Here is a 456,567-nt window from a genome sequence, read left to right on the forward strand (position 1 = left end):
GACCGTCGATGAGACCATGAACTTCTGGAAGGAGTGGACCCCCTATCTCGATGACAATGTCGCGCGCGTTGACGCGGGCATCTATATCCGGCGCCCGCCCGGTTACGGCATGACCTACACGATTGGAGCGATGCAGCTTCAAAAGCTGCTCGTAGATCGCAAGCGCCAGCTCGGCGACAAATTCTCGATCAAGGACTACCACGACTATCTTATGAACACCGGCCGCCTGCCGGTATCTCTGCTGCGCTATGACCTCACCGGCTACGACGACGAAATCAAAAAGCTATGGCGCCACCAGCCGCTGTCCACAGTAATCAGTCACAAACCCTAGCGAACCGATGAGCAGCGCGAAGTGCCGCCGTCATCGCCGGGTATCGGCCTTGCGCGCAATAGCTTAGCCGCTAGCGCCGGCGCGGAGACTGCCGGCGCAGCCGCAATTCTCTGGGCCTTCGTCAAGGCGAGTTCCAGGTATCCACCTGGGGCTCGCCGCGACCGACTGACCGGCCCCCACCGAGTGGTCCGAGCGGATTGTTAGTGCATTGACGCCTCCATCGCCAGTGTTGGCCGTAGGTGGGCGGCGCGCATTTGAGCATATGCGCGGCGAGAGCTTCGGTAGTCATCGTGCCACCGCCGATCTCGGCAATGATCCATTCGAACAGCGCTTCCAGTCCCAGCCGGAAGGACTGGCGCATCTGCACGCGCTTCCAGTGCAGTGCAGGCTCTGCGATTTTTTCATCTTCCAGTTCGAGCATCGCCTGGCGGAGTTCGCCTTCGCCTTCATTCTGCTCGCCCTGATTATCGGCAGCGCGCGTAAGGAGCTCGAAGCCGCCGCGTCTTTTGGTCGGCGCCCGGGCGCCTATCAATCGCTCGCGCATGGCGCGTTTTGGCATGCACATGATCGAGGCATTCGAGATTGGCCGACCACCCGCCGAAGGTGAGATTGCCGGACCCCACGGTCGCGTGAGTCGCGTCATCGGCCTCCAAGACCATCAGCTTGGGATGAAAGCAGCCGCCGCGGACGGCTACGGGGTGGACAGCATATTCGCGGCCAATGCGAACTGCGCCGCGTTCTTTGAGCGCCATGCGGTAGCCGAGCGGATCGGTCAGGATCGTAATGTCCGAAACGCCCTCGCGCGGTGGGAACCAAATTATTGAGTCCCTCCTTTAAACCGAAACCATGGAGCGATTATCCACCGCGTGGCTCTATCGCCATCAGCGAATATGCATTGCAATGCGCGATGAATGCCTAGCAGCACCGCAGCCCGCCCCTCGCCATTGACCAGCCGCGCGACCGTTTCGTCGGGAACGCCCCAGCGCGCGACCAATGCAGTGGCCGCTCGCACCATCGCCAGCTTTTCATCTTCGTCATATTGAGCTCTGGCGATCGACATGGACATATCCGCTGACTTCGAGGAGCTCAGATAGGACAGAACGTCCGCTCAGGCCATCTTCTATCTTACCGATCGGTAAGAAATTAAAGAGAAGGCCGTATATCGGATTGCTTTCTTCCCGATCGGTAAGGAAGGCTCTTGAAACGCGCTTTGTCGTGTGCAATCTTCCCGTTCGGGAAGAATGACATGATCGACAACGCAATCGAATTCGGCGCAGCCGTCGCATCCGCTCGCAAGACCCTTGGCCTTACCCAGCGGGAGCTGGCGCTCGCAATCAACAGCGGCGAACGCTTCATTGTCGATCTGGAAGCAGGAAAGCCCACTGCGCAACTCGGTAAGGCCCTCGCCGCCGCTAGGGCTGTCGGCTTGCGGCTCACCGCAACCGGCATTTCGCCGGCCTAACGGTGGATCTTCCGGTTCACTACGAAGACCGCTTGGTCGCTACGATCAGCGCCGACGCGCAGGCCACCCGCCTTGCCTATGCGGATGCCTGGGGTTCATCCGCTGACAGCTTCCCGGTCTCGCTGGCGATGCCGATCCGGCCAGAGCCCTATGAGGGTGAACAGGTTCTTCCCTGGCTGATGAACCTTCTACCGGAAGGCGAACCGCTGCGCGCGATGACGCGGGCGCTCGGCGCGGCACCGGGGGACGCACTCGGCCTGATCGCGCAGACCGGCAATGATCTGGCAGGCGCGCTCAGTATCGCGCCGCAGCAACCGCGCGGCGAGCCCGGCTATCGTCCGATCCCGGATGACGGTGCACTTGAACGTATCGTCGAGGAACTGCCCGCGCGGCCATTCCTGGTGGGCGAAGACGGCGTCTCGATGAGTCTTGCCGGCGCACAGGAAAAGCTGCCGGTGACCGTCATAGAAGGCCAGCTTGCGGTGCCGATCAACGGCGCGCCGTCGACGCACATCCTCAAGCCCGACAATCCACGACTGCCCGGCAGCGTCCAAAATGAAGCGCTCTGCATGGTTCTCGCCCGCCGGATCGGGCTCAATGTCGCGCCGGTGACGGCAGGCATAGCAGGGCAACGCAGCTACCTGCTTGTCGAGCGCTATGATCGGGCAGGCATCGGCAGCAATGTTCGCCGTCTGCATCAGGAGGATTTCTGCCAGGCCCTCGGCCGGCCGCCTGCCGCGAAGTACGAGTTCAACGGCACCGGCACGCGCGGCCCTTCGATCGCAGACATGTTCGCCCTGGTCCGCCAGCATATGACCGCGCGCGACATCACCCGACTACTGGACGCAATGATCTTCAATATTGCGATCGGCAACGTCGATTCGCATGCCAAGAACTACTCGATCCTGCTCGGCCCGGGCGCGCCGCAGCTTGCCCCGCTCTATGACCTGATGTCCGGCCTCGCTTGGACGAACATCACCCAGAATCACGCCCAGGCCATCGGCGGCCAACGCCGCGGCCGCCACATCTACGGCCGCCACTGGTGGCGCATGGCCGAAGCCGCAGGGCTGGCAGCGCGAGGAACGGTGCAGCGGGTAGAACAGGTGACGGCACGGTTGCTGCGAGAGCTACACGCAGCGGTCGAAGAGGTGGCAGCCATGCCAGCAGGTTCGTCGATGCTGAAGGTCTTCGCAAAGGAGATCGAAGAGCGGGCAACCGAAGTAAAGGCGCACGCCGGGCAGGAAGGTGTGCCAGAAGTAAGCGGAGGCGTGGATGAGGCACCTTCGTTGGGAGGCTCAGCATATGATCAATAAGATCTGGCCACTCGCGTCCTGGTCAGGCCCTGCGATATCGGTTAGCATTGTCGCCGCCGAGGCGGGCCGCAATCTCAAGAAGTCGGTGCTCGAACTGGGTGGTTCGGACATCTTCGCCGTCCTGGACGATGCCGATCTCGATCGCGCAGCCGATATGGGCGCAGCTGGCCGCCTGGCGGTCGCCGGACAGGTCTGCACGGCCGCCAAACGCTTTCTCGTCCACGAGAAGGTGGCGGAGAGCTTCATCGAGAAACTCGTGCAGAGGTTTCGGGCGATGCGCGTGGGTGATCCCATGGATGAAACCGTCGATCTCGGCCCTCTTTCCTCGCTGGCCGCGCGCGATTCACTCGCCGAGCAGGTCCGCAATGCGGTCGCGGCGGGCGCGCGTGTCCTCCATGGCGGCAACCCGGTCCAGGGCGGCGGCGCTTACTTCCAGCCGACGATCCTGTCTGACGTCGCGCGGGACAACCCTGCCTATTTCGAGGAGTTCTTCGGGCCTGTCGCGCAAATCCATATCGTGCGCGACGACGAAGAACTGATCCGGCTGGCGAACGACTCACCCTACGGCCTGGGCGGCTCCATCTTCTCGGCCGACATCTCCCGGGCCAAGTCGCTCGCATCGCGGATAGAGGCGGGCATGGTCTGGATCAACGCGATGACTGGCGGCGGCCCGGAACTTCCGTTCGGCGGGGTGAAGCGGTCCGGCTACGGCCGCGAGCTCGCCGAGAACGGCATCAAGGAGCTGGTCAATCAGAAGCTGGTGGTGGTGGCGTCCACAAGGCAGGCCGCATAATCCATCGACCCGAGCGAGAGCAGGAACCGCTCGCTCGCTTTCAACCTGCACCCTGCGCCCGCTCCGGTCGAATTGCGAACTGCCGGATCAGAGCCTGGACGTGCCTCGCCCGAGAGCGACGGTAGCACTCCCTCCCATCCTCCCAGGCCCAGACCTGTCAGTTTCAACCCTGATTGTGTCACTTCCGCCAAGCGTGCCGCTGCCGAGAGGCGACTAAACAACCTTTAGCAGCGGCGCTCCTGCCGCCTGAACCAAGGAGACCCATCATGGCGACGATCATTACCAAGGACGGCACCGAAATCTTCTACAAGGACTGGGGCAGCAAGGACGCGCGGCCAATCGTCTTTCACCACGGCTGGCCGCTCTCAAGTGACGACTGGGACAGCCAGATGCTCTACTTCCTGGGCCAGGGCTACCGGGTCATCGCCCATGACCGGCGCGGCCACGGTCGCTCCAGCCAGACCGACACCGGCAACGAGATGGACACCTATGCCGCCGATGTCGCGGAACTGGCGTCCGCGCTCGACCTCAAGGACGCGATCCATGTCGGCCATTCGACCGGCGGCGGGGAGGTTGCCCGCTATGTCGCCCGCGCCGAGCCGGGCCGGGTAGCCAAAGCCGTGCTGGTCGGCGCCGTGCCGCCGGTCATGGTGAAGTCGGACGCGCATCCCGACGGCGTGCCGATCGAGGTGTTCGACGGTTTCCGTTCCCAGCTCATCGCCAACCGCGCGGAGTTCTATCGCGAGATCGCCAGCGGACCGTTCTTCGGCTTCAATCGCGACAATGCGAAGGTGAGCCAGGGCTTGATCGACAACTGGTCCCGCCAGGGCCTCGCCGGCGGCGCCAAGGCGCAGTACGACTGCATCACGGCGTTTTCGGAAACCGATTTCACCGAGGACCTGAAGGCGATCGACGTGCCTGTCCTGGTCATGCACGGCACCGACGATCAGATCGTCCCATTCGCCAATCATGGTCCGAAGGCGGTCGAACTGCTCAGGAACGGATCGTTGAAGGCATATGAGGGCTTGCCCCACGGCATGGCGCAGACGCACCCCGAGATCATCAATCCCGATCTCCTTGCCTTCTTCCGCAGCTGAGCGAACGAAGCGAACCGGCAACCGGCGCTAGCGTCGAGCCAGGCGCCGGTTGCCAGCCCAGCGGCGAAGACCGGGAACACCGGCCAAGCCGTCAAGAACCATTCCGATCTCCGGGAAACGCCGGCGGCCCGCTGCCCGCCGCGCTTGCGGAGCAGTGTTCAACACCAAGGAACCCCGATGAGAGACCACGACAATATCGGCGAAGCCGCTGACTTCGAGCGCCGCGCACGCGAGAACCAGGCGCGCCTGACCGCCAATCTTCAACAAGCTTATGACTTCATCGTCTGCGGCGCCGGATCCTCCGGATCGGTAATCGCCCGCCGCCTCGCCGAAAATCCGGACTGCAGGGTGCTTCTTCTCGAGGCAGGCGGAAGCGACGAGGCCGAGAGCGTGCTCGACCCGGCCCAATGGCCGACCAATCTCGGCAGCGAACGCGACTGGGGCTTCCAGGCCGAAGCCAATCCCCATCTGGATGGACGCTCGCTGTCGATGTCGATGGGCAAAGGCCTCGGCGGCGGCTCCAGCGTCAATGTGATGGTCTGGGCGCAGGGGCATCGCAGCGACTGGGACCATTACGCCGCCGCATCGGGCGATCCGGGCTGGGGCTCCACGGCGGTGCGCGATATCTATCGCCGCATCGAGAACTGGCAGGGTGCGCCGGACCCGCAATATCGCGGCACCAATGGCCCTGTCTGGGTCCAGCCTGCCGCCGACCCAAGCCCGCTTGCTGGCGCGATGCTGGACGCTGCGCAGGAACTTGGCATCCCCCGCTTCGACAGCCCCAATGGCCGCATGATGGAAGGCGAAGGCGGCGCAGCCTATACCGACATGCTGGTGCGCAATGGACGCCGTCATTCGCTGTACCGCGCCTATCTGCGGCCATTGGCGGACCGGCCGAACCTGACGATCCTGACCGATACGCTCGTCCGACGCGTCCTGTTCAACGGTCGCCGGGCAGTCGGAGTGGAGATCGAACGAAACGGCGGCATCCTGGCGATTTCGGCCGGGAACGAGGTGATCGTTTCCACCGGCGCCATCAACACGCCCAAGTTGCTCATGCTTTCAGGACTGGGCGATCGCGCAGAACTCGCTCGCCTTGGCATCTCGCTGGTCGAGCACGTTCCCGGTGTCGGACAGAACCTCCAGGATCACGTCGCCTTCTGCTGCACCTGGGAATATCATCGTCCGCTGGCTCCTCGTAACAGCGGGAGCGAGGCCACGCTTTACTGGAAGACGCGGCCGGACCTGGAAGCGCCGGACCTGCTGTTCTGCCAGGTCGAGTTCCCGGTGCCGAGCGAACGCACCGCCGCTCTCGGCGTGCCGGAGCACGGCTGGACGATGTTCGGCGGACTGGCTCGCCCGCAAAGCCGGGGCGAAGTGCGCCTTGCCTCCTCCGATCCTCATGCCGCTCCGATCGTGGACGCCAACATGTTGTCCGATCCGGCGGACGTCGAAGCCGCACGGGCCTGCGTCGCGCTCACGCGGGAACTGGGTGCCGCCGCAGCCTTCAGGCCATTCGTCAGGCGGGAGGCCATCCCCGGCGAGGGCAACCCGATCGACTATCGCTTCATCCGCGATTCCGCGGTGACCTACTGGCACCAGAGCGGCACCGCACGGATGGGGCGCGACGACATGGCGGTGGTGGATGCGACGCTCAAGGTGCGTGGCGTCGAGGGACTGCGGGTGGCCGACGGATCCATCCTGCCGAGAGTTTCGACAGGCAACACCCAGGCTCCTTGCGCAATCGTGGGAGAACGGGCGGCTCTATTCATTCGAGACGCCCACGGCATCTGAAGACGTCAGGCTCCTCTCCGGTGGCTTACTCCGCCACCGGAGAGGAAAGGCGCTGGTTCGCCAGTCCTCGAGCCGGGCAGATCACTCTGCAACGCTCGCCTTTGAACCACAAATATTTTCATAGCGGTCCAGCAGCGCCTGCACCTCCACGAAGCGCGATTGCACTTCAGCAGATTCCAGCGGATCGTAGCGATAGAGGGTTGTCCCCTCGCGGTCGCGGATGGTGAGTGTCAGCGACTGGTCAAAGCGCCATGCCAGCTGCTGCCAGGCGAAAAGCTCCGCCAGATCTTCGGGCGCTGCGGCACTGGCATAGAAGGAGACGAACGGACTCTTGCGAAGCGATTCGTAGAAGGCAGGGGAATAGCGCAGGGGAACAGCCGACTCCCTTCGAAATGGCGTCCTTGCGGCAAGGCTGGAAGCATGCGGCTCGGACAGGGTGCGAAGATCGTCCCAGATACCGGCACGGAAAGGTCCGGCTGCATTGTCCGTCAGGCCAAGCACCTGGTCGACGACATGCGACGCTTCGTGCAGCAGGATATAGGTAAGCGCGTCGCCCTCCCCGGCATCGAACGCGACGCCGAAGCCTGACCCGTCATCTTCGAACAATCGGGCTTCCTTAGTGTTCAGGAATGCGGTCAGGCTTTCGTCCAGCAGGCTGGTCCGCAAGGTGATGTCGAATTGCAAGCTCGTCTCGTCGAGCCCGACCCTGCTGGTGAGCGCACTTCCGGAACCGGGCTGAAGATCGAGGAAGCTCAGTCGCCTGAGGTGCCGCTGCAGAACGTCACGATGCAGGCGCGGCAATCGGGCAAGCGCGCGGTTTACCGCGGCGAGTTCCTCAGGGGTAAGCTTGTGCACCGAAATGGCGCTCGCCCCTGCGCCGGAGAATATGTCGATGATCGCCGGGTCGGGTCTGCCGATGCGAGAATCCAGCGGTACGAGATCACTCGCACCGGGTTCGAGGCAGGCAAGCGACTGCGATCCGCCCGGCGTGGCCTGGGCCAGAACCGGGGTGGGTCCGGCCTGAATCGCCAGTGACAGGGCCGCCATTGCGCCAAGGCCGTTCCTCAAGCCGAACCTCCCTGTTTCATCGTATTCTTCGCCCTTCCTTCGTCCGTCCGGTTGTTGCATGACCGGGGTTAGCGCAACGCGATACCCCCTCCGCCTCAGGCCGTGGGCACCGTGCCGCCGTCAATGACGTATTCGGTACCGGTAATCGTACCGGCGCGGTCCGACGCGAGGAAGGCGATCAGGCTCGCCACCTCTGCGGGTTTTGACGGCCTGCCGATCGGTATTCCGCCCAGCGAGTCCATGATCATCTGCTTCCCTTGTTCGACGTCCACCCCATGCTCTGCCGCCAGCCGCCTGGCCAGGTCGACCGAGGATTCGCTTTCGATCCAGCCGGGGGAGACCCGCACGACGCGCACTCCGTTGGGAGAGACCTGCTTCGAGAGGCTCTTGCTGTAGGTGGATAACGCTGCCTTTGCAGCGGCGTAGGCGGTGGTCGCCTCTGGCAGCGGCAGTTCTCGCTGGATCGAGGTGACGTGGATCACGACGCCAGACCCGCGCGCCTGCATTTCGGGAACAAGCTCGCGATCGAGACGGATCGCCGGCATGAGGTTGAGATCCAGTTCCTTCTGCCATTCCTGATCGGATAAGGCTTCGTAGCCGCCGCCCGGCGCCGACGATCCGCCCAGCATGTGAACGATAATGTCCACCCCGCCGAGCCGCTCGCGCACGGCAGCGGCCAGCGCGGTGCAGCCTTCCGCCTGCGTGAGATCAGCGGCGAAGAACTGCTCATCGGGCAGCGCCTCGGGCTTGCTTCGGGCACTGGTCAGAACGCGAGCGCCCAGTTCCTCGAACAGGGCAACCGTGGCAGCCCCCGCACCCCGCGTGCCAGCGGTCACAAGTGCTCGCTTCCCTTCCAGGCTGACAAACGGGGTCATGGGACGATCTCCAGCTCGGCGATCTTCTCATCCTGAAGGACGAAGAAATATCGCAGGTCCACCGGGCTACCGGGGAAGTTGCCGACAAGGTGGCTGGCAACCACAATTCGCCTGTCTTCTTCCGAAAGGGCAAAGGGCTCGGCGGTATAGGTATACTGCGTGGACGCATTCGCCATCCACTGCCGGATCGTATCCCGACCGGTATAGGTGTTACCTTCGTCGATGACGACCGCGTCCGGCGTAAAGCATTCCGAAATCGACTTCGCATCGCCCTTCTTGTCGGCGGAAAAATAGGCTGCAATCGCGCCAGGTAGTTCGATGGTCATGATCTGTCTCCAATTCGGTCCCGCCTTTCGCGGCTTCCGTCCGATGCAGATTTAGTCGCTTTGACAGCATTCCCATAACCGGGATAAAGCGGGACGAAGAATTTCGGTTTTCGGGACAATGCGCAATTATAGCCTCACCGATTTCGATGCGGTTCTCGCGATCAGCCGCAGAGGCACTTTCCGCGCGGCCGCGCTCGATCTTGGAATGTCGACGAGCGCACTCAGCAATGCGATTGCCAAGCTGGAGGGGCAGCTCGGGGTACGCCTCTTCAATCGCACGACGCGCAGTGTTTCGCTGACCGCTGCGGGGCAAAGATTTGTCGATCAGGTGACGCCCGCGCTGAAGGATATCCATCAGGCGCTCGATACCGTGCGCTCGCAGCAGGAGACGCCGTCCGGCACGCTGCGCATCAACACCTTCGCAACGGCAGGACGCGAAATACTCGCGCCCCTGGTGATCAAGTTCCTGCGGCGCTACCCCCAGGTCCACATCGACCTCGTGACCGAAGGCAACCTCGTCGACATCGTGGCCGAGGGGTTCGATTTCGGGGTGCGAAGCGAGAATCTTCTGCCGACGGACATGATCGCGATTCCCCTAGGTCCGCCAAGGCGATATGCCGTGGTTGGCTCCCCCTCGTATTTCGAAAATCGTGATCGGCCTCGCGTGCCGTCCGACCTCCTTGCGCATCCCTGTATTCGCACGCGGTTGCCAAACGGAGCCTTGTTCCGTTGGCAGTTCGAGGCCGAAGGGCAGCCGGTGCAGGTCGATGTGGACGGTCCTGTAACGCTCGACGAGGCCAGCCTCGCCCGCGCCGCCGTTCTCGGCTCCTTGGGCATAGGTTTCTTCATGGAATCCGATGTGCGCGATGACATCGAAGCGGGTCGGCTTGTCCGAGTGCTGGACGAATGGACGCCGCCGCTTTCACCCCTCTGCCTCTATTACCCGAGCCGGCGAAATCCGCCTGCAGCGTTCAAGGTTTTCGTCGACCTCGCTCGCGAACTCGCTCGCTCGTTGCGCCAGCACTGACTCCTCCAGGGTTCCCAGCTTCGGCCTTTGTGCAGCCAATCGGGTCGAGGGGACGCGGGTACCGATGCCCCGGCACGTGCCCGGCGCCCTGGCCTTCGTCGGCGCTTGCCTCGGGATCACCCGCTTCACACGAAACAGGTTCCGCCGTCGGAACGAAGCGGACGCCGCGCTTCCTGACCGACAGGATCAGTCCGGCAGTCAGGACCGCCAGGCCGGTAACCTGCATCAGCGTGGGGATCTCGCCTGTCAGCGGCACGCTCAGAACGATGGCGACCCCCGGCGCAAGAGCGGGAAAGAGCGAAGCGCGGGCTGCGCCGAGACAGCTCACCGCACGGCCGAAGGCGAATAGCGAAACGATGCCCGAGAACAGGCCGAGCACGACGGCGAACTCGATCACCATCAGCGGACCTGCGGCAATCAGCGCCTGCGGACCACGAATGAAAAGGTAACCGGGGGCATAGACCGCAAGCGAGATGACCGACACCGCGGCAGTGGTTGCCATGGGGTCCGCCGACCAGCGATGCTGCAGCAGGGTGAATAGCGCCCACATCAGGCCCGCCACGATGAAAAGCAGGTCTCCCTTCCAGGCGTGTGAGCCGCCATCGAACAGCCCGGGGCCCACGGTTATCGCAAGGCCGGCGACGATCACCGCAAGTCCGATGGCGCGCGCGATGTCGACCCGATCATCAAGAAAGGCAGCGGCGAGGACGGTGCCCATCAGCGTCACGGTGCCGAGCTGGATCACCGGGCCATGTGCCAGGGGCGCAAAGGCAAGGCCGGCGGCGCTCACCAGAACGAATAGGGGGCCGGCGAGCAGCGCAAGCACGGCACCCCGGAACCAGCCGACGCCGCCCAGCGATCTCACGTCCCTGCGCAACAGCCACGGCAGCATCAGTGCACCGGCTGTGCCGTAGCGCAGGAAGGCGAAGTCGGCCGCGTTCAAGCCTGCATCGATTCCGAGGCGCGCATAGGCGAAGAAGCCGCCCCAGATTAGCGCGGCGATTCCGCCCCATATGGATCCCCTTCGGCCGTCGGTCAGGCGCGGCCGACATGAGCAGGGCGGGAGTTGGTTGGTTGCTGGCGACAGGAGCATCGCTTTTGGTCCTTGCACGCAGTGATGGTCTAGCCGACGTGCGGGCGCGCCGAGCTCAGCGGGTCGACCGCGCCCGCCCCGTCTGCTCAGTTCGCACCGACGGCGCTGGACTCGCCGGCTCGCTCGCGACTTTCACGTGCCGCGCGGTCGATCACATCGGACACCGCCTGCGCCTGGGTCATGAAGAGCGCATGGCTGCCGGGCACTTCGGTGATGTCGGCGTTCATGCGCCGTGCCATGTGCAGCAGCATGCCCTCGCCGAACGCCTTGTCCTCGCGGGCGATCACGGCCCAGCTGGGCTTGTTCCGCCAGGCGGCCTGGCCGATCGGCGTGGCGAAGACCGACATGTTGATCGGCACCTGCGAATCGCGCAGGAATGCGGCGTCGCTGTCGCTCGCATCGGCGGCGAAGGCGGCCTTGAACCTATCCGGGTTCACGAAGCCGAAACCATCGCCTTGCGTGTCGATTACGAAATCGGTGGCAGCGGGGAAGCCTTCATATTGCTGGGCGGTCGTCTCGCCCGTATCGGGAGCGAGCGCAGAGACGTAGACGAGGCCCGCCACCTTTGGGTGGTTCCCGGCCTCGGTGATCACCGTGCCGCCCCAGCTGTGCCCGACCAGGATGACGCGCCCCGGCTGGCGATCGATCACCCGGTTGGTGGCATCCACGTCGTCCTCGAGCGAGGTCAGCGGGTTCTGCACGATTGCGACGCGATAGCCCCTGTCGATCAGCCGGTCGTAAACGCCGCGCCAACCCGACCCGTCGGCAAAGGCGCCATGGACCAGGACGACGCTGGTCGTGTCTTCGGGGGTGCCGGCCGACTGGGCATCGGCCACGCCTGTCATGGCGAGCGCGGCCGCCGCGCCGAGCGCTAGGTTACGAATCTTACGTGTCATGATAGTCTCCTTCTCGTCGGTCCGGCGAAAGTGCCGGGAGATGACAAGGAAGCTACCGGGGTGGCGGCTCCGGCACGCTTGGGGAAAGCGACAGAATGCGGGGCAAGACTGACACGGAAGAATCGAGCCGGATAGTCGCGGAGATCGCGCTGACCATCTATCCCGAATGCCAACTCTCAGCGATCTACGGGCTGACTGACCTGTTTCGCCTTGCCGTCACCGCGGCGCAGATGGCAGGCGAGCGCGACGCGCCAGTTATCCGCGTCACCCACTGGCAGGAGACAGACGAAGGGGTGGCCTGCACCTTTGACAGCCACCCCGGCGAGCCGCACCGCGTCACCTACATCATCACTCCGCCCAGTCTGGTCATGCCGAACGACCTGCCTTCGATGCGGGCGCTGGCCGTCTGGATGACGCGCCATCACGAACAGGGCGCGATTTTATGCTCGGTCTGTGCCGGGGCGTTCGTGCTTGCCGAAACCGGGCTGTTCGAAGGACGGGAGGTCACCACGCACTGGGCCTTCGCAGAAGCCCTGAGTTCTCGCTTTCCGGATGCGAAGGTCGATGCTGACCGCATCATTGTCGACGATGGCGATATCATCACCGCAGGTGGAATTCTCGCCTGGACAGATCTCGGCCTGACACTGGTCCAGCGGCTACTGGGTGCCAGTTCGATGTTGCAAACCGCACGCTTCCTGTTGATCGATCCGCCGCGGCAAGCGCAGCGACCCTATATCAGCTTCATCCCGAAGCTTGATCATGGCGACGCGGCGATCCGCTCAGTACAGCATTGGCTTCAGGCAAACGCGACGACGGAATGGTCGGTAAAGACACTTGCCGATCGCGCCGGGCTGGAAGAGCGTACCTTCCTGCGTCGTTTCAAGGCCGCGACAGGGTTTCGTCCCACCGAATATGTGCAACAGATCCGCATCGCGCGGGCGCGCGAGGCGCTTGAGCTTACCCGCAGACCGGTCGAACAGATCGCCTGGGAAATCGGCTATGGCGACCCGTCCGCATTCCGCAAACTGTTTAACCGGATCACGGGGCTGCCCCCGGCCGAATATCGACGGCGCTTCGGCGTTGCGCTCCAAGCCCGGAAAGAGGCGCAGGTTGAGGCCTGAGCGGCATCCGCCCGACCATGATCAGGCGGATGCCAGCTCGTCGGCCGAGGCGAGCCTGATAGAGGCGAAGGCGTTCAGGCAGCGAGCAACATAGCCTCGTCGCGCGCTTGCGCCAGCGCCGCTTCCTTCTGATCCGGGCCGATGTTTACACCATCCGCGGCAACGACCTCCGGCTCGATTCCGATGAAATTGAAGGCAGTGCGCAAGTAGGTCTCGAGATGCTCCATGGGAGCGGCAGGCGTATCGGCACCGTAGAATCCGCCGCGCGCGAGCGCGACTATTACCCGCTTTTCGCCTACCAGGCCTTCCGGTCCTGTTGCCTCGTAGCGAAATGTTTTGCCAGCTATGAGGATGCGGTCGATCCACGCCTTAAGCTGGGTCGGGATCGAGAAGTTGTACATTGGCGCACCGATCACGACCGTGTCGGCGGCGAGGAACTCGTCGAGCACGGCGGTGTCGGCTAGTTCGGCCAGCGTCAAGTGGGGGAGCGGCTGCGCCACAAGATCACGCCGGATTACCTCTGCCCCTGCGTTGCTCGCGGTCAACTTGTCGATAATGGCCCGGCTGATCTGACGGCTGACGCTGTCCTCACCGGTGATGCTGCTATCGATATGCAAGATGGTCATTATTGGCTCCTTGGTATGGATTTGATACCTAGGAACATTAAGTAACCAGATGTTTGAGCCCCACAAGAACGCACATTTTTGTGTTTGAGGCACAAATTGGTACCGAGGGAACAGAAAGGTAACCGGCCATGGCGCACGACCCCAACAAGCCCGCCTGCCGCACCATTAGCGGCCTCCTCCAGCGCGTGGGCGACAAATGGAGCGTGCTGGTCGTCCACACGCTGGCCCATGGGAGCCGCCGCTTCAGCGAACTGCGGCGGGAAATCCCGAGCGTCTCACAGCGCATGCTGACGCTGACCTTGCGTAATCTCGAGAGAGACGGCCTCGTAAATCGTACGGTCACTCCCACCGTTCCGCCCCGTGTCGACTACGAGCTGACCGAACTCGGCCACGCGCTAACGGTCCCTATCAATGCCCTGTCGCAGTGGGCATTGGACAATGTCGACGCCATCAGCGCCGCGCAGGCCCGGTTCGACGCAGCGCGCGACGAGCCCAATCCTGCGAGCTTTGCCTGATCCCAGGATCGTACAATCAAGCGTGAGGTTGGTACCGAACTATTGTGACGGCGTACAAGGCACTGACCCCAGAGGCGGAACGTCATCTGCCGATCCTATTCCTCTCATTCAAGTCTGTCCGCGATCCAATTCTCGACTTCATTCTCAGGCCACGCAACGGCGTAGCCGCCAAGCTGCACCGGTTTGGGAAACTTGCCCTCGGCCATCCAGCGATAGGCGGTGCTCGACGGTGGCGGTCATGAGGTCGCGCACATCCTCGGCAGATATGCCGGCAGTGGTGGCAACAAAGCCCATCGCCTCGCGATCGCAGCAGTCCAGAGAGAAGGCGACCCGCACCTTCTCGCCGTTGTCGCAGCCGATTTCGAAGCCGTCGGAGCACCAGCGGGTGTTGCGAGTATCGACGGCGACGCGCCCATCGTGGCGACGCTCGTCCGCCTTGCCGCTATGGCGCTGGAGCAGCAGGCCATGCACCTTCATCACCCGGTAGACCCGCTTGGCATTGGGCGCAGATGGCCCGCCATTGCGCGCCTGCCGCCGCAGGAGCGCGTGGATCCGGCGGTAGCCATAGGTCGGCAGCTCGGCGATCAGGGCCTGAATACGCGCGACGAGCTCTTCCTCGGGAAGCGGAGGTCTGCCGCGGCTTCGGGCAGCGGCCTTGCGTCTGGCTGACGAGAGATGCTGCCGAGACACGCCCAATGCATTTGCCACCGCGCTCACAGGTCGCCCTCCGGCAACGAGAGCGTGCGCAACGGCGTTTTTTTGGGAGCTGCCACCCGCGAGATCGCCTCACGCAGGATTTCGTTCTCCATCGTCTTCTTGCCGAGCATGCGCTGCAGCTCGCGAACCTGGTTCTCGAGTGCACGATACTCGCTGGCCGGAACCACCTGGCCGCCGGCACGGGTAGCGGTCAGGGCGCCGCTTGCCGCCTGCCGGCGCCAGCCAAACAGCTGGTTCGGCGCCACCCCGTGCATGCGCGCCACACGCGACACGCTGTTGCCGGGCAGAAAGGTCTCTTCGACCATGCGGAGCTTCTCTTCCGGGGTCCACCGCCTACGGCGCTGAACCCCTCCGAGAACCTCCGCATGCACATAGCTCCTGGGATTACTGTCGGTCATAGGCCTCACTCTTACATAAGTGTGAGGAACTGTCCGGTCATTTTGGGGGCCGCTTCACTTTTCATCTGGGCCTTTGCGAAACGGCCTCAAAAGGCCCACAAAAGTGTCTGGAACCCCCGAGATTTCGCGGGACGTTCCGGAACGATCCAAGGGCCAAATCCCTAGCCGCTCTTATTCGTGACGATGTTGTTCTTGGGGAAGATCAATCGTTGGCGGCAGCGGGCGTTTGAGCAGGCCGAGTGCCTCCGCTGCGTCTATTTCATCGCGTGGGATCGAGAGGCTTGCGGGTTTGATGGAGGGGCTCGGACGTTCAGCGGCACGGCCGCACTGGCTATGTCGGGGCGGGCCTGAGGGCGGCGGCGATGATCCGGAACAGGGCGGCGTCGGGACAGGCGGAAGCGAAGGCGACGCGGATGCGGGAGGCGGTCTCGATGACGCGTGCGGCGACTTTGAGGAGCCGCAGGCGCAGGGTCGCGAACTCAGCGTTGGCAAGCGCGGCTGCCTTGGGGATGGCCTGCTGGATGCGCCACATCAGCCAGAATGCGGCGGTGTGCAGGATCAGCCGCATCTGATTGGCGTTGGCTGATCGGCATGACGTGCGATCGCTGGCGAGCTGGGCCTTGTGCAACTTGATGAGGTTTTCGGCCTGGCCGCGGGCGCAGTAGAGTGTGTCGTAGATGTGCTCGGCCGAGCCCTGCTCGAGCGAGGTGACGACGTAGCGGATATCCATGCCGAGCGTGCTGGCCTCGATCCGGGCGACGACACGGCGCTGGCATTTCCAGCTTTTCGCCCCGTAGCGGGTCTGGGCATAATTTCGCAGGACCACGTGCTGTTCCTCGGCCCGCTTGACCGCGCAGGCATCGGCAATCTTCACGATCTGTGGATCGGCGCGCAGCACAGCGTTGGTGGGCAGGCCGAAGACATAATCGATGCCCTGTGCCTCGCAGAAGTTCATGACCTCGGGTCTGCCGTAGTGGCCGTCGCCCCGGATCGTGATGTGGGTCGTGGGCCAGTACCTCTGGATCTGCCGCACCAGGCGACGGATATGGCCCGCGGCCTCCGCGCCGCTCGGCGTCTTGCCGGTGCGCAGCAGCATGGCGACCGGCCGCCCCGTTGCCGTGTCGTAGACGTGGATCGGCAGGAAACAGCGCTCACCGTGATGCCCGTTCCAGAACGATAACTGCTGGTAGCCGTGCACGACATCGCAGGTGTCATCGATGTCCAGCGTCACCGCCTCGGGCGGGGATGGATAACTGGCGCAGTAGATGTCGACCATCGCGGCCATCATGCGGGCCAGCTCGCGCGTGGTGGGTGCGTTTTCCCAGCGGCTCATCGTCGGTTGGCTGGCAAGGCCCGCGCCCGAACCCGGTAGCTTGCCCAGCGCCAGGCGGAAGCCGGGATCGTCACGCAGGGCGTCGAGGTCGTCGGCGTCCTCGTAGCCGCAGGCAATCGCCAGAACCCGAGCCCGCAGGATGTCATCCAGCTTGTGGACCACCCGCGAAGGATCGCGCCGATCGGCGATGCAGGTGGCCAGCTGCCTGCAGATGTCCATCTCGCGCTCGGCCTGCGCCAATAGCAGAACCCCGCCGTCCGACGTGATGCGACCGCCGTCGAAGGCAGCCGTGACTTTCTTGCGTTGGACCGCTGGGAATCGAAATGAGCTTGAGGTAACGTCGGTCATGGCGGGTGTAGCCTATGGCAATTTCTGTCCCGGAGCAGGGACGGCTTAGACACCCAATTTCTTACTTCAGAACAGAGCTTTACGCTACTCCCGCCTACCGCTCAGACACCCCTTGGTGCATAAGAGCGGCTAGGATTTCTGCGGGTTTTATAGATTATTTGGGAGAACGTGAGAAGAACAAATGGTGCCCAGAAGAGGACTCGAACCTCCACGACCTTGCGATCGCCAGCACCTGAAGCTGGTGCGTCTACCAATTCCGCCATCTGGGCACGGGGTAGGAGCGGGCGCTTAGCGGCGCGGCCTGTCGCTTGTCAACCGCGCCGGGGTGTGATGCATGACATTTTCTTTCAGAGCGGCCGTTTTGCACCGGCAAGGTCGGCGTCGCCCCTTGCCCCGCATCGCGCTTCGCGGCATGGGGAGGCCGCGCGGCGCGCAGCGCCGCAATAGAATCACGGACGGATGACATGGGGAACCTCGACGGGCAATTGATCACGGTGCTGGGCGGCGGCGGCTTCATCGGCCGCTATGTCGTGCAAAGGCTGCTCGCCCGCGGCGCGCGCGTTCGCGTCGCGCAGCGCGCGCCCCGCTCGGCGACATATCTCAAGCCGCTCGGCGGGCTCGGCCAGACGCAGTTCGTTGCATGCGATGTCCGCGACGCGGCGAGCGTCGCGCGCGCGGTTGCGGGAAGCGACGTCGTGATCAACCTCGCGGGGAGCTTCGACGATATGCGGGCCGTGCAGGCTGACGGCGCCGGCCACGTCGCAGCAGCGGCGCAGGCCGCTGGCGCCCGCACGCTCGTCCATCTCTCGGCCATTGGCGCGGACTTCGATAGCCCGTCGGTCTATGGGCAGAGCAAGGCCGACGGCGAGGCCGCTGTACGTACCGCCTTCCCCGGCGCCGTCATCCTTCGTCCCTCGGTCGTCTTCGGCCGCGAGGATCAGTTCATCAATCGTTTCGCCGCGATGATCCGGCTGTCTCCGGTTATCCCCGTGATTGCGCCTGCGGCCAAGTTTCAGCCTGTCTATGTCGGCGACGTAGCGGAAGCTGTGGTCTCAGCGCTCGACGCCTCGGCCTCGGGCCGCATTTTCGAGCTCGGCGGGCCGCAGGTGCTCTCGATGGCGGCGCTCATGCACTGGATCGCCGATGCGACCGGGCGCAAGCGCCTGTTCGTCGAACTGCCCGACGCGATCGCCTCGGTGCTTGCAAGCGGATTCGGCTGGTTGCCCGGCGCGCCGATCACGAAAGATCAATGGCTGATGCTGCAGTCGGACAATGTGGTGACGCCCGGCGCCGAAGGCTTTGCCGCGTTCGGCATCGCACCAGCATCGCTTGCTTCGGTCGCCGAAGGCTGGCTCGTCCAATATCGCCGTCATGGGCGCTTCGCCGGAATTGCGGCGCAGTGAGGCGAAGCGGGGTTTCGCCGTCATCCGAAAGCTTGGCAAAAGCGAAGGCTGCGGCATAAGAATGTTCAAGGACTGGGCGTCCGGCACATGTCGGGCGCCCTTTTGCATATTTTTCCCGTCAGGACATTAGCGCATGACCCTGCCCTGCCCCGTCCGCTCTCCCGCCGCCAAAGGAAGTTTTCATTGATCTGGCTGACTGCAATCATCCTCGGTATCGTCGAGGGTCTCACCGAATTCCTGCCCGTCTCGTCAACGGGGCATCTGATCCTCGCGACCGAACTGCTCGGCTATGATGCCTCGAAATGGGCAGTGTTCAACATCGCGATCCAGCCCGGTGCGATCCTCGCGATCGTCGTTCTCTATCGGCACCTTTTCTGGGACATGTTCGTCGGCTTTTTCCGGCGCGATCCGGTCGCAATCGCCTTTGTTCGCAACCTGCTCCTTGCCTTCTTCCCCGCCGTGGTTCTCGGGCTCGCATTCGGCGACCAGATCGAGCTATTGCTCGAGAATGCGGTTGTCGTCGCCTGGGCGCTGGTCATCGGCGGCTTTGCGATTCTCCTCGTCGAACGCTTCGCCAAGCCGCGCGAGAGCGGCGGGGTCGCCGCGCTGACGACGCGCCAGTCGATTCTCGTGGGCCTCGTCCAATGCCTTGCAATGATTCCCGGCGTCAGCCGCTCGGGCGCGACGATCATGGGCGCGATGTCGCTCGGCGTCGACCGCAAGACTGCCGCGGAGTTCAGTTTCTTCCTCGCATTGCCGACACTGAGCGGCGCAACCGTGCTGCAGCTCTTCAAGCATCGCGATGCGATTACAAGCGGCGACCTCGGCCTGATCGGCGTGGGAGCGCTCGTGTCCTTTATCGTCGCCTGGGCGGTGATCAAGGCTTTTCTGGCGGTGGTAACGCGCTATGGTTTTGCGCCTTTTGCTTGGTATCGGATCATCGTCGGCGGCGCCGCGCTTTTATGGCTGGCCCTGAGATAGGTCCGAATCGGTACTAAATCGCGAAAGATAATTTCGCGGATCTCATCGAGGGCCGAATTGCGAGATTTTAAGGTCAGCGTTTCTGACCTATATCTCATTTCTTCCGTGACAGACCTCAGCTGAGCATGCATCCGGCTCCCAACGAAAGGGAATATGCATGGCAGCCGAACGCATGCTCCAATTTGTGGGGCGCGAACAATCCTATCCCGACAAGCGCTCGCCCGAAGAGCGCGCGCGCGATTTCAAGGAAATCGCCGAGCGCTACGCGGCGCCAGAGGCCGACGCACAGGCCGCGCGCTGTTCGCAGTGCGGCGTGCCCTATTGCTCGGTCCACTGCCCGCTCCACAATCATATTCCGGACTGGCTGCGCCTCACTGCCGAGGGGCGGCTGCGGGAAGCCTATGAACTCTCCAACGCCACCTCGACGATGCCCGAGATCTGCGGGCGCATCTGCCCCCAGGATCGCCTGTGCGAAGGCAATTGCGTCATCGAATTTTCGGGTCACGGCGCAGTGACGATCGGCAGCGTCGAGAAATATATCACCGATACGGCCTGGGCCGAAGGCTGGGTCGAGCCGGTCCACCCCGGCCCCGCGACGGGACAGTCGATCGGCATTATCGGCGCCGGCCCTGCGGGGCTTACGGCGGCCGAATATCTGCGGGTCGAGGGGCATGAGGTGCATGTCTACGACCGCCACGACCGGGCTGGCGGGCTCCTCACCTATGGCATCCCGGGCTTCAAGCTCGAAAAGGACGTGGTGATGCGCCGCGTCGAGCGGCTCGCGGCGAGCGGGATTCACTTCCACCTCGGCTTCGAGGTCGGCCGCGAGGCGACGCTCGATGTGCTCCGCGCGAAGCACGACGCAATCCTGATCGCAACCGGCGTCTACAAGGCGCGTGAGATCAATGTGCCCGGCAATGAAGCTGCCGGCGTCATCGCCGCGCTCGACTATCTCATCGCTTCCAATCGCAAAGGCTTTGGCGACGCGGTCCCCGAATTCGAGGACGGCCGCCTCAACGCTGCGGGCAAGCATGTCGTCGTGATCGGGGGCGGCGACACCGCGATGGACTGCGTGCGCACCGCGGTGCGCCAGGGCGCGAAATCGGTAAAATGCCTCTATCGCCGCGACCGCGACAATATGCCGGGCTCGCAGCGCGAGGTTGCCAATGCCGAAGAAGAAGGCGTCGAGTTCGTCTGGCTCTCTGCTCCCGAACGCTTCACCGCCGACAGCTCGGTCAAGGAAGTGGCGGTCAAGGGCATGCGCCTCGGCGCCCCCGACGCAAGCGGCCGCCGCAGCCCTGAACCCGACCCCGGCCGCGCGTTCGACCTTCCCGCCGACATGGTGATCAAGGCCTTGGGCTTTGATCCTGAGGACTTGCCGCAGCTCTTCGGCTCGCCCGATCTCAGCGTCACGCGCTGGGGCACGCTGCGCGTCGATCACCAGACGATGATGACCAGCCTTCCGGGCGTGTTTGCCGCCGGCGACATCGTGCGCGGTGCGAGCCTCGTCGTCTGGGGCATTCGCGACGGGCGCGACGTCAGCGAGGCGATGTCGAAATGGTTGAAGGCGAAGGCCAAAAGCGAGAGGAAGGCCGCCTGACCAACAGGGGGGAAGGAATCACTTATGTCGACCTGGAAATCCATCTTGCTTGCCGGCACGATTCTCGTCGCGCCCGTTTCCGCCGCCGCGCAGGAAGCGCCCGCAGCCGAAGCACTTGCCGATGAGGCGGCCTGGGCAGCGGGCGCCGAAAGCGAAGCATCGCTCGGCAATTCCAAGGCGAAGATGCAGCAGGAAATGGACGCTGCGATCGCGATCATCGAGAAGATGTTCGACACGAGCGACCTGCCGCCGATCGACCCGGCGCGGCTGACGCTCGCCGAGGGCACGACCGCCGCGCTCATCCCGAGCGGCAGTCTCGAAAAGATGATGGACAATCTTTACGGGAAGATGCTGCGCACCTTGCTTGCGGAAACCGGCGGCAACTCCGACCTGATGCTCTCGATCAAGACGGGGATCGAAAGCGAAAAGATCGCCGCGCTCGACGCGGCCACCAAAAATGCCGCCGCCGATATCTTCGATCCGCACCGCAAGGAGCGCGAGGAGCAGGTCATCAAGGTCGTCCAGCCGCTCGTCAGCGAGGCGCTGGCCGATATCGAGGCGCCGATGCGCGCAGGGCTCGCCAAGGCCTATGCCCGCAAATTCTCGGCCGACCAGCTGAGCGAACTCAACAGCTTCTTCGCCACTCCGACGGGCAAATTCTATTCGGGTGAAGCGCTCGCGCTTCAGGCCGATCCGGAAGTCATGCTCGCGGTCGTGAAGGCAATCCCGCCCATGGTCACCAAATTCCTCGACCGTGCGCCGACGATCGAGGGGCAGTTCAAGGATCTGCCCAAGGAAAAGGGTCTCGCTGACCTCAGCGATGCCGAGATGAAGAAGCTTGCGAAGCTCATGAAGGTCAATGTCCAGACGCTCAAGGACAACCGCGACATGATGAGCGGCGAGATGGCGGGCGCCGACGCGATGATTGGCGAGGCCGGCGACGAGGCGGCGTGGGATGATGCTTCGGGCGCCGTCGAGGCTGAAGCCGATGCCGCTTACGATGCGGCAGAGGAGGCCGCCGACGCCGCAGCTGCAGCCGCCGACGCCTATTACGATCCCGCCTATGACCGCGACAATTGGTCCGACGCCGACCGCCAGCGGGTCGAAGCGCTCGAGGAGGCTGCCAATAACGCCTCCACCGCCGCCTTCGAAGCGCAGGAGGAGGCGGTCGCCAAGGCCCGCAAGAAACTGCCACCGACAGACTAAGGAGCGTTCGTCCGCCCGGTCACCGCCGGGAGGGCGAGGAACCCGCCAGGAACGATAGCATGACCCATTTCCCCACCCCCGAACATGCCCGGCTTGCTGCCGAAGGCCTTTATCGCCCCGACCTTGAATCCGATGCCTGCGGCGTCGGCATGGTTGCAGCGACCGACGGCAAGGCCTCGCGCCGCGTCGTCGAGGCGGCGATCGAGGCGCTGCGCGCAGTGTGGCACCGCGGCGCGGTAGATGCCGACGGCAAGACGGGTGACGGGGCGGGAATCCATGTCGATCTTCCCGAGCGCTTCTTCGACGATGCGATCGCGGCGTCGGGCCACAAGGTGCGCCCGAACCGCCTCGCCGTCGGCATGATCTTCCTACCGCGCACCGATCTTTCCGCGCAGGAAGAATGCCGCACAATCGTCGAAACCGAGATCATCGAGGCGGGCTACACCATCTATGGCTGGCGCCAGGTACCGGTCGACGTCTCGGTGATCGGCGACAAGGCGCAGCGCACGCGCCCCGAGATCGAGCAGATCATGATCGCGGGGCCGCTGCCCGACGAACAGTCGATCGACGAGTTTGAAAAGCAGCTCTATCTCGTGCGCCGCCGCATCGAGAAGAAGGTGGTCGCAGCGCAAATCGCCGATTTCTATATCTGCAGCCTCTCGGCGCGCTCGATCATCTACAAGGGCCTGTTCCTCGCCGAGAGCCTCGCCGACTTCTATCCCGACCTCACGAGCAAGCTGTTCGAGAGCCGGGTCGCGATCTTTCACCAGCGCTATTCGACCAACACCTTCCCGCAATGGTGGCTCGCTCAGCCCTTCCGCTGCCTCGCGCACAATGGCGAGATCAACACGATCCGCGGCAACCGGAACTGGATGAAGAGCCACGAGATCAAGATGGCGAGCCTCGCCTTCGGCGAGCATTCGGAAGACATCAAGCCGGTGATCCCGGCGGGCGCGTCGGATACGGCGGCGCTCGATGCCGTGTTCGAAACCTTGTGCCGCGCAGGGCGCGATGCCCCGACCGCCAAGCTGATCCTCGTTCCCGAGGCATGGGAAAGCGACCCCGACGCCCCCGAAGCGCACAAGGCGATGTACGCCTATCTTGCAAGCGTCATGGAGGCGTGGGACGGCCCTGCCGCGCTCGCGATGACCGATGGCCGCTGGGCGGTCGCAGGGATGGATCGCAATGCGCTTCGTCCGCTCCGCTACACGCTCACCGCCGACAATCTGCTCGTCGTCGGCTCGGAAAGCGGCATGGTGCTGCTCCCCGAAGCGAGCATCCGCAAAAAGGGCCGTCTTGGCCCTGGGCAGATGATCGCCGTCGACCTCGACGAAGGCACGCTCTACGACGACCGCGCGATCAAGGACAAGATCGCGAGCGCGCAGGATTATGCCGCGCGCGTCAAGGGCTTCCGTACCATGGCCGACCTGCCCAAGGGCGGGAAGTCAAGCCTTGCCGAGTGGGACCGCAGTGAACTCCTGCGCCGCCAGGTTGCAGCCGGGCTCACGATGGAGGACATGGAACTCATCCTTTCGCCGATGGTCGAGGATGCGAAGGAAGCCGTCGGATCGATGGGCGACGACACCCCGCTTGCAGTCATCTCGGACAAGCCGCGCCACGTCGCGCAATTCTTCCGCCAGAACTTCAGCCAGGTCACCAATCCGCCGATCGACAGCCTGCGCGAGCGGCATGTGATGAGCCTCAAGACGCGCTTTGCAAACCTCGCCAACATCCTCGATGAAAAGGGGCAGAGCGAGCATGTCCTCGTCATGGATTCGCCCGTGCTCGTCGGCGACGACTGGGATCGGCTTCGCGCCTATTTCGGCGACGCGGTTGCCGACATCGACTGCACCTTCCCCGTCGGCGGCGACGCGTCGGCGCTCCGCGACGCGATCGCGCGCATTCGCCGCGAAGCAGAGGACGCGGTACGCGCCGGGCGCAGCGAGCTCTTCCTCTCCGACCAGAATATCGGCCCCGAGCGCGTCGGTGTCGCCATGGTGCTCGCGGCCGCGGCGGTCCACACGCACCTCGTGCGCAAGGGGCTGCGCAGCTACGCCTCGATCAACGTCCGCTCGGCCGAGGTGCTCGACACGCACAGCTTCGCGGTGCTGATCGGCGTCGGCGCAACCACCGTCCACGCCTATCTTGCCGAAGCGACGATCGCTGATCGTCAGGCGCGCGGACTGTTCGGCGAACTCAGCCTTGCCGAGTGCCGCAAGCGCTTCCGCAAGGCGATCGACGACGGTCTCCTCAAGATCATGGCAAAGATGGGGATCGCGGTGATCTCCAGCTATCGCGGCGGCTATAATTTCGAAGCCGTCGGCCTCTCGCGCGCACTCGTCAACGACCTCTTCCCCGGCATGCCGGCGAAGATTTCGGGCGAAGGCTATCAGTCGCTCTTCATCAACGCGACCGAGAAGCACGAGGCAGCATTCGACACCCGGGTGACCACGCTCCCCGTCGGCGGCTTCTACCGCCAGCGCGCGGGCGGCGAGACGCACGCCTATTCGGCGCAGCTGATGCATCTCCTGCAGACCGCAGTCGCGACCGACAGCTATTCGACCTATCTCCAGTTCGCGCGCGGGGTCGCTGACTTGCCGCCCGTCTATTTGCGCGACCTGATGGAGTTCAACTATCCTGCCCAGGGCGTGCCGCTCGACAGCGTCGAGGCGATCACCGAGATCCGCAAGCGCTTCGTCACCCCCGGCATGTCGCTCGGCGCCCTGTCGCCCGAAGCGCATGAAACGCTTGCGATCGCGATGAACCGCATCGGCGCGAAGGCGGTGTCGGGTGAAGGCGGCGAAGCAAGCGAGCGCTACCGCCCCTATGCCAATGGCGACAATGCCAACAGCAATATCAAGCAGATCGCAAGCGGCCGCTTCGGCGTCACCGCCGAATATCTTGGCGCCTGCGACGAGATCGAGATAAAGGTCGCGCAGGGCGCCAAGCCCGGCGAGGGCGGCCAGCTCCCGGGCTTCAAGGTCACCGAATTCATTGCGCGTCTGCGCCACGCGACGCCCGGGGTGATGCTGATCAGCCCGCCGCCGCACCACGACATCTACTCGATCGAGGATCTGGCGCAGCTGATCTACGATCTGAAGCAGATCAATCCGCGCGCGCGCGTCTGCGTGAAGCTTGTGAGCTCGGCGGGCATCGGCACCGTCGCGGCAGGCGTCGCCAAGGCGCACGCCGACGTGATCCTCGTCTCGGGCAACACCGGCGGCACCGGCGCTTCGCCCCAGACGAGCGTCAAATATGCCGGCACGCCGTGGGAAATGGGGCTGAGCGAAGTCAACCAGGTGCTGACACTCAATGGCCTGCGCCACCGGATCCGGCTGCGCACCGACGGCGGCCTCAAGACCGGGCGCGACATCGTGATCGCGGCGATCCTTGGCGCCGAGGAATATGGCATCGGGACATTGAGCCTCGTCGCGATGGGGTGCATCATGGTGCGCCAGTGCCACTCGAACACCTGCCCGGTGGGCGTCTGCACGCAGGATGAGAAACTCCGCGCCAGGTTCACAGGGACGCCCGAGAAGGTCATCAACCTCATGACCTTCATCGCCGAAGAGGTACGCGAAATCCTCGCCAAGCTCGGCTGCCGCAGCCTCGACGAGGTGATTGGCCGCACCGAGCTCCTTCGCCAGGTCAGCCGCGGCGCCGAGCATCTTGACGATCTCGACCTCAATCCGATCCTCGCCAAGGTCGACGCACCCGACGAGGAACGTCGCTCGCAGGGCCCGCATTTCCGCAACCCGGTGCCCGACAGCCTCGACGCGCAGATCCTCAATGATGCGCGGCCGCTCTTCGAGCGCGGCGAGCGGATGCAGCTCACCTATAATGTCCGCAACACGCACCGTGCCGTCGGCACCCGCCTTTCCGCCGAAGTCACGCAGCGCTTCGGCATGACAGGGCTGGCGCAGGGCCATATCGAGATCCGCCTGCGCGGGACCGCGGGGCAGTCGCTCGGGGCCTTCCTCTGCCAGGGCATCACGCTTGAGGTGTTCGGCGATGCCAATGACTATGTAGGCAAGGGGCTCTCGGGCGGCCGCATCATAGTTCGGCCGACCGTCTCGAGCCCGCTTGTGAGCCAGCACAACAGCATCGTGGGCAACACGGTCCTTTACGGCGCGACAGCGGGCACGCTCCTTGCAGCAGGTCAGGCGGGTGAACGCTTTGCGGTGCGCAATTCGGGCGCAAATGTCGTCATCGAGGGCTGCGGCGCGAACGGCTGCGAATATATGACCGGCGGCACCGCAGTGATCCTCGGTCCCGTCGGCTCGAACTTCGGCGCGGGCATGACCGGCGGCATGGCGTTTGTGCTCGATACCGACGAAAGCTTCGAGCGCCGGGCCAACGGCGAATCGATCGTCTGGCAACGCCTCGAAAGCGCGCATTGGGAAAAGGTCCTGAAGGATCTGATCGCCGACCATGCGCAGGCGACGGGCAGCAAATGGTCGGCCGAGATTCTCGCCGACTGGGATATCCGCAAGGGCGAATTCTGGCAGATTTGCCCCAAGGAAATGCTCCCCCGCCTCGCCCATCCGCTGAGCGACATGAGCGTCGACGAGGTCGTGGCCGCGGAATAGCCCGAGAGCTACTCAGCTGCGCCCGCCGCGGCGGGGCTCGGCGGGGGATTCGGCGCAGGCGCCGCGCGCTTCTTCGCAGCGCCGGCAGCGTTCAGCGCAGCGAAAGCGTCGGCCGTCTATAGGGCGCAGCTTCGCTTTGTCTTCCCGCGTCCCTTGGAAGGATGATGCCATGACCCGCCGCCTGTCCCTTGCTGCCCTTCCCCTCATCGTGCTTGCCGCGCCCCTTCCTGCCGCGGCCGCCGATGGAGACGCGCTCGCGGTGCTCAATGACCCCGCGGCGCAGGACCAGATGGCCGATACGGTCGCCGCGCTCGTCGACGCGCTGATGCGGCTCAACGTCGGCCCGCTTGCCGAAGCCGTGGCGCGCGTCGACCCCGAATCGGACGCGGCCTACATCCCGCCCGACGCGACGCTCGGCGAACTGGCAGGGCGCGATCCCGATTATGGCGAGCGCCTCGGCCGCGACTTGCGCGCGGGCACCCGCATGGCGGGGCATATGGCTGCAGCAGTCGCAGCTTATGCGCCCCTGCTCAAGGACATGGCGCGCGACATGGCCGCGCAGTGGGAACGCGAACGCGACGCAGCGCGGCGCTAAAGGTCCATCATATCTCCCGCGCACGATCCGCATGCGTGGCGGCGCGGTGGATAAATGGGCCTCGTCCAGCCCGGCCCGCGCCATAGCCGTTGCACCCCCGGCCCTCGTGCCGCTATGCCGAACCCATGTGGCAACTCTATCAATTTCCCCTATGTCCCTTTTCGCGCAAGATCCGGCTTCTGCTCGGCGAAAAGGGCGTGGGCTATGAACTGGTGCGCGAGTCGCCCTGGGAGCGCCGCGACGAGTTCATCGACCTCAACCCGGCAGGCCGCACGCCGGTCATGGTCGACCAGGAGCGCGGCCAGGTCCTGATCGACAGCGCGGCGATCGCGGAATATTTCGAGGAGACCGTCGAGACGAAGGCGATGATCAACGGCACCGCGGCAAACCGCGCCGAAATTCGCCGCCTCGTCGCCTGGTTCGACCAGGACTTTTATTATGAAGTCACCGGCCCGCTGCTCTTCGAGCGGATGCAAAAGCGCATTGTCCATCGCCAGCCGCCCGACGCCGGTGCGCTCCGCGAGGCGATGAAGGCGGCGAACAACCATCTCGACTATGTCGACTATCTGATCGATCATCGCACCTGGCTTGCCGGCGCGACGATGAGCCTTGCCGACCTCGCCGCCGCGGCGCACATCTCGGTGGCCGACTATCTCGGCGGGATCGACTGGACCGGCCATGAGCAGACCAAGGGCTGGTATTCGGGTCTCAAGTCCCGCCCGAGCTTCCGCCCGCTGCTTGCCGAGCGAATGGAGATCGTCAGTCCGCCCAAATATTATGAGGACGTCGACTTCTAGACGGACCTCGGTCCGCCTCCGCGCGCGGCGGGGATGAAGGGAGCGAGGCGGCGACATGGAAGGCTCGTCCCTCGGCACCGATCGCGCGCGCGCGCCATGCGAGGCTGGCCTGCCGGCTCAGCAGGTCCTGTATTTCCAGTTCCGGTCCTTGCCCTCGGCGACCTGCGCGACAATCGTCTCGATCCGCCGCGCGCGTGTCTCCTCACGCCTGGCCTCGAGCACCCATTCGACATAGTCGCGCCGCTTGCCCGGCGAAAAAGCCTCCCAATGCCCCGCAGCCGCCGCGCTGGCCTTGAGGGCTGCGCCGAGATCCTGTGGCAGGTCGAGCGCCGGCTTCGGCGCCCTCCTCGCCCGCCCGCGCTTGCCCTCGCCCGCGAGCGCGGCCGCCTTTGCGATCATGGCCGCGAGCACCTCATCATCGGGAAGGTCGGCAAGCGAGGCGAGGCGGCCGAAACTACCCATCGCCCCTTCCCTGCGCGCAGCGCCCGTCACCTCCTCGTCGCGCCAGAAGCCGAAGGTTGCATGCATCCTGAACGCCGCCATCGCCGCGAGATTCTGTCCGCCGAGCACAAAATGCGGCACGCCCCATTTCAGCGCCTCCTCGGCGCGAGGGGCATGCGCGTGGACGAGCGCACGCAAATGGGTGAGAATGGTCTGCGCGAAGGGCTCGGCCTTGGCAATATAGGCATCGACGCGCGGGTCGCGGCCGCCGCTCGTCATGCGTGCCGCGCGGCGATCAGATAGTTGAGCGCCTCGCTTCCGCCAAGCTTGAAGCCTCTTGCGGGCGATGGCGAAAGCCCGGTGCGATCGACGACCTTGAGCTCCGCGCCTTCAAGCATCGCGGTGAGTTCCTCAGGCTTCAAAAATGCGTCCCAGTCGTGCGTCCCGCGGGGAACAGCGCCGATGCGCTCGGCGGCTTCGACCAGGAGGAGCTTCGAGGCCGCCGTGCGATTGGGCGTCGAGAGGATCATCAGCCCATCGCCCGCAAGCCGCGCGGCGAGCCCCGCCACAAAGGCGGCGGGGTCGGCGACATGCTCGATGACCTCCATCGAGGTCACAAGGTCGAATGTCTGCGCGGGAAGGCTCGCGAGTTCACCCGCGAAATAGGTGATGGCAAGCCCCTGCCCCGCCGCATGCTCGCGCGCGGCCGCGATATTTTCGGGCGCTGCATCGACGCCCGTCACCGCGGCGCCGAGGCGAGCGAGCGGCTCGGCGAGCAGCCCCGCGCCGCAGCCGACGTCGAGCGCGCGGCGGCCTTGAAGCGGATGGCGTTCGCGCGCGTCGACATGCCAGTGAGCGTCGATCTGGTCGCGGATATAGGCGAGGCGCACCGGGTTCAGCCTGTGGAGCATCGCCGAGGACCCCTTGGGGTTCCACCAGTCGGCAGCGAGCGCGCCGAAATGGGCAGCCTCACGCGGGTTGATCGTCGCGGCAGTCATGGCAAATGATGTGGCACCGAGCGGAGCCTCGCGCAAGAAAATTGCCGCCCCGCGCGTCGCAGCAGCTTCCATTCGCGCCTTTCTTTGGCCCGGCACAAGAAAATATATCGCGGCGGGATGATCATCGCCTTGCCATCTCGCCCCCCCTTCCGTAACAGCGGCGCGCCGCGGAAATCTTCGAAAAGTTGCGGCTGAAACCAGCACAGGAAAGCGGGGCGACATGGCGCGGATCGTGATGAAATTCGGGGGCACGTCGATGGCGGGCACCGAGCGGATTCGCACCGTGGCGAAGCTCGTCTCGCGCGAGGTGGCGCACGGCAATGAGGTGGCAGTCGTCGTCTCGGCGATGGCGGGCGAGACCGACCGGCTGGTGAATTTCTGCCGCGAGGCGAACCCCCGCTATGATCCCGCGGAATATGACGTCGTGGTCGCGAGCGGCGAGCAGGTGACCTCGGGGCTCCTTGCGCTCACGCTCCAGGCCATGGGGACACCGGCCCGCAGCTGGCTCGGCTGGCAGCTTCCGATCCGTACCGAGGAAGCGCACGCCCGCGCGCGCATCTCAAACATCGACACGGCCGCGCTCTCCGCATCCATGTCCAAGGGCGAAGTGGCCGTGATACCGGGCTTTCAGGGCCTGATGGAGGACGGGCGCGTCTCGACGCTCGGCCGCGGCGGATCGGACACGAGCGCGGTCGCCGTCGCCGCGGCGCTGAAGGCCGATCGCTGCGACATCTACACCGACGTCGACGGGGTATATACGACCGACCCCCGCATCGTCGCGCGCGCGAGAAAGCTCGACTATGTGACCTATGAGGAGATGCTCGAACTCGCGAGCGTCGGCGCCAAGGTTCTCCAGACGCGTTCGGTCGGGCTCGCAATGAAGGAAGGCGTCCGGGTGCAGGTGCTCTCGAGCTTCGTCGAGGGTGACGAGGCGCCGAAGCGCGGCACGATGATCGTCAGTGACGAGGAAATAGAGGAACATCAGATGGAACGGCAGCTGATCACCGGCATCGCCCACGACAAGAATGAAGCCAAGATCATCGTCACGCGGGTGCCCGACAAGCCGGGCGGCGTCGCCAACATCTTCGGTCCGCTCGCGGCCGCCGGGATCAACGTCGACATGATCATCCAGAACGTCGGCCGCGACAAGGGCGAGACCGACGTGACCTTCACCGTCCCCGCCACCGACCTCCTGCGCTCGATCGACCTTCTCGAGGGCGCGAAAGAGAAGATCGGCTTCAACCGGATATTGAGCGACGACAAGGTCGCCAAGATCAGCGTCGTCGGCGTCGGAATGAAGAGCCACGCGGGCGTCGCGAGCACGATGTTCCGCGCGCTCGCGGACCGCGGCATCAACATCCAGGCGATCTCGACCAGCGAAATCAAGGTCAGCGTACTGATCGACGAGGACGAAATCGAACTCGCCGTGCGCGTCCTCCATACCGCCTACGGCCTCGACGCCGCCGACTGAGGCAAGCCCCTCAATAGGGACCGCGCACCTTGGCTTCGAGGAGAAGAAGCGCTGCGGCCGCCTCCTTCGTCTCGCCTGCGTCGATCTGATCGATGATCTTCTGCGCGACATTGTCGTCGCGGGGACGATGGGGCGCGGACGCGAGAGGTATCAGGAGCGACCGCGCCGCCCGGCCCTCCCCCTCGCGCAACTTTTGAAGCGCGAGCGAAACCGCGACCTGCTCGCTTTCAGGAGCAAGGACTGATGCCCGCATCAATCCCTGGATCGCGCCGCCGGGCGCTTTTGCACCGGCCCAGGCATAGCTTCCGAAATAGCGATAAAAGGCCTCGACCGATTGCGGGTTCGCGCGGTTGGCGCGCACGAACCACTCGCGTCCTTCGCTCCATCCGGCAAGATCGCCGGGCGCGGCCCCAAGAGCTTTCTGGACAGCGAGCCGCCCCTTGAGCAGCATGGCCCGGTCGGATTTGGGCTCAAGCTCGAGCGCCCGGTCTGCCATCGCTTCGGCCTCGGCGAAGCGTTCGGCCATGAAGCTCACTTCGGCCGCCATTACCTGCGCGGCGGCATCATCCGGATGCTTGCGCGCGCCGCGTTCGGCCTTGAGGGCAAATCCCTTGCGATAGCCTTTGGCGACCCCATCCTTCATCGTGAGCCAGAGCTCGAGCAAATCGGCTTCGCCCGCCGAAAGCGACCGGATCCGAACCTCTGCCGCCGCCGCTGCGGCCGGAATGCGCAGCGGCGGCGCAAGATCGCCTTTCATATAGGCGTCGAGCTCATCGTCGAGCGCCGCGAAGTCCCCGAATGCCTCCTTGGCGGTCACAAAACTCGATTGACCCGCCCGAATGCCGGCAAGGTAGCGGTCAAGCTGACCCGCGCGTTGCGGACGCAGCATCAGATAATGGGTGAGGAGCCAGGCGCGGCCATAGTTCAGATTGACGTTCTCGCCATAGCCAAATTGTTCGGGCGCAATGAGACGCCGCAGCGGCAGGCTCGAACCGCCCAGCAGCGCCGACCCGCGATAATTGGCGGGATATCCAAGCACGATCGATCCATCTTCCTGGAAATCGACGTTGGCGTTGAACTCGGCAAAGCCCTCGACATACCAATAGGGATAGGCGCCGGGGAAATTGGTCAGCATGAAATGGTGACTATATTCATGCAGCATGAGCGCCTGCGAGTGCAGATCCCCGAGCTTGAGCCTGCGATCCGCCTTGGGATCGCTGATCGCGATGATCCGCGGCCCGGTGAGCGGGCGCGAATAATAGCCGAGCACGCCGGGACAGCGGCAGACCTTGAAGAACTGCTCTGGGGCGAGCGCATAGATGGTGACCGGCCGGCTATGAAGATCGGGGTTGTCCGGGATGCCGTAGAGCTGACGCAGCGCCGCGTCGAACTGTTCGAGCCGGGTCGCAAACGCGCGCGCCGCCGCCCTGTCGCTGTCGGTCACCAGGATAAAATGATGCGTACGGGCCTCGACCCATTCGGCGCGGGCCGGCGCCGTCCCTGAAAGGAAAGCGATCGCGAGCGCGGCCCAAAATCCCAATGTCTTCAAAGTCCCTTCCCCCCTTCGGCCTTTATCCGTGAGACCTAGCCTCTGACCGGCCGAAGGGGAAGCTGCGCGGGCAACTATTGCGCTGCGCAGACCTGAAGCTTGGTCGCCCGGCGTGTCCGCGCGCGGCCGACGAGCTGGACAATCGTGAAATGCACCGCGAAGAGCAGCGCCTTCGAAGCGAGCGGGACGATTCCGATGAAGGCGGGCCACCAGGGCGTAAATGCATAGGCGATGACAAGGTTCGCGGCCGCGGTCGCAAACATCATTCCGGCCCAGATGAAGCCGAAGCGCTCCATCACATCGCCGACGAGCGGCAGGTCGACCGGAGGGATATACCGGTTCATCCAGCCGCGACGCAGCATTGCTGCGCCGACGATCAGATAGACGATCGAGGGCTTCACCATCACGAAGCGCGGATCGCCGGTCAGCATGGTCGCAGCGGCAGAGAAGAGCACCATCGCGAGGCTGATCCACTGGAGCGCGGCGACAGCGCGGCCGCGCGCAATCTCGAACAGGACGACGCCGCACGCCGCAACCGTGCCGGCGATCGTCGCCGTGACGAGATCAACGTGGAGAGCAAGCAGCACCGCAAAGACAATCACGCCGAGCGAATCGAAAAGCAGCGGGCCGACGGCATAGAGCAAGGGTTTCATGGATCCGTCCTTTCTGCATCAATGTTATCATTGTAAACATAGGCAGCCTGGCGGGTCAAGGCAAAATTTACAGTGTAAACATCTTACGGGAGCGCGGGCCGCTCGGGGCGCTTCAAAAAAGAAAGGCGCGCCGCCCCGCAAGAGCGGGCGCGGCGCGCTTCTCATGCCTCTTCAGGCACGTGCCGCAGAAGCGGCGCGCGCACGAAAGCCGCGGGTCAGGCGGCTTCCGCGCCGCGGGTCACGCGAGGTCGAAGCGATCGGCGTTCATCACCTTGACCCAGGCCTTGACGAAGTCGCGCACGAACTTCTCCTCATGCCCCTTCTCCGCATAGACTTCGGCGGTCGCGCGAAGCTGCGAGTTGGAACCGAAGATGAGATCCGTGCGGGTCGCGCGCCAGCGCTCCTGGCGTCCGGCGCGGTCATAGCCGATGAACTCCTCGTCACCGCTCGTGTCCACGACCTCCCAGATCGTGTCCATGTCGAGGAGATTGACGAAGAAATCATTGGTGAGCTGACCGACCCGGTTGGTGAGCACGCCATTCCGGCTCCCGCCCTGGTTCGCGCCGAGTACGCGCAGTCCCCCAAGCAGCACGGTCATTTCGGGCGCCGACAGGCCGAGCAGCGAAGCGCGGTCGAGGAGCAGCTCCTCGGTGCGCACGCTGTGCCGCGATTTCAGATAGTTGCGAAAACCATCGGCCTGCGGTTCCATCACCTCGAAGCTCTCGACGTCGGTCCACTCCTGACTCGCATCGCCGCGCCCGCCCGTGAAGGGCACGTCGATCGAATAGCCCGCATCGCGCGCCGCCTTCTCGACCGCCGCGGACCCTGCAAGGACGATCGCATCGGCCATAGAGAGCGACCCGCGCAGTTCATCGATCTTGGCGAGCACCTTGGCGAGCTCCTCAGGATCATTGACCGCCCAGTCCTTTTGCGGCGCCAATCGCACCCTCGCGCCATTGGCCCCGCCGCGAAAATCGCTCTTGCGGAAGGTCGAGGCCGAGGCCCAGGCCGCTTTCACGAGTTCGCTGATGGTAAGCCCCGAGCCCAGTATCGCACTCTTGAACGCTGCAACGTCGGCATCGGAGGGCATGGTTCCGGCGGGAACCGGATCCTGCCAGATCAGATCCTCGTCGGGGACCTCGGGCCCGAGATAGCGCACCTTGGGTCCCATGCCGCGGTGGCAAAGCTTGAACCAGGCGCGAGCAAAAGCGTCCTTGAACGCCTCATGATCGTTGCGGAATTTCTCCGAATATTGCCGTAGCTCAGGATCCATTTTGAGCGCCATGTCGGCGGTGGTCATCATCGTCGGCACCTTCCTGCCCGGGTTATGGGCGTCGGGGGCCATATCCTCTTCCTTCTGATTGATCGGCTGCCACTGCTGCGCGCCCGCGGGGCTTCGAACGAGCTCATAATCATAGTCGAGGAGCAGGCGGAAATAATTCTCCGACCATTCAGTGGGTGTGTTCACCCACGCCCCCTCGATCCCGCTCGTGATCGCATGAGCGCCGACCCCGGTTTCGAAGGTCGACGACCAGCCAAGACCCATCAGCGTGATGTCCGCGCCTTCGGGTGCCGCGCCGACAAGGCTTGCATCGCCTGCGCCGTGCGCCTTGCCAAAGGTATGCCCGCCAGCGGTCAGCGCCACCGTCTCTTCAGGGCTCATCGCCATGCGCTCAAAGGTGATCTTGATATCGCGCGCCGATTGCAGCGGATCGGGGTTTCCGCCGGGCCCTTCGGGATTGACGTAGATGAGGCCCATCTGGATCGCGGCAAGCGGATGCTCCAGATCGAGCTCCTTGTCGGGGTCGATGCGCGTCTGGACGCCTTCGTTGACCCACTGCTCCTCGGCCCCCCAGTAAATGTCGCGCTCGGGCTCGAAGACATCCTTGCGGCCGCCGCCGAAGCCGAACACCGGCCCGCCCATCGATTCGATCGCGACATTTCCGGTGAGGATGAAGAGATCCGCCCAGCTGATCTTGTTGCCATATTTCTGCTTGATCGGCCAGAGGAGGCGGCGCGCCTTGTCGAGATTGCCATTGTCGGGCCAGCTGTTGAGCGGAGCAAAGCGCTGCTGCCCGCTGTTTGCCCCGCCGCGGCCGTCAGCGGTGCGATAGGTGCCCGCCGCGTGCCACGCCATGCGAATGAAGAAGGGACCATAGTGCCCGTAGTCCGCGGGCCACCACGGCTTGCTGTCGGTCATCAAGGCTTTGAGATCGTCCTTGAGCGCCTGATAGTCGAGCGAGTTGAACGCCGCTGCATAGTCGAAATCCGGACCCAGAGGGTCGGGCGAGACCCCGCCCTGGTGCAGGATGTCGATCGGGAGCGCGTCGGGCCACCAATCCTTGTTGGTGCGGCCGAGCAGGCCGCGGAACCGGCTCTTTCCGGCCGGACAACCCGTCGCATATTCGATGGGGGTTGGGTCGTTCATACAGTCTCTCCTCTCTCGCTATCGTTGATTGGGATGGCGTGAAGCAGGCCCTCCCGCGCAAGTCCGCGGGGGGCGGTGGCCGCAGAGGCGGCGTCGGCTCGGCAAGGCGTGAGTCGACAAGACCATCCTTTCGCTGTGGAAGGCGAGGATAGGCCTGAGCCGGCGTTTCCGAAAAACCGAATAAGATGGATTGAGTGATTGACCGGGCCGATCAATGGGGATCGAGCAAGAGCGCGCGGGCCAGACGAGAGAATCAGCGCGAAACCTGCGGAATGGGATTCGAGGGAGCAGGGCGGCGGGTCCGCTCAGCAGGAGAACAGCACAGCTCCCTCGCGGCGGGCAGGATCGCAATCCCTTGAGCAGCCGGCTGCCCGGCTGCAAGAAAATAGGGAGCCGTCCCGGCCGGGACGGCTCCCTATTTTGCGGCCTCGCCTAGAAGCGCGCCTTGATCGTTCCGCCCCAGGTGCGCGGGTCGGCCGGCAGGCCGGTGATCAGACCCGTGTTCCCCGGGCCGACAAACAATTGCTCGAGATATTTCTTGTCGAACGCGTTCCTGACCCAGGCGTAGATATCGAGGCCATCCTCGGTTCGGAAGCCTGCACGGAAGTTCGAGAGCGAATAGCCGTCGATCCACGTATAGGCCGAGGGCGAGGCGTTCGATGAATAGTTCGACCGGTAGCTGCCGTCATAGCCGAAATAGACTTCGCCGTCCTGCGCCAGCAATTTGGCCGGTGCATTCACCTCAGCGCCGAAGGAAAAGGCCCATTTCGAAACGCCGGGCAGCCGCTGCCCTGAAATATCGCAGTTCGGCGGGCTGTTGCTGCCGCCCGACAGTTCAGGCGGGCACGGCGCGTCTATGAAGCGCACATATTTGGCATCGGTATAGGCCCCATTGGCGTAGGCGCGGAAGCGCTCGCTCGGCCGGATCGAGAAATCCGCCTCGACGCCCTGCGTGCGGACCTTGCCCGCATTGGCAAGATAGCCGCGCAGCACACCGAACTGGCCATTGTTCACATTGGCCTGATAATCCTTGATGTCGGTGCGGAAGATCGAAAGGTTGAACGTCCCGCGCCGGTCCCAGAATTCCGCTTTCGCACCCGCCTCATAATGCTGGACCGATTCAGGCTTGATCGTCGCGGCGGCAAGCAGCGGATTGCCATCGGCGCCGTTCGGCACGCCGTTCTGGTTGATGCCGCCCGATTTGAACGTCTTTGCGTAGGTCGCATAAAGAAGAATGTCAGGCGCGGCTTTCCAGGTTGCGGTCAGATCGTAGCTGAAATTCCAGTCGCTGAACGAGGGCGAATATTCCTGCGGACTGAACACGCCAAGCCGCGCGACCGATACCGCGTCGGTGAGGTCAGCGGTAACCGCCGAGCCGTCGCCGGCATAGACGAGCCGCTGGTAATAGCCGTCCTTCTTGTCATAGTTCAGCCGCACGCCGGGCTGGATCGTGAAGCTGTCGCTGATCTTCCAGCTCAGCTGCCCGAACAGGGCGAGGCTCGTATTCTTCAGATACTGGGTGTTGATCGCGGTGAGGCCATCGAGCACCGAGGGGTCGTTCGAGAGCGCGTTCGTCGGATTGAGCGTCCAGCGGCTCGACGCAGGCCCATGCTGCTCGGTCCCTTGCGTGTCGATCCGCTGATAAAAGGCAAAACCGCCGACGACGAAATCAAAGCGGCTCCCCGAATAATTGTAGCGCAGTTCCTGGGTATATTGGTTCTGCTGCGACGGGTTCTGCGATTTGGTGACAACCGGCAGACCGGTGAAGTCGCGGTCATTTTCGGGCTTCCAGTCCCAATAGCGCCACGCAGTGACCGAGGTCAGCGTGCCCGGCCCCACGTCCCACTTCACGCGCAGCGCGACCCCGCCGATCTGGTTGCCGGCATTGAGGTTGGCATCGAGGTCGGTCAGCCGGTCATAAGGGTTGGTGCTCGGAACGACATAGCCCTGCGCGGCTGCGAGCGCGGCATATTGGCGATTGATCGGCCGCTGCGTCTCTCCGACCGCCACAAAGACCGATCCGCAGCACACGGCGTCCTGCTTGTTCCAGTCGCCGGTCAGCGTGATGTCGAGATTGTCGGTCGGTCGCCACAGCAGCTGTCCGCGAAGGCCGATATTGTCCTGGCTCTGGATCCAGCGGTCGGTGGTGACATTATAGAGAGTACCGCGGCGGCTGGTCGCTGAGATGGCAACGCGCGCTGCAAGATTGTTCGAAAGCGGACCCGAAACGGCTGCCTTTGCCTGCTTGAAATTGAGATTGCCGATGCTCAGTTCAGCCTTGCCCTCGAAATCGAAGGTCGGCTGGTTGGTCGTAATGTTGATCGCCCCGGCGGTGGTGTTCTTTCCATAGAGCGTTCCTTGCGGCCCGCGCAGCACCTCGATCTGTGCGACGTCGAGAAAGTCGAAAGTCGCCGAGGCAACGCGCGCATAATAGACGTCATCGACATAGATGCCGACGCCCTGCTCAATCCCATCGTTGGTGAGCCCGAACGGTGCCCCGATGCCCCGGATGTTGACCGCCGAGTTGCGCGGATTTGACGAATAAAATTGTAGCGTCGGCGCAAGCTGCGTAAGCCGCCCGACGTTGAAGCTGCCGGTATTGTCGATCTGGTCGCCCGCGACCACCGAAATGGCGATCGGCACGTCCTGCGCGGTTTCGGCGCGGCGGCGTGCAGTGACGACGATGTCGCCGCCGTAGCTGCCTCCCTCGACCTGCGCGGCCGTGTCGGCAGGGGCAGGGGTTTGAGCGGTATCGGCGTTTGCGTCCTCAGCTGCGGCGGGCTGCGCCGCAAAGGCCAGGATCAAGGACAAGGTCAACGAGGTCGCCGGGATGCGCCGGCGCGTGGAAGGATATTTGGCAGTCATGGCAATTCCTGTTGCATGGAAATTGCCACATCCGGTGGTCCGGTCTGCGGCAGGTAAAGGGGGACGCGTCCCCACCGGGAGCTAGGGTGTCAGTTCGGGTAGCGGTGGCGTTCGGTCACATCGACCTGCACAAGCTTCCCTTCGTGAACGGTGAGCTGGATGGCGCCAAAGCGCAGCTTGTCGAGCGCCTCGAGCACGGTCTGGATCGCACGCGGCAGCGCTTCGCGCGCGCTCGCGTCCTGATCGTTCGTGGACATGGGACATCCTTTCCTTTCGTGGATTCGCGGCAGGAGCATATGCCAACCGTTTTAGTTGACAATGATTGTTTTGCTTTCTGCGCCCAAAGGACGGATTGCCGCGCCGAACCGAGCGGCGGGTTTTTTCGCTCACGCCGCCCTTCGCCTGCGCAATCCATTGCGCCTGCGCGCATGTGCTGGCAAAGGCGCTCATGATGAGCAAAATGACAGAATTGATGGCGCGCGGGACCGAGCTTCTCGGCAGCGATTATGCCATTCTATGCGGCGCCATGAGCTGGGTCTCGGAGCGGCATCTTGTGAGCGCGATCAGCAATGCAGGCGGCTTTGGCGTCATTGCCTGCGGCGCGATGACGCCCGAGCTGCTCGATGCCGAGATTGCCGCGACAAAGATGCTCGCGAGGCGCAATTTCGGGGTCAACCTCATCACCATGCACCCGCAGCTCTTCGAGCTCATTGAGGTGTGCGCGAGGCAAGGCGTCGGTCATGTCGTGCTTGCCGGCGGCCTCCCGCCCAAGGGCAGCCTCGAGGCGATCAAGGCATCGGGCGCTAAGGTCATCTGCTTTGCGCCGACGCTTGCGCTGGCAAAGAAGCTGATGCGCTCGGGCGTCGACGCGCTGGTGATCGAGGGCATGGAAGCAGGCGGCCACATCGGCCCCGTCTCGACGAGCGTGCTCGCACAGGAAATCCTGCCCGAACTCGCATCCGAGCTTCCCATCTTCGTCGCCGGGGGCATTGGCCGGGGGGAAGCCATCGCAGGCTATCTCGAAATGGGCGCATCGGGGGTTCAGCTCGGCACGCGCTTCGTCTGCGCAACAGAGAGCATTGCGCATCCCGCTTTCAAGAAAGCCTTCATCCGCGCCTCGGCGCGCGATGCGGTCGCGAGCGTGCAGATCGACCCGCGGCTGCCCGTGATCCCGGTGCGCGCGCTCAAGAACAGCGGGACCGAGGCTTTCACGGCAAAGCAGCGCGAGGTCGCTAACCTCCTCGATGCGGGGAAGGTCGACATGAACGAGGCGCAGCTCCAGATCGAACATTATTGGGCGGGCGCGCTCAGGCGCGCGGTGATCGACGGCGACGTCGAAGGCGGTTCGTTAATGGCAGGGCAATCTGTCGGTATGGTAACGCAGGAAGAGAGCGCCGCCGCTATCATCGCGGCGCTGGTAGGGCAGGCCGAAGCCGCCTTGCACGCTCGGGGTTGATGCCGCATAATCTTGCGGGTGGGGAGAGTATGATGAATTTGTCGCGTAAGATCATTGCCATAGGACTGTTGGCCAGCGTTGCCGCCTGCGCTCCCACGCCCCCGCCCCCGCCGCCGCCGCCGCCGCCCGAGCCGCCGGTCATCATCGTGCCTCCGCGTCCGGTGCCCCCGAACCAGGCCTCGGCGACCCAGATCCTCCCCATGCGCGGGCTCGACGGCCGCTTCATCACGGCGAACAGCAATGTCACCGGCGACCGCGCCTTCTGGCAGCTCAAGATCGCGCTCAATGTTGCCGCGATCGGGTGCCGGGGGCTCGAGGAAGCGCCGCTCGTCGCGGCCTACAACAATATCATCAAGACCCACGCCAAGACGATCCGCTCGACCGAGGCGAACGTGATAAAGCAGCTTGGCAAGGAAATGGGGACCAACGGGACGGCGGCGCGCGACAAGCTGTCGACGCAGCTCTTCAACTATTTCGCCCAGCCGCCCGCCCAGCGCGATTTCTGCGCCCGCGCCAACGAGGTCGCGCAGATCGTCTCGACCACGCCGAGCGCGCAGCTCGTCGACCAGGCGCCGGCGCAGCTCGCCCGGCTCGACGAGCCCTTCCTCGACTTCTACGAGGCCTATGCCAAATATCAGGCGGATCTCGCCGCCTGGGACGCCAAATATGGGTCGCCCCCTGTCGCGACGCTTTATTACAGCACGCCGGCGACCACGACCCCGGCGGCAGCGAGCCCTGCGGCCCCCGCCGGGCCTGCTCCCATGGGGCCATCCGACCCCGCGTCCACCCCGGGTGCGGCGGGGCCCGTGGACCCTGCCCGCTGACGCTCCGCCCGGCACCGAATAGCTAGTCGAATATTGCGGCGGGCAATGGCGCTTGGCGAAAGCATCTGTTAGCAGGGCGCTTATATGACCAACGCCCCGCCCCCGCCCTCGACCGCCGCACAGTCAGCCCGCACCATTCTGACCCGGCTCCACGAGGTCATGGCGGCGCGGACCAACGCGCAGAGCAAGCTCAACCAGGTCGTCGGCATCATCGGCGAATGCCTCCACAGCGAAGTCTGCTCGATCTACCTTCTGCGCGACGGGTCGCTCGAACTTTATGCAACGCGCGGCCTCAAGCAGGAAGCCGTGCACGTGACGCGCCTCGCGCTCGGCGAGGGGTTGGTTGGCACGATCGCGGAGCACATCGAAACGCTCAATCTCGACGAGGCGGCGGCGCACCCCGACTTTTCCTATCGCCCCGAGACGGGCGAGGAATTGTTCCACAGCTTTGCCGGAGTCCCGATCATCCGCCGCGAGCAGGCGGTGGGGGTGCTCTGCGTCCAGCACAGCGACCCGCGGCGCTACGAAGAGATCGAAATCGAGACGCTCCAGACGGTCGCGATGGTGCTCTCCGAGCTCATCGCCAATGCCGATCTCATCGACACCACCGCGCGGATCGACGCCGCGGCTGCCGATCAGTCGGCGCAGCGGCTGACCGGCCAGAAGCTCGTCGACGGCATGGGTCAGGGCATCGCCGTCTTCCACCAGCCGCGGATCACCATCGAGCACACCGTCGCTGACGATATCGAGGCTGAACGCCACCGCGTGTACGCGGCCTTCGACAAGATGCGCGAGCAGATCGACCGCATGGCAAGCCAGGCGGAGTTCGGCATCGGCGGCGAGCATGAGGAGGTGCTCGAGACCTACAAGATGTTCGCCTACGACGAGGGCTGGTCGCGGCGCATCAATGAAGCGATCGACAGCGGCCTCACCGCCGAGGCCGCGATCGAGCGCGTTCAGCAGCGCACGCGCATGCGCATGCGCCAGATCGATGATCCCTTGCTGCGCGACCGCATGCACGATCTTGAAGATCTCTCGAACCGGTTGATCCGCATCGTGTCGGGGCAGATGGGGACCGCAGCGCAAATGGGCCTGCGGCAGGATTCGATCCTCATCGCGCGCAATCTTGGTCCCGCCGAGCTGCTCGAATATGACCGCCGCCGCCTGAAGGGGGTCGTCCTCGAAGAAGGATCGCTCACCGCGCACGTCATCATCGTCGCGCGCGCAATGGGCGTGCCGGTGCTCGGCCGCGTTCGCGACGTGCGCACATCGATCCGCGAAGGCGACATGCTGCTCCTCGACGCGGGCGCCGGCACGCTGCAGGTGCGCCCGACGCAGGCGCTGCTCGACGCCTTCGACGCAAAGCTTGAAATCTCGCAGAAGCGCCGCGCCAATCTCGCCGCGCTTCGCGACCTGCCCGCGGTGACCAGGGACGGCGTCTCGATCGAGCTGATGATCAACGCGGGCCTGCGCGAAGATGTCGCCGCGCTCGATCTAACCGGGGCGCGCGGCATCGGGCTGTTCCGCACCGAATTCCAGTTCCTCGTCTCGGCAACGCTCCCCCAGCGCGAGCGGCAGCAACGCCTCTATCGCGACGTGCTCGACGCCGCCGGCGACCGCCCGGTGATCTTTCGTACGGTCGACATTGGCGGCGACAAGGCGCTGCCCTATATGAATGTCGACGAGAATGCGCTTGAGGAAAACCCCGCGATGGGCTGGCGCGCGCTGCGCCTCGCGCTCGATCGCGAAGGGCTCTTGAAGGTGCAGGCGCGCGCGCTGATGGAGGCGGCCGCCGGTCGCACGCTCCATGTGATGTTCCCGATGGTGTCGGAGCCTTGGGAATATGAAGCGGCACGCGCCCTCTTCATCGGCCAGCGCGCCTGGCTTGCAAGTCGCGGCAAGAAGCTGCCGGCAGCGATCCGTTACGGCGCGATGCTCGAAGTGCCGGGGCTGATCGAGACGCTCGACCTGATGCTCCCGCACCTCGATTTCCTGTCGATCGGCACCAACGACCTCACCCAGTTCCTCTTCGCGGCCGACCGCGCGCATCCGCGGCTCGCCGAGCGCTATGACTGGCTGTCGCCGACCGTGATGCGTTATCTTGCGCGCGTGGTGAAGCTCGTCGAGGGCAGCAAGGTCACCCTCGGCGTATGCGGCGAAATGGCAGGGCGCCCCCTGGAGGCAATGGCCCTTCTCGGCCTCGGTATCGACCGATTGTCGATCACGCCCGCGGGCGTCGGCCCGGTGAAGGCGATGATCCGCTCGCTCGACCTCGCCGCGCTCCGCCAGGATATGCCCGCGATACTCGCAAGACCGGCGGCGAACCCGCGCAGCCAGTATCAGGCGTGGGCAGAAGCCAACGGCGTCGATCTGGGCGACTAGTCCGAGTTAAGGAGCAGCTGGCACCGGATGCTCGGACGGCATCGACGCCGCCGGCTGTTTCGCTTTCACCAGAATGCGCTCCGCGGCCCATTTGCACGCCCAAGCCAGCGCAAGGCCGGCCGGCACGTCGACGAGATAATGCCACCGGCTCGCGACCGACGTCACCAGGATGAAGACAAGGATGATCGAATAGAGCGGCAGCAGAACCTTGCCGTGCTCCCAGGCGAAGAGGAAAAAGAGATAGGCCCCCGCAGCATGGAGCGACGGCATCGCGGCGAGGCCGACGGTAAAATTGACGCTGCCATTCGCAGCGATCCAATCGGGGCCCTGCGCGATCGACGACTGATAGAAATCGAGCATGCTGCGCTGGCCGCCGGCAATCAACGGGTCGACCCCGCGTTCGTAGATGAAGGGCCCGATGGCGAGCGCGATCAGATAGGCAAGCGCACCCGAGGCCTGCAGGAGGAGCAATGCCACGACCAGTGTGCGGAACTGTGCGGGGGTCTTGATCGCGTGGTAGAGGAAACTGGTGTAGAAGAGCGCAATGAACGACACCATGTAGAAATTGGAGCTGTAGGGGATGAACCCGAAGACGCGGGTCCGCATGTATATGCAGAATTCCACCAGCGGCCGCAGAAGCTGGTCGATCGACCAATAAAGCTCGTCGTACATTACCCCGTTGATGTGCGGGATCCACAATTTGAGATTGAAGTGCGCGAACAGGATGAGGGCGTAACAGGGCAAGGCGATCAGGAAGCTGCCGGCGATTTCGCGCTTGCCTGCCATGAAGGTCACGGCACCGAGCAGCGCGACCCCGATAAGGGGATAGATATAATGCACGCCCACAAATGCAGCGCGATCACCCGAAGGCGTGACGACAGGCAGGCGGAAGACAAGTGAGAAGAGGATCATGATCGCAAGCGTCCCGCCGGCAATGATGATCTCGGGGGGAAATTTGCGCAGTCTTAACCACATATATCACCGCCAGGAAAGGATGAGCCTTGCCGCCGGGCACGCATCATCTTTGCCTACCCACACCGGAGTCCTGCCATAACGGGGTTAACGGACGCATAATGGGTGGCAGCCGGCGCACCCGCGCAGCCGCTATTCGAGCGCGGTCAGCCGCATGCCGACCTCTTCGAAGCGATACAAGGCAGCGTCGTTTTCAAAGACGAAGAAGCGTGAGGCGGGAAGCGGTTGGCGCGATCCGAAATGGTCGCGCAATATCGCTGGATAAATTTGCACCGGTGAGGCGGGCATCGTCGCGGGCGGACGCCCCGAGGGATCGCGCACGGCCAGCAATATACCCATTTTCTCCCGCAGCTGCTCGCCGCTGAGCTCGGCCCAGGGCACCGGGACCGGATCGGTGCCGAGGCCATGTTCGTTGCCCACATAAGGCGCAGGCCAGGGACCTTCGTCGCTGTGGAGGACGATCACCGCGGGCCGCGGGCCTGCCAGGATGGCATCGATGAGCGCAAGCGTCTCTGCGTTGGCGAAGCGGACCTGCTCGAGGTAATTTTCGGTGCGGGACGCCTTGCGGGCGGCCGCGAGCGCGCGGCAGCTGCCATCGGCATTGAGCACGAAGGGCGGATGAGGCACGAGGAAATGCGCGAAGACATGCTTGGGATTGTCCTCGCGCGCCAGTGCGCGCAAGCGGCGAAACTTCTCTCGCGCGCGGTAACACTGGTCGCTACGGCCGTCGAGATAGGGTATGGCGAACCCGCGCAGCCAGAACCCTGCGGCCGACTGATCGAAGATCAGGCGAGCAAGCTGCGGAACGTCGCGCACATTCATCGAATGAGCTGCGATCGAGCTGAAGCGGGTCGGCTCCCACCAGCTGCCTGCAAAGACCGTGTGATAGCCGAGTGCATTGAAACGCCGCATCGCCGCGCTGTCGCGCGCGGCGCGGTAGATTGGCACCCAATCACCCGCATCACCGGTCATGGCCCCGGCCATCGGATCGAGCAGCGACCCGTTCATGGTCGACGCCACCGAATGGCTTGTCCGCTGATAATTGGAATAGGCCCGGTCGTGCACCGCGAAGCCGCGCTCGCGCAGTTTATCGACGAAAGGCTGGTTGTCGAAACCGTAGCGGGATTTCAACGTGTCGCTCGCGGCATAGCGATCGAGCAGAATGTGCCAGACGTCCGGGCTATTCGCTGTCGACTTGCCTTCCAGTTCGCCGAGGCTTCCCGCCACCTTCGCGCGCGCCGCTTCAAGGCCCCATTGCCGCGCAAGGATCGGCCCGGCGTTCAGGGCAAGCAGAAGCATGCCAAGCAGGTTGAGCCTGCCGACGATATCGCGGAACTTGGCGGGCTCCTCCGGCAGAGCGCGATAGAGAAGCACGAGGAGCCAGAGGATCGCAACGTGGAGAAGGGCCGCGGCCAGATAGGGTAGCGGCAGAAGGTTCAAGAACCGCGGCACATAGAAGAAATAAAGCGCAGACATGCCTGCAGCGATCCCGGCTCGCATCCAGTCGCCGCTGGCGACCCGTGCGAGCGCGGTCACCGCCGCTGCGAGCGCAACGGCCGCGATCGCGGTGGGCCAAACGCTCTCGAAGCCGAGCCGAAGCTGGTTGCCGTCCCAGAGGCCGATAAGGGCGATGAGCGTGACGAATATTCCGGCAAGCGGATAGCGTGCGGCCCAGGCGGTCAGCCTCTCCATACCGTCAGCCGCGCCTGTCGTACGCGACGATCAGGCGCCCTCCTTCACCGAGGCGATCCTGCCGGACGATCCGGCCGCGCGTTCCAACATGGCCGAGGAAGGCCTCCTCGGTATAGGCGGGAAAGATGTCGGCGCGCCCCCGCAGCAATTGCTGCACCATCGGATCGGATTTCGACGGGAATTCGATCACCCCTGCAGGTGCCAGCCCCATGAGCCAGTCGGTCACCATGTCGAGCGGGATGTTCTTGGCGATCGCAAGATGGTGGACCACCGCCAGCGCCAGAACCATGTCGGCGCTCGCCCTCTCCTGCAGACTCTTGCGCTCACAGCCGGCCCAGCCTTGCGACGGGCTCGGGTTGGCCGCGTCGAGCCACAAGGGCAGGACAGGTGCTTTCGCCTTGTGAAAGGTACTAAAGGCCCGTTCGAGCGCGCCAAAATCGAAGTCGAAGCCGACGACGCTGCGGGCCCCTGCGTCGAGGGCGGTCCGGCTGTATTCGCCGCTGTTGCATCCGATGTCAAAGACCATGCCCGGGGCCACCAGACCTACCGCTTCAGCCACGAAGCGATGCTTTGCTTCGCGGCGCACCTCATCGTAGCTGTTATTGACCGCGTAATCGTCCCACACGGTTTTTTCGCCCGGAAGCCTCAGCCCTGCGATATAGTCGCGCAGGCTCGTGAGGATCGCCAACAGCCGCTTCCTGGAGAGATACGCCGGACGCGCCGCTTTGGCCTCCAGCCCGCCGGCAATACGGCGGCGCGCGAAGGCCGCGGGGCCAACAATATGTGCGATGACGGTGAACGACAGGCGGTCGCGCAGTCCGAGCAGCTTGACCAATTCCTCGGGCTCGATGCCTTCGACCGAACCGCGGTACCAGGCGTGCGGCGCGATTCCCTTTTTGGCCCAAAGATAAAGCGGGTTGAGGAATTGCATGCCGAACTGGCGCTGGCCGACCCATGCCGACCCTTCCTCGTAGGGTATGATTGACAGATGGTCGATGAAGACCGGTTCGGTGCCGCGAAACTGGATGTTGTACGCGGTCGCATCGGAGAGGGTGAAGCCCCTCCCCAGCAACGCAATGTGAAAATCCAGATGGTGGAGCGCTGCGGCCTTCAGCGCCGAGAAACACCATTCATAGGGATAGGAGACGAAATCGAGGACCGGATGCTCGAGCCAATGGACCGCCCCCGGTGCCATGGTCTCCCGCTCATCACCCCCGAGCGTTCGGGCAGGCAGGAGCCAGCCCTCGGCAATCATTGCGTCGAGCACGCCGCTGTCCTTGGCCGCCGCATATTGCGCCGAGCCAGCCGCGAAGATCGCGCGCAGCACGCGGTCGCCGTGACGAAGTACGCGGCCCGAAGGGTCGCGGAATGATCCGGCGTCAAATGTCATGAGCTCAGTCCGACTGGCGCTTGAAGATACTCTTGATCTTCGCCCAATAAAGTTTGCCGAACAGCAGCACGCTGGCGACGGCGCCTGTCAGGGCCTGGAGCGCCATGCTGACCGTTCCGCCGTCGAGATAGGCATGTGCAGGCGTCGTGGTCGCAAGGCCGAGTGCAGAAAAAACGGCCATGGCAAATACCATGTCTAAGAATGATTTCTTCAAAGCTGCCCCCCTTGGCTGGATGCCCACTTGTGATGAAACTAGGTAAATATCCGATTAAGGACTAGGGGCGGCTTCATCCCCATTTATGATGTGGATTTCGCTGACGCGATGTTTATGTTATGTTCTCCAGCCCAAGGCCTAGGAGCGAGACAATGAGCGATACCCCGACCCGCGCAACCGGCCGGTGCCACTGCGGCGCTATCCGTTATTCGATGCCCACCACCGTCGCGCATCATGCGCTATGCCACTGCCAGGATTGCCGCCGGCACGCAGGAGCGCCGCTGGTTGGATGGGCGATGGTCGGCGCGGATGCGCTCGAGGTAAGCGGCGTGCCCAAGGTTTACGCGTCGTCCGAACATGGCCGCCGCCATTTCTGCGGTGAATGCGGGACGGGGCTTTTCTACACGAACGAACAGGTCTTTCCTGGCCAGATCGATGTCCAGACTGCAACGCTCGACGATCCCGACCTGATCCCGGCCCAGGTGCAGATCCAGACCGCTGAGCGCATCGGCTGGATGGAAAGCCTGGGTGCGATGCCGAGCTTCGAACGCTATCCGGGCTAAGGCCCGGGGCCGAAGGCGGCGCGCTGCGCCGTGTTTGTGCGCTCGCACCAGGTGCTGCGGATGACCGCTCCCACGCCTTCGGGTCCGGGCGTGCCCGTAGGATTGCGCGATGGCGGCGTCAGGCAGCGCGCTGGCAAAGGCGACGACATCGCACCCGCTACCGAACCGCGGCATCAATCGCCCTTTGCGTGCCCCTGCCGCCGCGCGTCCCACCATGCGATCCGCTCGGCGATGCGCTTTTCGAAGCCGCGATCGACGGGACGGTAGAAGGACGCGGGATTCATTTCGTCGGGCCAGTAATTGTCGCCCGAAAAGCCCTCCGGCGCGTCATGGTCGTAGCTGTAGCCGGCGCCGTAGCCTAAATCCTTCATCAGTTTGGTCGGGGCGTTGAGGATGTTTGCGGGCGGCGCAAGGCTTCCCGTTTCGCGCGCCGCTGCCCAGGCCGCCTTTTGCGCTGCATAGGCAGCGTTCGACTTGGGCGCAGTCGCGCAGTAGAGGCACGCCTGCACGATCGCGAGTTCGCCTTCGGGAGAACCGAGGAACTGATAGGCGTCTTTCGCAGCAAGGCACTGGACGAGGGCCTGAGGGTCGGCAAGTCCGATATCTTCGCTCGCAAAACGGGTGATGCGGCGGAGCACATAGAGCGGCTCCTCCCCCGCAACGAGCATTCGCGCGAGCCAGTAGAGCGAGGCCTGCGGGTCCGAGCCGCGCATCGCCTTGTGCAGCGCCGAGATGAGATTGTAATGCCCGTCACGGTCCTTGTCGTAGACGGGCATCCGGCGATGGAGAAATTGCGCAAGCTCGGCTGCATCCAGCGGCGCGTCGATCGCGGCGGCAAACAAGGTCTCGACCTGGTTGAGGAGAAACCGTCCATCGCCGTCGGCGCTCGCGACCAGCGCCGCGCGCGCCTCGTCCGTGACCGGGAGCGCCCGCCCGACCTCGGCCTCGGCGCGGTCGACCAGTGTCGCAAGCGCAGCCTCATCGAGCCGGTGCAGCACGAGGACCTGCGCGCGGCTTAGAAGCGCCGCGTTGAGCGCAAAGCTCGGGTTTTCGGTCGTCGCTCCCACGAGCACCACCGTCCCGCGCTCGACGAAGGGAAGAAAGCCGTCTTGCTGGGCGCGATTGAAGCGGTGGATCTCGTCGACGAAAAGCAAAGTGCGCTTTCCCGCGGCCGCCATCTTCTCGGCGTCGGCGAAAGCCTTCTTGAGATCGGCGACCCCGGAAAAGACCGCAGACAGCGGAGCAAAACGCATTCCCACCGCTTCGGCGAGCAGGCGCGCGATCGTGGTCTTGCCGGTGCCAGGCGGGCCCCAGAGGATGATCGACGACAATTGCCCCGCCCCGACCATGCGGCCGATCGCGCCCTCCGGGCCGGTCAGATGCTCCTGCCCGACGACGTCGCCAAGGCGTTTGGGGCGCAGCCGCTCTGCCAGCGGAACGGGTCCGGGCGCGCCGCCCGGGGAGGACGCCGGCACGTCGTCCCCAAACAGGTCCCCGGCCATGGCCTCAGGCCCGCCGCTGCTTCTGGCGGATCAGCCGCAAATAGGTGTCCGCTACCGCCTGATTGATCGTATCCCACTGGTAGGACCGGCTTTCCGCGAGCGCCGCCGCGCCGTGCGCGGCGCGCAGCGCGGGATCGCGGCAATAATGTTCCAGATCATCGGCAAACAGGCCGATCGAACCCGGCTCGACGAGATAACCCGTCTGCCCGTGCTTGACGATGCTGGCGCTGCCCGTTGCACGCGCCGCCACCACGGGAAGGCCGCATGCCATCGCCTCGAGCGTGACATTGCCGAAAGTTTCGGTGACCGAGGGGTTGAACAGCATGTCGCACGACGCCAGCGCACGCGCCAGGTTCTCGCCGCCTTGGAATCCCACGAATTTTGCGTGCGGCAGCCGCGATTCGAACCAGTCGCCCGCGGGTCCCTCGCCGATCACCACCACCTCGTGCGGTACGCCGCGGCGGCGCAGGACGTCGATCGTGTCGGCAAAGACGTCGAGCCCCTTTTCCATCACGAGCCGGCCGAGAAACGCGATGACGGGCACCTCGCCGGCGATCCCCCACGACTGGCGCCACATGGCGTCGCGGCGCCCGGGGTGGAAGATGTCGCGTTCAACCCCGCGGGTCCAGATTCCGATATCGTAGTTCATCCGCTGTTCGCGCAGCACCTGCGCAAAGCTTTCCGAAGGTGCGATGAGCGCGTCGCAGCGACGATAGAGGCGCCGCAGCCAGGCGACGACCAGCGGTTCAAGGAAGGAGAGGTTATAGTAACGAAAATAGGTCTCAAAGCGCGTGTGGACCGAACAGGCAACGGGGATCCGACGCCGCCGCGCCCAGGCGGCGGCCTGCCGCGAGACGCGGTCGGGGCTTGAGATATGGAGGATATTCGGCGCGAACATCGCCAGATCCTCGCGCACGCGGGCGGAGAGCGAGAGCGGGATGCGATATTCGCTGCGCCCCGGGATCGCCATGGACGGCACGCTGACGAGCTCACCCGTGGGCGCAAAGTCGGGGTTTTCGACCGTCGGCGAATAAACGCGCACCGCCGCGCCCTCGCCCAGGAGATAGCCGACAAGGCGGTTGAGCGCCTTGTTCGCCCCATCGACGGTCATGTTGTAGTTGCCGCTGAACAGCGCGATGCGAAGATCGGAAACGTCCATTGCGCCTGCGCTAATCGCATCGCCCGCCAAAGGCAACGGCGCCGCGCGGTGCCTAAAAGGGCTCCCCGCGGTCCGACGAGGCCTCAAGGTCGACCTCGAGCGGCGGGTGGAGACGCAAGTGATGGACGCGGCGTTCATCCGCCTCGGTCACCTCGATCCGCCATCCGCTCGGGTGGACGAGGATCTCGCCGACCTCGGGCACATGGCCCGCCAGCACCGCGGCGAGCCCGCCAACCGTGTCGACATCCTCCTCGATCTCGGCAAGCCGCGGGTCGATCGCCTCGCCGATATCATCGAGCTCGGCGCGCGCGTCGGCCTCCCAGCAGCCATTTTCGCCCGGAGCAAAGAGAGTGACGGGCTCGTCGTCATGCTCGTCCTCGATCTCGCCCACAATCTCCTCGACCAGGTCCTCGATTGTCACGAGCCCCTCGGTGCCCGAATATTCGTCAATCACGATCGCAAGATGGGTGCGCTGCGCGCGCATGTCGGCAAGCAGGTCGAGCACGCCCATCGACTGCGGGACGTAGAGCGGCTGGCGGATGAGGTCGAGGAGCGGCGGCGGCGTGCGTCCGTCGGCAAGCACGGCGAAGACGTCCTTGACGTGGATCATCCCGATGACCTCGTCGAGCGTTTCGCGGTAGACCGGGAGGCGGCTGTGCCCCGCCTCTGCGAAGAGCGCGACAATATCCTCAAAAGGCGCGCTTTCCTCGATCGCGATGATGTCGGCCCGCGGGACGGCGACGTCGTCGACCGTCTGTTCGCCGAAATGAAGGAGGTTACGGAGCATCTTGCGCTCGATCGGCGAAAGGTCGCCGACAATGCTGCTGCCGCGGCGCTCGGCCCCTTCTTCCTCGGCCTCGTCGATGACGTCTTCGATCTGCTCGCGCAGCGACGGTTCCTTGTCGCCCCCGAACAACAATGTCTTGAGCCCGGCCAACAGGCCGGATCTACTGTCCTCTTCCGATCGGCTCGAAGATCCCTGCTCGTCGGGCATGATGCGCTTTGGTCCTTCCTATTGCTCGTCGCCATATGGATTGGCGATGCCCAGCGACGCAAGCGCTTTCACCTCCAGCGCCTCCATCGCTGCCGCGCTCACATCGTCCATATGGTCATAGCCCACGAGGTGGAGCGCGCCGTGGACGATGAGATGGGTCGCATGATCGGCAAGCGGAATTCCCTTCTCTTCCGCTTCGCGCGCGCAGGTCTCGCGCGCCAGCACGATGTCGCCGAGCAATATCTCGCCATCGTCGCTGTTCGAGAGGCTTGTGAGAAGGTCGGCTTGTACCTGCGGAAAGGAGAGCACGTTAGTCGGCTTGTCCTTGCTCCGAAAATCGCGGTTGAGCGCCTGCACTTCGGCATCGTCGGTGAGCCGCACGGCAATCTCGACGAGCGGCGCCGCATCGGCAAGCGGCGCATAGGGGGTGAGCGCGAGCGCGGCCGCAGCAGCCTCTGCCGCGCGCGCCTCCCAGTCAAGCGCGTCGGGCCACGGCACCGCTGCGCATGTCTCGACGCTCAGCACGCCGAACGTCCCGGCGCACAGGGCGTCTCACACCCCTTGGCTATCATCATATCCTTGAGGGTATCTGTCCTGCCGGTCGCAGGGATGCGGTCGGGGGTGTGCGCGATAATCATCGATCCACGCTATCGCGGCGCACCTTTGCAGGACAGCGAAAAATGCGGAAGGGGGGCATTGGGGAGCTTTGCCTCACTCCAGGCGGAGCGGGCCGAGGGCGGCCAGAGACAAGCTGGTCGCTAGCGCCGATCCCTTCGCCCGAGGCTGCCGCAACGAGGCAGCCTCGCATCAACGAACGCGCCCATATTCCAGCTTTTGCCCGGGAAAGCTAGTTCACCATCCGCTCATAGCCTTCCCAATAGGGTGCGCGCAGGTCCTTGCGCAGGATCTTGCCCGAGGCGTTGCGCGGCAGGGCCTCGATCACGTCGACGCTGCGCGGCGCCTTGAAGGCGGCGATGCGTTCCCGGGTCCAGGCGATGATGTCTCCCTCCTCGATCGTCATGCCTGGCTTGGGAACGACGACGGCCTTCACCGTTTCGCCCCATTTCGCGTCGGGGATGCCGATCACGGCGACTTCCTGCACGGCGGGGTGACCGTAGATCGCGCTCTCGACTTCGGCCGGATAGACATTCTCCCCGCCCGAGATGATCATGTCCTTCATCCGGTCATGGATATAAAGATAGCCGTCCTCGTCCATGTAGCCGGCGTCGCCCGTGTGGATCCAGCCGTCCGCAGTCATCGTCTTGGCGGTCGCGTCAGGAAGATTCCAATAGCCTTGCATATTGTTCGACGAGCGGGTGACGACCTCGCCCACCTCGCCCGTTGGCACCTCCCCGCCGTCGGGGCCGAGGATCTTGATCTCGACGCCGGGAAGCGGTTTGCCCGCCGAGCGCATCCGCTTGTTGCCCTCCGGATCATGGTCCTCGGGCGGAAGCATGCAGATGGTGCCCGTCGTCTCGGTCATCCCATAGGCCTGGATGAACTGCGCGCCGAACATCTTGATGCACTGGCGCAAGAGGTCGAGCGGAATCGGCGCCGCGCCATAGAGAATATATTTGAGGCGGCTGTAATCGACGCTCGCGCAGCGCGGATGAAGAAGCAGCATCTGGAGCGCGGCGGGAACGATGAAGAAGCGCGTGACGCCATGATGCTCGACTGCGTCGAACACGCCGTCGGGATTGAATTCGGCAAGTACCACGCCCGGAAGCCCTGCTGCGAGCGCCATGATGCCAAGTCCGGTGCCCCCGATATGCGCGCAGGGCATCGCGACGAGCACCGCCTCGTCATCCTCCCACTGGGTGTAGGGCATGTCGAGATTGGCGGAATTCTTGCGCAGCGCGAAAAGATTGGTGTTGGTGAGCACCGCGCCCTTGGGGTTCCCGGTCGTGCCCGACGTGTAGAGCTGAAGCACGGCATCGTCCGGTCCCGACGGCGCGAAGTCGGTGCGCGTCGCAGCGTCGATCATCGCGCGCGCTGCTTCGGCGCCGATGATCCGGGGCGCATGTTCGAGCTTGCCAGATAGCTGATCCGCCGCCGCCTCGAAACCAGGGCCGGTGAAAACGATCTTCGCGCGCGTGTCATTGACGATGAACGCCCATTCGGCGGGGGCCAGGCGCCAGCCGATCGGCGCCATCACGATCCCCGCGCGCGCCGCGCCGTAAAAGAGCGTGAAATAAAGATCGCTGTTCTTGCCGATCCAGGCAATCCGGTCGCCCTTCTGAAGCCCCGCGGCCAGAAGCGCGCTCGCGACGCGCGCAGTCCGCTCTTCAAGATCGCCATAGGTCATCACCCGGTCTTCCTCGCGCATCGCGACGCGATCAGGCCGCTCCTTCGCCCAATGGGTGATAAACTCGTCGAAGGTTAAAAGGTCCGCGATGTCGCTCATGCTCATTTCTCTCCCGGGAGGCGCTTTTGCGCCATTCTCAGCTTTGATAACAACAGAGCTGCGGGCTTGGCAAGCGTAACCCTTTGCAAGCTAAGCGCCCAGCGCCGGCCGCGGCATAGCGGCCGTCACGAACGGCGAAAAAGTAGCATCAGATTGTTGGCGGGCATCGCCTGCCGCGCGGCGAAGGCGAAGCCGGCCTCGAGCGCTGCGGCTTTCACCGCCTCGAGATCGCGCAGCCCCCATTCCGCGTCGCGCGCCCGAAGGCTCGCGTCGAAGGCGAGGTTGCTCGGCGCGGTGGGAACGCCGGTCTCGATAAAGGGGCCGTAGAGAATGAGCGGTGCGCCGCGAGCGAGGAGACGCGCCGCTCCCGCGAAAAGACCGAGGGTCGCGCGCCACGGGCTGATATGGACCATGTTGATGCAGATGAGCCCGTCGGCGCGGCCGAGCCGCCAGTCGGGAGCGGCTGCATCAAGTCGGAGGGGCGAGGCGAGGTTCGCAAGCCCCGCCTCGGCGCTCCACGCCGCGATCGAGGCGAGCGCGGCCTCGTCTGGATCGCTCGGCTGCCAATCGAGCGCAGGGAAAGCAGCGGCGAAGTGGACGACATGCTCACCCGACCCGCTAGCGACTTCGAGTACAAGGCCCGCGCGCGGCAGCCATTCGGCAAGAACGTGGACGATCGCATCACGATTGCGCAGCGTCGCCGGCGCGTGACGCTTCGCCGCGGAGCCCCCTTCCCCGGGCGTCCAGGGCTCGGGGCTCATTGCGCCTTGGCGAGCGCCCGGGCCCGCCGTTCGCGAACGATGAGCCACGCAAGCAGGCCGACCGGACCCGCCATGAGCGTCAGGAACAGGAAGGGAAGCTGGATGATCCGGCTGAAGCCCTTCTGGTCAGCATCGCGCGCGATCCACATGCCGGTGAAGAGGTCAAAGGCAAGATAATGCGTCCAACCGAGGGTCGCGCCGCCGGGGGCATCGAAGAGCTTCATCACCCCGGCCAGCGAGGAGAAATCGCCGCCCCCTGCCCCGCCGGGGTCGATGCCGCCAGTGAGAAAACCAGCGATCAGCACCGTGTAGACGAGGCAAAGCAGCGCAACGCCCGCATAGAGTATCGCCGAGAGGATGCGCGGGCTGCGCGGCGCGAAGGCGAGCGCCAGCCAGCCGGCGAGCGCCCAATAATTGGTGACAAGATAAAGGCTGTTCCAGCTCATTCAGGCTCCCTCCCCCGCCCGGCCGCAAGAGGCCGCGGCGCAGTTGCGCCCTGACGAGCGCCCTATCTGGTCTAGCGGTCCCATCGCGCCGAGCAAAGTCCCCCAAGACGCCACTGGCGACGCGAGGCCGGGACGCGCGGCGGCCTTGATCGCACGGACGAAATCTGAGGGGCGCGTGATCGCGTGCAGATCAGCTCCCCCCGATCTCGCTCATCGAGGGCGTGCCGGGCGCGACCACAGGTTCGCTCCAGGTGAGCACGGGCTTGCGCGCCGCCATCGTCTCGTCGAGCCGCGCGCGCGGAGCGAAATGAGGCGCCGATTTAAGTGCCGGGTCACCATTCTTTGCCCGCATCGCGATACTGCGCAGCGCGCCGATGAACTGATCGAGCACCGCCTTCGATTCGGTCTCGGTCGGTTCGACCAGCATCGCACCGTGGACAACGAGCGGAAAATAGACCGTCATCGGGTGGTAGCCCTCGTCGATCAGCCCCTTGGCGATGTCGAGCGTCGTGAAGCCCTCGGCGAGCCCTTTATCGCTGAACAATGCCTCGTGCATGCACGGACCCGACGCCGCAAAGGGCGCGTCGAGCACATCCTCAAGGCCGCGCAGCACATAATTGGCATTGAGCACCGCATCCTCGGCGACCTGGCGCAGTCCGTCGGCACCGTGACTGAGGATATAGGCGAGAGCGCGCGTGAACATGCCCATCTGGCCGTGAAAAGCGGTCATGCGGCCGAAGCTTTCGGGATGATCCTCGCCCGCGCTTTCCTCTTCGACCAGCCGGAACCGGCCGCCTTCCTTCGTGACGAAAGGCAGCGGCGCAAAGGGCGCGAGCGCCTTCGAGAGCACCACGGGGCCTGAGCCCGGGCCGCCGCCGCCGTGCGGGGTCGAGAAGGTCTTGTGCAGGTTGATGTGCATCGCATCGACGCCGAGGTCGCCAGGCCGCACACGCCCGACGATCGCGTTGAAATTGGCACCGTCGCAATAGACATAGCCGCCCGCCGCGTGGACCGCATCCGAAATCGCCTTGAGGTCGCGCTCGAACAGGCCGCAGGTGTTGGGGTTGGTGATCATGACCCCGGCAACATCGGGGCCGAGCCGGGCTTTGAGCGCAGCAAGGTCGACGCGGCCCTCGCGGGTGGCGGGAATATCCTCCACGCTGAAGCCTGCAAAGGCCGCCGTCGCAGGATTGGTACCGTGTGCGCTTTCGGGGACGAGCAGAACCCGCCGGTCTTCGCCGCGCGCCTGAAGCGCCGCCTTGATGCACAAGATGCCGCAAAGTTCGCCATGCGCGCCGGCCTTGGGCGACATGGCGATGCTGTCCATGCCGGTGAGCGTGACCAGCCACTCGGCAAGCTCATGAATTACGGCATAGGCCCCCTGCACCGTCTCCTGCGGCTGCAGTGGGTGCGCATCGGCAAAGCCCGGCATCCGGGCGACCTTTTCGTTGAGGCGCGGGTTGTGCTTCATCGTGCAGCTGCCGAGCGGGAAGAGGCCAAGGTCGATGGCATAATTCTGGCGGCTGAGACGCGTGTAATGACGCACGGCCTCGCCCTCGCTGAGGCCCGGCAGGCCGATCGGCGCCGAACGCGCGAGCGCGCCCAGATCGGCCGCAGGCGCCTCCTCGTCAAAATCGACCCCGGTCGTTTCGTTCGAGCCGATCTCGAAGACCAGAGGCTCTTCGAGCATCAGCGCGCGGTTGCCGGTGAAGGTCACATTGTCGTCGGCACCGCCGGCGTTCATTTCCGGGCGCCACCCGGCGCGGTTGAGCGCGGTCATGCCAGCACCTCCTTCAGCGCCGCGGCAAAGGCGGCGATATCCTCTACGGTCACGGTTTCGGTCACGGCAACGACGAGACCGTTCGCGAGCCCCTCATTGCCGGGATAGAGGCGGCCGAGCGACACGCCCCCCAGGACGCCCCTCTCGGCAAGCTCGTGCACGACGGGTCGCGCTGCCTTGGGAAGGACAAGGGTGAATTCGTTGAAGAAAACGCTGTTCATGACCGAGACGCCCGGCACTTTTGCAAGCGCATCCGCGGCTGCCTTGGCCCGGCTATGGTTGATCGCCGCGAGGCGGCGGAGGCCCGCTTCGCCGAGCAACGTCATGTGGATGCTGAAGGCGAGCGCACATAATCCGGAGTTTGTGCAGATATTGCTCGTCGCTTTCTCGCGCCGGATATGCTGTTCGCGCGTCGACAAGGTCAGCACGAAGCCGCGCTTGCCATTGGCGTCGACCGTCTCGCCGCACAGGCGCCCAGGCATCTGTCGGACATATTTGGCCTTGCAGGCGAAGAGCCCGACATAGGGTCCGCCGAACTGAAGGCCAACGCCGATCGACTGTCCCTCGCCGACCACAATATCGGCACCCATCTCGCCCGGCGCCTGGATGAGGCCGAGCGCGACCGGCTCGGTCACGACCGCAATCAGCAATGCGCCGGCTGCCTCACACGCAGCAGCGAGCGCGCGCATGTCGTCGAGGCGGCCGAGAATATCGGGATATTGGACGACGACGCAGCTCGTCTCCTTGTCGACCGCCGCGGCGAGCGCGCTCCAGTCGGTGGCGGCGTCGAGGCCCGGGTCTCCGTCAACGAGGAGGTCGCCGGTATATTTTGCCATCGTGCGCGCGACGCTGCGATAATGGGGATGCAGCCCCGTCGAGAGCAGGGCCTTGCCGCGCCGCGTTACCCGCCGCGCCATCACGATCGCTTCCCAGCAGGCGGTCGAACCGTCGTACATCGAGGCATTGGCGACGTCGGTGCCAAAGAGGCGCGCGACCTGCGTCTGAAACTCGAACAGCATCTGGAGCGTGCCCTGCGCGATCTCGGGCTGATAGGGCGTATAGGCGGTGAGAAATTCGCCGCGCTGGATGAGATGGTCGACGCTCGCGGGCACATGGTGCCGATAGGCGCCTGCGCCGAGGAAGAAAGGTCCGTCGCCTGCGGCGCGATTCTGCCGAGCAAGGGCCGCCATATGGCGCTCGACCGCAAGCTCGCTGGCGTGCATCGGCAGCTGGGCAATGGGCCCTGCAAGCTGGGCCGCTTCAGGGACGTCGACGAACAGATCGTCGATCGACGATGCGCCGACCGCCGCGAGCATCGCGCTGCGGTCATCGGGGGTGAGGGGCAGGTAACGCATGAATTACTCCGGCGAAGAAACGGGGTTTTCGGAAAAAAGCGGCGCGAGATCGGCGAGCGATCCACGAAAGGTCGCAGGGCCGCTGTGCGCGGTGCGGACCCAGGGCGCGAGCCAGATCCGGAAACCGGCAGCACGCGCGCGGTAGCAGAAGGCATAGTCCTCGGAGAGTTGCCGGCGAGTTTCAGGCTCGATCATCGGCATGAACAGCCCGTGCACCTCTTCGCCGACCCCGGCGTTCTGGCGGTCGCGCGCATCGACGCGGAAGGCGAGATCGCCGTGCCGCGCGCAGAGCGTTTCGATCACATCGCGCCGCACCAGCATGAAGGCACCGCCAAGCTGCGTCAGCTCGACCAGTTCATTCAGCTTGAACGACTGCGCGGGGTTGAGGAAACTCAGTGCGAAATCGCCGGTAAAGGCTGCAAGACCGCCGGGGTTGCTCCGCGCGAGCCCGCGCTCGGCAGCGCGCGCCACCTGCGCCCAGTTCACGACGCGGCGCGGGACCGGCGCGCCGAGGATCGCGCAATCGGGACGCCCGGCCATCGCTCCGAGCATGGCGAATACATCGTCGGCGGCAAAATCCACATCGTCGTCGATAAAGAGCAGATGTGTGCAGTCGCTCTTAAGGAAGATGTTGGCCAGCATGTCGCGCGCCCGGTGGATCTGCGCCTCGTGCAGGATGAATTCGAAGCGGAGGGGCAGCGCGCGCGCGGCCCCCGCCATCGCCAGCGCGAGCGCCGCGCGCACATAGCCGCCCTGCGCTCCCGCATAGATCGCGGTCGCAATCATCGGCCGGCAATCGGCAAGGGCGGGTGCTGCGGCGGTCATGCCGCGGGCCCGATCGACAGGATGGCGAGAGATGTCATGAACCTATCTCCCCCCTCCCGCGACCGGGAGGGGCGTGACTTACAGGCTGTCGCAGAATTCCTTGTAGGCGGCGGCATTCATCAGACCATCGAGCTGGCTCTTGTCGGATAGTGTCATGCGGAAGAACCAGCCTTCGCCTTCAGGATCGCTGTTGACGAGCGCGGGGTCTTCTTCGAGCTGGCTGTTGCCCTCGGTCACCACGCCATCGACAGGGGCGTAGACGTCGCTTGCTGCCTTCACCGATTCCACCACCGCCGCGTCGCCGCCCGCGCTCAATTCGGTCCCGGTGTCAGGCACTTCGACGAAGACGATGTCGCCAAGCTGGCCCTGTGCAAAATCGGTGATTCCGACCGTCGCGACTTCGCCGTCAACGTCGATCCACTCATGTTCTTCGGTATAGTAACGCGGCATCGTCAGCCTCCCTGTTTGCGGACATAATTGTGCGGAACAAATGGCATGGCGGCGACCGTCACGGGCACGCGCTTCCCCCGCACCTCGGCGGCAAGCGCCGTGCCGGTCGCGGAGAGGCCCGTGGGCACGTAGCCCATTGCGATCGGCGCGCCGAGGCTCGGCGCGAAACCGCCCGAGGTCACGACGCCGATTTCGGTGTTGCCGTCGAAAAGCTTGGCGCCCTCGCGCACGGGCAACTTGCCATCGACAAGCAGCCCGACGCGCTTGCGCGGAGCGCCGTCGGCAAGATGGCCGAGGATGCGCGCGGCACCGGGAAAGTTGCCCTCCTCGCGCCGGCGCTTGGAAATCGCGAAGGCAAGATCGCCTTCGACGGGATCGGTCGCGGGGTCGAGGTCATGCCCGTAGAGCGGCAGCCCTGCCTCGAGGCGCAGCGAGTCGCGCGCGCCAAGGCCGATGGGCTTTACCTCCTCCATCGCGCACAGCGCGTCGGCGAGCGCAGTGACGTGCGCCGCGGGCACCGAAATCTCGAACCCGTCCTCGCCGGTATAGCCCGACCGGCTGATACCAAGCGGCACGCCGTTCCAATCGAAGGCATCCGCCTGCATGAACACCAGCGCGCCAACGCCCGGAACAAGCCGCTCGAGCGCCGCGGCGGCCTGCGGCCCCTGCAGCGCAAGCAGCGCCTGCTCGTCCATATGGTTGAGCCCGATCTCGTCGGGCAGATGCTCGCGCAGATGGGCGATATCGTCCCATTTCACGGCACCGTTGACGACCATGTAGAGCCCCTGCTCGCCGCCGGTGATCATCAGGTCGTCCAGAATCCCGCCATCTTCCGCGAGCAGTAGCGAGTAGCGCATTCGGCCGGGTTTCAGCGCGGAAATATCGCCGGGAACGAGCGCTTCGAGCGCCTCGGCGGCGCCTTGGCCGCTCAGCAGAAGCTGTCCCATGTGGCTGACGTCGAACAGCCCCGCATTCGCGCGGGTCCACAAATGTTCGGCCATGATGCCTTCATACTGGATCGGCATCCAGTAACCGGCAAATTCCACCATTCGTGCGCCCTTTGCCCGGTGCCAGGCATCGAGCGGCAGGGTGCCGATAGGCGCGGTCTCTTCGCCCGTCTGTTCGCTTGTCGTCATGTCAGTCTCCCGTCGTTGACACGGCGAGACGCGGCCTCTCGCCGCTCCGTCGCCATGCCCCCTCTGTCACGGGAACCTGAGAGTTTTCCCTTGGGGGATGCGCCCCAAGGTTACCCCTTCGGTGGTTCCGGCACGGCCGGAACGCTTTCCAGAGTGTCCGTTCCAGCCTGCGCGGTCCTGCGAACCTGAGAGTTTCCGGGGCGGTTGCTCCTTCGGTGGCGAGGCGCGGATCGCTCCGCACCGCGCGCTCTCCCGCGCGGCCGGCCGAATCCCCTGCGGGCTCCGGCAGACGGCTGAGCCTTGGCGGCGCGCTTTCTCAGAGTCAATCGGCGAGCGCGCGGATCGCGTCGTTTTCGTGAACATAGGAGCCGCTTTCGCGGCGGGATGCGATCGCAAGGATCGCTTTGGCCACGATTTCGGCGGGAATCGAGCGATAGCGGCGAAGCGATCCGAAAAGCAGCGCGTCGAACAGGGGCGCCGCCGCGATCGCAATCCCCTCCCCCAGCCGCGCAGGGCCCGGCCGCCTGCCGGTGAGCAGACCGGGACGGATCATGTCGAGCCGGTCGAAACCGAGAGCGCGCAGGCCCTCTTCGGTTTCGCCCTTGGTTCTCAAATAGAAATTGCGGCTTCTGGCCGACGCGCCAACCGAACTCACGACAATCATCCGCGCCGCGCCGCCCACCCGCGCGCCGCGCGCCGCCGAGAGGATGAGATCGCGATCGACCGCGCGAAACGCCGCCTGCGAGCCCGCCGTGCGGATGGTGGTCCCGAGGCAGGAGATCAGCACTTCGGGCTGCTGGGCGGCGATCATGTCCGCCCAGCGTTCGGGCGGGGCGACGAGCAGCAGGTGGTGGTCCGGCAGATCACCGGGGTCGCGGCGCGCGAGGATGGTGAGCGATAGATCACCCGCCTCCTGGACGACGCTGCGTCCGACGAGGCCGGTCGCGCCGACCAGCAGAATTTTCGGATGAGCCTCTCTCATCCCGCTTCTCTATCAGCCTTGCGCGCCAATGACACATGCGTGTGTCCAAAGGCTGCGACAGCAATCTGCGCGCGCCTCACACATGCCGCAGCGGCTCGGGTACCGCGTCGCGGCCGAAGATCTCGGCGTAGCGGTCTACGGCAAAGCGGTCGGTCATGCCGGCGATATAGTCGCCGATGTAGCGCGCGATCGCGGTTTCCCCTTCGGGCAGACGCGCGGCCCAGTCAGCGCCCATGCGGCGTGGATCGTCGGCATAGGCGGCAAAGAGGCGGCTGACGACCTGCTGCGCGGCCTCGGCTGCTGCGAGCTGCGAGGGGTGGTGGTAGAGATTGGCGTACATGAAGCGCTTCAGGTCGCGCTCTTGCCGCGCGAGCTCTGGCGAGAATCCGCCCAAGGTGCGGCCCGCTGCGCGAATCTCGGTCGCGCTTTGCACCCCCGCATCCGCAACATTGGCGGCAGTCGCGGCGATGACATCGTTGACCATCACCCCGATCTGATCGCGCACCAGTTCGCGCAGCATTCTCTCGCGCGGGGCGCCTGGGAACCGCTTCTCCACGCCTGCAAAATTGGCCGCGACAAAGGGCTGCGCCATGAGCTGGTCGAGGTCGAGCAGACCCGCGCGCAGCCCGTCGTCGATATCATGGTTGTCGTAGGCGATGTCGTCGGCGACCGCGGCGACCTGCGCCTCGAGACTTGCGTGGGTTGCAAGATCGAGAGGAAATTCAGCGTCGATATCCGCAAGCGCCCAGCCCGGATGGCGAACGGGACCATTGTGCTTGGCGAGTCCTTCGAGCGTTTCCCAGGTCAGGTTGAGGCCATCAAAGCGGGGATAGGGGCATTCGATGCGCGCGAGGGTGCGCAGCGTGTGGCCATTATGGTCGAACCCGCCATGCGCCTGCATCGCCGCTTTCAGCGCATGCTCTCCCGCATGACCGAAAGGCGGATGGCCGATATCGTGCGCGAGGCAGAGGGCCTCGGTCAGATCCTCGTTGAGGCCGAGCGCGCGGGCGATGCCGCGACCGATTTGCGCGACCTCGATGCTGTGGGTCAAACGAACGCGGTAATGATCGCCGTCGGGCGCGACGAATACCTGCGTCTTGTGGCGCAGGCGGCGAAAGGCGATCGAATGGATGATGCGGTCGCGGTCACGCTGGAAGACATCGCGCGGCCCGCGGACGACGCGGCCCGGTTCCTCATGATGGCGACCGCGCGAATGCGCGGGGTCGCTGGCGCAGGAGGCGATGTCGCTCACTTGATCGGTTCGACGGCTTCGCCCGCCTCGCTGGTGAACAGGAAGCCATCGCCGCCCGCCTTCTTATAGTCGGCAAGCCAGTCCTGCGCCGCCTTGCGATCCTTGAACGGGCCGACGAGCAGGCGGCGGGTCTGGCCCCATTCGGCGGTCGACCCCGACTTGCCCTGGAACAGCGCCGCGTTGCGCTTTGCGAAGCGATTGTAATCGAACGCCAAGGCCTTGGGGTTCGCCCCGGTCGCGATTTGAACCCAATTGCGCGCAGGGTTCGCCTTTTTCCTGTCGGCCTCGGCCTTGGCCTTCGCGTCGGCCTCGGCCTTCGCCTTGGCCGCGGCCTCCTCCTTGGCGCGCTTCGCCTCCTCAGCCGCTTCGGCCTTTCGCTTGTCCTCGAGGAGCTTCGCGAGCGTGGCGGCTCCGATTGCATTGTCGGGCCGCGCCATTTCTTCGGGAGGAATTTCGATCGAACTGACGATATCGGCGAGCGAGGCGAGCGGCGCCGCGGTGGCCGACGCAGCGGCGGGAGCCGAGGCGGCACCTGCCGACGCCGGCACAGGCGCGTTGGCGGCGGGCGCTGGGTTGCTTCCCATGTCGGCGATCGAGAAACCGGGCCCGACGGGCCCGCTATCGCGCCGGATCGCAACGCCGATCGGCGCGGGCTGGGCCGCGGCGGTGCGGGCTGGCTGCGTCTGCGTCGGGGCCGGAGAGGCTGCCGCGGGGGAAGGTGACGCCGTCTGCGCCTGCGGCCGTGCGGCCGCGGGCGCCGGTGTCACCGCCTGGGGCTGGGGCCGCGCGGCCGTCGGAGCCGGCGCAGGCGCGGGTGTTGGCGTGGGTTTGGGAGCCGACGTTGCGGCGGCGACAGGTGTCGGCGCTGGGGTGGGGGCCGGGCTGCGGACAGCAGCAGGCGCTGGCGTGGACGTGGGCGTGGGCGTGGGCGTGGGCGCCTTGGCGGCGGCACGGCGGCTCCCCGATCCCCGCCGGGAAGATGCTTCGGCGGCACGCGCGGGGGCCGAGGCCACCTGCACGGGCTTGCGCGCAGGCCCGAGCTCTCCCGCCGGAAAGCGCCCGAAATGGGCGGCTGCGGCCTGCTGCGCGGGATTGAGACGGTCCATGCGCGTCAGATAGGGCAGAATATTTTGCGCGAGCGCAGCCGGCATCGTCGCATTGACGATGTCGGTTGCCTCCTTGTCGCGGCCGTTCATCGCCAGGATCATCGCGCGCAGCCGCCACGCACCGCGGTCTGACTGGCGGAGCTGGGGCCCCAGCATCTGGATCGCGCGATCGGGCTCGCCGCTGATCCCGAGCGACAGCGCATAGCGCCGCGTCACTTCGTCATCGGTCGCGATCGACAGCGCCAGCTGATAATCGCGCTGAGCGGCATCCTGCTGGCCGAGAAGGTCCCTGGCCAGCCCACGGTCGGCGAGAAACAGCCGTTCAGGCGCCCCGAGCAATTGCGCCTCGCCGAAATAATCGAGCGCGCGCGTCGGGTTTTCCATATGGACCATCGCCGACCCGAGCGCGGCCTTGACCGCCCCGTCGCGCGGTGCCGCCTGTTCGGCGCGGACGAGGAAACCGAGCGCGGCGCGGTAATCCTCGAGCGCGATCGAGGCGCGCCCGGCATCGAGAAGTGCCCGCGCATCGGTGGAATTGGCGGCAATGCGCGCGAGCGCCGACGAGAGCATCGTGCGCGCCGCGGTGCGTTTTTCCATCGCGGCGCGCGTGGCGGCGTCGGGCTGCGCCACCTGCATCGCCTGCGACGGCGTCGTGGCGACCGCCGACAGCAACAGCAGCGCGAATGCGCCTTGCCGCCCGGTCATCTGCGATCGCCACATGGGCCAATCATCCCGTTTCCGGGCCGCCCCGCCCGTGTGCGGCGGCCCAAGAGCCCTGTTACTGGTTGTTCTGCCGGCCCAGGAAGCGCGGAATATCGACCCCGTCGTCCTTGTCCGGGGCTGCGCCGTCGCCCTCGGGGGCGACTGCACCGCGCGACAGACGCGACATGCGTTCGAACAAGGTTCCGCCTCCGATCGGTCGGGACGGTGCTTCCTCCGCAACCGTCGCAGGCGCGACAGGCGCCGGTCGATATTCGGCCGCGGGAGCTGCGGGCTCGCCGAGAACCAGTTCGTCTGCCGTGTCGTCGTAGGTCGCCGCGACCTGGGAAAGCTCCATCGGCTCCTCCTCGGGCACCGCACGCGGCGCCTCGGGCTCTGCCTGCCCGCCGAGCGAGAAGCCCGGAGCCGGATCGCTGTCCGCTGCTGGCTCGGCCGCGGGCGCTTCCTCGGCTGCCGGCTCGATCACCTCTTCGGCGATCGGCGCCGGGGCGGGAGCAGGTGCCGGCGCCGCGGTGCGCGCGGGCGCGAAGGAGAAGCTGCGCGTTGCGGGCGCAGCGGCCGCGGGCTCACCCGTGCCGTCGATGCCGGTCGCGACGACCGAGACGCGGATCTTGCCCTCCAGATTCTCGTTGAAGGCGCTGCCCCAGATGATGTTCGCATCGGGATCGACCAGCTCGCGGATGTGGTTCGCGGCCTCGTCGACCTCCATGAGGCGCATGTCCTCGCCGCCGACGATCGAGACGATCACGCCCTTTGCACCCGCCATCGAAACGCCGTCGAGCAGCGGGTTGGCGATCGCTTTCTGCGCCGCTTCGAGCGCGCGGCCATCGCCTTCGGCCTCGCCGGTGCCCATCATCGCCTTGCCCATCTCCCGCATCACGCTGCGCACGTCGGCGAAGTCGAGGTTGATGAGCCCGGGCATGACCATGAGATCGGTGATGCCGCGAACGCCCTGCTGGAGCACCTCGTCCGCCATGCTGAACGCTTCCTTGAAGGTCGTGTTCGGATTGGCGACAAGGAAGAGATTCTGGTTCGGAATGACGATCAGCGTGTCGACATGGTCCTGCAGCTCCGCAATGCCGGCCTCGGCGGAGCGCATGCGGCGCTGACCTTCGAACGTGAAGGGCTTGGTGACAACGCCGACGGTGAGGATGCCGCGGTCGCGTGCCGCCTTGGCGATGACCGGTGCCGCACCGGTGCCGGTGCCGCCGCCCATGCCGGCCGCGACGAAACACATGTGCGCGCCGTTCAGCGCCTCTTCGACCTGCGCGATGCTTTCCTCGGCAGCAGCGCGTCCGACCTCGGGCCGCGACCCTGCGCCGAGGCCCTGCGTGATCTGCGTGCCAAGCTGGATGCGGCGCTCGGCCGGCGAGGCATTGAGTGCCTGCGCGTCGGTGTTCGCGACCACGAAATCGACGCCTTCGACCCGGGCGGCGATCATGTTGGCGATGGCATTGCCCCCCGCGCCGCCCACGCCGATGACCGCGATGCGCGGCTTCAACTCATCGACCTGTGGCGGACCAATATCGATGCTCATCAAATTATCTCCCTGCAGCGGCGAACCTCAGCCGCTAGCCTCACCATGCGACCCAAACAGGCGGTGGTCCCGCCGCCCGGATTCCTGCGACCGCATTGCACTATTGTGACGCTGGAATCACCCAAAAAATTAACCTTTTCACCTCGCGCCTATCAAAAGCTGCTTTTCAATGCCGTGACCAGCCGCTGCAGGATCGACGCGCCCTTCGGGCGATAGACATCGTGCGCCATCATCGGCAGATCGCGAAGGTCGACCGGATCCGACGCTGCATAGAGAACCAGACCCGCGAGCGTCGCGAAAGCCGGTCCCGAATGGGCATCGGGCAGGCCGTGCAAGCCCCGCGGTCGCCCGATGCGCGCGGCGCGGCCGAGCGCGCTTTGCGTATAGTCGGCAATGCCTTTCAAGTCGGCGCCGCCGCCGACGAGCACGACCTGGCGCCCGATCGGACCGACGAAATGAAGGTCCTTCAGCGTCCGCCCGATCTCCCCCATCATCGCGTCGAGGCGCTGGCGGATGACGGACACGAGCTGCGCGCGCGTGATGCGCGGGGATTCGCTGCCCGCCGGCGCCCCCGGATCGAGCTCGATGATCTCATTATTGTCGCGCGGGCTCGCCGAAGCCGAACCGTAGAAGCTCTGGAGCCGCTGCGCCTGGCTCCGCCGAATCCCGAAGGCCGATGCAATATCGTCGGTGATGTCGCTCGCGCCAAAGGGCAGCGAGGCCATTTCGACGAGCATCCCGCCGGCATAAAGCGAGACAGTCGTCACCGCTGCGCCAAGCTCCACCAAGGCTACGCCGAGATCGCGTTCTTCGTCGGAGAGGCAGGCTAGCCCCGCCGCGATCGGCGATGCCACCACCGCGTTTACGTCGAGATGCGCCTGCCGCACCGCCGCCTCGAGGTTGCGCACCGGCGCCCCGTCGGCCATGATGATATGGATGTCGACGCCGAGGCGGTCGGCGTGGAGCCCGATCGGATTCTTGACGCCGGTGAGACCGTCGATCGTATAGAGCGCGGGCTGAGCGTGGAGGATCATCCGGCCTTCAGGGTCGATGCCCGCGCGCCCCGCGGCGAGAAGATCGTCGACATCCTCCTGCTCGATCCGGTGACCGCCCAATTCGCTTTCGATCGGCGCGACGTCGCTCACAAGACCGCCTGCCGAAAAGGCGACCCAGACATCGTCGATGTTGAGCCCCGCAATACGCTCGGCCTGCTCGATCGCCTCGCGCACGACATGCTCGGTCTGTTCCATGTCGGCAACATAGCCGCGCTGGACGCCGCGGCTCTCGCGCTGGCCGGTTCCAAGAACGTGCAGTTGTCCGTCGGCGGTCTGGCCCGCGATCAGCGCGCAGACCTTCCACGACCCGACGTCGAGCGCTGTGATGATCTTCTCGATGCGCGGCGGCGCCATATTATAGGGTCCCTATCCTTCGTTGGCATTGCTCACGGCGAGGGCGTCGGCCGCCTCGCGCGCGGCGTCGAGCTTCGCGGGCGCCACCTGACCCTCATGCGGCAGGCGTAGCACGAACCTGGCCGGATCGCGCATGTCGAAACGCAATATGCCGCGGCCAAGGAGGCGGTTCGCACCGTCCATGTGTGCGAACTTGGCCAGCGCCGCTTTCGCCTCGGCCTCGCCCTCCGGAAGTGAAAGCGTCTCGCCGCTGCGGAAACGCAGATCCCAACGGCGATTGCCGACCCAGGTCGCACCCGCGAGCAACTCCTTGAGGCTGCTCGCCTCGGCGAGCAGACGGTCAAGATCCTGCGAGCGCTGGTTCGCCTTCGGCCCGATGACGAGCGGGAGGTCGGGCATCGTCGCGACGCTCACCGCCTCGAGCACAACGCCCTTCTCGTCGATCAGTGACAGGCGCCCGCCATTCTGCCAGATCGCCGCCGGGGTGCGCTCGACGATGTCGACGACGAGCGTATCGGGCAGCCGGCGCGACACGCGGGCATCCTTGATCCAGCCATATTTCATGAGGTCGCGGCGAACATCCTCAAGGTCGACCGCGGCCATCGAGCGGTCCTTTTGCGCAAGAGCGATGTCATAGACCTTGAGCCGGTCGATCCGCTCGGCGCCGACGACCTCGACTTTCTTGACCTGAAACCCTGCGCGGCCGACCGCCTGCGCCCATTCCTCCTGAACTTTCGCCGTGACCCCCGTCGCGTGCCCGGCAAGCGCAAGGACGCCGGCGAGGCTGAGGCCGATCATCCAGTTCGCGGTGCGCTGCAGCGTCTGCGGGCTGATCGGCAGCGCATTGATGATCGCGTCGATGCGCGAGGTCTTGACCGTCCGGCGCTTCTTCGGTGCGCGTGCGGGGCGGCGCGGCGGCGCCTTGGCGCGCTTGATCCGCGTGCTGCTCATAACGCTTCCTCCACGATGCGTTCGACGAGTTCGGCATAGTCCATGCCGATAGCCCGGGCCTGTTCAGGGACGAGGCTGAGCGGGGTCATGCCCGGCTGGGTATTGACCTCGAGCAGGAAGATGCCGGCAAGGCCCTGCTCGTCATCCCAGCGGAAATCGGAGCGCGAGGCGCCCTTGCAGCCGAGCAGGCGATGCGCCTCGACCGCGAGCCTTTTCATGCGCTCGGAAATCTCCGCGGGCACGTCGGCGGGACAGACATGCTCGGTAAGCCCGTCGGTATATTTGGCGTCGTAATCGTAGAAGCCCGACTTGACGCGCAGTTCGGTGACGCCGAGCGCCTGGTCGCCGAGCACCGCCACCGTCAGCTCGCGCCCCTTGATGAAGGGTTCGGCAAGCAGACGGTCGAACTCGCGCCACGGCCCCAATGCATCGCGCGCAATGGGATTGCCGTAATTGCTGTCGTCCCGGACGATCGCGACCCCGACCGACGACCCTTCGTTGACCGGCTTCAGCACATAGGGGCGCGGCAAGGGGTCGGTTGAAAAGAGGCTTTCGCTCTCGACCATGGTCCCCGCCGGCATGGGGATTCCATGCGGCACCAGCGCCTGCTTCGTCAATTCCTTGTCGATCGCGATGACCGAGGTGACGAGCCCGCTGTGCGTGTATTTGATCCCCATGAGATCGAGCATGCCCTGTACCGTCCCATCTTCTCCTGGGACGCCGTGAAGGGCATTGAACACGATGTCGGGCTTCGCGTCCTGGAGCTTGCGCGCCACGTCGCGGTCCATGTCGATACGCGTGACCTTGTGCCCGCGGCCCTCGAGCGCGTCAGCGACGCCATTGCCGCTCATCAAGGAAACCTCGCGCTCGGCCGACCAGCCGCCCATCAGGACAGCGACATGCCACGGCCCCCGGCTCATTCCGCCTTCCCCACGCGTTGAATCTCCCATTCCAGTTCGATGCCGCTATTCGCCTTGACCCGGCGGCGAACTTCCTCGCCGAGCGCCTCGATGTCGCCGCTCGTCGCGCTGCCGGTGTTGATGAGGAAATTGGTGTGCTTGTCGCTGACCTCGGCACCGCCGATCCTGAGGCCGCGGCAACCCGCCTCGTCGACGAGCTGCCAGGCCTTGCGCCCCTCGGGGTTCTTGAAGGTCGACCCGCCCGTTTTCGATCGCAGCGGCTGCGCCGCCTCGCGGCTCGCCGAGATACGGTCCATTTCGGCCTGAATGGCAGCAGGCGCACCGGGCCGGCCGCGAAAGATCGCCCCGATAACCACCGCTCCCTCGGGGAGCTCGCTATGGCGATAGGTGTAGCCAAGCTCGGCAAGCGCGAGCGTACGGCGCTCCCCGTTGCGCAGGACGATATCGGCCTCGACCAATATATCCTTGACCTCGCTGCCATAAGCGCCGCCGTTCATGCGGACAAAGCCGCCGACGGTGCCAGGGATCGAACGCAGAAACTCCAGTCCCGCAATCCCCGCATCGCGCGCGGTCGAGGAGACGAGAATGCCCGATGCCCCGCCGCCGCAGCGCAGCGTCACGGCATCGAGCGGCTCGACCTTGGCAAAGGCTTTTCCCAGACGGACAACCACGCCCGGAAAGCCGCCGTCGCGAACGATGAGGTTAGAGCCCAGCCCCAGCGCCATCACCGGGACCGAGGGGTCGAGTTCGCGGAGAAAATCGGCAAGATCGTCGGCGTCCTTCGGCTCGAACAGCCAGTCGGCAGGGCCGCCGGACTTGAACCAGACGAGCGGCGCAAGCGGGGCCTTTGCGGTCAGCTTGCCGCGAACGGCAGGAATGGCGGCCGTGGTCATGCCGCCTCCACCGCGGCCGCGAGACCGGCCGCGACCTTGGTAATATCGCCCGCGCCAAGGCAGATGATCCGGTCGCCCGCACCGATGGTGCCCGAGCGGAGGGCAGCGGCGACGGCGGCAGCGAGCGCGGCCCCATCCGCGACGGTCGCGGCGTGACGATGGCCGCGGTCGCGCAGACCTGCCACGAGCACGTCGGACGATATCTCCTCGATGGGGACCTCGCCTGCCGCATAGACGGGAAGCGCGAGAACCATGTCGGCGTCGTTGAAGGCCTGCTGGAACTCGTCCATGTGATCGCGCAGGCGGGTGAAGCGATGCGGCTGGACGACCGCGATGACGCGCCCCGCCCCTGCCCCCTCACGCGCGGCGGAAAGGACGGCACGAATCTCCACCGGATGATGGGCATAATCATCGATAACCGTGATCACGCCGCCATCCGCTGCAATTTCACCCACCTTGGTGAAGCGTCGCTTGACCCCGGCAAACCCGCTGAAGCCCGAGGCGATCTTCTCGTCGCTGACCCCCATGTGCAGCGCGACCGCAATCGCCGCGAGCGCATTCTGGACATTGTGGCGTCCCGACATCGGCAATTGAATGCCCTCGATCGTCCGGCTCACCCCGTCGCGGTCGCGCACGACGACGTCGAAGCGGTTGCCCTCGGGGCCCGGCGTCACATTGGTACCGCGCACATCGGCCTGGGCCGAAAATCCATAGGTCACGATACGTCGGTCGCGGATGCGCGGGATGATCGCCTGAACCTCCGGGTGATCAAGACAGAGCATCGCAGCGCCATAGAAAGGCACATTCTCGATGAACTCGACGAAGGCGGCCTTGATCGCGTCAAAGCTCCCATAATGGTCGAGATGTTCAGGATCGATGTTGGTGACGACCGCGATGGTGCCATCGAGACGCAGGAAACTGCCGTCGCTCTCATCCGCCTCGACCACCATCCAGTCTGACGCACCGAGCCGCGCGTTCGAGCCATAATTGTTGATGATACCGCCATTGATGACCGTGGGGTCGATCCCTCCCGCATCAAGCAGGGCAGCGACCAGGCTGGTCGTAGTCGTCTTGCCGTGCGTGCCCGCGATGGCGACGGTCGATTTGAGGCGCATCAGCTCGGCAAGCATCTCGGCGCGGCGGACGATCGGGATGCGGTGGGCGAGCGCGGCCTCGACCTCGGGGTTGCCACGCTTGACCGCGGTCGAGGTGACGACAACCGCCACTCCCTCCACATTCTCCGCCGCATGGCCGATCGCGACCTTGATCCCGCGCTTGCGAAGGCCCTCGACGACATAGCTTTCAGCAATGTCGCTGCCTTGCACCTGATAGCCGAGGTTGTGCATCACCTCGGCGATACCCGACATGCCGATGCCGCCGATGCCGATGAAATGGATGACGCCGATATCGGTCGCAACGCCGCGCATCAACGGGCCTCCCGCCGCGCCGCAGCGACGCCGCTTGCCGCCGCGCGCTTCGCGCTGGCCCCGACGCGGATGACGTCCATGAGCGGCGGCGGCGCGAAGCTTTCGACCAGGTCGGCAAGATCGCGCGTCGCGTTGGGCAGGCCGCAGCGCGCGGCATTTTCCGCCGCCGCCTCGATCGCGCCCGGCTCAAGTGCCATGCGCTGCAACTGCTTTGCGACATTGGCTGGAGTAAAGTCCGCCTGGGCAAAGGACTGCGCGCCGCCCGCTTCCACGAGATCGGCGACATTGAAGCTTTGGTGGTCGTCCATCGCGTGCGGATAGGGGACGAAGATCGCGGGGCGTCCGGCGCAGGCGAGTTCGGCCACCGTCGAGGCCCCTGCGCGCGCTATGACAAGATGTGCCCAGCGCAGCCGGTCGGGGAAGTCGGCGATATAGGGCGCGCATTCGGCCGCAACGCCGAGCTCGGCATATTTGGCCCGCACCGCCTCGAGATCGGCCTCGCGCGCCTGCTGGACCACTTGCAGGCGGTCAAGCAGCGCGCGCGGCAGCATCGCGATCGCGGCTGGCACCACCTCGCTCAGGACCGTCGCGCCGAGGCTGCCGCCGACCACGAGCAGGCGGAAAATGCCGTCCTCGGGCAGCGGCGGCAGACCTTCTTCGCGGATCGCGACGATCTCTTCGCGCACCGGATTGCCCGTGAGATGGCGTTTCAGCTCGCATTTGGCGGGAAAGCGGTGGATGTTGCGATAGGCGACCGCAATGGCATCGACCCGCGGCGCCATCAGCCGGTTGGTGCGGCCGAGCACCGCATTTTGTTCGTGGACCATGCTCGGCGTCCGGGTTGCGCGCGCGGCAAGCAGGCTCGGGAGCGACGGATAGCCGCCGAACCCCACAACGACCGCAGGGTCGAAGTTGCGGATGAGCTCGATCGCCTTCCGGCGCCCCTTGCGGATTGCGAGCGCCGCCTTGATCCAGCCGACCGGACCGCCGGCGACGCGCCCGGCAGGCAGGACATGGGTTTCAAGTTCGTCGGGAGCGCCGGGAATCTTGAGGCCGCGATCGTCGCTCACGAGCGCGACGCGGTGACCGCGCGCGATCAATTCGCCTGCCAGCGCATAGGCGGGGAGCATATGTCCCCCGGTGCCGCCGGCGGCGAGGAGAAAGTGGCGGGTCGCGGTCATTTCCTGTTCCAGTTGCGGGTCATCGACACGCGCGCCGCATAGGGGTTTCGCCGGGTCAGCGACAAGAGCAAACCCATGCCGATCGACAATGCGAGCATCGACGAGCCGCCATAGCTGATGAAGGGCAGCGTCATGCCCTTCGAGGGGAAGAGCTGGGTGTTCACCGCCATGTTGATCACCGCCTGGCCGCCGAATTGCGCGACGAGCCCGCAGACCGCGAGAATGAGAAAACTGTCTTCCTCATCGAGCAGGCGGACAAGCACGCGGACGATGATCGCAAGATAAAGTACCGCGATCGCGATGCACGCGATGATCCCGAACTCCTCGCCGATCACCGAAAATATGTAGTCGGTATGCGCCTCGGGAAGCTGGAACTTTGCAAGCCCCGCGCCGGGCCCGGTGCCGATGAGCCCGCCGGCGGTGAGCGTCGCATGGGCCTTGTCGACCTGGAAGCTGTCGCCTTCGGCAAAGAGCCAGATGTTGATGCGCTGCTGCGCCACCGGATAGAAGAAATAGGCAAGAACAAGCCCCATGAGGCCCGCAACGCCAAGCCCCGCCATGATCCGCATCGAAAGGCCGGCAACGAGCACGAACCAGGTCGCCGCAAAGATAATCGTCTGCCCCAGGTCGGGCTGCCCCATGAGGAGCACCGCGATGATGCCGGTCAGGACGAAAGACAGGGGCACAACGGGCAGGCTCTGGTCGTGAAGTCGAAGCGAGAGAACCCACGCAAGCGAGACGGCGAAAAACGGCTTCAGAAACTCCGACGGCTGGAGACGGAACATGCCGCTCCCGAGCCAGCGCTGCGCGCCGTTCACCGAGGTGCCGATAAGCGGGACGAGGAAGAGCAGTGCAAGAAAGGTCAGCGTGCCATAAATGGCGAAACGGCGCGCCTGCGCCTTGGGCAGCATCGAGATGCCGAGCATGACCGGCACGCCGACGATCACCCACATGAGCTGGCGATAGAAATAATAGAGCGGATCAAGGCTCGCGGTGGTCGTCGAGAGCTTTTGCGCCGCCACCGGGGAGGCGGCGGCGACCGCGACGAGACCGATCGCAATCAGCATCGAGACGAGAAGCAGCAGCACCCGGTCTATTTCCCAGAACCACAGGCCGAGCGGCGTGCGGTCGGCCCGGCTGAGGCGCGGCCCGCGGCGCTTGACGCTGCGCATGGTCGCGATGATCGGCCGCTCGCCTGCCCTGTCCATATTGTCGATCCCCCCGTTCATGCGGCAAGCCCCCGCACGAGGCTACGAAACTGGTCGCCGCGCGCCTCATAATCCTTGAACTGGTCGAACGAGGCGCAGGCGGGCGAAAGAAGAACGATGTCCCCGCTCTCGGCCGCCGCTGCTGCATGCGCGACTGCTGTTGCAAGATCGCCGGCGCGGTCGACCGGAATGGCATCGCCGATCTCGCCCGCGAAACCCTCCATCGCCTCGCCGATCAGATAGGCGCATTTGACATGGCTGAACCAGGGACGGCACGCCGCGAGTCCGTCTCCCTTTGCCTGTCCGCCAGCGATCCAGTGCAGACGCTGGTCCGGCGCCGGCGGAAACGCCGCCAGCGCCGGTGCAGCGGAAGCCGCGTTGGTCGCCTTGCTGTCATTGAACCAGCGGACGCCAGCGACTTCGCCGACCAATTCCATCCGATGCGGGAGCGCGTGATATGTCGCGAGCCCCTTTTCTATCGCCGCATCATCGAGCCCCAGCACGCGGCACACCGCGATCGCGCACACCGCGTTCTGCGCGTTATGCGGCCCCTGAAGCGCGGGCCAGCGGGCCTGGTCGGCCGGGTCGACGTCCTTCGCCGATACGCGAAAAAGACGGTGACCGATGTGACTTGCGATACTCTTCGACCGGTCGTCGTCGATCGCGACGATGGCGACCTGATCCTTGTGCTGAAGGCTGAACAGGCGTGCCTTTGAAGCTGCATAGCCTGCAAAATCGTCATAGCGGTCGAGATGGTCGGGTGTGATGTTGGTGAGCACCGCAACATCTGCAGCGAGACTGTGCGCAAGGTCGATCTGATAGCTCGACAGCTCGAGAACATAGACCCCGCCTTCGGGGAGCGGATCGCGGGCGAGGATCGGGAGACCGATATTACCCCCCATCAGCGCGGGAACGCCCGCGCTTTCAAGCATATGGGTGACGAGCGCGGTGACCGTCGATTTGCCGTTGGTGCCGGTGATGCCGACCACGCGGTGCGCGGGAAGATCCGCGCGCGCCTCGGCGAATAGTTCGATGTCGCCGATCACCGGAACCCGCGCCGCGCGGGCATGGGCGGCGATCGGATGGCGGTTGAGCGGCACGCCGGGTGAGACAACAACGCCAGCGAAGCCGACAAGATCGATCTCGAGCGGGTCGCCGATGTCGGCGCCCAGCGCCATCGCCGCGTCGCGCGCGTCCTCGCGCATGTCCCAGGCAGTGACCCCAGCGCCGCTGGCGACGAGCGCCTCGACGGTCGCAAGCCCCGAGCGCGCCAGTCCCAACACCGCATAGCGGCGACCGGCAAAGGCGCGCGAGGTAATCACCGCAGCTTGAGCGTCGCGAGCCCCGCGAGCGCGAGGACAATCGAGACGATCCAGAAGCGGATGACGACGGTGGATTCGGGCCATCCGAGCTGTTCGAAATGATGATGGATCGGCGCCATGCGGAAGACGCGCTTGCCGGTCCTTTTGTACCAGAAGACCTGGATGATTACCGAGAGCGCCTCAACGACGAAGAGCCCGCCGACAAGGATGAGCACCAGTTCGTGCTGCGCGGTCACCGCGATCGTCGCGAGCGCGCCGCCCAAGGCCAGGGAGCCGGTATCGCCCATGAACACGGCGGCAGGAGGCGCGTTGAACCACAGGAAGGCGAGACACGCGCCGATGATCGAGGCGGCAAAAATCGCAAGCTCGCCCGCGCCGGGCACGTGCGGAATGCCAAGATAGCCCGCAAACTTGGCGTTGCCCGAGAGATAGACGATGACGAGGAAGGCGAGGCTTGCAATGAGGACCGGAAAGGTCGCGAGCCCGTCGAGCCCGTCGGTCAGGTTCACCGCATTGCCGAAGCCGACGATCAGCACCATCGCAAAGACATAGTAGAGCGGGCCCAAGGGGATATAGATGTCGTTGAAGAAGGGCAGATAGAGGTCCGTCCCCGTCCGCGAGACAATCAGCAGTACCGCGATGCCGGCGATTGCAAATTCAAGGAGCAGCCTCACGCGCCCCGGAATCCCGCGGTGGCTCGCCTTTGTCACCTTGTCGAGATCATCGAGAAAACCCACGACGGCAAAGCCGCCGGAGACGAAGATGCACGCCCAGACGAAACGGTTCGACAGATCCATCCAGAGCAGCGCCGAGATCATCAGCGCAATGAGGATCATCAGCCCGCCCATCGTCGGCGTGCCCTTTTTGGCAAGATGACTCTGCGGTCCGTCGTCGCGGATCGGCTGCCCCTTTCCCTGCCGCATCCGCAGCATCAGGATGAAGCGGGGGCCGATCCACAGCCCGATGATCAGCGCGGTCGCCACCGCCGCTCCCGAACGGAAGCTCAGGTAGCGAATAAGGTTGAGCGCTCCCGGAAAGCCAAGCCATTCCGCCAGCCAGTACAGCATCAATAATCCCCGTTGGTCAGCGCCGTCACAACGTGCGACAGGCCGACACTGTTCGATCCCTTGACCAGCACGATGTCGCCGGCGCGGATCACGTCCCGGAGCCGCGCGGTCGCGGCCGAATGGCCGGGCACATGCTCGAAATCGATGCGCCCCTCAAGTGCTTTGGCGAGCGGCGCCATCTCTTCGCCCACGAGCAGGGCGAACTGCACTCCGGCTGCGACGAGCGGATCGGCGAGGCCGGCGTGATAGGCCTCTCCGCCCGCACCCAGTTCCTTCATCGCGCCGAGAATCGCGACCTTGCGACCTGCGGATTCGTCCCCGAGCTGACCGATGGTGGCCGCCATCGATGCCGGATTGGCGTTGTAGCTTTCGTCGATGAGGAGGATCGTGCCGCCCTCCGCGGCGATGCGATGTCGCGCGCCGCGTCCGGCAAGGCCTGCCATTTCGGCAAAGGCGAGGCCCGCCGCGGGGAGGTCGCCGCCGACCGCCTTCACCGCAGCCAGCACCGCGAGGGCATTGGTCACCCAGTGCGCGCCTGCCTGCGCAATTGTGAAGCACAGCAGCGCGTCCTGCACCTGCGCGGTGACCAGTGATCCGCCCTGTCCATCGGACAGCCAGTCGACCGCACGCACGTCGGCGCCTTCGCGGAGACCGAAGCTCACGACATGCGCTGCGTGCATCTCCGCCTTTGCGCGCAGCCGGCCGTGATGCGGACTGTCGAAGGGAATGATCGCGGTGCCGCCGGGCTCGAGTCCCTCGAATATTTCGCCCTTCGCATCCGCGATCGCTTCTTCGCTGCCGAAATATTCCATGTGCGCCGGCGCGATCGTGGTCACGATCGCGACGTGCGGACGCACCATGCGGGTCAGCGCCGCAAGCTCGCCTGCATGGTTCATCCCCATTTCGAAAATGCCGTAATCGGCGGTCGAAGGCATGCGCGCGAGGCTGAGCGGCACTCCGACATGATTATTGTAGCTCTTGACCGAACGGTGCGCCTTGCCAGGACGGAAACGGTCCAGGGCGGCGAACAGCGCTTCCTTTGTCCCGGTCTTGCCCGCCGAGCCCGTGACGCCGATGATCCGGCCATGGCAGCGCGCGCGGGACGCGGCGCCCAGCGCGTTCAGCGCAGCAACGCTATCGGGGACGCGGACGTGGGGATGGGCGATCGCGGTCTCGCAGACGATCCCGGCTGCCCCCGCGGCGATCGCCTTGTCGATGAACTTGTGGCCGTCGGTTTCCTCGCCCTTCATGGCGATGAAGAGGTCACCCTTCGTGACTTCGCGCGAGTCGAACGCAACGCCCTGCACGGTGAAGTCACCGCTCGCCGTACCGCCCGTTGCGGCCGCAATCGCACGCGCGGTCCAGAGCGGCGTCATGCCGCCACTTCCCGCGCGACCGCGACATCGTCGAAGGGGATAACGCGCATGTCGGCGCCTGCTCCCACGATCTGGCCTTGCTCGTGCCCCTTCCCGGCAATGCAGACAATGTCTTCGGCGCGCGCCGCAGCGACCGCGGCGGCAATCGCGGCGCGGCGGTCGCCGATCACCTCGGCCCCCGGCGCGGCCTCGGCAATGGCAGCCCGGATCAGCGCGGGATCCTCGCCGCGGGGATTGTCGTCGGTGATGATCAGGTGGTCGGCCTTGAGGGCCGCGATCCGGCCCATTTCAGGGCGTTTGTCCTTGTCGCGGTCGCCGCCGGCGCCGAAAACCAGGATCAGCCGGCCGCGCGCATGCGGGCGTAGCGCGTCGAGCGCAGCCTCGATTGCGTCAGGGGTATGCGCATAGTCGACATAGACGGGCGCGCCCGCACGGGTGATCGCCGCACGCTCAAGACGCCCGCGCACCGGCTGAAGCCGCGCGAGATTGGCAAGCGTGAGGGGCGTATCGCCGCCGGTCGCGATGACGAGGCCGGCAGCGACGAGCGCATTGGCGACCTGATAGGCTCCAATCAATGGCAGGCTGACCTTCTGCGTGAGATCACCCGCTGCGATGACAAGCGACTGGCCAAGCTGCGTCGGCTCGCGCGACACCAGGCGAAGCGCCTCGCCTTCGGCGCCCACCGTCATCAGCGCCGCGCCGCGCGCGCGCGCCGCATCGATCACCCTCTTCGAATAGGCGTCGTCGGTCCAGACGACCGCCGTTCCGCTCGCCTCGAGCACCTCCGAAAAGAGCCGGAGCTTGGCGGCGAGATAGGCCTCCATCGTGCCATGATAATCGAGATGATCGTGGCTGAGATTGGTGAAGGCAGCCGCCTTCACCGGCAGCCCCTCGGTGCGATACTGGTCGAGGCCGTGGCTCGAGGCCTCGAACGCCGCATGCGTCACCCCCTCGGCCGCGAGCCCCGACATGTTGGAAAGGAAGGTGACGATGTCGGGCGTGGTGAGCCCGGTCGAGGCGCGCTCGTTCGAGGTCGTGATCCCGAGCGTACCGACCGAGGCGGCGTTGAAGCCCGCCAATCGCCAGAGCTGGCGGGTCATCTCAACCGTCGAGGTCTTGCCGTTGGTGCCGGTGACCGCGACGCAGGTTGCGGGAAAGCGGTGGAAGAAACGGGCAGCGATCTGGGCAAAGGCCCGGCGGGGGTTGGCATCGGCGATGTGAACGGCGCCCTCTACGCGGGCTTCGGGCCGCGCAACGACAGCGATCGCGCCAGCGCCGACAGCTGCCTGAATGAAATCCTCGCCGTTGAATTTCGCACCCGCGAAGGCGCCAAAGATCGTGCCGGGCGCGACCTTGCGATGGTCGATGGCGAGGCCGGTGACCACGGGGTCGGCGTTGAGAGGAGCCGGAGTGTCGATCAGCGCCGCGAGACGCATCAGTCCGCTTTCCCGTTCTTCCAGAGCAGCGGAGTGAGTTCGGACACGTCGACATCGCGGCTCTCGTCGGGGAAGACGCCGAGCATCGGGCCCGCGCGCGTCACGACCTGCTTCACCACGGGCGCTGCCGTATAACCCGCGGTGCGCTGGCCAAAGCTGAAGGCGTTGCCCTTGGGCTCGTCGATCATCACGAGCACGACATAGCGCGGATTGTCCATTGGGAAGGCGGCGGCAAAGGTCGAGACGAGCGAGTGACGCCGATAGCCGCCCGCGCCCGGCTTTTCAGCGCTTCCCGTCTTGCCGCCGACACGAAAGCCCGGCGCGTCGGCCCTGCGGCCAGTGCCGTCGGACACGATCAGACGCAAAAGCTGGCGCATCCGTGCGCTGGTCGATGCCTTGAACACGCGGCGTCCTTGCGGGGGGGACTTGTCGCCGAGCTTGAGCACGGTTGCGGGGCGGTAGATGCCGCCATTCACCAGCGCAGCATAGGCGCTTGCAAGATGCAGCGGGGTCACCGCGATGCCGTGGCCGTAGCTCGTCGTCATCGTCGTGACGCGGCCCCAGTCTCTCGGCCACAGCGGGAAGGCGCGTTCCTTCAGTTCGATTTTCGGGCGCCCGTCGAATTCGAGGTTGCGGAACAATTCCTCCATCTTCTCGCGGCCAAGTTCGTCGCCGATCTGCGCGGTGACGATGTTCGAGCTGTGGATGAGCGTTTCGGGCACGTTGAGCCAGCGATTCATCATATGCGAATCGCGGATCCGGAAGCCTGCTATCGCCAGCGGCTTGGTCGCATCGTAGCGCTTTGCCATGCTGGTCACGACGCCATTGTCGATGGCCGCGCCGACGGTCAGCGGCTTGAAGGTCGAGCCCAGCTCGTAAAGATTATAGGTCACCGCGTTGCGGCGCGCGGCCATATCGCCGCCGACCAGCTTGTTCGGATTATAGGTAGGCAGCGAGGTCATCGCCAGCACTTCGCCTGTATGGACATCGAGGATGATGCCCGCGCCGCCGACCGCCTCCAAATTGGTCACAGCCGAGCCCAGTTCGCTTTCGAGAACGCCCTGGACGCGTGCGTCGATGGACAGCGCGAGCGGCTCTCCCCGCGTCGCCTTGTCGGTCAACCGGTTCTCGAACGCGCCCTCGACCCCCGTGACGCCCTGGCCATCGGCATTGGTGAAGCCGAGGACATGCGCTGCCAGCGTGAGCTGCGGATAAAGGCGTTCCTTCTCGCGCGGGAAGTCGAAGCCGATTTCGCCGATAGCGTTTACGGCGGCCACCTGGTCGGGCAGCGCGCGGCGGCGAATATAGGTGGGGCGCGGCCCGGTCAGCTTGGCGAGGAGGTCCTCGCGCGCCATGTCCGGAAAGATGCGATGCAGTTCGCTCGCCAGATATTCAGGGTCGTTGAGCAGCTTTTCAGGCACGACCCGGATCGAATAGCCGTCGATCGTGCGCGCGAGCGGCACACCGTTGCGGTCGACGATGTCGGCGCGCGCCGGCACGAATGCGGTTGAAACCGATCCGTGCCCCGTCCCGGTGTCGAACAGGGCGTAATAGAGAAGCCGCACCGAAACGAGGAAAAAGGCCGCCATGAAAAGCAGCATCAGGATCATCAGCCGCTGCTGCGCGGTCAGCAGGATCTGCTGCCGCACCCCCGCGGTTCGAACCCTTGCCGGACGGACGACCAGCGTGTTCATTGCGCCTTACCGGCCCCCCGCAGCTTCCGCCGCCGCACCGCGTTTCAGCGCCGCGAGGGTCGAATCGGAGAGGAGCTGATCCTCGATCAGCCGCAGCTGCTCCTGCCGGCGGCTCGGCGCCAGGCGCGGCGCCGCATCGGTGCGGACGGCCACATGGGTGTCGGCCTGGGCAAGCTGGATCGGCTTGGGCGCTGCCGCCTTCGGCGCCGCTGCCTTTGTGGGAGCAGGCTTCACCGATGCCGGCGCGGCGGCAGGCGCCGGGACGGGCTCGGCGGCGGCTGGCGCGGCGACAGGGCTCACCATCGCCATCAGCACCGGCGCGACATCATTGGCGCCGCTCGCGCGCGGCAGTCGATCAAGCGACGCGAGCTGGCGTTCGCTCGAGAGATATTGTTCGGCGGTGGGTGCCGAGTAGCCGAAGCTTTCCGCATTCCACTGCTCGAGCTGGCGCATCGAGGCGCGCACCGCGAGCTCGGATTCAAGGTAGCGGATATTGTCACGCGCGCTCGCGATCTGCTTGTTGATTTGTGCAAGCTCGCTGCGCGTCGCCGCCACCTTGAGCGATACGGGGTAGAGCATCATCGCGAAGATCAGAACGAGAAGCACCAGGCCGATTCCCTGGAGCTTGCGAGCCGCCATCAGCATGAGATAGCCTCCTTTGTCGTCTTGCCGCCCGACCAGGCGGGAGCGGCAGTGCGGACCGCGCTACGCAATGTGGCCGATCGGGCGCGCGGATTGCGCGCCTCCTCGGCCTTGCCCGGACGCACCTTGCGCGCCGGGGGGTGGAAAGTTGCGGCCCGCGCCGGAGGGGCGAGCGCGGGCCGGTGGCGCGAAGCGCGGACATCGCCACCGCTGCGTTCGCGCAGGAAAGATTTCACGATCCGATCTTCGGTGCTGTGGAAGCTGACCACCGCAAGGCGGCCGCCTGGGCGCAGCAGCCGCTCGGCCGCCTCGAGACCCCCCTTCAGCTCATCGAGTTCGCCGTTGATGTGGATGCGGATCGCCTGAAAGCTCTTCGTCGCAGGATCCCTGGGAGCCCCGGGAGGATGGCGCAGCGCCTTGCGGATAACGCTCGCCAGTTCGCCGGTGCGCGACAAGGGCCGCGCGGCGACGATCGCGCGCGCCACGCGGCGCGACTGGCGTTCGTCGCCATAATGGTAAAGGACATCGGCGATCTCGGCTTCGTCCGCGCGGTTGAGCCAGTCGGCGGCAGTTTCGCCTTCCTGCGCCATGCGCATGTCGAGCGGGCCGTCCTTCTGAAAGGAGAAGCCGCGATCGCCGCGGTCGAGCTGCATCGAGGAAACGCCGATGTCGAAAACGACGCCGTCGACCGCCTCTATCCCGTGCTCGCCCAGCAGCCGGTCGATCTCGCCAAAGCGCCCGTGAACCAGTGTGAGCTTGCCGCCCGCCTCGGCGACGAGCGCCTGCCCCTCCGCGATCGCGTCGGGGTCGCGGTCACAGGCGACCACCGCGGCGCCGGCGGCGAGCATCGCCCGGGTGTAGCCACCGGCACCGAAGGTTGCATCGACGTGGCGCTCGCCGGGCGCGATCGCCAGCGCGGCGATCACCTCGTCGCGGAGCACGGGATCGTGGCGGGGATCGCGGGGAAGCTCGCTCATTTGCGTCCCTTCCCTTTCGTCTCGGCCCAATTGGCAGCGAGACGCCGGAGCACGGGATCGGCCTCGGCGCATTCAGCAAGTGTCGGCAGCCACCAGATCTCGAAGCGCCGTCCTGATCCCACAAAGGCAGTTGCGCCGGCGTCGCCGACGCGGTCTCGCGCGGTGAAATTGGGAAGGAAGCGCCCGCTGTCGTCGAGCGTATAGGCCTCGGTATAGCTGAAGCGCTGCTTGAACGCCTCATCCTCGTCAAAGTCGAGATTGCGCGCGAGCGCCGCCGCGCGATCGCGCTCGATCTCTTCCGAGAGGCGATCATATTGGTCGTGTCCATAAGCGACCAGGCAGGGCAGTTTCTCGTGGAAACCCACCCACAGCACGCGCTGACCATCCGCATTGAGGGGCACATTGTTGCGGAATTGCGAGGGCACGGCGATGCGTCCCTTGCCGTCGATCGCGGCGAAATTGGTGCCCGAGTATCGGCCGGGCGTCACAATCGCCATCGCTGTCGCCCCCGTTTCCTCGCGCCACCGGGCAATACTTCCCTGTCGCCGGAATCGCAGGATTCCGAAGCGAAAGACTCAGGCGGAGATTGCCCCTCTCCGATTCCTGCCTACCAACTATGGATCGGGGTGGAAAGGGGAAAATTAGGGTGAATTAGGGAATTGAGCCCCGTTTTGCCACAAAAACGCATCGAAATGGGGGCACGAAGGGATCATTCAGGTTGGGCGCCGCCGCGCCGGGGCCGAGCGGATCGAGGCTGGATGGGCGGCGCGAAGGCGCACAATCAAATTTGCGCGAGGGCCCGCTCGAGGGACCTTGTCAGCGAGCGCAGCCAGGTTTTCGCCTCTACGAGACTGAAGAAGAGGCCGCGCGATGCGCGCCTGCACGATGCGGCGCCTCCATGACGCCAGGGGAGCGAAAAGGAATCTCAGGGCCGAGGCGACCGGGTCCAGATCGGATGGAGCAGCGCGCTGGCCGCGCCCTTCCCGCGCAGCCGCGCGCCCAGCCATTCCATCGTGTCGGCGCGCCGCAGATGGTCTGCACCGGGCACCGCTGGCGCCCACAAGGGCGCAAAAAGCAGGTCCGCATCGCCGACCAGCCACGCCTCGCCCGCGCCGATCGGGCAGTGCGCGATGCGCGCTCCTGCAAATGGCTTGCAGCCGGGTGGAAGGTGTTCAAAGCGCCCGGCGCTGAAAAGCCGGAGCCGGCGGCCGTCCACATCATGGGCCTGCGCTGCTCGCTCGCCGACGGGCGCCGCGCCCAGCGTTATGTCCCAATGATCGAGCAGGGGCGTCAGCAGGCTGGTGACCGGCGGGTTGCGCGGATCGCCGAGCGGGTAGCGCGCGGGCCAGCCCGAGAGCGCGTCGGCGAGGATCACCGCGCGGCCGCCCCCGCGCACGAAGGCATCGACCGCGACAAGCTCGCGCGGGGCGAGCGCGCGCGGGTGCGCAAGAAGAAGGGTGCCGCCCGGCGGCGGCACATGGTCGGCGAGACTGTCGACAAGCAGGACCGGCCCGTCCGCTTCAATGCGTGCAAGTGCTGGATCGTCCTGCGCGCCGGCCGCGATCATCTCTGGCAAATCATCTCCTGCCCAGCGGAGCGGCAGGCCGGTCAGCATGGTGACGACCACCGCGTCCGCCGCGGGCGCGGGCGCGCGGTAGAGGCGCGCAAGGAGCGCATGGCCGGCGACAAACCAGACGATCACCACGAACGCTGCGACCAGGACCCGAAGGGTGCGTCCCCATTTGCGCCGCCGCAGGGTCGCCCCGAACAAGACGCTGGCTACGCAGCTTGCGGCAAGAACAAGCGCGATCTGTTCCCATCCAGAACGCCCGGCCAGCATCGCGGCGAGCGTGCCCTGCCCGACCGCGATGGCCAGCAGCACCGCAATGATCGTGCGTTTCTGCAGGCCCGGCGGATCCCCGCGCTGCCACCAGGCGAGCAGCAGCATCGGCAAGGGAAGGAGCGGCACCGCCAGCGCCGGATCAACCCGGCCGAGCGCGCGCTGGCCGCCTGCAAACCAGGTCAGCAGGAGAAGGAGCGCCGCAATGCAAAGCGGGCGCAGGCGCGCGATCACTGCTTGGCTTGTCGCGCGCGCTGCAATTCGGGGTCGGGCTGCAGGTCGGGAACGGTCGGAACGGTCTGCGGCACCTTCACCGAAACCGCTTCATTTTCGTCCTTCGACACGGGCTGGACGCCGAGTTCCTCCAGCGGCGCGCTCGGCGCCTTCGAGGGCTCGCCCGGCATCTTGACTTCGGTGGAGACGGGCGCGTCGGCGGCCGCCTTTTCGCGGGCCCGCTCGCCGATCAGTCCGGCGAGACCGACGAGCAGCAGCACGATGAGGAGGCCCGCAATGCCAATCTGCAGTCGGCGCACCGTGTCATGTTCGGGTGTCGCCGCCGCGGCGGGCGCCTTCGCGGGGGTTTCGGCCAAAGTGCCCGTTCGCTTCACGCCTGAACCTCCGCCAGTCCCTTGCTCGCCAGCCACTCGGGATTGTAGAGCGTCGAGAGATAGCGAAACCCGCTGTCGCATAGAATGGTTGCGATGCGCTTGCCAGGACCGAGCTGGCGTGCAAGGGCCATGGCGCCCGCGACGTTGATGCCCGACGAAAGGCCAAGGCACAGCCCCTCTTCGTCGAGCAGTTGCCGCACGACAGCGAGCCCTTCTGCATCGGAAATGCGAAATTGCGTATCGATCGGCGCGCCTTCGAGATTGGCGGTGATGCGGTTCTGGCCGATTCCCTCGGCGACGCTCGATCCCTCAGGCTTCAGTTCGCCGCACTTGTAATAGTTGTAAAGGCCCGCCCCGTGCGGATCGGTGAGCGCAACGGTAATCCTTTCATCCTTGGCCTTCAGCCCGAGCCCCGTGCCGGCAATGGTTCCGCCGGTCCCGGCAGCGCAGGTGAAGCCGTCGATGCGCCCGCCCATCTGCTCCCATATTTCCTCAGCCGTGCCGAAGATATGCGCCTTGCGGTTGGCGATATTATCGAACTGGTTGGCCCAGATCGCATTGTCGGTTTCCTCGGCGATGCGGCGCGAGGTGTGAACGAAGTGACCAGGGTTCGCGAAGGGCGCGGGCGGCACAAGGACGAGTTCGGCGCCAAGCGCGCGGATCGTCGCCATCTTCTCGGCGCTCTGATTGTCGGGCATGACGATGATCGTCTTGTAGCCAAGCGCGTTGGCAACGAGCGCAAGGCCGATGCCCGTGTTCCCCGCCGTCCCCTCGACGATCGTCCCGCCGGGCCGCAGGCTTCCGTTCGCTTCGGCGTCGCGCACGATATAAAGGGCAGCGCGATCCTTTACCGATCCGCCCGGATTCGCATATTCGCACTTGCCCCAGATTTCGCATCCGGTCGCTTCGCTCGGTCCCTTGAGGAGCACCAGCGGCGTGTGACCGATCAGGTCCAGGCTGTTTTCCGCTATGATCATGTCCCTGATCTAAGCCCGCACCCGAGCCATCGCAAGACAGCTTCGCTTGCCCCTGGCGAGACCGGCCTTTGTCGACGAGCGCCACGCCAGCAGCGACGAACGCCGGATCAAATGCAAACGAAGGGGTTGCGATTGTAACATTATATCATTACTGGGCACTCCCAGCGAAAGCCAATAAACAGGAATCCTTACCGCATGCGCCTTCTCCCCTCCTCGCTTCTTACGCTTGGCTTCATCCTCTCGGCTCCCGCTTTTGCGCAGGAGAACGGGATCGATGACGATGTTCATACGGGCGACGCGATTGTCGTCACCGCGCCCTATGTTCGCAGTCTCGACATTCTCGGCAATGTATCGGTGCTCGAAGGCGACAAGCTCGCGCGCGACATTCGCGGACAGATTGGCGACACGCTCACGCGGCAACCCGGCGTGTCTGCCACCAGCTTCTCGCCCGGCGCCTCGCGCCCGGTCCTTCGCGGCTTTTCAGGCGAGCGCGTCAAGGTTCTGACCGACGGAATCGGGTCGATCGACGCCTCGAACACGTCCGCCGACCATGCAGTGACCGTCGACCCGCTGACCGTGGAGCGCGTCGAGATCCTGCGCGGGCCTGCTGTCCTTCTGTTCGGCAGCCAGGCCATCGGCGGGGCGGTCAACCTGTTCGACCGCAGAATTCCGCGCAAAGTGCCCGCCGACCACGTCCATGTCGACGCGATCGGCGGCTATGCGAGTGCGGCGGATGACCGGAATATCGGCAGTTCGATCGACGTCGCACTCACCTCGCAGATCGTCGCACACGTCGACGCGAGCTGGCGCAAGACGGGTGACATGCGGAGCGGCGGCTTCATCTACGCGCCGGGCATTCGCAGCGCTCTGCTTGAACTTGCCGGCGAAGAGCTCGAGGAGGGACACGCGGGCGAAGCCGCCGAGCGAAGGGCAGAGGCGGAAAGGCGCGGCAGGATCGACAATACGCAAAGCCGGACCTGGACCGCAGGCGGCGGGCTGGCGCTCATCAACGATGGCGGGCAGCTTGGTATTTCCCTTGGCTATTTCGATACCCGCTACGGCGTCCCCGAGCGCCCCGCCACCGCCCACGCTCATCAAGGCGAAGACGAAGACGGCGGCCACGACCATGGCGAAGGCCCCGTCACCATCGGCATGAAGCAATGGCGCGCAGACCTGCGCGGCGAAGTGGAACTGGGCGAGGGCTTCTTCGACAAGCTGCGCATCCGTGCAGGCTTTGCCGACTACAGGCACACCGAGTTCGAGGGCGACGAAGTCGGTACCATCTTCACCAATCAGGGTGTCGAAGGCCGGCTCGAACTGGCGCAGGGCGACCGCGGCGGGTGGCGCGGCGCGAGCGGCATTCAGTATAGCCACCGCGATCTCGACGCGATCGGCGCGGAGGCTTTCGTGCCGCGCAACCTCACCGAGCAGTTCGCGCTGTTCACGCTGCAGGAATATAGCGCGGGTCCGCTCGGGCTTGAGGCAGCGGCTCGCTATGAGAAGACCAGTGTCCGTTCGCCGGCGCTGGGATTTGAACGAAGCTTCGGCAGTTTCTCGGGGGCGCTCGGTCTCACCTATGACATTTTCGAGGGCGCAAAGCTCGGACTTTCAGCGTCCCGCGCCATGCGCGCGCCGTCAGCCGAGGAGCTTTTGTCGAACGGCCCGCACATCGCAACCCAGAGCTTCGAGCTCGGCAGCCCCGACCTCAAGAGCGAATCGAACTGGGGCGCCGAAGCCTCGTTCAAGCTCGAGACGGGCGCCTTCAATCTCAGCCTGACCGGCTATGCGAACTGGTTCGACAATTTCATCTATTCAGCGGCAACCGGCGCCGAAAAGGATGAGCTGCCCGTCTTCCAGTATTTCCAGCGCGAGGCGCAAGTCTGGGGGTTCGAGGCCGAAGCGAGCGCGCGGCTCGCGCAGCTCGGCGGGTTCAACATCGTCGGCGACGTCACCGCCGACATGACGCGCGCCAGGATCAGGGACGCCGGGCTCGACCGCAATGTGCCGCGGATACCTCCCCTGCGCGTGCTGGGGGGCATCGAGGCGCAAAGCGATAGGATCGATGCGCGGATTGAGGCCGAGTGGACCGATCGTCAGCGCCGGGTCGCGCAATTTGAAACCACGACCAAGGGCTTCACGCTCGTCAATGCATCGCTGAGCTGGCGCCCTCTTCCCGACGCACAGAATCTGACACTCAGCCTGTCGGCGAACAATATCTTCGACGTCGAGGCGCGCCGCCATGCAAGCTTCACCAAGGATTATGTGCCGCTTGCGGGGCGCGATTTCCGTCTCACGGCGCGGGCGAGCTTCTGACCCCTCCTCGGCTCGCCCCCGGGGACCGGGTCCGGCCTGGCCGGACCCGGTCCGTTCGCATTCAGGAGAGCATCGCCATCCCGCCGTTCACATGGATGGTCTGGCCAGTCACATATCCGGCCTCCTTCGAGGCGAGATAGACGACCGCGGCGGCGATGTCGCTGCCCTCGCCCATCCGGCCCGCGGGAATACGCTGGTTGAGCGCTTCCTTCTGCGCGTCGGGGAGAACTTCGGTCATCGCGGTCGCGATAAATCCGGGAGCGACGCAGTTGACGGTCACATTCCGGCTCGCAAGCTCCTGCGCGAGCGCCTTGGTCATGCCGGTGACGCCGGCCTTCGACGCAGCATAATTGGCTTGCCCGGGGTTGCCCGTCGCGCCGACGACGCTGGTGATCGAGATGATGCGCCCGAAGCGCGCCTTCATCATCGGCTTGGCTGCGGCGCGCGCCAGACGGAAATTGGCCTCAAGGTTGATGCGGATGACATCCGACCATTCCTCGTCCTTCATCCGCAGGATCAGATTGTCGCGCGTCACGCCGGCATTGTTGACGAGGATGTCGAGCGTTCCGCCCAGCGCGTCGAGCGCCGAAGGCACCAGCGCATCGACCGCGGCGGCGGCGCCGAGATCGCAAGGCAGCGCCACATGATCCCCGCCAAGCGTATCGCGAAAGGCATTGAGCTTGTCGGCATTGGACCCCGACACCGCGAGCCGGGCGCCTTGCGCCGCGAGCGCGGCAGCGATCGCGGACCCGATGCCGCCCGAAGCACCGGTAACGAGGGCGGTCATGCCGGTAAGATCGAACATTCTACTCTCCTGAAAGCGAAAAAGCCTCAAAGCGTCTTCAGCAGCGCTTCGATATCATCCATCGAAATCACGCTCGCCGTCTCGACCTCGCCCGACGCGCTGCGCTTGACCATCGGCGAGAGGACCTTGCCGCCGAGTTCGACGAATTGTTCAACGCCGATCGCTTCCATCGCGGCGACGCTTTCGCGCCAGCGCACGCGGCCGGTGACCTGGGCGACGAGGAGGTCGCGGATCGTGTCGGCATCGCTCACGGGGCCGGCCGTCACATTCGCGAACACCGGAACGAGCGGTGCCGCCGGCGGGTTCGCGCCGAGCGCCTCGGCCATCGCGTCGGCCGCGGCCTGCATGAGCGGACAGTGGAAGGGCGCCGATACGGGCAGAAGCACGCCCCGCTTGATGCCATAATCCTTGACCAGCGCGACTGCGCGCTCGACCGCGCCCTTGTGACCCGAGATGACGACCTGCGACGGGTCGTTATCGTTGGCGACGGTGCAGACCTCGCCCTCGGCCGCAGCATCCGCAAGCTTTTGCGCGGTATCGATGTCGGCGCCAAGCAGTGCCGCCATCGCGCCGACGCCGACCGGGACCGCCGCCTGCATCGCCTGCCCCCGGGTCTTGAGAAGCCGCGCGGTTGTTGCAAGGTCGAATGCCCCGGCTGCACAGAGCGCGCTATATTCGCCGAGGCTGTGGCCCGCGACATAATCGGCCTTGGCGGCAAGCGTCACACCGCCTTCCTTCTCGAGCACGCGCAGCGTTGCGATCGCGTTCGCCATGATCGCGGGCTGAGCGTTTTCGGTGAGGGTGAGTTCGTCCTCGGGCCCCTCGCTCATCAGTTTGAAGAGACTCTGGCCGAGCGCCTCGTCGACCTCCTCGAACACCTCGCGCGCCGCCGGCGACGCCTCGGCGAGCCCTTTGCCCATACCGACCGCCTGGCTGCCCTGACCCGGAAAAATGAATGCGCGCATATTGCGTCCCCTGCCTGTTCTCTATCCGGCCCGCGCCTATTCCCTCACCCGGCTCGATGCAAGCCGAAGGGCACGACCTTGTTCGCCGCATCGTGGCCGATATCAGCGCGGCCGAGCCAGGCGATGCCGGTGCGCGCGCACCAGCCGCGCGCAACCTCCTCGGCCTCCATGCCGAAGGGCCGGTCGTTCTCGGGAATGTCGCTGACGCGGCCGAGGCGAAGACCCGCGAGCCCGCGCGGCGCGAGCACGGTCGCAACATGAAAGAAGGCGCGGTCGAAGGCGTAGAGATATTCGCTCACCTCTTCGACGAGCAGCACATGGCCTGCAAGGTCGGGCTCAAGCGGCGTTCCGAGCAGCATCGACAATGTCATCAGATTGAACGCGGCGTGGCGCGCGCCATGCTCGAGCCCGGGCTCGCACGCCGCCGGATCGCGCGCGACGAGCCAGTCGAGCGCGCGTTGTACCGCAGCCTCTCCGCCCTCGCGGCGAATATCGGCAACCATCGGTCCGTGGGCGACATGGTCGAAGCCTTCGCGGTAGAGGCAGGCGAGGAGATTGCCCTGGTCCGAATAGCCGAGAAACGCCTTGCCGCGCGCCGCAGGGGTCATCGCAGCGACCGCATCTTCGGCGATGCGGCACGCGCCATAGCCGCCGCGCGCGAACCAGATAGCATCGATGTCGGGGCGGTTTGCCATTTCGACAAGGGCGGCGAAGCGATGCCCATCCTCGCCCGCGAAATGGCCGTGCACCGCGAAACATTGCCCGTCGAAAATGAGTTCAACGCCCGGATAGCCGATCGCGGCAATCGCGCGCACGGCTTCGGCGTCGTCAGGCAGGATCGGCGTGGAGGGGGCGACAATACCGATGCGCATGACCTTAACCTTTATACTCCGTCTGCCGCGAGCGCCGAGACCTTTGGGCGCTCGCCGTGTGCCGAGGATGCTGCGCGATGCGGACAGATGAGGATTACCGCTCTGGTTGCAAAGCCTTCGCCAAAGCCATAACGCCGCGCGATGGCCGAAAACAAATCCTATTTCTTCTGCGGCATCGGCGGGTCGGGCATGCTGCCGCTGGCAATGATCGTCGCCGCGCGCGGCGCTTCGGTCGCGGGCTCCGATAGGAGCCGAGACCAGGGCCGCTCAGCTGCAAAGTTCGGCTGGATCGAAAGCCGCGGCATCGCCCTCTTTCCGCAGGACGGGAGCGGCGTCGGGGCGGGACAGACGCTCGTCGCATCGGCCGCGGTCGAGGACAGCGTTCCCGACGTCGCGGCAGCCAAGGCGCTCGGCCTTGCGCGCCTCACCCGCGCCGATCTCAACGCCGCGCTGTTCAACGAGGCCGAACGCGCGATCGGCGTCGGCGGGACGAGCGGCAAGTCGACCGTCACCGGCATGATCGGGTGGATCCTCGAAAGCGCCGGCCGCAAGCCAACGGTGATGAACGGCGCGGTGATGCGCAATTTTGCGCGTGCCGGCACCCCCTTTGCAAGCGCGCTGGTCGGGGATACGGGGACCTATGTCAGCGAAGTCGACGAGAGCGACGGTTCGATCGCGCTCTATTGCCCCGACGTCGCAGTGGTCACCAATATCAGTCTCGACCACAAGAGTATCGCTGAACTGCACCGACTGTTCGGCGATTTTGCGGCGAAGGCGCGGGTCGCGGTGATCAACGCCGACGATCCTGAATCCGCGCCGCTGCTGAGCGGAGGCAATGTCCTGCGCTTCGGTTTCTCCGACGCGGCGGCGGTGAGGGGCAGCGGTTTCGAACCGCTCGCCGATGGATGCCGCTTCCATGTGCACTTCGCCGGGGACAGCCACGAGGTCCGGCTCCGGATGCCCGGCCGTCACAACGCCGCCAACGCGCTCGCCGCGATCGCCGCGGCGCGCGCGGTCAATATCCCCTTTGCACAGTCCGTCGCTGCGCTTACCGATTTTGCGGGCCTCGCGCGGCGCTACGAGGTGCTCGGCCAGGCCGGCGGCGTCACCGTGATCGATGATTTTGCGCACAATCCCGACAAGGTCGCAGCCACGCTCGCCGCCGCCACAGAACTGCCAGGGCGTGCGCTTCTCTTCTTCCAGCCGCACGGCTATGGGCCGCTCCGCCAGATGGGCAGGGAGCTTGCGGCGAGCTTCGCCAAGGGAATGCGGGACGGCGACAAGCTCTATGTCTGCGATCCCGTCTATTTCGGCGGCACGGTCGACCGCAGCATCGGCAGCGAGGCGCTCGTCGCCGACATCGCAGCAGCCGGAGGCAATGCGGTGCATCTGGCGAAGCGCACCGAGTGCGGCGCTGCGATGCTCGGCGAGGCGAGACCGGGCGACCGCATCCTGATCCTCGGCGCGCGCGACGACACGCTCACCGAATTCGGGCATGAACTCCTCGAAAAGCTCGCCCGCGCTTGATTTCTCCGCGCGAATCTGTATAGGCGCCCGCATCCGGGGCGAGGCCTTGTGCCGTTCGCCCCGTTTGCTTTGCACTGGTACGCAAAGCCGGACGACAGCCGGAGGGGTTTCGCGATTGGCGCGAAATCAGCGATCGGCCAAATCGAAGGACGCAAATCATGCCGTTTTACGAGCATGTCTTTATTGCGCGTCAGGATCTGAGCCAGGCTCAGGTCGATGCGCTGGCGGAAACCGTCACCAACGTCATTGGCGAATTCAAGGGCACGGTCCACAAGACCGAGACCTGGGGCCTCAAGCAGCTCGCCTACAAGATCCAGAAGAACCGCAAGGGTCACTATGTGATGCTGTCGGCCGAAGTCTCGGGCGAAGCCATCGCAGAGATCGAGCGTCAGGCTGCGATCAACGAAGATATCATCCGCTGGCTCACCATCAAGGTCGACGAACTCGAAAAGGGTCCCTCGGTGATGATGCGCAAGCAGGAACGCCGCGGCGGCCGTGGCCGTGACCGCGACGGCGAAGAATAAGGAACAGCACAATGGCACGACCCTTTTTCCGCCGCCGCAAGACCTGCCCCTTCAGCGCGAAGGACGCTCCGGTCATCGATTACAAGGACGTTCGTCTGCTCCAGGGATATCTGTCGGAGCGCGGCAAGATCGTCCCGTCGCGGATCACCGCGGTGTCCACCAAGAAGCAGCGTGAGCTGGCGAAGGCGATCAAGCGCGCCCGCCACATCGGCCTGCTCCCCTACATCGTGAAGTAAGGAGGGCAGCGTCATGGAAATCATCCTGCTCGAACGTATCGAGAAACTGGGCGGTATCGGCGACGTCGTCACCGTCAAGAATGGCTTTGCCCGCAACTATCTGCTCCCGAACAACAAGGCGCTTCGTGCGAACGAAGCCAACCGCAAGCTGTTCGAGGCAAACCGCGCGAAGATCGAGGCCGACAACGCTGAGCGCCGCACCGCTGCCGAAGGCCGCGCCAAGGACATCGACGGCAAGCAGGTCGTCCTCATCCGCCAGGCGTCGAACACCGGCCAGCTCTATGGTTCGGTTTCGGTGCGCGACATCGTCGAGGCGCTGACCGAAGACGGTGTCGAGGGCGTAACCAAGGCAATGGTCGAGCTCGAACGCCCGATCAAGTCGCTCGGCCTCGTCGACGTCAAGGTGAAGCTGCACCCCGAAGTCGTGGTGACCGTCGGCGTCAACGTCGCGCGTTCGCCCGACGAAGCTGAAATGCAGAGCCAGGGCATCGACGTCATCGCCGCCATGTTCGAGGAAGAACAGGCTGCCGCTGCTGCGGTTGCGCTCGAACCCGACAGCGAGGACGAGTTCGAAGAAGCTGCGGCGCCGTCGGAAACCGCCGCCGAGGAAGCTCCGGCTGCCGACGAAGACGAGGGCGAAGAAGCTTAAGCTTCTTGTCTTGCGAGACAGAAAAAAGGCTCCGGAACCCTGCATTCCGGGGCCTTTTTCTTTGCGCTGAGGGCGGAGAGAATTCTGGCCGCAAAGCCCGGACTGAACGGGATGCAGCCCCCATCAGGCCGACATATTTGGCGCGGCCAAATCGCGCCGCCGAAAGATCCGCACAAGGATATGGGCCGCGCTTCCTCGCCTCGGCGATCAATAGCCCATCAAGCTCAGCACTTCCTTGCGGCTGCGCTCGTCATCGAGAAAGCAGCCGAGAAGACGGCTGGTGACCATGCCGACCCCGGGCGTACGAACGCCGCGGCCGGTCATGCAGCCGTGCTGCGCTTCGATCACGACGGCAACGCCTTGCGGATGAAGATTTTCCCAGATGCACTGCGCGACCTCTGCGGTCAGCCGCTCCTGCACCTGCAGCCGCCTTGCAAAGCCATTGAGGACGCGTGCGAGCTTGGAAATACCGACGACGCGGTCCTTGGGCAGATAAGCAATGGACGCCTTGCCGGTGATCGGCGCCATATGATGTTCGCAGTGCGACTGGAAAGGTATGTCGCGCAGCAGGACGATCTCGTCATAGCCGCCGACCTCCTGGAACGTGCGCGACAGATGCGCCGAGGGGTCCTCGCCATAGCCCTGGCAATATTCCTTCCATGCGCGCGCGACGCGCTTCGGGGTATCAAGCAATCCTTCACGCGTGGGGTCGTCGCCCGCCCATTCGATCAGCGTGCGAACGGCCGCTGCGACGTGATCCGGGACGGCGACCTTGCCATCCTCGCCCAGTTCGACATCCTCTATCATTACGCCGCTTCCCCTGTTGCTTTCATGCGGCACATGTCGGCCCAATCGGCGCGTTGCGCAAGGCCCGGCCCACAAGAATTTCGACCCGCAGGGCAAGTTTACGTTGCGGAAATTCGCAAGCATATCCCTTGGAGCCGTGCAATATTCAGGCCTTCCGGCGATGCCGCGGTCGGCGGGGACGCCTTCGTCCCCATAGGCCTGCGTCGCCGGCCGCGACCGGCGCGTGCCGATGAAGAATCCCGGGCCTGGAAGCGGCAGACCGCATGGACGGCCTTTGCTACCCTTGCGTCCTGAAGGCTCGCGGTGAGACCGAAGCGCTCCCGGGTCCGACCCTATAGGTGCGAAGGGCGGTCACCCGGCACGTGCCGCGTGCACAATCTCGGCGGCACGGGAAACCAGACGGCCAACAGCTTCCGGGCTTTGCCAGCCGGTGTGGGCCGTCAGGATCAGATTTGGAATTTTCCGCAAAGGGTGGTCTGCCGGCAGCGGTTCGGTCGGATAGACATCGATAGCAGCGCCTGCCAGATGCCCGTCGTCGAGCATCGCCACGAGCTCGGCTTCGTCGAGCAAGGCGGCGCGTGCCGTATTGATCAAGATGGACCCTCGCTTCATCCGGCGAAGACGCGCCGCGTCCAGAAGACCCAAGGTCTCGGGGTTCAGCGCGAGATGCAGCGATACAATGTCCGCCTCGGACAGGAGAGACTCAAGATCAAGGGTCCTTATCCGATTGTCCGGGACCGGTCTCCGGCTGGAGACTATGACGCGCATGCCGAGCGCGAGGGCGATATTCGCCGTTTCCCTCGCGATCGCTCCAAAGCCGACCAGACCAATCGTCTTGCCGTATAGCTCGCCGATCGGCGCGCCATCCCAACCGCCGCTTTTCATGAGTGCGTCCTGCCGGGGAATGTCGCGATAGACCGCAAAAAGCATTGCGATCGCATGCTCGGCTACCGTGCGGTCACCATAGCCCGCCACACCATGAACGGCGACGCCATGTTCAGCGCATGCCTCGACGTCGACGTAACTCGAATAGCCCGTGCCGAGAAACACGATCGCACGCAGATCGGGGCATTGCTCGATCACCGTGCGGGTAAAATAGCTTTCGTTATTGATCGCAACGGCGTGACCCTTCAGCCTCTCGATGAGCGCCGCCTCGTCGGGCCGATCCATGTGAACCACCAGGTCCCCGATCGGATTCGGCACCTGCGCCAGCGCCTCGAGCAGCAAGGGCGTGGCATCGGGAAAGACGACGGAGCCATATCCGCTGGTCATGATCAAGCCTCAAATTCGGGGTCGGTGCGGCGAAGGTCGCGGACAAGGGCCTGCCATTCCGCTTCCCCCACAGGCTGGCCGGCAAAGCCTTCATGCTGGCGCGCAGTGAGGGCGCAGGTATCGGGGGAAGGAAAAGTGAGGGTTGCGCCCGAAGCCTGCGCGCGCAACTGGATCTGGCACGCGCGCTCCAGGTTGACCATCAGGGTAAAAGTTTCGGCGACGGTCCGACCCGCGACGAGAAGGCCATGGTTTCTCAGGATCATGACCCGATGCTCGCCCAGGTCGGAGACCAAGCGCGCCTTCTCGCCATCGAGCAGCGCAATGCCCTCATAATCATGATAGGCAATGCCTGCGTAGAATTGCAGGGCATGCTGGCTGATCGGCAGCAGCCCATCCTCTTGGCACGAGACGGCCACGCCGGCGACCGTGTGAGTGTGCATGACGCAGCCGACGTCGGGCCGCGCGCCGTGGATTGCGGTGTGAATCAGCGCCCCTGCGGGGTTCACACTGCCGAGCCTGGGACCGTCAATGGGCATGCGCAGCAGGTTGCTCGCGGTGACTTCGTGGAACAGCAAGCCGTAGCGATTGATCAGAATGTCAGCAGTGCCAGGCACGCTCGCTGAAATGTGGGTAGAGACGAGGTCGGTCAGCCCGAACTGCGCCGCCAGCCGATAGCAGGCCGCCAATTGCTTGCGGATATCGGCTTCAACTTCGTCCACAAATGTCCCTTTGCGTTTCCGCGCCTGGCGGGCCCCCGCTACCCGAGCCCGCCGAAGCTCTTGCGTCCAAGGTAATGATCGCGGGGTCTGCCTCAGCGGTCCGGTCGCTTCATTCGGCGGCGAGCTCGCACGCGCAGAGCATCTCGGGCCTGTCTGCGGGCTTTCGAATGCCCTCAATTACCTGATGGGCGCGGACCTGCGCGCGCGTAAACCGGCGCACAGCGCGGGCAATGGCAGCCCAGCGGGCATTCCCGCGAGCCGGTGCGCCCCGCACAATCTCCATCCCTTCGCTCACAGCACCGCGCGCTTCAGCGAGATAGGCCTCCAACGCGGCAAAGCCGGCAAAGCTCTGGCGATCAACCGTCCCCAGCGATTGGGCGGCCGTGTCGATGCGCTGCTCGGCCAGTTGGCAGGCCTGTTCACACACTGCTTCGGGATCCCTGGCCAGAGTCACTTCCCAGAACGCCGCGGTCTCGTCGTAATAATAGTAGCCGTGCCCCGGGTCCTTGCTGCTGACGGCCCGGTTGGCGGGGCCGATGCAGCCGCGATATACGCCCTTGTCCCCATTGTCCGCCCTGGCAACGGCCGTAAACGCATTCATGCGGTGCCCGGTCGAAACATTCCATTCCTCGCCTGCATTGAAGCGCTCGGAGATCTCCTCGAATGTGCCGGGGGGGACTTCGCCGCTCTGCCGGTACATCATGGTGACGTAATCGAGATCGACACGGCCGTAACCCGCGAGCATCATGCGGTGCAGGTAACGGTTGCGCGCCGCGCTGCATCGTGCAGCCCGCCGCCACATCGACTTGACGATGCCGTCGGCATGAATGAGCTTGGGATCCGCTGTGTACCATCCAGCTTCCAGCTCGTATGTGTAACCGCCGAGCTCCGGACTGGGGGCATTGTTCGCGTGGCCCGAAAGCGGGCTGATGGAATTGTTGTTGGCATAAAGAAAGTCGTACGCCTTCCCTTCCCGGTCGAAGGTGACCTCGCGGATGACCGGATTGGGCGGATTTGGAGCACCGGGCCGACCTTCGAGCACGAATCCATAATTTTTGTCGGCCCAGAAGCCGCCAACGCTGCCGAGGACCACGCCAAGATCGCCCACGGGGTAGGTGAGTATCCTTTCCAGCGCCTCCTTCGCTGAACTCGCGTACTGGAGGAGGTGGAATGTCATGGGACCGCGACGGATGCCATAACCCCATTCATGGGGCGCCTCGGTGCCCCCCGCACCGCCATGATGGACATAGGCGAGACCCTTGTTGTTCATGCCCGGATGGCCGGCCATGAAGTGGGGTCCCATGACAGGTATCGACCCGTTCGCAGCAAAGGGTGTATAGACAAAGGCATTGCCGTCGTCCGGGAAGGCAATGATGGTCACCGTGAAGGCGCAGTCATTGTCCTGCGTTGCGGCGAAGACAAGTTCACCGTCAGCCGTGGCGCGTCCCCAACCACCAACGCCGCTGCACATGTCGTTGCCCGCGGAAGGCCGAATGGACTCGGCGCTTTTCTCGGCATTGAACAGCCCTCCGTCCTCCATCAGTTCCGGTGCCACTGCCGGCGGATTGACCCCGGTCCAGATCGACAGCGCCTGCTCGTAGCTCATCGCAACGCCGCGGTCGGTTGCGCCTTCCGCCCACCCGCGTGCGAAATCGAGAACCTCGGGCATATGCTGTTGAAGCTGGGCTTCCCATTTGGCGATTTCGGCGAGATTCTCAGACGTAAATTCGCGGCGCCCATGCCATTGCAAAATGAAGGGGCCATAGATGTCGAGCAGCTGCTCGGCATATTGGCGCCCCATCTCGCGATTGGAGCCCTTCAGGACAACGATCGGGTTCACCGAGGGAACGATCGGCACATCGTCAAAAAAGAGAATCTCGGTTCCCTTGGAGTCAAGCCGTCCCTGCAATTTCAGCGGCGGCAAAGGCGCCGATGTTTCAAGACAGTGCTTGATCTCTTCAGCGCGCGATATCGCCTGTTTGAACAGCGCCGAAGCGGCCTCGAGCGCGCTCGCCTCAGCCTCCGGAGTCTCGAAGGGATCTTCATACCCTGCCAGCGTTCCCGTGACGCGCCCAAAAAGCCATTTCGCCTTGGAGAGGATCAGCATTACCTCGTCGAGGGCGTTGCGCGCCGACACATAGGCCGGCTCGCTCCAGTCACATTTCACAAGCCTCTGGTTGGCGAAATGTACCGCATAATGCGCCCGTTCGAGTTCGTCCTGAACCGATGCCCGCGTCAGGCTCTGAGATCCCATGGTCATATCTCCTGAATTTTCCCGAATGCGGTCATTCCGCGGCGGCGAGGCTCGGACGGGGCGCCGATCCGCTCGGTTTCGCGGCAAAGCGGTTTTGGGGCCGCGGGACCCTGAGGTTCTCGCGCAGTGTCCTGCCGCGATACTCGGTATGGAAAAGACCCCGCCGTTGCAGTTCGGGGATGACTTCTTCGACAAAGATGCCGAGCGAATCCTCGTCATTGGCAAACTGGACGTTGAGCCCGTCTGCTGCATCCGCTTCCATCCATTCCTCGATCCGGTCCGCGATGCTCTGGGCCGTGCCCGGAATGGCTGATGATCGCGCCATGACCTGCATCAGCTGGCGGATGGTCAGATTGTCGCGCTTGGCGATGTCGAGGAAATATTTCTGCGTGGTCCGCGATCCGCTCTGGTCTTCGGGCACGTCAGGCACCGGCCCGTCGATCGGATAGGCCGACATATCGACCTTGAGGACCGCGCTGAGCAGCTCCATGCCGACCACGGGATCCACGAGCGCATCGAGCTCGGCAAGCTTGTCCTCCGCATGAGCCATGCTGTGACCGACCGAGAAAATGACCGCCGGCAGAATCTTGACATGATCGGGATCGCGGCCGGCGTCGGAGGCCTGCGTCTTGATGTCGCTGTAAAATTCCTGGGCGTGTTTGATCTCGGCTTGCATGGTGTAGATCACGTCCGCATGGCGCGAGGCGAACGCCCGCCCGGGCCTGGAAGACCCCGCCTGCGCGATCACGGGATGTCCCTGGATGGGCCGCGCAATGTTGAGCGGGCCCGCAACCGACAGATATTTGCCCCGATGGTTGAGCGCGTGCAGCTTTTCGGGATCGAAATAGCGCCCGGACGCCTTGTCGCGAATGAAGGCATCGTCTTCCCAGCTGTCCCACAGACCGGCGACGACATCGAAGAACTCCTCGCCCCGCGCGTAGCGTTCATCGTGGGGCATCAAGGCTTCGTCGCCGAAGTTCAAGCCAACCTTGGGGTGCGCCGAGGTGACCACATTCCAGCCAGCCCGCCCGCCCGAAATATGATCGAGCGACGCGAGCAATCGCGCGACATTATAGGGCTGGGAATAGGTTGTGCTCACCGTACCGAGCAGTCCGATCCGCGAGGTGCAGGCAGCGAGCGCGGACAGGAGCGTCATCGGCTCCCATTTCGATCCCGCCGCGGTGCGGCTCAGGGCCTCCACGCTCACATCGGCAGGCCCCATCCCAACGACCAGCCCGTCTGCGAAGAACGCCGCGTGAAACTTCCCGCGCTCCGCCAGCTGTATCTGGCGGCGGATGATGTCGAAATCCATCTCGACGGCTCGTTCCGTCCCGCCTTCCCGGCGCCACGCGGCGGTGTGAAACCCGCGATATGTGGGCATGAAGAAAAGTACGGCTTCCCTTTTTCTGGTCATCGCTCTCGCCTCACTCCGGCAGTATGAGTTCACCGTTGGTCACAAAGAATTTCTCCATCACACGCTGCCCCAGCGGCTCGAGCGATGCGGCGAGTTTATCGACCGGTCGCTTGCCGCCCTCGGTGTGCGGATAATCGCTCATGAAGCAGTAGACGTCTTCAAGGCCGTTTTTCTGGATATACTCGCCAACCGGCTCGAAATCGAAAACCGAAACCCTGACATTCCGGGCGATATATTCGGAAGGACGCATCGGCAGACGGCGCCCTTCGCTACCGTCGGCGAACATCATCGGATGCATCGCCTGGTTATTGTCGTGCCAGATATCGAGCTGGTGGGCCAATGGGCCGATCCAGTGGCCGGTAAACTCCGCCACCGCGACGCGCAGTGTCGGATGGCGATCGAAAACGCCGCCCGCCACCATGGTTCCGATGAAGTTTTGTGCCGCCAGGTGATATGTCTGCAGAAACCACGGGCTCATCAGCAGCTCGGTGGTCTGCTTGAACCCCTCGAACGCCCTTGCATTGTTCCACTCGGGGTCGAGAAACTGGGTTTCGTTCGAAATATGGAGCGTCAAAGCGACATCGGCCTCTGCGAGCATCGCGTAAAACGGATCGAGCGCGTTCGACGCCGCCGACACGCCGCCGGGCAATATCGCGGGTGCGACCTGCACGGCCCGGATTCCGCGATCGATCACCGATTTGGCCACCGCGATCAGTTCTTCGGGTGTATCGCCATAAATCTGCGCCACCGGTCGCAGCCTCGGAATGCGCCTCGCCGTCTCGACGGACCAATTGTTCTGGGCGTCCATCATCCTTCGAGCGAGCGTATGGAATTCGTCCTCCGCAATCCCGAGCGAGGCAGCGAGGGGCGCCACATTCTTCCGGAACGCATACATGGTAAGACCCCCATGACCGGGTCCCGACGCAAACATCAGCTGCCTATTGATACCCATGGTATCCATGAGCTCGGCGCGCCGGCCCATATCGCTTGCGGCTGGAGCGTTGGGCCCCTTGCCGGTGATCCAGACGGTCTCGGGGTCGATCTCGCGAACGTCCCCCACATAATCCGGCGCGTTCAGTTCATTAAAGTTTCCGGCCCTCTTCGATGAGGCGAGCGTCCGATCGGCATAGGGTTTGACCACGTCGCCGAATACCTCGACCCAGATCTGGGCCGGAATCATCTCATGACTGTCAATGTCGAGGATACGGCCGGCAAAGGGCGCAACATTTTCGGGCAAGGACGGCACTGCCGACATTTTCTGGTTCCTCTCATTCGTGGGGCGCGTCCCATGATCCAGCACTTCAAAGACGAGGCCATGCGGGTCCGGGACGACCGAACGCCTGCGAGTTTTCCGAAACTACCCTCCCTCGCACAAGGGCAGGACATGACAAAAACCTAGCGCGACACGCCAAAATTGGCCTCCCCCAACCCGGCCCGGAAATGAAGCCCGACCACAGGCGCGGCGCTTGCCGGCACCCAGACGTGAGCTGCGCGAAATCCTTTCGCGCTCGAGGGTGATGAAGCCTGATCGAAGACCATCCGGCCTACTCTTTGCGCGCACGGGGTGCCGACCGGTGGACATCATTCGGCACCTCGTCGGTTCAAACCGCCCGATTGGTCACGATCGTCTGGGAGTTCGTATACTCTGCAAGACCCTCGAGCGCATTTTCGATGCCGATGCCCGACTGCTTGTGGCCGCCAAAGGCGACATGGGGCGAGAAGCTGTGGATCTCGTTGATCCACACAGTCCCCGCTTCGATGCGCCCGGCGATGCGCCGCGCAGTGTCAATGTCCTTGCCCCAGACAGAGGCGGCAAGGCCATATTCGGTGTCATTCGCCCGGGCCACCACATCCTCAATGTCGTCGAATTTGAGGAGCGGCAGCACTGGTCCGAACGCTTCCTCCACAACCACGCGCGAATCCTCGGGTGGGTTGTCGATGATGGTCACGGGAACAAAATATCCCTTGCCCTCGGGAATCTCGCCGCCAAGGAGGAAGGACAGACCCGCGCTGCGCGCGTCGTCCAGCAGATTCTTCAGTTTCTCGAACTGCATCTTGTTCTGGATCGGTCCAAGGTCGGTGCCTTGCTGCGAACCGTCGCCGACTTTCACGGTCTTGGCGTAATCCACCAGCGCCTTGGCAAAACTGTCGTAGATATCGGCATGGACATAGACACGTTTTGCCGCGACGCAGAACTGCGACGTGTTCTGAAATGCCGCCCAGAAAAGCTCCTTGGCCGTCTTTTCAACCTCGACGTCGGGCAGCACGATTGCCGGGTCATTACCGCCCAGTTCAAGCGTTATCCGCTTCAGATTGCCGGCGGCGCTTTCCATGATCTTGCGTCCCGTTGCGGTCGAACCGGTAAAACTGATCTTGCGCACATCGGGGTGCTGCGTCAGCCAGGCGCCAAGATCATTTCCACCTGAAACAATGTTGAGCACCCCGGCAGGCAGGACATCGCGCAGCAATTCACCAAGCTTGAGTGTGCAAAGCGGCGTCCAGGGCGAGGGCTTGAGCACCATTGTATTGCCCGCGACCAATGCCGGCGCGATCTTCCAGACCGCGAGCAGGACAGGGAAATTCCAAGGTGTAATGCCGCCGACGACGCCCAGCGGCACCCGGCTCGTCTCCACGGTCCGGCTCTCGGTCTTCTCCGCCACATGCGTCGCCAGGCTCTGGGTTGCGATCTCACGGCACCAAATGACCGAGCCGCCAATCTCCCATTCGGCGCCAGCTCGCGCCTTTCCTTGCTCGAGCGTCAGAAGACGCATGAAATCCTCGGCGTGCGCCTCGATGACGTCGCCGATCTTCGCAACCAGCGCCTGCCTCTCCGCGATGGGCCGTGCGGACCATCCCGCAAATGCCGACTTTGCCGCGGCAATCGCAGAATCGAGCTGATCCCGCGAAGCGTCCGGCACCGAGGCGATCACCTCCTCGGTCGCCGGATTGAACGCCTCGAACGTCGCCGTGGACGTCGCGCTCTTGCCATCGATCGTCATTGTGTAGTCGCTGAAAAAATCGAAGGTCGCCTTTTCCGCCTGGGTAGCCATAGCCATCTCTCCTCCTGAATTTTGACCGGTTATTGGGTCTGTTCCGACCGATCGCGCAGCGCGCGGCGAAGGATCTTGCCGGTGCTCGTCTTGGGCAGGTCATCGACAAAATGAACGGCCCTGGGGATTTTGTAGGCAGCAAGATGCTCGCGGCAGTACGCGATCAGCGACGCCTCGTCGGGCACCGTGCCGGGCTCCGGGACGACAAAGGCATGAGCCACCTCGCCCTTTTCCTCATCGGCCATGCCGACAACCGCAACCATCGACACGCCCTCGAAGCGCGCAATCACCTGTTCAAGTTCGGCGGGGTAGACATTGTACCCCGCGGTAAGGATCATGTCCTTCTTGCGGTCGACGATAAAATAATAGCCCTCATCGTCGCGGTAGGCGACATCGCCGGTGGCGAGCCAGCCTTCGGCATCGATCGCGCTCGAAGTGGCCGCTTTGTTGCGCCAGTAGCCCGAGGTGACCAGCGATCCTCGCACCATCAGTTCGCCGGGTTCGCCCGTGGGCGCATCCTGCGAGCAGTCGGCGGCGGCAATCCGAAGTTCTGTACCCGGGAAGGGAAGGCCGATCGAGCCGTGACGCGGGGGCCACCAGGGCGAATGCGATGTCGCCGGACCGCCCACTTCGGTCATGCCCCATAACTCGAGTATCGGACATCCAAAACGCTCTGCGACCGCATCCAGCTTCGAAACGGGCATGGTTTGCCCGCCGACGGTGCAGCGTGTAAGGCTCGACAGGTCCGCCCCCTCCAGCGCCGGATGAGCGAGCAGCTGGTAATACATTGTCGGCACGCCCTCAAAGAGCGTGATGCGCTCCTGTTCGATCGCCTTGAGCGCGGCTCCAGCGTCGAACCGCTCCGCGAGGAAGAGCGAGGCGCCTGTAAGAAAGCAGCTGTTCATCACGACATTGCCGTAGACATGCGGCAGCGGGAGCGCCGAGTAGACGCGGTCGTGGCGCGTCCTGACGTGAATCGTGGCGGTGTGCGACACGCTGGCGAAAATATTGCCATGGCTGAGCATGGCGCCCTTGGGCTTGCCGGTCGTGCCCGACGTGTAGCCGATGGTGAAGAGGTCGTCCGGCCTGCAGGCAAGCGGCTCGAGCCATTCACCATCGAGAAGCGCGTCGAACGGAGTCCCGGCCGTCCCGTCATCGGTCACGACGAGGGCCTCGCCGACGTCGACCTTGGAGGCTCGATCACCCGGGAGGATAATTGCGTTCGCCTCGCAATCGGCTGCAATGAAACTGATTTCGGCGGCGGAGAGCAGGATATTGGCGGGAACGACCACGGCGCCCATGCGCGCCAGGGCGTGGTAGGCAATGATCCATCGCCACCCGTTCGGCAAATGAAGGATGACCCGGTGACCTGCGCGAAGGCCGAGTGCCATGAGCTTGCCGGCGGCTCGCCCCGCCAGCCTGTCTATCTCGGCAAAGCTGAGGGCCTTGTCGCCAGAAACCGACACTGCCCGCTTCTCGCTGAAGGCTCGGGCCGCATCATGAGCGAGGGTCGCGATCGTCGCTCGCATGATCAGCCTCTCCCACCCTTCTCCGGGATAGCGCGGCAGACGGCCATGCAGCGCGCATGCGCGGCGTTAGGCTCGAGGCGCACGATAGGAGCACCCAGGGGAACAGCTTCAAGTGGAACCGCGTTTCGCATCTCCAAATGTCCTAGCTGGAGCCAGCGACATCGATGCGAGAACGGAAGGTGTAATATCGACCGTTCACATAGATCATCGGCTGGATCGCACCGGATTCGCGCACATTCAGCACGTCGCCGACGAACAGTTCGTGGGTACCGTGACTCAGAGTGTGGCGCTTGACGCAGACCATCGAACCCTGGGCATCGGCGAGTATCGGGACGCCGGTCTCATGGTCTGCGATCCAGGTGCCGACCGAGAAACGGTCTTCTCCGCGAAGCCGTCCCCCGCAGGCCTGGGCTAACTCTTCCTGCTCGGCGCCCAGCAAGTTGACCGAGAAATTCGCCCCCGACGTCAGCACGGGATGCAAGCTTGCCCCATGATTGACGCAGACAAGCATCGAAGGGGGATCGAGAGAGAACACGTCGACCGCGGTGGCCGCCATCGCAAACCGCTTGCCCTCGTGGCAGGAGGCGATGATCCAGACCGACTTGGCGGCGCGCCGCATCACCATTTTGGTGGCCTCTGCGACGGACTGGGACACGGGTGCGCCTTCCTTCGAGGGACGGGTTGAAATAATCGCGTTCATGACGTTGCGTCCAGATCGGTCTCGCCGAGGAGGCTTCGCCCGTGCAGCTCGAATGAACTGTCACTGACATAGAAGTGCGTCTGCGCCATCTGGACATCGCGCATGGTCCGCTCGATCAGATGTCCCGCCCGGGCCCCCTCCCCTCCGGCGTAGCGCATGATACCGCTCATCACCTCGACCGCGGCCAGCGTCGCGAGGGATGCAGCGGCGCGGCTTTCGATCTCGGTATGGAGAGGATTGTCACCAAGGCTTTCGGCTTCGGCGACAAGCCGCTGCCCGACATCGATCATCATCGCGCGCATGGCCATCAGCCGCAGCCGCGACTGCCCCAAAAAGGATTGGAACACGCTGCGGCGCGCCAGGGGGGTCTTGCTTGAATAGCCCCGCGCCTTGGTTTCGGCCATTTTGCCTATTTCATCAAGTGCCCTGAGAGTGCCGCCGACCGCCACCGATGCAATGGTATGGGCCGAATAGCCCATCAGCCCCAGTTTGAAGATCGCGCCGCCCCGCAGCGGCGGGCCAGGGAAGGGAAATGTCAGCGCGGCGGGTACAAAGACATCCCTGGCGTGATAGTCCGCGCTGCCGGTCCCGCGCATTCCCACGACGTGCCAATTATCCTCAACGGTCATATCGCAGGAGGGAACAAGGCAGAACACCAGTTGCGGCTCTCCTGCCCCTGTTTCGTTGGCCCCCATCACCATGAAATAGTCCGAACCGCTGCTGCCGCTGCCGTAAATCCAGCGGCCGCTGAGCCGGTAGCCGCCCTCCACGGGAACAAGCGATCCAGGGATGAGCCCCCCGCCCCCGCACGTTAGGGGAAGCCCCTCCCCGGCAAGCAGCCGGGCGACGCCCTCATCGGGGAGGCAGGCGGCCACTTTCCCGAGAATATCGGTATAGATAAACATGCACCAGGCGGCCGCGGTGCTATGGTAGGCAAGGCGTTCGATCACCTCATACTGGACTGCATTGTCCGCTTCGAACCCACCAAGCTCCAGCGGCAGCTTCAGTCCGAGAAGCCCCGAACGACGCAGCGCCGTGAGAGCCGCCGGTGTGAGATGGCGTTCATCCTCGGCCCCCGCGGCCTCGGCCTCCAGCACCGGGCCGACTTCCTCCACCGCGGCGAGAAGGGCCGCACGCCGCTCCTCGCGCGTCGCATGGACTGCGCGGTTGGATTCCATCTCGACCGGCTTCGCTGCGCCCATTCGGCCTCTCCATCCCTGTTCGGTGACTCACAATATACAATTTGTATATTCGTGCAGAAAGCTCACGTCAAGCGAGCCATGAAAAGGCGGCTCGCTCCAGATGTCCGTGCAATTGAACGAAGCATCAGATTGGACCGCCAAAGAAAGTTGCGCTGCGCCGGCGGCGCCCAGGAACAAAAATGCCGCGCTATCGCGGCGGCCTGGCCTTTGGAGGCCAGGCGGCGTCGCGCGGGAGCGCGGCGAGGATGCCCGCGAACCGGCCGCCCCCTCAAGACGCGCGGCCGGTGCGGACTGCGGTCAGTTCGGCATCAGAAATTCGCCATTGGTGACGAAGAATTTCTCCATTACCCGCGGTCCCAGGGGCTCGAGCGACGCCGCAAAGGCTCCCACCGGGTCCTTCCCGCCTTCGACGTGCGGAAAATCGCTGGCGAAGCAGTAGACATCCTCAAGACCATACATTTGGATATATTCGCCGACGGGTTCGAAATCGAACGGCGATACCCGCACATTGCGGTTGATATATTCGGAAGGCTTCATCGGCAGACGGCGACCTTCCGATCCGTCCGCAAACACCTTGGGCTTGAGCGAGAAGTCATGCTCGTACCAGATGTCGAGCGCGCGGGCGAGCGGCCCGATCCAGTATGCGGTGAATTCGGTGACGCCGACGCGCAACGTCGGATGGCGGTCGAAGACGCCGCCCACCACCATCGTTCCGATGAAGTTCTGCGCGGCAAGATGATAGGTCGAGAGCTTCCAGGGATTGAGCAGAACCTCCGTGGTTTCCTTATAGCCCTCGAACGCTGCCGCCTTGACCCAATCATTCGTGCGCAGGAACAGGTCCTCGCCCCCGATGTGCAGGGTCAGCGCCACATTCGCCTCGGCAAGCATCGCATAGAAGGGGTCAAGGTCGTTGTTCGCAGGCGACCTGCCCCCAGGGAGACGCGGCGCGGAAATCAGAACTGCACGGATGCCCTGATCGATGAGTTTCTTGGTGACAGCGATCAATTCCTCCGGCGTGTCCCCATAGACGGGCGCCACCGGACGGAATCGGCTCGATATTTTCGCCACCTCCACGGCCCAGCGATTGTAATTGTCCATCAGGTCGCGCGCGAGCGTGTAGAAATTGTCGTCGGTAACGCCGAAGCTGGCGACGCCATATTTTTGCGCATCGTTCGGGGATCCGTACAGCGCGAGCCCGCCCAGACCGGGCCCCGACGGAAACATCAGCTGCCGGGACAGTCCCATCACATCCATAAGCTCGAGCCGGCGGTTCATGTCGGCCGCGCCTGGCGCCGAGGGGCCCTTGGTCGTCCAGACCGCTTCAGGATCCATCTCGGCGACGTCACCTTCAAAACCGGGAACGCTGATGATATTTTGCGCGCCCCCATTCGGCTTGACGCGCATGGCGCGCTCGGCCCACGGGCGCGTGATCTCGCCAAAGACGTCGACCCACACCTGTGCGGGCAACATTTCGTGGCTGTCGATGTCAGTAATGCGCCCCCCAAAGGATGCGACACTGTCGGGCAATAAGGGTGTTACCTGCATTTTTTGGGCTCCTCCAATTTCAGCGCGCCGCGGCTAGCTTTGTCGCCTCCAGGATCTCGATCGCGAGATGGACCTTGTGACCATCGACGATGACCTGCGGCGTTCGCGGCGGAAAGGCGGCGCACTGCTTGATCGAAAAGCCGTGTTCGAGCGGCTTGAACTGGTGGTATGCAAAGAGGTTCATCGGCGTGCCGTCGCTTCCAAGCGTCGTGCTTCCTGCCATGACCATCGGATAATCGGGATCGCGCTCGACGCCCGGGACAGTCAGCGACTGGTCGGGGTGCGCATAGAGCCATGTGGGCCCACCAAAATGGCCGAAAATCTCCATATGCTCGAGCCTGACGCTATCGCCGCTCGCGAAATGATGGTCGGGATGCAGCAAGGCGTAGCATTGATGGATGGCGTCGAGGTTCACGACCGAGCCCAGCGCTTCGAGCGAGATACCCCGCACCGTGATCTGCGTACGCGCAAGAAGGAGCGGCGCGCCGTCCGGCGCTTCGTTCGCCGCCTTCCATAGCTGGTCCGCCTCCAAAAGTTGCTCGCGGAACAGATGCTTGATGCCGTCGATATCGAAGGCCTGACGCGTCGCGATCGACACCGCCCGGGCCTCTTCGGGGCCAAGACCGTCAATATCGTCATGCGAGAGCATTTTTTCGCCGTGCGCCACATCGGCTCCCAGCCGCTTCAACTGGTGCAGCATCAGGATGTGACGCAGATACTGGACGCGCTCAAGCTGACTGACCGTATAGTTTTCGCCGTCGATCACGCATTGAAAATCAAAGTCGCGCATCAGTTCCGTCTTCCTCTGCTGAATACGAAGGCCCTCCCATTGATCCAAGAAACGGGTCCAAACAATCGCCAAAGACGCCAAAAATATGTCCTTGTGCGCCAAAAGGCCACTTCGGTGACGCCGTAGTGGCCGCGACCGCACGCCGCGGCGTCATCCATTGCGCTCGCTCTTGCAGATATATGACTAATGGTCATATATTCCATCCTCGGCGGACTCACCCCGCCAGCCGCGCGGCTGCCATTTCCTCTGCCTCGCGAGCCGACCTGACCTCCATTCATGGGAAAATTGCATGACCCTGACATTTCAAGATCGCCGATCGGCCGCAGTTCCGCGCGGTATTGCCTCGGCAACGCCCCTTGTTGCCGCGCGTGCGCTGGATAGCGAGATCTGGGATGTTGACGGCAACCGCTACATTGATTTTGCGGCAGGTATCGCCGTACTGAATGTCGGGCATCGTCACCCGAAAGTGATCGAAGCGGTCAAATCGCAGCTCGACAGCTTTACCCACACATCCTTTCAGGTGTTGGCATATGAGCCTTATGTTCGGCTCGCAGAGCGACTGAATTCGCTGGCGCCGTTTTCGCGGCCAGCCCGCACGATTTTTCTCAACAGCGGGAGCGAGGCCGTGGAATGCGCCGTCAAGATTGCGCGCATGGCGACGGCCCGGTCGGCCGTCATCGCCTTTACCGGCGCCTTCCACGGACGGACCCTGATGGCCACGGCCCTCACAGGCAAGGTCAGCAATTACAAGCGCGGCTTCGGGTCGATGACGCCCGAGGTGTTTCACTTGCCCTTCCCGAATTCGGGGGCCCACGCTCCAGGCGAGACGCTTCAGTCTCTCGATATGCTCTTTGCAGCAAGCATCGACCCCGAACGCGTCGCTGCGATCATCATCGAACCGGTGCAGGGCGAAGGCGGGTTCTACCCCGCGCCCCACGATCTTCTCACCGCACTCCGCGATATCTGCGACCGGCACGGCATATTGCTCATCGCCGACGAGGTGCAGACGGGATTTGCACGAACCGGGAAAATGTTCGCGATCGAGCACAGCGGCGTGGAGCCCGATATCATCGCTGTCGCAAAAGGCATGGGCGGCGGCTTTCCCTTGTCAGGCGTGATCGGTCGCGCAGACGTCATGGACGCTGGAGACCCGGGTTCGCTCGGCAGCACTTACGGCGGGTCTCCCGTTTCCTGCGCCGCGGGGCTGGCAGTGCTCGACGTGATCGCGGAGGAAAAGCTGATCGAACGCGCCGCACAAATCGGAGAGCGAATGCGCAGCCGCATTGCGGCCTTTTCGGAGCGGGACGATCTGCACCCCATTTCGCAGCCGCGCGGCCTCGGCGCGATGGTTGCCTTCGACGTCTTGGACGCTTGCGGAGAAGCAGGTGCCCCCTCGAAGGTCCGAGAAATTATGGCGCGCGCCCGCGACAGGGGCCTGATCATCCTTTCGTGCGGCTCCCAGGCGCAGGCGGTTCGGCTGCTGCCTCCGCTCACGATTCCGACCAGACTTCTCGACGAGGGGCTCGATATTCTCGAGGCCGCCCTCTCCCCAAGCTGAACCGGGTCGCCTGCCACCCCTCCACACAGCGGGTGACAATCATAATAAACATAGTATATATTGTGATTCGATCGGGGAGAGACCGAGTCACAGTTCGCTGTCCTGGCAAGGCCAACGGTTGGAGCTCTTCGCCAGGGGCTCGCGCCGCGAGCGTCGGGCGCTCCTGCTCATGAAGCAGCGGGCGACGCCCGCAAGAGATGGAGGGAATGATGGCGACCGACACGGTCCACCGATTGCGGCAATTGCTTGCGGAGGCCGGCATGACGCATTCGGGTCTTGCGCGAGCGGCCGCGCTGCCCAGCAGTCGCTTGCGCGGAATGGAGAGCGACGACTGGGTTCCCTCGCCGGACATACTCGCCAAGCTCGAGACTTACCTTGCAAAGCGCGAAGAAGGGACGGCGCTGGCAACGCCGGAAGAGATCATAAATGAAGCGCGCAACGGGCGCATGTTCATTCTGGTGGATGATGAAGACCGGGAGAATGAAGGCGACCTTGTAATCCCCGCCCAGATGGCCACTCCCGATGCCATCAACTTCATGGCGCGGCACGGACGCGGACTCATCTGCCTTGCTCTGACCCAGGCCCGCGTGGACACGCTGGGGCTCGACCTGATGAGCCGCGACAACCGTACGCGGCACGAAACCGCCTTCACGGTTTCGATCGAGGCGCGCGAAGGGGTCACGACGGGCATCAGTGCGGCCGATCGTGCGAGAACCATTTCGGTCGCCATCGACGCCTCTAAAACCGCAGACGATATCGTCACCCCTGGCCATATCTTTCCGCTCGTCGCCCGCGACGGAGGCGTGCTCGTCCGGGCCGGTCATACAGAAGCGGCCGTGGACGTAGCGCGACTTGCGGGCCTCAATCCGTCCGGCGTGATTTGCGAGATCATGAAGGACAACGGCACAATGGCCCGGCTCGACGATCTCATTCCCTTGGCGCGCAAGCATGGACTTAAGATCGGGACAATCCGCGACCTCATCGCCTATCGGCGCCGGAACGACCATCTGGTCGAAAAGCGGGCGCAAGTCAGCTTTACAAGCCGTTGGGGCGGCGAATGGCAGGCGATCGTCTTTTTCAACCGAGCCGCCAATGGAGAACAGCTCGTCCTTCAAAAAGGGCAGATCGATCCCGACCGGCCGACCTTGGTGCGCATGCACCAATTGTCGCCGTTGACCGATACGTTCGGCCAGATAGAGCCGCGCAGCCATTTGCTCTCGCGCTCGATGGAAATCATCAGCGAAGAGGGCGCGGGCCTTATCGTGATCCTCAACCGCCGGACGCCCGATTCCTTCAGCCGCATGTTCGACGCGCTAAGGTCCGGCCGGGAACCCGACATGGACGAGTTACGCGACTATGGAATCGGCGCGCAGATATTGAGCGAAATGGGCGTGCGCGACATGATATTGCTCAGCAATAGGACCCACAGTCTCGTTGCGCTGGATGGCTATGACCTGTCCGTCGTCGGGCATCGCCCGATCGATGCGCCCTAGCGCGCCTGCATCCGCGGAGCGCCAGGACCCAGCCATCGGGGATGGCGCTTCGCCCAAACAGCTCATCCGGATTTCGTCTGCAAAGGAGACACAAGGGTGACCATCGCACGCCAATATGTGATTCATGCCAGGCAGGGGCACGAAGGCAAGCTGCGCGACGCGCTTGCCAGGCTCGCGGACCTGGTGCGCCCGACTGCCGGCTGCAACGGCGTCACGGTGCTGCAGGACACGAGCGATCCGCGCCGCTTCCTCTTCACCGAAATCTGGGACAGTGTCGACGCGCACAAGAACGCACAAAGCCCCCGCGCGCATGCCTTTCTTCTGGAGATTCTGCCGTGGTATGAGGGTCCGCCGGAGGGCGCCTATTACACGCGCCTCCTGTCGGTCTGACGGCCGGGTTCCGGACGCGGCCTGGCTCCGGCCGGTCCCGGCCGATCCCCAGAGCTCTCACTCCTCGACGGAATCGGGATATTTACCCAGAAGCATGAATACAAAACCGGCGGCGAGAACAGTGATCGCCGCAACGACCAATGCGACCTGATAATCGCCAAATATGTCGTAGGCCCGCCCGATAAGCGAGGCGGCGATGGCAATACCGACAACCACGAACAGCCCGGCAATCCCGGCGATCGTGGCATAGTCATTAAGACCGAAATATCGTGCCACCATATACCCAAGCACGTCGCTTTCGCCGCCCATGCCGATCCCGACCAGGATCACCGACAGGTAGAAGATGGCGGGTGTGGTGTCGCTGCCGAACAGGACCAGCATGGCGCAGCCCACGGCCGAAATCGCGCACATGGCAAATGCCACTGCAGGCGCCCAGACCCGGTCCACAAATATGCCGGCGATCAGCGCACCGGCGATGGGGGCAATACCCGCTGCCGACACCGCCCCCACGGCAGTCGCCGACGTCAGCCCGGCGGAAACACCTATCGGCTTGAGCTGGGTCATGATGGCCGCGAGCGGCGCAGAATTGAGCATCGCTGCGAGCGAGACGATCAATATCTTCGGCTGGCGCGCGAGGAGCTGCCAGCGGCTCGGACCGGCCTGCGCGGCGCTCTGCGATCCGGCCTCGACGAGCGAGCGCTTGCCGGGGACCAGAAAAAGCAGGATCGGAAGGGTGACGAATACATTCACCCCCGCGAGCATGAGAAAACCGCCCGTGGATCCGAATTGCGCAATCGCGGGGTAGATGAGGAGAGGCATGCCCGCCAGCGAGATCCCCATTCCCACGCGCAGCAATGCGAGCGAGGTGCCCCTGCTCTTCTTGAAGGTTCCAACCAGAATGCGCCCGTATGTTATCCCCGTCGTCGCCATTCCGGCGATAACGAGAATGAAATAGATCGCATAATAGGCGGACAAGGAACCATTGAGCTGCGACAGCGCAACAAAGCAGAGCGCGCTGGTGATAACGCCGAACAGGGCGACCGCCTTCGCCCCTACCCGGTCGACCACGCGGCCCAGAAACGGCGCTGCGAAGCCCGTGATCATGCCCACCGAATTGGCGAGCGCAATTTCGCCCCGCGTCCAGCCGAACTCGCGCTGCAGAGGCTCGATGAAGAAGCTCGATAGATGCGTCCAGAGCGTGTAGCCTAGCGAGAGCCCGATGATTGCAGCGATCCCCGGGCGCCAACCCGCCCGCCATTCGCGCGCAAGCGTCAGCAACTGGCTTTCGCGCGGCTGCGGCGCCGGATCGACCGCCGTCGCCGAATCCAGGGCTTCTGCCGCGGCCCCGCTCATTGCGGCACCGGGAGGCAAGGAAGCGGTCGCGCCCGGTGTTTTCGAACTGCTGTCATAATCTTCATTGCGGTAGCCTTTTTTCGCATGTGCCTTGCAGGCAGATCAATTCCGGTATTCGGCAGCCTGCACGAACATGTCCACAAGGGCGGGTTCAAGCGGTCGGTACTTCATCCCCAGCGCCGAAATCGACTTGCTATTGTCGAGCAGCATCGGCCGGCTCGGCGACGTCCGCGACGTCTCGGGGGGGAAGGGATATCGCTCCTCGCCAAGCTCGGCCTTCAGAATGCGCAGCTTGTCATCGAGACTGAGCGTCTTGGCGGAAATGATGTGGCGCCCCTCGGCCCCGGGAATGAAAGCGCCCCGCAGATGCGCCTCGGCCACATCGCGGACATCCACGGTGCCGACCGAAAAATCGGGCACCCCGTCCTTGTACGACCCGTCGATAAACTTCCGGAAATAATCGAATGAAGCCGAGGTCTGCGACGCGGACGTGCCCTCGCCGATGATGAAAGCGGGATTGATCACAACCAGCTTCCAGGCAGACTGCGCGCCTGCGATCTTCCACGCCTCGCGCTCGGCCAGAACCTTGGAAAGTGCATAAGCCCCTGTCTCGATCGCCGCCGAATCGTTCCAGTCGGCCTCCGTGAAAGAGCGTGGTTCCACGGACGGATCCACAATAGCGATGATCGAACTTGTGAGGACGACGCGCTCGACCCCGGAGACACGGTTAGCGGCCTCGAGAACGTCGCGTGTCCCTTTGAGAGCCGGGTCGATCACGTCGCGCTGCGGATCGGATATCTTGGAGGGGTCGAGGAACGGCGATGCGGTATGCATGACGATCCGGCAGCCCTGCATCGCCTCGTCATGACTTCCGGTCTCCAGCAGATCCGCCTTGAACAGTTTCAGCGTGCCGGGCGAGGCCTCCGCCATCTGCCTCAGGTGGCCCACCTTGAATGCATTATCGGGATCGCGCACCGTTCCATGAACGGTCATCCCGGCCTCGAGCAGCATCTTGATGACCCAGCCTGCCACATAGCCGCCAGCGCCCGTCACAAGGACGGGACCATCATCCGGTCCAAAGCGGTACGTTACGCCCATATTCCTTCTCCCATCATTTTCCGTCGATCCCGCTTCGGCATCATTCCACGCGGCCCGGTTCCGGCTGCCGTGCCACTGCGGGCAGGTCCGAAAGCGTCAGCCACGGCTGGGCAGAGTCGCACCAGACCTGCAATTGGGGACGAAGCACCGATGGGTCGTCGAGCGTTCCCGCCTTGACGGCAATCCGGTCGGATCGGACCGGACTGCGCGATACGACGGGTGACCCGCATGTCTCGCAGAATTCGCGATAGATGGGTCGCCCTTCGTGATTCTGGTCCTCGTACCGCTTCAGCGTCCCCGTCATCGTGAAGTCGGCGGCATTCACCAGGAGCGCGATCGAAAAGCTCGATCCGCTCTGTTTTTGGCAATTGCGACAGTGGCAGATGGCCGACGGAGTGGCGTCGTTACTGATATCGTAGCGCACGGCGCCGCATAGGCAGCCGCCTTTCATCGTCATATCATCCTCCAGTCATAATGATCACCGTGTATAACCTGAAAAACGTCACGACGAAAATCATTTTCGTAAAATTAGCGAGAATGCCCGAATTCGTGCGCCCTGCCGCTGGAGGTGGCCGCCTGATGGGCGACGCCGTGTTGGGCGCGCCATTTGCCGAACGAAACGCCCTCCCAGCTTTTGAAAGCGCGATAAAAGGAGCCTGCGTCCTGATAGCCCAGCATGGCGGCTATGCGGCCAACGTCGAGATCTGCGCTCGCCACCAGCTCGACCCCCAGTTCGCGCCGCGCCTCGTTCAGCAAGGCGCGAAAGGTTGTGCCGCTGCGGGTGATTCGCCTCTGCAGCGTGCGCACCCCGAGGCCCATATCGCTGGCGATTGCCGCCATCTCCGGTCGCCCGTTCAATATAGCTTGTTTGAGGGCCGCCCTGACGCGGTCACTGAACCGTTCCGCGACCGGCAGTTTGCCCCGGTCGATGGAGAGAGCCCGCGTCATCACTTCGACAAACTCGGGGCTGTATCTTGGAAACGGCGTATCGAGATCTTCGCTGGTGAAGCTGATCATATTATGCGCCGCATCGAAGCTCGGCGCACATCCATAATAGGCTTCCAAGGCCGACGAGGGATGCCGCGGCCGCGCGTATTGGACATAGGCGGGCCTGATGCGCCCTCCCGTCCCGCGCCGGCCCAGTTCAACGACCAAGGCGAAAGTAAGATCGACCGACAGCGCCGGCTCGGGCTCCGCCGCGTAGTGCCAATCCTTGCCCATCGTCCATATTCCCCCGGCTTCGCGGGTCCACAGCCGCTCCGACGCACTGAGGCGGGATCGCATCAGCCGTTCGAGGGCATCTCGAAAGCTGGATGCGTAGAGTCCGACGATAAAGCCGGGCTGCTGCTCGACGCCGGTTCGGGCCCTGACCAGACGCACGGCGAATCCAGGGTCGTCAGCGAGGGCCTCGGCGGCCTTCCAGATCGAAAAATACTGCGCCGTGGACATCGCGGTCGAGGGGTCGGCGTAGGATCGCGGCAGTCCGGCCCGGTCGAGTATCACAGCGGGGGCAATTCCCGCGGCCTGAATGGCCCGCCAGACCGCCCCGGGAAACCGAGCAACATCGGCATGACGTCGAGGCCCGTCGCGCATCGTCATTGCGACATCGATCGGACAGGACCGGGCACGCCCATTCCTGCCTTTCGCTCGCCTCGCGACGTCCGCGCCGCTTGACGGCCAGTCCCTCGGCCAAACATCGAGGTACGGCGCGGAACCGAGGGCGATTCCTTGCCCATCTGTGAACCAGGCACGCGCAAGCTGCCGCTGCCGAAAGTGGCATCCGTTCGAGAGACGCACGGCGTGATCATGTTTCCAATGAGGGTCGGATAACCCCGACGGAATATTCTCATGGACCAGGCAGACATGCGAAGCGCCTTCATTTGCGGCACGCGGTCAGCGAAAGCCCGCTCCCCCGAAAAAAACCACGGCCACCGAGGGCGTCTGCGCCCTTCTCGCGCGGCGCGCGAAATTCCAAAGATCCGAAGAAATGGAGCGAAAACGACCGCGCCGACCTCCTTTTCCTTCTTCTGCGCGCCCTACCCAGCCAGGCGCCGAAGCAGCATGTGAACGATAAGTCATTTATGGGAAGGAGGCAAGATCGCGGTCACGGAGTCGCGGGGATAGATCACGAGCGCGAGCGATCCGCCGAATATGTTGCGACGCGGTGGCGCCGGAGAATCCATGTCGCGCAGCTCGGGCGCAGACGCAATTTTTCTTCAGGTCAATTTATTGAAAATCAAACACAATATGAAAAAGCTACCATCGGCGCAGCCTATATCGTGCTCGCCCCCCGATTCATAAACTAGACATTGAATTCATTCTGTGTGAGAAAGAGGCGGTCCAGGGGATCCGCAAAAAGCGCACCACCGGGCACTAGAACATATGTTGGAGGGGATGACCGATGTGGATTAGAACGATCCTGTATGCGGGGTCTTGTGCCCTCGCCTTGGCTCAGGCGGGTACCGCGTTTGCGCAGACGTCAGAGAGGGGCGCAACTGAGGACCCGGCGCCCGACGCCAGCGACATCATCGTTACCGCGCAGAAATATTCCCAGAGCGTCAACAACGTACCGATGACGATCACGGTGGCCAACGCCGAGCAGCTCGAAGAGGCCGGCATCCACGCAGTCGAAGATCTGGTAAAGATCACGCCCGGCTTCAACGTCACGCAGACGCCCACGGGGCAGTCAGTCTACACGCTTCGCGGGATCGGCTTCAACGACTCCTCGCTGAGCACGCGTCCGGCCGTTACCGTCTATATGGATGAAGCGCCGATCCCCTTTGGCCTGATGACCCGAGGCGCCAACCTCGACATCGACCATGTCGAAGTGCTGAAAGGGCCGCAGGGAACCCTTTTTGGTGCCAATTCGACCGGCGGGGCGATCAACTATGTCACCGCCAAACCTACAAAAAGCTTCACTGCTGGGGGGGCGGTGACCTATGGGCGGTTCGACCAGTTCGACATCAACGGCTTTGCCAGCGGTCCGCTCAGCGATACGCTGAGCGTGCGCATCGCGGTCGAGCACCAAGGCAGCGGCGACTGGCAAAAGAGCATTACCCGGGACGACACGGCCGGACAGAAGAACTTCACCAACGGCCGGGTCAGCCTGTTGTGGGAGCCCGTCGGTTCGCTTCGGGTCCTGCTCGCGGCCCAGCGCTGGGTGGACAAGTCGGATGCGCTGGTCGGCCAGGCCTTCGAGTTTGATCCCGGGGTGCCCGCCTTTGCCGATGCCACGGGCGTGAAGGATTACCCCTATGGCATTCGCGGCAGCCGCTACGCGGACTGGGATCCGGACTCCGACCTGGCGCGAGACAACAAGTTCACCATGCTGACAGGGCGGATCGACTATGATTTGAGCGACGCCATCACGCTGACCTCGCTCACCAATTACATCGATTTCAAATATCACCTGCTCGGCGAGGCCGACGGGGTCCCGGTTCATAACACGACCTTCATCACCGATTCCACGAACGAGACCTTCTCGCAGGAACTTCGTCTGGCAGGAAAATTCGGCAATCTGCGGGCGATCCTGGGTGCCAATTACGAGCATGACACGCCCAACGAGAACACGCTGCAGGATCTGACCACGGCAGCCGCGATCGTGTCGCTCAGCACGCGCTTCGCACCCGACACGCCGCTGCGCACCCTTCGCGTGGCCGCCCGTCAGAAGACCAACATCTACGCGATATTCGGCAATCTCGAGTATGAGATTGCGCCCGGTCTCACGCTGCAGGGCGGTGCACGCTATACGCGCTCGAAGATCGCGTTCAGCGGCTGCCTTGCCGATTCCGGAGACGGAACCGCTGCGCCTACCTACACCGGCCTGATCAACGCCACCCGTGGTGCTCGCGGATTGGCCCCGATCGCGCCGCTTGGCCCGGGCGACTGCGTCACGATGGACGCGACGACCAACCCGCCCTCGCTCAATCCCGGTTTGGTGACGACGCCCTATGACGAGGATAATGTGTCCTGGCGGACAGGGGCGCAATATAGCGTCGGACCCAATGCGATGATCTATGCGAACATCTCGAAGGGGTACAAGATGGGCGGCCATCCCTTCGTCAACGCTACATATAGTACCGCCCTCACCCCCGCGAAGCAGGAATCCATCCTGGCCTATGAAGGCGGGTTCAAAGCCGGGCTGCTGGACCGGGCTCTCCAGTTGAATGGCGCGGTATTCTACTATGATTACAAGAACAAGCAGGAGGTCGGCACGATCGTCGATCCAGCGATCGGACGCATCGGGGCGCTGACCAACATCCCCAAATCCCGCGTCTATGGCGCAGAGTTCCAAATCGATGCGATGCCTTTGAAGGGGCTGACCCTCCAGGCTGCCGGGATTTATGTACGAACCGAGATTCTCGGTCATTATACCAGCACCAATGCCGTGGGCGAGACGCAGGACTTTCATGGGACCGAGCTCGCCAATGCGCCGCGGTGGCAGATCAACGCCTCGGCGCGCTACGAGCGGGAACTCACCGATCGAATGAACATGTTCCTGAGCGGCCGCTTTTATTATCAAAGCACCGCGCAAGACCGGATCGGCAATATCCCGGGCTACGAGCACGAAGCCTATAAGCTGGTGGATCTTTCGGCCGGCCTCGAAAGTCCTGATGCCAAATGGCGGGCCTACATCTGGGGCCGGAACGTCTTTAACGAACGCTACGGCCTGACCAGAAACGGCATCGATACGAACATCCAGTTCCTGGCCAAGCCCGCGACCTACGGCATCACGGTCGGCTTCTCCTATTAGCCCATCTGGAAGAACGATATTCGCAGAGCCGCACGGCGGTGACGCGAACGCCGGGGCACCATCCTGGACGGCGCAACTGGTCCGGCGCGACATTCGCGCCGGACTTTTTTGCCCTCAGGGCAGGCCCTGCCGCCCGGCAGCTAGCTCGGGGTGAATTTCCGGGTGGAGCGCTGCACGACGTCGCAGCTACCGCGCGAAATGGAGGGCCAACCGATCCCCCCAACTTCCCGAGGGTTCGCCATGAAGGAAGATGGACCAACGGTCATAATCGTTCGAAGCAGCGACGCTACCCCGTCTCCAGGGTGAGAAGATCACCCGCCCCGCATTGCCCGCGCATCCTTGCCGGCGGAGTGAACGGTCTCGTCCGCGCGGGCGGCTTGGCCAGCGGGCCTCGAGACGTGACGCTACACGCAAATCGGCTGCCACAGCGCAGCCGCGACGCACCAAATCCGCCCGTCGCAAAGGCAAATGACAGGATTAAAAAGTCAGACTGGACAATCAATTCATTCTGTGTAATGTGCCCGCCGACACGACGCACCGGCCATGCGAGCGGTGAGTCGACCAGAAAATGATTTGGGGAGATGAGACATGCCGATCAGAGGAATGTTGTGCGCGAGTTGCTGTGCGCTGGCCCTCGCTCACGCCGGCAGCGCCTATGCGCAAGCGGCGGACGCGGATACCAACGCGAGCGACAGTTCCGATGCCCCGGCCGACATCATCGTCACGGCGCAAAAATATTCACAGAATGTGAATAGCGTGCCGATGTCGATTACCGCAGTATCGGGCGAGCAGTTGCAGACTGCAGGCATAAAGGCAGTGGAGGATCTCCCCAAGGTCACGCCCGGCTTCAACGTGACGCAAACCCCGACGGGTGCAGCGGTCTACACGCTGCGCGGCGTTGGCTTCAACGACTCCTCGCTCAGCACGCGCCCCGCGGTCACGGTTTATGTCGACGAAGCCCCCATTCCCTTTGGCGCGATGACGCGCGGCGCCGGCCTGGACGTCGATCACGTCGAGGTCCTCAAAGGTCCGCAGGGAACGCTGTTCGGTGCCAACTCCACAGGCGGCGCAATCAACTATGTTGCCAACAAGCCGACCGACACGCTGGAGGCGGGACTCTCCGCCACCTACGGCCGCTTCGACCAGTTCGACATCGGCGGCTTCATCAGCGGTCCGCTCACCAGCACATTGAGCGTCCGCCTGGCGTTCGAGCACCAGGGGAGCGGCGACTGGCAAAAGAGCGTCACGCGAGACGACACGGCGGGCCGGCAGGATTTCAATAACGGTCGTCTCAGCGTTCGCTGGGAGCCGAGCGATTCCTTTCGCATGCTGCTTACCGCGCAGCGCTGGGTCGACCGGTCCGACGCGCCGGTGGGTCAGGCGTTCGAATTCAAGCCCCAGGAGCCGGCACTCGCCGACCTGACGGGAATCGCGGACTATCCCTATGCCCGGCGCGGGAATCGCTATGCCGATTGGGATCCGGGTACCGATCTTTCAAAAGACAACCGCCTGACGATGCTGACCGGCCGGTTCGACCTGGATGTGGGCGAGGCGGTGACGCTGACGTCGCTGACCAGCTTCAGCAAGTTCCAGACATTTCTCCTGAGCGAAGCCGACGGTGTTCCGGTGGAAAACACCAGTTTCATCGTCGATTCCCGGAACAAGACGTTCACGCAGGAACTCCGCGCGGCGGTCCGGCTCGACGGACTGCGGCTGACATTCGGCGCCAACTACCAGAGTGACCGGCCAAGAGAATCGACAGTCGAAGTCCTCACCACGGCTTCGCCGATCATAGGGCTCAATCTCGCCTTTGGCGACGGGACCCCGTTTCGCGAACTGGAGGTCAAGGCGCGATCGGCCGCAAACAGCTATGCCGCCTTTGCCAATCTGGAATATGAGGCCACGCCCCGGCTGACGTTGCAGGGCGGCATGCGCTACACGCGCTCCAAGATCCGGTATCGAGGCTGCCTTGCGGTTTCCGCCGACGGTTCGGCAGGGCCCGCCTACACAGGCCTCATCAACTTCCTGCGCGATGGTTTCGGACTGGGACCGCTTGCCGCACCGCTTGAGGCCGGAGATTGCATTACCCTCGACGCGTCAACCAATCCGCCCACGCTGCTGCCGGGCTTCGTCACGACACCTTATGACGAAGATAATGTTTCCTGGCGCGCCGGCGCCCAATATGAAGCAGCCGACGGCCTCATGCTCTACGCCAATGTTTCACGCGGCTACAAGATGGGAGGTCACCCCTTCCTGAACGCGACCTTCAGCGGCGCCCTCACACCGGCCCGGCAAGAGTCCGTGCTCGCCTATGAAGCAGGCTTCAAGGCCAGCCTGGCGGACCGGAAGGTCCAGCTGAACGGCGCGATTTTCTATGGTGACTATAAGGACAAGCAGGAGGTGGGAACGGTCGTGGATCCTGTTCTGGGTCCGCTGGGAGGACTGACCAATATCCCTAAATCGCGGATCTATGGCGCCGAGCTCCAACTCCAGGCTGCTCCCTACCCCGGCCTGACCGTCAATGCGGCGGGCAGTTATGTTCGGGCCGAGGTTCTGGGACATTATACCAGCACGAACGAAGACGGTGACATTCAGGATTTCCACAAGACCGACCTCGCCAACGCGCCGCGCTGGCAGCTGAATGGCAATGCCCGCTATCAATGGGCGCTCAATTCCCAATTGGACATGTTTGTCGGCGGCGCCGTGTCTTACCAGAGCAGCGCCCAGTCCGTGCTCGGCAACCTCGGGTACGAGACCAGCGGCCGCGCGCTTGTCGATGTATCGGCTGGCGTAGAGACCTCGGACGGCAAATGGCGCGCCTTTCTTTGGGGGCGCAACATTCTGGACAAGACCTATGTTGCCACTTTCCGGAACGCGATCGACACCCGCATGACCTATATGGGCAAGCCCGCCACCTACGGGGTGAGCGTTGTCTTCAAATATTGAGGCAAGGCCGCGAGATGCCGAGCGTGTCTCGCGGCGCCTCCGGGACGCCGGGTCCATCTGCTCTTCCTCGCCAAAGCCAGCCAGAAGCGAGCGATGGTCTGCCGGCACGAGCCAAGGAAGGCCGCCCCAGTGACGAAGGACATGATCCTTTTCTGGATGCCTGAATATCTGGGGGCCCATGCGATGGCCTGGCGGCGGGATCGCTCCCGCCGCACGCTCGAAATGGATTTCGGCCTCATCTGCCGGCAGGCGCAGGTGGCCGAGCGCGGCAAGCTGCACGGACTGATGCTGACCGACACGGTGGCCGTGGGCTATTATGCCTCGAGCATGACGAAGGAAGCCTTGGGCCGGACCGCCAAGGGCTCGCGCTGGGAACCGCTGACGCTCCTTAGCGCAATAGCGACCTCCACCAGCCGGATCGGACTGATTGCGCCGGTCAGCACCAGCTATTCGGAGCCCTATAACGCGGCCCGCATGATCGCGTCCCTTGACCATATTTCGGCCGGCCGCGCCGGCTGGGCGGTCGACTGCGCCGTCAATGCGCATAGCGACGCCAATTTCGGCGCTTCCTCGTGCACCGCTCACCAAGGTGGGCGCCACCAGGAGTTCATCAATGTTGTGTCGGGCCTCTGGGACAGCTGGGAGGATGATGCGTTTGTCCGGGACAAGGCTTCGGGGCGCTATTTCGATCCGGCAAAGCTGCACGCGCTGAATCACCGGGGCCCTCACTTGTCGGTCGCAGGCCCCCTCAACATCGCGCGCCCGGTTCAAGGCCAGCCCGTGATTGTACAGACCGGCCCAGCGGTACCCGAAAGCGGGTTCCCGGGCGGCGATGTCGTTTGCGCCTGGCACCCCGGCATTGAAGCCGCGAAGGCCTTTTACGACGCAGTGAAATCCGGGGCCGCGGCGCGTGGGCAAGATCCGGAGGGTGTGAAAGTCCTGGCAGCGCTCGTCCTCGCCGTCGGCCGCAGCCGGGTCCATGCAGAAGAGAAGGTTGCGCGCCTCGACTCCCTCCTCGACCCCGTCTTCGGACGCGAGCTCCTCAGCACGACACTGGCGCTGGACCTGTCCGGTTATCCGTTGGACTTTCCCGTGTCCGACGTTGCGGTTGATCCTGCAAAACCCAGCACGGTACGGCAATATTATCTGGACGTCGCAAAGCGCGACGGTCTCACCATTCGCCAACTCATGGAGGTCGTTGCGCGGGTCTCTGTCATCCCCGGTTCGGCCGCCGATATTGCGGACATGATGCAGCGATGGTTCGAAGCGGGCGCCGCCGACGGTTTTGCCATCACTTTCGACAGCGACGAGGAGTCATTGGAAATTTTCGTCGACACCGTGGTACCGGAGTTGCAGCAGCGCGGCCTCTTCCAGCGCGACTATCGTGCCTCGTCGTTGCGGGAGAATCTTGGGCTTCCCCGCCCGGTCAATCGCTACATCGCAACGCCGTGACCCGTCTCACCCTTCCGGGCTCTCGTCTCCATTTTCCGTCGATCCGGCACGCACCTGAAAATATCGGCGCAAGATGGTGTCGGCCTCCTGCGCCGCGATCACATCGGCTTCCTCAAATGACAGGCCAAGGCCGCGCAGAATAATCGCGGTGAGCTGCTGCGCCCGCGCGATCGTCGCAAACGGGTCCGGCTCGTCGAGGGAGTGGGCATAGGCCGCACCGCTCAGCCCGTGTACAAGCAACACGCCGGCTTCGGTCGTCGGGATCTGGAATCGGCCGCTGGCGATACCTTCCGAAACATAGCTTACGATGCCGGTATCCATGGGATCGTGGATCGGCCGGATGGAAAAGCGGCTATGCATCAGAAACAATATCTGCTCGCGGTGATCCAGCTGGTAGCGAAGCCCGACGCAAAAGGCGCGCGCAACCTTCCGCGCGGGGTCGGGAAGGTCGGCGGTTTCCTCGATGATGCGCGAGTGAACCTGCTCGCGCACCGAATCGACGATCGCGTTGAAGAGTTCGTCCTTGTCGGCAAAATGATTATAGAAGGTGCCTTTGGCGACCTTGGCTTCAGCGACGATCTCGTCGATCGAGACCGCGCTTATCGAGCTTTTGGCGATCAGGTGCTGGCCGGCGTCAATCAGGGCCTGGCGGGTTCGATCGCGTCGACCGCCGCGGATTTTCGGTTCTTCCGCGCTGCTTTCCACGGGGACACGAGCGATATTCGAAGCTGCCATAGAGTTGGTCTACCTTAAACACCGGCGCCAGAACGTTGGGTCTGCGCAGGCAATGATCGAGAAACCGGTTAATCCGCCGCGGCGGCTGGCCGCCACCCATCATCACGAAATTGCCGACGAGAACAAGAGGCCAGGCCGGCAGGGCGGCCTGCAGATTACCCGATCTCGATGATCGACGGCGCCCGCTTACCGAGCCGCTGCGCGCCTTGGGGGGTGCAAACGACGGTGTCGCCCCAATATATCCACTTGGCCCGGTCCTTCGTGGAGACAATCGGCTTCACGACAAAGGCGCTATTCGCCTCGATCGTCCAACTGGCCATCGCCGCATCGCGAACCCCGAAGACGGCCATCGGAGAATCATCGCCCATACCGCGGCTGTGCATAAGGACCCGCATGTCATAGCGATCGTCCGTCATCGCGTTGATGGCCGACGCAATCGCGCCCACGGTCTGCCCAGGGCGGAGCATTTCGTGGCAGATGTTCACCGCCGCCTGCTGATATCTGAACATCTCATGATATTCGTCCGGGGCGGGCCCAAGGAAGAGGGATTGTGCGCCAGCCGCGTCGCATCCGCCATATCGGGCCTGCAGTTCCGTGAGCAAGGCATCGCCCGTGCGAAGCGGGCGCCGCGTTGGAAGATAGCTGTTGCTCGGTGGTTGCGGCATGCCGGCCGACCAGAGCGCAAAGACTGGAAGCTCGGAGCCTCCTTCTATCAGCGACGCCACCATCCGGGCGTAGATCCGGTTTTCAGGCACGCCCTCGCGCGCGGTATCGGCGATGACGTCGATGGCGCGTTCGACCAGCTCCGTGCCCATGCGCAGGAAAGCAATCTCCTCGTCGGATTTCACGAAGCGCACCTCGGCCATCAGGGGCGTTGCGTTGACCAGTTCCACCTCGGGCAGCTGCTCACGAAGCATCCTGACGGTGCCGTGCGCCGTCGTCCCTTCCGGAAATCGCGTGTTGCCGGACAGCCCCGAAACGCCCAAGCGCCGCAAGTTGGGGATCTGCTTCAGCCGCTCGATCACCGAGCCGGTGAACCCCCAGGCCCCCGTCATTGCTCGAATGTCGGTGACCCAATCCTGCCGCAATCTGCATATTTCCGGATGGACGTCGGCGCTGGTGAAGACGGTCACGTCACCCTCAAGAGGAAACACGCTCGCGAGGGTCCAGTGATTGCCGCCCAGCCCCGTCAGATAGCGTGTATTGGCTTGCTGCGTATCGAAAAGCCCCGTGTGTGGAGGAACGAAGATGGCGTCGATCCGCTCCATGGCCATGCGTTGGCGGACCAGCCCCCAGCGGCGCTCGCGTTCGGCGATCGTAAATTTGGGAATGCCGCGTTCGTCGTCGTGCGCGTCAGCCAACGAATTTCTCCCCTCTCTCATCTGCCGGGCGAGCGGACCGGCGTTCCGGGTGGACGATGCCTTGCGTGGAAAAGGGGACGGATTCCCCGCCGCCCCCTCCCCTCCTATGCAGGAAGGAGCAGTTCCCCATTGGTGACGAAGAACTTTTCCATCACGCGCGGACCAAGATGCTCGATCGACGCGGCGAGCCGGTCTACCGGCCGCTTGCCCCCTTCGATATGGGGATAGTCGCTGGCAAAGCAGTAGACGTCCTCGAGGCCATATTTCTCGATGTACCGGCCAACCGGTTCGAAATCGAAGGGCGCGACCCGCACATTGCGCGCGATATATTCCGACGGACGCATCGGCAGCCGCCGGCCTTCCGACCCGTCAGCGAATTTGACAGGAATGATGGTCTGGTTGTTGTCGTGCCAGATATCGAGCATTTCGGCGAGCGGCCCGATCCAGTGCGCGGTATATTCCAGCACCCCCACGCGGAGCGTCGGGTGCCGGTCGAACACACGGCCCGTCACGATCGTGGCAATGAAGTTCTGGGGTGCCAGGTGAAAGACCGACAGGTTCCACGGATCGAGGCTACCCTCGTTGCCCATCTTATATCCCTGGAATACGGGCGCATTTCCCCATTCTATCGTGCGGAACAGCAGGGACTCGACGCCCGTCGTATGGAGGGTCAGCGGAACATTCGCTTCGGCGAGCATGGCATAGAAGGGGTCGAGCTCCGGCGAGGCAGGCGATACACCACCCGGCAGTCGCGAGGCCGAAAGCTGCACGGCCCGAATGCCGCGGTCGAGCAGGTCCTTGGTGACCGCGATAAGTTCCTCGGGGGTATCGCCATAAATCACCGACACCGGCCGGAAGCGGTCGGAGATGCTCGCGACGCGCGCCGACCACTCATTATGTGCGCGGATCAGCTTGAGCGCCATGGAATAGGTTTCGTCGCCAAATATCTCATAGCGCGCCGTTCCCTTGGCAGAACCGAAAAGGATCGACCCGCCCAATCCGACACCCGATGGAAACATCAGCTGGCGCTTGATGCCCATCGTGTCCATCAGATCGTGCCGCCGGTACATGTCGGTGGCGGCAGGTGCTGTCGAACCCTTCGCCGTCCAGACTGTGTCCGGACTGATCTCTGCGACGTCTCCCGCGTAATCCGGGATGTTCATCACATTGGCGTTCCCGGGATTGGGCGGTGTGGCCATGGTCTTCTCAGCCCATGGGCGGACCACTTCACCAAACTCTTCCACCCAAAGCTGCGCGGGGATCATTTCGTGGCTGTCGACGTCGTTTATGCGGCCCGCGAATGGCCGGACGCTCTCGGGTAGTTCGTACATGGCTTGTCTCCGAAATTGCCTTCAAATGCTCGCGGTGTCCCAACCGGGGGCTCCTGCTCGCGTCGATTGGCGTGGTTTTTATGCTGTCATGCGGCCAACAGCAGTTCGCCGTTGGTGACGAAGAATTTCTCCATCACGCGCTCGCCCAGTGGCTCGAGCGACGCCGCAAACCGGTCAAGCGGCCGTTTGCCGCCTTCGACGTGAGGATAGTCGCTCGCGAAGCAGTAGACATCCTCAAGGCCGTAGGTCTCGATATACTCGCCCACCGGCTCGAAATCGAAGGGCGCCACCCGAACGTTGCGCGAAATATATTCGGAAGGTCGCATCGGGAGCCGGCGCCCCTTCGAACCGTCGGCAAAGGTGACGGGAATGATCGCCTGGTTATTGTCGTGCCAGAGATCGAGGGCGCGGGCGAGCGGCCCGATCCAGTGTGCGCTATACTCCATGACCCCGACGCGAAGAGTGGGATGCCGGTCGAACACGCGGCCCGTCACCATCGTGGCTATGAAGTTCTGCGGAGCAAGATGCAGCGCCGACAAGGTCCAGGGATCCATGCCGACTTCTGCCGTCTGCTTGAAGCCCTGGAAGGCGCTGGCCTTGTTCCAGTCGTTGGTCCGGAACAGCAGGGAATCGCCCCCGATATGCAAGGTCAGCGCGACGTTGGCCTCTGCAAGCATCGCGTAGAAAGGATCGAGATCGTCCGCGGCCGGCGATACCCCGCCCGGCAACCGCGGTGCGGAAATCTGCACCGCACGGATGCCGCGATCGATAAGCGGTTTCGTCGTCGCGATCAGTTCGTCGGGGGTGTCGCCGAAAACGGGTGCGACCGGTCGGAAACGATCAGAGATGCCCGCGACACCAACAGCCCACTCATTATTCGCGCGGATCAAATCACGCGCGAAAGCATAGGCCTGACCTTCGGGAACGCCGAAGCGCTGCATGTTGAAATGCCGGTCCTCGGCAGATGCATAAAGAATGGTGCCCCCCAGGCCCGGTCCGGTCGGGAACATCAGCTGGCGGCTGACCCCCATGGTATCGATCAGTTCGACGCGCCGATTCATGTCCGCAGCTCCCGGGGCAGTCGGCCCCTTCGCGCTCCAGACCGTGTCCGGATCGAAATGGCGAACGTCGCCCGGAAACTCGGGCGCACTCATATTGTTCGGATTGCTGGGGTTGCGAGCATTCGCCTCTATAATGAGGTCCGCCCATGGCCGGACGACCTCGCCAAACACTTCGACCCAAAGCTCGGCGGGCAACATTTCGTGGCTGTCGACATCGTTCATGCGACCCCAAAAAGGTGTCATGCTGTCCGGCACTTCATACATCAGCCATCTCCCGCGATTTCGAAGGGGCCCGGCGCACGCATCGCTGTCGGTGGCGCCGAACCGCTCGCTTCATCTGTGCCTGGCCTCATTGCGCTGGCGCCATCTCGGACAGCGGTGACGGAGATGATCGCCCAGTGGCAAAGCGGTTTTCGGGCCGCGGCAGCCCGAGATTTTCGCGAAGCGTCCTGCCGCGATACTCGGTCTGAAAAAGGCCCCGCCGCTGAAGCTCGGGGATGACCTCGTCGACAAAGAGTTCGAGCGAGTCCTCGTCGCTCGCCAGGGTGATGTTGAAACCGTCGCAAGCGCCGGCTTCCATCCATTCCTCGATCATGTCAGCAATATCGACGGGGGAGCCGGGCGCGGTTCCCAACCTCGTGACCACCTGCATCAATTGACGGATGGTCAGATTATCGCGCTTTGCAAGGTCGAGCCAATATTTCTGGCTGGTGACAGACCCGCTTTCATCGACCGGTATTTCGGGCACGGGACCGTCGAGCGGATAGCCGGAAAGGTCCGCTCTCACATAACTTGCCAGAACCTCCAGCCCGAAAACCGGATCGACGAGTTCGTCGAGCGAGGCCATCTTTTCTTCGGCGTGGGCACGGCTGCGTCCCACCATCAGCCCGATCGCGGGAAGAATCTTCACATGATCGGGATCACGACCGTTTTCTGCCGCTTGCCCTTTCACATCGTCATAGAATTGCCTGGCATGCTTGATCTCGGCCTGCATCGTGTAGATGAGATCAGCATGGCGAGCAGCAAAAGCGCGGCCGGGGACCGACGAACCGGCTTGGGCGATCACCGGGTGGCCTTGCGGGGGACGCGCAATGTTCAGCGGGCCTGCCACCGCCTGGTACCGGCCGCGATGGTTGAGCGCGTGCAGCTTTGCCGGATCGAAATAGCGGCCTGAAGCCTTGTCGCGAATGAACGCGTCGTCCTCCCAGCTATCCCAAAGCCCCGCCACGACATTGAAGAATTCCTCGCAGCGTTCGTACCGGTCGGCATGGCTGTAATGGGCCTCGAGCCCGAAATTTTTCGCCGACTTGGGGTGAGAGGTGGTGACGACATTCCAACCGGCGCGTCCCCCCGATATATGATCGAGGGAGGCAAACATGCGCGCGACATTGTAGGGCTCTGCGTAGCTCGTCGTCACCGTTCCCAGCAGCCCGATACGGCTGGTGCAGGCGGCAAGCGCGGATAGAAGGGTGACCGGTTCCCATGCGGACGCCTTGGCCGTCCGACTAAGCGCATCCATGCTCACATCGGCCGAATGCACCCCGACGGCGACCGTATCCGCAAAAAAGGCCCCGTGAAACTTGCCCCGTTCGGCAATCTGGATCTGGCGGCGCAGAATATCGAAATCCATCTCGTTCGTCCGGCACGCCCTCTCCTGCCGCCAGGCCATGGAATGGAAGCCGAGATAGGCCGGCATCCAGAGAAGGATCGCCTCTTTCTTGCGCGTCATCGGCCCCTCCACATGGCCAGGCTTCCCGTCGCGCAATCGCAGCGCGTATGCGCAGCTTCATTCGGATCAGGGCAGGACTGGACCGGACACTGACCGAAAACACGGTTTCGGCGCGACGGGCGCAAATTCTTGATGGGGCTTATCATGGTCATAGGGACTCACGCTGGCGATTTATGACTGTATGACCAATTCAAAGCAAATTGCAACAGGGAACATCGACGATTTTCTGCCGCACTTCGTGATTTTCGCACATTTTATGACCAACAGTCAAATTATGGCGGCCCGTGAGCTGCGCTATTGCGGGCGCCTCCCCTTATCCGCTGGCCGGCTATCTTGCGCGCTCTGCGGTCGGATAATCGAAGCGCATCGACATATTCGCCTTGATCAAAATGAACGCATTGTCGATCATGTCACGGACAATCTTGCAAGGGCGTCCGCTCGCAAGGCGATGCCAGGGGCTTATTGGAGATCGATATGAGCAATGTGCGCTCGAGACCCGCTGTGGGTTCAGGAGCAGAAGATGATTTTCGCGCCCGTTCGGCAGCGCGCAAGCGGGAACGCATGCGGGCGCGGCTGCTCGACGCGATTATGGCGGTCTGCGCCGAACGCGGCCCTCAGGCTGCCATCATCGAGGATGTGCTGAAGATGGCCGGCGTGTCGCGCGGGACGTTTTACGCCCATTTTGACTCGCTCCACCAGGCGATCGCTGCGCTGGGACACGCCCTGGCTGACGAGGCCGTCGCCGTGTTCAAAACGATGTACCAGCATATCACCGACCCCGTTCTGCACACGGCCGTCGGCCCGCAGCTCGTTCTCACCCGCGCGATGATGGAGCCCAATTGGGGGCGTATCATTGCACAGAGCGAGGATTTTTCGATGCGTTCTGATTTCGTCGGCGCGATCAAGGGCCATCTGGTCGAGGGCCGCAGGCGCGGCGATTTTCGCATCAGCGACATCAATGCCGCGGTCGATTTGCATATCGGTGCGCTCACGCGCGGCGCAGGCCAGTTGCAAAGCAAGAAACGGGGACGAGCGGCCTATATTCGCGATGTGTCGCGGATGCTCCTTCTCGCAACAGGCGTCACCGAAGACCGGGCGATCGAAGCGGTCCGCTGGGCAGAGCAGGACTTGAAGGAGCGCGCGCCTGGCCGCCTCCCCTGGTGGCAGGCCGAAAAGGTGCGCAGCGGCCAGTCTTCCGAGTGACAGGAAGCAGCAGGATCATGGGTCCGGACCGAGTAGGCGGGAACGGCCGGATCAACCCACCTGGGTGATAAAGTCGGGCGGCGGCGGCGGACCCCAGGGTCCTTGCGTCGCGTCGACAGGCTCGACGCCGGGCGTCCAGTCGGCGTTGAGGAGGTCGGTATCCGTCCAGTGTTCGTACATGATACCCGATGGCTCGATCCAATAGTCGAAGATCTGGCTGCCCTGCTTGTGCCGTCCGATGCCCCACATGTGGCGATATCCCCGCTTCGAAAGATGGGTATTTCCCACGTAAAGATCGTCGATGTCGAGCACCTCGAACGAGATGTGATGGATACCCCCTGGCGGTCCTGCCAGGGTCTGGAAGACATGGTGATCGACATATTCCTCACCCCGGTCGAGCCGGTTGAACGAGAGCAGGACATTGTCCTTGTTCCCCTGGTAAATGACGTCGGACACGAGGAAGCCGAACATTTCGCGGTACCAGCGTGCAAGCTCTTCGGGCCGGGGGGTGGTGAGTACAATGTGGCCCAGACGAAGAACGTGGGAGGGCCCCTCCTGGGGCCGGCGCACTTCGCCGCGGCGACGAAGACGATCCCGCCCCTCGTTCATAAGCGGTCCCGGCACCTGGAGAGGATCGGCCTGCGCGACACCGCAAACAAGCTCTATGCGGTTCCCGTCGGGGTCGTGCGCCGCAACGCGCCACCCCCCGCCTAGCCCATCATGCTCAGACACCTCGGCCTGCACGGTGGCGGCGAAGCGATCGAGCTCCTCGCGCGCGGCGACGGCGAACCCGATCGCCGCGAGCCCGCGATCTCCGGCTTCAGCAATGAGAATCTCTGGCTCCGGACCCAGGCCGCGGAAGCGGAGTTCGGTTTTGGTCGATTTGACCTCGATCAGCCCGAAATCGGACAGAAATTGTCCCGTCGCGTTCAGATCAGGCGATCGTACACGAACATAGGCAAGATCGGTTACCTTCACGACAGCCACGGTCAGCCTCCTCTCAGCGCCCCAGAATCGCGATCGTCGCGACCGCCTCCTCGACGACGAAGGAGCCGCCTCCATTTTCCGCAACAGCGATCCGGGGATTTTCCACCTGGCGCGCGCCCGCCTCGCCCCTCAATTGCGTGACAAGCTCGTAAATCTGGCCCAATCCCGTCGCGCCGATAGGATGCCCCTTGGACTGGAGCCCTCCCGAGGGATTGACTGGTATGCGTCCGCCGATCGCCGTTTCTCCGCGCTCGGCCATCGCGCCGCCTTCGCCATAGGCACAAAATCCCAGATTCTCGATCTGGATGATTTCGCCAACCGCAGTCGCGTCATGGACTTCGGCGACCGACACGTCCGCAGGATCGACCCCCGCTCGCTCATAGGCCCTTTGCGCGGCGAGCACCGTGCAATGCTCCTCTATTGCATCGGGTGAGCGGTCGCTTCCGGTCTGCATCACGGCCGCGCGCACCTCTATGGCGCGCGCGCGGTTCATCCCCAGTCGCTTCAGCCCCGCCTCCGTGGCCACGATCGCAGCTGCTGCACCATCCGATATCGGAGAGCACATCGGCAGAGTGAAGGGATAGGTGATCGGCGGAGCCGCGAGCACCTCCTCTATCGTGAAGGGCCGTTGGAACTGCGAAAGGGGATTGTGCTGGGAATGATTGTGGTTCTTCGCCGAGACAGCGGCAATCTGACGCTGGGTCGTCCCGAAGCGCTCCATATGTTGGCGCGCGAGCCCCGCATAAACGTCCATGAAAATGCTGTAGGGCCGCTCGGACGTACTCCCCGGGGGCGCGGCCACGCCCCTCCCGAGCTGCGCGAGCCGTTCCTTGTTTCGCTCGACATCCGCCACGTCCCAGGCGCTGTCAAACGCAGAGAACATCAGATTCTTGTCGCTCGAGACCATCTTCTCGGCCCCAAGCGCCAATGCGACATCTCCCTCGCCCGCCTTCAGATGATTGACCGCCAGAATGAAGGCCGTGCTCGCGGTTGCGCAGGCATTCTCGACATTTACCACCGGGATCCCCTGAATGCCCATCGGTCGCAGCGCGATCTCGCCCCGGATCATGTGCTGGCCTTCCATGTGGCCCTGCGTCGCATTGCCGAAAAACGCAGCCTCGAGGGCGCTCGCCTCGACCTCCGCATCCTTGAGCGCGGCCTGCGTCGCCTGCGCGGAAAGTTGCTTGATGCTGAGGTCGGGGTGCCGGCCAAAAGGCGTCATCCCAACTCCGACAATGTAAACGCTCTCCATGGCCTGTCCTTTCAGATGCGCCGCTTTTGCCCGGCCCATAATGTTTCGCGAATGTCACGTTTCAGGACCTTGCCGACGGGACTGCGGGGCAGTTCGGGCCAGAAAAGAACCGATTTTGGAGTCTTGATCGAACCAAGGCGGCTCCGGCAGAGGCTGAGCAGCTCCTCCGCATCGGCGCTGCGGCCCTCCTTCAGCTGCACCACCGCGGTGACCGCTTCTCCCCATTTGGGGTCGGGCGCTCCGACCACGGCGCAATCCTGGACCGCAGGATGGCCCCAGAGCACCTGCTCGATTTCCGAAGGGAAGATGTTGTAGCCACCCGAGATGACGAGGTCGCGGGCGCGATCGACCAGGTGGTAAAATCCTTCCTCGTCGCGATAGCCAAGATCCCCCGTGTGGTGCCAGCCGAAGCGCGATGCCTCCGCGCTGCCTTCAGGGTCCTTGTAATAGCCCGCCATGACATTGCCCGAGCGGACGACGATTTCTCCCACCGCGCCGTCCTCGAGCAACCTGCCCTCCTTGTCCATGACCCCCATCATCACAAAGGGAGCAGGACGGCCGCAGCTCGACAACCGCTCGGGTCCGGCGATCTCGCCATCGATATAATGGTCCTCGGGCCTCAGAACGGTGCAGAGCATCAGCGCCTCGACCTGAGCATAGCCCTGGCTGAGCACTGGCCCCAGCCATTCGAGGGCTTCGCGCAGCTTCTCCACCGACATGGGTGCCGCGCCATAGAGCATGCATTTCAGCGCAGGAAAACGCATCGCACGGATCTCTGGATCGGCAAGCATCGTATAGATCAGCGTCGGCGGAACGAACAATTCGCTGATCGAGTGACGCTCCATCGAGCGCGCCACGGTCCGCGGATCGGTGCCGGGGGAAATGAAAATCGTTCCCCCGCGCACCAGCATCGGAAAGCACATGAAGCCCGCCGCGTGCGTCATCGGCGCAACGACAAGATAATTGGGCCGCTCGTCCCGTCCGACCGTTGCGATATAGCTCGCGACATAGGTTTCGAAGCCGCGGTTGGTCTGCAACACGCCCTTCGGCCGCCCCGTCGTGCCGCCTGTGGTCATGATCGCAGCGACATCCTCGGCGTGCGCGCCCCCGCCGCCTTCGTGGCGGACCCCCGCCGGCGCTATCCAGTCTCCAAGTGCCGTCACATGATCGAGGGAGGGGCCGAGCACGAGCACGAGCCGGATGCCGGGGGCGGCGGCCCGAATCTGGTCGATCACAGGCGCGAATGTCGGATGCACGATCAGCAGCTCGCAATCGAAGCGGTCGAGCAGATCGGTGATGTCGTCGAGTGCATATCGCGGATTGATCGGCAGCCAGACCAGCTCGGCGCGCAAAATACCCAGGACCGCGATGAGTGCGCCGGGGTCATTGGGGCTGAGCACCGCCGCCTTCGTGCCTTTCTTGAAGCCGTCACGGACGCAGGCGGCCGCGATCCGGTGGGTCAGCTCGACAACCTCGGTGTACGACCAGTTGCGGTCCTCATAGACGATACAGGGCTTGTCGGATCCGAACTCCGCACCCTTGTCCAGATAGTCGATCAGCCTCACGTCCCCACTCCTACCGGTCGATCCGTCGCGAAAATTCGACCGTCCCGAGCGGCTCGCCCCGCACCATCCGAAGCACGGTCGCTGCGAGGCGGGTATCGATGCCCTTTTCCCAGCGGCGCCCCAGGGGATCGCGAACCTGCACCGCGAAGCCGCCGATCGGCTCGATCTCGATGCGGACCGTCTCGCCGTCCTGGATCGGCCCCACGCCCTGGTGGTTGACCCCCAGCGCCAACACGTCGCCCGGCTCGAGCGCGGCGATCGAGGAGGCGTAAGCGATCATATCGCCGATCGGATTGCCAATATCCGCCATGGGATAATCCTGCCGAAGCTCGTCATCGACCCAGAGGCGCACGTTGAGATCGTGCGGGTCGGGGGCAGCGTCAGCAGTGAGGATCCACGGCCCCATCGGCCCGAATGTGTCGTAGGACTTGTCCTGGAAGCTCGTCCCGTGCCCGACTGCGCGCGCCGACATGTCGAGGAAACAGGTATAGCCAAACACATGGTCGAGCGCGGTCGCGGCCGATATATTCTTCGCGCGCTTGCCGATGACGAGCGCAAGCTCGGCTTCGTGATGGAAGACCGGCGCATCGACCGAAGGAAGCTCGACGGTATCCCCGGGGCCGATCACGCTCGTCGAAGACTTGAGAAAGAAAGCGGGCTTGACCGACGCCTCGGCAACCCCTTCCTTGAAGCTCAGCTGGCCGCAAAGCAGCTTTGTCGGGCGAGGAACGGGCGCCCGAAGCGCAACCTCGTCCAAGGACAGGCGGGGGGCCTTGCTCGAGGCAACGCGGGCCCGCAGTTCGCCCCAGTGCTCGATCAGGCCAGCCATGCGGTAGAAGGGAGGAAGCGCCATGATCTCGGGAAGGTCTCCTGCGAGCCGGCGGACGGATTCCTCCTCGACCAATGCAGGAACATAATCGTCGACAAGCGCCAGCTTCATGGGCTCCCTTCCCCTGTTCGGCGTCCGCTCGACTGCGTCCGCTTCGATTCTATGAATATACACTTTGTATATTCTTACATTCTCGAAGTCAAACGTCGTCAGCCGCCCCCGCCCGCGGCGGCATCTCCCAGAGGGCGGCTAAGCTGTGCTATCGGCTATTTTCCGTCAGCCTCCGCGGGCGACCGGGCGCGCACACCGGCGCGCCCATCAGAGGCCGGCGAACTGGCGGAAGGTGTCGATGATCGCTGGTTGAACCGGACGATAGGTCATGCCGAGTTCCCGGCGCGACTTGCTGTTGTCCGCGCGCCAGTGCGGCACATCGGGATTCCAGGGGGTGTCCGGGGGGAAGTGCCAACGCGGATCGTCCCCAAACGCTTCCTTCAGAATAGCGGCCATGTCACTCATGCTGAGCACCTCGGCGAAGACGATGTTGCGCCCGTTTGCACCCTCGACATATGCGCCGCGCAAATGCGCCTCGGCCACATCCCGCACATCGACAACGCCGACATCCCGGACGGGCATGTTTTTGGCAAAGGTCCCGTCGGACAATGCGCGAAACTGGTCAAAGGTCGCCGATGTCTGCTGGGGCGCTGTGCCAGGCCCGACAATGAAGGCGGGATTGATAACGACAAGCTTCCAGCGCTGCTGGGCGTCGGCTATTTTCCAGGCTTCGCGTTCGGCCAGCACCTTGGAATAGGGATAGGCGGTCGTCTCGAGCGTGGTGACCTCGTTCCAGTCGGCCTCGGTGCACAGCTTCCCGGTCACCGTCACGGTATCGATGATCGCCACCGTCGAACTTGTCAGCACGACTCGTTCGACGCTTGGAACACCGCAAGCCGTCTCGAGCACGTCGCGCGTTCCCTTCAGAGCGGGCTCGAGGACATCGCGCCGGGGATCCTTGATCCGCGAAGGAAGAAGGAATGGAGAGGCGGTGTGCATGACGATGCGGCACCCCTGCATCGCCGCTTCATGACTCCCGGACTCAAGCAGATCTGCCCGAAACAAGCGCAGCGATCCCGGCGCGGCCTTTTCCATCTGGAGCAGGTGCGCGACCTTCGCTTCGTCTCCGGGATCGCGCACGCAGGCATGAACCGTCACCCCGGCATCGAGCAGATATTTTACCACCCAGCCGGCAAGATAGCCGGAGGCACCGGTCACCAGGACCGGACCATAGGGGGCAGCCATCGTCACCATTCGAATGTCCTTTTCCGTCATGTTCTTAATCCTTCCGAAATGGGAAGGCGATGCGTGCCCGCACCCCGCAATGGAGGAGGGGCGAGCTATGCCGGCGGAGCAATCCGTGCATGTCCGCGGTCGATCACCACCAGGGCCCGCGCGGGTGCCATGACCCGGAAGTAAAGCGTGTCATTCCCCGCTTCCCAGATGTGCACGTCGAGCTCCTCTCCAGGGAAGACAGGGGCGGTGAACCGGCAGGACATCGACTTCAGCCGGGCGGGGTCGTTTTCGCAAACCGCGGCGAGGAGGGCGCGGCCCGCGAGCCCATAGGTGCAAAGCCCGTGCAGAATCGGCCTTTGGAACCCTGCTGCGCTTGCCACCGCGGGGTCGGCATGCAGGGGATTATAATCGCCCGAGAGCCGGTAAAGCAGCGCCTGCTCGGGGCGGGTTGTCAGCGGCACGATGTGATCGGGTGAGCGCTCGGGCACCGGTTCGAGCGATCTGATGTCGCCCCCTGCGCTTCCGCGCCCACCGTCGCCGCGCAGGAACGATGTCTGCCTGACCGTCGCCAGCAGCCGATTGTCTGCCTGGTCGTATATGAGGCGCCGGGCGCGAAGGATCGCGCCCTTTTCTGGACCCTTGTCCACGATGGCATCGATCGAGAATTCACCTCGCACCGCGCCCTCGACGGGCAGCGGCGCATGAAAATCGCACGATTGTTCTGCGTGGAGAACGCGTTGCCAGTCGATTCCGTACCGCCGCTCCATCTGCCAGAAGCCGGGCGACGCGAGGACGACCGCCATGGTCGGCAAGGCAAGCAGGCGGTCCTCGAGGACAAACGGGAGATCGCCCGGATGGTCGGCCCGCTGCCCGGCACCAACCCCCAAAGCATAGAGGATCGTATCGCGGCGGTCGTAGGTTTGCCGGATAATCTGGGTCGGGATTCCGACGAGAAAATCAGGGTCAAGGACCGAAGCTGTCGGCGCTTCGACCGGGATCTGGGCGACCGGATCAGCCATATCGCCCTCCCGATACGTGCAGCACATCGCCCGTAATATAGCCAGCTGCCTCGGATGCAAGAAACGTCACCGCGGACGCCACATCGTCGGTGCGCCCCAGGCGGGGCAAGGGCAGCGAAGCCTCCGCGTTCGCCTTGATCTTTTCAAAATGTGGAAGATTCCGAACCGCCGCTGTGTCGATGATGCCCGGGGCGACCGCGTTCACGGTGATATTATAGCGCCCGTTCTCCATCGCCATCGATCGCGTGAGACCGAGCAGGCCCGCCTTGGCCGAAGAATAATTTGCCTGCCCGGGATTGCCGAGATAGGCGCGCGAGGAAATGTTGATGATCCGGCCCCATCGTTGATCGATCATGGTCGGCAGAACGGCCTTCGTACACAAGAACGCGCCTTTCAGGACGACATCGACGACGGCATCCCAGTCGTCTTCCTCCATCCGCGTGATGCGCATGTCGCGGGTGAAGCCAGCGTTGTTCACGAGGATATCGACGCTGCCGCATGCCTCCAGGATGTGCGTGACCGCAGCCTCGACCGACGCCGAGCTGGAAACATCGACCCTGACGGCGATCGCATCATGACCCAGCCCGCGCAGCCGCGCGGCCTGGGCTTCGGCCGCGTCCTCATGAATATCGCCAATCGCGACGCGGACGCCTTCCTCAGCAAGCATGGCCGCCGTGCGAGCACCGATCCCGCCGGCCGCTCCCGTCACGAACGCCACGCGTCCACCAATTCCCAGATCCATAATTTCAATCCCTGTGCGCATTTGGCCGAACGGCCGATGGGGCCTTTCGATGCCGCCGCTAAAGGCTAGCTCGGAAAGCGTCAAGATTTACGAAATTCATTTTCGTCTTTTCACTTCGTGCGGACTCCTCTATGCGCGGCGCATGAGCAACACCGTCATTCTCGGCGTCGGCATGACGCCCCTCGGCAAGCACCTCGAACGATCGGTTCGGGCCTTGTCGGCCGAAGCCATTTCCGCTGCGCTTGAAGACGCGGCCTTGCCGAAAGAGCGAATTGAAGCAGCGTGGTTCTGCAACACGCGCCAGGGCGCGCTCGAAGGCCAGCACGGCGTACGCGGGCAGGCCTCGCTGCGCTCCTACGGCTTTGAGGGTATCCCCATTTTCAACACCGACAATGCCTGTGCGAGCTCGAGCTCGGGCGTCATGCAGGCCTTCGCCGCCGTGGAGGCAGGGCTGTTCGAGGTGGCGCTCGTTGTCGGCGCCGAAAAGATGAACTATCCCGAAAAGCGCGCGGAAATGTTCGAAGCCTTCAAGGGCAGCTGGGACCGCGAACTCGCCGACGAGCATATCGCAGCGCTGCTTGCTATCGGCGAGGGCGTGGCGCCGCCGGAGGGCAATGTCGACTCACCCGAACGCTCGGTTTTCATGGACATTTATGCCGCGCAGGCGCGCTTCCACATGAAGATGTTCGGCACGACGCCGCGGCAGATCGCAGCAGTGGCTGCGAAAAACCACAACCACTCGCAGCATAATCCCTACGCTCAATATCGCTTCCCCATGACGATTGACGAGGTGCTGTCCGACCGGATGATCGTCTGGCCGGTAACGCGCGCGATGTGCGCGCCGATGAGCGACGGCGCCTGCGCCATCATCCTTGCGTCGCGCCAATTTGCCGAAAAGCATGATGGGGCTCGCCGCGCTGTTGGCGTTCGCGGCATCGGGGCGAGCAGCAGCAGCAACCGGACAGCTGCCCAATATGACAGGCATTTGACCCGGGTCGCGGCCGACCGGGCCTATGCGATGGCCGGCGTCGGCCCGCAGGACGTTTCGGTCGCCGAACTGCACGACGCCTCCGCCATCGCCGAGATACTGCATTCGGAGAATGTCGGCTTTTGCGATTATGGCGACGGCGGCGCCCTCGTGGAGAGCGGCGAGACGACATTGGGCGGCCGCCTCCCGATCAATGTGTCCGGCGGCTTGCTGTCGAAAGGCCATCCGATTGGCGCGACCGGTGCCATCCAGCTGTTCGAACTGGTGACCCAGCTGCGCGGCGAAGCCGGCGACAGGCAGGTGGAAAAACCGCGGATCGGTCTCGCTGAAAATGGTGGTGGCTTCCACGGACTGGAGGAAGCCGCCTGCGTGGTGACAATACTGGAGGCTCCATGAGCCTGGGAAAAGTAATGACCTCTGTCACCACCCTTCCCGCCTTCAAGGCGGTCATCGACGGTCGCCTGGTCGACGGGCCCGACCGGCTTCCCGTCACAAATCCGGCAACCGGCGAGATTTTCGCCTACGCGCCCGATTGCGACGCAGCGCAGCTCGATGACGCCGTCGCCGCCGCGCGGCGCGCATTCGCGCCCTGGAGCGCCACGCCGAGCGAAATCCGCGGCGACAAATTGCGCGCCATCGCCGCGAAAATTCAGGAGGAGCTTGAACCCTTGTCGTGCCTCCTGACCCGCGAGCAGGGCAAGACGCTCGCCGAGGCGAGGCTCGAAATCGAGACCGCGGCGCGCTGGTTCGCCTATTATGCCGACCAGGATCTGCCCGTTGAAGAGCGGCGGGAACCGGACGGCCGACGGGCGGAAATTCGGCGCGTGCCGCTTGGCGTCGTGGGTGCCGTGGCGCCCTGGAACTTCCCGGTTCAGCTGATGGCTTGGAAACTCGCTCCCGCCCTGAAGGCGGGCAACACCGTAGTCGCCAAGCCTTCCCCCTTCACGCCGCTTGCCACCTTGAGATTGGGCGAGCTGATGGCGGAGCTTCTGCCGCCGGGCACCTTCAATATTCTCACCGGTGGCGACCATCTGGGGCCATTGATGTCCGGTCATCCGCATATCGACAAGATCGCCTTCACCGGTTCGACGGCGACCGGCAAGGCGGTGATGCGGAGCGCCGCGGGAACGCTTAAACGGCTCACGCTCGAACTGGGGGGCAATGATCCTGCAATCGTGCTCGCCGACGCGGACCCCGAAGCCGTGGCAGAGCGCATTTACTGGGGCGCCTTCCGCAACGCGGGCCAGGTCTGCATCGCGGCCAAGCGCATCTATGTGCACGACGCGATCTACGAGCGGTTTGCGGAAAAGATGGTCGCGCTGGCGCATGCATACCCACCCATGCCAGGCGACGCTCCGGGCGCCCGGATGGGACCAGTTCAGAACCGGGTCCAGTTCGAACGCGTGAAGACGATGATCGAGGACGCGCGCGCAAGCGGCCTCACCTTTCTGACAGAGCCCGGAGACATGGCCGGCCCCGGATATTTCATCGCCCCGACGATTATCGACAACCCGCCCGACGATTCTGCGGTTGTGCGGGAGGAGCCGTTCGGCCCCCTGTTGCCCCTGCTCCGCTTCACCGATGTCGACGAGGTCGTGCGCCGTGCAAACGCCAGCGAATATGGCCTCGCGGCATCGGTCTGGAGCGCCGATATGGAAGCGGCCGCCGCACTCGGCCGGCGTCTCGAGGCCGGAACCGTCTGGCTGAACACCATCCATGGGCTGACACCGACGCTGCCGTTCGGTGGGCACAAGCAATCTGGAATTGGCGTGGAAAACGCAGAGGAAGGCTTGCGCGAATATACGAATGTGCAAGTGCTGGTTAAGGCCGCGTGATGCCGAGGGGGCCGGCGCACGCCCCTGAAACGCAAGAGGTGAAGATGAAAACCCGTTTGACCCCTTCGGAGCGCGCCAAGCCGCGACAGGCCGGACAGATGGGTGATCTGTCGCTGAGCGACGGCAATGATTCGCAAGTCGTCTCCGCCCTTGCCCGGGGTCTCGCACTGCTCGATGCCTTCACGCGCCGCGACAGCAGCCTTGGAAATGCGGAGCTTGCCGAGCGGACAGGGCTCACCAAGTCGACCGTTTCACGTCTGGCCTACACTTTGACGCTTCAAAATTATCTGTCGTTCGATCCGCGTCTGCGCGAATATCGCCTCGGTCCGCGCGCAATCCGGCTGGGCGCGGTGGCATTCGCGACGACCAACGTGCGCACGCTTGCCCTGCCGTTGATGCAGCGGCTGGCAGCCGGGAGCCATTTCAATGTCGGACTGGGAACCCGGGACGAGCTCCAGATGGTTTATACCGATGCAGTGGAAGGCGCCGCCCTGATCGCGCTCCGGCTCTTTCCCGGATCGCGTATCCCCATCGCGACCTCCGCCATGGGCCGCGCCTATCTCGCTACCTGTCCGGCGGAAGAACGCGACGAAATTCTGGAACGGCTCCGGCCACGGTATGGCGATGATTGGGGGCGGATTCGCAAAGGTATCGACGACGCGATCGCGGAGCAGGAAAGCCTCGGATACTGCATCAGCATCGGCGACTGGCAAAAGGACATCAGCGGGATCGCAGTGCCGATCGCGGCCCCGGCAGGCGCGATGCGCTACGTGCTGAATCTCGGCGGCCCGGCTTACGCTCTCGCCGAGCAGCAGTTGCGTGAAAAGCTCGCCCCCGAGCTCATCGCCATCGCTCGCGAGGTTGAAGCGACGCTGCTGCCCGACGACACGGTCCCCAATCCCGTCACGCCTGCATTGTAATCCTGAGAAGCCTTATCCCATGTCCACCCCGTTCATTCGCTGCGCCGATGCGGCACTCGATCGCGATGTTCTGCAAACCAATGTGGCCAAGGTTGCCGGCGGCCTCGACCAGCTCGGCATCCGTGCGGGCGATCGGGTCGCGCTCCTGCTGAAGAACAGCATCGAGTTCATCGAAACCAGCGTGGCCCTTGGAAAGCTCGGGGCGTTTTCCGTCCCGCTCAACTGGCATTTCACGGAGGCCGAAATCGATGGACTCCTCGAAGACTGCGCGCCCAAGGCGATATTCGTGCACGAAGAGCTGCGCGATCGCATTCCCCTGCCATGGTTCGATCGAAGCCGGGTCATCATCGTGGGCAAAACCCACACGCGCTCCGAATATTCGGATTGGCGAGACCAGTGCCCGATCTATGGCGGTCCCGACCGCCCTGCGCCCGGCAGCATGGTCTATACTTCCGGAACGACCGGCCGCCCAAAGGGGGTCAAGCGTTCTGCGCCCACGCCGGAACAGCAAAGCGCGATGCGCGAGATGCGCTCCCGCCTTTACCGGCTCGACCCCAAGAGCCGCGCGCTTGTTCCGGGCCCGCTCTACCACGCCTTTCCGAACCAGTTCGCGCTCCACAGCGTGCTGAGCGCCGAATATACCGAGATCATGCCCCGTTTCGACGCCGAGCAACTCCTGGCGACGATCGAGCGCGAACGGATCACTTCCGTTGCCCTCGCCCCCATCATGTTCGTGCGCCTCCTGCGGCTGCCGGAGGAGATTCGCCGTGCATATGATCTCTCGTCGCTGCGCTGGGCGATCCACGCGGGCGGCCCGTGCGCCGACGACGTCAAGCGCGCGATGATCGAGTGGTGGGGGCCAATTGTCGCCGAATATTATGGCGGCACCGAAGTCGGGGCGCTCACCCTTTGCACGAGTGCCGAATGGCTGGAACGACCGGGCACCTGCGGGAAGCCGATCGAGGGCGTCGAACTGAAGATTGTCGACGCGCAAGGGCACGACGTCGCGCAAGGCGAAGCGGGCGAGATTTTCGGACGGCTCTGGTCCTATCCGGACTTCACCTACCACAATGATCCCGACAAGCGCCGCGCCGTCGCCTTGGGGCCGCTCGTTTCCCTCGGCGACATCGGCTACCAGGACGCGGACGGCTATCTCTATCTCTGCGACCGCGCCCGCGACATGGTGGTCTCCGGCGGCGTCAATATCTATCCTGCGGAAGTCGAAAAGGCGCTCTTCTCCTTACCGGGCATCGAAGACTGCGCAGCCTTCGGCATTCCCGACCCGGAGTTCGGCGAGGCCTTGGTCGCTGTTGTGGTGGGGGACCGCCTCGATGGTGAAGCCCTGAGGAGCGAACTTCGCAAGGCAATCGCGGGATACAAGGTCCCTCGGCAAATTGTCAGCGTCGCCGGGCTGGAGCGCGATCCCTCGGGCAAGATCCGCAAACATCTTCTGCGTGAGAATTATCTGGCAGAGACCCAGGGAAGCTAGCTGGGCAGCGGGGACGCCAAAGGGTGGAGCGCCCCCCGCTTGCTTGGTCAGGTCAATGTCAATCCGCCGTCGACGACCAACTCCCCGCCCGTCATGAAGGACGATGCGTCGGCGCAAAGGAATGCGACGACGCCCGCAATATCCTCAGGCTCGGCGAGGCGGCCCATGGGGTGCATCTTCGCGACATATTCGAGACCCTCCTCCCCCTTTGGCCGCAGACCAAATTCACTGAGCTGCGCGACCGAATTGGTCATCAGCCACGTATTTACCGGTCCCGGGAAAACGGTGTTCACACGGATCTGATGCTTTGCCAATTCCTGCGCCATGCCGCGGCTCATCATGCGCACAGCGCCCTTGCTCGTCGAATAGGCGACGTGGGCGACCCCCGCGTACATGCCATAGATTGAGGAGAAATTGACGATCGAGGGTTTGCCCCCCAGCTTTTCGTGCGTATCGATCATGAGGGGCATCGCCGCCTTGCAACCCATGAAGACGCTTCGCACATTCAGCTCGAGCGTCGTATCGAGTTCGGCAACGGTCGCCTGCGCGAAGGGTTTGGGACGCAGGATTCCGGCCGCGTTGATGAGACCGTCGAGGCGCCCGAATTCTCTTTGGACCTCCTCGATCAGCGCAGCCCAGCTCGCCTCGTCGGTGGCGTCGAGATGAACAGCAATCGCCCGGTTGTCGACGGCCGCGGCGGCCGCGCGTGCTTTCTCGATGTCGATGTCCGCCACCGCAACCGTTGCGCCGAGTTGTCCGAGAAGCTTCGCGGAGGCGCTGCCGATTCCGCCGCCGCCGCCTGTAACGACTATCGCTCGCCCGGTCAGATCAAACATATGGCTTCTCCCGCTTGAGCCGGCGTCAGCACAGCCTGCCGGCATCGTGTCCAAAGCTGATTGCCCGGCAGCCCATATCCAAAGCATCACCGCTTGTCACGAAATTCATTTTCGCATAATGGAAACATCGCGGGTTAGGCCGCATCAGGCCAGAGCGCGCGTCTGCGAAAGACAGGAGCCCATGACCGATTTCAATTCAGCTGCAACCTACTTCGAGGATATCAGCTTCGATGAGGTTCAGGTGTCCAGCACCTATAGCTTTCGACGCGACGAAGTGATCGCCTTTGCCAGGCAGTGGGACCCCCTTCCGGTTCATCTCGACGATGAGGCCGCGCGGGCGGCCGGCTTTGAGGGAATCACCGCCTCCGGCACGCACATGCTCGCAGTGAAGCAGCGGCTACTCCATGACTTCAACCTCGGGGTGAGCGTCATCACCAGCTTCGGATCGGACGACACGCGCTATCACGCCCCCGCACGCCCTGGAGACTCGGTGCGGCTCCATTTCCGCTGGGTGGACAAAAGATTGTCAAAATCGCGGCCTTCTGTGGGCATCGCGCGTCACTTCAGCGAATTGAGACGGACCGATGGTCTGCTTCTTCTGTCAATCACCGACACGATCATGATCCGGTGCCGCGAAGCGGTCGGCGCGGAAAAGGCCGATTAGCGCAAGGGCCCTGCTCCTACGCCAAAGCCGCTTCTCGCTGCCGCAGAGGCTCTGCCCGTCAGCCCCTCAATCCTGCCCGCTTGCCGCGTTCATGGCTCGCCATTTTCCGGGCGAGACATTCTTCCATTCCTTGAACGCGCGGTAAAAGGATGTGGTCGTTCGAAATCCCAGCATCGACGCAATATTGTCGATATTGAGGTGCTGGTCAGCGAGCAGATGGAGACTGAGTTCGCGCCGTGCTTCGACCAAAAGCTCGCGATAGGTCGCATTTTCCTCAGCGATCCGACGCTGTAGCGTACGCTCACTCATCCCGAGTTCGCTTGCGATATGGGCGATCTCGAGCTGGCCGCCTGCCATGACGCGCTTCATCGCGGCCTTGACCTGCTCGCGGATCGTACCTTCCGCCTTGAGCTCTTCATAGGCCTTGTGAAGGCTCTTGGTGATGAGGTCGAGAAACTCCGGCGAATAGCCGGGAAACGGCAAATCGAGGTCAGCGCTGTCGAATATGATGGCGTTCTGACGTGCTTCGAACTCGATCGCGCATCCATAATATTCCGCAAGCTCGTCGCAGGGCGTGGGAGGCCGGACATATTGGACCTTGACGGGCCGGATGTGGCGGCCGGACCCACGGCGGCCGAGATTGACCATCAGGCAGAAAGTGAGGTCGAGCGACAGGCTGGGTTCGGGCTCGGTGGCATAAGGCCAGTCACGACCCATCACCCACCGACCCTTCTCCTCGGTCACCCAGAGTTTTTCCGATGTTACCATGCTCTTGAGGTGGAGCAGCCTGTTGATCGCGTCGCGAAAATTGAACGCATACAAGCCGGCGATGAAACCGGGCTGATGCCCCGTGCGGTCCGCAGCCTCGATAATGCGCAATGCGAAGCAGCAATCGTTGGATAGCGCTTCGATCGCCCGCCAGATCGCAAAATAGCTTTCGGTGGACAATGGAGTTGCAGGATTGAGCCATATCGACGCCGGAAGACCCGCCGCATGCAGGATGGCGGAGGGCTCAAGGCCCGCCGCCCGTATGGCGCGCCAGACGCCGGAGGGGAAGTTGCACCGGTCGGGGCTCGCCTTTCCCGCGAATCCTTTTCCCTCGAGGGCGGGCGCATCACGCGAGCCAGCCGGATCATCTCCGAGGCGCGCGCCGGAGCCCTTGCCGCGACGGCCGCCAGGGCGAGGCACCTTCCGCTTCCTCTCTTCTCCCATCATCTCCCGGCCTGCATTTCGCGCTGCTCCATAGCCGCAAAAATGGTTTTGGCAAAGGACGCCATATCTCTTTCGATTGGCGCCTCCTGAGGGTGCGATCCCCGGTGCGGCGGCATCGCTGCAACGGATCCAAGACACCGCTTGATAATCGGAATCATGTTCCGTATTAAACGGACGATCGTTCCGATTCGTACATCGGGGCACTTCGGCGGCCGTCGGCCTGCAAGAGGAGAGCAAGATGAAATATCGTCCACTGGGAAAGACAGGCATTCAGGTGAGCCCCTATTGTCTTGGGGCCATGATGTTCGGGAAAATGGCGAATCCCGATCATGACGAATGCGCGCGCATCGTGCACAAGGCTCTCGATTTCGGGATCAACTTCATCGACACGGCTGACGCCTACAGCCGCGGCGAATCCGAGGAGATCGTAGGCAAGGCGCTCAAGGGAAGGCGCGACAACGTCGTTCTCGCCACGAAGGTGTTTCACCCCATGGGCGAGGACCCGAACGAGCGCGGTGGCTCGCGGCGCTGGATCAAGCGCGCGGTCGACGCTTCGCTTCAACGCCTCCAGACCGACTATATCGACATCTACCAGATCCACCGCCCGGCGCCCGATACCGATGTCGAAGAAACGCTCTCGGCCTTTACCGACCTGGTGCGCGAGGGGAAGATTCGCACCTTCGGCTCATCGACCTTCCCCGCCTCGGATCTCGTGACCGCGCATTGGATTGCCGAACGCCGAGGCCTTCTGCGCTTCCGGACCGAGCAGCCGCCCTATTCGATTCTCAATCGCTCGGTCGAACGCGAGGTGCTGCCGACCTGCCAGCAATTCGGGATGGGCGTGATGTCCTGGAGTCCTTTGGCAAAAGGCATGCTCACGGGAAAATATCGCCAGGGGCAGGCGACCCCCGATACGATGCGGGCGCGATATTTTCCGAAGGCGATGCGGGACGAAAGCAGCCTGAACATCGTTGAACAGCTCATCCCACTGGCCCAGGGTGCGGGCACCTCGCTCATGAACATGGCGTTAGCCTTTGTCGTGAGCCATCCCGCGATCAGCGCTGCCATCATCGGTCCGCGCACGATCGAGCATCTCGACGACCTCCTCGCCGGCGCAGACCTGGTGCTGGGCGATGATATCCTCGATCAAATTGACGCGATCGTACCGCCGGGCACTGATATCGCCCCGCTCGAAGGCGCCGCCTATTTGCCGCCCGCTATCGCGCATTCTCCCCTGCGGCGGCGGCCGCTGGCAGAGCGGAGCGCGGTTTGATGCTACCCCCGTGGAACATGGCCATGCCCGCTCCATAGGCGCTCCAGTAAGAGCCGTCTGGAATATCGGCGGTCTTTGTCATACTCTCGCGGTATGGGTATGGATGTTCGACAAATGCGGTACCTCGTGGCACTCGCCGACGAGCTCAACTTCACGCGCGCGGCGAAGCGCTGCAACGTCTCGCAGCCACCTTTCAGCCGGGCGATCCGCGATCTTGAGGAAGAGCTCGGCGCGCGATTGTTCGAGCGCGACAAGCACCGCGTATCACTGACACCCGTTGGCGCCGGCGTCGTGGCGGACGCACGGCGCATTCTCGCCATGCTTGACGAGAGCCAGGAACGCGCTCGGCGCGCGGCCCGGGGATTGCAGGGCACGCTCGCAATCGGCTTCGGGGGGTCAACCGTCTATTCGCTCCTGCCAGCCCTCGTGCGCAACTTCCGAGCCGAGGTGAAAGAGGTCGAAATCCGATTTCGTGCCATGGCGGTGCTGAGCCAGATCGACGCGCTCCGCGCAGGCGAAATCGATCTTGGGATCGTTCGCCTCCCCGTACACGACGAGGTGATCGAAACGCGCCTCGTCCACCGCGAACCGCTCGCGGTAGCCCTGCCTCCCGGCCACGTCCTGCTGAAGAACCGATCGCCTGTCTCGATCGGTCAGCTTGCGACGAGCCGCTTCGTAACCTATCAGCCGATGCGCGGCTTCAACTATCACGCTGATCTGCATGCGCTTTGCCGCCTCGCCGGTTTCACGCCCGACATCGCGCACGAGGCCCCCTCGACCGAAGCCGTGATCGGGATCGTCGCGTGCGGCGAAGGCGTGGCGCTTGTCCCCGCCTCGGCGGAACGATTGCACATGGAAGGGGTGGCCTTTCAGCCGCTCGACACAAGCGGACTTCCCGATCGCCTTTCGATGGTCGAGTTTGCGCTCGCATGGCGCAAGGACAATCCCACGCCCGCGACGATCGAGTTCGTCGACAGGACGACAGAATGGCTGGCGTCGTCGGAAACCGGGCATCTTCCCGTCGCCTAGGAACGTTCCGGTTATACGGACAGGGTATCACCGCTCGGTAAAAAATGTATTTTTCGCTCTCATCGGGGAGCGGTAGGGGTAAAGCCGGTCGCGCTACCGCGCTCTCAACCGAGGATGGCGATAATGAAACCCCCGAGCATTCAGGTCCGCAGTGAGGACGGCGAATTCGCAGCCTATCTGGCAGCACCCGCGCGCCCCAACGGCGTCGCGATCGTCGTTTTGCAGGAAATCTTCGGCGTCAATGCGAATATCCGTGCGATTGCCGACGGCTACGCGCAGAGAGGATTTACGGTCGTGGCGCCGGACCTCTTCTGGCGCAGTGGGCAGGGCATTGAGCTCGACCCCTCCTCGGAGACGGACAAGGCGGAGGCGCTCGAGCTGATGAAGCAGCTCGACAGGAACCAGGCGGTGTCCGATGGCGCCGCGGCTCTTCGCGAACTGCGCAATCGGATCCCGGGACTGAAGCATAGCGCCGCGGTAGGCTATTGCTTCGGCGGCGCCATATCCTATCTCATGGCCGCGCGCGGGATCGTCGATGTCGGCGTCGCCTATTATGGTACCGGGATTCACACGCTCCTCGATGAGATGGCGGCGCCGAAGGGTCGACTGCTTCTGCATATCGCCGGCGACGATTATCTATGCCCCGAGGAGGCGCAGCGGAAAATTGTAGACGCGGCGGCGCAGGCGGGCGCCCAAGTCATTGTCCACCCGTCCGTCGGGCACGCTTTCGCGCGCGTCGGTGGCGACGCCTATGACCGCGAGGCAGCGGAACGCGCAGACAGTGCGACCCAGGCCCTGCTCGCTTCTCTCATAAGCTGAGCTTCTGCGAAGGGGATGCCCCAATAGCCCCCAAGCGTGCCGCCAACCCTTGTAATACCGTTCAGGTATTACAGGCAAACGGATAATATATTTCCGGATCGTGAGCGTGGGTGCGATGCATGCCGCAGAGGTACATATGTCGGACAAGATCAAACGCCTGTCATTCGAAGAGCTCGCACCGCCCGCGCAGCGCGTGCTGGAGGCACGCGTAAAGCGGCTTGGTTATCTGGGAGAGTTCTTCCGGTGCACGGGCCATCAGCCGGATATCCTCGTCCCCTTCATGGAAATGACCGAAGCGCTGAAGAAGGCGCTGCCCGACCGGCTAACCGAGGTCGGCGCGCTGACGGTCGCGACTGTCATGGGCAATGATTATGAGCGCCATCAGCATGAACGGCTGTCGCGCAATCTTGGCTTCGGCGAAGCGTGGGTGGCCGCGGTCGAGACGCTGCAGCCCGACACGGCAGACGGCATGTCGGATGAAGAGCGTGCAGTACAACGGCTCGTGATGGCGGCCATCGAGCGGCGCGGACATGGCGTAGCCGCCGAACTGGACGCGGTGATCGAACTGATCGGTGACAGGCAGGCGCTGGCGGTCCTGTTTCTGATCGGCCGCTATCTCACTCACGCAATTATCGTCAATGCGCTCGCGCTCGAACCGCCGGTCTCCTCCATTTTCGCAACGGGAGAGGATCAGTGAGCGACCCGATCTGGATTACCGAGCGTGATGTCGTCGAACTCATGTGCCTGCCGCAGGCCATCGATGCCTTGCGGGTGGGCCTTTGCGAAGAGGCGGCCGGCTTCGCAAGGAATATGGTGAAAACCCACGCCATGTGGGGCGGGCATTCCACCTTGCATGCGATAGGCGCGGTATTTGAACGCAAGGGTGTCGCAGGTACCAAGACCTGGGCGCATACCGAAGGCGGCGCCATGCCGCTTCTGATCGTGCTCGACGCCGGCACCGGCGACGTACTTGCGATCATCGAGGCCTTTGCTCTTGGACAGATGCGTACCGGAGGGATCAGCGGGCTTGCGACCGATATCATGGCGAGGCCCGATGCACGGCGCATGGCGATGATCGGCGCCGGCAAGCAAAGCCTGACCCAAATCGCGGCCGTGGCAGCCGTACGCCCGCTCGATCGAATCACCGTGTGGAGTCCGACGGCGGCCAAGCGCGAAGCTCTCGCGCGACGGGCCGGAGAAATGCTGCGCATCGAAACTTTGGCGGCGGCGACGCTCGAGGAGGCGCTCGACAATGCGCAGATCGTGACGCTCGCGACGCGAGCGACGGCGCCTTTTCTTTCCGACGATATGCTGCGGCCCGGCGCCCATCTGAACGCCGTCGGCGCGATCACGCCGGAGCGGGCCGAATTCGCACCCGAATTGCTTGCGCGTGCGGCCATCGTGTCCGCCGACAGCGTGCCGCAGGTCCGCAACCTATCCTATGAGTTCATGACAAGTTTCGGGGCAAGCGAGACCGACTGGGCGCGCGTTCAGCCTCTCTGCGACCTCGTCGCTGCCGAAACTCGGCGGCCTCTGGATGCCGAGCTGACCATTTTCAAGGCGATGGGAATGGGGATCTCCGACCTTGCGCTGGGATCCGCCCTGCTCGAGGCGGCACGCGCAGCCGGTATCGGCCGCCCCATACCGCGACCGGTCCGCGTCACCCCTCGCCTCACCGATAAACCAACCGTGGAGCTTGCCTCATGACCCAGCCCCTTTTCATCGATGCCAGTGGTCCACTTCCCGCGAGGGAGGCGCCTTGGGAGCCCATCGTGATCACCAAGGAACAGATCGATGCGGAGATCGAGCGGCTCGCGACGATTGCGCGCCCGGCCAATGGCCGCCGCCGCTCTTACATCCAGCATCCCCGCAACGAGCGTTCCATAGGTCTGGCGCCCGGCATTCAGGTGGCTCTCGATGTTCTGCTTCCGGGCGAGGAGACAGCGACCTTTCGCCAGAACTCGACCCAGGTGAATTTCGTGATCCGCGGTAGCGGCGAAACGGAAATCAGCGGCCGGCGCCGCGCAACCGCGCTCCATGACGTATGGAACACGCCCTCGATGCGCATCTATCGCCACAAGAATACCGGCGATGACCTCTATGTGCGGCTCACCTACAGCAACGGCGCGCTCCTCGACATGATGAACATCCATGTCGTCGAAGAAAACCCCCAACCTTTGCTCAAAAGTATCGACCGGGAGGAGGAGCAATCCGAGCCGGATGAGCGCCGCAACAGCCCCTACGGGACCTTTGAGCTCAACGAAGAGGGTGCGTGGCTCATGCCCTACGAACGGCTGATCAATCCCCCCTCGGTGACCAGCCCGGCCCTCTATTGGCCGTGGCAGGACGTGAAGGCCCACCTCGACAAGCTGGAAGCGCTCGGCAAGGATTATATCGGGCGGCGCCTATATCTGCTCTACAACCCCATGACCGGCCGCACCAACGGCACGACGCCGAACTTTTTCGCGACAATGACCGTGCGACCGCCCAAGATCGTCGACCGTCCGCACCGCCATTCCTCTGCTGCGGTAAACTATTATTTCACAGGGTCGGGACGCTCGACCGTCGAAGGTAAAACCTATGAATGGAAGGCTGGCGATCTGATGCTGTCTGCCCCTGGCTGGGCGGTTCACAACCACGCGAGCTATGACGAGGCGGTTTACGAGCTGACAATTCAGGATCAACCCCTCAACATCGCCATGGAATCGCTGCTTTGGCAAGAAAGCCTCAAGGAGCCGCCGGCCCTGCTCGGCGCGGAGGAAGGGTTCCGGACAAACCGCGCAGCAGCATCAGCCTGAGCATGGGGGGCGCTTCCACACTCGACGATGCGGTCATCCGCGAGGCGGCCACCGCACTGGATGCGGCCGAGCGCGATCGCGTGCAGATCCCCCTTCTCAGCGACGACTACCCCGCGATGACGATGAACGATGCGTACGCCATCCAGAGCGAATGGGTACGCCGAAAGCTGGACCGCGGTGATCCGCTGGTGGGATGGAAGATCGGTCTGACCTCGAAAGCGATGCAGTCAGCCCTCTCGATCGACATCCCGGATTCAGGCTTTCTCCTTCAGAGCATGATGTTCGAAAACGGCGCCAGTATCCCAGCGGGCCGCTTCATTCAGCCGCGGGTCGAGGCCGAGATTGCCTTCGTCACCAAGGCACCGCTGGCGGCGCGAGGGATCACCGGCGAACAGATAATGGACGCAACGGATTATATCGTCCCGGCGCTCGAAATACTGGATACCCGCATCACGCGCAGGGATCCGCGCTCGGGCCGATTGCGCACGGTACTCGATACAATAGCCGACAACGCGGCCAATGCGGGCGTCGTTCTGGGCGATCCGGTGTCTGATTTCCGCAGCCTCGACTTGCGCTGGGTCGGCGCAATCGTCTCGAAGGACGGCGAGGTCGAGGAAACCGGTCTTGGCGCCGGCGTGCTGGACGACCCGCTGCGGGCGGTCGTCTGGCTCGCCGAGCGGCTTGCCCAATATGGAGAGACTATCGAGGCGGGACAGATCATTCTTTCGGGATCGTTCATCCGCCCGGTGGAAGCTCCTCCGGGAAGCCGTATCAGCGCCGATTTCGGGCCCTTGGGACAGGTTTCCTGCCATTTCGCCTGAAGTTCGAGGCGAGGGTTTGCTTTCCTCGAAGGGATTATCGATGGCCAATGATTTCAAGACGGCAATCGGCGACCACCGCCCGCAAATAGGTCTATGGCAGGCCCTCACCTCCCCTTATGCCGCCGAGATATGTGCCGGGGCAGGCTTCGACTGGCTGCTGATCGACGGCGAGCACGCCCCCAATGATATCCCGCTGATCCTGGCGCAGCTGCAAGCCATCGCGCCCTACGAGGTGGAGCCGGTCGTTCGCCCGCCCATCGGGGACCCGGTCGGCATCAAGCAATTGCTCGACATTGGCGCCCGCAGCCTGTTGATCCCGATGGTTGAAAGTGCAGAGCAGGCCGGGGAGCTTGTCCGCGCGACGCGCTACCCTCCCGCCGGCATCCGCGGTGTGGGATCGGCAATCGGGCGGGCCAGTCGCTGGAATCGGAACCCCGCCTATCTTCACACCGCCCAGGATGACATCTGCCTTCTGCTTCAGGTGGAATCGCTCGCAGGATTGACCGCGATCGAACAGATCGCCGCTGTGAGCGGTGTCGATGGAATTTTTATCGGACCCTCCGATCTCGCGGCAGCTCTGGGACATCTTGGAAACCCCGGGCACGAGACCGTGCAAGCGGCCATCGAAGACGCCATCTTGCGGATCAAGAAGGCGGGGAAGGCTGCCGGAATTCTGATCGCAGACGAGGCGCTCGCCCGGCGCTACCTCGAACTTGGCGCCAGCTTTGTCGCGATTGGAACTGACGTCACAATTCTGGCGCGCGGCGCGGAGAGGCTCGCCGGGCGGTTCAGCAACTCCGCTGCTCCTCGTGATCCAGGGGCGAAGCTGGTTTACTAACAGCCGCCCCGCTCGGCCAATCGGCCGGGGGCCACCATCCGTGGAAAAAGGCAGCGTGCCGGTGTCTCCCGGCGGCTTCGCTCCCCTAGGTTCGCGCGCTGGAAATAGGATCTGTATCGGTGTAAGAGATACGGAACTGGTGTCCGTTTATAGGGCCACCTCGTGATATCGACCAGGGACAAGGCACGCGCGTGGAACCCGACGCTGAACAATCAGGCGACCGCGACGAGCGGAACCGGCCGATGCGCGCCGACGCTTCGCGAAATCTCGAATCATTGCTTCATGCTGCGATGAGCGTGTTCGCGGAAGCGGGCGTCGATGCCCCGATGCGGACGATTGCCGCGCGCGCAGGCGTGGGCGTCGGCACCCTCTATCGCCATTTCCCGCAGCGGTCCGACCTCATCAAGGCGGTTTTGCAGCGTGAAGTCGACGCGTTCGCAGATGCGGCTGGGGCGCTGCTTTCGACGCGGCCTCCTGGCGAGGCTCTGGCCGAGTGGATGCGCAACCTCGTCGATCTTGTTGCCACCAAGCGCGGCCTTGGCCCGGCCCTTCATTCAGGCGACCCCGCTTATCAGGGGCTCCCCGCCTATATTCTCGGAAGGCTCACCCCAGCTTTGCAAAGCATGCTCGATGCAGCGGTTGCCGCCGGGGCAATCCGCGCTGATGTCGACGCGCAGGAATTGCTGATGGCAGCAGTCAGCCTCGCTGCCCCGGCCGGCGGCGGAGACAAGGCGCAAGGCCGGCGGATGATCGACCTCCTCGTGGACGGCCTGCGGTTCGGCGCGACCGCCGCCTGACTCTTTCGGTACGGCCTTTTTTTTCTGCCCCTTGTCCAGAGACACGCCCCTATCCCGATGAGCGTGCGGATCGCCCGTGCAACCTGATCCGAAGCGGGGGTCCGGCCACCTCATCCAGGTCGATATCCGGCGTCGCCACCCCCATTTCACTGTTGCTTTCATGTCGCACATGCCGGCCCAATCGACGCCTTGCGCAAGGCCGAAGATACAAGAATTTCGCCTTGCGGGGCAAGTTTACGTTGCGGAATCGGTACCTTTTTATCCTTTGGAGTTGCGCGATATTCTGCCTGTTTACCTTGGTGAACAAGTGACTTGACGCTTTCGTCAACTCGGCGCACCTTTGAGGCATTACAGAGCTCGCCCAAGCGGGCCGTAATCCGGAGAGGCCGGCGTTTTTCCCCGACGCCGGTGGGAGAGGACGATGACCAGCTCAGCTGGCAGGTGGGATTTAGGCAAACACCGGGTCAAACGGACCCGGTGCGCTTTGCTGTGCCCGGTCACGCCCCTTCCCCTTACCACAAATTGACGTTGGGCGGTCTCGCACATCGCGGGGCTGAAAAAGGGAGGCAATAGATGAAGTTCAAGGCACTGATCGGAACCTCGGTCCTGGCGATGGCGGTCACGACACCGGCGTTTGCCCAGGATGCGAACAATGACACGCGCGATGCATTCGGCGGCGAGATCGTCGTGACCGCGCAGCGCCAGTCGGAACGTCTGCAGGACGTGCCGATCGCTGTCAGCGCCTTTTCGTCCGAAGCGCTGGAGGCGCAGCAGATCAAGACGCCGTCGGATCTCCAGCTGACGCTGCCGAACGTGACCTTCACCAAGACCAACTTCACCGGCGCGAGCTTTACCATCCGCGGCATCGGGGACCTTTGCGTCGGCACGACCTGCGACAGCGCGACCGCGATCCATCTCAATGGCGACCCGCTCTTTTCGACCCGCCTTTTTGAAACCGAATTCTTCGATCTTGAGCGCGTCGAAGTGCTGCGCGGCCCGCAGGGTACGCTGTTCGGCCGCAATGCGACCTCGGGCGTGGTCAACGTCATCACCGCCAAGCCGAAGCTCGGCACCTTCGAAGGATCTGCCGAAGCCGAATATGGCAATTATGACTCGATGAAGGGCAAGGCGATGATCAACATCCCGCTGGGTGACACCGCGGGTTTTCGCGTCGCCGGCATCTATCTCAATCGGGACGGCTATACGAAGAACACGTTCCTCAACACCCGGATCGATGACCGCGACCTCTATTCGGTGCGCGGCTCGCTGCGCTGGGAAGCGACCCCCGACACCACGATCGACCTGATGGCGTCCTATTTCCGCGAGAAGGACAAGCGTACCCGAATCCAGAAGCAGCTTTGCCAGCGCGATCCGACCGGTATTCTGGGCTGCCTCAACACGCGGCTCGACAATTCGCCCTTCAACGGCAACGCGACCTTCACTGCGGCGCTGACGTCACGCGAGTTCCTGGCAATCCGCGGCATCCCGACGATTTTCGCGCTCGGCAGCCTCTATGGTCCCGATGTCTATGCCAATACGACAATCCCGGCCGATTCGCGGGTCGTTAACACGGCCTATACGCCGAGCTATTTCACCAGCGAGCTCATCCTCCAGGGCCAGATCGAACATAATTTCGGCCCCGTCTCGCTGCAGGTCTCGGGCCAGTATCAGAAGGTGAAACTCGAAGCCCAACAGGACTATAACAGCAATGTCGGCGACCGGTCGCTCTATGCGAGCGGCCTCAACTTCCTGCAACTGGGTGCAAGCGGAGCGCTCGACGGCCTCATTCCGGGCATTTCCAACTATCTCGCGCCCGTGGCAGCATCGATCATCCCGAACGGGCCGACCGGACAGCTGTGCACCTCGCTCTCTGACGACCTCGGCTTCGGCAGCTTTGGCGGCAACAGCATCTGTTCGGATCAGTCGCTCCAGTTCGACCGGTCGAACCAGTATAATAGCAGCTGGTCGGCCGAGGCGATCCTGAGCAGCGACCTCGACGGGCCGTTCAACTTCCTCGTCGGCGGCATCTATGCCGACTATCATCTGACCGAAAACAGCTATTATGTGAACGCCTTCCCGATCGACTATCTGACGGGCATCCTCGGGGCGTTCAGCGCCTATGGGGCCGGGCTGCCGCCGTCCTATCTCGGCACGCCGTTCTTCCGCAACAACACCGACGATTTGAAAATCAAATCCTACGGTCTCTTCGGCGAAGCCTATTTCGAGGTGAACGACCGACTGAAACTGACCGCTGGCCTGCGCTACAACAATGACAAGAAGAGCGTGCTCGCGCGCTCGACGCTCGCGAGCTTCCTCGTGCCCTTCGGACAGACCGGCACCGCGTTCGACTCGCCCTTCGTCGGGTCATTCGACGCCGATCCCGGCACGCCCGGAAACCAGATCATCCAGGGCCGCACGGTTAAGTTCAACGAATGGACCGGCCGCGCGGTGGTCGACTTCAAGGTGACCGAGGACAATCTCCTCTATGCCTCCTACTCCCGCGGCTACAAATCAGGCGGTATCAACCCGCCCCTGCAACCCGTGTTCGCGGTGCCGGAGTCCTTCTCGCCCGAGCAGGTCGACGCTTTTGAAATCGGGTCGAAGAATGCCTTTGGCAATGGCGCGCTGCAGCTCAACCTCACCGCCTTCTATTACAAGTACAACGATCTGCAACTCAGCAAGATTGTCGCCCGCACGGCGGTCAACGACAATGTCGACGCCGACATCTACGGCTTCGAGGCCGAAGCCATGATCCGGCCCGATCCCGACTGGGTCGTCAACCTTGGCTTCAGCTATCTGCACACCAAAGTGTCGAGCGACAAGTTCACCAGCAACCCGCGTGACTTTGGCGGCGGCCGCAACGATGCGGTCATCATCAAGGACATCACCAACGCCGCCAACTGCGCCGTCGGCTCGCGAACCGGCAATGTCGCGGGAATCAATGCTTTCGTGAACACTGTTCAGAATGTGATCAACGCTGGCCTCGTACCTGGCGTTGCCGGCGGTGCCGGCCTGCAGGGCACGACGACCTTCCCCGCCGACGGCGGTATCGCGTCGACGGGCGCCTTTAGCATCTGCTCTGTCTTGGAAGCCGCAGCTGCGGGAGCTTTCGCTGCAGGCGGTCTCGATCCGGCAGCCTTTGGCGGCGTCGACTATTTCTCGGCCGGCGTTCCCGTCAACATCAAGGGCAACAAGTTGCCGCAGGCGCCGAACTACAAGTTCAGCGCTGGCATCCAGTATACCGCGCATCTGGGCGACATGACCCTCGTCCCGCGCTTCGACCTTGCCTACACCGGCGACAGCTATGGCAGCATCTTCAACGGCAATGTCAACCGGATCAAAGGCTATGCCCAGGTCAATGCCCAGCTGCAGCTGAACCAGGGCTATCGCATTTGACCGAGGATGGTTTTGGCGAAGGCGTTGGACCATCCGGAGCGTTTCCGTTTTCTCCTGATGGAGATATCGGGTCTGGCGGTTCGCAGGACATTGAGGGCGAGCTTGCGCAAGGTTGCGAGATTTTCGGGGGCATGGTCCTTTCGGCTGCGGGCGCGATCTTCATCGAATGTCATGTCGAGCACCCAGTGGAGACCATTTTCGATCGACCAGTGGGATCTGGCGGCGGCAAGATATTCTTCCGGGCTCAGCGTCCGGGATGAGAGATGATAATGGCGGGTCGTTGTGGTCTTTCCATTGCGGGTGACCGTGGCCTCGATCATGCCGAGACAGGCAAGAGCGGGCATGTCCACCGGTTCGGTGCAGGCGCGCTTGGGACCGTGCAGCCAGCCAAGGTCATGGCTGACAAAAGCCCGCCGCTCTTCGAGACGTCCATGATCGGCATCGCTTGTCTCAGTCGTGGCGAGACCGGCAAGGATATCCGGTGCAGCGAAGTAGCTGGCCACCGCCTCATGCAGGGCCGGTCTGTTCGCCTTGAGACGTAAGAGATAATCGCCGCCACGATCGAGGATCAGCTGCGCAGTCTCGGTCTGGCAGTGCAGGGCATCGGCGGTGACAAGCTGGCCTGTGAGGTCCAGGCATTCGAGGAGCGCTCTTGCGGCAAGGATTTCGCTGTCGCCTTCCCCCGGACGGAAGCTTTCCTGGCCGATGACGGTGCGTGTCGACGAGGCAAAGGCCGTCACCACCGCCAGCGGCGATCGGCCGGCTGCCGTGTCGAACGAGCGCCGCAGTGTCTTGCCGTCGATGGCGACAACACCGGCACCCGCTTCGCCAAGAGCGGTCAGAAACTGCTCGAAGCAGCGTGCAAAGGCTGCCGGATCCAGCAGCCGGAAAATCCGGGAGAAGGTGTCATGGCTGGGAACCCCATTCTCAAGGCGCAGAAACTCCCGGAACAGATCCTCGCGATCCACCGCGAAATCCGCAAAATCCGAACAACTCTCCGCCCCGCAAATCGACGCCGTCAGCGCCATCGTCAGCACTTCCAGCAGATCGTGACGGCGCGCGTTGCCCGTTCGCGGATCGCGAAGATCATCAAACGCCGCGGCAAACCAGGACATGGATATCCTCCTTACTATGAAGGACACCCAAAGAATCCATATCAACTCATCGCGCTACTATATTTTTCAAATGCGATTCCCCTGGCAGCTGAACGGGGCCGACGACAAATGGTTCGTCAAAGGGTTCATCCAGAACATCTTCGACGCGAACAGCGTGACCGGCCTTTACATCACCGACCAGTCGTCGGGCAATTACACCAATATCTTCACGCTCGAACCGCGGCGCTACGGTATCGCGGCGGGGGTCCGCTTCTGATCTGACGGAGTACACCCGCAAAGAAAGACCCCGGCCCCTCGAAGGAGGGACCGGGGTTTTTCTTTGCGCTGATGGCGGGCGGAGCGAAAAGGGCCGCCCCGCCCCTTCATCATCAGAATTTGAAACGGCCCGTCACACCATAGGTGCGCGGCTGGTTGGGGTAGCCCGAAACGCTGCCCGACTGGGCGACGGCCGGGAAGATCGTCGTCAGATAGCGCGCATTGGTAAGGTTGCGGCCCCAGACGCCGAGTTCGAGCCCATTGTTCAGCGCGAAGGTGAATGACGCGTTGAGCTGGTTCACCTCACGCTTGAACTGGTCGGAGAAACCGGCCGGGAAGCCCTGCAGGCCGTCGACCAGGCGCGTCGGGCTTTCGTAGAGATAGTCGACATGGAAGATGGCCCGGTTTCCGTTGCCGACCCGGGCGGTATAAGTCGCCCCCATCGCCGCCGACAGCTCGGGAATGCCCGATGGCTTGGTACCCGAAATGTCGCCGAAGGCCGAACCGGTGAAGCTGTCGTACTTGGGGTCGAGCCAGGTCACCGCGAGCGTCAGGTTGAGCCCGTCGACCGGACGCACCGACCCGTCGAACTCGACGCCCCAGGTCGACTGCTTGCCGGCATTGGCGAGCGCGAAGCCGGTCCCGGTGAAAATGTTCGACTGGAAGCCCTTGATCGACTGCTTGAACACCGCGAGGTTGACGGCCGCGACCGACCACTGACCCTTGAGCCCGAATTCATAGACTTCGGATTCTTCAGGGCCGGCAAAGCGCGTACCGGCGACGAGATTCGGCGTTCCGAGGCCGCCAGCAAGGATCGCGGGCAGGTCCGACGCCAGCGGGCGGCTGTCGCGCGACAGGTTCACCGAGCTCGCCTTGAAGCCGGTGGCGTAGGTCGCATAGACGTTGACCGTGTCGGTCAGCTCATAGGCCACGCGCGCGCTCCATGCGAAGTCGCTGTCGTTGGTCTTGCCACTCTCGACCGCATTCGGAAGGTTGAGGAACGGCGGCAGGAACTGGAAAGCCTTGAGCGGATTGAGGGGGTTCGCTGCCGGGTTGTTCTGGTTGGCGTCGGCGAAGGCCTGAACGGCCGTCGAGACGGCACCGAATGCGGCCGGGTTGGCACCAGCGAAGGCGCCGATTTCAGCCGCGGTTGCAGACCGTCCCAGGCCCAATATGTCGCCGACCTGCTGCGCAAGACCGCCCTGGAAGAGCAGCGTGTTGCGGAAGGGCGCGTAGGCAGCGGCGTCTAGGTTGATCCCCGAGAAGACGTCGGTGCTGGTGACGTCGGTTGCAAATCGTTTCTTGTCCTTCGTGTAGTTGCCCCCGAGCGTGAAGGTCAGGCGATCGGTGACTTCGAAGTCCACCGTACCGAAGATCGACCAGGCGGTGTTCTTCATACGGTAATATTGGTCCATGCCGTCGCCGGCGCGGAAGAAGGCCCCCGCATATTTGGCAGGATCGCCTTCGAGCGCGCCGAGCGTCCCTTCAAGAAGGGGTACGCTGAGGGCGCCGCCGCTTGCGGCCTGAATGAGCGCGTTGCCATACGGACGGAAGTCGTCGCCGAAATAGATCTGGCTGTGTTGGTCGATCTTCTCGTGGAAATAATAGCCGCCAAGAAGGAAGTTGACGGGGCCGTCGAAGTCCGACGCCAGGCGCAATTCCTGCGTGAAGGTGTTGATTGCGGTATCGTCCGACTTCTGGCCGATGAGGTCAGCGCTGGTGAAGTCGGAATCCTGGTTGGTGTCGGCGCGAACCTCGCGGTAGGCGGTGATCGATGTCAGCGCCATATTTCCAAGATCATAGTCGATCTGGGCCGATCCGCCGTAGTTCTTGATCAGGTTGGTCGACAGGAAATTGTTGTAGACGTCGTACGAGAAAGGGTTGTTCGCATCGACGCTGGGACCGCCCGCCAGCGCGTTGGTGATCGCAACCGTCGGGCCAGCGACGACGTTGCCGGCGATACAGCAATTCTCGTCGATCTTGTCGTAATCGCCGATCAGGCGGATCGAAAGCGCGTCGGTCGGCTCGAACAGAAGCTGGCCGCGAACGCCCCAGCGGTTGCGATCATTGACGTCGGTATCGAGGTGGAGGTCGCGGGCATAACCGTCGCGGCGGTTGTAATTGCCGCCGATCGAGAAAGCGATCGTATCGGTGATCGGGCCGGTGACATCGCCCTTGACGACGAACGCGTCATAATTTCCGTAGCTCGCTTCAAGCGAGCCGCCGAATTCGAACTGCGGTTTGCGCGTAATGATGCTGATCACGCCCGCAGAGGCATTCTTGCCGAACAGTGTCGATTGCGGACCGCGAAGCACCTCGACGCGCTCGACATTCGGAAGGTCGCCAATCTGGGCGGCGGATCGCGAACGGTAAACACCGTCGATAAAGACGCCGACCGAGGGCTCTATCCCCGGGTTATTGGCGCCGTTGCCGAAACCACGGATGATGAAATTGGTATTGGCGCTAGACTGAAGCTGACCGACGCGCAGGCTCGGGACCGAGCTTTGCAGATCGATAAGGTCGCGGATTTGCGAATTTTCAAGGTCAGCGGCCGATGTCACCGAAACGGCGACAGGCGTGTCCTGAAGCGTCTGCGAGCGCTTCGAGGCAGTTACGATGATGTCGTTGCCGTAATCGACGGTATCGACAGAATCGGCGCCCACGGCATCGTCGGCAGAAATGCTGTCCTGGGCGAAAGCGGGGGTGGTTGCGGCGCACAGCATGGTGGCGCCCAACAAGAGGTTGCGCAAAGTCATCAAATCTCTCCAGCCGGGGAAGTCCGGGCCCTATGGCCTCAGGAGGGGATGCTTCACCGGTGCGTGAGGGCTCTAATAGGCCGGCCCGCAACGTCAACGCGATGCGCGGAAGCGCAGCGATTTCGCCAAGCCTTTGTGGCTAAAAGGCAACAGTCTCCTCTACGAAAAAAGGAGCTTGCCCGCGCGCAAGCCTAAGGCCGGAAGCGGTCAGGCCGCGCGCCCAGGCGTTCCCCTAGTTCGTCCAGTAGACATAATCCTGGCCGTCTTTCCACGGCGCATTCATCGGTACGTCGATACGGATCGGCCCTTCGACAAGACCCGGCCAGATCGGCTTTGCCATATCCTTGTTCTGCGCCAAGATCATCGCGCGAAGCTGCGCGACGCGCTCAGGCTGCTGCGCTGCAAGGTCGTGGCGCTCGGTAGGGTCAGCTGCCAGATTGTAGAGGCGGACCGTTTCAGGCCGCTTCGTAACCTGGAGCTTCCAGTCCCCCGCGCGCACCGCACGGTAGTCGCCCGACCGCCAATAGAGAGCGTCGCGCGCCGCAGGCCCCGCGAGAATATTCTCACCATCCATCACCCGGTCGGTCGGCATCCTTGCCCCGGCTGCCGCTGCAATCGTCGCGAAAATGTCGATATGGCCCGTGAGGTCGGCGCGCGCTGTGCCCGGCGCGATACGCCCTGGCCAGCGCATGAATAGCGGAGTGCGGATGCCACCCTCGAAAAAAGTCGCCTTCCATCCGCGATAGGGCGCGTTGAGGTCGGGGATGCCATTGTACCACGCGCCGCCATTGTCGCTGGTGAAGATGACAAGCGTATTGTCGTCGATCCCGGCGCGCTGGAGTTCAGCCATCACGTCACCGATGCGGCGGTCGAGCTGCGCGATCATTGCGCCATAGACGCGTGTCTTCTCGTCCTTGATCTGCGGCAGCTTCGCATAATCCGCCTTCGTCGCCTGGAGCGGCGTGTGGGGCGCGTTGAAGGCGAGATAAAGGAAGAAAGGCCGGTTCCTGTTCGCGCGGATCGCCTTGATCGCCTCATCCGCGAAATAATCGGTCATGTGCCCCTTGGGGTGAAAGCGCTTGCTGCCGTTGAAGGTCACCGCGTGGCGCAGATTGGCCCAGATGAAGCGATCGATAGGATCCCACGGAAGCTTGGCGTTGACCGCGTCGGGGTCGTCGTCGGGCAGATATTTGGCGCCGCCGGCGAGCACCGCGAGGCTTTCGTCGAAACCCTGTGCCTGGGGCTGGAGGCGCGGCGCTTCTCCCAGATGCCATTTGCCGATGTGGATGGTGTGATAGCCCGCCGCCTTCACGGTCTCCGCGATCGTCACCTCGCCCGGCGGCACACCCATATCGGAATAGGCGGGAATGTCAGGGGTAATGAGTTCCTTGTGGAAGACCGGCCTGAGCGGCCCGATGCCGCTGCCGTGGGTCAGATTCTCGGCGAACTCGACCGGAACCGCCGTATATTCAAAGCCGAAGCGCGTCGGATAACGCCCCGTCATCATCGCTGCGCGCGACGGCGAACAGGTTGCATTAGCGGCATAAGCGGTGGTGAATTCCACCCCCTCGCGCGCAATGGCATCGATATTCGGGGTCTGGACCGCCCCGCCCGCGACACCCCCGCCGTGGAGGCTGATGTCATTCCAGCCGAGATCGTCCGCGACGATCAGAATGATGTTCGGAGGCTGGGTACCGTCAGCCGGCGTTCCCGGACCCTCCTGCCAGGCAATGGGCCGGTTCGGCTTTACCGGATCGCGCCAGTCGGCGATGAGGCCTGGCAGGCGGTATTTGTTCGCCTCAAACGCCTGATAGGCCCCTGCACCGAGCAGGACGGCAAGGCAGAGCACGATCCATCTCTTCTTCATCGGTCCCTCGCCCCACGCGATCCCTGTGCCCGAAACTTATGGCACTATGTGTGTCATTATATTAGAATGGGTGCAAGCGGCATCGGCATCGGGGTTGACGCGCTCCTCCAACTCGGGTCTGCGATTAAGGTGATGACGATCAGGGCGAAATCTGCGGCGGCGGCACCAAGACCACTCGACGGGCGGCGCGCGCGCAGCGCGACGAGCCGCCGCCGCATCGTCGCGGCAATGCTGACGCTGATCGAGGCGGGCGACCCAATGCCAAGTGCGGCGCGCGTTGCCGAAGAAGCGGGCGTTGGTCTTCGCACCGTCTTTCGCCACTTCGACGACATGGACTCGCTCTATAGCGAAATTTCGGCAACGATTGCCGAGCGGGTGATGCCGATCGTCACGGCGCCCTATGACGAAGCCGACTGGCGGGAGAACCTGCGCGACCTTACCCAGCGGCGCATCCGGGTGTTCGAGACCATGCTGCCGTTCCGTCTCGCAGCGAATATCAAGCGCTATCAATCGCCTTTTCTCATGGCGGAATATTCGCGCGTGGTGCGCCTCGAGCGCGATCTGGTGTTACGCTTGCTCCCCGACAGCGTTCAGACCGACCGCATCCGGGTCGAAGCGCTGATCGCGGCCCTGTCCTTCCAGACCTGGCGGGCGCTCCGCCGCGATCAGGCGCTGACGCGCGAGGATGCAGGATCGGTACTGACCCATATGGTCGCGGCGCTGATCGCCGCGATGCCTCGGTTTTAGCGCGCCGCGGCCTTGCGCCGCCGTCTCCAGATCCAGACGAGCGCGATTGCTGCTGTCACGATGCAAGCCATGACTGCTCCCGCCCGGATCGCACGCTTTTGGCCTTGCTGTTCCCAGGCATAGCGATTGATCTGTGCGTCGGCGGTGTAGCCGGCGGGCATGTCGAGCACGCCATTATTCTTCGCGAACGCCCGGTAGTCGGCCTGCATCGCCGCGAAGCGGTCCGGCATCGCGGCCGCAAGGTCGCGCGTCTCGCCAGGGTCGGTCCGGATATTGTAGAGCCGCCACTTGCCATCGCCGGTCGGCGGCAGATTGCGCACCAGCTTGTAATCGCCGCGAAATAGCGCCGCATTGCCCGACAGCTCATAGCCGAGCGGGGCATCGCCGTGGACGCTGCCATCCAGGCCTTCCAGCATCGGAACGAGGCTGCGTCCCGCAATGGGTTCGACCGCGCGCCCGTTCCACGTCCCATCGTGGAGCGGAACGCCAGCAAGCTCGGTAATGGTGGGCACAATGTCGGTGACATGCGCAAAGCCGTTGCTGATGACGCTCGCGCGCACCCTTCTGTTGCCCGGCCACGCGATGATCAGCGGCACGCGCAGACCGCCCTCGGCGGCACTGAACTTGTAGCCCGACAGCGGCGAGGCTGCTGCGCTCGCCCAGCCTGGGCCGATCGCGCTCAGACTATTGCGGCGGCCGATATTGGCGAAGGACGTATCATAGGCGAGGTTCAGGAAAATGCGGTTCCGCAACCGGTTATAGGGATCGGTCGGTTCGGGGCCATTGTCCGAAAGAAAGACAAAGATCGTATTTTCATAATGGCCCGCCGCCTTCAGATGGGCGACCAGCCGGCCAATCTCGCGGTCCATCGCACTCGCCATGCCGGCATAGGCCTGCATCACCCGCGCCGCTGCCTTGCGCTCATCCTTGCTGAGCTTCGTCCAGTCGGGGGTCGTTGCCATCGTCACCCTCGGTGCATTCGCCGGCACGATGCCGAGCTCAGCTGCGCGCCTCGCGCGGGCTTCGCGAAGCGCGGTCCAGCCGTCGTGATACATGGCTGCGTAGCGCCCAATGTCGCTGTCGGGCGCCTGCACAGGAATATGGTTGGCGAGGAAATTGACCGACGCCAGAAAGGGTTTGCCGCTCGCAGCGCCGCTGTCGATATAGTCGATCATCTTGTCGACGACGAAGCGCGAGGAATAATAATCCCTGGGCAGGGTCGCAGGCTTGCCATCCTCGGTCCAGCGCGCCGCGTCATACATGCCCTCGATCGGCCGCTGCTCGAAATTGTCGGCACCCGCATCGGCGAGGCTGAAAGCCCGGTCGTATCCGCGCGCGCCGGGCAGACGCGTCGCATCGCTGCCGAGATGCCATTTGCCGGTGAGATAGGTACGATATCCCGCGGCGCGCAGAATTTCGGCGATCGTCACCACGCGGTGGTTCATCACTGTGTCATAGCCGGGCTTTCCCACATGCTCGGGCGGGATCGTCTCGGGCATGTTGCCGAGCCCGCTCCGGTGGTTCATTACCCCTGTCTGCAGCATCGCGCGCGTCGGCGAGCAGGAGCCCGAGACGTGGAAATTCGAAAATCGCACGCCTGCGCGGGCGAGCGCGTCGATGTTGGGCGTCGCATAGCCTGCCCCGAACGAGCCGACGTCCGAAAAGCCCCAGTCGTCCGCGACGAGGAGGACGATGTTGGGATGACGCGCAGGCGTCGGAGTGGGGGCCGCGGCAAGCGGCGAGACAAGAAGCGAAATGCCCAATGCCAGTGCTGCCGCCCGCCGCGCGCCCCGCCGCCGGTTCACCCCCCATGCGAACGTCGACGGCATGACCCGATCTCCCCCACAATATATTGGCACAGGATATGTCAATATATTCTTAAGTCAATCGCGCCTTGGCAGGAAGGCCGCTTCCGTGCTTTGCGCCTGAGGATGGAAACGAAGGAGGCGACATGAGCGATTGGGACCGATGGATCGGGCGGAGTTTCGAGCAACAGGATCTGCTGACGCCGGCCGCGCTGGCCCGGTTCCGCGCGACAATCGATAGCGCCGAAACTGGCGAGACCGCGGCGCAGGCGATTCACTGGTGCCTTTGTCTGCCCGACGCCCCGACCGCCGTGCTCGGCGCTGACGGCCACCCGCTGCGCGTCGATACCGAGGACAGCTTCATGCCGCCGATCGCCCTGCCCCGCCGGATGTGGGCGGCAAGCGACATCCACTTCCTGGCACCGATCCGGGCAGGTGCATCGATCATCCGGCGCTCGACGATAGCGGCGATCCGGGAGAAGACGGGGAGCAGCGGCGAGCTCGTATTTGTCGAGGTCGACCATGACACGCTGGCTGACGGCGTGACCGCGGTCCGCGAGCGGCAGACAATCGTGTTTCGCGAGGCTGCCGCCGCCGGGGCGCCGCCGCCGCCTGCCCCCGTTCCCGCCAACGAGGCGCCAGATCTTTCGGATTGGACATGGCAGCGGACAATTATTCCAACGGAAGCAATGCTGTTTCGCTATTCAGCGCTCACCTTCAACAGCCACCGCATCCATTACGATCTGCCCTATGCGACGGAGGCGGAAGGCTATCGCGGCCTCGTCGTTCACGGCCCGCTGACCGCAACGCTGCTCCTCGATCTCGCGCAGCGCGAGCTTGGCGCGAACGCGCTCACCGCATTCACGATGCGCGCGCAGGCGCCAGCCTTTGCCGGCGAGCAGCTCCACCTGGTCGGCCGCCCGGCGGAGGGCGGGTGGGCGCTCGCCGCAATCGGCCCCGATGGGCGCACGATCATGGCAGCGACCGCGCGCTGACGCCTCGAGCCTAGCGCTCGCGATACTCGGGCGCGCGTTTGCCGAGGAAGGCAGCGAGCGCCTCTTTATGATCTTCGGTTGCAGAGAGGATGACCTGCTGACGGTCCTCGATCGCCATCGCTGCCTCGAGGCTCGGCGCGTCGATATTGAGATTGAGCGCCTGCTTGGAAAGCCGAAGCCCCCATGGGCTGGTCGCCAGCATTTCGTCCGCGAGCGCGAGACCGCGATCGAGCAGATTGTCCTCGTCGACGATCTCGCTGATCAGCCCCGCGCCACGCGCGCGTTCGGCATCGATAAAGCGCCCGGTCAGGATCATTTCCGAGGCTAGGCTCGCGCCGACGAGGCGGGGAAGAAAATAGCTCGACGCCATGTCGCAGCCGCCGAGGCCGATGCGGATATAGGCGGCGTTGCAACGGAAGGAAGGCGCAGCGTAGCGCACGTCGGACGCGAGCAGCAGCGACAGACCGCCCCCTGCAGCGGCCCCGTGGCCGAGCGCGATGATCGGCTGCGGGCAGGCGCGCATCTTGCGATAGATATTGCCGATGCTCGTCTGGGTGCGCAGCGTGCGAAGCACCGGGGTTTCGTCCGACGAGCGATCCTCCTGGATGTCGAGTCCGGCGCAAAAGCCGCGCCCTGCCCCGCGCAGGATCACCACGCGTATCTCCTTGCGCTCGGCGAGCGCACCAAAATAGGCGTTGAGTTCCTCAACCAGCCCCTCATTGAGAGCGTTGAGACGCTCGGGCCGGTTGAGTGTGGCAATCTCGACCTGCCCGCGGGTCTCGATGAGCAGTTCCCCGCTCACAGCGTCTGTCCATCATCGACGGTAATCACCGCGCCGGTGATACCCTGCGCCGCGTCCGAGCAAAGAAGCAGCAGCGGCGCGTGAAGATCGCTCGGCGGCCGCAAGCGCTGGCGCGGGAAGGTGGCGACGAATTTTCTCCCCGCCTCGCTGGCAAACAGGTCGGCAGTCATCTCGGACTCGAAATAGCCAGGCTGGATGATGTTCACATTGATCCCGCGCCGCGCCCATTCGCGCGCGAAGGCTTTGCCCATGTGGCGCACCGCCGCCTTGGTCGCTCCATAGACCGAGGTGGCAGGAAAAACCTTGTCGGCCGTGATCGACCCGATGATGACGACGCGGCCGTGCTGCTTTTCGCGGCTGCCCGCAGCTTCGAGCCGACGCGCGCCCTCGGTTACGGTGAGGAAGACACCGCGGACATTGGCCGCGAGCAGACCGTCGACTTCGTCCACCGACAGCCCGAGCGCCAGTTTCTCGGTCGCAATCCCCGCGTTGGCGACGATCGTGTCGACCGTACCGAAAGCGGCTTCGGCAGCATCGTACGCCGCCTTGGTCGATGTTTCATCGGTCACGTCGAGCGCGACGGCGACCGCCTCGCCGCCCGCGGCCACGATCTCAGCCACCTGCTCGGCGAGCTTGTCCGCGCGGCGCGCTGCAAGAACCACCTTCGCTCCCGCGGCCGCGAGCACTTTTGCAAACCCTGCACCGAGGCCCGAAGACGCGCCGGTGACCAGCGCGACGCGGCCGGAGAGATCAAATTGCGGGGCATTGCTCATGTTTCTTCAAGGCTCCATTCACTTGAGGCGCGCAAGACGCGCGCGCCAGTCGATGCCGATGCCGGCCTGTTCAAACTCCACCGTCAGACGCGCGACGAGATCTGCGACAGGTTCGACCGCGTCGATCAGGGCAACGCTCTGCCCGGCACTCCAGATATCGCGCCACGGCAGCACGCCTTCGGGCATGGCGATGCGCTCCTTGGGGAGCGTCCGATAGTCGAGCCCCACCGCTTCGATCGAGGGACGCATCCAGTTGGCAGGAACGCCGTTCATCGCCGATGCAAGGACGATCTCGTCGATTCCGGTGGAGGGAATCATCGCGCGATGCCCGGCCACGACGCCGCTCTCGGGGGTCGCGATGAACCGCGTCCCCATGCAAGCAATGTCGCCGCCGAGCGCGAGCACTGCTGCAATACCTGCGCCATCGGCAATGCCTCCAGCGACAATCAGCGGACCATCATAGATGCGGCGAACGGCCGGAACGAATGCGAGGGGGGTCAGAAATCCGGTATGGCCGCCCGCGCCCGCGCACGTCAGCATCAGCCCGTCCGCGCCCGCCTCGATCGCCTTTTCCGCATGGCGCATCGTCGTCACATCCTGCACGACCTTGCCGCCCCATGCGTGGACGCGCTCGATCAGTGCCGCGGGATTGCCGAGACTGCAAAGGACAAGCGGGGCGCGGTGCTTTTCGAGAAGTGCAAGCTTGGACTCCCCCGTCTCCTCGCCCGCGATGCGCGCGGGCAGATTGACGATCGGCGGCGCGCTGCCGATGTCGGCAAGAACCTCAAGATAGCGTTCGAATTCCGCAAGCGGCGTATAGGTCCCGCCCTGCCAGCCGCCGATCACTCCCGCCTTGCAGCAGGCCTCTGCGAGGGCTGGCGACGAGGCAAAGCTCATCGGGGCGCACATCAGCGGCAGCGCCAGATTGTCGAACATCGCCCGCGCCTTCCCTTCTCCTGCCGGAGCCTGATGCGCCCCGATTTCTATCGAGCCGGATAGACAAGTTTACCTTTACGTCAACCGGAGGCGGACAAGCTTTTCTACAAGGCGGATAAGACCATGGTTGCATCGGGGGTTGACGGAGCGAATTTGTTCTCTAAATGTTCTATTGTGCACAAACAACCTCGTCCCCCGTCGCGGCTGCCATGCGCGGCGGACGGGGGACAAAGGGGATCAGTGCTGCAACCTCTGCGGGGCGTTCTATCCAGATCAGAGCCCTTCGCCGGCTATCCAGTGCGCATTCACCAGCCGCCGCGCAAGCGCGCTCACCTGAACGCGAATATCGGGGACCGCGACCACTTCCCACAGGTCGCCTCGCGTCATGGGGCCAATCGCCAGGATATGCTCCGATGCCCGCCCGTGACCGTCGATGACATGGCCCTCGCGGTCGATGTCGAGACCGAGCCGCAGCGCGTCGGGCCGAATGCGCCGCGCCGCGAGCATCCGCCGGACGAGCGGATCGGATGAGCGCAGCAAATCGCCCTGCGGCCCGGTGCAATTGATCATACGCGCGACATGGAGCATCTTGAGCTCGTCAGACCCGCGCGGACGCCACTCCACCGCTACTCCACTCTCAGTCGCCGAGACTCTTGCCATCTTTCCGGCCTCAAAGCGCAACTGGCCTGAGGCGACGAGAGCCTCGATCCGGTCGGCGACCGATGGGGCCAGGCGGTGACGGTGCACGTCCCAGAAGGGACGCAGATGCCTCAGGAAGCGCGCGCGTTTCGGCGCATCGGCCGACGCCCACATCATCTGGGTAATCGGACGCAGCGAATCCACGACCAGCCGCCAGTCGGTACTGCGCGCAGCACGCCGCGCCCAACGGACGAGCTCGGAGAGTTCGGGAGCGGGCTTGGCCAGAACGGGTTTCGGTCGCGGCAACGTCTCGAGGTGGCGATGCGGGCGAAGGCCCCGCCGCGACATGGCCACGATCGGACCATCAAAACCGTGGCTGACGAGGCGCAGGACGACGTCGACCGCCGTCAGCCCGGTTCCGATCACCAGAACGGGGGCGCCCGGCTCGAGACCTTCCTCGAAAGGTGCCGCCCAGGGATCGCCGACATAGAAGCGGGCCGGCAGCCGCGCGTGCGCAACCGCAGGAGGATCGTGCGGCGGCAGATTGCCGATCGCGAGCACCGCGCGATCGGCCTCGATCAGCCCGCCATTGACGAGGCCAAGCGTCACGCGGCCGCCCCGCTCCTCGATATCGAGCACCTCGTCATCAACGAGCTTGAGCCGGCGGCCATAACGCTCCATCGCCGCGCCGAGCGCCTCGCGCAGGTAGCGCCCATAGGTGGCGCGGGTGACGAACGCGCCTTCACAGCCAAGGCCCAGGCGAGCCAGCCATTCGCGAAAATGATCGGGGCGATCGGCAAAAGCGCTCATATTTCCGGCGCGGACATTCAAGAGGTGCGCGCTTTCCAGGCTGCTGTAAGCGACACCCGCCCCCATACGATGTCGGTCGCGCTCGATCAGGAGCACCTCGACATGCGGTTGCTCGAGGAGATTGAGCGCGAGCATGGTTCCTGAAAAGCCCGCCCCTACGATGGCAACGCGGGTCGCGGTTCGAAAGCGCGGCCGCGGTGCATGAAGAGCCGTGTCCATGATCATCTTAGCTACCCATCCTCTGCGCGCGCAGGACCCACGAACCCGTCGATGCGTCCCGGAATGTTTAAGATAAGTAATTCAGTTGAGAATGCAAAGGCAATCAGTCAGGCCGTGCGCTTTCAGGGCCCGGACGGAATTCGGCAATCAAATCGAAACGATCCCCTCGAAAGAGCTGACGGACGCGGGTCACGATCCGCGCGGCGCGCCAGGTTGTGCGATCGAGTTCAAGGCAGGCAAGAGACGGATTGATCCCGAGTAATCTTGCCTCCTTGCGCGTGGGGGTTACCGCGCGGATGACGTGGCGCCCCTCGGTCCACGGGATATGCGCGAGCAGCCAGGTGCCCGGGGGCTGCGCCTCGAAATCGGCGTCCGCCGCGCCAGCGACCTCGCCGAGCGCGATCCGCCGCTGTTCGAGCGCGAACGGTTGGTCGCCGGCGAAGTGGATGCCCTCGATCGCCAGCGCTGGTCCCGAAAAACCGCTGCCCGCCGCCGCGCGTTCGATGGTCAGAGCCTGCCAGCGATAGGCCTCCCCGCGCGAAGCAATCAGCTCGGCAAGATCGGGGACGGTCATCACTGCCGAATGAACCGCCGGGTGGCCGACGAAGGATCCGGCCTTGCGACGTCTTTCGATCAGCCCTGAAGCCGCAAGCTCGCTGAGCGCCTTGCTGACCGTTGCGCGCGCGCAGCCATATTGCGCGGCAAGCTCCTGCTCGGTCGGGATGCGGTGGCCCGGCCGCCAGACGCCCGAGCGGATCGAGGCCGCAATCTCGTCGCGGATACGCCTTGCGGGATTCATGCAAGGAGCCGCGCCAGGCAAGCGCGATAGCCGGCAGCGATGGCCTCCGCATCGAGGTGTCGCCCCGCCTCGACGCGCTTGACACCAGCGCGCCAGACGCAGTCGATCGCCCCGGCGCGCGCCGCAAATATCCAGCGGTCTATGAGCGTCGCATCATCAGCCCCGGCAAACGCGGGGTGATTCATGTCGAGCGACACCATGTCCGCCGCTTCGCCTATTGCAAGTCCCGCCGAAACGCCGAGCGCCTGCGCGCCGCCTCCGAGCGCCCGGATAAATAGGTGAGCGCCGACGAAGGGCATGTCCGCGTCCGCGAGCAAAGCACGCGCCTGGTGCGCGAGGCGCTGCGAATATTCGAGTGCGCGCAGCTCCTGCGCCGCATCGATAAGGATATTGCTGTCGGTACCGACCCCGAAACGCCCGCCCGCCGCGAGATAGCCGGACGCTGGAAATATGCCGTCGCCGAGATTGGCCTCGGTCACCGGACACAGCCCCGCCACCGCGCCGCTTTCCGCGAGCGCGCGGGTTTCGGCGCTGGTCAGATGCGTCGCGTGAATGAGGCACCAGCGCTCGTCGACGCCCGCGTTGGCAAGCAGCCATTCGACCGGACGCGCCCCGCTCCACGCGGTGCAGTCCTCGACTTCTTTCACCTGCTCGGCTGCGTGGATATGGACCGGACCTGTCGGCGACAGGGTAAGCAGCGCGGTGAGCTCCTCCGGCGTCACTGCCCGCAGCGAATGCGGCGCGATTCCGATCCGGTCACTGCCGGAAAGCTTGCCGCGCGCCGCATCGAAGAGTGCGGCAAATTCGTCGATGCCCGAGAGGAAGCGCCTTTGGCCCGGAGCCGGCGGCGCCCCGCCGAAGCCGCCATGCGCATAGAAGACCGGCAGCAGGGTCAAGCCGATCCCGCTCGCCGCACTTGCGGCCGCGATCGCGCCCGCCATTTCGGCGCGATCGGCATAGGGCGCGCCTGTTGGATCATGGTGGAGATAGTGAAATTCGCCCACGCGGGTGAAGCCGGTTTCGAGCATCTCGGCATAAGCCTGCGCGGTGATCGCGGCGACATCCTCTGGCGTGAGCCGATCGAGGAAGCGGTACATGGTTTCGCGCCAGCTCCAGAAATTGTCATCGGCCTGGCTCTGCCGCTCTGAAAGACCAGCCATACCGCGCTGAAAGCCGTGGCTGTGAACGTTGCACAAGGCGGGCAGAATCGCCTGGTGGCATTCGTCGCCGCGCTGCGCCGTAACGCCGGTTTCGATCGAGGCGATGCAACCTTCGGCAACGGTGAGCCGCACCCCGGCTTGCCAGCGATCGCCGATAAAAGCGCGTTCGAACCAATATGCCGTCATCGGAGGCCCTTCATATTATGTCTAGACATAATGGCCGGTTCGCACGAGACTGTCCAGATGGACCTTTGCTGGAAAAATGCCCGACTCGCGACGATGGCCGGCGACGGCCTCGGCCTGATCGACGATGGCGTTGTCGCGGCACAGGAAGGCCGCATCGTCTATGCGGGGCCTGCGAGGGACGCGCCCTCGGGTGCGGCGCGAACGCTCGATTGCGAAGGGCGGCTGATCACGCCGGGACTGATCGACTGCCACACCCACCTCATCCACGCCGGAAGCCGGGCGAGCGAATGGGCGATGCGCCTTGAGGGCGCGAGCTATGAGGCTATCGCCCGTGCGGGCGGGGGCATTGTCTCGACGATGCGCGCGACGCGCGCGGCAAGCGAGGCCGAACTGGTCGAAACCGCACTGCCACGCCTCGACGCGCTGATCGCAGAGGGTGTGACGACGATCGAGATCAAGTCGGGCTACGGCCTCGACACCGCGAGCGAGCTCAAGATGCTCCGCGCCGCCCACGCGCTCGCCCGCGCGCGCCGTATCCGCCTGGCGCCGACCTTCCTCGGCGCCCACGCGCTGCCCCCCGAATATGCGGACGACAGCGACGGCTACATCGACCTCGTCGTGCGTGAGATGATCCCAGCCGCGGCGGCGCTCGCGAGCGCGGTCGACGCCTTTTGCGAGGGGATCGGATTTTCGCCCGCCCAGTGCGAACGGGTGTTCGCAGCGGCCGAAGCCCATGGCCTGGCGGTCAAGATCCACGCCGAGCAGTTGTCGGCGCTCCATGGCAGCGCACTCGCCGCGCGGCGCGGCGCGCTGTCGGCCGACCATCTTGAACATGCAAGCGACGAAGATGTTCGTGCGATGGCGGCGGCCGGGACGGTCGCGGTGCTCTTGCCCGGCGCCTTTTATTTCATGCGCGAGACACGCCTGCCGCCCGTCGAGGCCATGCGGCAGCACGGTGTGCGGATCGCGCTCGCGACCGACTGCAACCCCGGCACCTCGCCGACAAGCTCGCTCCTGTTGATGCTCAACATGGGTGCGACGCTTTTCGGATTGACCGTGACCGAGGCACTGCGCGGGGTCACTGTCAACGCTGCGGCAGCGCTTGGACTCTCGAGCGAGATCGGGACGCTTGAGGCAGGCAAGGCCTGCGATCTTGCGATCTGGAACACCGCCGACCCCGCCGAGCTCGTTTACCGCATCGGCCTCAACCCGCTTCATCAGCGCATCAAGGACGCACAATGATCATCGAGCCTGGACATATGACGATCGCGGCGTGGCGCGACCTGCGCGACGGGACGCCAGCGACCCTCGATCCCGCGACCGCTCCGCTGATCGCCGAAAGCGCCGCCGCGGTGACCCGCATCCTCGCGCAGCACACGCCCGTCTACGGGATCAACACGGGCTTTGGAAAGCTCGCGAGCGTGCGCATTGACGACGCCGATTTGACCGCGCTTCAGCGCAATATTGTCCTCAGTCACGCCGCGGGCGTGGGCGATCCTGCGCCGGTTCCGGTCGTACGGCTCATGATGGGACTGAAACTTGCAAGCCTCGCGCGCGGCGCCTCGGGCGTCCGCCCCGCCACCATCGCGCTGCTTGAAGCGATGCTGCACCGCGACCTGATCCCCCTCGTTCCGGCGCAAGGATCGGTCGGCGCCTCGGGCGATCTCGCTCCTCTCGCCCATATGACCGCCGCAATGATCGGGGTCGGAGAGGTCTACGAGAAGGGCGAGCGGCGACCGGCGAGCGCAGCGTTCGCGAACGCCGGACTCGCGCCCGTCGCGCTCGGCCCCAAGGAAGGGCTCGCGCTGCTCAATGGCACGCAATTCTCGACCGCCTACGCGCTCCATGCGCTCATTGAGGCCGAGCGACTCTATCGCAGCGCGCTCGTCACCGGAATCCTCTCGACAGAGGCCGCGAAGGGATCCGACGCGCCCTTCGACCCGCGCATCCATGAACTTCGCGGACACAAGGGTCAGATAGAGACCGCAGCGGCGCTGCGCATGCTGATGGAAGGCTCGGCGATCCGCGCGTCGCACCGCATCGATGACCTGCGCGTCCAGGACCCCTATTGCCTGCGCTGCCAGCCCCAGGTGATGGGCGCCGTGCTCGACCTTCTGCGCCAGGCGGCCGCGACGCTCGCGATCGAGGCGAATGGGGTGTCGGACAATCCGCTGATCTTCGCAGAAACCGACGAAGCGCTATCGGGCGGAAATTTTCACGCCGAGCCCGTGGCCTTCGCCGCGGACATGATCGCATTGGCGTTGTGCGAGATCGGCAGCCTCGCCGAACGGCGCATGGCCATGCTCGTCGACCCCGCGCTCTCAGGACTTCCTGCCTTCCTCACCCCCGAACCTGGGCTCAATTCGGGCTTCATGATTCCGCAGGTCACCGCCGCGGCCCTGGTTTCCGAAAACAAGCAGCGAGCGATGCCCGCGAGCGTCGATTCGATCCCCACCTCGGCCAATCAGGAGGATCATGTCAGCATGGCAGCGCACGGCGCGCGTCGGCTCGAAGCAATGGTCTCGAACGTCGACGCGATCCTCGGCATCGAATTGCTCGCCGGCGCGCAGGGCTGCGATTTCCACGCCGGGCTCGCATCGAGCCCCCCGATCGAGGCCGTGCGAGAGCGGCTGCGCGCTGCCGTGCCCACCTTGAAGGGAGATCGCTACATGGCACCCGACATGGCGGCCGCGATTGCCCTCGTGCGTTCGGGCGCCCTGGTCACAGCGCTCGATCTCCCCGGGGTCGCGCCATGAACGCGCCGCGGATCCAGCGCGGCACCGAGCCGCTCGTCGTCGCCTTTCCGCACGGCGGCACCGACCTCGCCGGACTCGACGACCAGTTCATCTCGCCCGCGCGCGCGCTGCTCGACACCGACTGGTGGATCGAAGACCTCTACGCCTTCGCGGCCGACATGGGTGCGACGCTCATTGCGAGCGATATCTCGCGCAGCGTCATCGACATGAACCGCGATCCCTCGGGCGCGTCGCTCTACCCCGGCCAGGCCACGACCGAGCTCTGTCCGAGCACGACCTTCGACGGCGCCCCGCTCTATCGTTTCGGCGAGCCCGACGAGGCCGAGATCACCCGGCGGCTTCAGCTATATCACAGACCCTATCATGAGGCGCTATCGGCCGAACTCGCGCGCCTGCGCGATGCGCATGGCCGCGTCGTCCTCTATGACGCACATTCGATACGCAGCCGCGTGCCGCGCCTTTTCGAGGGCGAGCTGCCGCAGTTCAACATCGGCACCAATGGCGGTGTGACCTGCGACGGGGAGCTTGAAGCCGCGATCGCAAATATCTGTGCGGCAAGCGGCGAAAGCCATGTCGTCAACGGCCGCTTCAAGGGGGGCTGGACGACGCGCCATTACGGCCGCCCCGAAGACGGCGTTCACGCGATCCAGATGGAGCTCGCGATGCGAGGCTATATGGCCGAGGCTGAGACACTCTCCGAGCTCGATTGGCCGCCCCCGATCGACCCCGCCCCCCCAATCCGCCCCGTGCTGCGTCAGCTCCTCGCAGCCGCGCTGGCCTTTGCGAAAGGACGCCCATGACCCGCCTCGACAATCAGCGCCGCATCACGGCGCCGACCGGCCCCGAGCTCAATGCCAAGAGCTGGCTGAGCGAGGCGCCGCTGCGCATGTTGATGAACAATCTCGACCCGCGCGTTGCCGAGGCGCCGCACGAGCTGGTGGTCTATGGCGGCATCGGCCGCGCAGCGCGCGACTGGGAGAGCTTCGACCGCATCGTCGAGGTGCTGCAGCGCCTCGAGGACGATGAAACGCTGCTCGTCCAGTCGGGAAAGCCGGTGGGCGTATTCAAGACGCACCGCCACGCTCCGCGCGTGCTGCTCGCCAATTCGAATCTCGTTCCTAAATGGGCGACATGGGATCATTTCCACGAGCTCGATAAGAAGGGCTTGATGATGTACGGTCAGATGACCGCGGGAAGCTGGATCTATATCGGCAGCCAGGGCATCGTTCAGGGCACCTACGAAACCTTCGTCGAGGCGGGCCGCCAGCATTATGACGGCGATCTTTCGGGCCGCTGGATCCTGACCGCCGGACTGGGCGGCATGGGCGGCGCGCAGCCCCTCGCGGCGGTGATGGCCGGTGCGAGCTGCCTTGCGATCGAATGCCAGCCGAGCCGGATCGCGATGCGGCTCGAGACCGGCTATCTCGATGTCGAGGCGAAAAGCCTCGACGAGGCGCTGGCGATGATCGGGCAGACCAAGGAGCCGATCTCGGTGGGGCTCTGCGCCAACGCCGCCGATATCTATCCAGAACTCGTGCGCCGCTCCGTGCGCCCCGACCTGGTGACCGATCAGACTTCCGCCCACGATCCGGTCAATGGCTATCTGCCGCAGGGCTGGAGCCTTGAGGAGTGGTTCGCCAAGCGCGAAAGCGACCCGCAAACGGTCGACCGTGCAGCACGCGCGTCAATGGCGGTGCATGTGCGCGCGATGCTCGACTTCTGGAAGGCGGGCGTGCCGACGGTCGATTATGGCAATAATATCCGCCAGGTTGCCTTTGACGAGGGCGTCGCGGACGCCTTCGCCTTTCCCGGCTTCGTTCCCGCCTATATCCGGCCGCTTTTCTGTCGCGGCGTCGGCCCCTTTCGCTGGGCCGCGCTGTCCGGCGATCCCGAAGATATCTACAAGACCGACGCCAAGGTGAAGGAACTCCTCCCCGACAATGCGCATCTGCACCGCTGGCTCGACATGGCGCGCGAGCGCATCCAGTTTCAGGGCCTGCCCGCGCGCATCTGCTGGGTCGGGCTCGGCGAGCGCCACCGGCTCGGCCTCGCGTTCAATGAGATGGTAGCAAAGGGCGAACTCAAGGCGCCCGTCGTGATCGGCCGCGACCATCTCGATTCGGGATCGGTCGCAAGCCCAAACCGCGAAACCGAAGCGATGCGCGATGGCAGCGATGCTGTCAGCGACTGGCCCCTCCTCAACGCGCTCCTCAACACCGCGAGCGGCGCGACCTGGGTGTCGCTCCACCACGGCGGCGGCGTCGGCATGGGCTATTCGCAGCACGCGGGCATGGTGATCGTGGCCGACGGCAGCGATGAGGCCGCCGAGCGCCTCGGCCGCGTTCTCTGGAACGACCCTGCAACCGGCGTGATGCGGCACGCCGACGCGGGCTATGACGCGGCGATCGCCTGCGCGCGCGAACAGGGCCTCGATCTGCCCTCGATCATGGCGTGAGGACTTTCGCGGGCGGCCGGTCGTAGACGAGGCGAAAGCCCACGTTGCTGGTGCCAAGGCCCGGATCGCGCCCCTGGCGCGAGGCCGGGCGGTAGCGCTGGCAATAATTTGGCGCGCAAAGATAGCTGCCCCCCTTCACAGTCCGCGAGGGCATGCCGGGGTTGAAGGGGTCGTAGGCGTGATTTTCGTCCGGCCCCTTGGGATTGTCGCGATCTTCAGGGTCGTGGCCAGGGCGAAAGAAATCGGATGTCACCTCCCAGACATTTCCGACCATGTCATAAAGACCATTGGCGTTAGGCTCATAGCAGCCGACGGGAGCGATGCCCTTGAAGCCATCGGTTTCGGCATTGTAGTTGGGGAAAGAGCCTTGCCAGCTGTTCGCCTCGGTGGGCTGGACGTTGCGCGATGGCTTGCCCGCGCTCGCTGCATATTCCCACTCAGCCTCGGTCGGAAGGCGCCCACCCGCCCAGTTTGCATAGGCGACCATATCGTCCCACGCGAGGTGGACCACGGGCTCATCGGGGACCTGTTCGGGGCCGTCGGGGCCATAGGGTTTCTTCCAGTTCGCGCCCGGCACATATTTCCACCAGTCGTTATAATTGTTCGAAGGAAAATCGGGCGGCGTGAAGACCGCGGACCCCGGTTTCAGCATGTCGGGCGGAATCTGCTCGACTGGAACCTGGAACTGCCTGGGATCGACCGGTTTTTCCGCGACGGTGACATAGCCGGTCGCTTTGACGAAAGCTGCGAACTGGCGGTTGGTGACCTCGTGCGGGTCGATCCAGAAGCCATCGACCCGCGTCTGTCGCACGGGTCCCTCCTCGGCATAGACGTCGTCCTCGCCCATTGCGAAGCTGCCGCCCGAGATATGAACCGGCGTATCGCCGATCGGCGCGCAGCGGCGCGGGCTCGCGGCGGCCTGCTGATCCGCCGGCGCATTTCCGTCCCCGCACGCCGCGAGGCTCGCAAGAATTGCGAGAGCCAGGGCGGAAAGGAGCGGCGACCGGTTCATGGATTGGCCTCTTGCAATGCCGTGCTCCCCGCCAATTGACGGCTATAGAGCCAGCCGATGCCGATCAGGCTGAAGCCAAGCGCAACGAAGGAGCCGATGCGCAGCAGCCCCTCGAGCCCCGAAGCATCGAACAAGAACACCTTGCCGACCGCGAAGAGCATCAGCAGGAGCGAGGCAATGCGCCAGTCGCGGCGCGCGGTGCGGATTCCCCACAAGAGAAAGCCGATTGCAAGCACGAGGATGAGCAGCGAGCGCAATATATTCTCGGCGGGCGCGACACCTGGATCGACGAGCAGGCTACCGTGGAAAATCTGGCGTAACGTTGCCCAGGCGAACCCCGCGACGAGCAGCATCAAGACAATCTGAACTCCGCGCTCGAGCGAAGCAGGGGCGGAAGGGAAGAGCCGCGGCGCGAGCACAGCTCCAGCCCCCGCCATGAAGAAGAGCGGCGCAAGCAGATTGACAAGAGGCCAGCCGCCCACCGCCTGGCCGGCCCAGAGCGGGTTATGAAGGAGAAGGCCATAGACGATCGCATGGAGCGTGCCCGCGACCACAAGCGGCCGCGCGAGCGCTGACGCCCCGCGCTCTCTCGCGAGCCAGCCGCCGCCAATCAGAAGCGCTTCCCAGAGGAGGCGCTGCGCGATCCCGGTCGCGACAAAGTCACGGCCGGCGAGCGCCGCGAAGCCGAGGCGATAAAGACTGTGGACCGCGATACCGCCGACAATGGTGCAGGCGTAAAGCGCGGCCAGCAGCAACCAGCGCGGCAATGCGCCGCGGACCAACCAGAGCGGTACGCCGAACGCCAGCGCCGGAAGGAAAAGCCGCAGCACCAGCCCGTCCGCAGGGAGCATGGCAGCATCGATTGGCATCGCCTGCCCTGCGAGCGAGAGCAGCCCCGCGGACGACCACGCGCCGATCGGCCAAACTGCCCAGCCAAGGCTCAGAACCGCGAAACCAAGCGCCGCTGCATCGACGCGCGCAAGCGGAACGCGCCGCGCCGCCATGAGGACCCCACCGCCGCCGAGCGCCGGGACCAGCAGCAGCCAGTCGGCCGAGGCGACCTGGGCGAGGGCACCATAGGCGAGCAGCGCCGCGCTGAACTGGCCGATGCGCCGGACGATCGCGCCCTCGCCGCGCACCGCGAACAGGGCGGCAGCCGCACCGACGCCCGCCCAGCGGAGGAAGGGCTCCGCCGCGGCTCTGCCCGCTCCGTCGACCAGCCGGGAAAGCTCGGCGAAGTCCAGGGGCGCCGCGAGAAGAGCGAGCATCGCCGCGCCGAGAAAGACCGCCGCCACGGGCTCGATCCGCCGATCGCCGGCCGCCTTGCCGAAGAGGAGCATCGCCCCGGCAACCAGAGCGATGGCGAGCGGCGCCATCCAGCGCGGCAGGAGAAGGAGGATCGCCAGCGCGAGAAGCGCTCCGGCGGCAGTGGTCAGCCAGGAAAAACTTCGGTCGGCGAGACGCGCCTTGAGGTGCCAGCCGCGCGCCATTCCTGCTCCCGCGAGCGCCGCGCCGCCGAGCGCAACGAGAGCAAGTGCTGCATCGCCGATGCCCGAAAGCTGCCATTTGGTAAGAACAGGCATTGCGAGCGCGATCGCACATAGCTCGAGGGCGCGCCGCAGCGTCCCTGGCTCACTCCAGAGGCGGGCGAGGAGCGGGAGGGCGTGAATGGCGAGCAGCGCCAGCCCAATGAGTGTGAACCAGAAAGGCGCTGCGTCCGGCCAGGCCGCGAGCAGCAACAGCGACAAGGCGACACTGACCGTCGGGACGATTGCAAAGCCCTCCTCGCGCCACGCGAGCCACTGCCCGGACGCAGCGATCAGTACAAAAAGGCCCCAATGGAGCGGTGCAAACCCGCCATAACCAACGAGCAGGGCCAGCTGGAGCGCGCCGACGATCGCCGACGCCGAGCGCAGCAGCGCGGCCCGCGGTCCGTCGAACGACAGCATCGGGATGGCAATCGCGAGCAGCAGGACGAACCCGCCGATCGACAGGGACCCAAGCGCATCGAGGGCGCGGTGGGTGAGCACCATCCACAGCCCCCATCCTGCACCGCCGATCAGCGCCGCGAGCGCCAGCCACGGCCAGCGCCGTATCCGCGCGACTCCCGCGAGCGCCGCGATCGTCAGCGCGAGATACACCGCGATCAGCGGCACATCGGGCGCAACCGCGCCGACGAGCGCAGGCGCAGCAAGGCCGCCTGCAAGGCCAAGCGCTGCGCTTGGCGGACCAAAGCGAAGCGACAGTCCAAGCGCCGCGGCGGTGACGAGTGCAAGCGCCGCAAAGGCCAGCAGCGGTCCGATGAGCAGATAGACGTTGGCGGCAACCATGATCGCGGCATAAAGCGTCGCCACGCCCGCGCCCGCGAGCGCCTGCGGCACGCGCACGTCGCGCAGGCGCGCGTCGTTTCGCCACGCATATTCGGCCCCGCCGATCAGCGCGAGACCGAAAAGGAGCCCGGCGACGATCTGGACACCAGGGGTGAAGACCCGCGCGAAAAATCCCTCGTCGATGGCGTAGCTGACCATGAGAACGCCTGCGATCGCGAGCGTGATCCCGCCGGCCCAGATCGGCAACGTCTTGCCGAACAGATCCTCGAACCGCGACGCCATGCTGCGCGGCGACCCCGCTTCGGCTTCGACCGACGGCCTGGGGGGGTCAAGGGGCTTGGTCGGCGCGACTGCGGGTTTCTCCGGCGCGGGAGTCGGGGGTCCCCCCTCTCTGATTGTCTCGGCGACAGCCGGGATGGGCGCGCGTGCAGCGGCCGCCCCTTGCGAAGCCGATTGGGACGGCGGCGGGCGGAGGGGCGCCTTGGAAGGCAGGACCTCATCGGACTTTGGCGGCAGGAGCCCGGCGCGGCGCTGCAGCGCTCCGATCCGTCTGGCGGCCTCCTCGAGCGTCGCCTCGGCCCGCTTCAAGCGGCTTCGCGCGTCCATCAACAGGACGAAGAGGATGATGAGCGCCAGAAACGCCAGAAATTGGAACACGCCGATCCCCTCGAACTCCCGTCCGCTTTTATCAATCAGCGGGAGGAATCATAGCGTCTATCGCGGCGGCGGGAACACGCATCAGGGCTCCCTCATGGCTTCGTTCGGCTCGCAATGCGCCAGAATCGGAAGGGGATCGCCGCTCAGGCTGCCAAGTCCCTGTCCGCGAACAGCATCTTCAGATCCTTCTTCAATATCTTGCCGTTGGCATTGCGCGGCAGCGTTTCGGCAACGAAGCGGATGGCAACCGGAACCTTGAATGCGGCAAGGCGCGCGCGCACCCAGCCCTGCAACTCGGCCTCGTCCGCGCGCGTGCCGGGGGCGAGGTGGACGACCGCGGCGGGCTCCTCGCCGAGCGTGCGGTGCGGGATGCCGATCACCGCGCAGTCGGTCACAGCTGGATGCTCGTAGAGGGCGTTCTCGACCTCTGATGAGTAAATATTCTCGCCGCCGCGCAGCACCATGTCCTTCGCGCGGTCGACAATATAGACGAAACCCTCGTCATCGAGCCGCGCAAGGTCGCCGGTGCGCACCCAGCCGTCGACGAAGGTTTCTGCCGTGGCGTCAGGCTTGTTCCAATAGCCTTTCACGATCATCGGCCCGCGCGCCCAGAGTTCGCCCACCGTACCGGCCGGCAGGACGGTCACCCCGTCCTCGGCGCGGATCTCTATGTCGGCGACGGCAACCGGCGGTCCGGCGCTCGTCGGGCGTGCGAGATAGTCCTCAGCGCCATGCGAGGTAACGGTCGCCATCGTTTCGGTCATGCCCCAGCCGTTGCCAGGCAGCGCGCCAAACTCTTCGTAGATGCGCCTTACAAGCTCGGGCGCCGAGGGCGCGCCGCCATAGGCGATCGCCTCCAGCGACGAGAGGTCATATTTCGCCCGGTCCGGATGTTCGATGAGCTGCCAGGCGATTGTCGGGACACCCCCCGTCACACTCACCTTCTCGCGCTCGATGATTTCCATCGCACGGACCGCGTCCCATTTGCGCATGAAGATCATGGTGTTGCCTGCCGCCATCGCGCCCATCAGTGTCGCCGAACAGGCAGTGACATGAAACAGCGGAATGACGGTCAGCGTCGTGCGCGGAGCCGGTTCGGGCACCGGCTCACCGCGGCGCAGAAAACTGCGCGCGGCGGAAAAGCCGCCCGACAATATGTTGGTTACCAGGTTGCGGTGCGTGCCAAGCGCCCCCTTGGGCTGGCCGGTCGTCCCGCTCGTATAGAAAATCGCCGCATCATCGTCGCTTGCAAGATCGGTGCGGGGGCGCTCAGCGTCCGGAAGGCCAGCCCAGCTCCTGGGATCGCCCACCATATCTTCGAGCGCCACCGTGCCCGCTGCCGGTGCGCCCGCGCGCGCGACGATCACCCGCTCGACGGACCGTAGCGCGGCGAGATGCTCGCGGAGCCGCTCGTAGCGCTCCATATCCACGATCAGTATCTTCGCTTCTGAATCCTCGATTCCGTAAGCAAGTTCGCCACCGGTCCACCAGGCGTTAAGCGGCACCGCGATCGCACCGATCGAAGTGATCGCAAAGAAGATCATCGGCCATTCGGGCAGGTTGCGCATCGCGAAAGCAACCCGGTCACCCTTGCCGACCCCGAAGCTCTCTAGCGCCCGGGCAAAAGCAGAGGCGGCGCGGTAGTTCGCCTCGAAGCTTACACGCTCGTCGTCGAGGATGGTGAAAAGCTGCTCGCCATGCGTTCGCGAGAGGTCGAGAAGTGCACCGAGATCGTGCGGCGCATTTTTCCAGACGCGCGTCACAACCCCGCGGATCACGGCGGTATCCATTTCGAACCGCGCGCCCGGCGCGGTGAGCGCGGCGGTCGCCTCGGCCAGCGACATCTTGGGCCAGGCAGGGTCGAGCGGCACCACCGGCACACCGGGCATGTCGTTCGCCATTCGCTTCTCCTCGATGTCCTGACCGGTCGCTGTGCCGGATTCGCAGACGAGTTTCGATGAGAAACCCGATGAAGGCAAGCCGCGACCCGCGCGGTCCTGCGAAAGGATTGACGCCGTATGGGAACCGGCGCGATAATCTGCCGTCGCCTTCGGTGAAAGGGACCCCGCATGCTACCAGCTATTCGCCGCTTCGCCCTCCCCGTCCTCACCGCGACGCTCGCCGCGGGCGCGGGGGTCTTTGCCCTATGGCGTTGGCGACGCAGCGCACGTCACGATGGCCATGCGGCCGCCTTTTCCAATGCCGAAACCGATCCTGAAAATTTCGCCCAGACGCGTTCGGCAGGACCCGACGCGATGCGCGATCCCGCAGCCCGGGCGTGGGATGAGGTGGACCAGGCAAGCGACGAATCCTTCCCCGCAAGCGACCCGCCCGGCTATTGATTTGCGAAGCGAAAGCGCGGCGCTGTCCGGCGCCAGTCTGATATATCATGGGAGGGTGGGACGATTCTGTTGCCCGGCTCGTCCCCAGCCGCTGGTATCCGATTCTGTTGCCCGGTTCGGTCCGAACCGCGTTCTATTTGTCTAACCTTAGGCCGTGAGGCTTATCGGTTAGGCAGCAAGAGCGAGTGCTTCGTTATCGTTAGCACTTATTGGTTTTGAGCCTTTAACGGGTTACTCAGCCCGGAAGAAAGCACCGTCTTTGAACACACGTCGATCCTGGTTCGGCCCCGTCAGAAGCCCGCGCACCCCTTCGAAAGCGTGCGGGTTTGTGGTGGAGCCGCCGGGTACTGCCCCCGGGTCCGCTGTGTCTATTCCACGACACCATTTATCCTCATAGCCGGTCGAAACCGGCACAACGGATATAGGAAACCCGCCCGCGCTTGGAAAGAGCGCAGGCGGGTTTTTCATCTCAAAAGAGGCTCAGCTCCCTTATTTTTTTCGCAATTCATCACGTATTTCGGTGAGGAGATCGACTTCGCTCGGACCCGCAGGCGCGTCGGGGCCGCGGCGCATGACGCGGTTCACCCATTTGACGAGCAGGAAGATGATGAAGGCGAGGATCAGGAAATTGATCACCGCGGTGATGAAGGCGCCATAGCCGACCATCGCGACGCCCGCTTCCTTTAGCTTTGCATAATCGGTGGCCGCAACGCCTTCGGGCACGCTTCCGAGCAGGATGAACTTGCTCGAAAAATCGACCCCGCCGAACAGCCAGCCGACGAAGGGCATGATCAGGTCTTCGGTCAGTGACGTCGTAATGGTGGCAAAGGCGCCCCCGATGATGACACCGACCGCAAGGTCCATGACATTGCCCTTGGCGATAAATTCCTTGAATTCGTTCAACATGTTCACACTCCCCGGCAAATTGGGCGGACCGCCAATTGGTGCCGCGGCGATTGCGCAAAGGCAAGCGGCTTCCTATTATGTGTGTTGTTGCGGCAAAACGCCGCTGGAGGGAGACTGATCCATGAGCTTTCGTTCCGCCCGCTGGATGATCGTGCCGGTCGCCGCAATGAGCCTGTCCGCCTGCGGTATCAACAGCGTACCCACCAAGGAAGAGGCCGCCAAGGCCAAGTGGGCGAACGTCGAGGCCGCCTATCAGCGGCGCGCCGACCTGATACCCAACCTCGTCGAGACCGCAAAAGGCGCCGCGAAGATCGAGCAGTCGACGCTCGAAGGCGTGATCCAGGCGCGCGCTTCAGCGACGCAGGTCAAGCTGTCGACCGACGATCTTGAAGACCCCGCGAAAGTCCAGGCATTCCAGCAGGCGCAAGGCGCTGTGTCGGGCGCCCTCGGCCGCCTGCTCGTCACGGTGGAACAATATCCCGACCTCAAGAGCCAGGCGCGCTTCGCCGATCTCATGACCCAGCTTGAAGGGACCGAGAACCGGATCAATATCGCGGTCCAGGACTATAATAGCGCCGTGCAGGACTATAACACCACGATCCGCACCTTCCCCGACATCATCGGCGCGAAGATAGTCCACGGCGCGAAGCCGATGACGCCCTACAGGGCGATTACCCCCAATGCGAACGAGGCACCGAAGGCCGACTTCGCGCAATAGGATGCGCCGCGCCGCCCTTGCCGCCCTGCTCGCGATCCTGCTGACCGCTAGCGGCTGCAAGACGGGGTCCGCGCGCGAGAGCGCAGCGTGCGAGGGCGTGCCGCAGCTGGCGTCCCGGGGCCGGGTTACCGATGCGGCTGACCTGCTCGATCCGCGGACGGAGGTGCGCCTCGCCGACCGGCTGGCGCGTTACGAGAAGGCGACGCGGCACCAGATGGTCGTGGTCACGGCAGCGAGCCTCAGCGGCGCGCGGGTCGATAATTTCGGGACCTGCCTCGGCAATCGGTGGGGGATCGGTGACAGCGACCGCAATGACGGGATCCTGATCCTGATTGCGCCCAGCGAACGGCAAATGCGCATCGCGACGGGGAGCGGGATGGAGACGATATTGACCGACGACAAGGCTTTGAAGATCGTCCAGAGGATGACCCCCTATTTCGCAGAAGGCGATTATGCCGGCGGCCTTTTCGACGGCGTCGAGGCGATTGCCGCGCAGACGGGAGAAATGCGATGAAGGCGCTGCTGCTCGGATGGGCGCTTGGCCTGGCACTCGCCGCCTCTCCGGCGGCAGCGCAGAATTTCCCCAAGCTCACCGCACGCGTCGTCGACGAGGCCGGGATCATACCCGCTGACCGGGAGGCCGCGCTCAATGTGCAGCTCGAACAGCTCGAGGCGGCGAGTGGTCACCAGCTCGTGGTCGCGACGGTCAACAGTCTCGATGGCCGCGACGTTGCGGACTATGGCTATCAGCTCGGCCGCGCGTGGGGGATCGGCGACAAGGAATTGGACGATGGCGTCGTCTTTCTGATCGCGCCCAACGAGCGGCGGATGCACATCGCGGTTGGCTACGGTCTCGAACCGGTCCTGACCGACGCACTCGCCGGCCGGATCATCCGCGATCAGGTGACACCGAGGTTCAAGGTGGGCGACTATCCCGGCGGCATCCAGGCCGGCGTCGATGCGATCTCGGAGCAGATCCAGCTTCCGCCTGAAGAGGCCGCGGCACGCGTCGCGGCAGCCGACAAGGCCGAACGCGACCGCGCCGACGACGGCGATATCGGGGGACTGATCTTCGTCGGCTTCATCGTCTTTTTCTTCTTCATCCTGCCGATGCTGAGCGCCTTCGGGCGGCGCGGAAAGCACCACCGGCGGCACCGGCCGTGGGGTGGCGCTCCGATCATCATCTGGGGCGATGGCGACTGGGGCGGCGGTAGCCGCGGGGGGTCGTCGTGGGGCGGCGGCAGCTGGAGCGGCGGAGGCGGCGGTTTCGGCGGCTTTTCGGGAGGCGGCGGGAGCTTTGGCGGCGGCGGCGCTTCGGGCGGCTGGTAGGGGTAGAAGGCCATGAAAGTCAGTCACGTCAGCGAAGCCGACCATGACCTCGTAACCGCCGCGGTTGCGGCGGCAGAGGCGCATACGAGCGGCGAGATCGTCACCGTCATCGCAGGGCAATCGAACGATTATGACGATGTCGCGCTCGTGTGGGCGAGCGTCATTGCCTTTCTTGCCATGTCGGTGATCGCGCTTTTCCCGGAATTCTACCAGGGGCTCTACGACCGGCTGACGGGCGGCTGGGGGCACGGTCTGACCGCGAACCAGTGGCTTGGGACGGTGATTGCGATTGGCGTCCTCAAATGGATCGGCGTGTGGCTGATCCTGCTGTGGCGGCCGCTACGGCTCTTGCTCACGCCGCGGGCGATTCTGGCGGCGCGCGTCCGCGCCCGCGCGGTCGACCTCTTCAAGGTCGGCACCGAGGCGAAGACGCTGGGGCGAACCGGCGTCCTCCTCTATGTCAGCCTGCGCGAGCACCGGGCCGACATCGTCGCCGACGAAGCGATCGCCGCCCGGGTCGCGCCGGAGGTGTGGGGTGACGCGATGGAAGCGCTGATCGAGCAGGTCCGCCAAGGTAAGCCGGGCGCCGGCATGGCCGAGGCGGTACGCCGGATGGGTATCGTCCTTGCCGAACATTTCCCGAAAGGCGAAGACAATCCCAACGAGCTGCCCGACCGGCTGATCGAGATCTGATTGACCGCGGTTCGCCGGGCGTGGCCGGCGCGGCGAGGCCCTGTCTCTTCGCCCTTGGCATGCTCGGACTGAGCGATATGAGGGGTGCTCCCCTCCTGAAAGGATCGCCATGACTCGCCCTCCCCCAGGCACCCCCACCGAGATCCGCTGGGAAGGCCGCTTCATCACCGTCAAGCAGCAGGGGACGTGGGAATATGTATCGCGCTCGCGCGGCATCCACGCCGCGGTGATTCTCGCGATCGACGAGGCGGCGGACGGGCGTCATGTGATCTTGGTCGAGCAATACCGCGTGCCGCTTGGGATAAATTGTCTCGAGCTACCCGCAGGGCTGGTGGGCGACGATAGCGCCGGCGAGGCGCCGGAAACCGCCGCCGAACGCGAACTCGAAGAGGAGACGGGCTACCGCGCTTCGCATTGGCAGACAGTCGGCGAGTTCTTCAGTTCCCCGGGCATGGTCAGCGAAAGCTTTACCTTGCTCGTCGCGACGGGGCTCACGAAGGTCGGCCCGGGCGGCGGCGTCGATAGCGAAGACATCATCGTCCACCGCGTGCCGCTCTCCAGGATCGAACCCTTTGTGGCAGCGAAGCGCGCCGAGGGCTGCGGGATCGACGTGCGGGTCGCGATGCTGCTCGCGGGCGGTTTGCTGGGCGCTTAGACCAGAGGCGGCCTACCGCCCCCCGAACCGCCAGCGCAGGAGCGGGCGCGCAAGCAGCAGACCGGCGATGAAGCCGCCGACATGCGCCCAGATCGCGATCGAACCGAAACCCGCGCCGCCCGCGAATCCGAGCAGAAGCTGGACACCGATCCACGCCGCGGCGAGCCAGAGCGCGCGCACCCAGTGGCTCGGGATCGGGCCAATCGCCGGCGCTTCGGAACGGCTGAAGATCAGCGCGAAGACCGCGATCAGCGAGGAGATGGCTCCGCTCGCGCCGACAACGGCGGCAGTAGAGTCCGGGTCGGCCAGCCATTGCGCGAAGGACCCCGCATAGGCGCCCGCGACCAGCAGGCCGGCGGTCGCCGCCGAACCCAGCGGCGGCTCGAGTTGGCGGCCAATGAACAAGAGCACAACGAGGTTGAAGGCAAGATGCAGAAAACCGCTGTGCAGAAAGGCTGAACTGAGCGGGGTCAGAAAAAAGGGCAGCATCGTACCCGGCGGCGCGACCAGCTCGGCGCCGAAGCGCGCCGGAATGAAGCCTGCGCCCACGAACGCCTGATGCGTGTATCCGATTACCGCAAGAACGACCGCGACGACGACGCAGAGCAGCGCAAAGCCCGTCGTCAGGGGCGCCGGTTGCCGGTTCATCGCGCGGATTCCGCCGTGGCTCAGATGAATTCGATCTTCGTCACCAGATAATATTTGTCGCCCGAAGGCACGGTGACTTCGACTTCGTCATCGACGCGGCGGCCGATCAGCGCACGGCCGAGCGGCGAGTTGTAGCTGATCTTGCCTTCCTTGGCGTCCGCTTCCGCCTGCCCGACGATCTGATATTTCACCGGCTTGTCGTCCTCGTCGACGAGGGTGACCGTGGCGCCGAATACGATGCGGTCGCCCGACAGCGTCGTCGGGTCGATGATCTGGGCGCGCGAAAGCCGGTCTTCGAGGTCGCCGATCGAGGCTTCGACCTGCCCCTGGCGCTCCTTGGCGGCGTGATATTCGGCATTTTCCGACAGGTCGCCATGCGCGCGCGCTTCCTCGATCGCATCGACGATCTGCGGTCGCTCGGCTTTGAGAGCGGCGAGTTGCGCGCTCAGCTTCTCATAGCCTTCTGCCAGCATCGGTACCTTTTCAACGCTTGCCATTATCCTGTTGTCCTTTGTCAATAATCCAGCGCCAGCGAAGTTCGCCGGGCGGCTGCGCCGCTGTTTCCGTCAATGTCGGGGATGGGAGCGGTGTCTCAATAATAGTCCTGAAGGGGCTTCACTTCAAGACTATGCGCGCGCAGCGCGCCGATGGCGTGGGTCGCAGCGTCGCTTCCGGCCGCAGTCGTGTAATAGGCGATATCGGCCGCGAGCGCCGAGGCGCGGATCGATTGCGAGTCCTGCAGGCTCTGCCATCCTTCGGTCGTGTTGAAAATCAGCTGCACGTCGCCGTCCTTGATCCGGTCGACGATATGCGGCCGCCCCTCGGCAACCTTGTTGACGCGCTCGACGGCGATCCCCTGGTCAGCGAGATAGTCGGCGGTCCCGCCGGTCGCAATCACTTGCCACCCCCAACCAGCAAGGCGCCGGACGGACTCGATGATCCGCGGCTTGTCGCTGTCCTTGACCGACACGAACAGTCGCCCCCCGGTCGGCAGCCGGTCGCCCGCGCCAAGCTGCGCCTTGGCAAAGGCCAGATTGAAATCGCTGTCGATTCCCATGACTTCGCCCGTTGATTTCATCTCGGGACTGAGCACCGGGTCGGTGCCGGGGAAACGCGAGAAGGGGAAGACCGCTTCCTTCACCGCGACATGCGCGATGTTGCGGTTGATCTTCGGCAGATCGGCAAGGCGCTCGCCGGCCATCACCCGCGCCGCGATCTTCGCGATCGGCGAGCCCACCGCCTTCGCCACGAACGGGACGGTCCGGCTCGCGCGAGGATTGACCTCGATCAGATAGACCTCGTCCCCCTGCACTGCGAACTGGATGTTCATCAGCCCCCGCACTTCGAGAGCGCGCGCAAGCGCATCGGCCTGCCGCTCGATCTCGGCGACGATGGGAGCCGGCAGGCTATAGGGCGGGATCGAGCAGGCGCTGTCGCCCGAATGGACGCCGGCTTCCTCGATATGCTGGAGGACACCTGCAACCACGACGTCGGTGCCGTCGCACAGCGCGTCGACGTCCACCTCGATCGCATCGCGCAAATAGCGGTCGATGAGGACCGGACTGTCGCCCGACACCTGCACCGCGGTCTCGATATAATGCTCAAGCTGCGCCTGATCGTCGACGATCTCCATGGCTCGGCCGCCGAGCACATAGGAGGGGCGCGTGAGCACCGGATAACCGATACGCGCCGCGACCGCGACGGCTTCCTCGCGGCTGCGCGCAATGCCGTTCGCAGGCTGCTTCAGCCCGAGCTTGTTCACCAGCGCTGCGAAACGCTCACGGTCCTCGGCAAGGTCGATCGCATCAGGCGAGGTGCCGAGGATCGGAATTCCCGCATCGGACAGCGCCTGTGCAAGCTTGAGCGGCGTCTGGCCGCCAAACTGGACGATCACCCCGACAAGCTGGCCCTTCGACTGCTCGACGTGCAGGATCTCAAGAACATCCTCGGCGGTCAGCGGCTCGAAATAGAGGCGGTCGGAGGTATCATAGTCGGTCGACACCGTCTCGGGATTGCAGTTGACCATGATCGTTTCATAGCCCGCCTCTTCGAGTGCGAAGCAGGCGTGACAGCAGCAATAGTCGAACTCGATCCCCTGGCCGATCCGGTTGGGCCCGCCGCCCAGAATGACGATTTTCTTGCGCTCGCTCGGGTTCGCCTCGCATTCCGCCTCGCCGAAAGTCGGCGCTTCATAGGTCGAATAGAGATAGGGCGTCCTCGCCTGAAACTCCGCGGCGCATGTATCGATCGTCTTGAACACCGGACGCACGCCGAGGCGGTGGCGCAGCGCGCGCACCTCGGCCTCGGTCACGCCGCCGGTCATCGCCTTGACCGCATCGTGGATGAGCCCGCTGCCATGGGCGGTCGCACGCCTCGTGCCCGGCTGAAGGTTCGCCGACTGAAGCGCGAGATAGGCGAGGCGTTTATCCGAAAAGCCCATCGCCTTGAGGCGCCGCAGCCCCTCGGCATCGCGCGGCAGGCCGTTGCGGCACACTTTCTCTTCCGCCGCCACAATCTCTGCGATCCGTTCGAGAAACCACATGTCATAGCCCGCGACGCGGTTGATGTCCTCGAGCGGCAGACCCTCGCGGATCGCCTGCGCGGTGTTGAGCAGCCGGTCGGGGGTACGCTGGGCGAGTTCATTGCGGAGCTGGTCGTGCGCCGCGCCTTTCAGCCGGTCGACGACGTTGAAGCCGCTCAGTCCGGTTTCGAGCCCGCGGAGCGCCTTTTGCAGGCTCTCGTGGATCGTGCGGCCGATCGCCATCACCTCGCCGACCGATTTCATCGTGGTCGACAGCGAGGGCTCGGCCCCCTTGAATTTCTCGAAGGCAAAGCGCGGGATCTTGGTGACGACATAGTCGATCGTGGGCTCGAACGACGCGGGCGTGACGCCGGTGATGTCGTTCATGATCTCATCGAGCGTGTAGCCGACCGCGAGCTTTGCTGCGACCTTCGCAATCGGGAAGCCTGTTGCCTTCGACGCAAGCGCCGAGGAGCGCGACACCCGCGGGTTCATTTCGATCACGATCAGGCGGCCGTCCCTGGGATTGACCGCGAACTGGACGTTCGATCCGCCCGTCTCGACCCCGATCTCGCGCAGCACCGCGATGCTGGCGTTGCGCATGATCTGATATTCCTTGTCGGTCAGCGTCAGCGCGGGCGCGACGGTGATGCTGTCACCGGTATGCACGCCCATCGGATCGACATTCTCGATCGAGCAGATGATGATGCAATTGTCCTTGCGGTCGCGCACCACCTCCATCTCATATTCTTTCCAGCCGAGGAGCGATTCCTCGATCAGGACCTCGGTGGTCGGCGACGCGATCAGGCCGCCGCGGACGATCTGCTCGAATTCCTCGCGGTTATAGGCAATGCCGCCGCCGGTGCCGCCGAGCGTGAAGGAGGGGCGGATAATCGCGGGAAGGCCGGTACGATCGAGAATCTTCAGCGCTTCCTCAAGCGTGTGCGCGACGCCCGAGCGCGCGCTTTCGAGGCCAATCTTGTCCATCGCGTCACGGAATTTCTGGCGGTCCTCGGCCTTGTCGATCGCCTCGGCGTCGGCGCCGATCATCTCGACGCCGAATTTGGCGAGCGTCCCGTCCTGCGCGAGCGCAAGCGCGGTGTTGAGCGCGGTCTGCCCGCCCATCGTCGGGAGCACCGCGTCGGGTCGTTCCTTTTCGATGATCTTGGCAACGATCTCGGGCGTGATCGGCTCCACATAGGTCGCATCGGCAAGATCAGGATCGGTCATGATCGTTGCCGGATTGGAGTTGACGAGGACGATCCGGTAGCCCTCCTCCTTCAGCGCCTTGATCGCCTGGGTCCCCGAATAGTCGAATTCGCACGCCTGACCGATAACGATCGGGCCGGCGCCGATGACGAGGATGGATTGAATGTCGGTTCTTCTGGGCATTTCAGGCTGCTATCTTCAAAGCCCTCCCCTCCAGGGGAGAGGATCGGGTGAGGGTGCCGGGAGGGCGGCGGACGAGCGATGGACGAGGGCAGCGCAGAGCGTGCCGCCCGAACCCGCAAAGGGGAGACAAGGGTCCGGATTGCGGCGACGCGGCGCGGCCGCCTCGCGCTCCCACCTCTCGCCCCCTCGCGGCGCGAAGGGGGACAGCAAGGCCAGGGACATCGCTCATTGGATGTTCCGATCGATGCCGATCTGGGGGTTCGTCCCGCCCACCTCGGCAATGAATTCGAGCACGGGACGCGCGGTCGAGGCGATCCACGCAGCGTCCGGGACAATATCTTCATATTCGAAGATGAGGTGGTGGCGGCCGACCCCGCGCGCCTCGGAAAAGCCACGCGCTTCGGCGAGCTGCACCGCCTCATAGGGCAGGCGCCGCGCGCAGGTGATGTGGAGCCGCACGCCCGCGCCCCAGCGTTCGGGGTGCGCGGCAGCATCGGCCGCCAGCGCACCGAGCTCGTCTTCCATGCTCACTTGAGGCCGCCCACGAATTTCTCGAACAGGTAGAAGCTGTCCTGCGGCCCCGGGCTTGCCTCGGGGTGATATTGCACGCTGAATGCCTTCTTGCCCGTGATCGCGATGCCGCAGTTTGAGCCGTCAAACAGGCTCTTGTGTGTTTCCACCACGCCTTCGGGGAGCGTTGCGGCGTCGACCGCGAAGCCATGGTTCATGCTGGTAATTTCGACCACGCCGTCCTCGGCGCGCTGGACGGGATGATTTGCGCCGCGGTGGCCCTGGTGCATCTTTATCGTCTTTGCGCCGACCGCGAGCCCCAGCATCTGGTGACCAAGACAGATGCCGAAGAGCGGAATGTCACGCTCGAGCAGCCCCCTGATCACGGGCACCGCATAATCGCCCGTCGCGGCCGGGTCGCCTGGGCCGTTCGAGAGGAACACGCCGTCGGGATCATGGCTCAGCACCTCTTCGAGGGTCGCGGTTGCAGGCACCACCGTGACGCGCGCGCCGGCCTTTACGAGGTTGCGGAAAATATTGTCCTTCGCGCCATAGTCGATCGCAACGACATGCGGACGTTCGCCGCCCTCGGCGTTTGCATAGCCATGTCCGAGCGTCCACGCGCCGCCGGTCCAGGCGCCGGTGTCGGTGCGGCTGACATCCTTTGCAAGGTCGAGTCCCTCGAGCCCCGACCAGCCTCGCGCCATCGCGAGCAATTCGTCGATGTCGAACCTGCTCTCCGCGCTATGCGCAATCACACCATTGGGAGCGCCGGCGTCACGGATGCGACGAGTGAGCGCGCGGGTGTCGATCCCCGCGAGCCCGATCACCCCCTGCTCGGCCATCCATTCAGGAAGCGTCTGGACGCTGCGGAAATTGCTGGGGCTCGTTGGAAGCTCGCGCGTGATCGCACCGAGCGCGCCGTGCACGCCGCGCTCCATATCGTCGGGGTTCGCGCCGACATTGCCGATGTGGGGGAAAGTGAACGTAACGATCTGCCCCGCATAGCTCGGATCAGTCAGGATTTCCTGATAGCCGGTCATCGAGGTGTTGAAGCAGATTTCGCCAACCGCGGCGCCGGTCGCCCCATAGCCGATACCCCACAGGATCGTGCCATCGGCGAGGACAAGAACGCCGGTCGCGCCCGAAGGCTGGATTCGGGGCGCGACGGATGGGTTGGCTGCTGCCATTTAAACTGCTCCGGACGGAAGGCTAAACGGCCGACCAACTAGGCGTCAAAAAAGTGATTCACAAGCTATCGGATTTGGAAACTTCCCGCTAAGAGTGCTTCTTTCCCACATTGCAGCGCAAAGAGGACACGCATGATTCGCGATGACATCAAGGCTGCGCAGGTTGCCGCGATGAAAGCAGGCGACAAGGCGCGTTTGGGCACGATCCGGCTGATGCTGGCCAAGATCAAGGACCGCGACATCGAACTGCGCACCGGCACCGCGCCCGCCGACGACGATGTGCTCGTCACCGATGTGCTTCAGAAAATGGTCAAGCAGCGCCGCGAATCGATCACCATGTATGAACAGGGCGGTCGGCAGGAACTCGCCGACGTCGAGGCGGCCGAAGTCGCGGTGATCGAGGAATTCCTGCCCGCGCAGCTTTCGGAGGAAGACGCGACCGCCGCAATCAGGGCGATCGTTGCCGAACTCGGCGCGACCAGCCTCAAGGACATGGGCCGCGTGATGGCAGCGGTGAAGGAGCGTCACGGATCCAGGCTCGACATGAGCAAGGCGAGCGGCTGGGTGAAGGCCGCATTGGGCTGATCCCGTTCCTGCACCCCGCTTGCCGGCGGGGTCCGGGGTGGGCATATCGAGATCATGACCCTCACCCCGCAATGGCTCGATGAACTGCGATCGCGTGTCACGCTGTCGACGCTGATCGGCCGCACGGTGAAGATCACGCGCGCGGGCCGTGAGTATAAGGCGTGCTGCCCCTTTCATAACGAGAAGACGCCAAGCTTCACGATCAACGACGAGAAGGGCTTTTACCATTGTTTCGGCTGCGGGGCGCATGGCGACGCGATCCGCTGGATGACCGATCAGCGCGGACTGTCGTTCATGGATGCGGTGAAGGAGCTTGCCGCAGAGGCCGGGATGGAGGTCCCCGCCCCCGATCCCCGCGCGGCGAAAAAGGCGGAGGCGCAAGCGAGCTTGCGCGACGTGACGCATGCCGCGGCCGAGTGGTTTGCCCAGCAGCTTGCGAGCAGCAACGGCGCGCCGGCGCGCGATTATCTGAAGAAGCGCGGCATTTCCGATGCCACGCGCGCCGGCTTCGGCTTTGGTCTCGCGCCCGACAGCCGCAATGCACTCAAGGAGGCGCTCAAGAAATTCCCCACCGCCATGCTGGTCGAGGCCGGCATGCTGATCGCTCTCGACGAGAAGGAGCCTTACGACCGCTTTCGCGGGCGGCTGATGATCCCGATCCGCGACGCGCGTGGGCGGGTCATCGCCTTTGGCGGACGTATTCTCGGTGACGGCGAGCCCAAATATCTCAATTCCCCCGACACGCCGCTGTTCGACAAAGGCCGCACCCTTTTCAATCTCGACAAGGCGTCGCCCGCGTCGCGGCAAACGAACCGGATCATCGTCGTCGAAGGTTATATGGATGTGATCGCGCTCGCGGAGGCGGGGATTGCTGACGTGGTCGCGCCGCTCGGGACCGCGCTCACCGAGAATCAGCTCGCAATGCTCTGGCGGATGGTCCCGGTGCCGATCCTTTGCTTTGACGGCGATGCCGCAGGACAGAGGGCAGCAATGCGCGCCGCGATGCGCGCCCTTCCCCTGCTCCGCCCCGGCTTCAGCCTCGCCTTTGCGACGCTGCCCACCGGGCAGGACCCCGACGATATCGTCCGCGCGCGCGGTGCCGCCGGTTTTGCAGCACTGCTAGAAGAGGCGCAGCCGCTCGTCGAACAGCTCTGGGCGCACGAAGTTGGCGCAGGTCCCCTGGTGACGCCCGAGGAACGCGCCGCGCTCAAGACCCGCTTGCTCGGCCATGCCGATGCGATCGAAGATGCCGATGTGCGCCATCATTACCGCGAGGCCTTCCGCGAGCGGCTCGACGCGCTGTTCGCCCGCGCGCGGCCCGAGCGCACCTCGCGCGTCCCCTGGGCGCCGCCTCAGCGCGGCGCGCGACGCTTTGCGCCCGATCCCAGATTGCAACCGCCGGGCGCCGAGACGCGTTCGATCGGAGAAGCCGGAATCGACGCCCCCTATATGGCGGCGCTGCTCGGCGGATTGCTGCGCCATCCCGCGGCGCTGAGGCGCAACGAGGAAGCTCTGGCGCGCCTCGCGATCGGCAATCCCGCCGACGCGGAATTGCTGGACGTGATGCTTGACATCGCAAATGCCCAGGAAGGGCTTGATTGCGAGGGGTTGCTTGCCATATTGGAGCCGATGAAAGTGTATAATAGGGCGATGACGTTGCTCAGAGCCGACGGAATGCACTTCTCGTTCAACCGACGGCTGGAAGACGGCGAAGGGGCCGCCGAGGCGCGCAAAACCGCGCTTCGCGACCTGGATGAATATATCGGCGTGCTGGTGACGCAGCCCGAAATTCGTGCCCGGCTTGCCGAGGCGACCGCGGATTTCCAGCGCACCATGGATGACGAAGGTTTGGCGCGCCAGCAAAAGCTGCGCGCGATGGACGAGGATTTGACCCGCCGCCTGGCCGCGCTGTCCGACAGCAGCCGGGATTGACGACCCACTTATTTGCCCGCAGGCAGGATTGATAGATGGCCACCAAGAACACCGCCGAAACCGACGCTCCGCTGATCGATCTCAACGAAGCCGACGTCAAAAAGCTGATCGCGCGCGGCAAGAAGCGCGGCTACCTGACCTATGACGAGCTGAACGCGGCGTTGCCGCAGGATGAGATGTCTTCGGAGCAGATCGAGGACATCATGTCGGCGATCAGCGACATGGGCATCAACATCGTCGAGAGCGACGAGGATGTGCAGGAAGAGGCCGAGCAGGACGCCGATGACGAAGTCGACGTCAGCGCCGGCACGGGTTCGGTCTCCAACCCCGCGATCGAAAAGAAGAAGGAAACGGTTGATCGCACCGACGATCCCGTTCGCATGTACCTGCGCGAGATGGGGGCGGTCGAGCTTTTGAGCCGCGAGGGCGAGATCGCGATTGCGAAGCGCATCGAGGCGGGCCGCGACACGATGATCCTTGGCCTTTGCGAAAGCCCGCTGACCTTCAATGCGATCATCGAATGGTCGAACGCGCTCAACAATGGCGACATGCAGCTGCGCGAGATCGTCGACCTCGAGGCAATGCTGACCAAGGACCCCGCACCTGAAAATCTCGAAAATGAGGAAGAGGACGACGGCGAGATCAGCGAGAAGACCGCCGGCGTCTCGTTCAAGGACGAGGATGAGGTCGAGGAAGAGCCCGAAGCCGATGAAGATGACGAAGACGGCGGCTCGGCCAAGAAGCGCGAAAGCTTCGAGGATGACGACGAGGACAATACGCTGAGCCTCGCGGCCATGGAAGAATTGCTGAAGCCCGACGCGCTCGAGAAATTCGCCGCGATCACCAAGAGCTTCAAGGCGTTCCAGAAGCTGCAGGAGGCGCGACTTGAATCGCTGTCGGGCGGCGAGGAATTTCCGGCCGCGTCGGAGAAGAAATATCACAAGCTGCGCGAGGAACTCACCGCGCAGGTCGAGAGCGTGCAGTTCCACGGCACCAAGATCGAATATCTCGTCGACCAGCTTTACAGCTACAACCGGCGCCTGACCGCGCTGGGTGGGCAGATGCTGCGTCTCGCCGAGCGTCACAAGGTGCCGCGCAAGTCGTTCCTCGATCATTATGTCGGTCGCGAGCTCGAAGAAAATTGGCTCGACGAGGTTGGCAAGATCGACAAGAAATGGGCGGCCTTTGCCGAAAATGAAGCGGCCGCCGTCGATCGCATTCGCGTCGAGATTTCGGAGATCGCGCAGGCAGCGGGCATGAGTCTCACCGAGTTTCGCCGCGTCGTGAACATGGTCCAGAAAGGCGAGCGCGAGGCGCGTATCGCCAAGAAGGAAATGGTCGAGGCGAACCTGCGCCTCGTGATCTCGATCGCGAAGAAATACACGAACCGCGGCCTGCAGTTCCTCGATCTCATCCAGGAAGGCAATATCGGGCTCATGAAGGCCGTCGACAAATTCGAATATCGTCGCGGTTACAAATTTTCGACCTACGCCACCTGGTGGATCCGGCAGGCAATCACCCGCTCGATCGCCGACCAGGCGCGGACGATCCGCATCCCGGTCCATATGATCGAGACGATCAACAAGCTTGTGCGGTGCAGCCGCCAGTTCCTTCATGAATCGGGCCGCGAACCCACCCCTGAGGAAATGGCCGAGCGCCTGTCGATGCCGCTCGAGAAGGTCCGCAAGGTGATGAAGATCGCCAAGGAGCCGATCAGCCTTGAAACCCCGATCGGGGACGAGGAAGACAGCCACCTCGGCGATTTCATCGAGGACAAGAATGCCGTCATCCCGGTCGACGCCGCCGTGCAGTCGAACCTCAAGGAAACGGTCACGCGCGTTCTCGCGTCGCTGACGCCTCGTGAGGAACGCGTTCTGCGCATGCGCTTCGGCATCGGCATGAACACCGACCACACACTTGAGGAAGTCGGTCAGCAGTTCAGTGTTACGCGCGAGCGCATCCGCCAGATCGAGGCAAAGGCGCTGCGCAAGCTCAAGCATCCAAGCCGCAGCCGAAAGATGCGCAGCTTTCTCGACCAGTAGACGCAAAGCAGCCTATTTGCGTTCAGGCCGAGCGCGCCCAAGCGCCGAACGTCCTGTTCCAGCTCGCGGATCGGGACGGTGCCTGGGCAGGCTCGGGCCGGACGCAAGACGGGAAGCCATCCACCATTCATCGAACAGTAACGGCGGCCGGTCTAACCGGTCGCCGCTTCGCCGCGCGGTGAGTCTAAGAAAATCGCGCTCGACCGGCGAGGCGGCATCTTCTCTCCCTTCACAAGGCTCCGGCGATGAAAAAATTTCAGGACTGATGGCGTAGTTTCCCGACCGATAGGAATAATTCCCGCCGAGGCCGCGCCGCCCTTAGGGCGTCCCGAGGCCGATCCCACGGAAAAGCAAGCATTACCGAATTTGGCACGCCCCTTGCGATGCTTGAGCCATGAGCATCGGGCGATGCCCGCAGCCAAGAGGAAAGACAAGAAAATGGACAACGAAACCACCAATCTCTTCCGCCGCCGCGATACGTTTTTCGGGATCTGCGAGGCTGTGGGCCAGGACTTTGGCTTCAATCCGCTTTGGCTGCGCCTCGCCTTCGTCGCGCCGCTCTTCTTTTTCCCGGTTCAGACTTTCGCGGCTTATTTCCTGCTCGGCGCCATTGTCCTTGCCTCGCGGCTGATCCATCCGCGGCCGGTGGCAGCGCCCGCCCCGGTGACGGCACAGCCGCAGGATCGGGTCGAGGAACACGCGGATCTGGCGCTCGCCGCCTGACTTCAAGCCGGGCGCGGCGGGCTTCCCTCTCCCCGCTTGCCGCCCCGGCCCCGCGGCCCGGCCATCCACGGGCCGCATGACGGGACCGGCACGCCCCTCGGGGCCTGCCGGTCCTTTGCTTTTTCGCACCGTCCCGCTTCGAGACGCCGTGGTGGCAAACGCTTCACCGCATTCCGGGCCGCTCATAAACCCTCCGTTTACGACGTTATTCTATGAGGGGACCCAGCGGTGACATCGCGGAAAAAAGAGACCCTGCCTCTCCGCGACATGCAAGGATGACCTGTTGAGCCAGTCGACCCAGCCCCGGACCCAGACGCGCAGCGTTGCCGAGCTGCTCGACGCGCTGGTTGCAAGCGATGGCACCGGCGCGCATCCCTATGTGAGGTCGGGGGCCCTCTCTACGGGTCCGGAGGCAATGCGCAATCTTGCCGACGCTGTGCATTTTCTTTGCCTGCTACACGGCCGCTACCCGGGCGTGATCGACAGTGCCGCGCGCAAGGCGGTCGACCCAGCCTCGCGCCGCTGGATGGACGAAGCGGCGCAAGCCTTTGCCGAAGAGCGCAGCGCCCTCTCGGCGATCGCCGCTGCGGCGGGCCCGATGCCGAGCACCCACGGCCAGGATCAATGCGAGGCGGCAGTGGCCGCGCAGCGCCGCGCCCTTGACATGCTCGCCGAATCCGATCGCCACGGCTGTGCAGTCGGTGCCGCGGTTGCGCTGACGCTCGATTGGCTGACGATCCGCGTCCTTCTCGATATCAGCGCCCAGCGGCTCGACCTCCCCGCCCATCGCTGCACCCTCCCCGACCTGCGCGATACCGCGCGGCTCGCCAACCTGGTGGCCGATACGCCGGCGGCCGAGCGTGCGATCGCCTTTGGCGCACAGCAGCTTATCACGCAGCATAGCGGCCTTTGGGACTTGCTTGCAGCGCGCGCCGAAAGCCGCGCGCACGCCTGAGCCGCGCCTGGGCGGCACGAAGCGCCGCCCAGTCATGAACAGCATGCAGCAGCGTGCGCTCGGACGCCAACCGCTTGCACCTCCCCCTCACCCCCGCTATGCCGATCCCAGTTGACGTTCACGTTAAGGGAAAGGCTGCGCGACGATGCGTTTCGAAGGAACCAGCGCCTATATCGCCACCGACGATCTCAAGGTCGCGGTCAATGCCGCGACGATGCTCCGCCGTCCGCTGCTGGTGAAGGGCGAGCCCGGCACCGGCAAGACCGTGCTCGCGGAGGAAATCGCCAAGGCTTTCGACGCTCCGCTCATTACCTGGAACATCAAGTCAACGACCAAGGCGCAGCAGGGCCTCTACGAATATGATGCGGTCGCGCGGCTGCGCGACGGGCAGCTCGGCGAGGAACGCGTCCACGACATCCGCAACTACATCAAGAAGGGCAAATTGTGGGAAGCCTTCACCTCCCCGAAGCTGCCCGTGCTCCTGATCGACGAGATCGACAAGGCCGACATCGAGTTTCCGAACGACCTGCTCCAGGAACTCGATCGCATGGCGTTCCACGTCTATGAGACCGACGAGACGATCAGCGCGAAGGAACGCCCGATCGTCGTGATCACCTCGAACAATGAGAAGGAATTGCCTGACGCCTTTTTGCGCCGCTGCTTCTTCCATTATATCAAGTTCCCCGACCGCGACACGATGGCCGAGATCGTGGAGGTTCACTTCCCCGGCATCCAGAAGACGCTGGTCAGCCGCGCGATGGACATTTTCTACGATGTACGCGAGGTGCCGGGGCTCAAGAAAAAGCCGTCGACGAGTGAGCTGATCGACTGGCTGAAGCTGCTTCTCGCCGAGGATATGCCGCTCGAGGTCCTGCAGAACCGCGACGTGGGCAAGGCGATTCCGCCCCTCCACGGCGCGCTTCTCAAGAATGAGCAGGATGTGATGCTGTTCGAAAAACTCGCTTTCATGGCGCGCCGGCAGGGCGCCTGAGGCGATGGAATATAGCGGCCGCTGCGCTTGCGGGGCGGTCGAAATCCGCATCAGGGGCAAGGCGCTCGCCGTGCGGCAATGCTGGTGCCGGCGCTGCCAGCAGATTGCAGCGGGCGGTCCTACACATAATGCCGTTTTCCGGGCCGCCGATATCGGCATCGAAGGACCAACGGCGAGCCACGACTATGTCGCGGACAGCGGGAACATACTGACCCGCACGCATTGCCCCGCCTGCGGTACGCCAATCCTGGGCGGCTCCTCGGCCCGGCCGGACATGCGAGTGGTCCGCCTCGGTGTGCTCGACGAGGCGCACGGGCTCAAGCCGACCGTGGCCATCTGGACAAGCGAGGCGCCGCCTTGGGCGCTTCTCGATCCGGCATTGGAGCAGTATCCTTAGCAGCCCCCCGCCCCGCCAGCGCCTCAGAGCTGATAGGCGACCTCGACGTCGCCCCAGCGGCGCCCGTTGATCACCGCGGGCATATAGACGTTGCGCACCGTCACATAGTTGGTGCCATCGCCTTCCTGGCGATAGACCGCCATGAAGAAGGGGGCGTTGCTGCGCTTCGCCGCAGCGTCGGTTTCATCGAAGAGAATGCGGCCGTTGCGGCAATGCGCCGTGTCGTGCTCGATATCGCCCGTGGGCGCGCGCGAGCAGTCGGTGATGTGGGTTGGCAGAAAGCCGTTCATGTCTCCGGCCGACGACATGCGCACCTCAGGATGCTCGGTGACGATACGGTCGAACAGCGGACGCCAGTGGCGGTCGGCCCAGTCGCAAAGGGTCGTACGGAAACGTTCCGGGTTCGATCCTGGAACACGGACATAATCGGTGTCGAACAATTGCTCCATTGTCAGCTCGCCGCGCGCGAGCGCATTTTCCGCAAGCGCCACGAACTCGTCGCGTACCTTCGCTGCGAGCTCGACGACCGCCGAATCGCGCGGCGAGACGCCCGCCGAAATCACCGCGTTGAACATCCGGTTGGACACATTCTCCATCGAGAGGATCGAGTCGCGCGTTCCCTCCAGCGTCGCGCTATTGTCGCGCACAGATGTCACGACGCGGTCAAGCGCCTCGCGGACCCGCGCACCATTGGCGTGCACCATAGCGCTCGACTGCGCGATACGGTCGCTCTGGTCGTCAAGGAGCGCAACAAGATGGGTCGCGTCATGAAGCGCGTCCGTGATCGTCTCGAACTGCGCCTCGGCGCGGCTCGACTGCTCGACTCCCGACTGGATCTCGGCGACCAGACCGCTCGCCTCGCTCGCAAGGCTCCCGATCGAGCGGCGGATTTCGTCGGTTGCACCGCGCGTGTTCTGCGCAAGCTTCTTAACCTCGGCGGCGACGACCGCGAAGGTTCGGCCGGCGTCGCCCGCGCGCTCGGCCTCGATCGCGGCATTGAGCGCAAGCATGTTCGTCGTCTTGGCGATCGATTCGATCGACTGGCTCACCTGCTGCACCTGCTCCATCACCGCAGCGAAATTGGTGACATGCTGGCCGAGCCTGGCGACAAGGTCGATGACCGAGCGAAATTCGGTGACCGCGGCGTTGACCCGCTCGGCACCCGCATCGAGCTGCTCGCAGGCGCGCGCCGAAAGTAGCTTTGCTTCGTCGGTCGAATCGGCGATCTGGCGCTGGTCTGCCTCCAGCCCGACGACATATTCCTCAAGTCGGCCCAGTTCGGCGATCTGGCGGTCCATCTGGTCGGTGGCGCGCTTGATGCGTCCGGCGGCGTCGCTGCACCCGACGGCAAGCTCCCCGCAATCGCTCGCAACCGACTGATCGAGCAATTGTTCTGCTGGACGGATCGGATCATGTTTCATCGGCGCACCCACAATCAATGATTGTAAGCGATATGCCCGACATTGGTTAATGCGGTGTCAACAGGTGCGAGCGCCGAGGGGAGGAAGGAGCGGTAGGTTCAAGTCACGCGGCGCTTGATGCCGTGGATGGAAAGCCCCAAGCAAACGTCCGTTTCCGACGCGCGACCCGGTGCGTGCGGTTATTTTTGCAGCGCGTCCGTGGCGCGCTTCCCCCCGCTTCGCAGTACGCGGTTTATACGAGGACCACCGGACGGCCGCAAGCGGGAAACATGGGGATTTCCGGGACACATCGCATGCCAATTTACATGTTGAAAACTTGTCACTTTTGATCCGGTGCACGCACCGATTTGCCATCCCCGCCCTCCCATCGGCGTTCGGCGACACGCAAGAGGGTGAGCATGACAAGGCTGATGATGCAGCCGATCACCACCAGCGGCCATTGCGCGGCGCCGCACGCAATCCCGACGACCGCTGCGAGCCACAGATGCGCCGCGGTCGTCAGATTATGCACTTCGCCTCGGCTGAAGACGATCAGTCCGGCACCGATAATGCCGATGAACCCCCCGGTCGCCTCGAAGATGCGCAGCGGGTCCATCCGATCCCCGCCGCCCAGCTGGCCATAGAGCGCGAGCACGGATACCGTCATCATTGCGGCAGAAAAGCAGATGAGCCCGTGAGTGCGAAGCCCGGCTGCGTGGCCCCGGATTTCGCGATCGAGCCCGAGTAGCAAACCCAGCACCGCTGCTACACCAAGCCGCGACAGAAGGTCGAAATCGACCCAATGCACCAATGTTGGCGGATTAAGTTCCATCGCCTACCATAGCGCCGGGGAGTAAAAAGGGTTCCGGCCGGGGAAATTGGTGATCCCACTGAACCTCAGGCAATGGTGGTGACTGCCAAAAGCCCCGCGAGTTTCCGAGCTGGGTTGCAAGAGAGAGTTCTGGCACCTGCACCATGACTAAGGGCAGGTGGTGCCCTCGCCGAGCCGATAGCGACGACGTAGCGACGCGAGCGGTAGCTGGAGCAGCTTTCAAAAGGTTGAGCGGCAATTCTCATCGAAGCGCCGCGCCAGCTCGGCGAGGCTGACCGTCTTCAGCCGCGCGACCAACATCGCCTCTGCCTCTTGGAGTGCGCTTTCCAAGGCCTGGTTGACAACCCGTTCCACCGCGCATTTGGCGTTCGGATGTTCGCTCCCGATCGTGAAGAGACGCGGACCCCCGACGGCGCGGTGAACGTCAAGTAGCGACACGGTCTCAAGGTCGGCCTGGATCACCCAGCCGCCACCGTGCCCCTTTTCCGACCGCACATAGCCCGAATCCCGCAAGCCTGCCATCGTTCTGCGCACGACAACGGCATTGGTGCCAAGCATGCGCGCGATCTCGTCCGAGGTCATCGGGCCTTCATGTCGCGCCATGTGAAGCAGCACATGGAGCATTCGCGAGAGACGGCTGTCATTGCGCATGATGCAGTCATTCGCTGTTCGGTGAGGATTGGCAAGCGCTCAAAGTCACGATACTTATAATGTTACATGATTCGTGGAGCATTGAGAAATGGTCGAATTCCAAAATCCCGATCACTGGGATACCGCCGCACAGCATTACGAGAAGACCGCTCATCCCTTTACCGCGCGTTACGCTGAGGCCGCGCTCGCCCGTGTGGCACTGACTTCCAATAGCCGAGCCCTCGACGTCGCGGCGGGCACCGGCGCGCTGGCTTTGCTGGCGGCGCGGACGGGCGCACACGTTCTGGCGACGGATTTTTCCCCTGGCATGGTCGCGCGCATCGCGGCGAGAAATCGGCCCAATGTCGAGGCACGCGTAATGGATGGGCAGGCGCTTGCGTTGGAGGATGCCAGCTTTGATGTGGTGTTCTCAATATTCGGGGTCATCATGTTCCCCGATTGGCGCAAGGGTTTGGCCGAGATGGCAAGGGTGACGCGCCCGGGTGGGCACGGGGTGATCGCAACGTGGCGTGAGCGGGGAGCGGCAACCTTCCTGCTACTTGAACAGGTCCGCCGCAAGCTGTTCCCCGGTCGGGAGGGTATGGTGATGCCTGAGGCCGTGAAAGCGCTCAGCGAGCCACGGGATTTCGCACGCGAACTGGTTGCCGCCGGCTATCGCGATCCTCGGATCGAGCCGGTCACCCATGACTATATGCTGGATCTTGCAGCCCTCGCCGAACCGGATACGCTCTTCGGCATGTCTCCCGACTGGACGAGCCTCGATGCGACTGAAAAGGATGCGGTGATCGCCGAAGTGCGACAAATGGCGGGAAAGCGAAAATTCCTCCCCATCCCTTCCACCGCGCTGATTGCCGTCGCTCAGCGATAGGGGGTCAGCCTCTATGGGCCTGGGCTCATTAACGATAATTCACTCTCTTGCTCGGGAGTGGCCGCAATCAACAATGCCGGATATCCGTGCTGGGAATTCACCGTGGGGCGCACCCAGGATGATGAAGATGAGAACTGGGCAATAATCACTTGGCAGATCGGGGGCCAGCGGTTCCTTATTTTTTGCGCTCTTCTCCGAACATAGCAGCTTAGATGCGGCACCCGAAACCGGGCCGTGGTTGAAGACCGTGATTGAGGGCCAGAAAGGGCGATACTTGCGACATTCCTGCCGTTCGCCGGCGATGGGGCGAACGGCGGATCCTGTTGTCAGGAGAGGACATGGTGTCTGCGCGACCGGCCGAGATAGCGACAGAAGGTGGCCATTGCGGACATGCCACTTTAGCCGTGGGGGGCAGAAAAGCGGCTGTTGAGCAGGCGCCGCGGCCGCTCGTTTCTGACATCAGCACTGCAACCAAGCTCGTCGGATTGCCGGGGTGTTATGACCGATGCGGTCAGATCTAATCTGCGCACACTGCAACACGGCTCATCGTCATTGGCCCCCCGCCAAAACCGGGAGTTGCGCGATTGACCCAGCGCACCTTCTTGCAGTTTTTCTTGCTTTTGCCAGGAGTCGTTCTGGCCCGCTGCTCGGGTGTCTGTCCGCGAGCTTGCTGCTCCGGCCACCGATCAGCGCTGGCCTTACCGTCACGAAGCATGCGACGCCGATATTCCACCTTGTTGCTGGACCATACAGCCTGCCGTTCGGCAAGGGTAAGCGGCCTCGCCCTTGTTTCTGCGGCATCAGACGGACTCGGTGCTTGCGCTGCAGATTGGCCAGCGCAGAGCAACAAAGGTCCGGCTAGAACAGTGATCGCTTTTCTCGTTCTCCGCATACTCCGCCTCCGATTGTCTGTGGGTTGCCCCTTCGAGAAGCTCGGCGGCCTCTCTTGTTCCTCCCGGTTGGGCCCGCGCAAGTCAATCCGCCTCCTGTTTTGAACGCGAGATGGACAGGCTCGGCGGCGATGCTGGCTGGTAGCCGTCACCTGCGCGCAGGATCATAGTTTCACAAGCTCCACCCGCCGGTTCTTCGCCTTGCCATCAGCTGTGTCGTTCTTGGCGTCGATTCCGGACGTAATGAGCGCGGCTCTCACCGCCGCTGCTCTCTCTTCCGAAAGCTTGCGGTTGCGCTCGATCGAGCCCGAATTATCCGTATGGCCGTTGATCGCCAGCTTCAGGCTGCCTTCCTGTTTGAGTAGCGCAGCGATTGCATCGACTTGAGGCTGGGAAGCGGGAAGAATCGCGCTGGCGTTCGTCGCAAAATTGACATGCACCACGGCCTTGCCATGCTTGTCGATCGCATCCTTCAGAGAAGATGCGGGCAACAGCGATGCGCTCTGCTCGAACGCTTTTTCCTGGCCCACAATGTACCAACCCTGGGCGCTGTTGGTGACAAGGTGAACCCAGACGTTTCCGCCATCGCGACGGAGGACGAAGGTCGTGGCCGGGACATTGTAGACGTCCCCCAAGCCGGCCAGAAATCCCATAGTGATTTCCTCGCCCCAGCTCTTGACGGTGTCATAGGGGATCCTTTCTTCGGACAGCTTGACCCCGCCGAGCTGGGTGATCATGCTCTCGAAGTTCTTCTTCACTTCGAACTCCGACATCTCCTTGCCTTCGACGGGGACAAAGGTAGCTCCGAAGAACTTCCCTTCCACCCAGACCGGAGCGCCTTTCACCCAAAAGGGAAAGCGCGCAAAATCCTTGGTGAACGAGTCGCGTCGTTCGCTCGTATAGCCATCCGGCAAGCTGAAATAGGGGAAGTCGCCAAGCGGTGCGTCAGACACTGGAATGCTTTCGATGTCGAAGCCGGTCGTTTTGCCCGCGTCCTGAGCCTCGTCATAGGGAGCAACCTGAGAACCCGCTTCGACAGAGGAGACTTTGTATTCCGATGACGCGCCTTCTGGATTCTGCTTGCAGCCCGCCAATAGAGCCGCTGACAGCATGATTATAGGGTCGAGACTCAATCACAGCCAGAAGGCGACGGCAGCGGCGAGGCTTACGGCGGATAGGAAGTTGCGGGCGAGCTTGTCGTAACGAGTAGCGATGCGGCGGAAGTCCTTGAGGCGGCAGAACATGGCCTCGACCCGCCAGCGGTCCTTGTAGCGGCGTTCGTCATACTGGATCGGGCGCTTGCGGTTGCGCCGTCCGGGGATCACCGGGATCGTGCCCTGCTCTCGTAAGGCGGCCCTGATGCGGTTCGCGTCGTAGCCACGGTCGGCGATCACCCGCTTCATGCCGATAGTTTCACCGATCAGTAGGTCTGCGCCTTTCACATCAGATGTGTTGCCGGGCGTCAGGACGAGGCGCAGTGGTCTTCCGAGAACATCGACAAGCGCGTGGATCTTCGTTGTCCTGCCTCCACGCGAGATGCCAATGGCATTGGCCCGCGCCCCCCTTTTGCGCCACCGGCAGAGCGGTGAGCCTTGATGTAGCTGCTGTCGATCTGGCCGGTCTCCGCGATCCAGCCTTGCTCGGTCAGCGCCGCCAGGATGCGCGTCCAGATGCCGCGGCGGCTCCACCGGTTCCAGCGATTGTAGACCGTCGTCGAAGGGCCGTATTCGGACGGGCAGTCCGCCCAGCGGCCACCACACTTGAGCATGTGGATGATGCCCGAGATCACCCTGCGATCATCGACCCGCCGCGCTCCGGGCTGGTTCTTCGGCAGGTGGGGCTCGATCGCCCGCCATGCTTCATCCGACAGCCAGAACAACGAACGCGACATCTCCAACAGCCTCCTGCTTCAGTGGAGACTCCCTGAATCAATGTACACGCCGATTTTCAAGAGGCTGATTGAGTTTGGACCCTAGTCATCTTCGAGCGCATCATTTTCCTTCCTTGTTGACAGGGAGCCATCATCTCATCGGGGACATGGCGTCCCAGCTGTCGCCATGGGCAGAAAAGCCGTAAGCCATTGGACGGTAGTGGGTCAAAGCCATAGCTGGTGTAGAGAACCAATCGTCTCGCAACCCACTCAGGTCGCCGCAAACGGGCACGTCGAGCATGACAGAACCGGAGACCGAGAATGGTGTCCGCAATTAGACGACCTTTGTGTCAGGGCTGGACAGTTCGAGAATGGCGCGCCCAAGATGATGAAGATGAGAACTGGGCGATCGCGGTGGCGAAGGCTGGCTAAGGCCCGCGCCGAATGGGTCCGCTTACCGATGGCAAAGCCTATCAGCCTTCGAATATCTCACGAATCGCGCTGGGTATTTGCGAGGTCGGGCAGTGGGTATATCGGGTGATGGAACTGCCCATGCTGTCGTTCGATGTCGCGGTAAAGCTGGTGCGGCTGTTGACGATAATGTCCGTCCTGGAAGGAACCTCGATCGGTTCGCCATTGCCATATGACGCCCGTCCATGCAGGCGATAGCGGTTGCCGCCCAAAGCCTCGTATCGCTTCACCGCGAGTTCACCGAGGTAATCGATTTTCTCGTCAAGATGCTCGAACGGTATATCGTCGGGGAGGCCGTCGGGATCGGCTTGGCGGATCGCCTGCGCGCAACTCATGTCTATCGCCCAATAGCCCTTCTCGATGGGCAGGGAAGTGACTGTACCCGGCGTCTGCGCGCTTGCGCTGGCCTGCGGCGCGGCACCGCTGGCCAGTTGCGGACGGAACTGCCGTACTGTCGCCTGCATCTGTGATGAAAGCTGCGGCAAGGCGCATTTCCGGTATGTCGTGTCGTCATATTCCATTTGCCGCGCGCTCATACTCCCCTCGCGCATGACAAATTCCCCCTCACGGGTCGGCTTGACGCCCCTGGCTTCAATTGGGAATCCGGCGTTCGACACAATATCGTCGGTCAACCAGATGCGCGTGAAGCCTGTCAGATCAGCCTCATATTCCTTGCTGCCGCGAGCTGCCGTGCCGGTCCGACGAATGGTGTGCATTTCGACCGAGGCATCGCGCGGGCTGTTCATATTGTTGCCAGGCAGCGCCTGCTGGATGTAGCCAATGCTTCTTCCGTCATAGAAGAACAATTCGGTGGCTGCCGAACAACTCCGTGAATAATCGGCGATGTAGAGTCCTTGCGCAATCGGCAAGGCCGTCTGCGAGGCAGCGGCGGGCGCAGTTTGCGCCGGCTGCGCTAAGGCAACCGCGTTCATCGCGTCGCCTTTCGCCGGAGTGGTGGCATTCGCGCTATCGCCCGTCGCGGACTGCGAGCCGCACCCGGTCGCTGCGACAGCTCCAAGAGCAAGGGTGGCGGCGCCGCGCATGATGCAGGATACGGTAGGCATGCTCGATTTCCTCTCTTTGATTGAAATTCAGGCGTTGGCTTCAGCGGCTTGCCTCGCACGGGTCAGAGCATCAGAAAGGTCTTGAATCAGGGCGCTTGCCGTTTGCTCCGTCAGACCGCTCATCAAGACGATGGGCCTGCTGTCAGAACGCAGGCGAAGGCTGGCCTGATAACCGACATGCGCCTGCGCATTCTCGGTGTTGTCGCGCAGACTCGCGCCTATCGCGCCCCCTGCAGTGGTTATGCGCTCGTAGCGGACCGTCCCCGGCCCGGCGCTCTGATGGGTGACAGAAAATTCGACGATGTCAGCCGCGCCGTAAGTGTGGCTATCGACCGTCACGCCTGTCGCATCGACACGAATATTCTTGGGCTGGCGGCTTGCATTTTCGGCCAGCCACAGACGTTTGCGCTTACGGCCCTGCAAGACGGCGATCACGCCAATGATGACGAATGGGAATCCGATCAGGATGATCATCATCGGCAGGCCGAAGACGATCAGGATAACCCCACCCCAGAACAGCAAATTGGGGACGGCCTCCCCCGGATAAGGCGCAGGCGTGACGTGGAATATCGTGTCACGGCTTTCATCGCGTCGGTGGTAGAATGAACTCATAATTTATCTCCCCTTTCGGCGTTCAGCCCTTGGGGCGAGGAAAGTGCCGATCCGGTAATCAATTGCGGGTTATCGCGGCGACGCCGCGCAAGTCTTGATGGCGTTCTCAAGAATTTCTAAAGCCGTGACTGGGGGGAACGCATGCACGGGCACACTTCATCTTCGCGGCGGCGCAGGCGATTGTGGCAATTCGCGGGTGCCGAGTTCGACGAGGCGAGCTGGGCGCTGCGCGTCGAGGGGCAGGCGGTGGCGCTCGAAGGCAAGCCGCTTGAAGTGCTGCACGAACTGCTGTTGCGTGCGGGCGAGGTCGTCACCAAGGACGAACTGCTCGATGCGGTCTGGCCGGGCGTGGCCGTGGTCGAAGGTTCGCTGCCCACGGCCATTTCCAAGCTGCGCAAGGCGCTGGGCGAACGGCAGGACAATATCATCGAGACCGTGCCGCGCGTGGGCTACCGCCTGACCTGCTCGGTCAGGATCAAAAGCATCGAATCGCCGCTCGCGCCCCGCTTTACCTTCGCGGCGGGCGACGCCGTGCCGGGACGCAAGCAATGGCGGCTTGCGGCACCGCTTGGCGATACGGGTGCCGAGGATGTCTGGCTCGCCAGCCACGACAAGACGGGCGAACGCCGCGTGTTCAAGTTCGCCGATGCGCCCGACAAGCTGCGCGCGCTCAAGCGCGAAGCCGCGCTCGCGCGCGTCGTCTTCGCGGGACTCGGGAAAGGCGCGCCATTGCCCGCGCTGCTGGAATGGAATTTCGACGCCTCACCTTATTTCCTCGAATATGCCTATGGCGGGCGTGACCTGATCGCATGGGCGAATGATGCGGGCGGGTTTGCGGCAATTGCGCTCGAAGAGCGGCTGACTATCGCCGCGCGGATCGCGCGGGCGGTCGCGGATGTTCACGGGCTTGGCGTGCTGCACAAGGATTTGAAGCCCGCCAATATCCTGATCGGTGACTACGAGGATGACCGCGCTGTCAAGCTGGCGGATTTCGGCAGCGGGCGGCTGCTCGATGACACGGCGCTCGACAGCTTCCAGATCACCAATCCCGGCTCGCTCGATGCCGACCTTGGCAAAGACGAGCCGCGTTCGGGCACGCTCGCCTATCGCGCGCCCGAACTGACCGGCGACGCGATGCCGACGGTCAAGAGCGATATCTATGCGCTCGGGCTCATTCTCTACCAGTTGGCGGTGGGGGATTTCGGCAAGGCGCTTGCGCCCGGCTGGGAAGACAATATCGCCGACCCGCTGTTGCGCGACGACATCCGGCAAGCCGCCGAGGGCGATCCGCTGCGCAGGCTGGCAAGCGCAAGCGAACTGGCCGAACGTATCGAACGGCTTGACCAGCGGCGGCAGGACGCCGCCGAGGAAGCCAGGCGCGCTGCCTTCCTCGCCGAACAACAGCGGCTCGAAGAACGCCGCGCCGTGCGCCGCCCGTGGGTGCGCGCCGCTATGGCGAGCCTCGCGGTCGGGTTGCTCGCGACCTCGACTCTTGCGGGCGTGGCGCTCTATCAGCGCAACGAGGCGGTAAAGGCGGGGCAGCTTTCGCAAGCGAGCTACCGCTTTCTTGCCGAAGATGTGCTGGCGAGTGTCGATCCGGCGCGCGCCGGCGCCGCCGAAGAAACGCTGGTGCAGGCGATCACCCGCTCGGGCGGGACGATTGCGCAGCGGTTCCGCGACCGGCCCGAAGTCGCGGCCTATCTCTATGCAACGCTGGCGCGGGCATTCGACCTTCGGTCGGATTTCGCCAACGCCTTCCGCTACTATGCCGCCGCCGACGCCAGCTATCGGCAGGCTGGGCTTGGCGACAGCGCAGAGGCCGTCAACGCGCGGCTGCAACACGCAGGCGCGCTCGCGCTTTCAACCCAAGCGGGCAGCCTTGATCGCGCGCGCGCCCTCGTCTCGGCGGCGCAACAGACCATCGCAGCGCGAGGCATAGATGCGCCTGAAACGTCGGTCTGGCTCAATTCCGCGCTCGGAATGATCGCGCTGGCGGGAGAGGATGTGCCCGCCTCGCAGGGGCATTACGCGCGCGCCTATCAGGCGGCGCGGCGACTCCCCGACACATTCTCCGAGCGCCAGATCGTGAATTTCGGGCAACGCCATGCCTTCAGCCTGCTGCGGCTTGGCGAGGGACCGGAAGCCGAACGCGCGTTCCGTCCGCTGGTGAACAGGATGACCCGCCTTGCCGGGGCCGATCATCCCGACACGCTGTTGCTGCGTTTGAACCTCGCGCAATCCTTGCTCGTGCAGCAACGCTATGGCGAGGTCATCACCGCGCTCGATGCCCTGCTTCCGGTGATGGAACAGCGGCTCGGACGCGATCATCGCCATACGCTCCTGTTGCTGTCGGCCCGTCAGCAGGCGCTCGGCTCGGCAGGCCGCTATTCCGATGCGGCGGCGGATGGCGAGCGCGTCTGGCGCGCCGCCTCACAAAAGGACGGTCCATCATCCTTCGCGGCGGTCGCGGGCCGCGCTGATACAGGCATATCGCAATGCCGCGCGGGACAGCTTGCGGCAGGCTCCGCCAATATCAGCGCGGCGCTGGCCGCGCTGCGGCAGGATATGGCGGGTCGTGGCGCGATGGAAGATGCGGTTGAGGCGGCCCTCGCGGACTGTTTCATCCAGATGCGGCGCTTCGATGACGCGGAATCTCTGCTGCGCGGCGTTGACCGCGAGAAGGTCGCGCAACTGATCGGCGACCAGAACTTTAGCGCCCTGGTCGATCTCGCGCTAGCAGAAATCGCGCTCGGACGAGGAAACCGGAACCGTGCACGAACGCTGTTTGATGCTGCCAACGGGCCATTGAAAACTACCCAAGACCTGTTCGTGAAGAATCGAGTGGTCGCCCTGCAAAGGTCTCTGCATTAGGACTGACCCCTCCCCGCCGCCGATCTGAAACCGATCGCGAGATACGCCGGCTCGCTGAAAGCCAGTACAGAAGTTCTCTCTTTTGTTCGGGAATGCCTCGCCATGAATGGGGGTTTTCCGCGCTTCCGGCGGTATGGTGCACCAAAGATGATGAAGATGAGAACTGGGTGATCGTCGTGTAGCACGGGAGGTCTAACGACAACGACAGCCTCGCGCCCAAATTCAGCCGTTTCGGAGGTGACTTATGCGATCTCAAGAGCAACCGTTCTGCGTCATGCAGCAGCGGCGCGTCAGTAGTTCGATACTAGGCCGTGGACTCATAAGCGTTGATCCAGAGGCGTGCTGAGAAGAGCTTGATGGCGGCGAGGAAGTTGTCGGCTCGCTTGTCGTATCGGGTGGCCAAGCCTCTGGCGTGTTTGAGTTTTCCGAAGAAGCGTTCGATCAGGTTGCGATATCGGTAGAGGAAGGTGCTGAACACAAAGCCCTGCCTGCGATTGCGCTTGGCGGGAATGTTGGCGAAGCCGCCTTGTGCTGTGATCCGCGCGCGGATGGCGTCGCTGTCATAGGCCTTGTCGGCGAGGAAGGTGCTGCCTTCCGGCACGGCGCCGAGCAGCGGATCAGCTTGTTTGCAATCGCTCGCCTGTCCTTCGGACAAGTGCAGCTGGATCGGCAGGCCTCGTCCATCAACCAGTGCGTGGATCTTGGTCGTCAAACCGCCGCGGGAACGTCCCATGCAGCGATTTGGGTCCCCCTTTTTAAGGTCGCACCGTGCTGGTGGACCCGGATGGAGGAACTGTCGATCATCACCAACTCGCCGTCGAAGGCATGGGAAACTGCCGTCAGCAGCCGATCCCACACACCGGCTTTGCGCCAGCGCACGAAGCGATTGTAGCAGGTGGTGTGTGGACCATAGCGTTCCGGAATATCCGCCCAGGGGCTGCCTGTGCGGAACCGCCACAATATCCCGTTGATCACCCGGCGATCATCCACACGTGGCACGCCCCGCGGCTTGTTCGGAAGCAGCGGCTCGATCACAGACCATTCGAAATCTGTCAGCTCAAAACGGCGACGCATCTCCAAGACTCCTTTCCCGAGCCTTGAATCAATCACTGCCGCCTCGCGCAACTCAGTTTATGAGTTTACCGCCTAGGCGATCATGTCGCCTGTCAGGTGCCGTAATTTGTCGGGGTTCCGAACGATGTAGACTGCCGTAATCTTGCCGTCCCGTATATCGAGTGCGGTCGTCTGCACGAGGTCGCGATCGACGCTGATGTAGCCGGGCAGACCGTCGATCTCCACGGTGCGCAGCAGTTGAGCGGTTGGTGCATTCTTCCGCCGCAGTCCAGCGAACAGGCGCAGCGCGCGATCAAGGCCGCGAATGACGTTGCGAAAGGCCAGGACCTTGCCGCCCCCGTCCGAGTGAATTTCGACATCTTGGGCAAGCAGCGAGGCAAGGGAGGCAGTGTCGCCGTCGCGAGCGGCAACGAAGAACGCTTGCGTAATCCGGTTTGCCTCAGCCGCTTCGACGCTGAAGCGTGGTCGTGCCGCCTGCACATGCTTGCGGGCGCGTGAGGCGAGTTGGCGCACCGCTGCCGGCTCGCGGCCCAGCGTCACGGCAATGTCGCTCAACGCGATGTCAAAAACGTCGTGGAGAAGGAAAGCAGCCCGCTCCAGCGGCGACAGGCGCTCCATCGCGAGCATCAGTGTGACCGTGATATCATCAGCGATCGGTTCATCGGGATCGACCGAGTCCATCAGCGGGTCGGGCAACCACGGGCCGACATAGGTTTCGCGTCGTGCGCGTGCAGATTTGAGGCGGTCGAGGCATAGGCGCGTAACGATCCGCGTCAGATAGGCCTCCGGTGAGTCGATGCCTGCCTCGACTTTTTCCCATCTAAACCAAGCATCCTGCACGACATCTTCGGCCTCGCTGAATGAGCCGAGCATTCGATAGCCCAGGCGGACGAGGCGCTTACGCTCACGCTGGAAATCAGCCAAGCGCTGTCTTTGTTCGATCGTTTGCCCAGCCGCTTGCTCTCGCTCCATCCTCGTCATCTTGCGTCACCTCCTTAGCTCCTCAGTTCTGACGAGCCAGCCGGGCCCAGTGTGACATGATCGCGGGCAGATCCAAAAATTGTTCCTGCATGTCACATCAGCGCGATCAGTCTCGTCAGAGCAAGCGAGCGTCGATTGGACGCCGCTGCAAAGGAATGACGACATGAATGAGATCAAGCGACTGGTTTGGCATGAAGTGGCGCCGAAGGGTGCGCAGGCCCTTTTCGGCGTGCATCATTACATCATCACCGGCACCAATCTGCCGGAAGAGATGATCCACCTCGTGTTCCTGCGGGTGTCACAGATCAACGGGTGTGCTCATTGCATCGACCTGCATACCCGCGACCTGCTCAAGACGATGCCGCTCGACAAGGTCGTACTTCTACCGGTCTGGGCCGAAGTGCCCCATTTGTTCGGACCGCAATATTGCGCTGCTCTTGCCTGGGCAGAAGAGGTGACACGGGTCGGTGAAACCCATGCTTCGGACGATGCCTATACCGCCGCAGCGACCGCGTTCGAGCCGCGCGATCTGGTCGATCTGACGATCGCGATTGCGGCGATGAATGCCTTCAATCGGCTCGGTGCGCCATTCCGCTTGCCAGTGAAAGCCAAGCCCTGACACCCTCAAACTTATTGGATCGACAGACTATCACCGAACGACTGGATCATATGCACCAAGTGCCGGCGCTGACGCAGAAGCTGCGGGGTCGGACCTTCTCTGCCATCCCCACTGGATTGCGGGACGGACAAAGCTACCAGCTAAAGTTCTCACTTTTGTTCGAGCACGGCCTCAGCAGGAAATGCTAGATTTCCGGGCTTTTTCCGGTGTGGCGCGCCCGGCAGGATTCGAACCTGCGGCCACCCGCTTAGAAGGCGGGTGCTCTATCCAGCTGAGCTACGGGCGCGCGGCACGGCTGTGCGGTTGCGGCGAATAGCGCGGTTTGCGCTGACCGCAAAGCACGTTAAGCAGCGTAGCGATGAGAGACCCCGAGCCGACCCAGTCCTCCCCAGCCCCCGTCAGCGCAGGGCAGATACGTCATTTTCGCTATTACGATCTCGTGATGGCGGCTTTCGTCGCCATCCTTCTGCTTAGCAACATCATCGGGGCGTCGAAGCTGTCGACTGTGGGCAGCGTTACCTTTGGCGCGGGAATCCTGTTTTTTCCACTGAGCTACGTGATCGGCGACGTGCTGACCGAGGTCTATGGCTATGCGCGGGCACGGCGGGTGATCTGGACCGGCTTTGCCGCGATGATCTTCATGGCTGTCATGAGCTGGGTCGTCGTTGCGATGCCCGCCGACCGCGACTGGGGCTGCGCAGGCGCGGACCTTCTTTTGCTGAAGACGGCCGGCGAGGGAACAGGACCCATCTGCCAGGCGACCTATGAAAGCGTGTTCGGCAGCACCTGGCGCATCGTCGTTGCGTCGATCACGGCCTTCTGGGCGGGCGAGTTCGTCAACAGTTACGTTTTGGCGCGCATGAAGCTTTGGACCCGAGGCAAGCACCTCTGGTCGCGAACGATCGGATCGACCATCTTCGGTCAGGCGTTCGACAGCCTCCTCTTCTACCCCATCGCCTTCCTGGGCATCTGGCCGACGCATCTTGTCGTGACCGTGATGATCACCAACTGGCTGATGAAAGTGGGATGGGAAGTGGTTCTCACGCCCGTCACCTATGCCGTGGTGGGCTTGCTCAAGCGGCGCGAAGGCGTCGACGTGTACGACGAGGGAACCGACTTCAATCCCTTTGGCGCCAAGGTTTGACCTCCATGACCCTGATTGAACTTGCCTCGCTCTTCGAGGAGCGCAAAAGCTGGATCGTGACAGCAAGCGCGCTCGATAAGGATGCCTTGCATATCTATTTCGGCATGGCGCTGTTTGTGGTTGTCCGGCTGATCTGGCGCTGGCGCGGCGGCTGGCTCGTTGCCTGGCTGGCGGTGCTCGCGATGGCGTGCGGCGGCGAATGGCTCGACATCACGGCTGAGCGAAGCCATGCTGTCGTTCGTCCTGATCCTGAGCATTGGCACGACATCTGGAACACGATGTTCTGGCCGACGGTCCTGCTCCTGATCGGCCGGTGGCTGCAGCCTGCCGCAACGCAGACCTGCAAAACCGAGGCGCCTATAGCGGTTTCAGACGAGAGCGCCGAGCGCAGCCTCGAACAGGCGTAGCCCGTCGGTACCGCCGTGCGCGGCATCGATCGCGCGCTCGGGGTGCGGCATCATGCCAAGAACATTGCCTTCATCGTTCAGAACGCCCGCAATGTCACGCGCCGAGCCATTGACCGGAGCGGCATAGCGAAACGCCACGCGCCCCTCGCCCTCGATCCGGTCGAGCGTCGCGGCGTCGGCGAAATAATTGCCATCATGGTGCGCAACCGGAATGTCGATCGCCTCGCCCGCGCTGTAGCCGGCGGTAAACAGCGACTGGCTGTTCTCGACAGTGAGCGGCACAGTGCGGCACACAAAATTGAGCCCCGCGTTGCGCATCAATGCACCGGGAAGCAGCCCCGCCTCGGTCAGCACCTGGAAGCCGTTGCAAACCCCGAGCACCGGCACGCCCCGCGCTGCGGCGTCGGCAACGCTCCGCAGGATCGGCGAGCGAGCGGCCATTGCCCCCGAGCGAAGATAATCGCCGTAGGAGAAGCCCCCCGGCAGAGCGATGAAGTCGGTGCCGTCCGGAAGCGCGGTTTCGCGGTGCCAGACCATGGCCGGCGCGCGACCGGTGACACGCTCGAGTGCGACCGCCATGTCGCGGTCGCAGTTGGAACCGGGAAAGACGATGACGGCGGTCTTCATGGCGTGTCTCCCTGGCCGCTCAGGCCCGCTCGATCCGGTAATTCTCGATCACGGTATTGGCCAGCAGCTTCGCGCACATGGCGTCGAGATCGGCATCGCTGACCCCGTCGGCGACCTCGAGTTCGATGAAGCGGCCGGCGCGCACGTCGCTGACGCCGCTGAAGCCCAATCCCTCCAGCGCATGATGGATCGCCTTGCCCTGCGGGTCGAGAACCCCCGGTTTGAGCGTCACGTAGACCTGGACTTTCATGAAGCAAACCTTTGCGAGAGGGCGCGGGGACGATGGGCGCGCCTATGCCCGCGAATCACTCCGCGGGCAAGGGCGAGGCCCGCGAAAATATCCTTTTCCCGGATTGCGAACCACTCGCATCTTTCTTGTTGCGAATCGGTCGCACTATCCCTAGACGGAAGTTGTTGAGAAGGATTCGCATATGGTCGTCTGTGTCTGCAACGCAATAAGAGAAAGCGATTTGCGCGACGTCGCGAAGAACGGCCAATTGCGGAGCGCCAAGGCCGCCTATGCGCAACTGGGTCGCAAACCCAAATGCGGCCAATGCCTGTCATTCGCTCGCAATATCATCAGCGACGTTGCCGCGACGGCCTGATTTTCCTCGAAATTCAGCCATATTCATCCTTGGCCTCCTTGGGTCGGGGCGGGTATAATGCCGCCTCCCACCCAAGACACAGAACAGGACAAGGCAATGAAGGGCGACGAAAAGGTCATCGATTTCCTCAACCAAGCGCTGAAGAATGAACTGACCGCGATCAACCAATATTGGCTTCATTACCGGATGCTCGACAATTGGGGCATCAAACGGTTGGCCGAGTTCGAGCGACACGAGTCGATCGACGAGATGAAGCACGCCGACCAGCTTGCCGACCGCATCCTGTTTCTTGGCGGACTGCCCAATTTCCAGATGCTCGGCCGGCTGCGCGTCGGCGAGACGGTCGAGGAGATTCTGAAAGCGGACCTGGCGCTTGAGGAAGAGGCCATTCCCCTGCTCAAGGACGCAATTGCCCATGCGGAAAGCGTTCGCGATTATGTCAGCCGCGAGCTCTTCGCCCACATCCTCGAAAGCGAGGAGGAGCATGTCGACGAACTGGAAAAACAGTTCGACATGATCGAGCGCATGGGCATCGAAAACTATATCCAGCTCCAGTCGAAGCCCGCCAGCGACGATTGATTTCAAGCGAAAGAGCGACAATTTTCGGCTCATAAGAGAGGCGCTGCACGGTGCCTCTCTTTTTCGCTTGTATTTGCTACTAAGTCGCAATAGCATTTCCTTGCAGTCCCCTCCTGCCGGCTGCTGCGCCCGCGCGGCGGCCGGCATCTTTTTAGGAACCCGCTGGGAACGGCCGATCGCGGGCCCATATTTTTCGGGAGCACCGATGACTGGTGGCACAATCGTGCAACGATTGATCGAACAACCGCTGGTCCGCGACCTTGAGGCCCGGGCCGCGCAGGCGGTTCTGGCGCTGCGCCATTGTATCGCCTGTCGCCGCACGGGGCGCGACCCCCAGCCCGAGCTCGAGCGGCGCTGGGAGGCTGAGGCTGCGGCGCGGCGTTTCCAGCTGGCGCTCGTAGCGATCGGCGACGTCTGGCCCGACCCCTTCGCTGTCGCCCCGCCCTGCTGCCCGCGTCTCACCTACGACGAGGCTCTGCTTGGAGCGATGCTCGGGGCGGTAAGCCAGGGTGACCGCGCGCTCTTCGATCGGCTCACCGCCGAAATGTTGAGCGAGGATGCGCGTGGTCTGCTCTTCGCAGCGCTCGACAATTTCCTGAGCGCGCAAAGAGCTGGGCGCGCTTAGGCCGCGGCACACCCCTCATTCCCGCGGCCAGGCATGGGGCTGGCGTCTGCCGCCTGTTGCAGCCTATCTCCGCTGCGCAGCGGCGGCGTTCGCCGCCGCTGCCGCGTGCACCAGCGCCTTGAACGCCGCTTCGTCGATCCGGTCGCCTTCCCGCAGATCAATCGCCCGGCGCGTGCCGCCATCGAGGCTTGCGTTGAACAGCCCGTGGGGATCATCGAGCGACGCTCCGCGCGCGAAGGTCAGCTTGACCTTGTCCCTGTATGTTTCGCCGGTGCACAAAATGCCGTGATGCTCCCATACGGGGACGCCCTGGGGGTTCGACGGCTTGCGCCATTTGACGGTCTCGATCACCTCGGGCACGGCCTCTTTGATCAGCTCCCGCATCCTGGCAAGCATGTCGCCACGCCAGCCATCCAGCGCGGCGATCTTTTCGTCGATAAGCCGAACTGCATCCTCGATTTCGCTCATCTTTCTTCCTTATTTTCCGGGGATCCAGCCAGGAATCGCCGCCGCCTGCTTCAGCCAGCTTTTCACCTGCGCCTCGTCGATTTCTTCATCCTCGTGGATATGGAAATAGCGTGCATCGGGGTCCTTCGACCCGACGGGCGGTGGCGGACGGAGCTTTGCGCCCTTGAAGAAGGTGACCTTGATATAGCGCGTGAAGCAATGGAAGCTCACAAACCAGCCCTTCCCTTCCACGCCGTAGAAGGGCGAGTTCCACCGCACCGCTTTTTTCACGTCCGGTACGGTCTTGTCGATCAGCGCGTCGAGCCTTTTTCCGGCCGCGTGCTTCCAGCCGGGCATCGCCGCGATATAGGCCTCGACCGGCGCATCGCCGTCGCCCTTCGGGATTTGCGGGTTGCCCCCGAGAGCAGCTTTGGAGCCTTGTCCGCCATGCTATCGCTCCGTTCGCGGCGAGCGCGCCGCATAGGGACGGATGAACATCCACATCCCGGTGAGCATCATCAGCGCGAGCGGCGCCAAAGGGAGATAATAAATCCATGGCCCAGGTTCGCCCTCGAGGCCCGGTGCGACGAAAATGCCCGCAACCGGCGCGGCGAAGAGAATAGAGAGCCAGCGATGTATCTGGCGGACTGCCTTGTTCCAGTTCAACTGTCCCTCTCCTGCAGGGGCCATGCCCCCGGACCCGCATGGTCTCATCGCCGAGCGCGGCTAGCCTATGGGCATATGGGACCCCTCGCCATGATAGGCGGTTTTCCCGTCAGGCTGGAACCCCATATCTTTGTGCGCGAGAGCGAGCCTCGCGCGATCGCTTTGGGTCAGCCGGCATCATAAGCGTTGCGCCCGCGCTGCACCGCCATGCTGTGCGTCCCCGCGAGCGCCAGCGAGCGCTCTCGCACCGTGCTCAATAGATGCCATGTTGCGGTCAAAGTCTCGGGCGTGAGCCGGATGCTGGTGTAGCCGCGCCGCTCGGTGTTGGCCCAGCGGAGCTGCGGTGACGAGCGGCGGAGCGCGGCGACGCGATCGGCATCACTCACCCCTTTCACAGCCGCCTCGATCCCCGGCGAGGAGATGCTGTGTCCGCCCACCTCGATTCCGGCGGGACGGTCGTCGTGCGGCAGGTCGAACGCCCAACCATTATGGCTGTCGCCCGCGAGCGAGACGAAATTTGCCCCCGCCTGCTGCGCCGCGCCCAGCAGCCGGGCGCGCGCCGCGGGGTAGCCGTCCCAGGCGTCGAAATTAAAGGGCAGGCCTGCCGCCGTGCCCAGTTGCGCGGCCTTGATCCGCTCGACGACATAGTCTGGCGCGTCCGCACCGAACCAGTTTGCCGATTCGGGCGGACTGAAAATGGTGCCCATCAGCACTTGCTGCGCGCAGACCTGCCAATATTTGCCGGCCCGGACCGAAGCGCGGATCCCATCGGTCAGCCATTTTTCCTGCTGCACGCCCAGCATCTGACGCGCGGCATCGCGGTATTGCGTGTCGCCAAACTCGCGCAGGGCCGCTGCGGGATCACTTGCATCCCGCCCAATGCGCCCGATGCTGAATGGCTCATCTCGACCGCTGATCCGCGTTTCGGGAAGGAAAATCGTCGCCAGGTCACCGATCTCATAATGTCGCCAGCGGCGTTCGGCGACCGGCATCCATTCGCGATAGGCGCGCTCGGCGGCCGCGACCCGCGCGCTCCATTCCCCTTCATCCGGCTGATGATTTTGTGCGCCATTTCGCCATGTGTCGTTCGCGAACTCATGATCGTCCCACTGCGCGATCATCGGAAACAGCTGGTGGAGCCGCTGAAGATCGTGGTCGGCGCGATACGCAGCGTAGCGCAGGCGGTAGTCGGCGAGCGCGACAAGTTCCTGATCGGGCTGAACCGAACGGCCAGGAACTGCCTCGCGGAGCGCCGGATATTGGCCGACCTTATATTCGTAGAGATAATCGCCCGCATGAACGACCAGGTCGATGTCTGCGCGCGCCGCGGCGTGAGCATAGGCGTTGAACCAGCCGAACGGCATATTGGCGCACGAGAAGAGCGCGAGATGGAAGGCCGCGGTCGGCCCCGCGGGTAGCGTCCGCGTCCGGCCGGTCGCCGAACGCGTGCCGTCGGGCGCGATGAAGCGATAGTAATACCAGCGGCCCGGCTGCAGCCCGTCGACAATGATCTTCGCGACATGATCGCGCTCGCCCGTCGCGGCGACCTCTCCGCCCCCCGCAATGCACGAAAAGTCCGGGGTTTCCGATATCTCGGAGATCAGCCTGGTGTCGGAGGGCGCCGCATAACGCGTCCAGAGCAGCACCGAATTGGGACCTGGCTCACCGCTTGCCACGCCATGGGTGAAGCCCTGTGCCATCATCGCGGCGGCCGCACCCGGAAGCGACAGCGCCGCGAGCCCCGCAGCGCCAAGCCCGATCAGCTGGCGCCGGTCCATCTCCGCCCACAGCGCGTGCATCGCATCTCTCCCCTCTGTGCCGGAAGGCCGGCTATCCCATCGCTCCCAGCGCCAGCAACATCGCCACGAACAAGGTTACGGCCACAAGGGCGAAAACCAGAAGCAGCGAGGTGCGCGCAAGCGCCCCGATCCGCGATGAGCGGTAGGCGCCGCGCAGCTGGCGATACATGTGAAAGGGAACGTAGAAGACGGCAAAGGTCGTCACCCAACCCGCCACTGGCGTCATCACGAACAGGCGCACCGCGACAAACAAGAGCAGCATGAAACTGATCGAGTAAGTGACGAAGACGAAATGGTCATATGTGTGAAAGCGCCGGCTGAACGGGTAGAGCAGCCACAGGAAAGGCAAGGACAGCGGGATCAGCGCCCAGGCGAACTTGTAAGCGTTCGCCTGCACCTTGTAGAGCATCAGACCAGGATTGGCCTGCGCCTTGGCGATGCCATGATCGAGGAAGGCAACGCCGGTGCTGATCTCGGCGCGCGCAAAGCGCCCCTCGGCGGTTTCCTTTCCTTCGCCTGGCGTTCCGGCATGGTCGAGAAGGCCAAGATATTCAGCGCTCATCATCAGCGTCTGACGCTGCTCGCCGAGCAGTTTGCGCTGCTCCTCGGTGATATTGTTCTTGGCGAGCTGAGTGTCGATCGCCTCGACTTCATGTTCAAGCCTCGCGCGCGCCGCGCTCGCTTCGGTCTGGCTCGTCACCATCTCCTGAAAGCCCTTACCCGGCGAACCGCTGCCGACGAATGAGAGCACGGCGTAGGTGAGGAAGACAGCAAACAGAAACAGGGAAAGGGGTGAGATGAACCGCGCGCGCTCGCCGTGGATATAGCGGCGCGTGAGATCGCCGGGCCGCCACGCGAGCAACGGCAGCGTATTCCATAGCTTGCCCTCGAAATGGAAGATCGCATGGACGAGATCGTGACCGATCGCGCTGAAGGTGCGGTGCACATCGGCGCGCTGGCCGCAATGGTGGCAATGCGAGCCCGCCAAGGTCGTCCCGCAGTTGAGACAGCGTTGCCCCGCGTGCGCGTGCGCCGCGCTGCCGTGCCGCGGCTCGACCGCGCGGGCTGCCAATCCCGCGGTCACCGCCGCACCAATACCTTCGATATCCCCGCTCATGGCTCCTGCCTAAAGCGCGGCGCCGCGGCACGCAACGGGGCTTTCGTCGCCGCGCCAAAGCGTGATAGGGCAAAGGCCATGACCACCGAGACGCTGATCCATCCACCGGTTTCCGACGCCGACGCACTGATCGCCGACATGGGCGCGCGGGCGCGGGCGGCCGCCAAACGCATGGCGGTCGCGCCGACCGACAGGAAGGCAAGCGGCCTGCGCTCAGCCGCTGCCGAACTTCGCGCGCGCGAGGCCGAGATCCTCGCCGCCAATGCCCGCGACATGGCGGCGGGCGAGGCGAACGGGCTGACCTCGGCAATGCTCGACCGTCTGCGGCTCGATGCGGGCCGCCTTGGCGCAATCGCCGACGCAGTCGAAGCCGTCGCCGCCCTGGCCGACCCTGTCGGCGCCGAGATCGACCGCACGACGCGCCCCAACGGCATGGTGCTGAGCCGCGTGCGCGTGCCGCTCGGTGTGATCGGGATCATCTATGAAAGCCGCCCCAACGTCACGGCCGATGCCGCAGCGCTCGGGCTCATGTCGGGCAATGCGGTGATCCTGCGCGGCGGCAGCGAGGCCGTGCATTCGAACCGCGCGATCCACGCAGCCCTCGCTGCCGGACTGGCCGAAGCCGAGCTGCCCGCCGATGCCGTGCAGCTCGTGCCGACGCAGGACCGTGCTGCGGTGGGAGCGCTGCTGCGCGCGCAGGGCCTTGTCGACATCATCATCCCGCGCGGCGGGAAGGGACTGGTCGCGCGCGTGCAGGATGAAGCACGCGTCCCCGTGCTCGCCCACCTCGACGGCATTTGCCATCTTTATATCGACGCCGCCGCCGATCCCGATCGGGCAGTAGCGCTCGCGGTCAACGCCAAGATGCGCCGAACCGGGATTTGCGGTGCGACCGAGACGATCCTGATCGACCGCGCCTATGCCGAGCCGCGCGCCGTCGTTGACGCGCTGATCGGGGCAGGATGCGAGGTTCGCGGCGACCCGACCATCGCGGCACTCAGCCCGCACGTTACACCCGCGAGCGCGAACGACTGGGATTGCGAATATCTCGACGCGATCGTCTCGATCGCGGCTGTCGACGGGGTGGAGGGGGCACTCGCGCATATCGACGCCCATTCGAGCCGACACACCGATGCGATCGTGACCGAAGACCCAGGCGCCGCTGAACGCTTTCTCGCCGAGGTCGACAGCGCCATCGTCATGCACAATGCCTCGACCCAGTTCGCCGACGGCGGAGAATTCGGCTTGGGCGCCGAGATCGGCATTGCCACAGGGCGACTCCACGCACGGGGACCGGTCGCGCTCGAAGGGCTGACGACCTACAAGTGGCTGGTGCGGGGAAGCGGCCAGACCCGGCCTTGAATCGCTTGTCTCGAGAGGACTTTTTTAAGGCGGCCGATCGAGGGTTCGCCATTCATACGTCTTCTGCAGCTTACGACGCCCCTGATTTCTTGCCCGAACAGCCTCGTACCCGCCCGGCGCTCGGCCATGGGCTGCTGCACAAGTCGCGGGTTCGAGGAACGCCGCTTCTCCCGGGCTATCAAGCCGAAGCCGATGGAATGGGGATCGTGCGCGTGCAGCAGGAGCGAAGCGATTGGCGGCCTGCCCCATGATCACGACCGGCCTTCTTGGCGGCAGCTTCAACCCCGCGCATGGTGGGCACCGCGCGATCAGCCTCGACGCCATCGATGCCCTCGATCTTGATGAGCTCTGGTGGCTCGTTTCTCCCGGCAATCCCCTCAAGTCGGCCGCCGGGATGGCGCCCCTCGCGGCGCGGCTTGCCTCGGCGCAGCGCATGGCGCGGCGCTCGCCGATCCGCCCGACCGCTATCGAGGCTGAGCTCGGCACGCGCTACACCATCGACACGCTGAGGGCGCTGATACGCCGCTATCCGAATCGCCGCTTTATCTGGGTCATGGGGGCCGACAATCTGGCCCAGTTGCCCCGGTGGCGCGATTGGCGCGGAATCGCACGCTTGATGCCGATTGCGGTGATCGCCCGCCCGGGCTATAATGGTCGCACCCACGCCGCTGAGGCGATGGGCTGGCTCCGGCGCTTCGTCCGGCCCGCGGACCAGAAAGCTGATTGGACGGACTGGAGACCGCCTGCCCTCGTGTTCCTGCGATTTTCGCCCGACGTGCGATCCGCAACCGCTATACGGCAGGCCAATCCCCGCTGGTTCGAACGCTATGCAGGTCGCCGCTTTCGCGACCCGCTGACCCATTCGCGCCTGCGTGATGGCAAAAGGAAAGGACCCGCTTGATATCCGCCAGAAAGGATGCCGCGCCCGGCGCCGCACCCGCAAACGACAGCGTGGACGCGCTCCACGCGCTGATCCTCCACCAGCTCGAGGAAGATCAGGCCCAGGAAACCATTTCCATCCCGCTCGCCGGCAAGAGCAGCATCGCCGATCATATGGTGATCGCAAGCGGTCGTTCGACGCGCCATGTCTCGGCGATCGCCGACAAGCTCGCGCAGCGAATCAAGCAGGAGGCCGGGCGCAATGTCCGCGTTGAGGGTCTGCCCAATGCGGACTGGGTGCTGATCGACGCCGGCGATGTGATCGTCCACCTGTTCCGGCCCGAGGTGCGCAGCTTCTACAACCTCGAGCGCATGTGGTCGTTCGGCGACGCGCCGCCGGTCGCCGCCGCGAATTGACCTGTTCGCCGCCTAAAGGTTAGGCGGCGGACATGTTGCTGCACATCATCGCGCGCGGGCGCATCGGGCGCGGCCCCGAAGCCGAATTGGTCGCGCGCTACATGAAGCGCGTGAGCTGGGCGCACAAGATATCAGAGCTTCCCGATTCCGGCGGGCGCGTTCCTGCGCCTCAGGACCAAAGCCGCACGGTCCTGCTCGATGAGGGGGGCGAGCAGATGTCCTCGCTCGAATTTGCCAAATTGCTGGAAAGCTGGCGCGACGCAGGCGTGCGCGAGGCGCGCTTCTGCCTGGGCGCCGCTAACGGTTTCACCCCCGAGGAGCGCCAGGGAGCGGACAAGGTCATCGCCTTCGGGCGCGCAACCTGGCCCCATTTGATGGCCCGGGCCATGCTCGCCGAGCAATTGTGGCGCGCGACGAGCATCATTGCGGGCCACCCCTACCACCGCGAGGGACGCCAGTGAGGCGCGCGCTCGGCATGGCCGCTGCGCTCGCTGCAACCCTCTGCGGCGCGCTCGCTCTTGCCCAGAGCGATATCTTCGATCCGGCGGCGATCGCGGCGCGCGAGCGCGCGCAGCTTCTGAGCGCCAAAGAGCAGTCGGCCGAAGCCATGGCGCGCAGCGGCGCGCTCGAAGCCCAGGCGCAAAAGGCGACCAACGCAGCCGATCGGCTCAGGAAGCGCAGCGCAGCGCTCGCCGCGCGGATTCAGGCGGCCGAGGCCGATATCGACGCAGGCGAAGCGCGCGTCGCCCTTGTAAGCCGGCGCCTTGCCGAACAACAGGCCGCGCTCGCCGAGCAGCAGCAACCCCTGCTCGAGCTTGCCGCATCGCTTCAGCACCTCACCCGCCAGCCCCCGGTGACGGTGCTCGCGCAGCCGGGATCGCTCCGCGACATGGTACACGCCCGCGCGGTGCTCGATGCGGTGATGCCGGTGATCCGCAGACGCACGGCCGGAGTGCGCCGCGAGCTAGCAGAGCTTCGCACCGTGCAGCAGCAGCAAGCGATCGCACTGAAGGCGCTTGGCGCGAGCAAGGCCGAACTCGCCGTGCGACGCGATGAGTTGACCCGGCTCGAAAATGAGGGGCGGCTCCGCGCCCGCGATCTGATGAGCAGCGCCCGGCTGGAGGCCGACCGCGCACTCGGACTGGGGGAGAAGGCCCGCGACATCGTCGAGCTGATGGATTCGCTCGAGGCCGATAGCGCAGTACGGGCCGAGCTCGCGCAGCTTGCGGGACCGCTTCCGCGACCGCGCAATCCGGCCAGCGCCGAAATTGCCGCTGCCGCGGTCGCTGCCCCTGCCGCCGAGATGAGCCGCGGCGCTTATCGCCTGCCGGTCGTCGGTCGCATCGTCGAGGGTCTCGGGGAGGTAAACGACAGCGGGGTGCGCTCGCGCGGGATTACCATCGCCGCGCGCCCCGGCGGCCAGGTCGTCGCCCCCGCGCCCGGAAGGGTGAGTTTCGCGGGCGATTATCGCGGTTATGGCAAGATCGTCATCATCGATCATGGCGGAGGCTGGACATCGCTTTTGACGGGGATGATCGCGCTGTCGGTGGGGGTTGGCGACACGCTCGACGCCGGGACACCGGTGGGGCGCGCCGGGTCCGGCGACAGCCGCATCACTGTCGAGCTGCGCCGCGCAGGCCGCCCTGTGGACGTCGCCGCCATGCTCGGGTGACGCCCGGCGCATGCTTGACGCCGCTTCAAATGCATTGGAGGATGGCGCGCCGGGGTTTATAAGGGCGGGAGAGTTCCCGCGAGGACACGAAAGACGCCAATGATCGAACCGACCAAGACCGCCGCTTCACCCCGGCGCCGCTTTGCCCTTTGGCAAGGTGCCGCTGCGCTGAGCACACTCGCACTGGTGCCGCTGGCTACCGGCGCAATGGCGACCGTCGACGCGTCGACCACCGACGAGATTTCCCGCTTCATGGACGTGTTCATGGAGGTGAAGGCCAATTATGTCGAACCGGTCAGCGACGACAAGCTGATCGAAGGCGCTATCAATGGCATGCTTGCCAGCCTCGATCCGCACTCGGGCTATCTGGACGCGCGCGACTATTCGAACCTTCGGACCCAGACCGACGGCGAATATGGCGGGCTCGGCCTCTCGGTGACGATGGAGGATGGGGTCGTCAAGGTGATCGCGCCGACCGCCGACACGCCTGCCGACCGCGCTGGAATCAAGGCCGGCGACTATATCACCCACATCGACAAGCAGCTCATCTTCGGCATGACACTCGATGAGGCCGTCGAAAAGATGCGCGGCCGTCCGGGAACAAAGATTGATATCACCGTGGTTCGCGAAGGCCAGGACAAGCCGATGGAGCTCTCGCTGACGCGCGAGATCATCGACCTCAAACCCGTGAAATGGGAAGTCAAGGACGGGGTCGGTGTGCTGACCATCAGCAGTTTCTCGGCCGATGCCACCACCGATCTCAAGGCGGCGATGATCGCGGTGCAAAAATCGCTTGGCCACACGCCGCGCGGCTGGGTGCTCGACCTCCGGTCGAATCCCGGCGGGCTGCTCGACGAAGCCGTGGGGGTAAGCGACCTCTTCCTCGATCGCGGCGAGATCGTTTCGCAGCGCGGGCGCCGCAAGGGCGATATCGAACGCTATTTTGCCAAGCCCGGTGACCAGGCTGGCGGCGCGCCGGTGATCGTGCTCATCGATGCGGGATCGGCGTCAGCCTCGGAAATCGTTGCCGGGGCGCTTCAGGATCAGCATCGCGCCGTGGTGATGGGCGAGCGCAGCTTCGGCAAGGGATCGGTGCAGACGGTCCTGCCGCTGACCGACACCACCGCGCTCCGTCTGACGACCGCGCGCTACTATACGCCATCGGGCCGGAGCGTGCAGGAAGGCGGCATCGAGCCCGACATTCGCGTACCGCAGCTTTCGGACCCCGATTACAAGAACCGCCCGTCCTTCCGCGAGAGCGACCTGCGCCGTCACCTGATCAACGAGAAAAAGGTCGACAACAGCTTGATCGAAAGCGACGAAAAGCCCGATCCGCGCTTCACCGCGACGGCCGAAGAGCTGAAGGCGAAGGGGATCGAAGATTTCCAGCTCCATTATGCGCTGCAAACGATCGGGCGCGTGGCGCCGGTGCCCCCGCGCATGGCTCAGACTGCAAAGGCCGCCGCCAAGCCGGCGCGCCGCAACTGACGCAGCCGGCGGAGTCGTCCTATGCTGAACAGCCGTTACGCTGCGCCGCTGCTGGCGCTGCTGGCTCCCCTCATCCTCTATGGGGGGGCCTTGGTGTCGCAATATGGCTTCGGCCTCCATCCTTGCGAAATGTGCTATTGGCAGCGCTGGCCGCACCAGGCGGCGATGGTGCTCGCGGCGCTGGCCCTGCTCCTGCGCCGCAATGAAGGAGCGATGCGAGCGCTGACTTTGTTCGCCGCGCTTGCGATTGCGGTCAGCGGGGCGATCGGCATCTTTCACGCCGGGGTCGAATATGGCTTCTGGGAGGGGCTGACGACGTGCAGCACGGGTCAGAGCGGTCCCATCACCCTCGACACGATCATGGCGGCTCCCATTATCCGCTGCGACGTGCCGCAATGGACGCTGTTCGGAGTTTCACTCGCAGGCTTCAACGCGGTCTTCTCCCTCGCCGCCGCCGCGCTCGTCTTGACCTTGCTCCGCCGCCGGCCCACATCTGCGGCATGACGAGCATTTCTCCACCGGCCGATCGGCGCACGGCGTCGATGATCCGCGTCGACCAAGCCGGCGAATATGGCGCAACGCGCATCTATGCCGGCCAGCTCGCCGTCATGGGCGACCGCCATCCCATGGCGCGCGAGATCGCGCATATGGCCGAGCAGGAAGAGCGTCACCGCAAGTTTTTCGACGCGATGATCACGCGCCGGGGCGTGCGGCCTACCGCCTTGCAGCCAGTCTGGGACGTCGCAGGCTTCGCGCTCGGTGCGGTGACCGCCGCGATGGGGCCGCGCGCCGCGATGGCATGCACTGCCGCGGTCGAGACCGAAATCGACCGCCACTACCAAAAGCAGCTTTCCGAACTTGGCAACAGCGACCCCGAATTGTCCGGCGCGGTCGCTGAGTTCCGCGCGGAAGAGCTTGAGCACAAGAAGGCGGCGGTCGCGGCCGGCGCCGAAAACGCCCCCGCCTATCCCCTCCTCAACCTCGCCATCCGGGCAGGCTGCCGCGCAGCCATCGCCCTGTCGAAACGTATCTGATAGACTATTTTCAACCCGGCCCGTTCAGCGGGGATGCAGGGGCACGGTGCCAGGCATCGTGATATTGACGAAGGAAAAGAAGATGACCCGCTTGCCCCTTATCGCGCTGTTCCTTGCCGGTAGCGTCGCCGCCCTTCCTGCCCAGGCGCAGGAGGCTGCCGAGACGCCGAACGAAAAGGTCAATCAGGTCATCGTCTATGGCAATGACAAGTGCGAGCCGAGCAGCCCTGACGAGATTGTGGTCTGCAACCGCTTGCCCGAAGCCGACCGCTACCGCGTGCCGCAGATTTTCCGTGGCGGCGATCCGCTCGATCCGCGCAACCAGGCATGGCTGAACCGCGTCGTCGCGATGGAGCGCGTCGGCCGCTTCGGCACCGACAGCTGCTCGCCGGTCGGGCTTGGCGGCTTTACCGGCTGTACTCAGCAGCTGGTCTCGGGCGCAAAGGCCGAAGCACAGGCGGCCGACAAGACCGACTGGCAGGCGATGATCGCCGACGAACGTGCAAAAAGGCTCGCGGGAATCGACGCAGCAGCCGAAGAGGTCGAAGCTGCGGTGGTTGCCGAGGAGCGAGCGCTCGCCGAACGCCAGAAGGCAGCCGAAGAGCTTGAGCGCCAAGCCAATGGCGAAGCGCCCGCCCCTGCAACGGACGAGGTTGAACCGGACGCAGAAGCGCTGCCGGCGCTGCCGCAAAACTGATTGCTAGCGCTCGCGCGGCGTCCAGAGGGCCGTGCGCGCGCCTTTCCACCAGCGGAGCAAAAGCCCCAAGGCAACCCCCACACCGATCGCGATCGTCAGGTCGGCAAAGACAGTGAGGAACAGGGTGAGCAGCAACAACAGCCGCTCGTCCCACGGCAGCGACCAGTGCTCGCGCCATTTTTCGGGCTCCGCCATATTGGCGGCCGTCACGAGCAGCACCGCGGCGAGCGCGGGCAAAGCCAGCGCACCCGCGAGCCCACCGGCGACGAGGAGCACAAACAGGATCACAAGCGCGTGCACCATTCCCGCCACCGGTGTCCGCCCGCCGGCGCGGACATTGGTCGCTGTGCGCGCGATCGCGCCCGTCACAGGCAGACCGCCGAACAGCGGCGTGAGGACATTGGCGTAGCCTTGCGCGAGCAGTTCGGCACTTGGCCGGTGCTGGCCGCCGAACATGCGGTCGGCGACGATCGCTGAAAGCAGCGATTCGACCCCGGCAAGAAAGGCGATGGTCAGCGCAGAAGGGAGGAGTTCGGCCAATCGCTCCAACGTCACCTGCGGCCAGTGGGGCGCGGGCAGACCGCTCGGCAGCGCGCCGAACCGCGAGCCCACCGTATCGACCGGCAGGTTGAGCGAGAGAACCGCGAGCGAGGCGGCACCCACCGCGATCACGAGCACCGGCCAGCGCGGACGCCAGCGACGAAGCAGGAGGATGGCCGCGATTGTCACCGCCGTGACCGCAAAGGCAATGCCACTGAACGATGCGCGCGCGGCCCACAGCGCCTCGATCTTGGGGATCATGTCGGCAGGAACCTTGCCTGCCGATAACCCCATCGCATCGGCCAGCTGGCTCGCGGCAATGATGGCAGCGATCCCGATGGTGAAGCCGTTGATCACCGCCTCTGGGATCAGCGCAATCAGCCGCCCCGCACGGAAATAGCCCGCAAGGATCAGGATCAGTCCGGCCATGATCGTTGCGACGATCAGCCCGTCCATCCCGTGATCCTGGATCACGCCATATACGACGACAATGAAGGCCCCGGTCGGCCCGCCGATCTGTACCCGGCTGCCACTCGTCAATGAAATGACAAACCCGCCGATGATTGCAGTGACGAGCCCGACGAAGGGCGTGCTGCCCGATGCGATGGCAATGGCGATGCACAGCGGCAATGCGACGAGAGCGACGCTGATGCCGGCTAATGCGTCGGCACGAAACAGCTGCCAGCTATAGTCGCGCATCGTATCGAGCAATTTGGGCCGGCGCATCGAGTCCCCATTCGATGAAAGAATGGAAATCCGCTAGGCCCCCGCCCGTGCCCGGGTCAAGACGGCATCATCAATCGAGGAGATATTGCTGCCAGAACAGCAGCGAGGTCCAGAATTGATAGTCGGCGTTCTCCTTCTTGGCGAAGCCATGCCCCTCGTTGGTACCTATGAGATGCCACGCGGTCCCGCCGTTCTTGCGCACCGCTGCGATGATCTGCTCGGCTTCGGATGCCGGCACGCGCGGATCATTGGCGCCCGTTACGACAAAGAGCGGCTTGCGGATGTCGCCGACGCGCGTGAGGGGCGAGATTTCCAAGAGCTTTGCGCGCTGCTCGGGGACGCGCTCGTCGCCATATTCGACGCGGCGCAGGTCGCGGCGGTAATCCTGGGTGTTTTCAAGAAAGGTAACAAAGTTCGAGATCGCGACGACGCACAGATTGGCGCGCAACCTGTCGGCATAATGAATGGCAGCAGCATAGCACATATAGCCGCCGTAACTGCCCCCGGTCAGGCCGAAGCGTGCCGCATCGAGCGAAGGATCCTTCGCCAGCACATCAAGGAACGCCCCCATGTCCTTGACGCTGTCTTCGCGCTTGAAGGGTCCATTGTCGAGGCTGACGAACGTCTTGCCATAGCCTGTGGATCCACGGACGTTGGGATAGAAGATGGCGATGCCAAGCTCATTAAGCAGATAATTGTTGCGCCCGAGAAACCCGGGCCGTGACTGCCCTTCAGGTCCGCCGTGAACGTTCATGATCAAGGGGCGCTTGCCGGGGAATTTTGCCGCATCGGGGCGATAGAGGAACCCCGACACCGTCAGCCCGTCGAAGCTCTTTACACGCACAAGTTCCGGCTCGACATTCTTCGTCACGTCGAGCCCGCCTGTCTCGCTCTGCGTCCAGCGTGTCACCTTGAGGCTCTCAGGATCAACGCTGTAGGCGTCCGCAGCGCTTCGCGCGGAGGTGAAGCTGAGCCCGATCTCGCCCCACGGCGCGATGTCGACGCCGCCGATGATCCCCGCAGGGAGCGCATCCACCGTGCGCACCTTGCCGCTCCCGGCGTCAAGGATGCGAAGCTTGCTGATCCCCGCCTCGTTCACGACATAGGCAATGAAGCGGCCGTCATCTGAAATGTCGAAGGAGCCGACATCCCATTCTTCGGCCGGACCGCGCGGTGTGAAGGCACCGCTTTTGGGATCGAGCGTCCCCAGCCGGAGAAAATCCGACCCCTCGTCACTGGTCACCCAGATGGTCCCGTCCGGCGCGAAGGCCGCGCCGCCGAACGCGATCGTCTTGGCGTGATCGCCGATGGGCGTCAGCGTTCCGCCCCCAAGGTCGAGCCGGTAGAGGTCGACCTTTTGTACGGAGACATATTTGGCAACCAGCGCCCAACTCTTGTCGGGAGCAAAGTCGACCAAATTCCAGCCGCCACCCTCAACCTCGGCGACCATGCGCACCGAAGCCGGGTCGTGCGGGTTCATGACATAAAGGTCGCTGTCCCGGCCGTTGCGCCGGGTCGAGGTAAAGCCGATGAGCGTTCCGTCATCGCTCCACGCATCGAGGCTGTTGCGACTCTTGCCGTCGGTGAGCAGCACAGGCCGCCCGTTCTTCATCGCGTAGATCTGGTAAAATTCATTGCCGCCAATATCCTTCTCCACCAGCATGACATTGGCGCTCTTCGGCGACCAGGCGCCCGAGCTCACCGGCTCTTCCTCGAACGTCAGCTGCTGGCGCGCGCCCATCGGCGCCGCGACGCGGTGGATCTGGTTCGTATTGCCGAAGCGGGTCACGATCAGCATCGACTTGTCTCTGTCGTTCCAACCGATAAAATTCGCGCCGCGGCTTTCCATATAGGGGCGCGTTGCGGCAGCAAGTTCAGATGGCACGGAAGGCACACCGTCGGCGATGAGCGCCGCAGGCCGGGCCTCGACAGCCGCGGGCGGCGCTTCCTCTCCAAGAGCTGACGTGATCGGCAAAGCGAGAGCCGCGATAAGGGCGAGATGACGCATAGGATTTCCCCTGTTTTCTAAGCGGGATCAACAGCCGCTGGACGGTGCGAGACCGTCATCCGCTTGCAGATAGACCCGTCGCTGGTGTGGACCAGCCTTTTGGTAGCGCCCCGGGAGGCAAGCCCACAGCCCGTCTTGCCCGTAAAAAGGCGCGTCTTTTCGCTCACACAGAGCATTTCGACTTCATTTTGTTGCAAATCTTCGACGAATGGATGCGGAAAATTAACGAATCGGCGGCATCCTGCCTTGACTCGGGGAAAAACGGCTGAAAACCTGGTTCCTTCTGGGAATCGCCAGCCGGGGAGGCTGATAAAAGATGGCATCGACGTTCGGACCGCGCCTCCTGGGGCGCTCGACTCCCAGCGTACCTGCGGCGCGTAGCCTTGGACGGCGGATGACCGTTCATGTGGCAGCAGCGCTGCTCGCCTTTGCGGCGCTGCAGATCTGGCTGGTGTCGAGCGCGATTGCCGCTGGCGCCCCGTCGGCGTTCACCATCATCGCCCTCATCATGCTGCTCGCGCTGGCGCTACCCGTTGCGCGGATCACTGAACGGCGCTGGTATCATCTCAGCCGCCAGGCGCTCGCCAGCTGGGGGCTCCACGCGCGCTTCCGCCGCGACGTACGCCGCCTGTGGCTCGCCGCGCTCGCGCTGCCCTTTCTGTGGGTCAGCGGCGCGCTTGCTGCGACGCAGGCACTTGCCGCCGTCGCGGGGTGAGTTTCGACTAAAATTTTTGACGACCCGCTGCGCCCGGTCTAGGGCGCGGCCATGCTGACCGTTGCCGAAGCCCTCGACCGTGCGCAAATGCTGTGCGACGCCGCAACCCGTGCGGGCGCCGACGCCGCCGACGCGCTCTATTACTGCAATGCCGCGACCTCCGTGTCGATGCGCCTTGGCGCGCTCGAGGATGTCGAACGCTCCGAAAGCCAGGACATCAGCCTGCGCGTCTTCGTCGGCCAGCGAAGTGCGAGCGTGTCGACCGCCGATATGGATGCAAGCGAACTGGCAGGGCTGGTCGAACGCTGCGTCGCGATGGCGCGCGAGGCCCCCGAGGACCCCTATGCCGGCCTCGCGCCGGGCGAGCTGCTGTTCAAGGGGTCTCTCCCCGATCTCGATCTGGACGATGGCAGCGAGGCCGACCCCGAGGCCCTCCGCGCGGCCGCGCTCAGGGTGGAGCAAGCTGCGCGCGCTGTGACCGGGGTCACGAACAGCGAGGGCGGCAGCGCAAGCCATAGCCGCACCCGCTTCGCGCTCGTAACGAGTCACGGCTTCGCGGGAGGTTATGGCGCGAGCGGGCACAGCCTCTCGGCGAGCGTCATCGCAGGCGAAGGCGCGGCGATGCAGCGTGATTACGGTTGGCACAGTGCCCATCATCTCTCCGACCTTGAAAGCGCCGATGACATCGGCACGCGCGCCGGACGGCGCGCCGTCGCGCGGCTGAACCCCGGCAAGGCGCCAGTCGGCAAGGTGCCTGTCGTCGTCGATCCGCGGGTCGGGAGCAGCCTGGTCGGCCATCTGCTCGGCGCGATCGCCGGCCCGGCCGTTGCGCGTGGAACCAGCTTTCTGCTCGGCAAGGAGGATCGCCAGCTGTTCGACAGCGCCATCGTCATTCGCGACGATCCGCACCGTCTGCGCGGACTTCGCAGCCGCGCCTTCGACGGCGAGGGCCTGCCGACCGCGGCGCGCGACATCGTCGCGGACGGCCGGATCACCGGCTGGCTGCTCGATACCGCTTCGGCCAAGCAGCTCGGCCTTGCCCCCACCGGTCATGCGACCCGGGGCGGCGGTGCATCCGGGGTGAGCGCAAGCAATCTGCATCTTGCTCCCGGGGGGGTCACCCCCGCGGCGCTGATGGCGGACATAACCGAGGGGGTCTATATCACCGAGCTGATCGGCCAGGGGGTCAATCCGGTTACCGGCGACTATAGCCGCGGCGCGTCGGGCTTCGTCATCCGCGACGGCGCAGTTGCCGGGCCCATCGCCGAATTCACGATAGCGGGAAATCTGATCGACATGTTCGCCGCGCTTGTGCCGGCGAATGATCTGGAGTTTCGCCACGCCACCAACGTTCCGACGCTGCGCATCGACGGCATGACCGTCGCGAGCAGCTAGACGGGGGCAGGCTTGCCGGGCCGCAATCTTGAAGCGGTGATTGCCGCAACGCGCGAGGTCGGGGACATGGCGATGGCGCGCTGGCGGGGAGAGGGCCAGGCGATCGACGTTTGGCACAAGTCGCACGACAATCCCGTGAGCGACGTCGACCTCGCGGTCGACGCGCGCCTGAAGGCGGTTCTTGGCGCGATGGTCCCTGAAGCGGGGTGGCTGTCGGAGGAGACCGCGGACAATGACGCGCGTCTATCACGGCGTGCCATGTGGTGCGTCGACCCGATCGACGGGACACGCGATTTCATCCGGGGGCGTCCGGGCTGGGCGGTGTCGGTGGCCCTTGTGGTCGATGGCACGCCGGAACTTGGGGTGCTCTACGCCCCCGCGCTGGACGAATTATGGGTCGCTCAGCGCGGCGAGGGCGCCCAGCTTAACGGCGAGCCGCTGCGGGCAAGCCGCCGCACGCAATTCGGCGGCGCACGCGTGCCCGCCGACAATCTGCCAAAGATCGACCGCGATCTCGTCATGGTAACCAAGCCGAACAGCATCGCGCTGCGCATGGCGCTCGTTGCCGACGACCGCGCCGATCTGGTTGCGACGCTGCGCTGGGGGTTCGAATGGGACGTCGCGGCAGCGGCGCTGATCGCAACCGAAGCTGGCGCGACCGTCACCGACGCTTTTGGCGCGCCGCTCGTCTTCAATACGCCGCGGGCCCAGGCCTTCGGCGTCATCGCCTGCGCTCCCGGCATCCACGATGCCGTCGTCGCCCGCCTCCGCGATCGCGCCGTCGCGCTGACATCCTGATCTTGCGCTTCAGACCTTGCGGGCGTATCGCGTGTCGGCTGGAGCGGGGTCACCCTTTCGATCGCCCACAAAAGCGGCAGGGGAATCGCTTCAGGTTAACGCGGGGTCTTGAGTGAGGAGTTTCTGGAGGTAGTCGGGATTGAGGTTGGCGAGTTTTCGCCGGACCTTGAGGCTGTGCTTATCGTCCTGAGCGCGCACGAGGTTCATGGCCATGTGTTTGACGACGGCCATATTTTGGGGGCCGGAACCGGTTCTGAGGCGGGCGAGGTCGTCATGGAAGACGACATCGAGGACCCAGTGAAGCCGGTTTTCGATGCCCCAATGGGCGCGTACGGCAGCGGCGAAGCTTTTGGCATCGAGCTTGGCAGAGGAGAGATAATAACGTCGCTCCTGCTCGAGGCGCCCCTGTCGTTCGACTTGGGTTTCGACCATCGCGATCATGGCGAGATGCGGGAATCGTGGTTCGTCGGGATAGCGCCGGTCGGAGAACAGCCAATCCACCTCGTGGCATACGACATGACGCCTGCTCTCGAGGCGGCCGTGATCCTTTTCGACCGTTTCGAAGGGCTCGGAGAGCTGATCGGCAGGCGGCTCGGCGAAGAAGCGGACCACATCCCTATAGGTAGCAGGCCGGTTGGCTTTGAGCGCCAGCAAATAATCACCCCCCTTCGCCACGATCTTCTCGGCGATCTCGCTCTGGGTGCCCATGGCGTCGATCGTCACCAGCGCGCCCTTGAGTTCCAGTCGCTCGAGCAGGCGCGGAATGGCGACGATCTCGTTCGATTTATGCTCGATCGCCTCCTGTCCCAGAACCAGACGCTGGCGCGTCGCCCAGGCGGATACCATGTGCAGCGGATCACGGCCGCGGCCGCGGTCATGCGACCGGCGCGAGGTCTTGCCGTCGATCGCGATAATGTCCGGCTCCTGCTCGCGAAGCGTCTCTACCCAGCTCGCAAAGCAGGATTTGAACAGCTCCTCGTCGATCGCATTGATCACGTCGTTCAAAGTGTCGTGCGCCGGTATCCCGCGCTCAAAGGGCAGAAAGCGGCGCAGGAAGTCCAGACGCTGCTGTCCCCACAGCCTGATCTCGACAAAATCTTCCATTCCGCTCAGCGTCGCGGACAGAACCAGAAACAGGATCTCTCGAAGTGGATAGATCACCCGCCATTGCTGGCGCGGATCCTTCAGCGCCGAAAAATGATCCAGTAGCGATACAGTGCCGGCCATCAAATGCCCCCTCCTAGGTGGAGCACCCCTGAATCAGCTCAGCTCTTCAATCGCCACCCCCAATCGTTAACCTGAAGCGATTGCCCTGACAAAAGCGGTCGGATCGCTTGACATTGGGTGCGACTCTCCTTAGCTGCACCCCATTCCGACAGGCTGACCGGACGGCGAATCGCAGCGAGCGAATTCGTGGTCCGTTTTTTGCGTTGGAAATCAGACGCTTTGAGATAGGGCCGTTTGCCAGCGCGCCCTGTGGAGCAGGAGAAAGTTTGCAATGGCTCGTATCGCGGGTGTCAATCTCCCGACCAACAAGCGCGTGATCATCGCGCTCACCTACATCCACGGCATCGGTCGCAAGACTGCCGTCGACATCGCCGACAAGCTGGGGATCGACCACAGCCGCCGCATCCAGGACCTGTCGGACGCCGAAGTCCTGCAGATCCGCGAGGCGATCGACGCCGACCACACGGTCGAGGGCGATCTTCGCCGCAACACGGCGATGAACATCAAGCGCCTGATGGACCTCGCCTGCTATCGCGGCCTGCGTCATCGCAAGGGCCTTCCCGTTCGCGGCCAGCGCACGCACACCAACGCGCGCACCCGCAAGGGCAAGGCGAAGCCGATCGCCGGCAAGAAGAAGTAAGCCGGTTTTTCCGCGCCGGCGGCCGCCCGTTTCGGCTGCGCCCCGGCCCGCTTCATGGATTAGGTAGGATTCAGCATCATGGCTCGTGAACCGCAGCGCCTTCGCCGGCGCGAACGCAAGAATATCTCGTCGGGTGTGGCCCACGTCAACGCGACTTTCAACAACACGATGATCACCATCACCGACGCGCAGGGCAATGCAATTGCCTGGTCGAGCGCCGGCATGATGGGCTTCAAGGGCAGCCGCAAATCGACTCCCTACGCTGCGCAGGTTTGCGCCGAGGATGCAGGCAAGAAGGCCGCCGAACATGGTGTCCGCACGCTTGAGGTCGAGGTCAAGGGCCCCGGCGCAGGCCGCGAGTCGGCCCTGCGGGCCCTGCAGGCAGTCGGTTTCCACATCACCTCGATCCGCGACGTGACCCCGATCCCGCACAATGGCGTCCGCCCGGCCAAGCGCCGCCGCGTCTGACGTCTTTTAAGGGGGCGTCCCACGCCGGGGCGCCGCCCGCACCAAATCTCTCGCTGGACCGGTGGCCGACCCCCGCCTGTCCCGCCAAAGCAAAGGGAAGTCCATGACTGTCAATATCCGGAACTGGCAGGAATTGAAGAAGCCCAGCAACCTGGAAATCAAGGCCGGCGGCGACGGCAAGCGCAAGGCGACCTTCGTGGCCGAACCGCTCGAGCGCGGTTTTGGCCTGACGCTCGGCAACGCGCTGCGCCGCGTGCTGCTCTCGTCGCTCCAGGGCGCTGCAATCACCTCGATCAAGATCGAGAATGTGCTCCACGAATTCTCCAGCCTCGCCGGCGTTCGGGAAGATGTCACCGACATCGTTCTCAACGTGAAGCAGATCGCGCTCAAGATGGAAGGCGAAGGCCCGAAGCGGCTCCAGCTTTCGGCAACCGGGCCCGCGACGGTAAAGGCGGGCGACATCATGGTGTCGGGTGACATCAAGGTGATGAACCCCAACCATGTCATCTGCCACCTCGACGAGGGTGCGACGCTCAACATGGAACTCGTTGCCGATACCGGCAAGGGTTATGTTCCGGCTACCGCCAACCGCCCGGCCGACGCACCGATCGGTCTGATCCCGGTCGACTCGCTCTATTCGCCCGTCCGTCAGGTCGCCTACAAGGTCGACAATGCCCGCATCGGGCAGGAGCTTGACTATGACAAGCTCAACCTGACCGTCGAAACCGACGGGACGGTCACGCCGGAAGATGCTGTCGCCTATGCCGCGCGCATCCTTCAGGACCAGCTGCAGGTCTTCGTCCACTTCGAAGAAGCGATGAACGACAGCGGCCTGATCGGCATGGCAGCCCCCTCGGCAGCCAGCGACGAATCGGACGTCAATCAGCTGAACCGCTTCCTTCTGAAAAAGGTCGACGAGCTCGAACTCTCGGTCCGCAGTGCAAACTGCCTCAAGAACGACAACATCATCTACATCGGTGACCTCGTTCAGAAGACCGAAGCCGAAATGCTGCGCACCCCGAACTTCGGTCGCAAGTCCTTGAACGAAATCAAGGAAGTGCTCTCGTCGATGGGTCTGCGCCTCGGCATGGATATCCCGGGCTGGCCGCCCGAGAACATCGAGGAAATGGCCAAGAAGCTCGAGCAGGAACTGCTGGGCTAAAGATGGCATTCGCCCCGGCGAAAGCCGGGGCTGCTATCGCGGTGGGAAAAGGGTCGGCCCCTTAAATCGACCTGGCTTGGGGTACCTCGCACGGCCCCTTTGACAAACGAAGGAAAGTATCATGCGTCATAAATCGGGTGGCCGGAAGCTGCAGCGCACCAGCGCGCACCGCACGGCCCTGTTCCGCAACATGTCGGCCGCACTCATCAAGCATGAACAGATCACGACGACCGTCGCCAAGGCGAAGGAACTGCGTCCCTATGTCGAAAAGCTCGTGACGCTCGCCAAGCGCGGCGGGCTTGCCAATCGCCGCCTCGCCAAGAGCCGGCTGATGGACGACACCCAGCTCACCAAGCTGTTCGACGTGCTCGCCGAGCGTTACAAGGACCGCAACGGCGGCTACACCCGTATCATCAAGGCCGGCATCCGCGCTTCCGACGCCGCTCCGATCGCGATCATCGAGTTCGTCGACCGCGACGTGGAAGCCAAGGGCCAGGATTCTGGCCCGGTGAACGCCGAGGATGAATTCGAGGACGCCTGACAAGGACCTTGATCACAGACATGAAGGGCGGCCCCGACAGGAAGGCCGCCCTTTTTCGTTGGGGCGCGGCGCGAGCGCCTTTCCCCCAATCGTTAACCTGAAGCGATTGCCCTGCCCGCGCCCCGAATCCCCTTGCCCGCTCCTTTTCCATCCTTACAGTGCCGCGCATTATTATTACCCGACGATGAGGATCGCCTTGCCATGTCCCGACCTGCCTTTCGCGCCCCGCTGGCGCTGGCCCTGCTGATGTCGGCTCCCGCCAGTGCGCAGGCTGCCGAAAGGGCGACAGCGACCGCTCCCGCGCTCTCGCTCACCTATCCCGACACGGTGCGCGGCGACACCGTCGAAACCCAGTTCGGGGTTGATGTCGCTGATCCCTATCGCTGGCTCGAGGATGATGTCCGCGTCAATCCCAAGGTCGCGGAGTGGGTGGCCGCCGAGAACGCGGTCACCGACGCCTATCTCGACACATTGCCGGGACGCGACATCTTTGCGAAGCGGATGAGCGAGCTTTATAATTATGAGCGGTTCGGCCTCCCGGAAAAAGCGGGCAACCGCTATTTCTACACCCGCAATGACGGGCTGCAGCCGCAGTCGGTGCTCTATGTCCGCGAGGGACTGACGGGCGAAGCCAGGGTGCTGATCGATCCTAACGGGTGGGCCAAAGACGGCGCGACCGCGCTCGCGGAATGGACGCCGTCGAAGGATGGCGCCTATCTGCTCTATTCGGTGCAGGACGGCGGGACCGATTGGCGCATCGTTCGTGTGATGGACGTTGCGACCGGCAATGACCTGCCCGACGAGGTGCAATGGGTAAAATATTCCGCGCTCGACTGGGCGAAGGACGGCAGCGGCTTTTACTATTCGCGATTTCCAGCGCCCGACGCGCGCGATGCTTTCCAGTCGCTCAACGAAAACCACGCCATCTATTTTCACAGGCTCGGCACGCCGCAGTCCGAGGACGTGCTGATCCACGCCTCACCGGACAAGCCCGCACTCAACCATAGCGCCCAGGTGACGGATGATGGGCAATATCTCATCGTGACGTCCTCGGAGGGAACCGACGAACGCTATGGTGTGACGCTTTATCAGCTCGGCAAGAAGGGCGCGAAGCCCCGTGTGCTCGTCGGGGATTTTGCGAATAACTGGGAATATGTCGGCAACGAGGGGCCGCTCTTCATCTTCCTCACCAACAAGGATGCGCCGCGCCAGCGGATCGTCGCAATGGATATCCGCAGGCCGAAGGCGCTGACGCCGTTGGTCGCGGAGAGTGAGGCGACGCTCGTCGGGGCCTCGCAGGTCGGAAACCGCATCATTCTCTCCTATCTCGGCGATGCGAAGTCGGAAGCCCGGATGGTGACACTGGCCGGCCAGCCCGTCGCCAATATCAATCTCGCCGACATCGGAGCCGCCGCGGGCTTCGGCGGCAAGCCGGGAGATCCCGAGACCTTTTACTCCTTTTCGAGCTACGCGCGGCCAACGACCATCTACCGGCTTGATACGTTGACCGGAGCGAGCAGCATCTTCGCCGAACCCAAGCTGACCTTCGACCCCAGGCAATTCTCGGTCGAGCAGCGTTTCTATCATTCGAAGGACGGCACCGAGGTGCCAATGTTCCTGGTCATGAAGAAGGGAATCGACCGCAGCAAAGGTTCACCGACGCTGCTTTACGGCTACGGCGGCTTCAACGTCTCGATGATCCCCGCCTTCTCGCCGACCAAGCTCGCCTGGGTCGACAAGGGTGGCGTGCTTGCCATCGCGAACCTCCGCGGCGGCGGCGAATATGGCAAGGCGTGGCACGATGCCGGCCGCCTCGACAAGAAGCAGAACGTCTTCGACGATTTCATCGCCGCGGGGGAATATCTGATCCGCGAAGGGATCACAGGCAAAGGGCAGCTGGCGATCGAGGGCGGGTCGAACGGGGGGCTCCTAGTCGGCGCGGTCACCAACCAGCGCCCCGATCTTTTCGCCGTCGCGCTGCCTGCGGTCGGCGTGATGGACATGCTGCGCTTCGACCGCTTCACCGCCGGGCGTTATTGGGTCGACGATTATGGTTATCCCTCAAAAGAGGCGGATTTCCACAACCTCTTGTCCTATTCACCCTATCACAACATCAAGGACGGCGTCGAATATCCCGCGGTCCTGGTGACAACCGCCGACACCGACGATCGCGTGGTGCCAGGGCACAGCTTCAAATATGCCGCAGCGCTCCAGCACGCCAAGGTAGGCGACAAGCCGCACCTCATCCGAATCGAGACACGCGCCGGCCACGGGTCGGGCAAGCCGACCGACAAGATCATCGCCGAGGCGGCAGATAAATACGCCTTCGCCGCGAAATGGACCGGACTGAACGTCGAATAGGGCAGGCGCTCGCGCGCGCCGCGGCGATCTTTGCGCTCGCCGCCTTCCTGCTGTGGGCGATGTTTCCGGACGGTGACGCGGCGCGGATCGAGCGGCGCGCCCAATGCTACGACCCCGCGCGCCTGCCACCCGTCATCGAACGGGGGGACGGGTGGCAGGCGATGAGGCTCAGCATTCTGCTCTACAACGTCGAAGGTTTACCCTTCCCCGCGCGGCTCGGACGCGAACGGCAATTGAACCGTATCGCCTTCTGGCTCGAACGCCGCCGCGCCGCAGGGCAGGCGCCCGACATAGTGTTTTTGCACAAGGCATTTACCCCCGCCGCCTCCGCGATCGCGGCCGCGGGCGGCTACGGCTGGGTATTGCCTGGCCCCTCGCGCGATCTGAAGCGCAGTTCCGCGGCGGCAGCGCCGCGCCCTGCAGACTATGATGCTGGAGCACGGTGGTTCAAGGGCGAAGGCATCGGCAAGTGGCTCGACAGCGGGCTCTATATCGCGACCGACCTGCCGCTCTTTGTCCGCCACACCGCGCCCTTCAGCTCGGGCGCCTGCGCAGGATACGACTGCCTCGCCAACAAGGGCGGCATGGTGGCGACGCTGATCATACCCGGCGTCCCCGAACCGCTCCGGCTGTTCAACACCCATCGCAATTCGCGCGAGCCCTCGGGCGTTGCGATCGCCCGCGCCGAGACTGCGCATCGCATTCAGACGATGGAGAATGACCGGCTGCTTGCTGAAACGATGGCAGGTCCGGTCATCGCGGCGGGCGATTTCAACATGCAGCGCGCGGGCGATCGCACCGGCCACTTTGCAAGCGATCCCGGCTTCCGGCTGATCGCCCCGCTCTCAGGGGACGGAACGGACGCCCGGTCCGCTGCGATGAGCGACGAGAGCGCATGGACGGCGCTCCAGGATCTGATCGGTGTTGGAAGCGGCGCAAGGGTCGAAGTCGTGCCGCTTGCGGTGACGAGCCTTTTTGATGGTAGCCGGGGCCCCCGCCTCTCGGACCACAATGCAACCTATGCGGTGGTCGAGCTGCGCTGGCGCGGCGACACCCCTTCGCTCGCCCGCTTCGCCCCGCCGCCCTGCGAAGGACCCCGGGGGGGTTTGACGCCGGCCCATCCTGCTCCCATCTAGGCAGCCTCCTCCCCGGCCGAAAGAAGCACCCATGTCCTATGCCCTCGCCTTCACCGCCACCGAGCCACTCGAACGCTGGGCCGAAGCCGCGGACGCCGCCGAGGCGCTCGTCGGGGGCGAGGCAGACGCAATCGCCAATATGGCCAATGTGGCGGCGCTGATCTGGGAGGCGATACCCGACCTCAACTGGGCGGGCTTCTACCGCTTCGACGGGAGCGAACTCGTCCTCGGCCCCTTCCAGGGCAAGGCGGCATGCATCCGCATCGCACTCGACAAGGGCGTGTGCGGCGCTGCAGCGCGGCTGCGCGCGAGCCAGCGCGTCGACGATGTTCTCGCCTTTCCCGGGCATATTGCCTGCGATGCTGAAAGCCGCAGCGAACTCGTCGTCCCCATCGTCGCACAGGATCGTCTGATCGGCGTACTCGACCTCGACAGCCCCCTGCCCTCGCGTTTCACGCACGATGATCAGGCGGGCGCCGAGGCCTTGGTCGCGCGCATTGCTCCCGCTCTCGCTGGCCAAAGCTGACCCAGAATGAGACGCCGTTGAGGGTTAACGGATTCGCTGGCCTCCCGGCTTTTTGCTAAACAAATTGTTAACCAGCCGCTCCGCTTCGAAGCGCGAGCCGTTGAAACAGGGAGTTAGCCATGCGCACAGTCTTGCTCTTGGGAATTGCCGCGGGATCGTTGCTGCTGCCGGCACCTGCATCGAGTGCCGAGACCTCGATGCCCTTTTCGCACGGCAGGGTACATCTGAATGAAGGCGCCGCGTTCGGGAATGATCCGCGCCCCAAGCTCGATTACGGTGCGCCCACCGCGTCCGACACGCGTGTTTATACCGGCTATCCTGACCGCATCCCGAGCGAAGTCGAATATCGCCGCGGCCCTGACTATCCCGCTCCGCCGCCCGACGCGGTCTACAGCGGAACCTATGAGGCCGAGGGGCGCTGGACCGGGACGTGGGACGGGACTTACGAAACCCCCGACGGACGTCGCTACGAAGGACGCTATGAGGGCAGTGTCGAGGGCCGCCCCGGCGCTGGGTATCCGCCGCCGCCCTATGAGGACAGATATCATGGCGGGTACGACCCACACCACGACGCCGATATGGCGCGCCGCTGCGGACATGGTAACGCGGTCGGCGGTGCAATCGCAGGCGGTCTGATCGGCGGCGTCGCGGGGAACCGCATCGCAGGGCGGGGGAACCGTACGGCCGGAACCGTGATCGGCGGCGGCGTGGGCGCGATCGCTGGCGCCGCGATCGGCAGCGAGGCAGACCGCAAACAGTGCGAGAGCTGGTGGGCCAGCCGCAGCCAGTACCACGGCCGCTACTATCCCGGCGGCAATTATCCGGGCGGCACCAGCGTCTATCACCACGGCTATGGATATGGCTACGGCTATGGCTGGTACACCCCTGGCGTTGTCGTGACGACGATCGTCACCAATGGTGCGCCGGTGGTTACCGAGCGGGTCGAAACCTCAACCCGAACCTATTATGAGACGGTGCCGGTGCGCAAACGCCACGTCGCCAAGAAGAAGTGGAAACCGAAGCCCAAGCCGCGCTGCGTCTGCTGAAGGGGCCGGCCTCCACAAAGGATCCCCCCCCGGTGGAAGGGCGGGCTTTCCTTTCTTGGGAGAGGCAGGTCGGCGGCGGGTGCAGCCTTGGGGTGGTTCCGGTGCGTTTCGGCGCCGATCCCGGGGCGCACGGCACCTCCCGAAATCTATTTGCCCGCGCCGCATTCCACGCTGCCGCTCCCGACGTTGCGCACGGTACAAACGGGCCGGCCCAGCACCACGGTCCGGCCGACCCCGCGTGCTGTGATCGCCGCGGTCCGGCTCGCGCGAAGCCGGTGATCGCCCGCGCCCTCGCTGTCGCTGATTAGCTCGCCGACCGCGAGTTCGCCCGCATCGACCGCCCCGCCGCCCGAAAATGTCATATTGGCCTGGCGCGCCGAACCAGCGAGCGTCATCGTGCCATTGCCGATCATCGCCACGGACAGCCGGTCAGCATCGAGGCGTTTGACGACAAGTTGGCCGGGCCCTCGCAGGCCGACCATCACGCGTGCGCCCTTCAGCGTGTCGATCGTCAGCGATCCCGCGCCTGCCACCATCGCCGAGCGCAGATTGGCAGCGTTGATACGGATCACCACCGGCGCCGGGCTTCTGCTCTTGCGCTCGCCCCCCGCAAAGCGGCGCTCGCCGATCACCAGTTTTCCGTCGCGTGCCTCGACGCTCAGGCGGTCGAGCGCGTCCTCAGGTCCGGTCGCCACCGCGCTCACCGGCGCGCGCGTGACAATCTCAACCGTCACGTCGGCGTTGAGCTCGATCGCCTCGAAACTGGTGAGACCATAGCGCTTCTCGGCCGCCATCGCGCAGACCGGGATCAGCAAGGCGGCGGCCGCGAGCGCGGCGCATCGGAAAGGCGGCATCATGATCCCGCCTTAGCCGTCCGCACGGATCGACGCCATAGGGTCAGCCGCAGGTGACGGTGCCCGATCCGGACTTGCGGGTCGAGCATCTTGCGCCCCCACCGATCTTCACGTCGCCCGACCCGAGCAAGCGCACCTCGGCGCGGCCGGTCGCCTGCGCCTCGACATCGCCCGACCCGGTTACCGAGACATTGAGCGTATCGGCAAGCAATCCGTCGGCGTCGACGTCGCCCGAGCCGGTGACGTTGATCTCGCCCGAGCCGACCTTTCCGCCCGCAACTTCAAGATCACCCGAACCCGACACGTCGAGTTTGACGCGCGTTCCGCTGAGCTTTGCGATCTTGAGTTCGCCCGATCCGGTGACCGCGGCTTCGACGGCATCGCCTTCGACGCTGTCGGCCTCGACCGCGCCCGAGCCGGTCAGCTTGACCACGCTGAGCCGCGGCATGGTGATCATGATGTCGACATCGTCATGATCGCGAAAACTCCAGCTGCTTTTCTTGCGGCGGATCGCCAGCATCGAACCTTCGACCTCGATCTCGAGTTGGTCGAGCTCGGCCTGCGGCCCTTTGGCGCTGATCGCGAAGCTGTCGCCACGGCGGATCGTCACGTCATAGGGGCCCGCTGCCACGACGCCGGTGAAGCCGCTGAGCGCGAACGATTTTGTGGATGCCGAACCTGCGCTTGCCGCACGCGATTCGCTCTTCTGGCCGCTATCGGCCCTCTCGGCTCCGCTGCACCCCGCCGCGGTCGCCAGCATCATCGCAAGCAGCGTCATCCTCGTCCCGTTTCGCATCACCAGTCTCCTTGTGTGTTATCTCCGTAACACACGGGGGTGGTCGCTGTCCACAAAGATCCTCACCAGCGCAGAAGCGGCGGCAGCACCAGCCGCCCGGCGACCGCTGCCAGTAGGACCGCGCCGCCGTGCCAGAGCGCGATGTGTACGATATCGTCGAGGGGGCAATGGAGCGCGACAATTGTTGCACCCGATGCACCCGATCCGAGCCCGATCACCCAGCCGGCACGCGCCGGCGACGTCGGCGCTCCCGCGCGCAGCCAGCCAAAAAGCGCCGCGCCGACGCCCAGGCCGGAGGCGAGCGCCATCGGGAAGCAGGGATAAACGCCCGCCCGTGCCGCTTCGATAGCGCTGCGCTCGCCGCTAAACCCGACAAACAGCGCCGAAAGCGGCAGTGCGAGCGCGGCGAGCGCCGTCCAGCGCCAGCCGCCATAGTCGCGCCCGACGCCGGGCAGACCCATGCGAAGCGCGCTCCAGATCGTGGCGATCGCGACCATGGCGACCAGCCAGAAGGTGAGCATGGAGAGCACCGGCATCGCGGCGAGATCTTGGCGCATCCCAAAGATCCAGAGCAGCAACGCACCCGCAGCAAGCCAGCCCGCGCCCACCCACAATGATGCGCGCGTGATGCGCCGCGGCCTCACGGGTTCAAGGTCGTCGGCCAAACCGTCGATCAGCTCATCGATCGATGCGTCGTTCATGTCATTCGCTTTCCACGAGCCCCGCGAGCCTCTTGAGCCCGCGATGGATATTCACCTTGACCAGCGATTCGCTCTGGCCGCTGATCCGCGACGCTTCCGCGATAGAGGCGCCCTCGATCTTCACCAGCGTAATCGCCTGCGCCTGCCCGGCAGGCAGACGTGCAAGGAGCCGGTCAAGGCTGAGCCGTGCGTGCACGGCCTCGTCCTCAGCCCCGATCGCGGCGTCGCCTTCGCCGAGTTCGATCTCGTCCCGCTGGCGGCGGAGCATGTCGATCCAGCGATAGCGCGCAATCGCTGCGAGCCACGGCAGAAACGCGCGGCCGCTGTCCCAGGTCGCGCGCTTGCGGTGCAGCGACACCAAAGTTTCCTGTACAAGATCGTCAATCTGGTAGGGCGCGCAGCGGCGTGCGAAGTAGCGCCCGAGCCAGGTGCGGCAATCGCCGAGCAGCGCGCGATAGGCTGCGCGGTCGCCGCGCTGCGATGCGGCCATAAGCCGCGCGAGCGAGGGTTCGTCAATGCTCATCGGCTGGGCATTATGACAGATCGAACGGTTGGGCGCATCGCTTCTGCTTCGCCGAGATGCCGCGCAAAGTTACAGCGCCTTCTTGTCGCCACCTTCGCGGTGTAGAAGCAGCCTTTCCCCGAATCCCTGTGAGAGAAGACGATGAGCGTAGCGTTCCGCCGCGAAAGCGACGACGAACATAAGGAACCCGAGTATGAGCTGCCGATCCCGGTCGGCGCAAACCTCGTCACGCCGCGCGGCGCGCGCCTTCTCGCCGAAGAGGTTGCTCGCATCGAGGCTGAGGTTGCGGCGGCAGGTGACGAGGAGGCGCGCAAGAAGCTGCTGCGCCACCTACGCTATTTTAGCACCCGCAAGGCGACCGCCGAAGTGCAGATCGCGCCCGCAGACGGCGTCGTGGGCATCGGGAGCCGCGTGACCTATCGGCTAGGCGGGACGAAGCGCTGCATCACGATCGTCGGACATGACGAGGCCGACCCGGCTGCGCTCCGCATTGCCTTTAGCGCACCGCTCGGCCGCGCGCTGATGGGGGCCGAGGCCGGAGAGACCGTCGCGTTCCAGGGGCGCGATGACGCCATCACCATCCTCTCCGCCACCGCGGACGCCGAGGTGATGGCATGAAAGACCGCTTCGAGCGCCACAAGCAGCCCTGGACCGCCGCCGAGATCGACAAGCTGCACACGCTTGCCAAGAAGGGCATGGCGCTAAAGGCGATCGCCAAGGCGCTGACCCATAGCGAGGAATCGGTGAAGATTCGCGCCAAGGCCGACGGGCTGTCGATCGCAAGACTGCACTGACGCCCGCCATGACCATCGCCACTTATGACGCCATCGTGCTGGGTGCCGGCGCGGCCGGGCTGATGTGCGCCGCGACCGCAGGTCAGCGCGGGCGGCGCGTGCTGCTGCTCGATCATGCCGATCAGGTGGGGAAGAAAATTCTGATCTCAGGCGGCGGGCGGTGCAATTTCACCAACCTCCACGCGCGCGCGGAGACCTATCTCTCGGCGAACCCGCATTTCGCCAAATCGGCGCTCGCGCGCTACACGCCTGCCGACTTCATTGCGCTCGTCGATGCCTATGGCATTGCCTATCATGAAAAGACCTTGGGTCAGCTGTTCTGCGACGGCTCGGCAAAGCAGATCGTCGCCATGTTGCTTGGTGAGTGCGCAAAGGGCGGGGTCGATATTCGCTGCGGGGAAACTGTCGAAGAAGTCAGCCATGGGGACGCGATGTTTCGCGGCACATTCGGCAATCTTCATTTCGCCGCTCCCAACCTTGTCATTGCAACCGGCGGCCCGTCGATCCCCAAGATGGGCGCGACTGGTTTCGCCTACGACCTTGCGCGCCGGTTCGGTCTCAAGATCGTCGAACCGCGTCCCGCGCTCGTGCCGCTGACGCTCGGCGGCGACGATGTGCTCTTTCGCTCTCTGTCGGGGGTGGCGACGCCGGTCGAGGCGCGTTCGGGCAAAGCAGCGTTTCGCGAGGCGGCGCTGTTCACGCACCGGGGGCTCTCCGGCCCCGCGATCCTGCAAATCAGCAGCTATTGGCGGCACGGCGAACCGGTGACGATCGATTTCACCCCCGACGCCCCACTTGGCTGGCTGGTCGCGGCGAAACGCGAGCGCCCCCGCGCGACGCTCGCAGCGGCGCTGGCAAGCACCCTTCCCGACCGCCTCGCGCAGACGCTCGCCGAGCGGCTTGCATTGCCAGGCGAACTCGGGGCGCACACCGACCGCAGGCTCGCCGACACCGAGGCCAGGCTCCGCGGCTGGACCTTCCGGCCGAATGGCACCGAAGGCTTCACCAAGGCCGAGGTGACCGCAGGCGGCATCGCGACCGCGGGCCTCTCGTCGCAAACAATGATGGCCAAAAGCCCTCCAGGTCTCTATGCGGTCGGGGAAGCCGTGGACGTCACCGGGTGGCTGGGCGGCTATAATTTTCAATGGGCCTGGGCCAGCGGATACGCGGCGGGCCTCGCCCTTTAGGAAAAGACCGACACCATTTTCGCGTCATGCTGGACTTGTTTCAGCATCCATGGCCTGACGCTGCGACCTTTGGCCATGGACCCTGAAACAAGTTCAGGGTGGCGATCAATCGACGGTAATGCAGCGCCGTATGGAACTATCGAATCATGTCTTTCAATCATCTTTCACCCGTCCTCGCGGACGCGCTTGTCGCGCGTGGCTATGAGGCGCTCACGCCCGTGCAGTCCCAGGTTACCGAAGACGCGGCGCACGGCCGGGACCTGCTTGTTTCCGCCCAGACCGGGTCGGGCAAGACCGTCGCCTTCGGCCTAGCAATGGCGGGCGAGCTTCTGGACGGCGGCCGCCTTCCCTTCGCCGCCGCCCCCCTCGCGCTGATCGTTGCACCCACGCGCGAGCTGGCCCTGCAGGTCAGCCGTGAGCTCAGCTGGCTCTATGCGAAGGCCGGTGCGCGTATCGCAACCTGCGTCGGCGGCATGGACGCGAGCCGCGAGCGCCGCAATCTCAATCAGGGCGTGCATATCGTGATCGGCACACCGGGGCGCCTGCGCGATCATCTCGAGCGCGGAGCGCTCGACCTTGAAAGCCTGCGGGTCGCGGTGCTCGACGAGGCGGACGAAATGCTCGACATGGGATTTCGCGAGGATCTTGAAGAAATTCTCGATGCCACACCCCAATCGCGTCGCACGTTGCTCTTTTCCGCGACGATCCCGAAACCGATCGCGCAGCTCGCCAAGCGTTACCAGCGCGACGCGCTACGCATTTCGACCGTGGGCGAAGACCGCGGGCATGGGGACATCGCCTATCAGGTGGTCACGGTCGCGCCCGCCGATATCGAAGGCGCGGTGATCAATCTTCTGCGTCTTCATGAGCCCGACACGGCAATGCTCTTTTGTGCGACGCGCGACAATGTCCGGCGCCTTCACGCACGGCTGGTCAATCGCGGATTCGCCGCCGTCGCCCTGTCGGGAGAGCACAGCCAGAACGAGCGCAACCATGCGCTGCAGGCGCTGCGTGACCGCCGCGCCCGCGTTTGCGTCGCAACCGACGTCGCTGCGCGCGGAATCGACTTGCCGAGCCTCAGCCTCGTCATTCATGTCGAAATCCCACGCGATGCCGAAACGCTCCAGCACCGCTCGGGGCGCACCGGACGCGCGGGCAAGAAGGGCACCGCGGTGCTGATTGTCCCCTATCCGCGCCGTCGACGCGTCGACGCCATGCTGCGCGGTGCGCGAATTGAGGCCGAGTGGGGGAATGCGCCGACCGCGGCCGATGTTCGCCAAAAGGACCAGGAGCGACTCATCGAAAAGTTGCTCGCGCCAGTCGAGCACGAGCCCGATGACCTCGAACTTGCGCAGCGGCTGCTCGCCGAACGCTCGCCCGAGGATATTGCGGCGTCGCTCGTCCGCGCGCATCGCGCGACCATGCCGCCGCCCGAGGACCTCATCGACAACGGCCCTCCACCGCGCCGCGAGCGAGGCGGGCCCCTCGATCAGGCGGGCGATCATCCCCATCGCGGCGAGCGCTCTCCCCGACGCGAAGGGTTCGACGACAGCGTCTGGTTCCGACTCAACATCGGGCGGCGCCAGAATGCCGATCCGCGCTGGATTCTGCCGCTGCTTTGTCGCCGGGGCCATGTGACGAAGCATGAGATCGGCGCGATCCGCATCGGCCCCAGCGAGACCTTGTTCAACATTCCGCTCGCCATCGCCGACCGTTTCGCCGAGGCCGTCCAGCGCAGCGCCAACGCCGATGGCGAGGACGAGAGCGGAGTCGCGATCACGCCGGCGCCCGGCGGTGCTGCCTACCCCCCGCGGCGCGACAAGACGCCGCGCAGTGGCGGCAAGTCCTTTGCGGGCGGCGGAAAGCCCGGGGGTTTCAAGGCAAAACCCTATGGAAAGGGAAAAGGACGCCGACCGCGCTGACGCGCCCCTCCTCGCAGCAGGAGGGCGCGCATCGCACCGCCCCTTGCGCCGCATCTCTCTTCGTCCCAAAATCGGGCAGGAGCAGGAGAGGATGGAATGCAGGCGATTCAGGCCTTTATCGAGACGCAGGGCGGACCCGAGGTCATCGAGTGGCGCAAGGTGGCGCTGGGCGCGCCGGGCCGCGGGCAGGCGCTGGTACGGCAGAGCGCGATCGGGCTCAATTATATCGACATCTATCACCAGGGGAATCGCTTCAGGTTAACGCGGGGTCTTGAGTGAGGAGTTTCTGGAGGTAGTCGGGATTGAGGTTGGCGAGTTTACGGCGGACCTTGAGGCTGTGCTTATCGTCCTGAGCGCGCACCAGGTTCATGGCCATGTGTTTGACGACGGCCATATTTTGGGGGCCGGAACCGGTTCTGAGGCGGGCGAGGTCGTCATGGAAGACGACATCGAGGACCCAGTGAAGCCGGTTTTCGATGCCCCAATGGGCGCGTACGGCAGCGGCGAAGCTTTTGGCATCGAGCTTGGCAGAGGAGAGATAATAACGTCGCTCCTGCTCGAGGCGCCCCTGTCGTTCGACTTGGGTTTCGACCATCGCGATCATGGCGAGATGCGGGAATCGTGGTTCGTCGGGATAGCGCCGGTCGGAGAACAGCCAATCCACCTCGTGGCATACGACATGACGCCTGCTCTCGAGGCGGCCATGGTCCTTTTCGACCGTTTCGAAGGGCTTGGAGACTTGATCGGCGGGCGGATCAGCGAAGAAGCGGACTACATCCTTATAGGTAGCCGGCCGGTTGGCTTTGAGCGCCAGCAAATAATCGCCCCCCTTCGCCACGATCTTCTCGGCGATCTCGCTCTGGGTGCCCATGGCGTCGATCGTCACCAGCGCGCCCTTGAGTTCCAGTCGCTCGAGCAGGCGCGGAATGGCGACGATCTCGTTCGATTTATGCTCGATCGCCTCCTGTCCCAGAACCAGACGCTGGCGCGTCGCCCAGGCTGATACCATGTGCAGCGGATCACGGCCGCGGCCGCGGTCATGCGACCGGCGCGAGGTCTTGCCGTCGATCGCGATGATGTCCGGATCCTGCTCGCGCAGCGTCTCTACCCAGCTTGCAAAGCAGGATTTGAACAGCTCCTCGTCGATCGCATTGATCACGTCGTTCAATGTATCGTGCGCCGGTATCCCGCGCTCAAAGGGCAGAAAGCGGCGCAGGAAGTCCAGACGTTGCTGCCCCCACAGCCTGATCTCGACAAAATCTTCCATTCCGCTCAGCGTCGCGGACAGAACCAGAAACAGGATCTCTCGAAGTGGATAGATCACCCGCCATTGCTGGCGCGGATCCTTCAGCGCCGAAAAATGATCCAGTAGCGATACAGTGCCGGCCATCAAATGCCCCCTCCTAGGTGGAGCACCCCTGAATCAGCTCAGCACTTCAAACGCCACCCCCAATCGTTAACCTGAAGCGATTGCCCTGCATCTATCACCGCGACGGCACTTATCCTGTTGAACTGCCCGGGGGGCTCGGCCTCGAGGCGGCGGGCGAGGTGATCGCGGTCGGTGAAGGCGTCCACGCCCTCCAGCCCGGCGACCGCGTCGCAACCTTCGGACCGCAGCGCGACGCCTATGCCAGCGCGCGGATTGTTCCTGCCGCGTCGCTCTTCAAGCTGCCGGCGAGCATCGACGAGGAGACCGCTGCCGCGTCGGTACTCAAAGCCTGCACCGTCGAGGCGCTTGTCGAGCGCTGCGCGCGGGTCGAGGCGGGCTGGCCCGTGCTCGTTCATGCCGCGGCAGGCGGGGTCGGTCTCATCCTTGTCCAGTGGCTCAAGGCCATCGGCGCGACCGTGATCGGCACGGTCAGCACCGAGGCCAAGGAGCAGGCAGCGCGCGAGGCAGGCGCCGATCATGTCATCCGCTACAAGAGCGAGGATGTCGCTGCACATGTCCGCGAGATCACCGACGGGCAGGGCGTGCCGGTGGCCTTCGACGGCATTGGCATGGCGACGTGGGAGGTGTCACTCAAGGCTACCGCGCGGCGGGGCCTGATCGTCAGCTACGGCAATGCCGGCGGGCCCGTGCGGGGCGTCGATCTTGGCATTCTCGCGCGGCACGGGTCGCAGTTCGTCACCCGGCCGACGCTGTTCGACTATTATCTCGATCCGGGCGAGCGCGCCGCGGGCGCGGCGCGCGTGTTCGAGATGATCGGCGACGGCAAGATCAAGGTGACCATCGGGCAGCGCTATGGCCTTGAGGACGCGGCGCGCGCCCATGCCGATCTCGAAGCGGGCCGCACGACGGGTTCGACGCTCCTGATTCCGGACGTGGGATAGCCCCTTTTTGCCAGCGCAAAGGGGGCGTTAGCCCCTCAACCGTTCAGCATGCCAGGCGATATGCTCGGCCATGAAGGTCGAGATGAAATAATAGCTGTGGTCATAGCCCGGCTGCATGCGGATGGTCGCTTTCTGGCCCGCGCGCTCGCATGCCTCGGCCAGCAGCTCGGTCTTGAGCTGTTCGCCGAGAAAATTATCGGCCGCGCCCTGATCGACAAGCAGGTCGGGGAGCCGCGCGCCCGCTTCGATCAGCGCGCAGGCATCATAAGCGCCCCATGCCTCGCGGTCCTCGCCGAGATAGGCTGACAGCGCCTTTTCGCCCCACGGGCACTGCGTCGGCGCGGCGATCGGCGCAAAGGCCGAGACCGAACGAAAACGGTCTGGCGTGCGCAGCGCGACGGTCAGAGCGCCATGTCCGCCCATCGAGTGGCCGGTTATTCCCTGCCGGGCAAGGTCGGCGGCGGGACATTCGCGCAATATCAGCGAGGGCAGCTCATCCTCGACATAGGAGCGCATCCGGTAATGCTGCGCCCACGGTTCTTCGGTCGCATCGACGTAGAAGCCGGCGCCGAGGCCGAAGTCCCAGGCGCCGTCGGGGTCGTCGGGAACTCCTTCGCCGCGCGGGCTGGTATCGGGCGCGACAAAGATCACGCCATGTTCGGCGCAGGCGGCGCGATACTCGCCCTTTTCCATCACATTGGCATGGGTGCAGGTGAGGCCCGAGAGATACCAGAGGACGGGCAGCTTGGCTCCCGCTTCATGGTCGGGGACAAACATCGCGAAGGTCATGGCGGTGCCCGTCGTATCGCTTTGGTGCCGGTAGACGCCCTGCGTGCCGCCGTGGCTGCGGTTGGTCGAAACGGTTTCGAGTGTCATGAAGTATCCTGCGTCGGGATGGGAGCGGTCAGGGGATCATGACCCCAATGACGAAGGAGGTCCAGTATGGCGCCTCCCGACAGTCCCAATGTTCCGGTGTTGCGCAGCGGGTGGACATTGACGCGGTCCCGGGCCGCAAGTCCTGCGTCGAGCACCACCCTGATGCTGCCCGGCGGGGCGTTGATCGCTGCGAGCGGGGTCACCGAGCCCGGTGTGATCCCGAGCAGGCGCTGCATGTCCTCGGCCTTGCCGAAGCTCACGCGCTTGCAGCCGATCGCGGCGGGAAGCGCTTTCAGATCGACGCGCGCCTCGGCTGGCACTGTGACGAGCCAGAAAGCGCCGCCCGCGTCCTTCAGAAACAGATTTTTGGTGTGGGCCCCCGGAATCGCAGCGTTCACCGCGTCGCTTTCGGCGACAGTGAACACGGCGACATGCTCGTGCGCGGCGAAGGGAATGGCAAGCCTATCAAGGTCGGCCATCAGGCCCGCTTCGCCGCGCATGATTTTCAGCCCATCCGGTGGAGCGCGCAGAGCTTGTTGCCCGAGGGATCGCGAAGATAGGCGAGATACATCTTCATGCCGCTGCCTTCGCGCAGCCCCGGCGGGTCTTCGATCGCAGTGCCGCCAGCCTCGACTCCCGCGCGGTGCCAGGCATCCGCCTGTTCGGGATTCGCCATCGCAAAGCCGATGGTGCAACCGTTGCCCGCGGTCGCCGCCTGACCATCGATCGGCTTGGTCACCAGAAACAGTCCGCCGTTGTGGATGTAGATAATGCGCCCCTTGTCGTCGATGATGCCGGGCTTGCCGCCGATAGCCTGAAAGGTCGCGTCGTAGAATTTCTTCGACGCGTCGAGATCGTTCGATCCGACCATATTGTGGCTGTACATGGTGTCGCTCCTCCTTTTTTGGTTGCGATTAGCTACCTACCCCGCCCCGCCGGTCAGGACCAGCCGCCATTGCGCCTGGCGTTCACCGAATTTGAAGAATCGGCGCCTCGCGGCCGCTAGCGGAAGACGACCGTCTTGCGTCCGTCGATCAGCACCCGCTGCTCTGCGACCCAGCGCACCGCGCGTGCCAGCACCTGCGCTTCGATATCGCGGCCGGTGCGAATGAGGTCGTCGACCGACTGGCGATGGTCGACGCGTTCGACCGCCTGCTCGATGATCGGGCCCTCGTCGAGATCACCGGTGACGAAATGGGCGGTCGCGCCGATCAGCTTCACCCCGCGTTCGTGCGCGCGGTGATAGGGTTTGGCGCCCTTGAATCCGGGAAGGAAGCTGTGGTGAATGTTGATGCAGCGCCCCGCGAGACGTTCGGAAAGGTCGCTCGAGAGAACCTGCATATAGCGGGCGAGCACCAGATATTCCGCCTCGCCCTCGGCCATGATGCGCAGCATCGCGGCCTCCTGTTCGGCGCGGTTGGCGTCGCTCACCGGTAGATGGTGGAAGGGAACGCCGTGCCATTCGGTGAGGCGGCGCAGCGTGTCGTGGTTCGACACGACGCCGACGATGTCGATCGCGAGATTGCCGGTCGACCAGCGGTGCAGCAGGTCGTTGAGACAATGGCTCCCCTGCGACACCGCGATGACGAAACGCGGCTTCGCCGCGCGGTCGATGATCCGCGCATCCATTTCAAAGCGTGCGATGATCGGCGCGAAAGCCGCCTGCACGGCCGCCAGTCCTTGCGGGAAGCGCGCTCCCGCGCCGCGGAACTCGACGCGCATGAAGAAGCGCCCCGAATCGAGATCCGCATATTGCTGGCTGTCGAGAATGAAGCCGTCGCGCTCGGCGAGCAGCCCCGTCACCGCAGCAACGATACCGATCTTGTCCTCGCACGCCAGCGTGAGGATGTAGCGCGCAGCCGCGTCCTTGCGCATATCAGCCGGACATCTTGTGGAAGGCGCAAAGCTTGTTGCCCGCCGGGTCGCGCAAATAAGCAAGGTAGAGTATACGGCCCTCGGTTGCGTGCCGAATGCCTGGTGGATCTTCGGCGGTCGTGCCGCCGTTCGCCAGTCCCGCAGCGTGCCACGTTTCCACCATGTCGGGTGAGGCGGCGAGCAGCCCGAGCGTATGCCCGTTGCCGCACGCTGCGGCCTCGCCATTGACCGGCTTCGTGATGAGCAGGCGTCCGCCGTTGTGTGTGTATATGAGGCGCCCGCGCTCGTCGATCTGCCCTTCGGGCACGCCGAGCGTTCCGAGCACTGCGTCGTAGAAGGCCTTGCTCGCGGCGATGTCGTTCGACCCGAGCGTCACGTGACTGAACATGACCTTGGTCCTTTAATAGACAACGACGCTGCGGATGCTTGCCCCTGCGTGCATCAGGTCGAAGCCCTTGTTGATTTCCTCGAGCGTCAGGACGTGGGTGATCATCGGGTCAATCGCGATCTTGCCAGTCATATACCAGTCGACGATCTTCGGGACATCGGTGCGCCCCTTGGCGCCGCCGAAGGCGGTGCCCTTCCAGACGCGGCCGGTCACGAGCTGGAACGGGCGGGTACTGATTTCCTTGCCCGCCTCGGCAACACCGATGATGATGCTCTCCCCCCAGCCGCGATGACAGCATTCGAGCGCGGTGCGCATCACCTCGGTATTGCCCGTCGCATCGAAGCTGTAATCGGCTCCGCCGTCGGTGACCTCGAGAATCTTGGCGACCGTCTCGTCACGCGACAGACCCTTGGAATTGATAAAGTGGGTCATGCCAAATTTGCGGCCCCATTCCTCGCGGTCGGGGTTGATGTCGATGCCGATGATCTTGTCGGCACCGACCATCCGGGCGCCCTGGATCACGTTGAGGCCGATGCCGCCGAGTCCGAAGACCACGACATTCTCGCCCGCCTGCACCTTCGCCGTGTTGACGACCGCCCCGACGCCGGTGGTGACGCCGCAGCCGATGTAGCAGCTCGTCTGAAATGGCGCGTCCTCCCGGATCTTGGCGACCGCAATCTCGGGGAGCACGGTAAAGTTGGAGAAGGTCGAGCAGCCCATATAGTGATAGATGGTCTCACCCTTGTAGCTGAAACGCGAGGTACCATCGGGCATCAGTCCCTTGCCCTGCGTCGCGCGGATCGCAGTGCAAAGGTTGGTCTTGCCCGAAAGGCAGCTTTTGCACTGACGGCATTCGGGGGTGTAGAGCGGGATCACATGGTCGCCAGGCTTCACGCTGGTCACGCCCGCGCCGACCTCGCGCACGATTCCGGCGCCCTCATGCCCCAATATGCTCGGGAAGATGCCCTCGCTGTCGAACCCGTCCAGCGTATAGGCGTCAGTGTGGCAAATGCCTGTCGCCATGATCTCGACCAGCACCTCGCCCGCCTTCGGGCCTTCAAGGTCAAGCTCGACGATTTCGAGGGGCTTTTTCGCTTCAAACGCAACAGCAGCACGGGTTTTCATCGGCCGGTCTCCTTTTTGCTGGCTATCAGCACTCCACGACGCTGACCGCAAGCCCTCCCTTTGACGTTTCCTTATATTTGTCGCGCATGTCGCGGCCGGTTTGCAGCATCGTCGCGATGACCGTGTCGAGGCTGACGACGTGGGTGCCGTCGCCGATCATCGCGATGCGGCTCGCGTCGATCGCCTTGATTGCGCCCATTGCGTTGCGTTCGATGCAGGGGATCTGGACGAGGCCGCCAATCGGATCGCAGGTGAGACCAAGGTTGTGCTCCATACCGATTTCAGCCGCATTCTCGATCTGCGCATTGGTGCCGCCCAAAGCTGCGGTCAGCCCCGCCGCCGCCATCGAGCAGGCGACTCCCACTTCGCCCTGGCAGCCCACCTCGGCGCCCGAGATGCTCGCGTTGCGCTTGTAGAGAGCGCCGATCGCCCCGGCGGTGAGGAGGAAGATACGCACACCGGCAGCGTCGCCCCGATAACTGCGGCGATAATAGCGGATCACCGCGGGGATGATCCCGGCGGCGCCGTTCGTCGGTGCGGTAACGACGCGCCCGCCCGCGGCATTCTCCTCATTCACCGCCATCGCCCAGAGGTTGATCCAGTCCATCATCGCCATCGGATCGGAAAGGTTCGCCTCCTGTCGCTCGCGAATGTCCGCGGCAATCTGCGGCGCGCGGCGCTTGACCTTGAGACCGCCCGGCAGCGTGCCGGTGCTCGAACACCCTGCATCGATCGAAGCGTCCATCGCCGCAGCGATGCTGTCGAGCCCCGCGTTGACCTCTTCACGGCTTCGCAAGACGAGTTCGTTCGCGAGCATCATCTCGGCAAAGCTCTTGCCCGATGCCGCGCCCATTTCGATGAGATCGGCTCCCGAGGTGAAGGCGAAGGGTTGTTCGACCTCATTCTCGCCGCCGCGGCTGTTTCGGCCGGCCTCATCCTCGTCGACGACGAAGCCGCCGCCGACCGAGAAATACATGCGCCTCACCAAAATCTCGCCTTCGCCGTCGCGCGCCGTGAAGCTGAGCGCGTTGCTGTGGAAGGGCTGGCGCTGCTTCATCTGAAAATGGAGGTCGCGCGCAGGCTCGAAGCGGGCGGGGTGGCGGCCCAGCAGGTCAAGGACGCCTTCCCCAGCGGCTCGGGCCCAATGCGCCTCGATCGCGGCGAGGCTTGTCGAGGCAGGGATTTCGCCTGCGAGCCCCGCGACCAGAGCGGTATCGGCGGCGTGGCCCTTTCCGGTCAGCGCGAGCGAGCCATAAAGATCGGCCTCGACATGCGCGGTCCTCGCCAGCAAGCCATGTTCCTCGAGCCAGATCGCAAAGCGGCGCGCCGCAACCATCGGTCCCACGGTGTGCGAGCTTGAAGGGCCGACGCCAATCTTGAAAAGGTCAAAGAGGCTGATCGTCATAGCGGCGCCTATAGGCGAAGCGCGATCAGCAAGATAGATGCGCGCGAGGAACCCGAGCACCGTGTCCGACCGGTCGCCAAAGGACCAGGCAGGCTTTCCAGAATAGCGGCCGAGCAGCGCTGGAAAAGGTGAGGGTGCGGGCGTGGCCAATGCCCCGGACCGCACCCCGTTCACCGCAAACGTGCGACAAGATCGCCCGTCTCGCTGCCTCCCCCAGCAAGGGGGAGGCGTTTTTACGTTCAGGCGGCCGGATAGGTCCAGCTGCCGCCGCGGGCGAGATTCTCGGCCGCGAAATCCCAGTTCAGAAGCTCATCGACGACCGCATTCACATAGTCGGGGCGGACATTCTTGCGGTCGATATAATAGGCATGTTCCCACACGTCGATGACGAGGAGCGGGGTGATACCCGCGGTCAGCTCGGTTCCCGCGTCATGGGTGTCAGTGACCGACAGCGCGCCGTCGCGCGAGACGAGCCACGCCCAGCCCGACGCGAAATGGTTGACCGCGGTGTCCTTCAGCTTCTTTTTCAGTTCATCAAGCGAACCGAAGTCGCGGTCGATCGCAGCGGCGAGATCACCCGAGGGCGCGGTCTTCGCGGGCGACAGGCTATTCCAGTAGAAGGCGTGATTCCAGGATTGAGCGCTGTTGTTGAAGAGACCCTTGTTCCCCGACCCTTCGGCGTGGTGGATGATTTCCTCAAGGCTCTTGTCCGCAAGTTCGGTGCCCTCGATCGCGGCATTGACCTTGTCGACATAGGTTTTGTGATGCTTGCCATGGTGCGTCGCGAGCGTGTCGGCCGAAATATGGGGCGCCAGCGCGTCCTGGGCGTAGGGCAGCGGCGGGAAAGCGATCGTCATGACAGTCTCCGTTTTCTTTTGCAGATGGCCTCTAATTCGACCCTTCCTCCGGCAGTTGCAAGCCCCTGGGCAGGCAATTTTTCTTTCCCCGCCTTCAAGAATCACGTCGCCATTGCACGCAATGTCGCAATACGATCGGCCTCTTCGGCTGGCTTGTCGCGGCGGATGCGCGAAATGCGCGGAAAGCGCATGGCGAGGCCCGACTTGTGCCGCTTCGAGGCGTGAATCGAATCGAACGCAACTTCGAGTACCAGCGTCTTTTCGACCTCGCGCACCGGGCCGAAGCGGCCAATCGTGTGATCGCGGACGAATTTGTCGAGCCATTTCAGCTCTTCGTCGGTGAAGCCCGAATAGGCCTTGCCCACCGGCAACAATTCGCCCGCATCGGTCCAGCAGCCGAAGGTATAATCCGAATAGAAGCTTGCACGGCGCCCGTTACCGCGCTGCGCATACATCATGACGCAATCGGCAACGAGCGGGTCGCGCTTCCATTTGTACCAGAGCCCTGCCCGGCGACCCGCGATATAGGGCGCGTCGCGGCGCTTGAGCATCACCCCCTCGATCGCGGCGTCGCGGGCGCCGGCGCGCAAGGTCGCAAGTTCCTCGAAATGCGCCGCCTCGATCACGGGCGAGAGGTCGAAATGGCTCGCCGCGAGGCGCGGCACGAAACCCTCCAGCTGGCGCCGCCGCTCATGCCATGGCAGGGCGCGCAAGTCGGCCCCGTCGACCGCAATCAGGTCATAGACGCGCACGAAGGCGGGATAGTCGGCGAGCATCTTTCTTGTCACCGTCTTGCGCCCCAGCCGCTGCTGAAGCGCGTTGAAGCTTGCCGCGCCACCCTCGGCCCCGCCCTGCGCCTCGCCGCGAACAAGCAGTTCGCCGTCGATCACCGCGTCCTGGTCAAAGGCAGCAAGAAGTTCGGGAAAAGCCCCGCCGATCTCCTCGCCGCCACGGCTGTAAATACGCGTCTCGCCGCCTCCGTGGACGAGCTGGACGCGGATTCCGTCCCATTTCCATTCGGCCGCGAAATCGGAAAGGTCGATGCTCTCGCCCTCGAGCGGATGAGCGAGCATGAAGGGGCGGAAGAAGGCGACATCGGTAAGGTCGGGGCGCGGCGCCTTGCCCTCGCCCCAGGCAAAAAGCGTCGTATAGGGAGGCGGGATCGCGTGCCACAGTTCTTCGACATCGTCGATGGAGACATCAAAGGCCTGCGCAAAGGCCTGTTTCGCGAGCCGCGCCGAAACGCCGACGCGCATGCCCCCGAGCGCAAGCTTGAGCAGGGCATAGCGGCCGTCGCCGTCGAGCCGGTCGAGCAGCGAGGTGAGAATGGCCGGGGCGTCACCTCGTGTCGCGCGCGACAGCGCATCGACTGCCTGCGCGACGGACAATTCCTCTGCCTCTTTCCCGAGCGCCGCCTCGGGCCAAAGCAGCGCCGCCGTCTCGGCGGTATCGCCGACGAAATGGCGCGACAGGCGGAACAATTCCTCGTCGACGCGGGCGCCGAGCAAGGCGCGCACCGTTCCCGCCTTGACCGCCGGAAAATCCAGCGCGTCGGTCAAGGCCGCGAGCGCCCAGCCGCGATCGGGATCGGGGGTGTGCCGGACATAGTCGACGATCAGCGCCAGCTTGCTGTTGCGCGAGCGCGTGTAGACAAGCCGGTCGATGAGAGCCGCGAAGCGCTTCACGCCTCTTCCTCCTGATCACGGCCGATCAAGTGGAGCGCCCGCGCCTTGCGCTGGGTGAGCTCGCACCAGCGCAGCAACCCTTCCTCGCTGCCGTGGGTGATCCAGCTTTCCTGTGGGTTCACCTCGGCGATCGTGGCGGTGAGTTCGTCCCAGTCGGCATGGTCGGAAATGACAAGCGGCAATTCGACCATCCGCTGCCGTGCGCGCTGGCGCACACGCATCCAGCCCGATGCCATGGCGGTGACCGGGTCGGGAAGCCGCCGCGACCAGCGGTCGTTCAGCGCCGAGGGCGGTGCAAGAACGATCTGACCTGCCATCGCATCCTTGGCGCTTTCGCTGACAAGCCGCAGTTCGCCGAGATGGACTCCATGATCGGCATAAAGAGCGCACATGCGCTCGAGCCCCCCGTGAATGAAGATGGGCGCTTGCCAGCCTGCAGCGCGCAGCTCGGCGATCACCCGCTGCGCCTTGCCGAACGCATAGGCACCGACAAGCACACAGCGGTCGGGCTCGGCGCGCACCGCGGCGAGCAGCTTGGCAATTTCGCCTTCGGTCGGCGGGTGCCGGAACACCGGAAGGCCAAAAGTCGCCTCGGTAATGAAGATATCACAGGGAACGATTTCAAATCGCGCGCAGGTGGGGTCGGCGCGGCGCTTGTAGTCACCGGTGACGACGATCCGCTCGCCTTGATATTCCATCAGGATTTGCGCACTGCCAAGGACATGCCCCGCGGGATGAAAACTGAAGCGTACCCCGCCACGCTCAAACCCCTCGCCGTAGGCAATGGCCTGATTATGGTGTGCCGCGATATCGACGCCGTAGCGCAGCGCCATGATCGCAAGCGTCTCCGGCGTCGCGAAAACCGCATGATGGCCGCTGCGTGCGTGGTCGGCATGGCCATGCGTCACCGCGGCGCGCTCGACGGCGCGCGCAGGGTCGATCCACAGGTCTGCGGGCCGCACGTAAAGCCCGTGGGGATGCGGTTCGAGCCATGTCTTGGCCCTTGCCATCAGGCAGCTAGATCCCGTGCGCGGGCGAGGTCGGCGACAAAAGCTGCGCGCTCGGACGCTGCGCGTCGCTTGTCGGGCATGCGCAGCAGGAAGGAGGGGTGGATCGTCGCGATCAGCTGACCTCCGCCATCGAGCCGGTGCACCCGGCCGCGCATCGACTTGATGCTTGCCGTCTTGCCAGTCACGCCGCGCAGCGCGCTTGCGCCCAAGGTTATGATCAGGTCAGGCTTTACGAGCGCCCGCTCCTTGTCGAGCCACCAGCGGCACGCGTCGATCTCGCCCGCGCTGGGGTTCTGGTGCAACCGCCTCTTGCCGCGAGCTATGAATTTGAAATGTTTCACCGCGTTGGTCAAAAATAGCTGCCGCCGGTCGAGCCCCGCTTCGGCGATCGCTGTATCCAGCAATTGTCCCGCCGGGCCCACGAAGGGGCGACCCTGCAAATCTTCCTGGTCGCCCGGCTGTTCGCCGACAAGCATGACGCGCGCCATTTTCGGCCCCTCGCCCGCTACGCCCTGCGTCGCGTTGCAATAAAGCGGGCAACGTTTGCATCTGTCGACGGCGCGCGCGAGCCCTTCGAGCGTCGATACATCGTCGGGGGCGTTATCCTCGGGCACACGCGTCCGCCATTTCTCGGTCAAGGGGTTCGCCGAAGAAACGGCCGCTTCGCGCATGCGTTCCGCTCGCGCCTCGGCACCCGCGACGAGCGACGCTATATCCTCAGCCTCGGGCAGATTTTTCCAGTATTTCTTGGGCATTTCAGCGCGCATCGCGGCGATCTTTACCCGCGCCGGATTGAAAATTGCGCCATAATAGGTGCGCCATTGTTCCTCGACGACGTCGGTGTCGGGCACTTCATCCCTGCTCCCGCCGGGACCATAGGTCAGTGTCTCATTCCGCCAGATCGCACGAGCATCGGGCGTCACGATCGCCCAGTCCATCCCAAAAAAGCGCCGCTGGAAAAAGGGAGCGGCCAAGGGGATGATCCTGTGCGATGGCTCGAACCATGCCACGAAACACTCACGCCCCGCCTCCTCGCCGAGGCGGCGGAAACGCACGAAGGCATGCATCTTGTGGACATCGCGGCGGATCGCCTTGTCGGCCTTGCGCAGCCAATCGATATCGGGGTCGGCCCCCCGCGCGAGTAACTGCTTGTCGTGCGCTGCGCGCCAGATGATCCGGTAGAGGCGCGCAGGCACATCGGCATCCCTGTGGCAGATTACCCGCTCGGCCACCTCGATCAGCTCGCGCGGCAGGTTCACGGGCGCTCCCGACCGGGGAAGGCTCCCCTCGCCGAACAGCGATGCACCCGCGGAGCCGACGCGCCAGCCCACCTCCTCGGGCGCGACCCCGCCCGCAAGCAAGCGGCGCGCCGCACTTCGCCACGCGTCAAAGTCCCCCGGTTTTTCAAGCTGCACATCTTTCATAGCGCGAGTGCCAATTGTTCAGCCGGCGGCGCAAAGCGCGCGCGCAGTTCGGCGCTGTCGGTCAGCGAACCCGGCCGCCAGTCGGGAGTGACGATGAAGGGAAGCAGCTTCTTCACCGATGCAGTAAATCGGGCGAGGTCGCCCAGCCGGAGCCGCCCCAGCCGCCGGGCCGCGACAATGCGATCGACAGCGCGTGTTCCAAGTCCCGGCACGCGCAGCAAGAGCTCGCGCGGCGCGCGGTTGATGTCGACGGGAAATATCTCGCGCCGCTGGAGCGCCCAGGCGAGCTTGGGGTCGATCGCAAGGTCGAGCATACCGTCCTTGGCGCCCTCCAGGATCTCGGTCCGCTCGAACCCGTAGAAACGCAGCAGCCAGTCGGCCTGATACAGACGGTGCTCGCGCATCAGCGGCGGGCGCAGCGGTGGCAGGTCGCTGCTTGCGTCGGGGATCGGACTGTACGCCGAACAATAGACGCGGCGGAGCTGGTATCCTGAATAGAGATTGGTCGCGGTCTTGAGAATATCATCATCGCGGGCGGCATCGGCGCCAACGATCATCTGCGTCGATTGTCCTGCCGGGGCAAAACGCGGGGGCCTTGCCTTGCCGATGAGCCGGCTTCTTGCCGCTTCGATCGCCTCGGATTCGCCGACGCGCACCGACGCCATCGTCTTGCGGATCGTCTCGCGCTTCTTCTCGGGAGCAAAGCTCGCCAGCCCGTCTTCGGTGGGCAGTTCGACGTTGGTTGAAAGGCGGTCGGCATAAAGTCCCGCCAGCGCCACCAGGCCCGGATCGGCACCCGCGATAGTCTTGAGATGAATATAACCCTGAAAGCGATGCTCCTCGCGCAGCAGGCGTGCGACCTCGACGAGCTGCTCCATCGTATAATCTTCCGAGCGAATGATGCCCGACGAAAGAAAGAGCCCCTCGATATAGTTGCGCTTGTAGAAATCGAGCGTCAGGCGAACCACTTCTGCAGGGCTGAACCGTGCGCGCTCGACGTTGCTCGAAGCGCGATTGATGCAGAAGCGGCAGTCGTAAATGCAAAAGTTGGTGAGCAGTATCTTGAGCAGCGAAATGCACCGGCCGTCGGGGGCATAACTATGGCAAATCCCCATGCCTTCGGTTGAACCGATGCCCTTCGTTCGGCTCGAATCGCGTTTCACCGTGCCCGACGAGGCGCAGGAGGCGTCATATTTTGCGGCGTCGGCCAATATGGCCAGCTTTTGGAGAATCGGTTTTCCGGACATGCGCCCATGAATAGCATGGGAACATATGGCGAACAAATAATCTGGGTTAAGCGGTCTATGCCTCGCGCCAGCGGGCGGGGAGCGAGATTTCGACGATGAGTCCGCCGGGGTCCCAGCGCCGCTCGATCGTTCCGCCCAGATTGTTTCGCACGCTGCGTTCGATGAGCAACGTGCCAAAGCCCGTGCGGTCGGGCGCGGAAACTTCGCCCGGGGCGCCGCTTTCTTTCCACGTCATCCGGAACTGCCGCTCACCCCCGTCGCCTGGGTCATTTGCCCAACGCACCTCAACCTTGCCACGTTCGCCCGACAGCGCGCCATGCTTGGCCGCATTGGTCGCAAGCTCGTTGAGGAGCAGTGCCATTGCGACCAGCGAATTTTCGGGAAGCAGCAAGTCCGGGCCCGACCAGCGCACCCCGGGGAAGGCCGCCTCGACCTCGCGCATCAAGGCATGCATCGACCCGGTCATGAAATTGGCGCCGAGCAGGACATTCTGCGCGCGGTTGAGCGCATCGAGCCGGCTGCTGATCCGCTCGACATAGTCATCGACGTCACGGGCCGAATGCCGGGTCAGCGAGATGATCGCGCCCACGGTGGCGAAAAGGTTTCGCATCCTGTGATGGAGCTCGCGCATCAAAAGATTGGCATTCTCCTGCCGGCTTTTCTGTTCGGTGATGTCGACGTTAATGCCCGTCAGGATCGCCTCGTCGCGCCGCACGTCCCAGTCGGCGCGGCCCGCGAGCCAGCGCACGCCGCGCTCGGGGTGCAAAACGCGAAATTCGCTGGCATAGAGGGTGCCATTGTCGATGGCTTGGTCAAGTGCCGCGCGAACCAGCGACCGGTCGTCAGGGTGGATGCGCTCGAAAACTCCGTCGAGCGATGCAAGAGCAACCTCATAATCCGCGCCCCATAACTCGCCAACCGCGCCGCGCCAACGCACCGCGCCGTCGTTCACATGGAGCTGCCAGATCGCTATGCTCGAATAATCGAGCGCGCGTTCAAGGATGTGGCGCGCTTCATCGCGCTCGACCGCCGTGCGCCGCAATTCCGCCTCCGCCATGATGATGGCTGCGAAATCCTCAAGCCGCTCGACCTCGCGCGGGCCAAGCGGATCCCGGGTCTTGCGGTCCATGACGCTGAGGGCGCCGAGCACGGCGCCATTATGCGCGCTCAGCGGCACCCCGGCATAGAATCGGATTGCAGCCTCGCCTGTGACGAGCGGATTGTCCCGAAAACGCGGGTCATGCGACGGGTCGGTGACAAGGAGCGGCCCGCCGCCCTTTATGACATGGTGGCAAAAACCGACGTCGCGCGGCAATTCGGTAAGGTCAAGACCTTGCGCCGATTTGAACCATTGCCGTTGATCGTCAACGAAGGAAATGAGAGCGATCGGCGCGTCGAAGAGGTCAGCGACCAACTTGGAAACTCGGTCAAAGGCCACCTCGGGCCTGCTCCCCATGATGCGATATTCGCGAAGGGTCTGCAGCCGCCAGCGTTCATCCCGTGAAGCCCCCTCTTCCCCACCTTTCGCCAATGGATGCCCCTCGCCTCCTGCGTGCGCCTTGGCGCCGCTCTGTTCCCGGGGCCGCTGTGCCATGAAATCGGTCCCTACAAAAGCATCGTCGTCCTTTTGAGGATTGATCGGCGGCCTGCCGAACATTCCCGGAGGACCGCATCACCGTCCCGGGAGTGTCTACGCATCCGCCGACGACAAGTTGCAGGGCCAGGGCGGGCTTTTTTGAACAGGTCACGGAACTCCCTGCCGCCAGGCGGCGTATCGATGGGACCAAAGGGAGGTTCTTGCATGACACTGGGAGAGGAAATTCGCGGTCATCTGCCGTTCCTGCGCCGCTACGCGCGCGCGTTGACGGGCAGTCAGCAGCACGGCGACAATTTCGTCCACACGCTGCTGGAGGTGATTGTCGCTGCGCCTGAAGAATTCGAACCCATCCCCGACGCGCGCACTGCTCTTTACCGCGCATTTCACCGCATCTGGGAAACGGTGTTCCTGTCCGATGGTGAAGGCTCGGATGACGAGGATCCGCTGATTCGCGCAGCCAATCGGCGCCTTGCCCGGATCACGCCACTGGCCCGCCAGATTCTGCTGCTGACCGCGCTCGAGGGTTTCTCGACCGAAGAAGCAGCCATGATCACCGGCACCGATACCGAGACCGTCGAGGCCCTGCTGGTGGAGGCGGTCGACGACCTGGATCGCGAGAGCAGAACGTCCGTGCTCATCATCGAGGACGAGCCCCTGATTGCGATGGAACTCGAGCAGATCGTCCGCGACCTCGGTCATGAGGTGGCCGGCGTCGCGACAACGCACGACGACGCTGTAGCAGCGTTCGAGGACACCGATGCCGGCCTCATCCTCGCCGACGTCCAACTCGCCGACGGATCCTCGGGCATCGACGCTGTGCAGGACATATTGGCTCGCGCGCCCGTACCGGCGATCTTCATTACCGCCTTTCCCGAACGACTGCTCAGCGGCAATCGCGTTGAGCCCACCTTCCTTATTTCCAAGCCCTTTCGCGAAAATACGGTCCGCGCCGCCATTAGCCAGAGCCTGCTCTTCACTCCTGAGCTGGCGGCCTGACCTGAGGCGCGCGATCAGGCGGCCGCCTGCAAATAGTCGGCGACGCTGTCGCGCCCCGGCCTGAGGCCCTTGAGCTGCAGGAGCGCGCCGGCGTTGCCGCGGTGATAGGTACCGTGGAGGCAGACATGGAGAATGATCTGCCCGCGGCTCATCCGCGCAGGCCTGCCGCTGGTGAAGGTAAAATCGACCGCTTCGTCGAAAGTCTCGGGTGGGAGCGGCTCGACATAGGCTGCGTACCAGTCGTCCACCTCGCTGATCCCGTGCTTCAGCGCGCCCAAGCGAGGGGGCGTTTCGGATTGCGGAGCGCGATAGGCGTGCGGCTTGCCTTCCAGATGGTGCTGGAAGATGCGGTCAACCACGTGGATATGATCGAGAAGACGAAGAAGAATATTCATGTCCTGCTCGCCGAGGGCGTCACAGCCCTGCTCGATCGCCGCAAACAGGTCCCGGTCGGCCCAGCGTTTTACATCGATAAGTTGCTTATAGGGCAAGCTGACCATCTGACGCTCCTTATTCACTCGTTGCCTCTTTGGGATTGCCAGAATATGAGCAATTGCTCACAATAGCTACTCGCATTGGCGAAAGGCACGCACATGCTGGTTCAAAAGCGTACGACGCGTGCAAGAAAGAAGGCTGCTCAGGCACGCTCGCGCGCCACGGTGGGGGCGCTGGTCGAGGCGACCGCTCGCATTCTGGTGCGCGAGGGCTTTGACCGGGCCAGCACGAATCGCATCGCCGAGGAAGCCGGCGTCAGTATCGGCTCGCTCTATCAATATTTCCCAGGCAAGGAGGCGCTCGTGGCCGCGGTCATCGAGCGCCACAACCACGATCTGATGCAGGTCGTTCGCCAAGCGATGTCAGAGGCTGCGCGCGAACCGATCGGAGTCGGGATCGGCTGCCTGGTCGCCGCCGCAATCGAGGCGCACGGGGTCCACCCAGCGTTGCACCGCGTTCTCGCCGAACAGACGCCGCGGACGGGCGAGCTCGAAGGAGTCGAACTCTTCCATCGCGAGGCTCTGGAGCTTTTCCGTGACTATCTGGAGGACCACCGCGCCGCGCTGGCCGTGACCGACCTCGATCTCGCCGCCTTCATCTGCGTCACCTCGATCGAGGCCCTCACGCATAGCGCGGTGATCCACCGCCCCGAGATCCTGGCCGGGGAGGCGCACCAACGGCTCGTCGCTGAGACATCGCGAATGATTGCAGCCTATCTTGGCGTTCGCGACGGGTCGTGACATTCCGCGGTGCTATTCTCCTGCCGGGCCGTTCGCCGTCAGATCGTCCACCTTGTCCATGATTGCCGCAAAAGCATCGCTCGCGGGCAGTTCGTCCTTGCTCCGCAGCGGCATCTCGCCGCCCTCCAAAATGTCCTGAAGCGCGGCGCGAGCGCGTGAAACGCGGCTTTTCATCGTTCCGATCGCGCAGCCGCAGATCGCGGCGCCTTCTTCGTAACTCAGTCCGCCCGCACCGATCAGGACCAGCGCTTCGCGCTGGTCGACCGGAAGCATGAGCAAGGCGCGCTGGACGTCAGCGAGATGCAGGCTGTCGCCCTGATCGTCGGGCGCCACCAGCATCTTCTCGGCCGCGAGTTCATCATATTCCGCCGTGAACTTCTTGCGCCGCATCTGCGACAAAAAGCAGTTGCGCAAAATCACGAAGGCCCAGCTTTTCATGCTTGCCGGCCCCGGGATATATTGTGCGCGCGCCTTCCACGCCTTCAGCATCGTTTCCTGCACCAGATCGTCGGCGAGATCAGCATTGCCCGTCAGGCTGCGACCGAAGGCGCGCAAATGCGGCAGCATCGCAGCAAGTTCGCGCTTGAAGCTGGCGTCGTCCAGGGGTTGGGAAGGGGCGTCGCTCGTCATGGCCGGCATCCCGCAGGATGCATCAGCGGCGCTGTAAAGAAACTTGTCATCTGGGGATGGCTTAGCCGGTGCTGCAGGCGTTGCAAAGCCCAACAATGACTTTGTCCCGTAGCGCGTCCACCGAGCTGCCGCGGCGCGCAGGCAGCCAACTGTGGCCTCGCTGCAACGCTTTGCCACGAAAATTCGGGGCTGGGGGAACTCCAAGGGCGCTTCTGTCGTTGCTCGCTCATGGCAACCCACGGCGAAAAGAGGATGAACGGTCACGGCGCTCCGCCGGCGATGGAAGATGGCTCGCGCTGGTCCCGCAGTCCCTTCCCCGGCACGGGCGGTGACGAATGGCATCGCGTGCTGACCGGACGGCAATCGCCCGAGCCGGTGAGCGCAAAACTGCGCATGATTTATGGAACGATTGTCGCGGAGGAGCTGCCCGACCGCATGCTCGATCTTTTGTCCCGGCTCGACCAGAAACGTCCCGAATGACCCGTCCCAATGCTGTGCAGCATTCCCAAGACGCGCCCGATGACAGCCCGCTGTCGGACACCGAGTTCAAGGCGCTTCTTGCCGATGTGATCCCGCATCTGCGCGCCTATGGACGAAGTCTGTCCGGCAATCCCGATCTCGCCGACGACTTGACGCAGGACACAATGGTCAAGGCGTGGGCGTCGCGCGACCGCTTCGAACGCGGAACCTCGATCAAGGCGTGGACCTTCGTCATCCTGCGCAACACCTTCCTGTCGCAAATGCGCCGTAACAAGTTTCGCGGCGAATATGACGAAGGCGCCGTCGAACGCACCCTATCCACCCCCGCGGCACAGGAAGATTCAGGGGAAATGGCAGACCTCCAGCGGGGACTGATGGAGTTGCCGCAGGACCAGCGCGAGGCACTGATCCTCGTTGGCGCAGGCGGCATGTCGTACGAGGAAGCGGCGGCCATCTGCGGCTGCGCGCTCGGGACGATGAAAAGCCGTGTTTCGCGCGCCCGCGCTGCACTCGAAGAGATTATGGCGCGCGGCCAGTTCTCGCAAAAGCGCGCCGAAGCGCCGCCTGCCAGCGAGGCCATCGACGCCATCATGGACAGCGTCGAGGCGATCGCGGCGCGCCGCGACGCGCGGCGCTGAAAGCGACCCGCCTCCTGGGGCACGCCAGTGCGGAGCGGATGAAATTCGCGTTCCGTCCCGCCCCTCACTTCAGCAGGCAAGGCTCGACATTGTGCCGCGCCCGCGGCAAACTTGCCTCCTCCAATAGTCAAGCGAGCCTTCCCATGAAGAGTTTCAGACCCCTCGCCTTTTCGGCCGCCTTCGTGATCGCGGCCTGTTCGGGCGGCAGCCAGCCCAGTGCCGCCGCCGATACGTCGCTCGACACATCGGGCGCCCAGCCCGCGGCGCCGCTCGCGGCCGCGCCGTTCACGGTGCAGGAGGTTGCGCGCTTTGCCGAGCCCTGGGCCATGACTTTCCTTCCCGGCGGGACCCGGGCGCTTGTGACGGAGCGGGCAGGCAAGCTCAAACTCTGGCAAGCAGGCGGCGCGGCGCGCGAGGTCGCGGGTGTGCCCCAGGTCGCCTATGGCGGCCAGGGCGGCTTTGGCGATGTAATTCTTGGGCCCGATTTTGCCGCAATCGGCACGATTTATCTAAGCTGGGTAGAGGCGGGTGCGAGCGACAGCCTTGGCGCCGTGGTCGGCAAGGCAAAGTTCGTGGACGGGGATACGCCGCGCATCGAAGGGCTCGAAATCATCTGGAAGCAGGACCCCAAGGTTCCTGGCCGCGGCCATTTTTCGCATCGCCTCGCCTTTTCGCCCGATGGCCAATATCTCTTCATTACGTCGGGAGAGCGGCAAAAATTCGACCCCGCCCAGGATATGGACAAAAATCTCGGCAAGATTGTTCGGCTGAAGCCAGACGGCAGCGTTCCCGCCGACAATCCCTTCGCCGACGCCGCGAAGGCGAACGGCGGCGTGACGGCGCAAATCTGGTCGCTCGGTCACCGCAATCTCCTCGGCATCGCCTTCGACGGAGCGGGACAGCTTTGGCAGCAGGAAATGGGCCCGAAGGGCGGCGACGAGGTCAATCTGGTCGAGCGCGGCGCCAATTACGGCTATCCGATCGTATCGAACGGAGACCATTATGACGGACGGGACATCCCCGATCATCCGACCCGTCCCGAGTTCAGCGCTCCGAAACTCTGGTGGAATCCCTCAGTCTCGCCAGGCGGGCTCGCCTGGTACGGCGGCGACCTCTATCCGGGTTGGAAAAACAGTCTGCTGATGGGGGCGCTCTCAGGGGAGGGACTGATCCGCATGGCCATCGATGGCGACAAGCTCCATAAATCCGACCGCTGGGACTTCGGCGCTCGCATCCGCGAGGTCGAGGTAAATGAAGACGGATCGGTTTGGCTGCTTACCGACGGAAAGGACGGAAAGCTACTCAAGCTGGTTCCCAAGAGCTAGCGCTTGCGCTCTCGTCCAGGGGACTTGATAGGGCCCTCGCTTTCCCCACCTTGGTACCCGGCAGGGATGGAAAACGCCCGCGTTGGCGGGAAAGACGAACGGAGCGTCCATGACCCGCACCTTCTGCTCCCTCGGCACCCGGAAATCCGCCTCTCTGCCAGGCACCGACGCCCCCCCGCCCCTCGCGCTTCTCTGGGGCGAAGCAGGCGGGCTGCTGCGCGCGCTCTGTGGCCGCGTCGGGCGCCTTGGCCGAATCCCCAATCCTGATAGCCCTCATCCGCCCGTGATGGTGCTGCCGGGCTTTCTGTCGGGCGACTGGGCCACCAGGACGCTGCGCGCCGACCTCCGCCGTGCGGGTTTTCGCTGCTACGCGTGGGGCCTTGGTTTTAACCGCGGCGCAACGGCCGACCTCCTCGAGCGCATCGACGGCCGCGTCGAGTGGATCATCGCCCGGACGGGACGCGCGCCCGCGCTTGTCGGCTGGAGTCTGGGCGGCATTTACGCGCGCGAATATGCCAAACATCATCCCGACAAGGTCGCGCGCGTCGTGACGCTCGGGTCGCCCTTTTCAGGGAGCCGCCGCGCCAACCGCGCATGGCGCCTCTATCATGCTGTTGCCCGGCATCCTGTCGAGTGTCCGCCGGTTGATTTCCACCCAGCACCGCGCCCCGCCATTCCAACATTCGCTCTATGGTCGCCGCGCGACGGCATCGTCGCCCCGGGGAGTGCGCGCGGCCTGCCGAGCGAAAGCGACCGGCAGGTGGAAGTCGACTGCAGCCATATGGGCTTCGCTTATGCTCCCGCCTCGGTGGCGGCGATCGTCACGGCCCTCACCGAAGAGGCCAGCGCGCGCGCCTGACCGCTCAGCACACGTCAATACGGTCGAGCGGCGCCGCACGCCATGCAAGCAACATCCGCCCAGGCCGCCGCCCCGCGAGGCCCGTCGACACGAAGCCCACGCGGCGCAGCAGCGCCCGCGAGCGCGCATTGTCGGGGTGGCATTCGGCCACGATCGAGCAACCGGGCCGCGAGGCCGCGAGCGCGTCGATCACCGCACGCACTGCCTCGGTCGCAAGGCCGTGTCCCCGCGAGCGCGCCGCGAACCAATATCCGATCTCAAAGTGACCCCCGGTACGGCGATGGACGCCGATCACGCCGTCGAGCGCGGTCCCACCGACGCTGCGGACAGCGTGAAAGACATCGCCGCGGCCCGACCCCGCAATCAGCGCGCGCGCATCGCTTTCGGTGAAAGGCTCGTGCAGGAAATCGATCTGCGACGTCACCGTCTCGTCGGTGATTGCCGCAAGTGCGCGGGCATCATCGGCGGTAAGCGGCGCGATGCGGCACCGCTCGGTCGACAGGGCAAGCAAGGTATCGGTCATGTCGCGTCTTCTTCTCAAAACGCGCGCCGTGACGGAGGAGGATTGCTTGATGCTGACCAATCGCCTGTCCGAACACGGCGGCGATGGTCACAGGATGATGCCATGCCGCTCCTAGGTAAAGGAGCGCCAATACGCCTTGAAACGAAGGGATCGGTCGTTGGTCATCGCAGCGGTCTCTAACAGCTTTGACGGCGGCGATCAACGCCGGCCACAGCCGCAAGGCAGGACAATTTCTGCCGGTCGGTGAGGAGCGAGCCGCGCGCGGTCGCTACACCAGCTCAGCCCCCCTTTCCTTCCTCAAAATGCCAAGAGAGAAAATATCCGCAAGATCATAACGAATTGCGTTACTGTTTCACAGTCTCGAAGAACAGAAAAACCAGTTCTGAGGAAAGATCTTTCCTTTTTCAAGACTTGATTAAATTTTGGGAAATGCCATATTGGCCTTGGCGGGCAAGGCACTGTCTTCATTCCCTCTGACGTGCCGGCACGACGCAGCGCGCGTGCTCCGAAAGGATACCCCGCCACCATATTTTGGTCGTGGTCGAACGCGGCGCTTGCCCGCAAGATGTCGGCGACGCCGCCGCCCCATCCCCCGCCATCGCTCCATGCCGATGACAGCTTTGAAGACAATGCCCCGCCGCGCATGCGACCGGCGAGGCATATTTCAAGTCCATACGCCATGATCGACGGTCATCTGCGCCCCCACCGGCGGGACCTTTAAGGCAGGCGGCGGGGGCGCTTGGGCCGTTCAGCGACCAGGAATCAGAGCGGGGTCAGCATGGCTCCGAATGACACGAGGGCGAGCAGGGCGACCGGGATGAGCAGCAGAAGCGATGAGATATCTTCGCCAGCCCTTCCGATGCGATCCGCGTCGAAAGCTTCGAAGCGGGGCGCCGCGGCCGAGCCAGGCCTCGGGATTTGGGCATGCAACGGCTCGACAGGACTGTCCTCCAACGCGCGGTCGCGCTCGAAGGATACAAAATGAATAGACATGGCAGTTTCTTTCACAGTGATAGGTAAGCAGAACGACAGGGGGTCGATCCGCCCGGCGATCAGCCGATCAGCCACCAGAGCGCCGCTCCAGCTGCCGCGACGGGGAGGATGAGCAAGAGCGACAGAAGTCTGCTCGATACGCTGAGCTCGTCGCCGTGGTCGCGGTAGAAGGCGGCAAGCTTGTCCGACAGCGCGTCGTCGGCCGTCATCACGGCCTTGTCGATCAACGGCAGGTCGGGAAAGATTGCGACAAGCCGGGCGAGTTCGAACGAGTCAAGCCGCGGATAGCGGGCGAGCAGGCGTTCGGCTTCCTGCGTCTTCCGGCACGCGCGGCGGACAGCGGGATGAGATCGGGTCGCCATTGTGAGTAGCTCCATTGTCCAGCAAAGAGGACCGGACGGCGCAGCGTCCGTCCGGGTGGGAGAATTTGCCTCGCATCAGGAGAAAGGGGCGCGGACATCCTGCCGCCGGCCCATCACGAGATGCCATGCACCGGACGCAGCCTGGCGGGCCCGCGTCCGGCTAGACGCCAATCAGCAGGCGTCCGCTGGTGCAGAAAGGATCTTTGACACTCATGACGGCTCCGTAGATAACGGTGTCACAGAAATATTCAAGATATGCGCGACCATTGACGGCAGAGTGACAAGACCATTTAATTTTAACGGAAAGAAATATTCTAAAATTTCCGGAGATAGTCCTAATTTTGTTACTTTTCATTAAAGATCACTGCGGTGGCCACACCCAAACGGAAGATCTTCAATTATATTTTTGTCAGATATTCTATTTTCTACCGGCACTGGGAGCGACGGTGTGCTTTGGGAATGAGGAGAGCGCGCCCGCCCAGGACATGAAGTCGCTGCAGGTCATCCCCGCGGTCCTGCGATCATCAACAGGACGGTCGGCTTGCTCCGAGGCGCAGAAGATCGAACTCAGGCCCGATCGATTGGGCCCGCATCGATCAAGGGCGCCGCGTCCATGTCGGCTGCGCCCAATATGTCCGCCAGCCGCTCTGTGCCAGCGAGGACCATCGCTTGCTCCCACGCAGGCAGCGCCGAGAAGCGGGCGCTGAATATTTCCTGCAACATATCGGGGGCCTCCGCGAGGCGGCGCCTGCCCTCGGGCGTCGCCTCGAGCAGCATCCGCCGCTTATCCCTATCGCTGCGCGCGCGCGTCACGAGGCGCAAGGCTACAAGCCGGTCCACGATTGCGGTAATCGTCGCGTGGCTGAATTGCAGGCGCTGCGCGACCACACCCGGGGTAACCTCTTCCCCACCATCAATCTCGCGCAGGACCAGCAATTGCGAGGGCGTGAGCCCCGTCGCAGAGGCAAGGCGCCGCGTGCCGCCTTCAGCCGCGCGCAGGACGCGCCGCAGGGCCTTCAATGTCGCGCTCGCTATCTCCGAATCCATGGGCATTTGTTAGCGGCCTCGCCCGCCCCCGCAAAGCGCTTACGGACCAAGGGCACACCATTCTTTTTCACCTCTCGAAAGATTAAATGCCCGCCTTGGGGTTGAGATCAGCCATGAACCCCTTATATTTCCTTCGAATCATGATCAGACCGCCTTTGGGTCATCGGAAAATCATTTCAGGAGATGAAAGATATTTGTTCGGCAAAAAGACGCAGAGTCATTGCCTCCAGGGAAAGATCGGGATGAAGCGCCAGCCGTCGCGGACGAAATCCTGCTACGCAAGCCGAGGGCCGCAGACGGACCAGCCATAACCGCGTTGATTGCGGCCTGCCCGCCGCTTGATCGCAACAGCCGCTATTGCAACCTTCTGCAATGCGCGCATTTCGCCGACAATTGCATTGTCGCCGAAAAGGCGGGCCGCATCGTCGGCTGGGTCTCAGGCTATCGCCCTCCTTCGGAGCCTGACACCTTTTTTGTCTGGCAGGTCGCCGTCTCGGCAGAGGGGCGCGGGAAGCAGCTTGCCCGCCGCATGATCTCCGCCCTGCTTGCAAGGCCGGAGCAGCGGGATGCGACCCATCTGATCACCACGATAACCGATGACAATGAGGCGTCATGGCGTCTGTTTCGCGGGCTAGCCAGAGATTGGCGAGCCCCCCTTGAGCGGAAGGCGTTTTTCGAGCGCGAAACCCACTTCGCCGGCGCCCACGCTACCGAGTTCCTGGCCCGCATCGGACCTATTGATCGCCAGACCATTCACGAAAAACGGGGTTGAACCATGACCATGTCACCTGAACCGTCCGGCACGATTCCGGACACGGCCATCTATGATCGCCGCGAATCCGCAGTCAGAAGCTATGCCCGCTCGATGCCGCGCCAGTTCGGCCGCGCCGAAGGCGTGTGGATGCATGACGATCAGGGCGGCCGGTATCTCGACTTTCTGTCGGGCTGCTCAACGCTCAACTATGGTCACAATCATCCGATTTTGAAGCAGGCCTTGCTCGACTATATTTCCGCGGACGGTATCGCACACGGGCTCGACCTTCACACCAGCGCCAAGCAAGACTTTCTCTCGGCTTTCGAGGAGCTGATTCTGAAGCCGCGCGGGCTCGATTATCGGGCGATGTTCACTGGGCCCACGGGCACCAATGCGGTCGAGGCCGCGATCAAGCTCGCGCGCAAGATTACGGGCCGCGAGTTGGTGATTGCCTTCACCAATGGCTTCCACGGCATGACGCTCGGCGCGCTCGCCTGCACCGGCAACGCTGCCAAGCGCGGGGGCGCGGGCGTGCCGCTCAGCCATGTCGCGCACGAGCCCTATGACGGCTACTATGGCCCCGACGTCGACACCGCCGACCTTCTGGAGCAAAGGCTCGCCGATCCCTCGAGCGGACTCGACGCTCCCGCTGCCTTCCTTGTCGAGACGGTGCAGGGTGAAGGCGGCCTCAACGCCGCATCACCCGAATGGCTCCGCCGGATTGCCGATATCGCGAAGTCGCACGGCGCGCTGCTGATCGTCGATGACATCCAGGCCGGCTGCGGCCGCACGGGCGGCTTCTTCAGCTTCGAGGCCATGGGTTTCACCCCCGACATCGTGACGCTCGCCAAGTCGCTGTCGGGCATGGGGCTGCCCTTTGCGCTGACCCTGCTGCGCCCCGAACTCGACCAATGGTCGCCAGGTGAGCACAACGGAACGTTTCGGGGGAACAACCACGCCTTCGTGACAGCAACCGCGGCGCTACGCCATTTCTGGAGCACGGATGCATTTCACCGCGACATTGAGCGGCGCAGCCAGCTTCTCGAATCGCGCCTCCTTCGCATCGCCGCCGAACATGGCTTCGAAGTGCGCGGCCGCGGCATGATGCGCGGGATCAATCTCGGCTCGGGTGAACTCGCCGCGAGCGTGACCGCCGCCTGTTTCGATGCCGGTCTCATCATCGAGACCAGCGGTGCGCGTGACGAAGTTGTCAAGGTGCTCGCGCCGCTTGTCATCGACGATGCCGTCCTCGGCATCGGCCTCGACATACTCGAAGCCAAGATACGCGAGGCGACGGACAACAATTATGCCGTCGCCGCCGAATAACGCAGGAGAAACCGCATGATCGTCCGCCACCTCAACGACATCCGCAAGTCTGACCGCAACGTCCGCTCCAATGGCTGGGCGAGCGCCCGGATGCTGCTCAAGGATGATGGAATGGGCTTCTCCTTCCACATCACCACAATGTTCGCGGGGAGCGAGCTCAAGATGCACTATCAGAACCATCTTGAGGCCGTCTTCATTCTCAAGGGCACCGGCACGGTCGAAGATCTGGCCACTGGCGAAGTCCACCGGCTGGAGCCCGGCGTTCTATATGCGCTCAATGACCATGACCGGCACATCGTGCGGCCCGAGACGGATATATTGACCGCCTGCGCCTTCAACCCGCCCGTGACCGGCAAGGAGGTGCATGACGAAAGCGGGGCCTATCCCGCTGACGCCGACCGCGTCGCTGCCGATTGATCCCAAGAATGAAAAAGGAGGCGTCCGATGCAGGACCTCTATCCCTCACGCCGCAGCGCCGAGGCGGAGATGCGGCCGCGGCTCGACCCTGTCGTTCATAACCAATGGACGGAGGACGCACCGATCAGCGCCGCGCAGGCCGAGCAGTTCGACCGCGACGGCTATATCCTGCTCCAGCATATCTTCTCGGAAGAGGAGGTGGCCTTCCTGCAAAAGGCTGCAGGCGCTCTGCTCGCGGATCCGAACGCGCTCGACCGCGAGACGATCGTGACCGAACCCCAGGCCAAAGAGATACGCTCGATCTTCGAGATCCATGCGCAAAGCCCCGTGATGGCGCGCCTCGCTGCCGACGCACGGCTTGCCGATGTCGCGCGTTTTCTGCTTGGCGACGAGGTTTACATCCACCAGTCGCGCCTCAACTATAAGCCTGGCTTTCGAGGCAAGGAATTCTACTGGCACAGCGATTTCGAGACATGGCATGTCGAGGACGGCATGCCGCGGATGCGCGCGCTGTCGATGTCGGTCCTGCTCGCGGACAATACCCCGCACAACGGGCCGCTGATGCTGATACCGGGGTCGCACCGCACGTTCTTAAGCTGCGTCGGCGAAACCCCGGACAATCATTATCTCAGCTCGCTCAAACGCCAGGAATATGGCGTCCCTGATGAAGAAAGCCTTGCCGAGCTCGCGCACAAGCACGGGATCGTGGCGCCGACCGGCAAGCCGGGGACGGTGATAGTGTTCGACTGCAATCTGATGCACGGATCGAATGGCAATATCACCCCCTTCCCGCGTGCCAACGCCTTCCTCGTCTATAACGCCCTCTGCAACCGGCTGGGGCCGCCGTTCGGGGTAGACAAGCCGCGTCCGTGGTTCCTTGCGAATCGCAGCGATCCCCGGCCGTTGACGATCGAAAGGGGCTCGCTCGTCGAGGCCGTGGCGGCATGAAGGGGCACAGCGTCGAGAAGATTGGCGGCACCTCGATGGCCGCGACGGCGACATTGTTCGACAATGTGTTGATCGGCGGCCGGTCGGGGGCCGACCTTTATAACCGCATCTTCGTCGTCTCGGCCTATGCGGGGATGACCGACCTGTTGCTCGAGAACAAGAAAAGCGGCGCGCCGGGCGTATACGGCCGCTTTGTCGCCGACGATGATGCCGGGAGCTGGCGCGGGGCGATGGAGAATGTCCGCGGCGCAATGCGCGCGCGTAACGCGGCGATGTTTGCGCGGCCCGAAAGCCGGGCCGAGGCCGACGCTTTCGTGGACCAGCGCATCGACGCGGTTGCTGCCTGTCTCGACGACCTGGCACGGCTGCGGGCCCACGGCCGCTTTTGCGTCAAGGAACAGCTGATGACGGTTCGCGAACTTCTCGCCGGAATCGGCGAAGCCCATAGCGGGCACAGCACCGCGATGCTGCTGCGCGACCGCGACGTGAACGCGTGCTTCGTCGATCTGACATTGTGGGACCAGGACCATCTTGGAAGCCTTGACGAACGGCTCAAGGACGCCTTCGCTTCGATCGACCTTGCAACGACTATGCCGATCGTCACCGGCTATGCAGGATGCGAGGGCGGGATGGTTCGTCGTTATGCGCGCGGCTATACCGAAATGACCTTCTCGCGCCTCGCGGTTGTCACCGGCGCGCGCGAGGCGATCATCCACAAGGAGTTTCATCTGTCGAGCGCCGACCCCAAGCTGGTGGGCGAGGACAAGGCGTGCAAGATCGGGCGCACCAACTATGATGTCGCAGACCAGCTTGCGAACCTCGGCATGGAGGCAATCCACCCCGGCGCAGGGCGCGGATTGAGGCAGAGCGGGATTCCGCTGCGTGTCCGCAACAGCTTCGACCGTGAAGACGGCGGCACATTGGTCACCGGCGACTATGTCTCCGACGTACCAAGGGTCGAAATTGTCACAGGTGTCCGCCAGATGCAGGCGCTGACATTTTTTGAGCAGGATATGGTCGGGGTGAAAGGCTATGATGCCGCGATCCTCGACGCCCTGACGCGCCACCGCATATGGATCGTCAGCAAATCGTCGAATGCGAACACGATCACCCATTATCTGTCGGCAAGCGCCGAGGCGCTGAAAGGCGTGATCGCCGACCTGCAGAAAGACTATCCCGAGGCTTCCATCTCGGCGCAGCCAGTCGCGATGGTCGCGGCGATCGGCAGCGACATATCGCGCCCCGGGCTCGTCCCCGATGCACTCGGCGCGCTGGAGAGGGCCGGCATCGGCATCATCGCGCTCCAGCATCAGATCCGCAACGTCGACGTCCAGTTCATTGTCGAATGTCGCGATTTCGAGGCAGCGGTGCGCGCGCTCCACAAGGCCCTCGTCGAGGACCAAGTTGCAAGGACGGAGGGCCGGCGCGCCGCATGACGCGGTGGCCGGACGCGTCCGATGCTGGCAGTGATATTGCCTGTACGAAGCCTCCTCGTCGCGATTTTCGTGATGATGGCTGGTGCCGGCTTTCTTTCGACCTTGATTGGCCTGCGGCTCGAACGGGCCGGCAGCGGTACGATGATCATCGGTCTCGTCGCTGCATCCTATTTTGCCGGACTCGTTGCGGGCGCTCTGCGGGCGGGCGAGGTGGTTCGCCGCGTCGGTCATATCCGGGCCTTTGCCGCGTTCGTCGCACTCCTGTCGGCGAGCACGCTCACCTATGCCCTGTTTCAGCATCCTGCGCTGTGGGCCGCGCTGCGCCTTGTCGACGGGCTGTGCGTCGCCGGTGTCTTCATCTGCGTCGAAAGCTGGCTCAACGACCGCGCTGACGCAGCGGCGCGCGGGACGGTGCTCGCCTGGTACATGGTCGCGCTCTATTCGGGACAGGCACTTGGCCAACTCATCTTGCGGTCGGGAACGAGCGCGCCGCAGATACCCTTCGAAATTGCATCGATCCTGATTTCGCTCGCGATCATCCCCGTCTGCCTGACGCGGGCCGCCGCGCCGCCGCTCGAGGATGCCGCCTCGCTGCCGCTGAAGCGCCTGTTTGAAGCCTCACCTCTCGGCGTCGCAGGCGCCGGCACCACGGGACTGCTGCTCGGCGCCTTCTACGGTCTCGCCGCCATCTACGCGCGCCGGATCGGCCTCGGCCTCGGCGACACCGCGACCTTCATGACAACGGTGATCATTGGCGGCGTTGCGCTGCAATGGCCACTCGGGCGCCTGTCCGATCACTATGACCGCAGGCTGGTAATCGTCGGCGGCTTCGCACTGACCCTCGCGGTCAGCATCGCGCTCGCATGGCAGCCGGATGGCGCGTTGCTGCTCGCGCTCGGCTTCGCCTTCGGCGGCCTCAGCTTCGCACTTTATCCGCTCAGCGTGGCGCACGCCAACGATCGGCTGCTTCCCTCCGAGCGCGTGACTGCGAGCGCGCAGCTTGTCCTCATCTATTCCGTCGGCGCAGCGCTCGGCCCGATCGGCGCGGCGGCGGCCATGACCGCCGCGGGTGCGGGCGGCCTTTTTGTCTTCATCGCCCTCGCCGCGGGCGTCCTCCTCGGCTTCGGCCTCTGGCGCCTCGTGGCGAGCGAGGCGGTACCAGGAGAGGCGCAGCAGGACTTCCAGATCCTGCCGCGCACCACGCCGACTGCCGCGCTCCTCGATCCGGCTGCAGCCCCCCACGATACCAACAGGTGACGACATGACCACGCAAACGGCCTTGCCTTCCGATACTGCAACCGCCTGCGCACCCGGGAGCGATCCTTCGACATTGCGACGCGCGATCACAGCATCGGCGCTGGGCAACGCGACCGAATGGTTCGACTACGGCATCTACGCCTATGGGGTCACTTATATCTCGGCCGCGCTCTTTCCGGGCGAGTCCGACGAAGCGGTGCTCTTCGCCCTCGCAACATTTGCCATTTCCTTTCTGGTGCGGCCCTTGGGGGGCCTCTTCTGGGGCCCGCTCGGCGATCGCATTGGGCGCAAGTCGGTGCTCGCACTGACCATCTTGCTGATGGCGGGCGCGACTTTCGGGGTAGGCTTGATCCCCTCCTATGACCGCATCGGCTTCTGGGCGCCGACCTTGCTGATCCTGCTGCGCATGGTGCAGGGCTTCTCCACGGGCGGCGAATATGGCGGTGCGGCAACTTTCATGGCCGAATATGCGCCGGACGAGCGCCGCGGCTTCTTTGGAAGCTTCCTCGAATTCGGAACGCTTGCCGGCTTTTCCCTCGGCGCCGCGCTCATGCTGCTCTTTTCGCTGACCCTCGGCGAGACGGCAATGCACGACTGGGGCTGGCGAATCCCCTTTCTGATCGCCGCGCCGATGGGGCTCATCGGCACCTATTTGCGCTCGCGCATGGAAGACACACCGATCTTCCTCGAAGAGTGCGTCGTTGCCGAGGCCCAGCGTTCGCCCGGCATCGGCGCGCTGATCCGCGATCATTGGCGTCCCCTCCTCGTTGTCGGCGGGCTGGTCGTCGCGCTCAACGTCGTCAATTATACGCTGCTCAGCTATATGCCGACCTATCTGCAGCGCCGTATCGGCCTGTCAGCCGATCAGGCGCTGATTGTGCCCATTATCGGCATGGTCTTCATGATGTGTTTCCTGCCTCTTGCCGGCGCGCTTTCCGATCGTATCGGACGGCGTCCCATGTGGCGCATTTCACTTCTCGGACTTCTGGCGGGGGTCGTGCCCCTCTACATGCTGATGGGCACCGGGCTCGCAGGCGCCACCGTTGCTTTCGTCGTGCTCGGCCTTCTCTACGTGCCGCAACTTGCGACCATCTCGGCAACTTTCCCGGCGCTGTTCCGGACTCCGGTACGCTTTGCGGGCTTTGCAATTTCCTATAATGTCTCGACGTCGATTTTCGGCGGGACCGCGCCGGCCATTGGCAGCGCGCTGATCAACTGGACCGGCGATCAGCTCATGCCGGCCTATTATATGATGATCGCCTGCCTTATCGGCCTCCTCGCGCTGCATTATATGCCCGAGACCGCCGGGAAGTCGCTACGCGAAGACCCCTTTGCCGCGAAACCCGGTCGCTGACCCAGACCACCCCTGATGTCGACAATTGGAGAAGAGGTCCGCACGCGCGGGTTTGACGCCATGCAGCAATTGACGAACGAAAGCCTTTCCGCCTTCCGCAACATTCCCCTTCCTGACGGTCTGCCGCCGTGGGCGGAAACCCTCGCCGCAGTGGGACTTCTCGCCGGCATCGCGTGGCTTGCCAACTTCGCGGTCAAGCACGGGCTCCTCCGGTTTGCCGTGCGCATGCTGCCCGATAACGGCCCGACGCCAGCGCCGATTGCAGCGCGCCTTGCCAACATCGTTCCGGCGCTGATCATCGCCTCGGGGATCCGCGCCGTCCCGCACCTGCCTGTCGCGGCGACGACGGTCGTCAGCAATGTCGTTTCCGCGTCGATCATTCTTTTTGTCGCGATGGCGATCAGCGAAGCGCTTCGCTTCGCAAACCGCATCTATGAGCGTCGTGCGGATGCGGCGAGCCGCCCAATCAAGGGCTATATCCAGGTTCTGCAGATCCTGCTCTATGCCGGCGCGGCGATCCTCATCATCGCAGCGCTGATGGAAGAGTCGCCCTTGCTGCTGCTATCGGGCCTTGGGGCAATGGCAGCCGTGCTGATGCTCGTGTTCAAGGACACGATACTTTCGCTTGTCGCCTCGGTCCAGCTGACCTCGAACGACATGCTGCGCGTCGGCGACTGGATCGAAATGCCGCAGATGGGGGCGGACGGCGACGTCATCGACATCGCGCTGCACACGGTCAAGGTGCAGAACTGGGACAAGACCATCACGACTATTCCAACTCACCGCCTGATCGCCGAAAGCTTCCGGAACTGGCGCGGCATGTCGGAATCAGGCGGTCGCCGGATCAAGCGCGCGGTGTTGCTCGATCAAAGCTGCATTCGTTTCCTGTCTGACGACGAACGCCGCGAGCTGGGTCGGATCGCTCTGATCCGCGAGCATCTTGAACGCAAACGCAATGAACTCGGCGAGTGGAACACGCGCCTGGGCGAGGCGGGCCGCGAGCCGGTCAATGCGCGCCGACTTACGAACATCGGCCTCTTTCGGGCCTATGTCCTCAACTATCTGCGTGCCGACGCCCGCATCGCGAAGGACATGACACTGATCGTGCGCCAGCTCGCACCGACGCCGCAGGGTCTGCCGCTCGAGATATACTGCTTTACCGCCACGACAGCGTGGAACGATTATGAGAATATTCAGGCCGACATTTTCGACCATCTCCTCGCGATCCTGCCGGAGTTTCACCTTCGCGTCTTTCAGGAACCGAGCGGCATAGACTTGCAGCGGCTGGCGGGCTGACCCGGCGACCTCTTTTATTGGCAGCCTCGTTCCTTGCCAAAGGAAAGGCCGGAGCGACGCGAAGTTCGCTCCGGCCCCCGAACGCAGGCCTCGCCTCGACTGGTCAGGTCAGAAGGCAAAGCTCGCGGTCACACGCGCCCCGTGCGTGCGGCGGTCCGACGCCAGCGTGCCGCTGTAGGCGGCGCCGATCCGGAAAGGGCCGCTCGTGTAATCGAAGCCAGCTTCGATCTCGGCCGAGTTCTTCGGAATCAGCGTGCCGGTCAGCACGAAGGGCGAACCGCCGCCACTCGCAAACGCCGCCCCCACGGGCGCTCCACGATCACCCGAGGCGCGATTCCAGGCAGCCGAAGCATAGGGCTGGAAGCCTGGCTGTCCGATATTGAAGCGGGCGCGCGCGCCGAGGCTGAGGAAAGTGGTTTCCTGCTTGGCTCCAGCGACCGCGAGCGCCGCGTTGCCGCCGGTTTCGGCGAAGGCATCGCTCTTGGTGCGAACATGGGCGAGCCGGGCAAAGGGCGTCAACGCCGCCTTGCCCATGACGAAGTCATAGCCCGCCTCGCCGAAGATCTGGAACGTGTTCGCGTCGCGCGCCGACTTCAGCGTCTGTGCAAGCGGCGCAAAGACCACCGAACGCGTGGTGTCGACGTCGTGCCAGCCATAGGCAAGGCCGAAAGCACCGCGGAAGCCCTCTCCTGTTCCATAGGCAAGGTGCGCTGCCAGATACTTGCTGTCGGCCTTGGCCCGGTCATTCCGCCCGTCGGCGCGGAAGTCCGAATTGCCGATCCCGGCCGAGAGCGCGGCGGCAAATCCGTTGCCGCCGTAGCCGAAGCCTGCAACGAGCCCCTTATGGTCGGTCTTGATGCCGCGGCCGCCGGCCTGCGCGTCGAAGTCGCCCCAGCCACCGAACGCTGAGCCCCATATGAAGGCGCCGCTTTCCTGTGGCGCTTCCATGCCGAGCAGCGCGCTGCGCAGGTGGCGGCTGTCGTCAGTGAGGCCGCTCAGCGTGTGCGCGAGAATCTCGCCCGACAGGTCGCCATAGGCCGCTTGAGCAACTGACGCATTCTGGACCAGCAGCGCCTCGAACAGCGGATCGTCGATGCCGCGCGCCTGGATTGCGGCCGCGACCCCCGCCTGGTTGGCGCCGACCGCGACATCGGCAAAATCCAAGTCGTTGCGATAAAGCGAAAGCGTCACGCTGTTCTGACCATAGCGCAGCAGCGGATCAAGGAACGCAAGGTCGCTCGTCACCGACCCGAAGGTTCCGGTGATGCCATCCGCTCCGGTCAGGATGATGTAATCGGTTCGCGGATTATAGGCGCCATCCTCTGCGAGCACCGACACGCTCGCCGTGCTCGCGATGGTGACCGCGCCCGTCGCGTCGATCCGGTCCGCCTCGCCCGCGGCATTGACCTCGACTTCGAAGACCGAGCCGGGAGCGAAGGCGAGATCGCCTGCGACTGTGAGGCGACCGATCGAATTGCCGGGCGCAATGGTACCCCCTCCCGCGACCGTCGTCGAACCGACGATGCCATTGCCGCCGAGCGTGCCGCCGTCGCCCACGGTCACCGGCGAGGAAGCGATCGAGCCGTTGACCGAGAGGGTGCCCCCGTTGATCGAAGTCGGGCCCGTATAATCGCTGTTGCCAGTGAGGTTGAGGTTGCCGGCGCCCTCCTTGGTGAAGCCGCCGGTGCCCGAGATCGTCCCGGCAAAGGCGCTATCTTCGTCCTGGTCGACGGTGAGATCATTCTCGCCCATCTGAACCGTTGCGCCCTCTCCGCCCGAAAGGCCGCCGATCGTCTGATCGTTGCCCGAAATGTCGAGCGTACCCCCACCGAGATCGAAGACCGTTTCCGGATCGATCAGGCCGCCGATGCGGACCGAGCCCGCGAGGATGTTGGTGATGCCATCGAAATTATAGTCGCCGCTGAAGATCAGGACGCCCGCCCCCATCTTGTCGAGGACACCGCTGCCCGAAAAGGCGCCGAGGAAATCATAATCATCCGAGCGGTTGAAGATGAAGCGTCCGTCGTTGACGATATCGCCCGCAAACTGGCCTTCGGTTCCCCCCGCGCCGAGCTGGAAGCTGCCGTCCCCCGACGTGGTCACGTCGCCGAGGAGAGTTCCGGTGAGCACAAGACCGCCGTTTGCAATCAGCGTGCCGCCGGTGTGCGCGACCGTGTCGGTGTCGATGGTGAAGACCGCCTCGCCGATCAGTTCGATCGTCCCCGTGCCGGTGATCGACAGCTCGTCGAGCTGTGAAACCACATCATTCTCGCTGAAGTTGAGCAGCAGCCGGCCGTTGGTCGTCACCGCCGAAGTGAGGATCGGCGAGGACAGCCCCTCGCCGTCACCGAGATCGGCCTCGTTGACCTGGAGCGCGGCGCCCTCGCCGATCGTGACCTGGTCGAATTCGCCGACCACCCCCGCGGTCGTCCAATAGCCGGCCGCAACATCGAGCGTTTCAAAGCCCGTCGCGGCGCCGAGCTGCTGCGCCTCAGTGAGTTCGAGAATATCGCCATCGAGCGTGAGGCTGTCGGCACCTGCGCCCGCATCGATCGCGCCGGTGATCGCACTGCCGCTCCGAAGCGTGACGGCATCGTCGAAGGCGCTGAGCTGAACGGCAACGCCGTTCCCGCCTCTGATCGTGCCGCTGTTCGTCAGCGTTATCGCACCGAGCGAGGTGAAAGCGACGCCGGTCTCGCTGAGGATTGTACCGCTGTTGCTCGCCGCCGCGCTGTCGACGTCGATCAGCACACCGCCGCTGATCGTGCCGCTGTTCACCAGTTCGCCCGCCTTGCCGCCGCTGTTCTGGCGGCCAATGACGACGCCGGTCTCGCTGCCCGAGATCGTTCCGGCGTTGGTGACCGAGCCGCCGCTGACCGCGAGCACGCCGTAACGCGCACCGGCTATCGTTCCGCCGGCCTCGTTGACGACGCTGCCGAGCATCGATTGGCCGCTGGTATCCTGGCCCGCGAAAGCCTGGATCGTCACGCCGTCGGTGAGAGCGCCTGCGACGCCCTCGATGGTCCCGCTGTTGACGATCGAGCCCCCGCCGAACAGGCGGATGCCGTCGTTGGTGTCGCCGCGGATGATCCCGCTGTTGGAGATTTCCGTGCCCGTCGCGCGCGCTTCGATCTGGCCCGTTTCGTCGTTGAAGTAAAGCTGAGTCACGATGCCGTAGCCAGCGCCCGAAATGGTGCCGCTATTGTCAACCACCGCGCCCGCCGACTGGATCATCACGCCGGCATCGGCCGGCGCTTCGCTGCCTTCATAGATGCCGTTGCCGCGGATCGTGCCCGCGTTGGACAAGGCAAGGCTCCCATCGCCGCCCGCAAAGACGCCGTGAGTTCCCCCCTCGATTGTGCCGCCCGCTGCATTGGTGATCGTCACGTCGCCGAGCGTCCCGTGAAACACGCCGGCGCTCTCAGCCGAGCTGATCGTCCCGCTGTTGGTCAGCGTTGCGCTGGCAAGATCACTGCCGAGACCGACGCCGTATCCGTTGATCCCGTCATCGCGGCTCGCCGTGATGCTGCCCGAATTGACGATGTTCGCGGTCTGCCCGCTCCGCTCGCCGCTATCGAGCGCGGTGCCCTGGATGAAGATACCGCCGTCGCTGCCTTCGATGATTCCTGCGTTCTCGACGTTGCCGCCGCCCGACAGAATGATGCCGAAGCGATCCCCTGCAATCGTGCCGTCCGCCGCGTTGGTGACAAGCGCACTGTAATCATCGCTCGCCTGGCCCTCAAAGGCGTACATGGAGATGCCGTCGGCGTCGGCGCGCCCGGTGCCGCTGATGGCCCCGCTGTTCGTCACGGTGCCGCCGCCGATCAGGCGAACGCCGTCATTGCTCTCGCCGCTGATCGTCCCGCTGTTGGTCACGAGAGTGCCGACCGCTTGTCCGAGCAGTGCGCCAATCTCCGGGTCGAACACATAGGCGGTCGTGATCCCAGCGCCGCCGCCCGAGATGGTGCCGCTGTTCGTCACGCTCGACGATGCCGTACCGATGGTAATGCCCGCATCGGGCGGGGCATCGAAGCCGTCGTAGGCGCCTTCGCCCCGGATCGTGCCGGCATTGATGACATCGAGTGTGCCGGTCGCATTCGAATAGATGCCCGATGTCGCGCCAGTAATCGTGCCGCCCGCGGCGTTCGTTACCGTCACCTCGGCGCGCGATCCGTGCGCCACGCCGGCGCCGAAGTCGCTGCTGATCGAGCCGCTGTTATCGAGGGTCGCACTCGACATGTCGCTGCCGAAGCCAACCCCATAACCGTCACCATCGGTCCCGCCGAGATCGCCCGTGCCGCGAATGCTGCCCGAATTGACGAGACTGGCGGTCACTCCGCCGCGATCGCCGCTGTTGAGCGCGGTACCCTGAACATAGACGCCGCCGGTGACGCCCGTGATGGCGCCGGCATTGTCGACGTCCCCGCCCCCCGACAGGATGATGCCATAGCGATCGCCTTCGATCGTCCCATCCGCCGCGTTGGTGACAAGCGCGCTGTAATCCTCGCTCGCCTGATCGTCATAGGCATACATCGAAATGCCGTCGGCATCGGCGCGGCCCGTCCCGGTGATCGTGCCGCTGTTGGTCACGCTGCCGCCGCCGATCAGGCGAACGCCGTCGTTGCTTTCGCCCACGATTGTCCCGCTGTTGTCCACCGCCGTGCCCGCTGCTCGGCCTTCAACGAGGCCGGTTGCAGGGTTGAAATAATAAGCGGTCGTCACGCCCGCGCCGGCGCCCGAGATAAGGCCGCTGTTGACGATCGTCGAGGGCGCGCCGAGGATCGTGACCCCGGCGTCCGGGGGCGCATCGAAGCCGTCATAGCTACCCTCGCCGCGGATCGTGCCCGCGTTGACGAGATCGATCCCGCCTTCATCGTCATAGACGCCGCTGGTCGCCCCGGCGATCGTCGCGCCAGCCTCGTTGATGATCGACACGCGGCCGAATGAGCCATTTGCAACGCCATGAGCTGCATTACCGACGATGGTCCCGCTGTTCACAAGGTCGGACGCGGCAAGCACATTGGCAAAGGTCAGGCCGCTTCCCCCCGAAATCGTGCCGGCATTGGTCACCGACGCCGTCTTGTTGCCAGCCGGGTCGTTGCCCTGCACCCAGAGACCGCCGGCGCCGCCGCTGAGGAGCCCTTCATTCTCGACAAGGCCGCCGTCGAACAGGATTGCGCCATAGCGCGCGCCGCTGATCGTGCCTCCCTCAGCGTTGGTGATCGTCCCGATCGCGGTGACATCCGACAAGTCCTGGTCGTCATAGGCATAGACTGACACGCCGTCGGCGTCGGCGCGTCCGGCGCCCGTAATCGTCCCGCTGTTGGCTACGCTGCCGCCGCCGATCAGGCGGACCCCGTCATTGCTCTCCCCCGCAATTGTGCCGCTGTTCGTCACGGCGACCCCGACCGCGCGCCCCTCGAGGATTTGTGTCTGCGAATCATAGAAATAGGCGGTGGAGATCCCGTGCCCCGCACCCGTGATCGTGCCACTGTTGGCAATGGCGGCGGGTCCACCGTCGAGCGTGATGCCGCCCTCGGGCAACACATCGAGCCCATCGGCGCTGCCGTTACCCCGGATCGTTCCCGCATTGGTGATGGTCGTTTGACTGGCGCGCGAATAAACGCCGATGCGATCGCCTTCGATCGTTTCGTCGGCCGGATTGTCGATCGAGGCTGGCGCGCCTGCGGGGACGAACCGGCCCAGTTCCGCTGCGCCCGCGGGGACCGTCAGCACGAAACCTGCCGTGACCAGCGCGGTCGTTGCACACAGCGCCGCACGATTCAAAGTCCGCCTCTTCACAATCTCATCCCCTTTTTACGTTACGCCCACGAGCAATGGCCAAAGCGCCGTCAGCGCTTCGCCCGGCACCGGCACGACGGCCGAATTTTCCGAAACGAGCGCTCTTGCCCCTTGGGGCGAGGAAAAGCATTGAAGCGGGCGGCCGCCTATCCCCACTTGTAGGGTATCGGGGTGGTGACCCGCCGGGCGTAGGCCGCTATCATATTGTGCGATGGGGATAATCGATTCGGAGGAAGCTGCGGCGGGGCAGCCGGCGGACTATGCGGAGCAATGGCTGGCGGTCCCGGAAATGCTGCTCGACCAGGTGCGCCGGGACCCCGATGCGGTAGAGGAACATTTTCACGCACTCGACGCTGCTCACGGATATCGTGCCCGTTCGGTTGTGAACATCGATGCGCTCGCCCTGCTCGTCGTCGATCCGGCAGAACGGCATCTCACCTATAGCACGGGCACCTCGCCTGCCGATGCCCATGACCTTATCGACTGGGACATGGCCGAAGCGACGCTGCACGGGCGAACGATGCAGCTTGCGCAACCGGACGAACAGGGCGCGCATCCACTCTTGGCCTATGTCCCGGCGCTCGAAGCTTCAAACTGGGATCTTCCGGACGAGGTGAAGGGGCTTCTGGCCGAGGCGCCCCGACGGCGTGTGCTCGTCGTCACCACCTCGGCCGTGCCCCTAAAGCCCCTGCGGCGCGCCTGCGCCGCCTTCGGGATGACCGGCCTTGAAACCCGTGTCGTCGAGGCGACGCTCCACACGGGCAGCATCCGCGCTGGCGCCGCGGCCGCCAAGCTGAGCTATGCGACCGCGCGCGAAGCCATGTCGTCGGCGCTAGCGAAGGTCGGCGTCGCACGTATGCCGGGACTTCTGCATCGCCTGTCGCTGCTGTCGCTCGGTATCTTTCCCAACCGCGAAGAAGCCGTTGAATTGCTCACCGACCGCTGGGGCCTCAAGCCGCGCCAGGCACAGATCGCCATGCTGCTCGCGCAAGGCCTGACGCGAGGGGATACGGCACAATCGCTCGGCCTTTCGGAGGCCACGGTCAAGAAGCAGGCCGATGTCGTCTTCCAGACCTTCGGCGTCTCGGGCGCCGCGGCCCTCGCCCGGTCCCTGAGCGCCGTCACCGCCATGCAGGCGCTGGCCGATGCAAGCCACGGCCAAGTTGGCTGGATGAGCGGCGCGGCCGAGCCGCTGCGCTTTATCGATCGCCCGGGCGGCGGCCGGATCGCCATCTCCGATTACGGTCCTGCCGGCGGTCGCCCCGTGGTCATTGTGCACAGCAGCATGACGACCCGCCATCCGCCCCGGCGGCTGGTCGCCGAACTCATGCGGAGGGGATACCGGGTGCTGGCCATCGACCGGCCCGGCTTTGGATTGACCGACGTGGCGCGAGGACGCGCCGAGAGCGATCCGTCGGATCCATTCGAGCCCGCTGCGCACGACATGCGGATCGTACTCGACCAGCTCCGGATCGAACGTGTCGACATCGTGGCGCGGGGCGGCGCGCAGGTTGTCGCCGCTTTCGCAGGTCTCTACCCGGATCGCTGCGGCGCTGTGGTCCTCGTCAATCCCGATCCCCCCGCGACGCGTGACAAACGTCGCTGGGGCGTGCTCGGTTCGTTCAAGGAAGCCTATTATCAGCGCCCCGATCTCATCTTGCCCGCCGCCCGGCTCATTACCAGGGCAATGACGCGCAGCTTCCTTGCCAAGGCGCTCCGCAAATCCATGCGCGGAAGTCCGCCCGACGAGGCGCTGGTCGCGGACGAGCACGTCATCGACGATTATTACCGCGCGATACGCATGTTCACCACTGGCCGCCTGGCGGGATATGTGCGCGAACAGGCAGCCTTGGCCCAGGGGATCAGCGGCGATTACGCGATCGACGGCAGCGGATGGTCGGTGCTGCTCGGCGCGCATGACACCTTGTCCGAGCCTGGAACGGCCCTCGCCTATTGGCGCGAACGCATTCCCGCCGCCTCCTTTGAGGTTCTCGAAAACCACGGGCGCCTCATGGCCTACGCGGCCCCTGAACTGATATCGGACCGCCTCGCCATGGCCGGCGCAATCAAACGCCCCGCATGAGCGAGGGTATGAGCGGTGCGAGTTCGCTGGCGAGATAGCCGATCGGCCCCATCGTTTCCCCAAGGCGTCGTCCCGCCTCGCCATGGAGCCATATGCCCCACGCGGAGGCTTGAAGCGGAGACAATCCCTGGGCGCCGAGGCCTCCTATCAGGCCTGCCAGCACGTCACCCGATCCGCTGACAGCAAGGCCCGATCCGCCTCCGGCATAGGAAAGGCAGATATCGTCCGCCATCAAATAGCTTGTGGCACCCTTGACCATGACCGCCGCGCCGAAACGGTCCTGCGCCCGTGCAAGCGCGGCGAGCGGATCGCGCGATACCTCCTCCCTCTCGGCACGCAGCAGAGCTGCAAGCTCGCCTTCGTGCGGTGTGAGGACAATCTGGTCGCCCCGCGCGGCGATCGCAGCGGCATGATCGGCAGCGACACGCAGCGCAGCAGCGTCGAGGAGCAGAAAGAGATGCTTGGGTAGCCTTGGCAAAAGCGCCGCCAAGAGCGCGCGGGCGGTCTTTTCTTCGCCCATTGCCGGACCGATGACAATGGCGTCAAAATGGCCGATCTCGCCCACCAGAAGATCGGCGCTCTCGGGCGCAATTTCCCCGCTGTCGGTCTCGGGAAGCGCGAGGACCGCGCAGGCGGGAGCCGCGATACCCGCCGCAATCGCGGCCGACGCGATGGTTGCGATGGTGACTTTGCCGGCGCCTGCCCGAAACGCCGCCTCGGCGGTCAGGAGCATTCCCCCGGGCACCTGGCGGCAGCCGCCGATCAGGAGCACGCGCCCGCGGCTGTTCTTGTCGATATTGCCGCGATGATCGGGAAGCGGGTTTGCTTTCAGCCACCCCGTGTCGAGCGCGACCGGATCAGCCACGCGCGGCAACCATCGCATCAGGCTCGCGGGTTACCGGCACCTTGCGCTTGATCGGAGCCGTCACATTATAGCGCGCGAGCACAAGGGCGCCGTCACGGCCCGCATCCGGGTCGAGACGATATTCGGTTATCGCGCAATTGGCGACGTCCCCCTCGCGGTCGATCGCGAGAATTTCCGCCTCCGACAGATTTTCGATGATCGTGCGCAGGCAAAGCACCACCACCTGGTGCGCCACGATCATCACGCGGCGTCCCCCATAATGGAGCGAGACGGTGTCGAGGAGCGAACGAAGCCGCAATATGACGTCGCACCAGCTCTCGCCTCCAGGGGGGCGGTGATAGAATTTGCCGAGAAGGCTTCGAAATTCAGCCTGCTCGGGGTGCGCTGCTGCAATTCCGAGGCTGGTAAGACCATCGAGGATGCCGAACTCCTTTTCGCGCAGACGCTCGTCGATACAGATATTCTCTTCCGCCTCGCAGCCGCCCGCCTCGCGAAAAATCTCGGCGGTTTGGACCGCTCGGACATAAGGTGAGGCAAGCATGACTTCGGGCCGCGCGCCGGCCTCGCCGGCCGCGAACCATTCGCCAAGCGCGCGTGCCTGCTCGATCCCCAGGGCGGAGAGCGGCACGTCGACGTCGCGGTGGTCGAGCTTGATGCGCTCGGCACCCGACGCGTGCGCGGCATCGCGCGCCACATTGCCTGCGCTTTGCCCGTGGCGCACAACCCAAAGCGTGGAAGGCCAGCGCGGCGTCACCGAAAATTCTCTTTCATGACCATCCAACGCCGCGAGGCCGAAGCGGTTGCCAGCGCCATGGGGGTCGGAAGATGGTGCGCTCAGGCCTGCTCCATGGCCTGCACGGCGCGGACGGTTCCGCGAGCCATACCGGGCTTCAGCACGATCTTGGTGTAGAGATTTTGCTCGTCGTGCCAGTGCCGGTACATGTCGGCGGCATCCTCGAGCGATGCGTGGTGCGAGATGAGCGAAACCGTATCGAACTTGCCCTCGCGGATCATGCGCAATAGCTCACCGGTGTAGCGCTGGACATGCGTCTGCCCGCTTTTCACCGTCAGCCCCTTCTCCATCAGCTGGCCGAGCGGAAACTTGTCAGCGAACCCGCCATAGACGCCGGGGATCGACAGGCGGCCGCCCTTGCGGCACGCAAGAATCGCCTGGCGCAGCGCATGAGGGCGCTCGGTCGCAAGGTAGAATTTCGCTTTCACCTGATCGACGACATTGTCGAGCGTGAAGCCGTGACTTTCCATGCCGACGCAATCAATGCAGGCATCAGGTCCGATGCCGCCGGTCATCTCGTCGAGTGCCTCGCGCACGTCGACCTCGCGATAGTCGAGCACCTCGGCTCCATATTTGCGCGCGAGCGCAAGGCGCGTCGGGAAATGGTCTATTGCAATCACCCTCGCCGCCCCGAGAAGCAGCGCCGACTGGATCGTGAAGAGGCCGACGGGGCCGCAGCCCCAGATCGCGACGGTGTCGCCAGGCTCGATGTCGGCGTTGAGGGCTGCCTGCCAGCCGGTGGGAAGAATGTCGGAGAGGAAGAGGACATCATCGTCGGCGAGATCCTCGGGAATGACGACGGGCCCCACGTCCGAATAGGGAACGCGTACATATTCCGCCTGACCGCCCGCATAGCCGCCGGTGAGATGGGCGTAGCCAAAGGCTGCGCCCATTGCGTGCCCCATCATGAGGTCCGAGGCATCCCGCGTTTCGGAAGGATTGGCATTGTCGCATGCGCTGTAAAGCTGGCGTTCGCAAAAGAAGCATTGCCCGCAGCTGATCGTGAAGGGGACCACCACGCGCTGGCCTATTTCAAGAGTCGATGAAGCGCCCCTCTCGACGACTTCGCCCATGAATTCATGCCCGAGGACGTCGCCGGCGCGCATTCCGGGGATATAGCGGTCGTAAAGATGAAGATCCGAGCCGCAGATGGCGGTCGAGGTGACGCGCAGAATTGCATCGCGCGGGTTGACGATCTCGGGATCGGGAACGGTTTCGACGCTGACCTTGTGGCGGCCCTGCCAGGTGACGGCTCGCATGATGAGCTCCTCAGATATGGGACTGCGCGGGAAGTTCGGAGGCGCGCGCCGACGGGCCGGCGTTCGTAGTCACCTCGCCGGTTTCCATCAGCTGCTTGAAGCGATGAAGATCGCGCCGCGCCTGCACTTCAGGCTCGCGCTGGAGCAATTTCGCGCCCAGTCGTCCAAGGGCGCGTCCCGGAGGCTCATAGGCGAGGATGAGATGGACATAAGTTCCCCGGCCGCCAGGGGCATCCTCAAAGCGTACCTTTCCGCTGTTGGCGATATCGCTTTCGGGTTCGCTCTGCCAGCTGATCGCCTCGCCTGGAGAGACGCGGGTGATGCGGTTGACGAGCGTGACCTTCCGCCCGGCGGGCGCCTTTACCGTCCAGCGCGATACGCCATCGCCGAGCGTTTCAACGGCCACGACATTCTCCATGAATTCAGGGAAGCGCTCGACAGTCCAGGCGGCGAACAATGCATCCTTCGGCCGGTTGATCAAAAGTGATTTGCCGAACGGCGCGCGCGAGCCGGGTTTCTCGAGTGTCCAGTGGGGCGCATCGGATACAGGCGACGCCCTCTGCCTCCGGCGGCTGCGCTGCAAGGCTCTAAAGCCGATCCCCGCCGCAGCAAGACCAAGGCCCGCTGCGGCAAGGTATAGCGATCGTTTCTCGTTGCGGCCCTCTCCTGTCATCGGGAAATCTCCTGCATCCTTTGGTCTTATCGGCGAAGAAATGGCAGCGCGTCCGGGAACGGCGCGCGCCGGCGAGATAGCAGGGCACCAGGCGGCAGATATTCCGCCGCACTGATCGGGCCCTTGCCAAGCCAACGAGAGGTCCGCCCCTATTGTTCCGCCAATGGTCGCCTTGGGGCGAAGCAATGCGGTCTATTCTTGATCTGCTTTAAGATCAGGCCTCCCAGGAGACCTTTGCCCGGGCGGACGAACACTTGATCTTCGTCCAGTCCCGGATCCTGCGCGCGGTCCCGATGCGAAGCTTGGAACCAGCAGGCCCGCCGCTGCGCTTCAGCAACAGCCCAAGGGCGCACGCCCGCAGCGCGCCCTCGGCCTCCTCTTGAATGGAGATGATGATGGAATGGATGATTATGGCGGTCGCTGGACCGATTCTCCTCGGCCTTGGTCTGCTTTGGGCCATTGCGAACAATCGGCGTTCGCGCGCCGAAAAGCAGCTGACCGAGGAAGCGACACGGCAGCGGCGCGCCGAAGAGCATGCCGCCGCAAAGGCTCGCGAAGCGGGCGCCGAGTAGCGACGGTCCGCAAGAGGGCCCGCTATCCGGGGTTGCAGAGGTTATATTGTGCGGGCCGCGTCCGGCGTTCGGGGCCGCCCTCCCTAGCGTGACGCCCGAGGGGATCAGGAAGACGCTCGATGCTCGCACCGCAATCCGCTATCGGGGATGAAGAGCTCGAACGCGGCCTTCGCCGCCTCATTATCGAAGCGCTGTTCTCGAACACGACGGCTGCACTCACCACCGGGGTCGTCTTGACGGCCTTCGCGCTGCATCTCGGAGCAAATAACGCGACAATCGGACTTCTCGCTGCCCTGCCGTTCCTCGCCCAGCTCGCGCAGGTGCCGGCTATCGCGCTTGTCGAGCGTATCCGGCAGCGCAAACGCATTGCGGTTCTCTCGAGCGTTGCCGGGCGTTCGATGCTCGCGGTGATGGCATTTGCCCCTTTTGCAGGAGCCCTCGCGCTGCCGGGTCTTGTTGCAGCGACGCTAATCCTGTGCGTCTTCGGCGCCATTGGGGGCTGCGCATGGAACAGCTGGATGCGGGATCTGGCGCCCGAGGATCGCATCGGGCGGATATTCGCCCGGCGCACCATCTACGCAACGATGACCACGCTCCTCGCCGGACTGGGCGCTGCCATCGCGCTTGAGTGGACGCCAGAGAGAAGTGCCATGCGCGACTTGGCCTTTGCCGGGCTTTACGCGCTGGGCTGCGCCGCGGGCCTTTTCAGCGCGTGGATCGTTGCGCGCATGCCCGAACCGCGCATGCCCGATATCGCAAGCGCCGGGCGGGGGCTCGCCGAGCAACTTCGCCGACCGCTTGGCGATGGCAATTTCAGGCAGCTCATCCTCTTTCTCGGAACATGGCAATTCGCGATCAACTTCGCGACGCCGTTCTTCACCGTCTATCTCGTCCGCCAGCTCGGCTACGACATGACGGTGGTCATGTCGCTGTCGATCGCGAGCCAGGTTGCGAACGCCATCACCCTTCGCAACTGGGGCGCTGCTGCCGACCGCTTTGCCAACAAGTCGGTCCTCCTCGTCGCGGCGCCGCTCTATATTATGTGCATCGCCGCGATGATCGGTGGCTCGCAAATTGCCGATGATCGGTTACGCCTCGCATGGCTTGCCGGCCTTCATCTCCTGATGGGCGCAGCGGTCGCCGGCGTGACCCTCGCGACCGCAAACATCGCGCTCAAGCTGTCGCCGCGGGGTGAGGCCGCCTCCTATCTCGCCGCGAGCGCGGTGGTAACGGCGCTCGCGGCGGGATCGGCCCCGATCCTCGGCGACATGCTCGCCGATTTCTTTGCAGCGCGCGAGCTTGAACTGGTCGGGCGCTGGACCAACCCCGAAGGCGTTTATACTTATCTATCGCTCGCGCTGAGCAACTGGGATTTCTACTTCTTGCTGTCCGCCCTTTTCGGCCTTTACGCGCTGCATCGCCTCGGTTTCGTGCGCGAGGCAGGCGAGGTCGGGCGCGACGAGATCGTGCGTCATATGCTTCGCGAAACGCGCGGGACAATTCACAATTTCTCCACCGTCACCGGCCTCAAGGCGCTCACCGCTGTTCCTTCGAGCCTGGTGCGCGAACTGCGTGTCCGGCGCCGCTACCGTCGGCTGCAGGCTTCGCGAAGCAGCGCGAGGGCCCCGAACTGATATCCCCGTCCGGACATTCCCCTCCAGACGTTCCCGCCCTCGGGCGCTGAGCGCTCCCGACACATGGCGTCAAGACGAGCCTGCCGATGTGCCACAAAAGTGCTGCCGGCCAAGGCAATCCGACGTGTCGCTGCCCTGCGAGTGGATTCGAGCTGCTGCCATGTCGACCGGCGCAACTTCGTTGGCCCGGGATGCGTCTCTTGGACGTCATGCAAGGAGATGGGCAATGAACAGGCCTGACAGCCGCGACGACGGCACGCAAAGCGGTCCTGGCGAACAAATCCGCCCTAGAGAAAAGAAGCCGGTCAGCGACGGGCCGGCGGGCGAGGAGGATCGCGCGGGTCCCGGCCAGCCGGTTGCGCCGGAAGGAGACAAGAAATGACAAGATTTCGCAAGGTCGGTCACGTACCGACCGAAAAGACCAACCACCCGAACATCTCGACGGAGAACCAGCCCGAAGGGGCCGCAAGGCGACCGAGCGATACGCTCGACCGCGAACCTGCGCGCGATCCCGAAAGCGGTGGGAGCATTCCGGCAGATTATAACCCCGAGAGCGGAACGCGCGTTGGCGAAGAAGACGATACGCGCTCCGGACGCAAGGGTGAGGGGCAGCCGCGGTAACACCCGCGGTTGCATCTCTCGCTCGATTATAACCCGAGTTAGCATTCCAGAATCTTGTCGGCGGCGTTGTACGCTTTACCGAAGGGAGGGCTGTTGGTCAGGGACCCGTGCCATGTTAGACTTGGGCAAATATAATGGAGTCGCAAGCCATGGGCATGAGGGCCGATCGGGATCTTTGGGGCCAGGCGCTCGCCATCGAATCTCGATATGGGGATGGCGGGCCGGACATCCTTGCACGCAAGATCGACGCATGTCGCCGCGCGGGCGCGTTTTCCGAGGCCGAGTTCTGGCGTGACGTCGCAGCGTGCCTGACGGAATTGCACTCGATCCGTGGCCCTTTCGTGGGGAAAGCATGTGGTTCCCCCACCGACGGTGCTCGATCAGCGGCAAGGCCCGACCCTGTACGTCAGACTGCCCGCAATAAGACCTGTATCAGCCCACGCTGAGCAACGCGCCGCCGGGAAGCGATTGGCGCTTCCTCATCAAGCGTCACGACATGGCGGCCTCGGGACAGCGCCCAATTGGCCGCCAGAAGAGCGCAATCCCGCCCCCTTCCGGCCGCCTCAACTCGCAACGCTGGTCCACAACGTTCCCCGCAGGTAACGACTGTTCACGAGATAAATGATGGCTACCGAATTCTCGTCGCCATAAGCGGCGGCGAGGCGCGTGCCTGTACCCGCTCGGGCCTCGACTGGTCCGATCGTTTCGCGCCGTCACTAATTGTTGAAATATCTCCGCGCGAGCTTGTCGATCTCTTCCGGCGAAGTCGGCTCACCCAACCGATCGTTGAGCGCTTGGATGCAGGCATCAAGCTGCGCGGCGATCTGATGCTCCCGTAGACGATCGAGCACGCCGATCAGCTCGACCAAGGCGTCGCGCACACCGCGCATTGCCGCCGAATGATTGGTGTCCTGGGTCATGTCCGCCGCATTTGCTCATTGGATCGCCCGCAAATCGATAGCCAGCGGAATCCAAGTCTAGCAGAGCCCTCGCGCTAGTTGAAGTCCTAGATGGACTATCAGTCTCTTCGAGAAACGGAACCAGTCGCACGGAATTGCGCCTTGCCCCCTTTATCCCATTCGGCGCAGACGACGCCAAGATCCTGGAGGAACGCCACAAGGCGGATTAGCGTCGAGGCGTGCAGTCCGGTTGCCGCCACAAGCTCGCACAGGGCTCGCGGTTCGTCGTCGAGCGCGCGAGCACGGTGTGCGCCAGGAGCGCGACGACGGGCGAGAGACAGCGGGCATTGAGATCCGTCATGCTATGATGACGTCATCGGCAAGGGGGTGCCTGCACGTTCCTCAGGCGGTGGGCGCCGAGCGCGCCCCTGTACCGTTCGCGGACGGTCTTGGAACGTACGCCGCAGCTCGCACGAAGTGGAGCGTAGCGAAACGGAGTTCGAGCTGCGGGCGACGGCCTGAAGGGCGTATCTTTCCTGGACCGAGCCGATTCGTTGGGAGCGACCAAATGCCCCCTTGTGGCGCGACCACCAGGGGGGGACGCGTGCCCCGACGGATTGGCCGCGATCCACGCCCCGTGGGAAGTCCGCGCCGGACCTGCACGACATGATCCGAGCGCCAGTACAGGGATCGACGATGATCGCGGTGGCTCGTGCGTAGTTGCGAGGAGAAGGACATGCCATGAACGATCAAGCACTTTGCTTTGCTGGCGTCGACTGGGCGTCGGCGAGCCATCATGTCGTCCTCACCGACGGTGACGGACGAAAGATCGGCGAGCGGATCTTTCCACATGGCGGCGAAGGTCTTGCCGAGATGGCGACCTGGCTAATCGCCACGAGTGACGCGGCGGATGCCAACCACGTGCTGGTTGCGATTGAGGTACCGCACGGGCCCGTCGTCGAGACGCTGCTCGAGCGCGGTTTCCCCGTGCACGCGATCAACCCCAAACAGATGGATCGCTTCCGCGATCGCTTCACGCTCGCTGGCGCCAAGGACGACAGCCGCGACGCCGAAGTGATGGCCTCGGCCTTGCGCACCGATCGCGGCTGCTTCCGGTTGCTCGCGGTTGCTGAACCGGTCGTCATCGAACTGCGCGAATGGTCGCGCATTACCGACGATCTGGTTGCCGAGCGTACCCGCCTCACCAATCGCATGCGCGAGCAGCTCTGGCGATACTTTCCGGCGATGCTCGAGCTCGGTGGACATCTCGAGGCCGAGTGGCTGCTCGACCTGTGGGAGCTTGCGCCGACGCCGGCTAGAGCCGCACGCTTGCGTGCGACTACGATAGAAAAACTGCTCAAGCGCCATCGCATCCGCCGCCTCGATGCGGCCGAGGTGCTCGCTGTCCTCCGCCAGCCGCCCCTCACCGTTGCTCCGGGCACGACTGAGGCAGCCTGCGACCATATTGCCACGCTTATGATGCGGATCCGCCTGGTAAACCGCCAGATCAAGAACGCCCATCAACGGCTGGATACGTTGACTGCCCGCCTCGTCCCCGACGCGGAGACCAAGCCGGGGCAAGAGGAGCAGCATGACGTGGCGATCCTTGCATCCGTGCCAGGAATAGGAAGGATCGTCCTCGCCGCGCTGCTCGCAGAAGCCTTCGATCCTCTGCAGCGACGAGACTACGCCGCCTTGCGCAGTCTGGCAGGAGTCGCGCCCGTAACCAAGCGTTCGGGAAAGAGCTGCATCGTTCTCCGGCGATACGCCTGCAACAGGCGGCTCGCAAATGCTGTGTATCACTGGGCGCGGACTGCCACACAGCATGACTCCAGGAGCAGGGCCAAATATGCCGCTCTGCGCGCCCGGGGTCACACCCACGCCCGCGCGCTCAGATCAGTCGGTGACCGCCTTCTCGCCGTTGCCTGCTCAATGCTCAAATCGGGCTCGGTCTTTGCACCCTCCCGGGAAACCGCAATCGCAGCTTGATAAACGGTGGGAAGTCCCCCCCTTCCGCTTCGCCCGACCGCGCCGCGCGGGTGATCCACCAGCTATCGCGTGCGAAGCGACTTAGGGCCGGACTGCCGAGCCCCATCGGCGCGTCCTTCGCCATCGTCCGCTTCAGAGTCGGTTCCGGCGGGAAAAAGCTGCTGGAGCATGCCAAGCATGGCGGTGCGGCCGCGTTCGGTGAGGCGCACGATCACCCGCCGGCGATCGAACGGGTCAGGAAAGCGCTCGATGAGGCGTGCCTCTTCAAGTCGGTCGATCCGCCGCATCGCCGCGGCGACCGATTCCCCAGAGCTCAAAATAAGCTGCTTGACGAAGAGGATGCCGCCTTCCTCGTGGCTGATGAACAGTTCGAGGATCATGTCCCACGCGGAATCGCGTAGCAAACCCTTGGGGAGGTCGCGCGCCATGCGCAGGCGTGCCTGCAGTAGCTGCCGCGCGCCGTCCACGAGCCTGCGCTCGCCCACACTCGCGCCGCTCGCCGCCGCTTGCGACAGGGCGCCAATCGTGCGCACCGCGGCCGGCGAATGCGCCTCAGCGCTAACGCTGTCCTTGAGGCTGCTCGCACGCCCCCGGGTCTCTTCGTCACGCATCAGCCCCTCCCGCCATTTTCGCGCCGGTTTCTGGCGCGCTCCGAGCACCTGCGCCGCCGGCCTGCGCGGCTGCGAGCTGCTTCAGCCAGTCGACGAGTTCGTAGATCAGGCTCCCGTGGGAGCCCTTGAGGAGAAGCAGATCGCCATCATCGAGATCGGACAGCAGATCCGCTTTCAGTGCTTCGGGCGCGTCGACTCGGAAACCGCGCCGCTCGGCGGGGATGGCGTGCCAGAAATCTGCGTAGAGCGGGCCGACAGCATGGACGCGGTCGACGCCGCTTGCGACGACGAGTGGAGCCAGTGCTCGATGATAGGCGGCGGCCTCGGGTCCGAGTTCGCGCATTTCTCCGAGGACCGCGATCTTGCGACCGCTGCCGCGCGCTTGAGCGAGAAGCGAGAGAGCAGCGGCCATCGAGCCCGGATTGGCATTATAGGCCTCGTCGATGAGAGTGATGCGGCGCGCCCCGAGGCGGAGCTGCTTGGATGCTCCGCGCCCATCGAGGGGTCGAAAGTGCGCGAGGCTGGCCATGGCTGCGTCGAGCTCATGTCCAGCGGAGGCGACAGCGGCAAGAACTGCGAGGCTGTTGAGCGCCATGTGCCGCCCCGGCGCCCCTAGCACATAATCGACCTTCCGGCCGTCTATCTCGGCGAAGACCCGTCCGCTGACCGGGTCTTGGTCGAGCAGCCGGAAATCGCAGCCCCGCGATATCCCATAATGGAGAATATCGAGGCCACGCTCGCGGGCTGCCATATGGACGCGGCTCCATTCGGCCATCTCGCGGTTCAACACCGTGACGCCACCGGGCTGCATGCCCGCGAAGATTACACTCTTGCGCGCCGCGACAGTCGCGAGATTGCGGTGATATTCGAGATGCGCCGGCAGGATATTGGTGAAAAGCGCGATGTCAGGGCGCGCGAGACGCGTATTTCGCGCCATCCGCCCGATCGCGAGCTCGAGAACGATGTGGGGCGTATCCCACGGAATCGAGGCGAGGTTCCAGGCAATGCCGTGCGGGAGATTGGCGTTGTGCCTAGTCTGCCCGACCGGGCCATAGGCCGCGAGGGCATGCCCGAGCATCGCTACCGCGGTGGTCTTCCCCGCGCTTCCGGTGACCGCCAGCACCTTGCCCCTCATCTGGCGGCGGGCATATTCGCCGAGCGCGAGGATGGCGCGGTTCAGATCATCGACAGCGAGGCGGCTTGTGCCCAAGTCCATTTCGGCTCCCGCCGGCCCTACAAGACAGGCCGCGGGCGGATGCGCAAGCTGAGCGAGGCGCCCGCGTGCAATCCCCACCTCGCCCTCGGCGAACCGCACCGCGACCATGTCGGCCGGGCGCATGGTCACCGGCGCGATACAGAGACCGCTTGCAGACCAGGCCGGCGGCGGGGGCGCGGCCCAGCGCCCACCCGTCGCGCGCGCAACATCGGCGGCAGTCCAGCGCTGCGCGCGCGGTGCGAGCGATGGGGTTTCGTGGGCAAAGCCGCCGCGCGCCTCGCATTCCAGCAGATAATTTCGGTAGGCAATCAGTCCGGAAAGATAATGTTCCACATCGTCGATGCGGACGCGGAAGGCGTGATGGCGGATGAAGAAGCTCCCGGCCATCTTGCGCGGCGCGGCGAAGAACATCGCGAGCTCGGGCCAGAAATGGCCATTGAGCAGATAGGCGGCGCGGTGGTGGAGAGCCCTGTAGAAGCGCGCGATGTCGAGCCCCTCGAGCATGGGTTCGCGCGCAGGATCGGCGCGGAGCCGGTCGATCATCTTCTCGGCCGCCATCATCAGTTCCAGCAGCGTCGGAAATGTTGTGATGCGCTCCTCGACGAACCCGAGGTGGTCGCGGATATTATCGAGCCCGAAGCGGAACCAGGCGTCCTTCGGCCGGTGCATGGTGAGTTCGTTGACGCAATAGCCGAGCCAATGATCGTGCGCCGTCCAGTGTCGCGCGCGGATGAAATGCCCAAAAGCATGCTCCACCGCAGCGAGCCAGCGCGCCTCGCGGGTGAGACCGTAGAGCCGCATCAGCGCGAACGCGGCTTCGCCGTCATAATAGATGGTACGGAAGCGCTCCTTGAGCGCTAGCTGCGGGTAGGTCAGCACATGATCGAAGCAACCGGTCGCTGCGTCCTGCATGTGGAGAATGCCGGCGCCGAGGGCGTTGAGCAGGGCGGCGTGGCGCGCGTCCCCCGTCAGGTGGCGATGCTTGACGAGTGCGATTATGGCAACCGCGTTGCCGCCGAGCTTGATTTCGTCGTTGGCCTCGACGAGGAAGGCCGCGCGTTCGCCGCCTGGAAGATCGATCGCCCGGATGAGGTCGCGGGTCAGGCAGGCGAGCGCTCGATCGATCGCGGCGCCGAGGTCGGCGTCGCGCGTAACCTCCCAGGCCTCGAGCATCGCGTAGAGGCTGCTCGCGTGGCGCAAATTGTTGTAGGTCCCGATCGGCCGGTCGAAGCAAGGGTGCCACCCATAATGGAAGCGACCGTCCGCCTGCACCTGCGAGGCCAGATAGCGGCTGCCGTCGTTGACGAGCTGCCAGAGCTCGTCAGGCCCGAGGCGCGAAAGCATGCGGCGCCCGGCATCGAGACCCGCTCCCCCGAGCGGATGAACGGTGCCGTCGTCGCCCGCAAAAAGCCCCTTGGTGGTGAAGAGCCACACCGCTCTCTCGTCGGCGAAGGAGAGCGTCTTGAGGCCGTGTCGCTTCGCGGCATAAAGTCGGAAATTGCGCTCGTTGAGACAGGCAGATGGCTGACCCGGCCCCCCGTAGAGCATCGCGTTGGCGTTGAGCTCGGTTTCGAGGAAGGCGTGGTCAAATTCGGCGTCGAGCGCGATCCCCACCCTGACATAGTTGCGCTTGATCCGGGCGAGCCGATCGCGAAGCTCCCCCCATGTGGTCCGTTCGGCGGCGTCGGCCCAGTCGGCGCGCAGCCAGCAACCCTCGGCGCCGCGAGCGCGCAGTTCGGCCTCGGCGCGCTCCCAGGCGTTGGCGGCGCTGCTTCCTACGACGCTCGCCACCTCGGCGCGCCGCATGCCGTCGGTCCAGGACAGGAACAGCACGAAGCGTCGGGCGCCCCGGGTGATCACCGCGGGGAGATCGGGACGCGCGGCGCGCAGCGACGCGAAGCGGGAGGCGAGGTCGGGACTCATCGCTCGCGCAGCGCCTCGCGCGCGCGGTTGAGCGGCTTCAGCAGATATTGCAGGACCGTCTTCTCGCCCGTGTGGATATCGACGGTCGCGATCATGCCGGGCACGATGGGGAAGCGTCGGCCTTCCTTGTTTCGAAGGGCATCGGTCTTGGTGCGCACAAAAACCCGATAGTAGAAAATGTCGGGTTTCACCTCGTCTCGAATAGTGTCGGGCGAGATGGTCGTGACCGTTCCCTCGAGTCCGCCGTATATCGAATAGTCGTAAGCTGTAATTTTGACCGTCGCTCGCTGTCCGGGGTGAATAAAAGCGATGTCGCGCGGCGACATGCGCGCCTCGATCATCAGCTGATCATCGAGCGGAATGATTTCCATCAGTCGGCCGTTGGGCGGCACGACGCCGCCCACGGTCGACACTTCGATGCTCTTGACGATGCCGCGCACCGGCGAGCGAAGGGTGAGCCGCTTCAGCGTATCCGAACGACCGCGGACTACCGGCGCCAGCGCCTTGACCTCTTCATCGGCGCGCGCAAGATCCTGCCGCGCCTCGACGATATATTGCGAGCGCAGATCGGCCTTCTTTAGCTCGAGGTCGGCGCGCTGCCGCTTGAGACGCAGGACCTCGACATTGCTCGCCGCACCAACTTCAATCAGCGATTCCCCGATCGCGAGTTCCTTGCTGATCAGCGCGAGCGATTCCTCGATCAGGCTTGTCGAACTCGCAAGGCTGCGACGCCGGGCCTCGAACAGTCGGGTTTCCTCCGCCTTGAGGTCAGGAAAGTCGTCGAGCTCGGCGGGAAAAACGAGTGGGGTCTGGTTGACCTCGGCGCGCAGCCGCGCGGACGCGGCGAGCGCGGCGCGATATTTGGCGGCGCTCTCCTCGACGGTCGAACCGGCCTGGGTAGGATCGAGTTGAGCCAAGATCTGGCCGGGCTCGACGATGCTGTCCTGCCGCACCAAGAGCTTTTCCAGGATTCCGCCTTCGAGCGACTGAACCACCTGTTCGTGCGAACTCGGGACCACCCGTCCGCTGCCCGTCGCCACCTCGTCGAGCTCGGCAAGCCACGCCCAGAGAATGCCGGCGGCAAAGAGTGCCGCTAACAGCCACACGAGCCGCGCCACGGCGAGGAGGCGGCGACTGGCGGCGTCGCCCGCCATCGCCGGATCAAGGGTCGCCGCCGCCGTCATGCTGCCCGCCCCTTCGCCTTCATGATCCGCAGCGCGGCATTCTTCGGCTCGTCGAGCGCCACGCGGCCATTGTGGACAACAATGATCCGGTCAACGAGGTCGAGAACGCGCATCCGGTGGGTCGCCACGATCACCGTCCGGTCGCGGCTCCACGCCCCGAAGCGTTCGATGAAGAGACGCTCCGCCGCCTCGTCCATCGAGGCGGTCGGTTCATCGAGCAGCAGGACACGCGGCTCACGGATAAGAAGCCGCGCAAGCAGCAGCGCCTGGATCTGGCCGCCGGATAGGCCGCCTCCTCCTTCCAATATCATCTGTTCGAGCCCCGCGCGCGACTGCCCAATGAAGGCGTCGGCCCCGACAATTGCAAGCGCGCGCAAGATATCTTCGCTCGTCGCCTGTGGACGTCCCAGCGTCAGATTATCGCGGATCGTCCCGTGAAAGAGCCGGCTGCCCTGACTGAGCAGCCCGACGTCGCGCCGGACATCCGCGGGGTCGATCTGGTGAAGTCCGAGGCCGTCGAGCAGCACCTCGCCCGAAACCGGATGCAAGAGCCCGGAGCAGCCCTGGAGCAGAGTGGACTTGCCCGCGCCGTTACGGCCGAGGACCGCGACCTTCTCGCCTTCGCCGATATGGAGGTCGGCGACCGACAGTGCCGGCGGGGTATTGGAGTCGCCGTAACGGAACACCGCCGCGCGCAGTGTGAGATTCCCCGCGATGGTCGGAGCTTCGATGCGATGGGCGTCGTCGGGATGATCGACAGGCAGCGCCATAATCTGATCGAGGCTTTTGATGGCGACTTTCGCCTGCTGGAGGCGGTTCAGGATCTGGCTGAGGTGCGAGATCGGCGCGATCATGCGCGAACCGAGGATCGACGCTGCGACGAGAACGCCGGTGGTGATATCGCCCGCCATGACGAGGGGCGCACCCACGAAGATCGTCGCCGCATAAACCCCGTTCTGCACATTGTGCGTCCAGACGGTCAGGCTGTTAGTCAACCCGCGAAGCTTGAGCTGTGCCTCGGCGGCGACCGCATTATAATGATTCCATTGCTGCTGGAAGCGGGCCTCGGCCTGCAGCACCTTGATATCCTCGAGCCCCTGCACGGCCTCGACCAGCATCGCGTTGCGGAGCGAGGATTCGCGCATCGCTTCGTTCGCATAGGCGCGCAGCCGGCGCTGGGCGACGAGCCCGGGGAGCACCAGGAAGATGAGAGCGGTGAGCGGGACGAGCGCGAGCGGTCCAGCGATCGACCAGAGCAACGCGAGGAAGAGGAGAAAAAAGGGAATGTCGGCGATCGCCGCTACCGTCGTTGAGGTGAGCAGTTCGCGAACCTGTTCAAGGTCGCGCAGCTGGGCGATGAAGGCGCCCGTCGATGACGGCCGGTCGCCGTTGCGCACGCGCAGCGCGTGGCCGAACACCTGGTCGGACATGCGCAGGTCCGCCCGCTTTCCGAGAATGTCGATGATCCGCATGCGCAGGCGCCGGAACAGGAAATCGAAGCCGATCGCGAGCAGCACGCCGCCAAAGAGAATATAGAGCGTCGGGAAGGATTGAGCCGGGATCACCCGGTCATAGACCTGCATCGAGAAGAGGACGCCGGCGAGCGCCAGCGTGTTGGCGATGAAGGACGCGACAAGAATATGCGGATAGGCGCGCGCATCCTGGAAGATGATGCGGCGAAGCCAATGCTCCTCGAACGGGCGGATATAAGTATCGACGCGGGCATCGCGCACCCCGCGTGCGGGGCGCGCGATCACGCACCGCTGGGCGGAGGCGAGCAAGGCGGCGCCATCGATGCTATTCGCCAACTCCGCTTCGCCGACGAGCGTGAGGCTCGCACGGCCCGCGGCATCGATCGCGGTCACCACGCCGAGCCCGCCCCCGACGAATTGCACGATCACCGGCAGACGTTCCGGCGTCAGCTTTGTCTCGCCAGGGTCCTCAATGGCGAGGCGAAGCCCGGCGCTGCCCGCCATTTGGCAGATCCGATCAACCTCCTCGGCCTCCTCGTGCCAGAGAGCGATGCGCCTGCTGTGCTCGCCGGGTTCGGGCAACCGGTAGTGGCGAGCAATCATCCGGAAGGCCTCAATCCACTGCTCGGCGTCAAAGCTCCGGCCGGCAAGAGCGATGGTCGCGGTCACAGCGTCACCCCGCGCACCGTGGCTCCGCTCAGTCCAAAAATATCGCGCTGCACGCCTGTGTAGAACAGGCATTCGGACTCGAGCCGCCACTTGTCGTAGCGGCTGTTGACCAGATCGAAGCGGATCTGGTGGAGTTCCTGCTCGGCGTTCAGCAGGTCAACGAGGGTGCGCGTTCCCATGTCGAGATACTGGAGTCGGTAGAGACGCCCCGTCTCAGCCATGCTAGCCTGGCGCGCGGCAAGCGTCTCAAGAACGCGCTCGAGAGCATCGACCTGCTCGCGAGCTTCGACGAGCTGGCGATTCACCTCGTTACGGACCCCTGCCTCGGCCGCCTCTGCCGCTCTGAGCGCATGCGCCGCGCCGCGGGTTCGGGCGCCACGCGCGCCGCCGCTGTATAGTGCGCTCGTTACATTGATTCCGACATTATAGTCGGCGCGGCGCGAGAAGGGATCGTGAACATCGGCGCCGCCGCCGGCGCTCAATGATATCGTTGGCAGGCCTTCGGCCCGGGCGCGTGCGAGGTCGGCGAGCGCCTCATCGCGTTGCGCGCGGGCCCGCAGGACCGCGGGAACGCGTGTCCAGTCGGGTTCTCCCCCGGTGCAAGCACCCTCGAGTTGGCGCGGCGCGCCCACCGCGATGCCTGGCGCGTCGGTGCGACCCGTCAGAAAGGCGAGATTGCCGCTCCATCGTCGCTGCTCGGCCTCGATCTCCTGGAGCGTGACCTCGGCGGCCTCGACGCGCGCCTTCGCCTGAAGCGCGTCGGACCGAGTACTCGCACCGCCCCGATAGCGATGATCCACCAGCTCGTTGATGCCGCGGATGCTTGCGAGCTGATCGAGCGCGACCTGCCGCAACGCCGCGCCTCGCTGGATTTCGATCACCGCCCGGCTAGTGTCGCGGATGAGCGTGTCGATCGCAAGGAGCATCTCGGCCTGCCCGACCCGTGTGCCGGCACGGGCCGCGGCGACCGAACCCGAAACCTTTCCGAAATCGAACAGCATTTGCGAGACAGATAAGTTGGCGCGCGGCCGCCAGCGACTGCGCGAAAGATTGTCATAGGTCGAACCGAAGCCCGCGCTGATCTGCGGATGATAGCCTGCCTTCGCAATTGTGATCTGTTCGGCGCGCGCGCGCAACTCGTCCGCCGATTCCACGATCGAGGGGTGCCAGTTCACCGCCTCGCGGACCGCCTCCTCCCATTTCCATTGATTGGCCGCTGCGCTCGCCCCGAAGAGAAAGGGCGCCGCGAGTGCCAATAAGCATTTTCCAAATGAGCGAACACAAGATCCGCGCTTCCACCCTAGCTGACCCGGCATCCATCCCTCGAGTTCATCACAATCATGAGGGCGCTGCACCAGAAGTCTCCGGCGCAGCGCCCGTGGGGGATGTTCGAAAGATTAGATTAACGTATGATTATTGTGGCCGAGATCGTCATCGGGACTGGATGACAGGAAAGCTAGCGGATCCTCGACGGGCAAAATATTTTGATCCGATTCGGATGTATCGCCGTTGTCAGCGCCCTCGAAGGGCGTATCCCTGTCGGACCCGCGGTCGGGTTCGCGACCAAGATAACCCTCGAGCACATCGACAAGATCGCCCTGTCCTTCGAAGAGATCGAAGACGAAGTCGGGGCCAGCTGCCCGTCCCTCACCGGTCGACGTCGCGGGATCAAATCCATCGAGCGGGACCGTGTCGCCGGTCTCGGCCGACAGGAGCGACGCCATAAGGACCGACCCGCCGGGATCGCTGACTGTGATCGTCACGTCGAGCTGGGCCTCGACGACCTCGCCGTTGGGGTGACGGATCTGGTAGCTGAAGCTGTCCACCTGGTCGGTGGTGAAGTGCGCCAGATCGGGATCGGGCTCATAATGATAATGGCCGGTCTCATCCACCGTGAGCGTCCCGAAAGCTCCGATCAGTGTCACCGGAACATCTCCGATTTCTGCAAAGCCGCTGCCACTGTCGACGAGCACCGATGTGAAGGACGATCCGGTGACGTCGTTTTCGAGCAGATTGCCGTCAGCACCGGTCGCCGTTCCGACCTCGAACGCGGTGAGATCGGTTATCTCCTGCGTCAGCGACACGATCGAGTCATATCCAAGACCGAGCGTATTGGTACTCGATACTTCGATACTGTAATCGCCCGGCGGCAGGTCCGCGAAGTCGACCACAGCGCCCGCGCCGAGGCCGAGGAGATTGGCGAGCGCTTGGACCGTCACCGGGGTACCCACGACATTGCCGTCTCCATCGCGCAGCGTGACCGTGTAGCTTGGCAGAACCGCGAGCGCGAGGCCATCGGAGGCGTCAATCAGGACCCGAGCATCGGACAGGGTATCGGCCGCGACGGTGAAATTCGCGGTGTCGGTATCGACGTTCGGAATAATGAGGCCGATGCCGTTGCTCAGGGTGAAGAGCGGCGTGGAAACGGTCTCGACCGCATTCTCATAAACCACCGACGCGGTTGCCACGTCATCGGTCGCCGTGAGGCCGGTGGTAGCGGGATCGCCCGGCGCGCCCCATATGAGGCTGACATCGGGGCTGCCGATCTCGATCACAAGGGTCGCGCTTTCTAGCGCACCGCCCGGCGCCTCGAGGGTGTAGACGAAGCTTTCAGCCGCCCCGATATTCGCGGGATCGGCATCGGGCGTGTAGACATAGCTGCCATCGAGATCGACGACCAGCGTGCCATGCTCGCCGGCAACGACCGTTCCGTCGGCGGTGATCACGGTGGTAACGCCATTGACTGTGACGCTGTGTACCGTCGTCCCCGCCGGAACCATATCGATTTCACCGGCACCATTGGCGTCGATGATCATATTGCCTTCGGCGGTGACAGCGAGGACATTGGCAATATCGGTGTAATCGAGGTCGGTGCCGCTCACGTGGAGCGAACCCAGTACGCCGACCCCGGCCAGGCCACCGAAGGTGACGAAGGCCCGATATTCGCCGGCATCGAGGTTGGCACTGCCCGTGATGTTCCCGTCCAATAGGCCAAGAGAGAGGAGGGTGGACTGGCCATCGCCATCGATTCCGACCCATTGCCCCTCGACGAGCTTCTGAACCACAACCTGATAGTCAGCGACAGCGCCGATATCGAGCAGCCCCCCATATTCGAAGGTGGCGTCCAGCGTGTGACCCGCCTCGACGGTGAAGGATACCGGCTCGACACCGAGCAACTGAAGACCCGCAAGATCGAGCTGCGGATCAATCGCGGCCAGCGACAACAGCAGCAGATAATTGGCGCTGCCCAGATCAACGGGCGTGGAGACCGGCACAAGATCGATCCCGGCGCTACCCAGGTTATCGAATGCATCGAAGAAGTCGGGAGCCGTCACGCTCGAGGTTCCGGATTCGTTTCCGGCGGCGTCGGTAAGCGTAACAGTCAGTTCCTCGCCATTGGTCTGCGCCGGGATTGTGACGCTGTAGTTGCCATCGGGTTGGACCGTGCCCGTCCCGAGAACCGTCGTTCCGTCCGGACCATAAACCGTCACCGTGGCATTGGATTCGCCGGCACCGGTGACAGTGGTCCCGGTGGCTTCATCGATGTCGGCCGTGGGCGCCGCCGGCGGTGTAAGGTCGGGCGCAGTCGTTGAGGCCGGCAAGGACTCATTTCCTGCCGCGTCGGTGAGCGTGACGGTCAGGTCCTCGCCATTGGTCTGCGCTGGGATGGTGACGCTGTAATCGCCGTCAGGTTGCACCGTGCCAGTTCCGAGGACTGTGGCTCCGTCAGCCCCGTAGACCGTAACGGATGCGTTCGGCTCGCCGATGCCGCTCACGACCGTGCCGGACGCGTCATCTATGTCCGCGGTCGGTGCCGCCGGCGGTGTCAGGTCAGGCGCAGTCGTCGGTGTGGGCAGGGACTCATTGCCTGCGGCATCCGTGAGCGTGACGCTGAGCTCCTCACCGTTGATCTGGGCGGGAACCGTGACGCTGTAATTGCCATCGGGTTGCACCGTTCCCGTCCCCAGAACAGTCGTTCCGCCCGGCCCGTATACCGTCACAGTCGCATTGGGCTCGCCGGATCCGGTGACCAGGGTACCCGTCGCGTCGTCGACGTCCGCAGTTGGCGGTGCCGGCGGATCGACGTCAGCATCCGCGTCTGCATCAGCATCCGCGTCGGCGTCGGCGTCGGCGTCGGCATCCGCATCAGCATCTGCGTCCGCATCGGCGTCGGCGTCGGCATCCGCATCGGCGTCAGCGTCGGCATCGGCATCGGCATCTGCGTCGGCATCGGCATCTGCGTCCGCGTCTGCATCCGCATCCGCGTCTGCATCAGCATCAGCATCAGCATCCGCATCCGCATCAGCATCTGCGTCCGCATCGGCATCTGCGTCCGCGTCTGCATCCGCATCCGCATCCGCATCAGCATCCGCATCAGCATCCGCGTCTGCATCGGCATCCGCATCAGCATCCGCGTCTGCGTCAGCATCGGCATCTGCGTCCGCGTCTGCATCCGCATCCGCATCCGCATCCGCGTCGGCGTCTGCATCAGCATCCGCATCAGCATCTGCGTCCGCATCGGCATCTGCGTCAGCGTCGGCATCAGCGTCCGCATCGGCATCCGCATCAGCATCAGCATCCGCGTCAGCGTCCGCGTCGGCGTCGGCGTCGGCGTCGGCGTCGGCATCCGCATCGGCGTCAGCATCCGCATCGGCATCAGCGTCCGCATCCGCGTCGGCGTCTGCATCGGCATCCGCATCGGCATCGGCGTCAGCATCCGCATCGGCATCAGCGTCCGCATCCGCGTCGGCGTCTGCATCGGCATCTGCGTCCGCGTCTGCATCCGCATCCGCATCCGCATCGGCGTCGGCGTCGGCATCCGCATCGGCGTCAGCATCCGCATCGGCATCAGCGTCCGCATCGGCATCAGCGTCCGCGTCGGCGTCTGCATCCGCATCCGCATCAGCATCAGCATCAGCATCAGCATCCGCGTCGGCGTCTGCATCCGCATCAGCGTCTGCATCCGCATCGGCGTCGGCGTCGGCGTCGGCATCCGCATCGGCGTCAGCATCTGCGTCCGCATCGGCATCTGCGTCCGCATCAGCATCGGCATCTGCGTCAGCGTCGGCATCTGCATCAGCATCCGCGTCGGCGTCGGCGTCGGCGTCAGAATCATCGCCCCCGCTGGCGGCAATGCCGATCATCCCGGCACCGCCGAGCGCACCCAAAATGGGCAACACCGCGCCAGCCCCCGAGCCAGCACCCCCCGTCTCCGCTGCGATAGAGGACCCGGGGACCAATTCTCCCCAGTCTACTAGCTCATGAAACTGGGGGCCCGTGCCGGGCCGGGCGAGCCACATGCTCGCATCGGGCTCTTGGATGACGAGGTCGCTCGCCTCCCCTTCAGCCGAGGTTACATAGAAATCAACAACCCGAATTACTTCACCCGACCGCAAATGAACCAGTAGGTCGTTGCCCTCGCGTTCCAGGTCCCGCACGTCAGCGCGGCTCAATTGGAGACGCACAACGCTCGGCGCATCGAGGTCGATGGAGTCAATGGAGACAGACTGCGATGTACCAGTTGCCTTGTCGAATATTTCCGCAGCCGCTGCTGTCGCCATCGCAATAGTCTCCCCATTGATAAGTAAATCGCGCCCTCGGGAGGAGCCATATTCACGCTCCCCCGTTCCCGGAGTCAGTACCTCCGAGCATCATTCAAATAATTGTTTGTATTGGGACGATATGACCTCCGGATCGATCTCACAACAATGACTTGGAGATCATTCCGTTCGCGGAACAGATTCCTGGATACTCGCTCTGGCGAGGAATCCTCATCCTGTGGGGCATGCGGCGATCGGCCTTGGAGCCGGCGCTCCGCGCTTTAGCGCCGTTTGCAGGCGCGATCGACGCGACAATCCGGCCAAACACTCTCCGGCCTCCGCGCGTTATATCCCTATAACATACTGGAAATAAGATAGGAAACGGCGGTGCATTGCAGTATGCGCAGGCCGACCAGCTTCGATCCCGACCCCTCAGGGGCTCGCACTCGTTTTTTGTCTTTGCTTCACGAATGCCGAATTCGATTTGACGGGAGCCTAAATTGCCTGAATGGATTGGTTTCGCCGCCCCAACGCCCGGCCGGCCGGCTAGTTCGAGACACACCCCCAAAACCCGAGCCGGTTTTGCTCGTGATTTGATCCACACACGCCGATTGCGCGATCATTTTATCCCACCCGATATCCTCGCCGATCCAGCTTGGGACATGTTGCTGGAGCTCTATGCGTCCCATTATGAAAGACAAACGGTGACCGTATCGAGTCTCAGCCTGGCGAGCGCGGTGCCGACGACTACGGCGTTGCGCTGGATTGGGGTCTTGAGCGATCGCGGTCTTTGCGATCGACTCCGGGATACCGAGGACGGACGGCGAACGATCGTCCAGCTCAGTGAGCGGGCGCGGGCTCAACTCGATGCTTATTTCGATTGCCTAATCCGGTAGGAAAATTCTGGCGATGGCCCCCGCGCGACATATGATACCGGAATTCCGTATTCTAGGCCGTGGACTCATAAGCGTTGATCCAGAGGCGTGCTGAGAAGAGCTTGATGGCGGCGAGGAAGTTGTCGGCTCGCTTGTCGTATCGGGTGGCCAAGCCTCTGGCGTGTTTGAGTTTTCCGAAGAAGCGTTCGATCAGGTTGCGATATCGGTAGAGGAAGGTGCTGAACACAAAGCCCTGCCTGCGATTGCGCTTGGCGGGAATGTTGGCGAAGCCGCCTTGTGCTGTGATCCGCGCGCGGATGGCGTCGCTGTCATAGGCCTTGTCGGCGAGGAAGGTGCTGCCTTCCGGCACGGCGCCGAGCAGCGGATCAGCTTGTTTGCAATCGCTCGCCTGTCCTTCGGACAAGTGCAGCTGGATCGGCAGGCCTCGTCCATCAACCAGTGCGTGGATCTTGGTCGTCAAACCGCCGCGGGAACGTCCCATGCAGCGATTTGGGTCCCCCTTTTTAAGGTCGCACCGTGCTGGTGGACCCGGATGGAGGAACTGTCGATCATCACCAACTCGCCGTCGAAGGCATGGGAAACTGCCGTCAGCAGCCGATCCCACACACCGGCTTTGCGCCAGCGCACGAAGCGATTGTAGCAGGTGGTGTGTGGACCATAGCGTTCCGGAATATCCGCCCAGGGGCTGCCTGTGCGGAACCGCCACAATATCCCGTTGATCACCCGGCGATCATCCACACGTGGCACGCCCCGCGGCTTGTTCGGAAGCAGCGGCTCGATCACAGACCATTCGAAATCTGTCAGCTCAAAACGGCGACGCATCTCCAAGACTCCTTTCCCGAGCCTTGAATCAATCACTGCCGCCTCGCGCAACTCAGTTTATGAGTTTACCGCCTAATAACGGGAATCAGGAAATTCGTTCGACATCGAGAAAAATCCCGTACGGAAGTAAGTTTTGTGAAGTCCCTAGATACGCAATGCGCGCCAAAGAATGGGAGAAGGACTGGCGATTGGGTAGCTCCTTTGCTCCGTTCGGTTCGATGGCCATCATATCTGGGAACCCAGGAATGAGAGGAAGGCGGAGCAGGATCGGCGCGCGAGGTCAGACCCTAAGGCAATCATAATGGTGTCACGTGACCGAACCGCGCATAAGCGGGCGGCATTCGGAGGCTCTTCCTCGTGAACGGGGGATGAGGGAAATTGGGTTAGACTTGTCATAGGAAGGACAAGTCTGATGAAGAAGAAGGCTGATCAGGGAATCGACGGCATATTAGGGCTGTCGGATGTTGAGATTGTCCGTGTCGAGCGGCGACGCGACATTCGTGTGTGGGCGCGGCCAACGAAGCGGCCTGTTTGCCTTTATTGCGGCCACGGGGGGCTGCGGATCAAGGCGACTTATGAGCGCGAGCTCAAGCACACGCGTCAAGGCAACCAGATCCTGATCGTGCACCTTGCGGTGCCCAAATATCATTGTGCCGGTTGCGGCCGCTATTTCCGTCATCGCTTTTCGGGCATCCGTCCGCGCTATCGCGCGACGGAGACGTACCGTCTTGAGGTCTTCGACGGTCACCACGGAGGCATCAGCCAAAGCCAGTTGACGAGCACCCATGCGATCGGCAGCGCAACCATCGAGCGCTGGTATCATCATTTCATCGAACAGCGCGTCTCGGAGCTGTCCGGTCGGCCCTGCCCGCAGGTCCTGGGGATCGACGAGCATTTTTTCTCGCGCAAGAGAGGCTATGCGACGACATTTGTCGATCTGAAGAATCACAAGGTCTACGATGTCGTCCCGGGACGCTCGGAAGACAGTTTACGAAGCTATTTGCGAAGGTTGCCAGGGCGCGACAAGGTCAAGGTCATCGTGATGGACCTGTCGGAAACCTATCGCGCAATCGCCCGCAAATATTTTCCGAACGCGAAGATCGTCGCCGATCGCTTCCATGTCATTCGGCTGCTCAACCAGCATTTCCTCGAAGGATGGAAGCGCTTCGATCCCGAGGGCCGAAAGAATCGCGGGCTGCTCAGTTTGATGCGGCGCCATCGATGGAAGCTAAGCGAAGAACAGCGCAAAAGGCTGGCCGTCTACCTGAAAGCCAATCCGGTGCTCGAAGCCCTCTACACTGCCAAGCAGGACATGGCCCTCCTGCTGACGCAAAAATCCCTCAATGCCAAAAAGGCCAGCCAGCTTATCCCCGACCTGCTCAGGCTGATCGATCAGTTCGCCGCCAGCCCCCTCAAGTCCCTCGCCGATACCCTGACCAGCTGGCTCGAGCCCGTCGCGCGCATGTGGCGCTTTTCCAGGAACAATGGAATCACCGAGGGCTTTCACACAAAGATGGAGATGATCTCGCGCCGCGCGTTCGGCTTCCGCAACTTTCACAACTACCGCTTGCGCGTGCTCGCTCTTTGCGGTTGGAATGGCGTCATCAATCGGGTCTGATCCACCCTCATCCCCCGTTCACGGGGAAGAGCCCATTCGGACACCAGCGGTTCGCCTAGATTACGGTCCGGCGCACCTAATGAGCGCGACGATCCCGCTTATGACCTTTCCATTTCGCGTCCGTCACGCGACCCCGATATGGTGGAGACACCTTGGGAGCTTACGCCTGCCCCCGGGGACCTCCTGTTGGCTGGGGCGGCAGGATTCGAACCTGCGCATGGCGGTACCAAAAACCGCTGCCTTACCGCTTGGCTACGCCCCAACTTCCGGTGCGAGCGCGTCTATAGCGGCTCGCCGTTGATTGGCAAGGCAGCGTTAGAGGCGCATGACCCACCCATAGGGGTCAGGCGCTTGGCCGCGCTGGATAGCGACCAGCTTGTCCTTGAGCATCGCCGTCACCTGCCCAGGTCCGCCCGCACCGATGGTGAAGCTCGCCTCGCCGCGGGTTACCTTGCCAACCGGCGTCACCACCGCGGCCGTGCCGCAGGCGAAGCTTTCGGTAAGGCGGCCGCTCTCGGCGTCGGCCTGCCACTGGTCGATTGCATAGCGCTCCTCGCGCACCGTCAGCCCGGCATCCTTCGCCAGCGTGATGATCGCATCGCGCGTGATACCCGGCAGGATTGTCCCGGTGAGTGGCGGCGTAACAAGACTGCCGTCCTCAAAGACGAAGAACATGTTCATGCCGCCCAGTTCTTCGATCCAGCGATGCTCAGCGGCATCGAGAAAGACGACCTGGTCGTGTCCCTTCGCAATGGCCTCGCTTTGCGCGACGAGGCTCGCAGCATAGTTGCCGCCGCATTTGGCGGCACCGGTCCCGCCCGGCGCCGCACGGGTGTAATCCTCCGACACCCACAAGGATACGGCCGGGGCGCCGGACTTGAAATAATTGCCGACCGGCGAGGCGATGACCAGAAAATGATACTCTGCCGAGGGCTTCACGCCGAGGAACACCTCGCTCGCATACATGAAGGGACGTAGATAGAGCGCGCCGCCCGCGACCTGGGGGAACCAGTTCGCATCGACGCGGACGATTTCCTTCACCGCGGCAATAAAGAGTTCCTCGGGCAGTTCGGCCATCGCCATGCGACGCGCGCTCGCATTGAAGCGCGCGGCATTGGCCTCGACCCGGAACAGCGCCATCGACCCGTCGTCAAGGCGATAGGCCTTCAGCCCTTCGAAAATCTCCTGAGCATAGTGGAGCACCGCGGTCGCAGGGTCGAGCGAGAGCGGCCCCCGCGGCATCACCTGCGCATCGTGCCAGCCCTTCGCCTCATTGTAGCGAATGGAGACCATATGGTCGGTAAAGACCCGCCCGAACACCGGATCGGCAATCGCCGTCGCGCGGACATCATCCGCGACCGGAGCGGGATGCGGCAGAAGGGCGAAGGCGGGAGCGGACATGGACGAAAAAACCTTGTGGCTGGGTTGCTGGCCAGGATCGACCGGTGCGCGCCTCTTGCCAAAGCCCGGCGCCCGGCGCAACGGTAGTGGCATGCAGGATGAAAATTTTCTTTCACAAGTGCCAGCCGCCTCTGCCCTTTTCTTGCGCGAAGAAGAAGTGCGCCGGGGTATCGAATATCTGTTCTTCGCCCACAACGCGCTCTGGCGGGCAATCGACACGCGGCTTGCCGAAAAGGAGCTCGGCCGGGCGCATTACCGCGCCCTCTATTTCATCGCGCGCCAACCCGGCCTAACCATTTCGGATCTGCTCGGCCTGCTTGGCATCACCAAGCAGTCGCTGGGGCGGGTGGTCAAGGAGCTCGACGCGCGCGCCTTGCTGACAACACGCCCCGGCAACCGCGACCGGCGGCAAAAGGAATTGCGGCTGACCTCCGAGGGACGTGCCCTTGAAAACGCGATCTTCTCGCAGCTTCGCGACACGATGAGCCGCGCCTACACCCATGCAGGCCAAGCCGCGGTCACGGGTTTCTGGCAGGTGAGCGAGGCGCTCTTGCCGCCACGCGAGCGCGGACGGGTGGCGCGGCTCGGCCGCCCTCCCGAATGATGAGCTAGCTGTGATCTTTCACGAGGTTGTTCATCCGGCCTGATCGGGCCAGACTGATGTTGCGACACGTCAGCGCTGGAGGAACGACCGGATGAACATCCACAAGAATGCCCGAACCACGCCCTACAGTCGAGCCGAGATCGTGAGGCGCGTGATGGTGCGGCGCGTGATGGTGCTGCGCGAGACACCCAGAGCGGTTGCAACCGCTCTGGGTGTCTCGCGGCGGACCGTCGCCAAGTGGCTGGCGCGCTACCGGGCCGAAGGCGAGGCGGGCCTCGCCGACCGCAGCTCGCGGCCACACTGCATGCCCAGCGCTACGCCGGCGGACGTGGTCGAGCAGGTCATCACCCTGCGCCGCCAGCGCATCACCGGCCAGCAGATCGCAGCCACGCTCGCCCTGTCGCCCGCAACGGTCAGCCGAGTGCTGCGCAAGGCGCGTCTCAGCCGCATGCGCGACCTCGATCCCAAAGAGCCGGTGCGCCGCTACGAACGCGCCCATCCCGGCGATCTGATCCACATCGACATCAAGAAGCTCGGTCGCTTCGACCGTGTCGGCCATCGCATCACCGGCGACCGCGCAGAACGCAGCAGCGCCACCGGCAGGAGCCCCGGGGCAGGCTGGGAGTTCGTCCACGTCTGCATCGACGACGCCTCGCGTGTCGCTTTCAGTCAGGTCCTGCCCGACGAGAGGAAGGAAAGCGCCACTGCCTTCCTCCACGCCGCCATCGCCTACTACAAGCGGCTTGGCGTTGCCGTCACCCGCGTCATGACCGACAACGGGTCATGCTACCGCAGCGCCGCGTTCCGCAATGCCTGCAAAGCTCTCAACCTCAAGCACATCCGTACCAGACCTTACACGCCCAAAACCAACGGCAAGGCCGAACGCTTCATTCAGACCTCCCTGCGCGAATGGGCCTACGCTCAAGCCTACCAAACCTCGGATCACCGAAAGGAAGCGCTCCAGCCCTGGCTCCACAATTACAACTGGCATCGCCCGCACGGCAGCCTACAATCCAGGCCACCCATCAGTCGGCTCAATCAGCCGATGAATAACCTGTTGAGGCTCCACAGCTAGCCTTCGCCGCGCGCGAGATCAGCGAGTTCACGTCCGCGGTCGCGCGCGGCACGCAGGACATTGGTCATCAGTGCAACGAGTTGCCCGTCGCCATCGAGCACGTCGAGCCCTGCCTGGGTCGTGCCACCCTTGCTTGCGACCTGGGAGACCAGGACGCCGGGCTTTTCGTCGCTCGCCGCGAGAAGCGCTGTCGCGCCGTCAAAGGTCGCCGCAGCTAGCTTCAGCGCATCTTCGGCCGAAAGACCGAGCCGCTCGCCCGCGGCCGCATAGGCTTCGATTAGCCGCAGAACGAAGGCCGGCCCGCTGCCGGTAAAGGCGGTGACGAGATCCATCGTCGAATCGTCGGCAAGCGGGACAATGGTGCCGAGCGGTTCGAGCAGCGCCGTCACCGCAGCCTCGTCGGCAGCGCCCAGGCTGGCAATTGCTGAGACCCCGGCACCGATGCGTGCAGCAAGGTTGGGAAGAATGCGGACCTGCGCCTTCGCCGCCGGGAAGCGCGCCGCGAGATCGGCGAGAGACACGCCCGCGAGGATGGAGAGAAGATGTGTGTTGCCGGCTGCGACGGCAGCAAGCTCGCCTGCGACATCGTTCAATTGCTGCGGCTTCATGCCAAGCATCACCCATTCGGCGGCTCCGTCCGCCGCGAGCCAGTCGGCAACCGATGCGAAATGCGCAATGCCCGCGCGCGGCGCCGCGACAGGATCGGCGATCGCGACCTTCGTCGGGTCGAGCCCGGCGCCCAGCCAGCGATCGAGCATCGCCCCGGCCATATTCCCGCAACCCACCAGCAGCAGCCGGCCGGTGAAATTCCCCAAAATGTTCGTCATGGTCCCCTGGTCTTCTTCTCTGCTTCTATGTCCCTAACGGCAACTGCTTTCCGGTCCCGACAAGAGGTCGAGGCAGCGCCCGTCGATCTTGCTCGCATCGAGCGGGAGGCCGATCAGCGCTGCGAGCGTCGGCAGGATGTCCACCGTCATCACCGCATTGGGCTGCTCGAAACCCGCCAGTCCCTTGCGCCAGAACAGCATCGGCACGCGCCGGTCATAATCCCAGACCGAGCCGTGTGTTGCGACATAGCCGATACCGGGTTCCGGGATTGGCGTCACGCGCGGCTTGAGCGCAATGATGAAATCGCCCGAACGCGCCGGATTGTACGAAGCACGCAGCTTGTCCATCAGCGTCCACGTATCGGCCGGGCGCTTCGAGATCGGATGGGCGGCGAGCTGATCCGCCGTGACCACCGCCTCGATCTGTGGATGCGCGCGAAGCCGCGGAAGGATTTCATCGAGCGCCGCCTTGCGCTGCGCTGGCGTCAGCGCCTTCGAAAGATAATAGTCGCCGCCGTCGCCATAAAGCAGCGGCTCGGGGAGGCCGAGCTTTTCGGCGACCGCCTTGCCGATCTTTTCAGGATCAAGCGCCGGGTCGAGGCGCTGCGCGTCGGGCCAGGCGTTCTGCCGATTGCGTTCGGGAAGATCGTGCCCGCCATGATCGGCGGTGAGCGCCACGACATAATCAATGCCGGTTGCATCGAGGCGCGCGAAGAAATCGCCAAGCTCGCGGTCGAGCGCCAGCATCTGAAGGCACATTTCGGTGCCCTCGGTCCCGGTTCCGTGACCGATATAGTCGGTCGCCGACAGCCCCACGATCAAGAGGTCGCTGCTGTCCCCCTCGCCCATCTTTCGCGCCTGGCGCAGTGCGGCCGCGGCCGCGAGCACCGCGCCGTCGGCCTGGGGCGAGGCGCGAAAGGCACGAAAATCGCCGCCCTCGCGTGCAAAGCGGCCCGTTCCGACGGTGCCTCCCTTGCGGCCATCGAGCGGGATGGCAATGTCATGCGCTGCGCAATCGGCGGGCAGCGTCAGTCCCGGCTCGGGGGCGGCAATGGCGGCGGCGATCGCGGCGCTCGCCTGCTGGGCGACCGGCGACAAGCTGGTGCCCCGATAGCTGGTGAGCCCGGTAGGGGCGAGCCACATCAGTTCGTCCGCCTTGTGCCCGCCCATCATGATGGCAGAGCGGTCCTTGCCCGACACCGACACGATCTGCGCATTCGGATCGCGATCCTTCATCAGGTCGCCGAGTGTCGGCACGAGAAGATGCTTCGCGGACGGAGCATAATCCTTCGACGAGGTACCGGGCACCGTCTCATCCTCGGCGCAATAGAGGCGCTTGTCCTCGCGCGCAGCCGACAGGTCGAAGAAATTATTGCCGACGATTCCCGTGTGCGCGGGATGGTTGCCGGTCAAGATGGTCGAATGGCCGGGGCAGGTTTCGGTCGCACCATGCGCCTGATAGCCCGCAGGAAAGACAACGCCCGACGCGAGCCGCGCGAGACCGCCGGTGAAATGGCTGCGATACTCGGCGAAAAGGTCGGCGGAGAATTGGTCGACCGCGATCATGACGATCAGCTTGGGCGGCGGCGTTGCCGCTGTAACCTTCTGCACCCGAGGCGCCGAATCCTGTGCAAGGCCCGCGGCGGGGCCCGAAAGACAAAGCAGGCCAGCAAGGGCGGCCGTCCAAATTTTCGGTTTCACGGGCGTCTTCTCCATTCTGGGTCGTCGGCGCGGGCTGTCCTCTCGGCGAAAGCCGCCTATATGGCAAGCCTCGAACGACAGGCAGATGCGGGGACGGCATGGATCGGCGAAGGGACGGGTTTGGGACAGCCGCGTGGCGGGCCGCGCTCGCCCTCGCGGTGCTCGCGCTTCTCGGGCTTGCTGCCGCCCGCGCGCAGCCCACCCATATCCAGCCCAGGCTTGTCGCCGAATCGGCCGCCCCCGCGCCGGGCGGGTCAACGACGATCGCGCTCACCATGGCGCCCGACGAGGGTTGGCACGGCTATTGGTCAAACGGAGGCGATGCAGGCTTCGGCCTTATGGTCGAGTGGAACGCGCCCGAGGGCGTGTCTGTGAGCCCTTTCCGTTACCCCGTTCCGGGCGCACTTGTCCTCTTCGGCATGATGAACCATGTCTATGAGCATCCTTACGCGCTGCTCGCCGACGTGCGGGTCGACCGATCCGTCGCGCCCGGCACCGACCTGACGCTTTCGGGCATCGCCAACTGGCTCGCCTGCACCGACAAGGTGTGCGTTCCTGAAAAGGCGGTAATCTCGGTCAGGTTGAAGGCGGGCGACGGCGCCGTACCTCCTGGTGAGCGCGCGCGGTTCGACGCATGGCGTGCGAGGCTTCCGCAACCGCTCGACCGGGCGGGGAATTGGGAACGCGAAGGCGGCAAGATCCGCTTTGGCGTGCCGCTTCCCCAGGATACCACGCTCGATGCCCCGCATCTCTTCGTCGCGACGCCGGATCTGGTCGATTATGCCGCGCCCCAGTCATTCAGCCGGAGCGGCGACTGGATTATCATCGAGACGGCCGCCAAGGGTGATGCCTCAGGCGCGGTCGAGGGGTTGCTCAAGCTCTCCAACGGCCGCGGGCTCGATGTCCGGTTCGAGCCTTCCCCGGTGCGACGGGCCGGCGATCCGATCCGGACGGCGTCCGAGGGTGTCGATGCCCGGCTCTTCTGGGCCGCACTCTGCGGCGCGATCCTCGGGGGGCTCATCCTGAACCTGATGCCCTGCGTCTTTCCGATCCTCAGCCTCAAGGCCCTGAGCCTCGCCCGGTCGGGGGGCGATACGCGCACGGCAAAGGTCGAGGCGCTGGCCTATACGGCGGGCGCGGTGATGACCGCGCTGCTGCTCGGCGGGGCGTTGCTCGCACTCCGCGCCGCGGGCGAACAGGTCGGATGGGCGTTCCAGCTGCAGCATCCCGTCAGCGTACTGCTTCTGTTGATGCTCGCGCTGGCGATCACGCTCAACCTGCTTGGCGCCTATGAACTCCCATCCTTTGGCGGCGGACAGGCGCTCGCAGAAAAAGGGGGAGCGGCGGGGGGCTTTTGGACCGGTGCGCTCGCGGCCTTTGTCGCCACGCCGTGCAGCGGACCTCTCTTGGGCGCAGCGCTCGGCGCGACGCTGGTGCTGCCAGCCTGGGCGGCGCTGCCGATTTTTGGCGGCCTGGGCCTGGGGCTCGCCCTGCCCTTCCTCGCCGTCGGCCTTGTGCCCGCGCTTCGGAACCGGCTGCCGCGGCCCGGACCCTGGATGGGCCGTTTCCGCAGGTGGATGGCGCTGCCAATGGGGCTCACCGCGCTGGGATTGGCGTGGCTCTTGTGGCGTCAAGCCGGCGCCGCGGGGGGGTGGGCCGCGCTCGGCGCGGTGGTTTGGACAGCGCTCCTGCTGTGCTCTGTCGGCGCGCGTCAAAGAGGAAAAAGCTCGGGCTGGCTTGTTCTGCTTTTGCTGGCGGTGCTGATCGTCTCGGCATTGAACGATGCACGAATCCTGACCGGCCAGACGCGCAGCGCGGCGGTGCCGGGCCAATCCGGTAGCACATACTCGCCCGCAGCGCTCGCAGACGCCCGCGCGCGAGGCAAGCCCGTCTTCGTCTATTTCACCGCCGACTGGTGTCTGTCGTGCAAGGCCAACGAAGCGGGTGCGATCAACCGCGAAGCCGTGCAAAAGGCCTTCAAGAAAAAGGGGGTCATCACTCTTGTGGGGGATTGGACCAACGGCGATCCGGTCATCACGCGCACGCTTGGCGAACATGGACGCAACAGCGTACCGCTCTATCTTTGGTACGCGCCGGGCGCCGAGGCGCCGCTCATCCTCCCGCAGATCCTCACCCCGGGAACGCTCACCGAGCTGGTGGACAGCTGATGGCAAAGCTGCGCGCCGATCAGCTTCTCGTCGATCGCGGCCTTGCCGAAAGCCGGACGCGCGCGCAGGCGCTGATCCTCGCGGGGCTCGCCTTCGTCGGCGACCGCAGGATCGAAAAAGCCGGACAGCAGATCGCGGCAGACGCCGAGCTCCGCGTGAAGGGCCGCGATCATCCATGGGTATCGCGCGGCGGCATCAAGCTCGACCATGCGCTCACACACCTCGGCTGGGATGTCGCGGGCGCGGTCGCGATCGACGTGGGCTCGTCGACCGGGGGCTTTACCGACGTGCTGCTGAGCCGCGGCGCGGTGCGGGTCTATGCGGTCGATTCGGGCACCAATCAGCTGGCGTGGAAGCTGCGCCAGGACGAGCGCGTCATCGTTCATGAACAGACGAGTGCGCGCATTCTGACCTCCGAGCATATCCCCGAGCCCATTGACCTCATCGTCTGCGACGCAAGCTTCATCGCGCTTTCGAAGGTGCTGCCGGTGCCGATGTCCTTCGCGCGCCCCGGGGCGCGGCTCGTCGCGCTGATCAAGCCGCAGTTCGAGGCCGAGCGGCACGAGGTGGGCAAGAAAGGCGTCGTACGCGACGCCGCAGTCCATGCACGCGTCTGCAGCGAGGTGCGCGCCTGGCTTGAAAGCGAGGGCTGGCCGGTCGCCGATGTGACCCGGAGCCCGATCACCGGGCCGGAGGGCAATGTCGAATTTCTGATCGCCGCGGTCAAAGCAGCGTCTTGACGAGGGGCCCGGCTGTCGCGACACCCGTTCCCGATCGAATTTGCGCAAAGGGGGATGTGCATGAGTGAATTGGCCACTCCGGGACAACTTCGCATGTCCTATTGGCGCTGGGCGCTGGTGACGGTTCCAGCGATCGTGCTTCTTGGCAGCCTGTCGGGACTTCTTTCAAACAGTGGCTACGGCAATCGCTGGTTTGCGGCGCTGGACCTGCCAGCCATTACGCCGCCCGGATGGGTCTTTGGCGCTGTCTGGCCCGCACTCTATATTTGCCTCGGCCTGTCGCTTGCGATGGTGCTGCATGCGCGCGGGGCCAAGGGGCGCGGCTTTGCGCTCCTGCTCTTCTTCGTCCAGCTCGCTGGGAATCTCCTATGGTCACCGCTCTTCTTTGGCGCGCATCAGGTCACGACCGCCCTCTATCTCATCATCTTCATTCTGATGGTGACGCTCGCGACCGCCTTTGCCTTTTCCCCGATCCGCAAGGCTGCGGCGTGGCTGCTCGTCCCCTATATGGCCTGGCTCAGTTTCGCGGCGATCCTGACGTTCCAGATCGACCAGCGCAATCCGGACGCCGAAACCCTTGTTCCCGCGGCTGCGAGCACCCAAATAGGGTGACGGCAAGGGGCACTCCCCCACAAAGGAAGTTTGACATGCAAAGCGAGAACCGGATTTTCGACGACTTCGCCAAGATGCTGAACGGCATCGCCGGGACGGTCGCCGGCGCGGGCCGCGAGGCTGAGGCCGCGATGCGCGAACGCGCAAAGGAATGGATCGGCCGCATGGATTTCGTCAGCCGCGAGGAGTTCGAGGCGGTCAAGCAAATGGCGGCAACCGCGCGCGCCGAAGCCGAAGCGCTAAAGGCGCGACTCGACAAACTCGAAGGCGCAACAGCACCTTCCGCAGCCTCCAGGGCCGCCGCAAGGCCCGCGGCGCGCAAGCCCAAGGCACCCTGATCAAGACGCCCGGCCCTGCGCCGGGCGTTCGCGCCGACGCTCGTGAGCGCTCCTGCGAGCTACCGCGACCCGAAATGCCCCGGTGGACTCGCCAGCGGGTCCAACAGGCGTTAAAGCGCCCAAATGAGCGACGATATCTACGACGATGACGACGGCCAGGAAGCAGCGCCGATGGAGATGCTGGCCTCCTATTTTGCCGCGCACGACTGGCCGCACGAAAAGGTCGGCGAGGACGAGATCGTCGCCACCGCGCAGGGAAGCTGGACGACCTACGAATTGCGCGCCGTGTGGCGCGCCGACGACGGCGTCATCCAGCTGCTGGCCTTCCCCGACATCCGGGTCGTCGAGGACAAGCGCGCGGCCGCGCATGAGGCGCTGGCGCTCATCAACGAGCAATTGTGGCTCGGCCATTTCGAGCTGTGGTCGAACAGCGGCACGATCCTGTTCCGCCACGGGATGCTGATCGGCACCAACGCCCCCCTGCCTCTCGACCTTACCGAAACCCTCGTCGAAAGCGCGATCGACGAATGCGAGCGCTTTTATCCGGTGTTCCAGTTCGTGCTGTGGGGTGGCAAATCGCCGGCCGAGGCGCTGGCAGCTTCGCTGATCGAAACCCGCGGCGAGGCCTGAGCTTCGCGCCCTCAAGCTTGCGTCCTGCGCTCCGGAAGGCCTTATTTATCCATATCGGGTCCGGGAGCGGCGCTTTTGCCCATCGAAGGCGCGCAATAGAAGGCCTTAGCGCCTTTCAAGCGGGGTGAGCCGCGGTCCAAGGTCATTGGTCCCGATCGCGAGCGCCTCCCCGCTCCAGTCGGCGACGAACACCGAGGGCCAGCTTACGCCTTGCGAGAGACGCGCGCGATTGCCCGCGATCGCGAGGCCGCGCGAGGGATTGTCGCGCCCCTCGGCTGCGACTGCGATAAAGGCCGAGTGATTTTCCTTGTCGCTTCCCTGCACGAACAAATTGTCCGCGATCCGCCCGGTCGACCCCGATGGCAGGTCGATCATGTAATTGGTCGCCCTGCCCTGCGTGTCGTCGAAGCTGTTGTCGTGGATATCGACGCGAACGGCGCGGGTTTTCAGATAATGGCCGCCGCTCCCCTTTTCAAAGCGGCTGTGCGCCACGATCACCTGGCCGTAGCTGCCTGTATACACGCTGTGCGCGCAGCTCAGTCCGCGGTCGCAGCGACCGAGAGCTGAAAAGGTCGAGCGTTCGATCCTTAGCGTCGAACGCGGATCATCGGCAGTCAATATACCCTGTTCGCTTTGCCGAAACAGGCTGTTCACAACCTCGAGATCGCTCTTCTCGAGACGGATGCCCGCCCCATTGCCATCGGGTACGCGCATATTCTGAAAGACAATGCCATCGACCCGAGCCCCCGCGCCGCGAAGCACCAGCCCGGCCTTGCCCTCGCAGGTCACCCCGTCAAAAATCGCGCGGCCGGGTTCCGAAGCGACGAAGGCGATGCGCCCCGAAGTCTGCACGGCGCAGTCGCGATGATAGCCAGGCGCGATGCGGATCGTTCCCTCCCCGCCGCCGATCGCGTCGACTGCGGCCTGGAGCCGCGAATAGCCCCTCCCCTCGACGCTATAAGGAGCGCTTCCCGTTTGCGCGGGCGAAGACGCCGGCGCGAAGAGGAAGAGCAGAGCGAAGAGCGGCAACAGCGGCCGGCGACGAAGCATTTTTGCCATGGCGAAACCTCATAGCCCCAAGCGACCGCCAAGTCGTTCGCGAAGCTGGTTAATCGGCGCCCTGTCCCCTTATCGGACACAGGAGTTCCATGAGGTTAATCGAGGTTCGGACGAAGCCAGCGCGTTGCGGTCGCAAGATCGACGCCGCGACGCTTTGCATAATCGGCAAGCTGATCCTCCCCGATACGCGCGACGCCGAAATAGCTCGCGTCGGGGTGACCGAAATAGAAACCCGAGACCGCGGCGGTTGGCAGCATCGCGAAATGATCGGTGAGCGTCGCACCCGAATGACGGCCCGCATCGAGCAGGTCGAAGAGGATCGGCTTCAAACTGTGATCGGGACAAGCGGGATAGCCGGGCGCGGGACGTATGCCTCGATATTCCTCCTTGATGATTGCCTCGGGCGTCAATTGTTCGCCTGGTGCATAACCCCACAACTCGGTGCGAACATGCGCGTGGAGCCGCTCGGCAAAGGCTTCGGCAAAGCGGTCGGCGAGCGCCTTGAGCAAAATGTCGCTATAGTCATCGTGCGCGGCCTTGAAGCGCGCAAGATGCGGCTCGATTCCATGGATCGCCACCGAAAAGCCGCCGATCCAGTCGCCGTCGGGACTGATGAAGTCGGCAAGGCACATGTTTGGCCGCCCTTCGCGCTTGGCGATCTGCTGGCGCAGGAAGGGGATGCGCACGTGGCGCTCCTCCTCCTCGAGGTGGATGATGACATCGTCGCCGTCGCGCCGACACGGCCAGAGCCCTGCGACGCCGCGCGCGTGGAGCCAGCCTTCGGCGATGATCGTTTCAAGCATCGCGCGCGCGTCGGCAAACAGGTTGCGCGCGCTCTCGCCGACGATCTCGTCATCGAGGATCGCGGGATAGACACCTGCAAGCTCCCACGCGCGGAAGAAGGGTGTCCAGTCGAACCATTCGGAAAGCTCGGCAAGGTCCCAATTGTCGAAGGCGTGGATCCCCGGCTTTTCGGGAGGAAAAGGCCGGATATGCTCGTCGATCGCGAAACCGTTCGCCCGCGCATCGGCAATGGGGACAAGCGCGCTCTGCCCCTTGTTCGCGCGGACGTCGCGGATATGCTGATAATCATCCTTATAGCCCGCCACGAACGCCTCGCGCCCCGTATCGCTGACGAGCGCGGTCGCAACCCCGACGGCGCGGCTCGCGTCGAGGACATGGAGAACGGGCCCAGCATAGGCCGGGTCGATACGCAGCGCAGTATGCACCTTCGAGGTGGTCGCGCCGCCGATCAGGAGCGGCATCGTCATGCCTGCGCGCTGCATTTCCTCGGCCACGGTCACCATCTCGTCGAGCGACGGCGTGATGAGACCCGACAGGCCAATCATGTCGGCGTCATGTTCCCTCGCCGTCTCGAGGATCTTGGGCCAGGGCACCATCACGCCGAGGTCGACGATCTCGAAGCCATTGCACTGGAGGACGACACCGACGATGTTCTTCCCGATGTCGTGAACATCGCCCTTGACCGTCGCCATCACGACCTTGCCCTTGCCCTTGGCGCCGGGCTCCTTCTGAGCCTCGATGAAGGGCAGGAGGTGGGCGACCGCCTTTTTCATGACGCGCGCGGATTTGACCACTTGCGGCAGGAACATCTTGCCCGACCCGAAAAGGTCGCCGACCACGTTCATGCCGTCCATGAGCGGACCTTCGATCACCTCGATCGGACGGTCCATCGCGAGGCGCATTTCCTCGGTATCCGCGACGATATGGGCGTCGATACCCTTGACGAGCGCATGCTCGAGCCGCTTGCGCACGTCCCAGCCGCGCCATTCCTCGGCGGCCTTTTCCTGCGCGGCGTCCTTGCCCTTGTAGCGTTCAGCGAGCGCAATCAGCCGCTCGGTCGGACTCAGTTCCTCGCCTTCCACCTTGCGGTTGAGAATGACGTCCTCGCATGCCTCGCGCAGTTCAGGATCGATCGCATCATAAACGTCGAGCTGCCCTGCATTGACGATCGCCATGTCGAGCCCGGCGGGAATCGCGTGATAGAGAAAGACGCTGTGCATCGCGCGGCGCACCGCTTCGTTACCGCGAAAGCCGAACGACAGGTTGGACAGTCCGCCCGAGAAATGCGCATGCGGGCAGCGAACGCGCAGTTCCTTTACCGCTTCGATGAAATCGACCGCGTAATTGTCATGCTCCTCGAGCCCCGTCGCGATGGCGAAGATATTGGGGTCGAAGATGATGTCTTCGGGCGGAAAGCCGATGCTGAGGAGGCGCTTGTAGGCGCGCTCGCAAATCTCGATCTTGCGGCTTTTCGTATCGGCCTGCCCGGCCTCGTCGAACGCCATCACCACGACGGCAGCGCCATAGGCCATGCACTTGCGCGCGTGGTCCAGAAAAATCTCCTCGCCCTCTTTCATGCTGATCGAATTGACGATCGGCTTGCCGGGTACGCATTTGAGACCCGCCTCGATCACGTCCCATTTCGAGGAGTCGATCATCACCGGCACGCGCGCAATGTCGGGTTCGGCGGCAATCAGCTTCAGAAAGGTCGTCATGGCGCGTTCGGCGTCGAGCAGCCCTTCATCCATGTTCACGTCGATGACTTGCGCGCCATTTTCGACCTGCTGGCGCGCGACCTCGACCGCGGCGGCGAAATCATCGGCGAGGATCAGCTTCTTGAACGCCGCCGATCCGGTGACGTTGGTGCGCTCGCCGATGTTGACGAAGGAAGAAGAGAAGGAAGAGCTGTTCATCATGATGTCCACAAGGGGGAGAGTTCAAGGGGCGAGCGGGCGCGCGAGGACGCGGTCGTCGTAAAGCCTGCCCCCGACATTGAAGCGGCGCGTTCCGATGTCGGCAAAACCCTGTTTGCGATAGAAGGCGAGCGCCCGCGCGTTGTGGGCATAGACCCCGAGGAGCAGGCGGCGATGCCCCTTGGCGGCAGCGACCACTTCGTGCATCAGCGCCGCGCCCATGCCGCTGCCATGAAAGCGCGAGAGCGAGTAAATACGTTTCAGCTCGATATCGCCCGCCTCCGCTGCGTCGAGATCGGGCTTGCCGACGAGCGCGAAGCCGACCGGCGCGCCGCCCGGCTCTGCTTCGGCAAGCCAGGCCCGCCCGCCCGACGCCAAGGCGGCGCGATAGGCCGCTTCGCTGTGCTGCGCGGCGCAATGCGCGGTGATCGCGGCGCCGTCGAGAATGCCGGCAAAGGTCTCGAGAAAGGTCGCAGCGCCGATCAGCGCGAGGGCGGGAGCGTCATGCCCTCCCGCCTCGCGGATCGTCCATGTGGGCCCGTCCTCCATCAGGACGCGGCCGCCATGGTAAAGGGCTCAAGTCCGGCGAGGCGCGTGCGCACCGGTACGTCGGGAATATAGCGCGGGGCAAGGCCCGCGATGGCGCGGGCCATCGCGGCGATATGCGCGGGCGTCGAACCGCAGCAACCGCCGAGAATATTGACCTGGCCATGTTCGGCCCATTCGCGCACCAGCCCCGCGGTTGTCTCGGGCTGCTCGTCATATTCGCCAAGTTCGTTCGGCAGGCCGGCGTTCGGATAGACCATCACCAGCGTATCGGCGAGGTCCGAGAGAACGCGCACATGCGGGCGAAGCTGCGCCGCGCCGAAGGAGCAGTTCAGCCCGACGGAGACCGGGCGCGCATGACGCACGGCGTACCAGAAGGCCTCGACCGTGTGGCCCGAGAGATTGCGGCCCGAAAGATCGGTGAGGGTCATCGAGATCATCAGCGGCAGTTCGCGCCCCACCTTGGTCTCGGCCTCGAGCGTTGCGGCGATCCCGGCCTTGGCATTGAGCGTGTCGAAGATCGTCTCGATGAGGATGAAATCGGCCCCGCCCTCGGCAAGCGCGATCACCTGTTCAAGATAGACATCCTTGAGCTCGTCAAAGTCGATTTCACGATAGCCCGGGTTGTTGACGTCGGGCGACAGCGACAGGGTCTTGTTCGTCGGCCCGACCGCGCCTGCAACATATCGGCGGCGGCCATCGAGCGCCTCGAACTTGTCGGCCGCCTCGCGCCCCAGCCGGGCGCTTTCGCGGTTGATGTCGGCGACCAGCGCCTCGGCGCCATAGTCGGCCTGGCTGATCCGGTTGGCGCTGAAGGTATTGGTCGACACAATGTCGGACCCCGCGGCCAGATAGGAATCGCCGATCGCGGCAACGACGTCGGGACGCGTCAGAGCAAGGATGTCATTATTACCCTTCTGGTCGTGCGCAAGGCCGAGCGTGCCCGCATAATCCGCCGCCGCGAGCTTGCGGAGCTGGATCTGCGTGCCCCACCCGCCGTCGGTGAGCAGGATGCGCTCCCTGGCCGCGGCGCGCAGCGCCTCGCGGGCCGTGGACGGGTTGGTGGTCATGCAGCTTGCTCCTTGATGGGCTGGGCGGCGGGGCGCAGGCCGAGCAGGTGGCAGATGGCGTAGCTGAGCTCCGCCCGGTTGAGCGTGTAGAAGTGAAAATCGCGTACTCCGCCCGCATAGAGGCGGCGGCACATTTCGGCCGCGATCGTCGCGGCGATGAGCTGGCGCGCTGCCGGCAGATCGTCGAGCCCGTCGAACAGCGACACCATCCATGGGGGGATTGCGGCGCCGCACATGTCCGCCATCCGCCGCGTCTGCGACACGTTCGACACCGGCAGGATGCCAGGGATGATCGGGGCGTCGATTCCCGCTGCGGCCGCGGTATCGCGAAAGCGCAGGAAGGCGTCGGGCGAAAAGAAGAACTGCGTGATCGCACGCGTGGCGCCCGCGTCGAGCTTGCGCTTCAGATTGTCGAGGTCGGCCTGCGGACAGTCTGCGTCGGGATGAACCTCGGGGTAGGCCGCGACCGAAATGTCGAAGGGTGCAATGGCCTTGAGACCCGCGACGAGCTCGGCGGCATTCGCATAGCCTTGCGGGTGCGCGCGATAGGGCTCGCCGCCTGGCACATCGCCCCGCAGCGCAACAATATGGCGCACGCCGGCCTCCCAATAGGCCCGCGCAACCGCGTCAATCTCTTCCCGCGACGCCTCGACGCACGTGAGGTGCGCTGCGGGCGGAACCCTGCTTTTCGCCGCGATGCGCGCGACTGTCGCGTGGGTGCGCTCGCGCGTCGATCCACCGGCACCATAAGTGACCGAGACGAAGCTCGGGCAGAGCGGCTCGAGCGTATGGAAAGTGTCCCAGAGCTGCGCTTCCATCTTCTCGGTCTTTGGCGGGAAGAATTCGAAGCTGACGCTGATATCGCCAGCAAGATCGGCGAAAAGCGGCGAGGCCGCAGCGCGGCGCGCCTCCGCGGCGCTGTTGAGAGTCGAGATCATGCCGCAAGCCTTCTGCGCGGGCCGTCGCCCTCGTGGGCGAGCGGCGGTTGGTCTTCATCGCTACGGCGGCGGCCGAGCCAGAGCTTTACGGCCAGCTCCCCACCTTCAAGCGTCTGGGTGGCCTCGAGGAGCAGACCGGAGGAGGCGAACCATCCCCGGATCTGCGCGTCCGAAAAGCCGAGGCGGGCATGTGCCGCAAGCGTGCGCAACTCCTCATCCTCGTGCGGGGCAAAATCGACGACGAGGAGGTGTCCGCCGCCGCGCAATACCCGGCCAGCTTCCGCAATGACGCGGTCCGGCTCGTGCGCGAAGTGCAGCGCCTGGTGGATGACGATGCTGTCGATGCTGGCATCGGCCATCGGCAGGTTCAGGAAATCGCCCTGGACGAGGTCGATCGGCACGGGCTGATCGGCAAGCTTCGCTCGCGCGATGCGGAGCATGTCGGGACTGCGGTCGAGCGCGGTGATGCGGCGCACCGTCGGCGCAAAGATTTCGGCCATACGGCCGGTGCCCGTGCCGATGTCGAGCAGGTGCCCAAGGCGGCGGCCCGCCACCATCGCGAGCATCGCGGCCTCAACCTCGCTCTCGGCGACGTGGCGCGAGCGGATGGCATCCCATTCGGCGGCATGCTCGGCGAAATAGCGCTCAGCCGCAGCCACGCGATCGGCCCGGACCGCGGCGAGCCGGCGCGCGTCGTGCGCAACGACGAGCGCCTCGCGCGGCGAGAAGGGCCATTCCTCGGCGCGGGCAATCATGTTGCTCACCGGTCCTTGCGCAACGATACGCAGAAAAACCCAGCTTCCCTCGCGCCTGCGCTCGATGATTCCTGCGTCGACGAGGATGCGGACATGACGCGAGACGCGGGGCTGACTCTGTTCGAGCACCAGAGCAAGCTCGCCGATCGCGAGTTCCATCTCGCGCAGCAGCGCGACGATACGCAGACGCGTCGGATCGGCGAGGGCACGGAAAATGTCGAGCAGCTCGGTCATGAACGTGCATATAAAGCTTTCTTTATATGTGGTCAACCGGACAGCCGGCCGCCTTTTCCTGCCGCTTGCAGGCAGCCTGCCGCGACGAGCGGTGGCGAATAGCGGGCCGCGCTTCCAAAAAGGCCGTTGCACCCAATTTGGCGAGATTGTAGCTCTAAAGGTGATTGGCAGTGCGCCGGAGCGAAAGGTTCGCATCCGAATGCCGGTCGATCCGTTTAATCGAGAGGGATATACCCAAATGAAGAAATCGATCACTTTGTCGCTCGTCCTGGCCGCTTCGCTCGGCCTGGCCGCTTGCGGGGAAAAGGCTGCTGACGATACCGCAGTGACCACCGAAGACACCGCCGCGACCATGGAAGGCGCTGCTGACACCGCGCTCGACGCGGCCGAGGGCGCCAGCGACGCCGCTGCCGCTGCCGGCACCGCCGCCGACGCTGCGGGCGATGCTGCCGCTGCGGGCGATGCGGCGACTGCGACCGATAAGGCGGCCGAAGCAGCGGGCGCCGCGAAGGAAGCGGCTGACGCTGCCAAGGGTGCGATGGAAGAAGCCAAGCAGTAAGGCTTTTTTCGCCGGCCCTTCGGCCGAAGAAAAAGGGGGTCGCCGGGTCTTTCGGCGGCCCCTTTTTCACTTTTGAAACAAGGATGCGCCCAGCGACATGGCGCAGCGCAGTTGCCAAGCGCTTCATCTGGGGTTAATCCTGCGCGTCTGGCGGACGGGACCGGCCGCCATGGCATTCGAAAGGAATTTACATGCGCAAGTTCATCATCGCGTCGATGGCCGCCGCGGCCTTCAGCCTCGCTGCCTGCTCGGAAAAGGCGCAGGAGGAAACGTCGGAAGCGGGCGCTGCGGTTGCGGACGATGCCGCCGCCGCTGGTGATGCCGTTGCCGAAGGCGCTGCCGACGCTGCCGACGCGACCGCCGCGGCTGCGAACGACGCCGGCAACGCCGTCGAAGGCACGGTGAACGCTGCTGGCGACGCCGCTGCTGCTGCCGGCGACAAGGTTTCGGAAGAGACCGCGAAGGCAGAGGCCAACGACAAGCAGTAATCGGGGCTTGCGCGCTGCGGCGCGTGATCCGAGAATGGGGCTCCGTTCCGCATGGAATGGGGCCCTTTTTCTTGAAAGGCAGACGATGGCGACGAGGACGGCGCGGACATTTCTGCTGGCCCTTGCGCTCCTGTCGGCGTCGGGATGCAGCCGCACCGAGAATGAACCCGGCCCAGGCGGCGTGACGGTCAGCGAGGCGAAGGCGCTCGATCAGGCGGCAGAAATGCTCGAAAGCCGCGATCCCCCACCGCCCGCGGCCCAAACCACCGGAGAATCCGCGCAATGAGCGAGCGCGTCACGATCGTCTTCGCGCTGTTTCCCGGCATCACCCAGCTCGATTTTACCGCGCCCGCGCAGGCGCTGAGCCGGATGCCGGGCGCACGGCTCGCAGGCGCAGCGGCGACGCGCGATCCGATCGCGACCGACAGCGGCTTTGCGATTCTCCCGACGCATGACTTCGGCGATGCGCCCCAGGCCGACATCCTGTGCGTCCCCGGAGGTCACGGTGTCGCAGATGCCATCGCCGATCCTGCCACAACAGATTTCATCGCCCGGCAGGCCGCGGGCGCGGCATGGGTTACAAGCGTGTGCACCGGCGCTTTCCTCCTCGGCCGCGCCGGGCTGCTCGGCGGCAAGCGCGCGACGACGCACTGGGCCTATACCCAGCTCTTGCCCCTGGTCGGCGCAGAGCTCGCGCCGGGACGCATCGTCGAGGACGGCCATATCGTCACCGCGGGCGGCGTAACCTCGGGGCTCGATTTCGCGCTCACCCTGATCGGTCGGATTCGCGGCGACGCGGCGGCGCAGGCAATCCAGCTCGCGATCGAATATGACCCCGCCCCGCCCTTTCCTGGCGGCCACCCTGATCGCGCGCCGGCCGCGGTCACCGGCGGATTGAAAGCGCGCGTCTATGACGCCGCGGCCGCCCGGATGGAGGCAGCGCTGCGGGGTTGAGGGTGACGCCGCCCCCCAAAGCGCGCTATCAGCCTCAATATGCGGGAAAAGGAACTGCGTTTCGCACTGATATGCTATGGCGGCATCAGCCTTGCCGTTTACATGCACGGCATAACCAAGGAAGTGTGGCGGCTCGCGGCAGCGTCGCGCGCCTTTCATGATGGCGAGACGATCGAGGGATCGGGCCGGGTCTATCGCGACCTTCTTGCGGACATTCTTGCAAACACCAACATCCGCCTGCGAGTCCTTGCAGACATTGTCGCAGGCGCGAGCGCGGGCGGGATCAACGGCGTCTTCCTTGCGCGCGCCCTCGCGACCGGGCAATCGCTCGATCCGCTCACCGAATTGTGGCTGACCGACGCCGATGTCGACCGGCTGATCGACCCCGATGCGCGGCCGCTTTCGGCGGCCACGAAATTCTGGGCGGTGCCGATCGCCGGATGGGCGATGAAGCGACGCGGCAACGTCATCGACCGCACCGTCGGCGGCGCAGCGCAGGAGGAAGTGCGCGCAAAACTGTCCCGCTTCGTGCGCGCCCGCTGGTTCGAGCCCCCCTTTGGCGGCGAGACATTCTCCAACCTGATTCTGGATGCCTTCGACGCGATGGATGGTGGACCGCGCGGGCCCGCGCTGGTCCCGGCGGGGCAGCCCGTGGACCTTTTCGTATCGGTTACCGACTTTGCCGGGCACAGCATGCCGCTTGCGCTCAACAGTCCGGCGCGCGTGACCGAGCAGGAGCACCGGCTCGTTATCCATTTCCGGCACGACGGCCGCGCGGGCAAGCGCCTCGACGACGTTCCCGGCCTCGCCGCGGCAGCGCGCGCGACCGCGAGTTTCCCGGGCGCATTCCCACCCTTTACGCTGCGCGAGATCGACGCGGTGCTCAAAAAGCGCGGCATCGCCTGGCCCGACCGCGCCGACTTCATTCGCGTCCAGCTGCCACAAAGCGATGAAGCCGATCCCGCCGACCGGGTGCTGATCGACGGATCGGTGCTCGCCAACGCGCCCTTCCGGCCGGCCATCGCGGCGTTGAGGCAGCGGCCTGCACGGCGCGAAATCGACCGGCGCTTCGTCTATATCGACCCCAAACCCGATTATCGCTCGATCAGTTTCAACCGCCACGGCGACCCTGTCGAGGGCGGGGAGAAGAAGCTACCGGGCTTTTTGACCACCATCCTCGGCGCGCTCTCCGAAATTCCACGCGAGCAGCCGATCCGCGACAATGTCGAGGCCATTGAGGCGATGTCGCGGCGCATCCGCCGCATGCAGCATATCGTCGACGCGATGAAGGTCGAGGTCGAGGAACAGGTGGCAGCGCTCTTCGGCACCACCTTCTTTCTCGGAACACCGACCCCGGCGCGGCTCGAACGGTGGCGCACCAGGGCGCAGACCGAGGCTGCGTCGCGCGCGGGTTTCGCCTATGCGCCCTACGGGCATCTCAAGCTGTCGGCGATCGTCGAGGAATTGGCGCGCGTGATCGACCGGTTGGCCCCGGCCGAGGGCGCCGTTCACCGCGCCAACCGCCGCCAGGCCCTCTGGGACGAGGTACGCGCGCGCGGGCTCGACCGGATTTCGGGCAGGAAGGGCGCGGGCGCAAGCCGCGATGCAATCGATTTCTTTCGCACCCACGACATTGGTTTTCGCATCCGCCGCCTGCGCTTTCTGGCACGCGAGCTCGACGCCGCGGTCGAAGCGAAGCGCGACGAGCGCGATCCCGCGTGCGAGGCCATGCGCGAGGCGATCTTTGCCGCGCTCGGCATCTACCTGGAACGCGAGGGGGACAGCTGGCTTGGCGACCTCGACATCCCTGATGATGCGGGACTTGGCGCATGGATCGACGCGATTGCCGACCGGCGGGATCTCGTCGCGGTCGATGGCGAGGCCGATGTGCTCCTCGCCAAAGCGCTGGGCGCGCTGCCCAAGGACGACCGGCGGACAATGCTGCTCGCCTATCTTGGATATCCATTCTACGACATCGCGACGCTGCCGCTGCTGCAGGGCGAGGGGTTTGACGAATTCGACCCGATCAAGATCGACCGCATTTCCCCCTCCGATGCAACCGCGATCCGTACCGGCGGCGCCGCCGCGATGCTCAAGGGTATCGAGTTCAACAGCTTCGGCGCCTTCTTCAGCCGAGCCTACCGGGAGAACGACTATCTATGGGGCCGGCTCCACGGCGCCGACCGGCTGATCGACATCGTGGCCTCGAGTGTCACTGGCGACGGCGCGATGACCGCAGAGGCGCTCGCGGACCTCAAGCGGCAGGCATTCCATGCGATCCTCGACGAGGAGGAAAGCCGGTTGCCGCAGGTCGCTGCGCTGATCGCCAAGCTCAGGGAAGAGATTGGCCCTGTCCCGCCTGTGCGCGAAGGGCAAGGGGCGACCGGGTGATGGGCAAGACGGCTTAATCCGTCAGATCTTCCCACATTTCCTTGATGCGGCCGAAAAAGCCCTGGCTCGCGGGACATTCCTCGCCCGTCTCGGTTTCGCGGAACGCCTGGAGCAATTCCTTCTGCTTCGCACTCAGCTTGGTCGGCGTCTCGACATCGATCTGGACCACAAGGTCGCCGTGGCCGCGGCCATTGAGCACGGGCATGCCCGCGCCGCGCTGGCGCAGCTGCTTGCCCGACTGGATGCCTGCAGGGATGCGGATGTCGTGCCGGCTGCCGTCGAGCCCTGGAATGCTGATCTCGCCGCCGAGCGCTGCGGTTGTGAAGCTGATCGGGGCCCGCGTGAACAGCGTGGTTCCTTCGCGCTCGAAGACCCGGTGCCGCGCCATGTGAAGGAAGATGTAGAGGTCGCCCGGTGCTGCGCCGCGCGCACCGCTTTCCCCCTCGCCCGACAGGCGAATGCGCGTACCCTCGTCCACTCCGGCCGGAATGTTGACGGTCAGCGTCTTGCGCCGCTCGACGCGGCCTTCGCCATGACAGGCGGTGCAGGGGTCCGCGATGACCTCGCCCGCGCCCTGACAGGCGGGACAGGTGCGCTCGACCATGAAGAAGCCCTGCTGAGCCCTCACCTTGCCGTGACCGCCGCAGGTTCCGCAGCGATGGGTGGACGTGCCCGGCCTGGCCCCGGAGCCGTCGCAGGCGTCGCAGCGCGCGGCGACGTCGACCTGGATTTCACGGGTGCAACCGGTGAAGGCGTCCTCGAGCCGGATTTCCATGTCATAGCGAAGGTCAGCACCGCGCGCGGGGCCACGCTGCTGCTGGCGGCCGCCGAATGCCGATCCGAAGATCGATTCAAAAATGTCGCCAATGTCACCGAAATCGGCCCCGCCGCCAAAGCCGTTCGCTCCGCCCTGGACACCCGCCTTGCCGAAGCGATCATAGGCCGCCCGCTTCTGCGGATCTTTCAGGCAGTCATAGGCTTCGTTGATCGCCTTGAAGCGCGCCTCGCTATCGCTGCACCCGGGATTCTTGTCCGGGTGATATTGCATGGCGAGCTTGCGATAGGCGGCCTTCAGCGCCTTGTCGTCAGCGGTCCGGTCGACTTCCAGCAGTTCATAATAATCGATGTCGAGCGACATTCTCAAAAGCCCCTACTTCAACCCGTCACCCCGGCCAAGGCCGGGGTCGCTGCCGGTCCGCCGAAGCGGCTTGCGGGAGCGATGCCGGCTTTCGCCGGCATGACGGTTGAAGGTCATCCTTACTTCTTGTCGTCCTCGACTTCCGAGAATTCGGCGTCGACGACATCTTCGTCGGCCTTGGTCTCGCCGGCTTCGGCGCCGGGCGACGCGGCGGCCTGCTGCTCCTTCTCGTAGATCGCCTGGCCAAGCTTCATGGCAACCTGCGCGAGCGCCTGGGACTTTTCGGTCATGACGGCGGGGTCGCCGCCCTCGACCGCGGTCTTGGCTTCGGCGATCGCCGCCTCGATCTCGCCCTTCAACGCCGCGTCGACCTTGTCGCCATGCTCTTCAAGCTGGCGTTCGGTCGAGTGGATCAGGCTTTCGGCGTTGTTCTTCGCCTCAGCCGCCTCGCGACGCTTCTTGTCCTCTTCGGCGAACTGCTCGGCGTCCTTGACCATCTGCTCGATGTCCGCATCCGAAAGCCCGCCCGAGGCCTGGATCTTGATCTGCTGTTCCTTGCCGGTGCCCTTGTCCTTGGCGTGGACCGACACGATGCCGTTGGCATCGATGTCGAAGGTCACCTCGATCTGCGGCACGCCGCGCGGTGCCGGCGGGATGCCGACGAGGTCGAACTGGCCCAGCAGCTTGTTGTCCGCCGCCATTTCGCGCTCACCCTGGAAGACGCGGATCGTTACCGCGGACTGATTGTCGTCCGCCGTCGAATAGACCTGGCTCTTCTTGGTCGGGATCGTCGTGTTCCGGTCGATCATGCGCGTGAACACGCCGCCCAGCGTCTCGATACCGAGGCTGAGCGGAGTCACGTCGAGCAGCAGAACGTCCTTGACGTCGCCCTGCAGCACGCCCGCCTGGATTGCGGCGCCGATGGCGACGACCTCATCGGGGTTCACACCGGTGTGCGGCTCCTTGCCGAAGAAATCCTTCACGACCTCGCGCACGCGCGGCATGCGGGTCATGCCGCCAACGAGCACGACCTCGTCGATTTCGCTCGCGCTGACGCCGGCATCCTTGATGGCCTTCTTGCAGGGCTCGAGCGTGCGCTTCACCAGATCCTCGACCAGCTTTTCAAGGTCGGCTCGGGTGATCGTCTTGACGAGATGCTTCGGCCCGTTGGCATCGGCAGTGATGAAGGGCAGGTTGACTTCGGTGGTCGCGGCGGAAGACAGCTCGATCTTCGCTTTTTCCGCAGCTTCCTTCAGCCGCTGCAGCGCGAGCTTGTCGGTGCGCAGGTCGATCCCCTCGTCCTTCTTGAAGGTATCGGCCAGAAATTCGACCAGCTTGCTGTCGAAGTCCTCACCGCCAAGGAAGGTGTCGCCGTTGGTCGATTTCACCTCGAACACGCCGTCGCCGACTTCGAGAATCGAAATGTCGAAGGTGCCGCCGCCAAGGTCATAGACCGCGATGGTCTTGTTGTCCTGCTTGTCGAGGCCGTAAGCGAGCGCAGCCGCGGTCGGCTCGTTGATGATGCGAAGCACTTCAAGGCCTGCGATCTTGCCCGCGTCCTTGGTCGCCTGGCGCTGCGCGTCGTTGAAGTAAGCGGGAACGGTGATGACCGCCTGCTCGACCTTTTCACCAAGATAGGCCTCGGCGGTTTCCTTCATCTTCTGAAGGATGAACGCGCTGATCTGCGAGGGCGAATAATCCTCGCCGCCCGCCTTGACCCAGGCGTCGCCATTGTTGCCCTTGACGATATTATAGGGGACGAGTTCCATGTCCTTCTTCGTCATGGGATCGTCGAAGCGGCGGCCGATCAGGCGCTTCACCGCGAAGACGGTATTTTCGGGATTGGTCACTGCCTGGCGCTTCGCCGGCTGGCCGATCAGCCGCTCGCCGTCCTTGGCGAAGGCGACGATCGACGGTGTCGTGCGCGCGCCTTCCACATTGTCGATAACCTTGGGCTTGCCGCCTTCCATCACCGCGACGCAGCTGTTGGTGGTGCCGAGGTCGATCCCGATCACTTTGGCCATAATATACACGTCCTTGTTGTTTTTGCGGCGCCCTGAAAAGGCACGCCCGTCGTTGATCCCATGCAGGGTTTCTGGGCGCGATATAGGTGCGCTAATCCTTGGCACAAGGGCTTTGACGGCTTATCGATGACGGGCAAATTTCAGTTAAACCCGGAGTCTCCCGATGAAGCCCTTCGCCGTTGCCCTTCTCACCGCCGCCGCCCTGCCTCTTTCGGGATGCAGCGAAAATCTCGGTCAGGGGCCGGTGCTGCACGTTGCGAGCGGCTATATCGAGATGGGCGCGACCCCGGACCGTCCGGCGGCAGGCTATTTCACCATCAAGGGCGGCCCTCGCGCTGTCGAATTGATGGCTGTGAGCTCGGACCTTGCCCAGCGCGTCGAGATGCACGAAACCGTCAAGGAAAATGGCGTCGTGTCGATGAAGCCGCTACGCAGCGCGCCGGTGCCCGCAAAGGGCGAGCTTGCGTTCAAGCCGGGCGGCAAGCATCTGATGATCTGGAACATCAACGGGGCCGCGGTGCGGGCAGGCAAACTGCCGATGATCTTCGTTTTCTCGAACAACAATAATGAACGCATCCTCTTCGACCTCACGATCCGGAAGGCTCCGGGAGGAGGCGACGCGAAGGGCGCGGCGATGGATCATGGCGCGATGGATATGGGCGGCACCGAGGCCGACAAGGCAGCAGGAAAAGGCGCGGCGGACGCGGCGAAGAAATAGCGGCGCATGGCGCGGCCATCGCGCAGCCTCACGGACGGCGAGATCGCACTCGCCCGGAGTGTGTTCGGCGAGGCGATCGACTATGCGCGGGTGCGCGTGTGCCACCACAAATGGGCTTTCTTCCAGCCGCGGCGCGTCGTGATGGCACCGATGGGTGCGCTCCACTTTCATCCGCACGGCGACCTTTATGTCGAGGATTTCAGCGCCGCACCGCAGTCGCTCCAGGGTCTCTTCATCCACGAGATGACGCATGTCTGGCAGGCGCAGACGCGTGGCCGCTGGTATCTGGTGCTGATGCGGCACCCCTTTGCAACCTACCATTACAGCCTCAAACCCGGCTGGCCGCTCCACCGCTACGGGCTCGAACAGCAGGCGGAGATCGTGCGGCACTATTGGCTGATGACAAAGGGAGTGACCATCGGCGGCGCGCCCGGGGCGGAAGCCTACCGGGCGATCCTGCCGTTCGGCAAGGCGCCAGGGGTGACGCCTCAGGGCTATCGCATTTGACCGAGGATGGTTTTGGCGAAGGCGTTGGACCATCCGGAGCGTTTCCGTTTTCTCCTGATGGAGATATCGGGTCTGGCGGTTCGCAGGACATTGAGGGCGAGCTTGCGCAAGGTTGCGAGATTTTCGGGGGCATGGTCCTTTCGGCTGCGGGCGCGATCTTCATCGAATGTCATGTCGAGCACCCAGTGGAGACCATTTTCGATCGACCAGTGGGATCTGGCGGCGGCAAGATATTCTTCCGGGCTCAGCGTCCGGGATGAGAGATGATAATGGCGGGTCGTTGTGGTCTTTCCATTGCGGGTGACCGTGGCCTCGATCATGCCGAGACAGGCAAGAGCGGGCATGTCCACCGGTTCGGTGCAGGCGCGCTTGGGACCGTGCAGCCAGCCAAGGTCATGGCTGACAAAAGCCCGCCGCTCTTCGAGACGTCCATGATCGGCATCGCTTGTCTCAGTCGTGGCGAGACCGGCAAGGATATCCGGTGCAGCGAAGTAGCTGGCCACCGCCTCATGCAGGGCCGGTCTGTTCGCCTTGAGACGTAAGAGATAATCGCCGCCACGATCGAGGATCAGCTGCGCAGTCTCGGTCTGGCAGTGCAGGGCATCGGCGGTGACAAGCTGGCCTGTGAGGTCCAGGCATTCGAGGAGCGCTCTTGCGGCAAGGATTTCGCTGTCGCCTTCCCCCGGACGGAAGCTTTCCTGGCCGATGACGGTGCGTGTCGACGAGGCAAAGGCCGTCACCACCGCCAGCGGCGATCGGCCGGCTGCCGTGTCGAACGAGCGCCGCAGTGTCTTGCCGTCGATGGCGACAACACCGGCACCCGCTTCGCCAAGAGCGGTCAGAAACTGCTCGAAGCAGCGTGCAAAGGCTGCCGGATCCAGCAGCCGGAAAATCCGGGAGAAGGTGTCATGGCTGGGAACCCCATTCTCAAGGCGCAGAAACTCCCGGAACAGATCCTCGCGATCCACCGCGAAATCCGCAAAATCCGAACAACTCTCCGCCCCGCAAATCGACGCCGTCAGCGCCATCGTCAGCACTTCCAGCAGATCGTGACGGCGCGCGTTGCCCGTTCGCGGATCGCGAAGATCATCAAACGCCGCGGCAAACCAGGACATGGATATCCTCCTTACTATGAAGGACACCCAAAGAATCCATATCAACTCATCGCGCTACTATATTTTCAAATGCGATTCCCCTGGGTGACGCCTCCCCTTTGAGGCTCCTTCGCAAATCGAAAAGGGCCGGAGAGTTCCCTCCCCGGCCCTTCCTTGTCAGCTTGCGCTGAGCGGTGACGGCGGACCTTAGAAGTCCATGCCGCCCATGCCGCCCATGCCGCCGCCGCCCATCGGCATCGCCGGCTTGTCTTCGGGAAGCTCGCTCACCGCCGCTTCGGTGGTGATGAGCAGGCCCGCGACAGACGCAGCGTCCTGCAGCGCGGTGCGCACGACCTTGGTCGGATCGATGACGCCGGCCTTGACCAGATCCTCATAGGTATCCGTCGCGGCGTTGAAGCCGTGGTTGGAGTCCTGCTGGTCGAACAGCTTGCCCGCGACGACAGCGCCGTCGAAGCCCGCGTTTTCGGCGATCTGGCGGACCGGAGCCTGCAGCGCGCGACGGATGATGTCGATGCCGCGGGTCTGGTCTTCATTCTCGCCCGAAAGCCCATCGAGCGCCTTGGTCGCATAGAGGAGCGCGGTGCCGCCACCCGGGACAATGCCTTCCTCGACCGCGGCGCGGGTCGCGTGGAGCGCGTCGTCGACGCGGTCCTTGCGTTCCTTCACCTCGACCTCCGACGCGCCGCCGACCTTGATCACCGCAACGCCGCCGGCGAGCTTCGCCAGACGTTCCTGCAGCTTTTCACGGTCGTAATCCGACGTCGTGGTTTCGATCTGCGCACGGATCTGCTCGACGCGGCCCTTGATCGCATCGGCTTCGCCCGCACCGTCGACGATGGTGGTGTTGTCCTTGTCGATGGTGACGCGCTTGGCCTGGCCGAGCATGCTGAGCGTGACATTCTCGAGCTTGATGCCGAGGTCTTCGCTGATCATCTCGCCCTTGGTCAGGATCGCGATGTCCTGCAGCATCGCCTTGCGACGATCGCCGAAGCCCGGAGCCTTGACCGCCGCGACCTTGAGGCCGCCGCGCAGGCGGTTGACGACGAGGGTCGCCAGCGCTTCGCCTTCGATGTCCTCGGCGATGATCAGCAGCGGGCGGCCCGACTGCACAACTGCCTCGAGGATCGGCAGCATCGACTGGAGGTTCGACAGCTTCTTCTCGAAGATCAGGATGTACGGATCAGCGAGCTCGACGAGCATCTTTTCCGGATTGGTGATGAAATAGGGCGACAGATAGCCGCGGTCGAACTGCATGCCTTCGACGACATCGAGCTCGAAATCGAGGCCCTTGGCTTCCTCGACGGTGATCACGCCTTCCTTGCCGACCTTTTCCATCGCCTCGGCGATCTTCTCGCCGACTTCCTTGTCGCCGTTCGCCGAGATGATGCCGACCTGGGCGATTTCGGACGAGCCCTGCACAGCCTTCGACTGCGCCTTGATCGTCTCCACGACCTTGGTGACGGCAAGGTCGATGCCGCGCTTCAGGTCCATCGGGTTCATGCCGGCCGCAACCGACTTCATGCCTTCGCGAACGATCGCCTGCGCGAGAACGGTCGCGGTGGTGGTGCCGTCGCCGGCCTTGTCATTGGCCTTGCTCGCCACTTCGCGCAGCATCTGCGCGCCCATATTCTCGAACTTGTCCTTGAGTTCGATTTCCTTGGCGACGGTCACACCGTCCTTGGTGATGCGCGGCGCGCCGAAGCTCTTGTCGATGACGACGTTGCGGCCCTTGGGGCCGAGGGTAACCTTCACCGCATCGGCGAGGGTGTCGACGCCGCGCAGAATGCGCTCGCGTGCGTCACGGCTGAATTTAACGTCCTTGGCAGCCATTTATGCTTCCTTTCGATTCCGCAGAAAACTGCGAGACTTCACACTGAAATCGGGATTCGCCGGGTCCGGCGAAAAGGCTCAGGCGATAACGCCGAGAATGTCCGATTCCTTCATGATCAACAGCTCTTCGCCATCGACCTTGACTTCGGTGCCCGACCATTTGCCGAACAGGATACGGTCGCCCGCCTTGACGTCGAGCGGCGTGATCTTGCCGTCTTCGGCCTTGGTGCCGGTGCCGACAGCGACGACTTCACCTTCCTGCGGCTTTTCCTTGGCGGTATCGGGAATGATGATGCCGCCGGCCGTCTTTTCTTCGGCTTCGATGCGGCGAACGAGCACGCGGTCGTGCAACGGACGAAATTGCATAGATGTCCTCCAGATATGCAATGGATCTCAGTTTAGCACTCACCCGGGGAGAGTGCTAACAGGCGGCCATATGGGTCGATGAGCGCAGCCCGTCAAGCGTTGGGCGAAATTCTTTTTGCTTTTTCCGTCAGGCGGGGAGGAGGCCCAGTCGCGCGCGCAGCCGCCAGCGCGCAAGCAGCAGTCCGGCAACGACAACGAGCCCCACCGCAAGGCCGATCCAGATGCCGACGCCGGCGAGCGGAGTCCAGAAGCCAAGATAGATGGCGGTGCCATAGCCTGCGAGCCAGTAGCCGCACACCGCGATGATCATCGGAACGCGCGTGTCCTGGAGGCCGCGCAGAACGCCCGCAGCGACCGTCTGGGCGCCGTCGAACAGCTGGAAGGCCGCGGCAACGACGAGGAACTGCATCGCATGGCTCACGAGCGCGGCGTTACGCGCCGCGTCGACATCGACATAGATCGACAGCACGAGCCGTGGGAACAGCCACATGGTCGCCGCGGTGAGGATCATGAAGCCGACGCCGAGAACCAGCGACGCCCGCCCCGCCAGCGCGATGCCGTGCGGATCGCGCGCACCATAGGAAAGGCCCACGCGGATCGTCGCCGCCTGCGCCACGCCGAAGGGAATCTGGAAGGCGAGGGCTGCGACCTGCAGCGCAATCGTGTGACCCGCAAGTTCGACCTCGCCAATACGTCCCATCAGGAAGGCGGCGCCGGTGAACAGCCCCGCCTCGGCAAGAATGATCAGCCCTATCGGCGCGCCGATACGCACGATCTCGAAGAAGCGGGCCCATTCGGACCGCCACCAGTTGCCGAACAGATGATAGCGGCGCAGCTGCCGGTCGAGCTGGATGACCACCACATAGGCGAGCAGCATGACCGTGCTCGTGATCACGCTCGAGAGCGCCGAACCGTGGAGGCCGAGCGCGGGCAGCCCGAGATGACCGAAGACAAGCGACCAGTTGCCGAGCGCATTCACCCCGAGCGCGAGGAAGGTGATGGCGGTCGCGATCTTGGGCCGGCCGAGCGCCGACACAAAGATGCGCAGGACGCTCGCCGCGACCATCGGGAACATTCCCCACATCAGAATGAGAAGGAAGCTCGCGGCATGCGCGGACGTATCGGGCGCCTGGCCGGTCGCGATCATGATCGGCCCGCCCGCGGCGCAGATGCCCATGGCCGCAATCGATGTAAGGAGGCTGAGCCACAGCGCCATGCGCACGGTGCGCCGCACCTCGCGCACGGCATGTTTGCGGCGCCCGAGTTCCGCCGCGATCAGCGGGGCCGACGCTCCAACAAGCCCCGTCGTCGTCCACACGAGCAGGCCGAAGATCGACACGCCGAGCGAAGAGGCGGCAAGCTCGGCGTCGCCGAGGCGGGCGACGAAGATGACGTCGATCGCATGCACCATCATCTGCAGGAGATTCGCCGCAGCAAGCGGCCAGGCAAGCGCCAGCGTCGCGCCGAACTCGGCACTGAGGCTGCGCGGTGCGTCCGCGGTCAAGGGGTGGGCCTGCTGAAGCATAGCCGGCCCGGATAGGCGGGCAGCCAGAGCCGTTCAATAGCGGGCTGATGCGCTATCCGGCGTTTCGGGGACGAGGGTGGCAAAATGGCAACAGGGGCTGCGAGCGCGTGATCCTCCCCGCATCACGAGGCGCAAGGAGGCTCGGCGCGCGCGCGCGGGACAGGCGCACCGCCGAGCGGCCCTGCTCCCCCCTCACCCTGTCCAGGCGAGCACCATCTCATAGGCAAAGGCGCAAAAGGTCAGCGTCAGGCCGACGACGAACAGCCGGTATGCATGGGCAAGATAGCGGTATTTGTGCCGCGCAAGGATGATGCCATTTTGATACGCGTCGCGAAGCATGCTCTCGTAAAGATCCTCCTCGGACCGCATCCGCGCCTTGACCGCTGCGATGAATTCATCCTCTTCCATCCCGGCAAAGCGGCCGAAAAAGAGAATGTTGCTGTGATCCTTGCCGTCCCTCACGAGGGCTGGCGGAGCGCGGCCGACGCGCGGCAGGACTGCGGAGACTGCGAGCAGCGCCGAAAGGAAGGAAAAGGTCGCAAGGATCGTCAGCGGCATCGCGAAAGCCCCCGCGCCGGCGCGCGCCTGGCCGACCGCAAGGGTGAAGACAACGAAGGTCGCGCCCATCAGGATCGACGCCTTCTGGTCGGCCATCTGCGACAGTTGCATCGTCAATTGCTGGCTGGTTCGCGCAAGATGCACTGCGTTGGGCGGAAATGGGCCCGCCCCCGGTGGCGGTGCCGCGCTATCCTTCGCCTTGTCGTCCATCGGTCATCCCCTGTCCCGACCCGGCCCAGCACTGGCATGTTCGACGCATATCGGCAAGATGCTGCCCGATTGCCGCCGCAATCGCTTGCCAAGCGGAGGCAAGCGCGGCATTCCCGCGCGCAAACTTCACCATTTTCGGGACGCACCCCCATGAGCACCGCCCTTACCGACCAGATCTACGGCCTCATCGAGCCTTTCAACAAGAAGGGTGTCGAGCTGACCGACGCCACCACCTTTGCCGGCGACCTCGAGTGGGACAGCCTCACGGTGATGGATTTCGTCGCCGAGGTCGAAGACACGTTCGACATCATCATCAGCATGAACCAGCAGGCCGAGATCGAGAATGTCGGCCAGCTCGTCGCCGCGGTGGAAAAGCTGCAGGGCTGATCCTCTCTTCACCGCTCGCGTTGCACCAGCGGCGGGGCGAGCGGCCCTTGGACATCGATATGACCGACCTTTTTTCCAAATTCGATCCGCTGATCCAGCAGCGCGCGGACCTGCTCGCGACGGGCGTTACCGACCCCTTCAGCCTGGTGATGGAAAAGGTGCTCTCGCCCACCGTCGCGATCTGCAACGGGCGCGAGACCATCCTGCTTGGCACCTATAATTATATGGGCATGACGTTCGACGAGGACGTGATTGCGGCGGGCAAGGATGCGCTCGACAAGTTCGGCAGCGGCACCACCGGCAGCCGCGTGCTGAACGGCACCTATCAAGGCCACCGCGAGGTCGAAGAGGCGCTCAGGGACTTCTACGCCATGGATCATGCCATGGTCTTTTCGACCGGATATCAGGCGAACCTCGGCATCATCTCGACCATCGCGGGCAAGGGCGATTATGTCATCCTCGACATCGACAGCCACGCCTCCATCTATGACGGATGCAAGATGGGCGATGCCGAAATCGTGGCCTTCCGCCACAATGATATCGAGGCCCTGGAAAAGCGCCTGAAGCGCCTGCCCGCCGAAGCCGGCAAGCTTGTCGTGCTCGAAGGCGTCTATTCGATGCTTGGCGACGTCGCCCCGCTGAAGGAAATGATCCGCATCGCCAAGGAAAATGGCGCGATGGTCCTGGTCGACGAGGCCCACTCGATGGGGTTCATCGGCGAGCATGGTCGCGGCGTCGCCGAGGCGCAGGGCGTCATCGACGATGTCGATTTCATCATCGGCACCTTTTCGAAGAGCGTCGGCACCGTCGGCGGCTTTTGCGTCTCGAACCATCCGAAGTTCGAGATCATGCGCCTCGTCTGCCGCCCCTATGTCTTCACCGCTTCGCTCCCGCCCAGCGTCGTTGCGACCGCCGCGACGAGCATCCGCAAGCTGATGCACGGGTCGAACAAGCGCGCGCATCTGTGGGAAAATTCGAAGATGCTCCACAAGGGGCTGCGCGATCTCGGCTTCACGCTCGGCACCGCGGAGCCGCAATCGGCGATCATCGCGGTCATCATGCCCGACCTTGAGCGAGGTGCGATGATGTGGGAAGCGCTGCTCGAGGAAGGGCTTTACGTCAATCTTGCCCGTCCGCCGGCGACCCCCGCGGGCATGACGCTGCTACGCTGTTCGCTCTGCGCGGAGCATTCGAGCGATCAGGTCGGCGAGATCCTTGCCCGCTTCGAACGCGCCGGCAAGCGTACCGGGATTATCGGCTGACGCGCCTTCTCCTTTTCCGACCAGCAGCCATATTTTCGGGGCGAAGCGAAAGAGGACGCTGCTCCGGCACCCTTACCCGCTTTGCGGGACACGGGCGAAGCGGTAAGAGGGGCGCGTGTTCGAGAGGGATAGCGACCAGGAAAGCGAGAGCCGCCGGGAGCGTCTGCGCTTTTGGCTGACGACCGGCGTCGGGACGATCCTGACGGGGGTCGTCGCCGCGCTCGTCCTGCTGCTGATGCGCGCCAACGACGCCTATGACCGTTCGCTCGGCTGGCAGGCGCACAGTCTTGAGGTCATTTCGCAGACCCGCTCGCTCGACGCCGCGCTCGCGCGCGCCGAGGCAGCGCTCGGCCGCTTCGCGGTCGGCCTGCAAAAGGATGACGGCCGCATCTATCAGCAGCAGTTCGGCGTCGCGATGCAGTATTTGCGCCTGCTGCAACGCAATGTGCGCGACAGCCCCGAGCAGGCCGAACTGGTGCGCCAGCTCGGCGTCGAACTCGAGCGCCGCGGGCAGCAGCTCGGCGATGCTGCGCTTAGCGCCAATTATCGCCAGACGATCGCGGCCATCTCGAAATATAACGCAGCCGCGCACGATCCCGCGCTCGGCAGGATCAACAAGCTGCTCGCCCAGCTGATCCGCGACGAACGGGAGCGATTGTCCGAACGCAACCGGATCGCGGCATCGGATCGGGCCAGTCTCAACCAGGCGATCCTGATGTTCTCGCTGCTCGGCGCTGCTGCCGCGATCATTGCGATCGCGGCGACCTTCTCGCTGCTGCGCGCCGAGGGCGAACGGCGGCTCGCACGGCACGAGCAGCTTGCCGAAAGCGAGCGCGCGATGGAGCTCGAAGCCGCAGTCGAGGAACGCACTGCGGAGCTTGAGCAGGCGAACACCGCGCTGCGCGCCGAAATGTCCGAGCGCGAGACCGCCGAGGCGCAGCTGCGTCAGGCGCAGAAGATGGAGGCGGTGGGCCAGCTCACCGGCGGCATCGCCCACGACTTCAACAATATGCTGGCGGTGGTGGTCGGCGGGCTCGAACTCGCGCAGCGCTGGCTGGGCGAGGCGCCCGAGAAGGCCGAGCGCCATATTCATAACGCGCTCGACGGGGCGAACCGCGCCGCCGATCTGACACGGCGGCTCCTGACTTTCGCCCGGTCCGAGCCCGCGCGGCCCGAAATGACCGAGATCGACGCGTGCATCGCCTCCTTTGCCGAGCTGATCGCGCGGACGATCGGCGACCGCATCGCATTGACGCTCGACCTTAACGCCGAAGGGTGTGCCTGCTGGGTCGACCGGCAGCAATTCGAGAACGCGCTGCTCAATCTCGCCGTCAACGCGCGCGACGCGATGGACGGTCACGGATCGCTGACCATCCGCACGGCGCGCGGCGAGAGCGACGAGAGCGGCGAGGCGGCGTCGCTCGCGGTTCAGGTGATCGATACCGGCTGCGGCATGTCGGCCGAAGTCCTCGAACGCGTCTTCGACCCCTTTTATACGACAAAGCCCGCCGGACAGGGCACCGGCCTTGGCATGAGCCAGGTATTTGCTTTCTGCCGCCAATCGGGCGGCGAGGTGCAGATCCAGTCGTCCGAAGGCAAAGGCACAAGCGTTGCGATGCTGTTGCCGCTCGCCGAAGCAGCGATCGCAGGGGTCGAAAAGGAAAAAGGCGATGAAGCACTTTCGCGGGTCGACCCCGCCGACCGGCTGAACATTCTTGTGGTCGAGGACGATCACCGCGTCCTCGCCGCGACGGTCGATGCGGTGGGCGAGCTCGGCCACAAGGCGGTGGCCTGCAGCAATCCGCTCGAAGCCGAGGCGCTCGTCGAGAGCCACGGCGGCTTCGACCTTATCCTCTCAGACGTGCTGATGCCCGAGCTCACTGGACCCGAAATGGTCGCCCGGCTCAAACAACGCTGGCCTGCGCTATCGGTGCTGTTCGTCACGGGCTTCGCCGGCGATGCCGGCGACGATTCAAGCTTTGGCGTTCATGACGTGCTGCGCAAACCCTTCACCCTCACCGCGCTCGACCAGGCGATCCGGCGCTCGAGCCAGGCGCGCGCCGAGGAGAACCAGAGGCTCGCGAGTTGAGATACGGCGCATCCCGCGCTCGGCAATTCCCCGGACCCGCCTCTCTACCGGATCGCACCGCTCTTCATCAGCCGGGGCACGAGCGTCAGCGCAGCAATCAGCGGCCAGCGCCGCTGCCAGGGTTTGATCTCGATCTTTGTTCCGGCATGGCGGTTGATCTTCCACGCGAGATAATCGATCCCGCCCGCGTAGGTGAGGCTCGCCTTGGCCAGCCGCACGATACTGAGCAGCTTGCCCTCGAAGCGCCGCCTGGTCCAGCCGCCGCTCGGCGCGTGCGCCGGAATTGCCGCGATCGCGGGGACGCTGAAGCGCCGATAGCGCTCGGCGTCGGCATCGACGACTGATTGCGCACGCGTTGCGCGCTCGGCGCGAAGCTCGACCGAATAGGTGAGTGAAAAGGCGCGGCGCCACCAGTCGAGCGCTTCCTCGTCGGCGCGCCGGCCGGCCGCAGCGAGCAATGTCGGCGCCGCCTGCGCAACGGCCGCAACCGCGCGCGCCCCCGCGCGCTCATCCGCCGCCCACACCAGCCGCGAGGGCTGCGCAAACCGCGCCCAGACCGACACATTGCGCGTTTCCGGCCCGCTTAGCCGCGCAAAGTCGGCCTCGCTCAGCACCGCATATTTGGCGACGAGCCCGTCCGACTGGAACGGGAAGACATTCGGCGGAATCAGCCGGTTCGCAAGCCGCATCCAGCGCTTGGGGTAGGCCTCGTCATAGCTCGAGACGATGAGGTAGAAATCGAGCATCAGTCCGTCGAGCCGGGTTTCCCGAAGACAGCTGCCATAGAAAAGCACCGCGCGCGCGCTGCCTGGAAATTGCGCCGCGATCGCTGCCGCCATCGCGGCAACGCGCGGATCGACGGGCGTCGACAATTCGTCGCGGACAAGATCACTCAAGGCAGCCATCGAAGCGCTCTCAGGCCGCGAGGCGCAGAAACGGCACCGGCTGCGTCGAGGTCAGGATGATCGGCCGACCGCCGGTCGCCTCGAAAATTTCGCCGTCGAGGATGACATTCGAGCGTTCGCCCTCGATGCGGATCTCGTCGCCCTGCTGGAAATGGACGCCCGCCAGTTCCCGCTGGCCCAGCGTGCCGCGCCATGTTGCGCCGAGCATGCGGAACAGCGCGCCGACGCTGCTTTCGGTCGCCAGCAGCTTCATATGGCCGTTGGTCCCGTGCTTGTCGCTGGTGCGGATGCTGAGCAGGAGCTTTTCGAGCGTCGTGACGATCAAGAGCGAGAACTTGCCCTTGAACTCGCCCTGGCGGATCAGCGACACCGTCATCGGCTCGGGCTTGGGCGGAAGCCGTCCGCCGCCGATACCGAAGAGGATCGAGAAAAAGGCGAGCATTGCGGCGAGGAAATGCGACACGCCGTTCGGGAGCCCGAGCGGATAGATGCGGTGGCGGCAATAGAGCATCACGTCGGCCAGATAGGCGCCGCCGAGGAACATGCCGAGCACCGGGCGCGCATCGCCGCTGTCGAGCGCAATAAGCTGGCGTTCGATGACATGATCCTCGAGCCGGCCATCGCCGACAAGTTCGACCACCCGTTCGAGCGCCTTGATCGGGTCGCCCTCGGCACCGAGATCGAGCGCGATCAGGTTGGTCTTGCCGTTGGGCAGCACCGCCACCGGGGGCGGCGAACCCCCGAAATGACCGCCCGAATAAAGCTCGGTCAGCGCCGCCTGAACGGTGCCGTCGCCGCCGTTGATGGCTATGACCCTCGGGGACACCATCGCGATGGTCCGGATCGCCTCGCCGATCTGATCGACGGCCTCGACCTCATAGTGGAATATGTCGGGGTGCGCCGCGCAATATTCGCGCACTCGGGGCAACAGCGAGCGGTTGCCCGTCGAGCGTGGATTGGAAAGGAGCGCGACGCTTGCCACCGTCAGACCGGATCGAAGGACAGGCCGTTGATGTAATTCAACGTGATCGGCACGCGCTTGGTCGAGCCGCCGACCGCGAAGCTGACCTGCGCCAGCTTGGGCTTACGCTTGAAGATGAAGTCGCTGAGCTTCATGTCGGGGTTGCCCGAAAGGCCGCCGCCGTCGCTCTTGTCCGACTTGCCATTGCCATTGATGTCGTGACGGACCGAAACGACATAATTGCCCGGGCCCTTCACCGGCACGCAGACCTGCATGGGACCGCTGCGCACGGGAACGTCGACGCGCTCCAGCCACTTGCGCTTTTCAAGATAGCTTTTGTCCGCATTGTAGATCTGCACCCGCAGCGTCCCCGTGCGCGCCTTGAATCCGCGCACGTCGACCAGCACGGCGGTCGCATTGCTGTCGCAAAGGGCGGCCGCCGGACCCAGCGTAGCGCCCTGCGCCGCGACGGGCGCCATCAGCGCCCCTGCGGTGCCGGCGGCGAGTATCCCGGCGAGAAACATTTTCGACATGACCTCAATACCTCCAGAGGTTATAGCCACGCCAGCCGTGCGAAAGCGCGCGCCGACATGGGTCCCTGTCGCCCTTGACTCGGCATATCGGAAACATTTGCGGCCAAATCATGGTGATGGGGCGACGAAAGCTTGAACAAGATACCCGCCATCGACCGCTATATCGCGCGGCTCATCTTCTTTCCCATGCTCGGCACGCTCGTCCTCTCGGCGATGCTGCTGGTCCTCGAGAAGATGCTGCGCCTTTTTGATTTCGTCGCGACCGAGGGCGGCCCCGTCAGCGTCGTGTGGCGGATGCTTGCCAATCTGATCCCTGAATATCTCTCGCTCGGCATTCCGATCGGGCTGATGCTCGGCATTCTCCTCGCCTTCCGCCGCCTCGCGACATCGAGCGAACTCGACGTTCTGCGCGGTGTCGGCATGAGCTTCGGGCGGTTGATGCGTGTCCCTTATGCCTTCGCCTTCGCGCTTGCGCTCCTCAACCTGGCGATCGTCGGCTTCATCCAGCCCTACGCGCGCTATGCCTATGAAGGACTTCAGTTCGAACTGCGCTCGGGCGCCCTTGGCGCCTCGATCAAGGTCGGCGAATTCACCAAGCTCGGCAGCCGGATGACGCTGCGCATCGAGGAAAGCTACAACGACGGGCGATCTCTGCGCGGCATTTTCGTGCGCGGGGAGAACAAGGACGGACAGTCGGTTTCGGCAACCGCGGCCGAGGGCCAGTTCCTCGCCACCGACGATCCCAACACGATCATCCTGAGGCTCACCAGCGGCGTGCTGATCCACGAATCGCCCAAATTTTCCGTGCCGCGCGTCCTGACCTTCGACAACCACGACCTGCCGATCCCGCTCCCCAAGATCGAGGCGTTCCGCACCCGCGGCGGCGCTGACAGGGAGCTCACGATTCCCGAGCTCTTCGTTGTCGGCAAGGACAAGACCGAGCCTTTGACAACGCGGCTCGAATCGCGCGCAAACTTCCATTTCCGCATCGTCGAGGTCGCCTCGATGTTCCTCATTCCGTTGCTTGCGATCGCGCTCGCCATTCCGCCCAAGCGATCGACCTCGTCGCTCGGCGTATTCCTCTCGATCGTGATTCTCGTGACCCAGCACAAGATCAACCAATATGCCGAGGATCTCGGCGCGCGCGGCACCGTCGACCCGTTGCTCGCGCTTTGGGTTCCCTATCTGCTTTTCGCCGCGCTTGCCTTCTGGATGTATTACACGCTCGCGCATGTTCCGGGCGGCCAGCCGATCGGCGCGCTCGAACGCGTCGCCGCAAAGGCCGGCCAGCGGGTCAAGGCGCTGTTCCGTCTCTTCCAGCGCAAGCAGAAGCTCGCCTGATGCACCAGTTCCACTTCTTCCCCTCGCGTACGATGGCGCTCTACATGGGGCGGCTTTTCTTCGTGCGCACCTTTGCGATCCTCTTTGCGCTCGTCATCATTCTCCAGACGCTCGATCTGCTCGGCGAGAGCGGCAAGATCCTTGCCGTCGCCGGCAATGGCGACGCCGAGGTGTGGCGCTATGTCGGCCTTCGCATCCCACAGATCATCGAGACCTTCCTGCCCTTTTCGGTGCTGCTCGGCACGATCCTGACGCTGATCACGCTCAACCAGAACAGCGAGGTCATCGCGATGAAAGCGGCTGGGATGTCGGCGCATCAGGTGCTGGCGCCGCTGTTTCTCGCCGCGCTGCTCGTTGCTGCGATCAGTTTCGGCTTCAACGAACGCATCGTCGCGCGCGCGACCGGCGCGCTCAGCGCCTGGCAGAAGGTTGAATATGCGCAGGTCCCGCGCGACAGCGGGCTGCGCTCGAACATCTGGGTGCGCGAGGGCGACGACCTGATCAACGCGCAGACGGTCGAGACCAGCGGGCCATCGATCGTGCTTCGCGGGGTCAAGATCTATGAACGCTCGGGCGGGGTCCTGTCCTCGATCCTCTCCGCCGACAGCGGCCGCGCGGTCGAGGGCGGCTGGGAACTGGCGGGCGCGAAGCGCTTCCTGCGCCGCTCGGGCACGGTCGAGGATCTCGGCACCATCATCGCGGCCAAGGGCGTGCGCCCCGACCAGTTCACGCTTGCGCAGGTCGATGGCGACGAGCTTCCCTTTCTCCAGCTCAGGAGCGCGATCGATGACCTCGAGGCCGCGGGACGCCCCGTCGACGCGCTCAAGGGCGTCTTGTGGCACAAGATTTCGGGACCGCTATCGGCGATCCTGATGCCGCTCCTCGGCGCGGTCGCCGCCTTCGGTCTTGCGCGCTCGGGCAAATTGTTCGTGCGCGCGATCCTCGGCATGGCGCTCGGATTTGCCTATTTCGTTGCCGACAATTTCGCGCTCGCGATGGGCGACCTCGGCGCCTATTCGCCCTTTCTCGCGGCCTGGGGACCGTTCATCCTCTTTGCGCTGATCGGCGAGATGATCTTGATCAGAACCGAGGAATAGGCGTTTCGGCGAATGGATCCCGACCCGTCTGCCCGGAGCGTTCCCTCGGCCACAGCCGAGCGCTTGCTCTTTGCCATCTGGGGGGCGGCATCGTTAGGCTCGATCATCATCTTTGGATTGATGATGCTACGTCACCCGGACGCAACGCGGCTGATCCTCGACTTCGCGGATTTTGCATTGATCTGGTGCGGATTGTTCGGGGTTGCAGGATTTCTGCTGCGGAGAAGGCGGCTCAAGCGCGTCGCCGCGCGAGAAAAGTTTATCGATTCGCTCGCCAATCCGCCCTGAGCATCTGCTCTGACCCCAGTTCGGGATAGTTCAGACCGCCCTGCCCCGCGCCGACCCCGCAACCAGCTTTGCGACCAGCCCTGGCAGACCCTTGTAATTCGCCTTGTGATACTGCGAATCCTCGGGCAGCGCGTCCTTCAGGCGGCGGTGTGCTTCGGGCAGCGCGTGATAGGGAACGCCCGGCAGCAAATGGTGGAGCGCGTGATAGCGCAGCCCCACCGGCGCCCAAAGCTCGGGAAGCAGCCCCGGCGGCGGCACGTTGACGCTGTCGAGGAACTGGGCGGTCACGGTGAGCACTTCGCCGTCATTCTCCCACAGATGCGCCACAAGGGTACGGATCTGGTTAAGGACGATGCTCGCCGAGGCAATGCCGCCGAAGATCAGCAGCGCGCGCAGCGGCACCCAGCCGAAAAGGGCCGCGGCGACAAGCAAGGTCGACCAGGCCCAGGCGCCGCCCTCCTGCCATGCCCATTGGCGGCGGAACGCGCCCTCGGGCGGCCTGCGGCGGAACAGCGGGTTGATGATCAGTCCCGAATAACGCTCCATCACGATCCGCCGCAGCGGCGGGATCAGGAAGGAAAGCGGGGTCAGGACCGCATAACGGAAGACAAGTGCGAGCGGCGCAAAGGCGGCCGCAACGACGAACAGCGGCACCGTCCACGGCTTCATCAGCGCGAGCGGCAGATATTCAGGGTCTTCGACCGTGCCGTACTTCGTGCGATTGTGGTGCAGGCTGTGAATGCCCTCATACATGAAGGAGGGTATGAGGAGCGGGACGCCGATGAGGATGTTCCACCAGAGCCGAAAACCCGGAAGCGCATTCTTGCGGATATGGGTAATCTCGTGAATGAAGCTGCCCGCGCGATAAAGCGCGAGCACTGCCACCAGCGCGGCAGCGAGCATCCACGGCGTGGAGGGCGCAAGGATCGCCGCGGCAACGCCGGCATAGCCAACGAAGGCCGAGGCCAGGAAATCGGCCCAATAGACGCGCGCGCTCGGCGCAACGAGATCGCGCGTGAGCTCCGACGCCGCGCGGATCATCGCCATATCGTCGGCGATTGCCGACTTGGGAAGCGGCGCCGCGGGCGCGGCCGAAGGCCGGTCAGCAAAGGTGTTCGTTGCAAACATATCGGGATCTTCACCATGATTTCGTGGCAGCAAAATGGCCAAATGCGGGTCGCCAGCGCCGCAGCTATGCCCTAATGCGTCGCCCATAAAGATAGGAAGTCCAGTTCAGGAAACCAGCCATGGCCTCGCACACCCCTGGTCCGATCACCATCCTGCCCGTCCAGACCAAGGCCGACACGCGCGAGTTCGTCGAGCTCGCCTACCGCCTCAACCGCGGCGATCCCGCGTGGGTGCCGCCCTTGAAGGGCGAGGTTTATGGCCTCCTCACCCCCGGCAAGAACCCCTGGTTCGAACATGGCAAGGCGCAGCTCTTTCTCGCCCGGCGCGACGGGCGGACGGTCGGACGCATTTCGGCGCATATCGACGCCCTTGCTCTCGCCCAGCCCGCGGAACAGGGCATGGGGCCCGGCACCGGCAACTGGGGTTTGCTTGAGGCCGAGGATGGCGAGACCGCCGCCGCGCTGCTTGCCGCGGCCGAGGACTGGCTGCGCGGGCAAGGCATGAAGCGGTCGCTCGGCCCCCTCTCGATCTCGATCTGGGATGAGCCTGGACTTCTTGTCGAGGGGTTCGAGACTCCGCCGACGATCATGCTTGGTCATAACAGCCCGCTCTACCGCGCATGGGTCGAAGCGGCGGGCTACCGGCCCGCGAAGCGGCTGATCAATTATTCGGTGGCGATCACCGAGGGCTTCCCCCCGATCGTCAATCGCATCGTCGCGGCGGGCGAGAAAAATGAGCGCATCCGCATCCGCCGCGTCGACAAGAGCCGCTTCGACGCCGAAGCCAGGTTGATCCTTGGCATATTGAACGACGCCTGGTCGGACAATTGGGGCTTCGTCCCGCTGACCGACAGCGAAGTCGCCTATGTCGGCAAGAAACTCAAACCCCTCGTGTTCGGGGATCTGATCCGCGTCGCAGAGGTCGACGGCGAACCCGTCGCCTTCATGATCGTGCTTCCCAACATCAACGAGTTGCTGATCGACATGGAGGGCTCGCTCCTCCCCTTCGGCTGGGCGCGGCTCCTCTGGTGGCTCCGAAAGCCGAAGAGCCGCGTGCTGCGCGTACCCTTGATGGGCGTGGTCAAGCGATTGCAGAACAGCCGCATGGCAAGCACGCTTGCCTTCATGATGATCGAATATATTCGCCGCGACGGCGTGGCCCATTATGGCGCCCAGCAGGGCGACATCGGCTGGGTTCTCGACGACAATCAGGGGATGATCGCGGTGGCCAATGCGATCGAGGCGAGCGAGAATCGCGTCTATCAGATCTACGACAAGCCGCTCGACTGAGCGCGCGCCACGCGCACCGAAGCCAGCATGGCCTCAGCGCAGTACCGCCCAGGTCGGCGCATGATCGCTCGCTTTTTCGCGGCCGCGGTGGTCCTTGTCGACACCCGCCTCGACCAGCCGATCGGCCGCCGCAGGGCTCAAGAGCAGATGGTCGATACGAAATCCATGGTCGCGCTGCCAGCCGCCCGCCTGATAGTCCCAGAAGGTCCAGATCCTCCCCGCGGGGTAGCGGCTGCGGATCGCGTCGGTCCAGCCATCGCCGAGCATCCGGAAATAGGCGTCGCGCGAATCGGGCTGCATCAACGCGTCCTTTGCCATCGCGCGCGGATCCCAGACATCGTCGTCGTGCGGGATGACGTTATAGTCGCCGGCGAGGATGGTCGGGATCTCGGCCTTGAGCAGTGCCTTCGCCCGCTCGCGCAGCCGCTTCATCCAGCGCAGCTTATAGTCGAACTTGGGCCCCGGCTGGGGATTGCCGTTGGGAAGATAGATCGAGGCGATGCGGAGCCCCAGAACCTCGGCTTCGAGATAGCGCGACTGCTCGTCCTCCGCCTCGCCGTCAAGACCGCGCCGAATTTCGACCGGCTCGCTGCCCCGCGCGAGGATTGCAACCCCGTTGAACCCTTTTTGCCCATGATAGAGCATGCCATATCCGGCCGCCTCGATTTCGGCCGTCGGCATGGTCTCATCGCTCGACTTCAGTTCCTGGAGGCAGGCGACGTCAGGCTGGGTTTCCTCAAGCCATTCGACGAGGCGCGGCATCCGGGCCTTGATGCCGTTGATGTTGAAGGTGGCGATTTTCATCGCCTGTCTATGGCAGGAAGCGTTTCGCCAGGAAAGGCGTCAGATCGAGAAGCTCGATCCGCAACCGCAGCCCGAGGCCGCGTTCGGGTTTTCCACCTTGAAGGACGATCCACCGAGCGAATCGACAAAATCGACGATGCTGCCGCGCACAAGGTCGATGCTCACGGGGTCGACGACCAGCTTCACCCCGTCGGTCTCGGTGACGATGTCATCCGCCTCGATCGTCTCGGCAAGATCGAAACGATAGGTGAAACCTGAACAGCCACCCCCATCGACCGCAAGACGCAGCGCGGGCAAGGCTGCGCCCTTGCGCTGCGCGATCCAGCGAACGCGGGCGGCGGCGGCGGGCGAGAGGGCGATATCGGAAAGCTGCGTGGCCATGACGGCAAGATAGGGCTTCGTGCGCAAATGAAAAGGGCGCCCCGGCCTCGGGCCGGAGGACGCCCCCTCCTCTCCGACCCTGAAACCCTTATTCCTCGGGACCGCCCATCGCGAGCGGCTTGCCGTCGCCCGAAAGTGCAGCGATCGCCATCGAGTCCGAGCGCACGAAGGGCAACGGGTTGACCGGCGCGCCGTCGATACGGACTTCATAGTGCAAATGATTGCCGGTCGAACGGCCCGTCGAGCCGACATAACCGATGATTTCGCCCTTCTTCACCTGCTGTCCGGGATGGACAATGTAAGAGGACATGTGACCGTAGCGCGTCTCGATCGCATTGCCATGGGCGATCTCTACATAATTTCCATAACCGCCAAGACGCTGGGCGCGGCCAACAATGCCATCGGCGGTCGCATAAATGGGGGTGCCGTGCGGCGCGGGAATGTCGATGCCATTGTGGCGCGCGACGCGACCCGTAATCGGGTGGGTGCGCATGCCGTAGGAGGAGGATAGCGACATCTGCTCGATCGGGCGGCGCGAGGGGACCGCAACGCCGATCGAGGCCGTCAGTCCGGTGTCGAGGCGCTTCCACGCCTGGAACACCGCGCGCGCTTCGCCGTCTTCCTTGACCGAGGGCGCCACGCCGGCGTCGAAGGCCTCATCGTCGGGCTCGTCGGGGACCGGAACGCCCGCTGCGCTCGTTTCGAACGCCTGCGCCGGGGCGGCCATGCCCATCGACGCCAGCGCGAAGAAAATCAGCCCAAGATGAAACTTTTGCGTTCGTGTCGCGTTCCGCACGTATCGACCCCGCTCTTCGCCATGTCGCCGACGGTATCTGGTCCCGCCGGTGCCGGTTGTTTGCCTGGATGGGATTATTCCCTGCCCGCGGGAGCCTTGGTGCATGGGCAAAGGTTACGAAGCAACTACCGCATAGTATTCTTGCGTTAAACCGGCGTCCCGGCGCGCCGAGTCGTTGAACGGTGGCTTCAGATTCCCGCGAAAGCGCGATTTTACGAGGCTTTGCCACGTTTCGACGGCGTTGAATCCCCTTTCGTCGCACATCCAGCCGAACCAGACTGTGCCCGCGCGCACATGCCGGATTTCGTCCTTGTAAATACGCGATAAAATTCTCGCCGACGCCTCGTCACCCACGGCACGGAAGCGTTCGACTGTCGCCGGCGTGACATCGAGCCCGCGCGCCTCGAGCACCATTGGAACGATCGCAAGGCGTGCGAGCGCATCGTCGCTTGTCGCCGCGGCGGCCTCCCAAAGACCCGCGTGTGCGGGGAGCGCACCATAATGGCTGCCGAGCGCGCGCAGGCGCCGGTCGAGCAGCGCGAAATGCATCGCTTCATCGGCCGCAACGTCAAGCCAGTCGTCGATAAAGGCGCGGGGAAACTGCTCGCCAAACCGCCCCACGAGATCGACCGCAAGGTCGATCGCGACGAATTCGATATGCGCGAGCGCGTGGAGCATCGCGATGCGGCCGCGCTCCGACCCGCCCTTCCGGCGTCGCGGCATCTGGCTGGGCAACAGGAGTTCGGGCGCTGCGGGCCACGCCGGCTGTTCGGGCATTGTGATATCGCAGCGATGATCAAGCTCGCCGCGCCGCCACGCGCGCGCGAGCGCGCGCGCCGCGCGGCGCTTGGCCGGCGGATCGGGCGTGAGGAGAACCTCCCGGGCCGCTTTGGCGAGCGAGGTCATATCAGAGCGCCTTTGCCGCCTCCAGCACCGCGTCGGCATGCCCCTTCACGCGCACCTTGCGCCATTCCTTTGCGAGTTTGCCGTCAGGGGCGAACAGGAAGGTCGAACGTTCGATCCCCATGTAGGTGCGGCCGTAATTCTGCTTCTCGACCCAGGTCCCGAACGCCTCGCAAACCTTGCCGTCCTCATCGGACGCGAGCCGGACGGTCAGCCCATATTTGTCGCGGAACTTGCACAGTTTCGCTGGCGCATCGCGCGAGACGGCGAGGACCTGTGCATTGAGATGCGCAAATTCGGGGGCGAGGCGGGTGAAGTCCTGTGCCTCGACAGTGCAGCCCGGCGTGTCGGCCTTGGGGTAGAAATAAACGACCAGCGGCGCCCCCCTCAGCGCCTTGAGGTCGATCGCGGCGCCGTCGGCATCGCGCAGCGTCACGGCGGGAATGGCATCGCCAATGGCAAGGGTCATGTGGGGTTCTCCTGCTGGGGCGGGCGAATCGAGGCCCACCAGTTTGCGATCTGTTGCCGCGCCGCGTCATGCGCGGCAAGCAGCTGCGGCCAGCCCGGCTCACCGCACGCGCTCGCAACGAGCTGCCGCGCGGCGGGCGTTGCAGGTTCGCCCTGGGGCGCGGTCAGCCGTAGCATCACGAGCATCCGGGCAAGCAGGCCGTGCGCCTCGCACACCTCGGGAGGTGCAAGCCCGCTTGCCTTCAGGCAGGCGAGCGCCGAGCCGATATTGGGATCGTGGCACTGACCGCTTGCAAGCTGTGTCACCTGCATCGCAAATTCAAGGTCGACGAGCCCGCCCGGCCCGCCCTTGATGTCGAGCGGACCTTTGGGCGGCTTGTGCCGGGATATCTTGTCGCGCATCTCGGCCGCATCCTGCGCGAGCTTCGCAGGCTCGCGCGGCGCGGCAAGCAGGTCGTCGATGATGCGCTGCACGGCCGCCTTCGCGCGGTCGGACCCGTAGACGGGCCGCGCCCGGAGCAGCGCCATATGCTCCCAGGTCCATGCCTCTTCGCGCTGATAGCGTTCGAAACTGTCGAGCGTGACCACGAGTGGGCCCTGCGTGCCCTGCGGACGCAGCCTCGTATCGACGTCATAGAGCTTGCCCGCCGCGGTCGGCACCGACATCGCCGCGGTCACCCGCTGCGCAAGGCGGTTGTAGTAGCTCGTCGCGCCGAGCGGCCGCTGTCCATCCGATTCGGCGAGATGATCGCCGGTGAACAGATAGATGAGGTCGAGGTCCGACGCGTGGGTCAGCGCCCTCCCTCCCAGCCGGCCGAGCGCCAGCACAACCAGCTCGCTGCCCGGAACGCGCCCGTGCGCCGCCTCGAACTCGGCCACCGTTGCGTCCGCGAGAACCTGGAGCGCTGCTTCGGCAAGCTCGGAATAGCCGCAGGCGATCGCCATGGGGTCCGTTGCCCCCGCAATGAGCTGCACCCCATAGGCAAAGCGCCGCTCGCCGACGCGGTCGCGCACCCGGTCGAGCAGACGTTCATAGTCGAGCCCAGCAAGCCCCGGCGCCCATTCCGCGATCAGCTCGGCTTTGGTTGCGGGGGCATCGAAGGCCCGCTTGTCGATCAGCCCCTCGATCAGTTCGACGCGCGCGCCGAGCGCGTCGGCAAGCGTCGGAGCGATCGACAGGATGCGCGTCGCGATCTTTGCAAGGTCGGGCTGCGCTGCGAGCAGGTGGAAGAAACCCACCGCGCTCGGAAGCCCCGCGACGAGCATGTCGAAGCGCACCAGAGTCGCCTGCGGATCGGGGGCCGCCCCGATCGCCTTGACGAGTTCGGGAAGCACCGCCTCGAGAGCCTCAAGCGCCGCTGGGCTACGGAGCGCACGCAGCTTGCCGCCGCGCCATTCGGCGATCGTGCGAAGCGCCGCGTCTGGCGATGAAAAGCCCGCCGCCACGAGCGCCCGTTCCAGCTCGCTTTCATCACGCGGCAGACCGCGGCTGGCCGCGCGCTCGACGACGAGACGGTCGTAGCACTGGCCCACCTCGGTCACCACGGGCGAAAGCGCGTCGAGCAACGCTTTGCCGTCGGCTGCTCCATCGAGCCGCGCGACCGCATCGAGCGCGTCCGCCTGAACGGGCAGGCAGTGCGTCTGCTGATCCTCGATCATCTGCAATCGGTGCTCGATCCGGCGCAATGTGGCGTAATGTCCCTTGAGCTGCGCGGCGATATCGGCGTCGATCCGTCCGGCCTTTGCCAGCGCGCCGAGCGCATCGACCGTGGCGGGCGCGCGCAGCGAGGGGTCGCGGCCGCCGTAAATGAGCTGGTGGACCTGCGCAAAAAACTCGATCTCGCGGATCCCCCCGCGCCCGCGCTTCAAATCGTAGCCGGGTCCGAACTGCTGGCCTTGCGCGAAATGGTCGCGAATCCGGTCGCTCATCGCCCCGATTTCCTTCAATTGCCGGAAATCGAGGCTGCGGCGCCAGATGAAGGGCTGAATCGCGGCGAGGAATGTTTCGCCAAGCGCCCGGTCACCCGCACTCGCGCGCGAGCGGATGAAGGCCGCCTGCTCCCACGCCAAGGCCTCCGACTCGTAATAGGAAATCGCTGCATTCACCGGGAGCACGATGGGTGTCACCTCGGGATGGGGACGAAGCCGCAGGTCGACGCGTAGAACATGGCCGTCGGCGGTGCGCGCTGACAGGATCTCGACCATTCGCCGCGCAATCCTCACGGCTGCCTCGTCGGGGTCATCGCGCGAGCGCCGCGGCAAAGTGTCGGGGTCGAAGATCAGGATCGGGTCGATGTCGGATGAATAGTTGAGCTCGTGACTGCCGAGCTTGCCGAGCGCGATGACCGAGAGCCCGCGCGCCGCCTCGTCCGGAACCCGCTCGGCGAAGGCGGCGGCGAGAGCGGCGTCGCACGCCTGATCGGCAAAGTCCGACAAGAGCCGCGTCGTTGTCGCGACGTCATGCTCGCCTGCGAGGTCGCCAAGCGCGAGGAGAAGCGCGATGCGGCCGCGCCACTGACGCATCGCGCGCATGATATCGTCCTCGAGCGGCGGGGGGGTCACGCACGCGAGCGCCGCGTCACTTCCCTCGTCAAGGTAGCGCGCGACGTCCTCGGGATAGAGTGCGGCAAGGCGCGCGAGGAAAGGCGCGTTGGCGGCCAACCGGTCGAGCGCCGACTGGCGGGCGGAAGCTTCAGGAGCAGTCATCGCTCGCTGCTATCGCTTGCCGCTCATCCTCTAGCAACCCCGAGCGCGCTGCTTTCGCACCGGCAAGGCGAAGAGCTTATGCGGGGACCGTGCTCTCGTCGAAGAAAAGCACCTGCGACACCGCCGCGCGGAGCGTTGCAGGCTGATAGGGCTTGGTGAGCAGGAATGCAGGCTCGGGACGGTCGCCGGTCAGCAGGCGTTCGGGAAAGGCCGTGATGAAGATGACGGGCACCTTGAGACTGCTCAGAATCTCCTGCACCGCCTCGATGCCCGAGCTGTTGTCGGCAAGCTGGATGTCTGCGAGCACGAGTCCGGGCTGATGCTCTTGCGCCTCCGCGACCGCTTCGCGGTGAGTGGTCGCAACGCCGACCACTTCATGGCCCAGGTCCCGCACGATCATCTCGATATCCATCGCGATGATGGGTTCGTCCTCGATGATGAGGATGCGCGCGCGCGTCTGGCGGTCGATCTCGTCAAGCGCCTCGGCGATCAGCTTGCGGACATCTTCGACGTCGCGCCCGATGATGCGTCCCGTCTCGGCCTCGCCGAAACCCTCGACCGCGGTCAGGAGCAGTGCCTGGCGGGCGAGCGAGGGAATACGCCGCAGGCGCGCGTCGGCGATCGCGATGTCGGCGGCCGCATCGGGATCGGTGGGCGGCGGCGCGCTCGCGAGCCCGAAATTGTCATGGACCATGCGATAGAGCTGAATTCGAAGGTCGGCGCCCGAATCGACCGCCCCGGGATTGGCAACCAGCGTCTCCAAGAGCTGTGCCACGAGGGCATCGCCGCTTGCCTGGCTTCCCGAAATGGCACGGCCATAGCGCCGCAAATAGGGAAGATGCGGCGCAATTGCCTGACCCAATGACATAGAAAACCTCCTGATGCGGGCCCAAAACCCGCCTTGAGCACCGGAAATGCAGGCATTTTCATCCCCGCTCCCCCGGCACCCGATATAATTGCTCGGTGGGGGAACGATCTAGCCGCAAATTAGTTTCATGGGAAAGCGGCAAACGCGCCATTGCTCTTTGGTGACAGCGCGGTTAGCAGAAGGCGCCATGTTCAGCGGAAACCTCTATAATGTCGTCTGAAGCCGGATCGCCACAGCAAAAGGCTCCCGGGAAAGACGCCAAAAAGAAAATTCCCCGCAAAGGTCAGGACGTTAACCTCGCCCTGCGCCGTGCGTACGAGTCGGCGGTCGACGAAACGATCCCGCAGTCGATGCTCGACCTGCTCAACAAACTTAACTAATCTTCAGCGCCGATAACGCGTCTCGAAGTCCGCCTGGAAGGCTGAGAAACGTCCGGCCGCGATCGAATCGCGCATCGCCTGCATCAGCGCCTGATAAAAATGCAGATTATGGTGGGTCATCAGCATCGCGCCCAGCATTTCGCCTGCGCGCACGAGATGGTGGAGATAGGCGCGCGACCATGTCGTGCATACCGGGCAATCGCAGGAGGCGTCGAGCGGCTCCCGATCTTCGGCGTGCTTCGCATTGCGAATATTGACCGGCCCCTCCCAGGTGAACGCCTGGCCATTGCGGCCCGACCGCGTCGGCAGCACGCAATCGAACATGTCGACCCCGCGCGCAACCGCGCCAACGAGGTCGTCGGGCTTTCCGACACCCATCAGATAGCGCGGCTTGTCGGCGGGGAGCTGCGCGGGCGCAAAATCGAGTACGGCGAACATCGCCTCCTGCCCTTCCCCGACCGCGAGGCCGCCGATCGCATAGCCGTCAAATCCGATGTCCATGAGCGCCGCAGCCGAGCGCGCGCGCAGCTTTTCATCGAGCGAGCCTTGCTGGATGCCGAAGAGCGCTGAGCGCGAGGCATGCTCCTCACCCGCGTCGAAGCCCGCGCGGCTTCGCGCCGCCCAGCGCATCGAGCGCTCCATGCTCGCCTCGGCGCGCTTCGCGTCGACGCCCGCGGGTGGGCATTCGTCGAAGGCCATCACGATATCGCTGCCAAGCAGCCGCTGGATTTCCATCGAGCGTTCGGCGGTCAGCATATGGCGTGAGCCGTCGAGATGGCTCTTGAACGTCACGCCTTCCTCGCTCTGCTTGGTGAGCGCGGCGAGACTCATGACCTGGTAGCCGCCGCTGTCGGTCAGGATCGGCCGGTCCCAGCCCATGAAGCCATGCAGCCCGCCGAGGCGCGCCATGCGCTCGGCGCCTGGGCGCAGCATCAGGTGATAGGTGTTACCGAGAATGATGTCCGCGCCGGCCGCGCGCACCTCGGCCGGGCGCATGGCCTTCACCGTTGCCGCGGTGCCGACAGGCATGAAGGCGGGCGTACGGATCTCGCCCCGCATCATGCGAATGACGCCGGTACGCGCGGCGCCATCGGTCGCGGCGAGCTGAAAAGCGAATCTGTCGGTCATGGCGCGCGCCTATGGGCTGGGCGGCGCGGAAAGTCGAGACGGGGGCGGGCCCTGCGCTACTCGCGCTCATCTTCGCTCGAAGGCTCCTCGGCGGCCGCCTTTGCCTTTTCCTTCGGCTTTTCCTTGTCGAAAATCGCCAGAAGCTCCGCCTTCTTCGCGTCCGATAATTCCTCCTCGGCTGCGGGGAACATATCCTCCTCTTCCTCATCGATATGATGGAGATAGCGATCCTTCATCGTGCGAAAACGCGTGAGCCAACCGGTTGAGCCAAAATCCATCTCATATAGCTCGGTCAGCATATCTTCGATTTCCTTATGCTCCGAGACGCTGTGCTGCGCATCATCGCGCAGGTCCGCATTTGCCAGCATAGTCGCGTAGAGGGACATTTCCTCCGAGGCGGCATGCGCGGTGACCTCGACGCGGAACGCCTCGAACAGCCGTTCGCGTTCGGAGCTGTCGCCTTTCGTGGCGTCGATCTGGTCGAGCAATTTGCGGTGGCGATCGTGGTCGGCTTTAAGCCGCGCGAAGATTTTGGTTTCGGCCATGTAGGGGTTCCCTCTGCTCATGTGCGAGGGAGAACGGACCCAGGTCTTATCGGTTCCCGTCCGGCAGCTTGCCGGTCACGGGGTGTCTTCGAGTGTCATGCAAGTCGGGGGGCGGTTCAGCGGGCCCGCGGTGCCGGATTGCGGGCAATTCCGCTCAACCGGAAGGCGCAAACGGGACATTAACGACTTCCCGCTATGAAGGTCCTCCATCTTGTAGGGACTTTTGTGAAATGGCGACTGCGATGAAGACTATGATGAGGCTGGGCTGCGCGTCCGCCCTGTTCGCGTCGACGGCGGCCGCGGCGGCTAGTGAGCAGGCGACGGGCACATTCCAGGTTACTGCGACGGTGCCGATGGCGTGCTGGGTCAATCACAGCGTCTATGCCGATGCACTTGCCAATGCGCCAGGCTTTGTGACCGAGGGGTGCAACAACGCCACGGGCTATCTGGTCTCTGCGCAATATCGCCCGCTGGCCCAGAGTGAAAGCGCCCGCCTCCTCTACGGGGACAGCAGGGTCGAGCTCTCAGCGCTCGGCACACAGGAAGTGCACCGCGAGTACGGCCCCCGCATCCAGCAGATTGCCTATCGCTTCGAACAGGTATCGCTCGAGGCGCCGCTGACGCTCTCGTTGACGATCCAGCCGATCTGATTAAAGGGCCGCGACCGTAAACATGACCGTGTCCACGTAGCTTCCAGCGCGCTTGCCAGCAGTTTCCCCGATTTCGATTCGGACCGGATAATTGTCAAATCGCGCCCGGTCGGAGATGATTTCGAAGCCCGCGGGCGATGTCAGATCGAGATCGAAGCGACCCATTTTCAATCGATAGTCTACATACCAGCCGGCACTTTCATGCTTGAGGCGGCCTTGGTTTTCCGAAACAACCGATACTCGGTATCCGCCGGTCGAAATGACATAAAGGGTAAGCGGGAGGTCCTTCGTCCCGGGTACGAGCTCACCTAGATCGATCGAATTCGTCCCCCGCGCGCGCGCAAGCTGTCCCTTCATCCCGATCATGGCGGCGGGCAGGACGTCAATGCCCAATGTCAACGGCTTGGTGCCGAGGATCATCCCGTCCTCGCCGGCTACGGTCAGATCCAGCGATTGCGTGTAGCGACCCTGCGAGGTCGAACTGTCGAGCACGGCAGCAACCGACAACAATTCGAGCGCTCTTTCACCCGGCATCAGACGGATGAAGCGTCCCCCCATGCCCTGAAGATTCCGGCCGGCACGCGGGGTGATATCGTTACTGCTTTTTTCATCGACCAGTTGGTAGGGAATAGGCGGCGCGCCGTTGTCAGAGCGAAAGCCGAAAGGTTCGCCCCGGAGGGATGCGCCCAGGCGGCCAACGCATTCGCCATCGCCGCGGTTGACCACATTAATCTCTACCGTGCCGAACGCAGCGCCATCCTCAAGCGGATTGTTGCGGATGATCAGCTGATCCTGCACCGGTTCGATCGACAGCGTGCACATCGCGTGCGCAGAGGTCGGCAGCAGGATAGCGGCGCAAAGGGTGACGGCACGCCGAAGTAGCCGACTCCACCGGGTCTTGCGGGATAATGTCATCTTATTGGCCTTCCCTGCGTCCGAGTTCAACAATGCCCAGGTCCAATAGGCCGTCATTGTCATCCGGGACTCTGAACGTGAATCCGCCTTGGCCACCCGAGGGGAGCCAGACACTATATTCGCCCCCCGGTTCCAGCTTGGCGATCGCGAAGCGGCCGGCTGTGTTCGTGAAGAATGGCTCGTCGGCCGCATCGGGCTGGTCCGTTCGCCGCAAGATGCCGCTGACGAGCTTGAGCGGCTGCCCATCGCGGCCTTTCAGGGTCCCGATGGCGCTGACGAATGCAGCGCTTCCCACTTCGATCACATATCCGCTCTTGTAGGCTGGCCTCACACGCTTGACGCCGTCCCCGATATCATAGCCCCGCGGCGGATCGACCACGTCATAGCGGATCGACTGGTTGAGGAACGCCGTCAGGGAATTTTGCACTGCCGGTCCCAAGGCGCCGCTTTTGCTGACGTAGCTTCCGCCCTCGAGTGCATCGCCGACTATGACCTTGCGCCCTTTCAGCGTCTTGTGCGGATAGACGAGCGCGAAGCTGTCGTTGATCGTGCGGCCGACCGCAAGCTTTCCACCGGCATATGCGATTGAGCTACCGACCCTCAAGGTCGTGACCTGGCTTTCGCCAATATTGTTGAAACTTTCTCCAAACGCGGTGTGCGTGAGATTGGCATCGAACCGGTTGCCGACATAGTCGAGCTGACCACCGATGGATGTTGACCCGTCATTATAGTTGGTTGCGAGTGAATATCCGAAGGAGCCCGCCCGGTTATCGACGGTTTTCTGGTAGCGGGCACTGCCATTGTTGCGAAGAGAATTATAGCGTGCCTCCGCCCGCCGGTTGTAGCTTGGCTGCCATATCAGACCGACTGTCACGCCAAACCCGTTGTTGCGGCCGAAACCGCTCGGGAAACCCGATTTCACATATTCAGCGCCGAATTGCAGCGTCCATTCCTTGTTGAAGCGATAGTTGGCCGTCGAGGAAATGCTGTACGAGTCGTCGAAGAGCGGGCTGCGACTTTTCCGATACGAGACGTTGGTGCTGGCAAACAGCTTGTGCGTGAAGCGCTTGGTGTAGGCAGCAGTGAGGTTGAAGGAAATGGGATTCACGCCCTCGATCGAACCGATCGTTGTATAGTTGGGCGACGTATAATCGAGAACGACGGTGAGCGTGTCATAGCCGGTTGCCCCGCCAACGACCTGATCATAGCCAACCGTCGCGGCGAACCCCGTGCCGTCGGTCTTGCTGTGGCTACCGCCGACATCGAGGCGAATGCGGCCGCTGTTTGCAAGGAGGAACTGAGTCTGCGCGGTAAGGTTCTGCACGTCTTCAGACAGCTGCGTGCCAAATCCGATTGCCGGCCGGTTCAGAAAGGCCTTTCGCCAGAAGCCTGTAAAAACCGGCGTTGCACTGGAATAATTGGGGTTGCCGAAGCCGCCGTCGTCGAGAAAGCCGACATAAGCGCCATATTCATAGTCTCCAGGCTCAAGGTCGATGGTATCAAGATAGGCCTGGTAGTCGAAAGTCTGACGTGCGCCCGAAAGCCCTTGGACTTCAATCTGGATATTGTTGCTACCCGTGTCGAGCGGGAGGTTCGAAATATCATATTGTCCGGGATCGAGCGTGAATTCCCGCTGGTAGATGCCGTTGCGCATGACACGCACGACCGACTGTTCCTGGAGCACGAGCCGCCGCCCCCCCGACAATACATTGTTGCGGAAGGAATCGAACCTCTGGCGCTGCCGCACCACGCCGATGCCACCCATGTTGAGAAAGCTCTGGCGCCCCCGGGTCTCCGGCTCCAGGTCGCCCAAGAACCACCGGCGCGCCTCTTCAGGCTGGTCGTAGACCAGCCGGGCGTAGCGACGCTCGAACTTATATTTGTCGGTAAAAAAGTCGCGACGGGCCTGGGCATCGCCCTCGAAAACGAGATTGTTGTAGCGAACGGCGCCATTCAGAAACAATTCCGGCTTTTCGATATTGCCGGTCTGCGAAAGGCGCGAGACCGTCGTGCTGATATTCATGAAGGCGCTGAAGGGCACCGGGGGATCGCCGGGTTCTTCGGCCTGACGGTTCTGGTAGAGAATTTCCACCGATCGCTTCTCGGGCGCGATCTGCAGGACGAGTACCGCGAGCTGCTCGGGATCATAGTCGAGCCGGATTCCCGACGCGGCGACTTCTTCCGGCAGGAAACGGGGCTTGTCACCAAGAACCGCACGCAATTCGACCTGCGCCTCCGGCGTCAAGAGCGGACCGATCAGCGCGAGGAACCCTTCGGTTCCCACGACGAACCGATCGTCGGCTGTCAGCAGGACAGGCAGTTCGCCCAGGATCCGCCGGTTGAACTGGAGCGGAGCGGTGATCTCGATGTCGCGATTATAGGGGTTGATGTCGGGGCGCCGGGCCGGCTCAGGTGCAGCGGGAACCGCACGCTGTGCCAAACTGCCGGGAGGCGGCCCGGGCGGTGCAGCCTCTGACGCAGACGTCTGGTACGACGTCAGCATTCCGACGCCGATGGCGATCGCGCTACCCGCCGTACGAACCCAGGCCCTCACGACCCGCTCCTCACCTGGTGAATCGCATCGTCATCGGCTTGCCAGGATCGAGTGCGACACCCGTTGGGATAGAGAAGGCACGCTTTCCGCCTGCGGGGGCGAGGTAACCAACGCCCACAAGCTGCGCCACTTCCTCATTCCCATAGGTGCGCTCGAACGGCTTACCGTCGGCGGTGGTCGCGGTGAGAACCCACTTTGCGCCGCTCATCAGCGCATAGCGGTTGCCCTTGTTGACGACGACGACCTTCAGCCCAGGCTGAGGTTCGGGGGCTTTCGCATCCTCGGGCGCTGCTGCCTGCAACGAAGGATCAATGTCGGGCGCTGGCGGCACGATCATTTCCGGCACCAGCGAGACCACTTCGACGTCGGGCTTCGCGCCCGGCGGAGCGACAACGATCAAGGCCTTCATCGTATAAAGAACGTCGATGGATACGGAGGCGTCAGTCCCCTGGATCTTCTGCGGATTGGTTTCCACCGGCAGCTGACGGACCCACAAATAATAGGCCTGCGACGTGGGTATGTCAGGGCGACCGATCCACTGGACACGAACGACCTGCCGGCCCGATACCGGAACCAGCCCCTGGGCCGGGAAGGTTATGAAATCCTCATCGGCAGGCGTTTCGATCAGCTTGCCGTCTTCATCGAAATCGATGCGCGTGATCTTGGTTTCGAACGGCATGGATGCCGAGCCGACATTACCGACCTCAATGCGCGCAACCGCGCCGCTACCCGACGTGGAGAGTTCGGATACCATCGGCGAAACCCGCATCGCGAGCGCGGATGTCGAGGCAATGATCCCCAAAAGGAGAAGAACTGCGCCAAGACGCAGTTTCGTAAAAAGGGCCAGTGGCCGGAGTTTCACCATTTACCCCTCGCACAGGGGCGTTTGCGTGCGATCCCGTCGCGCATCCCCCGCCCCTCAAAAAAAACAAATGTCGGGGGGACATTCGCGTCCCCCCTGACATCCGATACCGGTGCCTTAGATGGCAGCCAGTTCGACCGTCACCGTGTCCGAATAGGTGCCGGCAACCAGCGCCTTCGTCGGATCCGAGATGTCGATGCGGAACGCCGCACCCGACTTCCAGGCAGCGTTTTCCTTGAAGTCCTGGTCTTCGTTCGTGCTGACCTGGAACTGGCTGATCGAGGCCTGCGGCACGAGCGTGCCGACCGCACCAGCCGTATACTGAACCGCGATCGCGTAAGGAATATTCGCCTGGAACACGTTGCTATCATAGCCGCCAGTGTTGGTGGTGTTCACCAGACCGTCGACGCCGTTGCCCTTGCGGACAGTCATGCGGTTCGCGGTATTGCAGCCCGCGAGGTTGGTGCGGGTGTGACCGTTCGCCGGGCCGACCGAGGTAAAGACGTTCTCGACGGTGCTCGTCGCGTCGGCATAGATGCCGATCGTGCCGAAATTGACGTCGTTCAGATCGCCGCCGGCGCCCAGGACGCAAGCCTGGCTGACCGTGCCCTGGATCGTAAAGTCGGCGGTTTCCGTCGGGCTCGCCGTGCCGACGTTGCCCGGATTGGCGGGGTTCACGTAGGTGGCGTTGGAAACGGTGGTCTGCGCCGATGCGGCAGTGCTGCTCAGAGCGGCCACCGATGCGGCGATAAACAGATAGGAAAACTTCATTTTACTACTCCCTTCACATTTACTTACATGCACTTACTAACGACCCTACTGGCTTCATGAGCCAGCATTCCCTCAGACGCGCGGATTGATGACGATCGTGATCGAATCCCCATATTGGCCCGCGAGCAGATCGCGGCCCTGCGTCATTTCTGTCTGGAGGCGGAGCTCGCCGCCGCCGGCGGCAATGGCATCGCCGCTATGGAGCGAGGCGCCCGCCACCATCTGATTGCTTGTGAAATCGGCGTGAAGCTGCGTTGGTAGCGGCGACAGTGCCGGAACCGTCACGTCCAATCGGTAGGGTACGACACCGACATAAGGCCCCTCGCCCTCCGGCCGCGTCGCATGAGCAATCCCCCCCGACGCCGAACGGAAAATCATCTCGAAGGGCACGTTGCACCCAACGTCGAACCGCGCCGTGGCCTGCTTATCGTGCGCCAGTTCGCCAAGATTGATAGTCCCGCCCCCGCCGACCGAGCATTTGGCCGTGATATGGCCTGCCAAGACGACATTGAGCGACGCGCCATCAAAGGCAGGGCCGCTCGCGCGCTCCTTGGCGTCTGCGGCGACGGCCGCACCTGCCAACAGCAAAAGAGCTGCAGCGGCGCCGAATCGCGCCACGACCTGACAAAAATTATGCGTCAAAAAACCCCCAGTCCCACCACGATGCCCCTTAGCGGTCCAGGCACGTAGCGAGCCAATTCCTGCGCGCCTCAAGGCGACTTAAGAATCGTTAAAATCTGAAGGGGAAAATAAACATTTTATTAAGTTACGCAATCCTCAGCGGGGCCGGATTCGCACCCTGATCGCCCGATGAGCCACTCTGTTCCCCTTTGAGACAGGGGCGGCGGAAAGGTTAAAGCAGCGAATCCCATATTTTATATATGGATATCAACTATTTGTTGGCCTTACAGGTCACGGCCATATTGCCGGGCGTATCGCGAGCAAGCGGTAAGGGCGTCAAGGACAAAGCTTAGCCAAAACTTAATTTGGTGCGTTAAACCCCTGGGGTCGCCAGCACATCCCCGGAAAGATCGCGAACGACGAGGTGAGTCGTTTATTCCGCCGCTTGCCCGGCCCCGCTGCCGTGCATCGCTGCGGCAGCGGTCGCCAGAAGCGCACATATGGCCGCACAGCATTTGTGGCGCCGGTAACCTTCTCTTAACGCGGTCTGCCCGAATAGGCATGACGATGGCAATTCCCGCATATATCGAGACCGGCGAGCTTCGCGGCGGCAAATCGCGAAGCCCGCGCCGCACGCTTCGGCTTCAATTGGCCGGCGCAAAAGCGACGGGCGGCGACCTCATGGTGCAGGTCCACAATATTTCTGCAAGCGGCCTCCTGATCGAAAGCGAGGTCGCGCTCGATATTGGCGAGCGTATCGAGATCGACCTGCCCCACGCCGGTCCAACCGGAGCCAGGATCATCTGGAACAGCGCTCAGATCTACGGGTGTCAGTTCGACACATTGATAAGCTCCGCGACGCTGAGCGCCGCGCAGCTTCGCAGCGTTGTCGGGCCGGAGGGCCGGATCGCCCCGGCCCCCAGGGCGACAGAAAGTCTCGGGACCCGTCTGCAACGATTGCGTATGGCTAAGGGACTGACCCAGTCGCAGGTCGCGAAACACCTTTCGGTGAGCGAGCCGTCGATTTCGGCTTGGGAGCAAGGCAAAGCGCGCCCGAAGCCCGGGCGGATGGAGGCGCTCGCGGCGCTGCTTGGTACCGACGTTTCGGAACTGCTCGGCCTCGAGGAGGGCGAATGCCTGGGGGATGTCATCGCGCGTGCCAAGAATGATATCGCCCGGGCGGCCAAGCTCCGCCCTGAAAACATCAAGGTCGTCATCGAAGTGTGACCCTCCGCCCGCGCAGGGCGAAGCTGTTCTATTGTCGCCTTAGCCGGTGAGCCCCGATTCACGGCGTCTGCACGCGTCTTTCACGCCGACCGGTCCGGTGGCTGCGGAAGCAGCAGACTCGCATCGCCATAGCTGTAGAAGCGGTAACCATTTGCGATCGCGTGGGCATAGGCCGCCTGCATCGTCTCGAGCCCCATCAGGGCACTGACCAGCATGAACAGCGTCGAGCGCGGAAGATGGAAATTGGTCATCAGCCCGTCGATCGCCTTGAAACGATAGCCGGGGGTGATGAAAATCGCGGTATCGCCCTCGAAAGGCGCGATGAGACCGGGCTCGCGCGCCGCGCTTTCGAGCAGGCGAAGACTTGTTGTCCCCACCGCGATGATGCGCCCCCCCGCGGCGCGCACGGCGTTGAGACGGTCGGCCGTCGCAGCATCGATGCGGCCCCATTCAGCGTGCATGACATGGTCTTCGGTGTCGTCGGCCTTCACCGGCAGGAAGGTGCCCGCCCCGACGTGGAGCGTCAGCGTTTCGCTGGTGATGCCTGCACTGGCAAGCGCATCGAGCAGCGCGGGCGTAAAGTGGAGCGCCGCGGTGGGTGCGGCAACCGCCCCATCCTTGCACGCGAACATCGTCTGATAGTCGCTGCGGTCCGCCTCGTCGGTCGCGCGCTTGCCGGCAATATAAGGTGGCAGCGGCATCGTGCCGGCCCTTTCGAGCAGCAGCTCAACGGGCTCGTCGCCAGCAAAGGCGAGGATGAAGCTGCCGTCGGGCAGACGCTCTTCGGCCAGGGCCGTCACCCCCGCACCAAAATCAACGCTCTCACCGGTGCGCAGCCGCTTCGCGTTGCGCACGAACGCTTGCCAGCGGCGCAGGTCGATCCGCTTGTGGAGCGTCGCCCCGATTTTTGCATCGCCGCGCCGCCCCTCGAGCTGCGCGGGGATGACGCGGGTGTCGTTGAAGACAAGGCAGTCGCCAGCGCGCAGCTCCTGGGGAAGGCCGCGCACCGTTGCGTCGCGTATCACGCGGCCCTCGACCACGAGCATCCGCGCCGCATCGCGCGGGCGCGCGGGGCGAAGAGCGATGCGCTCGGGCGGGAGCTCGAAATCGAAGGCGTCGACGCGCATGGAGTATCGCGCGCCCTCGACCGCTTACTGGATCGGCGCGTTGAGCTGGTCGGCCGTGATCTCTGCCGCGGGTGCCTGCGCTTCGGTCAGCATCGGCGCCGGAGGCACGGGCTTGTTGTCGGCGGCGACCGACACCTGCACCATGCGCGACATCACCGCGGGCGGCTCTCCCCGCTGGATCGCGTCGACATATTGCATGCCCGAGACCACCCGGCCGAATACGGTATAGCGGTGGTCGAGCGCAAAGCGCGGCTGGAACATGATGAAGAACTGGCTGTTCGCGCTGTCCGGACTTTCGGCGCGCGCCATCGATACCGTACCGCGCAGGTGCGGCATGTCGTTGAACTCGGCCTTGAGGTCGGGAAGCCGCGAGCCGCCCTGACCGGTGGCGGTCGGATCGCCCGTCTGCGCCATGAAGCCGTCGATCACGCGGTGGAACTTCACCCCGTCATAAAAGCCCGCGCGCGCGAGTTCCTTGACTCGCGCAACATGACCCGGCGCGACGTTCGGGAAAAGCTGGATGACCACCCGACCCCCGGTCGAAAGGTCGAGGTTGAGCATATATTCGGGATTGTTGAGATATTGCTCGGGCGCCATCGCCGCCGCTGCCGACGTCTCCTCGGCCGGTGTCGTGTCGGATTCTGCCGGCGCTTCCGCAGGCGGAGCCGGGGGTGTTTCGGCCGGCAGGGCCGGCTCGGGAATATCACTGGGTACCGGGCTTTCTTCCGGCGTGGGTCCCGGCGGCGGCGGCGCTTCCTGCGCTACGGCCGAAGCCGCAAGGCCGAGCGCCATCACCGTCAATGCCAGGGGGCGGAGTGGGAATATCATGCTATATCGGCCTTTGTCGTTGAATCCGGTTTGCGCCCCGTTTTTGCGCGCCCTAGCGGGAAAAAGCTGAACGCTCAATGATTGCGGTCAAGGCTCGCCCTGCCGCAAGCCCCTTTCGGCGATTCGCCGCTCGACCGCCTCGCGCACCGCGGGGGTGACGAATTTGTGGATCTCGCCGCCAAAGATCGCGATTTCCTTGACCAGGCGCGACGCGATCGGCTGCAATCCGACATCGGCCATGAGAAAAACCGTCTCGACCCGGTCGTTCAATTGCTGGTTCATTCCCGCCATCTGATATTCATATTCAAAATCCGCGACCGCGCGCAGACCCCGGACGATGACGCTCGCGCCCTCGCGCTCGGCAAAATCCATGAGCAGCGAGTTGAAGCCGACGACGCGGACATCGCCTTCGATCGCGGCGACCTCATGGCGCACCATCGCGATGCGTTCCTCATCGTCGAACAGCGGCGACTTGGTAATATTTGTCGTCACCCCAATCACAAGCCGGTCGACCAGTTTCGCGCCGCGGCGGATGATGTCCATGTGCCCGAGGGTGATCGGATCGAACGTTCCGGGATAAACTCCAATGCGCATCAACGGTCCCTTTCCACCACATAGCGCGCGATGGCCCGCAGCAGCGCGGCCTCTTCGCCGAAACCCGACAGATGGGCGATCGCCTGGTCGACAAGCAGCGCCGCCTGTTCGCGTGCGCGTTCAAGCCCCATCAGCGTGACAAAAGTTGCTTTGCCTGCCGCATCGTCCTTGTGCAGCGCCTTGCCGGCGAGCGCCTCGTCGCCTTCGACATCCATGATGTCGTCGGCGATCTGGAAGGCGAGCCCGATATCACGGGCATATCCACGCAGCGGCGTGCGCCCCTCGGCGGGGATGCGCGCCAGGACTGCCCCTGCTTCGACCGAAAAGGCGATCAGCGCGCCGGTCTTGAGCTGCTGCAGCCGCGTGACCGTCGACAGGTCGAAATCGGCGGTTTCGGCAGCGAGATCCATCATCTGCCCACCCGCCATGCCCGCCGGCCCGGCTGCGCGCGCGAGTTCGCGCACCAGTTCGCCGCGCACAAAGGGGTCGGGATGGGTTGCGGGGTCGACGAGCCATTCAAAGGCGAGGGCATGGAGCGAATCGCCCGCAAGGATTGCGGTCGCCTCGCCATAGGCCTTGTGCACCGTCGGCTTGCCGCGGCGCATGTCATCATCGTCCATGCACGGCAGATCGTCGTGAATCAGCGAATAGACGTGCATCGCCTCGACCGCCGCCCCGACGCGCAGCGCCGGGGCATGGTCGACATGGTAGAGGTCGCCTGCCGCGCGCACGAGCAGCGGGCGCAGGCGCTTGCCGCCGCCGATCGCGGCGTGGCGCATCGCCTCGTAAAGCGGGCCCCTGGGATCGGACGGTACGGCGAGGAGCCGGTCGAAAAGCCGGTCGATGCCGGCGGTGACTTCCGCCTGCGCTGCGTGAACGAGCGATGCGTCCGTCCGCGACCCGCCTTCGACGCGTGCCGTCACGGCCTCAGGCTTCGCCGAAGGGCGAGGTTCCCGCGGGCTGGCCATCCGCCCCGAGACTGACCTGTTCGATACGGGCCTGCGCCGCTGCGAGCCGCGCTTCGCAATGTGCGCGAAGCGCATGACCGCGTTCGTAAAGCGCCACCGATTCTTCGAGACTGACATCGCCGCTTTCGAGCCGCCGCACGATGGTTTCAAGCTCGCCCATCGCCGCCTCGAACGACAAGGAGGCGATTTCGGGGGCAGCAGCGGGTGCGGGCGTGTCCGTCATGGCGCCTGCTTTGGCCTCTTCGCCCCCTTGCGGTCAAGCTTGACGTCACCCCCCGCCTCTCTAGCATCGCGCCATGTTCGTCGGCCACTTCGCCCCGGCGCTCGTCGCCGCTGCGCAGCCCCGCGCTGCCGGGCTCGGCACGTTGTTCATCGCGGCGCAGATCGTCGACATCGGTTTTGCAGCGCTCTTGATCCCGGGCGTGGAAGCCATGCGAATCGTCCCAGGCATGACCGCCATGAACCCGATGGACCTTTATGACATGCCCTATACGCACAGCCTGCTCGGCGCGCTGGTCTGGAGCCTGATATTCGGCGCAGCCGTCGGCCTTGCCAGCAGGCGGCGCGCTGCGGCGCTCGGTGCCGCGATCGTCGTTTTCTCCCACTGGTGGCTCGACCTTGTCGTCCATATCCCGGACCTCACCCTGTTCGGTGCGCCGCCCAAGCTCGGCCTTGGTCTCTGGAATCATCCGCTGATCGAGATGCCCCTTGAGATCCTGCTGACGGGCGGCGCGCTTTTCTATTATGCGGCGCGGACGCGGGCGCCAGGGGGCGATCAGCGTCTCTGGCTGCTTGCAGCTCTGCTTGCCCTGGTCCAGGCGGTTGACTGGTTCGGTCCCAAGGAAGAGGCCTATTCGCTCGCGATCCCTGCGACAATGTTGGGCGCCTATGGGCTACTTGCATGGGCGGCCTGGTGGACGACGCGCGAGCGCCGCGTGCCCGGAACCTGACAGAGGGCGCAATTGCATTTTGATTCTTTGCAATTGTCGCTGGCCCGCCGATACGCCATGCTGCACCGCACAATAAGGAGAGGCTGAAAGGCAAGTTTTGTTTATAGACAAGGACTTGCGCCATGAAGACGACCATCTTTTCCGCCGCCCTCGGACTTTCCCTGCTCACCCCCGCCGCTCAGGCCGAGGACAATGCCAAGCAGCGGTTCGAGCATGAGGGACATATCTACAGCTACAGCATCACCCGCAAGGGCGACATGCGCCTCATCACCGGCGTCGAGGAACGCAGCGGCAAGCCCTTCCGGCTGCGCGTTGGCGAACGCCGGGTCCGCGGCACCGTCGGGTCGCAGCAGGTGAACTTTCCGCTGCGCGACGTACAGCCGCTCGACACGGCCCCCACCACGCTTGCGGCGCGGTGATTTCTTGCCGGAACGGACCCCAGCGCGCTCAAAAAGGCGCATGGGGTCTGTTCCTATCGCGCGCGCGCGGCTAAAGGCGCGCCATGACCCAGACAGCAGCTGCGCCCGCCTTTGTCATCACCCATGAGATTGTGGCCGACCACGGCCTCTCGGCGGAAGAATATGATCGTGTCCTCCACGCGCTGGGGCGCGAGCCGAACCTTGTCGAACTCGGCATTTTCTCGGTAATGTGGTCGGAGCACTGCAGCTACAAAAGCTCGCGCATCCACCTGAAAAAACTCCCGACCGAAGCGCCATGGGTGATTTGCGGCCCCGGCGAAAATGCCGGCGTCATCGATATTGGCGAGGGACCGGACGGCAAGAAGCTCGCCGCGATCTTCAAGATGGAGAGCCACAACCACCCCTCCTACATCGAACCCTATCAAGGTGCCGCGACCGGCGTCGGCGGCATCCTGCGTGACGTCTTCACCATGGGAGCCCGCCCGGTCGCGAACCTCAACGCGCTTCGCTTCGGGCGTCCCGACCATCCCAAGATGAAGCATCTGATTTCAGGGGTCGTCCATGGCATCGGCGGTTATGGCAACTGCGTGGGCGTGCCCACGGTTGGCGGCGAGGTCAATTTTCACAAGGCTTATGACGGCAATATCCTCGTCAACGCGATGACGGTCGGCGTCGCCGAACAGGACAAGATCTTCTATTCTGCCGCGAGCGGCGTCGGCAATCCGATCGTCTATGTCGGATCGAAGACCGGCCGCGACGGCATTCATGGCGCGACGATGGCGAGCGCGGACTTTGGCGAAGATGCCGAGGAAAAGCGCCCGACCGTGCAGGTCGGCGACCCCTTCACCGAAAAGCTGCTGATCGAGGCGTGCCTTGAGCTGATGGCATCGGATGCGATCGTCGCAATCCAGGACATGGGCGCCGCCGGGCTCACCAGCTCGTCGGTCGAGATGGCCTCGAAGGGCGGCGTCGGCATCCACCTCAATATGGACGATGTGCCGCAGCGCGAAACCGGGATGACAGCCTATGAAATGATGCTGTCCGAAAGCCAGGAACGCATGCTGATGGTCCTCAAGCCGGGCAAGGAAGATTTCGCCAAGGCGATCTTCGAGAAATGGGAACTCGACTTCGCGGTCATCGGCACCGTCACCGATACCGGCCGCATGGTGCTTGAGCATAAGGGCGAGATCGTTTGCGACATTCCGCTTGCCCCGCTCGCCGACGATGCACCGCTCTACGATCGTCCGCACGTGGCGACCCCCAAGCAGGCCGAGCTTGTCGACGTGCCCGAGACGAAGGACGTCGCGGCCGACCTCAAGTTGCTCATGGGCACCCCCGACCTCGCCAGCCGCCGCTGGATCTGGGAGCAATATGACAGCCAGGTTGGCGCCGACACGGTGCAGACCGGCGGCGACGCTGCGCTTGTCCGCATCCACGGCACGGGCCGCGCGCTCGCCATGTCGACCGACTGCACCCCGCGCTATTGCTATGCCGACCCCGTCGAGGGCGGAAAACAGGCCGTCGCGGAGACGTGGCGCAACATCACGGCGGTCGGCGCAACGCCCCTCGCAATCACCAACTGCCTCAACTTCGCCAATCCGCAGCGCCCGGAAATCATGGGCCAGATCACGGGCTGCCTGGAGGGCATGGGCCAGGCGTGCCGGGCGCTCGACTATCCGATCGTGTCGGGCAACGTCAGTCTTTACAATGAATCGAAGGCGACGGGCGGCGGCAGCGCCATCCTGCCCACCCCCGCGATCGGGGGCGTCGGCGTCATCGACGACCTCACAAAGGCGGTCGGTATCGGCTTCAAGCGCACCGGCGACATCGTGCTCGCAGTCGGCGAGCGCATGGGGCATCTGGGTCAGTCGATCTGGCTGCGCGAGATCCACGGCCGCGAGGAAGGTCCGCCGCCCCCCGTTGACCTCAGGGCCGAGAAGCGCACGGGCGATTTCATCCGCGCGAGCATCAATGCAGGCTGGATCACCGCCTGCCACGACGTCTCCGACGGCGGTATCGCGGTCGCGCTCGCCGAAATGGCCTTGAAGTCGAACATCGGCGTCCTCGTCAGTGAGGAACAGCCTTTTGGCATTGCTGAAAGTTTCTTCGGAGAAGATCAGGGTCTGTACCTGGTCACGGTCTGCGACACCTGCCTTGCCGATTTCCTCGACGCGGCGAACCGCGCCGATGTGCCGGTCGACCCGCTTGGCCGCACGATCAAGGATCGCATCGTCTTCGAACTGCCCGAAAGCGACCATCAGGTAACGCTGGCCGAATTGCGCGAGGCGCACGAAGGCTTCTTTCCAGACTTGATGGGGGCCGACGCCGCTTTGGCGTGATGCGCCCGCTTCGCGCGGCCGGGAGATTGGGCTCATGAGCATCCATGTCGGAATCGGGGGCTGGACCTATGAGCCATGGCGCGGGCCCTTCTATCCGCCCGGGCATCCACAGAAGCGCGAGCTTGAATTTGCCGGGCAGCATCTGACCGGAATCGAGATCAACGGCACCTATTATGGCAGTCAGAAGCCGGAAACCTTTGCGAGCTGGGCGGAGGCCGTGCCCGATGGCTTCCGCTTCAGCGTCAAGGCATCGCGTTTTGCGACCAATCGCAAGCGGCTGGCTGAGGGTGCAGCATCGGTCGAAAAATTCCTGACACAGGGTGTGACGCGGCTCGGCGACCGGCTCGGACCGATCCTGTGGCAGTTCATGGCAACGAAGAGGTTCGAACGCGACGACTTCGCGGGCTTCCTCGACCTGCTTCCCGAAACGCAGGACGGCCTGCCGCTTCGCCACGCTCTCGAAGTGCGTCACGAGAGTTTTTGCGATCCTGATTTCGTCGATCTCGCGCGCGAGCGGAACATGGCGATCGTCTTCGCCGACAGCGATGAATTTCCGCGGATCGACGAGGCGACAGCGGATTTCAGCTACGCGCGGTTGCAGCGTAGCGAAGAGGATGTCGAAACCGGCTATGACGACAAGGCGCTCGACCGTTGGGCTAAGCGCGCCCGCGACTGGGCAAAGGGCGGCCGCGATGTCTATCTTTTCTTCATCGCGGGCGCGAAGGTGCGAAACCCTGCGGCCGCGCAGGCACTGATCGCAAAATTGGGCTCATGAAGGCGCGCCGTCACGCCGCCTGCGCGAATTCGGGCTTCGCGGCGCCCGCCTCGGCGGGCTTTGTCCCCAGCAGATCATAAGGATCGATCCCGTCGGCGCGCATCATTGCGTGAACCTGTTTGTAGACCACGGGTTCGGGAATCCCCAGGCGCTTCCGCGCCGCGGCCAGCGGTTCGGCAAGCAGAGTCTCGATATTCTGGTGCGCAATCTGCTCGGCAACGCGGCCAATCCGCTGCCCCTCGCGGACTGCGGCATAGATGGGGTAACGCCGGCCAAGACCCTTGCGAATTTCGCGCGCCCCTGCCCACGCGATGAACAATGTCCCCCAGCTCGGTGTCTGGCTGTAGGAAAAGGCGAGCACGCATTGCTCACCGAGTGCGTCGCGGCCGTAGCCGGTCAGGATGTGGAACAGGTCGTGCGTGTCGCGAAGCCGGTCGCCGTAGATTTCGAGCATGTCATCATAGCTCGGCTTGCCGCGGCGGAATTTGAGCGACTCGTCGACCAGTCCCTGTGCCGTCAGACCCTCGCGCTCCATGAAATCGACATAGACGCGTCCGACGCTCCCCTCGGGCAGGCGGCGAAGCGCATCATGGTCGTCGAGCAGCGCGGGCAAGTAGGGCCGTTCGGCAAGCACGCGCTGGCCTTCCGCGGTCTCGAAGAAACGCTCCACCGAGCGGCCGAAACGCTTGTCGCGCAAGGCGTCGATGATGTGAAACACCTGCTCGGTGTCTTCCTTGTCAGCGATCAGTCTGCGGAAATGATGCAGCGCCTTGAACGGACGAAAGCCGCCGTCGGTGCGGTCGGGGTGGGAAAGCGGAAGGCTCGTCATCTTCAGTCTCGCTGAGAATCGATGTCGCCTTACCATGTAGCACTACTGACACAAATGTCAATATAGCCTCACCGGATGGAGAAATGAAGCTGGGGGATCGACGACCCGATCATGGCGCTGGACGCCGCGCGCTCTCAACTGTATCACCCCCTTAAGACAGCAGGGGCAGCCCATGGACGCGGCAACGAACCAACGCTTCGAAAGCCTCGATGCAATCCGGGGGGTCGCGGTGATGGGCATATTGGCGATGAACATCGTCGCCTTTGCCATGCCCTTCTCGGCCTATTCGAACCCGGCCGCGGGCGGGCCGCCCGGCGGGGCAGACCTTGCCGCCTGGTTCTTCAATTTCCTCTTCGTCGACTCCAAGATGCGCGGGCTCTTCTCGATGCTTTTCGGCGCAAGCACCTTGCTCGTCGTTGAACGCGCCGAAGCCGCGGGGCGCAGCCCGCTTCGCGCCCATTATGCCCGGATGTTCTGGCTCGCGCTCTTCGGCCTTGCCCACTATTATTTCATCTGGTTCGGCGACATTCTTTTCCTCTATGCCGCCTGCGGCCTGCTTCTCTTTCCGTTTCGGCGCCTCTCTGCAAAGGCCCTGAGCTGGTGGGCGGCGGGCTTTTTCCTGATCGGCGCAGCGCTTTTCCTCGCGCTCTGGGGCTCGCTCCTCGCGGCGCAAGCGGGCGCGCTGCCGGCCGATGCCGGCGCAGGCGCTAGCACCGCGCTTCGTCAGATCGAGGCGGCAATGGGCGCAAATTCGCCCGATTATGCGAAGGACCTTGCGCTCTATCTTGGAAGCTATGGCGCGATCGTCGCGCACCGTACCACCGAGACAGCGGGCGAGCCGTTCCAGGGCCTGATCATCATGCTCTGGGAGACCATGGGACTGATGCTCGCCGGGATGGCGCTGCTCAAATCCCGCATGCTGACCGGGGAATGGCCCGCGGCGCGCTATCGGAAATGGGCCATCACAGGATTTCTCCTCGCGGCACCGCCGCTTGCCGGCCTTGCCGTCTATCAGGCAAAGGCGGGCTTCAGCGGCGTTGCGGTCTTCGGCTCCGCGGCGGCGCTTTCGATGCCGTTCGATATCATGATGACCTTTGGCTGGGCCGCGCTCATTCTGTGGCTGATCGGCGTCGCGGCGAGCGATGCCGTTCGCGCCCGGCTTGCAGCGGCGGGACGCATGGCCTTCACCAATTATCTCACGACGTCGATCGTGATGACGACGATCTTCTATGGCTATGGCCTCGGGCTGTTCGGCAGCGTCGGCCGGGCGCCGCTCTATCTCTTCTGCTTCGGCATGTGGGCAGCGATGCTGCTCTGGTCAAAACCGTGGCTCGACCGGTTTCACTATGGCCCGCTCGAGTGGCTTTGGCGCAGCCTGTCGCGCGCATCGCTGCAGCCAATGTTGCGGCGCGCGCACGCTTAGTAGCCGACGGCGTTTCCGAAGCTCGCCGGACGACGCTGAACGAGCGGATTGGCCTCGCGCTCAAGCGCAGCGAGCGTCTTTTCGAACAGCGGGCGCAGTTCGACGACGCGTGGCAGATATTCCTCGGGGCTGACCTGGCTTTCGACGCAGCGGCGCGCGAACATCTCGATATCCTCGGCAAGTTCCCCCAGCTTTTCGGCGCCAAACTGCCGGGCCTCGCTCTTCAGCGTGTGCGCCGGCATGACGAGACCGCGCGCATCGCGCGCACGCATCGCCTCCTCGATGACGGCGACCGACTTGGTGCCATCCTCGCGAAAATAGCCGAGAATCCGGATAAATGCGGCGCCGAGCTGAGCGCGCGTCGCCCGGAATTCATCCCAATCGACCAGGATATCTTCCAATGTTCCGTTCCTTGGTGCTCGATTTGGTCCTTGGTCCCCGCTGCCTCCATGCCCGACTTGGGTAAAAAAGCCGTTACAGCAGCGATGCCTGCCGGCACCATGTCCCGGAACGGGTCAGCGAGTGACCCGCCAGCACCCCTCACTCTCGATCTCGACCGTCCAGTCCTGCAGGGCCGCGAGCGCCGCAATCTCACGCGCCGCCTGCGGATCGTCGGCAAGCAGCAGGACCATGTGTTCGGCCCGCATCGCGCGCGCAAGACGCAGCGCCGGCCAGGGACAGCGCATGCCGCGCGCATCGACCACCGCCTCGGCGGATGGCTCATTCATCATAAGGGTTGCGCGAATTGCGGAAATTGAGGCGCACCGGGACGCCCTGGAAGCCCAGTTCCTTGCGCATGCCATTGACCAGATAGCGCTCATAGCTCCCCGGGAGCGCGTCGGTCCGGGTGCCGAAGACGACGAAGGTCGGCGGACGGGTGCGAGCCTGGGTGATATAACGCAGCTTGATACGCTTACCGCCCGGTGCCGGTGGCGGATTGGCGGCAACCGCCGCCTCGAACCAGCGGTTGAGCTTTGCAGTCGAAACGCGATTGGTCCAGATCGCACGCTGCTCGAAGGCAACGCGCACCAGCGTATCGATGCCCTTTCCGGTCGCACCCGAAATGCTGAGCACAGGCACCCCCTTCACCTGCGCGAGCCCGTCGTCGAGCGCTCCGCGCACGCCATTGAAAAGCGCCGAGGGGTTTTCGGCGATGTCCCATTTGTTGAGCGCGACGATCAGCGCGCGCCCTTCCTGCAGCACCTTGTCGGCAATGCGCAAATCCTGCGCCTCGAGCCCCTTGGTCGCGTCAAGCAAGAGCACGACCACCTCGGCGAAATCGACCGCATGGAGCGCGTCGGCGACCGACAGCTTTTCAAGCTTGTCCTGCACCTTGGCGCGCTTGCGCATCCCTGCGGTGTCGAACAGCTGGATTTCATGGACTTCGCCGTCCTTTTCCCACTGCCAGTCCACGCGGATCGAGTCGCGGGTAATCCCTGCCTCGGGCCCGGTGATCAGACGGTCCTCGCCGATCATGCGATTGATCAGCGTCGACTTGCCGGCATTGGGCCGGCCGACGATCGCGAGCTTCATCGGACCCAGCGTATCCTCGTCAGCATCAGCCTCTTCGGCCTCGGCGTCCATGAAGGGTTCAACGATGGGGCGCAGCGCATCGAAGAGCTCGACCTGGCCCTCGCCATGCTCGGCGCTCAATGCGAGCACGGTGTCGAAGCCGAGCGAATAGGCCTCCATCAGTCCGGCTTCGCCCGCCTTGCCTTCGGCCTTGTTCGCGCACAATATGATCGGTGTGTCTTCGCTGCGCAGCCAGCGCGCGATTTCCTCGTCGAGCGGGGTGACGCCCGCACGCGCATCGATCAGGAACAGGGCCGCATCGGCTTCACGAACCGCCTTTTCGGTCTGCACACGCATCCGGCCGGGCAGCGTGGCGGCGTCATGGTCCTCGAACCCCGCCGTGTCGACGATCCGGAACGCGAGGCCCAGCAGCTTGCCATCGCCTTCGCGCCGGTCGCGCGTCACCCCCGGCTGGTCATCGACGAGCGCGAGGCGCTTGCCAACCAGCCGGTTGAACAGCGTCGATTTGCCGACATTGGGCCGGCCGACTATGGCGATCGTCGCGGATCGCGCCATGCTTCGTTCCTATCCGTCGGCTCGGCCGCGCGCGCGGCCTAGCCCAATTACCGCCAGGCGGTGATGCGTCCGTCGTCCGCGAGAATGTAAAGTGTCTGGTTCGCAACCACCGGGGTCTGCGAAAGCGAGGTCTTGAACTCGCTCGTCGCAAGCGTTGATCCGTCCGTCGGCGAAAATTCGGCGAGCTGCCCCTCGCTGTTCACCGCGATCAGCCGCCCACCAGCCAGAATGGGGCCGGTCCAGCGGATCGGGTCCTTCTTCTTCTTGTCGGTTTCGACCCGGTAGCGCTGGAGCTGCTGGATCCAGCGGATCTTCCCCGATCCGCGCGCGACGCAGAGCAGTTTCGCATCATCGGTCATGGCATAGACCCATTCGCCCACCACATAGGGGGTCGAAATGCCCGCGATCGAGATTTCCCAGGTCCGCTGGCCAGTATTGAGCTCATAGCTCGCCATGCGACCGCCCTGGCCAAGCGCGAAAACGCGGCCACGGTCGATGACCGGATCGGCGTCGACGTCGGTCAGGGTCGAGACCGACAGCGCCATCGACGTACGCGCAAGGGCATCTTCCCAAAGATCGCGGCCGTTCTCGTAACGATAGGCCTGAACCTCGCCCGACGAGAAACCCGCAACGATCGTTGCTTCGCCCGCCGCCGGCGAGGCTGCGCCAAACACACTGCCGGCTTCGAGCGAGGCGGTTGCCTGCCACAGCACCGCGCCATTGGCGGCGTTGAGAGCGATGATCTGATTGTCCTGCGTGATCGCATAGACGCCGCCGAAGGCAATCGTCGGCGCGCCGCGCAGCGGCCCTGCGGGTTTGACCTTCCAGATGATCGATCCATCGCTCGCATTGAGCGCGGCAACGTCGCCGACGCCGCTCGTTGCATAGACGATATTGCCGTCGACCGCGGCGCCGCCGCCGAACAGCGAATCCTGAAAATCCTTGCCCGAGCTGCCGATCGACGCGGTCCACAGCCTGGCGCCAGTGTCGGCGCTAAACGCGGTGACGACCGCGTCGGTGTCGACGACGAAGAGGCGGTTGTCAGCGACGACGGGCGAGGAGGCGAGGCGCTGCTTCTTGGTGCTGCCCGCGATCGTCGCGCTCCAGATCTGGCGGCGCGAGGCAGCAAGGGCGAGATGGCCCATCGACTTCGATGCATTGCCGCCAGACTGCGACCATGCAGCGTTGACCACCGGCTCAGGCAGCACGACCGCCGTGCTGGCCAGCGCAGGATCGACCTTCACACTATTGTCGTTCGACAGGATCGAGACGCGTTCACCGACGGTCGGGGTCTTCGGCCCGCCGTTGCCTTTCAGCGCGCCACAAGCTGCCAGCGGCAGCGTGAGCAGCGCCGCGTAGAATACATACCGGCTTTTCATCCTATTTGGCTTCCTCGCTTTTCGCGGCCGCTGCCTTCGGCGCGGCTTCGCCTTTCGTTTCGGCTGCGGCGCTGTCGCTCGCGCGATCTGCTACCGCATCAACGCCCAGCATCCCCGCCATCTGCACCGCGCGTGATTGCAGGGACTGGGGAATATCGGACAATTTGGCGATACGGCCATAAAGCTCGCCCGCCTGATCGAACTGGCCGAGCTGGTAATGCGCAATCGCGCTCAGCTCGGCGGCGCTGGCAAACCAGCTTGAATCCTTGGCATCGACGATGGGCTTCATACGTGCGATGACCGTTTCGGGTTTGAGCGCGTCATATTCAAGCGCGGTCTGCCGGATCAGGGCGAGGTCGCGCAGCGCCTGGTCGATTTTCGTGTCGCCCGCCACCTTCGCCATCAGCGCGGCGGCGCTCTTGAGATCCCCGGTCTGCGCCTTGAGATTCGCCTGCTGGATGAGCGCAGCCGCGCGATAGGCGGGCCCACCTTCCGCGATCAGCTTGTCAAGCTCGAGGGCGGCCGCGCCGGGCTGGCTCGTTTTCGCCTTGTCAAAGGCGGCGAGCAGCGCTTCAGCCTGTTCGCCGCGCCGGGTTTCCTGCTGATGGTTCCAGAACAGATAGCCGCCGAACGCCACGAGCGCTGCGATGACCGCAGCGACAATCCAGCGCCCGTAATTCTTCCAGATCGAATCGAGCCGGTCCTTGCGGACGGCTTCGTCGACTTCCTGCAACAGCGCAGCATTATTGGTCGGGCTCAGCGCCAATCAAACCTCCATCTCGTCCATCCGGCTTTCGCACACGCGTCCCACCGGCCGCCTCCTTAGCGGGGGCGCCGGAAAAGGCCAAGCGATTCACTTGCCGCCCGCCGGGCGGCAGAGCGGTCGTCAGCCGGCGTAGATCTGATCGTCGGTCGGGAATGAACGGGACCTGACCTGGTCCGCATATTCCTGGACGGCGCCGCTGACGACGCTGGCCATGTCCTGGTAGCGCTTCACGAATTTGGGGACGCGCTCAAACATGCCGAGCATGTCGTCGGTAACGAGCACCTGTCCGTCGCACTGCGCCGACGCGCCGATGCCGATCGTCGGACAGGCAACCTTGTTGGTGATCTCGACCGCGATCGATTCGAGCACGCCCTCGATGACGATGGAAAAGGCGCCCGCCTGCGCAACCGCCAGGGCATCCTCGACAATCGAGCGCGCTTCCTCCTCGCTTTTCCCGCGCACGCCGTAGCCGCCAAGGATATTGACCGCCTGGGGCGTCAGACCCACATGACCCATCACGGGGATCCCGCGCTGGGTCAGAAACTCGATCGTCGGGGCGAGCACCTTGCCGCCCTCGAGCTTGACGGCCGCGGCGCCCGTTTCCTTGAGCAGCCGCGCGGCATTGTCGAACGCCTGCTGCGGGCTCCCTTCATAGCTGCCGAACGGCATGTCGACGATGACGGCGGCATGATAGCTGCCGCGCACGACGGCCGCGCCGTGCAGCGACATCATATCCATCGTCACTCCGACGGTGTGCGGCAGGCCATAGATCACCTGCGCGAGCGAATCGCCAACGAGCAGCATGTCGCAATGCGGGTCGAGGAGCTGCGCCATGCGGACCGTGTAGGCTGTCAGCATAACCAGCGGCTCGCCGCCCTTTCGCTGGCGAATCCGCGGCACCGTCAGGCGCTTCATCGGCTGCGGCGTCGGATTGGCGCGGCTCGTGGAGGTGTCGAGGGTGAGCGTTTTGGGGAGCGTGGACATGGCGCGCGGCTTAGACCCTAATGTTGCAGCGCAAAAGCGGTTCCGCGGTTTGTGTGATGAAACTTTTACTTCATGTCAGATCTGATTAACATAAGGTCTCGCCCACTCCAGGAAAATCCGTCGTGACCAGACCGCCTTTCACCAATGACATCCGAACGCTGCGCTTTCTGGCCGGCGAGATGACGCAGGGCGAACTGGGCCAAAAGGTCGGCGTCACGCGCCAGACCATCGCCGCGGTCGAGCAAGGCAGATATTCCCCTTCGCTCGAGGTCGCATTTCGCATCGCGCGCGTCTTTGGCAAACCGCTCGAGGCGGTGTTCCAATGGCAGGAAGGATGAAGCCGCAGCTTGGCCGCTGCAGCAATCGGGCATAAACTGGCATGGCGAAAGGTACCCCGGACATGCGCGCGCTGCCCCTCTTCTGCCTCCCTCTCCTGCTCGCCGCCTCAGCCAACCCGGCCGCGGCGCAGGAAGCCCTCCCAGCCGATCTCCATCTCCTTCCCGCCTCCGCCGATACAAAACCCCGGCCATGGGCCATCCTGTTTCCGCGCGCCGAGGGGATCGGGAAGCTTGCGCCGGGTAATCAATATTCCGACCTTGCCGCTTTTTTGAACCAGCGCGGGATCGATGTCCTGATTGTTGACGACGACGCCGCACTCAAGCGGCTGGGACCGTCTGGTTCAGCCGGCGAGAAGCGTGCGGCGATCGCCATCGACGCGCTTGCTCGCCTGCGCGCCGCGCAACGCTTTGACAGGCGCTGCCCCGGCGTCGCGATCGGCTGGTCGCGCGGCGGCGAGGGCGCGCTGACCCTCGCCTCGACGCCGGATGGGCCTGAAAGCGGCTTTCGCGCTGCGATCGTCTATTATCCCTCGGTTCGCTCGCAGCGCTCACCCTGGCCCCAGCGCATGCCGGTGCTCGCGCTGCAGGGCACCGAAGACGGCACGGCGCCCGCGAAACGGCTCGAAGCGCTTGCAGCAACCCGCGTCCAGAACCCTAAATATCCGTTCATCATCAAGCTCTATCCCGGCGCCGGTCACCGCTTCGATGTCGCGCACCCGGTCGATGATCCCGACAGCGCCTCGGCGCCCCGCGACTATCGTGCGGCTGCGCACACGGCGGCCCTCGAAGCGATCGACGGCTTCCTCACCGAGCGCGCAATCAGCAGCGCAAGCTGCGCGCTCGACTAGGCTCTGCCCGCCTCGGTCAGCGCCGCAAGCTGCTCGGGCGCGAGCCGCAGCGCCTCGCTTGCCATGATCTCGTCGAGTTGCGCGACGCTTGTCGCACTGGCGATCGGCGCGGTCACGCCAGGCTGTGCCGCGACCCAGGCGAGCGCGATCTGGGACAGCGTCGCGCCCGTCTCTCTCGCGATCCTTTCCATGGCTGCAAGCACGTCCGGTCCGCGCCCCGCCATATAGGGCTGAACGCGCGCACCGCGCGGGCTCTTGGAGAGATCATCGGCATTGCGATACTTGCCCGACAGATATCCCGAGGCGAGACTGAAATAGGTGATGACCCCCAACCCCTCGGCGGTGCACAGCGCCTGCAGAGGACCTTCATACTGGTCGCGGTCCAGGAGGTTGAGCTCGGGCTGCACGACCGTGAAGCGAGACAGACCGGTCTTGGCCGACACCGCGAGCGCCTCGCCGAGCCGCGCGGCCGAATAGTTGGACGCGCCGATCGCGCGCACACTACCTTGATCGATCAGTTCGCTGAACGCACCAAGCACTTCATCGAGCGGCACGTCGGGATCGTCCTTGTGGGCAAAATAAAGGTCGATCACATCGACGCCGAGCCGGTCGAGCGAGCCCTGCACCGCCGCGCGCACGCGATCGGGCTTCAGTCCGCCCTCCATCATCCCGACCTTTGTCGCGATGAGTATCTGATCGCGCGCGCCGCTCGCCTTCAGCCATTCGCCGAGCATGGCTTCCGATTCGCCGCCCCTGTTCCCCGGCACCCAGGCCGAATAGACATCGGCAGTATCGATCATCCCGCCGCCCCGCTCGACGAAGCGATCGAGCACCGCAAAGCTTGCGGCCCGATCGGCGGTCATGCCGAAGACATTGCCGCCGAGCACGAAGCGGCGGATCGAAAGACCGCTGTTGCCCAGTGCACGCTCGCTCATCGCATTTCTCCTCGTTTTGCGGCACGAACGGCTTCGCGCGGATTGTCGCTGAACAGGCCGTCGATCCCGGTCTTCAAATAGATGCGGATCTCGGCCTCGAGATCACCGCGGCCGGCAGGATTGATCCCGCGCTTGTTGGCGAGCGGCAGAAAATAATTCTCGCGGCGGAATGTCCAGGGATGCACCTTCAGCCCCGCCGCGTGTGCGTCGTGCACGAGGCTGGTCGCCTCGCCGAGCGTCCCAAGCACGCTCCGCGGGATGATCATCGTCTTTGCCGGACCGATCCCGTCGGCATAGGTTGCGATCGCTTTCAGACCCGCTGGCGACACCATTTCGGCGTAGGTCGCGGCGGGATCATCGGCGGGTCCGCCCGCGCCATCGACCAGCTGGATCAGCGGCAGTTCGCTCTTCGCCCGGAGCGCCTTCAGATTGCCAATTTCGAAGCTTTGAATGAATATGGGTGCGCCTCGGCCGCGATAGCCATATCGCTCAAGCTGCGCGAGCAAGGGGCCTTCGTGCGGCAGGCCGATGGACGCGAAATAGCTTGGATGCTTGGTTTCGGGATAGACGCCTACCGGATGCGACCGCCCCTTGTTGATACGGGCAAGGAGCGCCAGAATTTCCTCGAAGGTCGGAACCTCGAACATGCCGTCGTAGGCGGTGCCCCGCAGGCCCGGAATGCGCTCCTTCGCGCGCAGGGTCTTGAGTTCAGCGAGCGTGAAATCCTCGGTGAACCAGCCCCTGACCTCCTTTCCGTCGATCCGCTTGCTTGTCCTGCGGTCGGCAAATTCGCCGTGAGCGGCGACATCGGTGGTCTCCGAAATCTCATTCTCGTGTCGCGCAACGAGCACTCCGTCCCTGGTCAGCACCAGGTCGGGCTCGATATAGTCGGCGCCCTGCTCGATCGCCAGCTCGTAGCTCGCAAGCGTGTGCTCGGGGCGCTCGCCCGAGGCTCCGCGATGCGCAATGATGATCGGCGGCCTGCCGTCGAGTGTGGGCGTTGCTACCATCGGCTCAGCGCCGCAGCCCGCAAGCGCCATGAGCGCAAGCCAAGCGGCGGGCCGGCGCTTCATGCCGCAAAGCGGACCCGCCAGTCGCTTTCGGAAAATCCGACGCTGATGCCATCATCGGCCTCGACCACCGGGCGGCGGATCATGGCCGGCTGATCAAGCATCAGCACCTTCGCCTTCGCAGGGTCGAGCCCCGCCTTGTCAGCGTCGGGCAGTTTGCGAAAGGTCGTCCCGCTCTTGTTGAGAAGCCTTTCCCAGCCGACCGCGTCGATCCATTGCTGGAGCCTTGCAGGTTCAAGCCCGTCCTTGCGAAAGTCGTGGAAGCGGTAGGAAATACCGGCGCCGTCCAGCCAGCGCCGTGCCTTTTTCACCGTGTCGCAGTTCGAAATGCCGTAGAGAGTCAGTGCCATCCAGCGACTTTAGGAGAGCGGGGGCATGTCGGCAATGCGCGTGTTGGCGCTCGCGAGCTTGCCGCGCAGCGCCCTCGCGAATCCCTGATGGAGCCCCGCTGCAATGTCGGGATTTGCGGCAAGATAGGCGCGCAGCGCCGCTGCAGGAACGAACCACAGCCGCGCATTGGTGGTCAGCGTCACCGTTCCTGTCGCGTGGGCGCCATCGAGGACTGTCGCCTCGCCGATCAGCGCGCCGTCGGTCAGCGTCCCCACCTCGGCCCCGTCGCGCTGGATCAGCGCGCGGCCCTCGGCAAGGTAGAAGAGACTGGGCGCTGCGTGATTCTCGCGAATAAGCACCTCGCCGCGCTTTGCCGTGATCCAGTGGCCCTGGTCGATGAGACGCCGGACGCTGACGGCGCCAAGGTCGGCAAGGTGCAAGGCACGAAGGGCCTGCTCCTCGGGCGAGAAACGGATCGCGGCATCATGCAGCCAGCTGCGCGCTGCAAGGACGCCGTTCACAACAAGAATTGCCAGCAGCAGCAGCGCATAGCCGACCTGCGAGTGGATGACGGCAGCGGGCAGCGCGAGCAGCGCCGCACAGGCGATGCCGAGACGCACTTGTTCCGTGCGCGTGGCAAGGCACGTTGCCAGCAGCAACAACAGGGCGCCATACCCGAACAAGGCGGGGCTGAAATTCGCCATAAGCTGTATCGTTTCGCGTTGTCGTCCTGATCGTTAGGACACTATGCATATAAGGTTACCGATTGCCGAATGCGAGCGCGTGAGCTGCGATCCACTCACGCATCATCGAAACGCCGAAACAGTCGCAAATTAGCAGTTTTCACCGCCCAAGAAAAGCATAGGTGCGGGAATGCCCGGAGGATGCTAATTTCCTTGCTCTTGCTTCCCCGGTGCGTCCGCGCCAAGGCAGCGCGCGATTCGGGTTTTGATGCAGAAGACGATAGAGATGACGAAAACATGGCAACCGCATAGCTGGCGCTCGCACGAAGCGCGCCAGCTTCCAACCTACCCTGACAGCGCCGCGCTCGAAGCGGCCGAACGCGAACTCGCAAGCTATCCGCCGCTGGTCTTTGCGGGCGAAGCACGCGAGTTGACAAGCGAGCTTGCGCGGGTGGCGGAGGGCAAGGCCTTCCTGCTGCAGGGCGGAGATTGCGCCGAGAGCTTTGCCGAGTTCCATCCGAACAATATCCGGGACACGTTCCGCGTCCTCCTGCAAATGGCGGTGGTGCTGACCTTTGCCTCGAAGATGCCCGTGGTGAAGGTCGGCCGCATGGCAGGCCAGTTCGCCAAGCCGCGCTCGGCCGACATGGAGGAGGTGAACGGCACGTCGCTCCCCAGCTATCGCGGCGACATCATCAACGATATCGGCTTCGAGGCGAAGGGCCGCGACCCCGACCCGGCACGCATGGTCAAGGCCTACAACCAGTCCGCGGCGACACTCAACCTTCTGCGCGCCTTTGCAAATGGAGGCTATGCCAATCTCCATCAGGTCAATGCCTGGACGCACGACTTCATGGACCGCAGCCCGTGGGCGAAGAAATATCAGGAAACCGCTGCGCGGATTTCCGAAGCGCTTGCTTTCATGGAAGCCTGCGGCGTCACGCCAGAAACCGTCCCGCAGATCAAGGGCACCAGCTTCTACACCAGCCACGAGGCGCTGCTTCTTCCCTATGAGCAGGCGCTGACCCGGCAGGACAGTCTGACGGGCGGCTGGTACGACACCTCGGGTCATTTCCTCTGGGTCGGCGACCGCACCCGTTTCGAAGGCTCGGCGCACATCGAATATCTGCGCGGCATCGGCAATCCTGTCGGCATGAAATGCGGACCCAGCCTCGAGCCCGAGACCCTGCTGCGTCTGCTCGACACGCTGAACCCCGATCATGTCCCGGGGCGCATGACGCTGATCACCCGCTACGGCCACGACAAGATCGAGGCGCATCTGCCAAGGCTCGTCCGCGCCGTGAAGGAATCGGGCCACCCGGTCGTCTGGTCGTGCGATCCGATGCACGGCAATGTCATCAAGACCTCGACCGGGTACAAGACGCGCCCGTTCGAGCGCATCCTCGCCGAGGTTCGGGGCTTCTTCGCCGTCCACCGCGCCGAGGGCACGCATGGCGGCGGCATCCATATCGAGATGACCGGCCAGAATGTTACCGAATGTACCGGTGGCGCGATGGACGTGACCCAGATGGATCTCGCCGACCGTTACCACACCCATTGCGACCCACGTCTCAACGCGGGGCAGAGCCTCGAGCTCGCATTCCTGCTCGCCGAAATGCTCAATCAGGAAATGAGCGAACGCGCGAAGCAGGCAGCCTGATCATCGGCTAGCCCGCTCCGCCGCCCCGGCAACGCCGGGGCGGCGATGCTCTTCTACTGGGTTCCGCCCGGCCAGCGCCTGGTATCGGCAAAGGCCCGTCCGAGCGCGACGTGGAGGTCCGCATCCTCTGCCGCACCTCCGAGGGGCACCTTGTCGGTGAAATTGTCGCCAGGGCCATGATAATCGCTGCCGAGAAAGGCCTCGAGCAGTCCCATGTCCGAAAAACTGCCTCCGACCATCAGCGAGGGCACATTCTTGGCGCCGAGCGCCCAGCCGTCCTGGCGCTGGACGAAGGCGTCCGCTTCGCCGTCGCTGTCGATCCGGCGTCCAAGGCTGGTCGCCACATCGCGCACCACCGCGTCATAGGCGGGGCGACCGCGGCCGATCGTCGCGACCGGCGTGCCGCGCGGCGAAATGGCAATGGTGTCGATGTTGAGCGCCACGGTGATGTCGCCGAGGGGCAGGACGGGGTGATCGGCGAAGTAGGAGGCGCCGAGCAGTCCCTTCTCTTCGGCCGTGGTAGCGAGGAAATAGATGTCGCGGTCGGGGCGCGGTCCGCTCGCAAGCCGCTTTGCGACCTCGATCAGGACCGCAATCCCGCTCGCATTGTCGACGGCGCCATTGCAGATGCGGTCCGCCGCTCCCTCGGGACCGCAAATGCCGAGATGGTCCCAGTGACCCAGAAACAGCACGGCCTTGCCGTCGGGCTTCGCGCCGGGCAGCTTCGCAACGACATTGTTGCTGACAAAGGGGCGGATGGAAGAGGTCGCGCTAAAATCGGCGGTCACGGGTAGCGAGATGCCGCGATAGTCGGGGGCCCTGGCCGCCTCGCGCAGCGCGCCGCCGTCCTGCCCGGCGCGCGCGAACAAAGCGTCCGCCGCCTCGAGCGACAGGAATCCGCTGATCGCGGGCCCCTCGCTCATTTCGCGAGCTGGGCGCACCGTCTTGCCGCCCAAGGCGCCGCGAAGCTGCGCCCAGGGAACGGCGTCGGTCGCGACCACCAGCACTGCCGCCGCGCCGGCCTCTGCAAGCATCTTGCGACGCTCGCGATAGCGCGGCGGCTTGTCGCCAAAGGGCGGATTGTCGAACAGCATGATCGCGAGCTTGTCCTTGACGTCGGTGGCGACCTTTCCCGTGCCGTCGATGCCATAGCCGACGAATACGGCCGGCACGTCCTTCAGCGTGACCGAGGGATCGCGCCCGGTCAGCATGATGCCGTCATCCTCGAGCGCGAAATCGCGCCCGTGGACGCGCAGCTTCGCATCGCCCGAAATTGCGGCGCTTTCGACAAGCGGAACCGGCTGCAGCCACGGGGTTGCGCTGCCCGGAACCGCTTCAAGACCAGCTTTTGCCCATTCGCCGATGATATAGGCGATGGTGCGATCCTCGCCGTCCGTGCCCGGCGCCCGCCCCTCGAAAGCGTCGCCCGCCAGAATGCGGATATGCTCGGCAAGCTGCGCTTCGGTAACGGGCGCGTCGACCCCCTTGGAGAAGGCGCCGGGAGCCGCGAAAACGGTGAAAGCGAAAGCCGCCACGGCGGCGCGGAAGGCTGTGTTCTGCATGGCCCGGCCGCATGGCATGGACCGCCGGGGGAGGCAAGGCGCGTTCGTCGAACGACGAATGGAGCCTCACCCTCGCTCGAGGCGAGAGAGATTATCTCCGGCCCGCCCGCTCCAGCAGCGCCTTCGCCGCGGCAACATGCATGTCCTCGATCATCCGACCTTCGTACCGCTGCGCTCCGCCCGTCGCAGCAGCCACCAGGGCCTCGGCCGCGGCGATCTCGCGCTCCGATGGCGCAAAGGCACTGTTGCACGCCTCGACCTGCGACGGGTGGATCAGCGTCTTGCCGTCGAACCCGAGCCGCCGCCCTTCGGCCGCCTCGGCGGCGAAACCCGGCGCGTCGTCAATCGCGTTGTAGACGCCGTCGAAGCACCAGATGCCACCCGCACGCGCCGCCAGCACGATGGCCTGGATCGCATGGCTCATGGCGCCACGATCCATGCCATCCGGCAGCTTCAATTCATGCGCCAGGTCGTTGAGCCCGGCGATCAGACCCGCGACCGCCCGGTCGGCGGAGATGTCGCGCGCGGCATAGACGGCGGCTGGCGTCTCGATCATGGCAAATAACGGCAGGCCGAGCCCCCGCAACGGTTCAAGATCGGCAGGTGCGTCCACCTTGGGTAGCACGATCGCGTCGAGCGCAACGCCGGTCAGCGCCGCAATATCCGCCGCCTGTTCGGCAGAGCCCGTCGCGTTGACGCGCACCGCGATCCGCTTGCCCGGATAGCCGCCCGCGACCGCGGCGCGCATCGCCTCGCGCGACTCGGCCTTGCGGTCCGCGGGCACGGCATCCTCAAGGTCAATGATCAGCATGTCGGCGGCAAGCGCATGCGCCTTTTCGAGCGCACGCGCGTTGGAGGCAGGAACATAGAGGAGCGAGCGCGGGGCGAAATCGGCCTGTGTCATGCGCTTTTGTCTGGCGCAACCGGACCATAGCCGCAATAAGGAAGAGAGTTTGCACGGACGATTTGCGGGAGGGATGGTCTATGTATTTCGCGATCACGCTGGTGGTCCTGGCGCTCGTCTTCCTGATCTGGGCGCTCACGCCGGTCCGGCAGGGCTATGCCTATACGATCGAGCGCTTCGGCCGCTACACGCACACCGCGCAGCCTGGACTCAACTTCATCATGCCGATCTTCGACCGCGTCGGACGCAAGGTGAACATGATGGAGCAGGTGCTCGATATCCCGGGGCAGGAGATCATCACCAAGGACAATGCGATGGTCGCGGTCGACGGCGTCGTCTTCTTCCAGGTCCTCGACGCGGCGAAGGCTGCCTACGAGGTGAGCGACCTCTACCTCTCGATCATGAACCTGACGACGACCAATCTCAGAACCGTGATGGGCTCGATGGACCTCGACGAGACGCTGTCGAAGCGCGACGAGATCAACACCCGCCTGCTGCACGTGGTTGACGACGCGACCACGCCGTGGGGCGTCAAGATCACGCGTGTCGAGATCAAGGACATCCGGCCGCCGGCCGACATTTCGAACGCGATGGCCCGCCAGATGAAGGCCGAACGCGAGAAGCGCGCCGCCATCCTCGAGGCCGAAGGCATGCGGGCCTCTGAAATTCTGCGCGCCGAAGGCGAGAAACAGGGCCAGATACTGCAGGCGGAAGGTCGCCGCGAGGCCGCGTTCCGCGACGCCGAAGCGCGCGAGCGCGAGGCTGAAGCCGAAGCCAAGGCAACGCAGATGGTTTCAGATGCGATCGCGAGCGGCAACGCCCAGGCGATCAACTATTTCGTTGCGCAGAAATATGTCGAAGCCGTGAGCCAGTTCGCGACCAGCCCGAACAGCAAGACCATCCTCTTCCCGGTCGAGGCAACCCAGCTCATCGGCACGCTGGGCGGCATCGGCGAACTCGCGAAGGACGCCCTCGCGAAACGCGACGGGGGCGCCTGACATGCCGGTCTGGCTGACCGACCTCGAGCCGCATTGGGCGTGGCTGTCGCTCGGCGTGCTGCTCGCTGCAGCCGAGATCGTTGCGCCGGGCTTTTTCCTGATCTGGATCGGCGCGGCTGCGATCGTCACCGGAGTGGTGGTCTGGGTTCTGCCGCTCAGCGTCCCGCTCCAGCTCGGCATCTTCGCTGTCCTTGCCTTCGTCGCCCTCTACGGCGGGCGACGCTGGCTGAGGGCGAACCCGATCACCTCGGCCGATCCGCACCTCAACCAGCGTGCCGGGCGGCTGGTCGGCGAGGTGCTGACGGTGACGAAAGCGATCGAGGACGGCCGCGGCCGCGCCAAGGTCGGCGACGGCGAATGGCCGGTGCGCGGCCCCGATGCGGCCGAGGGCGCGAAGGTCCGCGTGGTCAGTGCCGAAGGCGGCGTGCTGGTGGTGGACCACGCTTGAGCCGATCGTCAGGAGCAGCGGTGCAAAATCGGTAAGTGGCGATCCTTTTTTGCGGTTTTATCGAAAGGGGTCAGCCGCCCCGAGGCCGCGAATAGACCGCGACCGTCCCGCCAAGCGCGTCGCTTTCGCCGATTGGCTGAAACCCCAGTTTTGCCGCCACCCGCTCCGACGCCACATGCCCCTTGTCAATAATGGATCGCACCTCGCCAGCGCCCAGACAGGTGTCGGCCCAGCCAAGCGCGGCGGTCATCGCCTCGGTGGCGTAGCCCGCACCCCAATGGTCCGCGTCAAAGGCCCATCCGGCCTCGGGCACGCCTTCGAGCTCGGCCATGCCGCGGCAGAAATAGCTGAGCCCGCCCATTCCGATCAGACGATCGGTGGCGCGATCGGCGAACACCCAATATCCAAAGCCCATCACCGGCCAAAGCCCCGCGGCGGCAAGAAACTTGCCCCAGCTCACGTCGGGGGTACGCGGCTCGCCCCCGATGAAACGCGTCACACGCGGATCGGCCCACATCGCGATATGGTCGTCCTTGTCGGCCAGGCGAGGTTCGCGCAGGCGCAAACGGGGCGTCTCGATGACGGGCGCGGATGCGATCATCAGACAGCGCTATCAGCGCGGCCAGCGGACGACAAGAGCAGCCGAAACCCTGGTTTGGCGGCCCCCTTGCTATCTGCCGTCAGGCGGCGGCCGCCACCTTGTCGGCTCGCGTCACGGCATCGTCATAATCGCTTTCATATTTGGCGATCAGCGCGCGGTCGTCGTGGTTCCACGGGTGGAACCCCGGCATGAAATAGGCAAGCCAGGGCAGGAAGCTCTTGCGCAGGATGCCCGGCTTGCCGAGCAGATACCACCAGATGCGCGCCGTCACGCGCCAGCCGGCGAGCCCGTCCTGCGCGAGCAGCACCTTCATCCCGTGGACCCGCCTCGGCCAGAAGCGGGAGGTGACCGCGAGCATCATCAGAGACTTGGCCTTCCAGCGCCGCCAGCGGCTCCAATCCTTCGTCGCGTGCAGCCAGGTGTCATAGGCAACGCCCTTGTGCTCGATTTCCTCGATAGCGTGCCATTTCCACAGCTCGCCCCACTCGGGCTCGGCGCCCGTGTACATCCCGGGATTCCGGAGCATGATCGCGGCGAGCATCGCGGTATAATGCTCGAGCGCGATCGTCGCCATCAGGTTGACGATCGGCGGACGCTCACGGATCAGCTCCATCACATTGTCGACATCCGCCTCGAGTTCGGACAGATCATAGCCCGCCTCGGCAGCCTTGCGATTGAAGACCACATGCTCGCGGCTATGGATGACCTCCTGCTGCGTGAAGGCGCGGATTTCGCGGGCGAGCTTGTCGGGCACCCCGTCACGGTGCGCCTTTACCGCCTCGACGAACATGGCCTCACCCTTGGGAAAGGTCACCGACAGCGCGGTGTGAAAGGTCGAAGCAATGGGATCCCCGTTCAGCCACCAGCGCCCTTGCCGGTCGTCGCGGCCGAAGCGCCGGTCGCGCGGCGTAATCGAAAGATCGGCGGGAGTCGGGGAGAGCGAAAGGCTGGACATATCTTCTTCACCGGCGAATAGGGGGGAGGCGGCAGTGCCGCAGGGGCATATAATTAGGAATTACTTACAGTGGTGTCAATTGCAAAGAAGCGGCTCAGCCCGGAGGAAAGCCGGTCGGTCGCGCTCGAAGCGGCGCGGCAGATCCTGATCGAGATGGGGCCGCAGGCAGTGACGCTGAAGGCCGTCGCATCGCGCATCGACCGCACCCACGCCAATCTTCTCCACCATTTCGGCAGCGCGGCGGGCCTCCAGAAAGCGCTCGCGGCCTATCTTGCTGAAACGGTGTGCGACACGATCGCGGCTCGAATGACCGCCTCGCCGCCGGGCGAGCGCGACGTGCGCGAGATCGTCGACCTTGCCTTCGACGCCTTTGACAGCGGCGGCGCGGGTGCCCTTGCAACCTGGATGGCCGCAACCGGCAACGACGACGCGCTCGACCCGATTGTCGCCGCGATCCACCGATTGATCGATGGCATGGCGCCCGACGCGCACGAGAAGCGCCTGATGCACGAAGACACGCTCGCGCTCGTCCTGATGGCCATGGGCGATGCGCAGCTCGGCGGCACCATGGCCGAAGCCCTCGGCCTGCCGCGCGATACCGCCCGCGCGCTCGCGACCGAGCTGATCACCGGCCGCATCGCCGCCTTCTGGGCCGAGCAGGGCGGCAAGGCAGAGGGATAAAGGCTGGCAATCCTCCGCTGCGCAAGCTAGAGGACGCCATCCCTCCATTCCGTCGCACGAGCGAAGACGTGATTCCTGTCGGCCGCCGCGCGGCGGGAGGCAATCGACGTGGCTCGACACGAATGTCCCGTCTCGTTTCCGGCGTCCGCCCCGAAAGCAGCTTTTCATGCACTTCCTCGACCAAGCCAAGATTTTCATCAAGTCCGGCGACGGCGGTCCCGGCGCGGTTTCGTTTCGGCGCGAAAAATATATAGAATATGGCGGACCTGACGGCGGCAACGGCGGCAAGGGCGGCGACGTGATCTTCGAGGCGGTTGCCGGGCTCAACACGCTGATCGATTTTCGCTACACCCAGCACTTCAAGGCCAGGCGCGGCTCTCCCGGCGCCGGGCGCGACCGCACCGGCGCTGGCGGCCCCGATCTGGTCATCCAGGTGCCGGTCGGCACCCAGATCCTCGCCGACGATGAGGAACGCAGCCTGCTGGCCGATCTCACCAGGGAGGGTGAGCGCATCGTTTTCCTGCGTGGCGGGGACGGTGGGCGCGGCAATGCGAGCTACAAGACCAGCACCAACCGCGCGCCCCGCCAGCACGGCCCTGGGTGGCCAGGCGAGGAAATGTGGGTGTGGCTGCGACTGAAGCTGCTCGCCGACGCTGGACTTGTCGGGCTGCCCAATGCCGGCAAATCGACCTTCATCAATGCGGTGACCAATGCGCAGGCCAAGGTGGGATCCTATGCCTTTACCACGCTTCGCCCGCAGCTCGGCGTCGTCAGCCACAAGGGGCAGGAATTCGTGATCGCCGACATCCCGGGCCTGATCGAGGGCGCGGCCGAGGGGGCCGGCGTTGGCGACCGCTTCCTCGGTCATATCGAGCGCTGCCGCGTCTTGCTCCACCTTGTTGATGCAAACGATGCCGATGTCGCAACGAGCTATCGCATCGTCCGCGACGAGCTCGAGGCTTATGGCGCCGATCTTGTCGACAAGCCGGTCATCGTCGCGCTCAACAAGATCGACACGCTCGACGACGAGCTGATCGCGGCGCTTTCAGCCGAGCTCGCGGCTGAAAGCGGCCTTCCCGTCATGGCGCTCTCGGGCGCGAGCGGCGCGGGAGTCGAGGCAGTCCTCGACAAGCTGCTCGAAGCCATCGGTCACCCGGAACCGGGCGAGGACGAGGACGAGGAAGCGGGCGGCGACTGGTCGCCGATCTGATCACCGCGCCTCGAGCACCATGTTGAACGGGCCTTCGCTCGCGCGCCGAACCGTCTCGAAGCCGCCCTTGCGGATAATGTCCGATAGCCGAGCCTCACCCGCCTGCGCCCCCAGCGCCTCGCCGACCTCCTGGTCGAGCGAGGTGGGCACGCAGATCATCGTCGACGCATTGTAATAAAGGCGCCCGACCGGGTTCATATTCTCGGCGGGTGTGTCGCCTGCGATCGGCTCGACGATCATCCAGCGGCCTCCCGGAGCCAATATACGCCGCATATGCGCCGCGCAGCCGCGAGGATCGCCCATATCGTGCAGGCAGTCATACATGGTGATGAGGTCGAAGCCCTCCTCGGCAATATCCTTCGCTGCCGCAACCTCGAATCGCACGCGACCTTCATGGCCATGGCCTTCCGCATGCCGCCGCGCTTCGTCGATCGATGGCGCGTGGAAATCGAACCCGACGAACAAGCTTTGCGGAAAGGCGTCGGCCATCAGCAGGGTAGAGAAGCCGACCCCGCAGCCGACATCGGCGACTTTCGCCCCCTGGCGCAGCTTCTCCTCGACGCCATCGAGCGCCGGGATCCAGTTCTGGACGATATTGTTGACATAGCCTGGCCGAAAAAAGGCCCCGGTTGCGCAGAAGAGGCAGCCTGCGTGATCGCCCCAGCGCACGCCGGTGCCGCGGCGAAAACATTCTTCAACCTTGGGTTCAGCCTCGATCATCGCGGCGATCAGGTCGAAGGCGCCGGCGAGATAAACGGGGCTGTCGCGGTTGGCGAAAACCATCGCCTGCTCCGGTGACAGGCTGAACCGGTCCGAGGCCGGGTCATGGTCAATATAGCCGTTCGCTGCCTGCGCAAGAGCCCATTCGCGGACGTAACGCTCGTGCAGTGAGCCCGCGCGCAGCGCGAGTTCGGACGCCGTCGCGGGCGCCCCCGCAAGCGCATCGAACAGGCCGAGCCGCAAGCCCAGCCGCACCGTCGGCACGCTCATTCCGCCGCCCAGATCGCCGAGCATCTTGCCGACGAACATGTTGAGCCGGTCTTCATCGATTCTTGCCGCCATCTGTCCTCTCCCGAAAAAGGGGTGCGCGACTCTCCAGAAGGGCTCGATGAGAAGAGCAGCATAGCATATTGCCTCAAAGTCAGCACCAAGGGCGCAGATATTCGCATTGGCACCTATGCACGCGCGCGCTATCGGCGGCACAATGAGCCTGTTCCCACCCGCCTCCTGCCCCCGCCTGATCGTCAAGATCGGATCTGCGCTGCTCGTCGACACAGACGGCACCGTGCGGCGCGAGTGGCTCGCAGGGATCGCTGCCGATATCGCGGCGCGGGCGAAGGCAGGCCAGCAGGTCGCGGTCGTCTCGTCGGGCGCTATCGCGCTCGGCGCGCGGCGGCTGGGGCTCGCCAAGGGCGGACGCGCCAGTCTCGAGGATGCGCAGGCCGCCGCGGCCACGGGTCAGATCGCGCTAAGCCAGGTCTGGGCCGAGGTGCTGGGCGCGGAGGGTCTGACCGCCGCGCAGATGCTCGTCACCCTCGACGATCTGGAACATCGCCGTCGCTATCTCAACGCTGCGGCGACGCTCGATCGGCTTCTCAGCCTGGGGGTCGTGCCAGTCATCAACGAGAATGACAGTGTGGCGACCGCCGAGATCCGCTTCGGCGACAACGACCGGCTCGCCGCGCGCGTCGCGCAGGCAGCGGGCGCGTGCGGGGTCGTCCTTCTCTCCGACATCGACGGGCTTTACGACCGCAACCCGGCGCTCGAGGGCGCCCGCCACATTGCGCGGGTCGACCGTATCGACGCTGCCATCGAGGCGATGGCGGACACAGGCTCTGCCTCGGGAATGGGCTCGGGCGGAATGGTGTCGAAGATTGCCGCAGCGCGGATCGCCGGCGCCGCGGGGGCGAATCTCGCCATCGCTTCGGGTCGGACCCCCCGGCCGCTGTCGACCGACGCGCGCCACACATTGTTCGTCGCGGATAAAGGCGCAAGCGCGCGCAAGGCGTGGCTAGCCGGCGGGCTGACCGCCAAGGGCCGGCTTTGGATCGACGCGGGGGCGGTGAAGGCGCTCGGCGGCGGGGCAAGCCTCCTCGCCGCGGGAGTGACGGGCGCGAGCGGAAACTTCCAGCGCGGCGACATTCTCGACATCGCGGACCCCGAGGGGCGCGTTGTCGCGCGCGGCCTCTCCGAATATCCCGCCGCCGACGTCGAGGCGATATTGGGGCTCGGCCGCGAGGCGCAGGAGGCGGCGCTCGGCTATGCTCCGCGCAGTGCCGTCGTCCACCGCGACCATCTGGTGCTCTTGTGACGACGCCGACGCTTGCGATGACCGGCGCGACCGGCTTCGTCGGCGGCGCAACCTTGAACCAGGCCGTCGCGGCGGGCTGGCGCGTGCGCGCGCTCACGCGCCGCCCGCAGCCCAAACGCGAAGGGGTGACGTGGATCAAGGGTGCGCTGGACGAGCCCGACAGTCTCGCAGACATGGCGGCGGGCAGCGACGCGCTGCTCCACGTCGCGGGGGTCGTCAACGTGCCTACGCGCGCGGCATTCGAAGCCGGAAACGTGGTCGCGACGGGACAGGTCATCGACGCCGCGCGCCGTGCCGGCATCACGCGCTTCATCCATGTTTCCTCGCTTGCGGCGCGCGAACCCGCGATTTCCAATTATAGCTGGTCGAAAGCACGCGCCGAGACGATCGTTCGCGCGAGCGGACTCGACTGGACGATCGTGCGTCCGCCCGCGGTCTTCGGACCTGCTGACACCGAGATGCTCGACCTCTTTCGCATGGCCCGGCGCGGGGTGGCGCTGCTCCCGCCCAAGGGGCGCATGTCGGCGATCTATGTCGAGGAACTTGCGCGCCTCCTCGTTGCCCTTCTGGCCGACAGCGACGCGAGCATTGGTGCCACCTACGAGCCCGACGATGGCCGCCCGAACGGCTGGTCTCACCGCAGCTTTGCGCGCGCGATCGGCCGCGCTGTCGGACGCGGCCACGTCTCGACGCTCGCTGTGCCCCGCATGGTCCTGAAGGCGGGCGGCCGGCTCGACACGCTGGTCCGCCGGGACCGCGCCAAGCTGACCCCTGACCGCGCGCGCTATATTGCGCACCCCGACTGGGTGGTTGCCGCAGGCGCCCTCCCGCCTCCCGAGCTCTGGCGACCCGAAATCGCGACCAGCGACGCTCTGGCCGAAACGGTGCGCTGGTACCGCCGCGAAGGCTGGCTCTGATTGCAGGAGCGCCCCGTTGTCGATGCCCCCTTATGAGCCGCCGGTCGAAGCGTGCATTGCCAAGGATGGGCGCCGTCACTAGGTCTGGGGTATGACCGACAGCACCGCCACACCGCCACATGGCTCTCAGGGCCCGTGGGCCATCCCCGTCCGCCGCCCACTGCCGGGAGACGACGCGCCCAAATCGACCACCAGTTTCCCGCGCAAGGTCTGGCATCTCCTCGTCGCAATCAAGGACGGGCTCGCGCTCGTCTTCCTCCTTATGTTCTTCGCGCTCCTCTTCGGCCTGCTCTCGAGCCGCCCCAACGCGGCGCTCCCGGTTCGCGAGGGCGCGCTGCTGCTTGAGCTCGACGGTATCGTTACCGAACAGCCGGCAGAAATCGACCCCTTTGCGGCGCTGTCCGGCGGTCAGGATTTCAAGGAATATCGTGTTCGCGACATCGTGCACGCACTCGAGACCGCCGCTGAGGACAAGCGGGTGACGTCGGTGGTGCTCGACCTCGACCGCTTTCTTGGCGGCGGCCAGGTCTCGCTTGCCGAAATTGGCACTGCGATCGACAAGGTACGCGCGAAGAAAAAGCCCGTGCTCGCCTTCGCCACTGCCTACACCACCGACAGCTATCAGATTGCCTCGCATGCCAGCGAAATCTGGTCGGACCCGATCGGCGGCGTCGCCATTGCGGGACCGGGGGGCTCGCACCTTTATTACAAGGGACTGATGGACCGGCTCGGCATCACCGCGCACATCTACCGCGTGGGCACCTTCAAGAGCGCCGTCGAACCCTTTCTGCGCACCGACCAGTCACCCGAGGCGAAAGAGGCCGACCTCGCCTACGCCTCGGTGCTGTGGGACAAATGGAGAAGTGACGTCAAAAAGGCGCGGCCAGCGGCGAAGATCGACGTCTTCATCGCCGACACCCCCGGCCGCGTCAAAGCCGCCGGGAATGACCTTTCGAAGGCGTCGCTCGACGCGGGACTGGTCGACAGGGTCGGCAGCCGAATGGCGTTCCAGAGGCGCGTCGCTGAAATCAGCGGCGTCTACGACGATAGCCGCCCTTGGGAGTATAATGCGATCCCGCTCGACAATTGGGTGGCTGCCAACCCGCCTGGAAAGAAGGGCGCCGCGATCGCAGTCGTCCCGGTGATCGGCGAAATCGTCGATGGCGAGGCCTCGAACGGCACGGCAGGCGGCGAGACGATTGCGCAGCATGTCCTCGACGCCGCGACCGACGAAAAGGTCAAGGCGATCGTCCTGCGTGTCGACTCCCCCGGAGGATCGGTGCTCGCTTCGGAAGAAATCCGTCAGGCGCTGCTCGCTGCGAAAACAAGGAAAAAGCCGATCGTCGTCTCGATGGCCAATGTCGCGGCATCGGGAGGCTATTGGGTGGCAACCCCTGCCGACCGCATTTTCGCCGAGCCGGACACGATCACCGGTTCGATCGGCGTTTTCGGCATCCTGCCGAGCTTTGACCAGGCACTCGCCAAGATCGGCATCACCGCTGACGGCATCGCGACGACGCCGCTGTCGGGTCAGCCGGATTTGCTCGGCGGCGTGAATGATGCGTTCAACCAGCTCGCGCAGGCCAGTGTCGAGGATATCTACGCGCGCTTCACCGGGCTCGTCGCCAAGAGCCGCAAGCAGCCAGTGGAGAAGATCGAGGCGATTGCCGAAGGCCGCGTGTGGGCGGGCGGCACCGCGCGCCAGCTCGGCCTCGTCGATCAGTTTGGCGGCCTCACCGACGCGCTCGCGGCCGCTGCGAAACTCGCCAAGGTCGACGGCGATTACCACGCCAAATATTTTGAAGACGAGCCCAGCGAATTTTCAAGGATGCTCGCGGGACTTTTCGGCGCTGAGCAGGATGAGGCGGCTACCGCACCGCGCGGCTGGTTCGGCATTGCGGCGATGAGGCGCCAGCTCACCGAGCGGCGGCTGGCTGAGGACCTCGCGCTGCTGACCGAGGCGGGGTCGGTGCAGGCCGCGTGCCTGGACTGCCGCGCCTACCTGCCCGCCGTCCCGCGCGCGCAAAGACCTGCGACAAGTGGCTTCCTGGCAGGGCTTGCGCTTCTGCTGAAATGATGAACGCCCTGCCCGCAGAAAGATGCGGTCAGGCGGCGACGAGAGCCTCCTTCGCATGCTTCGCGATCGCGTCCGTCAACGTGTCGACGAGGGCAAGCGGCAGATCGTGCCCCATTCCCGGAACCGTCATCAGGCGCGAACCGGCGATACTGGCAGCGGTGTCGCGCCCGCCAGCGAGCGGCACGAGCGGATCATCTTCACCGTGGATGACGAGCGTTGGTGTCCTGATCGTCCTCAGCATCGGGCGCCGGTCGCCGTCGGCAATGATCGCTGCCATCTGGCGCGCGACGCCCTGGGGGTAAAAGCCGCGCTCATAGTCGGCGCGTACCTGGCGCTGCAGCCGCGCTTCATCGGGCGGATAGCCGGGGCTACCGATCACCTGCGCCGCACGGACCGAATAGGCGATCATCTCCTCGGGGTCACCGCCCATCGGCCGGTTCGCAAGCACCCGCATCGCTTCCTTTCGGGCGCGTGGCAGGCGGCGATTGCCCGTCGTCGACATGATCGAGGTGAGTGAGAGCACGCGCGCGGGATAGCGCGCCGCGATATGCTGGGCGATCATGCCGCCCATCGATGCCCCGACAATATGCGCGCGCTGGACACCGAGCCCGTCGAGCAGCGCCACAGCGTCGGCAGCCATGTCGGCGAGCGTATAGGCCGGGCGTACCGGCAGACCCAGCGCCGCCTTGACGAACATCCATTTGAGGTTCGGCACTCCCGCCGCCTCAAAGCGCGTCGACAGGCCGACGTCGCGATTGTCATAGCGAATGGTCCGGAACCCGTGCACGTTCAGCGCATCGACGAATTCGTCCGGCCAGAGGGTCAATTGCCCGCCAAGCCCCATCACCAGCAGGATCACCGGCGCGTCGCGCGGTCCCTTGTCTTCATAGGTGATCGAAAGGCCGTTGGCGTTCGTCTGCTCGCTCGTCATGTGCGCATATCCGTCAGCTGACAATTGCGGGGCGATACTTGGCGGAATCGCTGGTGAATTCCGCGCGGCCATAGCCCGCGAGCTGGCGCTCGATCCGACGCACGAGCCGCCGGTCGGCGAGGCGGCGGAGACCCGGCAGGCGCGATGCCGCGCGGTAGGCCGCCATGCGCCCCGCGGCGGCGAGCATCGTCGCGCCATAGATCAGATGGTCCCGGCGCGATACCGGCACGCCGACCTCCGCGGCGCGCTCCTCGTCCCCGCTCAGAAAGGCCTTCACAAAGAAGACGCGGCTGACCGAACGCTCGAGCCGCCGTTTGATCCGGCCCTTGGGTGAGGCATCTGCCGACAGCTCCGCCTCCATCGTCGCGCGCAGCAGGCCGCCGCAGATGCTATCATCATATTCGTAGCGCAAGGTCGCACTGCGCGTGCGCCAGATGCGCACAATCTCCTGCGGGGTGTCGGCGAGCAGATCCTCGGGCAGGCCGAGAAGATAACAGCGGTAGCGCGCAAGCTCGACCCGCGCGCGTTCGAGCCGGGTGAAGCGGGTGCGCCCCTTCGCCAGCACCTCCTGCGACAGGAAATAGATGGGGATGAGCCCCGCGGGCATCTGGTCGAGCTGTGGGATCGGCACGCCATAGGTTTTGGCGTCCCACATATCCGGCCGCGAGAGAATGTTGACGCGCACCATCGCGTGCATCAGCCGCACCATCGCCGCCGCCTTGAAGCCGGGTCCGAAGCGCTCGAGCGCCCCGGGCAGCGCGGTCGTGGCAAAAAAGGTCGCGGTCTCCTTGACGCGCCGCGCCGCGGTTGCGTGGCCGAGCGTGCCGGTGAGCGCCATGGGCAGCGCCGAATATTTGTTGAGGAAAGTCGCGATGAACGCCCCGCGGATCAGGAACGGGGAAAGGTTCGCCGTCGCATTGCGCTCATAAGCCGCACCCTCTTCGACGAGACCCATGTCGAGCCACGGCGGTTTCTGCTCCATTTCCCTGATCAGCGCCACCAGTTCGGCGGGCGCATCTTGAACGGCCTCAACGCCCCTGTCGCAGGCCTCGACCAGCATCGCGACGGTGCGCTGAAAGCCATAGCGCGGCATCAGCGCAGCGTAAGCGTCGCCGGTGCGATCGCCGAGCATCGTATATTCGCGGATGCGCGCAAGGAGCTGCGGGTCCTCCAGATAGGCCGCCCTGTCGGCTCCCCGGACCCGCCCGAGTTCGCTGACCGCATCGGGCTCGGGGGCCCAGCGTTCGGGAGGTCTGTCAAAATCGAAGCGCCCGAAAAGATCGGGAAGGGCCTCGGCCTGGCCGCGCACCCGGTGGGCGATCGCGCTGACATCACTGTTCATAAGGCGAACCTGCCACAGATTCGCGATTTGGCAAGCCTAGCCGCTATTCGCCCCGCGGTAAGCCGGAAGCCCCAAAGACCAATGGATTGCCGCGCCGCGAAGCCCGAAACCGGCGAGTGCGCCCGCAATCGCCGCAATGGCGGTGCCCGTCCCGAGCCACTCCAGCAGGAGGAAAAGGCCCGACGCCAGCGCCGCCGCCGTGACATAGACTTCGGGCCGCATGATGATCGAGGGCACGCCCGCGAGCACGTCGCGGATCGTCCCTCCGACGCAGCCGGTAATCACGCCCATCAGCAAAGCGGGCGCGGGAGGCACACCCCAGGCGATCGCCTTTGCAGTGCCGAACACCGCATAGCCCGCAAGCCCGACGGCGTCCGCCCATTCGAGCAACTGTCCGCGCCACCAGCGCTCAGGCGTCACCCAGACGACGACCGCGATCGCAATGCACATTGCCGCGATCGCGCCGTCGTGCACCCAGAATACCGGCGCGCCGATGAGCAGGTCGCGCACGCTGCCGCCGCCGACCCCGGTGACGAGGGCAAAAAAGCTCGCGGTGACCAGCGTCTGCCGCAGCCGCACCGCCATGAGGGCACCCGACAGCGCAAAAACGCCGATGCCGACCAGATCGAGCAGGCGGATGACAAGCGCATTGTCGAAGCCCGGCATCGCCGCCGCTATTCCGCCGCCGGGCGTACGCCGCCGATGATCGACAGCGTAATGGCAGTTACCGCGTTGCGGATCGCAGGCTCTGCCAGCGGCGCGAAGACGGGCGAATGATTGGTGGGTGCGGGCTCGCCTTTCGCCTTGAGGTCCGCAAGCACAGCGGGGTCATAGCCGCCGATACCGAAGAACACCGAGGGCACACCGGCCTCGACATATTCCGAATAATCCTCACTGCCCGACAGCGGCGCGGCGCTCGCGGGTGCGAAGACGAGCCCCTTGCCGAACACGGGCCCGAGCAGCGCGGCCGCCGCCGACGCCATCGCCTCGTCGTTCACCAGCGCGCCGGTGCCGCTCAGATAGGTGATCGTGGGCTCAGGAGCATTGCCCATCGCCGCTGCAGCTTTGGCAGCGCGCGCTGTTCCGGTGCGCAAGAGTTCGCGCACTGCGCCTGACTGCGAGCGAAGATTGACCTTCACCTCGGCGCTGTCGGGGATGATGTTGGGGGCGCTGCCCGCGTGGATCGCGCCCACCGTGAGCACACCGAACGCCGCCGGATCCTTCTCGCGGCTGATGAGGAGCTGCGCGTCGGTCACGAAGCGCGCGGCAATCGGAATCGGGTCAATCGTCGCAGCGGGCATCGACCCGTGGCCGCCGCGACCATGGAAGACAATCGAATAGCTGTCCGATGCCGACGAGGAGGGCCCCGCCTTGACCGCCACGACGCCCGAGGGAAGGTTGCTGACGTGCGCGGCAAAGCCGAAATCGGGTCTTGGAAATCGCGTGAGCAGCCCATCATCGAGCATCGCCCGCGCACCCTTCAGCGTTTCTTCGGCTGGCTGGCCGATCAGGACCACTGTGCCCGACCAGCGGTCGCGCATCGCCGACAATGCCTGCGCGACGCCGATCAGATAGGCGACATGGGTGTCGTGGCCGCAGGCATGCATCACGGGCACATCCTTGCCCTCATAGGTCGCGCGCGCCTTGCTCGCCCAGGCAAGGCCGGTCTTTTCCTCCATCGGCAGCGCGTCCATGTCGGCGCGCACGAGGATGGTCGGGCCATCCCCATTTTTGAGTACGCCGACCACGCCGGTGCCGCCGACCTTCTCGGTCACGGCAAAGCCCGCCTTGCGCAGCTGCTGCGCCAGAATCCCGGCGGTGCGCACCTCCTGCATGGCGAGTTCGGGATGACGGTGGAGATCCTTGTAGATCGCCTCGAGCGCGGGATAATTTTCATCGAGCAGCGCCGACAGCCGCGCATGGGCGGCTGCGACGTCGGGCGCCGCCTGTGCACTTGTGGCCACCAAGGACAGGGCCAGCGAAGCCGCCCCCCAAAGTCCGCGCTTCGCCATGATCTGTTCCCCCTGTGCCCGCCGTCAGATGTGGATCGGTTTTCCCGTCACGGCCATCGCGGCTTCCTTGATTGCCTCGCTATGCGTCGGATGCGCGTGGCAGGTGTAGGCGATATCCTCGCTGGTCGCACCGAATTCCATCGCCTGCGCGGCCTGCGCGATCATCGTGCCGGCAACGCTCGCGATGCACCAGACGCCGAGCACGCGATCGGTCTTTGCATCGGCAATAACCTTCACGAAGCCGTCGGGTTCATGGTTGGTCTTGGCGCGGCTGTTGGCGAGCATCGGGAATTTGCCGATCTTGACCTCGCCCTTCTCCTTCGCCGCTTCCTCGGTGAGCCCGACGCCAGCGATTTCGGGCCAGGTGTAGACAACCGACGGGATGACATCGTGGTTCACGATGCCGGTCTGCCCCGCGATATTCTCGGCGCAGGCGATACCTTCATCTTCGGCCTTGTGCGCGAGCATCGGACCGGGCACGACGTCACCGATCGCCCAGATGCCGCTGACCGCGGTGCGGAATCCATGGTCGATCTCGATCTGGCCGCGCTTGTTGACCTCGAGACCCGCCTTGTCGAGAGCGAGCCCGTCGGTGTTCGGGCGGCGGCCGATCGACACGAGAACGACATCGGCTTCGAGCGTCTCGGCCTCGCCGCCGGCCGCCGGCTCGAGCGTCAGCACGGCCTTTTTGCCCTTGACCTCGGCCTTGGTGACCTTGGTCTTGAGCTTGAACTCGATGCCCTGCTTCTTGAAAATCTTGTTCGCCTCCTTGCGGACGTCGCCGTCCATGCCGGGCAGGATCTGATCGAGAAATTCGACGCAGGTGACCTTGGCGCCGAGACGGCGCCAGACGCTTCCGAGTTCGAGCCCGATCACGCCGCCACCGATCACGACCATGTGCCCCGGCACCTTCGCCAGTTCGAGCGCGCCGGTCGAATCGACAATCACGCCCTTTGCATTGTCGACCTCGACGCCCGGGAGCGGCGTAACCGAGGACCCGGTCGCGATGATGATATTCTTCGCGCGTACGGCCTTGCCCGCCACCTCGACGGTGTCGTTCGACGTGAAGCTGGCATAGCCTTTCAGCCAGTCGACCTTGTTCTTCTTGAAGAGGAACTCGATGCCGCCGGTCAGGCCCTTGACCGCATCCTTGCGCTGGCCGTGCATGGCGTCGAGGTCGAGCTGGGGTTTCACCTTGATCCCCATTTTCTCCATCGCGCCGCCGGCCGCGGCTTCAAAATATTCCGACGCATGCAGCATCGCCTTCGACGGGATGCAGCCGACGTTGAGGCAGGTGCCCCCCAGCGTCTCGCGCCCTTCGGCACAAGCGGTCTTGAGCCCCAGCTGCGCCGCGCGAATCGCGGCGACATAGCCGCCCGGACCGGCACCGATGACAAGGACGTCGTAGTCGTAATCAGCCATTATCAACTCCATTCGTCATCCCGGCGGTGCCGGGATCGCTGGCGTCGAGGGCGGCGCCAGGGGGTAGCGGCCCCGGCTTGGCCGGGGCGACGTCTTTACAAATCGATGAGCAGCCGCGTGGGATCCTCGATCGCTTCCTTGATCGTCTTGAGGAAGGTCACCGCCTCACGGCCGTCGACCAGACGGTGGTCGTAGCTGAGCGCCAGATACATCATCGGGCGGATCACGATCTCGCCGTTCCGGACAACCGGGCGGTCCTCGATGCGGTGGAGACCGAGAACGGCCGACTGCGGCGGGTTGATGATCGGTGTCGACATGAGGCCGCCGAACACGCCGCCGTTCGAGATGGTGAAGGTGCCGCCGGTCATGTCTTCCATCGTCAGCGTGCCTTCCTTGGCCCGCTTGCCAAGGTCGGCGATCGCCTTTTCGATCTCGGCAAAGGACAGGCTTTCGGCATTGCGGACGATCGGCACGACGAGCCCGTTGGGCGCACTGACCGCCACCGAGACGTCGAGATAATCATGATAGACGATCTCGTCGCCATCGATCCGTGCATTGACCGCGGGGATGTCATGCGCAGCAAGCGCGACCGCCTTGGTGAAAAAGCTCATGAAGCCGAGGCGAACGCCATGTTTCTTCTCGAAACTCTCGCGATATTTCTCGCGCGTCTCAATCACCGCCGACATGTCGCAGTCGTTGAAGGTGGTCAGCATCGCCGCGGTGTCCTGCGCCGACTTCAGCCGCTTGGCGATCGTCTGGCGCATGCGCGTCATCTTGACCCGCTCTTCGCGGCGGCCCGGGGCACCGCTCGCAGCCGGGGCCGGTGTGGCGGCGGCAGATGCCGGAGCGGCCGCGGACGCGTCGGGAGCGGCATTGGCGGCGGCAAGCACGTCCTCCTTGGTCAGCCGGCCGTCCTTGCCTGTCCCCTTGATCTTGCTCGGATCGAGGCCATGCTCGAGCACCAGCCGCCGCACCGCAGGCGACAGCGTCGGGACCGTGTCGGCCGCCTCGCCCGTCGCAGCGGGAGCGGGCGCGGCGGCTTCGGCCTTCGCCGCCGGAGCGGGTGATGGAGCCGCCGCGGCGGGGTTGCCCGCGCCCGCCTCGATCGTCGCAATCACCGCGCCGACATTGACCGTGTCGCCGACCGCGGCGACCTGCTGGCCCATCACGCCGGCGACCGGGGAGGGCACCTCGACCGCGACCTTGTCGGTTTCAAGGCTCGCGATCGGTTCGTCGACCGCGACCGCATCGCCCGGCTGTTTCAGCCATTCGCCGATCGTCGCTTCGGTGACGCTTTCGCCGAGGGTGGGAACTTTGACTTCGGTGCTCATGGGGTCATTCCTTGCGGGAGATCAGGCTTTTTTCTTGGTACGGCGAATTTCGGCGCGAACGCTGAGGTCGAGCGCATCGGCGACGAGCGCGGCCTGCTCGGTCTGATGGCGGCTCATCAGACCCGTCGCGGGCGATGCCGCGGCGGCGCGGCCAGCATAGCGCGGGCGCATCCCCTTGTGACCCGCCGCATTCAGGCTTTCCTCGATCAGCGATTCAACGAAGAACCAGGCCCCATTGTTGCGCGGCTCTTCCTGCGCCCAAACCACCTCCTGAAGATTTGTCATCCGCTTGAGACGGATGGCAAGCGCTTCTCCCGGGAAGGGGTAGAGCTGTTCGATGCGCACCACGCTGACGTCTTCGAGACCCGCGCTGTCGCGCGCCTCCATCAAATCGTAGGCGACCTTGCCCGAGCAGAGCACCAGCCGCCGGATCTTGTCGTCGGCGGGCGGCGTCATGTCGGATTTGATGCGCATGAAATGACTGTCGCCGAGGAACTCGTCGCGGCTGCTGACCGCGAGCTTGTGCCGCAGGAGCGACTTGGGCGTCATGATGATCAGCGGCTTGCGGAAGTCGCGGAGCATCTGGCGGCGCAATACGTGGAAATAATTGGCCGGCGTCGTGATGTTGCAGACCTGGATATTGTCGCCCGCGCAGAGCTGGAGGAAGCGTTCAAGACGTGCCGAACTATGCTCGGGGCCCTGCCCTTCATAGCCATGCGGCAACAGCATCACGAGGCCGTTGGCGCGCAGCCATTTGGCTTCCCCGCTCGCGATGAACTGGTCGATCATGATCTGCGCGCCGTTGGCGAAGTCGCCGAACTGCGCCTCCCAGAGCACAAGGCTCTTGGGATCGGCCATCGCATAGCCATATTCGAAGCCGAGCACGCCATATTCGCTCAGCGGGCTGTCGAGCACCTCGAAGCGGCCGTGCGGCAGCGTCTTCAATGGCACATATTTCGCCTCGGTCGTCTGGTCGACCCAGACGGCGTGGCGCTGGCTGAACGTACCGCGCCCCGAATCCTGACCCGACAGGCGGACCTGATATCCTTCGCTCAGCAGCGTACCGAATGCGAGCGCCTCGCCGGTCGCCCAGTCGAAATTTTCGCCCGTCTTGAACATCTCCGCGCGCGCGTCGATCACGCGGCGGAGCGTCTTGTGGACGTCGACATCGTCGGGGATGGTGGTGATTGCGCGGCCGACCGCGTCGAACAGCTTGCTCGTCACCCCGGTTTCGACGTTGCGGCGGTTGCCGTCATCATCCTTGGGCGCGTAGAGGCCCGACCAGCGGCCAGCGAACCAGTCCGCCTTGTTGGGTTTGTAATCGGCGCCGAGTTTGAATTCCTCTTCAAGGTGCGCGATGAATTCGGCGCGATGCCGCGTGACAAAATCGGCGTCGATCACGCCTTCGTCGACGAGGCGCGCCGCAAACAGCTCGCTCACCGGCGGGTGCTGCCGGATCGTCTTGTACATCAGCGGCTGGGTGAAGCTCGGCTCGTCGCCCTCATTGTGGCCGAAGCGGCGATAGCACCACATGTCGATGACGATGTCGCGCTTGAACTGCTGGCGGAAATCGATCGCGAGCTTGCACGCGAATGTCACCGCCTCGGGGTCATCGCCGTTGACGTGAAGGATTGGCGCCTGGACGCCCTTGGCGACATCCGAGGGGTAGGGTGAGGAGCGCGCGAATTGCGGGCTCGTCGTGAATCCGATCTGGTTGTTGACGATGAAATGGATGCAGCCGCCGGTGTTGTATCCGCGCACGCCCGAGAAGCCGAGGCATTCCCAGACGATCCCCTGCCCTGCAAAGGCTGCGTCGCCGTGGATCAGCACGGGCAGCACCTGCTCATGCTTGCCAAGGTCGTCACGGTGGACCTGCTGCGCGCGCACCTTGCCGAGCACGACAGGATCGACCGCCTCGAGGTGCGAGGGGTTGGGGACGAGCGACATGTGGACGCTGATCCCGTCAAACTCGCGGTCGGTCGAGGTGCCGAGGTGATATTTGACATCGCCCGACCCGCCTACATCGGTGGGGTTGGCGCTCCCGCCATGGAATTCGTGGAAAATGACGCGGTAGGGCTTCGCCATCACATTGGCGAGCATGTTGAGCCGCCCGCGATGCGCCATGCCATAGACGATTTCGCGGACGCCGTACTGGCCGCCATATTTGATGATGGCTTCCATCGCCGGAATCATCGCCTCGCCGCCATCGAGCCCGAAGCGCTTGGTCCCGACATATTTCTTGGCGAGAAACTTCTCCCACTCCTCGGCGTCGATCACCTTCTTGAGGATCGCCTGCTTGCCCTCGGGGGTGAACTCGACGCGCTTGTCGGCACCCTCCATCCGGTCCTGGAGGAACCGCCGTTCCTCGACATCGGAGATATGCATATATTCGAGGCCGACATGACCGCAGTAATTGGATTGCAGGATCGCGACGATCTCACGCACGCTCGCCTTTTCCAGACCGAGCGTTCCGCCCAGGAAGATCGGCCGGTCCTGGTCCGCGCCGACGAACCCGTGATATTCCGGTGTCAGGTCGGCGGGCAGCTCGCGCTTCGACAGACCAAGCGGATCCAGCTTTGCCGCCAGGTGCCCGCGCACACGATAGGTGCGGATCAGCATCATCGCGCGGATCGCCTCGTCGGCGGCACGCTCGACCTCGGCGTTCGAAAGCGGCTGCCCGGCCTTGGCGGCTGCAGCCTTTACCGCAACCTGCATCTGCTGCGGATCGAGCGCGGCCGTCAGGTCGTCGGCGTCGATCAGGGGCCAGTTCTTCGGCGCCCAGCTCGGGCCGGCCTGCGGCTCGTCGATGTCAAAGCTCTGTCGTTCGAGGTTCATTGTCGTTTCCATTCTCGGGGGAGGAATGGCAGGAGAAGGATAAGGGGATCCGCGCCCGCCGGCAATGCAAAGCCGCCCGCGGGCGCAGGTCCTCAGACGCGTTCCTTCAGCACTTCGGCAAGCGTGGTGCCGAGTTCGGACGGGCTCGCCGACACGGTAATGCCCGCGGCCTCCATCGCGGCGATCTTGCTTTCTGCGTCGCCCTTGCCGCCCGACACGATCGCGCCGGCGTGGCCCATGCGGCGTCCCGGAGGCGCCGTGCGGCCCGCGATGAAGCCGACCATCGGCTTCTTGCGGCCGCGCTTCGCCTCGTCGATCAGGAACTGCGCCGCCTGCTCCTCGGCGTCGCCGCCGATCTCGCCGATCATGATGATCGACTTGGTTTCATCGTCGGCGAGGAAGAGTTCGAGCACGTCGATGAAGTTGGTGCCATTGACCGGGTCCCCGCCGATGCCGACGGCGGTCGTCTGGCCCAGCCCGACGTTCGAGGTCTGAAACACCGCTTCATAGGTCAGCGTACCGGAGCGCGAGACGACACCGACGCTGCCCTTCTTGAAGATCGAACCCGGCATGATGCCGATCTTGCACTCGTCAGGCGTCAGCACGCCCGGGCAGTTCGGGCCGATCAGCCGCGATTTCGATCCCGAAAGGGCGCGCTTGACCTTCACCATGTCGAGCACGGGAATGCCCTCGGTGATCGCGACAATAAGCTCGATCTCGGCATCGATCGCCTCGAGGATCGAGTCCGCTGCGAACGGCGGCGGAACATAGATGACCGATGCGGTCGCACCGGTCGCATGCTTGGCTTCGGCGACCGTATCGAACATCGGCAGGCCGATATGGGTCGTCCCGCCCTTGCCCGGCGTCACGCCGCCGACCATCTGCGTGCCATAGGCGAGCGCCTGTTCGGTATGGAAGGTGCCGGTTGCACCCGTCATGCCTTGCGTGATGACCTTGGTATTCTTGTCGATGAGAATGGACATAGTCTGGCTTCCGTTTCGCATTTCCCCGGCGGAAGCCGGGGTCCATCGGGGGAGATCCCCGGCGTGAGCCGGGGAGCAGAAATCAGGCGAGGCTGGTGTCGAGCGCCTTGCACGCCTCGAGCAGTTCCTTCACCGCATCGACCGAGACCTTGAGGCCCGCCTTGTCGGCCTCGTCGAGTTCGATCTCGATGACTTTCTCCACGCCATTCGCACCGATCAGGACAGGAACGCCAACATAAAGACCGTCAACGCCATATTCGCCGTCGACATAGGCGGCGCAGGGCAGGATGCGCTTCTGGTCGCCGAGATAGGCCTCTGCCATCGCAATGCCCGATGCAGCAGGTGCGTAGAAGGCCGAACCGGTACCGAGCAGTGCGACGATTTCGCCGCCGCCGCCACGAGTGCGCTTGACGATCGCGTCGATCTTTTCCTGGCTCGAGAGGCCCATCTTGACGAGGTCGGGGACCGGGATACCGTTGACGGTCGAGTAGCGGACGACGGGAACCATCGTGTCGCCGTGGCCGCCGAGAACGAAGGTGTTCACATCCTTCACCGACACGTTGAACTCGTCCGCGATGAAGTGGCTGAAGCGCGCCGAATCGAGCACGCCGGCCATGCCGACGACCTTGTTGTGCGGGAGTCCCGAGAATTCGCGCAGCGCCCAGACCATGGCATCGAGGGGGTTGGTGATGCAGATGACGAAGGCGTCAGGAGCGTTGGCCTTGATGCCCTCGCCCACGGCCTTCATCACCTTGAGGTTGATGCCGAGCAGGTCGTCGCGGCTCATCCCCGGCTTGCGGGCGACCCCGGCGGTGACGATGATGACGTCGGCGCCGGCGATGTCCTTATAATCGTTCGAGCCGGTGATCCTTGCGTCGAAGCCGGCGATCGGGCCGACCTGCGAGAGGTCGAGCGCCTTGCCCTGCGGCACGCCTTCAACCACATCGAACAGCACGACGTCGCCGAGTTCCTTCTGCGCGGCGAGCAGCGCCAGTGTTCCGCCGATATTCCCGGCTCCGATCAAAGCGATCTTCTTGCGTCCCATGGCGCGCGGCACTCCCTTCTGGCAAGCCCGGCTATGCTTCACGGGACCGGCGGGGGCACGGGCCATTACCACCGAGCCGGCCAAAGACTGGCGACGCCCCTACGCCGATTCCCTTGAGGAAACAACCGGCAAAAGGACGAAAATCAGCCTTTTTCTGCAAATAGTTCGCAATAGCGATAATCCACTATCTTCTTGTGGGAGTCGTGGCCTGAGGAGCGCCCGGGACAGGGGCGAGCTTTGACTTGGCCTCGGCGAACGAGGAGGATAAGTCTTCGCCTCGCGCACCGAGAAGGAGCTTGAGCATGGTCAGACGCAGCGCCGCCGGATTGGCTTTCGCTCTCTCGCTTAGCATTGCCGCGCCGACCCAGGCCAGCGAGAAGGGCTGGGACGACGCCGGCACGATCGCGAAAAATGCCCTGGTCGTCGCCGCCTTTGGCGTGCCGGCTGTGCAAGGCGACTGGGAAGGCGTTCTCGAGGCTGGCGGGAGCGTCGGCGGCACGATCCTGATCACCCAGGGCCTCAAGCAAGCCTTTCCGTCGCGCCGTCCGGATGGCAGTGACAACAAGAGTTTTCCCTCAGGCCACGCATCGACGAGCTTCGCTGCCGCAGCGACTCTTCACAATCGCTATGGCTGGGAAGCGGGATTGCCTGCCTATATCGTCGCCTCCTTCGTCGGATTGAGCCGCGTCGAGGCGAAACGGCACCGGGTGGGCGACGTGCTCGCGGGGGCGGTGATCGGCACTGCGACGGGACATCTCGTCACGACCAGGGCGAACGAGCGCGTCCAGCTCCTTCCCTGGGGCGATACGAAGAGCGCGGGCGTCGATGTGACCTTGCGTTTCTAGGGGGCAAACGGCGCTTAACTCTCCCTTATCCCGGCCTTGCTATGGCCCGTATCATGACGCGGGCGATCATCAGCTTTGATACCGAAATGTCGGCCGGCCTCCACCAGCGGGGGTTCGATGCGCGTGCCAACTTCGAAAGCTCGATTCTCGGCCGCTGCCGCGACGGCGATTTCGGTATCCATTTCCAGATGGACATGCTCGACCGCTTCGGCCTCAAGGGCGTGTTCTTCGTCGATCCGATGCCTGCCCTCGTGCTCGGTCCGAAAATCGTCGAAGCGATCGTCCAGCCAATCGTCCGCCGCGGACACGAGGTCCAGCTCCACATTCATACCGAGTGGCTGCGGTTTGCGCGGCTGAACCCGGTGGGCCGCATGACGGGGCGCAACATCGGCGACTTTCCGCTCGCAGCGCAAAAAAGACTGATCGGGCTCGCCAGCGACATGTTGACCCGGTCGGGTGCGCCGCGCCCCATCGCTTTTCGCGCCGGGAATTTCGGCGCGAACGACGACACCTTGCGCGCGCTCGCAGCGCTCGGCTTCCAGTATGACAGCAGCTTCAACGCGGCCTGGGTAGGCCAGGGCTGCGCGATCACGCTCGACCCCGACAACCTTGGCATGCGCTATCACCACGGCGTCTGCGAGGTTCCCGTTAGCGGCCTGCTCGAGGACGCCGAACGCTTTCGCCCAGCGCAGCTGTGCGCGATGTCGGAGGAGGAGATGCGCGACGCGCTCGACCATGTCGCGGCGCGCGGTGCGATCCAATTCTCCGCCTTCAGCCACAGCTTCGAGCTTCTCAGCCGGGACCGCGCCGTACCCAACCGGCTCGCGATCGCGCGGATGGAGGCGCTGTGCCGCGCGGTTGCCGAAGACGCGCGGGTAACGAGCGGCGGCTTTTCCGGGCTGCCCCTGCCGCCACCCGAGCCGGGCCGCATCCATGTTGCAAAGCCGCGCATGCTGCGAACCGTTCGCCGCCGGATCGAGCAGGCGATCGGGCATGTCGCCCATGAGCTGCGCTATGTTCGCAGTCTCATCTATGTGGCGCTCAACTCATCACGCTGGGGCGGCGCGATCAGCGGCATCATCCTGGCCGTGGCCTAGCGCCAGATAGTCATCCGACTGCATCTCGGCGAGCCGGCTCGCGGTGCGTTCGAACTCGAAGGCCCCATCGCCCGCGACGTAGAGCGCGTCGGGCTCCGCCGCCGCGCTCGCAAGCAGCTTGACCTTATATTCGTAAAGTGCGTCGATCAGCGTGACGAAGCGCGCGGCCTCGTTGCGGTTTTCAGGCCCCATGCGCGGGATGCCGACGAGGATCACGGCATGAAAATGCCGCGCGACGGCGAGATAGTCGGCCGCGCCGCGCGCTTCGCCGCACAGGCGCTTGAACGAGAAGACCGCAACACCCTTGAGCGCCTTCGGCACATGCAGCGTCCGTCCTCCGCCGACGTCAAGGTCCAGCGAAGGGACATGCGCGCGGTCCTCGGGCGGATAGTCGGTAAGGCGAAAGAAGGCGGCGGAAAGCGCTTCGGTCGCTGCCGCGTCGGCAGGGACGAACCAGCGCCTGCCATCGCCGAGCCGGTGCCGGCGATAATCGGTCGGGCCGTTCAAACCCATGACGTCGAGCCGCGCCTCGATGAGCGCGATGAAGGGGAGAAAATGCTCCCGGTTGAGCCCGTCCTTGTAGAGGTCGCGAGGCGGCCGGTTCGAGGTAGCGACCACAGTGACCCCGCACCCGATCAGCGCGGTGAACAGGCGCGAGAGGATCATGGCATCGGCACTGTTGTTCACCACCATTTCGTCAAAGGCGAGACAGCGGACATTTTCCGCGAGCGACGCCGCGACGATCGGGATAGGATCGCCTGCCTCGCTCTTTCGCACCTCGCGCATCCGGGCGTGAACCTCCTGCATGAAGGCATGAAAATGGACGCGCCGCTTTCGCTGGATGCCGAGCCGATCATAGAAGAGGTCCATCAGCATCGACTTGCCGCGCCCGACCGCGCCCCAGAGATAGACGCCGCGCGGGGATTCGGCCTTGCGGCCGGCAATCCGCCACAACAGGCTGCCGCGCGGCGGCGATGCCTCCAGCTCCGCCTGCAGCCAGTTCAATCGCTCGGCGGCGGCCCGCTGCTCGGGATCGGACTTGAGTTCACCGGCGGCAACGAGCGCATCATAGGCCGCAAGGACCGATGTCACTTGGGGCTCGCCTTTCGGATCGTGCCCGCAAAGCTCAAGACGATATGATCGTCATTTGCGCCCTGCACGACCAGTCCGCGCAGAAAGATGAGCCGGCCGGTCTCGCGCACCAGTTCAACAAGGGCATCGAGCGGCTCGCCGATCCGCCCGGCACCCACGAACTGCGTCGAAAGATCGAGCGTCACCGAATGGCCGGCATCGAGCGACCCGAACTGGTGCGAGGCCGCGAACAGCGCAACGTCGACGAGCCCGAGCGATACCGCGCCATGGACATTGTCGCCGAGATTGCTGTGCCTGCGCTCAGGAAGCATGCGCACACGGGCACGCGGCCGGCCATCCGAGGTCGGCGGTTCGGCGCGGACCGACAAAGGTTCAAGATAGGCGTTGAACCGCGTGGGGTCCCTGAGGTTCCAGCTAACCCAGCCGTCGTCGAGCGCCACCGCGCTGAAATGTTCGCCGCGCTTCGGTTCCTCGATACTGTCGTTCACACCTGCCGCTCGGCCTCGAGCTTCTTGATCTCGGCAATCGCGCGCGCCGGGCTCAGTCCCTTGGGACAGGCGTTGGCGCAATTCATGATCGTGTGGCAGCGATAGAGGCGGAACGGGTCTTCGAGCTCGTCGAGCCGTTCGCCGGTATATTCGTCGCGGCTGTCGGCGAGCCAGCGATAGGCCTGGAGCAGGATTGCGGGGCCCAGGAACTTGTCGCTGTTCCACCAATAGCTCGGGCAGCTGGTCGAGCAGCAGGCGCACAGAATGCATTCATAAAGACCGTCGAGCTTTTCGCGCTCTTCGGGCGACTGGAGGCGCTCCTTGCCGCTCGGCGTCGTCGTCTTGGTCTTCAGCCACGGCTCGATCGAGGCATATTGCGCATAGAAATGCGTAAAGTCGGGAACGAGGTCCTTGATCACTTCCATATGCGGCAGCGGAGTGATCGTGATGTCGCCCTTCAGATCCTCGATCGCGGTGGTGCAGGCGAGGCCGTTCTTGCCATTCATGTTCATCGAGCAGCTGCCGCAGATGCCTTCGCGGCACGAGCGGCGGAAGGTCAGCGTCGAATCCTGCTCGCTCTTCATCTTGATGAGTGCATCGAGCACCATCGGGCCGCAGGTTTCGGTGTCGATCTCGAAGGTGTCGAAATACGGATTGCGGCCGCTGTCGGGATTGTAGCGATAGACTTTGAACTTCTTGACGCGGGTCGCCCCCTCGGCCTTGTGGACCGTGCCGTTCTTCTCGATACGGCTGTTCTTGGGCAGGCGAAATTCGGCCATGTCGCGGGCTCCCTTGTGCAATCGCGCGCTGCCTAGACCCGATTCACGGAGTCGACAAGGGGTTGAAAGCGCGAAAGCTGCTGGCGAGCGAGGAAGCAAGTCGCTAGGGGCGCTGCGATGAGCGATGACGCCGCCGCCTCCCCTGCCGTCACCAGCCGCCACGTCGCGCGCGGCCTCGGCACGACCGTGCTCGCGCGCCTGGGGGCGGTGGTCGAAATCGTCGCGCAGCCGCTTTATGTGCTGATGTTCGGGCTCGCGGGCTACGGCCTCTATGCCGTGCTCTGGGCGACGATCAACCTTCTTGAGAATATCTTCGACACGGGGATGACGAGCGCCATGCAGCGCACGGTGCCCCAATCGGCGAGCGACGGCGAAGCTGCGGCGGCACTACGCACCGCAATGTTTTTCGGCGTTGGCCCGTGCCTGATCGTTGCGGCCCTGATCGCAGCCTTCGCCGCCGATCTGGCGCCGCTGCTCAACGTCGCCGAAAAGGACCGGCCGCTCGTCATTCCCGCGATCCAGCTCTTTGTCTGGGCGCTGCCGCTCTGGGCTTTCGTCGAGATTGCGACCTCGGCGATGCGCGCGCGCATGGTGTTCGGGGCCGAGATCCGGCTGCGCATTGTCTGGGAACAGATCATGCGCCTCGTCTTCGCCGGGCTCTTTTTCGCGGGCGGCCTCGGCCTCAAGGGGCTGTTCATCGCGCATCTCTGCTCGCTGGCCGTAACCGCCTTCCTCTGCGTTCGCCTGCTCGCGCGCTATTACAGCTTCGCTGACCTCTGGCGCGGTCCGTGGACCAGCGTCAGTGCGCGCAGCACTTTCTGGGCTGGTCTCTCGATCCTGCCCTCCAACGTTATCGCGCGGCTATTCGGCGATGCCCCCGCGCTGATTCTCAACTTGCTGCTTCCAGGCGCTGCGGGCGCGGCGGCGGCGGGACTCTTTACCATCGCGCGCAAGCTCTCGAGCGTCGTCCAGCTCGTTCGCATCGCCTTTGTCTATGTCCTCGCCCCTCTTGCGGCGAGTGCCGAGCGGTCCGACCGCGCGCAGGTTGCCGACATCTACGCCTATGCGACACGCCTGATCTTCGCGATCGCCTTGCCGCTCGCCGCCGTGCTCGCCGCGGGCAGCTCGTCGCTGCTCGGCCTGTTCGGGGCGCAGGCGCATATCGCGCAGGCCGCGGTCATCATCCTGCTCTTTGCGCGTGCTCTCGAGGCCGTGCTCGGGATTTCGCTCCCGGTACTTCAGGTGGTTGCGGCCTTCCGCCACCAGCTCACCGCGAGCATCCTGGGCGTAATCGTCGCAGTCGGCGCGGGCTGGGTGATTGTCGGCCACATGGACGCGCTGACCGGCGTTACCCTCGCCATGTCGATCGGCCTCGTCGTGATGGCGGGCATTCCGATGATCCAGCTCGCCGCGGGCGAGCGCCTCCATCCTTTTGACCATCAATTCCCGAAGGTCGCATCGATCGGCCTTGCGATCACCCTTGGTTCAGGCACCATCGCGCTGCTCGCGAGCCGCCTGCCCGATCCGCTCGCGCTACCACTGATCGCGATCATTGCCGCAGGTGCCATCTGGCTCTCGCTACGCTTCGCCCTGCCCGGCGCCGACCGCGCTTCGCTTGGCAAGACCGCGCGGCGACTGCGCCTTGTAAGGTAATAGCGAGACGTTCCCGCGCTTCTCGCCAGGCGCGGGCCGAAGCCTCGCGCCTTCCTTCCGGTAAAAGGGATCGCGAGCACCTCCCTCATTGGGGGGCGAGCGAAATGGATGGCGAGTTCCTTCATCCACGGTCTTATTTTGGCCGCAAATTCTGGTAGAGGGGTCGCCACTTTTTTACGCCGCGATCGCGGCCAACAGGCGGAACTTTATGTACCAGCAAGAACTCGCCCGCAGCGGCAAGCGCCTTTTCTTCATTCGCGGCACCTATATTTACATCACCATCGCGATCTCGGTGCTGATTGCCTGGTGCTCAAAGGATTGGGGACCGTTCAAATCCGCGGCCGGCGATTGCGCCTGGTTCTGGGTATCGCTGGCCGTTGCAAGCGCCGGCGCAATCATCCGCGTCTTCACCAGCGGCTGGGCCGCGCTCGGCACCTCGGGCCGCGCCAAGGTCGCCGCCGAGGCGAGCGAACTCAACACGACCGGCCCTTACAGCCTGGTACGCAACCCGCTTTACGTCGGGCGCATCCTCAATTTCACCGGCCTCGCGATGCTCTCGGGAAGCTGGGTGTTCGGCGCGATCGTCTTCCTCCTCGCCATCCTCATCTACGAGCGCATCTCGATCTATGAAGAAGAATTCCTGCGCGAAAAATTCGGCGCGGCGCATGCCGAGTGGGCGAAGGACGTTCCCGCGCTCCTCCCTCGCCTCACGGGCTGGGTGAAGCCGAAATACCCCTTCTGGTGGAAGCGCATGATCTGGCGCGAACAGAACAAGCTTTTCCTCCTCGCAACGACCGTCTTTCTGACCTGGTTTGCACGCCTCGATTTCAATGTCGACGCGCTGACACCCGCGCAGTGGAATTGGGTCTATGCCTATGGAGCGCTCGTCGTCGTCCGCTTCTTCATCGGCGGGCTCAAGATGATCGGCTTCTTCAAGGAACTGAGCTGAGCGCATGGGGGAGCAGCTTGCTCCCCTGATCGCCGTGGTCGGCAGCGACGGGTCGGGAAAATCGACCCTGTCGGCGGACCTGCTTGCCCATATCCAGAAGACCCGCCGCGCCGAGGCGGGCTACCTCGGCCTCGGATCGGGCGAACAGGGACGGCGGATCGGGCGCTGGCCAATCATCGGACCTCCGCTCCACCGCTGGCTCGACGGCATCGCCGACCGCTTGCGCGATCCGGAGGCGCCGATCCCGGGCCTGCTCGCCGCGCGCTACGCTCTCCGCCGATCGAAGCGGCGGCGCGCAAAGTTCGACGCGCTGGTTGCGCAGCGCCGCGCCGGCATAACCGTCGTTACCGACCGCTATCCCCAGCAAGAGGTCCCAGGTCTTCACGACGGCCCGATCCTCGCGGGCCGGGCGACCAGCCCGCGCCTCGCTGCGATCCAGTCCGAAGAGCGTGCGCTTTACGCCGAAATGGCGGCCTATGTGCCGACGCTGGTCATCCGCCTTCACGTCGACGTCGACACGGTGATGGCGCGCAAGCCCGACCACGACCGCGCGCTGATCACGCGCAAGGTCGAGACGGTCCCCTTGCTCACGATGGGCGGGGCGCCGATCGTCGATATCGACGCGACAATTCCCTATGAAGAGGAGCTCGCGCTGGCGATGGCCGCGGTCGACAAGGCGCTGGCCTCGGCCTGAGGGGCCGATCTCGGCGGAACGCTGAGCCGCCGCAGCGCTGGCCTGCCTTCGGTCAGCCTCGCCCCCCTTCGAAGCGCTCGTGCCGGGCGGTCTTTATCTCCGCCCCGCCATAATCGTCTCGATCAACGCGATATCGGCAGGTTTGTCGGCGTCGATGCACGCCTCGCCCTCTGACATTGGAACGACCTTCGCCGTCAATCCGAAGCGCCGCCCGGCGCGCGCAACGCCCTGGTGGATAGTGACCAACCGCAGCACCACGGCAAGCAGCAGCGCCGGACCAAAGGCGGCGATGATCTTCAGTCCCTTCTTGCGGTCGCGTTCGATCCGCCCCCAGAAGTCGAGAAGGGGCAGCACGCGGCGCCCACGCAGGCGAAAAAGGTTCGCACCCGACCACCAGCCGCCGCGGAACTTGAGCCAGGTGCGCTTCGATTCGGGGTAGCGTGCAAGCAGCACATCATGTTCAACCATCGCCACCGCGACGTCGCTATCCTCGGCGCCGACCAGGAATTCGGCGATCATCGCCGGGGTCAACAGCACATTGTCGGCGGTCGTCACCAGCACCGGCGCGTCGCCCTCGGGCAGCGCGGCAGCGAGCGAACTGCTGATCCCCTGCCCCGAGTCCGCGAAATGCAGGTCTGCAAAGCCGTCAAGGTTCGCCGCGGCAGCGAGCTCGGCGCTGTCCTGCGCGAGAATGGTGATCGGTCCCACGAGCGGCGACGCGCGGAGCGCGCCCACGACATGCGCAAGCATCGGCCGACCAGCGATTGAAAGCAGCGCCTTGGTCGACACGCCGCTGCCGGTCAGCAGCGGATCGGGGCCGGGCCGACTGCCGGCCAGGACGATGGCGGGGATCGTCACTGCGCAGCCTCCGCCTGCGGGGCGACGCGCCGCGCGGTGACCCCGCGCAGGAAATCGCTCGCCTCGGCCAGCACCGGTCCTCTTGTGCGGAAGGGCGCTGCGAGGGCCATGACGATGCCGGTGTGGCCGACACCCGGATAGATGCGAAGGCTCGCTGCGCCGCCCGCCGCCCGAACCGCCGCGACGAGATTCTGACTGTTGCGCGGCCGCACCGTTTCATCCTCGTCCCCGGTCGCGAGCCAGAGCGGAGGCGCGTCCCCGCGAGCAAAGGCGATCGGCTGCGTTTTCTCGGCGGGGCGGACCTTGCCCATCGCCTTGTCGGCGTGGCCGCCCTTCTCTATCGGCAGAAAATCATAGGGACCCGCGAGGCCCGCAACGCCGCGGATCGCTGCGGGGTCGCTCCCCGCGCCGCGCAGCCACTGCGGATCGAGCGCGAGCATCACCGCATTATAGGCGCCCGCCGAATGGCCCATCAGCGCAATGCGGTCGGGATCGCCGCCGAACCTGCCGATATGTGCCCCAACCCACGCGACCGCCGCCGCGCTGTCGTGGAGAAAATCTGACCAATGCGCCTTGGGGGCGAGTCTGTAGTCGGGAATGACGGTCACGAACCCCGCTTCGGCGAGCGCCCGGCCGGCAAAACCATAATGTTCGCGGTCGCCGTTGCTCCAGCCGCCCCCATAGAAGAAGGTGACCACCGGGAGGCGATCGTCGGAACCGGCCCCTTCGGGCACCCAGATGTCGAGAAGATGGCGGGGATCATCGCCATAGGGCACGCCCGCCGCCGCGCGGCGCGCACCCCGGCCCCCGAGCAGCCGGTCGGCCATATCGAGGGAACGGGCGCCGCCCGCGACAACGGCCTTCGCGCCGCCACCGAACAGCAGGAGAAGTACGGCCGCGAATAAAAGGAATTTGATCAACCGCGATTCCCTGACATCGTGACCCTTCCATCCCCCCCGCGCCCTACAGGCGCCCGCGCCCGCGAACAAGCGCCATGGCACGCCACCTTTTCCCCCCTCGGGCGTAGGAGAGGAATGACCCGCTGTTTCCTCCGCCCCGCCCTCGTCTGCAACAACCAGAGCGGCAGCCACGATCCCGCGATTCACGAAGCCCTCGTTGCCGCCTGCGCGGAGGCCGGCGCGCCGCTCGCTGCCACCTTCATGCTCCCCGAAGACGAGATCCCGGCCCCCGCGGCGCTGCGCGCGAAAGCTATCGACCTCTTACTTGTGTGGACCGGCGACGGGACGATCAATGCGGCGGCAAGCAAAGCGGCGGGTTGGGACGGCGCCGTGCTGCCGCTTCCCGGCGGCACGCTCAACCTCTTGTCGAAAAGACTCCACGGCGACCGGCCCGCACCCGAAATTCTGGCCGATGCGCTCGTCGGGAAGGGAGAGCGGCGCGCCATTCCGATCATTCGCAGCGAGGAGGGCAACGCCTTCATCACGATTGTAGCGGGACCCGCCACCCGCTGGGCCGAAGTGCGCGAGACCATGCGGCAGGACGGGATTGTCGAGGCGAGCCGCGCTGCTCCCGAGGCGCTCGATGAAATGCTGAATGCGCCGGGTGTCCGCGTCGCAGGCGAGGGCGCGGCCTATCCTGCGATCGTCCTGACCCCGACCAAAGCCGGCGTTCGTGCCGACGGCATATTGACCGAAGGAGCGGCCGATGTGCTGCGTCACGGTCTCGCCTGGCTTGGCGGAGATTTTCGCGAAGGGCCGAACGAAGCGATTACGTGCAGCGAGACGATCATCCTCGAAAGCGAGACCCCGATAAGCCTTGAATATGACGGCGAGCTTCGTGAAATTTCCTCGCCTGCGCGCTTCGCGCTCGGCACCAGCGCGGTCGACTTCGTCGCGACGGCATGACGCTGCTTTTCCACATCAGCGATCTCCATTTCGGGCTTGAAGATCCTGCCGCGCTCGCCTGGTTCGCCGATTGCGTCACGCGCGAGCGGCCCGCCGCGGTGCTGATCACAGGCGACCTCACGATGCGCGCGCGGAGGCGCGAGTTTGCCGCGGCCTGCACGTGGATCAGCGCGCTGGATGTGCCGGTGACGGTCGAGGTCGGCAACCATGATCTTCCCTATTTCAACCTCGTTGAGCGTTTCTTCGACCCGTATCGGCGAATCCGGGGAATCCGGTCGCTAGTCGAACGCGAGCTCGATCTGCCCGGCGTCGCGATCGTGCCGCTCAAGACGACGGCGCGCGCGCAGTGGCGGCTCGACTGGTCGAAGGGCCGCGTTGCGCCGCAAGCCCTCGCCCATACGCTTGCCTTGATCGATGGCGCGCCCGCGGGCAGCCGCATCATTGTCACCGCCCATCATCCGCTGGTCGAGGCCGGAACGAGAGGCCGGGCGCTCACGCGGGGCGGCGCGGCCGCGCTGCGCGAACTCGCGGCCCGCGGGGTCACAGCAGTGCTGACCGGGCATGTTCACGATGCCTTCGATCTCATCCAGCCGACCCCTGCGGGACCCATCCGGATGATTGGCGCTGGAACGCTGTCGCAGCGCATCCGGTCGACCCCGCCGAGCTTCAACGCGCTCAGCCTCGACCCCGCGACGGGCGCACTCGAGGTCGGGGTGCGCAACCTCGCGGCCGCCCCGACCCCCGATATGCAGATCCGCGACATCCCGCCCGACGCGCTGCCCCCGCGCGAGCCTGGCGATCCCGTCGCGCCCATCGGCGCCGTGCCCCCGGTCGACCCGCCGGTGCATTGACGCCGCGTATCTTCCCGTTAGGTTGCAAGAAAAAACGGGATGAGGGAAGATGCTGACAAGAGGTGATGATTATCCGCTGCACCAGACGAGCGAGCCGGTTGCCTTCGCCGGGACCGACCGCAATTTCTACGACCGCTATTTCTTCAACGGCTATAGCCCCGACGGTTCGGTCTTTTTCGCGGCAGCGATGGGTTTCTATCCCCAGCTCGGCATCGTCGACGCAAGTTTTTGCGTCATTGTTGACGGGGTCCAGCACAATCTGCGCGCGAGCCGACGTTCAGCAGGCGAGCGTCTCGATCTCAGCGTCGGCCCGATCGCGGTCGATATCGACACGCCGCTTGAGGTTCTGACGCTCAGGATCTCGCCCGGCGATGGTCCGCTTGCCGGCGAGCTGACCTTTACCGGACGCCATTTTCCGATCGAGGAGCCACGCTTCGTCCGCCGCAACGGCACGCGAATGTTCATGGACTACACGCGCATGACGCAGAACGGGCGCTGGTCGGGCTGGCTGTCGGTCGATGGCGAGCGCGTCGCGATCGGCGACGGCTGGACGGGCACGCGCGACCGGAGCTGGGGCATCCGGCCGGTGGGGGCAAGCGAGCCGCAACCGCCGCCCGAGGGCAATTTTAACCAGTTCTTCTGGCTGTGGACCCCGTGCAATTTCGAGGGATGCTCACTCTTCTTTCACAGCAACGACGACGCTGCGGGCGACGCCTGGAACCGACGCGCGGTGATCGTGGGTGACAGCGGAAGCGAACATCATTTCGCTCGCGCGGCCTTTTCCCTCGATTGGCAAAAGGGCTCGCGGCGGATTGCGAGGATGACCGCCGACCTTGGCGCCGGGCGCGCGCTGACGCTGACGCCCTCCGGGCCCATTTTCGCGATGAGCGGGCTTGGCTACACTCACCCTGTCTGGGGTCACGGCCTCGACCACGGCGCCGAGCTCGCGGTGGCGCACGACAGCCTGTCGGAGGCCGAGCGCGGCTGGGGAAATCCGCTGGCAATGCATATCCAGGCGCTCGTCGCGGCCGAGCTCAGCGATGGCAGCGCGGTGCACCGGGGCGTCGGCGTCCTTGAGCAATTGTTCGTCGGCCCGCACGCCCCGACCGGCCTTTCCGGCCTGATGGACCCCGCGCGATGAGCTTTCCGACGTCGCCGGAGGCGATGACCCCGGCGTGGCTTGCCGAGGCAATGGGACAGGAAGCGTCGGCGCTCGACGGCTTCACCGCAACCAAGGTCGGCACGGGGCAGATGTGCGACAGTTTCCGCCTCACGCTCGACTGGGCACCCAGCGTCGACGCGCCCCCGACGGTCATCGCCAAATGCCCGAGCCACGATGAGGCGAGCCGCCATATCGCCAAGCTCACGGGCACCTACGTCAAGGAGGTGAGCTGGTATCGCGAACTGGCGAAGGGCAGCGGCGTCGCCGCCCCCCAATGCCATTATGCCGACATCGCCGCCAATGAGGTCGATTTCATCCTCCTGCTCAGCGACCTCGCCCCCGCGCGGCAGGGCGACCAGCTTGCCGGACTGGGGCCGCGCGCGCTGGATCCATGCATCGACGCCGCGGCGGGACTTCATGCGCTGCTGTGGAATGACGCACGGCTCGACGCCCTCCCCTGGCTCGCCCGCGATAGCGGCGACATCGTTCGCGCACTTTTCCCTCAGCTCTACCTCGGCTTTCGCGAACGCTACGCGGCGCGCCTCGCGCCCGAAGTGCTCGACGTCGGCGCGGGCCTGGTCGAGCGTCTTGACGCATGGCTGACGCGCCAGCCCGCTGCGCGGACGATCGTCCATGGCGACCTGCGTATCGACAACATCCTCTTTGCCCCGGACGGAGACCGATGCTGGCTCGTCGACTGGCAGACGCTCGGCCGGGGCAGCGGCGCGACCGATCTTGCCTATCTGGTCGGAACGAGCATCGCCGATCCCAGCGATCGCGCGGCTGCCGACCGCCCGGCTTTCGACCGCTGGCTCGCCGCGCTCAGCGCCCGCGGCGTCGACCCCGACCCCGAGGGGCTATGGACCGATTACCGGATCGGTGCGCTTAGTGGCTATTTCATGGCGGTGTTCGCCTCGATGAACGTCGAGCGCACCGAGCGCGGCGACGAGATGTTTGCGGTGATGGCCGAACGTCCAGCGCGCCAGGCGCTCGCGCTGGGGAGCCTCGATCTGCTCTAGGCGGGTTGTCGCAGCGCGGCGGCACCATGGAGATGGGGACGAGCAAAGGCCGCGGGCCGTGCGCGCATCGAGCTTTCGTGCCCGGCCGGTCCGGTCCGGGCTCTCATAGAATAAGGGCGGCCCGTTGCCGGACCGCCCTTCTCTGTTCCACCCGTCGGCGGAAAAGATGATCAGCGCTTCGAGAACTGGAAGCTGCGGCGGGCCTTGGCCTTGCCGTACTTCTTACGCTCCACTGCGCGGCTGTCGCGGGTCAGGAAGCCAGCCGACTTCACTGCGCCGCGGAGCGCAGGTTCAAAGCGGGTCAGTGCCTGCGCGATGCCGTGCAGCACCGCCCCGGCCTGGCCCGAGAGCCCGCCGCCCTTGACGGTCGCGACAACGTCATACTGGCCAACGCGATCGGTCAGGCCGAAGGGCTGGTTGATGACGAGGCGCAGCGTCGGACGCGCGAAATAGACTTCCTGGTCGCGGCCGTTGACGGTGATCTTGCCCGTGCCGGGCTTGACCCACACGCGCGCGACGGCGTCCTTGCGGCGGCCGGTCGCGTAAGCGCGGCCCTGCTTGTCGACCTGCTTTTCGCGGAGCGGAGCGGTCGGGGCGGCCGGAGCGACGGTGCCTTCGACGGCGCCGGCGAGGTCCTTGAGATCGGTCATGGTCTGTTCGTCAGCCATTATGCACCCACCTTGTTCTTGCGGTTCATCGACGCGACGTCGAGCACTTCGGGGTTCTGCGCGGCGTGCGGATGTTCGCTGCCGGCGAAGATGCGCAGGTTGCGCATCTGCTGGCGGCCAAGGGGGCCGCGCGGGATCATGCGTTCAACGGCCTTTTCGAGCACGCGCTCGGGGAAGCGGCCTTCCAGAACCTTCTGGGGGCTGGTTTCCTTGATGCCGCCGGCATAGCCGGTGTGCTTGTAGTAGCGCTTGTCGGCCAGCTTGTTGCCGGTAAAGGCCACTTTCTCCGCGTTGATGACGATGACATTGTCACCGCAATCGACATGCGGGGTAAAGCTCGGCTTGTGCTTGCCGCGCAGGATGTTGGCGATGATCGAAGCAACCCGGCCCACGACCAGGCCGTCGGCGTCGATCAGCACCCATTTCTTTTCGACCGTTGCGGCATTCGCCGACTGGGTCGTCTTGGTCAGCGCCTTCATGGCACGCTCCTTGAAAAGATGGACGAGGGTGACAGGATCAGGATCCGCCGCCCCAAATAAGCCGCGCCGCCAGCCCTCAGAGGGCGAAGCGGCGCTTCGGAGCGGCCCAATGACGATAAGCGGGCTGAAAGTCAAGCTCTGCGCGGCTTTGCTGACGGGTATTATAATACCTTAGTGGTCAGCTGGGGTGCAAAGGCGGACGCCGGCAGGCTCAATTGGCCCCCTGCGTCCGGCCCAGACGGTGGAGCCCCGCCGCCGCGACCGCGACGAGAATCGCGCCGGTCACCTGATGCAGCACGGCGATCCACATGGAAACGCCGGTGATCACGGTGAGGATGCCGAGCGTCATCTGCGCTGCGACGACCAGCAAAAGCCACCGCGCCTCGGTCCGCCCACCGCGCCGCCGCAAAGTCCGCGCGAGCAGCAGCAGCGCGAGCGCTGCCGCCCACGACCACCATCGATGGAGGAAATGGATGAGGAAGGGATCGTTGGTGATGGCCAGCCAGACTCCGCCCGACCAGTCGATCCCCTCGGGCACGAAATGATCGTTCATCAATGGCCAGCTGCTCGCGACATAGCCGGCATTGAGCCCGGCGGTCCAGGCGCCGAGCAGAAGCTGGACAAGGAGAATCGCGATCACCACGGTCGCAGCAAGGGTAAGCCGCGCAGGACGCGCCGCGGGGTCGCCTGCCAGCACCCTAAGATCGCGCGCCGTCCAGACGAGACCGCCGAGCAGGAAAAGTGCAGTCAGCAAATGCGTGGCGAGGCGAAAATGGCTAACGTCGGTGCGCGTGACAAGGCCCGAGGCGACCATCCACCAGCCGATCGCGCCCTGCAGCCCGACGAGCGCGGCGAGCGCAAACAGCCGCCAGCCATATCCCGCCGGAACCGCCCGTCGCAGCGCATACCAGGCCAGCGGCACGAGCAGCGCCATGCCGACCAGCCGGCCGAGAATGCGGTGAAGCCATTCCCAGAAAAAAATGCCCTTGAAGGCCGCGAGAGACATGCCCGCATTGATCTCCTTATACTCGGGGATCTGCTGGTACTTCTCGAATTCCGCCTGCCACGCCGCGTCGGTGAGCGGCGGCAGCACGCCCGACACCGGCTTCCATTCGGTAATCGACAGCCCCGATTCGGTGAGGCGTGTAATGCCGCCAACCGCGACCACCGCGATCACGAGCAAGGCGACGGCCCAAAGCCAGCGCGAAAGCGCCGCGGGACGGGGATGGGCGACCTGGGTCATGCGCCGCCCTATCGTCGCTCGCCGGACGATAGGCAAGGGGGCGAAAGGCTCCGCGCGGTTGAAAGTCATGGCCGCGGCCGGCCGCCGCTGGTAACAGGCGCGCGATGCGGTGGCCGCTCCTCCTTACGCCCGTGCTCGTCGGCATGCTCGCAGCCCCCGCCGGCGCGCGCAGCCTGTCCGACATCGCCGCCTTCGCAACCGAGGAAGCGCGGTTCGCGGCCGTATCCCATCGCCTGGTCCGCGCGGGCGCTGGCTGGTGCCCCGACCTCATGCCGCAGCCCGGCTGGCTGCTCGAGGACCGGCGGCGGTTCGATGACGATGAGTTGAGCGCGGTCGCGCAGGTCTATGACGCGCCGGGTGACGGGCCATTCATTGCCGCCATCGCGCCGGGCTCGGTCGCAGATCGTGCGGGTCTCGTGCGCGGAACAGTCATAGCGGCGATCAACGGCCACCCCGTCGAGACGCCGGGCGACGAGGCGACGATCCGTATCGACACGGTGATCGTTACGCTCGCAGCACTCGACCCGGCGGAAGCACTGACGATCACCGACCGGGCCGGACGCTCCTACCGGATCGAGGCCGCTCCGGGGTGCGCCAGCGCCTTCCGTCTCGAGCGCAAAGGCGCTCAGGCGGCTGCCAACGGCGTGCTGGTGCGCCTTCGGTTCGATCTCGCCCGCGAGATCACCGACGAGGCCGAGCTGGCGGCAGTGGTCGCGCACGAACTTGCCCACAACATATTGCGGCACCGCGCCCGGCTCGCCGCGGCGCCGCAGGGCCGTTCGGCCCGCCTCGTCCGTGCGACCGAACTCGAGGCCGACCGGCTGTCGGTTTGGCTGATGAACGATGCAGGCTATGACCCCCAGGCCGCGGTGCGTTTCTGGAGGCGGCACAAGCGGCCGCTGATCCGTGCCGCGACTCATCCGCCGCGCAGCGAGCGTATCGCCGCGATCGAGGCGGAAATAGCGTCCCTGGTCGCGGCCCGCGCTGCCGACCCGCGCGCTCGTCCACCCCTCGCGGCCGCGCCGCCACCCTTGGAATAAGGGCGCGCACGCCTATTTTGGAAGCCTCCTACCCCCTTTTTGCAAAGGATCGACGCCATGACCAAAGAGACCGCCATTTTCGCCGGGGGTTGCTTTTGGTGCACCGAAGCGGTGTTCCAGTCGCTCGCCGGCGTCGAGAGCGTCGAAAGCGGCTACACCGGCGGCCACGCAGCAAACCCCACCTACAAGCAGGTTTGCTCGGGCAACACCGGTCATGCCGAGGCGATCCGTATCGGTTATGATCCTGCGGTGATTTCCTATGACGAGCTGCTCGACGTCTTTTTCGCGACGCACGACCCGACGCAGCTCAATCGCCAGGGCAACGATATCGGCACCCAGTACCGCAGCGCGATTTTCCCGCTCGACGAGGCGCAGGAAGCCGCGGCGCGCGCCGGGATTTTGCGCGCGCAGGAGGACCGCGCCGAACCGATCGTAACCGCGATCGAACCGCTGTCGGACTGGTACCCGGCTGAGGATTATCATCAGGCCTATTGGGAAGGGGAAGGCCAGCGCAACCCCTATTGCCTCGCCACGATTCCTCCGAAGCTTGCCAAGCTGCGCAAGGGCTTTGCCGACCGATTGCGCAGCGACGAGGCGCCGGCATCCTGAACGATCGGTGTTGCATATCGGCCGCATGACGTCATTTTTCATTGACTCTCAAGCGGTTTGGACTGGCGGTCCCGGCCATGTTGGGGCAGCGTGATCCCCGCAGTTAGGGATCACCGGGTGTCAGCGTCGTTATTTCTGTTCTGGGCCGTATTCGCCACACCGCAAATGTCGGTTCAGGCCGCAAGCCAGACGATCATCGAAAATGGCGAGGCGGGCCTGGCGCGGGCCGTGAACCGGATGGTCGGTGGTATCATCGCCTATGTGCGCTGGCCGCACAGCCGCGGCACCGCCCCCCGCACCCTGTGCCTGGTCGGCACGCCGCGACTGACCAGCTCGATCGCGCCCGACATGCCGGGCGATGGTCAGGTGCTCGTTCGCCAGGCAACGGCCGGCGGAGTGATGACCGCCGGCGACTGCGACATCCTGTTCCTCGGCCGAACGGCCGAGGGCGATCGCCGGCGCCTCATCGAATGGGTCCGCGGGCAGCCGACGCTGACCATCACCGACGATGACCCAGGCTGCCGCAAAGGCGCGATGTTCTGCCTCGCCCGCAAGCCGGCCGGGCTCAGCTTTTCGGTCAATCTCGACGCGATCGGCCGCGGGCCGCTCCGCGTCGATCCGCGCGTGCTGCGGATCGGCGGCGCCGAGGGAGACGGGTCATGACCGACCGGGCTCCGCGGGGGACCACCCTCCAAAAACTGATATCGCGCTTTCATTTCGGAATCACCCTGCTCGCCGTCGCGCTGTCGGGGATTACCATTCTCCTCGCAGGCATCACCGCGATGCGCGGCCATGCCGACCGCAATATCGAGCTCGCAGCGCAGCTCGGCGCTTATGGTGTCGAGCCCGCGCTCGTCTTCAATGATCCACAGGCGGCGCGCGATGGGCTGAAACCGCTGACCGATATTCCCGGCATCGCCCGCCTGCGCGTGCTCGACGACCGCGGTCACGCGCTCGTCGAATGGAGTTCGCCGAGGCGCGACCCGGCGCCCATCCTCACTCGCCTCTTCTTCCCCGAGCCCTTTGCGCTCACGGTCCGCCGCAATGGTTCGGCGATCGGCTCGATCGAGGTGTGGGGCGATTCGACCACGCTCACCGGCTATGTCCGCATCGGCCTGCTCGCTGGCCTCGCATGTCTGCTGATTACCGCGCTGGGAACCATCGCGCTTGCGCGCCGATTCGAGTATGAGCTCGTCAAGCCGCTCAATGAAATTGCCACCGTAGCGCACGACGTGCGGCTCCACCGCCGCTTCGATAAGCGGGTAAAAAACCTCAGTATCGCTGAGCTCGACCGGCTTGGGGGCGACATCAACGCGCTGCTCGACGAGCTCGATGGCTGGCGGGGCCATATGGAGGATGAGCGGGCGGCGCTTGCGCATCGGGCCGCGCACGACCCGCTGACGTCGATGCCCAACCGCTCGGCTTTCGATGAAGAACTCGACTGCCGTCTCGAAGCGGCGGCTGCCCAGGGTCGCCGATTGGCGCTGCTGTTCATCGACGTCGACAATTTCAAGACGGTGAATGACGGCCATGGTCATGCTGCGGGTGACGCCGTTCTCATCGCAATCGCACGGCAAATCCGCGCGGCACTGCGCCCAGGCGATTTCGCGGCTCGCATCGGCGGCGACGAATTCGTCGTGGTCATCGACCCGGTCGACCCCGCAGCCCTCCCAGGGGCGCTCGCCGAGCGGATCCACGCCAGCGTCGCGGGGCCAGTCGAACTTCCAGGCGGCGAGTCTTACGACACCGCGATCAGCATAGGCGCGGCGCTCTACCCCGAGGACGGCCATGATGCGGCGGCGTTGCTGACCGCTGCCGACGCCGCCATGTATGAAGATAAGCTCAGCCATCGTTCCTGATGCGAGGATATGCCGTGACCCAACCCCGCCCCTGGCTTCGCCCGCTTTTTCTGACCTTCCTCACCGCTCTTCTTGCGGCCTGCCAGAGCATGCCGGACCCCTCCCCCTTCACCCGGGAGCAGATCGCGGCGCTGCAATCGGAGGGCTTTATCGAGACCGATGAGGGCTGGGAACTGACGCTCAATGAACGGCTGCTCTTTCCGATCGACGAAAGCCGGTTGCAGCCGGGCCAGGGCGAGCGCATCGCGAAGCTCGCAGGCCATCTGATATCGGTAGGTATCTCCACTGCCCGGGTCGAAGGACATAGCGATTCGACAGGGACCGAGGCGCACAACCTCAAGCTCTCCCAGGCACGCGCCGAGGCCGTCGCCGAGCCGATGCGCGCAAGCGGCATGACGTTCACGCCCGACCAGATCGTGGGCCGCGGCGAGGCCGATCCCTTGTCGAGCAACGCGACGGCCGTGGGGCGTCAGGACAATCGCCGCGTTGTCGTGATCGTGACGCCCTGATCCCGCGCCGCCGAACCGCGCGAGAGGCGCCCCATCGGCACCTCCAAAGAGCGCGCCCGCGCTGGTGACAACCCTTCCGCTGCTCGTTACAACCTTGCTCGGTGCAGCAAGGACTCGCGACCCAATGACGAGATCCGCGGCATCGCAGCAGGTGCTGCCGGGTCGTCGGCACGGGCTTTGGCTGCACCCCGAGGGTGCGATGCAAGAGGGGGCGACGACGCATGACAAAAGCATCCGACCTGTTCATCGAATGTCTTGAGGAAGAGGGCGTCGAATATATTTTCGGCGTGCCGGGGGAAGAGAATCTGGACTTTCTCGACAGCCTTTCGCGGTCGAAGAAGATCAAGCTGATCCTGACGCGCCACGAACAAGGCGCAGGCTTCATGGCCGCAACCTATGGCCGCCACACCGGGAAGACAGGCGTGTGTCTTGCGACCCTGGGTCCGGGCGCCACAAATTTTGTCACCGCGGCCGCCTATGCCCAGCTCGGCGGGATGCCGATGATGATGATTACAGGCCAGAAGCCGATCAAGAAATCGAAACAGGGCCGTTTCCAGATCCTCGATGTCTGCTCGATGATGTCGCCGATCACAAAATATACGCACCAGATGGCCTCGGCGGACAATATACCGAGCCGCGTGCGCGAGGCCTTCCGGCTCGCCGAAGAGGAAAAGCCGGGCGCGGTGCATATCGAGCTCCCCGAGGATATTGCCGACGAACACACCGACAGTACGCCGCTCAAACGCAGCCATTCGCGTCGGCCGACCGCCGACGTCAAATCGATCCGCGAGGCGGTGAAGGCGCTTGAAAGCGCAAAATCGCCGGTCCTCGTGATCGGTGCGGGCGCAAACCGCACGATGACGAGCCGTATGCTGCTCCAGTTCATCGAGAAGACCGGCATTCCCTTCCTCACCACCCAGCTTGGCAAGGGCGTGATTGACGAACGGCATCCGAAATTTCTGGGTTGCGCCGCGCTGTCTGCGGGCGACTTCGTTCACCGTGCGGTCGAGGCATCGGACTGCATCGTCAACATCGGACACGACGTGATCGAAAAGCCGCCCTTCTTCATGCAGCGTGGCGGCCCGACGGTGATCCATGTGTCGACCAAGACCGCAGAGGTCGATCCTGTCTATTTTCCGAATATCGAGGTGATCGGCGATATCGCCAATGCGATATGGCAGATGAAGGAAGATATCGTTCCCAGCGGCGGCTGGGCGTTCGATCATCTGCTCGCCTATCGCAAGGCCGAAGTCGATCATACCGCGCCGCTCGCCATGGACGAGCGCTTCCCGATCTTCCCGCCGCATCTCGTGCAGCAAGTGCGCGACGCGATGCCCGACGACGGCATCATCTGCCTCGACAATGGCGTCTATAAAATCTGGTTCGCGCGCGGCTATACCGCGTGCCGGCCGAACACGGTGCTGCTCGATAACGCGCTCGCCACGATGGGCGCCGGTCTGCCGTCGGCAATGATGTCGTCGATGCTCTATCCCGATCGCAAGGTCATGGCGATCTGCGGCGACGGCGGGTTCATGATGAACAGCCAGGAAATGGAGACCGCGGTGCGCCTCGGCCTCAATCTCACCGTGCTGATCCTCAACGACAACAGCTATGGCATGATCCGCTGGAAACAGGCGAATATGGGTTTCAAGGATTGGGGGCTGACCTATGGCAACCCCGATTTCGTCAAATATGCCGAAAGCTATGGCGCCAAGGGCTACCGGGTCGAAAGCGCTGCGCATTTGAAGGACCTTCTTGCCCATACGCGCGATACGCCGGGGGTGCACCTGATCGATTGCCCGGTCGATTATTCGGAGAACGACCAGATTTTGAACATCGACATCAAACGGCTGTCGAAAGAACTTTGATTTTCCGCTCCCCTCCCGCGAAAGGAGGGCAGCGAGACCTGCCAGCCTGCTGGCTCGTCGCGGCGGCGTGGCAGACCGCGCCGCTGCTGGCCCACCCCCGACCCCTCCAGCAAGAAGGAGGGGGGAGAAATGGAAATGAAACTCAAGGACGTCTACCCGCTCTACCTCAACAACAAGGCGGTGCAGCCCAACACCGACCTTGCCGTCACTGACAAGTACACAGGCGAGGTCGCCTTCCGCACCGCGCTTGCAACCCCGGAGGTAATCGACGAGGCGATTGCGGGCGCGGTGCGTGCCGCCGAACCGATGGCACGGCTCGCAAGCTTCGAGAAGCAGGATGTCCTCAACCATTGCGTCGCACGGTTCCGGGAACGCTTCGACGAGCTTGCCTATGCGCTGTGCGTCGAGGCGGGAAAGCCCATCGCTGACGCGGAGGGCGAGGTCACGCGGCTGATCGACACCTTCCGCATTGCCGCCGAGGAGGCGGTGCGCAACTATGGCGAGGTTCAACCGCTCGACATCTCGGCGCGCGCCAAGGGCTATATGGGGATGTGGAAGCGCGTCCCGATTGGCCCGTGCAGCTTCATCTCGCCCTTCAACTTCCCGCTCAACCTTGCAGCGCACAAGGTCGCCCCGGCAATTGCGATGGGCTGCCCCTTTGTGATGAAGCCGGCGTCAATGACGCCGCTGGGCGCGATCATCATGGGCGAGGTGCTCGCCGAATGCGACATATTGCCCGAGGGCGCGTTCAGCATCCTGCCCGCCACCCGCGACGGCGCAGACCTCTTCACGACCGACGAGCGGCTGAAACTGCTGAGCTTCACCGGCTCGCCCGGCGTCGGCTGGGATCTGAAAGCGAAGGCCGGGAAGAAGAAGGTCATTCTTGAACTCGGCGGCAATGCAGCGGTGATCGTCGACAAGGACGCCGACCTCGATCATGCACTCGCCCGAATCATCTTCGGCGCCTTCTACCAGTCGGGACAGTCGTGCATCGGGGTGCAGCGGATCATCATCCATGCCGATATTTACGATCAGTTCCGCGACATGCTCGTCGCAAAGACGAAAACCCTCGTCGCGGGCGATCCAAAGGACCGCAAGACCTTCATCGGCCCGATGATCTCCGAGAAGGAAGCCGCGCGGCTGGCAGGCTGGATCGACGAGGCGGTGGCGAACGGCGCGAAGCTCCTCGTCGGGGGCAAGCGCGAGGGCGCGATGCTCGAGGCAACGTTGCTCGAAGGGGTCGACCGCAGCGCCATGGCTTACCGCGAGGAAGCCTTCGGTCCGCTCGCGATCCTCTCCAAATTCACCGACTGGAATGAGGCCCTCGCCGAGATCAATGACAGCAAGTTCGGGCTTCAGGCCGGACTGTTCACGCGTGACATCAACCAGGTGCTCGAGGCGTGGGACCGGCTCGACGTCGGCGGGGTGGTCGTGAACGATGTCTCCTCCTACCGCGTTGACAACATGCCTTATGGCGGGGTCAAGGATTCGGGGCTCGGCCGTGAAGGCATTCGCTTCGCGATGGAGGATATGAGCGAAATCCGCAATCTGGTGATCCGCCGGGTCTGACCTTCCGCGTGCCCCCCGCTAAATGCTTGCGTGTCCTCCTGCACCTGGAGGCGCAGGCGTGTTAGGCGAATAAATCGCTTGCCACAGGCGCGCTACAAATGTAGCTAGGCTACAAATGTAGCGCAAAAGGTGATTCGCATGCTGTCCAGTTTGCCCCCGCGGGAACGCGAAATCGTCGATATCCTTTATGAAAATGGTCCCTCGACCGTGCCGGAAATCGCCGCGGCGCTGAGCGACGCCCTGTCCGGCTCGGCAATCCGCGCAATGCTGAAGCGGCTCGAGGGCAAAGGCTTTGTCGCGCGCGAGCCTTCCGACCGCGGCTTCCTCTATGCTCCGAGCGTCGAGGGCAAGGCCGCGAGCAAGTCGGCGCTGAGCCAGGTCGTGCGCGTCTTCTTCAATGGCTCGCCAACGAGCGCCGCTGCGGCGCTGCTCGGCATGCAGGATGAGATGAGCGCGTCCGAACTCGACGAGCTTGAAAAGCTGATCGCCGAGGCGCGCGACGCGAGGAGGACATGATGATCACCGCAACCCTGCTCGCCGGGATCGCCTGGAAATCGGCGCTGATCGCCGGCCTTACCCTGCTGCTCCTTCGCCTCGCGCGCACCCGATCGGCCGCAGAGCGCTCCTTGATTGCGCATGTCGGCCTCGCAGCCCTCCTCGCGCTCCCGGTCGCAGCCTTGCTGCTTCCGATCTGGGCGCCGCTGCCTGCCGCCTGGTTTGCCGAGGCCGCCCCCGCGGCGGCAAGCGCGCCAGCGGCAGGCTCGGTCGCTGCCGATCTCGCTTCCGTCGCGGTCTCGGTCTCGGGCACGGCCCAGTCCGTCGCCGCGGAGGCCCCGGCGTCGTGGCTCGCTTCATTGCCCCCGCTCGCCGATCTTGCGCTCCTTTTCTATTCGCTGCCCCTCGCCCTGCTTTTTGCGACGATGCTCGTCGCCGTCGTGCGGCTGTTCGCCATGCGCGGGCGTGCTGACGTGCTCGTCCAGCCCTCGTGGCTCTCGGCGCTTGCCGAAGCTCAGCGGCGCATGGGCTTCAAGCACGGCACCGCGCTCCTGGTCAGTGAGGAGCTGCGTTCGCCGATCAGCTGGGGCGTGCTGCGTCCGACGATCGTCCTCAGCCCCAAGGCGGTCGAAGCGGTCAGCGAAGCCGAAGCGATCATCGCGCACGAGCTTGCTCACGTGGCTCGGCTCGACTGGGCGAAGCTGCTCTCCGCGCGGCTCGCCTGCGCAATATTCTGGTTCAACCCGCTCGTCTGGATGCTGGCGCGCGAGAGCCACCAGTTGCGCGAGGAAGCCGCGGACGATGCAGTTCTTCTCGCCGACATTGATGGCCCCGACTATGCAACCCTGCTCGTCGGCGCGGCGCGCCACGACAACAAGGGTACGCTGATCGCAGCGCACGGCGTGGCGCCGGGCAAGAACAGCCTCAAGCGCCGGATTACCCGCGTCCTCGATACGCGGGCGAGACGCGGCCCGCCCAGCGCAAGCTGGTTTGCAATGACGCTTGCCTTTCTCGCCGGTGTCACCGTCCCTCTCGCCGCCTTCTCGGCAACGGGCGCGCGCTTTGCGGACGAAAGGGAAAACGCCCTCGCCGCACCTGTGCCTGCCGCGACGCCCATGGCGGCGGCGAGCGCGCCAGGGAAAGAGGCGCCCGCCACCGCTCAGGCCGGACTGCCGGTCGACCAGCTCGTCAGCATGAAGGCGATGGGGGTCACTCCCGACGATGTGCGCGGAATGCACGGCAACAAGGGCCTCGACCCCGACGACGTGATCGCGGCCAAGGCCGTGGGCGCCACCCCTGCCTATCTCGGCCGGATGCGCGCCCTGTTTCCGGGCGCAGACACAGATGATCTGATCGGTGCGGCAGCCCTCGGAATCGACCCCGGCTACGCCCGCGAGGTGCAGTCCTATTTCCCCGGCCTTGACCTTGACGACCTCGCCGGCATGCGGGCGGTCGGCGTCACCGGAGACTTCATAAGCGAGACACGCAAGTCGGGCGTGCGCATAGCGGACCCCGACGAGGCGATCGAGCTTCGGGTCACCCGCGGGGTCAATATCTCGCAGGTGGTCTCGCAGACCCTCGGCACCGCGACGAGTGCAGCCTCGACAAATGCCCGCAGCAAGGGCCCCGGATCGCGCACCGAAACCCCTGAGCCACCTGCCCCCCCGCAGCCGCCCGCAACGAACGACTGACGCCGGCCGCCCGGCCCGCCGGGCGCTGACGAATAGCCCCAACCCCAAGAACGAAAAACGCCGCATCAGCGGCGAGCGACGGTGCTCGCCCGCGATCCGCGGCACGAAGGAGACATGCCATGAAAGCCCTGATCGTTACCGCGAGTCTCGCGATGCTCTCCGCGCTGGCCTCGACGGCTCCGCTGCAGTCCACAGGCGCACCCCCCGTGATGACCGACATCCGCTGGGACATGCTCCCCCCCGAGGGCAGCCGCGAGATCGACAATCCGCGCCTGCACATCCGTTCGGATCGATCGAGCAGCACCCTCGCGCTGGATGGATCGCGCCCCGAAACTGCGGCGGCACAGCGGGCGCTTGCGGGCGCCGCCGGACCGGTCGCCTTCGCTGTGACGCACGAGGCGGGCACGCTCGCCTGCGACGGCCGGCTGTCGCGCCGATACGAAGGCGGGGGCGGCTGCCGGTTCGCCGCCGCCCCCGGCTTTGAACAGGCGCTCGCTAAGCACGGGATCAGGCCGAGCGATCGAAGTGACCTGCTCGCAATGCTTCTCGCCAATGCCACGATCGAGCTTGCCGACGGGCTGTCGCGTGCCGGGCTTCCCCCACAGGATGCGGACGAGCTGGTCGCCGCCGCAGCGCTGCGCGTCACACCCGCCTATGTCCGCGATCTGCGCGCGGCGCCAATGAAGCTCACCTCGCTCGACGACGTCTTCGCCTGCCGCGCTCTTGGCATAAACGCCGCCTACGTCCGTGAGCTGGCGGGCGCGGGCTATACCGATCTCTCGCTTGAGGATGTTATTTCGATGAAGGCGCTCGGCGTCACCGGCGACTATGCCCGGCGGATGAATGCAGCCGCGGCGGAGGTGAGCCAGTGAGAATCGCCGCCAGCCTGCTCACCATAGCTGCCCTTCTTTTTGTCCAACCCGCGCGCGCGCAAGACGCTCCGGCGAGCGGCGATGCGCCGCTGCCTGAAGCCGCAAGGAGCGCAACGCTCGCGAAAGCGCTTGCGGGGAAAGTCTATACTCCCGCTGACTTTGTCCGATATGCGCCGCGCAACGCCCTTGACATGCTGAACCAGGTTCCCGGTTTTGCGATACGCGAGACCGAGACGGTGCGGGGACTGGGACAGGCGACAGGGAACGTGCTGTTCAACGGCGCGCGGCCCTCGACCAAATCGGACACGATCGCCACCCAGTTGACGCGCATCCCCGCCGCCAACGTCGAGCGGATCGAGATTGTCGACGGCGCGAGCCTCGATCTTCCGGGCCTTTCAGGGCAGGTTGCGAACATCGTCTTTCGCGCCGACAGCTTCTCCGGGCAATTCTCCTGGAAACCCGAATTCCGGGCGCATTACACCGACCCCCTGTTCACCCGGGCCGATATTTCGGTGCGGGGGCGCAAGGGTGATCTTGAATATGAGCTTGGCATCAACAACGACACGAGTTCGCGCAGCGGTGCGGGTGGCGGCACCGTCATCACCGACGGCACGGGCGCGGTCCTCGAGCACCGCAAGGACATCTGGAATACCCATTATGACACGCCCAAGCTCTCCGCCAAGCTGACCTGGGACCCCGCGGGCGACAGCATCGCAAATCTTGGAGCGCATGTTCAGCGCCGCTGGTATCGCTATGACGAAGCCGGCGCCTGGAGAGCGCCCGGCGGGCTCGATCGCCTCCGGACCGTGCGCGAGACCGAGACGACCTGGAATTACGAGCTTGGCGGGGATTATCAGTTCGGCCTCGGCGCCGGAAAGCTCAAGCTGATCGGTCTTCGCCGGTTCAGCCACGA

General features: G+C 64.4%; 421 protein-coding genes, 3 tRNA genes, 1 other RNA gene, 3 pseudogenes and 2 riboswitches (2 of these 430 only partly in view). Of the genes and pseudogenes, 186 read left to right on the forward strand and 242 right to left on the reverse strand.

Annotated features, from left to right (window positions below; translation table 11 throughout):
• Positions 1 to 331: the 3' portion of a DUF885 family protein gene (locus tag LH20_RS13910; RefSeq protein WP_053554725.1), read on the forward strand. The gene continues 1,373 nt to the left of window position 1, outside the view; the window shows 331 of its 1,704 coding nt (coding positions 1,374–1,704); the start codon falls outside the window, past its left edge; the stop codon is at positions 329 to 331.
• Positions 332 to 452: 121 nt separating this feature from the next.
• On the opposite strand, the gene LH20_RS13915 is transcribed toward LH20_RS13910, so the two are convergent.
• A complete protein-coding gene (locus LH20_RS13915; RefSeq protein WP_144423579.1) occupies positions 453 to 890 on the reverse strand; it encodes a hypothetical protein in 438 nt (145 codons plus the stop codon).
• Between the two features lie 4 nt (positions 891 to 894).
• Between LH20_RS13915 and LH20_RS13920 the strand changes: the two genes are divergently transcribed.
• Complete coding sequence (locus LH20_RS13920; RefSeq protein ID WP_235526985.1) at positions 895 to 1,155, forward strand: hypothetical protein; 261 nt, start codon at positions 895 to 897, stop codon at positions 1,153 to 1,155.
• Here the strand turns inward: LH20_RS13920 and LH20_RS22980 are convergent.
• Positions 1,149 to 1,391 carry a DUF2384 domain-containing protein gene (locus LH20_RS22980; RefSeq protein ID WP_235526986.1) on the reverse strand — a complete coding sequence of 81 codons (243 nt, stop codon included), beginning with the start codon at positions 1,389 to 1,391 and terminating at the stop codon, positions 1,149 to 1,151. The genes LH20_RS13920 and LH20_RS22980 overlap by 7 nt on opposite strands.
• A gap of 186 nt (positions 1,392 to 1,577) precedes the next feature.
• Between LH20_RS22980 and LH20_RS13925 the strand changes: the two genes are divergently transcribed.
• The 5 genes from LH20_RS13925 (at position 1,578) to LH20_RS13945 (ending at position 6,790) form a co-directional block, all read left to right on the forward strand.
• Positions 1,578 to 1,793, forward strand: a complete 216-nt coding sequence (locus LH20_RS13925) for a helix-turn-helix domain-containing protein (RefSeq protein WP_053554728.1) — start codon at positions 1,578 to 1,580, stop codon at positions 1,791 to 1,793.
• A gap of 2 nt (positions 1,794 to 1,795) precedes the next feature.
• Positions 1,796 to 3,106: a type II toxin-antitoxin system HipA family toxin gene (locus LH20_RS13930; protein ID WP_053554729.1), complete on the forward strand. Its 1,311-nt coding sequence runs from the start codon at positions 1,796 to 1,798 to the stop codon at positions 3,104 to 3,106.
• The gene (locus tag LH20_RS13935; protein WP_053554730.1) at positions 3,096 to 3,899 is read left to right on the forward strand and encodes an aldehyde dehydrogenase family protein; all 804 of its coding nucleotides are present in this window, start codon (positions 3,096 to 3,098) and stop codon (positions 3,897 to 3,899) included. The genes LH20_RS13930 and LH20_RS13935 overlap by 11 nt, the downstream gene beginning before the upstream one ends.
• Before the next feature lie 266 nt (positions 3,900 to 4,165).
• Positions 4,166 to 4,996 carry an alpha/beta fold hydrolase gene (locus tag LH20_RS13940; protein WP_053554731.1) on the forward strand — a complete coding sequence of 277 codons (831 nt, stop codon included), beginning with the start codon at positions 4,166 to 4,168 and terminating at the stop codon, positions 4,994 to 4,996.
• Positions 4,997 to 5,173: 177 nt separating this feature from the next.
• Positions 5,174 to 6,790 (forward strand): GMC family oxidoreductase, encoded by a 1,617-nt coding sequence (locus tag LH20_RS13945; RefSeq protein WP_053554732.1) that lies wholly within the window; start codon positions 5,174 to 5,176, stop codon positions 6,788 to 6,790.
• An 81-nt stretch (positions 6,791 to 6,871) separates the two neighbouring features.
• Here the strand turns inward: LH20_RS13945 and LH20_RS13950 are convergent, their stop codons facing one another.
• The 3 genes from LH20_RS13950 to LH20_RS13960 all read right to left on the reverse strand — a co-directional run bounded on the left by LH20_RS13950 (position 6,872) and on the right by LH20_RS13960 (position 9,059).
• Entirely contained in the window at positions 6,872 to 7,858 is a 987-nt protein-coding gene (locus LH20_RS13950; RefSeq protein WP_144423581.1) for a hypothetical protein, read from the reverse strand.
• Between the two features lie 95 nt (positions 7,859 to 7,953).
• Positions 7,954 to 8,733 carry an SDR family oxidoreductase gene (locus LH20_RS13955; RefSeq protein WP_053554734.1) on the reverse strand — a complete coding sequence of 260 codons (780 nt, stop codon included), beginning with the start codon at positions 8,731 to 8,733 and terminating at the stop codon, positions 7,954 to 7,956.
• The gene (locus LH20_RS13960) at positions 8,730 to 9,059 is read right to left on the reverse strand and encodes a nuclear transport factor 2 family protein (protein WP_053554735.1); all 330 of its coding nucleotides are present in this window, start codon (positions 9,057 to 9,059) and stop codon (positions 8,730 to 8,732) included. Before LH20_RS13960 ends, LH20_RS13955 begins: the two co-directional genes overlap by 4 nt.
• Positions 9,060 to 9,177: 118 nt before the next feature.
• Here LH20_RS13960 and LH20_RS13965 point away from each other — a divergent pair, with 118 nt between their 5' ends.
• Positions 9,178 to 10,086, forward strand: a complete 909-nt coding sequence (locus LH20_RS13965; protein ID WP_053554736.1) for a LysR family transcriptional regulator — start codon at positions 9,178 to 9,180, stop codon at positions 10,084 to 10,086.
• Here the strand turns inward: LH20_RS13965 and LH20_RS13970 are convergent.
• Positions 10,031 to 11,179, reverse strand: a complete 1,149-nt coding sequence (locus LH20_RS13970; protein WP_053554737.1) for a DMT family transporter — start codon at positions 11,177 to 11,179, stop codon at positions 10,031 to 10,033. The two genes, LH20_RS13965 and LH20_RS13970, sit on opposite strands and share 56 nt — an antisense overlap.
• Before the next feature lie 86 nt (positions 11,180 to 11,265).
• Complete coding sequence (locus LH20_RS13975) at positions 11,266 to 12,075, reverse strand: alpha/beta fold hydrolase (RefSeq protein ID WP_053554738.1); 810 nt, start codon at positions 12,073 to 12,075, stop codon at positions 11,266 to 11,268.
• A 95-nt stretch (positions 12,076 to 12,170) separates the two neighbouring features.
• Here LH20_RS13975 and LH20_RS13980 point away from each other — a divergent pair, with 95 nt between their 5' ends.
• Positions 12,171 to 13,196 carry a GlxA family transcriptional regulator gene (locus LH20_RS13980; RefSeq protein WP_053554739.1) on the forward strand — a complete coding sequence of 342 codons (1,026 nt, stop codon included), beginning with the start codon at positions 12,171 to 12,173 and terminating at the stop codon, positions 13,194 to 13,196.
• A gap of 74 nt (positions 13,197 to 13,270) precedes the next feature.
• On the opposite strand, the gene LH20_RS13985 is transcribed toward LH20_RS13980, so the two are convergent.
• A complete protein-coding gene (locus LH20_RS13985) occupies positions 13,271 to 13,822 on the reverse strand; it encodes an FMN-dependent NADH-azoreductase (protein WP_053554740.1) in 552 nt (183 codons plus the stop codon).
• 128 nt (positions 13,823 to 13,950) lie between these two features.
• Here LH20_RS13985 and LH20_RS13990 point away from each other — a divergent pair, with 128 nt between their 5' ends.
• Positions 13,951 to 14,337: a winged helix-turn-helix transcriptional regulator gene (locus tag LH20_RS13990; RefSeq protein WP_053554741.1), complete on the forward strand. Its 387-nt coding sequence runs from the start codon at positions 13,951 to 13,953 to the stop codon at positions 14,335 to 14,337.
• 104 nt (positions 14,338 to 14,441) lie between these two features.
• On the opposite strand, the gene LH20_RS22985 is transcribed toward LH20_RS13990, so the two are convergent.
• From LH20_RS22985 to LH20_RS14010, 4 genes and pseudogenes are all read right to left on the reverse strand, one after another.
• The gene (locus LH20_RS22985) at positions 14,442 to 14,543 is read right to left on the reverse strand and encodes an AlpA family phage regulatory protein (protein ID WP_083455421.1); all 102 of its coding nucleotides are present in this window, start codon (positions 14,541 to 14,543) and stop codon (positions 14,442 to 14,444) included.
• A 10-nt stretch (positions 14,544 to 14,553) separates the two neighbouring features.
• Positions 14,554 to 15,452: pseudogene (locus LH20_RS24010) on the reverse strand (IS3 family transposase); the annotation flags it as partial.
• Between the two features lie 331 nt (positions 15,453 to 15,783).
• Entirely contained in the window at positions 15,784 to 17,133 is a 1,350-nt protein-coding gene (locus LH20_RS14005; protein WP_053554743.1) for an IS1380 family transposase, read from the reverse strand.
• 182 nt (positions 17,134 to 17,315) lie between these two features.
• Positions 17,316 to 17,402 (reverse strand) — tRNA-Leu (locus LH20_RS14010).
• 195 nt (positions 17,403 to 17,597) lie between these two features.
• Here LH20_RS14010 and LH20_RS14015 point away from each other — a divergent pair.
• The 7 genes from LH20_RS14015 (at position 17,598) to LH20_RS14045 (ending at position 28,304) form a co-directional block, all read left to right on the forward strand.
• Positions 17,598 to 18,536, forward strand: a complete 939-nt coding sequence (locus tag LH20_RS14015; protein WP_053554744.1) for a complex I NDUFA9 subunit family protein — start codon at positions 17,598 to 17,600, stop codon at positions 18,534 to 18,536.
• 183 nt (positions 18,537 to 18,719) lie between these two features.
• Positions 18,720 to 19,517 (forward strand): undecaprenyl-diphosphate phosphatase, encoded by a 798-nt coding sequence (locus tag LH20_RS14020; protein ID WP_053554745.1) that lies wholly within the window; start codon positions 18,720 to 18,722, stop codon positions 19,515 to 19,517.
• Positions 19,518 to 19,674: 157 nt separating this feature from the next.
• Positions 19,675 to 21,117 (forward strand): NAD(P)-dependent oxidoreductase, encoded by a 1,443-nt coding sequence (locus LH20_RS14025; RefSeq protein WP_053554746.1) that lies wholly within the window; start codon positions 19,675 to 19,677, stop codon positions 21,115 to 21,117.
• A gap of 24 nt (positions 21,118 to 21,141) precedes the next feature.
• Positions 21,142 to 22,323 carry a DUF2059 domain-containing protein gene (locus LH20_RS14030; protein ID WP_053554747.1) on the forward strand — a complete coding sequence of 394 codons (1,182 nt, stop codon included), beginning with the start codon at positions 21,142 to 21,144 and terminating at the stop codon, positions 22,321 to 22,323.
• A 59-nt stretch (positions 22,324 to 22,382) separates the two neighbouring features.
• Entirely contained in the window at positions 22,383 to 26,912 is a 4,530-nt protein-coding gene (gene gltB, locus LH20_RS14035) for a glutamate synthase large subunit (RefSeq protein WP_053554748.1), read from the forward strand.
• A 169-nt stretch (positions 26,913 to 27,081) separates the two neighbouring features.
• Positions 27,082 to 27,507 (forward strand): hypothetical protein, encoded by a 426-nt coding sequence (locus LH20_RS14040; protein WP_053554749.1) that lies wholly within the window; start codon positions 27,082 to 27,084, stop codon positions 27,505 to 27,507.
• A gap of 125 nt (positions 27,508 to 27,632) precedes the next feature.
• On the forward strand, positions 27,633 to 28,304 hold the full coding sequence (locus LH20_RS14045) for a glutathione S-transferase family protein (protein WP_053554750.1): 672 nt from the start codon (positions 27,633 to 27,635) through the stop codon (positions 28,302 to 28,304).
• Between the two features lie 117 nt (positions 28,305 to 28,421).
• On the opposite strand, the gene LH20_RS14050 is transcribed toward LH20_RS14045, so the two are convergent.
• Both LH20_RS14050 and ubiG read right to left on the reverse strand, forming a co-directional pair.
• Positions 28,422 to 29,024, reverse strand: a complete 603-nt coding sequence (locus LH20_RS14050; protein ID WP_053554751.1) for a DUF1801 domain-containing protein — start codon at positions 29,022 to 29,024, stop codon at positions 28,422 to 28,424.
• The gene (gene ubiG / locus LH20_RS14055) at positions 29,021 to 29,743 is read right to left on the reverse strand and encodes a bifunctional 2-polyprenyl-6-hydroxyphenol methylase/3-demethylubiquinol 3-O-methyltransferase UbiG (RefSeq protein WP_053556291.1); all 723 of its coding nucleotides are present in this window, start codon (positions 29,741 to 29,743) and stop codon (positions 29,021 to 29,023) included. The genes LH20_RS14050 and ubiG overlap by 4 nt, the downstream gene beginning before the upstream one ends.
• Positions 29,744 to 29,963: 220 nt before the next feature.
• On the opposite strand from ubiG, the gene LH20_RS14060 reads away from it, so the two are divergent.
• Complete coding sequence (locus LH20_RS14060; RefSeq protein ID WP_053554752.1) at positions 29,964 to 31,214, forward strand: aspartate kinase; 1,251 nt, start codon at positions 29,964 to 29,966, stop codon at positions 31,212 to 31,214.
• Positions 31,215 to 31,224: 10 nt separating this feature from the next.
• On the opposite strand, the gene LH20_RS14065 is transcribed toward LH20_RS14060, so the two are convergent.
• From LH20_RS14065 to LH20_RS22990, 5 genes are all read right to left on the reverse strand, one after another.
• A complete protein-coding gene (locus LH20_RS14065) occupies positions 31,225 to 32,754 on the reverse strand; it encodes a tetratricopeptide repeat protein (protein WP_144423582.1) in 1,530 nt (509 codons plus the stop codon).
• 83 nt (positions 32,755 to 32,837) lie between these two features.
• Positions 32,838 to 33,416, reverse strand: coding sequence for an inner membrane-spanning protein YciB (locus LH20_RS14070; protein WP_053554754.1), 579 nt, complete (start codon positions 33,414 to 33,416; stop codon positions 32,838 to 32,840).
• Between the two features lie 238 nt (positions 33,417 to 33,654).
• On the reverse strand, positions 33,655 to 35,844 hold the full coding sequence (katG, locus tag LH20_RS14075) for a catalase/peroxidase HPI (protein WP_053554755.1): 2,190 nt from the start codon (positions 35,842 to 35,844) through the stop codon (positions 33,655 to 33,657).
• Positions 35,845 to 36,276: 432 nt separating this feature from the next.
• On the reverse strand, positions 36,277 to 38,709 hold the full coding sequence (locus LH20_RS14080) for a TonB-dependent receptor (protein WP_053554756.1): 2,433 nt from the start codon (positions 38,707 to 38,709) through the stop codon (positions 36,277 to 36,279).
• A gap of 89 nt (positions 38,710 to 38,798) precedes the next feature.
• Positions 38,799 to 38,966: a YezD family protein gene (locus LH20_RS22990; protein ID WP_083455424.1), complete on the reverse strand. Its 168-nt coding sequence runs from the start codon at positions 38,964 to 38,966 to the stop codon at positions 38,799 to 38,801.
• Positions 38,967 to 39,160: 194 nt separating this feature from the next.
• Between LH20_RS22990 and LH20_RS14085 the strand changes: the two genes are divergently transcribed.
• From LH20_RS14085 to ptsP, 3 genes are all read left to right on the forward strand, one after another.
• Positions 39,161 to 40,165: an NAD(P)H-dependent flavin oxidoreductase gene (locus tag LH20_RS14085; RefSeq protein WP_053556292.1), complete on the forward strand. Its 1,005-nt coding sequence runs from the start codon at positions 39,161 to 39,163 to the stop codon at positions 40,163 to 40,165.
• Between the two features lie 32 nt (positions 40,166 to 40,197).
• A complete protein-coding gene (locus LH20_RS14090) occupies positions 40,198 to 40,989 on the forward strand; it encodes a hypothetical protein (RefSeq protein WP_235526987.1) in 792 nt (263 codons plus the stop codon).
• Positions 40,990 to 41,073: 84 nt separating this feature from the next.
• Positions 41,074 to 43,371, forward strand: coding sequence for a phosphoenolpyruvate--protein phosphotransferase (ptsP, locus tag LH20_RS14095; RefSeq protein ID WP_053554758.1), 2,298 nt, complete (start codon positions 41,074 to 41,076; stop codon positions 43,369 to 43,371).
• Between the two features lie 6 nt (positions 43,372 to 43,377).
• Here ptsP and LH20_RS14100 read toward each other — a convergent pair whose 3' ends face one another.
• The 4 genes from LH20_RS14100 to LH20_RS23780 form a co-directional block, all read right to left on the reverse strand.
• Positions 43,378 to 44,346 carry a phosphatase PAP2 family protein gene (locus LH20_RS14100; RefSeq protein WP_053554759.1) on the reverse strand — a complete coding sequence of 323 codons (969 nt, stop codon included), beginning with the start codon at positions 44,344 to 44,346 and terminating at the stop codon, positions 43,378 to 43,380.
• A 129-nt stretch (positions 44,347 to 44,475) separates the two neighbouring features.
• A complete protein-coding gene (locus LH20_RS14105) occupies positions 44,476 to 46,035 on the reverse strand; it encodes a sulfatase-like hydrolase/transferase (protein WP_053554760.1) in 1,560 nt (519 codons plus the stop codon).
• Between the two features lie 4 nt (positions 46,036 to 46,039).
• The gene (locus tag LH20_RS14110; protein WP_053554761.1) at positions 46,040 to 47,425 is read right to left on the reverse strand and encodes a class I SAM-dependent methyltransferase; all 1,386 of its coding nucleotides are present in this window, start codon (positions 47,423 to 47,425) and stop codon (positions 46,040 to 46,042) included.
• Between the two features lie 4 nt (positions 47,426 to 47,429).
• Complete coding sequence (locus tag LH20_RS23780) at positions 47,430 to 47,606, reverse strand: hypothetical protein (RefSeq protein ID WP_200905384.1); 177 nt, start codon at positions 47,604 to 47,606, stop codon at positions 47,430 to 47,432.
• Between the two features lie 185 nt (positions 47,607 to 47,791).
• Between LH20_RS23780 and LH20_RS14120 the strand changes: the two genes are divergently transcribed.
• Positions 47,792 to 48,202, forward strand: coding sequence for a GFA family protein (locus LH20_RS14120; RefSeq protein ID WP_053554763.1), 411 nt, complete (start codon positions 47,792 to 47,794; stop codon positions 48,200 to 48,202).
• A 173-nt stretch (positions 48,203 to 48,375) separates the two neighbouring features.
• Here the strand turns inward: LH20_RS14120 and LH20_RS14125 are convergent, their stop codons facing one another.
• The 34 genes from LH20_RS14125 to LH20_RS14290 all read right to left on the reverse strand — a co-directional run bounded on the left by LH20_RS14125 (position 48,376) and on the right by LH20_RS14290 (position 86,539).
• Positions 48,376 to 49,704, reverse strand: coding sequence for a replication-associated recombination protein A (locus tag LH20_RS14125; protein ID WP_053554764.1), 1,329 nt, complete (start codon positions 49,702 to 49,704; stop codon positions 48,376 to 48,378).
• A gap of 4 nt (positions 49,705 to 49,708) precedes the next feature.
• A complete protein-coding gene (locus LH20_RS14130) occupies positions 49,709 to 50,863 on the reverse strand; it encodes a glycosyltransferase family 4 protein (RefSeq protein WP_053554765.1) in 1,155 nt (384 codons plus the stop codon).
• A gap of 52 nt (positions 50,864 to 50,915) precedes the next feature.
• On the reverse strand, positions 50,916 to 51,857 hold the full coding sequence (locus tag LH20_RS14135; protein ID WP_053554766.1) for a hemolysin family protein: 942 nt from the start codon (positions 51,855 to 51,857) through the stop codon (positions 50,916 to 50,918).
• Between the two features lie 18 nt (positions 51,858 to 51,875).
• Positions 51,876 to 52,382: an rRNA maturation RNase YbeY gene (ybeY, locus tag LH20_RS14140; RefSeq protein WP_053554767.1), complete on the reverse strand. Its 507-nt coding sequence runs from the start codon at positions 52,380 to 52,382 to the stop codon at positions 51,876 to 51,878.
• Between the two features lie 322 nt (positions 52,383 to 52,704).
• On the reverse strand, positions 52,705 to 54,261 hold the full coding sequence (locus tag LH20_RS14145; protein ID WP_053554768.1) for a fatty acid--CoA ligase: 1,557 nt from the start codon (positions 54,259 to 54,261) through the stop codon (positions 52,705 to 52,707).
• Between the two features lie 125 nt (positions 54,262 to 54,386).
• Positions 54,387 to 55,022, reverse strand: coding sequence for a DUF938 domain-containing protein (locus LH20_RS14150; protein WP_053554769.1), 636 nt, complete (start codon positions 55,020 to 55,022; stop codon positions 54,387 to 54,389).
• A complete protein-coding gene (locus tag LH20_RS14155) occupies positions 55,019 to 55,468 on the reverse strand; it encodes an ABA4-like family protein (RefSeq protein ID WP_053554770.1) in 450 nt (149 codons plus the stop codon). The genes LH20_RS14150 and LH20_RS14155 overlap by 4 nt, the downstream gene beginning before the upstream one ends.
• A 190-nt stretch (positions 55,469 to 55,658) precedes the next feature.
• A complete protein-coding gene (gene gcvPB / locus LH20_RS14160; protein WP_053556293.1) occupies positions 55,659 to 57,212 on the reverse strand; it encodes an aminomethyl-transferring glycine dehydrogenase subunit GcvPB in 1,554 nt (517 codons plus the stop codon).
• 32 nt (positions 57,213 to 57,244) lie between these two features.
• Positions 57,245 to 58,603: an aminomethyl-transferring glycine dehydrogenase subunit GcvPA gene (gene gcvPA, locus LH20_RS14165; RefSeq protein WP_053554771.1), complete on the reverse strand. Its 1,359-nt coding sequence runs from the start codon at positions 58,601 to 58,603 to the stop codon at positions 57,245 to 57,247.
• 3 nt (positions 58,604 to 58,606) lie between these two features.
• The gene (locus LH20_RS14170) at positions 58,607 to 59,428 is read right to left on the reverse strand and encodes a glycosyltransferase family 2 protein (RefSeq protein ID WP_053554772.1); all 822 of its coding nucleotides are present in this window, start codon (positions 59,426 to 59,428) and stop codon (positions 58,607 to 58,609) included.
• Between the two features lie 78 nt (positions 59,429 to 59,506).
• Entirely contained in the window at positions 59,507 to 59,878 is a 372-nt protein-coding gene (gene gcvH, locus LH20_RS14175) for a glycine cleavage system protein GcvH (protein ID WP_053554773.1), read from the reverse strand.
• Between the two features lie 2 nt (positions 59,879 to 59,880).
• Complete coding sequence (gene gcvT, locus LH20_RS14180) at positions 59,881 to 61,014, reverse strand: glycine cleavage system aminomethyltransferase GcvT (RefSeq protein WP_053554774.1); 1,134 nt, start codon at positions 61,012 to 61,014, stop codon at positions 59,881 to 59,883.
• Positions 61,015 to 61,067: 53 nt separating this feature from the next.
• Positions 61,068 to 61,176: riboswitch (glycine riboswitch) on the reverse strand.
• A riboswitch (glycine riboswitch) is annotated at positions 61,177 to 61,279 on the reverse strand. It lies immediately after the preceding riboswitch.
• 57 nt (positions 61,280 to 61,336) lie between these two features.
• Positions 61,337 to 61,996, reverse strand: a complete 660-nt coding sequence (locus tag LH20_RS14185; RefSeq protein ID WP_053554775.1) for an NAD-dependent dehydratase — start codon at positions 61,994 to 61,996, stop codon at positions 61,337 to 61,339.
• Between the two features lie 76 nt (positions 61,997 to 62,072).
• Entirely contained in the window at positions 62,073 to 63,248 is a 1,176-nt protein-coding gene (locus LH20_RS14190) for a deoxyguanosinetriphosphate triphosphohydrolase (protein WP_053554776.1), read from the reverse strand.
• Positions 63,245 to 65,059 (reverse strand): tetratricopeptide repeat protein, encoded by a 1,815-nt coding sequence (locus LH20_RS14195; RefSeq protein WP_235526988.1) that lies wholly within the window; start codon positions 65,057 to 65,059, stop codon positions 63,245 to 63,247. Before LH20_RS14195 ends, LH20_RS14190 begins: the two co-directional genes overlap by 4 nt.
• Before the next feature lie 73 nt (positions 65,060 to 65,132).
• Positions 65,133 to 66,611 (reverse strand): cell division protein FtsZ, encoded by a 1,479-nt coding sequence (ftsZ, locus tag LH20_RS14200; protein ID WP_053554778.1) that lies wholly within the window; start codon positions 66,609 to 66,611, stop codon positions 65,133 to 65,135.
• A gap of 152 nt (positions 66,612 to 66,763) precedes the next feature.
• Positions 66,764 to 68,020 (reverse strand): cell division protein FtsA, encoded by a 1,257-nt coding sequence (ftsA, locus tag LH20_RS14205; protein ID WP_053554779.1) that lies wholly within the window; start codon positions 68,018 to 68,020, stop codon positions 66,764 to 66,766.
• A gap of 12 nt (positions 68,021 to 68,032) precedes the next feature.
• Positions 68,033 to 68,971, reverse strand: coding sequence for a cell division protein FtsQ/DivIB (locus LH20_RS14210; RefSeq protein ID WP_053554780.1), 939 nt, complete (start codon positions 68,969 to 68,971; stop codon positions 68,033 to 68,035).
• Complete coding sequence (locus tag LH20_RS14215) at positions 68,968 to 69,891, reverse strand: D-alanine--D-alanine ligase (protein ID WP_053554781.1); 924 nt, start codon at positions 69,889 to 69,891, stop codon at positions 68,968 to 68,970. Before LH20_RS14215 ends, LH20_RS14210 begins: the two co-directional genes overlap by 4 nt.
• On the reverse strand, positions 69,888 to 70,784 hold the full coding sequence (gene murB, locus LH20_RS14220) for a UDP-N-acetylmuramate dehydrogenase (protein ID WP_053554782.1): 897 nt from the start codon (positions 70,782 to 70,784) through the stop codon (positions 69,888 to 69,890). Before murB ends, LH20_RS14215 begins: the two co-directional genes overlap by 4 nt.
• Positions 70,781 to 72,211: a UDP-N-acetylmuramate--L-alanine ligase gene (gene murC, locus LH20_RS14225; RefSeq protein ID WP_053554783.1), complete on the reverse strand. Its 1,431-nt coding sequence runs from the start codon at positions 72,209 to 72,211 to the stop codon at positions 70,781 to 70,783. Before murC ends, murB begins: the two co-directional genes overlap by 4 nt.
• Positions 72,211 to 73,392 carry an undecaprenyldiphospho-muramoylpentapeptide beta-N-acetylglucosaminyltransferase gene (murG, locus tag LH20_RS14230; protein WP_053554784.1) on the reverse strand — a complete coding sequence of 394 codons (1,182 nt, stop codon included), beginning with the start codon at positions 73,390 to 73,392 and terminating at the stop codon, positions 72,211 to 72,213. The genes murC and murG overlap by 1 nt, the downstream gene beginning before the upstream one ends.
• Positions 73,389 to 74,621, reverse strand: coding sequence for an FtsW/RodA/SpoVE family cell cycle protein (locus LH20_RS14235; protein WP_442800435.1), 1,233 nt, complete (start codon positions 74,619 to 74,621; stop codon positions 73,389 to 73,391). The genes murG and LH20_RS14235 overlap by 4 nt, the downstream gene beginning before the upstream one ends.
• A complete protein-coding gene (gene murD, locus LH20_RS14240; RefSeq protein ID WP_053554785.1) occupies positions 74,618 to 75,922 on the reverse strand; it encodes a UDP-N-acetylmuramoyl-L-alanine--D-glutamate ligase in 1,305 nt (434 codons plus the stop codon). Before murD ends, LH20_RS14235 begins: the two co-directional genes overlap by 4 nt.
• Positions 75,919 to 76,989, reverse strand: coding sequence for a phospho-N-acetylmuramoyl-pentapeptide-transferase (mraY, locus tag LH20_RS14245; protein WP_053554786.1), 1,071 nt, complete (start codon positions 76,987 to 76,989; stop codon positions 75,919 to 75,921). The genes murD and mraY overlap by 4 nt, the downstream gene beginning before the upstream one ends.
• Positions 76,989 to 78,365 (reverse strand): UDP-N-acetylmuramoyl-tripeptide--D-alanyl-D-alanine ligase, encoded by a 1,377-nt coding sequence (locus tag LH20_RS14250; RefSeq protein WP_053554787.1) that lies wholly within the window; start codon positions 78,363 to 78,365, stop codon positions 76,989 to 76,991. The genes mraY and LH20_RS14250 overlap by 1 nt, the downstream gene beginning before the upstream one ends.
• Positions 78,362 to 79,801 (reverse strand): UDP-N-acetylmuramoyl-L-alanyl-D-glutamate--2,6-diaminopimelate ligase, encoded by a 1,440-nt coding sequence (locus tag LH20_RS14255; protein ID WP_053554788.1) that lies wholly within the window; start codon positions 79,799 to 79,801, stop codon positions 78,362 to 78,364. The genes LH20_RS14250 and LH20_RS14255 overlap by 4 nt, the downstream gene beginning before the upstream one ends.
• On the reverse strand, positions 79,801 to 81,495 hold the full coding sequence (locus LH20_RS14260) for a peptidoglycan D,D-transpeptidase FtsI family protein (protein WP_053554789.1): 1,695 nt from the start codon (positions 81,493 to 81,495) through the stop codon (positions 79,801 to 79,803). The genes LH20_RS14255 and LH20_RS14260 overlap by 1 nt, the downstream gene beginning before the upstream one ends.
• A gap of 6 nt (positions 81,496 to 81,501) precedes the next feature.
• The gene (locus tag LH20_RS14265; protein ID WP_053554790.1) at positions 81,502 to 82,140 is read right to left on the reverse strand and encodes a hypothetical protein; all 639 of its coding nucleotides are present in this window, start codon (positions 82,138 to 82,140) and stop codon (positions 81,502 to 81,504) included.
• Entirely contained in the window at positions 82,134 to 83,114 is a 981-nt protein-coding gene (gene rsmH / locus LH20_RS14270; RefSeq protein ID WP_053554791.1) for a 16S rRNA (cytosine(1402)-N(4))-methyltransferase RsmH, read from the reverse strand. The genes LH20_RS14265 and rsmH overlap by 7 nt, the downstream gene beginning before the upstream one ends.
• A complete protein-coding gene (locus LH20_RS14275; RefSeq protein WP_053554792.1) occupies positions 83,111 to 83,611 on the reverse strand; it encodes a division/cell wall cluster transcriptional repressor MraZ in 501 nt (166 codons plus the stop codon). The genes rsmH and LH20_RS14275 overlap by 4 nt, the downstream gene beginning before the upstream one ends.
• Positions 83,612 to 84,039: 428 nt before the next feature.
• Positions 84,040 to 85,188, reverse strand: a complete 1,149-nt coding sequence (locus LH20_RS14280; protein ID WP_053554793.1) for a hypothetical protein — start codon at positions 85,186 to 85,188, stop codon at positions 84,040 to 84,042.
• On the reverse strand, positions 85,185 to 85,562 hold the full coding sequence (locus tag LH20_RS14285) for a hypothetical protein (RefSeq protein WP_053554794.1): 378 nt from the start codon (positions 85,560 to 85,562) through the stop codon (positions 85,185 to 85,187). Before LH20_RS14285 ends, LH20_RS14280 begins: the two co-directional genes overlap by 4 nt.
• A complete protein-coding gene (locus LH20_RS14290; protein ID WP_053554795.1) occupies positions 85,559 to 86,539 on the reverse strand; it encodes a cysteine synthase A in 981 nt (326 codons plus the stop codon). The genes LH20_RS14285 and LH20_RS14290 overlap by 4 nt, the downstream gene beginning before the upstream one ends.
• 195 nt (positions 86,540 to 86,734) lie before the next feature.
• On the opposite strand from LH20_RS14290, the gene LH20_RS14295 reads away from it, so the two are divergent.
• Positions 86,735 to 88,852, forward strand: a complete 2,118-nt coding sequence (locus tag LH20_RS14295) for a TonB-dependent receptor (RefSeq protein ID WP_053554796.1) — start codon at positions 86,735 to 86,737, stop codon at positions 88,850 to 88,852.
• A gap of 61 nt (positions 88,853 to 88,913) precedes the next feature.
• Here LH20_RS14295 and fabG (LH20_RS14300) read toward each other — a convergent pair whose 3' ends face one another.
• From fabG (LH20_RS14300) to LH20_RS14310, 3 genes are read right to left on the reverse strand one after another with little or no spacing between them, the layout of a single operon-like run.
• Complete coding sequence (gene fabG / locus LH20_RS14300) at positions 88,914 to 89,657, reverse strand: 3-oxoacyl-[acyl-carrier-protein] reductase (protein WP_053554797.1); 744 nt, start codon at positions 89,655 to 89,657, stop codon at positions 88,914 to 88,916.
• Between the two features lie 26 nt (positions 89,658 to 89,683).
• A complete protein-coding gene (gene fabD, locus LH20_RS14305; protein ID WP_053554798.1) occupies positions 89,684 to 90,622 on the reverse strand; it encodes an ACP S-malonyltransferase in 939 nt (312 codons plus the stop codon).
• A 44-nt stretch (positions 90,623 to 90,666) separates the two neighbouring features.
• Positions 90,667 to 91,494 (reverse strand): LD-carboxypeptidase, encoded by an 828-nt coding sequence (locus LH20_RS14310; RefSeq protein ID WP_053554799.1) that lies wholly within the window; start codon positions 91,492 to 91,494, stop codon positions 90,667 to 90,669.
• A 141-nt stretch (positions 91,495 to 91,635) separates the two neighbouring features.
• Between LH20_RS14310 and LH20_RS14315 the strand changes: the two genes are divergently transcribed.
• The 4 genes from LH20_RS14315 (at position 91,636) to rplI (ending at position 94,430) form a co-directional block, all read left to right on the forward strand.
• A complete protein-coding gene (locus tag LH20_RS14315; protein WP_053554800.1) occupies positions 91,636 to 93,021 on the forward strand; it encodes a Mur ligase family protein in 1,386 nt (461 codons plus the stop codon).
• 158 nt (positions 93,022 to 93,179) lie between these two features.
• The gene (rpsF, locus tag LH20_RS14320) at positions 93,180 to 93,545 is read left to right on the forward strand and encodes a 30S ribosomal protein S6 (protein ID WP_037554563.1); all 366 of its coding nucleotides are present in this window, start codon (positions 93,180 to 93,182) and stop codon (positions 93,543 to 93,545) included.
• A gap of 11 nt (positions 93,546 to 93,556) precedes the next feature.
• Positions 93,557 to 93,781, forward strand: coding sequence for a 30S ribosomal protein S18 (gene rpsR, locus LH20_RS14325; RefSeq protein WP_003040094.1), 225 nt, complete (start codon positions 93,557 to 93,559; stop codon positions 93,779 to 93,781).
• A gap of 13 nt (positions 93,782 to 93,794) precedes the next feature.
• Positions 93,795 to 94,430, forward strand: coding sequence for a 50S ribosomal protein L9 (gene rplI / locus LH20_RS14330; RefSeq protein WP_053554801.1), 636 nt, complete (start codon positions 93,795 to 93,797; stop codon positions 94,428 to 94,430).
• A gap of 207 nt (positions 94,431 to 94,637) precedes the next feature.
• Here the strand turns inward: rplI and folE are convergent, their stop codons facing one another.
• The 12 genes from folE to LH20_RS14390 form a co-directional block, all read right to left on the reverse strand.
• Positions 94,638 to 95,237, reverse strand: coding sequence for a GTP cyclohydrolase I FolE (gene folE, locus LH20_RS14335; RefSeq protein WP_053554802.1), 600 nt, complete (start codon positions 95,235 to 95,237; stop codon positions 94,638 to 94,640).
• 351 nt (positions 95,238 to 95,588) lie between these two features.
• The gene (locus tag LH20_RS14340; RefSeq protein WP_053554803.1) at positions 95,589 to 96,509 is read right to left on the reverse strand and encodes a 2-hydroxyacid dehydrogenase; all 921 of its coding nucleotides are present in this window, start codon (positions 96,507 to 96,509) and stop codon (positions 95,589 to 95,591) included.
• Positions 96,510 to 96,511: 2 nt separating this feature from the next.
• Positions 96,512 to 97,324, reverse strand: a complete 813-nt coding sequence (locus LH20_RS14345; protein ID WP_083455596.1) for a class II aldolase/adducin family protein — start codon at positions 97,322 to 97,324, stop codon at positions 96,512 to 96,514.
• A gap of 13 nt (positions 97,325 to 97,337) precedes the next feature.
• Positions 97,338 to 99,482, reverse strand: coding sequence for a hypothetical protein (locus LH20_RS14350; RefSeq protein ID WP_053554805.1), 2,145 nt, complete (start codon positions 99,480 to 99,482; stop codon positions 97,338 to 97,340).
• A 31-nt stretch (positions 99,483 to 99,513) separates the two neighbouring features.
• Positions 99,514 to 100,896, reverse strand: a complete 1,383-nt coding sequence (locus tag LH20_RS14355; protein ID WP_053554806.1) for an LLM class flavin-dependent oxidoreductase — start codon at positions 100,894 to 100,896, stop codon at positions 99,514 to 99,516.
• Between the two features lie 10 nt (positions 100,897 to 100,906).
• The gene (locus LH20_RS14360) at positions 100,907 to 102,151 is read right to left on the reverse strand and encodes an amidohydrolase family protein (RefSeq protein ID WP_053554807.1); all 1,245 of its coding nucleotides are present in this window, start codon (positions 102,149 to 102,151) and stop codon (positions 100,907 to 100,909) included.
• 346 nt (positions 102,152 to 102,497) lie between these two features.
• Positions 102,498 to 103,952 carry an aldehyde dehydrogenase family protein gene (locus LH20_RS14365; protein ID WP_442800436.1) on the reverse strand — a complete coding sequence of 485 codons (1,455 nt, stop codon included), beginning with the start codon at positions 103,950 to 103,952 and terminating at the stop codon, positions 102,498 to 102,500.
• A gap of 23 nt (positions 103,953 to 103,975) precedes the next feature.
• On the reverse strand, positions 103,976 to 105,475 hold the full coding sequence (locus tag LH20_RS14370) for a class I adenylate-forming enzyme family protein (RefSeq protein ID WP_144423583.1): 1,500 nt from the start codon (positions 105,473 to 105,475) through the stop codon (positions 103,976 to 103,978).
• Between the two features lie 142 nt (positions 105,476 to 105,617).
• On the reverse strand, positions 105,618 to 106,175 hold the full coding sequence (locus LH20_RS14375) for a flavin reductase family protein (protein WP_083455427.1): 558 nt from the start codon (positions 106,173 to 106,175) through the stop codon (positions 105,618 to 105,620).
• Positions 106,172 to 107,377 carry an acyl-CoA dehydrogenase family protein gene (locus tag LH20_RS14380; protein ID WP_053554811.1) on the reverse strand — a complete coding sequence of 402 codons (1,206 nt, stop codon included), beginning with the start codon at positions 107,375 to 107,377 and terminating at the stop codon, positions 106,172 to 106,174. The genes LH20_RS14375 and LH20_RS14380 overlap by 4 nt, the downstream gene beginning before the upstream one ends.
• A 297-nt stretch (positions 107,378 to 107,674) precedes the next feature.
• On the reverse strand, positions 107,675 to 108,922 hold the full coding sequence (locus LH20_RS14385) for an amidohydrolase family protein (RefSeq protein WP_053554812.1): 1,248 nt from the start codon (positions 108,920 to 108,922) through the stop codon (positions 107,675 to 107,677).
• A gap of 19 nt (positions 108,923 to 108,941) precedes the next feature.
• Positions 108,942 to 109,712 (reverse strand): hypothetical protein, encoded by a 771-nt coding sequence (locus tag LH20_RS14390; protein WP_053554813.1) that lies wholly within the window; start codon positions 109,710 to 109,712, stop codon positions 108,942 to 108,944.
• A gap of 289 nt (positions 109,713 to 110,001) precedes the next feature.
• Between LH20_RS14390 and gabT the strand changes: the two genes are divergently transcribed.
• The 3 genes from gabT (at position 110,002) to LH20_RS14405 (ending at position 113,153) form a co-directional block, all read left to right on the forward strand.
• Complete coding sequence (gene gabT, locus LH20_RS14395) at positions 110,002 to 111,270, forward strand: 4-aminobutyrate--2-oxoglutarate transaminase (RefSeq protein WP_053554814.1); 1,269 nt, start codon at positions 110,002 to 110,004, stop codon at positions 111,268 to 111,270.
• 209 nt (positions 111,271 to 111,479) lie between these two features.
• Entirely contained in the window at positions 111,480 to 112,763 is a 1,284-nt protein-coding gene (gene ribB / locus LH20_RS14400; protein WP_053554815.1) for a 3,4-dihydroxy-2-butanone-4-phosphate synthase, read from the forward strand.
• 96 nt (positions 112,764 to 112,859) lie between these two features.
• The gene (locus LH20_RS14405) at positions 112,860 to 113,153 is read left to right on the forward strand and encodes a putative quinol monooxygenase (RefSeq protein ID WP_053554816.1); all 294 of its coding nucleotides are present in this window, start codon (positions 112,860 to 112,862) and stop codon (positions 113,151 to 113,153) included.
• Positions 113,154 to 113,210: 57 nt separating this feature from the next.
• Here the strand turns inward: LH20_RS14405 and LH20_RS14410 are convergent, their stop codons facing one another.
• The 4 genes from LH20_RS14410 to LH20_RS14425 form a co-directional block, all read right to left on the reverse strand.
• On the reverse strand, positions 113,211 to 114,506 hold the full coding sequence (locus LH20_RS14410) for an MFS transporter (protein ID WP_053554817.1): 1,296 nt from the start codon (positions 114,504 to 114,506) through the stop codon (positions 113,211 to 113,213).
• 102 nt (positions 114,507 to 114,608) lie between these two features.
• Complete coding sequence (locus LH20_RS14415; protein ID WP_053554818.1) at positions 114,609 to 115,604, reverse strand: NAD-dependent epimerase/dehydratase family protein; 996 nt, start codon at positions 115,602 to 115,604, stop codon at positions 114,609 to 114,611.
• A gap of 40 nt (positions 115,605 to 115,644) precedes the next feature.
• Entirely contained in the window at positions 115,645 to 116,061 is a 417-nt protein-coding gene (locus LH20_RS14420) for a GFA family protein (protein WP_053554819.1), read from the reverse strand.
• A 71-nt stretch (positions 116,062 to 116,132) separates the two neighbouring features.
• Entirely contained in the window at positions 116,133 to 117,203 is a 1,071-nt protein-coding gene (locus LH20_RS14425) for an AraC family transcriptional regulator (RefSeq protein WP_053554820.1), read from the reverse strand.
• An 802-nt stretch (positions 117,204 to 118,005) separates the two neighbouring features.
• Between LH20_RS14425 and LH20_RS14430 the strand changes: the two genes are divergently transcribed.
• The 3 genes from LH20_RS14430 to LH20_RS14440 all read left to right on the forward strand — a co-directional run bounded on the left by LH20_RS14430 (position 118,006) and on the right by LH20_RS14440 (position 124,755).
• Positions 118,006 to 120,357 carry a TonB-dependent receptor gene (locus LH20_RS14430; RefSeq protein WP_083455429.1) on the forward strand — a complete coding sequence of 784 codons (2,352 nt, stop codon included), beginning with the start codon at positions 118,006 to 118,008 and terminating at the stop codon, positions 120,355 to 120,357.
• Positions 120,358 to 120,945: 588 nt separating this feature from the next.
• Positions 120,946 to 123,303, forward strand: a complete 2,358-nt coding sequence (locus LH20_RS14435) for a TonB-dependent receptor (protein ID WP_053554822.1) — start codon at positions 120,946 to 120,948, stop codon at positions 123,301 to 123,303.
• 129 nt (positions 123,304 to 123,432) lie between these two features.
• Complete coding sequence (locus tag LH20_RS14440) at positions 123,433 to 124,755, forward strand: NtaA/DmoA family FMN-dependent monooxygenase (RefSeq protein ID WP_053554823.1); 1,323 nt, start codon at positions 123,433 to 123,435, stop codon at positions 124,753 to 124,755.
• Between the two features lie 6 nt (positions 124,756 to 124,761).
• On the opposite strand, the gene LH20_RS14445 is transcribed toward LH20_RS14440, so the two are convergent.
• From LH20_RS14445 to LH20_RS14465, 5 genes are all read right to left on the reverse strand, one after another.
• A complete protein-coding gene (locus tag LH20_RS14445; protein WP_158501146.1) occupies positions 124,762 to 125,460 on the reverse strand; it encodes a TetR/AcrR family transcriptional regulator in 699 nt (232 codons plus the stop codon).
• 185 nt (positions 125,461 to 125,645) lie between these two features.
• Positions 125,646 to 126,851 carry a M24 family metallopeptidase gene (locus tag LH20_RS14450; protein ID WP_053554825.1) on the reverse strand — a complete coding sequence of 402 codons (1,206 nt, stop codon included), beginning with the start codon at positions 126,849 to 126,851 and terminating at the stop codon, positions 125,646 to 125,648.
• A gap of 104 nt (positions 126,852 to 126,955) precedes the next feature.
• The gene (locus LH20_RS14455; RefSeq protein WP_053554826.1) at positions 126,956 to 128,182 is read right to left on the reverse strand and encodes an amidohydrolase family protein; all 1,227 of its coding nucleotides are present in this window, start codon (positions 128,180 to 128,182) and stop codon (positions 126,956 to 126,958) included.
• A gap of 86 nt (positions 128,183 to 128,268) precedes the next feature.
• Positions 128,269 to 129,465, reverse strand: a complete 1,197-nt coding sequence (locus LH20_RS14460; RefSeq protein ID WP_235526989.1) for an amidohydrolase family protein — start codon at positions 129,463 to 129,465, stop codon at positions 128,269 to 128,271.
• Between the two features lie 127 nt (positions 129,466 to 129,592).
• Complete coding sequence (locus tag LH20_RS14465) at positions 129,593 to 130,972, reverse strand: LLM class flavin-dependent oxidoreductase (RefSeq protein WP_053554828.1); 1,380 nt, start codon at positions 130,970 to 130,972, stop codon at positions 129,593 to 129,595.
• A 181-nt stretch (positions 130,973 to 131,153) separates the two neighbouring features.
• On the opposite strand from LH20_RS14465, the gene LH20_RS23545 reads away from it, so the two are divergent.
• Positions 131,154 to 131,450 carry a hypothetical protein gene (locus tag LH20_RS23545; protein WP_158501148.1) on the forward strand — a complete coding sequence of 99 codons (297 nt, stop codon included), beginning with the start codon at positions 131,154 to 131,156 and terminating at the stop codon, positions 131,448 to 131,450.
• Complete coding sequence (locus tag LH20_RS14470; RefSeq protein ID WP_053554829.1) at positions 131,447 to 132,175, forward strand: TetR/AcrR family transcriptional regulator; 729 nt, start codon at positions 131,447 to 131,449, stop codon at positions 132,173 to 132,175. The genes LH20_RS23545 and LH20_RS14470 overlap by 4 nt, the downstream gene beginning before the upstream one ends.
• Before the next feature lie 51 nt (positions 132,176 to 132,226).
• On the opposite strand, the gene LH20_RS14475 is transcribed toward LH20_RS14470, so the two are convergent.
• The 7 genes from LH20_RS14475 to fabG (LH20_RS14505) all read right to left on the reverse strand — a co-directional run bounded on the left by LH20_RS14475 (position 132,227) and on the right by fabG (LH20_RS14505) (position 139,856).
• Positions 132,227 to 133,162, reverse strand: a complete 936-nt coding sequence (locus LH20_RS14475; protein WP_053554830.1) for a VOC family protein — start codon at positions 133,160 to 133,162, stop codon at positions 132,227 to 132,229.
• Between the two features lie 13 nt (positions 133,163 to 133,175).
• Positions 133,176 to 134,453 carry a thiolase family protein gene (locus LH20_RS14480; protein ID WP_321164215.1) on the reverse strand — a complete coding sequence of 426 codons (1,278 nt, stop codon included), beginning with the start codon at positions 134,451 to 134,453 and terminating at the stop codon, positions 133,176 to 133,178.
• Positions 134,426 to 135,979 carry a class I adenylate-forming enzyme family protein gene (locus LH20_RS14485; RefSeq protein WP_053554831.1) on the reverse strand — a complete coding sequence of 518 codons (1,554 nt, stop codon included), beginning with the start codon at positions 135,977 to 135,979 and terminating at the stop codon, positions 134,426 to 134,428. The genes LH20_RS14480 and LH20_RS14485 overlap by 28 nt, the downstream gene beginning before the upstream one ends.
• Positions 135,980 to 135,989: 10 nt before the next feature.
• On the reverse strand, positions 135,990 to 136,919 hold the full coding sequence (locus LH20_RS14490) for a fumarylacetoacetate hydrolase family protein (protein ID WP_053554832.1): 930 nt from the start codon (positions 136,917 to 136,919) through the stop codon (positions 135,990 to 135,992).
• Between the two features lie 207 nt (positions 136,920 to 137,126).
• Entirely contained in the window at positions 137,127 to 138,134 is a 1,008-nt protein-coding gene (locus tag LH20_RS14495) for an NAD-dependent epimerase/dehydratase family protein (RefSeq protein ID WP_053554833.1), read from the reverse strand.
• A 65-nt stretch (positions 138,135 to 138,199) separates the two neighbouring features.
• Positions 138,200 to 139,114 carry a MaoC/PaaZ C-terminal domain-containing protein gene (locus tag LH20_RS14500; protein WP_083455433.1) on the reverse strand — a complete coding sequence of 305 codons (915 nt, stop codon included), beginning with the start codon at positions 139,112 to 139,114 and terminating at the stop codon, positions 138,200 to 138,202.
• Positions 139,107 to 139,856 (reverse strand): 3-oxoacyl-ACP reductase FabG, encoded by a 750-nt coding sequence (gene fabG, locus LH20_RS14505; protein WP_053554834.1) that lies wholly within the window; start codon positions 139,854 to 139,856, stop codon positions 139,107 to 139,109. Before fabG (LH20_RS14505) ends, LH20_RS14500 begins: the two co-directional genes overlap by 8 nt.
• A gap of 142 nt (positions 139,857 to 139,998) precedes the next feature.
• Between fabG (LH20_RS14505) and LH20_RS14510 the strand changes: the two genes are divergently transcribed.
• Genes LH20_RS14510 through LH20_RS14525 form a run of 4 tightly spaced genes read left to right on the forward strand, consistent with a single transcriptional unit; the run spans position 139,999 to position 145,088 of the window.
• Positions 139,999 to 141,240: a thiolase family protein gene (locus tag LH20_RS14510; protein ID WP_053556297.1), complete on the forward strand. Its 1,242-nt coding sequence runs from the start codon at positions 139,999 to 140,001 to the stop codon at positions 141,238 to 141,240.
• A gap of 14 nt (positions 141,241 to 141,254) precedes the next feature.
• Positions 141,255 to 142,679, forward strand: coding sequence for an aldehyde dehydrogenase family protein (locus LH20_RS14515; RefSeq protein ID WP_053554835.1), 1,425 nt, complete (start codon positions 141,255 to 141,257; stop codon positions 142,677 to 142,679).
• Between the two features lie 44 nt (positions 142,680 to 142,723).
• Positions 142,724 to 143,599 (forward strand): IclR family transcriptional regulator, encoded by an 876-nt coding sequence (locus LH20_RS14520; protein ID WP_053554836.1) that lies wholly within the window; start codon positions 142,724 to 142,726, stop codon positions 143,597 to 143,599.
• 19 nt (positions 143,600 to 143,618) lie between these two features.
• Positions 143,619 to 145,088 carry an AMP-binding protein gene (locus LH20_RS14525; RefSeq protein WP_053554837.1) on the forward strand — a complete coding sequence of 490 codons (1,470 nt, stop codon included), beginning with the start codon at positions 143,619 to 143,621 and terminating at the stop codon, positions 145,086 to 145,088.
• A gap of 47 nt (positions 145,089 to 145,135) precedes the next feature.
• Here LH20_RS14525 and LH20_RS14530 read toward each other — a convergent pair whose 3' ends face one another.
• Positions 145,136 to 145,924 (reverse strand): SDR family NAD(P)-dependent oxidoreductase, encoded by a 789-nt coding sequence (locus LH20_RS14530; protein WP_053554838.1) that lies wholly within the window; start codon positions 145,922 to 145,924, stop codon positions 145,136 to 145,138.
• Between the two features lie 181 nt (positions 145,925 to 146,105).
• Here LH20_RS14530 and LH20_RS23550 point away from each other — a divergent pair, with 181 nt between their 5' ends.
• Positions 146,106 to 146,588 carry a MaoC/PaaZ C-terminal domain-containing protein gene (locus LH20_RS23550; protein WP_053554839.1) on the forward strand — a complete coding sequence of 161 codons (483 nt, stop codon included), beginning with the start codon at positions 146,106 to 146,108 and terminating at the stop codon, positions 146,586 to 146,588.
• A 66-nt stretch (positions 146,589 to 146,654) separates the two neighbouring features.
• On the opposite strand, the gene LH20_RS23005 is transcribed toward LH20_RS23550, so the two are convergent.
• Positions 146,655 to 148,070: an AraC family transcriptional regulator gene (locus LH20_RS23005; RefSeq protein ID WP_144423584.1), complete on the reverse strand. Its 1,416-nt coding sequence runs from the start codon at positions 148,068 to 148,070 to the stop codon at positions 146,655 to 146,657.
• Between LH20_RS23005 and LH20_RS14545 the strand changes: the two genes are divergently transcribed.
• The 10 genes from LH20_RS14545 to LH20_RS14590 all read left to right on the forward strand — a co-directional run bounded on the left by LH20_RS14545 (position 148,039) and on the right by LH20_RS14590 (position 159,571).
• Complete coding sequence (locus LH20_RS14545) at positions 148,039 to 149,073, forward strand: aldo/keto reductase (protein ID WP_053554841.1); 1,035 nt, start codon at positions 148,039 to 148,041, stop codon at positions 149,071 to 149,073. The genes LH20_RS23005 and LH20_RS14545 overlap by 32 nt on opposite strands.
• Positions 149,074 to 149,187: 114 nt before the next feature.
• On the forward strand, positions 149,188 to 150,102 hold the full coding sequence (locus LH20_RS14550; RefSeq protein ID WP_053554842.1) for a LysR substrate-binding domain-containing protein: 915 nt from the start codon (positions 149,188 to 149,190) through the stop codon (positions 150,100 to 150,102).
• Between the two features lie 123 nt (positions 150,103 to 150,225).
• A complete protein-coding gene (locus LH20_RS14555; RefSeq protein ID WP_053554843.1) occupies positions 150,226 to 150,921 on the forward strand; it encodes a dienelactone hydrolase family protein in 696 nt (231 codons plus the stop codon).
• A gap of 136 nt (positions 150,922 to 151,057) precedes the next feature.
• A complete protein-coding gene (locus LH20_RS14560; RefSeq protein ID WP_053556298.1) occupies positions 151,058 to 151,618 on the forward strand; it encodes a carboxymuconolactone decarboxylase family protein in 561 nt (186 codons plus the stop codon).
• Complete coding sequence (locus tag LH20_RS14565; RefSeq protein WP_200905385.1) at positions 151,615 to 152,628, forward strand: ornithine cyclodeaminase family protein; 1,014 nt, start codon at positions 151,615 to 151,617, stop codon at positions 152,626 to 152,628. The genes LH20_RS14560 and LH20_RS14565 overlap by 4 nt, the downstream gene beginning before the upstream one ends.
• Entirely contained in the window at positions 152,625 to 153,719 is a 1,095-nt protein-coding gene (locus LH20_RS14570) for a cupin domain-containing protein (RefSeq protein ID WP_053554844.1), read from the forward strand. Before LH20_RS14565 ends, LH20_RS14570 begins: the two co-directional genes overlap by 4 nt.
• A 2-nt stretch (positions 153,720 to 153,721) precedes the next feature.
• Positions 153,722 to 154,540 (forward strand): 2-oxo-hept-4-ene-1,7-dioate hydratase, encoded by an 819-nt coding sequence (hpaH, locus tag LH20_RS14575; RefSeq protein WP_053554845.1) that lies wholly within the window; start codon positions 153,722 to 153,724, stop codon positions 154,538 to 154,540.
• Positions 154,541 to 154,580: 40 nt separating this feature from the next.
• Positions 154,581 to 155,378 (forward strand): 4-hydroxy-2-oxoheptanedioate aldolase, encoded by a 798-nt coding sequence (gene hpaI / locus LH20_RS14580; protein ID WP_053554846.1) that lies wholly within the window; start codon positions 154,581 to 154,583, stop codon positions 155,376 to 155,378.
• A 191-nt stretch (positions 155,379 to 155,569) separates the two neighbouring features.
• Entirely contained in the window at positions 155,570 to 156,175 is a 606-nt protein-coding gene (locus tag LH20_RS14585) for a TetR/AcrR family transcriptional regulator (RefSeq protein WP_235526990.1), read from the forward strand.
• A 573-nt stretch (positions 156,176 to 156,748) separates the two neighbouring features.
• On the forward strand, positions 156,749 to 159,571 hold the full coding sequence (locus LH20_RS14590; RefSeq protein WP_053554848.1) for a TonB-dependent receptor: 2,823 nt from the start codon (positions 156,749 to 156,751) through the stop codon (positions 159,569 to 159,571).
• Here the strand turns inward: LH20_RS14590 and LH20_RS14595 are convergent.
• Complete coding sequence (locus tag LH20_RS14595) at positions 159,559 to 160,686, reverse strand: ISAs1 family transposase (RefSeq protein ID WP_053553474.1); 1,128 nt, start codon at positions 160,684 to 160,686, stop codon at positions 159,559 to 159,561. The two genes, LH20_RS14590 and LH20_RS14595, sit on opposite strands and share 13 nt — an antisense overlap.
• 70 nt (positions 160,687 to 160,756) lie before the next feature.
• Here LH20_RS14595 and LH20_RS14600 point away from each other — a divergent pair, with 70 nt between their 5' ends.
• Positions 160,757 to 160,942, forward strand: a complete 186-nt coding sequence (locus tag LH20_RS14600; protein ID WP_144423585.1) for a hypothetical protein — start codon at positions 160,757 to 160,759, stop codon at positions 160,940 to 160,942.
• Between the two features lie 112 nt (positions 160,943 to 161,054).
• Here LH20_RS14600 and LH20_RS14605 read toward each other — a convergent pair whose 3' ends face one another.
• Positions 161,055 to 163,697 carry a TonB-dependent receptor gene (locus LH20_RS14605; RefSeq protein WP_053554850.1) on the reverse strand — a complete coding sequence of 881 codons (2,643 nt, stop codon included), beginning with the start codon at positions 163,695 to 163,697 and terminating at the stop codon, positions 161,055 to 161,057.
• 232 nt (positions 163,698 to 163,929) lie between these two features.
• Entirely contained in the window at positions 163,930 to 165,564 is a 1,635-nt protein-coding gene (locus LH20_RS14610) for a sulfatase-like hydrolase/transferase (protein ID WP_053554851.1), read from the reverse strand.
• A 66-nt stretch (positions 165,565 to 165,630) separates the two neighbouring features.
• Between LH20_RS14610 and LH20_RS14615 the strand changes: the two genes are divergently transcribed.
• Complete coding sequence (locus tag LH20_RS14615) at positions 165,631 to 166,311, forward strand: TetR/AcrR family transcriptional regulator (RefSeq protein WP_235526991.1); 681 nt, start codon at positions 165,631 to 165,633, stop codon at positions 166,309 to 166,311.
• On the opposite strand, the gene LH20_RS14620 is transcribed toward LH20_RS14615, so the two are convergent.
• Positions 166,308 to 168,140, reverse strand: a complete 1,833-nt coding sequence (locus tag LH20_RS14620; protein WP_053554852.1) for an arylsulfatase — start codon at positions 168,138 to 168,140, stop codon at positions 166,308 to 166,310. The genes LH20_RS14615 and LH20_RS14620 overlap by 4 nt on opposite strands.
• A gap of 122 nt (positions 168,141 to 168,262) precedes the next feature.
• On the opposite strand from LH20_RS14620, the gene LH20_RS14625 reads away from it, so the two are divergent.
• Positions 168,263 to 169,111 carry an FAS1-like dehydratase domain-containing protein gene (locus LH20_RS14625; RefSeq protein WP_053554853.1) on the forward strand — a complete coding sequence of 283 codons (849 nt, stop codon included), beginning with the start codon at positions 168,263 to 168,265 and terminating at the stop codon, positions 169,109 to 169,111.
• A 10-nt stretch (positions 169,112 to 169,121) separates the two neighbouring features.
• Here the strand turns inward: LH20_RS14625 and LH20_RS14630 are convergent, their stop codons facing one another.
• From LH20_RS14630 to LH20_RS14655, 6 genes are all read right to left on the reverse strand, one after another.
• Complete coding sequence (locus LH20_RS14630) at positions 169,122 to 169,913, reverse strand: enoyl-CoA hydratase/isomerase family protein (protein ID WP_053554854.1); 792 nt, start codon at positions 169,911 to 169,913, stop codon at positions 169,122 to 169,124.
• A complete protein-coding gene (locus LH20_RS14635; protein ID WP_053554855.1) occupies positions 169,910 to 170,686 on the reverse strand; it encodes an SDR family oxidoreductase in 777 nt (258 codons plus the stop codon). The genes LH20_RS14630 and LH20_RS14635 overlap by 4 nt, the downstream gene beginning before the upstream one ends.
• An 18-nt stretch (positions 170,687 to 170,704) precedes the next feature.
• Positions 170,705 to 171,622 (reverse strand): NAD(P)H-dependent flavin oxidoreductase, encoded by a 918-nt coding sequence (locus LH20_RS14640; protein ID WP_053554856.1) that lies wholly within the window; start codon positions 171,620 to 171,622, stop codon positions 170,705 to 170,707.
• A gap of 273 nt (positions 171,623 to 171,895) precedes the next feature.
• Complete coding sequence (locus tag LH20_RS14645) at positions 171,896 to 173,296, reverse strand: FAD/NAD(P)-binding protein (RefSeq protein WP_235526992.1); 1,401 nt, start codon at positions 173,294 to 173,296, stop codon at positions 171,896 to 171,898.
• Between the two features lie 97 nt (positions 173,297 to 173,393).
• Positions 173,394 to 174,089, reverse strand: a complete 696-nt coding sequence (locus LH20_RS14650) for a UTRA domain-containing protein (RefSeq protein ID WP_053554857.1) — start codon at positions 174,087 to 174,089, stop codon at positions 173,394 to 173,396.
• Positions 174,086 to 175,435, reverse strand: a complete 1,350-nt coding sequence (locus LH20_RS14655) for a formimidoylglutamate deiminase (protein ID WP_053554858.1) — start codon at positions 175,433 to 175,435, stop codon at positions 174,086 to 174,088. Before LH20_RS14655 ends, LH20_RS14650 begins: the two co-directional genes overlap by 4 nt.
• A 57-nt stretch (positions 175,436 to 175,492) precedes the next feature.
• Between LH20_RS14655 and hutI the strand changes: the two genes are divergently transcribed.
• Genes hutI through hutU form a run of 4 tightly spaced genes read left to right on the forward strand, consistent with a single transcriptional unit; the run spans position 175,493 to position 180,646 of the window.
• Complete coding sequence (gene hutI, locus LH20_RS14660; RefSeq protein WP_144423705.1) at positions 175,493 to 176,677, forward strand: imidazolonepropionase; 1,185 nt, start codon at positions 175,493 to 175,495, stop codon at positions 176,675 to 176,677.
• On the forward strand, positions 176,674 to 178,191 hold the full coding sequence (hutH, locus tag LH20_RS14665) for a histidine ammonia-lyase (protein ID WP_053554860.1): 1,518 nt from the start codon (positions 176,674 to 176,676) through the stop codon (positions 178,189 to 178,191). Before hutI ends, hutH begins: the two co-directional genes overlap by 4 nt.
• Positions 178,188 to 178,991, forward strand: a complete 804-nt coding sequence (gene hutG / locus LH20_RS14670; RefSeq protein WP_053554861.1) for an N-formylglutamate deformylase — start codon at positions 178,188 to 178,190, stop codon at positions 178,989 to 178,991. The genes hutH and hutG overlap by 4 nt, the downstream gene beginning before the upstream one ends.
• On the forward strand, positions 178,988 to 180,646 hold the full coding sequence (gene hutU, locus LH20_RS14675) for a urocanate hydratase (protein WP_053554862.1): 1,659 nt from the start codon (positions 178,988 to 178,990) through the stop codon (positions 180,644 to 180,646). Before hutG ends, hutU begins: the two co-directional genes overlap by 4 nt.
• On the opposite strand, the gene LH20_RS14680 is transcribed toward hutU, so the two are convergent.
• The 3 genes from LH20_RS14680 to LH20_RS14690 all read right to left on the reverse strand — a co-directional run bounded on the left by LH20_RS14680 (position 180,636) and on the right by LH20_RS14690 (position 186,546).
• Positions 180,636 to 181,658 carry a formylglycine-generating enzyme family protein gene (locus LH20_RS14680; RefSeq protein WP_053554863.1) on the reverse strand — a complete coding sequence of 341 codons (1,023 nt, stop codon included), beginning with the start codon at positions 181,656 to 181,658 and terminating at the stop codon, positions 180,636 to 180,638. The genes hutU and LH20_RS14680 overlap by 11 nt on opposite strands.
• Positions 181,655 to 184,645, reverse strand: a complete 2,991-nt coding sequence (locus LH20_RS14685; RefSeq protein ID WP_053554864.1) for a DUF2339 domain-containing protein — start codon at positions 184,643 to 184,645, stop codon at positions 181,655 to 181,657. Before LH20_RS14685 ends, LH20_RS14680 begins: the two co-directional genes overlap by 4 nt.
• Before the next feature lie 143 nt (positions 184,646 to 184,788).
• Positions 184,789 to 186,546, reverse strand: coding sequence for a class I adenylate-forming enzyme family protein (locus tag LH20_RS14690; RefSeq protein ID WP_053554865.1), 1,758 nt, complete (start codon positions 186,544 to 186,546; stop codon positions 184,789 to 184,791).
• Positions 186,547 to 186,714: 168 nt separating this feature from the next.
• On the opposite strand from LH20_RS14690, the gene LH20_RS14695 reads away from it, so the two are divergent.
• Positions 186,715 to 186,987, forward strand: coding sequence for a hypothetical protein (locus LH20_RS14695; RefSeq protein WP_053554866.1), 273 nt, complete (start codon positions 186,715 to 186,717; stop codon positions 186,985 to 186,987).
• A 93-nt stretch (positions 186,988 to 187,080) separates the two neighbouring features.
• Here LH20_RS14695 and ssrA read toward each other — a convergent pair.
• Positions 187,081 to 187,438: a transfer-messenger RNA gene (gene ssrA / locus LH20_RS23010) on the reverse strand.
• A gap of 38 nt (positions 187,439 to 187,476) precedes the next feature.
• Entirely contained in the window at positions 187,477 to 187,893 is a 417-nt protein-coding gene (gene mscL, locus LH20_RS14700) for a large conductance mechanosensitive channel protein MscL (RefSeq protein WP_053554867.1), read from the reverse strand.
• A 121-nt stretch (positions 187,894 to 188,014) separates the two neighbouring features.
• Here mscL and LH20_RS14705 point away from each other — a divergent pair, with 121 nt between their 5' ends.
• The 5 genes from LH20_RS14705 (at position 188,015) to LH20_RS14725 (ending at position 191,288) form a co-directional block, all read left to right on the forward strand.
• Positions 188,015 to 188,611, forward strand: coding sequence for a LemA family protein (locus LH20_RS14705; protein ID WP_053554868.1), 597 nt, complete (start codon positions 188,015 to 188,017; stop codon positions 188,609 to 188,611).
• Position 188,612: 1 nt separating this feature from the next.
• Positions 188,613 to 189,125 (forward strand): TPM domain-containing protein, encoded by a 513-nt coding sequence (locus tag LH20_RS14710; RefSeq protein WP_053554869.1) that lies wholly within the window; start codon positions 188,613 to 188,615, stop codon positions 189,123 to 189,125.
• The gene (locus LH20_RS14715; RefSeq protein ID WP_053554870.1) at positions 189,122 to 189,940 is read left to right on the forward strand and encodes a TPM domain-containing protein; all 819 of its coding nucleotides are present in this window, start codon (positions 189,122 to 189,124) and stop codon (positions 189,938 to 189,940) included. The genes LH20_RS14710 and LH20_RS14715 overlap by 4 nt, the downstream gene beginning before the upstream one ends.
• A 12-nt stretch (positions 189,941 to 189,952) precedes the next feature.
• Entirely contained in the window at positions 189,953 to 190,633 is a 681-nt protein-coding gene (locus LH20_RS14720) for a TPM domain-containing protein (protein ID WP_053554871.1), read from the forward strand.
• A gap of 109 nt (positions 190,634 to 190,742) precedes the next feature.
• A complete protein-coding gene (locus tag LH20_RS14725) occupies positions 190,743 to 191,288 on the forward strand; it encodes an NUDIX hydrolase (protein ID WP_053554872.1) in 546 nt (181 codons plus the stop codon).
• A 12-nt stretch (positions 191,289 to 191,300) separates the two neighbouring features.
• Here the strand turns inward: LH20_RS14725 and LH20_RS14730 are convergent, their stop codons facing one another.
• The 5 genes from LH20_RS14730 to carA form a co-directional block, all read right to left on the reverse strand.
• On the reverse strand, positions 191,301 to 191,936 hold the full coding sequence (locus tag LH20_RS14730; RefSeq protein WP_053554873.1) for a rhomboid family intramembrane serine protease: 636 nt from the start codon (positions 191,934 to 191,936) through the stop codon (positions 191,301 to 191,303).
• Positions 191,937 to 191,956: 20 nt separating this feature from the next.
• Positions 191,957 to 192,433 (reverse strand): transcription elongation factor GreA, encoded by a 477-nt coding sequence (gene greA, locus LH20_RS14735; RefSeq protein ID WP_053554874.1) that lies wholly within the window; start codon positions 192,431 to 192,433, stop codon positions 191,957 to 191,959.
• A gap of 95 nt (positions 192,434 to 192,528) precedes the next feature.
• Positions 192,529 to 195,849: a carbamoyl-phosphate synthase large subunit gene (gene carB, locus LH20_RS14740; protein ID WP_053554875.1), complete on the reverse strand. Its 3,321-nt coding sequence runs from the start codon at positions 195,847 to 195,849 to the stop codon at positions 192,529 to 192,531.
• A gap of 225 nt (positions 195,850 to 196,074) precedes the next feature.
• Positions 196,075 to 196,380, reverse strand: a complete 306-nt coding sequence (locus LH20_RS14745; RefSeq protein WP_144423586.1) for a hypothetical protein — start codon at positions 196,378 to 196,380, stop codon at positions 196,075 to 196,077.
• Positions 196,377 to 197,549, reverse strand: coding sequence for a glutamine-hydrolyzing carbamoyl-phosphate synthase small subunit (gene carA / locus LH20_RS14750; protein ID WP_053554877.1), 1,173 nt, complete (start codon positions 197,547 to 197,549; stop codon positions 196,377 to 196,379). The genes LH20_RS14745 and carA overlap by 4 nt, the downstream gene beginning before the upstream one ends.
• Before the next feature lie 132 nt (positions 197,550 to 197,681).
• Between carA and LH20_RS14755 the strand changes: the two genes are divergently transcribed.
• The 7 genes from LH20_RS14755 (at position 197,682) to LH20_RS14785 (ending at position 205,174) form a co-directional block, all read left to right on the forward strand.
• On the forward strand, positions 197,682 to 198,134 hold the full coding sequence (locus tag LH20_RS14755; protein ID WP_053554878.1) for a GatB/YqeY domain-containing protein: 453 nt from the start codon (positions 197,682 to 197,684) through the stop codon (positions 198,132 to 198,134).
• A gap of 54 nt (positions 198,135 to 198,188) precedes the next feature.
• Positions 198,189 to 200,066 carry a DNA primase gene (gene dnaG / locus LH20_RS14760; protein WP_053554879.1) on the forward strand — a complete coding sequence of 626 codons (1,878 nt, stop codon included), beginning with the start codon at positions 198,189 to 198,191 and terminating at the stop codon, positions 200,064 to 200,066.
• A gap of 35 nt (positions 200,067 to 200,101) precedes the next feature.
• A complete protein-coding gene (rpoD, locus tag LH20_RS14765) occupies positions 200,102 to 202,108 on the forward strand; it encodes an RNA polymerase sigma factor RpoD (protein WP_053554880.1) in 2,007 nt (668 codons plus the stop codon).
• Between the two features lie 438 nt (positions 202,109 to 202,546).
• Positions 202,547 to 202,831 (forward strand): PspC domain-containing protein, encoded by a 285-nt coding sequence (locus tag LH20_RS14770; protein ID WP_053554881.1) that lies wholly within the window; start codon positions 202,547 to 202,549, stop codon positions 202,829 to 202,831.
• A gap of 283 nt (positions 202,832 to 203,114) precedes the next feature.
• Positions 203,115 to 203,786, forward strand: a complete 672-nt coding sequence (locus tag LH20_RS14775) for a DUF6975 family protein (RefSeq protein WP_053554882.1) — start codon at positions 203,115 to 203,117, stop codon at positions 203,784 to 203,786.
• A 145-nt stretch (positions 203,787 to 203,931) separates the two neighbouring features.
• Positions 203,932 to 204,777, forward strand: coding sequence for an AAA family ATPase (locus tag LH20_RS14780; protein WP_053554883.1), 846 nt, complete (start codon positions 203,932 to 203,934; stop codon positions 204,775 to 204,777).
• 4 nt (positions 204,778 to 204,781) lie between these two features.
• The gene (locus LH20_RS14785) at positions 204,782 to 205,174 is read left to right on the forward strand and encodes a GFA family protein (protein ID WP_053554884.1); all 393 of its coding nucleotides are present in this window, start codon (positions 204,782 to 204,784) and stop codon (positions 205,172 to 205,174) included.
• A 23-nt stretch (positions 205,175 to 205,197) separates the two neighbouring features.
• Here the strand turns inward: LH20_RS14785 and LH20_RS14790 are convergent, their stop codons facing one another.
• From LH20_RS14790 to LH20_RS14800, 3 genes are all read right to left on the reverse strand, one after another.
• Positions 205,198 to 206,595, reverse strand: coding sequence for a methyl-accepting chemotaxis protein (locus LH20_RS14790; RefSeq protein WP_053554885.1), 1,398 nt, complete (start codon positions 206,593 to 206,595; stop codon positions 205,198 to 205,200).
• 319 nt (positions 206,596 to 206,914) lie between these two features.
• A complete protein-coding gene (locus LH20_RS14795; RefSeq protein ID WP_053554886.1) occupies positions 206,915 to 207,406 on the reverse strand; it encodes an MgtC/SapB family protein in 492 nt (163 codons plus the stop codon).
• Between the two features lie 219 nt (positions 207,407 to 207,625).
• Positions 207,626 to 208,057, reverse strand: coding sequence for an Rrf2 family transcriptional regulator (locus tag LH20_RS14800; RefSeq protein ID WP_053554887.1), 432 nt, complete (start codon positions 208,055 to 208,057; stop codon positions 207,626 to 207,628).
• Between the two features lie 88 nt (positions 208,058 to 208,145).
• On the opposite strand from LH20_RS14800, the gene LH20_RS14805 reads away from it, so the two are divergent.
• On the forward strand, positions 208,146 to 208,925 hold the full coding sequence (locus LH20_RS14805; protein ID WP_053554888.1) for a class I SAM-dependent methyltransferase: 780 nt from the start codon (positions 208,146 to 208,148) through the stop codon (positions 208,923 to 208,925).
• A 1,054-nt stretch (positions 208,926 to 209,979) separates the two neighbouring features.
• Here the strand turns inward: LH20_RS14805 and LH20_RS14810 are convergent.
• The 4 genes and pseudogenes from LH20_RS14810 to LH20_RS14830 form a co-directional block, all read right to left on the reverse strand.
• Positions 209,980 to 210,927, reverse strand: a complete 948-nt coding sequence (locus LH20_RS14810) for an OmpA family protein (RefSeq protein WP_053554889.1) — start codon at positions 210,925 to 210,927, stop codon at positions 209,980 to 209,982.
• A gap of 21 nt (positions 210,928 to 210,948) precedes the next feature.
• Positions 210,949 to 211,706: pseudogene (locus tag LH20_RS23015) on the reverse strand (IS5 family transposase).
• A 452-nt stretch (positions 211,707 to 212,158) separates the two neighbouring features.
• A complete protein-coding gene (locus LH20_RS14825) occupies positions 212,159 to 212,962 on the reverse strand; it encodes a hypothetical protein (protein ID WP_144423587.1) in 804 nt (267 codons plus the stop codon).
• 285 nt (positions 212,963 to 213,247) lie between these two features.
• Positions 213,248 to 213,742 carry a hypothetical protein gene (locus LH20_RS14830; protein WP_144423588.1) on the reverse strand — a complete coding sequence of 165 codons (495 nt, stop codon included), beginning with the start codon at positions 213,740 to 213,742 and terminating at the stop codon, positions 213,248 to 213,250.
• Between the two features lie 231 nt (positions 213,743 to 213,973).
• On the opposite strand from LH20_RS14830, the gene LH20_RS14835 reads away from it, so the two are divergent.
• Positions 213,974 to 216,703, forward strand: a complete 2,730-nt coding sequence (locus tag LH20_RS14835; RefSeq protein ID WP_083455439.1) for a protein kinase domain-containing protein — start codon at positions 213,974 to 213,976, stop codon at positions 216,701 to 216,703.
• 304 nt (positions 216,704 to 217,007) lie between these two features.
• Here the strand turns inward: LH20_RS14835 and LH20_RS23020 are convergent.
• Both LH20_RS23020 and LH20_RS14850 read right to left on the reverse strand, forming a co-directional pair.
• Positions 217,008 to 217,777 (reverse strand): IS5 family transposase gene (locus LH20_RS23020; RefSeq protein WP_144423492.1). Its coding sequence is split into 2 segments (ribosomal slippage): positions 217,008 to 217,462 and positions 217,462 to 217,777, totalling 771 coding nucleotides; the frame shifts between segments, so codons are not numbered across the junction.
• A 72-nt stretch (positions 217,778 to 217,849) separates the two neighbouring features.
• The gene (locus LH20_RS14850) at positions 217,850 to 218,749 is read right to left on the reverse strand and encodes a sigma-70 family RNA polymerase sigma factor (RefSeq protein WP_200905499.1); all 900 of its coding nucleotides are present in this window, start codon (positions 218,747 to 218,749) and stop codon (positions 217,850 to 217,852) included.
• A gap of 172 nt (positions 218,750 to 218,921) precedes the next feature.
• On the opposite strand from LH20_RS14850, the gene LH20_RS14855 reads away from it, so the two are divergent.
• The gene (locus tag LH20_RS14855) at positions 218,922 to 219,377 is read left to right on the forward strand and encodes a carboxymuconolactone decarboxylase family protein (RefSeq protein ID WP_200905386.1); all 456 of its coding nucleotides are present in this window, start codon (positions 218,922 to 218,924) and stop codon (positions 219,375 to 219,377) included.
• A 209-nt stretch (positions 219,378 to 219,586) separates the two neighbouring features.
• Here LH20_RS14855 and LH20_RS14860 read toward each other — a convergent pair.
• Positions 219,587 to 219,663: transfer RNA gene (locus tag LH20_RS14860), tRNA-Arg, on the reverse strand.
• Between the two features lie 72 nt (positions 219,664 to 219,735).
• Here LH20_RS14860 and LH20_RS14865 point away from each other — a divergent pair.
• Complete coding sequence (locus LH20_RS14865; RefSeq protein WP_053554894.1) at positions 219,736 to 220,521, forward strand: queuosine precursor transporter; 786 nt, start codon at positions 219,736 to 219,738, stop codon at positions 220,519 to 220,521.
• Positions 220,522 to 220,526: 5 nt separating this feature from the next.
• Positions 220,527 to 220,928: a hypothetical protein gene (locus tag LH20_RS14870; RefSeq protein WP_053556303.1), complete on the forward strand. Its 402-nt coding sequence runs from the start codon at positions 220,527 to 220,529 to the stop codon at positions 220,926 to 220,928.
• Here LH20_RS14870 and purQ read toward each other — a convergent pair.
• Positions 220,890 to 221,555 carry a phosphoribosylformylglycinamidine synthase subunit PurQ gene (gene purQ, locus LH20_RS14875; protein ID WP_053554895.1) on the reverse strand — a complete coding sequence of 222 codons (666 nt, stop codon included), beginning with the start codon at positions 221,553 to 221,555 and terminating at the stop codon, positions 220,890 to 220,892. The two genes, LH20_RS14870 and purQ, sit on opposite strands and share 39 nt — an antisense overlap.
• Before the next feature lie 19 nt (positions 221,556 to 221,574).
• Positions 221,575 to 221,805 carry a phosphoribosylformylglycinamidine synthase subunit PurS gene (gene purS, locus LH20_RS14880; protein ID WP_053554896.1) on the reverse strand — a complete coding sequence of 77 codons (231 nt, stop codon included), beginning with the start codon at positions 221,803 to 221,805 and terminating at the stop codon, positions 221,575 to 221,577.
• A gap of 181 nt (positions 221,806 to 221,986) precedes the next feature.
• On the opposite strand from purS, the gene LH20_RS14885 reads away from it, so the two are divergent.
• The 3 genes from LH20_RS14885 (at position 221,987) to LH20_RS14895 (ending at position 223,364) form a co-directional block, all read left to right on the forward strand.
• Positions 221,987 to 222,160 carry a (2Fe-2S)-binding protein gene (locus LH20_RS14885; RefSeq protein ID WP_053554897.1) on the forward strand — a complete coding sequence of 58 codons (174 nt, stop codon included), beginning with the start codon at positions 221,987 to 221,989 and terminating at the stop codon, positions 222,158 to 222,160.
• A gap of 96 nt (positions 222,161 to 222,256) precedes the next feature.
• Positions 222,257 to 222,739, forward strand: coding sequence for a bacterioferritin (gene bfr / locus LH20_RS14890; RefSeq protein ID WP_053554898.1), 483 nt, complete (start codon positions 222,257 to 222,259; stop codon positions 222,737 to 222,739).
• Between the two features lie 205 nt (positions 222,740 to 222,944).
• Positions 222,945 to 223,364 carry a hypothetical protein gene (locus tag LH20_RS14895; RefSeq protein ID WP_053554899.1) on the forward strand — a complete coding sequence of 140 codons (420 nt, stop codon included), beginning with the start codon at positions 222,945 to 222,947 and terminating at the stop codon, positions 223,362 to 223,364.
• A 63-nt stretch (positions 223,365 to 223,427) separates the two neighbouring features.
• On the opposite strand, the gene LH20_RS14900 is transcribed toward LH20_RS14895, so the two are convergent.
• The 5 genes from LH20_RS14900 to LH20_RS14920 form a co-directional block, all read right to left on the reverse strand.
• Positions 223,428 to 223,832 carry a DUF1801 domain-containing protein gene (locus LH20_RS14900; RefSeq protein ID WP_053554900.1) on the reverse strand — a complete coding sequence of 135 codons (405 nt, stop codon included), beginning with the start codon at positions 223,830 to 223,832 and terminating at the stop codon, positions 223,428 to 223,430.
• 9 nt (positions 223,833 to 223,841) lie between these two features.
• A complete protein-coding gene (locus LH20_RS14905) occupies positions 223,842 to 224,168 on the reverse strand; it encodes a DUF1801 domain-containing protein (protein ID WP_083455440.1) in 327 nt (108 codons plus the stop codon).
• 93 nt (positions 224,169 to 224,261) lie between these two features.
• Entirely contained in the window at positions 224,262 to 224,477 is a 216-nt protein-coding gene (locus tag LH20_RS14910) for a hypothetical protein (protein ID WP_053554902.1), read from the reverse strand.
• Between the two features lie 167 nt (positions 224,478 to 224,644).
• The gene (locus LH20_RS14915) at positions 224,645 to 226,276 is read right to left on the reverse strand and encodes an alkaline phosphatase D family protein (RefSeq protein ID WP_053554903.1); all 1,632 of its coding nucleotides are present in this window, start codon (positions 226,274 to 226,276) and stop codon (positions 224,645 to 224,647) included.
• Positions 226,277 to 226,307: 31 nt separating this feature from the next.
• Positions 226,308 to 227,393: a DUF3667 domain-containing protein gene (locus LH20_RS14920; RefSeq protein WP_053554904.1), complete on the reverse strand. Its 1,086-nt coding sequence runs from the start codon at positions 227,391 to 227,393 to the stop codon at positions 226,308 to 226,310.
• Between the two features lie 78 nt (positions 227,394 to 227,471).
• On the opposite strand from LH20_RS14920, the gene LH20_RS14925 reads away from it, so the two are divergent.
• The 9 genes from LH20_RS14925 to LH20_RS14965 all read left to right on the forward strand — a co-directional run bounded on the left by LH20_RS14925 (position 227,472) and on the right by LH20_RS14965 (position 234,942).
• Positions 227,472 to 228,755 (forward strand): glutamate-5-semialdehyde dehydrogenase, encoded by a 1,284-nt coding sequence (locus LH20_RS14925; protein ID WP_053554905.1) that lies wholly within the window; start codon positions 227,472 to 227,474, stop codon positions 228,753 to 228,755.
• Between the two features lie 247 nt (positions 228,756 to 229,002).
• Entirely contained in the window at positions 229,003 to 229,656 is a 654-nt protein-coding gene (locus LH20_RS14930; protein ID WP_053554906.1) for a nicotinate-nucleotide adenylyltransferase, read from the forward strand.
• Entirely contained in the window at positions 229,653 to 230,051 is a 399-nt protein-coding gene (rsfS, locus tag LH20_RS14935) for a ribosome silencing factor (protein WP_053554907.1), read from the forward strand. The genes LH20_RS14930 and rsfS overlap by 4 nt, the downstream gene beginning before the upstream one ends.
• Positions 230,052 to 230,083: 32 nt before the next feature.
• Positions 230,084 to 230,512, forward strand: a complete 429-nt coding sequence (locus tag LH20_RS14940; protein WP_053554908.1) for a 23S rRNA (pseudouridine(1915)-N(3))-methyltransferase RlmH — start codon at positions 230,084 to 230,086, stop codon at positions 230,510 to 230,512.
• Entirely contained in the window at positions 230,509 to 231,723 is a 1,215-nt protein-coding gene (locus tag LH20_RS14945) for a murein hydrolase activator EnvC family protein (protein WP_235526993.1), read from the forward strand. The genes LH20_RS14940 and LH20_RS14945 overlap by 4 nt, the downstream gene beginning before the upstream one ends.
• A 99-nt stretch (positions 231,724 to 231,822) precedes the next feature.
• Positions 231,823 to 233,211: a S41 family peptidase gene (locus LH20_RS14950; protein ID WP_053554910.1), complete on the forward strand. Its 1,389-nt coding sequence runs from the start codon at positions 231,823 to 231,825 to the stop codon at positions 233,209 to 233,211.
• A 21-nt stretch (positions 233,212 to 233,232) separates the two neighbouring features.
• Positions 233,233 to 233,715, forward strand: coding sequence for a disulfide bond formation protein B (locus LH20_RS14955; protein ID WP_053554911.1), 483 nt, complete (start codon positions 233,233 to 233,235; stop codon positions 233,713 to 233,715).
• A complete protein-coding gene (locus LH20_RS14960; RefSeq protein WP_053554912.1) occupies positions 233,712 to 234,245 on the forward strand; it encodes a demethoxyubiquinone hydroxylase family protein in 534 nt (177 codons plus the stop codon). The genes LH20_RS14955 and LH20_RS14960 overlap by 4 nt, the downstream gene beginning before the upstream one ends.
• Positions 234,246 to 234,327: 82 nt before the next feature.
• Entirely contained in the window at positions 234,328 to 234,942 is a 615-nt protein-coding gene (locus LH20_RS14965) for a hypothetical protein (RefSeq protein ID WP_053554913.1), read from the forward strand.
• Between the two features lie 3 nt (positions 234,943 to 234,945).
• Here the strand turns inward: LH20_RS14965 and LH20_RS14970 are convergent, their stop codons facing one another.
• Both LH20_RS14970 and LH20_RS14975 read right to left on the reverse strand, forming a co-directional pair.
• The gene (locus tag LH20_RS14970) at positions 234,946 to 236,208 is read right to left on the reverse strand and encodes a SulP family inorganic anion transporter (RefSeq protein ID WP_053554914.1); all 1,263 of its coding nucleotides are present in this window, start codon (positions 236,206 to 236,208) and stop codon (positions 234,946 to 234,948) included.
• Positions 236,209 to 236,278: 70 nt separating this feature from the next.
• Positions 236,279 to 238,216, reverse strand: coding sequence for a S9 family peptidase (locus LH20_RS14975; protein ID WP_053554915.1), 1,938 nt, complete (start codon positions 238,214 to 238,216; stop codon positions 236,279 to 236,281).
• Positions 238,217 to 238,532: 316 nt separating this feature from the next.
• On the opposite strand from LH20_RS14975, the gene LH20_RS14980 reads away from it, so the two are divergent.
• From LH20_RS14980 to LH20_RS14990, 3 genes are read left to right on the forward strand one after another with little or no spacing between them, the layout of a single operon-like run.
• The gene (locus tag LH20_RS14980) at positions 238,533 to 238,931 is read left to right on the forward strand and encodes a hypothetical protein (protein WP_053554916.1); all 399 of its coding nucleotides are present in this window, start codon (positions 238,533 to 238,535) and stop codon (positions 238,929 to 238,931) included.
• 51 nt (positions 238,932 to 238,982) lie between these two features.
• Entirely contained in the window at positions 238,983 to 240,326 is a 1,344-nt protein-coding gene (locus tag LH20_RS14985) for a TldD/PmbA family protein (RefSeq protein ID WP_053554917.1), read from the forward strand.
• A gap of 12 nt (positions 240,327 to 240,338) precedes the next feature.
• Positions 240,339 to 241,124 carry an inositol monophosphatase family protein gene (locus tag LH20_RS14990; protein WP_053554918.1) on the forward strand — a complete coding sequence of 262 codons (786 nt, stop codon included), beginning with the start codon at positions 240,339 to 240,341 and terminating at the stop codon, positions 241,122 to 241,124.
• Positions 241,125 to 241,214: 90 nt separating this feature from the next.
• On the opposite strand, the gene LH20_RS14995 is transcribed toward LH20_RS14990, so the two are convergent.
• Positions 241,215 to 242,351 carry an ISAs1 family transposase gene (locus tag LH20_RS14995; RefSeq protein WP_053554919.1) on the reverse strand — a complete coding sequence of 379 codons (1,137 nt, stop codon included), beginning with the start codon at positions 242,349 to 242,351 and terminating at the stop codon, positions 241,215 to 241,217.
• Positions 242,352 to 242,622: 271 nt separating this feature from the next.
• Here LH20_RS14995 and rpsM point away from each other — a divergent pair, with 271 nt between their 5' ends.
• The 8 genes from rpsM (at position 242,623) to LH20_RS15035 (ending at position 250,231) form a co-directional block, all read left to right on the forward strand.
• Positions 242,623 to 242,991, forward strand: a complete 369-nt coding sequence (gene rpsM, locus LH20_RS15000; RefSeq protein WP_053554920.1) for a 30S ribosomal protein S13 — start codon at positions 242,623 to 242,625, stop codon at positions 242,989 to 242,991.
• Between the two features lie 78 nt (positions 242,992 to 243,069).
• On the forward strand, positions 243,070 to 243,459 hold the full coding sequence (gene rpsK / locus LH20_RS15005; protein ID WP_003040416.1) for a 30S ribosomal protein S11: 390 nt from the start codon (positions 243,070 to 243,072) through the stop codon (positions 243,457 to 243,459).
• Between the two features lie 103 nt (positions 243,460 to 243,562).
• Positions 243,563 to 244,621 carry a DNA-directed RNA polymerase subunit alpha gene (locus LH20_RS15010; RefSeq protein ID WP_053554921.1) on the forward strand — a complete coding sequence of 353 codons (1,059 nt, stop codon included), beginning with the start codon at positions 243,563 to 243,565 and terminating at the stop codon, positions 244,619 to 244,621.
• A gap of 121 nt (positions 244,622 to 244,742) precedes the next feature.
• Complete coding sequence (gene rplQ, locus LH20_RS15015; protein WP_053554922.1) at positions 244,743 to 245,162, forward strand: 50S ribosomal protein L17; 420 nt, start codon at positions 244,743 to 244,745, stop codon at positions 245,160 to 245,162.
• A gap of 201 nt (positions 245,163 to 245,363) precedes the next feature.
• A complete protein-coding gene (locus LH20_RS15020) occupies positions 245,364 to 247,523 on the forward strand; it encodes a prolyl oligopeptidase family serine peptidase (RefSeq protein WP_053554923.1) in 2,160 nt (719 codons plus the stop codon).
• Positions 247,499 to 248,659, forward strand: coding sequence for a hypothetical protein (locus tag LH20_RS15025; RefSeq protein ID WP_053554924.1), 1,161 nt, complete (start codon positions 247,499 to 247,501; stop codon positions 248,657 to 248,659). The genes LH20_RS15020 and LH20_RS15025 overlap by 25 nt, the downstream gene beginning before the upstream one ends.
• A 31-nt stretch (positions 248,660 to 248,690) precedes the next feature.
• Entirely contained in the window at positions 248,691 to 249,185 is a 495-nt protein-coding gene (locus LH20_RS15030; protein ID WP_053554925.1) for a GAF domain-containing protein, read from the forward strand.
• A gap of 119 nt (positions 249,186 to 249,304) precedes the next feature.
• Positions 249,305 to 250,231 (forward strand): glycine zipper 2TM domain-containing protein, encoded by a 927-nt coding sequence (locus tag LH20_RS15035; RefSeq protein WP_053554926.1) that lies wholly within the window; start codon positions 249,305 to 249,307, stop codon positions 250,229 to 250,231.
• A 146-nt stretch (positions 250,232 to 250,377) separates the two neighbouring features.
• Here LH20_RS15035 and LH20_RS15040 read toward each other — a convergent pair whose 3' ends face one another.
• From LH20_RS15040 to LH20_RS15055, 4 genes are all read right to left on the reverse strand, one after another.
• The gene (locus LH20_RS15040; RefSeq protein ID WP_053554927.1) at positions 250,378 to 251,088 is read right to left on the reverse strand and encodes a head GIN domain-containing protein; all 711 of its coding nucleotides are present in this window, start codon (positions 251,086 to 251,088) and stop codon (positions 250,378 to 250,380) included.
• Positions 251,089 to 251,128: 40 nt separating this feature from the next.
• Positions 251,129 to 251,881, reverse strand: a complete 753-nt coding sequence (locus LH20_RS15045) for a head GIN domain-containing protein (RefSeq protein ID WP_144423589.1) — start codon at positions 251,879 to 251,881, stop codon at positions 251,129 to 251,131.
• A gap of 62 nt (positions 251,882 to 251,943) precedes the next feature.
• A complete protein-coding gene (locus tag LH20_RS15050; RefSeq protein WP_053554929.1) occupies positions 251,944 to 252,582 on the reverse strand; it encodes an NrsF family protein in 639 nt (212 codons plus the stop codon).
• Position 252,583: 1 nt separating this feature from the next.
• On the reverse strand, positions 252,584 to 253,105 hold the full coding sequence (locus LH20_RS15055; RefSeq protein WP_053554930.1) for a sigma-70 family RNA polymerase sigma factor: 522 nt from the start codon (positions 253,103 to 253,105) through the stop codon (positions 252,584 to 252,586).
• 141 nt (positions 253,106 to 253,246) lie between these two features.
• Between LH20_RS15055 and LH20_RS15060 the strand changes: the two genes are divergently transcribed.
• The 5 genes from LH20_RS15060 (at position 253,247) to LH20_RS15080 (ending at position 257,287) form a co-directional block, all read left to right on the forward strand.
• Positions 253,247 to 253,723 carry a GreA/GreB family elongation factor gene (locus LH20_RS15060; protein ID WP_053554931.1) on the forward strand — a complete coding sequence of 159 codons (477 nt, stop codon included), beginning with the start codon at positions 253,247 to 253,249 and terminating at the stop codon, positions 253,721 to 253,723.
• Entirely contained in the window at positions 253,720 to 253,899 is a 180-nt protein-coding gene (locus LH20_RS15065; protein ID WP_053554932.1) for a hypothetical protein, read from the forward strand. Before LH20_RS15060 ends, LH20_RS15065 begins: the two co-directional genes overlap by 4 nt.
• Before the next feature lie 8 nt (positions 253,900 to 253,907).
• Entirely contained in the window at positions 253,908 to 255,086 is a 1,179-nt protein-coding gene (locus LH20_RS15070; protein ID WP_053554933.1) for an NAD(P)/FAD-dependent oxidoreductase, read from the forward strand.
• A gap of 146 nt (positions 255,087 to 255,232) precedes the next feature.
• Positions 255,233 to 257,008, forward strand: coding sequence for a DEAD/DEAH box helicase (locus tag LH20_RS15075; RefSeq protein WP_053554934.1), 1,776 nt, complete (start codon positions 255,233 to 255,235; stop codon positions 257,006 to 257,008).
• Between the two features lie 96 nt (positions 257,009 to 257,104).
• Positions 257,105 to 257,287, forward strand: a complete 183-nt coding sequence (locus tag LH20_RS15080) for a hypothetical protein (protein WP_053554935.1) — start codon at positions 257,105 to 257,107, stop codon at positions 257,285 to 257,287.
• Here the strand turns inward: LH20_RS15080 and LH20_RS15085 are convergent.
• Positions 257,262 to 258,398, reverse strand: a complete 1,137-nt coding sequence (locus tag LH20_RS15085; RefSeq protein ID WP_053552998.1) for an ISAs1 family transposase — start codon at positions 258,396 to 258,398, stop codon at positions 257,262 to 257,264. The two genes, LH20_RS15080 and LH20_RS15085, sit on opposite strands and share 26 nt — an antisense overlap.
• 80 nt (positions 258,399 to 258,478) lie before the next feature.
• Here LH20_RS15085 and LH20_RS15090 point away from each other — a divergent pair, with 80 nt between their 5' ends.
• The gene (locus LH20_RS15090; protein WP_235526994.1) at positions 258,479 to 259,339 is read left to right on the forward strand and encodes a quinone oxidoreductase family protein; all 861 of its coding nucleotides are present in this window, start codon (positions 258,479 to 258,481) and stop codon (positions 259,337 to 259,339) included.
• 27 nt (positions 259,340 to 259,366) lie between these two features.
• Here LH20_RS15090 and fghA read toward each other — a convergent pair whose 3' ends face one another.
• From fghA to LH20_RS15155, 13 genes are all read right to left on the reverse strand, one after another.
• Positions 259,367 to 260,215: an S-formylglutathione hydrolase gene (gene fghA / locus LH20_RS15095; protein ID WP_053554936.1), complete on the reverse strand. Its 849-nt coding sequence runs from the start codon at positions 260,213 to 260,215 to the stop codon at positions 259,367 to 259,369.
• Positions 260,212 to 260,694 carry a prolyl-tRNA synthetase associated domain-containing protein gene (locus LH20_RS15100; RefSeq protein WP_442800437.1) on the reverse strand — a complete coding sequence of 161 codons (483 nt, stop codon included), beginning with the start codon at positions 260,692 to 260,694 and terminating at the stop codon, positions 260,212 to 260,214. The genes fghA and LH20_RS15100 overlap by 4 nt, the downstream gene beginning before the upstream one ends.
• A gap of 26 nt (positions 260,695 to 260,720) precedes the next feature.
• Positions 260,721 to 261,101, reverse strand: a complete 381-nt coding sequence (locus LH20_RS15105) for a VOC family protein (RefSeq protein ID WP_053554938.1) — start codon at positions 261,099 to 261,101, stop codon at positions 260,721 to 260,723.
• A 116-nt stretch (positions 261,102 to 261,217) separates the two neighbouring features.
• Entirely contained in the window at positions 261,218 to 262,090 is an 873-nt protein-coding gene (gene purU / locus LH20_RS15110) for a formyltetrahydrofolate deformylase (protein WP_053554939.1), read from the reverse strand.
• Position 262,091: 1 nt separating this feature from the next.
• A complete protein-coding gene (locus LH20_RS15115; RefSeq protein WP_053554940.1) occupies positions 262,092 to 262,478 on the reverse strand; it encodes a VOC family protein in 387 nt (128 codons plus the stop codon).
• A gap of 12 nt (positions 262,479 to 262,490) precedes the next feature.
• Positions 262,491 to 263,603 carry an S-(hydroxymethyl)glutathione dehydrogenase/class III alcohol dehydrogenase gene (locus LH20_RS15120; protein WP_053554941.1) on the reverse strand — a complete coding sequence of 371 codons (1,113 nt, stop codon included), beginning with the start codon at positions 263,601 to 263,603 and terminating at the stop codon, positions 262,491 to 262,493.
• A 25-nt stretch (positions 263,604 to 263,628) separates the two neighbouring features.
• A complete protein-coding gene (locus LH20_RS15125; protein WP_053556304.1) occupies positions 263,629 to 265,008 on the reverse strand; it encodes an L-serine ammonia-lyase in 1,380 nt (459 codons plus the stop codon).
• A gap of 239 nt (positions 265,009 to 265,247) precedes the next feature.
• Positions 265,248 to 265,865, reverse strand: a complete 618-nt coding sequence (locus tag LH20_RS15130; RefSeq protein WP_053554942.1) for a superoxide dismutase — start codon at positions 265,863 to 265,865, stop codon at positions 265,248 to 265,250.
• A 101-nt stretch (positions 265,866 to 265,966) separates the two neighbouring features.
• On the reverse strand, positions 265,967 to 267,550 hold the full coding sequence (locus tag LH20_RS15135; protein ID WP_053554943.1) for a cisplatin damage response ATP-dependent DNA ligase: 1,584 nt from the start codon (positions 267,548 to 267,550) through the stop codon (positions 265,967 to 265,969).
• Positions 267,547 to 268,560: a ligase-associated DNA damage response exonuclease gene (locus LH20_RS15140; RefSeq protein ID WP_053554944.1), complete on the reverse strand. Its 1,014-nt coding sequence runs from the start codon at positions 268,558 to 268,560 to the stop codon at positions 267,547 to 267,549. Before LH20_RS15140 ends, LH20_RS15135 begins: the two co-directional genes overlap by 4 nt.
• A complete protein-coding gene (locus tag LH20_RS15145; protein ID WP_053554945.1) occupies positions 268,560 to 269,984 on the reverse strand; it encodes a UdgX family uracil-DNA binding protein in 1,425 nt (474 codons plus the stop codon). The genes LH20_RS15140 and LH20_RS15145 overlap by 1 nt, the downstream gene beginning before the upstream one ends.
• Positions 269,981 to 271,231, reverse strand: a complete 1,251-nt coding sequence (locus LH20_RS15150) for a putative DNA modification/repair radical SAM protein (RefSeq protein WP_053554946.1) — start codon at positions 271,229 to 271,231, stop codon at positions 269,981 to 269,983. The genes LH20_RS15145 and LH20_RS15150 overlap by 4 nt, the downstream gene beginning before the upstream one ends.
• A 55-nt stretch (positions 271,232 to 271,286) precedes the next feature.
• On the reverse strand, positions 271,287 to 272,825 hold the full coding sequence (locus LH20_RS15155; RefSeq protein WP_053556305.1) for a GAF domain-containing protein: 1,539 nt from the start codon (positions 272,823 to 272,825) through the stop codon (positions 271,287 to 271,289).
• A gap of 207 nt (positions 272,826 to 273,032) precedes the next feature.
• Here LH20_RS15155 and LH20_RS15160 point away from each other — a divergent pair, with 207 nt between their 5' ends.
• Positions 273,033 to 273,824, forward strand: a complete 792-nt coding sequence (locus tag LH20_RS15160) for a response regulator (protein ID WP_053554947.1) — start codon at positions 273,033 to 273,035, stop codon at positions 273,822 to 273,824.
• A gap of 14 nt (positions 273,825 to 273,838) precedes the next feature.
• Here the strand turns inward: LH20_RS15160 and LH20_RS15165 are convergent, their stop codons facing one another.
• Positions 273,839 to 274,324, reverse strand: coding sequence for a DinB family protein (locus LH20_RS15165; protein WP_053554948.1), 486 nt, complete (start codon positions 274,322 to 274,324; stop codon positions 273,839 to 273,841).
• Between the two features lie 93 nt (positions 274,325 to 274,417).
• Between LH20_RS15165 and LH20_RS15170 the strand changes: the two genes are divergently transcribed.
• Positions 274,418 to 275,059, forward strand: coding sequence for a TetR/AcrR family transcriptional regulator (locus LH20_RS15170; protein ID WP_053554949.1), 642 nt, complete (start codon positions 274,418 to 274,420; stop codon positions 275,057 to 275,059).
• Between the two features lie 12 nt (positions 275,060 to 275,071).
• Here the strand turns inward: LH20_RS15170 and LH20_RS15175 are convergent, their stop codons facing one another.
• The gene (locus tag LH20_RS15175) at positions 275,072 to 275,689 is read right to left on the reverse strand and encodes a sigma-70 family RNA polymerase sigma factor (RefSeq protein WP_442800438.1); all 618 of its coding nucleotides are present in this window, start codon (positions 275,687 to 275,689) and stop codon (positions 275,072 to 275,074) included.
• 252 nt (positions 275,690 to 275,941) lie between these two features.
• On the opposite strand from LH20_RS15175, the gene LH20_RS15180 reads away from it, so the two are divergent.
• The 4 genes from LH20_RS15180 to LH20_RS15195 all read left to right on the forward strand — a co-directional run bounded on the left by LH20_RS15180 (position 275,942) and on the right by LH20_RS15195 (position 278,991).
• On the forward strand, positions 275,942 to 276,169 hold the full coding sequence (locus LH20_RS15180; RefSeq protein WP_144423590.1) for a NepR family anti-sigma factor: 228 nt from the start codon (positions 275,942 to 275,944) through the stop codon (positions 276,167 to 276,169).
• The gene (locus tag LH20_RS15185; RefSeq protein ID WP_053554952.1) at positions 276,166 to 276,807 is read left to right on the forward strand and encodes a sigma-70 family RNA polymerase sigma factor; all 642 of its coding nucleotides are present in this window, start codon (positions 276,166 to 276,168) and stop codon (positions 276,805 to 276,807) included. The genes LH20_RS15180 and LH20_RS15185 overlap by 4 nt, the downstream gene beginning before the upstream one ends.
• A 143-nt stretch (positions 276,808 to 276,950) precedes the next feature.
• On the forward strand, positions 276,951 to 278,132 hold the full coding sequence (locus LH20_RS15190; RefSeq protein ID WP_053554953.1) for a PQQ-dependent sugar dehydrogenase: 1,182 nt from the start codon (positions 276,951 to 276,953) through the stop codon (positions 278,130 to 278,132).
• Between the two features lie 109 nt (positions 278,133 to 278,241).
• Positions 278,242 to 278,991: an esterase/lipase family protein gene (locus tag LH20_RS15195; RefSeq protein ID WP_053554954.1), complete on the forward strand. Its 750-nt coding sequence runs from the start codon at positions 278,242 to 278,244 to the stop codon at positions 278,989 to 278,991.
• Between the two features lie 4 nt (positions 278,992 to 278,995).
• Here the strand turns inward: LH20_RS15195 and LH20_RS15200 are convergent, their stop codons facing one another.
• The 5 genes from LH20_RS15200 to LH20_RS15215 all read right to left on the reverse strand — a co-directional run bounded on the left by LH20_RS15200 (position 278,996) and on the right by LH20_RS15215 (position 281,916).
• Positions 278,996 to 279,514: a GNAT family N-acetyltransferase gene (locus LH20_RS15200; protein WP_053554955.1), complete on the reverse strand. Its 519-nt coding sequence runs from the start codon at positions 279,512 to 279,514 to the stop codon at positions 278,996 to 278,998.
• Positions 279,515 to 279,811: 297 nt separating this feature from the next.
• Positions 279,812 to 280,159, reverse strand: a complete 348-nt coding sequence (locus LH20_RS24015; protein WP_235526995.1) for a hypothetical protein — start codon at positions 280,157 to 280,159, stop codon at positions 279,812 to 279,814.
• A 117-nt stretch (positions 280,160 to 280,276) separates the two neighbouring features.
• Positions 280,277 to 280,582, reverse strand: a complete 306-nt coding sequence (locus LH20_RS15205; protein ID WP_144423591.1) for a hypothetical protein — start codon at positions 280,580 to 280,582, stop codon at positions 280,277 to 280,279.
• Positions 280,567 to 280,869, reverse strand: coding sequence for a hypothetical protein (locus LH20_RS15210; RefSeq protein ID WP_053554957.1), 303 nt, complete (start codon positions 280,867 to 280,869; stop codon positions 280,567 to 280,569). The genes LH20_RS15205 and LH20_RS15210 overlap by 16 nt, the downstream gene beginning before the upstream one ends.
• A 567-nt stretch (positions 280,870 to 281,436) precedes the next feature.
• On the reverse strand, positions 281,437 to 281,916 hold the full coding sequence (locus LH20_RS15215) for a MarR family winged helix-turn-helix transcriptional regulator (RefSeq protein WP_053554958.1): 480 nt from the start codon (positions 281,914 to 281,916) through the stop codon (positions 281,437 to 281,439).
• A gap of 220 nt (positions 281,917 to 282,136) precedes the next feature.
• On the opposite strand from LH20_RS15215, the gene ectA reads away from it, so the two are divergent.
• The 8 genes from ectA to LH20_RS15255 are packed head-to-tail and all read left to right on the forward strand — an operon-like array spanning position 282,137 to position 290,704.
• Positions 282,137 to 282,688, forward strand: a complete 552-nt coding sequence (ectA, locus tag LH20_RS15220; RefSeq protein WP_268796080.1) for a diaminobutyrate acetyltransferase — start codon at positions 282,137 to 282,139, stop codon at positions 282,686 to 282,688.
• A gap of 3 nt (positions 282,689 to 282,691) precedes the next feature.
• Entirely contained in the window at positions 282,692 to 283,996 is a 1,305-nt protein-coding gene (gene ectB / locus LH20_RS15225; protein WP_053554960.1) for a diaminobutyrate--2-oxoglutarate transaminase, read from the forward strand.
• Between the two features lie 15 nt (positions 283,997 to 284,011).
• Positions 284,012 to 284,413 carry an ectoine synthase gene (locus LH20_RS15230; protein WP_053554961.1) on the forward strand — a complete coding sequence of 134 codons (402 nt, stop codon included), beginning with the start codon at positions 284,012 to 284,014 and terminating at the stop codon, positions 284,411 to 284,413.
• A gap of 27 nt (positions 284,414 to 284,440) precedes the next feature.
• Positions 284,441 to 285,361 (forward strand): ectoine hydroxylase, encoded by a 921-nt coding sequence (gene thpD / locus LH20_RS15235; protein ID WP_053554962.1) that lies wholly within the window; start codon positions 284,441 to 284,443, stop codon positions 285,359 to 285,361.
• A complete protein-coding gene (locus LH20_RS15240) occupies positions 285,358 to 286,797 on the forward strand; it encodes an aspartate kinase (protein ID WP_053554963.1) in 1,440 nt (479 codons plus the stop codon). The genes thpD and LH20_RS15240 overlap by 4 nt, the downstream gene beginning before the upstream one ends.
• 21 nt (positions 286,798 to 286,818) lie before the next feature.
• Positions 286,819 to 288,054, forward strand: a complete 1,236-nt coding sequence (locus LH20_RS15245; RefSeq protein WP_053554964.1) for an MFS transporter — start codon at positions 286,819 to 286,821, stop codon at positions 288,052 to 288,054.
• A 4-nt stretch (positions 288,055 to 288,058) separates the two neighbouring features.
• On the forward strand, positions 288,059 to 289,408 hold the full coding sequence (locus LH20_RS15250) for an MFS transporter (protein WP_053554965.1): 1,350 nt from the start codon (positions 288,059 to 288,061) through the stop codon (positions 289,406 to 289,408).
• A gap of 60 nt (positions 289,409 to 289,468) precedes the next feature.
• Positions 289,469 to 290,704, forward strand: a complete 1,236-nt coding sequence (locus LH20_RS15255) for a mechanosensitive ion channel domain-containing protein (protein ID WP_053556306.1) — start codon at positions 289,469 to 289,471, stop codon at positions 290,702 to 290,704.
• A 108-nt stretch (positions 290,705 to 290,812) separates the two neighbouring features.
• Here LH20_RS15255 and LH20_RS15260 read toward each other — a convergent pair whose 3' ends face one another.
• Entirely contained in the window at positions 290,813 to 296,506 is a 5,694-nt protein-coding gene (locus tag LH20_RS15260) for an autotransporter domain-containing protein (RefSeq protein WP_144423592.1), read from the reverse strand.
• Positions 296,507 to 296,717: 211 nt separating this feature from the next.
• On the opposite strand from LH20_RS15260, the gene LH20_RS15265 reads away from it, so the two are divergent.
• Entirely contained in the window at positions 296,718 to 298,589 is a 1,872-nt protein-coding gene (locus LH20_RS15265) for an alpha/beta fold hydrolase (RefSeq protein WP_053554967.1), read from the forward strand.
• Here the strand turns inward: LH20_RS15265 and LH20_RS15270 are convergent.
• The 4 genes from LH20_RS15270 to LH20_RS15285 all read right to left on the reverse strand — a co-directional run bounded on the left by LH20_RS15270 (position 298,573) and on the right by LH20_RS15285 (position 302,179).
• Positions 298,573 to 299,454, reverse strand: coding sequence for an NAD(P)H-hydrate dehydratase (locus LH20_RS15270; protein WP_235526997.1), 882 nt, complete (start codon positions 299,452 to 299,454; stop codon positions 298,573 to 298,575). The genes LH20_RS15265 and LH20_RS15270 overlap by 17 nt on opposite strands.
• Positions 299,447 to 300,208: a histidine phosphatase family protein gene (locus LH20_RS15275; protein ID WP_053554969.1), complete on the reverse strand. Its 762-nt coding sequence runs from the start codon at positions 300,206 to 300,208 to the stop codon at positions 299,447 to 299,449. Before LH20_RS15275 ends, LH20_RS15270 begins: the two co-directional genes overlap by 8 nt.
• An 80-nt stretch (positions 300,209 to 300,288) precedes the next feature.
• Positions 300,289 to 301,506, reverse strand: coding sequence for a zinc-dependent alcohol dehydrogenase (locus tag LH20_RS15280; protein ID WP_053554970.1), 1,218 nt, complete (start codon positions 301,504 to 301,506; stop codon positions 300,289 to 300,291).
• A gap of 10 nt (positions 301,507 to 301,516) precedes the next feature.
• Entirely contained in the window at positions 301,517 to 302,179 is a 663-nt protein-coding gene (locus tag LH20_RS15285; protein ID WP_083455443.1) for an SRPBCC family protein, read from the reverse strand.
• A gap of 395 nt (positions 302,180 to 302,574) precedes the next feature.
• Between LH20_RS15285 and LH20_RS23555 the strand changes: the two genes are divergently transcribed.
• The 5 genes from LH20_RS23555 to LH20_RS24420 all read left to right on the forward strand — a co-directional run bounded on the left by LH20_RS23555 (position 302,575) and on the right by LH20_RS24420 (position 305,452).
• On the forward strand, positions 302,575 to 302,751 hold the full coding sequence (locus tag LH20_RS23555) for a hypothetical protein (RefSeq protein WP_158501150.1): 177 nt from the start codon (positions 302,575 to 302,577) through the stop codon (positions 302,749 to 302,751).
• 119 nt (positions 302,752 to 302,870) lie between these two features.
• Positions 302,871 to 304,385 (forward strand): MFS transporter, encoded by a 1,515-nt coding sequence (locus LH20_RS15295; RefSeq protein WP_053554972.1) that lies wholly within the window; start codon positions 302,871 to 302,873, stop codon positions 304,383 to 304,385.
• A gap of 226 nt (positions 304,386 to 304,611) precedes the next feature.
• Positions 304,612 to 304,767, forward strand: coding sequence for a hypothetical protein (locus tag LH20_RS23560; protein WP_158501151.1), 156 nt, complete (start codon positions 304,612 to 304,614; stop codon positions 304,765 to 304,767).
• The gene (locus tag LH20_RS15300) at positions 304,764 to 305,006 is read left to right on the forward strand and encodes a hypothetical protein (protein ID WP_053554973.1); all 243 of its coding nucleotides are present in this window, start codon (positions 304,764 to 304,766) and stop codon (positions 305,004 to 305,006) included. Before LH20_RS23560 ends, LH20_RS15300 begins: the two co-directional genes overlap by 4 nt.
• Before the next feature lie 155 nt (positions 305,007 to 305,161).
• Positions 305,162 to 305,452 (forward strand): DUF6961 family protein, encoded by a 291-nt coding sequence (locus LH20_RS24420; protein ID WP_442800465.1) that lies wholly within the window; start codon positions 305,162 to 305,164, stop codon positions 305,450 to 305,452.
• Between the two features lie 270 nt (positions 305,453 to 305,722).
• Here LH20_RS24420 and LH20_RS15305 read toward each other — a convergent pair whose 3' ends face one another.
• On the reverse strand, positions 305,723 to 305,926 hold the full coding sequence (locus LH20_RS15305; RefSeq protein WP_053554974.1) for a hypothetical protein: 204 nt from the start codon (positions 305,924 to 305,926) through the stop codon (positions 305,723 to 305,725).
• A gap of 720 nt (positions 305,927 to 306,646) precedes the next feature.
• Here LH20_RS15305 and LH20_RS23025 point away from each other — a divergent pair.
• The gene (locus tag LH20_RS23025; RefSeq protein ID WP_083455444.1) at positions 306,647 to 307,894 is read left to right on the forward strand and encodes an IS110 family transposase; all 1,248 of its coding nucleotides are present in this window, start codon (positions 306,647 to 306,649) and stop codon (positions 307,892 to 307,894) included.
• A gap of 62 nt (positions 307,895 to 307,956) precedes the next feature.
• Here the strand turns inward: LH20_RS23025 and LH20_RS24250 are convergent, their stop codons facing one another.
• The 6 genes from LH20_RS24250 to LH20_RS24030 all read right to left on the reverse strand — a co-directional run bounded on the left by LH20_RS24250 (position 307,957) and on the right by LH20_RS24030 (position 319,003).
• A complete protein-coding gene (locus tag LH20_RS24250) occupies positions 307,957 to 308,505 on the reverse strand; it encodes a winged helix DNA-binding protein (protein WP_053554975.1) in 549 nt (182 codons plus the stop codon).
• The gene (locus LH20_RS15320; RefSeq protein WP_083455445.1) at positions 308,498 to 311,644 is read right to left on the reverse strand and encodes a Mur ligase family protein; all 3,147 of its coding nucleotides are present in this window, start codon (positions 311,642 to 311,644) and stop codon (positions 308,498 to 308,500) included. The genes LH20_RS24250 and LH20_RS15320 overlap by 8 nt, the downstream gene beginning before the upstream one ends.
• On the reverse strand, positions 311,641 to 312,828 hold the full coding sequence (locus LH20_RS15325) for an HlyD family type I secretion periplasmic adaptor subunit (protein WP_083455446.1): 1,188 nt from the start codon (positions 312,826 to 312,828) through the stop codon (positions 311,641 to 311,643). The genes LH20_RS15320 and LH20_RS15325 overlap by 4 nt, the downstream gene beginning before the upstream one ends.
• Positions 312,825 to 314,969: a type I secretion system permease/ATPase gene (locus tag LH20_RS15330; RefSeq protein WP_053554976.1), complete on the reverse strand. Its 2,145-nt coding sequence runs from the start codon at positions 314,967 to 314,969 to the stop codon at positions 312,825 to 312,827. The genes LH20_RS15325 and LH20_RS15330 overlap by 4 nt, the downstream gene beginning before the upstream one ends.
• Entirely contained in the window at positions 314,966 to 316,225 is a 1,260-nt protein-coding gene (locus LH20_RS15335) for a TolC family protein (RefSeq protein WP_053554977.1), read from the reverse strand. Before LH20_RS15335 ends, LH20_RS15330 begins: the two co-directional genes overlap by 4 nt.
• A gap of 141 nt (positions 316,226 to 316,366) precedes the next feature.
• A complete protein-coding gene (locus LH20_RS24030; protein ID WP_235527206.1) occupies positions 316,367 to 319,003 on the reverse strand; it encodes a BapA/Bap/LapF family large adhesin in 2,637 nt (878 codons plus the stop codon).
• Between LH20_RS24030 and LH20_RS24035 the strand changes: the two genes are divergently transcribed.
• Positions 318,917 to 320,227: a hypothetical protein gene (locus LH20_RS24035; RefSeq protein WP_235527221.1), complete on the forward strand. Its 1,311-nt coding sequence runs from the start codon at positions 318,917 to 318,919 to the stop codon at positions 320,225 to 320,227. The two genes, LH20_RS24030 and LH20_RS24035, sit on opposite strands and share 87 nt — an antisense overlap.
• A 30-nt stretch (positions 320,228 to 320,257) precedes the next feature.
• On the opposite strand, the pseudogene LH20_RS24425 reads toward LH20_RS24035, so the two are convergent.
• Together LH20_RS24425 and LH20_RS23030 are read right to left on the reverse strand one after the other, a co-directional pair.
• A pseudogene (locus LH20_RS24425) lies at positions 320,258 to 320,530 on the reverse strand (BapA/Bap/LapF family prefix-like domain-containing protein); the annotation flags it as partial.
• A gap of 927 nt (positions 320,531 to 321,457) precedes the next feature.
• Positions 321,458 to 322,227 (reverse strand): IS5 family transposase gene (locus tag LH20_RS23030; RefSeq protein WP_144423492.1). Its coding sequence is split into 2 segments (ribosomal slippage): positions 321,458 to 321,912 and positions 321,912 to 322,227, totalling 771 coding nucleotides; the frame shifts between segments, so codons are not numbered across the junction.
• Positions 322,228 to 322,639: 412 nt separating this feature from the next.
• Here LH20_RS23030 and LH20_RS15355 point away from each other — a divergent pair.
• Positions 322,640 to 323,845 (forward strand): ISL3 family transposase, encoded by a 1,206-nt coding sequence (locus LH20_RS15355; protein ID WP_083455375.1) that lies wholly within the window; start codon positions 322,640 to 322,642, stop codon positions 323,843 to 323,845.
• A gap of 187 nt (positions 323,846 to 324,032) precedes the next feature.
• Here the strand turns inward: LH20_RS15355 and LH20_RS15360 are convergent.
• Positions 324,033 to 324,107, reverse strand: a tRNA-Gln gene (locus LH20_RS15360).
• A 53-nt stretch (positions 324,108 to 324,160) separates the two neighbouring features.
• Positions 324,161 to 325,246: a branched-chain amino acid aminotransferase gene (locus tag LH20_RS15365; RefSeq protein ID WP_053554978.1), complete on the reverse strand. Its 1,086-nt coding sequence runs from the start codon at positions 325,244 to 325,246 to the stop codon at positions 324,161 to 324,163.
• Positions 325,247 to 325,337: 91 nt separating this feature from the next.
• Here LH20_RS15365 and LH20_RS15370 point away from each other — a divergent pair, with 91 nt between their 5' ends.
• Together LH20_RS15370 and LH20_RS15375 are read left to right on the forward strand one after the other, a co-directional pair.
• A complete protein-coding gene (locus LH20_RS15370) occupies positions 325,338 to 325,850 on the forward strand; it encodes a MarR family winged helix-turn-helix transcriptional regulator (protein ID WP_053556310.1) in 513 nt (170 codons plus the stop codon).
• A 91-nt stretch (positions 325,851 to 325,941) separates the two neighbouring features.
• Positions 325,942 to 326,925, forward strand: a complete 984-nt coding sequence (locus LH20_RS15375) for an IS481 family transposase (protein WP_053554979.1) — start codon at positions 325,942 to 325,944, stop codon at positions 326,923 to 326,925.
• Here the strand turns inward: LH20_RS15375 and LH20_RS15380 are convergent.
• Entirely contained in the window at positions 326,922 to 327,752 is an 831-nt protein-coding gene (locus LH20_RS15380) for a pyrroline-5-carboxylate reductase family protein (RefSeq protein ID WP_053554980.1), read from the reverse strand. The two genes, LH20_RS15375 and LH20_RS15380, sit on opposite strands and share 4 nt — an antisense overlap.
• A 33-nt stretch (positions 327,753 to 327,785) precedes the next feature.
• Positions 327,786 to 329,468: an alkaline phosphatase family protein gene (locus tag LH20_RS15385; protein WP_083455449.1), complete on the reverse strand. Its 1,683-nt coding sequence runs from the start codon at positions 329,466 to 329,468 to the stop codon at positions 327,786 to 327,788.
• Between the two features lie 83 nt (positions 329,469 to 329,551).
• Here LH20_RS15385 and LH20_RS15390 point away from each other — a divergent pair, with 83 nt between their 5' ends.
• From LH20_RS15390 to LH20_RS15410, 5 genes are all read left to right on the forward strand, one after another.
• Positions 329,552 to 331,621 carry a protein-disulfide reductase DsbD family protein gene (locus LH20_RS15390; protein WP_053554981.1) on the forward strand — a complete coding sequence of 690 codons (2,070 nt, stop codon included), beginning with the start codon at positions 329,552 to 329,554 and terminating at the stop codon, positions 331,619 to 331,621.
• Positions 331,621 to 332,361: a TlyA family RNA methyltransferase gene (locus LH20_RS15395; RefSeq protein ID WP_053554982.1), complete on the forward strand. Its 741-nt coding sequence runs from the start codon at positions 331,621 to 331,623 to the stop codon at positions 332,359 to 332,361. The genes LH20_RS15390 and LH20_RS15395 overlap by 1 nt, the downstream gene beginning before the upstream one ends.
• 60 nt (positions 332,362 to 332,421) lie before the next feature.
• Positions 332,422 to 332,973: a TspO/MBR family protein gene (locus tag LH20_RS15400; RefSeq protein WP_053554983.1), complete on the forward strand. Its 552-nt coding sequence runs from the start codon at positions 332,422 to 332,424 to the stop codon at positions 332,971 to 332,973.
• A 35-nt stretch (positions 332,974 to 333,008) separates the two neighbouring features.
• On the forward strand, positions 333,009 to 333,311 hold the full coding sequence (locus LH20_RS15405; RefSeq protein WP_053554984.1) for an accessory factor UbiK family protein: 303 nt from the start codon (positions 333,009 to 333,011) through the stop codon (positions 333,309 to 333,311).
• A 123-nt stretch (positions 333,312 to 333,434) separates the two neighbouring features.
• A complete protein-coding gene (locus tag LH20_RS15410) occupies positions 333,435 to 333,941 on the forward strand; it encodes a YbjN domain-containing protein (protein ID WP_053554985.1) in 507 nt (168 codons plus the stop codon).
• A 105-nt stretch (positions 333,942 to 334,046) separates the two neighbouring features.
• Here LH20_RS15410 and LH20_RS15415 read toward each other — a convergent pair whose 3' ends face one another.
• The 6 genes from LH20_RS15415 to LH20_RS15440 all read right to left on the reverse strand — a co-directional run bounded on the left by LH20_RS15415 (position 334,047) and on the right by LH20_RS15440 (position 341,260).
• Entirely contained in the window at positions 334,047 to 335,000 is a 954-nt protein-coding gene (locus LH20_RS15415; protein ID WP_053554986.1) for a right-handed parallel beta-helix repeat-containing protein, read from the reverse strand.
• Between the two features lie 95 nt (positions 335,001 to 335,095).
• Complete coding sequence (metH, locus tag LH20_RS15420) at positions 335,096 to 337,717, reverse strand: methionine synthase (RefSeq protein ID WP_053556312.1); 2,622 nt, start codon at positions 337,715 to 337,717, stop codon at positions 335,096 to 335,098.
• Positions 337,718 to 337,741: 24 nt separating this feature from the next.
• A complete protein-coding gene (locus LH20_RS15425) occupies positions 337,742 to 338,266 on the reverse strand; it encodes a GNAT family N-acetyltransferase (RefSeq protein WP_053554987.1) in 525 nt (174 codons plus the stop codon).
• Positions 338,266 to 339,333 (reverse strand): homocysteine S-methyltransferase family protein, encoded by a 1,068-nt coding sequence (locus LH20_RS15430; RefSeq protein WP_053554988.1) that lies wholly within the window; start codon positions 339,331 to 339,333, stop codon positions 338,266 to 338,268. The genes LH20_RS15425 and LH20_RS15430 overlap by 1 nt, the downstream gene beginning before the upstream one ends.
• Positions 339,330 to 340,271 (reverse strand): methylenetetrahydrofolate reductase, encoded by a 942-nt coding sequence (metF, locus tag LH20_RS15435; RefSeq protein WP_053554989.1) that lies wholly within the window; start codon positions 340,269 to 340,271, stop codon positions 339,330 to 339,332. The genes LH20_RS15430 and metF overlap by 4 nt, the downstream gene beginning before the upstream one ends.
• Positions 340,268 to 341,260 carry an ArsR/SmtB family transcription factor gene (locus LH20_RS15440; RefSeq protein ID WP_053554990.1) on the reverse strand — a complete coding sequence of 331 codons (993 nt, stop codon included), beginning with the start codon at positions 341,258 to 341,260 and terminating at the stop codon, positions 340,268 to 340,270. Before LH20_RS15440 ends, metF begins: the two co-directional genes overlap by 4 nt.
• Positions 341,261 to 341,498: 238 nt before the next feature.
• Here LH20_RS15440 and LH20_RS15445 point away from each other — a divergent pair, with 238 nt between their 5' ends.
• From LH20_RS15445 to LH20_RS15465, 5 genes are all read left to right on the forward strand, one after another.
• Positions 341,499 to 341,819, forward strand: a complete 321-nt coding sequence (locus LH20_RS15445; RefSeq protein WP_053554991.1) for a hypothetical protein — start codon at positions 341,499 to 341,501, stop codon at positions 341,817 to 341,819.
• A gap of 191 nt (positions 341,820 to 342,010) precedes the next feature.
• On the forward strand, positions 342,011 to 342,307 hold the full coding sequence (locus tag LH20_RS15450) for a hypothetical protein (protein WP_053554992.1): 297 nt from the start codon (positions 342,011 to 342,013) through the stop codon (positions 342,305 to 342,307).
• Positions 342,308 to 342,392: 85 nt separating this feature from the next.
• A complete protein-coding gene (locus tag LH20_RS15455) occupies positions 342,393 to 342,593 on the forward strand; it encodes a hypothetical protein (protein WP_053554993.1) in 201 nt (66 codons plus the stop codon).
• Positions 342,590 to 343,261: a DJ-1/PfpI family protein gene (locus tag LH20_RS15460; protein ID WP_053554994.1), complete on the forward strand. Its 672-nt coding sequence runs from the start codon at positions 342,590 to 342,592 to the stop codon at positions 343,259 to 343,261. The genes LH20_RS15455 and LH20_RS15460 overlap by 4 nt, the downstream gene beginning before the upstream one ends.
• A gap of 39 nt (positions 343,262 to 343,300) precedes the next feature.
• Positions 343,301 to 345,652: a patatin-like protein gene (locus tag LH20_RS15465; protein WP_053554995.1), complete on the forward strand. Its 2,352-nt coding sequence runs from the start codon at positions 343,301 to 343,303 to the stop codon at positions 345,650 to 345,652.
• A gap of 13 nt (positions 345,653 to 345,665) precedes the next feature.
• On the opposite strand, the gene dnaJ is transcribed toward LH20_RS15465, so the two are convergent.
• Positions 345,666 to 346,790 carry a molecular chaperone DnaJ gene (gene dnaJ, locus LH20_RS15470; RefSeq protein ID WP_053554996.1) on the reverse strand — a complete coding sequence of 375 codons (1,125 nt, stop codon included), beginning with the start codon at positions 346,788 to 346,790 and terminating at the stop codon, positions 345,666 to 345,668.
• A 119-nt stretch (positions 346,791 to 346,909) separates the two neighbouring features.
• The gene (gene dnaK / locus LH20_RS15475; protein ID WP_053554997.1) at positions 346,910 to 348,814 is read right to left on the reverse strand and encodes a molecular chaperone DnaK; all 1,905 of its coding nucleotides are present in this window, start codon (positions 348,812 to 348,814) and stop codon (positions 346,910 to 346,912) included.
• Between the two features lie 163 nt (positions 348,815 to 348,977).
• Between dnaK and LH20_RS15480 the strand changes: the two genes are divergently transcribed.
• Both LH20_RS15480 and LH20_RS15485 read left to right on the forward strand, forming a co-directional pair.
• Positions 348,978 to 349,532, forward strand: coding sequence for a copper chaperone PCu(A)C (locus LH20_RS15480; protein ID WP_053554998.1), 555 nt, complete (start codon positions 348,978 to 348,980; stop codon positions 349,530 to 349,532).
• A 6-nt stretch (positions 349,533 to 349,538) separates the two neighbouring features.
• The gene (locus LH20_RS15485; protein ID WP_053554999.1) at positions 349,539 to 350,039 is read left to right on the forward strand and encodes a hypothetical protein; all 501 of its coding nucleotides are present in this window, start codon (positions 349,539 to 349,541) and stop codon (positions 350,037 to 350,039) included.
• On the opposite strand, the gene LH20_RS15490 is transcribed toward LH20_RS15485, so the two are convergent.
• The 5 genes from LH20_RS15490 to LH20_RS15510 form a co-directional block, all read right to left on the reverse strand.
• Positions 350,027 to 351,154: an ISAs1 family transposase gene (locus LH20_RS15490; protein WP_053553474.1), complete on the reverse strand. Its 1,128-nt coding sequence runs from the start codon at positions 351,152 to 351,154 to the stop codon at positions 350,027 to 350,029. The two genes, LH20_RS15485 and LH20_RS15490, sit on opposite strands and share 13 nt — an antisense overlap.
• 186 nt (positions 351,155 to 351,340) lie before the next feature.
• A complete protein-coding gene (gene groL, locus LH20_RS15495; protein WP_053555000.1) occupies positions 351,341 to 352,984 on the reverse strand; it encodes a chaperonin GroEL in 1,644 nt (547 codons plus the stop codon).
• A 78-nt stretch (positions 352,985 to 353,062) separates the two neighbouring features.
• Entirely contained in the window at positions 353,063 to 353,350 is a 288-nt protein-coding gene (gene groES / locus LH20_RS15500) for a co-chaperone GroES (protein ID WP_053555001.1), read from the reverse strand.
• A 127-nt stretch (positions 353,351 to 353,477) separates the two neighbouring features.
• Entirely contained in the window at positions 353,478 to 354,875 is a 1,398-nt protein-coding gene (locus tag LH20_RS15505) for an MATE family efflux transporter (RefSeq protein WP_053555002.1), read from the reverse strand.
• A 192-nt stretch (positions 354,876 to 355,067) separates the two neighbouring features.
• Positions 355,068 to 355,643 (reverse strand): Pycsar system effector family protein, encoded by a 576-nt coding sequence (locus LH20_RS15510; protein ID WP_053555003.1) that lies wholly within the window; start codon positions 355,641 to 355,643, stop codon positions 355,068 to 355,070.
• 150 nt (positions 355,644 to 355,793) lie between these two features.
• Here LH20_RS15510 and LH20_RS15515 point away from each other — a divergent pair, with 150 nt between their 5' ends.
• From LH20_RS15515 to LH20_RS15525, 3 genes are all read left to right on the forward strand, one after another.
• On the forward strand, positions 355,794 to 356,030 hold the full coding sequence (locus tag LH20_RS15515; RefSeq protein WP_053555004.1) for an acyl carrier protein: 237 nt from the start codon (positions 355,794 to 355,796) through the stop codon (positions 356,028 to 356,030).
• 59 nt (positions 356,031 to 356,089) lie between these two features.
• Positions 356,090 to 357,292, forward strand: coding sequence for a serine palmitoyltransferase (spt, locus tag LH20_RS15520; RefSeq protein ID WP_053556313.1), 1,203 nt, complete (start codon positions 356,090 to 356,092; stop codon positions 357,290 to 357,292).
• 115 nt (positions 357,293 to 357,407) lie between these two features.
• Entirely contained in the window at positions 357,408 to 359,381 is a 1,974-nt protein-coding gene (locus LH20_RS15525; RefSeq protein ID WP_053555005.1) for an ATP-binding protein, read from the forward strand.
• Between the two features lie 44 nt (positions 359,382 to 359,425).
• Here LH20_RS15525 and LH20_RS15530 read toward each other — a convergent pair whose 3' ends face one another.
• From LH20_RS15530 to LH20_RS15540, 3 genes are read right to left on the reverse strand one after another with little or no spacing between them, the layout of a single operon-like run.
• On the reverse strand, positions 359,426 to 360,286 hold the full coding sequence (locus LH20_RS15530) for a hypothetical protein (RefSeq protein ID WP_053555006.1): 861 nt from the start codon (positions 360,284 to 360,286) through the stop codon (positions 359,426 to 359,428).
• Between the two features lie 10 nt (positions 360,287 to 360,296).
• A complete protein-coding gene (locus tag LH20_RS15535; protein ID WP_053555007.1) occupies positions 360,297 to 361,268 on the reverse strand; it encodes a diacylglycerol/lipid kinase family protein in 972 nt (323 codons plus the stop codon).
• Positions 361,269 to 361,270: 2 nt separating this feature from the next.
• Complete coding sequence (locus LH20_RS15540) at positions 361,271 to 361,780, reverse strand: DUF2141 domain-containing protein (protein ID WP_053555008.1); 510 nt, start codon at positions 361,778 to 361,780, stop codon at positions 361,271 to 361,273.
• A 132-nt stretch (positions 361,781 to 361,912) separates the two neighbouring features.
• Between LH20_RS15540 and lptF the strand changes: the two genes are divergently transcribed.
• From lptF to LH20_RS15555, 3 genes are read left to right on the forward strand one after another with little or no spacing between them, the layout of a single operon-like run.
• Positions 361,913 to 363,121 (forward strand): LPS export ABC transporter permease LptF, encoded by a 1,209-nt coding sequence (gene lptF / locus LH20_RS15545; RefSeq protein ID WP_083455450.1) that lies wholly within the window; start codon positions 361,913 to 361,915, stop codon positions 363,119 to 363,121.
• Positions 363,121 to 364,218 (forward strand): LPS export ABC transporter permease LptG, encoded by a 1,098-nt coding sequence (lptG, locus tag LH20_RS15550; protein WP_053555009.1) that lies wholly within the window; start codon positions 363,121 to 363,123, stop codon positions 364,216 to 364,218. The genes lptF and lptG overlap by 1 nt, the downstream gene beginning before the upstream one ends.
• Positions 364,219 to 364,230: 12 nt before the next feature.
• Positions 364,231 to 364,506 (forward strand): hypothetical protein, encoded by a 276-nt coding sequence (locus tag LH20_RS15555; RefSeq protein WP_053555010.1) that lies wholly within the window; start codon positions 364,231 to 364,233, stop codon positions 364,504 to 364,506.
• 30 nt (positions 364,507 to 364,536) lie between these two features.
• On the opposite strand, the gene LH20_RS15560 is transcribed toward LH20_RS15555, so the two are convergent.
• The gene (locus tag LH20_RS15560) at positions 364,537 to 365,634 is read right to left on the reverse strand and encodes a fatty acid desaturase family protein (protein WP_053555011.1); all 1,098 of its coding nucleotides are present in this window, start codon (positions 365,632 to 365,634) and stop codon (positions 364,537 to 364,539) included.
• A 119-nt stretch (positions 365,635 to 365,753) separates the two neighbouring features.
• Between LH20_RS15560 and LH20_RS15565 the strand changes: the two genes are divergently transcribed.
• Positions 365,754 to 366,923, forward strand: coding sequence for a hypothetical protein (locus tag LH20_RS15565; RefSeq protein WP_053555012.1), 1,170 nt, complete (start codon positions 365,754 to 365,756; stop codon positions 366,921 to 366,923).
• A gap of 33 nt (positions 366,924 to 366,956) precedes the next feature.
• Here the strand turns inward: LH20_RS15565 and xth are convergent, their stop codons facing one another.
• The 7 genes from xth to LH20_RS15600 all read right to left on the reverse strand — a co-directional run bounded on the left by xth (position 366,957) and on the right by LH20_RS15600 (position 373,849).
• A complete protein-coding gene (gene xth, locus LH20_RS15570) occupies positions 366,957 to 367,727 on the reverse strand; it encodes an exodeoxyribonuclease III (RefSeq protein WP_053555013.1) in 771 nt (256 codons plus the stop codon).
• A gap of 39 nt (positions 367,728 to 367,766) precedes the next feature.
• On the reverse strand, positions 367,767 to 368,108 hold the full coding sequence (erpA, locus tag LH20_RS15575) for an iron-sulfur cluster insertion protein ErpA (protein WP_053556315.1): 342 nt from the start codon (positions 368,106 to 368,108) through the stop codon (positions 367,767 to 367,769).
• Positions 368,109 to 368,196: 88 nt separating this feature from the next.
• Positions 368,197 to 368,835 (reverse strand): M23 family metallopeptidase, encoded by a 639-nt coding sequence (locus LH20_RS15580; RefSeq protein ID WP_053556316.1) that lies wholly within the window; start codon positions 368,833 to 368,835, stop codon positions 368,197 to 368,199.
• Positions 368,836 to 369,018: 183 nt separating this feature from the next.
• Entirely contained in the window at positions 369,019 to 369,810 is a 792-nt protein-coding gene (locus LH20_RS15585; RefSeq protein WP_053555014.1) for a ferritin-like domain-containing protein, read from the reverse strand.
• 1 nt (position 369,811) lies between these two features.
• On the reverse strand, positions 369,812 to 370,276 hold the full coding sequence (locus LH20_RS15590; RefSeq protein ID WP_053555015.1) for a peroxiredoxin: 465 nt from the start codon (positions 370,274 to 370,276) through the stop codon (positions 369,812 to 369,814).
• Positions 370,273 to 372,981: a bifunctional [glutamine synthetase] adenylyltransferase/[glutamine synthetase]-adenylyl-L-tyrosine phosphorylase gene (locus tag LH20_RS15595; protein ID WP_053555016.1), complete on the reverse strand. Its 2,709-nt coding sequence runs from the start codon at positions 372,979 to 372,981 to the stop codon at positions 370,273 to 370,275. The genes LH20_RS15590 and LH20_RS15595 overlap by 4 nt, the downstream gene beginning before the upstream one ends.
• Before the next feature lie 76 nt (positions 372,982 to 373,057).
• Positions 373,058 to 373,849 carry a response regulator gene (locus LH20_RS15600; protein ID WP_053555017.1) on the reverse strand — a complete coding sequence of 264 codons (792 nt, stop codon included), beginning with the start codon at positions 373,847 to 373,849 and terminating at the stop codon, positions 373,058 to 373,060.
• Positions 373,850 to 374,058: 209 nt separating this feature from the next.
• Here LH20_RS15600 and LH20_RS23565 point away from each other — a divergent pair, with 209 nt between their 5' ends.
• The gene (locus tag LH20_RS23565; protein ID WP_158501152.1) at positions 374,059 to 374,229 is read left to right on the forward strand and encodes a NepR family anti-sigma factor; all 171 of its coding nucleotides are present in this window, start codon (positions 374,059 to 374,061) and stop codon (positions 374,227 to 374,229) included.
• Positions 374,230 to 374,232: 3 nt separating this feature from the next.
• Here LH20_RS23565 and tgt read toward each other — a convergent pair whose 3' ends face one another.
• Both tgt and LH20_RS15610 read right to left on the reverse strand, forming a co-directional pair.
• Complete coding sequence (tgt, locus tag LH20_RS15605; protein ID WP_053555018.1) at positions 374,233 to 375,357, reverse strand: tRNA guanosine(34) transglycosylase Tgt; 1,125 nt, start codon at positions 375,355 to 375,357, stop codon at positions 374,233 to 374,235.
• Between the two features lie 56 nt (positions 375,358 to 375,413).
• The gene (locus LH20_RS15610) at positions 375,414 to 375,902 is read right to left on the reverse strand and encodes a hemerythrin domain-containing protein (protein ID WP_053555019.1); all 489 of its coding nucleotides are present in this window, start codon (positions 375,900 to 375,902) and stop codon (positions 375,414 to 375,416) included.
• 242 nt (positions 375,903 to 376,144) lie between these two features.
• Between LH20_RS15610 and LH20_RS15615 the strand changes: the two genes are divergently transcribed.
• The gene (locus LH20_RS15615) at positions 376,145 to 376,552 is read left to right on the forward strand and encodes a hypothetical protein (protein WP_144423594.1); all 408 of its coding nucleotides are present in this window, start codon (positions 376,145 to 376,147) and stop codon (positions 376,550 to 376,552) included.
• Here LH20_RS15615 and LH20_RS15620 read toward each other — a convergent pair whose 3' ends face one another.
• The 5 genes from LH20_RS15620 to LH20_RS15640 form a co-directional block, all read right to left on the reverse strand.
• Positions 376,553 to 377,524: a hypothetical protein gene (locus LH20_RS15620; RefSeq protein WP_158501153.1), complete on the reverse strand. Its 972-nt coding sequence runs from the start codon at positions 377,522 to 377,524 to the stop codon at positions 376,553 to 376,555.
• A complete protein-coding gene (locus tag LH20_RS15625) occupies positions 377,469 to 380,021 on the reverse strand; it encodes a fimbria/pilus outer membrane usher protein (protein ID WP_144423596.1) in 2,553 nt (850 codons plus the stop codon). The genes LH20_RS15620 and LH20_RS15625 overlap by 56 nt, the downstream gene beginning before the upstream one ends.
• 10 nt (positions 380,022 to 380,031) lie before the next feature.
• Positions 380,032 to 380,775, reverse strand: a complete 744-nt coding sequence (locus LH20_RS15630; protein WP_235526999.1) for a molecular chaperone — start codon at positions 380,773 to 380,775, stop codon at positions 380,032 to 380,034.
• A gap of 225 nt (positions 380,776 to 381,000) precedes the next feature.
• The gene (locus LH20_RS15635) at positions 381,001 to 381,654 is read right to left on the reverse strand and encodes a hypothetical protein (RefSeq protein WP_053555024.1); all 654 of its coding nucleotides are present in this window, start codon (positions 381,652 to 381,654) and stop codon (positions 381,001 to 381,003) included.
• A gap of 72 nt (positions 381,655 to 381,726) precedes the next feature.
• Entirely contained in the window at positions 381,727 to 382,272 is a 546-nt protein-coding gene (locus LH20_RS15640; protein WP_158501154.1) for a hypothetical protein, read from the reverse strand.
• A gap of 570 nt (positions 382,273 to 382,842) precedes the next feature.
• Between LH20_RS15640 and LH20_RS15645 the strand changes: the two genes are divergently transcribed.
• Positions 382,843 to 383,502, forward strand: a complete 660-nt coding sequence (locus tag LH20_RS15645) for a helix-turn-helix domain-containing protein (protein ID WP_158501155.1) — start codon at positions 382,843 to 382,845, stop codon at positions 383,500 to 383,502.
• An 80-nt stretch (positions 383,503 to 383,582) separates the two neighbouring features.
• Here the strand turns inward: LH20_RS15645 and queA are convergent, their stop codons facing one another.
• The 5 genes from queA to LH20_RS15670 all read right to left on the reverse strand — a co-directional run bounded on the left by queA (position 383,583) and on the right by LH20_RS15670 (position 387,242).
• Positions 383,583 to 384,629 (reverse strand): tRNA preQ1(34) S-adenosylmethionine ribosyltransferase-isomerase QueA, encoded by a 1,047-nt coding sequence (gene queA / locus LH20_RS15650; RefSeq protein WP_053555027.1) that lies wholly within the window; start codon positions 384,627 to 384,629, stop codon positions 383,583 to 383,585.
• Positions 384,630 to 384,653: 24 nt separating this feature from the next.
• On the reverse strand, positions 384,654 to 385,457 hold the full coding sequence (locus LH20_RS15655) for a peptidylprolyl isomerase (RefSeq protein WP_053556317.1): 804 nt from the start codon (positions 385,455 to 385,457) through the stop codon (positions 384,654 to 384,656).
• Positions 385,458 to 385,544: 87 nt separating this feature from the next.
• Entirely contained in the window at positions 385,545 to 386,051 is a 507-nt protein-coding gene (gene coaD / locus LH20_RS15660; RefSeq protein ID WP_053555028.1) for a pantetheine-phosphate adenylyltransferase, read from the reverse strand.
• A complete protein-coding gene (locus tag LH20_RS15665; protein WP_053555029.1) occupies positions 386,051 to 386,974 on the reverse strand; it encodes a polyprenyl synthetase family protein in 924 nt (307 codons plus the stop codon). Before LH20_RS15665 ends, coaD begins: the two co-directional genes overlap by 1 nt.
• Before the next feature lie 4 nt (positions 386,975 to 386,978).
• On the reverse strand, positions 386,979 to 387,242 hold the full coding sequence (locus LH20_RS15670) for an exodeoxyribonuclease VII small subunit (RefSeq protein WP_053555030.1): 264 nt from the start codon (positions 387,240 to 387,242) through the stop codon (positions 386,979 to 386,981).
• Positions 387,243 to 387,315: 73 nt separating this feature from the next.
• Between LH20_RS15670 and LH20_RS15675 the strand changes: the two genes are divergently transcribed.
• The 4 genes from LH20_RS15675 to LH20_RS15690 all read left to right on the forward strand — a co-directional run bounded on the left by LH20_RS15675 (position 387,316) and on the right by LH20_RS15690 (position 391,502).
• Complete coding sequence (locus LH20_RS15675) at positions 387,316 to 387,969, forward strand: hypothetical protein (protein WP_053555031.1); 654 nt, start codon at positions 387,316 to 387,318, stop codon at positions 387,967 to 387,969.
• Between the two features lie 122 nt (positions 387,970 to 388,091).
• Positions 388,092 to 388,388 (forward strand): hypothetical protein, encoded by a 297-nt coding sequence (locus LH20_RS15680; protein ID WP_053555032.1) that lies wholly within the window; start codon positions 388,092 to 388,094, stop codon positions 388,386 to 388,388.
• Between the two features lie 83 nt (positions 388,389 to 388,471).
• Positions 388,472 to 390,727 (forward strand): phosphoribosylformylglycinamidine synthase subunit PurL, encoded by a 2,256-nt coding sequence (gene purL, locus LH20_RS15685; RefSeq protein WP_053555033.1) that lies wholly within the window; start codon positions 388,472 to 388,474, stop codon positions 390,725 to 390,727.
• Positions 390,728 to 390,761: 34 nt separating this feature from the next.
• Positions 390,762 to 391,502: a DUF72 domain-containing protein gene (locus tag LH20_RS15690; protein ID WP_053555034.1), complete on the forward strand. Its 741-nt coding sequence runs from the start codon at positions 390,762 to 390,764 to the stop codon at positions 391,500 to 391,502.
• Positions 391,503 to 391,512: 10 nt separating this feature from the next.
• Here the strand turns inward: LH20_RS15690 and LH20_RS15695 are convergent, their stop codons facing one another.
• Entirely contained in the window at positions 391,513 to 392,331 is an 819-nt protein-coding gene (locus LH20_RS15695) for a Coq4 family protein (RefSeq protein ID WP_053555035.1), read from the reverse strand.
• 172 nt (positions 392,332 to 392,503) lie between these two features.
• On the opposite strand from LH20_RS15695, the gene LH20_RS15700 reads away from it, so the two are divergent.
• Positions 392,504 to 393,754, forward strand: a complete 1,251-nt coding sequence (locus LH20_RS15700; protein ID WP_053555036.1) for a DUF418 domain-containing protein — start codon at positions 392,504 to 392,506, stop codon at positions 393,752 to 393,754.
• On the opposite strand, the gene LH20_RS15705 is transcribed toward LH20_RS15700, so the two are convergent.
• The 6 genes from LH20_RS15705 to panB all read right to left on the reverse strand — a co-directional run bounded on the left by LH20_RS15705 (position 393,751) and on the right by panB (position 398,971).
• Positions 393,751 to 394,155: an Hpt domain-containing protein gene (locus LH20_RS15705; protein ID WP_053555037.1), complete on the reverse strand. Its 405-nt coding sequence runs from the start codon at positions 394,153 to 394,155 to the stop codon at positions 393,751 to 393,753. The two genes, LH20_RS15700 and LH20_RS15705, sit on opposite strands and share 4 nt — an antisense overlap.
• Before the next feature lie 114 nt (positions 394,156 to 394,269).
• Entirely contained in the window at positions 394,270 to 394,482 is a 213-nt protein-coding gene (locus LH20_RS15710) for a sulfurtransferase TusA family protein (protein WP_053556318.1), read from the reverse strand.
• Positions 394,475 to 395,842 (reverse strand): ribosome biogenesis GTPase Der, encoded by a 1,368-nt coding sequence (der, locus tag LH20_RS15715; RefSeq protein ID WP_053555038.1) that lies wholly within the window; start codon positions 395,840 to 395,842, stop codon positions 394,475 to 394,477. The genes LH20_RS15710 and der overlap by 8 nt, the downstream gene beginning before the upstream one ends.
• A gap of 47 nt (positions 395,843 to 395,889) precedes the next feature.
• Positions 395,890 to 397,221 (reverse strand): outer membrane protein assembly factor BamB family protein, encoded by a 1,332-nt coding sequence (locus LH20_RS15720; RefSeq protein ID WP_053555039.1) that lies wholly within the window; start codon positions 397,219 to 397,221, stop codon positions 395,890 to 395,892.
• Between the two features lies 1 nt (position 397,222).
• The gene (locus LH20_RS15725; protein ID WP_053555040.1) at positions 397,223 to 397,987 is read right to left on the reverse strand and encodes a tetratricopeptide repeat protein; all 765 of its coding nucleotides are present in this window, start codon (positions 397,985 to 397,987) and stop codon (positions 397,223 to 397,225) included.
• A gap of 120 nt (positions 397,988 to 398,107) precedes the next feature.
• Complete coding sequence (gene panB, locus LH20_RS15730) at positions 398,108 to 398,971, reverse strand: 3-methyl-2-oxobutanoate hydroxymethyltransferase (protein ID WP_053555041.1); 864 nt, start codon at positions 398,969 to 398,971, stop codon at positions 398,108 to 398,110.
• 122 nt (positions 398,972 to 399,093) lie between these two features.
• On the opposite strand from panB, the gene LH20_RS15735 reads away from it, so the two are divergent.
• Both LH20_RS15735 and LH20_RS15740 read left to right on the forward strand, forming a co-directional pair.
• Positions 399,094 to 399,309, forward strand: coding sequence for a helix-turn-helix transcriptional regulator (locus tag LH20_RS15735; RefSeq protein WP_083455452.1), 216 nt, complete (start codon positions 399,094 to 399,096; stop codon positions 399,307 to 399,309).
• 41 nt (positions 399,310 to 399,350) lie between these two features.
• Entirely contained in the window at positions 399,351 to 400,157 is an 807-nt protein-coding gene (locus tag LH20_RS15740) for a dienelactone hydrolase family protein (protein WP_083455453.1), read from the forward strand.
• On the opposite strand, the gene LH20_RS15745 is transcribed toward LH20_RS15740, so the two are convergent.
• From LH20_RS15745 to LH20_RS15760, 4 genes are read right to left on the reverse strand one after another with little or no spacing between them, the layout of a single operon-like run.
• Positions 400,154 to 401,092, reverse strand: a complete 939-nt coding sequence (locus LH20_RS15745; RefSeq protein ID WP_053555043.1) for an aldo/keto reductase — start codon at positions 401,090 to 401,092, stop codon at positions 400,154 to 400,156. The two genes, LH20_RS15740 and LH20_RS15745, sit on opposite strands and share 4 nt — an antisense overlap.
• On the reverse strand, positions 401,089 to 402,165 hold the full coding sequence (locus tag LH20_RS15750; protein WP_083455454.1) for a glycerophosphodiester phosphodiesterase: 1,077 nt from the start codon (positions 402,163 to 402,165) through the stop codon (positions 401,089 to 401,091). The genes LH20_RS15745 and LH20_RS15750 overlap by 4 nt, the downstream gene beginning before the upstream one ends.
• The gene (locus LH20_RS23360; protein WP_053555044.1) at positions 402,162 to 402,512 is read right to left on the reverse strand and encodes an ArsC family reductase; all 351 of its coding nucleotides are present in this window, start codon (positions 402,510 to 402,512) and stop codon (positions 402,162 to 402,164) included. The genes LH20_RS15750 and LH20_RS23360 overlap by 4 nt, the downstream gene beginning before the upstream one ends.
• Before the next feature lie 9 nt (positions 402,513 to 402,521).
• The gene (locus LH20_RS15760; RefSeq protein WP_053555045.1) at positions 402,522 to 403,196 is read right to left on the reverse strand and encodes a Crp/Fnr family transcriptional regulator; all 675 of its coding nucleotides are present in this window, start codon (positions 403,194 to 403,196) and stop codon (positions 402,522 to 402,524) included.
• A 265-nt stretch (positions 403,197 to 403,461) separates the two neighbouring features.
• Here LH20_RS15760 and LH20_RS15765 point away from each other — a divergent pair, with 265 nt between their 5' ends.
• Positions 403,462 to 404,835, forward strand: a complete 1,374-nt coding sequence (locus LH20_RS15765; protein ID WP_053556321.1) for a class II 3-deoxy-7-phosphoheptulonate synthase — start codon at positions 403,462 to 403,464, stop codon at positions 404,833 to 404,835.
• 53 nt (positions 404,836 to 404,888) lie between these two features.
• On the opposite strand, the gene LH20_RS15770 is transcribed toward LH20_RS15765, so the two are convergent.
• Both LH20_RS15770 and LH20_RS15775 read right to left on the reverse strand, forming a co-directional pair.
• A complete protein-coding gene (locus tag LH20_RS15770) occupies positions 404,889 to 406,397 on the reverse strand; it encodes a M28 family peptidase (protein ID WP_235527000.1) in 1,509 nt (502 codons plus the stop codon).
• 91 nt (positions 406,398 to 406,488) lie between these two features.
• Positions 406,489 to 407,301 carry an HpcH/HpaI aldolase/citrate lyase family protein gene (locus LH20_RS15775; RefSeq protein WP_053555047.1) on the reverse strand — a complete coding sequence of 271 codons (813 nt, stop codon included), beginning with the start codon at positions 407,299 to 407,301 and terminating at the stop codon, positions 406,489 to 406,491.
• An 80-nt stretch (positions 407,302 to 407,381) separates the two neighbouring features.
• Between LH20_RS15775 and LH20_RS15780 the strand changes: the two genes are divergently transcribed.
• A complete protein-coding gene (locus LH20_RS15780) occupies positions 407,382 to 408,299 on the forward strand; it encodes an SPFH domain-containing protein (protein ID WP_053555048.1) in 918 nt (305 codons plus the stop codon).
• Position 408,300: 1 nt separating this feature from the next.
• Positions 408,301 to 408,747 carry an NfeD family protein gene (locus tag LH20_RS15785; protein ID WP_053555049.1) on the forward strand — a complete coding sequence of 149 codons (447 nt, stop codon included), beginning with the start codon at positions 408,301 to 408,303 and terminating at the stop codon, positions 408,745 to 408,747.
• 70 nt (positions 408,748 to 408,817) lie between these two features.
• On the opposite strand, the gene LH20_RS15790 is transcribed toward LH20_RS15785, so the two are convergent.
• Complete coding sequence (locus LH20_RS15790; protein WP_053555050.1) at positions 408,818 to 409,348, reverse strand: GNAT family N-acetyltransferase; 531 nt, start codon at positions 409,346 to 409,348, stop codon at positions 408,818 to 408,820.
• 79 nt (positions 409,349 to 409,427) lie between these two features.
• Positions 409,428 to 410,303 carry a metal-dependent hydrolase gene (locus tag LH20_RS15795; RefSeq protein WP_053555051.1) on the reverse strand — a complete coding sequence of 292 codons (876 nt, stop codon included), beginning with the start codon at positions 410,301 to 410,303 and terminating at the stop codon, positions 409,428 to 409,430.
• A 72-nt stretch (positions 410,304 to 410,375) separates the two neighbouring features.
• Here LH20_RS15795 and LH20_RS15800 point away from each other — a divergent pair, with 72 nt between their 5' ends.
• Together LH20_RS15800 and obgE are read left to right on the forward strand one after the other, a co-directional pair.
• Complete coding sequence (locus tag LH20_RS15800) at positions 410,376 to 410,984, forward strand: TetR family transcriptional regulator (RefSeq protein WP_053556322.1); 609 nt, start codon at positions 410,376 to 410,378, stop codon at positions 410,982 to 410,984.
• Positions 410,985 to 411,150: 166 nt separating this feature from the next.
• Positions 411,151 to 412,194 (forward strand): GTPase ObgE, encoded by a 1,044-nt coding sequence (obgE, locus tag LH20_RS15805; protein WP_053555052.1) that lies wholly within the window; start codon positions 411,151 to 411,153, stop codon positions 412,192 to 412,194.
• Here obgE and LH20_RS15810 read toward each other — a convergent pair whose 3' ends face one another.
• A complete protein-coding gene (locus tag LH20_RS15810; RefSeq protein WP_053555053.1) occupies positions 412,195 to 413,256 on the reverse strand; it encodes a class I SAM-dependent methyltransferase in 1,062 nt (353 codons plus the stop codon). It lies immediately after the preceding gene.
• 142 nt (positions 413,257 to 413,398) lie between these two features.
• Here LH20_RS15810 and proB point away from each other — a divergent pair, with 142 nt between their 5' ends.
• The 3 genes from proB (at position 413,399) to sppA (ending at position 417,499) form a co-directional block, all read left to right on the forward strand.
• Positions 413,399 to 414,505 carry a glutamate 5-kinase gene (gene proB, locus LH20_RS15815; protein ID WP_053556323.1) on the forward strand — a complete coding sequence of 369 codons (1,107 nt, stop codon included), beginning with the start codon at positions 413,399 to 413,401 and terminating at the stop codon, positions 414,503 to 414,505.
• 17 nt (positions 414,506 to 414,522) lie between these two features.
• Positions 414,523 to 415,422 carry an NAD(P)H-binding protein gene (locus LH20_RS15820; RefSeq protein ID WP_053556324.1) on the forward strand — a complete coding sequence of 300 codons (900 nt, stop codon included), beginning with the start codon at positions 414,523 to 414,525 and terminating at the stop codon, positions 415,420 to 415,422.
• Positions 415,423 to 415,513: 91 nt separating this feature from the next.
• Positions 415,514 to 417,499, forward strand: a complete 1,986-nt coding sequence (sppA, locus tag LH20_RS15825; RefSeq protein ID WP_083455455.1) for a signal peptide peptidase SppA — start codon at positions 415,514 to 415,516, stop codon at positions 417,497 to 417,499.
• 28 nt (positions 417,500 to 417,527) lie between these two features.
• Here the strand turns inward: sppA and LH20_RS15830 are convergent, their stop codons facing one another.
• The 9 genes from LH20_RS15830 to mdh form a co-directional block, all read right to left on the reverse strand.
• Positions 417,528 to 418,430 (reverse strand): alpha/beta fold hydrolase, encoded by a 903-nt coding sequence (locus LH20_RS15830; RefSeq protein ID WP_053555054.1) that lies wholly within the window; start codon positions 418,428 to 418,430, stop codon positions 417,528 to 417,530.
• Positions 418,431 to 418,443: 13 nt separating this feature from the next.
• Positions 418,444 to 419,772, reverse strand: coding sequence for an oxygenase MpaB family protein (locus tag LH20_RS15835; RefSeq protein WP_053555055.1), 1,329 nt, complete (start codon positions 419,770 to 419,772; stop codon positions 418,444 to 418,446).
• 36 nt (positions 419,773 to 419,808) lie between these two features.
• Positions 419,809 to 420,438, reverse strand: a complete 630-nt coding sequence (locus LH20_RS15840) for a trimeric intracellular cation channel family protein (protein WP_053555056.1) — start codon at positions 420,436 to 420,438, stop codon at positions 419,809 to 419,811.
• An 8-nt stretch (positions 420,439 to 420,446) separates the two neighbouring features.
• Entirely contained in the window at positions 420,447 to 421,784 is a 1,338-nt protein-coding gene (locus LH20_RS15845; RefSeq protein ID WP_053555057.1) for an amidohydrolase, read from the reverse strand.
• A 24-nt stretch (positions 421,785 to 421,808) separates the two neighbouring features.
• Positions 421,809 to 423,206 carry a dihydrolipoyl dehydrogenase gene (lpdA, locus tag LH20_RS15850; protein ID WP_053555058.1) on the reverse strand — a complete coding sequence of 466 codons (1,398 nt, stop codon included), beginning with the start codon at positions 423,204 to 423,206 and terminating at the stop codon, positions 421,809 to 421,811.
• Positions 423,207 to 423,301: 95 nt separating this feature from the next.
• Complete coding sequence (gene odhB, locus LH20_RS15855) at positions 423,302 to 424,537, reverse strand: 2-oxoglutarate dehydrogenase complex dihydrolipoyllysine-residue succinyltransferase (protein ID WP_053555059.1); 1,236 nt, start codon at positions 424,535 to 424,537, stop codon at positions 423,302 to 423,304.
• A gap of 21 nt (positions 424,538 to 424,558) precedes the next feature.
• Positions 424,559 to 427,372 (reverse strand): 2-oxoglutarate dehydrogenase E1 component, encoded by a 2,814-nt coding sequence (locus LH20_RS15860; RefSeq protein WP_053555060.1) that lies wholly within the window; start codon positions 427,370 to 427,372, stop codon positions 424,559 to 424,561.
• Between the two features lie 92 nt (positions 427,373 to 427,464).
• The gene (sucD, locus tag LH20_RS15865; protein ID WP_053555061.1) at positions 427,465 to 428,355 is read right to left on the reverse strand and encodes a succinate--CoA ligase subunit alpha; all 891 of its coding nucleotides are present in this window, start codon (positions 428,353 to 428,355) and stop codon (positions 427,465 to 427,467) included.
• A gap of 82 nt (positions 428,356 to 428,437) precedes the next feature.
• A complete protein-coding gene (gene mdh, locus LH20_RS15870; protein WP_053555062.1) occupies positions 428,438 to 429,400 on the reverse strand; it encodes a malate dehydrogenase in 963 nt (320 codons plus the stop codon).
• A 302-nt stretch (positions 429,401 to 429,702) separates the two neighbouring features.
• On the opposite strand from mdh, the gene LH20_RS15875 reads away from it, so the two are divergent.
• Together LH20_RS15875 and LH20_RS15880 are read left to right on the forward strand one after the other, a co-directional pair.
• A complete protein-coding gene (locus LH20_RS15875; protein ID WP_053555063.1) occupies positions 429,703 to 430,245 on the forward strand; it encodes a phosphatase PAP2 family protein in 543 nt (180 codons plus the stop codon).
• Between the two features lie 53 nt (positions 430,246 to 430,298).
• A complete protein-coding gene (locus LH20_RS15880; RefSeq protein ID WP_053556326.1) occupies positions 430,299 to 431,342 on the forward strand; it encodes a polysaccharide deacetylase family protein in 1,044 nt (347 codons plus the stop codon).
• Here LH20_RS15880 and zapE read toward each other — a convergent pair.
• Genes zapE through LH20_RS15895 form a run of 3 tightly spaced genes read right to left on the reverse strand, consistent with a single transcriptional unit; the run spans position 431,295 to position 433,701 of the window.
• Complete coding sequence (gene zapE, locus LH20_RS15885) at positions 431,295 to 432,434, reverse strand: cell division protein ZapE (protein ID WP_053555064.1); 1,140 nt, start codon at positions 432,432 to 432,434, stop codon at positions 431,295 to 431,297. The two genes, LH20_RS15880 and zapE, sit on opposite strands and share 48 nt — an antisense overlap.
• On the reverse strand, positions 432,431 to 432,922 hold the full coding sequence (locus LH20_RS15890) for a PaaI family thioesterase (RefSeq protein WP_083455456.1): 492 nt from the start codon (positions 432,920 to 432,922) through the stop codon (positions 432,431 to 432,433). Before LH20_RS15890 ends, zapE begins: the two co-directional genes overlap by 4 nt.
• Positions 432,919 to 433,701, reverse strand: coding sequence for a succinate dehydrogenase iron-sulfur subunit (locus LH20_RS15895; RefSeq protein WP_053555065.1), 783 nt, complete (start codon positions 433,699 to 433,701; stop codon positions 432,919 to 432,921). Before LH20_RS15895 ends, LH20_RS15890 begins: the two co-directional genes overlap by 4 nt.
• 117 nt (positions 433,702 to 433,818) lie before the next feature.
• Between LH20_RS15895 and LH20_RS15900 the strand changes: the two genes are divergently transcribed.
• From LH20_RS15900 to LH20_RS15910, 3 genes are all read left to right on the forward strand, one after another.
• On the forward strand, positions 433,819 to 435,354 hold the full coding sequence (locus LH20_RS15900; RefSeq protein WP_053555066.1) for a lipopolysaccharide biosynthesis protein: 1,536 nt from the start codon (positions 433,819 to 433,821) through the stop codon (positions 435,352 to 435,354).
• A 208-nt stretch (positions 435,355 to 435,562) separates the two neighbouring features.
• Positions 435,563 to 436,303 (forward strand): methyltransferase family protein, encoded by a 741-nt coding sequence (locus LH20_RS15905; protein ID WP_053555067.1) that lies wholly within the window; start codon positions 435,563 to 435,565, stop codon positions 436,301 to 436,303.
• A 4-nt stretch (positions 436,304 to 436,307) separates the two neighbouring features.
• Entirely contained in the window at positions 436,308 to 436,997 is a 690-nt protein-coding gene (locus LH20_RS15910; protein WP_053555068.1) for a hypothetical protein, read from the forward strand.
• A gap of 93 nt (positions 436,998 to 437,090) precedes the next feature.
• Here the strand turns inward: LH20_RS15910 and LH20_RS15915 are convergent, their stop codons facing one another.
• Both LH20_RS15915 and LH20_RS15920 read right to left on the reverse strand, forming a co-directional pair.
• Positions 437,091 to 437,855 carry a nucleotidyltransferase family protein gene (locus LH20_RS15915; protein ID WP_053555069.1) on the reverse strand — a complete coding sequence of 255 codons (765 nt, stop codon included), beginning with the start codon at positions 437,853 to 437,855 and terminating at the stop codon, positions 437,091 to 437,093.
• A complete protein-coding gene (locus LH20_RS15920; protein WP_053555070.1) occupies positions 437,852 to 438,775 on the reverse strand; it encodes an alpha/beta hydrolase in 924 nt (307 codons plus the stop codon). The genes LH20_RS15915 and LH20_RS15920 overlap by 4 nt, the downstream gene beginning before the upstream one ends.
• A gap of 114 nt (positions 438,776 to 438,889) precedes the next feature.
• Here LH20_RS15920 and LH20_RS15925 point away from each other — a divergent pair, with 114 nt between their 5' ends.
• Genes LH20_RS15925 through LH20_RS15940 form a run of 4 tightly spaced genes read left to right on the forward strand, consistent with a single transcriptional unit; the run spans position 438,890 to position 442,752 of the window.
• On the forward strand, positions 438,890 to 439,720 hold the full coding sequence (locus LH20_RS15925) for a diacylglycerol/lipid kinase family protein (RefSeq protein ID WP_053555071.1): 831 nt from the start codon (positions 438,890 to 438,892) through the stop codon (positions 439,718 to 439,720).
• The gene (locus LH20_RS15930) at positions 439,717 to 440,571 is read left to right on the forward strand and encodes a metallophosphoesterase family protein (protein ID WP_053555072.1); all 855 of its coding nucleotides are present in this window, start codon (positions 439,717 to 439,719) and stop codon (positions 440,569 to 440,571) included. Before LH20_RS15925 ends, LH20_RS15930 begins: the two co-directional genes overlap by 4 nt.
• Positions 440,572 to 440,620: 49 nt before the next feature.
• The gene (locus LH20_RS15935) at positions 440,621 to 441,712 is read left to right on the forward strand and encodes a hypothetical protein (RefSeq protein ID WP_053555073.1); all 1,092 of its coding nucleotides are present in this window, start codon (positions 440,621 to 440,623) and stop codon (positions 441,710 to 441,712) included.
• Positions 441,709 to 442,752 (forward strand): phosphotransferase family protein, encoded by a 1,044-nt coding sequence (locus LH20_RS15940; RefSeq protein WP_053555074.1) that lies wholly within the window; start codon positions 441,709 to 441,711, stop codon positions 442,750 to 442,752. Before LH20_RS15935 ends, LH20_RS15940 begins: the two co-directional genes overlap by 4 nt.
• A gap of 170 nt (positions 442,753 to 442,922) precedes the next feature.
• On the opposite strand, the gene rpsI is transcribed toward LH20_RS15940, so the two are convergent.
• From rpsI to LH20_RS15955, 3 genes are all read right to left on the reverse strand, one after another.
• On the reverse strand, positions 442,923 to 443,420 hold the full coding sequence (gene rpsI, locus LH20_RS15945) for a 30S ribosomal protein S9 (protein WP_053555075.1): 498 nt from the start codon (positions 443,418 to 443,420) through the stop codon (positions 442,923 to 442,925).
• Positions 443,420 to 443,899: a 50S ribosomal protein L13 gene (rplM, locus tag LH20_RS15950; RefSeq protein ID WP_053555076.1), complete on the reverse strand. Its 480-nt coding sequence runs from the start codon at positions 443,897 to 443,899 to the stop codon at positions 443,420 to 443,422. The genes rpsI and rplM overlap by 1 nt, the downstream gene beginning before the upstream one ends.
• Positions 443,900 to 444,110: 211 nt before the next feature.
• Entirely contained in the window at positions 444,111 to 445,142 is a 1,032-nt protein-coding gene (locus tag LH20_RS15955; RefSeq protein WP_053555077.1) for a COX15/CtaA family protein, read from the reverse strand.
• Between the two features lie 104 nt (positions 445,143 to 445,246).
• Here LH20_RS15955 and LH20_RS15960 point away from each other — a divergent pair, with 104 nt between their 5' ends.
• From LH20_RS15960 to LH20_RS16010, 11 genes are all read left to right on the forward strand, one after another.
• Positions 445,247 to 446,182 carry a M48 family metalloprotease gene (locus LH20_RS15960; protein ID WP_053555078.1) on the forward strand — a complete coding sequence of 312 codons (936 nt, stop codon included), beginning with the start codon at positions 445,247 to 445,249 and terminating at the stop codon, positions 446,180 to 446,182.
• A gap of 57 nt (positions 446,183 to 446,239) precedes the next feature.
• Positions 446,240 to 446,791, forward strand: coding sequence for a peptide-methionine (S)-S-oxide reductase MsrA (msrA, locus tag LH20_RS15965; protein ID WP_053555079.1), 552 nt, complete (start codon positions 446,240 to 446,242; stop codon positions 446,789 to 446,791).
• A 165-nt stretch (positions 446,792 to 446,956) separates the two neighbouring features.
• Entirely contained in the window at positions 446,957 to 447,454 is a 498-nt protein-coding gene (locus tag LH20_RS15970) for a YfiR family protein (RefSeq protein WP_235527001.1), read from the forward strand.
• The gene (locus LH20_RS15975; protein WP_053555081.1) at positions 447,451 to 448,650 is read left to right on the forward strand and encodes a diguanylate cyclase domain-containing protein; all 1,200 of its coding nucleotides are present in this window, start codon (positions 447,451 to 447,453) and stop codon (positions 448,648 to 448,650) included. Before LH20_RS15970 ends, LH20_RS15975 begins: the two co-directional genes overlap by 4 nt.
• A gap of 14 nt (positions 448,651 to 448,664) precedes the next feature.
• On the forward strand, positions 448,665 to 449,159 hold the full coding sequence (locus LH20_RS15980; RefSeq protein WP_235527002.1) for an OmpA family protein: 495 nt from the start codon (positions 448,665 to 448,667) through the stop codon (positions 449,157 to 449,159).
• 221 nt (positions 449,160 to 449,380) lie between these two features.
• Entirely contained in the window at positions 449,381 to 451,027 is a 1,647-nt protein-coding gene (locus LH20_RS15985; protein WP_053555083.1) for an acetolactate synthase large subunit, read from the forward strand.
• A 135-nt stretch (positions 451,028 to 451,162) separates the two neighbouring features.
• Positions 451,163 to 452,596 (forward strand): aldehyde dehydrogenase family protein, encoded by a 1,434-nt coding sequence (locus LH20_RS15990; RefSeq protein WP_053556328.1) that lies wholly within the window; start codon positions 451,163 to 451,165, stop codon positions 452,594 to 452,596.
• A gap of 138 nt (positions 452,597 to 452,734) precedes the next feature.
• Positions 452,735 to 453,112, forward strand: a complete 378-nt coding sequence (locus tag LH20_RS15995; RefSeq protein ID WP_053555084.1) for a BlaI/MecI/CopY family transcriptional regulator — start codon at positions 452,735 to 452,737, stop codon at positions 453,110 to 453,112.
• A complete protein-coding gene (locus tag LH20_RS16000) occupies positions 453,112 to 454,782 on the forward strand; it encodes a M56 family metallopeptidase (protein ID WP_053555085.1) in 1,671 nt (556 codons plus the stop codon). Before LH20_RS15995 ends, LH20_RS16000 begins: the two co-directional genes overlap by 1 nt.
• Positions 454,783 to 454,901: 119 nt before the next feature.
• Positions 454,902 to 455,654 carry a hypothetical protein gene (locus tag LH20_RS16005; RefSeq protein WP_053555086.1) on the forward strand — a complete coding sequence of 251 codons (753 nt, stop codon included), beginning with the start codon at positions 454,902 to 454,904 and terminating at the stop codon, positions 455,652 to 455,654.
• Positions 455,651 to 456,567, forward strand: partial view of a TonB-dependent receptor plug domain-containing protein gene (locus LH20_RS16010; protein ID WP_053555087.1) — the 5' portion only. Its footprint extends 1,183 nt past the window's final position; the window shows 917 of its 2,100 coding nt (coding positions 1–917); it begins with the start codon at positions 455,651 to 455,653; its stop codon lies beyond the right edge, outside the window. Before LH20_RS16005 ends, LH20_RS16010 begins: the two co-directional genes overlap by 4 nt.

Source organism: Sphingopyxis sp. 113P3 (genome assembly GCF_001278035.1).
Classification (GTDB): domain Bacteria; phylum Pseudomonadota; class Alphaproteobacteria; order Sphingomonadales; family Sphingomonadaceae; genus Sphingopyxis.

Coding starts and splice junctions, on each gene's coding strand:
- LH20_RS13915 (WP_144423579.1), bottom strand. CDS start 890: ATGCCAAAACGCGCCATGCGCGAGCGATTGATAGGCGCCCGGGCGCCG.
- LH20_RS13920 (WP_235526985.1), top strand. CDS start 895: ATGATCGAGGCATTCGAGATTGGCCGACCACCCGCCGAAGGTGAGATT.
- LH20_RS22980 (WP_235526986.1), bottom strand. CDS start 1,391: ATGTCGATCGCCAGAGCTCAATATGACGAAGATGAAAAGCTGGCGATG.
- LH20_RS13925 (WP_053554728.1), top strand. CDS start 1,578: ATGATCGACAACGCAATCGAATTCGGCGCAGCCGTCGCATCCGCTCGC.
- LH20_RS13935 (WP_053554730.1), top strand. CDS start 3,096: ATGATCAATAAGATCTGGCCACTCGCGTCCTGGTCAGGCCCTGCGATA.
- LH20_RS13940 (WP_053554731.1), top strand. CDS start 4,166: ATGGCGACGATCATTACCAAGGACGGCACCGAAATCTTCTACAAGGAC.
- LH20_RS13945 (WP_053554732.1), top strand. CDS start 5,174: ATGAGAGACCACGACAATATCGGCGAAGCCGCTGACTTCGAGCGCCGC.
- LH20_RS13955 (WP_053554734.1), bottom strand. CDS start 8,733: ATGACCCCGTTTGTCAGCCTGGAAGGGAAGCGAGCACTTGTGACCGCT.
- LH20_RS13960 (WP_053554735.1), bottom strand. CDS start 9,059: ATGACCATCGAACTACCTGGCGCGATTGCAGCCTATTTTTCCGCCGAC.
- LH20_RS13965 (WP_053554736.1), top strand. CDS start 9,178: ATGCGCAATTATAGCCTCACCGATTTCGATGCGGTTCTCGCGATCAGC.
- LH20_RS13970 (WP_053554737.1), bottom strand. CDS start 11,179: ATGCTCCTGTCGCCAGCAACCAACCAACTCCCGCCCTGCTCATGTCGG.
- LH20_RS13975 (WP_053554738.1), bottom strand. CDS start 12,075: ATGACACGTAAGATTCGTAACCTAGCGCTCGGCGCGGCGGCCGCGCTC.
- LH20_RS13980 (WP_053554739.1), top strand. CDS start 12,171: ATGCGGGGCAAGACTGACACGGAAGAATCGAGCCGGATAGTCGCGGAG.
- LH20_RS13985 (WP_053554740.1), bottom strand. CDS start 13,822: ATGACCATCTTGCATATCGATAGCAGCATCACCGGTGAGGACAGCGTC.
- LH20_RS13990 (WP_053554741.1), top strand. CDS start 13,951: ATGGCGCACGACCCCAACAAGCCCGCCTGCCGCACCATTAGCGGCCTC.
- LH20_RS22985 (WP_083455421.1), bottom strand. CDS start 14,543: ATGGCCGAGGGCAAGTTTCCCAAACCGGTGCAGCTTGGCGGCTACGCC.
- LH20_RS14005 (WP_053554743.1), bottom strand. CDS start 17,133: ATGACCGACGTTACCTCAAGCTCATTTCGATTCCCAGCGGTCCAACGC.
- LH20_RS14015 (WP_053554744.1), top strand. CDS start 17,598: ATGGGGAACCTCGACGGGCAATTGATCACGGTGCTGGGCGGCGGCGGC.
- LH20_RS14025 (WP_053554746.1), top strand. CDS start 19,675: ATGGCAGCCGAACGCATGCTCCAATTTGTGGGGCGCGAACAATCCTAT.
- LH20_RS14030 (WP_053554747.1), top strand. CDS start 21,142: ATGTCGACCTGGAAATCCATCTTGCTTGCCGGCACGATTCTCGTCGCG.
- gltB (WP_053554748.1), top strand. CDS start 22,383: ATGACCCATTTCCCCACCCCCGAACATGCCCGGCTTGCTGCCGAAGGC.
- LH20_RS14040 (WP_053554749.1), top strand. CDS start 27,082: ATGACCCGCCGCCTGTCCCTTGCTGCCCTTCCCCTCATCGTGCTTGCC.
- LH20_RS14045 (WP_053554750.1), top strand. CDS start 27,633: ATGTGGCAACTCTATCAATTTCCCCTATGTCCCTTTTCGCGCAAGATC.
- LH20_RS14050 (WP_053554751.1), bottom strand. CDS start 29,024: ATGACGAGCGGCGGCCGCGACCCGCGCGTCGATGCCTATATTGCCAAG.
- ubiG (WP_053556291.1), bottom strand. CDS start 29,743: ATGACTGCCGCGACGATCAACCCGCGTGAGGCTGCCCATTTCGGCGCG.
- LH20_RS14060 (WP_053554752.1), top strand. CDS start 29,964: ATGGCGCGGATCGTGATGAAATTCGGGGGCACGTCGATGGCGGGCACC.
- LH20_RS14070 (WP_053554754.1), bottom strand. CDS start 33,416: ATGAAACCCTTGCTCTATGCCGTCGGCCCGCTGCTTTTCGATTCGCTC.
- katG (WP_053554755.1), bottom strand. CDS start 35,844: ATGAACGACCCAACCCCCATCGAATATGCGACGGGTTGTCCGGCCGGA.
- LH20_RS14080 (WP_053554756.1), bottom strand. CDS start 38,709: ATGACTGCCAAATATCCTTCCACGCGCCGGCGCATCCCGGCGACCTCG.
- LH20_RS22990 (WP_083455424.1), bottom strand. CDS start 38,966: ATGTCCACGAACGATCAGGACGCGAGCGCGCGCGAAGCGCTGCCGCGT.
- LH20_RS14085 (WP_053556292.1), top strand. CDS start 39,161: ATGAGCAAAATGACAGAATTGATGGCGCGCGGGACCGAGCTTCTCGGC.
- LH20_RS14090 (WP_235526987.1), top strand. CDS start 40,198: ATGAATTTGTCGCGTAAGATCATTGCCATAGGACTGTTGGCCAGCGTT.
- ptsP (WP_053554758.1), top strand. CDS start 41,074: ATGACCAACGCCCCGCCCCCGCCCTCGACCGCCGCACAGTCAGCCCGC.
- LH20_RS14100 (WP_053554759.1), bottom strand. CDS start 44,346: ATGTGGTTAAGACTGCGCAAATTTCCCCCCGAGATCATCATTGCCGGC.
- LH20_RS14105 (WP_053554760.1), bottom strand. CDS start 46,035: ATGGAGAGGCTGACCGCCTGGGCCGCACGCTATCCGCTTGCCGGAATA.
- LH20_RS14110 (WP_053554761.1), bottom strand. CDS start 47,425: ATGACATTTGACGCCGGATCATTCCGCGACCCTTCGGGCCGCGTACTT.
- LH20_RS23780 (WP_200905384.1), bottom strand. CDS start 47,606: ATGGCCGTTTTTTCTGCACTCGGCCTTGCGACCACGACGCCTGCACAT.
- LH20_RS14120 (WP_053554763.1), top strand. CDS start 47,792: ATGAGCGATACCCCGACCCGCGCAACCGGCCGGTGCCACTGCGGCGCT.
- LH20_RS14125 (WP_053554764.1), bottom strand. CDS start 49,704: ATGGCCGGGGACCTGTTTGGGGACGACGTGCCGGCGTCCTCCCCGGGC.
- LH20_RS14130 (WP_053554765.1), bottom strand. CDS start 50,863: ATGGACGTTTCCGATCTTCGCATCGCGCTGTTCAGCGGCAACTACAAC.
- LH20_RS14135 (WP_053554766.1), bottom strand. CDS start 51,857: ATGCCCGACGAGCAGGGATCTTCGAGCCGATCGGAAGAGGACAGTAGA.
- LH20_RS14145 (WP_053554768.1), bottom strand. CDS start 54,261: ATGAGCGACATCGCGGACCTTTTAACCTTCGACGAGTTTATCACCCAT.
- LH20_RS14150 (WP_053554769.1), bottom strand. CDS start 55,022: ATGAGCCCCGAGCCCTGGACGCCCGGGGAAGGGGGCTCCGCGGCGAAG.
- LH20_RS14155 (WP_053554770.1), bottom strand. CDS start 55,468: ATGAGCTGGAACAGCCTTTATCTTGTCACCAATTATTGGGCGCTCGCC.
- gcvPB (WP_053556293.1), bottom strand. CDS start 57,212: ATGAACGCCGGCGGTGCCGACGACAATGTGACCTTCACCGGCAACCGC.
- gcvPA (WP_053554771.1), bottom strand. CDS start 58,603: ATGCGTTACCTGCCCCTCACCCCCGATGACCGCAGCGCGATGCTCGCG.
- LH20_RS14170 (WP_053554772.1), bottom strand. CDS start 59,428: ATGACCGCCGCAGCACCCGCCCTTGCCGATTGCCGGCCGATGATTGCG.
- gcvH (WP_053554773.1), bottom strand. CDS start 59,878: ATGCCGCGTTACTATACCGAAGAACATGAGTGGATCGACGTTGACGGC.
- gcvT (WP_053554774.1), bottom strand. CDS start 61,014: ATGACGACAAGCGAACAGACGGGCGAAGAGACCGCGCCTATCGGCACC.
- LH20_RS14185 (WP_053554775.1), bottom strand. CDS start 61,996: ATGAGAGAGGCTCATCCGAAAATTCTGCTGGTCGGCGCGACCGGCCTC.
- LH20_RS14195 (WP_235526988.1), bottom strand. CDS start 65,059: ATGACCGGGCGGCAAGGCGCATTCGCGCTGCTGTTGCTGTCGGCGGTC.
- ftsZ (WP_053554778.1), bottom strand. CDS start 66,611: ATGAGCATCGATATTGGTCCGCCACAGGTCGATGAGTTGAAGCCGCGC.
- ftsA (WP_053554779.1), bottom strand. CDS start 68,020: ATGGCGCCGCCGCGCATCGAGAAGATCATCACAGCGCTCGACGTCGGG.
- LH20_RS14210 (WP_053554780.1), bottom strand. CDS start 68,971: ATGAGCAGCACGCGGATCAAGCGCGCCAAGGCGCCGCCGCGCCGCCCC.
- LH20_RS14215 (WP_053554781.1), bottom strand. CDS start 69,891: ATGAGCCGGGGGCCGTGGCATGTCGCTGTCCTGATGGGCGGCTGGTCG.
- murB (WP_053554782.1), bottom strand. CDS start 70,784: ATGACCACGGCCGCCATTCCTGCCGTTCGCGGCAAGCTGACCGCAAAG.
- murC (WP_053554783.1), bottom strand. CDS start 72,211: ATGCGCGGCGTTGCGACCGATATCGGCGTCATCCATTTCATCGGCATC.
- murG (WP_053554784.1), bottom strand. CDS start 73,392: ATGACCGCGACCCGCCACTTTCTCCTCGCCGCCGGCGGCACCGGGGGA.
- LH20_RS14235 (WP_442800435.1), bottom strand. CDS start 74,621: ATGAACGGGGGGATCGACAATATGGACAGGGCAGGCGAGCGGCCGATC.
- mraY (WP_053554786.1), bottom strand. CDS start 76,989: ATGCTGTACTGGCTGGCGGAATGGCTTGGCTTTCCGGGAGCGCTCAAC.
- LH20_RS14250 (WP_053554787.1), bottom strand. CDS start 78,365: ATGACGCCGCTCTGGACCGCGCGTGCGATTGCGGCCGCAACGGGCGGT.
- LH20_RS14255 (WP_053554788.1), bottom strand. CDS start 79,801: ATGCGTCTCGCGGCGCTGATCGACACTCCGGCTCCTCTCAACGCCGAC.
- LH20_RS14260 (WP_053554789.1), bottom strand. CDS start 81,495: ATGAACACGCTGGTCGTCCGTCCGGCAAGGGTTCGAACCGCGGGGGTG.
- LH20_RS14265 (WP_053554790.1), bottom strand. CDS start 82,140: ATGCTGATGGCGGCTCGCAAGCTCCAGGGAATCGGCCTGGTGCTTCTC.
- rsmH (WP_053554791.1), bottom strand. CDS start 83,114: ATGAGCGAGCTTCCCCGCGATCCCCGCCACGATCCCGTGCTCCGCGAC.
- LH20_RS14275 (WP_053554792.1), bottom strand. CDS start 83,611: ATGGCGATTGTGACGCCCGGCCGATACTCGGGCACCAATTTCGCCGCG.
- LH20_RS14290 (WP_053554795.1), bottom strand. CDS start 86,539: ATGATCATAGCGGAAAACAGCCTGGACCTGATCGGTCACACGCCGCTG.
- LH20_RS14295 (WP_053554796.1), top strand. CDS start 86,735: ATGCGCCTTCTCCCCTCCTCGCTTCTTACGCTTGGCTTCATCCTCTCG.
- fabG (WP_053554797.1), bottom strand. CDS start 89,657: ATGTTCGATCTTACCGGCATGACCGCCCTCGTTACCGGTGCTTCGGGC.
- fabD (WP_053554798.1), bottom strand. CDS start 90,622: ATGCGCGCATTCATTTTTCCGGGTCAGGGCAGCCAGGCGGTCGGTATG.
- LH20_RS14310 (WP_053554799.1), bottom strand. CDS start 91,494: ATGCGCATCGGTATTGTCGCCCCCTCCACGCCGATCCTGCCTGACGAC.
- LH20_RS14315 (WP_053554800.1), top strand. CDS start 91,636: ATGGCCGAAAACAAATCCTATTTCTTCTGCGGCATCGGCGGGTCGGGC.
- rpsF (WP_037554563.1), top strand. CDS start 93,180: ATGCCGTTTTACGAGCATGTCTTTATTGCGCGTCAGGATCTGAGCCAG.
- rpsR (WP_003040094.1), top strand. CDS start 93,557: ATGGCACGACCCTTTTTCCGCCGCCGCAAGACCTGCCCCTTCAGCGCG.
- rplI (WP_053554801.1), top strand. CDS start 93,795: ATGGAAATCATCCTGCTCGAACGTATCGAGAAACTGGGCGGTATCGGC.
- folE (WP_053554802.1), bottom strand. CDS start 95,237: ATGATAGAGGATGTCGAACTGGGCGAGGATGGCAAGGTCGCCGTCCCG.
- LH20_RS14340 (WP_053554803.1), bottom strand. CDS start 96,509: ATGACCAGCGGATATGGCTCCGTCGTCTTTCCCGATGCCACGCCCTTG.
- LH20_RS14350 (WP_053554805.1), bottom strand. CDS start 99,482: ATGGGATCTCAGAGCCTGACGCGGGCATCGGTTCAGGACGAACTCGAA.
- LH20_RS14355 (WP_053554806.1), bottom strand. CDS start 100,896: ATGACCAGAAAAAGGGAAGCCGTACTTTTCTTCATGCCCACATATCGC.
- LH20_RS14360 (WP_053554807.1), bottom strand. CDS start 102,151: ATGTCGGCAGTGCCGTCCTTGCCCGAAAATGTTGCGCCCTTTGCCGGC.
- LH20_RS14365 (WP_442800436.1), bottom strand. CDS start 103,952: ATGGCTATGGCTACCCAGGCGGAAAAGGCGACCTTCGATTTTTTCAGC.
- LH20_RS14370 (WP_144423583.1), bottom strand. CDS start 105,475: ATGCGAGCGACGATCGCGACCCTCGCTCATGATGCGGCCCGAGCCTTC.
- LH20_RS14375 (WP_083455427.1), bottom strand. CDS start 106,175: ATGAACGCGATTATTTCAACCCGTCCCTCGAAGGAAGGCGCACCCGTG.
- LH20_RS14380 (WP_053554811.1), bottom strand. CDS start 107,377: ATGGGCGCAGCGAAGCCGGTCGAGATGGAATCCAACCGCGCAGTCCAT.
- LH20_RS14385 (WP_053554812.1), bottom strand. CDS start 108,922: ATGCAGGTAACACCCTTATTGCCCGACAGTGTCGCATCCTTTGGGGGG.
- LH20_RS14390 (WP_053554813.1), bottom strand. CDS start 109,712: ATGCGCGACTTTGATTTTCAATGCGTGATCGACGGCGAAAACTATACG.
- gabT (WP_053554814.1), top strand. CDS start 110,002: ATGACCCTGACATTTCAAGATCGCCGATCGGCCGCAGTTCCGCGCGGT.
- ribB (WP_053554815.1), top strand. CDS start 111,480: ATGGCGACCGACACGGTCCACCGATTGCGGCAATTGCTTGCGGAGGCC.
- LH20_RS14410 (WP_053554817.1), bottom strand. CDS start 114,506: ATGAGCGGGGCCGCGGCAGAAGCCCTGGATTCGGCGACGGCGGTCGAT.
- LH20_RS14415 (WP_053554818.1), bottom strand. CDS start 115,604: ATGGGCGTAACGTACCGCTTTGGACCGGATGATGGTCCCGTCCTTGTG.
- LH20_RS14420 (WP_053554819.1), bottom strand. CDS start 116,061: ATGACGATGAAAGGCGGCTGCCTATGCGGCGCCGTGCGCTACGATATC.
- LH20_RS14425 (WP_053554820.1), bottom strand. CDS start 117,203: ATGACGATGCGCGACGGGCCTCGACGTCATGCCGATGTTGCTCGGTTT.
- LH20_RS14430 (WP_083455429.1), top strand. CDS start 118,006: ATGTGGATTAGAACGATCCTGTATGCGGGGTCTTGTGCCCTCGCCTTG.
- LH20_RS14435 (WP_053554822.1), top strand. CDS start 120,946: ATGCCGATCAGAGGAATGTTGTGCGCGAGTTGCTGTGCGCTGGCCCTC.
- LH20_RS14455 (WP_053554826.1), bottom strand. CDS start 128,182: ATGTACGAACTACCCGAGAGCGTCCGGCCATTCGCGGGCCGCATAAAC.
- LH20_RS14460 (WP_235526989.1), bottom strand. CDS start 129,465: ATGAACGATGTCGACAGCCACGAAATGTTGCCCGCCGAGCTTTGGGTC.
- LH20_RS14465 (WP_053554828.1), bottom strand. CDS start 130,972: ATGACGCGCAAGAAAGAGGCGATCCTTCTCTGGATGCCGGCCTATCTC.
- LH20_RS23545 (WP_158501148.1), top strand. CDS start 131,154: ATGACCAATTCAAAGCAAATTGCAACAGGGAACATCGACGATTTTCTG.
- LH20_RS14470 (WP_053554829.1), top strand. CDS start 131,447: ATGAGCAATGTGCGCTCGAGACCCGCTGTGGGTTCAGGAGCAGAAGAT.
- LH20_RS14480 (WP_321164215.1), bottom strand. CDS start 134,453: ATGGGCCGGGCAAAAGCGGCGCATCTGAAAGGACAGGCCATGGAGAGC.
- LH20_RS14490 (WP_053554832.1), bottom strand. CDS start 136,919: ATGAAGCTGGCGCTTGTCGACGATTATGTTCCTGCATTGGTCGAGGAG.
- LH20_RS14495 (WP_053554833.1), bottom strand. CDS start 138,134: ATGACGGAAAAGGACATTCGAATGGTGACGATGGCTGCCCCCTATGGT.
- LH20_RS14500 (WP_083455433.1), bottom strand. CDS start 139,114: ATGGCTGATCCGGTCGCCCAGATCCCGGTCGAAGCGCCGACAGCTTCG.
- fabG (WP_053554834.1), bottom strand. CDS start 139,856: ATGGATCTGGGAATTGGTGGACGCGTGGCGTTCGTGACGGGAGCGGCC.
- LH20_RS14510 (WP_053556297.1), top strand. CDS start 139,999: ATGAGCAACACCGTCATTCTCGGCGTCGGCATGACGCCCCTCGGCAAG.
- LH20_RS14515 (WP_053554835.1), top strand. CDS start 141,255: ATGACCTCTGTCACCACCCTTCCCGCCTTCAAGGCGGTCATCGACGGT.
- LH20_RS14520 (WP_053554836.1), top strand. CDS start 142,724: ATGAAAACCCGTTTGACCCCTTCGGAGCGCGCCAAGCCGCGACAGGCC.
- LH20_RS14525 (WP_053554837.1), top strand. CDS start 143,619: ATGTCCACCCCGTTCATTCGCTGCGCCGATGCGGCACTCGATCGCGAT.
- LH20_RS14530 (WP_053554838.1), bottom strand. CDS start 145,924: ATGTTTGATCTGACCGGGCGAGCGATAGTCGTTACAGGCGGCGGCGGC.
- LH20_RS23550 (WP_053554839.1), top strand. CDS start 146,106: ATGACCGATTTCAATTCAGCTGCAACCTACTTCGAGGATATCAGCTTC.
- LH20_RS14545 (WP_053554841.1), top strand. CDS start 148,039: ATGAAATATCGTCCACTGGGAAAGACAGGCATTCAGGTGAGCCCCTAT.
- LH20_RS23005 (WP_144423584.1), bottom strand. CDS start 148,070: ATGCCTGTCTTTCCCAGTGGACGATATTTCATCTTGCTCTCCTCTTGC.
- LH20_RS14550 (WP_053554842.1), top strand. CDS start 149,188: ATGCGGTACCTCGTGGCACTCGCCGACGAGCTCAACTTCACGCGCGCG.
- LH20_RS14555 (WP_053554843.1), top strand. CDS start 150,226: ATGAAACCCCCGAGCATTCAGGTCCGCAGTGAGGACGGCGAATTCGCA.
- LH20_RS14560 (WP_053556298.1), top strand. CDS start 151,058: ATGTCGGACAAGATCAAACGCCTGTCATTCGAAGAGCTCGCACCGCCC.
- LH20_RS14570 (WP_053554844.1), top strand. CDS start 152,625: ATGACCCAGCCCCTTTTCATCGATGCCAGTGGTCCACTTCCCGCGAGG.
- hpaH (WP_053554845.1), top strand. CDS start 153,722: ATGGGGGGCGCTTCCACACTCGACGATGCGGTCATCCGCGAGGCGGCC.
- hpaI (WP_053554846.1), top strand. CDS start 154,581: ATGGCCAATGATTTCAAGACGGCAATCGGCGACCACCGCCCGCAAATA.
- LH20_RS14590 (WP_053554848.1), top strand. CDS start 156,749: ATGAAGTTCAAGGCACTGATCGGAACCTCGGTCCTGGCGATGGCGGTC.
- LH20_RS14595 (WP_053553474.1), bottom strand. CDS start 160,686: ATGTCCTGGTTTGCCGCGGCGTTTGATGATCTTCGCGATCCGCGAACG.
- LH20_RS14600 (WP_144423585.1), top strand. CDS start 160,757: ATGCGATTCCCCTGGCAGCTGAACGGGGCCGACGACAAATGGTTCGTC.
- LH20_RS14605 (WP_053554850.1), bottom strand. CDS start 163,697: ATGACTTTGCGCAACCTCTTGTTGGGCGCCACCATGCTGTGCGCCGCA.
- LH20_RS14610 (WP_053554851.1), bottom strand. CDS start 165,564: ATGAAGAAGAGATGGATCGTGCTCTGCCTTGCCGTCCTGCTCGGTGCA.
- LH20_RS14615 (WP_235526991.1), top strand. CDS start 165,631: ATGGGTGCAAGCGGCATCGGCATCGGGGTTGACGCGCTCCTCCAACTC.
- LH20_RS14620 (WP_053554852.1), bottom strand. CDS start 168,140: ATGCCGTCGACGTTCGCATGGGGGGTGAACCGGCGGCGGGGCGCGCGG.
- LH20_RS14625 (WP_053554853.1), top strand. CDS start 168,263: ATGAGCGATTGGGACCGATGGATCGGGCGGAGTTTCGAGCAACAGGAT.
- LH20_RS14635 (WP_053554855.1), bottom strand. CDS start 170,686: ATGAGCAATGCCCCGCAATTTGATCTCTCCGGCCGCGTCGCGCTGGTC.
- LH20_RS14640 (WP_053554856.1), bottom strand. CDS start 171,622: ATGTTCGACAATCTGGCGCTGCCGCTGATGTGCGCCCCGATGAGCTTT.
- LH20_RS14645 (WP_235526992.1), bottom strand. CDS start 173,296: ATGATCATGGACACGGCTCTTCATGCACCGCGGCCGCGCTTTCGAACC.
- LH20_RS14650 (WP_053554857.1), bottom strand. CDS start 174,089: ATGAATCCCGCAAGGCGTATCCGCGACGAGATTGCGGCCTCGATCCGC.
- LH20_RS14655 (WP_053554858.1), bottom strand. CDS start 175,435: ATGACGGCATATTGGTTCGAACGCGCTTTTATCGGCGATCGCTGGCAA.
- hutI (WP_144423705.1), top strand. CDS start 175,493: ATGGACCTTTGCTGGAAAAATGCCCGACTCGCGACGATGGCCGGCGAC.
- hutH (WP_053554860.1), top strand. CDS start 176,674: ATGATCATCGAGCCTGGACATATGACGATCGCGGCGTGGCGCGACCTG.
- hutG (WP_053554861.1), top strand. CDS start 178,188: ATGAACGCGCCGCGGATCCAGCGCGGCACCGAGCCGCTCGTCGTCGCC.
- hutU (WP_053554862.1), top strand. CDS start 178,988: ATGACCCGCCTCGACAATCAGCGCCGCATCACGGCGCCGACCGGCCCC.
- LH20_RS14680 (WP_053554863.1), bottom strand. CDS start 181,658: ATGAACCGGTCGCCGCTCCTTTCCGCCCTGGCTCTCGCAATTCTTGCG.
- LH20_RS14690 (WP_053554865.1), bottom strand. CDS start 186,546: ATGGCGAACGACATGCCCGGTGTGCCGGTGGTGCCGCTCGACCCTGCC.
- LH20_RS14695 (WP_053554866.1), top strand. CDS start 186,715: ATGCTACCAGCTATTCGCCGCTTCGCCCTCCCCGTCCTCACCGCGACG.
- mscL (WP_053554867.1), bottom strand. CDS start 187,893: ATGTTGAACGAATTCAAGGAATTTATCGCCAAGGGCAATGTCATGGAC.
- LH20_RS14705 (WP_053554868.1), top strand. CDS start 188,015: ATGAGCTTTCGTTCCGCCCGCTGGATGATCGTGCCGGTCGCCGCAATG.
- LH20_RS14710 (WP_053554869.1), top strand. CDS start 188,613: ATGCGCCGCGCCGCCCTTGCCGCCCTGCTCGCGATCCTGCTGACCGCT.
- LH20_RS14715 (WP_053554870.1), top strand. CDS start 189,122: ATGAAGGCGCTGCTGCTCGGATGGGCGCTTGGCCTGGCACTCGCCGCC.
- LH20_RS14720 (WP_053554871.1), top strand. CDS start 189,953: ATGAAAGTCAGTCACGTCAGCGAAGCCGACCATGACCTCGTAACCGCC.
- LH20_RS14725 (WP_053554872.1), top strand. CDS start 190,743: ATGACTCGCCCTCCCCCAGGCACCCCCACCGAGATCCGCTGGGAAGGC.
- LH20_RS14730 (WP_053554873.1), bottom strand. CDS start 191,936: ATGAACCGGCAACCGGCGCCCCTGACGACGGGCTTTGCGCTGCTCTGC.
- greA (WP_053554874.1), bottom strand. CDS start 192,433: ATGGCAAGCGTTGAAAAGGTACCGATGCTGGCAGAAGGCTATGAGAAG.
- carB (WP_053554875.1), bottom strand. CDS start 195,849: ATGCCCAGAAGAACCGACATTCAATCCATCCTCGTCATCGGCGCCGGC.
- carA (WP_053554877.1), bottom strand. CDS start 197,549: ATGGCAGCAGCCAACCCATCCGTCGCGCCCCGAATCCAGCCTTCGGGC.
- LH20_RS14755 (WP_053554878.1), top strand. CDS start 197,682: ATGATTCGCGATGACATCAAGGCTGCGCAGGTTGCCGCGATGAAAGCA.
- dnaG (WP_053554879.1), top strand. CDS start 198,189: ATGACCCTCACCCCGCAATGGCTCGATGAACTGCGATCGCGTGTCACG.
- rpoD (WP_053554880.1), top strand. CDS start 200,102: ATGGCCACCAAGAACACCGCCGAAACCGACGCTCCGCTGATCGATCTC.
- LH20_RS14770 (WP_053554881.1), top strand. CDS start 202,547: ATGGACAACGAAACCACCAATCTCTTCCGCCGCCGCGATACGTTTTTC.
- LH20_RS14780 (WP_053554883.1), top strand. CDS start 203,932: ATGCGTTTCGAAGGAACCAGCGCCTATATCGCCACCGACGATCTCAAG.
- LH20_RS14785 (WP_053554884.1), top strand. CDS start 204,782: ATGGAATATAGCGGCCGCTGCGCTTGCGGGGCGGTCGAAATCCGCATC.
- LH20_RS14790 (WP_053554885.1), bottom strand. CDS start 206,595: ATGAAACATGATCCGATCCGTCCAGCAGAACAATTGCTCGATCAGTCG.
- LH20_RS14795 (WP_053554886.1), bottom strand. CDS start 207,406: ATGGAACTTAATCCGCCAACATTGGTGCATTGGGTCGATTTCGACCTT.
- LH20_RS14800 (WP_053554887.1), bottom strand. CDS start 208,057: ATGCGCAATGACAGCCGTCTCTCGCGAATGCTCCATGTGCTGCTTCAC.
- LH20_RS14805 (WP_053554888.1), top strand. CDS start 208,146: ATGGTCGAATTCCAAAATCCCGATCACTGGGATACCGCCGCACAGCAT.
- LH20_RS14810 (WP_053554889.1), bottom strand. CDS start 210,927: ATGCTGTCAGCGGCTCTATTGGCGGGCTGCAAGCAGAATCCAGAAGGC.
- LH20_RS14835 (WP_083455439.1), top strand. CDS start 213,974: ATGCACGGGCACACTTCATCTTCGCGGCGGCGCAGGCGATTGTGGCAA.
- LH20_RS14850 (WP_200905499.1), bottom strand. CDS start 218,749: ATGGAGCGAGAGCAAGCGGCTGGGCAAACGATCGAACAAAGACAGCGC.
- LH20_RS14855 (WP_200905386.1), top strand. CDS start 218,922: ATGAATGAGATCAAGCGACTGGTTTGGCATGAAGTGGCGCCGAAGGGT.
- LH20_RS14865 (WP_053554894.1), top strand. CDS start 219,736: ATGAGAGACCCCGAGCCGACCCAGTCCTCCCCAGCCCCCGTCAGCGCA.
- LH20_RS14870 (WP_053556303.1), top strand. CDS start 220,527: ATGACCCTGATTGAACTTGCCTCGCTCTTCGAGGAGCGCAAAAGCTGG.
- purQ (WP_053554895.1), bottom strand. CDS start 221,555: ATGAAGACCGCCGTCATCGTCTTTCCCGGTTCCAACTGCGACCGCGAC.
- purS (WP_053554896.1), bottom strand. CDS start 221,805: ATGAAAGTCCAGGTCTACGTGACGCTCAAACCGGGGGTTCTCGACCCG.
- LH20_RS14885 (WP_053554897.1), top strand. CDS start 221,987: ATGGTCGTCTGTGTCTGCAACGCAATAAGAGAAAGCGATTTGCGCGAC.
- bfr (WP_053554898.1), top strand. CDS start 222,257: ATGAAGGGCGACGAAAAGGTCATCGATTTCCTCAACCAAGCGCTGAAG.
- LH20_RS14895 (WP_053554899.1), top strand. CDS start 222,945: ATGACTGGTGGCACAATCGTGCAACGATTGATCGAACAACCGCTGGTC.
- LH20_RS14900 (WP_053554900.1), bottom strand. CDS start 223,832: ATGAGCGAAATCGAGGATGCAGTTCGGCTTATCGACGAAAAGATCGCC.
- LH20_RS14905 (WP_083455440.1), bottom strand. CDS start 224,168: ATGCCCGGCTGGAAGCACGCGGCCGGAAAAAGGCTCGACGCGCTGATC.
- LH20_RS14915 (WP_053554903.1), bottom strand. CDS start 226,276: ATGCACGCGCTGTGGGCGGAGATGGACCGGCGCCAGCTGATCGGGCTT.
- LH20_RS14920 (WP_053554904.1), bottom strand. CDS start 227,393: ATGAGCGGGGATATCGAAGGTATTGGTGCGGCGGTGACCGCGGGATTG.
- LH20_RS14925 (WP_053554905.1), top strand. CDS start 227,472: ATGACCACCGAGACGCTGATCCATCCACCGGTTTCCGACGCCGACGCA.
- LH20_RS14930 (WP_053554906.1), top strand. CDS start 229,003: ATGATCACGACCGGCCTTCTTGGCGGCAGCTTCAACCCCGCGCATGGT.
- LH20_RS14940 (WP_053554908.1), top strand. CDS start 230,084: ATGTTGCTGCACATCATCGCGCGCGGGCGCATCGGGCGCGGCCCCGAA.
- LH20_RS14950 (WP_053554910.1), top strand. CDS start 231,823: ATGATCGAACCGACCAAGACCGCCGCTTCACCCCGGCGCCGCTTTGCC.
- LH20_RS14955 (WP_053554911.1), top strand. CDS start 233,233: ATGCTGAACAGCCGTTACGCTGCGCCGCTGCTGGCGCTGCTGGCTCCC.
- LH20_RS14960 (WP_053554912.1), top strand. CDS start 233,712: ATGACGAGCATTTCTCCACCGGCCGATCGGCGCACGGCGTCGATGATC.
- LH20_RS14965 (WP_053554913.1), top strand. CDS start 234,328: ATGACCCGCTTGCCCCTTATCGCGCTGTTCCTTGCCGGTAGCGTCGCC.
- LH20_RS14970 (WP_053554914.1), bottom strand. CDS start 236,208: ATGCGCCGGCCCAAATTGCTCGATACGATGCGCGACTATAGCTGGCAG.
- LH20_RS14975 (WP_053554915.1), bottom strand. CDS start 238,216: ATGCGTCATCTCGCCCTTATCGCGGCTCTCGCTTTGCCGATCACGTCA.
- LH20_RS14980 (WP_053554916.1), top strand. CDS start 238,533: ATGGCATCGACGTTCGGACCGCGCCTCCTGGGGCGCTCGACTCCCAGC.
- LH20_RS14985 (WP_053554917.1), top strand. CDS start 238,983: ATGCTGACCGTTGCCGAAGCCCTCGACCGTGCGCAAATGCTGTGCGAC.
- LH20_RS14995 (WP_053554919.1), bottom strand. CDS start 242,351: ATGGCCGGCACTGTATCGCTACTGGATCATTTTTCGGCGCTGAAGGAT.
- rpsM (WP_053554920.1), top strand. CDS start 242,623: ATGGCTCGTATCGCGGGTGTCAATCTCCCGACCAACAAGCGCGTGATC.
- rpsK (WP_003040416.1), top strand. CDS start 243,070: ATGGCTCGTGAACCGCAGCGCCTTCGCCGGCGCGAACGCAAGAATATC.
- LH20_RS15010 (WP_053554921.1), top strand. CDS start 243,563: ATGACTGTCAATATCCGGAACTGGCAGGAATTGAAGAAGCCCAGCAAC.
- rplQ (WP_053554922.1), top strand. CDS start 244,743: ATGCGTCATAAATCGGGTGGCCGGAAGCTGCAGCGCACCAGCGCGCAC.
- LH20_RS15020 (WP_053554923.1), top strand. CDS start 245,364: ATGTCCCGACCTGCCTTTCGCGCCCCGCTGGCGCTGGCCCTGCTGATG.
- LH20_RS15025 (WP_053554924.1), top strand. CDS start 247,499: ATGGACCGGACTGAACGTCGAATAGGGCAGGCGCTCGCGCGCGCCGCG.
- LH20_RS15030 (WP_053554925.1), top strand. CDS start 248,691: ATGTCCTATGCCCTCGCCTTCACCGCCACCGAGCCACTCGAACGCTGG.
- LH20_RS15035 (WP_053554926.1), top strand. CDS start 249,305: ATGCGCACAGTCTTGCTCTTGGGAATTGCCGCGGGATCGTTGCTGCTG.
- LH20_RS15040 (WP_053554927.1), bottom strand. CDS start 251,088: ATGATGCCGCCTTTCCGATGCGCCGCGCTCGCGGCCGCCGCCTTGCTG.
- LH20_RS15045 (WP_144423589.1), bottom strand. CDS start 251,881: ATGCGAAACGGGACGAGGATGACGCTGCTTGCGATGATGCTGGCGACC.
- LH20_RS15050 (WP_053554929.1), bottom strand. CDS start 252,582: ATGAACGACGCATCGATCGATGAGCTGATCGACGGTTTGGCCGACGAC.
- LH20_RS15055 (WP_053554930.1), bottom strand. CDS start 253,105: ATGAGCATTGACGAACCCTCGCTCGCGCGGCTTATGGCCGCATCGCAG.
- LH20_RS15060 (WP_053554931.1), top strand. CDS start 253,247: ATGAGCGTAGCGTTCCGCCGCGAAAGCGACGACGAACATAAGGAACCC.
- LH20_RS15065 (WP_053554932.1), top strand. CDS start 253,720: ATGAAAGACCGCTTCGAGCGCCACAAGCAGCCCTGGACCGCCGCCGAG.
- LH20_RS15070 (WP_053554933.1), top strand. CDS start 253,908: ATGACCATCGCCACTTATGACGCCATCGTGCTGGGTGCCGGCGCGGCC.
- LH20_RS15075 (WP_053554934.1), top strand. CDS start 255,233: ATGTCTTTCAATCATCTTTCACCCGTCCTCGCGGACGCGCTTGTCGCG.
- LH20_RS15080 (WP_053554935.1), top strand. CDS start 257,105: ATGCAGGCGATTCAGGCCTTTATCGAGACGCAGGGCGGACCCGAGGTC.
- LH20_RS15085 (WP_053552998.1), bottom strand. CDS start 258,398: ATGGCCGGCACTGTATCGCTACTGGATCATTTTTCGGCGCTGAAGGAT.
- fghA (WP_053554936.1), bottom strand. CDS start 260,215: ATGACACTCGAAACCGTTTCGACCAACCGCAGCCACGGCGGCACGCAG.
- LH20_RS15100 (WP_442800437.1), bottom strand. CDS start 260,694: ATGGCCGACCTTGATAGGCTTGCCATTCCCTTCGCCGCGCACGAGCAT.
- LH20_RS15105 (WP_053554938.1), bottom strand. CDS start 261,101: ATGTACAGCCACAATATGGTCGGATCGAACGATCTCGACGCGTCGAAG.
- purU (WP_053554939.1), bottom strand. CDS start 262,090: ATGCGCAAGGACGCGGCTGCGCGCTACATCCTCACGCTGGCGTGCGAG.
- LH20_RS15115 (WP_053554940.1), bottom strand. CDS start 262,478: ATGTTCAGTCACGTGACGCTCGGGTCGAACGACATCGCCGCGAGCAAG.
- LH20_RS15120 (WP_053554941.1), bottom strand. CDS start 263,603: ATGAAAACCCGTGCTGCTGTTGCGTTTGAAGCGAAAAAGCCCCTCGAA.
- LH20_RS15125 (WP_053556304.1), bottom strand. CDS start 265,008: ATGACGATCAGCCTCTTTGACCTTTTCAAGATTGGCGTCGGCCCTTCA.
- LH20_RS15130 (WP_053554942.1), bottom strand. CDS start 265,865: ATGACGATCGCTTTCCCGCCGCTGCCCTACGCCCAGGACGCGCTGGCG.
- LH20_RS15140 (WP_053554944.1), bottom strand. CDS start 268,560: ATGGCAAGGGCCAAGACATGGCTCGAACCGCATCCCCACGGGCTTTAC.
- LH20_RS15145 (WP_053554945.1), bottom strand. CDS start 269,984: ATGAAAGATGTGCAGCTTGAAAAACCGGGGGACTTTGACGCGTGGCGA.
- LH20_RS15150 (WP_053554946.1), bottom strand. CDS start 271,231: ATGTCCGGAAAACCGATTCTCCAAAAGCTGGCCATATTGGCCGACGCC.
- LH20_RS15155 (WP_053556305.1), bottom strand. CDS start 272,825: ATGGCACAGCGGCCCCGGGAACAGAGCGGCGCCAAGGCGCACGCAGGA.
- LH20_RS15160 (WP_053554947.1), top strand. CDS start 273,033: ATGACACTGGGAGAGGAAATTCGCGGTCATCTGCCGTTCCTGCGCCGC.
- LH20_RS15165 (WP_053554948.1), bottom strand. CDS start 274,324: ATGGTCAGCTTGCCCTATAAGCAACTTATCGATGTAAAACGCTGGGCC.
- LH20_RS15170 (WP_053554949.1), top strand. CDS start 274,418: ATGCTGGTTCAAAAGCGTACGACGCGTGCAAGAAAGAAGGCTGCTCAG.
- LH20_RS15175 (WP_442800438.1), bottom strand. CDS start 275,689: ATGACGAGCGACGCCCCTTCCCAACCCCTGGACGACGCCAGCTTCAAG.
- LH20_RS15180 (WP_144423590.1), top strand. CDS start 275,942: ATGAACGGTCACGGCGCTCCGCCGGCGATGGAAGATGGCTCGCGCTGG.
- LH20_RS15185 (WP_053554952.1), top strand. CDS start 276,166: ATGACCCGTCCCAATGCTGTGCAGCATTCCCAAGACGCGCCCGATGAC.
- LH20_RS15190 (WP_053554953.1), top strand. CDS start 276,951: ATGAAGAGTTTCAGACCCCTCGCCTTTTCGGCCGCCTTCGTGATCGCG.
- LH20_RS15195 (WP_053554954.1), top strand. CDS start 278,242: ATGACCCGCACCTTCTGCTCCCTCGGCACCCGGAAATCCGCCTCTCTG.
- LH20_RS15200 (WP_053554955.1), bottom strand. CDS start 279,514: ATGACCGATACCTTGCTTGCCCTGTCGACCGAGCGGTGCCGCATCGCG.
- LH20_RS24015 (WP_235526995.1), bottom strand. CDS start 280,159: ATGCGCGGCGGGGCATTGTCTTCAAAGCTGTCATCGGCATGGAGCGAT.
- LH20_RS15210 (WP_053554957.1), bottom strand. CDS start 280,869: ATGGCGACCCGATCTCATCCCGCTGTCCGCCGCGCGTGCCGGAAGACG.
- LH20_RS15215 (WP_053554958.1), bottom strand. CDS start 281,916: ATGGATTCGGAGATAGCGAGCGCGACATTGAAGGCCCTGCGGCGCGTC.
- ectB (WP_053554960.1), top strand. CDS start 282,692: ATGACCATGTCACCTGAACCGTCCGGCACGATTCCGGACACGGCCATC.
- LH20_RS15230 (WP_053554961.1), top strand. CDS start 284,012: ATGATCGTCCGCCACCTCAACGACATCCGCAAGTCTGACCGCAACGTC.
- thpD (WP_053554962.1), top strand. CDS start 284,441: ATGCAGGACCTCTATCCCTCACGCCGCAGCGCCGAGGCGGAGATGCGG.
- LH20_RS15240 (WP_053554963.1), top strand. CDS start 285,358: ATGAAGGGGCACAGCGTCGAGAAGATTGGCGGCACCTCGATGGCCGCG.
- LH20_RS15245 (WP_053554964.1), top strand. CDS start 286,819: ATGCTGGCAGTGATATTGCCTGTACGAAGCCTCCTCGTCGCGATTTTC.
- LH20_RS15250 (WP_053554965.1), top strand. CDS start 288,059: ATGACCACGCAAACGGCCTTGCCTTCCGATACTGCAACCGCCTGCGCA.
- LH20_RS15255 (WP_053556306.1), top strand. CDS start 289,469: ATGCAGCAATTGACGAACGAAAGCCTTTCCGCCTTCCGCAACATTCCC.
- LH20_RS15265 (WP_053554967.1), top strand. CDS start 296,718: ATGGGGATAATCGATTCGGAGGAAGCTGCGGCGGGGCAGCCGGCGGAC.
- LH20_RS15280 (WP_053554970.1), bottom strand. CDS start 301,506: ATGCGAGCCGTCACCTGGCAGGGCCGCCACAAGGTCAGCGTCGAAACC.
- LH20_RS15285 (WP_083455443.1), bottom strand. CDS start 302,179: ATGACAGGAGAGGGCCGCAACGAGAAACGATCGCTATACCTTGCCGCA.
- LH20_RS23555 (WP_158501150.1), top strand. CDS start 302,575: ATGGAATGGATGATTATGGCGGTCGCTGGACCGATTCTCCTCGGCCTT.
- LH20_RS15295 (WP_053554972.1), top strand. CDS start 302,871: ATGCTCGCACCGCAATCCGCTATCGGGGATGAAGAGCTCGAACGCGGC.
- LH20_RS23560 (WP_158501151.1), top strand. CDS start 304,612: ATGAACAGGCCTGACAGCCGCGACGACGGCACGCAAAGCGGTCCTGGC.
- LH20_RS15300 (WP_053554973.1), top strand. CDS start 304,764: ATGACAAGATTTCGCAAGGTCGGTCACGTACCGACCGAAAAGACCAAC.
- LH20_RS24420 (WP_442800465.1), top strand. CDS start 305,162: ATGAGGGCCGATCGGGATCTTTGGGGCCAGGCGCTCGCCATCGAATCT.
- LH20_RS15305 (WP_053554974.1), bottom strand. CDS start 305,926: ATGACCCAGGACACCAATCATTCGGCGGCAATGCGCGGTGTGCGCGAC.
- LH20_RS23025 (WP_083455444.1), top strand. CDS start 306,647: ATGAACGATCAAGCACTTTGCTTTGCTGGCGTCGACTGGGCGTCGGCG.
- LH20_RS24250 (WP_053554975.1), bottom strand. CDS start 308,505: ATGCGTGACGAAGAGACCCGGGGGCGTGCGAGCAGCCTCAAGGACAGC.
- LH20_RS15320 (WP_083455445.1), bottom strand. CDS start 311,644: ATGAGTCCCGACCTCGCCTCCCGCTTCGCGTCGCTGCGCGCCGCGCGT.
- LH20_RS15325 (WP_083455446.1), bottom strand. CDS start 312,828: ATGACGGCGGCGGCGACCCTTGATCCGGCGATGGCGGGCGACGCCGCC.
- LH20_RS15355 (WP_083455375.1), top strand. CDS start 322,640: ATGAAGAAGAAGGCTGATCAGGGAATCGACGGCATATTAGGGCTGTCG.
- LH20_RS15365 (WP_053554978.1), bottom strand. CDS start 325,246: ATGTCCGCTCCCGCCTTCGCCCTTCTGCCGCATCCCGCTCCGGTCGCG.
- LH20_RS15370 (WP_053556310.1), top strand. CDS start 325,338: ATGCAGGATGAAAATTTTCTTTCACAAGTGCCAGCCGCCTCTGCCCTT.
- LH20_RS15375 (WP_053554979.1), top strand. CDS start 325,942: ATGAACATCCACAAGAATGCCCGAACCACGCCCTACAGTCGAGCCGAG.
- LH20_RS15380 (WP_053554980.1), bottom strand. CDS start 327,752: ATGACGAACATTTTGGGGAATTTCACCGGCCGGCTGCTGCTGGTGGGT.
- LH20_RS15385 (WP_083455449.1), bottom strand. CDS start 329,468: ATGGAGAAGACGCCCGTGAAACCGAAAATTTGGACGGCCGCCCTTGCT.
- LH20_RS15390 (WP_053554981.1), top strand. CDS start 329,552: ATGGATCGGCGAAGGGACGGGTTTGGGACAGCCGCGTGGCGGGCCGCG.
- LH20_RS15395 (WP_053554982.1), top strand. CDS start 331,621: ATGGCAAAGCTGCGCGCCGATCAGCTTCTCGTCGATCGCGGCCTTGCC.
- LH20_RS15400 (WP_053554983.1), top strand. CDS start 332,422: ATGAGTGAATTGGCCACTCCGGGACAACTTCGCATGTCCTATTGGCGC.
- LH20_RS15405 (WP_053554984.1), top strand. CDS start 333,009: ATGCAAAGCGAGAACCGGATTTTCGACGACTTCGCCAAGATGCTGAAC.
- LH20_RS15410 (WP_053554985.1), top strand. CDS start 333,435: ATGAGCGACGATATCTACGACGATGACGACGGCCAGGAAGCAGCGCCG.
- LH20_RS15415 (WP_053554986.1), bottom strand. CDS start 335,000: ATGGCAAAAATGCTTCGTCGCCGGCCGCTGTTGCCGCTCTTCGCTCTG.
- metH (WP_053556312.1), bottom strand. CDS start 337,717: ATGAACAGCTCTTCCTTCTCTTCTTCCTTCGTCAACATCGGCGAGCGC.
- LH20_RS15425 (WP_053554987.1), bottom strand. CDS start 338,266: ATGGAGGACGGGCCCACATGGACGATCCGCGAGGCGGGAGGGCATGAC.
- LH20_RS15430 (WP_053554988.1), bottom strand. CDS start 339,333: ATGACCACCAACCCGTCCACGGCCCGCGAGGCGCTGCGCGCCGCGGCC.
- metF (WP_053554989.1), bottom strand. CDS start 340,271: ATGATCTCGACTCTCAACAGCGCCGCGGAGGCGCGCCGCGCTGCGGCC.
- LH20_RS15440 (WP_053554990.1), bottom strand. CDS start 341,260: ATGACCGAGCTGCTCGACATTTTCCGTGCCCTCGCCGATCCGACGCGT.
- LH20_RS15445 (WP_053554991.1), top strand. CDS start 341,499: ATGAAGAAATCGATCACTTTGTCGCTCGTCCTGGCCGCTTCGCTCGGC.
- LH20_RS15450 (WP_053554992.1), top strand. CDS start 342,011: ATGCGCAAGTTCATCATCGCGTCGATGGCCGCCGCGGCCTTCAGCCTC.
- LH20_RS15455 (WP_053554993.1), top strand. CDS start 342,393: ATGGCGACGAGGACGGCGCGGACATTTCTGCTGGCCCTTGCGCTCCTG.
- LH20_RS15460 (WP_053554994.1), top strand. CDS start 342,590: ATGAGCGAGCGCGTCACGATCGTCTTCGCGCTGTTTCCCGGCATCACC.
- LH20_RS15465 (WP_053554995.1), top strand. CDS start 343,301: ATGCGGGAAAAGGAACTGCGTTTCGCACTGATATGCTATGGCGGCATC.
- dnaJ (WP_053554996.1), bottom strand. CDS start 346,790: ATGTCGCTCGACATCGATTATTATGAACTGCTGGAAGTCGACCGGACC.
- dnaK (WP_053554997.1), bottom strand. CDS start 348,814: ATGGCCAAAGTGATCGGGATCGACCTCGGCACCACCAACAGCTGCGTC.
- LH20_RS15480 (WP_053554998.1), top strand. CDS start 348,978: ATGAAGCCCTTCGCCGTTGCCCTTCTCACCGCCGCCGCCCTGCCTCTT.
- LH20_RS15485 (WP_053554999.1), top strand. CDS start 349,539: ATGGCGCGGCCATCGCGCAGCCTCACGGACGGCGAGATCGCACTCGCC.
- LH20_RS15490 (WP_053553474.1), bottom strand. CDS start 351,154: ATGTCCTGGTTTGCCGCGGCGTTTGATGATCTTCGCGATCCGCGAACG.
- groL (WP_053555000.1), bottom strand. CDS start 352,984: ATGGCTGCCAAGGACGTTAAATTCAGCCGTGACGCACGCGAGCGCATT.
- groES (WP_053555001.1), bottom strand. CDS start 353,350: ATGCAATTTCGTCCGTTGCACGACCGCGTGCTCGTTCGCCGCATCGAA.
- LH20_RS15505 (WP_053555002.1), bottom strand. CDS start 354,875: ATGCTTCAGCAGGCCCACCCCTTGACCGCGGACGCACCGCGCAGCCTC.
- LH20_RS15510 (WP_053555003.1), bottom strand. CDS start 355,643: ATGGACGACAAGGCGAAGGATAGCGCGGCACCGCCACCGGGGGCGGGC.
- LH20_RS15515 (WP_053555004.1), top strand. CDS start 355,794: ATGAGCACCGCCCTTACCGACCAGATCTACGGCCTCATCGAGCCTTTC.
- spt (WP_053556313.1), top strand. CDS start 356,090: ATGACCGACCTTTTTTCCAAATTCGATCCGCTGATCCAGCAGCGCGCG.
- LH20_RS15530 (WP_053555006.1), bottom strand. CDS start 360,286: ATGGCTGCCTTGAGTGATCTTGTCCGCGACGAATTGTCGACGCCCGTC.
- LH20_RS15540 (WP_053555008.1), bottom strand. CDS start 361,780: ATGTCGAAAATGTTTCTCGCCGGGATACTCGCCGCCGGCACCGCAGGG.
- lptG (WP_053555009.1), top strand. CDS start 363,121: ATGCACCAGTTCCACTTCTTCCCCTCGCGTACGATGGCGCTCTACATG.
- LH20_RS15555 (WP_053555010.1), top strand. CDS start 364,231: ATGGATCCCGACCCGTCTGCCCGGAGCGTTCCCTCGGCCACAGCCGAG.
- LH20_RS15560 (WP_053555011.1), bottom strand. CDS start 365,634: ATGTTTGCAACGAACACCTTTGCTGACCGGCCTTCGGCCGCGCCCGCG.
- LH20_RS15565 (WP_053555012.1), top strand. CDS start 365,754: ATGGCCTCGCACACCCCTGGTCCGATCACCATCCTGCCCGTCCAGACC.
- xth (WP_053555013.1), bottom strand. CDS start 367,727: ATGAAAATCGCCACCTTCAACATCAACGGCATCAAGGCCCGGATGCCG.
- erpA (WP_053556315.1), bottom strand. CDS start 368,108: ATGGCCACGCAGCTTTCCGATATCGCCCTCTCGCCCGCCGCCGCCGCC.
- LH20_RS15580 (WP_053556316.1), bottom strand. CDS start 368,835: ATGGCCGCCCCGGCGCAGGCGTTCGAAACGAGCGCAGCGGGCGTTCCG.
- LH20_RS15585 (WP_053555014.1), bottom strand. CDS start 369,810: ATGACCTCGCTCGCCAAAGCGGCCCGGGAGGTTCTCCTCACGCCCGAT.
- LH20_RS15590 (WP_053555015.1), bottom strand. CDS start 370,276: ATGACCCTTGCCATTGGCGATGCCATTCCCGCCGTGACGCTGCGCGAT.
- LH20_RS15595 (WP_053555016.1), bottom strand. CDS start 372,981: ATGACTGCTCCTGAAGCTTCCGCCCGCCAGTCGGCGCTCGACCGGTTG.
- LH20_RS15600 (WP_053555017.1), bottom strand. CDS start 373,849: ATGTCATTGGGTCAGGCAATTGCGCCGCATCTTCCCTATTTGCGGCGC.
- LH20_RS23565 (WP_158501152.1), top strand. CDS start 374,059: ATGTCGTCTGAAGCCGGATCGCCACAGCAAAAGGCTCCCGGGAAAGAC.
- tgt (WP_053555018.1), bottom strand. CDS start 375,357: ATGACCGACAGATTCGCTTTTCAGCTCGCCGCGACCGATGGCGCCGCG.
- LH20_RS15610 (WP_053555019.1), bottom strand. CDS start 375,902: ATGGCCGAAACCAAAATCTTCGCGCGGCTTAAAGCCGACCACGATCGC.
- LH20_RS15615 (WP_144423594.1), top strand. CDS start 376,145: ATGAAGACTATGATGAGGCTGGGCTGCGCGTCCGCCCTGTTCGCGTCG.
- LH20_RS15620 (WP_158501153.1), bottom strand. CDS start 377,524: ATGACGGCCTATTGGACCTGGGCATTGTTGAACTCGGACGCAGGGAAG.
- LH20_RS15630 (WP_235526999.1), bottom strand. CDS start 380,775: ATGGTATCCGAACTCTCCACGTCGGGTAGCGGCGCGGTTGCGCGCATT.
- LH20_RS15635 (WP_053555024.1), bottom strand. CDS start 381,654: ATGAAGTTTTCCTATCTGTTTATCGCCGCATCGGTGGCCGCTCTGAGC.
- LH20_RS15645 (WP_158501155.1), top strand. CDS start 382,843: ATGGCAATTCCCGCATATATCGAGACCGGCGAGCTTCGCGGCGGCAAA.
- queA (WP_053555027.1), bottom strand. CDS start 384,629: ATGCGCGTCGACGCCTTCGATTTCGAGCTCCCGCCCGAGCGCATCGCT.
- LH20_RS15655 (WP_053556317.1), bottom strand. CDS start 385,457: ATGATATTCCCACTCCGCCCCCTGGCATTGACGGTGATGGCGCTCGGC.
- coaD (WP_053555028.1), bottom strand. CDS start 386,051: ATGCGCATTGGAGTTTATCCCGGAACGTTCGATCCGATCACCCTCGGG.
- LH20_RS15670 (WP_053555030.1), bottom strand. CDS start 387,242: ATGACGGACACGCCCGCACCCGCTGCTGCCCCCGAAATCGCCTCCTTG.
- LH20_RS15675 (WP_053555031.1), top strand. CDS start 387,316: ATGTTCGTCGGCCACTTCGCCCCGGCGCTCGTCGCCGCTGCGCAGCCC.
- LH20_RS15680 (WP_053555032.1), top strand. CDS start 388,092: ATGAAGACGACCATCTTTTCCGCCGCCCTCGGACTTTCCCTGCTCACC.
- purL (WP_053555033.1), top strand. CDS start 388,472: ATGACCCAGACAGCAGCTGCGCCCGCCTTTGTCATCACCCATGAGATT.
- LH20_RS15690 (WP_053555034.1), top strand. CDS start 390,762: ATGAGCATCCATGTCGGAATCGGGGGCTGGACCTATGAGCCATGGCGC.
- LH20_RS15695 (WP_053555035.1), bottom strand. CDS start 392,331: ATGACGAGCCTTCCGCTTTCCCACCCCGACCGCACCGACGGCGGCTTT.
- LH20_RS15700 (WP_053555036.1), top strand. CDS start 392,504: ATGGACGCGGCAACGAACCAACGCTTCGAAAGCCTCGATGCAATCCGG.
- LH20_RS15710 (WP_053556318.1), bottom strand. CDS start 394,482: ATGAATGAGCCATCCGCCGAGGCGGTGGTCGATGCGCGCGGCATGCGC.
- der (WP_053555038.1), bottom strand. CDS start 395,842: ATGGCGCGATCCGCGACGATCGCCATAGTCGGCCGGCCCAATGTCGGC.
- LH20_RS15720 (WP_053555039.1), bottom strand. CDS start 397,221: ATGAAAAGCCGGTATGTATTCTACGCGGCGCTGCTCACGCTGCCGCTG.
- panB (WP_053555041.1), bottom strand. CDS start 398,971: ATGTCCACGCTCCCCAAAACGCTCACCCTCGACACCTCCACGAGCCGC.
- LH20_RS15740 (WP_083455453.1), top strand. CDS start 399,351: ATGGCGAAAGGTACCCCGGACATGCGCGCGCTGCCCCTCTTCTGCCTC.
- LH20_RS15745 (WP_053555043.1), bottom strand. CDS start 401,092: ATGAGCGAGCGTGCACTGGGCAACAGCGGTCTTTCGATCCGCCGCTTC.
- LH20_RS15750 (WP_083455454.1), bottom strand. CDS start 402,165: ATGAAGCGCCGGCCCGCCGCTTGGCTTGCGCTCATGGCGCTTGCGGGC.
- LH20_RS23360 (WP_053555044.1), bottom strand. CDS start 402,512: ATGGCACTGACTCTCTACGGCATTTCGAACTGCGACACGGTGAAAAAG.
- LH20_RS15760 (WP_053555045.1), bottom strand. CDS start 403,196: ATGGCGAATTTCAGCCCCGCCTTGTTCGGGTATGGCGCCCTGTTGTTG.
- LH20_RS15765 (WP_053556321.1), top strand. CDS start 403,462: ATGACGAAAACATGGCAACCGCATAGCTGGCGCTCGCACGAAGCGCGC.
- LH20_RS15770 (WP_235527000.1), bottom strand. CDS start 406,397: ATGCAGAACACAGCCTTCCGCGCCGCCGTGGCGGCTTTCGCTTTCACC.
- LH20_RS15775 (WP_053555047.1), bottom strand. CDS start 407,301: ATGACACAGGCCGATTTCGCCCCGCGCTCGCTCCTCTATGTTCCTGCC.
- LH20_RS15780 (WP_053555048.1), top strand. CDS start 407,382: ATGTATTTCGCGATCACGCTGGTGGTCCTGGCGCTCGTCTTCCTGATC.
- LH20_RS15785 (WP_053555049.1), top strand. CDS start 408,301: ATGCCGGTCTGGCTGACCGACCTCGAGCCGCATTGGGCGTGGCTGTCG.
- LH20_RS15790 (WP_053555050.1), bottom strand. CDS start 409,348: ATGATCGCATCCGCGCCCGTCATCGAGACGCCCCGTTTGCGCCTGCGC.
- LH20_RS15795 (WP_053555051.1), bottom strand. CDS start 410,303: ATGTCCAGCCTTTCGCTCTCCCCGACTCCCGCCGATCTTTCGATTACG.
- obgE (WP_053555052.1), top strand. CDS start 411,151: ATGCACTTCCTCGACCAAGCCAAGATTTTCATCAAGTCCGGCGACGGC.
- LH20_RS15810 (WP_053555053.1), bottom strand. CDS start 413,256: ATGGCGGCAAGAATCGATGAAGACCGGCTCAACATGTTCGTCGGCAAG.
- proB (WP_053556323.1), top strand. CDS start 413,399: ATGAGCCTGTTCCCACCCGCCTCCTGCCCCCGCCTGATCGTCAAGATC.
- LH20_RS15820 (WP_053556324.1), top strand. CDS start 414,523: ATGACCGGCGCGACCGGCTTCGTCGGCGGCGCAACCTTGAACCAGGCC.
- sppA (WP_083455455.1), top strand. CDS start 415,514: ATGACCGACAGCACCGCCACACCGCCACATGGCTCTCAGGGCCCGTGG.
- LH20_RS15830 (WP_053555054.1), bottom strand. CDS start 418,430: ATGACGAGCGAGCAGACGAACGCCAACGGCCTTTCGATCACCTATGAA.
- LH20_RS15835 (WP_053555055.1), bottom strand. CDS start 419,772: ATGAACAGTGATGTCAGCGCGATCGCCCACCGGGTGCGCGGCCAGGCC.
- LH20_RS15840 (WP_053555056.1), bottom strand. CDS start 420,438: ATGCCGGGCTTCGACAATGCGCTTGTCATCCGCCTGCTCGATCTGGTC.
- LH20_RS15845 (WP_053555057.1), bottom strand. CDS start 421,784: ATGGCGAAGCGCGGACTTTGGGGGGCGGCTTCGCTGGCCCTGTCCTTG.
- lpdA (WP_053555058.1), bottom strand. CDS start 423,206: ATGGCTGATTACGACTACGACGTCCTTGTCATCGGTGCCGGTCCGGGC.
- odhB (WP_053555059.1), bottom strand. CDS start 424,537: ATGAGCACCGAAGTCAAAGTTCCCACCCTCGGCGAAAGCGTCACCGAA.
- LH20_RS15860 (WP_053555060.1), bottom strand. CDS start 427,372: ATGAACCTCGAACGACAGAGCTTTGACATCGACGAGCCGCAGGCCGGC.
- sucD (WP_053555061.1), bottom strand. CDS start 428,355: ATGTCCATTCTCATCGACAAGAATACCAAGGTCATCACGCAAGGCATG.
- mdh (WP_053555062.1), bottom strand. CDS start 429,400: ATGGGACGCAAGAAGATCGCTTTGATCGGAGCCGGGAATATCGGCGGA.
- LH20_RS15875 (WP_053555063.1), top strand. CDS start 429,703: ATGGTCAGACGCAGCGCCGCCGGATTGGCTTTCGCTCTCTCGCTTAGC.
- LH20_RS15880 (WP_053556326.1), top strand. CDS start 430,299: ATGACGCGGGCGATCATCAGCTTTGATACCGAAATGTCGGCCGGCCTC.
- LH20_RS15895 (WP_053555065.1), bottom strand. CDS start 433,701: ATGGCCGAATTTCGCCTGCCCAAGAACAGCCGTATCGAGAAGAACGGC.
- LH20_RS15900 (WP_053555066.1), top strand. CDS start 433,819: ATGAGCGATGACGCCGCCGCCTCCCCTGCCGTCACCAGCCGCCACGTC.
- LH20_RS15905 (WP_053555067.1), top strand. CDS start 435,563: ATGTACCAGCAAGAACTCGCCCGCAGCGGCAAGCGCCTTTTCTTCATT.
- LH20_RS15910 (WP_053555068.1), top strand. CDS start 436,308: ATGGGGGAGCAGCTTGCTCCCCTGATCGCCGTGGTCGGCAGCGACGGG.
- LH20_RS15925 (WP_053555071.1), top strand. CDS start 438,890: ATGACCCGCTGTTTCCTCCGCCCCGCCCTCGTCTGCAACAACCAGAGC.
- LH20_RS15930 (WP_053555072.1), top strand. CDS start 439,717: ATGACGCTGCTTTTCCACATCAGCGATCTCCATTTCGGGCTTGAAGAT.
- LH20_RS15935 (WP_053555073.1), top strand. CDS start 440,621: ATGCTGACAAGAGGTGATGATTATCCGCTGCACCAGACGAGCGAGCCG.
- LH20_RS15940 (WP_053555074.1), top strand. CDS start 441,709: ATGAGCTTTCCGACGTCGCCGGAGGCGATGACCCCGGCGTGGCTTGCC.
- rpsI (WP_053555075.1), bottom strand. CDS start 443,420: ATGGCTGACGAACAGACCATGACCGATCTCAAGGACCTCGCCGGCGCC.
- rplM (WP_053555076.1), bottom strand. CDS start 443,899: ATGAAGGCGCTGACCAAGACGACCCAGTCGGCGAATGCCGCAACGGTC.
- LH20_RS15955 (WP_053555077.1), bottom strand. CDS start 445,142: ATGACCCAGGTCGCCCATCCCCGTCCCGCGGCGCTTTCGCGCTGGCTT.
- LH20_RS15960 (WP_053555078.1), top strand. CDS start 445,247: ATGCGGTGGCCGCTCCTCCTTACGCCCGTGCTCGTCGGCATGCTCGCA.
- msrA (WP_053555079.1), top strand. CDS start 446,240: ATGACCAAAGAGACCGCCATTTTCGCCGGGGGTTGCTTTTGGTGCACC.
- LH20_RS15970 (WP_235527001.1), top strand. CDS start 446,957: ATGTCGGTTCAGGCCGCAAGCCAGACGATCATCGAAAATGGCGAGGCG.
- LH20_RS15975 (WP_053555081.1), top strand. CDS start 447,451: ATGACCGACCGGGCTCCGCGGGGGACCACCCTCCAAAAACTGATATCG.
- LH20_RS15985 (WP_053555083.1), top strand. CDS start 449,381: ATGACAAAAGCATCCGACCTGTTCATCGAATGTCTTGAGGAAGAGGGC.
- LH20_RS15990 (WP_053556328.1), top strand. CDS start 451,163: ATGAAACTCAAGGACGTCTACCCGCTCTACCTCAACAACAAGGCGGTG.
- LH20_RS15995 (WP_053555084.1), top strand. CDS start 452,735: ATGCTGTCCAGTTTGCCCCCGCGGGAACGCGAAATCGTCGATATCCTT.
- LH20_RS16000 (WP_053555085.1), top strand. CDS start 453,112: ATGATCACCGCAACCCTGCTCGCCGGGATCGCCTGGAAATCGGCGCTG.
- LH20_RS16005 (WP_053555086.1), top strand. CDS start 454,902: ATGAAAGCCCTGATCGTTACCGCGAGTCTCGCGATGCTCTCCGCGCTG.